Raw genomic sequence first — 459964 nt, 5'->3', positions numbered from 1 at the left:
GTATCTGGACGGCTCGCTGCCGGATTCGCAAATCTACTACCTGGTAGACGCCTCTTATCAGCAGGCCGTAAACACGCTGCCGGAAGATAAACGCCGGATACTGGCGCAGTCCTGATCTGTTTTCCGCAATGAGGCGCCAGCGCCTTATCCGGCCTACAAGCAATTATGCATATTTTGTAGGCCTGATAAGCGTAGCGCCATCGGCATGATTACAACAGTGGTTTGAGGAAACGGGCCGTGTGTGAGGCTTCACACTCAGCGACTGTTTCTGGTGTGCCTGAAACCAGAATTTCCCCGCCGCCGCTGCCGCCTTCCGGACCGAGATCGACAATCCAGTCAGCGGTTTTTATCACGTCCAGATTGTGCTCAATCACTACGATGGTGTTGCCCTGATCCCGGAGCTGATGCAGCACGTCCAGCAGTTGCTGAATATCCGCAAAATGCAGACCGGTGGTCGGTTCGTCGAGAATATACAGCGTTTGACCGGTACCGCGTTTGGACAGTTCACGCGCCAGCTTCACGCGCTGCGCTTCACCGCCCGAGAGCGTGGTGGCGGACTGACCCAGTCGAATGTACGTCAGACCCACGTCCATCAGCGTTTGCAGCTTACGCGCCAGCGCCGGAACGGCATCGAAGAACTCACGCGCTTCTTCAATCGTCATATCCAGCACTTCGTGGATAGTCTTGCCCTTGTACTTAATCTCCAGTGTTTCGCGGTTATAGCGCTTGCCCTTACACTGATCGCACGGCACGTAGATATCCGGCAGGAAGTGCATTTCGACTTTGATCACGCCGTCGCCCTGACAGGCTTCACAGCGTCCGCCGCGGACGTTAAAGCTGAAACGACCCGGAGTATAACCGCGCGCACGCGACTCCGGCACGCCGGCAAACAGTTCGCGCACTGGCGTAAACACGCCGGTGTAGGTTGCCGGGTTAGAGCGCGGCGTACGGCCAATCGGGCTTTGGTCAATGTCGATCACTTTGTCGAAATGTTCCAGGCCCTGAACATCACGATATGGCGCGGGTTCAGCCAGCGTGGCGCCGTTCAGCGCCGTCTGCGCAATCGGGAACAGCGTGTCGTTAATTAGCGTCGATTTACCCGAACCGGAAACACCGGTAATGCAGGTAAATAAACCAACCGGCAGCGTCAGGGTGACATCTTTCAGGTTGTTACCGCGCGCGCCGGTCAGCTTCAACACTTTTTCCGGGTCTGCCGCCACGCGCTGTTTCGGCACTTCAATCTTGCGCTTACCGCTCATGTACTGGCCGGTCAGCGACTCAGGCACGGCCATGATATCTTTTAGCGTACCTTCGGCAACCACCTGGCCGCCGTGAACGCCCGCGCCGGGGCCGATGTCGATAACGTGGTCAGCGGCGCGAATCGCGTCTTCATCGTGCTCAACCACAATGACGGTATTGCCCAGATTACGCAGGTGGATAAGCGTACCCAACAGACGCTCGTTATCGCGCTGATGCAGACCGATAGACGGTTCATCCAACACGTACATTACGCCGACCAAACCTGCGCCGATCTGGCTTGCCAGACGAATACGCTGGGCTTCGCCGCCGGAGAGCGTTTCTGCTGAACGCGACAGCGTCAGATAGTTGAGGCCGACGTTGACCAGGAACTTCAGACGATCGCCAATCTCTTTGAGAATTTTCTCTGCAATCTTCGCTCGCTGACCCGCAAGCTTCAGGTTGTTGAAGAAATCCATGGCGTGACCGATGCTCATGTCGGAAATCGCGGGCAGCGGCGTATTTTCGACAAATACGTGGCGGGCTTCCCGGCGTAAACGCGTCCCCTCACAGCTGGCGCACGGTCGGTTGCTAATGAACTTGGCTAATTCTTCACGTACCGCGCTGGATTCCGTCTCTTTATAACGGCGCTCCATATTGTGCAATACGCCTTCGAACGGATGGCGGCGTACGGACGTATCGCCGCGATCGTTCATGTATTTAAATTCGATATTCTCTTTACCGGAACCGTACAGCACCACTTTATGCACGGCAGGGTTCAGGCTGGCCCATGGGGCTTCAACGTCGAATTTATAGTGTTCCGCCAGTGACTTAAGCATCTGGAAGTAATAGAAGTTACGGCGATCCCAGCCGCGGATAGCACCACCGGCCAGCGACAGTTCCGGATTTTGGATCACCCGGTCAGGATCGAAATACTGCTGCACGCCGAGACCGTCACAGGTCGGGCATGCACCCGCTGGGTTATTGAACGAGAACAGACGTGGTTCCAGCTCCCGCATGCTGTAGCCGCAGATCGGGCAGGCGAAGTTGGCGGAGAACAGCAACTCTTCCGCTTTCGGATCGTCCATATCGGCGACCACCGCCGTACCACCGGACAGTTCCAGCGCGGTTTCAAAGGATTCTGCCAGTCGCTGGGTGAGATCGTCGCGGACTTTAAAGCGGTCAATCACCACTTCAATAGTGTGTTTCTTTTGCAGTTCAAGCTTGGGCGGATCGGAAAGGTCGCACACTTCACCGTCGATACGGGCGCGGATATAGCCCTGGCCTGCCAGGTTTTCCAGCGTTTTAGTATGCTCGCCTTTACGCTCTTTAATCACCGGCGCCAGCAGCATCAGACGTTTGCCTTCCGGCTGCGACAGAACGTTGTCCACCATCTGGCTAACGGTCTGGGCCGCCAGGGGAACGTCGTGATCCGGGCAGCGCGGTTCGCCAACGCGGGCAAACAGCAGACGCAGATAGTCGTGAATTTCGGTAATCGTACCTACCGTGGATCGCGGGTTGTGGGATGTCGATTTTTGTTCAATTGAGATGGCGGGAGACAGCCCCTCAATGTGGTCGACATCCGGCTTTTCCATCAGCGACAGAAACTGACGCGCGTACGCGGAAAGCGATTCAACGTAACGACGCTGCCCTTCGGCATACAAGGTGTCGAAAGCGAGCGAAGATTTGCCTGAGCCCGAAAGCCCGGTGACGACAATCAGCTTGTCGCGCGGGATGACGAGGTTGATGTTTTTGAGATTATGGGTGCGGGCGCCCCGAACTTCGATCTTATCCATTCATCTTTCCCGGATTAAACGCTTTTTTGCCTGGCTGCATGGTGCTACCGGCGATCACAAACGGTTAATTATGACACAACCTGACCTGAATGGATATACAGTATTGGAATGCAAAACGCAGATGCCTGTGCAACAATGTCTGTCTGGGGTTGTTTACTGGAATCGATCTCGCAACGTAGTAAAAGCGCTATTGGAAATGCTACAATCCCGCGCTTACACTTATTCAGTAACGTTTTTCAGGAGACACAATCATGGCCAGCAGAGGCGTAAACAAGGTGATTCTCGTCGGTAATCTGGGCCAGGACCCGGAAGTACGCTATATGCCGAATGGTGGCGCAGTTGCCAACATTACGCTGGCTACTTCCGAATCCTGGCGTGATAAAGCGACCGGCGAAATGAAAGAGCAGACTGAATGGCACCGTGTGGTGCTGTTCGGCAAACTGGCAGAAGTTGCCAGCGAATATCTGCGTAAAGGTTCCCAGGTCTATATCGAAGGTCAGCTGCGTACCCGCAAATGGACCGATCAATCCGGCGTAGAAAAGTACACCACCGAAGTTGTAGTTAACGTTGGCGGCACCATGCAAATGCTGGGCGGTCGTCAGGGTGGTGGGGCTCCGGCAGGTGGCGGCCAGCAGCAGGGTGGTTGGGGTCAGCCTCAGCAGCCGCAAGGTGGCAATCAGTTCAGCGGCGGCGCGCAGTCTCGCCCGCAGCAGCAGTCGGCTCCGGCAGCGCCGTCTAATGAGCCGCCGATGGATTTCGACGACGATATTCCGTTCTAATCCTTCTGCTTTTCGCTGAAAATTATGGCTACCTCAGAACTGGGGTAGCCATATGCAATTCTGTTATCAGTTCAACACCATCGGCCAGTCTGGCGGTGTATGGCTCATCACTTCAACCATTACGGTTTCAATGTTCTTCCAGATTGCGGACATATCCACCAGGGTTATGCCGAGTAATCCGGTCGCAAACCAGCAGGCAAAAACCAGCCCTAAACCGCTGCTAATGACGGCCAGGCCAATATAATCTGATTTACGAAAACGGATATTGAGCGTACTGGCTAAAAACATCAGCACTGCACTGAGTAATTGCCACCGCAGAAGAACCACGCCAGTTGTTATCGTTGCCATGAAAAACGTCCTCAGAAAGTCTGGATGCCCAGGACAGCGCGGGGGTGTTCACCGAGGGTGTAGTACTCTGGCTATCGACGGGCAATAACATGAATGAAACATCGTTTCTGTTACATGATTTTTGTGAACTATATCACATATGCTCGTTTGTTCACCAGTGTTGGGCGTATTTTTTGCAGGATGATAACCATGTTAAATATGTGGTTATATTTAAGGAAGCAATGATACTAAATAATCAATCTTAAAGATGCATTTTTGTTACCTGTTTTATTTATCCTAAATTCATCGTTAAAAAATCTAATGAATTTCTTAAATAAAGCCAGGATAGTGCTTATAAAAAATTACTCCTTGAGGATAATAACGTTATGAAATAAGCATAACTTTAAGTTTGCCTTACGGAAAAATAATATCATCATCAACTATTATCAGACTTTTACATAGAGAAGTCTGTTGCTAATACTGATAGATTCATGCAACTTAATCAGTCGGTGTTTATAGCATCTTGCCTTAATGGGTTCTGGCATATACGAAACAGGGAAACAGGGCTGACATGAATCACAGTGCGCGACGCAAGATACTGAAGTTCCTCGGAACATTCATGGTGGTATTGCTCCCCGTGGTGCTGGCGTTATGGTTTGCTCAAATCCGGGCAATGTCCGAAACCCGTAATCAACTTCGCTCTTTTGCGCAACTGGTGTTAAATAAAACTGAATTGGTGATCCAACAAGCCGATTTAGCGCGAGATATGGCCCTGTTGTATCAAGGTAAGATGTGTACCCCGGCACATCAGAAAAATATGCTAGATATTATTCGTGGTCGTTTATATATCAGCGAGCTAATTTATGCGCAGGGCGATCATTTTTTGTGCTCTACGTCGATGGCGCCGCCAGTCGCCTATATTATGCCGACCGCCGACTATAAACGTACGCCGGACATCTCCATCTATTACTATCGCGATACCCCCTTTTTCGCTGGCTACAGAATGACGTATATGCAACGTGGAAACTACGTTGTCGTCATCAACCCATTATCTTACAGCGAAGTTATGTCAGATGACCCGGACCTGTCCTGGGGCGTGTATGACACGGTAACGGGTACTTTTTTCTCTGCCAGCGAAGGGGCGCCTATTGCGCAGTTATTGCCGTTGGTGCACGGTGAAGCCTCAACCTTCCAGTTGGACGATCGCTTCTACACCAAAGTGCATTCAGAAAAACGCCCGATTGCGATTATTGTGTCGACCTCGGATAAACGCATACATTCGATTTTCTATCATGAGGCTGCGTTAACGATTCCTTTCGGGATTATCTGCAGCATCCTGATGCTGTTAATGTGGTGGCGCACGCGTCAGGAATACTTATCTCCCCGCCGCTTGTTAAAACGCGCAATCAAAAAACGTCAACTGTGTCTGCACTACCAGCCGATCATTGATATCGAAAACGGTCAGTGCGTAGGGGCTGAGGCTCTGCTGCGCTGGCCGGGCTGTGATGGTGAAGTAATGAGCCCAACCGAGTTTATTCCGCTGGCTGAAAAAGAGGGAATGATTGAGCGGATCACGGATTACGTGATTGAAGAGGTATTCAACGATTTAGGATATTTTCTGTCGGCGCATCCTCAGCTTTATATCTCGATAAACCTCTCTGCTTCTGACTTTCATTCATCCCGACTTATTGCCCTGATTACCGACAAAAACCGTGAGTACTCTGTGGCGGCACAGCAAATTAAAGTCGAGGTGACGGAACGCGGATTTATTGATGTAGATAAAATGACCGCGGTAATCCAGGCGTTTCGTCAGGCGGGTTATGAAGTGGCGTTTGATGATTTTGGGACGGGATATTCCAATCTACACAATTTATCCGCGTTGAATATCGATATCCTGAAGATCGACAAATCATTTATTAGTACGTTGTCCACCAACAGCACCAGTCACCTGATTGCCGAACATATCATCGAAATGGCGCAAAGCTTACACCTGAAGATGATTGCGGAAGGGGTAGAGACGGTTGAGCAAATCGAGTGGCTGCGCGAACGTGGCGTACAGTATTGTCAGGGCTGGTATTTTGCGAAGGCGCTGCCGCCACAGGAGTTCATGCACTGGATACAACGGTCGCCCGCCATACTGACGCAGAGCGGGCAATAATCTTACAGGCGGTGGCGGTAATCGCTGGGGGTACGATCAAACTCGCGGCGAAACACGCGTGAGAAGGTTTGTTGTGATACATAACCAAGATCCATCGCGATATCGAAAATAGGTCGCTCGGTCGTCCGCAGTTCAACAGCAGCCAGCAGGAGTCGACGCTGGCGGATATAGTCACCCAACGTCTGGCGCATCACCGTGCGGAACATTCTCTGTAAATACCACTTCGAGTAACCTGATTTTTTCGCCACCGCCTCAATGTTCAGCGGCTGATCGATATGGTCGTCAATCCATTCAATAAGGGTCTGAATAATCTGCTGATGGGACATAGGGCTGCCTCTTTTTCAGTATTCGATTCGTCGTTTTGTCTGTGGGCGAGTATAATTCCTCAAGTTAACTTGAGGTAAAGCGATTTATGGAAAAGAAATTACCCCGAATAAAAGCGCTGCTCACGCCAGGTGAAGTCGCAAAGCGTAGCGGCGTAGCGGTATCAACCCTGCATTTCTATGAAAGCAAAGGGTTAATCAGCAGTATGCGCAACAGCGGCAATCAGCGCCGATACAGACGTGATGTGTTGCGTTATGTGGCGATTATCAAGATTGCTCAACGCATCGGGATCCCGTTGGCAACGATCGGTGACGCGCTCGGCGTATTACCTGAAGGACATTCGCTCAGTGCTAAAGAGTGGAAGCAGCTCTCTTCGCAATGGCGTGAAGAGCTGGATCGACGCATTCATACTTTAGTGGCGCTACGCGATGAACTGGATGGGTGTATTGGTTGCGGTTGTTTGTCGCGCAGCGATTGCCCGTTGCGTAACCCAGGCGATCAGCTTGGCGAGAAGGGGACCGGGGCGCGTCTGCTGGAAGATGATTGATGTGAAATATCTGATGGATTGACGGATATAAAACTAAAGCGCCACAGAGGGCGCTTTAGTTTGGTTCCGGTCTTTGTCTTTCACTCTATCCCGCTGGTTCACGGGAGGGTTTCCCCCGACATCAACACCCCTCAGTCGAGCACATTAGGTGAGGTTCCGGTCTGTGTTGATAATGTAATTGTAAGCCACCTCTCTCCATTTACCAGTGAAATGGTGATTTTTTAGCCAAAAAATTTTCCGCATCTTCACCGGTTTTCTTGCGCAAGTTTGCGTGAAAAAGGCACACCAATGTTGTAATAACTCCGCAAATTTTGTTGCCAGACTGCGCATTGACGATAACGTTTGCGCATCGACTGATTATTTATTGCGCGTTATAAGAAGAAATGAGTAAAAAGCGGCAAAGTTCAGTTGAAAACCAGCGTATGATCGCTGGATAATCGTTTGCTTTTTTTTACCACCCGTTTTTTATGCGCGGAGCTAAACGTTTGCTTTTTTGCGACACCCCTATTGACGCAAACCTGGCACATGGAGAAAACGTTTAGCAGGCAGTGGATTGTCCAGCACGCATAATGACGAAAAAATAAACTCTCAGGGGATGTTTTCTATGTCTACGCCTTCAGCGCGTACCGGCGGTTCACTCGACGCCTGGTTTAAAATTTCGCTCCGCGGCAGTACCGTTCGTCAGGAAGTCGTTGCCGGATTAACGACGTTCCTGGCCATGGTCTACTCCGTTATCGTGGTTCCGGGGATGCTGGGTAAAGCCGGATTCCCGCCTGCCGCTGTATTTGTGGCAACCTGTCTGGTCGCGGGCGTCGGTTCTATTGTGATGGGCCTGTGGGCAAACCTGCCGCTGGCGATTGGCTGCGCCATTTCTTTGACGGCGTTTACCGCATTCAGCCTGGTACTGGGACAACATATCAGCGTGCCTGTTGCGCTGGGTGCGGTGTTCCTGATGGGTGTCCTGTTTACCATCATTTCCGCGACCGGTATTCGTAGCTGGATCCTGCGCAATCTACCGCAGGGTGTTGCGCACGGTACGGGGATTGGTATCGGCCTGTTCCTGCTGCTGATTGCGGCAAACGGCGTGGGTCTGGTTATTAAAAACCCGCTGGACGGCCTGCCGGTTGCGCTGGGCGATTTCGATACCTTCCCGGTGATTATGTCGCTGGTAGGTCTGGCGGTGATTATTGGCCTCGAAAAACTGAAAGTACCGGGCGGCATCCTGCTGACTATTATCGGTATTTCCGTAGTGGGTCTGATTTTCGACCCGGCCGTACATTTCTCCGGTATTTTTGCCATGCCGTCTCTGAGCGACGAAAACGGTAACTCGCTGATCGGTAGCCTGGATATTATGGGCGCACTAAACCCGATCGTACTGCCGAGCGTGCTGGCGCTGGTCATGACCGCTGTCTTCGATGCGACCGGAACCATCCGTGCGGTAGCCGGACAGGCGAATCTGCTGGATAAAGACGGACAGATTATTGACGGCGGCAAAGCGCTGACCACCGACTCCCTGAGCAGCGTGTTCTCTGGCCTGGTGGGCGCTGCACCGGCGGCGGTTTATATTGAATCCGCAGCGGGTACGGCGGCAGGCGGCAAAACCGGCCTGACGGCGATCACCGTTGGCGTACTATTCCTGCTGATCCTGTTCCTGTCTCCGCTCTCTTATCTTGTACCAGTATATGCAACGGCACCTGCGCTGATGTATGTGGGCCTGCTGATGTTGAGCAACGTAGCGAAAATCGACTTTGCTGACTTTGTCGACGCTATGGCGGGGCTGGTAACGGCCGTATTTATCGTGCTGACCTGTAACATCGTGACCGGCATTATGATTGGCTTTGCTACCCTGGTGATTGGCCGTATCGTCTCTGGCGAATGGCGCAAACTGAACATCGGCACAGTGGTCATCGCCATCGCGTTGGTGGCCTTCTACGCTGGTGGTTGGGCTATCTAATCCTCATTTGATGAAGATTCTGAAAACGGGTGGCTTTGGCCGCCCGTTTTTATTTTCACAACACTCTCGTTGTCTTTTGCGTTACTCTCAAGTAGATAGAATTGAGGCACGACGCCTCTCATCACTGATCATAAGAAACATCGCAAACAGGGAACGCATGGAAATCTTTTTCACCATACTCATCATGACCCTTGTGGTCTCGCTGTCGGGGGTTTTTACTCGCGTATTGCCATTCCAACTCCCTTTACCCCTTATGCAGATCGCCATCGGCGCCTTGCTGGCGTGGCCGACGTTTGGTTTGCATGTGGAATTCGATCCTGAGCTTTTTCTGGTTCTGTTCATCCCGCCGCTGCTTTTCGCCGATGGCTGGAAGACGCCAACCCGTGAGTTTCTGGAGCACGGGCGAGAGATCTTCGGCCTTGCGCTGGCGCTGGTTCTGGTCACGGTGGTCGGGATTGGCTTTATGATTTACTGGCTGGTGCCGGGGATCCCTCTTATCCCGGCCTTTGCGCTGGCCGCTGTCCTGTCGCCAACCGATGCCGTTGCCCTTTCCGGCATTGTGGGCGAGGGACGCATACCGAAGAAAATCATGGGTATCCTGCAGGGCGAAGCGTTGATGAACGACGCCTCCGGTCTGGTATCACTGAAATTTGCCGTCGCCGTGGCGATGGGCACGATGGTGTTTACGGTTGGTGGCGCAACGCTTGAATTCTTCAAGGTAGCAATTGGCGGTATCCTGGCCGGTTTTGTCGTCAGTTGGCTGTACGGGCGCTCCCTGCGTTTTCTCAGCCGCTGGGGTGGTGATGAACCGGCAACGCAAATCGTTCTGCTGTTCCTGCTGCCGTTTGCGTCTTACCTGATTGCGGAACACATCGGTGTTTCCGGCATCCTCGCGGCGGTCGCAGCCGGGATGACCATCACCCGTTCCGGGGTAATGCGCCGGGCGCCGCTGGCGATGCGTTTACGTGCTAACAGCACCTGGGCGATGCTGGAGTTTGTGTTTAACGGCATGGTTTTCTTGCTGTTAGGACTGCAGTTGCCGGGGATTCTGGAGTCTTCTTTGGCGGCGGCAGAAGCCGATCCGAATGTTGAAATCTGGATGCTGTTTACCGATATCGTGCTGATTTACGTGGCGCTGATGCTGGTACGTTTTGGCTGGCTGTGGACGATGAAGAAGTTTAGCCTGCGCTTTCTGAAGAAAAAGCCGATGGAGTTTGGTTCCTGGACGACGCGTGAAATTATGATCGCCTCCTTTGCGGGCGTGCGTGGGGCCATTACTCTTGCCGGTGTGCTCTCTATTCCGTTGCTGTTACCGGATGGTAGCGGCTTCCCGGCGCGATATGAGCTGATCTTCCTTGCCGCGGGCGTGATTCTGTTCTCGCTGTTTGTTGGCGTGGTGATGCTGCCGCTTCTGCTGCAACACCTGGAAGTGGCAGACCACTCGCAGCAGCAGAAAGAGGAACGAATTGCCCGCGCTGCCACGGCCGAAGTGGCGATTGTCGCCATCCAGAAAATGGAGGAGCGTCTGGCCGCAGATACCGAAGAGAACATCGACAATCAGTTGCTCACCGAGGTGAGTTCACGCGTCATCGGTAACCTGCGTCGACGCGCCGACGGACGCAACGACGTGGAAAGCTCAATGCAGGAAGAAAACCTCGAGCGGCGTTTCCGTCTGGCGGCCCTGCGTTCCGAGCGCGCGGAACTTTATCACCTGCGCGCCACGCGGGAAATCAGCAATGAAACGCTGCAAAAACTGCTGCACGATCTGGATTTGCTGGAAGCGCTGTTGATCGAGAACGAATAAACGGTTGTGCCTGATGGCGCTACGCTTATCAGGCCTACGGAATCCAATTGTAGGTCTGATAAGCGTTAAGCCGCATCCGGCATGTTACGACTCTTGCGTTAGCCAGAACCTTTCACAGCATTTGAGCCACGCCTGGGCGCTGTGCGACAGATACACACCTTCGCGCCAAATCATGCCCAACTGCCAGCGTAAATCACTCTCCAAAGGGATCCAGCGCAGCGTCTGCTTATCCAAGCGCTGGCAAATCGGCTCCGGTAAAATGGCGATCCCGACTCCGGCTTGCACCATCGCCGCCAGAAAATCCCACTGCCCACTGCGTACCGCGATGCGGGGTTTGACATTGTGCTGGTTAAACAGCTCAAGCAACTGACGGCTCAACGCGAAATCTTCGTTATAGATAAGCAGGGGATGCTCCGCTAACGCCTCGGGGGAAATGGATTCACACGTTGTCCACTGACCGGAACGGGGGACCAGCACGCAGAGCGGATGGCTAAAAAGCGGTAAGGTCGCCAGGCCGCTCTCTTCTTCAACCGGCAGCGCCGTCATCGCGACATCCAGCTCGCCATTCATCACCGCCTGCTGGACGGTTAAGCCTCCAAATTCAGATACCTTCAGCTCCACGCCGGGATAGCGCTGGCGAAACAGGCTGATAGGCCCGGCCATCAACATACCGACCATGGGCGGGATGCCGAGGCGCAGCACTCCCTTGTTGAGGTGATTAATGTCGCTGAGTTCTGCTTCGAGCTGGCGAAACTCGGCGAGGATCGCCAGGCCGCGTTCGAAAACAACCTGTCCGGTGTCGGTTAACAGCAGTCGCCGACCGTCGCGGATTAACAGCGTGCAGTTAAGCTCGTCTTCAAGGTTCTTCAACATCTTGCTGATGGTGGGCTGGGTGACAAAAAGCTTCTCCGCTGCGCGGGTAAAGCTCTGCTGACGAACCACCTCAACAAAATAGCGCAGCGTTCTGATATCCATGATTATTCCTTAAGACTATGCCTGCAATGAGTTTAATTCATTTCAGTCCTGGACGGGGGCTCTCTATACTGGCGCTCTCTACTTTTTAAGGACATACCCTCATGGCTGTGGCGATAAGCCGCGTGACGCCTGCCGTTATTCATCGACTCCAGATCCCCGTTCAGGTTCTGTTGTACGCAGGTCTATTTGTATTTGCTCAATATCTTGTCTCCTGGCTGCATCTGCCGCTTCCTGCCAACCTGGTTGGGATGGTGCTGATGTTGGCGCTGATTGTCTGCCGGGTTATCCCGCTGAACTGGATTCGCGCAGGCGCTCGCTGGTTACTGGCTGAAATGTTGCTGTTTTTTGTTCCGGCGGTGGTGGCTGTCGTCAACTATACGCAGCTGTTGTTGGTCGATGGTTGGCGCATATTTGCCGTCATTGCGCTAAGTACGTTGATGGTGCTTGGCGCAACGGCGTGGGTCGTGGATAAAGTGTATCGCTATGAAATGAGCAGGCTAAACCGTGAGTAATTTCCAGCTAAGCGTGCTGTGTCTGGTGATTACGCTGGGCATCTATTTTGCCAACAAGCGCCTGTATCGCCGTTTTCGTAAATTACCGCTGATGCCGTTAGTGTTCACTCCGGCGCTGCTGGTCCTGATGCTGGTCTTTGGGCATATCTCCTGGCAAAACTATATTGGTGAATCGCACTGGCTGCTGTGGCTGTTAGGCCCTGCGACCATTGCTTTTGCCGTTCCGGTCTATGACAACCTTGCCGTGATTAAGCGGCACTGGATGTCACTGACGGCGGGCGTGCTGACGGCAACGCTGGTGGCCGTTACCAGTTCCGTGTGGCTGGCGCGTCTGTTTATGTTGCCTGATGAAATCCAGCGTAGCCTGGCGGTGCGCTCCGTCACCACGCCATTTGCGCTGGCGGCAGCAGAGCCGTTGGGCGGGCAACCAGACCTGGTGGCATTGTTCGTGGTAGTGACCGGTGTATTCGGTATGGCGGTTGGCGATGTACTGTTTTTACGGCTTTCTATTCGGGAGGGGATGGCGAAAGGCGCAGGATTTGGCGCAGCCTCGCATGGTGCGGGCACGGCGCGCTCTTATGAGCTCGGCCAGCAGGAGGGCGTGGTCGCCAGCCTGGTGATGATGCTTTCCGGCGTGGTGATGGTGCTGGTTGCGCCGCTGGTCGCGATGGTGATGTTCTGAAAAAATGCCCCGGTCGTTCAGACCGGGGATGAGTAGGTGTGGTTAGTGCGCGCGACCTTGTTCTACGCCGTACCCGGTCTGGGAACGGATGAACTGGGCACGGAACTGCTCGCGTTCGCGATTACCTTCTTCTGAGTTATCGGTAGCAGAGAAGAACCAGATCCCGAGGAACGCTACGCTGATGGAGAACAGCGCCGGATATTCATACGGGAAAATGGCTTTTTCGTGACCAAGGATCTGGACCCAAATCGTCGGGCCAAGCACCATCAGCACCACCGCCGTCAGCAGACCTAACCAGCCGCCCAACATCGCGCCACGCGTGGTCAGTCTTGACCAGTACATGGAGAGCAGAATGATCGGGAAGTTGCAGCTGGCTGCGATAGCAAACGCCAGACCTACCATGAAGGCGATATTCTGGTTCTCAAACAGCACGCCGAGCAGGATGGCAATCACGCCCAACACCAGTACGGTGATTTTCGACACCTTCAGCTCTTCACGTTCGGTTGCGCCTTTACGGAACACGTTGGCATACAGGTCGTGAGAAACGGCCGATGCGCCCGCCAGCGTCAGGCCTGCAACCACCGCCAGGATGGTGGCAAACGCCACGGCTGAGATGAAGCCCAGGAACAGGTTGCCGCCCACTGCATTCGCCAGGTGAACCGCCGCCATGTTGTTACCGCCGATCAGCGCGCCAGCAGCGTCTTTATACGCCGGGTTAGCGCCCACCAGCATGATCGCGCCAAAGCCGATGATAAAGGTCAGGATGTAGAAATAACCCATAAAACCGGTGGCATAGAACACGCTCTTACGCGCTTCGCGGGCATCGCTGACCGTAAAGAAGCGCATCAGGATGTGCGGCAAGCCTGCCGTACCAAACATCAGGCCGAGACCTAACGACAGGGCGGAGATCGGATCTTTTACCAGTCCGCCCGGGCTCATAATGGCTGAACCTTTCGGGTGTACCGCCATTGCTTCGGTGAACAGGTTGTTGAAGCTAAAGCCGACGTGCTTCATCACCATAAAGGCCATAAAGCTGGCGCCGAACAGCAGCAGAACGGCTTTGATGATCTGTACCCAGGTGGTCGCCAGCATGCCGCCAAACAGGACGTACATCATCATCAGCACGCCAACCAGTACGACGGCGATGTGATAGTTCAGACCAAACAGCAGCTCAATCAGCTTACCTGCGCCGACCATCTGGGCGATCAGATACAGCGCTACCACCACCAGAGAACCACAGGCCGACAGAATACGGATTGGTCCTTGCTTCAGACGATAAGAAGCAACATCTGCAAAGGTGTAACGACCCAGGTTACGCAGACGCTCAGCAATCAGGAACAGGATAATTGGCCAGCCGACCAGGAAGCCGAGTGAATAGATCAGCCCGTCATAACCGGAGGTAAACACCAGCGCGGAAATCCCGAGAAACGATGCCGCCGACATATAGTCGCCCGCAATCGCCAGCCCGTTCTGGAAACCAGTGATGTTACCGCCGGCGGTGTAGTAGTCATTACGCGAACGTACGCGCTTAGACGCCCAGTAAGTAATACCGAGCGTAAAGATGACGAAAATCAGGAACATGACAATCGCCTGCCAGTTGGTTGGCTGGCGTTGGACTGCACCGCTAATAGCATCCGCCGCGTTTGCGGCGAAGGGCAGCGTGGCGGCAAGCGCCGTCAGGACTCTCTTCATGATGCTTTAACCTCGTGCAGAACCGCATTGTTCAGGCGGTCGAATTCACCGTTTGCCCGCCAGATATAGATCCCGGTCAGGATGAAGGAGATGAGGATCACACCGACCCCAATCGGAATACCCCGGGTGACGCTGGTTCCCGCGTGTAGCGGCGTACCCAGCCAGCCAGGCGCAAAGGCAATCAGTAAAATAAAGCTGATGTAAACTGCCAGCATGATGATGGACAGAATAGTGGCAAACCGTTGCCTTTTTTCAACTAACTCCCTGAAACGCGCACTGTCTTCTATCCGCTGATAAATAGAGTCATTCATCACAGAGTTCTCCAGAGGCCCCCTTCGTCTTTCACGTTGCAAGTGTGTTGGCCGCACTCGCCCACCTCAGTCACATAGTGAACTATGCTCCTGGGGATGCGCTCGCTTGCCGCCTTCCTGCAACGCGAAATCCTTTGGGGTGGGTTATTATATTTTCCCTCCCGGTCAGGGGAGGGGTAGGGGTAGGATTTGTAGGCCCGATAAGCCGCGCACCATCGGGCATTTCACGGTTATGGTTATGATGGCATCGCGATGGCCTGCTTCTCTTCGAGCAGTTTCTCTACCACGCCAGGATCGGCGAGGGTCGAGGTATCGCCCAGATTGCTGGTATCGCCCGCCGCGATTTTACGCAGAATACGGCGCATGATTTTGCCGGAGCGGGTTTTCGGCAGTGAGTCGGTCCAGTGCAGCACGTCTGGCGTTGCCAGCGGACCAATTTCTTTACGTACCCAGTTGCGCACTTCGGCGTACAGCTCAGGTGATGGCTCTTCGCCGTGATTCAGCGTGACGTAGGCGTAGATCGCCTGGCCTTTAATATTATGCGGAATACCCACCACCGCGGCCTCGGCAATCTTCGGATGCGACACCAGCGCCGATTCGATTTCTGCCGTTCCCAGACGGTGGCCAGAGACGTTCAGCACATCGTCCACACGACCGGTGATCCAGTAATAGCCATCTTCGTCACGACGCGCGCCGTCGCCGCTGAAGTACATATTCTTGAAGGTAGAAAAGTAGGTCTGCTCAAAGCGTTCGTGATCGCCGAACAGCGTTCTCGCCTGGCCCGGCCACGAGTCGGTAATCACCAGGTTGCCTTCGGTCGCGCCTTCCAGCGGATTACCCTCGTTATCGACAATCGCAGGCTGTACGCCAAAGAACGGACGGGTTGCGGAACCCGCTTTCAGCTCGGTGGCGCCCGGCAGCGGGGTGATCATGAATCCACCGGTTTCGGTCTGCCACCAGGTATCGACGACCGGGCATTTTTCGTTGCCGATCTTCTTCCAGTACCACTCCCATGCTTCCGGGTTAATTGGCTCGCCAACGGAACCCAGGATACGCAGCGAGGAGCGGTCAGTGCCTTCAATCGCTTTATCACCTTCTGCCATCAGGGCGCGGATGGCGGTCGGTGCGGTATACAGAATATTGACCTGGTGCTTGTCCACAACCTGCGACATACGCGCGGGGGTTGGCCAGTTTGGCACGCCTTCGAACATCAGCGTGGTTGCGCCGCAGGCCAGCGGACCATACAGCAGGTAGCTGTGCCCGGTTACCCAACCCACGTCAGCAGTACACCAATAGATATCGCCCTGATGGTAGTCAAACACGTACTTAAAGGTGGTTGCGGCATAGACCAGATATCCGCCGGTGGTATGCAGCACGCCTTTTGGCTTGCCGGTTGAACCGGAGGTATAGAGGATAAACAGCGGATCTTCCGCGTTCATTTCTTCTGGCTGATGTTCCGGGCTGGCTTTCTCGATAAGATCGGACCACCACAGGTCACGGCCTTCCTGCCATTCCGTTTTTCCACCGGTACGTTTGAGGACGACCACATGTTCCACTGTTTTCACGTTCGGGTTTTTCAGCGCATCATCGACGTTCTTTTTCAGCGGGATAGCGCGGCCGGCGCGCACGCCTTCGTCGGCGGTGATCACCAGACGTGAATTGGAGTCGATGATACGTCCGGCGACCGCCTCTGGTGAAAAACCACCGAAGATGACCGAATGCACCGCGCCAATGCGGGCGCAAGCCAGCATAGCAACCGCCGCTTCCGGCACCATCGGCATATAAATGGCCACTACGTCGCCTTTTTTAATGCCTAAATCCAGTAGCGTATTGGCGAAACGGCAAACATCGCGATGCAGTTCGCGATAAGTAATGTTTTTGCTTTGGGTGGCGTCATCGCCTTCCCAGATGATGGCGGTGCGATCGCCATTTGCCTGTAAATGACGGTCAAGGCAGTTTGCGGCCAGGTTCAGGGTGCCGTCTTCGTACCATTTAATCGACACGTTGCCTGGTGCGAAGGAGGTGTTCTTCACCTGGCTGTACGGCTTGATCCAATCAAGTATCTTTCCCTGCTCGCCCCAAAATGTGTCGGGTTCGTTAACGGATTGCTGGTATTTCTCTTCGTACTGCTCCGGGTTTATCAGGCAACGATCCGCAATGTTTGCGGGAATAGCGTGTTTATGTATTTGGCTCATGGCTTTTGTTCTCCTTGTAGGATGTTAATAATATGTCTCATAAACGTTAAATGTAGGGGCTTTGAGAGTTTTGTTTAGTATTTGCGCGGCAGATCACGCAATAAACGAATTGTGCAAATTAGCGGCAAACTTAATTTTGAAGGGAACTAGCAAAAATTGATTAAATCTCGCGATAACATGTAGTTATCTAAAGGATTATTGAAAAGGTGATCTGTCTCTGAATTAGACAAAAGAGTGAGGGGCAGAGGGTAATGCCAGTTAGTTAAGCATTATGCAGAACATGTGATCCCGGCTCAGGGTTCCGTTCACCTCAGCAATATCAATTCTATGAGGCTCAGACACCTGTGAACGTGCAAGAGAGGCTCACCGCCGCCTCCCTTGCATCCCTGGCTCCCGGCGGGAAAATCGTCGCTGCGCGATTCATTCGTCTTATGCCGTCTGCCTGTCGGGTCGGGGCCGAGCCTGCGTCCCTGCAGGCCGTCCCCTCTGCCCGCATCCCTGCGGGCAAACCCGGTCAGCCGTCAACGCCTCATCGATTTTCAGCCGGACCGGGGTCATCGCTGCAACGCACTGACTTCCAGTTAAATCTTTTTTGCTGTTCAGATAAAAAACGCAGGTGGTCAGGTGTGGGCTGGTCCGGCTGAAAATTGCCGACGTGTTTCCGTAAGGCCGGGAGAACCCGCAGGGATGCGGGTTCAGGGCGCGTTTTGCAGGGAGGCTACCTCGCGCCCGGCCCGGTAGCCTGGAGGAATAAACGGAGGGGACCACGAAGTGGCAATTTTCCCGCCGGGAGCCGGGATTGTTAAGGGTACGGCGATAGTACCCTTAACACGTTCACAGGTCGTATTGTCTCAGAGAAGTGATATCACTAAGGTGAACGTAGCAATACGCCGGAGGCAACAGATTCATTACCTCCGTATGTGCCACTTTCCATTATCGCTACTGCCACTCATCCTCGTTAACTGACAAGTATTAGAGGTTAGAGGGGGTATATAACTCTAAAGTGGTATTTTACATACACTTACAATTGATTAAAAACAACATTTTCAGTGTGGTTTCTTGGGTGATGCTGCCAACTTACTGATTTAGTGTATGATGGTGTTTTTGAGGTGCTCCAGTGGCTTCTGTTTCTATCAGCTGTCCCTCCTGTTCAGCTACTGACGGGGTGGTGCGTAACGGCAAAAGCACTGCCGGACATCAGCGCTATCTCTGCTCTCACTGCCGTAAAACATGGCAACTGCAGTTCACTTACACCGCTTCTCAACCCGGTACGCACCAGAAAATCATTGATATGGCCATGAATGGCGTTGGATGCCGGGCAACCGCCCGCATTATGGGCGTTGGCCTCAACACGATTTTACGTCACTTAAAAAACTCAGGCCGCAGTCGGTAACCTCGCGCATACAGCCGGGCAGTGACGTCATCGTCTGCGCGGAAATGGACGAACAGTGGGGCTACGTCGGTGCTAAATCACGTCAGCGCTGGCTGTTTTACGCGTATGACAGGATACGGAGGACGGTTGTGGCGCACGTCTTCGGTGAACGCACTCTGGCCACACTGGAGCGTCTTCTGAGCCTGCTGTCGGCCTTTGAGGTCGTGGTATGGATGACGGATGGCTGGCCGCTGTATGAATCCCGCCTGAAGGGAAAGCTGCACGTAATCAGCAAGCGTTACACTCAGCGCATTGAGCGACATAACCTGAATCTGAGACAACATCTGGCAAGGCTGGGACGGAAGTCACTGTCGTTCTCAAAATCGGTGGAGCTGCATGACAAGGTCATCGGGCATTATCTGAACATAAAACACTATCAGTAAGTTGGAGTCATTACCGGTTTCTTGTTACAAATAGGGTGGAGCAATGTCATGACAGTATTCGTGTGGTTGCTGTTATGGAAAACAATAAAAGAACCGCCATTGCAGATAATGGCGTCATCTGGATGAGACCCCTATGGCAAGGATAAAATCACGCGTACGCCGTTTCTTCAGCCTGTTATTACCTTTATTATTTATTTCTGCTGTTCACGCTGAACAAACTCCTGTACCCGCAAAAACCGTCACCGTTGAAGCGAAGAATGAAACCTTCGCTCCTCAGCATCCCGATCAATATCTCTCCTGGAAAGCCACGTCTGAGCAATCAGCCCGTGAAGATGCGCTGGCAGAAGATCCGCGTCTGGTGATCCTGTGGGCGGGATATCCATTCTCGCGCGATTACAACAAACCGCGTGGACACGCCTATGCCGTGACCGATGTACGTGAAACCTTACGTACCGGCGCCCCAAAAACGGCTGAAGACGGCCCGCTGCCGATGGCCTGCTGGAGCTGTAAAAGCCCGGACGTAGCGCGTCTGATCCAGAAAGATGGTGAAGATGGCTACTTCCACGGTAAATGGGCGCGCGGCGGTCCGGAAATTGTTAACAATCTCGGCTGTGCAGATTGCCATAACACTGCGTCACCAGACTTCGCCAAAGGCAAGCCAGAGCTGACGCTGTCGCGTCCTTATGCAGAACGCGCGATGGAAGCAATCGGCAAACCGTTTGAGAAAGCCGGTCGCTTTGATCAGCAATCCATGGTCTGCGGTCAGTGCCACGTGGAATACTACTTCGACGGTAAAAACAAAGCCGTTAAGTTCCCGTGGGACGAGGGCATGAAAGTCGAGAACATGGAGAAATACTACGACACCATCGCCTTCTCTGACTGGACCAACTCCCTGTCGAAAACGCCGATGCTGAAAGCGCAGCACCCGGAATATGAAACCTGGAGCGCGGGCATTCACGGCAAGAACAACGTGACCTGTATCGACTGTCACATGCCGAAAGTGCAAAACGCGGAAGGCAAGATCTACACCGACCATAAAATTGGTAACCCGTTCGATAACTTTGCTCAGACCTGTGCGAACTGCCACACCCAGGATAAAGCGTCCCTGCAAAAAGTGGTCGCCGAGCGTAAACAGGCTATTCATGACCTGAAAATCAAGGTCGAAGATCAGCTGGTTCATGCGCACTTCGAAGCGAAAGCCGCATGGGATGCGGGTGCGACTGAAGCGGAAATGAAGCCGATTCTGGAAGATATCCGTCACGCACAATGGCGCTGGGACCTGTCTATCGCCTCACACGGTATTCACATGCACGCTCCGGAAGAGGGTCTGCGGATGCTGGGTAGCGCCATGGATAAAGCCGCCGATGCGCGTACCAAACTGGTCCGTCTGCTGGCGACTAAAGGCATCACCCATGAAATCCCGTTACCGGATATCTCTACCAAAGAGAAAGCCCAGGCGGCGATTGGTCTGAACATGCAGCAAATCAATGCTGAGAAGCAGGACTTCATCAAAACGGTGATTCCGCAGTGGGAAGATCAGGCGCGTAAAAACGGTCGGTTAAGCCAATAACCCCATTTCGCCCCGTCAGGGGCGGATAACTCAACGGAGTGAATATGAGCGTATTACGTTCGTTATTAACTGCTGGGGTGCTGGCGTCAGGCTTGTTCTGGAGCCTGAGTGGAATCACTGCCACGCCAACGCCGCAGGAGTCGGATCAACGCTGGACGGTTACCCAACAGCGTAATCCGGATGCCGCCTGTCTGGATTGTCACAAGCCAGATACCGAAGGTATGCATGGTAAGCATGCAGAAGTCATCAACCCGAATAACAAACTGCCGGTCACCTGCACCAACTGTCACGGCCAGCCGTCACCGAACCACCGTGAAGGGGTGAAGGATGTGATGCGCTTTAATGAGCCGATGTACAACGTTGAACAGCAGAACAGCGTCTGTATGTCCTGCCACCTGCCTGAGCAGCTACAAAAAGCGTTCTGGCCACACGATGTCCACGTAACCAAAGTGGCGTGTGCCAGCTGTCACTCACTGCATCCGAAGCAAGACACGATGCAGACGCTAAGTGATAAAGGACGGATCAAGATTTGCGTCGATTGCCACAGCGATCAGCGTAACAATCCGAACTTTAACCCGGCGTCGGTTCCGTTGCTTAAGGAGCATCCATGAGTTGCTCTCGTCGCCAGTTTATCACCCGCGTCGGCGCGCTGGTGGCAGTGAGCGGGACGGCGGGACGCGTTGTGGCGAAGACGCTGAACATCAACGGCGTACGTTACGGTATGGTACATGATGAGTCACTATGCATCGGCTGTACGGCTTGCATGGATGCTTGTCGGGAAGTAAACAACGTGCCGGAAGGGGTATCGCGTCTGACGATTATTCGCAGCGAGCCGCAGGGGACGTTTCCTGATGTGAAGTATCGCTTCTTCCGTCATTCGTGCCAGCATTGCGACCATGCCCCCTGCGTTGACGTCTGCCCGACGGGGGCATCGTATCGCGATGCCGCCAGCGGTATTGTGGATGTGAACCCGGACCTTTGCGTTGGCTGCCAGTACTGTATCGCCGCGTGTCCTTATCGCGTGCGCTTTATCCATCCGGTTAGCAAAACGGCGGATAAATGCGATTTCTGTCGGAAAACCAATCTGAAAGCGGGCAAGCAGCCCGCCTGCGTTGAGTCGTGTCCGACGAAGGCGCTGACGTTTGGTAATCTGGACGATCCCAACAGCGATATCTCCCGCTTGTTGCTGCAGAAAACCACCTACCGTTACAAGCTGGCGTTGGGCACAAAACCGAAGGTCTACCGCGTTCCCTTTAAATTTGGGGAGGTGAGCCAATGACATCCGCTTCTGCATTTCATTTTGAATCACTGGTGTGGGACTGGCCCATTGCCATCTATCTGTTCCTGATTGGCATCTCCGCCGGACTGGTCACGCTGGCGATTCTGCTGCGTCGTTTCCATCCGGAGGCGGGCGGTTCTGACAGCACGCTGCTACGCACTACGCTGGTGTTAGGGCCGGGGGCGATTATCTTCGGTCTGCTGATTCTGGTGTTCCACCTGACGCGTCCATGGACCTTCTGGAAACTGATGTTCCACTACAGCTTCACTTCGGTGATGTCGATGGGAGTCATGTTGTTCCAGTTGTACATGGTGGTGCTGGTGCTGTGGCTGGCAAAAATCTTTGAAAAAGAAGTGATTGCTCTGCAACAGCGCTGGCTGCCGCGATTAGGGATCGTACAGAAAATGCTGACGTTGATTGCGCCGTTTCATCGCGCGCTGGAGACGTTAATGCTGGTGCTGGCGGTCCTGCTCGGGGCGTACACCGGTTTTCTGCTGTCGGCGCTGAAATCCTACCCGTTCCTGAATAACCCGATCCTGCCGGTGCTGTTCCTGTTCTCCGGGATCTCCTCCGGCGCGGCGGTGGCGCTGATCGCCATGGCGTTACGTCATCGTAGCAATCCGCACAGTACCGAAGCGCACTTTGTGCATCGCATGGAAGTCCCGGTGGTATGGCTGGAGATCTTCCTGCTGGCGGCGTTTTTCGTCGGTCTGGCGCTGGGCGATGACGGCAAAATGCGCGCGCTGGCGGCGGCACTGGGCGGCGGATTCTGGACCTGGTGGTTCTGGCTGGGCGTGGCTGGGCTTGGGCTGATACTGCCGATGCTGCTAAAACCTTGGGCCAACCGCAGTTCGACGTTTCATGGCGTGCTGGCAGTGTGCGGCGCCAGCCTGACCGGCGTACTGCTGCTGCGCTTTTTTATTCTCTATGCGGGTCAGCTAACCGTTGCGTAAGGTGATATCTGGACGTTCTCCTTCCTGAAGCCGGTTTTCTGGCACTGTTGTTAAGCCTCGGGGTCAACGTGTTGACCCCGCTTGCCGTGTTGGTGGGTGTCCGCCAGCGCTGGCAAGGCGTAATGCGCCTGGCAAGCGTGGGCATGTGGACGCAATTTTCGCTGCTGCTGCTGGCCTTTGCCATTCTGATATTCTGCTTTCTGACCAGCGACTTTTCGGTGGTCTACGTTGCTCAGCATAGCTACAGCCTGCTGCCGTGGGGATTAAAACTGGCGGCGGTGTGGGGCGGGCATGAAGGATCGCTGCTGCTGTGGGTGCTGTTTCTTTCCGGCTGGAGCGCGCTGTTCGCCTTGCGCTATCGGCGTGATTCCGACCTGCTGTTTCCGTTAATGCTCAGCGTCCTCGCTTTGATAACGGCCCTGCTGCTGCTGTTTGTGGTGGTATGGTCCGATCCGTTCGTGCGTATCTTCCCGCCAGCCATTGAAGGGCGCGATCTTAATCCGATGCTGCAACATCTCGGGTTAATCCTCCATCCGCCGCTGCTGTACCTGGGTTACGGTGGCTTGATGGTGGCGGCAGGCGTGGCGCTGGCCTCGCTGCTGCGCGGTGACTTTAATGCGCAGAGCGCCGGGGTGTGCTGGCGCTGGGCGCTGCCTGGCTGGTGTGCGCTGACGCTGGGGATTATCCTTGGCTCCTGGTGGGCCTACTGTGAGTTGGGCTGGGGCGGCTGGTGGTTCTGGGACCCGGTAGAAAATGCCTCCTTATTACCCTGGCTTTCCGCCAGTGCGCTGCTGCATAGTCTGTTCATCACGCGCCAACGTGGGATATTCCGCCACTGGTCGCTGCTGCTGGCGATCGTCACGCTGATTTTATCGCTGCTGGGGACGCTGATTGTGCGTTCCGGCATTCTCGTTTCCGTGCACGCTTTTGCGCTGGATAACGTCCGCGCCACGCCGCTGTTCGCGCTGTTTACCGTATTGAGCCTGGCATCGCTCGGGCTATACGCCTGGCGGGGACAGCAAGTCCGCCAGAATGCGCGTTTTGGCGGCTGGTCGCGCGAGATGCTGATTCTGGTCGCGCTATTACTTTTTTGCGCGGTGCTGCTGATTGTGCTGATTGGCACCCTTTACCCGATGATTTACGGGTTGTTCGGCTGGGGGCGGCTCTCCGTGGGCGCACCGTACTTTAACCGTGCTACGCTGCCCTTTGGCCTGCTGATGCTGCTGGTTATCGTGCTGGCGACGATCAGAAGCCGCAAAGTGCCTGTGCGTTGCCAGCTTCCGGCACTGCTGGCGCATGCCGGGGTGCTGGTGTTTGCGGCTGGGATCGTCTTTTCCAGCGGTAGTCGTCAGGAGATAAGCCTGAATCTCAGCCCCGGGCAGCAGGTGGAACTGGCGGGCTATATTTAATGAGATGGTCACTCCCTCCTTCCCGGTACTATGCTGAGGACAGGCTTTGATTCGGAGAACTATCATGGAAAACATTGCGCTCATTGGTATCGATCTGGGTAAAAACTCTTTCCATATTCATTGCCAGGATCGTCGCGGGAAGGCTGTTTACCGTAAAAAATTTACCCGGCCAAAGTTGATCGAATTTTTGGCGACATGCCCCGCTACAACCATCGCAATGGAAGCCTGTGGCGGTTCTCACTTTATGGCACGCAAGTTGGAAGAGTTGGGGCATTCCCCAAAGCTGATATCACCACAATTTGTCCGCCCGTTCGTTAAAAGCAATAAAAACGACTTTGTCGACGCCGAAGCTATTTGTGAAGCTGCATCGCGTCCGTCTATGCGTTTTGTGCAGCCCAGAACGGAATCTCAGCAGGCAATGCGGGCTCTGCATCGTGTCCGTGAATCCCTGGTTCAGGATAAGGTAAAAACAACCAATCAAATGCATGCTTTTCTGCTGGAATTTGGCATTAGCGTTCCCCGAGGAGCTGCCGTTATTAGCCGACTGAGTACCATTCTTGAGGATAATAGTTTGCCTCTTTACCTCAGCCAGTTATTGCTGAAATTACAACAGCATTATCACTATCTTGTTGAGCAGATTAAAGATTTGGAATCCCAGTTGAAACGAAAGTTGGACGAAGATGAGGTTGGACAGCGCTTGCTGAGCATTCCCTGCGTCGGAACACTGACAGCGAGTACTATTTCAACTGAGATTGGCGACGGGAAGCAGTACGCCAGCAGCCGTGACTTTGCGGCGGCAACAGGGCTTGTACCTCGGCAGTACAGCACGGGAGGTAGGACGACATTGCTGGGAATTAGTAAGCGAGGTAATAAAAAGATCCGAACTTTGTTGGTTCAATGTGCCAGGGTATTCATACAAAAACTGGAACACCAGTCTGGCAAATTGGCCGATTGGGTCAGGGATTTACTGTGCCGGAAAAGCAACTTTGTCGTCACTTGTGCTCTGGCAAACAAGCTGGCCAGAATAGCCTGGGCCCTAACGGCACGACAGCAAACTTATGTAGCATAACGGCAGAAATACACCGGTTTAAAGAATTACTGATCTGGTTTTGCGAATACTGATATTGATGATACTAACGGCCCACCGGCCTGTTGAGGAACCTGTAAAACGGAAAGGCTCATTGAAGCCGTATATTTTCTGGAGGTTCATCAGGCGCGGAACTCATCAAGGCGCGGGAATAAAATCCCATTCAGACGCCGGATAGATTCAAGCAAGCCAACTTGTCGTCAAAATCGGTGTTGCAAAAACGGGAGTGACCATAGATTCGTTTTGAGCGTCTCGACCTGGAAGCGAAAGGTAACTACACCAGTGAAAAAGCGCAGATCACGCTGTGGCAGAATGAGAAACGCATTGGCAGCCTGCAGCCTGAAAGACGCTTCTATGCCGCGCGCCGTCAACAGATGATGGAGCCGGGGATCCGCTGGAATCTGATGCATGACTGGTATGCGGTAATCGGCGAAAAAACCGGACCGGACCGTTATGCCATGCGCTTGTACGTGCAGACCGGCGTGCGCTGGATTTGGGGCGGGGGACTGTTAATGGTCTGTGGTGCGCTGCTGAGCGGATGGCGAGGGAGAAAGCGCGATGCATAAACTAATCAACGCGTTGCCGGATGGCGGCGAACGGGGTGTGAAAACGGTAGGTCGGATAAGCGCAGCGCCATCCGGCAGAACATGTTTACTCTTAGCTATCATTTTGTTTTTCATCGCCTTCGCGACACATGCCCAGGTTGTGGACACATGGACTTTTGCCAACCAGCAACAACAGGAAAAAGCGTTGTCTATTGCCAGCCAACTGCGCTGTCCACAGTGTCAAAACCAAAACTTGCTGGAATCCAATGCGCCGGTAGCGGTCAGTATGCGCCACCAGGTTTATAGCATGGTGGCGGAAGGGAAAAGTGAAGCCGAGATAACGACGTGGATGACCGATCGCTACGGTGATTTTGTGCGCTACAACCCGCCGTTGAATGAGCAAACGCTGCTGCTGTGGGCGTTGCCGTGCCTGTTGTTATTGCTGGTGGGCGTGGTGGTCTGGCGGGTGAGAAGGCGTCAGCGCGTAGAGGAGGATGTGCAATGAGCCAGTCCACCCATTCCCCTGCGCCGTTACGCCCACTCCCCGTGAAGTGGCTGACCGCTGCGACGGTGCTGATGGTTGTGGCCTGCATCGGAGGTTATCTGTTGACGCCCAAATGGCAGGCGGTGCGTCAGGAACTGACGCGGCTGGCGGACCCATTACATGCGTTCGCCGATGAAAATATTCAGGAAAAACAGCTGCTTTTGCTGCAATCGCAAATTCGTGCTAATCCGCAGGACGGTGTGAAATGGGCGCAACTCGGTGAGTACTATCTTTGGCAAAACGCGTATCATAATGCGCTGCTTGCCTACGAGCAGGCGCTGCGTGTAGGGGGTGAAAATGCTGAGATCTATTCAGCGCTGGCAACGGTATTGTATTACCAGGCCGGGCAGCATATGACACCGCCCACTCGCGAGATGATTGATAAGGCTCTGGCGCTGGACCCGACAGAGGTCACTGCGCTGATGCTGTTAGCCTCAGATGCGTTTATGCAGGCAGATTACGCCCAGGCCATTTCAGTGTGGCAAAAAGTTATGGATTTAAACTCGCCGAGGGTGAACCGGGCACAGCTCATTGACTCTATTAATATGGCGAAGTTGTTGCAGAATCGGCAAAAATAAATTTGTTTCTTTTGTGATTTGTATCATTTGGCCTGTTTAAAAAACAGGCGAACGAACAAATGAGCAAAAAAAACTCACGCCATGACTTCTTCATTTTTGAACATATTAAAATTCTTTTATAACAAAAAGTTATTCATCAATACCCCGATAAAATTGCATTTTTATGCATAAGTTCAGCCGAAGGCTCTGTTCCTGGAGGGTTGCGCGAGACAGTACGCAAATGATAATGATAATAAGCGTTAAAAAACTCCATAAACGAACGCAACACAATTCATACCCTTTCAGTATGTACTATTACCACACACCGCATGTGGAATAGCGCTCCATCGAGGAAGTCCGTTGTTATGAAAAATTTGAAAGTCAGCCTGGCATGGCAGATTCTGATCGCTATGGTGCTGGGCATTCTGCTGGGGAGTTACCTGCATTACCATAGTGACAGCCGTGAATGGCTGGTTGTAAACCTGCTGTCACCGGCGGGCGATATCTTTATCCATCTGATCAAAATGATCGTGGTGCCCATTGTTATCTCTACGCTGGTTGTCGGTATCGCCGGGGTCGGTGATGCAAAACAGCTGGGCCGTATTGGCGCCAAAACTATTATCTATTTCGAAGTAATCACCACCGTGGCGATTATCCTGGGTATCACGCTGGCGAATGTGTTCCAGCCAGGTACCGGGGTGGATATGTCGCAACTGGCGACCGTGGATATTTCGAAATATCAAAGCACGACCGCAGAAGTACAGAGCCACGCGCATGGCCTGATGGGGACAATTTTGTCACTGGTGCCAACCAACATCGTCGCATCGATGGCAAAAGGCGATATGCTGCCGATTATCTTCTTCTCGGTGCTGTTCGGTTTAGGTCTGTCTTCCCTGCCGGCAACTCACCGCGAGCCGTTGGTTACCGTATTCCGCTCTATTTCCGAAACCATGTTTAAAGTCACTCACATGGTTATGCGCTACGCGCCAGTCGGTGTTTTCGCGCTGATTGCCGTTACCGTCGCGAACTTCGGTTTTGCCTCCTTGTGGCCGCTGGCGAAGCTGGTGCTGTTGGTGCATTTCGCCATTCTGTTCTTCGCGCTGGTGGTGCTGGGGATCGTGGCGCGCATCTGCGGTTTGAGCATCTGGATCCTGATCCGCATTCTGAAAGACGAGCTGATTCTGGCTTACTCTACAGCCAGCTCCGAGAGCGTGCTGCCGCGCATTATTGAGAAGATGGAAGCCTATGGCGCGCCAGCTTCAATCACCAGCTTTGTGGTGCCGACCGGCTACTCATTCAACCTTGATGGTTCAACTCTGTACCAGAGTATCGCCGCTATCTTTATCGCGCAGCTGTACGGTATCGACCTGTCGCTGTGGCAGGAAATCGTGCTGGTGCTGACGCTGATGGTGACCTCGAAAGGGATTGCGGGTGTGCCGGGCGTATCATTCGTGGTGCTGCTGGCTACGCTGGGCAGCGTGGGGATCCCACTGGAAGGCCTGGCGTTTATCGCCGGTGTTGACCGTATCCTCGACATGGCGCGTACCGCGCTGAACGTGGTGGGTAATGCGCTGGCGGTACTGGTTATCGCCAAGTGGGAACACAAATTTGACCGCAAGAAAGCGCTGGCCTATGAGCGCGACGTGCTGGGTAGATTTGATAAGACCGCTAATCAGTAATTCATGACAGCTTGCCGGATAAGCGTAGCGCCATCCGGCAATGCAAATCATTACCCGTTTGTTAACTTATCAAACTCTTCGCAGCCGGTATCGAATCCTTCCATACAGCTCAGATTCAGCCAGTGCAGCGCCTTCTGTTTATTCTTCACGATAAAACCCTGTTCACCGTTTAAGAACATCATCCCTGCCCAGTATTCGGAATAACCGGTGCGGGAAATGGCTGAGCTTCGTTTGAAATACCACGTCGCTTTCTCATCATCAGCGGGTATGCCCACGCCGTTGGCGTAAATCAGGCCGAGCAGCATTTGTGCGTCGACGGCGGAGTCATTTTCCAGGTCTTCGGAGGCGTTTTGCAGCAAGGTAATGGCTTTAGGGTAATCGGTACGTCCAGCCTGGGTGTTGACCAGAATCCGCGCCAGGGTAAGTTCTCCCGCTTTACTGCCTGCTTTGGCTGCTTTTTCCGCCAGCGTTTTAGCCTGGGGGTAATCCAGACTGACCGGATTCGTAATTTTGATTTGCGCCAGTAGCGCACAGGCGTCGGCATCGCCGTTGTCGGCGGCTTTTTGCGCCCAATACTCGGCTTTGCTCAAATCGCCCGAACTGAACCAGGTATCGGCAAGAAAGTACTGTGCGCGACGATCCCCTGCCTCAGCGGCCTGTAAGTACTGGCTTCCTGGCTCAGTATCACTGGCATGGGCAAAGAATGTCATAAAGAACATCAATGCAATGAGTTGTTTCATTTTGAGTTTTATTTAGGGTACGGAATGAACAGTATAAAGAGATCGTATGGATAAAAAAACAGCCTCCGGGCGGAGGCTGTTGCAGAACAGTTACGTAAACGGACTAACCCATCGCGCTTTCGCGCAGGCTGGCTTTCAGCTTGGTGTACTCATCAATGACATACTGCTCGGCAGCGCGCTGATCGGCAATGCGTTCAACGTTAACGGCACAGTACTTGTACTCCGGCGTTTTGGTAATCGGGCTTAAGTTCTCGGTTACCAGCTCATTACATGCGCCAATCCACCACTGGTAGGTCATGTAAATCGCGCCTTTGTTTGGACGATCGCTGACTGCTGCACGGGTAATGACCCGGCCTTTACGCGAGTTAACCCACACCAGCTCTTCATCCTGGATGCCCAGGCGTGCTGCGTCGGCGGTGTTGATCTGGGCATAGCCCGGTTCATCCGCCAGCGCGGCCAGCGCCGCACAGTTACCGGTCATCGAACGGCAAGAGTAGTGGCCGACTTCACGCACCGTAGACAGCACCATCGGGTACTCCTCAGTGAGTTTGTCGATTGGCGCTACCCAGTCGCAGGTAAAGAACTGCGCCAGGCCGTTCGGGGTATCGAACTTCTCTTTGAAGAGATAAGACGTACCCTGGTCGGTTTCTGAGGTGTCGCGGCAAGGCCACTGGATATAGCCCAGTTCGCCCATTTTCTCGTAAGTGGCACCGTAGAAATCCGGGCACAGATGACGCAACTCATCCCAGATTTCCTGGGTGTTGTTGTAGTGCATCGGGTAGCCCATACGGGTGGCGATTTCACTGATAATCTGCCAGTCCGTTTTCAGATCCCACTTCGGCTCAACGGCTTTAAAGAAGCGCTGGAAGCCACGGTCAGCCGCGGAGAAGACGCCTTCATGCTCGCCCCATGACGTAGACGGTAAAATAACGTCTGCGGCAGCGGCAGTTTTGGTCATGAAGATATCCTGCACGATGACCAGTTCCAGATCCTCAAAGCCTTTGCGCACTGCGGAGAGTTCAGCATCGGTCTGTAATGGATCTTCACCCATAATGTACGCCGCGCGGACTTCGCCATGCGCCGCACGGTGCGGCAGTTCACTGATGCGATAGCCGGTATGTGCAGGCAGACTTTCCACGCCCCAGGCTTTAGCGAACTTCTCGCGGTTAGCCGGATCTTTCACATACTGATAGCCCGGATAAGTATCCGGTAGCGCGCCCATGTCGCATGCGCCCTGAACGTTGTTCTGGCCACGAACCGGGTTAACGCCCACGCTTGGCTTACCGAGGTTGCCGGTCAGCATTGCGAGGCTGGTCAGTGAACGCACGGTTTCCACACCCTGATAGAACTGGGTAACACCCATGCCCCACAGGATGGCCGCGCTTTTTGCCGTGGCGTACATACGAGCAGCCTGACGAATATCCTGTGCGCTAACGCCAGTGATATCTTCGACGGACTCCGGCGTGTAGCCTTCGACAATCTTGCTGTACTCTTCGAATCCTTCGGTACGGGAGGCGACGAACGCCTGGTCGTACAGTTTTTCTTCGATGATGACATGACCCATAGCGTTGAGCAGCGCGATGTTCGAGCCGTTTTTCAACGCGATGTGCATATCGGCAATACGCGCGGTTTCAATTTTGCGCGGATCGCAGACGATAATTTTCGCCCCGTTACGTTTAGCGTTAATCACGTGATTCGCCACGATCGGGTGGGAATCCGCTGGGTTGTACCCGAAGATGAACACTAAATCTGTGTTATCAATTTCATTGATAGCATTACTCATTGCGCCGTTACCGACCGATTGGTGCAGACCTGCAACCGAAGGGCCGTGTCAGACGCGAGCGCAGCAGTCAACGTTATTGGTACCAATAACGGCGCGCGCGAATTTTTGCATTACATAGTTGGTTTCGTTACCCGTACCGCGAGATGAACCGGTCGTCTGAATAGCGTCCGGGCCATACTTCGCTTTGATGGCGCTCAGACGAGTGGCGACGTAATCAAGCGCTTCATCCCAGGAAACGGATTCCAGTTTGCCGCCACGCTGGCGACGGATCATTGGGGTTTTCAGACGAGGGGTCAGGATCTGGGTATCATTGATAAAATCCCAGCCATAGTAGCCCTTCAGACACAAGGTACCCTGGTTGGTTTTCCCCTGCGCCGCTTCAGCCCGGACGATTTTGCCGTTATCGACCACCAGGTTGATTTTGCAACCTGATGCGCAATATGGGCAAACCGTGACGACTTTTTTCATCGGTCTCGCTCCAGTTAATCAAATCACGCATACGCGCTTGTCGCTTGAGTTATGCATCTTTTATGCCATGTTTTTATCAGGGGCATTAGTCGATATTACGGGCGAATTTTGCGCAAAACCCTGACGAAAAACAGGCTGTCGTCATATTTGACGTGACGAATCTCCAATACGTGACGGCCCGGCAGTGTGACCGAGGTTATGTTTCCCGCACATCCTTGTGCCTTATCGCTGTCACTCTGTGCAGAATCAATCACACTCATTTAAGTTGGCCAGAAATGGGGAAAAACAATGAAGCCAGCCATACTGGTTGTGGATGATGACATCGCTGTCTGCACGCTTTTACAGGATGTGCTGAGCGAACACGTCTTTGCAGTGACCGCATGTCACACCGGGCAGGAGGCGCTGCGCTGCATTGAGACTCAGCCGGAAATCGCTCTGGTATTGCTGGACATGATGTTGCCTGATATTAACGGTCTGATGGTGCTGCAGCAGGTGCAAAAGATCAGACCCGGACTACCGGTGGTGATGCTGACCGGGCTTGGCAGCGAGTCGGATGTGGTTGTCGGGTTGGAAATGGGCGCTGACGACTACATCGGTAAACCGTTCAATGCGCGGGTACTGGTGGCGCGGGTAAAGGCGGTACTCAGACGCGTCGGCGTGTTAACGGCAGAAAGCGGCAGCCCGCAAACCACGGGGCTTTCTTTTAACGGTTGGCATCTCGATACCGCCGGTTGCCAGTTACATAATCCTCAGCAACTGAAGGTGGAGTTGACGCAGGGGGAATACAGCCTGCTGCTGGCGCTGGCCCAAAACGCCCGCCGGGTACTTAGCCGAGAACAGTTGCTGGAACTGACGCGCAGCGACAGCGTTGAGGTGTTTGACCGCACCATTGACGTGCTAATCATGCGGTTACGGCGAAAAATAGAGAACAACCCGCATCAGCCGATGCTGATCAAAACCCTGCGCGGGCTGGGCTATGTGTTTGCCGCCGACGTTCAGCATCATGATAAGGCGGCGTAAACGTCTTATCCGGCTTACAAGGATGCTATATCGGCTTTTAACTCTGCCAACGTTTTCGCGCCGTCTATCGCGTTGGCGCACAGCAAACTGGCCCGTGCGCAGGCGTGTGCCAGCCTGACGCTGTCCGTCAGCGACCAGCGTTCATGACAGCCATACAAAAATCCGGCGCAAAACGCATCTCCCGCCCCGACGCTGCCAACGATCTCCTCCGGCGCCAGGTACTGTGACGGGATCCAGACGCCCGGCAGATCCGGCGCTTCAGCCCAGGCGCCTTCCGGACAGTGGATAACCACCCGCAGGCGAACGCCCGCATTCAGCAGTTCGCGCGCAGCGGTGGCGATGTGCGCAATATGCAACTCCCCGTTGGGCAGGCGGATCTCCAGCCCGCTGAATTCCCCGGCTTCCAGCTCGTTAATTACCAGATAGTCGAGATGGCGCAGGGCTGGCATCACCAGCGGCTGATAGCGCGGATCGCCCTTGCGTGAAACCAGATCCAGTGATGTTTCAAAGCCGTTGTCGCGCATTTGCGCCAGCAGCCGTGCGCTACGTGTGCCGTACTCCTCATCCGGCATGTCCAGACTGTCGAGCAGCAGCAGATAGCCAAGATGGAAGATTTTCATCGAGGTATCCAGTTGCTCAAAAGCGGGCAGATCCAGCAGCCGGTTGGCACCGGGCGAGTGGAAAAAGGTGCGCTGACCGCTGGGATCGGTCATCACCTGTGACATCGACGTGGGGGCGAAAGTCGTGCGCTGCACATGCTGGCGATTAACATGATACTGCTCCAGCATCGCCATGATGTAGTCGCCGTCGCTATCCTGACCGATTAACCCCACTGCCTGCAGCGGCAGTCCGGTGTGCATTTTCGCCAGCGTCAGCAGTACGTTCAGCGGCGCACCGCCCGTCGCGCGTTCGCTACGGATGATTTCCGCCAGCCAGCCGCGTTCCGGCCACTGCACAATTTGATGCACATGATCGACCAGCATGTTGCCTGCGGCGATAACGCCTCTGCGTTCCATCAGACCCGTCCCGCGCTGCCAAAAATACGCATCTGTTCTGAAACGGTATCGGTAATGGCCTCTTCAATGGCGAGCAGCAGTTCGGCGAATTCGTCGTACAGGGGCTGACGATTCGCTATTCTTGTCTCTACCGCTGACAGCGCCGCCTGCGACATGCCGGTATAGAAGTTGATTTTGTGAATGCCGAGTTCAATTGCGCGCTTGAAATCGTCGTTGCTGATGCCGGAACCGCCGTGCAGTACCAGTGGGATCGCCGCCTGCTGGCGAAGGGCCTCCAGACGCGGAAAGTCGAGCACCGGTTCGCCTTTATATTTGCCGTGTGCATTACCAATGGCGACCGCCAGCGCGTCAATCCCGGTTCTGTCGACGAAATCACGCGCCATCATCGGGTCGGTAAATAGCGACTCGTCGGCATGACCATACAACGCGCCGCCCTCATCGCCTCCCACCGCGCCCAGTTCGGCTTCCACCGATACGCCGACGGCGTGACACATCTTCACCACTTCGCGGGTTTGACGAATATTTTCTTCATACTCCAGCGTGGAGCCATCAAACATCACTGAACTGAAACCTAAGCGCAGTGCCCGAACTACCGACTCAAAGTGCAGGCCGTGGTCAAGGTTCAGCACTACCGGAATGTCATGCCGCGCGGCTTCGAACTTGACCGCTTCGACCAGAGAATCCAACGAGATATATTTAAAATGCACCTCGGCGATGTTGATGATAAACGGCGAACGTTCCTGCTTTGCCGCGGCAAACAGCGCGCGCAGGAAGTGTGAGTCCAGAACGTTAAACGCCCCTAAGGCATAGCGGTGCTCGCGGGCATGGGCAAGGCCATCGGCGAGAGATATCAACGGCATAATGCGCTCCTTGGTTAGCGGAACAGGCGATACTCATTACACAGCACCAGCTGCGCCGGTTCGTCTTCTTCAATGTCGTTATAGCGGGCGATCGGTTGCAGAAAGTGGTTATCGTGGTCGTCGTCATTAACAGAAGAAACCTCGCCGACCAGCACGTCGCCAAAACCTTCTTCCGCCCAGAAGCTGTGATACAGGCCCGGTGGCAGGCAGATGCTTTCACCCGGCGTCAGGCGCAGTTGACTGCCTGCCGCATGGGTTTGCCGACAGCCGTCAATCACCACGCTCACGTCGCTGTCCTCCGTTTGTTCTCGGAGCCCCGCATTCCACAGTTCCACAATTAAATTACCGCCGCCGCGATTGATAATGTCTTCGCGTTTGCGCCAGTGAAAATGCATCGGCGTGACCTGCGCATCGCGAACATGCATGATTTTCTCGGCGTAGCATTTCTCGTAAGGCATTCCTTTGGGCGAGCCATTACGCAGGGTAAACAGCGTTAACCCTTGCGCGGCGAAATTGTTGCCGCCAAACGCGGTGACATCCCAACCGAGCTTAAGGTCGAAAACTTCTCTCCAGGCGGCGGGATCAAGCTTGCGCCATTGGGTCGGCGGGAAACTGGCGAAAGGGGGGAGATGCACGTCGTGCAGAGAGAAAAACTGGCGCGTGTGGCCCAGTATCTCGTTGATAGCGGAACGTTTCATCGGCAGAATCCTCCTTAATATCATGCCGGATGGCGCTGCGCTTATCCGGCCTACAAAATCATACCGATCTTGTAGGTCGGATAAGGCATTTTTGCCGCCATCCGGCGTTGTTGTGGCGGGTTATTTCACCGTCCAACCCTTATAGCTGCCGACGTTGTTTTTATCGATCATCGTCACCGGGATCAGTACGGGCTCTTTCGGGGCGGGTTTCCCCTGCAATATGTCATAGCCGATTTCGACCGCTTTGGCAGCCATCACCTGCGGATCTTGTGCAGGCGTCGCCACAAATAGTGAGTTTTCCCGCTTCAACGCTTCTTCAGCGTCTGGCGATCCGTCTACGCCGACAATAAAGAATTCGCTACGTTGTGCCTGTTTTGCTGCCAGATCGGCACCGATCGCCGTAGGATCGTTAATGGCGAATACGCCGTCGATCTTCGGATTTGCCGCCAGCAGCGCGGTCATGATCTCCAGTCCGCCTTCGCGACTGCCTTTAGCATTTTGGTTATACGACAGCACCTTGATATCCGGGTGGCGTTTAAACTCTGTCTGGCAGCCTTCCACGCGGTTCTGGACGGCGGAAACCGGCGGCCCGTTGATAATGACGACGTTGCCTTTCCCTTTCAGACGGTCGGTAATGTATTTACAGGCCATTTCACCCGCCTGGGTGTTATCGGAGGTAATGGTCGCATCTGCGCCTTCCGCCGCTACGTCAACGGCAACCACTACAATCCCTGCGTCTTTCGCGCGTTTTACCGCTGGGCCGATGCCTTTGGAGTCGGCGGCGTTAAGAATAATCATGTCGACCTTGGCGGCAATAAAGTTGTCGACTTGCGACACCTGTTGTCCCAGATCGTAGCCGCTGGAAACCAGCGTCACTTTAACGCTATCACCCGCCAGTTTACGTGCTTCCAGCTCCGCGCCTTTGGTGATCTGCACGAAGAACGGGTTGGCCAGATCGCCCACCGTAACGCCGATCGATTTCAGTTCTTTTGCCTGCACAAACGGAGCTGCAGCAAGCAGTGCGCCAGCACAGAGCGCGGTGACTAAGGGCTTCAATCTCATGCTGTATTCCTCGAAGTAAGATGTTGTTGTTATGCACTTTGATGGTGTCGGGTACGGTATTTGTCGATCAGTACCGCTATGATGATCACCGCCCCTTTGATCACCAGTTGCCAGAAATAGGAGACGCCCATCAGCGTCATGCCGTTATTGAGCGTGGCGATAATCAACGCCCCTACCAGCGTGCCGGTGATGGTACCGATCCCCCCAACAAAGCTGGTACCGCCGAGGATCACCGCCGCGATGGCGTCCAGCTCGTAACCCATGCCTAAGTTGCCGTTGGCGCTGTATAGCCGCGAGGCGCTCATCACCCCGCCAAGGCCTGAGAGCACACCGCTCATGCCGTAGACGAACAGCAGCACCAGCCACACTTTGATACCGGTTAAACGAGCGGCCTGCATATTGCCGCCGACCGCATAAATATGAACGCCGAGTGTGGTGCGCCTAAGAATGAACCAGCACATCACCACCACCGCCAGCGCAATGACCACTAGCCACGGAACCGGACCAAGATAGTTGTTACCGATCCACTCAAAGCTGATATTGGAATTGATCACCGTCGTGCCGTCGGCCAGCAGATAGGCCGCGCCGCGCAGCGCCGTATACGTTCCAAGCGTGACGATAAACGGTGGCAGTCCGGCAAAAGCAACCAGCGCGCCGTTAAACAACCCCAGCACCAGACCGAGCATCAGCGCCGCCGGAATCGACAGCATGGCAAATTCAGGGATCAGCGAAACGACCATAGCCGCGACGGCGGTGGTGCCGAGAATCGAACCAACCGAGAGGTCGATCCCGCCGGTCAAAATAATGAAGGTCATGCCTGCCGCCAGCACGATGTTGATCGACGCCTGGCGGGTAATATTCAGCAGGTTGCTTTCGGTAAAAAAGTTTGGCGCGATAAAGCCAAATACCGCCACTATCAGGATGAGAATCGGCAAGATGCCGACCGTTTGCATCAGATCGCTCATCAGCAATTTTTTCGCGGAGGCGGATTTCGCCACCTGCTGGGGAGTGGTTGGATTATTCATGGGACACCGCCTGGTGATGGGAGTCGTTCACGCCGGTTGCCAGCGTCATAATATTTTCCTGGGTAATACTTTGCCCGTTCAGCTCACCGGCAATGCTGCCTTCCCGCATGACGTACACGCGATCGCTCATACCGACAACTTCCGGCAATTCGCTGGAGATCATCAGGATCGCCACGCCTTTGCGCGCCATGTCGTTCATGATCCGGTAGATCTCGCTTTTGGCGCCAACGTCTACGCCGCGCGTGGGTTCATCGAGGATCAAAATGCGTGGGCCGATCGCGACCCAGCGTGAAATCAGCAGCTTTTGCTGATTACCACCGGACAGCCCGCCCGCGCGTACCTGGGCGTGCGGAACGCGGATGTTGAGCAACTGGATGGCGTCATCGGAAATAGCCTGCGCCTTTTTGCGATCGAGCATGCCCCAGTTGGCGTCACGTTCCAGCGTCGCCATGGTGATGTTCTCTGCTGCCGCCAGCTCTAAAAACAATCCCTGCTCTTTGCGGTTTTCCGTCAGAAAGCCAATGCCGTGGTCAATCGCCTCGCGAGGGGAGTGGATCACCACCGGTTCACCGTCTACTTCAATCATGCCGCCGATGGCTTTACGCACGCCAAAAATCAACTGAGCCAGTTCAGAACGCCCGGCGCCGACTAACCCGGCAAGTCCGACGATCTCCCCAGAGCGCACCAGCAAACTGCACGGCTGGACTTTATGGCCGTCGGTCAGGTGGTGGACGTTGAGGCGCGCTTTACCTAAGGGAATATCGCGCTCTTTGTTGAACAAATCGCTTAACGGTCGGCCCACCATCATGCGCACCAGCTCAGAGGCGTTGAGTTTGTCGCGGGTCAGGCTGCCTACATATTGCCCGTCGCGCAGGACGCTGACGCGGTCCGAGAGTTCATACACCTCCGCCATGCGGTGGCTAATGTAGATAATCGCCATCCCCTCATCGCGCAGGCGCATGATCAGTTCAAACAAGCGGTGGGTTTCACGTGAGGAGAGGGCGGCAGTGGGTTCATCCATCACCAGAATGCGGCTGTTACGGTGCAGGGCGCGGGCGATTTCCACCTGCTGCTGTTCGGCGATGGTCAGCGTCATCACGCGATCGCTGGCCTTAAACTGGGCGCCGAGCCGGTCGATGACTTTTTGCGACTGCATCACCATCTCTTTACGTTGGACCAGACCGCCGCGCGACAGCTCGCTGCCAAGAAAGATATTTTCCGCCACTGTCAGGTTCGGCGCGAGCTGCATCTCCTGGTAAATCAGCGTGATGCCTGCGCTGAGCGCGTCTTTTGGCCCGCGAATGTGAAACGGCTGACCGTCGATCAGGATCTCACCGCTGGTGGCGGTATACGCGCCCGCGAGGATCTTCATCAGGGTGCTTTTCCCCGCGCCGTTCTCACCCATCAGGGCATGAATCTCACCCGGCCAGACCGTTAAATCGACCCCTTTCAGCGCGTAAAATTTACCAAACGCTTTGGCAATGTTGCGCATCTCCAGAACCGGTGTCCTGCTCATAGCGGATCTCCTGTGGGGTGGCCGATATCAGCAGTCCATCACAGGAATGTAAATGCAAAATGTCAGAAGCCGTTCATATTTGTCATATTGCGATTTTTCTTCACGGAGCGTGATATGCCGCAACCAGGACGTCACTTTTTCGCCAGTGCGCGCGGACGATTGCTGTTCTTCAATCTGCTGGTGGTGACGGTCACGCTGATGGTAAGCGGTGTGGCGGTGCTGGGGTTTCAGCATGCCAGTCAGATCCAGGAACAGGTGCAGCAGCAAACCGTTGACGACATGACCGGCAGCATGAACCTGGCCCGGGATACGGCGAACGTGGCGACGGCGGCGGTGCGGCTGTCGCAGGTGGTCGGCGCGCTGGAATACAAAGGTGAAGCGGAGCGGCTGCAGGAGACGCAACGGGCGCTGAAGCATTCGCTGGAACAGCTGGCTACCGCGCCGTTGGCGCAGCAGGAGCCGGCGCTGGTCGAGCGTATTATCCAGCGCAGCCAGGAGCTACAAAGCAGCGTGGAAGGTATGCTGCAGCGCGGGCAACGGCGACATCTGGAACGTAACGCCCTGCTCAGTTCGCTGTACCAGAATCAAAGTTATTTACGTCATCTGCAAAAGCTGACCGGCGCGCAGGATGACGTGCTGCTGGGGCAGATAGACCGCTTAATTGTTGCCGCCATTGAAACACCCACGCCGCGTTCGGTGGTGAAACAACTGGACGGCGTGATGCCCGCGCTGCCTGTGCAAAATAGCAGTCCGCTGATTACCAACATCCTCACCGACTTCAACCAGGAGTTGCATAAGCTGGAGCCGCTCTCTTCTGCGCTTGAGCAGAGCGATTTGGCGATCAACTGGTATATGTTTCATATCAAAGCGCTGGTGGCGATCCTCAACAGCGATATCAACCGGTATGCTTCGCAGGTGGCGCTGATCTCCGAACAGCGGGTAGCGCAAAGCCATCAGGAACTGCAATCTGGCGCGTTGTTTATTTTGGTATTTGCGCTGTTGGCGGTGGTGATCACCGGTTTTGCCGGCTGGTATATCTACCGTAACCTCGGTTCTAACCTGACGGCCATTTCGCGGGCGATGACCCGGCTGGCGCACGGTGAATCGGACGTTAGCGTCCCGGCCTTGCAGCGGCGCGATGAGCTGGGCGAGCTGGCCCGCGCCTTTAGCGTCTTCGCCCGTAATACGGCATCGCTGGAGCACACCACCCGACTGCTAAAAGAAAAAACCAGCCAGATGGAAATCGACCGCACCGAGCGCCAGGGGCTGGAGGAAGCGCTGTTGCACAGTCAGAAACTGAAGGCGGTAGGGCAACTGACGGGCGGATTAGCGCATGATTTCAATAACCTGCTGGCAGTCATTATTGGCAGCCTGGATCTGGTGAACCCAGACTCTCCTGACGCGCCACGGGTCAATCGGGCGCTAAAAGCCGCCGAGCGCGGGGCGCTCCTTACCCAGCGGCTGCTGGCCTTTTCGCGCAAACAGTCGTTGCATCCCCATGCGGTGGAGCTGAAAACGCTGCTGGAAAATTTGGGCGAACTGATGCGCCACTCTCTTCCGGCTACGTTGACGCTGGAGATTGAAGCCCAGTCTCCCGCCTGGCCCGCGTGGATTGATGTCAGCCAACTGGAAAACGCCATTATCAATCTGGTGATGAATGCCCGTGACGCCATGGACGGGCAGGCGGGCACGATTAAAATCCGTACCTGGAATCAGCGGGTCACGCGCAGCGATGGGCGTAAGCAGGATATGGTGATGCTGGAAGTTGCCGACCAGGGAAGCGGGATGTCGCAGGAGGTGAAAGCTCAGGTCTTCGAGCCGTTTTTCACCACCAAACAGACCGGCAGCGGCAGTGGGCTGGGGCTGTCTATGGTCTACGGTTTTGTGCGCCAGTCCGGTGGCCGCGTGGAGATTGAAAGCGCCCCTGGGCAGGGAACGACGGTCAGATTGCAGCTTCCTCGCGCGGTTGTGCCGGTGCAGACACCGGTGGAGACAATCGCACAGCACACCCCGACTCGCGGTGAAAAACTGGTGCTGGTTCTCGAAGATGAAGCCGATGTGCGCCAGACGTTATGTGAGCAATTACACCTGCTGGGCTACCTGACGTTAGAGGCCGCCAACGGCGAACAGGCTATGCATATGCTGGCGGCTTCTTCCGAGATTGATATTCTTATCAGCGACTTAATGCTGCCCGGCGGTTTAAGCGGTGTGGATGTGGTTAATCATGCGCTGGCACATTATCCACAACTGAACATCCTGCTGATTAGCGGCCAGGATTTACGTCCGGCGCATAATCCGGCGCTGCCAGATGTGGCGTTATTGCGTAAGCCCTTCACCCGGGGAGAACTGGCGCAGGCGCTGCGGCATTCGCGTAATTGAGATTCCTCCGCTACCCGCGCAAATACGCTTTGATTACCGTGGGGCGAGTTTCTTGATGAGGCTGGTTTTATGCAACGCTCCGCGACATTCTTACTTTTCACTCTGCTGATGATGACCACCGTATCGGCGCAGGCCGATATTATCGATGACGCCATCGGCAATATTCAGCAGGCAATTAACGACGCATACAAACCGGACAGCGGGCGGGATTATGACGACTCTCGTGATGAAAGCTGGCAGCGACAGATGAGTGACGATCGTCGCAGGCAGTATGATAATCGCCGCCGCCAGTTTGAAGACCGCCGCCGCCAACTGGATGACCGCCAGCGCCAGCTCGATCAGGAACGGCGTCAGTTAGAAGACGAAGAGCGCAGAATGGAAGAAGATTACGATCGTTAGCGCAATCTTTCGCTGGCAAGGTTATAGGGAGCAGAGACCTGTTAACAAGTGTTTTAGTGCGATGTAAACCTACCTCAGCACAATCTCCATTCCGTCATACCCGGCTTCAAGCCCTGTCGGTAGCGGATTCTCCATCATCCACAAATCAAACTGATGACTGATATGCGTCAGGATCACCCGTGGGCAGCGGATAACCTCGTTCAAGGCGATAACGGTATTTACATCGCTGTGATTGCGCGGCGGCTCGGCGCGCGGGGCGTGGCTGCAGTCGATGATAATCACCTGAGGCTGGTTATTGTGGAGAAACTTCAGCGTCTTGTCGGGAAGTCCGGCGGTATCGGAGAGCCACGCCACGCGGCTGTGCGCGGTCTCCAGCAGATAGCCAAACGTCAGCTTTGAATGGTTGAGCGGGAGTGGCGTCACCTGCAACCCTTGCAGATTAAACACCACGAATGGCGCGACGGTATGGCTAAAATCGAGGATGCCAGGGTGCTTAAACAGATCGTCGCATCCCTGTTCATCCGGCGGACCGTACACCGGGATAGTCGCCCCCACGCCCCAGCGCAGCGGAAACAGCCCCTGCACGTGATCCATATGGTAGTGGGTGAGCAGAAACTGCTGGAAGCTGCCTGCTGGCCAGTCGTCCATCAGATGCGGGATCCCCGCGTCCAGCAGCGTCACCGAATTGTTAAATTTGACCACCCCGCTACAAGGGCGTCGACGGTATTGTGCCTGTAAGCGTGCTCGTTGGCAGGCCGCACAGTCACAGCCAAATGCCGGCACCAGTTGCGCGCCGCCGGTTCCCGTCAGCGTAATGGTCAGACTCATGGCTCCCCCTACAACGGTTTGGTGAAGCGAAAATGGCTCATGGTATAGCCTTCGCGCTGGTAAAAGCGGTGCGCGTCAAGGCGTTGGGTGCTGGTAGAAAGCTCGGTTATTTCTGCGCCCGCTTCGCGCGCGGTGGCTTCGGCCCAGGCCAGTAACTGACTACCCACTTTTAGTCCTCGCGCCTGTGGCATCACCACCAGTTCCTGGATCTCGCCAATCCAGTTGGCGTGGTGCAGATGAAACTGCAGGTGCAGACCGATCAAGCCGACGACCTGTCCGTCGAGCAGCGCCAGCTGGTAGTGCATATTGGGATCTTGCAGATTTGCGGCGTAGCCGGCGCTAAAGGCCTGCAGGTCGAATTGGCCCTGTTTCAACTCACAGATAAGCGCGTAAACCGCATCGGTATCGTATAGCGTGGCGCGGCGTAATTCACAGACAGACATGTTTCTTCTCCTTGCATCCCATCAGTGTGAGCAGTGTATCGACAGACTGTAGCAAACTTCCATCATTGTTCAGGACGTGGCAGTCATACGGCGTGTAGCGTGCCGCGCGTTCAAGGCGGGCAGCGATTTCCGTTTCGCTCTCCCGCCCACGTGCCTGCAGGCGCTGGCGTAGAATGGCCGGGGAAACCTGTAAGCAAATGGGAAGTAAAGAAGCGCCGTAACGGGCCTGCGCCTGTGGCAGATGCGCGCGCGAGCCGTTGACCACCACATCAAAACCGGCGTGCAGCCAGAGATCAATCTCTACGCCGACGCCATAATAGAAGCCGTTGGCGTGCCAGCTCAGCGCCAGCAGGTTCTGCCCGGCGCGGGTAAAAAACTCTGGTTCGCTGAGGGCAATATGGTTTTCATTCCCGGCGTTGGCGGCGCGGGTGATGTAACGGTGCGCCACCAGCAGTTGCGCAGGTTCCTGCTGGCGAAGTTCTGCCAGTAGACTGTCCTTACCGGAGCCAGACGGCCCCATCAGCCAGATCAGTTTCCCCATAGTCAGAATACCCTTTTGCCCTGACGCCAGACGTGGTCGATATGGATGTGATCGCCTTTGCGATGCGCCAGCACCAGATCCGCGCGTTTACCTTCGGCTACAACGCCACGATCGTCGAGATTTAATGCCCGCGCCGGATTGCGGGTCACCAGACGAATGGCCTGCGGCAGCGTAAAGCGGTTGGCATCATCGTCCGCCACGCGGAATGCCGCATCGAGCAGGCTGGCGGGGTAGTAGTCGGAGGAGAGAATATCCAGCAGCCCCAGCTCAGCCAGCTTATGCGCCGCCACGTTGCCGGAGTGAGAACCGCCGCGCACGATGTTGGGCGCGCCCATCAGCACGTTCATGCCATGCTGGCGCGAGGCCTCTGCGGCGGCAAAGGTAGTAGGAAATTCGGCGATCACGCTGCCAAGTTGATGCGATTCCAGCACATGATCGCAGGTGGCATCGTCATGGCTCGCCAGCGCTATCTGGCGCTCACGACACATCTGAGCAATCGCCGTGCGGTTGGGTTGCGACCAACGTGCAGCCAGAGCTAACTGTTCTTCTTCGTAGCGGGCCATTTGCTCGTCGGTAAGTGAATACTTGCCCTGATAGTACTCGCGGTACTTCTCGCGATTGGCAAACTGACGCTGGCCGGGGGAGTGGTCCATCAGCGATACCAGCGTCACCGGCTCACGACCGACCAGTTTTTCAAACAGCGGTAGGGTGGTGTGATGCGGCAGCTCGCAGCGCAAATGCAGGCGGTGCTCGGCGCGATTGACCCCGCGCTTTTGCGTCTCTTCCACCGCGTTGATCATCTTCTCGAGATTTTCCAGACGGTCGCCACCGTCGCGCACATCGCCAATCGCCACCGCGTCCAGCACGGTGGTAATGCCGCTGGCGACCATCAGCGCGTCGTGGCTGCTCATCGCCGAGTGGGCGGGCCAGTCTACCTTCGGGCGCGGGGTGAAAAACTTGTCGAGATTGTCGGTATGCAGCTCGATAAGCCCTGGCAGCAGCCAGCCGCCTTCTCCGTCCATCGCTTGGGCCAGTTGGCTCTGACTTTCGGCAAAGGCGCGGATCGTTCCGCCCTCAATTTCCAGCGATCCTTGCACCACTTCATCTTCCAGCACCAGCTTTACATTATTGATAATCATGCTGTTGTTCCCATCAGGTGCAGGCGATCCGCGACGCGGTCGCGCACGGTTTGATCGTGAAAAATGCCGACAATTGCCGCGCCGCGGGCTTTCGCTTCTTCAATCAATGCGACGACGGCGGCGCTGTTTTTGGCGTCCAGCGAGGCGGTGGGCTCATCGAGGAGTAGAATCGGGTAATCGACGATAAACCCTCGGGCGATATTGACGCGCTGCTGTTCGCCCCCGGAAAACGTCGACGGCGCCAGGTGCCACAGCCGCTCCGGCACGTTCAGGCGGGTAAGCAGGTTAGCCGCTTTGGCTACGCACTCCTCGCGCGACACGCCGAGATCCAGCAGCGGCTGCATCACCACATCCAGCGCAGAAATCCTTGGGATCACGCGCAGGAACTGGCTGACCCAGCCGATGGTTGAACGGCGAACTTCCAGCACTTTACGCGCCGGAGCCTGCACCAGATCGACCCATTCGCCGCTGTGGCGGATGTGGATGTGTCCTTCATCCGGCAGGTAGTTGGCGTACAGCGAACGCAGCAATGTGGATTTGCCGCTGCCAGAGTGACCGTGCAGCACCACGCATTCGCCGTTGTTAACTTCCAGAGTGGCGTCTTGCAGCACCGGCAGACGCACGCCGTTTTGCTGATGCAGTACAAAGGTTTTACTGACGTTTTCAACGCGAATCGCGTTCATTTTTAGCCCCTTTAAGCTTTTTTGCGTTCGATTGCCTGATGGCGCTTCGCTTATCAGGCCTACAACCGATGCCGATCCGTAGGCCGGGTCGCGAAGCACCACCCGGCAAGACAAAATCAGTTTTGCAAAACAGATGACACCAGCAACTGGGTATACGGATGATGCGGGTCGTCGAGTACGCGGTCGGTTAACCCACTTTCCACCACCTGACCCTGCTTCATCACCAGCAAACGGTCGGCCAGCAGGCGCGCTACGCCCAGATCGTGGGTGACAATAACCACTGCCAGATCCAGTTCCACCACCAGGCCGCGCAGCAGGTCCAGCAGTTTGGCCTGTACGGAAACGTCCAGACCGCCGGTGGGCTCGTCCATAAACACCAGTTTGGGATGGGTGACGAGGTTGCGGGCGATCTGCAGTCGCTGCTGCATGCCGCCGGAAAAGGTGGTTGGCAGGTCGTCGATACGCGAGGCCGGGATCTCCACTTCCTCCAGCCAACGCTGCGCGGTGGCACGAATGTCGCCGTAGTGGCGCGCCCCAGTGGCCATCAGGCGTTCGCCGATATTGCCGCCAGCGGAGACCTGACGGCGCAGGCCATCCAGCGGATGCTGATGCACCACGCCCCATTCGGTGCGCAGCAGACGGCGACGGTCGGCCTCGTTCATGCCGTACAGCGAACGGTTCTGATACAAAATCTCACCGCTCTGCGGCGTTAGCCGTGAAGAGATCGATTTCAGCAGCGTGGTTTTGCCTGAACCGGACTCGCCGACGATACCCAGCACTTCGCCAGGCCACAGGTCAAAAGAGACATCGCTGAAGCCCTTGCCCGGCGCGTAGAGATGGGTCAGGTTGTTGACTGAAAGCAGCGGTTGCGTCATTTGCTGAGGGCCTCACTCTGTTGGCGGCAGTAGTCGGTGTCGGAGCAGACAAACATGCGTTTGCCGGTGTCATCGAGCACCACTTCATCGAGATAGCTGTGGGTTGAGCCACAGATGGCGCAAGGCTCATCCCAGCTCTGCACGGTAAACGGGTGATCGTCGAAATCGAGGCTTTCCACGCGGGTGTAAGGTGGAACGGCATAGATGCGTTTTTCGCGGCCTGCGCCAAACAGTTGCAGGGCCGGCATCATGTCCATCTTCGGATTGTCGAATTTTGGAATTGGCGACGGGTCCATGACGTAGCGGTCGTTGACCTTCACCGGATAGGCGTAAGTGGTGGCGATATGGCCGAAGCGGGCGATATCTTCATACAGTTTCACCTGCATGATGCCGTACTCTTCCAGCGCGTGCATGGTGCGGGTTTCCGTTTCGCGCGGCTCGATAAAGCGCAACGGCTCGGGGATCGGGACCTGGAAGATAATGATCTGGTCTTCCACCAGCGGCGTTTCCGGGATGCGGTGGCGGGTCTGGATCAGCGTCGCGTCTTCCGTGCGCTCGGTGGTGTTCACCCCGGTCACGCGTTTAAAGAAGTTGCGAATCGACACGGCGTTAGTGGTGTCATCCGCGCCCTGGTCAATTACCTTCAGCACGTCCGGCTCGCCAATCACGCTGGCGGTGAGCTGAATACCGCCGGTTCCCCAGCCGTAGGGCATCGGCATTTCACGTCCGCCAAACGGTACCTGGTAACCGGGGATCGCCACTGCTTTCAGAATTGCGCGGCGGATCATGCGTTTGGTCTGCTCATCAAGATACGCAAAGTTGTAGCCGGAGAGGTTAGTGGTCACGGGTGGCCTCCTGTTGCAGGCGTTTGAGCAGTTCCAGCTCGGCCTGGAAATCGACGTAATGGGGAAGTTTGAGGTGCGAAACAAAACCCGCCGCCTCAACGTTATCCGCATGCGCCAGCACGAACTCTTCGTCCTGCGCCGGTCCCGTGACCGATTCATCGTATTCGGCTGCCTGTAGGGCGCGGTCCACCAGCGCCATCGCCATCGCTTTACGTTCGCTCATGCCGAACACCAGCCCGTAGCCGCGGGTAAAATGAGGGGATTCGTTTTCTGGCGCGACAAAACCGTTGACCATTTCACATTCGGTCATCAGCAATTCACCGACGTTCACCGCAAATCCCAGCTCTTCCGGTACGGTTTCCAGTGCCACATAGCCGCTGCGGATTTCGGCGGCAAACGGGTGATTACGCCCGTAGCCGCGTTGGGTGGAGTAGGCCAGCGCCAGCAGATATCCCTCATCGCCGCGCATCAGCTGTTGCAGACGTGAGGCTCGTGAACAGGGGTAAACCGGTGGCGTACGGGTAATATCATCCGGCTGAGCGCCATTATCCTCTTCACGCTTTGCCAGTCCCTGGTTGGCCAGCAGGGAAAAGACGTGCGGAGAGGCGTCCTGCGCGTCGTCTGCGCTGCGCAGGGGTGGCGTTTCGCCATTGGCCAGCAGGGTAAAATCCAGCAGGCGATGGGTGTAGTCATAAGTGGGACCTAACAACTGCCCGCCGGGAATATCCTTGTAGACCGCAGAGATTCGGCGCTCAAGGCGCATTTCTGCACTGTTAACCGGTTCGCTGACCGCCACCTTTGCCAGCGTAGTGCGGTAGGCGCGGAGCAAAAAGATGGCTTCGACGTTATCGCCGCTCGCCTGCTTCAGCGCCAGCGCTGCCAGTTCGCGGTCGGCGATACCGCCTTCGGTCATTACCCGGTCGACGGCCAGGTTCATCTGTTGTTCGATTTGCGCCACGCTCAGTTCAGTAATGGTCTCTTCGCCCCGGCGTCGGTTTTCCTGCAGGGCGTGGGCGTTGGCTATCGCCTTTTCGCCCCCTTTGACGGCGACGTACATCAGCACACCTCCACATGGGTAGTTCGCGGAATAGCCAGCAGGCGTTCGCCGCAGGTGAGGATCAGGTCGACCCCCAGCGGGAACGGATGCGGGCGTTCGGTGAGTTCGTGAATCAGGCATTCCGGTAGCTGTGGCGCGATCATGCGCTCTTCAGCGATACCGGCGCCGGTCAGACGCAGCATGCGTCCACCGCTTAAGCCAGAGACCTGCACAATCAGCGTGGCGCTGGTTTCTGGCGCGACGGCGGAACCTGCGGAGAGGGCGTTAAGCTGTTCGCTGCTGATGCGTTCGTCGGCGACGGCAAAGGCCGCCAACTGCGGCTGATCCACCAGCGATGCGTTGGTGTGAAAACGCAGATTCTGCCGGGCGATATCGTTATCCATCGACGGCGCCAGCCATACCGGCGTGTCGCCATCGACCAGGGTCAGTAGCACGCTGGTGGTTGCCAGGCCCAGTGGCTGCCAGCCGTGTTTCAGTTGATGGAGGGCGACGATCACGCCCGGCTCACTCATGGCCTTCAGCAGGCGACGAAAGCTCTGCTGAGCATCCTGAACGGGTAAATTAAAAGCGGTTTGTAAGGTCATGCGTTATCTCCGCGTACCAGCGTGAAGAAGTCGACCCGGCTGGCGTTGACTTCGGCACGGCGTGCGCTAATCAGCGCATCGCGTTCCGCTTCCAGCGGGGCAATTAAGGTTTCCATTAGGCTCTGGAAATGCGTTTGTTCCTGCAGCAGCGCGTCAATGACCGCGCACTGCTCGGCGTGTTGTTTGTTGCGGCCCAGCAGGTAGCTGTAGCCCAGCGTGCCGCTCTTCAGGCGTACCACTGCGCGGGTAAGCGTGGTATCACCGGCAAAGAAGCGGTTGCCGGTGCCGCCCATGCGAGCCTGGAGCTGCATCAGTCCGCTTTCCGGTGCGCGGATAAGTTCATAGTCTGGCGTCAGTTTGAGCGCGTGGATGCGGGCGTTCAGGGCATCGGCATTGCTGTAAGCCAGCGCGCGCATCCAGCGCTGGCGGGTCGCGGTATCGAAATGCATTCAGTGCTCCATAGTGAATTCGATCATGTCGGCGCGGGTCAGGCTGACGGAGTATTCCGCCGCGTGTTCTTCGCCTTCACGGTGGTTCAGGGTGCGCACGCACAGCAGCGGCGCCATATTGGGGATTTCCAGCACTTTGCTCTCTTTAGCCTGTGCGCGGCGGGCGCTGATGCGCGTTTGTGTGCGCAGGAGCGTCAGACCGGACTGTTCGCGCAGGTAGTCGTGCAGTGAGCCGTTGTTAAAGCCCTGCAGCAGCGGCCATAGCGTGAGGTCGGAAAAATAGTGGTCGATCTGGCACAGTGCGATACCGTTTACCCGGCGCAGGGTGCGCAGATGAATCACGTTATCGCCCTCGTTAATGCTGAGCGCATCGGCAATGTGACTGGAGGCCGGGCGCAGCACCGCCAGCAGTTTTTCGCTGGTGGGGTGGCTGCCCTGGTCCAGCAGGTTCTGGCTAAAGCGCGCCTGGGCATTAAGCGGGTAATCGAATGGGCGCATCAGTACCAGTACGCCAACGCCCTGGCGACGCTGGACCCAACCACGCTCAACCAACTGGTCAATAGCGCGGCGCAGGGTGTGGCGGTTTACCTCGTAGCGCGCGGCAAGCTGATGCTCGGCGGGCAGATAGTCACCGCAGCGATAATGATGACGAAGCTCCTGCTCAAGTCTCGCGGCAATTTCCTGATAACGCGTTGGATAACTGGTCGGATGTGTAGACAAGTGCATAGCAATCAATGCCTCGCTAATCAGATAAAGTGCTTACGCAAACGCTGGGAAAGGAAATCCAGCAGGCTGACGGTGACGATGATTAACACCATCAGGGCGCAGGTTTGCTGGAACTGAAAGCCGCGAATCGCCTCCCATAAGGTCACGCCAATACCGCCCGCACCCACCATTCCGACCACCGTGGCCGAGCGGACGTTGGATTCAAAGCGATATAGCGAGTAGGAGATAAGCAGCGGCATGACCTGTGGCAGAACGCCGTACAGAATCTCTTCAATTTTGTTGGCCCCAGTGGCGCGAATGCCTTCTACTGGACCTGGCTCAATGGCTTCTACCGCTTCCGAAAGCAGCTTGGAGAGCACCCCGGTGGTGTGGATAAACAGTGCCATTACCCCGGCGAACGGACCTAAACCCACGGCGACCACGAACAGCATGGCGAAGACCATTTCATTGATGGCGCGGCAGGCGTCCATCAGGCGACGCATCGGCTGGTAAATCCACCACGGTACGAGGTTATCGGCGCACATCAGGCCAAAGGGAATCGACAGCACAACGGCGAGGGCGGTACCCCAGACGGCAATTTGCAGGGTGACGGCCATTTCACCGAGATAGTCCTGCCACTGACTGAAGTCTGGCGGAAAGAAGTCGGCGGCGAAGGTCGCCATATTGCCGGAATCCTGGATCAGCGTGAGCGGAGCCATTTCGGCACCTTTCCACGAGACCACCAGCACGGAGAGAAGAATGGCCCAGCTCAGCAGTGAGAACCAGCTACGTTTGGGCGGGGCGACGGTGATGGTTTGCATGTTTAGCTCCGTGCGTAGGTTATCGCCGGATGGCAGCGTTTACGCCTTATCCGGCCTACAGAACATCGTCTGCCCGGTAAGCGAAACGCCACCGGGCATCAGGTTTACTGCACCGCTTTAGTCACGCTGGTCATGGCGCCCAGGGCGGCGGTCAAACGGTCAAGGTCGTCGAGCTGCGCTTTCAGCGCCGAGGTTTTGCTGGTTTTCTCTTCCTCGTTCAATCCTTTGTTGCCTTTCACGCCCTGCATCTCTTTAAACAGCGCCAGTTGGCGAATCGGTACCAGTTGCAGGTCGCTGGAGGCACGGAACGGTGCCCATCCCAGGCGTTCCAGGACGGTTTTCTGTTCCGGCGTTTTGCCGTAATTCATAAAGAAGTCGTACACCTTGTCCTTGGTGGTTTCGGAGAGGTTTTTGCGCCAGACGATCGGATCGCCCGGGATCAGCGGTGACTTCCAGATAACCTTCAGCTCTTTCAGTTTTTCCGGCGCGGAGGTTTTCAGCTTGTCGAGGTTTTCGGTGTTGTTGGTGGCGACATCGACCTGTTTGTTGGCGACGGCCAGCGCGTTGGTTTCGTGTCCGGCGTTAACGGTGCGTTTGAAGTCGCTGGCGGAGATGTTGTTTTTGGCGAAGACGTAGTAACCGGGGACGAGGAAGCCTGACGTTGAGTTGGGATCGCCGTTGCCGAATGTCAGATCCTTACGTTTGGCGATCAGATCGTTCAGGTTGTTGATCGGACTGTCTTTGTTAACGATCAACACGCTCCAGTATCCCGGGGAGCCGTCGGCAGCGACGGTTTGGGCAAACACTTGTCCGTTAGCGCGATCCACTGCTTCCATTGCTGAGAGGTTGCCGTACCAGGCGATATCAACTTTGTTAAAACGCATTCCCTGAATGATCCCGGCGTAGTCCGGGGCGAAGAAGGCGTTCACTTTCACGCCCAACGATTTTTCCATGTCCTTCAGGAACGGTTCCCACTGTGGCTTCAGGTTTTGCTGTGATTCGGTCGAAATAATGCCAAAGTTCAGCGCTTTTTCTTGCTCTTCGGCCTGCGCCGGGCTGAACAAGGTGCTGATGCTGAACATGCTGGTAAAGGCCAGCGCGGCAACGGTCTTATAGCTCATGTTGTTTCCTTAATTAGTCTTTGTTCCAGGCTATTTCACTTGCCAGCCTGGCTGCGCCAATAACGCCTGGTTTTTTAGAACTATGCAGCCTGCGCGTTCTGTTCGACGCGGTTCATGCTGCGGTAGAGATGGTCAAAACGATCGTTATCAAAATGCTGGCTGCTGCCATCAAAGAAGACGTTGCCCTGACGAAGCGCGACAATGCGTTCGCAGTAGCGCAGGGCGTAATCCACCTGATGCAGCGTGACGACCACGGTGATGCCGTCGGTCTGGTTAATGTCGCGTAGGGTGTCCATCACGATGCGTGCGGATTCCGGGTCCAGCGAGGCTATCGGCTCGTCGGCAAGGATCACTTTGGCTTGCTGCATCAGCGCGCGGGCAATCGCCACGCGCTGCTGTTGCCCGCCCGAAAGCGTGGAAACGCGCTGGTATGCAAAGTGCGCCATGCCAACGCGGGTCAGCGCCTGTAATGCACGCTGTTTCTGTTCCTGGCTAAACCAGCTAAAACAGGTGCGCCAAAACGGCGTGCTGCCGAGTGCGCCAATAAGGACGTTTTCCAGTACCGTCAGGCGGTTAACCAGATTGAACTGCTGGAAGATGTAGCCGGTGTGGGCGCGGCTTTTGCGGATATCGCGCGCCAGGCGGCCTTCATGTTGAACGGTGCGACCCAGCAGTTCGACGTGGCTACCCGGGGATTTATCACCGACGATCAAACCGCTTAAATGACGTAAAAGGGTGGATTTGCCGGAGCCAGACGGCCCAAGCAGAGCCACCATCTCACCGGAACAGATGTTCAGATCAACCGCATTGAGCGCCTGATGTTGATTGAAGGACTTGGAGAGTTTTTCGACGCGAATAATCGTTTGCATGATGCGGCCTCCCTTAAAAAGTGGCCCCATCGTGGCGGATCAATGTGACGTTTTCGTTAAGGGATGGTTACTTGGTGATGAAGAGTTGAGCGATTTTTGATGACAGTACGGGAGGGCTGGCCTCCCGTTGGATTACTCTGTAGGTTGCTGCTGTTTGACGACGTTGATCATCCACGGCACGCCATACCGATCGCTCACTTTACCGAAACCATGAGCCCAGAAGGTTTCCTGCCAGTCCATTTCGATTTTTCCGTTTGCTGCCAGGTTATCAAACCAGCGTTTGCCTTCGTCGACGTTTTGCGTGTCGAGTACCAGCGTAAAGCCAGAGTAGTGGGCATTTCCGTCGGGGGCGCTATCGCTCATCATGATGTCGCTGCCCGCAACGCGCAGGTTGGCGTGGGCAATGGCGGTATCGGGGAATTTCATGCCTGAAGGGCAACCCTCTTCGCTGTTCTGCGCCGGTTTGGGCATTTCACCGAAGTTGATTTTGTAGAGTAGCTCAGCGCCTAATGTTTTTTGGTAGTAGGCGATAGCATCAGCGCAGTTGCCTGCGAAGGAGATATAGGGACTTAACGGCATAATCTTTACCTCAGGTAAAAGAAACCAGTTAAGTGTAGTTATCGTCTGCAAAAATAAGCCAGGCGGGAAGTATGAGCTTCCCGCCTGGCAGATGAGCTGGCATCGGCCTGATTGACGTAGCGCCATCAGGCAATTTGCATCAGTTCTTTTTCACAAACTCAGATTTCAGCTTCATTGGGCCAAAGCCATCGATTTTGCAATCGATGTTGTGGTCGCCTTCAACCAGACGGATGTTCTTCACTTTGGTCCCGATCTTCAACATGGAAGAGCTACCTTTTACCTTCAGGTCTTTCACTACGGTAACGCTGTCGCCGTCAGCCAGCAGGTTGCCGTTGGCATCTTTAACGATCAGTTCGTCGCTGTCCTGAGCCGGTTCAGCATCGTTCCATTCGTGAGCGCATTCCGGGCAGATGAACATGCCGTTATCTTCGTAAGTGTATTCGGAGTTGCATTGTGGGCAGTGTGGTAATGACATGTGGATTTCCTCAAAAGTCAGCAGGGGCAAATGCGCCCAAAAATGGCAGATTGCCGAAAAAGGCCGCAATTATACATAAAATCCCTGCTTTTGTCGGGACTACTGCGCGATTATGCAAAATGATCTGCTGTAAAGACCCTTTGCTTTTACCTCAATGAAAGTATGGCGGAATATTTTTTAAGGGAAATTGCTACGCTTAGGTATTTAAGATAAGGTGAGGCGAAATATCTGATATTCATAGGTAACGTTGCTTACGGATGCCTAAGCCATTGTGATTGAATATCATTGACCCCCTTAATTTTAGTAGGGGGATTACGCGGGTATTTTTTAAAACTGAACTACGCTGTTTATCTTTCTTACTTATTACATAAGTGAGAGGCATCCGGCCAGCGGTCATACGCCAAATTTATTTTAATAATATCAGTTGGTTGTTTTGATTTTAATTATTTCTACACGTAATTATAAAAGCCAAAAAATCTATAAATAAAACGATTGGGCTAAATAAAAGTAATGCCATTTGCGTTAAGGAAGAATTTTCCATGCACACACAGACAATATATGAATTAAGTCAGGAAGCGGAACGCTTGCTGATGCTCTCGCTTGAACATCTCAGGCAATTGCAAAAATTGCCTATGACGTCGTTGGATGATGTCGCGCTAAAACAAGGAGAGCATAGCAGACAGGTGGTTCAGCCCCTGCATTTCAGCGTGCGTGGCATGGATGTCCAGCAGGCAACGCTCAATAATGAACTGCGTAAGATTACGCGTCTGGAAATGGTGCTGGCGATTGTCGGTACCATGAAAGCGGGAAAATCGACGACGATTAACGCGATTGTAGGGACCGAAGTTTTACCTAATCGTAATCGTCCCATGACGGCGCTACCAACGCTAATTCGCCATACACCGGGGCAGAAAGAGCCGGTGTTGCATTTTTCACATGTCACGCCTATCGATGCCTTAATGAAGGTTTTACAGCAGCGCGTACGCGAGTGCGATCGCCAGCGTCTTACGCAGACCCTGGAAATTGATAAGGATATGAATGTCCTGCTGCAGCATATTGAAAACGGCGTGGCATTTGAGCGGTATTATCTTGGCGCACAGCCTATTTTCCATTGCCTTAAAAGTCTGAATGACCTGGTGCGTTTGTCAAAAGCGCTGGAGGTGGATTTCCCTTTTGCCGCCTATGCCGCGATTGAGCATATTCCGGTAATCGAGGTCGAATTTGTCCATTTGGCCGGTCAGGCGAGCTATCCGGGGCAATTAACCCTGCTGGATACGCCGGGGCCGAATGAGGCCGGGCAACCGCACTTACAGAAGATGCTGAATGAACAGTTGGCGCGGGCTTCTGCGGTACTGGTGGTGATGGATTACACCCAACTGAAATCGATTTCCGATGAAGAAGTGCGCCACGCGATCATGGCGGTCGGCAAGTCAGTGCCGCTGTATGCGCTGGTGAACAAATTCGATCAGAAAGACCGCAACAGTGACGATGAAGAGCAGGTGCGGGCGTTAATTTCCGGCACGCTGATGCAAGGCGGGATTGCCCCGGAGCGAATCTATCCGGTTTCTTCGATGTGGGGGTATCTGGCGAACAGGGCGCGTCATGAGCTGATGACTCGCGGGCGGCTGCCGGATCACCAGGTGCAACGTTGGGTACAGGATTTTGCCGAAGCGGCGCTTGGCCGACGCTGGTGCACCAACGATCTTGAGGATACGGAGCACATCCGCCATGCAGCCGATCTGTTGTGGGAGGATTCACTGTTTGAGCAGCCGATCCAGAAAGTGATTCATGCCGCTTACGCCAATGCTTCGCTGTATGCGCTACGCTCAGCGTCGCATAAGTTATTGAACTATGCGCAAAGCGCGCACGAATATCTGGAGTTTCGCGCCCATGGGTTAACGGTTGCCTATGAAAAACTGCGGCTGAACATCACGCATATTGAAGAGGATATGCAGCAGTTAGAAGTGAGTCAGGGGCGGGTGAGTGATGAAGTCAGTCATGAGGTCGAGCTGGCGCTGGAGGCTGCCGCGGCCTATCTCAATGAGCAACAGACTGAGATTCTGTGCGGCATCAACACGTTCTTTATCAAAGAAAATGTCCTGATGATGTCACAACATGGCCAGGGGGCTGGCGTTTCCTCGGCAGAAATGGCCGGAGAAATGCTGGTGTTGCACGATGAAGGGCAGGCGAAAATCGTGCTGGATAAAATGCGCTCGTCCTGTGAAGTTGTCTTGCTGGCAGCGCAGGAAAGCATCAGCCGGGATTTAGCTCTGCGCTTTGAACAGCTTGAGTCGACGCTGTCCCGGGCGCTAAATGACGCCATGCGCCCCATTGAGCAGCGGGTGAAAGAGGAGCTGAACCACGCTGGTTTTCGTGCGCGGATCCGTTTTCCGGCGTTTCATGCGGCGATGTTTAATTTCAACACCCGCCAGTTGTTCAACGAGGCCATTGAGCAGGATATTCCGGCGGAAAATGCGCCGTCAACTGGCGGTGTGGTGCGTGATACCTTCTCTCGCTGGTTGAATCAGCCCAACTGGGGATGGAATGAGTACGTCGAAACAAAAACGCGTTATCTCATTGATATGGGCGCACTGCATAAGAACCTTGTGCACTATGTCACCCAGTTTTGCCAACAAATTCGTAAAGCTTTAGCTGCGCAGGTCGATATTTCCGTTACGGCAGGCATGGCCACGTTTTTTGCTGATTTTTCACTGTGTTTGACGCAATTACAGGCGAGCCTGCGTGAGAGTCTGACCCTGCGCCAGCAAAATGAATCTGCGGTGAATGCCTTGAACGAACAACTGCAGCATCGCATTACGACTGCGGCATGGCTTTATGAAGATTCCCGCTTGCTGCGCGACGATATCAATACCCTTTTTGCAACCGAGCACACATGACTAACGTGTTACTGGAAGGCCCCGGGCGGACGCTGGAGTGTGTCTACCCGAAGTTTATGGTCGATCTGGTTCAGGGAGATGAAACCAAACGTTCCGGTGGTTTTCTGCAACAGCAGCAGCGGCTGCGTGCGCGCCTGACGCAGGAGGTGCTATCCCAGACGCAACTGCGAGCATGGGTGTTGGCAGGCGTGTCCAGCGAGCATCTGGTGATGCGTCTAAAACTGGTGGAAAAACTGGCGGGCATGATCGATCCGGGCCATCTGGCGCTGGTACGGATCGCCGAAGGGTTGATGTTTTTACAACAAACCGAACACCCGCGTGGACTCTCCACGCCTGGTCTTCTGCAGCAGATAAATTCACTCGCTGACTGGTTTACCCAGCGCGGCGCTTATAAAGAGAAGGCGGTGACGCAACGCGGCCTGACGGTGCAAGCGGGCGAACATAGCGAGCAAATTTTTACCCGCTGGCGGGCTGGCGCGTATGACGGCTGGTCGTTACCTGGACGCTGTTTTGTGGCGTTAGAGGAGCTGCGCTGGGGAGCCTTTGGTGACGCCTGCCGGTTAGCAAATGCCGATGTGGTGTCAATGCTAAAAGACAACCTGCGAACGATGGCTGCTCAGGCGCTGGCGGACAGCGTGAATGCGGCCCCCGCCACGCGTCATTACTATCATCATTGGCTCAGCACGCCGGTTGTTGGCGGCTCGGCTGAGCACAACGATATGTTGAGCTGGCTCGGGGACTGGTGCGATGCGCAGCGTCATCCGGTGAGCTGGTCGGTGACGCAGCGTTGGCAAAATGTGGCGTTGGGCATGCCGAGATTGTGTTCGGCGAAGCGGCTGGTTGATGCGATGGTTGAGGAGATTTTTGCACCGTTCCCGCTCATCAATTGAGCAGGAACGGTGAGTGGGATAAAGGCAGGTTTAGTGGTGCAGGGAGTCTGCCGGGGTAGCCGCCGTCTCATTGACTACCGGGTTTTTATTAAAGCGTTTGGCATACAGCGCGGTGATAATCGGCACCAGAATCGCGGTGACTATCACGCTGGCGGCAACCAGCGCCGTAGCGGATGCGGCAACCGGTTCAAATGCCGGGTTAATCTGGGCGATAATCACCGGGTTTGCCACTGCAGCGCCTGCCGCAGAAGAGGCTGCTACGCCTGCCGTACCGTTCCCGCCACCAATAACGCGGTCAGCAATAATCAGCGGAATACCGGTGATGACGATAACCGCGACGCCCAGCAGGATGCCCAGCAGACCCGTATCAACGATGACGCTCAGGTTAATCGTGTTGCCCAGCGCGAAGCCAAAGAACGGGATCAGCACCGGCGTGGCTTTGCTGAAGAAGGAACGCAGATCGTGATCCAGGTTACCCAACGCAAAACCAATCAGGAACGGTAATACCGCGCCGACAAAATGGTGTGGTTCGAAGGAAGCCAGACCCGCGGAGCCGAGGATCACCATGGTCATTAACGGACCGGATTCCAGAGACATCAACACAAATGCGCCAGACTCTTCTTTGGTTCCGTACTGGTTCATCAGGCTGGCGTACAAACCGCCGTTGGTCATGTCCATCGCTGAAACAATTGCCAGTACCGAAAGACCGGCAAAGAACCCGGTTTGAATACCTGTATCAGGAATAAATGAAGCAGCAATCATTGCCACTACCCATGCCACGGCTATTTTAGTTAATACCAGTGTGCCGGATTTGCGTAATACCGTGCCGGTTGCTCGTAAATCAATAGATGCACCGATACAAAAAAACCACACTGCCAGAATCGGCACCGTTCCGCTGATCATTCCTTTGGTAAACGAACCGAAATACGCGCCGGTATCCGGAGCTAACGTATTTAACACTGCGCCTAATAACAGAGGAATCAACATCATTCCGCCAGGGATGCGTTCAATCGTGGCTTTAATTTTCATAAGCGTCCTCATCTCTTGTCGCAGGTAATACACGCGCAAGGAAATAAAAATTAATAAATTCAAATGGTTACTGGTATTTCTTAACAAAGAAAACAGCTATCTCTTTGTTTTATAAAATCTAACGCGGCATACGTTGAGCGTGTTGCTGCTCCCAGGGATATTGCGTCTGGAATTAGTTTGCATTCATAGGAACATTGATTCAATCAAAATAAAACGATGTTTTAGTTATCTTCATCACATATTCCGAGCAAAAGTTCCTGAGTGCTCTGATTATTAAAAAAGCTGTGATCTTTTTGTGAAGAGATTAGGTGGGTTTTTGCCTAGCAGAATAATAGTGACTGTTGTGATTGTTGGTGCAACAAAGCGATTTATTCTTGTATTTAATTGCCAGAAAATCGCAAGCATTACATGTAAAAAAGTTGACTAAGAATGACCTGATTTACGCATGTTGACGAAATGGAAATCTATATGTGAAGTTGATCACAAATTTAAACACTGTTAGGGTAAAGAGGTCATTAACCGCCCAATCAGGCGTCAACAGGTTCGGTTGTACTGCTCGTTTCTCGTCAGTGTAAGTAAACCTGCTACGCTTGTTACAGGGAATGCGTCTGTGCATTCCCCGCTCGGTGATGACCTTGACGCAGGGGCGTTGAGGGACTCGATCTGTAGCGTGACAGGGCTAAGTCTATGAGGACGAGTATGCTAAAAAGGAAAAAAATAAAACCAATTACGCTGCGCGACGTTACCATCATTGATGACGGTAAACTGCGAAAAGCCATTACCGCGGCGTCGTTAGGTAATGCGATGGAGTGGTTTGATTTTGGTGTTTATGGGTTTGTTGCTTACGCATTAGGTAAAGTGTTCTTCCCGGGGGCTGACCCCAGCGTACAGATGGTTGCTGCACTTGCCACCTTCTCTGTTCCCTTTCTGATTCGACCGCTTGGCGGATTGTTCTTCGGTATGCTTGGCGATAAATACGGTCGTCAGAAGATCCTCGCTATCACCATTGTGATTATGTCGATAAGTACCTTCTGTATCGGTCTCATTCCCTCGTATGCCTCGATTGGTATCTGGGCGCCGATTCTGCTGTTGCTGTGTAAAATGGCGCAGGGGTTCTCAGTCGGCGGAGAGTATACCGGGGCGTCGATTTTTGTCGCAGAGTACTCGCCAGACCGTAAGCGCGGATTTATGGGCAGCTGGCTGGACTTCGGCTCGATTGCCGGGTTTGTGCTGGGTGCGGGCGTGGTAGTCCTGATCTCAACTATCGTCGGCGAAGAAAACTTCCTTGAGTGGGGCTGGCGTATTCCGTTCTTCCTGGCGCTACCGTTAGGGCTTATTGGCCTGTACCTGCGTCATGCACTGGAAGAGACGCCGGCGTTCCAGCAGCACGTGGATAAACTGGAGCAGGGCGATCGTCAGGGACTGCAGGACGGTCCGAAGGTGTCGTTCAAAGAGATTGCGACCAGGCACTGGCGCAGCCTGCTGGCATGTATTGGTCTGGTGATTGCCACCAACGTCACCTACTACATGCTGCTCACCTATATGCCGAGCTACCTGTCGCATAACCTGCATTACTCTGAAGACCACGGCGTGCTGATTATTATCGCCATCATGATTGGTATGCTGTTTGTGCAGCCGGTGATGGGTCTGCTCAGCGACCGCTTCGGACGCCGTCCGTTTGTGATAATGGGCAGTATTGCGCTGTTTGTGCTGGCTATTCCGGCATTTATTCTGATTAACAGTAACGTCATCGGCCTGATTTTCGCCGGGTTGCTGATGCTGGCGGTGATCCTCAACTGCTTTACCGGGGTGATGGCGTCAACGTTACCAGCGATGTTCCCGACGCATATTCGCTACAGTGCCCTGGCCGCAGCGTTTAATATCTCGGTATTGGTCGCCGGTCTGACACCGACGTTGGCCGCATGGCTGGTGGAAAGCTCGCAGAATCTGATGATGCCTGCTTATTATCTGATGGTGATTGCGGTGATAGGTTTAATTACCGGCGTGACCATGAAAGAGACGGCTAATCAGCCGCTGAAGGGGGCTACGCCTGCCGCTTCGGATATTCATGAAGCGAAAGAGCTCCTCGGCGAGCACTACGATAATATTGAGCATAAAATCGAAGATATCGATCAGGAAATTGCTGAGCTGCAGCTTAAGCGTACGCGCCTGGTGCAGCAGCATCCGCGGATTGATGAGTAATCATGTGATTTATCATATCCACTTAAGGTTGGCTTAATCTGTGTCAGGCAAACTCTCCTCCAGAGTATCGGAGGAGAGTGTCATGAAAAACCGCATTTATGAAAGTTTGACCACCGTGTGCAGCGTGCTGATCGTCAGCAGCTTTTTGTACGTTTGGGTGAGTTCTTACTGACCTTTCTCTAATTCCACCCAAGCGCGAGTGCCGGTGGTTCCCTGACGATTTTGCAAATAGAAATGCCCGTGATGTAATTGGGTGATACGACTGACAATGCTCAGCCCCAGCCCAATCCCGCCAAAACGGCTGTCCATACGCACAAACGCTTTACTCAGCTCCCCGCATTTACTCTCATCAATGCCAGGGCCTTCATCTTCGACGGCGATAACGGCATCATGCTCTGTATTCAGGCTAATCGTAATATGGGTGCCTTCCGGGCTGTAACGATGCGCGTTCTCCACCAGATTTCGCAGCAGCATTCGTAATAGCGTCGCATCGCCACGTACGACAACGTCCGCCGTGCTTTGCGGTAGGAGCAGCGTCTGCTGACGCTGGTCCAGCATGGTGCTGAGTTCATCGTAGGAGGGCAAAATCACGTCCTCCAGCAGTTTGACGTGCTGGTAGCTCCCGGCCGAGAACGACTGTCCAACGCGGGCGAGTTGCAGCAGTTGCGACACGCTGTCCATCATTTGGTCAAGGCGGGCGATTAACGGTGAAACGTCGACCTTATGGGTTTTGGATAGTAATTCCAGATGCAGGCGAACGCCTGACAGTGGAGTGCGCAGTTCGTGGGCGACATCGGCGGTAAATAAGCGCTCGTTTTCAATGGTGCTCGTCAGCCGCGTCACCAGCTCGTTGAGCGCTGAGACGACCGCCTGGATCTCAACGGTTGAACTGTGAACTTCAATCGGAGCAAGGTTATCGGCTGCCCGCGTTTCTAACTCTTTTTGCAGATCCGCCAGCGGGCGAGTAATACGCCGCACTGCCTGGTAGCAAATCAGCAGCGTCAGGCTGACCATAAAGATACCGGGGACGATCAGGCTGGCGATGGCCTCGCGGATTTCATGCAGGATGTGGCGATCGTTGTTACGATTTTCGCGTAACGCCTGCTCAAATAGCTGTATTTGTTCGGTGCTTTCGTGCCACAACCAGAAGGTGCTAATCAACTGGAAGACCAGCAGAATAAGACCGATGGTCAGCATCAGGCGATGACGCAGCGGGAGCGGTTTTTTTAGATATTGCAGTAGCTTCACTTAGCTTTCCTCAGTGGCAACCAGCATATAGCCAAATCCCCTGACTGTGCGGATACGTGATTTACCCACTTTGTCCCGCAGGTTGTGAATGTGCACTTCCAGCGTATTGGTCGACGGTTCGTTATCCCAGCTGTAGATGTCGTTATACAGGATCTCCCGGTGTACCGGGCTGCCCGCTTTAAGCATCAGGCGCGACAGGAGTGCGTATTCTTTCGGCGTTAAGATAACTTCTTGTCCATCCATCCACACCTGGCGACGACCGATATTCAGCGTCAGGTTACTGACAATGAGTTCACTTTCACCCTGATTGTTATGACGACGCAGCAGCGCCCGGATGCGGGCATGCAGTTCTTCCAGTGCGAACGGTTTGACCAGATAGTCATCGGCACCAACGTCCAGCCCGCTGACCCGGTCTTTCACCGTATCGCGGGCGGTGAGGATAAGCACCGGCACGGTGTATTTTTTCTGTCTGATGCGGTTCAGGAAGTGCAGGCCGTCTTCATCCGGTAAGCCCAGGTCCAGAACCACCAGACTGTAATGGCCGGTCTCCAGACACTGCTCCGCGGCACGGGCCGTTGATACGCCGTCGCAGGCATAGCCTTCTGTTTGCGCGGCGAGTATCAGTCCCTGTAATAACAACGTATCGTCTTCAACAATCAGAATTTTCATTCGTTTAGCCTCCCCGGCAGGGTTGCAGAATATCATCTGCCGCCTGATATTTCTGTGTTTGCACGCCTGTTAATCCCAGCAGGGTTGAGAAGAGATTATCCTGTGAGAAGTCCTCTGAGCCTGCCCGTTTTTGCAAACATGTCTGAGAGACTTGATAGCGTTGCTGATAATCTTCTGAGAGCCACAGCAGCATCGGCACATGTTTTTGCGTATCTGGCGCAATCGAATATGGCAGGCCGTGTAAATAGATGCCATTTTCCCCTAAGGATTCACCGTGATCGGAAAGGTAGACCAGGCTGGTGGTGAAATTATCCTGATGCTCTTTCAGTATATTGATTGCTTTATCAACAATATAGTCGACGTAAAGAATGGTGTTGTCATAGGTATTGACCAACTGTTGCTGTGAACACGTCTGGATTTCGTTGGTGTCACAGGTTGGCGTAAATTTCTTGAACTGCGCAGGATAGCGGTTGTAATAGGTCGGACCGTGGCTGCCGATGGTGTGCAGCACAATCACGCCGTCGCCTTGCAGGTTATTAATGTACTCTTCCAGCCCGTGGAACAGCACGTCATCGTAGCATTCCCCGTCAATACACTGCCCTGGCAGGTTCAGCTTAGTCATATTCTGGTGCGGTACCCGGTCGCATGCCCCTTTGCAGCCGCCGTCGTTATCGTTCCACAGAACGTTAATTCCCGCCCGCTGAATAATGTCGAGCACGCCTTCCTGATGCTGCGCCAGTTCTTCATCGTAGTGCGCGCGTGGCATACCCGAGAACATGCAGGGGACAGATACTGCCGTTGCCGTTCCGCAGGATGTGGTACGGGGGAAATAGACCACATCATCTTTTTCCAGCAACGGGTTGGTCTGGCGCGAATAGCCTGACAGCGAGAAGTTATCGCCGCGTGAGGTCTCGCCGAGCACCACAATCGTCAGGTTCTTACGCTTTTCTTTCACCATCAACGGATTGCGATGGGCGTCTTCGCCAATGCGTACCAGCGGCAGGTGGGCCAGCCTCTGGTGTGAATACCAGGAAGAGGTCGCCACAATGCTGTTGGATGGGCTGAGGGATTTCACCAGTTCTTTATTGTTGCGAAACAGTGAGGCGTAATCTTTGTAGAAGAACGCGGCGACCAGCATGATCAGCAGCGCGGAGATCAGAATATTCGCGCCACGGAACAGTACGCTGCGCATGGCCGGGGCGATCGGTTTGATTCTTACCCAGCAGGCAATGAGCGCGGCGAGAATGCCGCTTACTCCGAGCGTGATGAGCATTTGCGGCGTCAGCAAAGCAAAGGTTTCGGCGGGTGTGGTGTCCATCATATTGGCGATCATCGAGCGGTCAATGATGATGCCGTAGGTCATGATGAAATATTGGGCCGATGCGCCAACCAGAATGAAAACGCAGGCCACCAGGCGATTAAGCCACAGGAATGAGGCCAGCGTCAGCACAATGTTCATGACGCTGAAAGCGACGACCGGCATCGACAAAAACACCAGCACGTTACGCACGGAATCCAGCGGCAGGGCTTGCAGCACTTGTTTATAGAACGCAATGTTCAGGAAAGTCGCAAGATAAAATGAGATCAGGAGAAGCCAGCTGATTAGCCCAAGAGTGGGTCTTTTAAACAGGTGCTTTAACATTAAGGGGGTTCCATCGACTAAGTGGTACAAATCCTCTCAAAGTAAAATTAAGCTAACCTTAAGTTCTTAATGTTGATTTCAGGAATCGCGGGGGACGGCGTTGGCCCGATGAACTTACGCCATCGGGCAACGACGACTGTTTGCGTTAGTTATTGTTTACCGGAGCATCCAATGGATATGGGTTTTTATGGATCCGATTGTAGTTCAGTGCATACAGCGCGGTGATGATCATCAGTGTGACGAATGACCACATCACCTCTTTGGCACCGGAACCGACAACGGCCCAAATGCAGTAAACAAAAGCGATAAAGGTCACCAGTAAGTACATCGGACGCGCTTTACCAAAGTGACCATGGCCGAGCAGCAGCAGCGCGGCGCAGGTGTACAGATACGGCACCAGCGTGAAGATAACGGAGACTGAAGAGACCAGACCAAACTCTTTCGCAGCGTTTGGCGACATGCTGCTGAACTGGAAGATGGTCATCAGAACGCCGACGATAATTAACCCGGCTACCGGCGTACCGGCTTTGTTAACGCGGGCAAAAATCGGTGGGAACAGGCCGTCATCGGCTGCCGCTTTGGCGGTTTGCCCGGCAAGCAGCGTCCAGCCGCCCAAGGAACCAAGGCACCCGGCCGCAGCACAGAAGGAGACAATCGCCCCAGCGGTGTCACCCAGCGCCATGCGTGCGGCATCACCGAACGGGGAGGCTGAAACACGCAGCGCCGCGTTAGGGATCATACCCATAATCGCCGTGGTGGAGAGCACATAGCAAACGGCGGCAATCAGCACGCCGCCCATGGTGGCGATAGGCACGTTACGTTTGGGATTTTTAACCACACCTGCCGCGACGGAGGCGCTTTCCACGCCGATAAATGACCACAAAGTTACGTTCAGAGTGCTTTGAATCGCACCGAAGGTGTTCATGCCGCTGACGTTCCATGCCGCCATATAGGTTTCACCCCGGAACCAGAACCAGCCGAAGACGGCAATACCGACAATTGGCACCAGCGCCAGTACCGTTGCGACGGCCTGTACACGGGTGATCATTTTTGGTCCGACAATGTTCAGCAATACGAAGATCCACAGTACCACGACGCAGGTCAACGTCAGGACCAGCGGATCTTTTAAGATGGGGAAGAAGTAGCTCAGGTAACCGACGCCAATAACCACCATGGCGATGTTACCAATCCAGCAAGCCAGCCAGTACAGGACGTTGGTCTGGTAGCCCAAAAAAGGACCGAAACAGCGGCGGGCATAAGCGTAAGAACCACCGGGACTGGAGTCTAAGGACGACATTTTCGCGTACACCATCGACAGCGCCAAAGCACCGATAATAGTGACCAACCATCCGTAGATTGCAATCCCGCCAGTTGACGCAAGGTTTGCGGGTAGCAGGAATACACCGGAACCCATAATATTCCCCGACACCATAAGGGTGACGGGGATTAAGCCCACTTTGTGAGCATCAGCATCCGTCGACATATTTAGTAACTCCTGATAAGGATAAATGACGTCTTATCATACCTCTTCAGAAGACTATTTTATGATGGCGGACTGGGGGTATCGCTAATGCTGATATTATTATGGCTTATCGCTAACTGATTAAAAATCAGGCAGCGGATGGCTCCCTATGTTGACTGACATAATGCAGAGGCGTCATCCCATAGAACTCTTTGAATACGGAAATAAAGTACGAGGTACTGTTATATCCGCACAGTTGAGAGACCTGGGAAATGTTTTTGCCGTCCATCAATAATTTATTGACGGCATAACGCATGCGACACGTGGTAATTATTTGGCTGTAACTTGTATTTTCACTTTTGAGCTTTTTCTTTAACAAACTGGGGCTCAGGCATAAGCAACTGGCAACCATGCTTAAATTCCAGTCTTTATGTATATCGCTCTCAATAATGTGATAAACGCTGTCGCTGATACGACTGCGTAGTATATGCATGAGCAGAGAAATAAACTTTTTGCTGCCGAGAAAGCGTGATAACACCGTGAACAGTAGCGATCGCGTGCGCACACTTTCACCTTCGTCCATTGTGTCCATTACGCTATATTGGGCAGCCACCCGGAAGACATCCGGCGTCAGACAGACGGCGGTCATCACTGGGTTGGCACTGCGTTGCCAGAGTGGGATCTGTGAAAGGTCTTTATTTAAAAAACGTAGATAGTCTTTAATGATATCACGGCTGATATGTACGACCAGTGCGTTATTAAGTGATGAGAAATCGATAATATTATTATCGCATGCTACCAGCGCCATATGATTAGCTTTTAAGCTGATGGCTTCTTTACCGTTAATCCTTAACCAAACATCCTTCTCCGTTAATACAACAACACAAGCTGCTCTGCTGCAAACCCTCATACCCAAACTCCAGGAATATGAACATAAAACACCGTAGCTCACCATCAGATGAACCATATCGGCTAAATTGAAATTGTATGATGAATCCAGGACCGCATTAAAATAACGTGTCTGAAATTAATTACAATGTTTGGTGGGAATTTTCTTATGTACACTTTTTTTTACGCAAGTGGAAACGTGATATTTGCGTATAAAAAAAGCGCGGGGTGGTCCCGCGCAAAAAGGTATGACAATGTTATTGTTTTGCAGCAATACTCAGGAATTACTCAAGCATGACATGTCTACCTTAAAAATCGGACTATCTATAAAATGACATTATGCTTTCACGCACATGACGTGATATACACCGTCAATAATTTCCGTTCCTTCGGTTTCATGTTCAAATCCAGGGAAGTGGTGGTCCCAGGACTGCAACGAACGTAGATAACTAATCTGCGGGCTATTGGCGTCGCCAAAGTTTTCCCCGGACAGCAGCATTGGAATTCCCGGTGGGTAAGGAATTACGGAATTCGCAGCTATACGACCCGGCAGATTTTCAATGGCCACCATCTCAACGTTATCGCTGACTATCGCGTTATAGGCTTCACGCGGGGTGATTTCAGCAACAGGCAGGCCGGAGTAGGCCGCGTTGAGTCGGCTGCCAGGGTTGTTCTCTTTCAGCCAGGCAAACATGGTGTCGCCCAGATCGTGAATGCCCATGTTGGCGTAAGTGTCAGGATGTTCCTCAACCAGTTCTGGCATCACCTGCGCCAGCGGTGTATTGGCATCGTAATGGTGTTTGAATGAGCACAGGGTATTGATCAGCGTGCCCCATTTCCCACGGGTAATCCCCATTGAGAACAGGAACATAATCTGGAAATCGGTGGTACGGGTCGGCACGATACCGTGGCGGCCAAGCCAGGCGGTGACCAGCGCTGCCGGTACGCCGCTCTCTTCCAGTTCGCCATCATCGCCCATCCCCGGAGCCAGAATACTGACTTTGATTGGGTCCAGCATGCTCCAGTTATCCGGCAGGTCTTTAAACCCGTGCCAGGATTCACCCGGACGCATCACCCAGCAGTTCTGGTCAGTGGTCAGGAGTTGGGTTGGCGCATCGGCAAAGTCATAAGTTTTGCCGGTTTGCGGGTCAGTCACCACTTCTTTGTTCCACGGTTTGAAGAACCAGTCGCCTTCGGCGGAAAATTCTTTGTACAAACGCGCCATGGCCTGACGGAAATCGACCGCTTCGTCGATCACTTCCTGGGTGAGCGACAGACCGCTGTTGCCGTCCATCATGGAGACCGCCACGTCGTTTGATGCGCAGATGGCATACAGCGGGGAGGTGGTGGCGTGCATCATGTACGCCTGGTTAAAGCGGGAGAAGTTCACGGCCCCACGACCTTCACGGACGTGAATGTAAGACGCCTGAGAGAGCGCGTTCAGCAGTTTGTGGGTCGAGTGGGTCGCAAAAACGGTAGGACCGTTATGATCGCCCGGCGCGCCACGCATAGCGTAGTGATCGGCATAAATTGGGTTAAAGCGGGCATAGCCGTACCAGGCCTCATCGAAGTGGATGCGATCGCTGGTTTGCGCGAGCAGGTCCTGGGCCTCTTTGGCGTTGTAGCAAACACCGTCATAAGTACAGTTGGTCACAACGCTGTAAGACGGTTTTTGCCCGGCCTTGCCCTTAGTCAGCGGGCTTTCGCTGATTTTTTTCTGCAATGTTTCAGGTTGCATTTCTTGCGGGTAGATAGGGCCGATAATGCCGTACCGGTTGCGACTTGGCACCATGTACACCGGTTTTGCGCCGGTGAGGATCAACCCCTGCTCGATAGATTTGTGGCAGTTACGATCCAGCACCACGACGTCGTTGTCGGTCATACAAGCCTGCATGATGGTGCGGTTAGAGCCGGAAGTCCCGACCACTACGGACCAGGAGCGGTCAGCGCCAAACACGCGGGCGGCATATTTTTCGCTCTCGCCAAATGCGCCGGTATGATCCAGCAGTGAGCCGAGCGATGCGCGTTCAATACCCATGTCGCTACGGAATAAGTTTTCACCGTAGTAATCATGGTAAAAACGACCCGCCGGCGTTTTGGTAAATCCGACACCGCCCTGGTGACCAGGCGCTGCCCAGGAGTATTCATGGATGTCGCCGTACTTCATCAGCGCGCTGAACAGTGGCGGCAGAAGCTGCTGGCGGTAACGGGTCATCGCCGCAACGGCACGTCCGGCAATAAAGTCTGCGGTATCTTCCATAATCCAGGCGAATTCATCGACAAGCTCCAGCAGGTCGCGATCCAGCGATGCGGTGGCTTTTTCGCGATCGCCCAGCAGGAAAACGGGAACGTTTTGCTGGCGCTCGTGGAGCTTGCCGATCAATTGCCTGACGTTCAGGTGCTCGTCTTGTTGTTCCATTTGATAGCTAAACATCAGGCAATCAATGGCTTCATTAGCGGCGAGGATTGCGTAACCATCGTCGAATGAGGTGGACTTAATGACGGTAACATTTTGGCGGCTTAATGCGTCAGCCAGACGTTCGACAGCGCTACCGACCCAGGTGTCCTGATGCAGAAACTCACTTTCAACAATTAATACTTTCATCATCTTTTACCCGGTTGTGGAAAGGTTGCAATTTATGGATTGCAGACACACCGTATGAATGTGACGCAGGCAAGTATTATCCTGACAAAATGGGCTGTAAAGCGGGTGATAAATAGTCTGATTTGTGTTTAATTTGTTTTTAAACAAATAGTTATGTTTGCTTGCTGGCGATTTTTCACCGCTGTTTATCGACAGGGGGAATATTTTTTTGGCTGATACTGATATCGGCGAACGATAGGGATCGTAGGCTGGGGAAACGCCGGTGGTTTCTGGCTGCTCAGCCAGCCATTGTTTGCCGGCGCTGCTGGCTCAGTTTGCGGTACTGCTGCGGCGACATGCCGACAAACTTGCTGAAAGTGTCATAAAAACGGCTGCTGGATCGGAATCCCGCGGTCAACGCGACGTCAAGAATGGTTTTATCGGTATCGCTAAGCAATGCGCGGACGTGATTGATCCGCATTGCGGTGATGTACTGCTTCATGGTGAGTTGCATCACGCGCTGGAAAATCCCCATCGCGTAGTTGGCGTTGAGCTTCACGTGTTCCGCGACGTCGTTGATAGTGAGCACCTGATCGTAGTTATCGGCAATAAAACTCAGCATCTGGCTTACGTAAAACTGGGCGTGCCGCGAAACGCTGTTTTTGTGCGTCCGCGAAGTTTTATTGACCAGGATTGGCTGCCAGCCGGAAAGGCTAAACCGCTTGAGCATCAGACCAATTTCATCAATGGCGAGCTGGCGAATTTGCTCGTTCGGGTTGCTCAGCTCCTGTTGCCAGCGCTGAACTTCAAAGGTGCTCAGCTGCTGCGACGCCAGCGATTTGATGACCATGCCATGGGTAACGTGGTTGATCAGTTCGCGATCCAGCGGCCAGGAAAGGAAAAGGTGCATCGGTAAATTGAAGATAGCCATGCTTTGGCAACGGCCCGGACACGTGAGCTGATGCGGCGTACAGGCCCAGAAAAGCGTAATGTGTCCCTGTTTTATCTGCACCACTTCGTTGTTGATGAGGTACTCAACGTCGCCATCAAACGGCACATTAATCTCCACCTGCCCATGCCAGTGACTGGCAGGCATAGCATGCGGTGAGCGCAGCTCAATATCCATCCGTTGATATTCTGAGTACAGCGACAATGGGCTGCGGGTTTGCTCTTCATCGCTGCTACACATGTGCGGATCGGGGGGAAGAGGCGATGTCGGTAATGTACTCATGGTTGCTCCATTTCCTGAATTATCAGAATCATGTCATTTGCTGCGCATTAAGGCTGAGAATCAGGGTGATGCTGCCAACTTACTGATTTAGTGTATGATGGTGTTTTTGAGGTGCTCCAGTGGCTTCTGTTTCTATCAGCTGTCCCTCCTGTTCAGCTACTGACGGGGTGGTGCGTAACGGCAAAAGCACTGCCGGACATCAGCGCTATCTCTGCTCTCACTGCCGTAAAACATGGCAACTGCAGTTCACTTACACCGCTTCTCAACCCGGTACGCACCAGAAAATCATTGATATGGCCATGAATGGCGTTGGATGCCGGGCAACCGCCCGCATTATGGGCGTTGGCCTCAACACGATTTTACGTCACTTAAAAAACTCAGGCCGCAGTCGGTAACCTCGCGCATACAGCCGGGCAGTGACGTCATCGTCTGCGCGGAAATGGACGAACAGTGGGGCTACGTCGGTGCTAAATCACGTCAGCGCTGGCTGTTTTACGCGTATGACAGGATACGGAGGACGGTTGTGGCGCACGTCTTCGGTGAACGCACTCTGGCCACACTGGAGCGTCTTCTGAGCCTGCTGTCGGCCTTTGAGGTCGTGGTATGGATGACGGATGGCTGGCCGCTGTATGAATCCCGCCTGAAGGGAAAGCTGCACGTAATCAGCAAGCGTTACACTCAGCGCATTGAGCGACATAACCTGAATCTGAGACAACATCTGGCAAGGCTGGGACGGAAGTCACTGTCGTTCTCAAAATCGGTGGAGCTGCATGACAAGGTCATCGGGCATTATCTGAACATAAAACACTATCAGTAAGTTGGAGTCATTACCGAGAATCAGGACACAAATCGGACCGATATCATTGAGCATAGTGAGATTTTGGGGCCGCATACTCTGCTTTTTGTGCAATTTTGTCCCATAAACTCAGATCCAGTATGGGACAAAGAGGCGATCTGAGTTTATGGGAATGCTCGCCAGGGAAGTCGGAAGTTTTCATCTATGCGCTGTGCCACCATGACTGTGTTCACTAATGTTCTGGAGAGTCATGATGTCTGCACCCAAAATTACCTTTATCGGCGCCGGTTCCACGATTTTCGTCAAAAATATCCTCGGGGACGTCTTTCATCGCGATGCGCTGAAATCTGCGCATATCGCCTTGATGGACGTCAATCCTACTCGGCTGGAAGAGTCACACATTGTGGTGCGTAAGTTGATGGACTCAGCGGGCGCGTCCGGGCGTATCACCTGCTATACCGATCAAAAAGCGGCATTGCAGGATGCTGATTTTGTGGTGGTCGCTTTCCAGATTGGTGGCTATGAACCTTGTACCGTTACCGATTTTGCGGTGTGTAAACGTCATGGTCTGGAGCAGACGATTGCCGATACGCTGGGGCCAGGCGGCATTATGCGCGCGCTGCGCACTATCCCGCATTTATGGCAGATTTGTGAGGATATGACCGAAGTCTGCCCGCAGGCCACCATGCTTAACTACGTTAACCCGATGGCGATGAACACCTGGGCAATGTATGCGCGCTATCCGCATATTAAGCAGGTTGGATTGTGTCACTCGGTGCAAGGGACAGCGGAGGAGCTGGCCCGCGATTTGAACATCGACCCGGCCTCTTTGCGCTATCGCTGCGCCGGGATCAACCATATGGCGTTTTATCTGGAACTTGAGCGTAAAACGGCTGACGGTGCTTATGTGAATCTCTATCCGGAGCTGCTGGCGGCCTATGAATCTGGTCAGGCGCCGAAACCGAATCTTCACGGTAATACCCGTTGTCAGAACATTGTGCGCTATGAAATGTTCAAAAAGCTGGGCTATTTCGTCACTGAGTCGTCGGAGCATTTCGCGGAATATACGCCGTGGTTTATCAAACCAGGGCGTGAGGATCTGATTGAGCGCTATAAGGTTCCACTGGATGAGTATCCAAAACGCTGTGTGGAACAGCTGGCGAACTGGAACAAAGAGCTGGAAGAGTACAAAACGGCGGCGCGGATCGAGATTAAACCGTCACGTGAATATGCCAGCACTATCATGAACGCTATCTGGACCGGTGAACCGAGCGTGGTGTATGGCAACGTTCGCAATGACCATCTGATCGATAACCTGCCGCAAGGCTGTTGCGTGGAGGTGGCTTGCCTGGTCGATGCGAATGGTATCCAGCCAACGAAGGTGGGTACTCTCCCGTCACATTTGGCGGCCATGATGCAAACCAATATCAATGTTCAGACCCTGCTAACGGAAGCCATTCTGACGGAAAATCGCGATCGCGTTTATCACGCGGCGATGATGGATCCGCATACCGCTGCGGTATTGGGGATTGAGGAGATTTATGCGCTGGTGGACGACCTGATCGCGTCTCATGGCGACTGGTTGCCGGCCTGGTTACACCGTTAACACACCATTACGCCGGGCAGAGCATCCGGCGTTTAACCTCTGACGTTTCCTCTAACAGAAGGCGGGCGCTGGTAACGGCGACCCGATACCCTATGAGCATCTCTCTGAAAACAAAACTCAGTTACGGATTTGGAGCGTTTGGTAAGGATTTCGCCATCGGTATTGTGTACATGTACCTGATGTATTACTACACCGACGTGGTGGGATTATCGGTGGGGCTGGTCGGAACGTTGTTCCTGGCGGCAAGGGTCTGGGATGCGGTAAACGATCCCATCATGGGCTGGATTGTGAACGCCACCCGGTCGCGGTGGGGAAAATTTAAACCCTGGATCTTACTCGGTACGCTGGCGAACTCATTGGTGCTGTTTTTGCTTTTTAGCGCACATTTGTTTGAGGGCACTGCGCAAGTCGTATTTGTGTGCGTGACGTATATATTATGGGGAATGACCTACACCATTATGGATATTCCATTCTGGTCGCTGGTGCCAACTATTACGCTGGATAAACGCGAGCGTGAACAACTGGTGCCGTTCCCTCGTTTCTTCGCAAGCCTGGCTGGGTTTGTCACCGCGGGGGTAACGCTGCCCTTTGTGAGCTATGTTGGCGGGGCCGATCGCGGCTTTGGTTTCCAGATGTTTACGCTGGTGCTGATTGCATTCTTTATCGTTTCTACCGCTGTTACGCTGCGTAATGTGCATGAGGTTTATTCGTCAGATAGCGAGGCAACGGCGGACAGCAGTCGTCTTGGGCTGAAAGCGATCGTTGGGCTCATCTATAAAAACGACCAGTTATCCTGCCTGCTAGGCATGGCGCTGGCTTACAACATTGCCGCCAATATCATTGCTGGCTTTGCCATTTACTATTTTACTTATGTGATTGGCGATGCAAGCCTCTTCCCGTACTACATGTCTTACGCAGGAGCGGCAAACCTGCTGACGCTGATTTTCTTTCCTCGATTGGTAAAAGCGTTGTCACGACGGATCCTGTGGGCTGGGGCATCCGTGCTGCCGGTGCTCAGCTGTATCGTGCTACTGGTGATGGCGTTAGCCGGTTTCCATAACGTCTTACTCATTGTTATTGCTGGTATTTTACTGAATATTGGTTCGGCACTTTTCTGGGTGTTGCAGGTCATTATGGTGGCGGATACCGTTGATTACGGCGAATACAAACTGAATGTACGTTGTGAAAGTATCGCTTATTCAGTGCAGACGATGGTGGTAAAAGGAGGGTCTGCGTTTGCCGCTTTCTTTATCGCAGTGATACTTGGGATGATTAATTACGCGCCGAATGTCGCGCAGTCTGCAGAAACCATTGTTGGTATGCAATTCATTATGATCGCGCTACCTGCACTCTTTTTTGTGGTGACCTTAGTCCTTTACTTCCGCTTTTACCGACTGAACGGCGACACGCTGCGCAGGGTCCAGATTCATTTGTTGGATAAGTACCGTAAGGTGCCGCAGCAGCATGAACAACCGGATATCCCGGCTATTGCGATAGTCACCCCAGGTGATGTGAAGGCGTAGCTATGGAATGGCATTCGTGGATTGGGTATTTGGCGGCTAGCCTGACGACGCTCTCATTCTTACCGCAAGCGATTAAGGTCATTACCACCCGCAACACGCAGGGTATCTCCGGTTTAATGTATGTGATGTTTGTGTGTGGGCTGGTGTTGTGGCTGATTTATGGATTATTGATTGAAGATACTGCTGTCAGCATGGCGAACTTTCTGACACTCCTGTTCGCCTTGCCGATTCTGGTTATCAAGTCTCGCAATGGGTAGGGCAGATTGCCGGATAAGCGTCAGCGCTATCCGGCAGTTTTTAACTGTCTGTTATGCCAGCCCGCCAACACGAGCACCGTGGTTAGCGCACCGAGCAGGGCGCAGAACATATCCGACTGGGTATCCCACGGGTCGCCCTGCGTCCCGAGAAAATCATCCGCTCCCTGACCCATCGCCAGCGCCGCCCACCATTCGATCAGCTCATACATCGCGCTAATCGCCAGCGCCACGCAGCAGACCAAAAATGCCAGCATTTTGCGGCCACGAACTATATTACCGCGCACTAAAATCTCTCTTGCCGTCAGGGCGGGCACTAGACCCTGGAAGAAGTGACCCAGCTTGTCATAGGGGTTACGACTGAGATCCAGCCACTCCTGAACCTGAAAACCGACAGGGACTTTAGCGTAGGTATACATACCGCCGACCATCAGAATGATGGCGTGCAAGAAAATGAGCGTGTAGAGCAATGGCGTCAGCGGGTAGCGCTTCACGGTCGCCAGCAACAGTGGGACGACAATAATGACCGGCGTAACTTCCATCAGCCAGGTGAGTTTCTCCGTGGCAGAGATACCGGTGTAGATAAGTATTAGCGCCAGGAGCAGCGCGCCAGAGTGCAAGATTGTGGAGTTCAGTGTGCGGAGCATGGCGAATTCACAAGTAATGGAAAAGGTTACTATTCCCTGTGAGCGGCAAAAATTCAACGCCAGTAAATGGGGGATAAAGTTGGCCCGGGGGGATCACTGGACTGACGCCAAAAATCTGTTGTCAGTCCAGTGCCGGGCCGAATGGGTTACTTCGCGCAGTTAGCGCATTGTTTGCTGACGATTTGCTGGAAGAAATCGTTGCCTTTGTCATCGACCAGAATGAAAGCCGGGAAATCTTCGACTTCGATTTTCCAGATAGCTTCCATACCCAGCTCCGGGTATTCCACGCATTCCAGATGTTTAATACTCTGCTGCGCAAGTACCGCTGCCGGGCCACCAATGCTGCCTAAATAGAAGCCGCCGTGTTTATGGCAGGCGTCTGTCACCTGCTGGCTACGGTTACCTTTTGCCAGCATGATCATGCTGCCGCCGTGAGACTGTAGCAGGTCAACATAGGAGTCCATACGACCCGCAGTGGTTGGCCCTAAAGAGCCGGACGGATAACCCGCAGGTGTTTTGGCCGGGCCCGCGTAGTAGATAGGGTGATCTTTCACGTACTGCGGCAGACCTTCGCCGGACTCAATACGTTCTTTTAGCTTCGCGTGGGCAATATCGCGACCGACAATGATGGTGCCGCTCAGCGACAGACGGGTAGAAACCGGATACTGAGAGAGCTGAGCGAGGATCTCTTTCATTGGGCGGTTAAGGTCAACTTTAACCACTTCACCTTCGCCTGCCTGGCGCAGCGACTCCGGAATGTACTGGGCTGGGTTATGTTCCAGTTTTTCGATCCAGATCCCTTCGCGGTTAATCTTGGCCTTGATGTTACGGTCTGCGGAGCAAGACACACCCATACCAACCGGGCAGGATGCGCCGTGGCGAGGCAGGCGGATCAGGCGGATATCGTGCGCGAAGTATTTTCCGCCAAACTGGGCGCCGAGGCCGAGTTTCTGCGCTTCTTCCAGTAGTTCCTGTTCCAGTTGCAGATCGCGGAACGCCTGGCCGTGCGCATTACCTTCAGTCGGCAGTGCGTCATAGTAGTGTGTGCTGGCCAGCTTCACCGTTTTCAGGGTGCTTTCCGCTGACGTGCCGCCAATGACGAATGCAATGTGGTACGGCGGGCATGCTGCGGTACCCAGCGTGCGCATTTTCTCTACCAAGAAGTTTTTCAGTTTGCCGGGCGTCAGCAGCGCTTTGGTTTCCTGATACAGATAGGTTTTGTTCGCTGAACCGCCGCCTTTGGCCACGCACAGGAATTTGTATTCGTCACCGTCCACGCTGTACAGGTCGATTTGTGCGGGCAGGTTGGTGCCGGTATTCACTTCTTTGTACATATCCAGCGCCGCGTTTTGCGAGTAGCGCAAGTTATCTTCAATATAGGTATTAAATACGCCCTTGGAGAGTGCCGCTTCGTCGCCGCCACCGGTCCAGACGCGCTGACCTTTTTTACCCATGATAATTGCCGTACCGGTGTCCTGGCAGGTTGGCAATACGCCTTTAGCAGCGATTTCGGAGTTTCTCAGGAACTGCAGCGCTACGTATTTATCGTTTTCGCTGGCTTCGGGATCATGGAGAATTGAGGCGACTTGCTGTTGGTGTTCAGGGCGGAGCATGAAGGAGGCATCGTGGAAGGCTTGTTGGGCCAGTAGCGTAAGTGCTTCAGGGGCTACTTTCAGGATTGTTTCGCCTTCAAACTCGCCGACGCTGACGTGATCGGAGGTCAGCAGGTAGTACTCAGTTTTGTCTTCCCCCAGTGGGAAAGCCGCCTGATAAGTGAATTCAACTTTTGACATTTGCTTCCAGCCTTTTCATTTTTCTCAGGAATTTTAAAATTCTCTGTGTCTTGACGGTGGCGTGCCGTACCAAAGCGGACAGCACGCGCACTGTAATTACAGGAAACCGTACATTGCGGCGAAGATCCAGCCAAAGACACAGGATACGCTCACGCCGATCAACCCAGGTAGAATGAAGCTGTGGTTGATAACGAAACGGCCAATGTGGGTGGTGCCGGAACGGTCAAACTGAATAGCCGCCAGATCGCTCGGGTAAGTCGGCAGAATGTAGTAACCGTAACATGCCGGAGCGGAAGCAACGATGTACGCTGGATCAACCCCAATTGCCAGTGCGACCGGAACAATCGCCGCCAGCGCCGCAGCCTGGGAGTTTACAAATTTGGAAACCAACAGCAGAACAATTGCATAGGCCCACGGATACTCTTTCACCATATTGCCCAGCACACCTTCGATTTCCGTCATGTGCGCGCCGAACATTGTTTCGGCCATCCAGGCAATACCGTACACCGCCACAATCGCGATCATACCGGAACGGAAGACTTCGTTTTTAGATATTGAAGCGGGATTGGTCTTCGTCAGGATAATAATCAGCGCACCGGTCAGCAGCATGAACATCTGGATAACCAGTACCATTGACAGCGGTTTGCCGCTGAAGGTAGGGCGTAGCTCAGAGAACGCGCCGAGCACGGCAACAACGGCGATAGCGGCAAGGAAGATCCACATGGCCAGCCAGTTGCTTTTCGGCAGCTTTTTGTCTAACAGTGTGGCGGTATCGCCATAAACGTAGTTGTGGTTTTCAGGGACGGAAATAAACTTCTGGAACTCTTCATCTTTATCCAGATCTTTACCGCGGAACCAACTGAAGATACCGATCGCCAGGATACCCAACAGGGTAGAAGGGATAGTGATGCTAAGCAGGTCGAGGAATTCAAGATGCTTGCCTTCAAACGTTACGTTACCCAGCATTGCGACCAGTGATACAACGGCCACGGACACCGGGCTGGCGATAATCCCCATCTGCGCACCGATAGAACTCGCCGCCATCGGACGTTCCGGGCGAATATTGTTCTTAATGGCAACGTCATAAATGATTGGCAGGATGGTGTAGACCACGTGGCCTGTACCGCAGAGAATCGTCAGGGTGCAGGTAACGAACGGGGCGACGATGGAAACGTATTTTGGGTTACGGCGCAGCAGCTTTTCAGCGATTTGCAGCATAACATCAAGGCCGCCGGAAGCTTGCAAGGTTGCCGATGCGGCCACCACGGCAATAATAACCAGCATTACATCTACAGGTGGTTTACCCGGCTGGAGATGGAAAACGAAAACCAGAATGACCAGGCCGATACCGCCTAATAAACCCAGCGCGATACCGCCCTTTCTGGCACCATAAAACAAACATATTAATATTATAAGAAGTTGTATACTAAATAACATTTTATTTACCCTCGCGAAAAAACCAGTCAATTTTTTGAAAAATGGATCTGTGCCACATTCTTTTTTGCCGGAATAGGCATCAAAAAATGGTCAGTATTCGATATGTCCGTATTTGCGATTAATGTTCAAATGTCTTGCTAGAATGTTTTTTTAACGTTATGGCGATATTTAGCTTTTTTCTGTGGCTTTGATCAGAGGAGAGAATCCTCAGGCGATGGGAAGCAGAGCTGGACATGGAGAGCTGCGGTTGACGCTGTAATTTATCTGTTTTGCGTTTTCCGCTATTTCGTGAACCACCGACAGAATGGGTGAGTAGGTTATTTGTGTGATCACGCTCACGCCATTTCATAATGTGATGAGGTTGGCGTGCGGATACTTTTATTTGCTCACAAAAATGTACGGTGTCCATGGTACGTAGCATGGTCTCCATTGCTACCAGTCTAGATTTTGTATGTCTGGTTAATTTCAGACTAATCCTTTATGGGTAAAAATACACACTCTGCGAGCTAGATAATACTTAATTAACTTTTGTTAGCGATTTTGAAATTAAAAACAGTGTGACGTTAATCAATATTAAAATAATACATTTAACATGCTGGATACAAATATATTTGATCTAACGCAAATTTATAATTCTGCAGCATGATTCAGAAAAGAAGGGATTTTTCATTATTTTAATAATTGTTACTTTCAAATAACAAATAATCCCAAATTGTTTTTATTGGCAATATTGTTTTAGTAATGAGTAATGTTCAGCCTGAACGCGGTAACGATAAACCGGTCTACCGGTTACGCCATAATGGATGCTGGTAAATAGGATGTGACAATTGACGAGCCAGATAAGATATTTACGGCAAGAAACGCGCGAGATATTGACCTCGTTGGCCAGTTCATCGGTGGAGAATTCCTGATCCTGATGCTCATCAATCCACTGGCACAGCGTGCGTAACGTTTGTGGCGTTAATCCTTTAGGTAAGCGCCGCGCTTCCTGTTCATTGGAGGAGCTGCCGTGAATCAACTGGTCAAGCTCAGACTGTTCATAGTACTGATGCTTTTCCATCTCGGTTTTCTTTTGTAGCCAGCCGGTCAGCGCCTCTTCAAAACGGGACGCCTGGAACGGTTTGATCAGGTAGTCAACGACACCATAGTGGAGAGAGTCTTTGATGGTGGTCGCGTCAGCGGCGGAAGAGATGACAATGACATCACACTTGCAACCTTCGCTGTGCAATACAGGCAACAGATCCAGACCGTTTTCTTTTTGCATATAAATATCAAGCAAAATCAAATCGATATGATTACCGCTATGAAAGATTATCTCTTTTGCTTTCTCCAGCGTGGAGGCTGTGCCGCAGCAATGAAAACCGGAGAGTTGCGCGACATAACGGCGGTTTAATTCCGCTACCATTGCATCGTCATCGACAATTAAGACATTGATCATCTGCTGGCCCTCTCACCATTCCACGGTAACTGTACAAAAAATTGGGTGAAGATCCCAGGTTCAGACTCGACGGAAATATTGCCGCCAACGTTTTCAACCTGTTGTTTAACAAGCGCTAAACCAACGCCCCGTTCGGTTCCTTTTGACGAAACGCCCTTCTCAAAGATGTGCTCAATGTGTTCGGGGGGGATCCCCGGACCATCGTCATTCACTTCGCAATGCAACCAGCCGTGTCGATAATGCAAGGATACGCTGATCTCGCCACCAGGTTCTTGACCTAGCGCCTCCAGGGCGTTTTCAATCAAATTCCCCAGAACGGTAATCAGCACAGCCACCTGATCTTCGTTGCTGTTTTCCGGCAACTGGCTTTCATTGCTGATCACCAGGCTATGGCCTAAATCAGATGTGCGATTAATCTTACTGAGTAAAAATCCTGCGATCACCGGGGATTTTATTTTTCCTAACAGTGAGCCAATCTCTTCTTGATAACTGTTCGCGGTCTTCAGGATGTAATTTTCAAGCTGCTTATAACTTTTCAGATGCAATAATCCCAGAATCACGTGCAATTTATTCATGAATTCGTGGGATCGTTCACGAAGTGCGTCGGCATAGTTGACCATGCCGTCCAGTCGTTGCATTAATTTTCGGACTTCAGTCTTATCTCTGAATGTTGAAATGGCCCCGATGATTTTACCGTTGCTGAGTACCGGAACCGTGTTAATTAAGAGTAGCCGATCCTTCACCATGATCTCTTCATCGCGACGCGGCGTTCCGTCATGCAGTACCTGTGAAAAATCGACCACTTTTGACCATGCGTGGCTGAGCGTGGAGAGCTGGGCATCGTCTTGCGATTTGTGGTAATCCAGCAGCTCTTGTGCCGCCTGGTTTATCAGCGTCACTTCACCGCACTCGTCAACGGCAATGACGCCTTCCTTTATAGAGTGCAGCATCGCCTGGCGTTGTTCGAACAGATTGGAGATTTCATACGGCTCCAGACCAAACAGAATACGCTTGAGGACTTTGACAAATACCCATGTGCCGAGCAGCCCAACCAGCACGCCAAATAAGATGGACCAAAAGATGCTGCCACGGCTGTTATTGATCTGCTCAGTCACCCTGCTTAGCTCAAGACCGATCGACACGACGCCTATCTGCCGGTGATGCTCGTCATAAATAGGGGTAAATACGCGTAGGGCTTGCGCCAGAAATCCGCGATTAATGGCGACATTCTCTTTCCCTTGCAGGGCCAGCAAAATGTCATCGCCTTTAAACGGCTGACCGATTCGCTGCGCTTCGGGATGGGAGTAACGAATGCTTTGCATATCGGTGACGACGATGAACAAAAAATCGTTGCTCTTATTCACCGCCTGGGCAATCGCCTGAATACCGCTTTCCTCGGGCTTTTTCATTAGCCCCTGGCGGATCTCCGGGGAGTTTGCCAGCGTTCGTGCGACCGCAAGCGCTTTACCCGCTAATGCATCGCGCGTCATGTTGCTGATTTGCGAGAAATAAATCAGATGAACGACAAGCAGTACGGAGAAGAGTACCGCACTGACCATGAGGATCACGGTAGTGCCGAGCTTCATTGGGCGTTTGCGTATAGCAGTACGTTGCAGAGAGTGTCTCATCACGGTCCTGGAATCACGGTTTGTATGGGTATTATCGCCTGATGGGATGCGTAATTCAAAGGTGGTAGGGATGATGGGGCATGGCCTGCCTGGGCTTTTCTTCTATATATAACGTAGAGCGAGTCTCTTTTTATATAGAGATTTCCTTATCTGCTTTCACTTCTTTCAGGGAGGCTGACCACTATTTTGCTTACGATTGTGGATAACTCTGTGTGTAAATGGGTATAAGGCGGGGTTTTGCTGTGGAATGCAGCGGTTAGTCATTTTTCTGCAATTTAAGGGTTGCGGGCCGCGGGAAACTCCCTATAATGCGCCTCCATCGACACGGCGGATGTGAATCACTTCACACAAACAGCCGGTTCGGTTGAAGAGAAAAACCTGAAAATGAGGTTGACTCTGAAAGAGGAAAGCGTAATATACGCCACCTCGCGACAGAGCGCTAAAGCGCGTCGCAACTGCTCTTTAACAATTTATCAGACAATCTGTGTGGGCACTCGAAGATACGGATTCTTAACGTCGCAAGACGAAAAATGAATACCAAGTCTCTGAGTGAACACGTAATTCATTACGAAGTTTAATTCACGAGCATCAAACTTAAATTGAAGAGTTTGATCATGGCTCAGATTGAACGCTGGCGGCAGGCCTAACACATGCAAGTCGAACGGTAGCACAGAGGAGCTTGCTCCTTGGGTGACGAGTGGCGGACGGGTGAGTAATGTCTGGGAAACTGCCCGATGGAGGGGGATAACTACTGGAAACGGTAGCTAATACCGCATAACGTCGCAAGACCAAAGAGGGGGACCTTCGGGCCTCTTGCCATCGGATGTGCCCAGATGGGATTAGCTAGTAGGTGGGGTAACGGCTCACCTAGGCGACGATCCCTAGCTGGTCTGAGAGGATGACCAGCCACACTGGAACTGAGACACGGTCCAGACTCCTACGGGAGGCAGCAGTGGGGAATATTGCACAATGGGCGCAAGCCTGATGCAGCCATGCCGCGTGTATGAAGAAGGCCTTCGGGTTGTAAAGTACTTTCAGCGAGGAGGAAGGTGTTGTGGTTAATAACCGCAGCAATTGACGTTACTCGCAGAAGAAGCACCGGCTAACTCCGTGCCAGCAGCCGCGGTAATACGGAGGGTGCAAGCGTTAATCGGAATTACTGGGCGTAAAGCGCACGCAGGCGGTCTGTCAAGTCGGATGTGAAATCCCCGGGCTCAACCTGGGAACTGCATCCGAAACTGGCAGGCTAGAGTCTTGTAGAGGGGGGTAGAATTCCAGGTGTAGCGGTGAAATGCGTAGAGATCTGGAGGAATACCGGTGGCGAAGGCGGCCCCCTGGACAAAGACTGACGCTCAGGTGCGAAAGCGTGGGGAGCAAACAGGATTAGATACCCTGGTAGTCCACGCCGTAAACGATGTCGACTTGGAGGTTGTGCCCTTGAGGCGTGGCTTCCGGAGCTAACGCGTTAAGTCGACCGCCTGGGGAGTACGGCCGCAAGGTTAAAACTCAAATGAATTGACGGGGGCCCGCACAAGCGGTGGAGCATGTGGTTTAATTCGATGCAACGCGAAGAACCTTACCTACTCTTGACATCCAGAGAACTTAGCAGAGATGCTTTGGTGCCTTCGGGAACTCTGAGACAGGTGCTGCATGGCTGTCGTCAGCTCGTGTTGTGAAATGTTGGGTTAAGTCCCGCAACGAGCGCAACCCTTATCCTTTGTTGCCAGCGATTCGGTCGGGAACTCAAAGGAGACTGCCAGTGATAAACTGGAGGAAGGTGGGGATGACGTCAAGTCATCATGGCCCTTACGAGTAGGGCTACACACGTGCTACAATGGCATATACAAAGAGAAGCGACCTCGCGAGAGCAAGCGGACCTCATAAAGTATGTCGTAGTCCGGATTGGAGTCTGCAACTCGACTCCATGAAGTCGGAATCGCTAGTAATCGTGGATCAGAATGCCACGGTGAATACGTTCCCGGGCCTTGTACACACCGCCCGTCACACCATGGGAGTGGGTTGCAAAAGAAGTAGGTAGCTTAACCTTCGGGAGGGCGCTTACCACTTTGTGATTCATGACTGGGGTGAAGTCGTAACAAGGTAACCGTAGGGGAACCTGCGGTTGGATCACCTCCTTACCTTAAAGAACCGACCTTTGTAGTGCTCACACAGATTGTCTGATGAATGATGAACTTCTGAATGTACTTTCGAGTGCATTAAGAAGTTTTGCTCTTTAAAAATCTGGATCAAGCTGAAAATTGAAACGACACACTGTTTCATTTCTCCGTAAACAAGAAATGAAAAGCGGTGTGTCCGAGTCTCTCAAATTTTCGCAATACTGAAGTGTTTTACGAAACATCTTCGGGTTGTGAGGTTAAGCGACTAAGCGTACACGGTGGATGCCCTGGCAGTCAGAGGCGATGAAGGACGTGCTAATCTGCGATAAGCGTCGGTAAGGTGATATGAACCGTTATAACCGGCGATTTCCGAATGGGGAAACCCAGTGTGATTCGTCACACTATCATTACGTGAATACATAGCGTAATGAAGCGAACCGGGGGAACTGAAACATCTAAGTACCCCGAGGAAAAGAAATCAACCGAGATTCCCCCAGTAGCGGCGAGCGAACGGGGAGCAGCCCAGAGTCTGAATCAGCATGTGTGGTAGTGGAACGGTCTGGAAAGTCCGACGGTACAGGGTGATAGTCCCGTACACAAAAGTGCATGTGTTGTGAACTCGAAGAGTAGGGCGGGACACGTGGTATCCTGTCTGAATATGGGGGGACCATCCTCCAAGGCTAAATACTCCTGACTGACCGATAGTGAACCAGTACCGTGAGGGAAAGGCGAAAAGAACCCCGGCGAGGGGAGTGAAAAAGAACCTGAAACCGTGTACGTACAAGCAGTGGGAGCCTCTTTATGGGGTGACTGCGTACCTTTTGTATAATGGGTCAGCGACTTATATTCTGTAGCAAGGTTAACCGAATAGGGGAGCCGAAGGGAAACCGAGTCTTAACTGGGCGTTAAGTTGCAGGGTATAGACCCGAAACCCGGTGATCTAGCCATGGGCAGGTTGAAGGTTGGGTAACACTAACTGGAGGACCGAACCGACTAATGTTGAAAAATTAGCGGATGACTTGTGGCTGGGGGTGAAAGGCCAATCAAACCGGGAGATAGCTGGTTCTCCCCGAAAGCTATTTAGGTAGCGCCTCGTGAATTCATCTTCGGGGGTAGAGCACTGTTTCGGCTAGGGGGTCATCCCGACTTACCAACCCGATGCAAACTGCGAATACCGAAGAATGTTATCACGGGAGACACACGGCGGGTGCTAACGTCCGTCGTGAAGAGGGAAACAACCCAGACCGCCAGCTAAGGTCCCAAAGTCATGGTTAAGTGGGAAACGATGTGGGAAGGCACAGACAGCCAGGATGTTGGCTTAGAAGCAGCCATCATTTAAAGAAAGCGTAATAGCTCACTGGTCGAGTCGGCCTGCGCGGAAGATGTAACGGGGCTAAACCATGCACCGAAGCTGCGGCAGCGACACTATGTGTTGTTGGGTAGGGGAGCGTTCTGTAAGCCGTTGAAGGTGGCCTGTGAGGGTTGCTGGAGGTATCAGAAGTGCGAATGCTGACATAAGTAACGATAATGCGGGTGAAAAACCCGCACGCCGGAAGACCAAGGGTTCCTGTCCAACGTTAATCGGGGCAGGGTGAGTCGACCCCTAAGGCGAGGCCGAAAGGCGTAGTCGATGGGAAACAGGTTAATATTCCTGTACTTGGTGTTACTGCGAAGGGGGGACGGAGAAGGCTATGTTAGCCGGGCGACGGTTGTCCCGGTTTAAGCATGTAGGCGGAGATTCCAGGTAAATCCGGAGTCTTGTTAACGCTGAGGTGTGATGACGAGGCACTACGGTGCTGAAGTAACAAATGCCCTGCTTCCAGGAAAAGCCTCTAAGCATCAGGTAACACGAAATCGTACCCCAAACCGACACAGGTGGTCAGGTAGAGAATACCAAGGCGCTTGAGAGAACTCGGGTGAAGGAACTAGGCAAAATGGTGCCGTAACTTCGGGAGAAGGCACGCTGATATGTAGGTGAAGTGATTTACTCATGGAGCTGAAATCAGTCGAAGATACCAGCTGGCTGCAACTGTTTATTAAAAACACAGCACTGTGCAAACACGAAAGTGGACGTATACGGTGTGACGCCTGCCCGGTGCCGGAAGGTTAATTGATGGGGTTATCCGTAAGGAGAAGCTCTTGATCGAAGCCCCGGTAAACGGCGGCCGTAACTATAACGGTCCTAAGGTAGCGAAATTCCTTGTCGGGTAAGTTCCGACCTGCACGAATGGCGTAATGATGGCCAGGCTGTCTCCACCCGAGACTCAGTGAAATTGAACTCGCTGTGAAGATGCAGTGTACCCGCGGCAAGACGGAAAGACCCCGTGAACCTTTACTATAGCTTGACACTGAACACTGGTCCTTGATGTGTAGGATAGGTGGGAGGCTTTGAAGTGTGGACGCCAGTCTGCATGGAGCCAACCTTGAAATACCACCCTTTAATGGCTGGTGTTCTAACGTAGACCCGTGATCCGGGTTGCGGACAGTGTCTGGTGGGTAGTTTGACTGGGGCGGTCTCCTCCTAAAGAGTAACGGAGGAGCACGAAGGTTAGCTAATCCTGGTCGGACATCAGGAGGTTAGTGCAAAGGCATAAGCTAGCTTGACTGCGAGAGTGACGGCTCGAGCAGGTGCGAAAGCAGGTCTTAGTGATCCGGTGGTTCTGAATGGAAGGGCCATCGCTCAACGGATAAAAGGTACTCCGGGGATAACAGGCTGATACCGCCCAAGAGTTCATATCGACGGCGGTGTTTGGCACCTCGATGTCGGCTCATCACATCCTGGGGCTGAAGTAGGTCCCAAGGGTATGGCTGTTCGCCATTTAAAGTGGTACGCGAGCTGGGTTTAGAACGTCGTGAGACAGTTCGGTCCCTATCTGCCGTGGGCGCTGGAGAATTGAGGGGGGCTGCTCCTAGTACGAGAGGACCGGAGTGGACGCATCACTGGTGTTCGGGTTGTCATGCCAATGGCATTGCCCGGTAGCTAAATGCGGAAGAGATAAGTGCTGAAAGCATCTAAGCACGAAACTTGCCCCGAGATGAGTTCTCCCTGACCCTTTAAGGGTCCTGAAGGAACGTTGAAGACGACGACGTTGATAGGTCGGGTGTGTAAGCGTAGCGATACGTTGAGCTAACCGATACTAATGAACCGTGAGGCTTAACCTTACAACGCCGAAGGTGTTTTGGCGAAGAGACACGAAATTCAGCTTGATTACAGATGACATCGACATGCGAAAAGCGTGTTGATAAACAGAATTTGCCTGGCGGCTGTAGCGCGGTGGTCCCACCTGACCCCATGCCGAACTCAGAAGTGAAACGCCGTAGCGCCGATGGTAGTGTGGGGTCTCCCCATGCGAGAGTAGGGAACTGCCAGGCATCAAATAAAAACAAAAGGCCCGGTCGAAAGACCGGGCCTTTTGTTTTATCTGTGGTCTGTCGGTGAGTGCTCTCCTGAGGAGGACAAATCCGCCGGGAGCGGATTTGAACGTTGCGCAGCAACGGCCCGGAGGGTGGCGGGCAGGACGCCCGCCATAAACTGCCAGGCATCAAATAAGTGAAGAAGCCCATCCTGCCGGATGGGCTTTTTTGCGTCTGCAGGGAATGAGAACTGCCGGATGCAGCGTACCGTTTTATCCAGCCCATCATGTTGTAACCGGTGTGCAGGCCTGAGAAGCGCAGGGCACCAGGCTCTCCCGGCAGCACATTGCCTGTTATCCGTGCGCGGGGTTGAGTAACAGGTACTGTTGCTCAGGATCGCGGACCTCTGTACATCCCATCACGTTAAACCCCATCTTCTTATAGAACCCAGATCTCAGCTTGCTAACAGGCACGACTAATCTTACGTATGGATTTTGTGGGGGTAGAGCAGTAAAGATATTGAGAGATGATCGGTTGGAAAGTATCAGAAACTATAAAAGCAAAAACCCGCCTCTAGGGCGGGTTCTTTAAATAGTGGTGCCGGACTCGGAATCGAAAATTTCTTTTATAATATTGATATTAATATAATTTATTTGGTTTGATTAAAAATGTACCCTCAATTATACCCGCAGTCCCTTTTGATATCGAAAGGGAATCACACTCGGGATCAGGCTGAGAGCACAGAAGGAAAGTACCTGGCTATTATATCGTTAATTCTGTCAATCAGTTCCAGCCTTTTGAAAGTGATGTGTGCAGATCCCTTCTTAAAGTATTTAATGATGAACATCTCGTCTTCATAGCGCTCTTTACCCTGAACGGACTGGATGTGACCATCCAGACGAATAGTGATGTTTTCCCGGTTGTCGGGGATCGGTTTGCCGCTGAACAGGTGTAGCATTCTTTCCAGATCGGCAAGTCGATCGGCCTGTTGCCCGCTGTTCAGATGAAGCCCCCACCGGTCCCACCTCACCAGATTGTTGACGATAATTTTACTGCCAAATTTACAGGGTGAGTTGGTTTTGTAATCCCAGCTCAGTCCCCTGAAGACGTTGATCACCCCTCGCTCAAACACCTCATCCTTATTCTGGTGCAGTTGTTCGAATGTACTCAGGATATTCGCTTCACTGATTTCCGGAAAATTATCATATTCCAGTGATCGGTACCATGTGTCCCGGGCCTGCGCATCCATCAGACTCAGCATCCCGGAACGTTGCATCAGGTCACGCCAGATTTCTCGATCGAGATTGCGGGTGATGGCTTTCATTGCTGCTTCCGGTTTTTCCATCAGCCGGCAGCCACAGCGAAAATTCTGTTTCATCGCCCAGTCCAGGGCGGTTTTGCCGCCAATGCCTGCTGTCAGCACTGAGATTTCTGCCAGTTGCCGGATAAGCGTTTCGGTTTGTTGCAGTGCTGCATTCCGTACCGTCACAACGTGTTGGATACTGGTGGAGCAGATAACGTCCGTATGCCCGGTGACCACTTCCGGACGGGAGATTGTGATGTCTGACATTATCGGTTTTCCTTTTGGTTTATAAACGAAAACGCCAGCTGTATTCAGGCTGGCGTCAGGGGAATGAAGTATGGTGAGTGATATTCACCGGTTCTGGTGCAGAAGCTGCAGATGACGAAGAGCACGGACATCCTTCCGGGCCTGTTCGATGCAGGGCAACAGTGCTGCTGAATCCGTTCTATCCTCATCGTTGTCAAAGATAATTCCCGATTCGCAGTCGATATTGTCCTGTAGCCACGCAATCAGAATATCCAGTGCGGTTTCCGTGGTTAATGATTTCATGTTGTTCCTGGTTACCAATCGAAAGTGGGCTGGTCCGGCAGACATTCAGCGCTGGCATCCAGATGAATGAGACTGACGCCATAACGTTGGATGAGTGTGACAACCAGACGACGGAACGTTTTTGACAACCCCAGGCGTTTAAGCCGCAGAACCGGATATGACCACGCATCGGTACGTAACAGATATCCGCTACCTGTGAAATGAATCCATTCTGATTCACCGAAGTCACTGGTCTGGTGTGACAGCGAGTACAGCCAGGCGTTATCCTTTTCCGTGATATGTGCGGTACTGCAGCGTATGCCGGCAAGGGTTGCAAACGGTGGTAGTGTGCAGGTTGACTGTTGGTCGGATTCCTCCACCACGCGGAGTGAATAACCGTTTTCAGCGACCTTGTTAATCAGTTCAGTGAGATTAACACCATCGACATCAACGACAATTCGCCCCATGTTCAGTGCCTGCACATTAATGCTGTCGGCTTCCAACGTCAGGGCCAGTTTCATTGTTTCGCCTCCGGATGCTTCCCCTGGGTAATGTTATTTACCGTTCTGTAGTTATCGCGGGTCATCAGGCCGGTTGCCCTGCGAGCCCGGAGAATATCAATACTGTTTATTAACTGAGAGCGGGTACAGGCGCTGAATCCCGGCTGGTCGGTACGTACCAGTGCGTATTTTTCAACGAGAAAGTTCACCGCATCACACAGTGAAATGCCAGCTTCAATATGCTGCTCAATCACACGTTCATCGGCGAACGGTGTGTCATTCAGCGTAAGGCCGTAATGCTGGTCCAGCAACCGGGACAGCAGTGTCTGCCAGATGGTGACGGGAGACGGGCAGCGCGATGCCTCCCGTACGTGTGTGTCGGGTAATGTTTTCATACTGAAGATTTTCCTGATATGCAGAGATGAAAAATGGAAAAGTGGCGTGGTGAAAACACCAGGCCGGAGCAGAAGATTATTCTGATGATTTACTTTTTCGTTTCGGGCGTCGGATAAACAGCCAGATAAACGTAACCACAGGAGCCGAAGGTGTCGGCTTCGCAGGTTAAATCGTTGTGGTACAGGGTAACGCAGTGGGCATGGTGGGGGCTGAGTTCACCGGTGGTCAGCATCGATTCCATCTGGCGGATAAAGTGCGGGAATGTTTCATCCAGCTTCCGGCATTCGATGTCACTGAACTTGCCGGTGATGCTGGCCCGGTCAGCCAGATAATGCAGTCGGTTGCCTTCCTGCACCAGACGGGCTCCCAGGCGCAGTGTAATCTCCCGCTGCAGGCCCCTGGTAGGGTTGCTCATTACAGTTCTCCACTATTGTCAGTTCAGGGTGATGCACATCAGGCAGGTATAGGGCCCATTGCGGTCCTGGCGGCGTTCGGCGTATACCGCGAGGACTCCGGCGATATCCGGAACGTCCCTGCCGGTGTAATGACAGACGCTACCGTGCCACTGGTATTTGCCGGTGCAGTAGCGAAAGATTCGGGACTCAGGATGCTGGCGGTATATCGTCATTGCCCTGCGTTTACTGATAATTTTCATGTAATACCTCAAAGCAGACCGTGTTCTGCGAACGAATAGATTTGCCTGCCACCGACAATCAGATGGTCAGGGACACGGATATCCACCAGCTGAAGCACCTGAACCAGTCGCTGCGTGAGGGTTTTGTCGGCCTGGCTAGGTGTCGTCTCGCCGGAAGGATGGTTATGCGCGAGTATCACCGCCGCCGCGTTGAAGTGCAGAGCACGTTTGACCACCTCCCGGGGATGCACCTCGGTGCGGTTAATCGTGCCGGTGAAGAGCGTTTCATGGGCAATCAACTGATTCTGGTTGTCCAGATACAACACCCGGAACTCTTCCCGCTCAAGCGCGGCCATATGCAGTCGCAGCCATTCACGTACGGCGTGGGTAGAGGTGAAGGCTACGCCGGGCTCATGCAGGTGGCGGTCCAGAGCCCTGAGCGCCCGCTGAATGAGACGCCGGTCCTGTGGCGTCATCTCGCCGGGTAAAAAGGAAAGCTGTTTCATCTGTTGCTCCTTCGGTCAGTCGATAATACGCAGAATGGCGTGAGCCTCTGGATGTTGCATGGCATACTCCCGCAGGCGGTAATAGTGTGCGGTCATCGCGTCACATTCTGTACGGCAGGCATGGTGGCTATACGCAATCAGGCAGACAGCAATACCTGCTGCTTCTGCACTCATTTGGGCATCGTTACCGTTCAGGCAGTTAAACAGACGCCATGTCTCATCGTTGTCAGGCTCGGGGGACATAAATGCGCCGCCATTGCTGAGGGTGTAGAACGACCAGATACCACCGCTGTAGCCCTCACAGAAGCGGTCCATCCAGGCGAAGATATGCGGCTCCAGGAGTAGCCACTGCGGGATAGCGCCAAAGTACTGTGGCCAGAAATCGATACGCTGTTCATCGGGGACCGGCGTGACGGTCAGTTCAAATTCGGGTTGGTTAGCGGGTGCGAGGTCGTGCTGCGTCTGTGTTGTCATGGGTATGTCTCCGTCAATAAAAACGCCAGCGGCGATGGCTGGCGTATGGGGATATAAAGTGTGTTCTGGGAGGTGAATGCGGGTAAATGCTTCGCGATCAGCGGGTGGCCGTGTCTGTACGGATGCCTGAGGTGCGGATATAGCGGTTAAGACCTTCACCGGCATCCGGCTCAAAGTTCCATGCCCGCCAGACCATCCGGCCTTCAGTATCACGAACCACCAGACGGAAGTGACTGCCCTGGTCGTCTTCGAGTGTGATATTGCTGTACGTGGTAGTGACCGCTTGCGCTTGTCTCCGGGTGAAAGGCCCCGGTGGCAGCAACACGGATTGGGTCATTTTCGGGCTCCTGATAAAAGAAAACCCCGGCAGCCTGCTAGCTGTCGGGGTGGATTTGCTGGGGAAGATACTACTATCAGTCGTTGCTGCAGTCTCCGAGAGTGGACAGAACTTTCTCAGCGTTCTTCCGGTCCGCAGTGAAGGTCCCTGCTTTGTGGTCATTGACGTAGACGTCGAACTGCCCGGACTCAGAGATATTGCTGATGAAGTCAAACCAGGCGTTATCGCCGTTACGCCAGCCCAGGCTGGACGGAATAATGTACTGCTGGTGATCCATCACTACGGTGATAGTAGTGTCGTCATCGTGCGAACTGACCATCTTGTCATCGGCAAGGGTAAGAAAGACTGAATGCTGATAGAAACCATTCTGGTCCGGGTTCCCTGTGCAGTTGATGGTAAACGTCTTTCCGCTGGCTTCGGTCACGCTGTATTCCGTATTGCCCTGACCGTAACCCTGCTGCCAGAACCCCGGGATAGCAGAGGCATTAAAGCTCGCGAGCAGTACACCCGCCAGCATAAACCGACTTAGTGAAAGTATTGTCATTCTTGTCTCCTTTGTCGTTGTTTTATTCCTGGTTCTCAGGGTTTGAGGGTATCAGCAGTCGCCCCATCAGTTTGCCGTCATGGGCGTACTCAAAGTATTTTTCTTTGGTATACGGGTCCGTCACCTCCTGGTATTCCAGTTTGATGTTATCGGCAATACACAGCGCATTCATCAGTGGCTGGACGGTTTTTTCCTGCATATCCACGAGGTAGTAGTAACTGCCACCCTCGCAGCCATCGGGCGACTGGTGGGTACGTAAAACCTGCAAGGTGGGACCGGATAAGTAGTCAACCTGTGACCATTCTTCGCTGACATCATCCTGGTGGCTGACCACATCACTGAAACGCGGTGGGGTTAGATCCTTAAATTTGCTGATGGCCTTCAGGTCATCACTTCTGTTATCGCATGCGCTGAGAAACAGCGTGGTGGCAACCAGCACCAGCAGAGGCAGTGTTTTACGTTTCATTATTTTTTTCCTGAAATCAGACGAACCACTTTGGCAAAGACATAAATGCCGACGAAAATACCCACCGGCACGCCGACGAACGGTGTCAGTGCGACACTGGCCGCACCGGCTGCCCCTCCGCCCGTCAGCAGTGCGGCAACGGTGGCAAGGGTCAGGGCCGTGAGGCTGTCGGACACCCCGGTTTTGTTCAGAATGATGACGATGACAACAATGGCGATAATGGCAATAAATGGCAATAAATGGCATAGGCTCTCCCTGCGGATGAGTTGAGATAGACCTGCACTATTCCGGTGGGCTGTCGGCCGGAACAAACGCAAGCAGCGACTGCTGGATAAAGCGAAAATGGGGTAAGGCCTGAATAAACACCGGGTCTTCAACCAGACTGCACAGACTGTCGTTGCGGCGAAAAGACTCCTGCAGGGGTTGAACCAGATGGATTTCATTCAGGGTGAATACGGCGATATGTCCGTCGTGCTCTGCCACCAGATACCAGGCCTGCTGGTGGATAAGTAACCGGCAGGGAGCCAGCCGCTCACAGCGCTGCCCCTCGGCAATCAGCGTCACCCGCCTGCGCCCGGTAATGGCCTGAATCAGTCGCCAGAAAGACAATGCGCCTGATGGCGAAGGAGCCGGACTGGCGGGTGCGATTACGCAGGGAGACTCATCGCACATCAGCAGTGCGTTTACCAGACGACGGTCAAAGCCAGGGAAAAGACCGGCCATCCCGCTGCGGTGGGCAAAGATAAGCACGTCGGGCACCATCTGCGTCTCACTGCCCGCAGTACGTAAGCGGCAATATCCGGACTGATACTCCAGGTCCAGATACATCAGCCGCTCACGAAAATCACGCCGCAGCGTGCGCACCGACACACCAAACTCAGCGGCCAGCTTACGCACACTCAGTGTTTCCCCTGCCACCAGACGGCTGATTATCAGTGACAGCCTGACAGCCAGCCGGTCATGGCGGCGTTCTGCCTGTGTCATGAGAGGTTCTCCAGGAAAGTTAACTGACTGAAAATGATGTGATTACTTTAAACAGGGGGGCGGACAGGGTATGGACAACGCAGAAACTATTTTTTATTTCTGCAAAAGCCAGATGTAACGGGGGTTACAGGCTATTACCGGGAGATTGAGGCACACGAGCACGTAGCAATTCGGACAGGTGGTGTCCGATAATAACAATGTGGCAACATAAAACGTCTACTGCAGTTGTGTGAGCAGTGTTTCAGCCATCACCCACAGCGCACGGTTAAGCTTCACGTCCCCGTCAATGCCACGCACGGCACGGGTATGCGTCCGTCCGCCTTTAGCATTACGCCCGCTGAGTCCGCCCTTAATCAGGTTTTCCTGCACACGCTGGTACGTGGTCCACAGGTCATTGCTCTCATCCTGCCAGCGGCGCGGGGAGAGTATCTGCGATTCAGTAACCGGCTGGTGGTCTTCACCAAAGCGGTATGTGAGAGCGGCTTTTGCCAGTGCCTGCTGTGCCGGAGGCGGCAACAGCAACGACTGCATGGCATCCCGTTTCTCCTCCACCCGGTCAAAAATCCCCAGTACCTCATACGCGCCTTCAATCACCTGACTCACCACGTCCCCCTTGTGCGGCACCCGTACTTCGCCAAACGACTCGCCACAGACAAGGCCGTTCTGACAAACCGCACGAAATAGTCCCGGCAGCATCTGGTACGAACTGCTGCCATCGTGAGAGTTGAGCAGGATTATTTCTGGTACCTGTTTTCCATTAATCTGCCCCTCACGTCGCAGACGCAGCATGTGCTTTGTGTGTTCGCGACGACCTGGGTCACGTACACGGGTCTGACAGGCAAAGAACGGCTGGAAGCCTTCCCGCTGCAGGCTGTCCAGCAGGGATATGGTGGGTATATAGGTATAACGCTCACTACGGGATGCGTGTTTGTCCTCACTGAATACACTGGGCACCACGCGAAACAGCTCTTCGCGGGTTAACGGGCGGTCGCGACGGATAAGATTTGCTGCGCCAAAGCGCGAAGCCAGACGGGTCATAAGCAGACTCCTCATAACGGGAAAACAAATAAAAGGGATCCCCGTCGCATCTGCGACAGGGGCAGGGAAGTAACAGGGATGGGTTAAATACTCAGAAGAAGAAATCCCAGACGGCGCGGGCCACTGACACCACCGTGGTGCGCACGGCCTGAATGACAGCCCGTACCGGGGCGGGTATCAGGGGAAAGGCACTGATGCTATCGAGTACGGCCCCGATGGTTTCACCAAAATCGCTACGAGCCTGTTCCCGGACTACCGTCGTGCGAAAGGAAGACTGGAGTTGCGACACCACCGGGCTGGTGGCCTCACGTGGCAGGCACTTAATCATTCGCTCGGCCATCACCCGCAGTCCCCACTGAAGACGGACCGACACGGCACACACCGGATGTACGGGCTGGAACAGCTCATGCAGCAGACAGATTTTACGGCTGATATTCTGCTTCTGCGCCGTGGACAACGGTCCCCCACCGCTGGTGGGTTCGGCCTTATCCGACTGGCTGATAACAAACAGCACCTTATGCCGGTATACCTCTCCAATCACCTGATGATAAAAATGTTCATCCACCGCCAGCGCCCGGTCATCGGCCTTAATCAGCCACAGAACCAGGTCGAGCCGGGGGAGTTGTTCGCGGTACATCGCAGCATACTCGGTATCGCGAGCACCACTTTCGCCCACGCCGGGCAGGTCCACCAGCGTCATATAGCGGTCGCCGACTTGCAGGCGAAAGCGCAGTGGCTCACGGGTACATGCAGCCACATCGCTGACCGGTGATATATCTCCGGCAAACAGGGCATTGCACAGACTGCTCTTCCCAACACCGGTTTTACCCATAATGCCGATCACTGGCTCGTAGCGGGTTAACTGATTTATCTGCTGCAATATACGTTCAGACACCCACTGTGGCAGACCAGCGAGCGATTGCTGAAACGGCTTCAATCCTTCAGAATTGTTCATTACTACTCCTCTGAAAAATAATACAAAAACGGCAGAATCGTGAGATTCCACCGTTAATCTGGTATGTTCAAAGGGATGATATATATCTGAACATTATTAACTTGATCTACTTTTTGTCTTTTTTAGGTAATGACTCCAACTTACTGATAGTGTTTTATGTTCAGATAATGCCCGATGACCTTGTCATGCAGCTCCACCGATTTTGAGAACGACAGTGACTTCCGTCCCAGCCTTGCCAGATGTTGTCTCAGATTCAGGTTATGTCGCTCAATGCGCTGAGTGTAACGCTTGCTGATTACGTGCAGCTTTCCCTTCAGGCGGGATTCATACAGCGGCCAGCCATCCGTCATCCATACCACGACCTCAAAGGCCGACAGCAGGCTCAGAAGACGCTCCAGTGTGGCCAGAGTGCGTTCACCGAAGACGTGCGCCACAACCGTCCTCCGTATCCTGTCATACGCGTAAAACAGCCAGCGCTGACGTGATTTAGCACCGACGTAGCCCCACTGTTCGTCCATTTCCGCGCAGACGATGACGTCACTGCCCGGCTGTATGCGCGAGGTTACCGACTGCGGCCTGAGTTTTTTAAGTGACGTAAAATCGTGTTGAGGCCAACGCCCATAATGCGGGCGGTTGCCCGGCATCCAACGCCATTCATGGCCATATCAATGATTTTCTGGTGCGTACCGGGTTGAGAAGCGGTGTAAGTGAACTGCAGTTGCCATGTTTTACGGCAGTGAGAGCAGAGATAGCGCTGATGTCCGGCAGTGCTTTTGCCGTTACGCACCACCCCGTCAGTAGCTGAACAGGAGGGACAGCTGATAGAAACAGAAGCCACTGGAGCACCTCAAAAACACCATCATACACTAAATCAGTAAGTTGGCAGCATCACCCAAAAATCGATGCTCGGTACCGAAATAAAATAAAGAATGGCATCAGGAGCTACCCATGCCAGTTGCGTTACGCCTGGGTTCGGGAAGTGGGAGAAATAAACGAGAAGTCCCATTACCACATGGTACTTTTCGTGAACAAAGACACATTCAATGGACTTGGGAGCTATGGAGAAGGGGGAACGGGATTAGCCAGCCTGATACGTGAAGCCTGGCTGAGCGCTTTGCAACTAGGCCCTTACCCCGAATACCGAACGTTGGTCCACATCCCAGATAATCCCCTGTATTATCTGGATGCCAACGCCACAGACTATCGTGCGGTTTACGATAAGCTCACTTTCCGTCTGAGCTACTTTGCGAAGGAGCGCACCAAGTCATACAGCCGAGATGAACGCTCGTTTGGCTGCAGTCAGTCCTGAGGCAAAACAAACTAAGTCTATAAAGATTTTTTCAGCCTGGCTCTAATCGACTGAATCTCAGCATACTCCGCTTTTGAAGCCTTGACACGTCAGTTGTTCTTTCACCTCTGAGTGGCTACTCGCGACTGCCTGCAGGAGACTGATTATGTTATTGACCGCAAAATCCATTAACTGACTTTTCGACTTAATCTCCTTAAGTTATGTGAGAAATTTGCCGATATGAAAACATGATCCTCCAGTCGCTACTGACATGCCCTGTCAGTAGCAACTGGTAATCTCAAGGAAAAATTACAAGGAGAACGCGCATGAGCGGGCATGAGGTAATGGTACAAAGAATAACCGCTATTATTGCAGAACTTTACCAGTACAGTTTTGTATCACGTAAGAAGATGATGGACGAATTCAACATCAGTGAGCGTACTTTGTATCGTGATCTTAATCGTCTGGGCGACAGAATCGTCCCCGATGGTGATGGTATTTACAGGCTGGCTCCCGCTTACGCTAAACCTCAGGCTCTAAAAGAACAACAAAATCTCGGCCATGTTTATTATGGCGATCAGCGCCTGGTATTTACTGCGCGGACGGGAGCGCGATGTCGCATTACGCTCGTTTGCCATCGGTTCCGTCTTCGGTACTCTGGCGATTATTGGCACGCTGCAACTCGGAGACAGTTCTGCGTATGAAGTCGCGCAAGTACAACCGGTAAAACTGGCGGCGATGGAAGGGGAGTGGCAAACGGAACCTGCACCTGCACCGTTCCATGTGGTTGCCTGGCCGGAACAGGATCAAGAGCGTAACGCCTTTGCCATCAAAATTCCCGCGCTGCTAGGGATCCTCGCCACTCACTCATTAGATAAACCCGTGCCGGGTCTGAAGAATTTGATGGCTGAAACCTACCCACGCTTGCAACGCGGACGTATGGTCTGGCTGTTAATGCAGGAAATATCGCAAGGCAATCGTGAGCCGCATGTGTTGCAGGCATTCCGGGAACTGGAAGGTGACCTGGGCTACGGCATGTTGCTCTCCCGCTATGCGCCGGATATGAATCATGTCACAGCCGCACAGTACCAGGCGGCGATGCGTGGTGCAATACCTCAGGTTGCGCCGGTATTCTGGAGTTTCCGCATCATGGTGGGCTGTGGTTCCCTGCTGCTACTGGTGATGCTGATTGCGCTTGTCCAGACGCTGCGTGGCAAAATCGACCAGCATCGCTGGGTGCTGAAAATGGCGCTCTGGAGTTTGCCGTTGCCGTGGATTGCGATTGAAGCCGGGTGGTTTATGACCGAGTTTGGTCGTCAGCCGTGGGCGATACAGGACATCTTACCGACATACTCCGCGCACTCCGCCTTAACCACAGGACAACTGGCTTTCTCACTGATCATGATCGTAGGGCTTTACACCCTGTTCTTAATCGCCGAAGTCTACCTGATGCAGAAATATGCCCGTCTGGGGCCGAGCGCGATGCAGAGTGAACAACCGACGCAGCAACAGGGGTAAAGGAGAAAATCATGTTTGATTATGAAACATTGCGCTTCATCTGGTGGCTGCTGATTGGCGTGATCCTGGTGGTCTTTATGATCTCCGACGGATTTGACATGGGGATCGGCTGTTTGCTGCCGCTGGTGGCGCGTAATGATGATGAACGCCGGATAGTGATTAATAGCGTTGGTGCGCACTGGGAAGGCAATCAGGTCTGGTTGATCCTCGCAGGTGGGGCATTATTTGCCGCCTGGCCCAGAGTGTATGCAGCGGCGTTTTCCGGCTTTTATGTGGCGATGATCCTGGTGCTGTGCTCGCTGTTCTTCCGCCCGCTGGCCTTTGATTATCGCGGAAAAATCGCCGATGCACGCTGGCGTAAAATGTGGGATGCCGGTCTGGTCATCGGCAGTCTGGTGCCGCCGGTAGTCTTCGGTATCGCCTTCGGCAACTTGTTGCTCGGCGTGCCGTTTGCCTTCACACCGCAATTACGCGTGGAGTATCTCGGCAGCTTCTGGCAACTGCTGACGCCATTCCCTTTATTGTGCGGATTGCTCAGCCTTGGGATGGTGATTTTGCAAGGTGGCGTCTGGTTACAACTGAAAACTGTTGGTGTGATTCATCTGCGTTCACAGCTGGCGACTAAACGCGCTGCACTGTTGGTGATGCTGTGCTTTTTGCTGGCGGGTTACTGGCTGTGGGTCGGTATTGATGGCTTTGTACTGCTCGCCCAGGATGCTAACGGTCCTTCCAATCCGTTAATGAAACTGGTGGCAGTGCTACCTGGTGCCTGGATGAATAATTTTGTCGAGTCGCCCGTTTTGTGGATCTTCCCGCTACTGGGGTTCTTCTGCCCATTGCTGACGGTGATGGCGATTTATCGTGGTCGCCCGGGTTGGGGATTTTTGATGGCATCATTGATGCAATTTGGCGTGATTTTCACGGCAGGCATCACGCTGTTCCCCTTTGTCATGCCGTCAAGCGTGAGTCCAATCTCCAGCCTGACGTTGTGGGACAGCACTTCCAGTCAGCTGACGCTGAGTATTATGTTGGTAATCGTGCTGATATTTTTGCCCATTGTGTTGCTCTACACTCTCTGGAGCTACTACAAAATGTGGGGGCGCATGACGACAGAAACTCTCCGCCGTAACGAAAACGAGCTGTACTAAGGAGCAGGAACAATGTGGTATTTACTTTGGTTCGTCGGCATTTTGTTGATGTGTTCGCTCTCCACCCTTGTGTTGGTATGGCTGGACCCGCGATTGAAAAGTTAACGAACGTAAGTCTGATGCGGCGCATTAGCGTCGTATCAGGCAATCAATAATGTCGGATATGAAAAGCGGAAACATATCGATGAAAGCGATCTTGATCCCATTTTTATCTCTTCTGATTCCGTTAACCCCGCAATCTGCATTCGCTCAGAGTGAGCCGGAGCTGAAGCTGGAAAGTGTGGTGATTGTCAGTCGTCATGGTGTGCGTGCCCCAACCAAGGCCACGCAACTGATGCAGGATGTCACCCCAGACGCATGGCCAACCTGGCCGGTAAAACTGGGTTGGCTGACACCGCGCGGTGGTGAGCTAATCGCTTATCTCGGACATTACCAACGCCAGCGTCTGGTAGCCGACGGATTGCTGACGAAAAAGGGCTGCCCGCAGCCTGGTCAGGTCGCGATTATTGCTGATGTCGACGAGCGTACCCGTAAAACAGGCGAAGCCTTCGCCGCCGGGCTGGCACCTGACTGTGCAATAACCGTACATACCCAGGCAGATACGTCCAGTCCCGATCCGTTATTTAATCCTCTAAAAACTGGCGTTTGCCAACTGGATAACGCGAACGTGACTGACGCGATCCTCAGCAGGGCAGGAGGGTCAATTGCTGACTTTACCGGGCATCGGCAAACGGCGTTTCGCGAACTGGAACGGGTGCTTAATTTTCCGCAATCAAACTTGTGCCTTAACCGTGAGAAACAGGACGAAAGCTGTTCATTAACGCAGGCATTACCATCGGAACTCAAGGTGAGCGCCGACAATGTCTCATTAACCGGTGCGGTAAGCCTCGCATCAATGCTGACGGAGATATTTCTCCTGCAACAGGCACAGGGAATGCCGGAGCCGGGGTGGGGAAGGATCACTGATTCACACCAGTGGAACACGTTGCTAAGTTTGCATAACGCGCAATTTTATTTACTACAACGCACGCCGGAGGTTGCCGCAGCCGCGCCACCCCGTTGTTGGATTTGATCATGACAGCGTTGACGCCCCATCCACCGCAAAAACAGGCGTATGGTGTGATATTACCCACTTCAGTGCTGTTTATCGCCGGACACGATACTAATCTGGCAAATCTCGGCGGCGCACTGGAGCTCAACTGGACGCTTCCAGGTCAGCCGGATAACACGCCGCCAGGTGGTGAACTGGTGTTTGAACGCTGGCGTCGGCTAAGCGATAACAGCCAGTGGATTCAGGTTTCGCTGGTCTTCCAGACTTTACAGCAGATGCGTGATAAAACGCCGCTGTCATTAAATACGCCGCCCGGAGAGGTGAAACTGACCCTGGCAGGATGTGAAGAGCGAAATGCGCAGGGCATGTGTTCGTTGGCCGGTTTTACGCAAATCGTGAATGAAGCACGCATACCGGCGTGCAGTTTGTAATGCATAAAAAAGAGCATTCAGCTACCTGAATGCTCTGAGGCTGATGACAAACGAAGAACTGTCTAATGCGTAGACCGGAAAAGGCGTTCACGCCGCATCCGGTCACTTTACCTTCAGTTTTACTCTTTCTCGGAGTAACTATAACCGTAATAGTTATAGCCGTAACTGTAAGCGGTGCTGGCGCGTTTAATCACACCATTGAGGATAGCGCCTTTAATATTGACGCCTGCCTGTTCCAGACGCTGCATTGACAAGCTCACCTCTTTGGCGGTGTTCAGGCCAAAACGCGCAACCAGCAGGCTGGTGCCGACAGAGCGCCCCACGACCGCAGCATCGCTCACCGCCAGCATCGGCGGCGTATCGACAATCACCAGATCGTAATGGTCGTTCGCCCATTCCAGTAATTGACGCATCCGATCGCGCATCAGCAGTTCAGACGGGTTAGGTGGCATCTGACCGCGAGTAATCACATCAAAGCCTCCTTTGCCAAAATGCTGGATCACTTTGTTGAGCTCATCTTTACCTGCCAGATATTCCGACAAGCCATGTGCATTACTCACGGTAAACAGGTTATGCGAATAACCATGGCGTAAGTCGGCATCAATAAATAACACTTTTTGATCGGACTGGGCGATCACCGCTGCCAGAGTTGAACTGACAAATGTTTTACCACTGTCTGGCGTCGCACCGGTGATCATCAGAATGTTATTCTCAGTCTCCATCATAGCGAAATGCAGACTGGTTCGTAGCGCACGTACGGCTTCCACAGCAGAATCCGCCGGGTTATCCACCGCCAGGAAGGGGATATTTTTAGGGAAGGTGCGAATAAGCGGGGAAATTCTTCTCGGCTGACTCAGTCATTTCATTTCTTCATGTTTGAGCCGATTTTTTCTCCCGTAAATGCCTTGAATCAGCCTATTTAGACCGTTTCTTCGCCATTTAAGGCGTTATCCCCAGTTTTTAGTGAGATCTCTCCCACTGACGTATCATTTGGTCCGCCCGAAACAGGTTGGCCAGCGTGAATAACATCGCCAGTTGGTTATCGTTTTTCAGCAGCCCCTTGTATCTGGCTTTCACGAAGCCGAACTGCCGCTTGATGATGCGAAACGGGTGCTCCACCCTGGCACGGATGCTGGCTTTCATGTATTCGATGTTGATGGCCGTTTTGTTATTGCGCGGATGCTGCTTCAAGGTTTTTACCCTGCCGGGACGCTCGGCGATCAGCCAGTCCACATCCACCTCGGCCAGCTCCTCGCGCTGTGGCGCTCCTTGGTAGCCGGCATCGGCTGAGACAAATTGCTCCTCTCCATGAAGCAGATTACCCAGCTGATTGAGGTCATGCTCGTTGGCCGCGGTGGTGACTAGGCTGTGGGTCAGGCCACTCTTGGCATCGAAACCAATGTGGGCCTTCATGCCAAAGTGCCACTGATTGCCTTTCTTGGTCTGATGCATCTCCGGATCGCGTTGCTGCTCTTTGTTCTTGGTAGAGTTGGGTGCCTCAATGATGGTGGCATCCACCAAAGTGCCTTGGGTCATCATGACGCCTGCTTCGGCCAGCCAGCGATTGATGGTCTTGAACAATTGACGGGCCAGTTGATGCAGCTCGAGCAGGTGGCGGAAATTCATGATGGTGGTGCGATCCGGCAGGGCGCTATCCAGGGATAATCGGGCAAACAGGCGCATGGAGGCGATTTCGTACAGGGCATCTTCCATGGCACCGTCGCTCAGGTTGTACCAATGCTGCATGCGGTGAATACGCAGCATGGTCTCCAGCGGATAGGGCCGTCGGCCATTGCCCGCCTTGGGATAAAACGGCTCGATGACAGCGGTCATATTCTGCCATGGCAGAATCTGCTCCATGCGGGAGAGGAAAATCTCTTTTCGGGTCTGACGGCGCTTAGTGCTGAATTCACTATCGGCGAAGGTGAGTTGATGGCTCATGATGTCCATCTGGGATGCGCTCCGGATGAATATGATGATCTCATATCAGGAACTTGTTCGCACCTTCCTTAACAAAATTTTGGGACTGACCGAAACAAAAAGGCCAGCCCCGGAGGGCTGGCTATTCAGTACAGGGCAATGACAGGTTTCTTGATGCCGCAGGCGTGAGCGTAGCGGGTCAGTGTGTCGATGCTGGCTTTGGTGATGTTGTTTTCCAGGCGAGAAATAACCGGAGGTGTAACCCCCATGCGTTCAGCAACCTGCGCTTTTGTCAGGTTGTCATGCTTGCGCCATTCAGCAAGCAGCTCCCTGAGCTTTTCCTTACGTTCTTCTTCCTGCCATGCAGCGCGATATTCATCGTCCTGCATCCACTCGTTATGCAGTTCTTTATGGCTTACCAGTTTCATTAAGTACCTCCGCTAACCGCTTTTTGGCGAGATCGATTTCTTTCGCTGGCGTTTTCTGTGACTTCTTGATGAAAACCCGGAGCATGATGATGGTATTGCCTTTGTGGTATACCCAGATTCCCCTGGCTATGTCCGTCCCCATCGTGCGGATCTCAAAAAGTCCATCGCCCAGGGGCTTCGTGTCCGGCTCCCGCAGTAATCGGGCGTCATACTCCAGTTTGCCGATGAGACGGTCAAACTTCACCCTGATTTTTACGGGTAATGCTGTGGCTTCTTCCCTGGCTTCCGGGTGATAAACAACGCTAAACATGTGACCTCCCATTTCTATTAATATTAACCTATAGGCTAATTTCAGACAAGGTAGAATTAACCTATAAGCTAATTTTGTTGGCAGTTATCGTGGCTACCCGGTCACTACCCTGTTAGCGTGAGTTTTCGTTCCACTGAGGAACGGGGATTTATGCGCGTTAGCGCATGTAAGGCGGCAGGATGAAATGACAGGTAGCACCGAGGGTTAGCCGCCGATACCAGTGAGGGATCGAAAGGGATCGCCTATCCATCCCTTCACCCTGCAAAGCCATATTCCGCTAAAAGCGGCTCAGAGGCTTTTGTGCGCGGTCGGAGTGGTCACAACAAGGCGAAGCCGCAGTTGGGGCGTATCTCCGCGTTAGCGGGTCGTAAGAGCCGCTTACGAGCGTGTAAGCTAATTCTTCAGCGATATTTGCTGACGTATCCGGCGTGGCCGGATTTGTCCAATCCCTCGATGGCTAACAGGCGAGCTGTTAGCCATCGAGGGATTCCGTTCTGAATGCCCCGCGCTTTAGCGTGGGGAGCTACTTTTGAGGCGCTCGCGCCGATGCTGTTCGGTTATCCACTTTTTAAAGGGGATAACAGTAATGTCTTTTATTTTTTGGTTTATCTTTTAATACGTAAGTAATTAAAAGATAAACCAAAAGAGTATTTGCGCCATCTCGTTTGCACTTCATTATCACTTACCCACAAGCTATACAGCAGTTGTGGTGGGTCTACGCCGGAACCGCCGAAAAATCCGTCATTCCTGTAGGCGGGATGGGTTGGATTTCGAAAATTATGGCACTGTTGCAAAGTTAGCGATGAGGCAGCCTTTTGTCTTATTCAAAGGCCTTACATTTCAAAAACTCTGCTTACCAGGCGCATTTCGCCCAGGGGATCACCATAATAAAATGCTGAGGCCTGGCCTTTGCGTAGTGCACGCATCACCTCAATACCTTTGATGGTGGCGTAAGCCGTCTTCATGGATTTAAATCCCAGCGTGGCGCCGATTATCCGTTTCAGTTTGCCATGATCGCATTCAATCACGTTGTTCCGGTACTTAATCTGTCGGTGTTCAACGTCAGACGGGCACCGGCCTTCGCGTTTGAGCAGAGCAAGCGCGCGACCATAGGCGGGCGCTTTATCCGTGTTGATGAATCGCGGGATCTGCCACTTCTTCACGTTGTTGAGGATTTTACCCAGAAACCGGTATGCAGCTTTGCTGTTACGACGGGAGGAGAGATAAAAATCGACAGTGCGGCCCCGGCTGTCGACGGCCCGGTACAGATACGCCCAGCGGCCATTGACCTTCACGTAGGTTTCATCCATGTGCCACGGGCAAAGATCGGAAGGGTTACGCCAGTACCAGCGCAGCCGTTTTTCCATTTCAGGCGCATAACGCTGAACCCAGCGGTAAATCGTGGAGTGATCGACATTCACTCCGCGTTCAGCCAGCATCTCCTGCAGCTCACGGTAACTGATGCCGTATTTGCAGTACCAGCGTACGGCCCACAGAATGATGTCACGCTGAAAATGCCGGCCTTTGAATGGGTTCATGTGCAGCTCCATCAGCAAAAGGGGATGATAAGTTTATCACCACCGACTATTTGCAACAGTGCCGTTAAAGTTTACCGGACTGTTGCCGATAATCTTATTAACGTTGTGACAGCCCTCTACGCAACGGTAGACCCCATAGACATTGTCAGATTTCAGACCAGCCCTCACCGTCTGGTCTTTTTTGGCAGGACGCTTCGGGGTATTAAATGGTCGTGTCTGACACACTCCATTCAGGCACACTGATACCGATAACAGATCTCGTTAATCAAAATATGATTCCTCATAAATAAGTCTGGAGGCACCAGTTATTTGTCAGGGACACCGGGGTCCGAAATAACCAGCTTCATTCACGGGTAATAAAATGAAAATCAAAGACTTTAGTGTGGGTATCAGGCTGGCTGGCAGCTTCAGCCTAATTCTGGTTCTTGTCATGATCATGACAGTGACCGGAGTGGGGTACCTGAACTCTATGCTCACTTCCACCGATCGCGTGATGAATAATTATCTTCTGCAGGAGCGTATGGCGAATGAATGGCAGACCGCTATTGAATCAAACGGTGCGCTTGGACTGGTTCTGCTGACGTCGGGGGACCCGGATATCAGGACATATGCACAGCAGCGGATAAAGAAAAACTCTGCTCGCGTGGATATACTGCAGGATAAATTTAACAGGGAGCTTACTTCAGAGCAGGGTATTAGGTAATGACTCCAACTTATTGATAGTGTTTTATGTTCAGATAATGCCCGATGACTTTGTCATGCAGCTCCACCGATTTTGAGAACGACAGCGACTTCCGTCCCAGCCGTGCCAGGTGCTGCCTCAGATTCAGGTTATGCCGCTCAATTCGCTGCGTATATCGCTTGCTGATTACGTGCAGCTTTCCCTTCAGGCGGGATTCATACAGCGGCCAGCCATCCGTCATCCATACCACGACCTCAAAGGCCGACAGCAGGCTCAGAAGACGCTCTAGTGTGGCCAGAGTGCGTTCACCGAAGACGTGCGCCACAACCGTCCTCCGTATCCTGCCATACGCGTAAAACAGCCAGCGCTGGCGTGATTTAGCGCCGACGTAGCCCCAGTGTTCATCCATTTCAGCGCAGACAATGACGTCACTGCCCGGTTGTATGCGTGAGTTTACCGACTGCGGCCTGAGTTTTTTAAGTGTCGTAAAATCGTGTTGAGGCCAACGCCCATAATGCGTGCACTGGCGCGACATCCGACGCCATTCATGGCCATATCAATAATTTTCTGGTGTGTACCGGGCTGAGAGGCGGTGTAAGTGAACTGTAGCTGCCATGTTTTACGGCAGTGAGAGCAGAGATAGCGCTGATGTCCGGCGGTGCTTTTGCCGTTACGCACCACCCCGTCAGTAGCTGAACAGGAGGGACAGTTGATAGAAACAGAAGCCACTGGAGCACCTCAAAAACACCATCATACACTAAATCAGTAAGTTGGCAGCATCACCTAAAATGCTGCTATTAATTTTTTTTCTTGTATTATTAAATGTCTTTAATAGATCGGCATTGCCAAAAAAAAGACCTGTCATCCAATATATATAATTTTTGGGGGTGAGTAAATCACTTACATTGCTAACATCATAATGCTCTGTGTTTGAGTCATAAATTGGTATGAAAAGCCTAGGTAGCAAATTGCTTGAAGCTAATTGGAATATTGGTATGGTTGCATTATAAACATTGAATTTCTTTATTTCTTCAATGATCCTTTTATTCAGTTCTGTTGTAGGGGTCCATCTATTTACATTAAAGATCTTTGGATCATAAAATAATTTACTTGATCGTATTGGATTTCTGCGCACATGTTCACCTTAGTTGCGATTATTTTTTATAACAAATAAGAACGCTACCGCCCTCAGTTATAACACTGATGTGGTTTACTCCATATGTTTTAACCTTATGTTACAGCACGTTAGTTGTATCTGGAAGTTTTACGCATATACAAATTTCGATGATTTAAGGGAAAACCCTTAATTATCAATGATATGTGTTTTTGAGTGGTTATGTCTTTGGAACCTAGCTAGAAGCATACTCGTTTTGTTGTAGTTCGGATTGTTTACAGATTGGTGAGTCCTATATCTTTAGACTTTCCACTAATGGCGTGTAGAAGTCATGTGGAGCAACATATGGGTAACATAATGTAATGTAATGTAATGTGTTTGGGTGTGGGTATTGATAACATACTGTTTATAAATGATATTATCAAAAGCTATTCAACTTCCGTGCTGACATTTCACATTGATTTTTAAACTTGTTGTGATTGTATGAGTTGACAGGTTAAGTCTAAAAAAGAACTTTTAATGTAACTACATGAATAAAATCATTTATTTATTTTTTAAGCTGATTTATAAGTGGACGTAACCTGTCTAATTGACCGTTGAGAATTCGCATTCAGTTTTTAAACCTCGAATACTCAGATGGATAGACACGACAAACTTGGATACCGACTTGGATTGATACTGACGCGCCTCAACAATGGTGAGTCACTGACCGTCAGGGGCCTTGCTGACGACTTTAACGTCTGCGAAAAAACAATACGGCGTGATCTGACCGAGCGCCTTGCTTACCTGAACTTGCTCCGACAGGGTAAACAATATCGCCTGCCTAAAGGGATACTTGGACAGCGCAGCAATACGGATTTGCGTCGTTTTACCCGCATCCTCGGTATCGAAGGGCTGTTCCCACGCTGGGAAGATCGGCTACTGAACGTACTGCTGGGTGATACAGAAAACAATCCCTTTCTGATTAAGCAACGCCCTTATGAGAATTGCGGTGCTTTCATGTCCACTCTTAACGCGATTTCCGGGGCTATTCAGGCACATCAGAAGATTGCGTTTACCTATAAAGACAAGATGTTTGCGGCAACCGAGCCCTATCGTATCGTGAATGACAAAGGGCTCTGGTATCTCGCCGCCCGGCACGAAGGAACTCTGAAGAGTTTTGCAGTTTCCACGATGAACCATGTGCAGGTCAGCAATATGCGATTTAAACCCGATCCGGTTATGAGTCAGCAGGTGGAACATGCAGAAAGTATCTGGTACGGCGATGAACTCACTGAAGTGCTGATCTCTGTCTCAGCCCGTGCAGCGTATTACTTCTCCCGGCGCAACCTTTATCCTGGTCAGGAAATCATCCATACAACACCAACCGGTGATTTGCTCATTATTTCCCGTATAGCGCACTCCCGGCAGATTATTCCTCTTATCAAATACTGGTTGCCTGAGGTGGAAGTTATTAAGCCAGCTTCCATCCGCAATCAGATTATTGACGATATGCGTAGTGCGCTCAACCGATATGGTGAAATGAATGGAGAAACTTCAGATGAATAATGAAACGACTTTATACGACGATAATGATGCGGAAAACGCTTTTGAGGTGCTCGCAGTGGATTTACTGAGCGGGTTGCTGGGGGCACATGATAATGCGCAAAATGCCGAGCTGAAAGACTGGCTGGACAGTCCTTTCCCCGTTCAGCCAGAGGTTTTACTCAAACATGCCGAATTTATCTGTGAGCGATTTCTGGCAGGGGACGACAGCCACCTACTGATGCACGGCATTGATGAACAACTGGCGGCGATGACATTTTCCCGTAAGGAACGCTTTAGCCCGATGAATAAAGGGATGGTTGGATATTCTGCTCCTCGTGACCTGGATAAAGTGAATGCGTTGCTGAAGGTCATTATCACCTGGTATGAGTGCGAAATCGCCCGGCTGAAGGTGAAGTATGGAGAAATCACGCCACCGGGCAAAAAATAAACCGCACCAACGAATCATTGAGAAGGGAGAGCACAACGCTCTCCCTTCTGTTATTGATTGGCTGTCACAGTTTGACGATGCCACTTTTTAGCGCCAGCCGGACACACTTGTTAGCTTCCTGCATAATGACATCGTGCGGATACATATTCATTGCACGATACCCGTCTGATTTCGCCATTTTTCCTTCCATGCCTGCATTATCCAGAATGGCTTTCCACGCATCGCGTATTTTCTTCGAGTCCTTTTCGCCCACGCCGCCGGAAAGCGTGCCAAACAGCTCCTTGTTGTTGTCGCCAATATTTTTGTATTCCTTTGCATCAGGGTCCAGCAGCATGGCCATTTGTGTTGACTGACGGGTGGCTTCATAGCAACGGCCCGCTGTTTCCAGTGAGATTTGAGCGGCGGATGCTGAAGCCGAAGCTGCCAGAATGCATGTAGTGAGAATGATGTTTTTCATTAATTTAACCTGTGAAGAATGAACTGGTCTGAATTCAGTAAGTGATAGCGCCAGCACTGGTGTGCTATTCATCACCTTTGCGGTTGGCGGCGTTGCTGTAATAAGTGACGCATTTATCCGCGAAAGCTGCCTGCTGGTATGCCCGGGGCAGTTCATTTTCCAGCGCAGTGAAGTTTTCATTAATGGATTCCTGGTCAACGCCGTGGCGGGCCAGTTCGTTGTGCAGCCAGCTTTTGGTGAAAGCTATGTCACGTCCACTGGACTCCATCAGGGTTTCATTCCCCTTTAGCGCCAGATAGCAACTCACCCGGTTTTCAACCTGAACCAGCCCGGCATGAGCGCTGACAAGCGGGATGAGCGAGATAAACAGCGCAATAAAAATCTTGTTCATGATGTTTTTTCCTTAAATAACAGGCCATGCGGGATACCGCAGAATGAGCATATCGGGTGGGTGGGACAGGTTATGACCACAGGGGAAAGAATTTTCAGCGATGGATGAAGGCACGTCGAAGTGGTGCAGAGAGTCGCCAGCAACCCGGTGATATGGGCTCCATGATGCAGCCCATGCGGGCAAGGTCACGGCGGGCCGTGCGGGGTGAAATCCCGAACAGTTGAGTGAGCACACGGACTGACAGCGTTTTCCCCTGACAGAGCAAAATGACGCAATGGCAGAGGCGTTCGGCAAGTTTTTCAGCGCGGGCCATCAGTCCTCCCATACGCGCCAGGTATTGCCGCGTTGTAGCCTTTTCAACTGGCGATGCAGAACCACGGAGTTATCCGGTCTTCCGGTCAGGCACTCCGCTGTGAAGCGGTGGCAGTTCTCCTTCAGCAGGTGATACTGACGTCTGGAGCCCAGCGCCCGTAATGCCCGACCGGCTGCGGCAATATTTCCCACGGGCAAGCGTCCCTGACAATCGGTATAGACCGACATGGCTGGGTTCAGGCCATTCAGTCTGGCCATAAACCCTTTGCGGTCGCTGCAAAGCACTTCACCATCACCGGACAGATGCACAATCCGGTTGTTGCCGGTGTAGATACCGCTGTGGGTAACATAGCCACCTGCCAGTTCGCACCAGACGATGCCGCCTCTTGCCGGTTCATCCACCGTGTCACGAATAACATTGTCGGTGAAGCTCTCCGCCAGACTGAACAGAGGCCGGTATATCACCAGCCGGGAAATGAGCGTGAACAGCATAAAGCCTCCTTATCAGTCCGGGGAAACGGTGACGGTGAATACATCCATCGCGCAGTACGCCACAAAATTGCCCTGCCAGAGCGTCCAGAACTCGCTCAGCTCATGGTTTAGCGGCAACTCCCCGATTAGGCAGTGCCAGGCATAGCGTTGAGACCAGCTGATATCGAATTCCTTTGCCAGCTCGGCCCAGACCCGACCCTGCCAGCTAAAGTCGGTGAGGTAATCCAGCTGCCATATTTCAGGCTGCTCGCTGCGGATGAGGCGGATTTCTACCGGATGCCAGCCACCGTTTTCAGCGCTGTACTCCGGGTCACGAAAGTTCAGCACGGCACCCTGACAAGTGTCAGACAGTGGCGCGAGGTGTGTGGTTATCAGTGCGATAAACTCGCCACTCAGGGGAAGGTCAAGCGTGGGCTGATGCAGTGTGGGTGAACAAGGGGTCACAGATAATCTCCTTTATAGCAATATAAATTGGGTTGCCTTCGGCAGTGCAAAGGTCATGAGGGGGTTGGGTAAGGGCAAGGGGGATAAAAGGGGGTCAGGCAGAAGGGGAGAAGGTCAGCAGTTTTTCCAGCCGCTTTTCCCAGTCCGGGTAACAGCGATGGCTGAATGCCCCGCCTGAACCCTCTTCGGTGAGACAGATATCAGCGCAGCGAAGAATGGCGGCGAGGAAACCTGCATTGTTACGGCTGGTGCTGGTATACAGTGGTCGCAGAGCAGTGGAGGTGAAATCACCGGTTTCATGAGCTTTCAGAACGCCAGATATAGCACTCAGGGCAATCCATTCCCGGGAAAACAGACCGCCACTGTCGTTGGCAATAATGCGCAATCCCCGTTCCCCGTCCAGATTTTCAGTCATCTCCCAGTGCAGCAGGCCAGTGGAATGCGGATTAATCTTCTCGGCCTCGCCGGTAAGAACGCAGAGGTCATTCTGAGTTTCAGCATTAGAGGCTGGTGCGGATTTGGTCTTTTTCATCGGTTAATATCCTGAAGGTTGGGCCACAGCGATAAGTTCAGCGGCACCTGTAAAGGTCGCTGTCGACGGGAACAGCAGATAAAAGCCCTGCCCTAAATCACTGAGAATGGTCAGGGCAAGAAACAGCGAAGCATCCAGACGAATGACGTATTCGGCATTGCAGGCCAAATGGTGCAGATAGGTGGTCAGTTGTTCAGGAAGGTGCTCCTCCTCATCGGGGAGCAGATACAAAAGCTGGGTTTGGGTTTCTTCCCACAGCGTCGTTGCAGCAGTGAGACTGCTATCAGTGCATTTGGTGAGTTCGTTAACCAGCTGCAGTTGCTGAATAGGTGACACAGGCAGGCAGAACGCATCTGCCGGAGACTGTATAATGTGCATAGCGGTGTCCTGATTAATTAATGGGCACCAGAATAATATATGGGCGACAGGTGAATTTATTACAGGAGTGACAATGTTTAAAAAAATCACGGCAAACGACCTGATTAACAAAATGGAGCAGGATCCTGATATCATTAGCCTTAAAAAAATTAAACCTCAGGGTTTTTTGAATGTAATATATGCATTGAAAATACCGGGTATTTTTGCAGCTGCAGAAAAGGGACATTCAGTGCTTGATGTTCTAACAAAGGATGGCGCTCTGAATATCGTGGCCTTTATGTTGAATTCACTCAGTCATCGAAATGAGGGGAAAGTAGGGTATTTTTATCGAAACTTCCCTTGTAATTATATCAGCATTTATAATTCCAGTTTCGAACCAATGATTGCATCGAATGAGAAGTATATCTTCGATCTTGAAGTGATAGTTAAGACACTCATTTCAGAACTTAATGGACAAGAGTTTCTGATTAAACTAAATGAAACAGTGTTAGCTCAAGGTAACGTATTTTCATTTTTCCCGGAAAAGGAAAATAATGCATCGGAGCATATTTTTGATTTAAATTACATTAAAATGATAAATGAGCGGTTTCTGGAAGGGTTGAGTGTTTTTGATGAAAAGCTGGATACTGGAAAAACGGGTCACATTACCGACGTACTTTCACACCTTCTGGGGCTTACGACTGGATGCCAGCAGAACAGAGGGGAAACTGAAATGTGTAAATTCACTAAGCAAAAGAGTAAGGTGCACTTTTTTGAGCGAAAAGTTGCTTTCGACACGATGTTCACATTCGTTCTACTGAGAAAAGTGCTTGAAGTTATTAAGCGTGCAAACATGCTTCAGTCTGGGGTCACTAAGATAACTATGCCTGGCAGTCCGTTACAGGTACTCATTAATGAGAATTTTACACAAGATTCGTTCTTTATCATTAAAGAGCAGCGTAGGTTATTAATGAAGGTCGTTTGGTACTGTTCATTGTTGCGCCTTCAGGATAAGAAGGAAAGCATTCTGGATGAGAATGATCGCTATTTGTCACCAGATGTCATTAATCATATTTATCGCAATGTATCCTGGCTGGACTCGAACTCAACCCGAACCGCGCAGTATTTCTGGTCATTAACAAAGGATGCGATGGACGGAAAAGCACGCAGCCATATTCGCAGGATTTCGTTTAAACGGTGTTACCAGCAGCCTGTTCCATTGATTGATCTCAGCACCAGAGCGGGGATCAAAAAATTCATGGGCGAGCATTTTGACCCTGATAACGTTCTCTGGAGAACATCTAAACCTAAAAAGGCCGAGTAGGTTGCTGCCAGTTCAGAGGATTTCAGGGGGCAATTTTCACATAGTTGTGACTGGTGTGAGCCTCAGGTATTCCGTATAGGATGGTGCCGTGTGTGGCTATGTGCCGCCCGGCGCTGTTAACTCTTATCTACTTGGGGGACGTCACGGGAAATGTCATTGGCCGAGTGCATTTGGGTAAACTGGTCTGCTTAGTGGTGGTGTTTTGAACTAAAAAGTGCAGATTTAATAACGAGGACTGCAAACCTGTCATATCTTCATGTATTTATTGATATTTTTTCAGCATGATATTTTCTCCCTTCCTCTATAGTCACCGTTTAGACTAAATCTTCTGTCAGGCGTACATTTATCCTCATACCGAGGCTCACCGGAAATCAGAAACTGAATCTGGTGAGTGAATGAAACTGACAGAAGGAGAACAATGTGAATTTGTCCCACTACATTGATGTATTGCTGAAAATCTATGACCCTGGCTGAACTCTGTCATATATACCTTCAGCATACCAGAGGGTATAAGAAATCCAGCCATACCGATAAGTCTAAGATCTCGAATTATATTGTACCACAATTAGGTGACATAGAGATTTTAGATATTACGCGGCTAAAGATTCAAAGCTATATTAACGGACTGACACATCTTAAGTGTTCAACCCGTAACAGACATCTTAATTTAATCAAGGCGATATATTCATTTGCTGTGGAGTTTGGCTATATGGATATATCTCCTGTGGCCGGAATGCGGACTTATAAAGAGCCTGCATCCTTTCGAAAAACACTTGAACCAGAAGAATTTTCTTCATTAATTCGAGTCCTTAAAGAGGAAATAGTTGCAGAGCCACGCGACACGCTGAGCCTTATTATGATTCTGGCTTTCACCGGAATGCGTCTGGGGGAAGCACGTGCTGGATTGCTTGAAGATGTGAATTTTAAAAGTAATACGCTTTTCTTGAGAGACAGTAAATCTGGAGACTCCAGGCTGGTGCCACTTTGCCGTGAAGCTAAGGAAATTTTACGTATGCAGCAGAGTAAATATGGAGCGACAGGTTTAATTTTTCGCTCGATGAAGGGGGGAATGGTCAGTGAGCCTCGCAGATTAATGGCAAAGCTCTGTGAGAAGGCTGGGATTCGCAAATGCCTCTTGCATGAATTGCGCTACACCGCAGGCAGTGCAATGTTAGCGGCAACTAATAACATTTATGCCGTAAAGGTATTCCTCGGTCATCGGAATATAAAGACAACGGAGAGATATATATCATTCTTTCGCGGCCAGCAACATGAAGATGTTGAAAAGGCGATGACCCTGATGCTGAAATACTGAATGTCGCAGCAGTACATTAGAAATTAACAAAACTGGATACTTTATTCCCTTTTAGAGGGAAGGGTAATCCACAACCTAAAATCAAACCTGATAAGGATTATATTATGTCAAACGTGAACAGCAAAGCAGCAGAATACATGTTACCGGAAGGTTTTACCGAAGAGAATGGTATCGTTTATTTTTGTCATGAAGATGACGATAAGAAAAAAATTGTGTCCAGCCAATTGCTCAAACCTGTGGCGAAAGCCTGTAACCGCACCCGCAACGGTAACTGGCAAATTATTCTGAAATGCACGAATCATAGCGGTGCTGAAGCTGACATAACTATCAGCCTGAAAAAGGCTAAAAAAAATGCTGATTCTGTCATCAGTCAGCTTGCCGGGAAGGGCGTCTTTGTCCAGGACAGCAAACTATTTCTGATGTTCCTGGAAAAGTCCTGTGAGCTGAATTTGCCACTCTACCGCGTGGCTATAAGACCGGGTTTTCAGCCTGAGGAGCTGGTGTTCCAGTTTGGTCCATATCCCATTTTTGTTGCTGAACGAGAGGGGATACAGGATGTGATCCCGAATGAGGATATGGCTATTAATGATGCCATTGCTGTCTCGGGTTCGCTTAAGCAATGGCAGGAACAGATCGCTCAGAAGGTATGCGGTATGGCACCCAAATTGTCGATTCTGGTGGGGCTGAGTTCATCACTTCTCCCTCTGTTGGGCGAAAGTGGCGCAATTTTCCATCTGTGTGGTGACAGTTCGACGGGAAAAACTGCTGCGATCCAGGCTGGAGCCAGTGTGAATGGCCTTGCAGCTGAACCCGGAAGCGGTAGTCCGACCCAAATTCAGCGCTGGAACAGCACGTCAAACGGACTGGAATTACTGATGGTGATGAATAACGGAACCACGTTGTGCCTGGATGAGTTGGGTTCCTTCACCGGCAAGTTTTTTGCTGAGACGCTGTATGACGTTGTTTCTGGAGTAACGAAGTCGAGAATGGACGGCGAGACTCTGGGGATGGCCCGACAATCAACGTGGGTGCAGAATGTGCTTTCAACCGGCGAGTTAACCATTGTAGACAGAATTCGGCAGGAAAAGTCTCCTGTGATGGACGGCATGTTGCATCGCGCCTTGTCTATTCCTGTCACGGCAGAGGATTCCCGTGGCGTGAATGAAGAAATTGATGCAGCCCGACAGCGCATTGGTGAGATAAAAACCAGCCTGCTGACCTTCCATGGTAGTGCTGGTTATGAATTCATTCGTTGCCTGACGGGCTTTGCCGATGAAGAGGGTAAGTATTTTGACTGGAAAGCGACCTCTGATTTTCTGAAAGCAGACCTGGATGTCATGCTTGATGAGATGAAACGACGTTTACATGCAGGCCTGATCACCCTTAATTCTGTTGAGTGCAGGGCTCTCCAGCGTTTTGCAATCCTCTATCTTGCAGGCGCGCTGGCGTCAGAGTGGCAAATCCTGCCATGGGAAAAAGAAGAGATCGCCGATGTGGTTTACGTAGCTTTTAACCGTTGGTTGCATAACTATCGTTCTGATGCGGGCCGTAAGCAGAACGTCCTGATTACCGTTCAGAACTTCATTGCAGTGAGCCGGTCAAAATTTATTGATGCGAAAATGCCCTGTTTTGCGTCCCGTAAAACCGATACTACTGGGTATATTCTAAATGACGGGAGCTATTTGATACTGCCGGACACCCTTGAGAAACTTGGCATGAACTGGGGCTTGTCTGCGAAAAAACTGGCCCGCTTAATTGACGAAGAAGGTTATCTGACCCGCCCGGAAGGCGATCGTCTGACGACACGCCGGACCATACAAAAAGTGAACGTGACGGGGTACTGCTTATCCGCCGAATTTGCCACAGCCAGTTTCTGAATTCTTAATCATTGGATTCCACAGGCCGCCCGCACAGGCGGCCTTTCCCATTTTTATTGATTAATCACATGGCCCGGAAAATGCCAGTGCATTACCAATATGTTGCTCAATCAACTGGCCGGTTGCTTTCAGCCGCTGCGGATGCAGATGAGCATAGCGCTGTGATGACTGAATGCTGCGGTGTCCGAGCTGGGCCTGGACGTCATATAGGGTACCTCCCCGTGAAACGATTAATGCGGCGACCGAGTGCCGACAGGTGTGAATACAGACCTCCTCATCGTAGATGCCTGCCCGTCGGATAATGCGCCTGAAAGCTTTGGTGACATTGCAGACCGGTTTACCCGGAATTTTACCGCCAAACATCCATACATTGCCGCCGAAGCGGGGCAGCTCATCAATCAGCTTTACCGCCCAGTTGTTGAGATGAACCAGTCGCCCTGAGCCGTTCTTGGTTTCCGGTAGCCACAGCGTTCCCTGTTGCTTATTGTAATGTACCCATTTTGCCAGCCTCAGCTCGTCACGCCGCAATCCGGTCAGCAGTAGTAAACGAATATAAATCCCGACTACACGGCTGTTGTCCTCACTGGCAGCCTCGAATATGCGCCGGATTTCCGTTTCCGAGAAATAACGCTGGCGGGCGTTATTTTCACGCAGAAGTGGGATGTTTGCCGCCGGGTTCACCGTCACCATCTCATGATGCAGTGACCATCTGAGGAGGGCCTTTAGCAGAGCAATCACCCGGTTATTGGTGGCGGGCTGACAGGTTTCGCAGAGCGATGACTGAAGATGGGTAACGTGACGGGGCGTAATTTCATTAAGCAGCAGATTTCCCATCACTGGGGCTATATGGTCGCGAAAGCGCTGCTCATCCTTGTTCCAGCTCTTTTTATGCAGCTTTGCCCACGGGAAATAATACTGGCTGAAGGCTTCCTGAAGGGTAGGAATGGCCCGGCATTTGTCCCGCTCATAACGCGGGTCAGTGCCGGTAGCTATCTGGCGTTTCATCTCAGTGGCAATCTTTCGGGCGACAGTGACATCAATCTCCGGCCAGTGACCGATGCTGATAGCACGTTTGCGGCCCTGCCAGAGATAGCGCAGGAGAAACTTCTTCTTACCTTCTCCCTTACCAACCAGACATTTGAGCCCGCTGATTTCGGTATCGCTGTATTCCGCTTCACGGGAGGGGGCATCAGGTTCATTAGGGGGCAGGCCATCAATGAGGCGGTGAGTAAACTTAAAACGGCGTGGTGTGGACATGCAGAAGTCTCCTTATGCAGGGGTGATTAATACGTTAGTGAGGTCAGAAAGTGAGGCAGGGAGGGAAGAGTCCCGTGCCTCAGTGTGTTATGCGAGCCGTGGCAGAAAAGGCAGCATGGCTATGAACTGGCAGTGCAGGTCATGGATTGTGGGGAAAAGGAGAATCGACATTCTCCGGTCTGTTTCTGGTCTCCCCCGCAACTTGCCCGGTGGAATTTCTGGAAACGGGAGGTGAAAAAACGTTGCGCCATAACGGTTTGACGGGTAATTCCCCGTTTCCCCGTGAAAAAGATGCAGGGGTAGCATTTAATGAAAGAGACTGATAGTAAATTAGCGAAGAGATATTCATGACTAGTAATAAACAATCCATATGAATAATATATAAGTGAATGTATATATGAAATCGGCTATTGCTTTCACTGATAATTATGAGTGATTTTAATTTGTTTTTATTAATTGATGTGAATGTGATTGATAAAAATATTAATCACGCTAAGTTTCCACGTTTACATGCATAAATAATATAAATCATTTCTTGGCAGCCATTGAATTTATTGAAGATTTCCTATGAAATGATTTCTCTGTTAGAGCTATCTTTTGGTGTTTTCTTTATGGTATCTATTCAACGGGATTTTATTAAGGATTATAAAATCACGAGGTGAGAATAGTTTATCTACGAACTGTGAAAATTAAACGGGAAAACGGGAAATTTAAAGAAAAGTGTTAGTATACAAGGAATGTGTGAATCTCTGTGGCGGGAGAACAACGGGGAAATTGCGGGAAAGGGACGGGGAAAGATTCTGTAGTGATGCGGATCAGATGTTTTCTGGTTTGCTCTTGCTCATACCGTGAACAGCGTTAGTGTGGTGAGCATCGTTTGCCAAAAGGATAGCAAGCCATGAATCAAGCCTGCAATCAGGTCGAGCTGTCACCAGATTTTAATCTGATGAACAGCCCCGTTCTGGTAAACGTTCCTGACCTGTATTTAGGTATGCTATTCAGAATTTTTTCCGTAATGCTCTGTTAGCAACTTAATCATCGCGTTTTTATGATTTTTAATATTTTTTTCAGTCCAACCCTCATCAAAGTTAGTCTTGGAGCGGAAAATAGCTCTCAATTTTAACGAGTCAAATCGAGGTTTGGCTTCAAAGTCTGCTTTTTTCTTTGCGACTGATTGATTGCTATAAGATGAATTATCTCCAGGGCTCAATAGCACTAGGTTACCAAAAGAGTTTAAAGGTGTTTCAGTGAGTCTATTACCATATTCTTCTTGCTGTGGGTGAACATGTTCTACGGAGTTTTTAGAAGTAATACGATATTGTTCAAATTTGATTAGATCTTTTTCTGGCAGAACGGTATTATTTAATGATTTCCATAGTATATATTCTAGTTTTTGGAACCAATAGTGTTCAAATCCGATACCATGCGATTCGTTGAAATATGTTACCAGCTCATCCCAGGGTTTAGTCTTAGGTTTTAACCATTTAGCCTGTTTAAAACTTGCCTCTTTTTGGCTGTCTAATGCAAGAGACATTCGATTATCAATGCGTTCAAGTATCCGACATGCGCGTTTATCTTCTGTGCCGCCAACTTCTCTACGAATCAGTGATGCAATAAATGGTGTTAACCAATATTGCGCACTGCGTTCACCAGTAAAATTACGAACACTTTGCAGCATTACCAGGTCACTTAATGGTTTAGGAGACCGGTTTAAGTAGTATTTCCCTTTGGAGATGCTACGAGAAACATTAGCTAATGCAAGATGCGCATCTAGGTTATCATCCTTTTCGACCCATTTAACAACCCATGTATCAAACTGGTAGCGTACTTGCCAAAGCATTTCTATGAAATCTTTTACTGTGCATTCATCGGAATTAATAAGTGGCTCAAAGATTTCAAGTAACCTATCACTATGCAGTCTTGGAATGATATCTTTTTGTTCATTCAATGCAAGAAATACACGATAAGCATGAATAAGTAACAAAGGGAAACCAATGATTGAACGACAATATACTGTCTCGATATCCAACTCATCTGATTCCAATTGTTCTGGTACTGTGTCCTCTGGAGTAAATTGACTCTCAATTTGTTCAGCAAGTTGAGCAATGGATAATCCTGAGTCATTTTTTTTCGTTGGTTCTTCAGTAATAGTAAATTTATTTAAACTAAATGTAGAAAGCTCTTGCGGTTGAATATTTTTCCAGTCAGCTTTTTTAAATGTTTTTCTAACATTTCTTTCAAAGTAGTTTTCCATATGTTCACAGGAAACCCAAATTGCTTCATATTGCGATTTATGTGTTTTAATTCGCTTTAGTAATTTTGCCTTTAAAATGTCTGTTTGCTCTAACTGAATGCCGGTTGTATTCATCGTGGCAAACAAGCGATTTAAATCCATTTGTACGGGAACAACATTATTTACCCATTGTACTTGGCTAAAAATATATTTTCCCAATAACTCAAAATTTTGCGCCGATTGCTGTTTAAGCTTAGCGATTTCTTTGGTTAAAACAGTTAGCGCTATATCTAGTTGCTTAAGGTAGTGGTTTTGTGCAATCGATTCATCAGACGGTTTTTCAAAGGATTTTAGTCCAGCAAGACTTCCCAATAAATTCTGGACTTGCTCTCGAATTGCAAACTGCAACCTGGGTTTATTCTCATATACAATCACATCAGTCAAAAGAGTCTTGCTACCAGCAGTCTTAAAAGCAATAGCAATTAGCATCAAAGTTGTTGTGCGTTGCTGACCATCAATCAGTTCATATATTTTATGAGTGTTTTGTTCCAGCAAGGATGAAAGAACAGTGCCAATGAAGTAATTTTTGTCGCCAGCAAAGCAAGCATCTTTAATATCATTAAATAGCAGTAATACGTCATCATCACTCCAAACATAAGGGCGTTGATAGCTTGGGATTGAAAACTGATAGCCTTTATTAAGCACAGTTTCTAGTGTTAGAATCTCCGTTTTAACACCTTGTTCCTTATCCATTTCTGACCTCCAGGCCTTTTATATATTTATCAAAATTAGGACCGAATTGTGTTTTAAAATTACTTTGACTGATTGATAGGTCAAAATGCTCTATCACGCGTATAACAAAGCGTTTTTTGACAGTGTTGTCATCCTCGCCGAGTCCATTGCTATTCACCTTTAAGTCAAAACCATCCAGCTTCGAAAAAAGTTGTTCGACCGTAAAACTTGTTGCAATCCAGTCAAGTACTGGTGTTTCTTGTATAAAAGCAGGTATTGACCTTTCTTTTACGGCGGTTTGGTTCTCAATGCGACGCGAATAAATAACCCTAAATAGCTTTTTTGCAGCCACTTCTAAATTTATTTGACCAAACTGACTTATATAAAGCAATAGTGCAGTATCCAGTAGTTGTTTGAGATAACTACAGCCTTCTAGTTTGCAAATGAAATGATTATAAAAATCACTGAATCCTTTTAGTGTTGAGCTCATTTCACCGTGCAGTAGATAAGTTTGACGAAGTTTTTCAAAATACTGAAGGTAGTGAATAGTATTTACACCACTATTGAGAGGTTGCCTTAAATCATATCCCACTTGTGCTTGAGATAAACTTTCTGTGCCGCTAGCTGAATAAGTACGAGTGATGCGACCAAAGGCAGTATCTTCTCCCTTACCCGTGTTTTCTGCCAACTCATTGACAATGCAGTTTCTAATTAGCGCCTTCTGGTTATGCAGCGGATATTCTCTAAAATGCAAATACTGCCAGTAGCGCCCTCTAACCAGTAAATCAACAATATTAGACAAATCACCGAGTGCTTCCCAACGCCTGGCAAAGCGATCAATGGATAGCTTATCTTTTTCGCCAATTGCTCGCAGATGGTGTGCTTTGATGATTTGATCGCCATTCAGACGTACACCTCCAGTATTTTGAGTTTCAAAAAATTGGTAGGCTTGATCTTCAGAACGAGTGATGACTAGTGAGAACTGCAATAGATTAAAATCAATCAATTCTAGCCACTCGCCAGAATGCTGTTTTAACCAGGCAAGATTATGCACTATCTGCCGTTGACTAATTGGTGAGTTATAATGCATCGAAAAATCAGTAAATTGCCCATTAAGATGAGCCATTAATGCTAAAGTGGTCAAGCGTTGCTGACCGTCGATGATATTAAGGCTCTCACCATCAGCATGCAAAATGACACTACCTAAATAATAGGGCATAGTGCTTGAATGGGCTTGGTGTTCCGCTATATCCTTTAACAACCTCGCGATTTGCCTATCTTGCCATATATAAGGGCGTTGATACTCTGGTATAGAAAAATTGCTGCTGATTGTGTCACATGTACCGGTTTTAATTTGTTTACCTGTAAGCAGGTCAGCTACAGAGCATATTGCTACACTAACAGTCACATGAATTCCTTCTGAATGTAGATCTAAGACATCGCCCCGATGTCTTAGCTGAAGCTTTATGCAGGTAAAGCACCAGAGATAGCCCACAAGTTCTCAATCTGCCATGGGCAGATTCGATTTTTTGATTCATATTTGTTGGTATCATGATACTAAGTATGTGAAATCTCAAGCATCATAGGGCCACACAAAAGAAAGCAATGATGCTTCACTCTCCCTGACCGGACAAAGACCGGATGCTGCCTTGCTGTGATCAATTCACCAGCAGGTATACCGGCAGGAAATAGTGTTTATTGGCAGCGTGAAGACCAGCAGAGGTTGGTACAGTGACCGGAAGAGTAAGTTGTCGCTAAAGGGAGATACTCAGATGGGGCTCAAGAGGTAAAGCAGCGACATTAGTGGTCAGAATGACCAGAAATCTACCAGAATCCCAGAAAGCAAAAACCCAGCCATAGGCTGGGTTCTTTAAATAGTGGTGCCCGGACTCGGAATCGAACCAAGGACACGGGGATTTTCAATCCCTGAGTCAAAGTTAATAGTTTGTAAACAGGCGTATTTGCATACTGTAAAGAGTGTGCAAAATGAAAATACTTCCCGTTATCTCTCCCAAAGGTGGAGAAGGCAAATCCACGTTTGCTGCTTACCTTGCCGGTTTTCTTGCCGATGCCGGCCTGAACACCCTTCTTGTGGATGCAGACTATTCCCAGCCCACAGCCAGCAGTATCTTCGCGCTGGAGCATGAATCCCCTTTCGGTCTCTATGAATTGCTGATGCAGATGGTCAGTGACCATACGCAATGCATTTCGCAGACCGCCATAAAAAATCTCGATGTCATCTACTCTAACGACCCGGACGAACTGTTGCCGACCGCGATGCTCCACGCTGCAGACGGCCGTCTGCGCCTGCGTAACATACTTCAGCATCCTTTCTTTAACCGTTATGACGTCATTATTGTGGATTCGAAAGGCGCAACAGGCGTCATGACCGAGCTTTCCCTCCTTTCCTCTACCGGTAATGTGATGGGCGTTGTTAAACCCATCCTTCCGGATGTCCGTGAATTTATCCGCGGCTCCCTTCATATGCTTACCCGCCTGAAAACCTATGAAAATTACGGTATCCGCCTTCCTGATATTTCCATTCTCGTCAACTGTATCGAAAACACTCTGCTTGACCGTGAAGCAATGGACGGTCTTGCCGCCATCATTAACGAAAAACATTACGACGCCTCTGCGCTGGGCAACCGTGACGTTTATCGTTTACTCGATACCCGTATCGAGGCGCTGGATATTTTCAAACTGGGGCACGTCAAGCAGCAGCCCGTGCATCGTCTGGAATACAAAACACGCCGCAAAGGTCCGGCCGCAGCCGTCACCATGCACGACCTCGCGTCTGAACTGTTCCCCGAGTGGCAGAGCCATTTCAGTGACGTTCTGACCCGGGAGGTGCGTCATGTCTGAGATGATGATGCCCTGCTCTTATGAGGCTGAGCAGGCCGTACTGGGCGGACTGATGCTTGATAACGACCGGTGGGATGAGGTGATACTGCAAATCTCCCCGGAAGATTTGTTTTCCCGGCCGCACCGTATGGTCTTTCGCGTGATGGCCGAGCTGGCCGGAGAAGGGCTACCGCTCGATCTCATCACTATTACGGAACGGCTGGAGAACAGAGGCGACCTTGAACAGTGTGGCGGCTTTGCTTATCTGGCTGAAATGAGTAAAAACACGCCGTCTGCAGCCAATATCCTGGCATACGCCGGGGTGGTGGCGGAGAAAAGCCGCCTGCGGCAGCTGATGACTGTGGGTAACAGTCTTCTTTCCGATGTGCAAGCCCCGAAAGCCAGCTCGGCGGGCATTCTTGAGTCGGCCGAAGGTAAGTTGTTTAACATTGCCGAACAGGGAGCCATGCAGCTCAACAGTGAGACCGGTGTTAACGAGGCGCTGGATAAACTGCTGACGCAGCTGGAAAGCATGTCCGCCAGTGACGGCCTCACCGGGACACCGACAGGGTTCAGTGAACTGGACGCGATGACCTGTGGTCTCCAGCCCGGCGATCTGGCCCTGCTGGCCGCCCGTCCTTCCATGGGGAAAACGTCGCTGGCCATGGCCGCCTGCACAGCGGCCGTGAGCGCAAAACCTGACGATCACGTCTTTGTGTTCAGTCTTGAAATGCCCTCAGAGCAGCTGATGATGCGCCTGCTGGCGATGGAAGGCCGGGTGGAACTGTCCCGGCTTCGCAGCGGCAACATGGATGATGAAGACTGGGCTCGCGTGTCCGAGGCAACCGGTCGCATTATTGAGTGGAAAAACCGTCTGATCATTGATGATACCAGTTACCAGACCCCGGCCACACTGCGCGCCCGCGCCCGTCGCTATGTCCGCAAATACGGCAGACCCTCTCTCATCATGCTGGACTATCTGCAGCTTGTCCGCTCCCCCGAGCAGGAAAACCGCACGCAGGAAATAGCGGAAATTTCCCGCTCGCTTAAGGCGCTCGGTAAAGAGCTGGGCTGTCCGGTACTGGCGCTTTCCCAGCTCAACCGCCTGGTGGAGCAGCGGGCCGATAAACGCCCCAATAATGGTGACCTGCGTGACTCCGGTGCGCTGGAGCAGGATGCGGACCTCATCATGTTTATTTACCGGGATGAGGTTTATAACCCCGGCACCCCTGATGCCGGGGTGGCTGAGATCATTGTCGGCAAGCAGCGGCAGGGGCCAACCGGCACGGTAAAAGTCAAATTTGACGGGCGTTACACCCTCTTTTCGGAGTTTCAGGAAGGCAGCTATGACTTCGGTTACCGCAGCGGGAGGAAACAGGCATGAGCCGTAAAAGTTCTAATGTGGGGGCTGCCATGCTGCAGCCCGGACGCCAGTCGCAGGCGGCCGGCAATATCAGCGTCATGCCGGCGGCTGAAATGCCCATGGTCCTGACGCTCGACCAGTTAAGCCCGAATCCTGATAATCCGCGAACATCACGCAATCCGCGTTATGACGATATCAAGGCTTCCATCCGTTCGCGCGGGCTGGACACCGTGCCCAAAGTCACCCGTGACCCGGATGGTGAGCCCGATATGTACATCTTCAGCGACGGGGGTAATACACGTTATCAGATCCTGTCAGAACTGTGGCAGGAAACCGGAGAAGACCGGTTTTTCCGCGTCCATGTGTTGTTCAAGCCGTGGCCGGGACGGCTGCAGTGTGTTATTGGCCATCTGGCAGAGAATGAAGTGCGCGGGGAGCTGAGTTTTATTGAAAAAGCGCAGGGGATCCACAAAGCCCGCTCTATATATGAAGAGCAGATGGGAAAGACGGTTTCGTTGCGTCAGTTGTCAGAGCTACTGACCCGTGAAGGTTTGCCAGTCCATTACTCAACAGTCAGCCGTATGGAAGATGCGCTGAAATATCTTTATCCGTGGATCCCAGACCTGCTTGAGTCCGGGCTTGGCAGGCCACAAATAACGTCACTGCTGGCGCTCCGGCATGATGCGGAACGCGTGTGGGATGAGTTTTGCCTGATTTCAGACACAGGCGATAAATCCTTCAGCGACGTTTTTGGCCAGTGTTGTGGCCGTTTCAACTCCCCGGAACTGTGGTCTCTGGAGATGTTTCGCGATGAATTTATTGGTGATTTACTGCAGGCGTTACCCCATCCGGAACTGGACTATGACCGCTGGATGATGGAACTCGATCCTAAAGAACGCAACCGCAGACATCACTTTGGCGAGCCGGAGACGGTTGCCTTTCCCGCCGCAAACAAGTCTGTTAATGCTGATCACGCCCTGCATACCACAGGCTCAGATGAGAGTGAAGGCGTCCCGCTACCTGTCTCCAGTTCACGTCCTGAGGTCTCAGGAGGGGCTGTAACGCCCGTTCCGGGTAATGCGTCTTCTCCTTCTGAAACACCGATTAATGAGCCCCCTCGGCATGAGGTTCAGCCAGATATGTACGGTGCCGCGCCGGTTATTTCAGGTGAGAGTGGGGATGTTAGCGGGCTGGTTACCCTCTCCGATGGGTACGGAGAAGAGAATGGTGGAGAAGAGGACAATGGGGAGGATGGCCTGCTTTCTCTTTTAACACCAGAACCTGAAGTTGTCCTGCAGGATGACGCGCCGGTGAGTAATGACAGCATCTGGCATGTGCCGGCCCATCAGGACGATATCGAACACCTGCAGAATACCGCTTTTCGTCTGGCATGGGAGCTGGGTGAGGTCCTTGGCTGCGAAGATGAAATTCTTCCTCAACGCGACAAGGACATGTCTGCCGGTTACGTCGGGGCAGGTGAGGTGTGTTCTGAAGCCGCCGCATTTCTGCTGGGCCTGACCGGCGAAGCGCCTGTGCTGCATCCGGCGGCAGGGGTGTGTGGTCTGCCGGAGCTTTTCACCGGCGGCCCGGGTGAGGGGGAAGCACCTGCCCTGACAGATGAAGATGCTCTGAAACTGCTCCGCCTGATGCGCGTTATGCGCCGTCTCCGGGAGCTGCAACGCGGTCTGAAGTACGGGGAGGATAACAGTGATGAATAACTCACAGCGACAGTTGCGACTGCTGAATCTTGTCAGGAAACTGCTGAAGCTGGGCCGCAGCAACAGTAATGCCCATGAGGCAGGACTGGCCCTGCAGCGTGCCCAGAAGCTGATGGCCAGATACGGTATCAGCGAGCTTGATGCCGGCCTTACATCCGTGCGCGAAGCGTCTTCCCGCACGGCCCCTTCGGATGCTGAAAAAGTTCCGGAATGGATGGTGACCCTTGTCCGGGGCGTCTGTCATGCCTTTGGCTGCCAGGCTTATTACTCATGGCGTCAGACCTCTGCCGGGTATCGCCGTTCGGTAACCTTTTACGGATTCAGTGAAAAACCTGAGATAGCAGCCTATGCCTTTGATGTGCTGACGCGCCAGCTGAAAGATGCCACAAATTCTTATCTCAAAACCCAGAGTAAGCGGCTGAAACTGGCCACACGCCGGGCGAGAGCGGAGCAGTTCCGTGACGGCTGGGTATGTGGGGTGCGTGAGGTGATATCGGCAACTGACATCAGCAGCGAGGAGCAGCAGGTGATGAGTCACTGGCTGGAAAGCCGCAGTATGAAAACAGTCACAACCCGTGAACTGAAAGCCTGCCGCGGGGCGGATACAGCACGTTATCAGGGGTATGAAGCCGGACAAAATGCCCGTCTTCATCAGGGTGTCAGCGGCCGGGGTCCGGCAGCCATTGGTTACCGTCAGGATTAAGGGGGAATGATGAACAGTTTATCTCAGGCTGCAAACGGATTATTGATGCAGCTGGTTATGGATCTCAGAAGTGGCTATCTCCGCCGCTGCGAATCGCTGGGACTGAACCGCGAGGAAATGCAGATGCTGCAGGGGCTCTCGCTCGAAGAGCTTCACTACCTTTCCGGCAGTGAGGTGTCGATCATCAGTGTGGGCATCAATCACGGCAATCTGGTGCGCATGCTACAGCAGGCCCGGACGGAACAGAAACGACTCCAGCGTATCGATCGGGCGCTGGCGCTGGGCGGCTCCATTGAACTGATGGCCAATTACTTCGGGCTCTCCAGTACGGACGTGGCGGCCCGCCGTCGCATTGCCGGTATCGATGTCCGGCCGGGGCGCGGTAACGCACTGGGTGATGAGGAAAACGCCGCCCTGTGGCGTCAGTGGCAAAAGTCCGGCGTTGAAGACGCGGAAAGTGCTGACGGGCTGGACGTAATGATGCTGGCTGCAGAACAGATGAACGTCTCGCTGACGTCGGTCTGGCATGCCGTCCGCGGCTGGCACAAGACCCGGCAGCCTTCTCCGGCCCGAACGCCGGTAAGGAAGACGGCATGAAATACAGAATGGTTGCGCCGGGCCTGCGGGCTCCCCATGGTACGCCGCCGCAATGCTGTCAAAAGGCGTTACGTCAGGTTCGCCGTTTCCGGCAGGGGGCGCGTAATTACACCCGGCTCGATGAGAAAGGCTGCGGTTACTACAAAATCGATCTCGGCCCGTTCTGGCGTCTGCTGAGTCGCAACGAAGGCCGGACATGGCTTCTTCTCAGCCACGAACGCTATAACAGCGCCATACGGAAATAGCAGCATGACAGCCTGTTTACCCTGCACCCGTACGCGGGTGCAGTACTAAGCATACTGACAGTTCAGAACGGCCGTGATGGCGGCCGAAAAGGAAAAATAATGAGTCTGCCTGCAGAAAGCCTGATTGCTTATACGCTGGATAAAATGAATGCCCGCCTTGCGGCCAGTCCCCGGCGGGATGATGGCAGGATACGTAACGGCCTGCTGTTTACTGGAAATGTGCATGATTCCATTCCCCGCCGGCTGTTGCTCGACACGCGGTTGTCACCACTGGACAAGATGGGCTGGATGATGATCCGGCTGTATGCACAAAATAATGAGGGGGCGGTTTTCCCCAGCTATGACGAACTGCAGCTGCAGCTTGCCTCACCCGGAAAGGGGAAAGCCTCAAGGGAAACGGTAAGCCGCGTCCTGCTTATGCTGCGAATAACCGGCTGGCTCAGCCTCTGTAAACGCGTGCGGGATGATAAAGGGCGGGTGCGGGGGAATATCTATGCTCAGCACGATGAGCCCCTGACGTTCAGCGATGCGGAAATGCTCGACCCCCGCTTCCTTGATACGGTGGCGGATGCCTGCCTGAGTAAAAACCGGACTATCAGCCAGACCGCCCGCGAAGTGCTCGACGATATAAAAAACGACCCCACCATGCGCCATTATCGCAGCCATCTTGCGCTGATCGAATCGCGTCTGGACCGCCCACAGACGCCCAGCCAGATGGCGAAACATCATCACCGAATACCCTGTCCCGCACCGGGTTCGGAAACCGAACTCAGTCATAAACGGCCAGGAATCGCCGCTAAAAAACAGGGTTCGGATACCGAACTCAGTCCAGAAAGGCATAACAACTCACTAAGTTCGGAATCCGTACTGCCAGTAAAAACAGTCAGTTATGGCCGGGTTCGGAAACCGAACCATTACGTACGTAGTATCACACACAGTGTGAATAAAAATACGTACGTACCGGGTAAACCTGTGCTTCCCGACAGTCTGCATGAACTTGTTCCGGCAGAAGATATTGCCATGCTGACCGCACAGCTGCAGGCGTTGCCTGAGGAGCAGGCACAACTTGTGCTGCTCAGCCTGCAAAAGGTGATGGCACGCCAGCAGCTCAGCAACCCGGTAGGCTGGTTGCTGGCCGTGATGAAGAAAGCGCGTGAGGGCAGGTTATACGCGCCCCGTCAGGGTGGCGATATATCTGACAGTGTCGGGCAAAAAACAGTTCAGCGTCCCGAACAGCAACAATGGAAACCCGAACCACGCGCCTCTGCCCGCCCGGTATCGGAGGAAAATATCAGGGATCTGGTGAAGAAAATTCGGGAAAAAATCATAAATTCATGAGATTGCAGATTTTTACAGGCAGCGGCGCATGAAGTCTTGCACTTTTGTCAGCAAAAATGCTGGCTAAAAAGTGAGCGCTGTTGCCAGTGGCAACACTGACTAAAAAGTAAGCACTGTTGCCAGTGGCAACAGTGCTTAAAAGCCAGGCAATATTTCTTCGCCATAAAAGAGATGAAGGTCCTGCAAATTTGTAATGGTGACGATCTGATTTTAAGTTGTTCATATACCCCTCTCGCCCGGACTATCTCAAGCGTGTCAAAACTCATTACCCACTAAAGAGAGGCGTTAGACATGTCTGATGGTAAAACAAAGGGCGGAACGACCGCTTCACGAGCGGGGGCCCTACAGTCCTCTGTTAATATCCTGCTCCATACACATTATGCAATCCGGCTTTGGGAGGGCAGGAAACGTGATGCTCCGGACGATACAGGGGTGAAAAAAAAGAGGCCTGAAATAATCAGCATGCCGCAAGCCATTGCGCGAGCTGGTAATGCTTCCCGAGACTCAGCGGCAGATAATCCCTATGCCGATATGGCTCTGGTACGGCTCGAAGAAGCCCTGCAACGAGCAACACTTAAAATTAATGAAAACTTCAGTTCACTGGATGCCATATTGTCAGCCGTACCCAAAGGGGTAACGCTCTCGGAAGTTGAATCAGCCGATCCGTTAAATGTCAGCGTTTTCAGCCGTTCACCGTTAGGATACCGGTGCGTATGGCTTCTGGTTGGATATGATCAGTTAGCAATGAAAGCTTTCCAGGCTTTTCATTACGGGCTGATTTCGCGTTCGCAACGTGACACTATCCTGGACAATGGTGGCCATGCTGTTCGTCAGGTCTATGGCGTGATTCAGCCTTACCGAACACTTGCAGTGACTCGCCGTGATATTGCAGAAAAAACCACGCAAGGGCTTGTTGCCATTGAGCGAAATGGCGAACCTGATCCGGATGTGTTAAGCGGTAAAAAACGCTCTTCGTTCTCACCTCCGCTTAAAAACAACATAGCAGAGGAGGAATAATATGATTCGTCCTGTGTTCCTCCTCACCTCCTTCTTTTTACTGAGCGGATGCGCAACAACGGACTGGGCTGCGATTAATAAACAGGTCAGTGACACAGCCGCAAACCTGACAAAAACGTTGGGCGGCAACAGCAGCGGAGAAAGTGGCGGGATGCCGCTGATGAGCCCGGCAGGGCAACAGGCCATGCAGTCCGTCGATAAAACGTTCTCCGTGCCGGTCGATGTGGATACGGCAGCGGCCCGCTTAAAGCGGCACTATAAATTCATTTCCACGCAGGAGCTTGAGTCCATGCGCCAGGCAGCAAATGACGGGGACTGGAAAGCGGCGGCTGAAGATGATGCGCATCCCGTCTGGGACGCCATGCCGGGCAGCTACTACAAAATGGGCTCCGACTGGAACGGACGTGATCACCTGGATATCGAAATCGAAAAAAACGGGTCCGGCAGCAGGCTCTATGTTGTCTATCGCTCATCATCATCACAGCGCCTGGCCCGGTCCGGCGTCACGAAACTGATGAATGATGTCCGCGCTGTTGCGGCGGGTGAAAAAAGCTGATGCGGGAGGCAACACATGCAACTCTTTCTGTGTGAAAAACCCTCCCAGGCAAAGGATATTGCCCGCGTGCTGGGCATCAGCAAGCGTGAGCAGGGATTTATCAGCGGCGGTAACATCGTTGTGACCTGGGCGGTCGGCCATTTACTCGAAACTGCCAGCCCTGAAGCCTATGGCGAGCAGTATGGCAGGCCGTGGCGTGCCGATGTTCTGCCTGTGCTGCCTGAGGCCTGGAAAATGGTCGTCAAGGAGCAGACAAAATCGCAGTTCACTGTTATCAGTAAGCTGCTCAAAAAGGCCTCTGAGGTGGTCATCGCCACCGATGCCGACCGCGAGGGCGAGGTGATCGCGCGTGAGCTGCTGGAATACTGCCGCTACAGTGGCGCGGTACGCCGGCTCTGGTTGTCAGCCCTGGATGAGGCCAGTGTGAAGGAAGCACTGGGCAATATTCTTCCCGGAGAAAAAACAGCCCTGCTGTACGATGCCGGCAAGGGCCGGAGCCAGGCTGACTGGCTCATCGGTATGAACCTGACCCGCCTTTATACTCTCAAGGCCCGTGACTCAGGGGTGTCAGAAGTGCTGTCCGTCGGGCGGGTACAGACGCCGACGCTTGCCATGGTGGTTAACCGGGATAATGAAATTACGTCCTTCGTGCCAAAGCCCTGGTGGCAGGTACATGCGCTTATTGAAAAAGAGGGCGTCCGGTTCCGGGCTGGCTGGGTGCCCGTTGAGCAGTACTGTGATGAGGAAAAGCGTTGCATCAATCCTCAGGCTGCCCGGGCGGTGGGACAGCTGTGTCAGCAGCAGGGCAGGGCTGCGGTACTGGAGGTGACACAGAAGCGGGAGAAAACGGCGGCACCCCTCTGTTTTGACCTGGGCACCCTTCAGCAGGTCTGTTCCCGAAAATTCGGCATGGGCGCAAATGATGTGCTCGCCATTGCTCAGTCACTTTACGAAACCCACAAAGCGACCACCTACCCCCGTACAGACTGCGGTTTTCTGCCAACTTCCATGCAGCAGGAAATATCCGACGTGCTGGCGGCAGTGGCGAAATCCGATCCGGCTGTGGCCCCGGTACTGAATCAGCTGGACAGGCAGTTTGTCTCGCGTGTCTGGAATGACAAAAAAATCACCGCGCACCATGCCATCATTCCCACCCGACAGGCATTTGATTTGTCACGCCTCAGCGCCGATGAGCTGAAGGTCTACCAGCTGATTCGCCAGCATTATTTCGCCCAGTTCCTTCCGCTGCAGGAATCTGACGTGACGGAGGCCTCTTTCAATATCGGTGGACAGCTGTTCCGTACACGCGGGAAAGTCGGTGTGGTGACGGGCTGGAAGTCATTGTTCCTGGCTGAAAAAGATGACGATGAAGAGGACGTCGACGGTGACAGTATGGCGCTGCCGGCGCTGGCAAAAGGGGATATTTGCGCTGTCACCGGTTCTGAGGTTAAGGATATGAAAACCAGTCCGCCCAAACCGTTCACGGAGGGGACGCTGATTGCTGCCATGAAGAACGCGGCCAGTTTCGTCAGTGACCCGAAGCTGAAGAAAGTGCTGCGTGATAACGCCGGTCTGGGCACAGAGGCGACGCGTGCGGCCGTGCTTGAAACCCTCTTCAAACGACACTATCTGGAGAAAAAAGGGAAGCACATCCACTCAACGCAGATGGCCCGGGAGCTGATTGCGGCCCTGCCGGAAACGCTGACGAGCCCGGGCATGACCGCATTATGGGAGCAGGCACTGGATGATATTTCGCAGGGGAAAATGTCGCTTGCGGTCTTTATGCAAAAGCAGCTGCAGTGGACCCGTCACCTTGTCGAAAAAGGCCGCCAGGACAGTGTGAAAATTACTGCTCCCGTCACGCCTCCCTGCCCGTTATGCAAAGGACCCCCGCGTAAACGTAAAGGTAAAAATGGTGATTTTGGGGGGTGCATACGCTATCCGGACTGTGAGGGAATTATCAGTACAGGTAAGAAGAAAGCAGCGAAGCGTAAAAAAACATCGGTTAAGGCTAAAACAGAATAATCCGCGCAGTATTGAACTATTTCACTGTACAACCCCGGGCCGGGTTCTGCTATTGTTGCCAGGCTTTGATGCATAGGTGCCCCGCTGGCCACGGTGCTGTAAGGTAAACTTTAACGGGATTTACCCCCAGCAGGCCTGGCAGGAAGTTATTGCACACTAACTGACCTGTAAGACGCATGCACTCCGTGAAAACCGCGTCGGGATTATTCCCCGGAGACAGATGAGACGACCGCAGGTTAAGGCACTGACCCCAGGGCACCGGAAACGGTGCCCTTTTATTTTTACGGATCACGTTTTCCATTTTGACCGTTGACATTCAGGGAGGACGGTTTAATTATAAAAGTGCTAAACCGTCGTTCATACGACCACCAATGATTCAGTAGCCTGTGAGAATCGCCTTCGGGTGGCTACAGCGAAAGCTCCTGTAACCTGAAAGGGAGCAAACTTTGGTACATCTGCGCACCTTTGAAAGCAGATATCGCCTGTACAAGCGCATTACGACGCGGCGATGAAGGTTCCTTCAACATACCAGACTCTCAGGATTCAACCGATCCTGACCCCCGACGGGAAACCACTCCCGTCAGGGCAGATGGTTTCTCCGTCGTACCTATTTTTACCTCCATGGAGAAAACATCATGTCTGCAAACAATACTTCTGCATCTGCAAAATCTGAGTACTTCAACCTGACTATTAAAGGCATCGGGTATCTCAGCAACATCCGCCAGGTTAACCATCAGAATGGCTCGTTCCTCAGCTGCGTAATCAATGCACTGAGCGGTCCGACTGACAATCCGGCCTACGTCCGTTTTGACATTTCTGTCGCAGGTAAAGAGGCTACCAGCCTTATCGCCCGCTGCCAGAAAGCCGTCGATGAAGACAAAAAAGTCCTGCTGGGCTTTAACCTGAGTAATCCGTCCACGGACATATTTACGCTGAACAAGGGCGAGCATGCCGGCGAACAGCGTGTCAGTCTGAAAGCCCGCCTGATAAAGGTGGACTGGATCAAAATAGGCCAGGACATGGTCTACAAGACTGAAAAATCTGACTCCGTGCCGCCGCAGAATGGCTCTGCCGCACAACAAAACTACGCAGAAAACTCATTCTGATGCGCACCTGACACACCCCGTTCGCGGGGTGTTTCTTTATCCTTTACAGGAGAAATGATTATGTCCTCACGCGGCGTTAACAAGGTGATTCTTGTCGGTAATCTCGGCCAGGATCCTGAAGTGCGTTATATTCCCAATGGCAGTGCAGTTGCCACCCTTTCTCTGGCCACGTCTGAGAGCTGGCGTGATAAGCAGTCCGGTGAACAGAAAGAAGTGACCGAATGGCACCGGGTGGTTATTTTCGGCAAGCTGGCAGAAATTGCGGGTGAATATCTGCGCAAAGGCTCCCAGGTTTACATCGAGGGCCAGCTGCGCACACGCAAATGGACCGATCAGTCTGGCCAGGAGAAATACATCACAGAGGTGGTGGTAAACATTGGTGGCACCATGCAGATGCTTGGCGGTCGCCAGTCCGGCAGCGGTCAGAATACGTCTTCCCGGAATGACTGGGGCCAGCCTCAGCAACCTTCCGGACCGACTCACAGTGGCCAGGCTTCCGGCAGCAGTGCCGGTGCGCCACCGATGGACTTCGATGACGATATACCGTTCATTGGATTCGGGTATGGAGTACCAAAATCGGCAATCCATGCACTCTGAACAGCCTTTATGGCAGTTGCTCTGAACTTACACATAATCCGGTCAGCATTTAAGGATAACTGACATGCCTGTTATACTGAGGATCAACGGTTTCCGGTTCTTTTTTTATTCTAATGAAGGTAACCCGCTCGAACCTGCACACATTCACGTAATGAAAGCAGGTAGTGAAGCCAAATTCTGGTTAACGCCATCAGTGGCTCTGGCCAGTAACGATGGGTTTAATTCACGGGTATTAAAAGAACTGACGGGGATCGTTGAAGATAACCAAGCATTGTTTCTGGAGGCCTGGAATGACTATTTCAGCTAAACGGGTCAGCTTCGATGAGGCCACGATGTGGGTTGAACTCAACGACGCCCGTACCATCGGTGTGCCGCTGGCATGGTTTCCACGCCTGTTGCATGCTTCAACTGAACAGCTTAACAGCTATGAACTGAGTCCCCGTGGTATCCACTGGGACGCGCTGGACGAAGACATTTCTATTGCGGGGTTGCTTGAAGGCCGCGGCGATGTGACCCATCGTCCCCATAAAGTAGCCTGACAGCGCGCTATTAGTGAAAAACGCTGGCTTTTGCCGGCGTTTTTTTTCATCAACGGAAAATCAGTTGTTAATTGAGTGAAACCGGACTGATTCCGCACAGTGAGGGCTGTTTTATCACTGTACAGGAAAATTCCGGATGAAACGTAACACCTCTCACAACATATTTTCACCAGGCAGGCTTGCCACTGTTCTTCCCCTGCTGCTCCTTGCGGGCTGTGTTTCCCAGCCGCAAAAGTTGCAGCAACGTGAGCCTGCGGACCCGACACCCGGCACCACCGTCACCCGCAACGTTCAGCCGGTCTCTCCGGACGAGTATGCGCGGACGCCGGAAGTGGTGCGCTACGATCGTTATCTGCTGGTCAGTACCGATCCGCAGGCGGCCCAGCGTGACCCTCTCTCGCAAATTATTGATATTCGCATCCCGTCATCCCTGCATCCTACTGTGGCGGATGCGCTGCGTTACGCCCTGCGCCAGTCCGGTTATTCCCTGTGCGCGACCGGCTCCGCCAACGGCGTGCTTTACCGCCAGGCATTGCCGGCCGTCCAGTACCAGCTGGGCCCGATGCGCCTGCGTACTGCCCTGCAGGTCCTGGCCGGTCCGGCCTGGCAGCTTGAGGTGGATGATGTACAGCGTGTGGTCTGCCACAGCCTGCGCGACGGCTACCAGCTGCCGGTCTCCCAGCTTCCGCCGCCGGTCAGCACCTGGTCCACGCCTGCGCCGTCCGCCGTGTCACAACCGGCCATCAGCGCCCCTCAGTCAGTACCCGTTAAACCTGTCAGCGGAGGGTTTCTGAGAAAATGAGCGAACAGCAACCATTCCATACTGACCCCGCTCCGGCCCGTAAAAGATTCAGCTGGCGTCCCCGCCGCCGCCTCATCTGGGGCGCTGCCAGCGGTGTGGCGCTGGCCGGCATTCTGGCGCTGGGCTACACCGCCTTCAGTCTGGGCATATCGAACCTTGATGAACGCCTTGCACGCCTTGAATCTCAGGGCAGTACAGCGGCCACTGTTGAGACAGTCGCGGCCCTGCAGTCAGATGTGACCACGCTCAAAACCGGCCTGCAGGATACCCGGAAAAAACTTGGCGAGATGCAGCAGGAGCTGAGCGCAGCAGCGAAACAGGCCGGCAGCGACGACGCCGTGCGTCAGTCATTGCGAACCCTTCAGGACGCCCAGCAGGGGCTGGAAACCCGCCTGAGTGCGCTGACTGAGCAGCTGACAGCGCTGAAATCACAGCCGGCACCCGCACCCGCCGCACCTGTCGCCTCACCGGTAAAAAAAAACGAGCCTGCTGCAAAAAAGCCCCGTCCCGCTGACACACGTCGTTCTGCTCCATCCCTTCGCGTGGCCCGCACTGCGCCTTTTGTGCTGACGGGAGTGGAGAAGCGGGGGGCAGAGTCCTGGGCTGCCATCGCGCCCCGGGGCTACAGCAACCTGTCGCAGGTGGCCCTGGTCGGAGAGGGTGAAACCGTGTCCGGCTGGACGCTGGTCAGTGCCGGTTATGGTGAGGCGACGTTTCGGGTTAACGGCCGCCAGACCGTGCTCAGAGCAGAATAACGGAGCGAATGATGAAACTGAAACATACCTTTTTAGCCGCCATGCTGCTGAGTCCCCTGACCCTGGCCGCGACCACATCAGGACAGATGGATGTCAGCCGACAGGAATCAACACAACGGGCGGACTCCGCACAGCAAAACCTGCAGCAGCAGGCCGGTCAGTGGGGACTCAGTGCCGACGATTATCAGCGTTATCAGCAGCTGATGAAGGGACCCCGGGGTACCCAGTCGCCGGGTCTCGATCCGCTTTCCACCCTCGGTATCGAGGCGCAGACGCCGGCAGAGCGCCGTAAGTTTGCTGAAAAGTGGGTGAAGGAAGAGTTTGCCCGCACCCAGAAAGAGCTTGATTTCCAGCGTGAGGTGAACGCGGCCTGGCAGCGCCTGTATCCGGGCACACTGCCGGTCAATATGGGGAACGCCTCCGGCGTGGCGCACGACAGTGGCGGCCGGCTGGCGCTGTTCGTCAGGTCAAAAGACTGCGCAACCTGCGACGCGAAACTGTCTGCCGTGCTGGCTGACAACCGGCCGGTGGACATCTATCTGGTCGACAGCCAGGGCAGTGATGATGCGCTTCGCAGCTGGGCGCGGGACCATCACATTCCCGTGGAAAAGGTCCGCAAGCGCCAGATCACGCTTAACCACGACGGCGGCCGGTGGATGCGCTTTGGTAACGGCCTGATGCCGGTTTTACTGCAGCAGGCGGGAGACGGTAAATGGGCAATCGCAGCATTCTGACCGGCGCACTGGCGCTGGGCTTACTGATGGCGGCCGTCCCTGACGGCCATGCTGACCAGACGGTGCCGGAGGGTTACGTCCGCGTGGCCATGGCGCACGGCGTGCCCCCCGAAGCGCTTTACTCGGTATCACTGAGCGAGTCTTCGCGCAAACTTCCCCGCGGAATACGGCCATGGCCCTGGACCATCAATGTGGCAGGCAAAGGGTATCGCTATGAGACGCGCCTGCAGGCCTGGCAGGCGCTGCAGGTCTTTATGAAGAGTCACCCGCTTAAGCGCATCGATGTCGGTATTGCCCAGGTCAATCTGGGCTGGAACGGTCATCATTTTGCCTCGACGTGGGATGCGTTTGACCCTTACACCAACCTGAACGCCGCCGCCACCATTCTGCGTGAGTGCTGGGCGCGTAAGCCAGGCAGCTGGCTGGATGCGGCCGGCTGCTACCACCATCCCGCAGGTGGTCAGCCTGCTGCACGTTACCGCGCCATTGTGAGAGGGCATCTGGCAAAAATCAGCCCTGCACCCCGCATTTCTGCGCCGGCAGCTGAAGCGCCCCGCTCGGTTGCTGCGCTCACCCCCGATCCAGGCTTCGTCTGGACTGAACCCGGGAGATAACCCTGATGAAAACGCTGTCCTTACTGCTGTTTACCCTCCTTCCCCTGACCGGCCATGCTGAACTGAATGTGATTGCTGATCTGGGCGGTGAAGATGCTGCGCCGTATTTTGAGGCCGTTAATAAACAGCCCGGCATGCCCGGCGTCAGTGACGTACAGCCTTCACGCCAGCCGGACCACGGTGTTCCGCTGGCTGACGGGATGGCGGGTATGTTACCCGTTAACACACCTGAACTGAGCCCGGGGAATACAGCAGACCGGCCGCTGCAGTTGCCCGGCATCGGGGCGTTGTTTCTGATCGGGGATGATGCTCTGTCCCGTGAATGGCTGAAAGCCAATGCCGGCGCGCTGGCTGAACAGCATGCGGCCGGGATGATAGTCAACGTCACAGACATGGATACCGTGCGCGAGCTGCGCGAACTGGCACCCGGTGTCAGCCTGGCCCCGGCTTCCGGCAGCGAGCTGGCCCGTCGCCTGCAGATTGAGCATTATCCGGTACTCATCACCGATACCGGCCTGACGCAGCAGTTTAAGCCGTAATGAGCACGCCAGATATCAACGGTCTGCTGATGGCACACCCTTATGGGGCGGTCATACTGATAGTCCTTTTCCTGGTGGTGATGGCCTTTCTGAACCTGCGCTGGCGTGAGAAAGCCAGCACCCGCCGTCACCGGCGATACCGGGCAACGGCGGGGCGGGTACTGAATAAACTGACCCTCCTGCCGGGAGACGGGCAGCGTCTGACCTATCTGCGCAAAATCAGCCCCTATGTCTTTGAAGAGCTGTTGCTGTCTGCCTTTGAACGTCAGGGGCTAACCGTGGTGCGCAATGCCTCCTACAGCGGTGACGGCGGCCTTGATGGCCAGGTCATCATCGACGGCGAGCACTGGCTTATCCAGGCCAAACGGTACAGTCGTGCTGTTTCCCCCGCACATGTTGAGGACTTCGACCGACTTCTCCTGCACTCCGGCCGCCGGGGGCTCTTTATCCACACGGGCCGTACCGGAAAAATGAGCCGCACCCTTCATATGGCGTCACCGCGCCTGCGCATCATCAGCGGGCAACGCCTGCTGGCCATTCTCGCCGGGCAGGACGTCCGGCAGTATCTCTGAGGAATCTTTTATGCACATCATCCTGAACAGCCTGCGCTACGCTTTGTGGCTTGTGTTCTGTTTATTCCGTCATGCCGTTTTCGTGCCTGCCGCTTTCGGCGGTGTCTGCCTGCTCGCCTGGCTTGTTTTCGGCCATCCGGTCAGTGACCTGAACGACCAGTTGCAGAAGGAGGCAACGGCATGGCGCACCGCGCCGCCCGGACATTACATGTGGGAGGAATGCCCGGTGCCTGATAATGCGGCTCCGCCTGAGGCAAAGCCGGCAGCCTGTACCGTCACTGCCGTCTCCACAGAAACCGCGGCGAACAATTACCTGCTGTCATTGCGGGCCGTATGGATCATTTTTTTCATCCTGTCGAATGTTCTGTATGTGCTCTGGCGCTTACTGGCGGATGCCCTGCGTTACCACTCCCTTTCCTGCAGGGAAGCCGGTGCCGGGAGGGGAACGTATATCCGTATGGCCGACGGTAAAATTATAAAGGAGGCAGACGATGAGTAACCGTTACGTCATTGAGGCCCTGCTGCGTCCGGCCGTTGAGCTGAATACCGCCGTGGTATCGGGCATGGCGGCGTATGTCTGTGTGCAGGCACCCTGGGCTGTCGCTCTGGCTCCGACTGTCAGCTATGTCACCGCAGCCGGGTTTGCGGCGCTGGCCGTCACCCGCACGCATCAGGGGATGAAGATTATTCGCTACCGCCGGAATCTCCGCCGCCTGACGCGCTATGTCATGAGTACTAAACAGATCCCCGTCAGTCATCGTCGCCTGTTTCTAGGCCGGGGGTTCCGCTGGACGCAAAAACACACCCAGCGGCTGCAGGATACGCTGCGCCCTGAAGTGGCCCGTTACCTGCAGCCAAACCGCTTTTACCTGGGGGCGCGTCAGCTCGAAATGATGACAGAGCACCGTCTGCCCTGGCTGGGTAAGCTGCTGAGTGCCGATACGCCGCTGAACCCGGTGCGGCCGTTACCACCGGTGGGCGGCAATCCGGCGCTGCACGGCATCGAGCCCGACGAAAAAGACGTCACCCTGGCTCTGGGGGAGCGCGTTGGCCATACGGTGGTGTACGGCACCACGCGCGTCGGGAAGACCCGGCTGGCAGAGCTGCTAGTCACCCAGGATATCCGGCGGGGTGAAGTCACCATCGTGTTTGATCCGAAAGGCGACGCAGACCTGATGAAACGCGTCTGGGCAGAGGCCCACCGGGCCGGACGCGGGGACGAGCTGTATATTTTTCATCTTGGCTGGCCTGAAATTTCAGCCCGTTATAATGCCGTCGGGCGTTTTGGTCGCGTGTCAGAGGTGGCGTCCCGCGTGGCCGGTCAGCTGTCGGGTGAGGGGAACAGCGCGGCATTCCGCGAATTTGCCTGGCGGTTCGTCAACATCATCGCCCGTGCGCTGGTCGCCCTGGGTGAGCGCCCTGACTACACGCTGATCATGCGCTACGTGAACAATATCGCCGATCTCTATATCCGCTATGCGGAAAAAATCATCCAGGCGCAGCTGCCGGCTCTGCAGACGCAGATTGAGAATAATCAGCAGGTGCTGGGAGAGGACGACGTGCCCCGTAACATGCAGGGTCAGCCGGATGCCTTACGTATCTGGGCCATTGAGGTTGCCCTGAGTTCAGAAGAGGGTAAAAAACTCTATGATCCCATCCTTGACGGGCTGCGGTCAGCGGTACGTTATGACCGTACTTACTTTGACAAAATCGTGGCGTCGCTGCTGCCGCTGCTGGAAAAACTGACCACCGGCAAGACCGCCGAGCTGCTGTCGCCGGATTATCAGGACATTGACGACACGCGGCCGATTTTTGACTGGGAACAGATCATCCGTAAAAAAGCCGTGGTGTATGTGGGGCTCGATGCGCTCAGTGACAGTGAAGTGGCGAGCGCGGTCGGTAACTCCATGTTCGCCGATCTGGTGAGTGTGGCCGGGCACATTTATAAACACGGTATCAATGCTGGCCTGCCGGGCGGGAAAGAAGGGAAGTCCCTGATTAACCTGCACTGCGATGAGTTTAACGAGCTGATGGGGGATGAGTTTATTCCTCTCATCAACAAAGGGGGCGGTGCCGGCATGCAGGTGACAGCCTATACCCAGACGTCTTCTGATATTGAGGCACGCATCGGGAATGCGGCCAAGACGGCCCAGGTACAGGGTAACTTTAACAACCTGATTATGCTGCGCGTCAGGGAGAACCGCACCGCCGAGCTGCTGACCACGCAGCTGCCGCAGGTGGAGATTTACACCAAAACGCTGGTCTCCGGGCACCAGGACACGGCGGATGTCAATGCAGACCAGGACTTCACCTCAAGCACCCAGGACCGCGTCGGGACGGTAAAAGTCCCGCTGCTGGAGCCGGCCGATATCGTGACGCTGCCAAAAGGGCAGGCGTTTGCCCTGCTGGAAGGCGGGCAACTGTGGAAAATCCGCATGCCGCTGCCTGCCGGGGATGCTGATGATGTGCTGATGCCGGAAAGTATTGAGAAAATAGCGGAGGAGATGCGGCGCAGCTATCACAGCGGCGAATCCTGGTGGCGGGACGGTCCGGCCCTGAACGTGCCGGTCACAGGAGGGGCGAATGGCTGAGGTAAAACGTCCCCCACAGCAGCAGACGCTGCCGGAACGCAAGCACGGCATTCTGTATAATCTGCTCTGGGGCTGGCCATGGGCCCTGGTGGGCGTGGTGCTGTCCTCGCTGCTGCTGAGCCTGCTGATTGAATATATCGGCATCGCCTTCTTCTGGCCGGAAGCCGGGGCGGCGCACAGTGAAGCGGTCATGAACACCGAGCTGGGGTGGCTGTCCACAGAGTTCACCCGCAGCCTGCTGCTGTCTGAACCATCGGTGACGGTTGTGCGCTGGGTGAGCACCGCCTATCAGTGGGCCTTTGTGGACAGTGGCTTCCTGGACTGGGTCCGGCAGCAGTATGCACACCAGATGCACAGTGACAATGCCGTCACCCGGGAAATCAACAGCTGGAGCGGCTGGCTTGCCGGCTACCTGCGTGAATACCTGCTGGCCACGGTATGGATCAGCATTATCACCCTGGTACGCGTCACCATCCTGGTGCTGTCCGTGCCGTTGTTTGTGCTGGTCGTGGTGGTGGCGCTGGTTGAGGGGCTGGGGCGGCGTGATCTGCGGCGGTACGGCGCGGGGTATGAAAGTTCGTTTGTCTATCATCATGCCAAGAAGCTGGTCAAACCGGCCGCTGTGGTGCCCGCCATGCTGTACCTTTCCTGGCCCACGGCAGTCTACCCCAATCTGCTGTTGTTGCCGGCGGCTGTTCTGCTGGGGATCGCCGTAACGGTGACCACTGCGTCGTTCAAGAAGTATCTTTAAATCAGGGCTGGACGGAGGCGTGCAAAACTTGTTTTGCGCGCCTGCCGTCAGCAGACAAGCCATGAAACGACCGTTACTGGCGCGTCAGTGTCAGTTATTAAATACCGTCAGTTCTGTCACTTTGAAGCTGTCTGGCTTGTTGGTTATGCTGTCGTAGGGGGCCTGTAGCTTCCATTGCTGACCCGGCTCCAGATTTTCAGCCATCGCTGCCGTATTTCCTATTACTGCCCCATTCTGAAGCAAGTTGAATTTGACAATTACAGTCTTCACAGGCCCACCTGACACGTTTGTTCCCGTGCCTTCAATTTGCTGCAAACCATTTGCTGCTGTGGCGAAATGCAGGTCTGAAAGTTGGACTTTGCCAGTACCGTCGGCCGCAAGAACAGGGCCGGTAATCAGTGCAGTGATTAACGTGGCCTTCAGAACAGTCTTCATCATTTTCATTTTCCCTCTGTTTACCGTTGAGTTTTCTTAATATCACAATGAACCTTTATTTACAGCTAAACCTGCCACCGGCACAGACCTGCAATTAATTTTGAAATTCCTGTTTAGGGTTTATCGCTGACCCGACGCTCCCTCTTCCGCATCCTGTCCGCACCCCTTAATCCTTCTGGAGGTGCGTATGAACTCACATCGTCCGGCCATGCGGCGCAACCGTCGTGTCCCGGGCATCACTGGCCTGGTATTGCTGACCTTTCTGGCATCAGCTGCTGCACAGGCATCCGAGAAAGACGAGCTTGCGTCTGTTCAGCGTCAGCTGGACCAGGTTCAGGCGTCGCTTGAACGGGCCCGCGTGGCGGTTGCACAGGCCGACCCGGCTGACCGTGGCCGCTTTTTCTTTGATTACCGTCAGGCCACATCCGATCTCAACACCATCCGCAGCGGCATTGACCGCTATCTGGAGCCCTCCCGCGCGCAACCGCGTGACCCGTCTTTTGTGGCCGGTAATTACCGGCGGGAGCGGCCCTGATGCCCATGACATCCGAACAAACGAACGCGTTTAAAGCCGGCTCCGGCAGTCTTGATGTGAACATCCTTCATCTGCTCTGCATCGGGGCACTGCTGGCGTTTCTTTTTTTATGGGCCGCGTGGGCGCTGTCGGATGTCTGGACCGGCTGGAGTAACACCAAAGTGCGTGACGCGGCCCTGGGGCGTTTTGCCGTCCGCACCGTGCTGCTGTTGCTTGTGTGTATCTGGATGTTTGCCAGTTAACTCATTCAAAACGTTAAGTCAGGAGATGAATCCCATGCACCATTCTGAGTCTGTTGTTGCCCGCCTGCGCCGTTTCGGCAGTCGTACGCTGACCCGCGCCGGTACGCTTGCCCTGCTGGGCTGGCTCACCTGCAAACCGGCCTTTGCGGATTTGCCAAGCGTTGAAGCGCCTGAGTCCGGAGGCGGAAGCGGGCTGTCGGGACAAATCAAGGGCTACCTGCAGGACGGCATTGTTATCGGGGGGCTGGTCGTGGCGGCCGTTGCCTTTATCAACGTTGCCATTGCCGCCCTGCACACCTTCACCGAAGTCCGCAATGAGAAAGCCACCTGGACCAAATTCGGGGCCATTGTGGTGGTGGGTGTGGTGCTGCTGGTTGCCGTTATCTGGCTGCTCGGCAAGTCTGCCGACATTCTGTTGTAGGAGCCTGCGACGATGCAGACCATTCGTTTTTTACCTGACCGTCTCAACAGTGAGCCCGTGGTGTTTCGCGGGTTTACCACCCATGAGATGGGGCTGGCAGCCCTTGCCGGCGCGGGTGCGGGTCTGCTCCTGTCACTGCCGTTTATCCCGCTTGCCGGCTGGGTTGTTGTTCCCACCGGCCTGCTGGTCATGCCGCTGCTGCTCGTCTGGTTCGGCGGCCGCTGGATGGCCAGGCTCAAGCGCGGTAAGCCTGAGAACTGGCTCTGGCAGCGACTGGAGACGAAAAAACGCCGGCTGGGGATGGGCAATCCGAAACTGATAGTGGATGCCCGGGGCTGGTCAGTGAAACGTAACAGGAGAGCCTCATGAGCCGTTTTCGCCATGCGGTAAAAGACCGCGACCAGCATATTCAGACGCTGCGCATCGCCTGCGCCGTGCTCGCCTTTTTCCTTTTATTCACCTGTGCCGGCTGGATGCTGGCGCCCAGCAAGCTGACCGTGCATAACCCGCCGGATTTACGTACCGGCAGCACGCGGCCCTGGTGGGAAGTGCCACCCCCGACGGTCTACTCCTTTGCGTTCTACATTTTTCAGCAGCTCAATGCCTGGCCGAAAAACGGCGAGGTGGATTATTCCGGCAAAATCAATGCGCTGTCGCCGTATCTGACGCCGTCCTGTCAGGATTTCCTGAAAGCGGATGCAAAGAAACGCGGTGACGCCGGGGAGCTCACCGACCGCGTGCGCGTGGTGTATGAAGTGCCCGGTCGCGGTTACCAGTCACAGAGCGTGACCGTACAGGATCGCGATCACTGGATTGCCCGCCTGGACGTGGTGGCCGACGAATATTTCCATGCCGAGCCGGTCAAACGCGCCCTGGTACGTTACCCGCTTAAAGTGGTGCGCTGGGAAGGTGATGCGGAGCGCAACCCGTTCGGTCTGGCGCTGGACTGTTATGCCGGTGTGCCCCAGCGTCTGGAGGCGGCACCGCCTGCACCTAAACCGGAGAAGTCAGGAGTGTTTCAGTGATGAGTAAAAACCCCCACTACCGCGCCGGGCTGATGGCGCTGTCCTTCGCCCTGCTGCCCCTGGCAATGCTGGTATCACGTCCTGCCGGCGCAGATGAGCTGATGAAATGGGAGCGTATTCCGCTGCAGATCCCCCTGAAGGTGGGGCAGGAGCGGGTGGTCTTTGTGGACAAAAACGTCCGCGTCGGTTTTCCGCCGGCGCTTAACGGTAAACTCCGGGTGCAGAGCACCGGGGGAGCCGTCTACCTGAAAGCCGACAGCGCCTTTCCGCAGACGCGGGTGCAGCTGCAGGATGTGGAAAGCGGCGAGGTTCTGCTGTTTGATATCGCCGCCGGTGAAAAAGGGCCGACTGAGCCGGTGCGGCTGGTCTACAGCGGTGATGTCAGCACGCTGAGTCACGCCGGCGATGCGGCCGGTCAGCCAGGTGGTGCAGACCGGGCTGCTTCCGGATCAGGCTCATCTGCTCCCACCGGCAGCGATGATGGTACTCAGGCAAAGCGTAAAAAAATCCGCTACAGCGCCCCCATCCCGGTGCTGCTGACCCGCTATGCCGCTCAGAGCCTTTATGCTCCGGCACGTACGGTCGAGGCGGTCCCGGGTATTCATCCGGTCAATCCTCATCTGCCCCGACGTGTCAGCACGCTGTATCCCTCTGAACCATTAACGGTCACGCCGCTGGCTGGCTGGGGTGTGGCAAACCGCAGCGTGGTGGCACTCAGGCTCACGAACACCGGCAGCCGTAAGGTCGTTCTGGATCCACGCTCGCTGCAGGGACAGTTTGTGTCCGCCACCTTCCAGCACCGCTGGGTCGGTCCTGCCGGCACGCCGGAAGACACCACCACGGTGTATGTGGTGACCGCCGGTCGTCCGGAGAGCGCATTTATTGCTGAGCCGTCTGCGCTGCGTAAAGCGGCCCGCACGGTAAAACAGGAGGCCCGCCATGCAGATTAAATCTAATGCCCTGGTGAAAATTATCGTGCCGGCCGTGGTGATTGCCGGGCTGGCCGTGGGGCTCAAAAGCTGCAAAAACGAACCGGCAGAACAATCTCAGGCAAAACAAAGCGGCGGCCCCCTGCATAATCTCTCGCCGGATGAACTGAAGGCGCTGGGTGTGGAAGGCGACACGCCGGAGGACACCCTGCGCACGCTTATCGGCCGGCTGAACGATGTGCGTGACCGCCAGAAAACGCTGGATAAGCAGAACGCGGATTTGGTGAAAGAAAACGAGCGGTTGCGCCGACGCAATCAGGACGTTTCAGGACAGGTGAATGAGGCCGTTAATGGTCTGCGCGAGCAGTACGACAAGCGGCAGGCGCAGCTTCAGAACGAACAACTGAGCCTGACGGCGAAAATCCAGGAGCTGACCGACAAACTCAAAAAGCCTGACACCGAGAAAAAAACGGCGGACAGCGATATCCCGCTGGGGCTGGGCCTGGACGGCATGGGCAGCAGTACCGGGGGGGCGGCTTCTCAGGGCAGCGACGGCATGATGTGGGTCGCGCCGACGGACCAGAAAGAGACGGACCCGCGGGACGCGGCCAGCGGCAAGGCATCTCCTCAGTTCCCGACTTCTTTTCTGGGTGAAAATGAGCTGACCCGACAGAAAGCGGCCTATGAGGAGAAAGTGAAGGGACGTACGAATGAAAAAGGGGCGGAAGAGAGCGCAGAGCCGGTTTACACGCTGCCGGAAAATTCCACGCTGGTCGGCAGCCGCGCCATGACGGCACTGCTTGGCCGTGTGCCCATCAACGGCACCGTGACCGATCCTTATCCGTTTAAGGTGCTTATCGGTAAGGATAACCTGACGGCGAACGGCATCGAGTTACCGGACGTCGAAGGGGCGATTGTTTCCGGGACGGCCAGCGGAGACTGGACACTGTCCTGTGTGCGCGGGCAGGTTAACAGCGTCACCTTTGTCTTTTCCGACGGTACGGTACGCACCCTCCCCAGACCCGACGCCAGTAACAACGCCAGCGGGCAAAATAATAACGCTCAGGCTAAACAGGATACCGGCACCAGTGGCGGTATCGGCTGGATTTCGGATGAAAACGGGATCCCGTGCATTGGCGGCGAACGTAAGTCCAATGCCTCCACCTATCTGCCCACCATTTTTGGCCTGTCGGCTGCCGGTGCGGCGGGTGAAGCGATGAGCCAGGGGCAGTACACCACACAGAATAACGTGAATGGCATTTCCGCCACCATGACCGGCGACGCCGGACAGGCGGCGCTGGGGAAAGCCATTTCCGGCGGCATGTCTGAAACCACCGACTGGATCAAACAGCGTTACGGGATGACGTTTGATGCCATTTATGTGCCGCCTGGTGCCCGTCTCGCCGTGCATATCACCCGTCAGCTGGCCATTGATTATGAAGATAAGGGCCGTAAGGTGCGCTACGACTTCACTCTGCCGGGTGGCATCAGTGACAACGGCGGACTGGACTGAGTACACGGCCATGGCGGGACAGATAACGTTTTTCCCTCTTTCATCCGTGTGCTGGACGTTCAGCGACGGGGCAGGCTGGCATATTGACGTGATCCCTGCGTCTTCTGCGGTTCTGTTGCTGCGACCCGTAGCGCTGTTGCCTGCCGGCGCACCTTTACTGCGCTGGCGCGATGGCCAGCTTTTACTGGATATCGGCAGGTTCTCCCTGCCGCTCAGTGCCCGGGAGTGTGCCGTTTCGTGGCGCAGCCCGAAAATCCCGCGCCGGCTTTACTGCCCGCGTATGACATTACGGGAGCTGGGGCACCTGCTGAATGTCAGTGCGTTCGTTTTTATCTGCGGCGGTTACGATCCGGCCGCCTCACAAAGGAGATACCGGTAATGTACAGAACGGTTTTCATTCTGGCCCTGAGCTGTGTGATGCTCAGCGGCTGCTCAACCTCCAAAGAGGAAATGCTGCCGGCGGGCGATAACACCATGCTGGAACTGTGGAACGGGGCGGACGGTGGCGGCAGTACTTCCCGCCAGTCTGCGGCGGTCCGCGACACGCTGCGACGCCCGCTGACTGGCAGCGAAACGCAGGCGGACGCGCAGGCCGACCGCAGCTACAGCCGTACTCAGGAAAGCGAAATCACCCAGCAGTTTCCCCGGCTGCCCAACCCCGACATGGTGATGTACCTGTATCCCCATCTGGCAGACGGTAACACGCCGGTGCCGGGTTACAGCACTGTGTTCCCGTTCTACAGCCAGACGCAGTATGCCATGCCTGGCGAGCGCACGGAGGCCCTGTAATGCTTTCACTGTTTACGCGTAATAAATCCACCGACCGGCAGACGCCGGTTGATGACGGCCAGTCCGTTCAGGCAGATGAAACCCTGACCGCGGCCGTGAAGGGCCGGCAACCTCTGAAGCGCCCCGGGAAAATGACGCGCCAGGATGAGGAGAAGGTTTATCACGCCAATCCGTCCATCATTGACTTTTTGCCCTGGGCAGAATTTCTCGATGAAGAGCAGTGTCTCCTGCTCGATGACGGCGTGTCGGTGGGGGCCGTTTATGATGTGACACCGGTGGCGACCGAAGGGCGAACCGAAGAGCGCCTGGAACAGATCCGGGACTCGGTTGAGGATGCACTTCAGGACAGCTTTGATGAACATGACGTGAATCCCTGGGTCGTGCAGTTCTTCTGCCAGGACGAGGACGACACTGACGCGTACCTGGACAGGCTGCGCGGGTATGTCAAACCACATGCACAGCGCACGGCGTTTACCGACGCCTGGCTGGGTGAAATGGAGCGCCATATCCGCAGTATCTCCCGGCCTGAGGGACTTTTTACTGACTCGCTGATTACCGGCCAGCCGTGGCGCGGGCAGCAGCGCCGCACCCGGATGGTTGTTTATCGCTGGCTTGGTAAAAGCCGGGATCCGATGCCGCCGGTGGCGATGCTCAATCAGGTGTGCGACCGGGTCGTTAATGCCCTGGGCGGGGCGGGGATCCGCTGCACCCGGCAGAACGGCCTGCAGGTGCATGGCTGGCTGCTGCGGCTGTTCAATCCGTCACCGGACTGGGTGGAGAAAACCACGCTCTATCGGCAGGCTGCTTACGCAGACCCGCGCGAGACACCTGAAGGCACCGTGCCGGTCAGCAATGATTTTGCCGAAACCCTGTGGTTCACGCCGCCGGTTTCAGACCCGGAAAACGGCGTGTGGTGGATTGACAACAAGCCGCACTGCGCGGTGGCGGTGGAAAAACTGCGTACACCGCCGGAGCCGGGCACCCTGACCGGCGAGAAAAGCCGGGGTGAAAAGAAAATTAATGCCCTGATGGATATGTTTCCGGAAGGGACCATGGTGTGCATGACCGTGGTGGTACAGCCCCAGGACCGGCTTGAAGAGCAGTTTAACCGGCTGTCGAAAAATGCGGTCGGTGAGAATACCGAGTCGGGCCGCGTCCGCCAGGATGTGAAGACGGTCAAAGAGTATCTGGGCAACCGGCACAAGCTGTACCGGGCGGGGATCACCTTCCTGCTGCGCGGCGACGACATGACCAGCCTGAAGCGCAAGCGGCTGGAGCTGTCCACCGTATTGCTCGGGGCCGGTCTGCAGCCGGTACGGCCGGAGTTTGAAGAAGGTCCGCTGAACAGCTGGCTGCGGGCGCTGCCGATGTGCTTTAACCCGGACAGCGACAGAAAACACTGGTATACCCGTCTGACATGGGTTCAGCACCTGGCAGGACTTTTGCCGGTAACCGGGCGGGAAACCGGCACGGGGCACCCCGGCTTCAGCTTTTTCAACCGCGGCGGGGATACCCTGACATTCGATCCGCTCAACAAGCTCGACCGCACCCAGAACGCGCATCTGCTGTTGTTCGGCCCGACCGGGGCGGGCAAGTCGGCCACGCTGTGTGCCGCGCTCTCCCAGCTGATGGCCGTCCATCGTCCGCGGCTGTTTATTGCGGAGGCCGGGAATTCGTTCGGCCTGCTGGCCGACTTCTTTGACAGCCTCGGGCTGACGGTGAATAAAATCAGCGTCAAACCCGGGAGCGGCGTCAGTCTGCCGCCGTTTGCTGATGCTCACAAACTGGTGGAAGAAGGCCTGGCCGCCCAGGCCGTTGATGAGAGCGACCTGCCGGATATCGACACGGACGACGATGGCGAGGATGACAAGCGTGACGTTCTCGGTGAAATGGAAATCTCCGCGCGCATGATGATCACCGGCGGTGACCCGAAAGAAGAGGCTGACCTTAAGCGTGCCGACAGGGCGATGATACGTGAGGCGCTGCTGATGGCGGCACATGCCACGTATAAGGAAGGGCGGCAGATGCTGCCGTCTGACCTGCAGAAGGCGCTGTACGACATTGCCTCTGACAACGATGAGGGCGTCATCAATGTCCGCAATGCCCAGCGCAAGGCGAAAGCGGCGGAAATGGCGGAATCCCTGGGCATGTTCACTCAGGCCGGGAGCTTTGAAGCGGAGCTGTTCAACCGTGAAGGGGAGCTGTGGCCGGAAGCGGACGTGACGCTGGTCGACCTGGGGCATCTGGCGCGTGAGGGCTACGAGGCGCAGATGGCCCTGACCATGGTCTCGATGACCAACATGATTAACAACATCGCGGAGCGTGACCAGTTCCTGGGCCGGGATATTGTCTTCACGGTGGATGAGGCGCATATCGTGACGGTTAATCCGCTGCTGTCGCCGTACATGACCAAGGTGGTCAAGATGTGGCGTAAGCTCGGGGCCTGGTTGTGGCTGGCCACCCAGAATCTTAAGGATTACCCAGACATTGCCGAAAAGATGCTTAACATGGCGGAATGGTGGATTTGTCTGACCATGCCTCCGGAAGAGGTCAAAGATATCAGCCGTTTTCGCGCGCTCACGCCGGAGCAGGAATCGGTGCTGCTTTCCGCCAGTAAACTGTCGGGGTGTTATACGGAAGGCGTGGTGCTGGCGAAACGGATCGAAGCGCTGTTTCGTGCCGTGCCGCCCAGTCTCTTCCTGGCACTGGGCATGACGGAAAAAGAAGAGAAAGCCGAACGCCGGGCGCTGATGAATGAATTTCACTGCAGCGAACTGGAGGCGGCAAAACGCGTCGCGCAGAATCTGGACCGTCTGCGCGGTCTGACGGAAAAACAACAGGAGCCTGCCACGGTATGATGACACTGAAGTACCCTGAACCCACTATTCATGAGCACAGTGGCTCAGCCCTGTTCACCCTGTCGCCTCAGGGGGAGCCCGGTGTGCTCCCGGCGACCCATCAGCACCTGGTGAGGCTGCGGGCAATGCTCAGGCAGCGCCTGACCGGTCCGGTCAGAATGACCTGTCACCCGCACCGGGTGGGACTCAGCAGCAGCGTGGCCATCTATCTTGAGGGAAAGCTGAAGCAGGCGGTGAACATCCTTATCACCGTGACGGGACAGACGAGCTGGCCGCAGGAAGAGGAGTATGCGCATCCGCGCTGGTATATCACGGTGCCGGATTCGGCCGACCTGGCGTATCTGATGCTGTGGATTAACGGGCTGGACGTTTAAAACGAAAACTTGTCTTCACCAGGAGCATGATAACAAAAAGAACAGAATGCTTTTTTGATGCCGGCCGCTGGGGCCGGTTTTTTTATGACTGGCGAGTTTTAGTAAAACGGTAACGCGCGAGGTGTGGGATGAAAATAAAGTTTCCTCCTTGAAAATAGAGTTTCACCCTAAGCCAACGTGCGCTATGTTGATGATATCAACTAGGACGTTGGCTTTGTTATGGCTGGCACATTAAGACTCGAGATACGTCGAAAATTGGATAAATGTATTGCTAAGCAGTCAGGATTCCCTATAGCTCGCCTTCGGAGTAGGAGAAACCATGAAGGATGCCGTCTGGTCCGCGAGTGAAAAGTGCTGCATTGTACGTAAGGTTAAGAATCGCTGTCATAGTGTATCTATTCAGTATGTGTGCATATACAATAACGCAATTGCACAGACATATGCGGGGCGTTTTCATGCGATTCACTGACCTCAAAAGTGAGACCTTAAATCTAAGAGTTTCCAGAAAGTTCAAACAGGCCTTAAAGAAGGCAGCGGAGCATGAGCAGCGGAGCATGGTGAATATGCTTGAGGTACTCCTTTGTGACTATTGCGACCACAAAGGCATTGTGTTGCAAAGCCCAGAAGCCAGCCAAGAACTTGGTCAGGGTCGAGCAGTAACTGGCCGTAAAAAAAACGTAGGGGTTTCTATATGACTTTTCGCTATATTGGCTCCAAATCTAGACTCGTCGACAAGATAGCATCCCACATTGGGCCGCCTAGAAAGGGCGCGTTTTTTGTGGATGCTTTTTGTGGAACTGGAGCTGTAGCTGAGGCTGCTGCGGAGCATGGTTGGAATGTGCGGATTAATGATAGCTTGCACTCAGCTGTTATCTCTGCTGGGGCACGTCTTATCAGCCATGATCAGGTGACCTTCAAAAAACTTGGTGGGTACTCTGGTGCTGTTAGCAAGCTAAACGCAGTTAAGCCATTGCATGATTTTATGTGGCGCACTTATAGCCCCGCTTCGATCGATACGTGTGGAATTGAGCGTAGGTACTTCACCGAAGAAAATGCAGCTAAGATAGACGCTATGCGCTGCTTGATTGTTGAGTGGAAAGGTGCCGGATATATTGACGAAATTGAGGAGAGGCTATTGATTGCCGATCTCTTTAGTGCACTGAACCGCGTTGCCAACATTGCGGGCACTTTTGGCTGCTTCCTCTCCAAATGGACAAGCCAATCTCAAAACAAGATTGCCATGCGTTGCCGTGATCTCAAAGAAACTGGAGTGTGTGTTGAGGCTAGCGTGGGTGATGTGTTCGACGTTCCGAATGTTGCACACGACCTCGTGTATTTGGACCCCCCGTACACCAAGCGTCAATACGCGAGCTATTACCACATCCTTGAAACGGTGGCTCTTGGCGATGAGCCTGTGGTGGAGGGGGTTGCGGGACTTCGTCCATGGAAGGCCTTGGCTTCTGACTTTTGCTACAAGAGCCGTGCTCTCAAAACACTCTCGCGTCTGGTTCATGGCTTGAAGGCTCAAAGGGTACTGCTCTCGTACAGTAGTGAAGGGCACATCTGCATGCAGGACATGAAGGCTGAGCTTTCTAAGATCGGCTCGTCCACAATGTACCCTTTGGGCGCCATTGGTCGATACCGGCCAAACAAGGCAGCCAGTAGCTCGGCGTCCGATGTGAATGAGTTTTTGGTGGTCGTGAAACGGTCCATGGCACAGCTTCCCCAAGCCCAGTCAAAAACAGTTAAAGCTATCAAACCCGTTCTCGTGAGGAGCTATGCATGAGTTCTCCTCGGCCTGTTGAATCAGAGTACCTGGCCCCAGCAGAAGCGGCACTCACTCAGGCTGTGGGAGGGGAAACCAGCTTTGAGCTTCGGCTTCAAGTTTTGGAGGCAGCATCAGCGCGTTTTGGCGGGTTTGACCTAACGGCGTTTCATGAGGCTTTTGGAGTCAAGAGCAAGCGCGCAGCATCAGATCTTTTGGAGCTTGCGGTACCTGTAGCAAGTGCCATCGAGCGTTCACCTATTCACCCTGCTTTGGCACTGAGTGTCTTGGCGCGTGAGGTCTTGCATGAGCAGGATCGAAAAAGCACGGGCGCCTACCATACGGATTTTCGCCTGGCTACACGACTGGCGCAGCTCGCAGCCCCCAAGCTCACACACAAGAGCAAGGTGATTGATCCTGCCTGCGGTGCAGGAATTTTGCTAGCAGCGCTGACTCACGCAGTGTGTGGTATGGATAGAGCCAAGACGGCGCATTGGTTGGCTCACGGTGTGTATGCAGCGGATCTTTCTGGCAACTCTTTGCGTGCGGCACTGCTTGCGCTTGCTTCGTTCACTGATGATGTATCGACTCTTAAGGCTATGCGTGCCCGTTGGTACTGTGGCGATAGCTTGATGGCTGATCGCAAGGTTTGGACTGCCATGGTCCCTGAGGGGTTTGATGCGGTGATCGGCAATCCACCATGGGAAAAGGTCAAGCTCTCACGGCACGAATTCTTGAAGTCCTCAGGCACCAAGCGCCACTACGGGGCCCAAATTCATGGGCTTGATGAGGATCTGTTTGCCCAGCAGCGCAATGAGGTAGCGAACTACTCTCGTCGCCTGTTGGCTCGCTATCCCGATTTGGGTAATGGAGAGCCAGACCTATACATTGCTTTCACGGACCTCTTTTTTGAACTCTGCAAAAAGCAGGGTGTGGTGGTTGCACTAATTCCGGGTGGGCTCATTCGCTCGCAAGGTACCCGCGCCATGCGGCAGAAAATCTTTGATGCGAGCCAAAGCGTGTCCATGTCGATCATCGATAACCGTGCACGGTTCTTTACGATCGACACACGCTTTAAGTTCCTGGCCGTGGCTCTCACTAAGGCTGGCTCTGAAAAGAGCAAGCGTGAGCCCATCACTCTCATGCATGAGCGGGGCACCCCTACGGGATTGGAGATTACGGGAACTGCCACTATTGGGCGTGCAGCACTTGCGGGTGTTCGGGGCGATTTGAGCCTGCCCGAGGTTCGTAACGTGTCTGAGTGGAAGCTCTTCTCAAAGATCGGAGAAGCAGGTGTTTCGTGGGAAGAGCCTGGTTATGGCTGGACCCCGAAGTTTTGCCGTGAAGTTGATATGACCAAGGAGCGTCCTAAGTTCCTGGGGCGTGCCACGCCTGGCGCTTTGCCACTGGTGGAAGGTCGAATGGTGCAGGCGCATCGCTTTGGTGTAAAAGGCCACGTGTCAGGCACTGGTCGCCGTGCGTTGTGGGAGGCTTATGCCATCGGAGACTCACGCCTTGCCCCCCAGTTTTGGATTCGTCTCTCCGACATGCCCAGTGCTAACCAGCACCGTGCGGACGTGCTGCGTGTGGGCTTTTGCGACATTGCGGGTCAGACCAATGAGCGTTCGCTCATGGCCTCGTTAATTCCTGCTGGGGTGGTCTGTGGCAATAAGGTGCCCACGATCCTTTTCCCTGAAGACCCATCAGAAGAACGGCTGCTGGTGTGGGTGTCCATCGCTAACAGTTTTGCCTTTGACTGGATGCTTCGGCGTGTGCTCACTACGACGGTGAATTACTTCCTGCTGCAAAGCGTGCCCATGCCAAAACTCGCCAAAGATGGTTTGCCATGGAAGAGGCTGGTGAGTGCTGCACGCGAATTGCGCACACTTGACAGTGCGGGGGCTACTCGTGAAACCTACGAGCGCATGGCGCAGCTTCGTGGGGAGATTGATGCGGAAGTGGCCGTGGCCTATGGGCTCGATTTGAAGGACATGGAGTTAGTGCTCCAAGACTTCCCGCTTTTGGATCGGGGCCAAGTGGGCTTGCCAGGTGAGGCCAAGTCCACAATTACCCGAGATAATGTTTTGGCTGCAATGGCAAAACGCACAGGAAGTCTGTCTACAGTTTGGTCGCACCGTGCGATGCAGGCACGCGCGCTGGGGGCGATTGCTTATGTACCCTCTGAGTTCGCTCTGGGGGGCGAAGAAATAGAAGAAGGATCCAAAATTCATGGCTAATGGAGCGGGACAGGTTGCTCGAATTCTGTACAAGGAGATTGTTGAGGGAGATCGACGGAAAGCTGATGCGGAGTCTAATGACTCTGATTCTGGAGGGGGGGCAAGAGACTTTCGATTTCCCTACGAGGCGGTGTTGCCAGCTGTTGAGTTGATATTTCCCAATAAAATTCTCCGGGGTGGAAAGGCAGTACATCAAGGTACCTTCTTTTGGAACGAGCCGGACTCAACACAGGTTGTATCAAGAGCAGCTGAGTTTATGTCACCCACAAAGTCTCGGCCGAGAGAGGGATGGATTTCTCAGGTGCCGAAATTTTCATGTTTTGATTCGGACCGAATGCCATCAGGGGGAATTGGGAATCGCGTTTTGTTGCTTCTGATTCAGCTTCATGACCAGTCGGTTTGGCCGCACTTCGCGGAAGAAGCAACTCTTCGTGTTAAAGGCGTTTGGGATCCTTCAGTTGCTCAAGAGCTATTGAGTTGTTTGGATGCACAGCGGGCTGCTAATCGAGCCGTAATTGGCTATATCGACTTCACGAACATGCGTAGGTTCTGTAATGGTAAGTGAAAACTGCAAACAGGTGTTAAAGCTACTCGCACGTTCGCGCAACGTGCTGGTGTCTGGTGCACCTGGCACGGGCAAGTCCAAGCTCTTGGCCGAAGTTGCTTTGGCCTTTGAAACAGCCTTTGGTCTTGCTCCTGCAGGTGGCCCACCGCAGCTCAATCCCATGGGCGGCATCCCTATTCCCCCTGCTGCTGGGGTTGTTAAAGACATTCCTGCACCCACCAAGATGGACCGCAAAGTCTTTCGGACGGTCTTCCACCAAAACTCCAAGTACCGCGATTTCTTATCGGGCATCACGCCTGCGGTCAACAAGACAGCAGGAGACCCAGACTTCACCATCGTGAAGGGGACTCTGTACCGTGCCAGTGAGCATGCGAAGGGTGCCAATGGGGCTGCACTGTTGATCATTGATGAGATCAACCGAGGTCCTGCGGTGCAGGTGTTCGGTGGTGCCATTGTGGCCATTGAGTCCGATAAACGCTTGGCCTCTGATGGGGCCAAACTTGCTGAAACGCAGTTCTTTGAAATGCTCGATCCCGTCTCTGGTGATGTGATCGAATACGCACTGCCCCATGACCTCTATATCCTGGCTGCGATGAATCAGGCCGATGCGTCTGTGGAGCCCTTGGATGTCGCGTTCTTGCGTCGTTGGGAACCTATGCGCCTAGAGCCCGATGAGGCGGCTTTGCGGACGTTTTACGGTTTGGGTGCCAAGGGTGTCAATGCATTGCCTGATGTACCTGCCAGCGTGAACGATGCCTTGGAGGCTTCGGTGAGTGCCTGGATTGCTGTAAACGCGCAAATTGCTCTGGGCCGTGGTCCCGAGTTTCAGATCGGGCATGGTGTACTGATGTCGGATGTGAAGCCGCAAACATTGGGCCTTAATGAAGCTTTGGGCACGCTGTGTGTAGGGTGGGCGAAGGTGCGGGCACACGTGGAAGAGGTATTCTTCGGGGACACACGAGGAATTGCAGCGGCTCTTAATGCGCTGGATGGGCCAGCCTTTAATCCGTTCAAGCTCACCGAGACAACTTTTGCGGATGATTTACGCTTTCGTTTTGAAGGGCCCACGAATTTTGCTGAGAACAATATCTACGCAGCTCTCAGGGCATTTGCCAATCCGAGGGGGTAGCACGTGGTGAACCCCCGAACACGGCTGTCCCTTATTGAGTACGGTACACCCGTTGACCTGAGCCGTGCGATTGCTGAAGCGATTGGGGTGGATCGCACGAAGGCCAACAGCCTTTTATTGGAGGCTGGGAGCCGGATTGCGTCGAGCTTAAGGCTTAGCTACAACCCTATCAGTGTGGATGCCAAGGGCACACGTGCCATCGATTTTGCGGGCCTCATTCGCCTGGCACCTTCACTGGAACTGGAAGTTGCTCCCAAGTTTTTGGGACTCGACGACACAGATGCAGCGTGGCGCGAAGATTTCTTTTTCCTCTCCACGCTTTCACGTCATGGGCGGCTCTTGGCTTCCGAACGCTTATCGGCATCAGGTGGTACCCCAAGGGATTTGTCTACGCTAGTAGCTCGTTCCATCACGAGCATGTACGAGGCCCGTAAACGTCGGCCACTGCGCAGTTATCGTAGTGTGCGTGAAGCAGACTTCTTCATCGATGGGGATCCTGATCCGGTGGATCTCATCTTTCCTTCACCTGATGGCTTTGAGCAAGAGCTCATTCGCTTTGATCGCAAGAACGGTTGGAACGGGGATATCGTGGCAGCGGCCAGGGAGTTACTCCCTGAAGTAAGTGACCCTTCAGCCGCAAGTTCGCTGGTGCGTTTGATTGAGGACCTTTCGCCTCAGAACGTTGCTGCTAACCGTCGAAACCCCATTCCTGCACGGCACCGAGCGTGGAAGCCACTGCATGAGCTGTCTATCGATGTGCTCGGAGGCCTGGGGCTTAACTACAAGCAGGGACAGGCCCATGCACCTGGTTACTTAGTGAATACCTGGCGCGTGTGGGAAGATCTGTTAACGGTGGCCGCACGATTGGGCTTTGGTCGCAGTGCCGTAGTGCCCCAACAGGGCTATCCCTTAGGCACTAAGATCAGGATGATTACCGGTGCTGTGAGCAAGCTTTCAGTGTACCCAGACTGTGTAATTGAGCTCGATGGAACAAGGCCCAGGATGCTGCTGGATGCCAAGTACAAGGGCCACGTGGAGAAGGGACAGCTTCGCATCAGTGAAGCTGACATCTACGAAGCCCTGGCCTTCTCCAAGGCTACTGGATGCAACCTAGTGGCACTAGCCTATCCTGCACAACCAAGCGATGCCCCGCAGCCCGTAGGGACGTGCACTGTCTTTGAAAAGGCTGTGGTGGATGCCGTGCAAATCGTGGGCATTCAGATCGAGAGCCGCCTGATTTCTAGGGCGGGAGCTCTCAGATTATTTGCCGCAAACATGGCTGCTGGGGTTACAGCAGCCTTTGTGTGATTGATTCAAGGGCTTCTTCCTAACAGATTTAGCGATGGTTGATTTTACATTTAGGGGCGGTCTGAAAACGTTTAACATTGTCGGCAGCCAGGAGCTTGACTGCGCCATAACAGCAGGTTAAGTAGTTCCAAGCGTTGGCGTACCAGTATGCCTTTAAGGCTTTCTAATCGCTAAGTATGAAACTTTATTTCTACGGATCCGACCGGCAGGTGCGCCCGGCCTCTGGTTTAGGATGATAACCCCTCCTTTTTCGAACAAAAAAACACCGATCCAGGCGGCTTTTGCCGTTAGTTAGTATTAAACTTTATTTTCATCCCGCACGAGGCGCGGACATTTCATAAATGATTTGATGGGTATTACTTCACCGGGATTACGATCCTCTATCAGGTTAAACATATTATCCCTGCCATGAACTCTGCATCAGCCATCTGGTGTATGCTGCGTAAGTCAAAAAGGATGAATCGCCACGGGTTTAACAGTCACCTGGAAGGCGTCAGTCCGGAGGCCTTCGAAAAGGCCTCACCGTGAGGACAGATACTGTCTGCGGAAGCGGGGGCATTCCAAAGTGCCTGCTGCTGATCATCAAAACTTCAGCCACTGCCCGGTTTAGTCCGCCCCCGGATCCTCCTCAGACCGAGCCGTCAGTCCGACTGCGCTATGGGCCCTAACCCAAAACTGAAGTTCGCGCACCTACGCAAAATCTGTAATTACTCGACTGTTTAGCTGAGCCAAATTTTACGTATGAGCGTAGTTTTCAGCCCCGTTTTTCTCAGATTAAGCGACCAAAACAGTTTTCACACGGCTTGGGCACGCAGCGGTCAGTCAGAACAGGTAAAGCAGTGGGAAAGGAAAATTCTAAACTTGCAGATTAATTTTTGAGTTCTGAAAATGAGTTTATTGCGGCTTTTATGAACGGCCGCGGGCACGCTGACAGACGATTCAGTCTGACGGAGTCCCGATTCATGAAACTGACCCCTCTTGTTTTCCTGCCGGCTCTGCTGCCGGCATTCGCACTGGCCGGCACGGTCTTCTTCACCGACAGTCAACATCTGCCGACAAATCTGCCGCCGGACGTGCCGGTGGTCCTTCTTGATGGTCCTGACCGGCTGCAGGCCGACATGTTCGGGGAATTGCCTGCAGACCCGCAGCAGGCCGAAGCACAGGTCAGGCAGATTATGACGTCTCCTGCCTGGCAACAAAAACAGCTGCAACTAAACGATTCTTATCGGCAGGTGGTCCGGGCCTGGGAGCTGGGCATCAAAAAAGTGCCGGCTGTGGTATTTGATGACCGCGATGTGGTGTACGGCACCACGGATGTGGCCGTGGCCACTTCCCTGCGTAACCGGGGAGGTGGTCAGTGAATACAAAACCTTCCCGCATCAGAACCACGGTGTGCTCGCTGGCGGTTGCCACGGTACTGGGTACGGCAACCGCGCCGGCAGCTATTGCAGCACTTAACACCGCGCAGATTATTGCCAGCGCCGTGTCGCAAAACTGTATCAGCTGGCGTGTGAGTGGCATCTGTTACTGGCTGTTCTGCACCCCCTTTGGCTGCAAGGTGCGCACATCGGTCAAAGTCACCCACTTCATTCCTCAGACAGTCGTTTCGACCTATGTCGCTCCGGGCGGCAACCCGTGGCAGGAAATGGCGTTTGTCAGCCAGACCGCCGGCGGGTTAGAGAGTGCTGTGACCAGCGGGCTTTCCGGTGTTTCTGCCGGAGGAGCCAATCCGGCCGACATGAAAAATCCCGGCCAGCGCAAGTCTGCCGTCCGTTTCAAATATGCCGATGCGATTGGCCACCCGGCCACCTCCCTGATTGGCGGCAGTATTCCGGGCTATTCCTGTGATACCGCAGCCACCCCGTTAATGCCTTACTTCCTGAGTACGCTGGATTCGGCGGCCTGGCGCACGGGCGTGCCGGAGTCCCTCTATCCGGAGGCGCTTGTGCCCGGCCAGCGGGAAATCGGCAGTCAGGCCGCAGCAAATATGTGGGGCAACGTCTATCCCCGTTCGGGGTTTGTCAGCCAGACCGATGATGATAAAGCCTCTGCCGTGGTGGCACAGCGTGTCGCAGACATTATCACCCGCGCCGGGCAGCCGCATGTGTATCAGGTGCTCAAAGGCAACCGTCATGACGGGTACTGGCCACCGGGCGAGGTTAAGGAAAACACCGGCACACGCAATCACAAATGGCAGCGGCTGGCCCCCCACATGACACAGTCATGTGCCGTCTTCCCGGACGGGAGCCACACCGCCGCGAGCGACAACAACGAAGCCTTTGCGTTCTGGCAGCCCTACAGCTGCTGCAAACGACGCGGGCAGACATTTCTGGGCAGCACTGATATCTGATGAGGAAAACCGTGAAAAAAACACCTTCATTTTCAGCCGCTCGCGTAAGCCTGCTGCTGACCGGCTCCCTGCTGAACGTCCTCCCGGCCGCGCACGCAGCCGATGATGACAATACCATCCTGGGCATGTCCCTGCCGCAGGTGAACAACAGCGCCATCGGTTACGGCAAGTCCGTGGATGGGGCGGTGTCAGACAAACTGTTCTACACCCTCGGCGGCGGCTCGGTCATTTCCCAGCCGGCCACGCGCGGCAATATGCAGAAGCTGGGGCTGAATACCGGCTGGAGCAGTGACCTGATGTGCGGCAATTTTGACCTGAAAACCACCGTCGGCAACCAGCTCAACGGCGTCACATCAGGCTTTAAAAACCTGATGGGCGACGTGATTCAGGGGGCCACCGGCGCGGTGGCCAGTCTGCCGGCGATGGTCATTCAGCGGGCCAACCCCGGTCTGTATGACATGCTCACAAACGGCGTGCTTCAGGCCAATGTGTCATTCGACAAGGCGCAGCTCAACTGCCAGAACATGGCGAAAAAGATGATGGACTTCAGCGACAGCAGTAACTGGACGCAGCAGGCCATGATGGATGAATACAAGTCTGTTGTGAACAGCGGAGACACTGACGCGGTTCGTGCAGATGAGGCGGGGCGGAAAGTCACCGGCACGTCGGGCAATAACTGGATTGGCGGTCAGAAACGTGGGGGGGCGGGGCAGCCCGCCATCCGTGTCACCCATGACCTTGTTGCTGCCGGCTACAACATGATGAACGGTCTGCCTGTCACCGCTAATTCGACTGTCGGCGAAAGCAGCTGTAACGGTGGCGCATGCTCTAAATTCGGCAGCGCGGAAGAGGCGGCGGCCATGACCGTGAAGGTGCTGGGCGATCGTTCGATGCGCACCTGTGCCAACGCGAGCGAATGTACCAGCGGTGATGCGGATGACCAGCCCGGTACGACCGTTGCCGGCACCGGCTTTGCCCCACTGCTGGAAGAGGCAACCAAAGCCAACGCTGAGCAGCTGGTCAGGCTCGTCAACGGTACGGAAAAGCCCACGGCCGCGAATCTGGCGAAGCTGAAAACAGGCGGACTGCCGGTGACGGCCGGCGTGATTAAAGCCCTGCAGCGTGATCCGGATAACGCGGCCCTGACCGCCCGCCTTGCAGGCGAGCTGGCCATGTCTGACACGGTGGAAACGGCGCTGCTGATGCGTCGCATGATGGTTACCGGTATGTCGGAGCCGAATGCTGCCGCTCAGCCAAAGGCCATTGATACCGCCGGCCAGCGTATTGAGGCGCTGGATCGGGAAATCGCGGCGCTGAAAAACGAGATGGAGATGAAGCGTGAACTGTCACGTAATTCGGTGCTGACCATTATCGACAGGGAGAACCAGCGCGTCGAAACCAACCCGCAGACCCAGTCTGATGACAATACCGACAGTCGCTTCAACCAGATGGCAGCGCCGCAGTCGGCTGAATGAGGGAATAAGGATGCGTAAAAAAACGACTGTCAGGAAAGTCCTGACCCGTGCCGGCATTTTCCTCGCCTGCATGGCGCTGTTCATGGTGGTCTCACTGATGGTGGCTGACACCGCCATGAAACATCCGACTGAAGCTGCTGCATTCCGGAGCTGGATGCAGTCGACGCGCTACGGCTGGCTGATATGGCGACTGGCGCTGTATGCGCTGGTTGCGTGGGGCCTCTTGAAAATCCGGCATGCGCCGGGTTTGCAAGAGTCGTACAGGCGACCACTGCTGCGCATCAGTGTGGTCAGTGTACTTTTTATCGCGTTATGTGAGTACGCGATGTTTACCGGTCCGGGAGCCTGAAGATGACGACAAACAGCTATCTTGAGTATTTTCTCACGCTGCTCGGCTGGGTGATCAATAACGGCCTGTGGAATGTCCTGCTGAGTACCGGGCTTTTTGTCCTGCCGCTGGCGTTTAAGGTGGTGGGGGTTTGGCTCAGGGTCCGCGAAGAGGGGGAGGATGAAGGCAACAAGGGGATGCTGTCGTTGCCCCGTATCGAGAACGCGCTGTATGCCGGTTTCCTGGTGATGATTGCCTGCTGCGTACCGCTGATTAATGTCAGCCTCAGTACGATGCAGTACGACACAACCCGGGCAAAGAGCTGTGGTGTGTGGACGCCAAAAGCGCCGGATGAAAGCGGCTATGCCGGCGTGGTCACCAGTCTCAACGGCCAGACGGCTGCAGCACCGGTATGGTGGGTGCTGATTCATAAACTCTCAAAAGGGGTAACCCAGGCAGCCGTGGCGACCATTCCCTGCCGCCCTGACATGCGCCAGATCCGCTTTGAAGTGCAGCATACGCGTATCGACAACAAAGCGCTGGCGCAGGAACTGCAGGACTTCACCAACGACTGCTATTCGGTTGCGTTGTATCTGTGGAAGCAACAGGATCAGGGCCAGACAAAGGACAAAACCACGCTGCGTGATATCGAATGGATTGGCAGCAGTACATTCCTGAGCCGGTATTATCCTTCGTTGCAGTCCAAACTGCCCCGGGCTGCGTTCCCGTGGACCGACAGCCGGGACAGCGGCCGGCCCAATACAGGAAGAGGAGGCTATCCCACCTGCAGCGAGTGGTGGAGCAGTACGGACACCGGACTGAAAGCACGGGTGAAGGACCAGGCCGACCCCGATATGTGGCTGCGTATCTCGGCCGCAATGAAAATGTCAGGCTTTAACGACAGTGACTATCAGGAAGCCGTCATCCGTCGTCTGGTCAGCCCGGAAAGCCTGACGGTCTCACAGAATGGTCACGTGTATGCCGGCTATGGCGGCAACGCCGATTTTACCCTGGATAATGCCGCGGCGCGCGTGGCCTCCATTGGCGGTACGGCCCTCGGCAGTCTGGCCGCGTTCCCGGCGTTCGATGCGATGCGGCAGGCGCTGCCAATGGTGCAGGCCATCCTGCTGATGGCAATATATGTCATGCTGCCGCTGATCCTGGCATTTGCGGCCTACGAATTCAAAACCGTTATTACGCTGACCTTTGTGATATTTGCTCTTAACTTCCTGACATTCTGGTGGGAACTGGCGCGCTGGCTCGACAGCTGGTTGTTAACCGCGTTGTACAGTTCAGACACTCACAGCCGCTTTAATATGGCAGGGCTGCAGAACAGTACCGATGACCTTATTATGAATCTGGTTATGGGAGCGATGTTTATTGTACTGCCTGCCGTTTGGTTAGGAGCATTATCTTGGGCGGGAGTAAGAATAGGCGATGTAATCTCTGGGGCACTTAAAACTGGGGTTGCTAAACCTCAAGAAACCGGGGGAGCAGCTGTAGATTCAGTTAAAAAAAGTGTTCGTTTATAATGGCATATTAAGCGAGGCGTGAATGCCTCGCTTAATCTAGTTTCTCAGACGTAATGTCATCAGAACCCGTATAATAACCATATCCATCTTTACCATATCTGTAACCGGGGCCTGTGCTTGAATCATCATCGTCAGGAGCTGACGAGCTGACATTTTTTGCAATGAAGGTGATACATAAAAGAAAGATCAGGCATGCGGAGATCACAAAACCCACTGTCAAAAGCCCTGCTAGAGTGCCGGCAAAAACCAGAATCAAGGGTATATGGCCAATCCATGTAGGTATTCTATTTTTCTTTGCCAATGTTACGCAAATTTTATCAAGATTCAGGAGATTAACTGTAAGCGTCGTCTGAGTACCGTCTGGTCCCGAATCCAGGATCCTGTAACTTAAGCACCCACTTATTTTGCAGGTGGACACCTCATGCGCGCTAAAGAAAGACTTCCCCGGAAACACTATTCCCCTGAATTCAAAATGGAACTGGTCAGGCTGGCTCTTGAAGAAGAAGGCAGTATTGCCGCACTGGCCCGGAAACATGACGTCAATGATAACCTGCTCTTTAAATGGATAAGGCTCTGGCAGCGTGAAGGGCGGGTCTGTCGGCCCCGAAAAAACTCATCGTCGCTTCCTGCCCTGATACCCGTGCAGCTTCAGGCGGGCTCTTCTCTCCCAACCTTCGAACTACCATCCTGCTCTCCTCCCGCTACCTGCCACATAAAATGTCGGGGAGGAGAAATAACACTGACTCATCCCTCTGCTGAACTCATGAGCACTGTCCTGCGCGAACTGATGCGGGGGCCGGTATGATAAATCTTCCCGCAGGCACAAAAATCTGGCTGGTTGCCGGTATCACCGATATGCGCAACGGCTTCAATGGCCTCGCCGCAAAGGTGCAGACCGCGCTGAAAGATGACCCGATGTCCGGCCACGTCTTCATCTTCCGGGGACGCAGCGGCAGTCAGGTAAAACTGCTCTGGTCCACCGGCGATGGTCTGTGCCTGCTGACAAAGCGACTGGAACGTGGTCGCTTCGCCTGGCCCTCAGCCCGCGATGGCAAAGTGTTCCTGACGCCGGCGCAACTGGCGATGCTGATGGAAGGTATCGACTGGCGACAGCCAAAGCGGTTACTGACATCCCTGACCATGTTGTAGCGCTCTTTATCCTGGTTGTCGCAGAATAAGCCTGGTAAAATACAGGCTTATGAACGATACCTCTTCTGACGACATCCTTCTGCTGAAACAGCGCCTGGCCGAACAGGAAGCGTTGATCCACGCCCTGCAGGAAAAGCTGAGCAACCGGGAACGCGAAATAGACCATCTGCAGGCGCAACTGGATAAGCTGCGCCGGATGAACTTCGGCAGTCGTTCCGAAAAGGTATCCCGCCGTATCGCGCAAATGGAAGCTGACCTGAACCTGCTGCAGCAGGAAAGCGATACGCTGACCGGCCGGGTGGATGACCCGGCAGTGCAGCGCCCGCTGCGTCAGACCCGCACCCGCAAACCGTTCCCTGAGTCACTCCCACGGGATGAGAAGCGGCTGCTGCCGACTGAGCCGTGTTGCCCGGAGTGCGGTGGTTCGCTGAGTTACCTGGGTGAGGATGCCGCCGAACAGCTGGAGCTGATGCGCAGCGCCTTCCGGGTTATCCGGACAGTCCGTGAAAAGCATGCCTGCCGTCGGTGCGATCGCATCGTTCAGGCCCCGGCTCCTTCGCGCCCCATCGAACGGGGGATCGCCGGACCGGGGCTGCTGGCCCGAGTGCTGACCTCAAAGTATGCAGAGCACACACCGCTGTATCGCCAGTCGGAGATCTATGCCCGCCAGGGTGTAGTGTTGAGTCGTTCTGTACTGTCGGGCTGGGTGGATGCGTGTTGTCGTCTGCTGGCACCGCTGGATGAAGCCCTTCAGCACTATGTCCTGACCGACGGCAAACTCCATGCTGACGATACGCCTGTCCCGGTGCTGTTGCCGGGCAATAAGAAGACGAAGACCGGGCGCTTATGGACGTACGTTCGAGACGACCGCAACGCCGGATCAGCGCTGGCCCCCGCAGTGTGGTTCGCTTACAGCCCGGACAGAAAAGGTATCCACCCTCAGACCCATCTTGCAGGCTTCAGTGGCGTACTGCAGGCTGATGCCTACGCCGGGTTCAACGAGCTCTACCGCGACGGCCATATAAAGGAAGCCGCGTGCTGGGCCCATGCCCGCCGAAAAATCCACGATGTTCACGTCCGTACCCCGTCAGCCCTGACGGAGGAGGCGCTGAAACGGATCGGCGAGCTGTATGCCATCGAGTCGGAGCTCAGAGGTAAAAGAGCAGAGGAACGGCAGGCAGTCCGGCACCAAAAAGTGCTGCCGCTGCTGGCGTCACTGGAGGGGTGGCTGCGGGAGAAACAGAAAACCCTCTCAAGGCACTCAGAACTGGCGAAGGCGTTCGGGTATGCGCTGAACCAGTGGCCGGCGCTGATCCGCTATGCAGAAGATGGCTGGGTGGAGGTGGATAATAACATTGCCGAAAACGCCCTACGACGGGTCAGTCTGGGGAGAAAAAACTGGCTGTTCTTCGGCTCGGATCATGGTGGTGAGCGCGGTGCGTCACTGTACAGTCTTATCGGGACGTGCAAATTAAACGGCGTGGATCCGGAACGCTATCTGCATTATGTACTTGATGTCATCGCCGACTGGCCTGTGAACCGGGTGGGTGCTCTGCTCCCGTGGCGGGTTACTCTGCCTGCCTGACCAGCTTCACTTCGTCAATACGGTTCTCACTGCACGCTTACGATTAACTTTCATTTGCTTATAAAGGATTGCAAGTCTTGCTCCACGATTCCAAGCTCGATTTTTTTGAGATTGAGGCATTACATTCCTCCATACTAGGTAAGCCTTAAAGACCACTATAGCCATAGCCGATTTTTTGTGCAATTAACAAGGGCTATTAGTATCCTGTAATAGCCCCCGTTTAAACCGGACACTTCACCAGTAAGACATAGGCATAGAGCTATGTTTAAGGAGTGTCCTGTGCAAAGAATCGAAGTGATCACTGGCGAGCAAAAGCGCCGCCGTTATACTCCCGAAGAGAAAGCCCGTTTTGTAGCGCTCGCCATGCAGCCCTGACCTGCTCCCCGTTGATTAATACACCGTGATGTTAGTAATGTCTTCATATGACCCTGACCCCGAATATGCTCCAGTCATAATCAGGAATAACCGGCTTCATGTTGGCTGCATATTCAGGCAACCGGCAGACTTTTCAGCAAATTCAGATGGCGTCATCCAGCCCAGCGCAGAATGGGGACGTCTCTGGTTATAGTGTATGCGCCAGGCCTCGATTTTGCACCGTGCATCCTCCAGGGACATGAACCAGTTTTCGTTCAGGCATTCCTGCCGTAACCTGCCGTTGAAGGACTCCACCGTCGCATTGTCCGTCGGTGTTCCCGGGCGTGAGAAGTCGATTCTGATGCCTCTTTCGTACACCCATCTGTCCAGCATTTTACCTGCAAATTCAGAACCATTATCGGTTTTCAGCAACTGAGGTAAAGGACGTCTGAGCGCTATGCTGTTCAGCATTTCTGCCACTTCTGTTGAACGCAAATTCTGCCCCACGCAGATCCCCAGGCATTCGCGGGTGTACAGGTCGATAACCGTCAGCAGGCGCAGTCGTCGCCCGTCAAACAACGCATCAGAGACAAAATCCATGCCCCAGACGTGATTCGGATACAGACCCTGAGGCTGCGGTTGTCGGCGCTGGGCCGATTTATTGCGGCGTGGCCGTTTGAGACGCAGTGACAGCCCCTGTTCGCTGTAAAGCCGGTAGATCCGTTTGTGATTATCGCGCCAGCCTTCCCGCCTGAGCATCACGTGTACCCGGCGGTACCCGTAATGAACCCGGGTTTCGGTTATCTCACGGATGCGTAGCCGCAGTGCGCTGTCGTCGGCGGCCACAGAACGATATCGAAACGAGCTGCGGCTGACCCGCAGCGCAAAACAGACCTGTCTCTCACTGGCCCCGTAGCGGGCTTGCAAATCCCTGACCCATTCGCGCAGGTGTGCCAGCGTCAGCTCTTTTTTGCCAGCACGTCCTGCAGCATCGCCTTGTCGAGGCTCAGATCGGCAACCAGCCTCTTCAGCCGCAGATTTTCCTCTTCCAGTTGCCGCATATGCTTCAGCTCCGAAGGAGAAATACCACCGTATTTTTTACGCCACGTATAGAAAGTGGCATCCGAAATGCCCAGCTTGCGACAGACGTCCGGCACTGACGTACCCAGTTCAGCCTGCTTCAGGGCAAAAACAATCTGCTCTTCGGTGAATCGTGACTTTTTCATCGGCACCACCTCCGTTCAGGGGAGTGTTTATCATGCCGGAATTCTGTTTCTGAATGGAACAGGATTTTGGGTCAGGGTCAGTGGGGATAGGCCCAACGAAAACTCTGGTTAAACTGGCCCAATATGCAAGTAAACGCTGGCCAGCTACGCGAGGAGTAGTTGACCTGAGCAATATAGGGCGACAGCGAAAGTTAATGGCCTTGGTGCCAGTCGAAGAGGTCTGGGGTATTGGCCGTCGGCTCGGTAAAAAATTGCAGTTGATGGGGATTAACAATGCACTCCAGCTGTCTGAGCTGTCTCCTTCATTTATTCGTAAGCAATTTTCAGTGGTTGTTGAACGAACAGTAAGAGAACTCAACGGCATGCCCTGCCTGGGCCTTGAAGAGTTTACAGCTCCAAAGGAGCAAATCATATGCTCCCGCTCCTTTGGAGAAAAACCTACAGATGAATTCAGCATCCATCAGGCCGTCTGCGCTCATGCCGAACGTGCAGCGGAAAAGTTACGCGCAGAGCGCCAGTTTTGTAAACGAGTAGCGGTGTTCATCAGTACCAGTCCCTTTGCAGAGAATGAGTCGTTCTTTAAAATCAGGCTGTAACGGAGCTTGCTGTTCCGGCCCGTGATTCCCGGGATATCATCAAGGCGGCTGTAAGAGCTCTTGAAACAATATTCATCCCGGGGCATCGTTATCAACGCGCAGGTGTAATTCTCACCGATTTTCGCAGCGCGGCAGTATTACAACTTACCCTGTTCGATGACCTTCAGCCTCATCGTAATAGCGATGAATTAATGACACTCATAGACAGCATTAACAGCTCTGGTAAGGGTTCAGTCTGGTTTGCAGGGCAGGGCATTAAAAGTGATGCCACAGGCTGAAAGATGCGAATAGAAAGACTTTCGCCCGCTTTTACAAACAGATTGGATGATATTGTCAGAGTAAGGTAATCTTTTTTATATTTGCTCAAAACCGCACCATTGACATTACAAACTCTATACGGCAGGGTTTACAGTCTGTTACATGGTGAATAAGTCAAGCGTACTTTTCATTGACCGCTTTTTTAGTAAATATGTTTGGAGGATATGGATCGTGAGGAGTCTTACCGCCATTTTAATAATTCCTGCTCTTGTCACAGCCTGTAGCATGCAGGAAATAGCAGATACAAATAATAAAATCAGTCATGGTGCTTCAGGTATAATGAACTCTTTGAGGGGAAACTCTAACCCATCAACTGATGTTACGACACCAATGCATTTACCTCAGTCATTAAAAAAAGAATCCAAGTCTAAAAATTATACTGTAGCTGTTGATGTAGATACTGCTGCTGCCAGAATAAAAAGACATTACAAGTTTATGTCAAGTCAGGAGCTGGATAGTTTACGGAATAGCTCTAATGACGGGGCATGGAAAGCGGCCGCTGAAGATGATGCACATCCAGTTTGGGAGGCAATACCTGGTAGCTATTATAAAATGGGCTCTGACTGGAATGATAACGATCATTTAGATGTAGAAATTGAAAAAAACGGGAGTGGAAGTAAACTCTATATAACATATTCATCGGCATCTGCAGAAAGGCTATCGGGATCTGGCGTACAGAAGTTGATGAAGGAAATTCATTCCGTGGCTATAGGTGAGTGATATTTTATCGGGAAAAGGTAGTTATCATTATGTGTTAATGATAACTACCTGACTTTACCCGTGCCACTGTGCAGTGCGCCGGCCAGATAGTATTTTTCGTTCTGCCCCGGCGTCACTACCCGTTTCTGCTGTCCGCGCAACTGCCAGTCCGCACCGATTTTAGGATTAAGGTGGATATCCACTTCATCTTCATAAAATACCGGATGCTCTGCGCTGCATTCATCCAGCGCTTTGTGGATTACCGCCATCTTTTCATCTTTATGTGGGTCACGGATACGCAGAGTTGGCGCGGCCCTGCGCCATACAAGCCCCGCAGATGGCAACCAGCGGCGAACGGTTCCTGCATGTAACTGGCAACCGGTTATCTCATTGATTTTTAATGCCAGTAATTCGGTGCTCCAGCGTGAACGTTGATAACCAAAATCGCCGGGAGAATGCTTTATCAGCTCACGTAACAGGGTGCAGATATGTTCAAAAGGCCAGCGTCGGGAGCGCCCTGCGGGTAAGGATTTCAGGCCTTCAATACCTGAGTGCGTAAACCAGTTAATCCAGCGACCAACGGATGAACGGGCACAACAGAGAGTTCTGGCAACATCGCTGACCCGTTCACCCCGATGAAGCATCAGCATGGCCGTGAGTCTGCGGGCATGATTTTTATCGCGCGTTTTATGAATAGCTTTCTGCATCAGGCGTCGTTCGCCACGGGGTATTGGTGCTATGATCGGCATCGCTCAGTCCGGTTGGTGGTTTTGGTTGGTTTGGCGATTGATCAGATCGCACAATCCGGGCTGAGTTCCCTTTCAGTGATCTACTATTCCGCGCATCTATTTAGTCATTAAGAATATATTTAGATCAATAGAGGTTAATAATAAATAAAAGAATAAAAAGTTAGATAATCCGAAAATCAGAATCATAAGGCGTTGTTTTAAAATATCCATATCAACCACTTTCATCGGAGAAAACTACATATTACTCACCCAAAAAACGATGTCTACATCCATTTGACGTCGTATTTCCCTGTTGGTACTATCAAACTGTTGTACTGTCGCACTGGCGACCACCAATGCTCTTGTAGCCTGTGATGAGCGCCTTTGGGTGGCTACAGTCGCACTTAAGCTGCGACCACCAATGTTCCGGCAGTCTGTGAGGAGCGCCTTCGGGTGACTGCACAATAAAACTCTCTAAGCCTGAAAGGGAGTACATGAAAAATGTGGCAAATCTGCTCACCTTTGAAAGCAGATATCGTCTATGAAGGCGCACTATGACGCGGCGATGAAGGTTTACTGTGTAGCAAATCTGCCAGTTTCAATTCACTTCCGTTCTGTGAACGGCATCAGTTCAACGTCTTCTCATTTGCAGTGATACGCCCTGAGTTTCGTACGACTTTTGCATCGACGGATAAGGCCATTTGGTACATTTGGCCGCTTACGGAGTTGCATTAGGAGCACGAAGCTGCGCGGCGTCACTTGTGAAGTGGCGAAGACACTACCAAGTGACGCGCGCAGCGCATAACGTCTCAACCCACGTAAGACGTGGTTTTCAACGTTTTACTACCATCTGACCAACATGTAGCCCGTGTCAGTGCGGTTTTAAAATCACTTTCACATCAACGTAAGCACGACGGGAGGCCGTCTGAACGTTCAACTATCAGTAAGGAGGAAATCGACTCGGTATCGATGGCGACACTACGAGCAGTAGTGTTGGAGGCAGCTTGACGTAAGTCAGCTCTGCATAAGCAGCAAACAGATCAGAGATCTGGGGTGCCTCGCAAGAACTCAACAATTCGCCGCCCCGATGCACAGATACCAGTCGAGACGCAGGAAGCGCAACAGCAACCGTGTCGTCGGGGAATGAATTGCTGGTCTACAGATCCGTCTGCTTCTTTACAAGCAGAGGGACGTGTATGCCTTTGGAGAGAGTGAAATGTCCAGATTCAGTAAACAGCTGTGCAAACAACTCGTCACGCTTGCCCGTCAGGGGCGGGGAAGTTATAAAACGGTGGCTGACCGTTCAAGAATCGCAGAACGTTTTTCTGAACGACTGTCTGAACTGAATATTCAGATCAGGGACGTAAAACATATCAAAACTTCCCATATTGAAAAGTATATTGAGAGCAGGAAGGCAGATAGTTTATCTCTCAGGACGTTACAGAATGAGATGTCTGCTATCCGTTCTGTTTTATTATCAGCAGGAAGAAATAAACTGGCCGATCCCAGTCACATTAACCTGAGTAATCAGGCGCTCGGGATTTCTGGTGCTAACCGGGATGGAACTAAACTTCCCATTACAGACGAAAAACTTAATGCTGTGGTCAGTTTTGCCCAAAGAAAAGACGAGGGCGTTGCTCTTGCTGTGCAACTTTCCCGATATCTTGGATTGAGAACAGAAGAAACCGTTCAGTCTGCAAAGTCTTTAAAGACATGGAGGCAGGCACTGATTAATAATCATGAGCGTGTCCGTGTTGTTTTCGGGACTAAAGGCGGACGTCCAAGGGAAACGACAGTTTTTAATCGCGAAAAAGTTTTATCAATTCTTGACAAGGCAATTAGTTATGTCAGTGAACATAACGGAAAACTGATTGATAAACCCTCTCTGCATACCGCTATTGATCGCTACCGTAATATTGTAAGAGAGGCCGGAATGAATGGTAAAAATGCGCCGCACAGTTTACGTTACGCTTACTCCCGCGATGCTGTAAATCACCATATTAAAAATGGAATGAGTCGCGATGAATCCGAGGCATTAGTTTCAATGGACCTGGGCCATGGAGATGGTCGGGGGCGTTATATTAAACAAGTTTATTTTCGTAAGGAAAAAGAATAGATTGTATCGCTACTGAATTTTCAGGATGTACAGCCACAGCTCATGCAGGGCTGTGGCTTCTTTAAATTATCAATCAGTAAATTTACATGTTCGAATAGCTTTAATGCTTGATGCGCCAGCAAGTCTTACTGTTTCATTTATTGACTTTCCGTTTCTGAAAGGATTGATTGTCTCTTTTTTACTTGTTGGATTTATTTTTAATCTGATAATTGTTTTGACATGCAAAAAATATCGTTTCTTTATTCCGGGTGTGTGAGTCATTCGCATTTTTCTTGACAAGATATCCGCAAGTACTGCTGCCAGTGGGGAGTCTGGAGTTGCTGTACATGATGATGGGTGAGTTTTACCCGACATGTACGGGTAACTCGCAGTTCCCCACCCATGATAGTTTATAAAGTTATTAATGAATCAAAAATAAAAACCTTCAGCATGTAATATTGATATTAATATCTTTGACCGCGTCAATATCCATACCTGTAAAATCAGGGGGCAGTATTACCCCGAACTATTTATTTCGGCAGGATTTCTGCTGTGATATGTACTTTATTTCCCATGCGGGCTTCGGTAATATTATAATACCTGTCACCCTGCTTGTCAGCCTGCTGGCGAATTTTTTCTTCCGTCTGCTCCAGTGTATCGCCTGTTGCCGTCACGGTTTGAGCACAGACTGAAAAAGGCAGGATTATAGAGAGGAATAACGTCATGATATTTTTCATTGATAATCCCTTGATTAATAATTAAATGGATGACTTAAGCCAGGCTGCGATATTCTGGGTAATGCTGTCAACCTGTTGATGACTATTTTAATCTGTAGTCATTCAATCCTTGTAACATCAGGATGATCCTGGTGTCAGTGAAAATACGAAATCAACACGTTGGTATCATTACCCACCTGTGAACTGACGTCGGCATTTTGAATCTCACTTCGGCGTGCCCCCTCCGAATGGCGCAAAACATTTCGTGGTATGGCATGATAGCACCCGAAGAGAGTCAATTCAGGGTGGTAAATGTGAAACCAGTAACGCTATACGATGTCGCAGAGTATGCCGGTGTCTCTTATCAGACCGTTTCCCGCGTGATGAACCAGGCCAGCCACGTCTCTGCGAAAACGCGGGAAAAGGTGGAAGCGGCGATGGCGCAGCTGAACTACATTCCCAACCGCGTGGCACAACAACTGGCGGGCAAACAGTCGTTGCTGATTGGCGTTGCTACCTCCAGTCTGGCCCTGCACGCGCCGTCGCAAATTGTCGCGGCGATTAAATCTCGCGCCGATCAACTGGGTGCCAGCGTGGTGGTGTCGATGGTAGAACGAAGCGGCGTCGAAGCCTGTAAAGCGGCGGTGCACAATCTTCTCGCGCAACGCGTCAGTGGGCTGATCATTAACTATCCGCTGGATGACCAGGATGCCATTGCTGTGGAAGCTGCCTGCGCTAATGTTCCGGCGTTATTTCTTGATGTCTCTGACCAGACTCCCATCAACAGTATTATTTTCTCCCATGAAGACGGTACGCGACTGGGCGTGGAGCATCTGGTCGCATTGGGTCACCAGCAAATCGCGCTGTTAGCGGGCCCATTAAGTTCTGTCTCGGCGCGTCTGCGTCTGGCGGGCTGGCATAAATATCTCACTCGCAATCAAATTCAGCCGATAGCGGAACGGGAAGGCGACTGGAGTGCCATGTCCGGTTTTCAACAAACCATGCAAATGCTAAATGAGGGCATCGTTCCCACTGCGATGCTGGTTGCCAACGATCAGATGGCGCTGGGCGCAATGCGCGCCATTACCGAGTCCGGGTTGCGCGTTGGTGCGGATATCTCGGTAGTGGGATACGACGATACCGAAGACAGCTCGTGTTATATCCCGCCGTTAACCACCATCAAACAGGATTTTCGCCTGCTGGGGCAAACCAGCGTGGACCGCTTGCTGCAACTCTCTCAGGGCCAGGCGGTGAAGGGCAATCAGCTTTTGCCCGTCTCTCTGGTGAAAAGAAAAACCACCCTGGCGCCCAAGACGCAAACCGCCTCTCCCCGCGCGTTGGCCGATTCATTAATGCAGCTGGCACGACAAGTTTCCCGACTGGAAAGCGGGCAGTGAGCGCAACGCAATTAATGTGAGTCAGCTCACTCATTAGGCACCCCAGGCTTTACACTTTATGCGTCCGACTCGTATGTTGTGTGAAATTGTTAGCGGATAACAATTTCACACAGGATACAGCTATGACTATGATTACGGATTCACTGGCCGTCGTATTACAACGTCGTGACTGGGAAAACCCTGGCGTTACCCAACTTAATCGCCTTGCAGCACATCCCCCTTTCGCCAGCTGGCGTAATAGCGAAGAGGCCCGCACCAATCTCCCTTCCCAACAGTTGCGCAGCCTGAATGGTGAGTGGCAATTTGTCTGGTTTCCGGCACCAGAAGCGGTTCCGGAAAGCTGGCTGGAGTGCGATCTTCCTGTCGCCGATACTGTCGTCGTCCCCTCAAACTGGCAGATGCACGGTTACGACGCGCCCATCTACACCAACGTGACCTATCCCATTACGGTCAATCCGCCATTTGTTCCCACGGAGAATCCGACTGGTTGTTACTCGCTCACATTTAATGTTGATGAAAGCTGGCTACAGGAAGGCCAGACGCGAATTATTTTTGATGGCGTTAACTCGGCGTTTCATCTGTGGTGCAACGGGCGCTGGGTCGGTTACGGCCAGGACAGCCGTTTGCCGTCTGAATTTGACCTGAGCACATTTTTACGCGCCGGAGAAAACCGCCTCGCGGTGATGGTGCTGCGCTGGAGTGACGGCAGTTATCTGGAAGATCAGGATATGTGGCGGATGAGCGGCATTTTCCGTGACGTCTCGTTGCTGCATAAACCGAGCACGCAAATCAGCGATTTCCATGTAGCCACTCACTTTAATGATGATTTCAGCCGCGCTGTACTGGAGGCAGACGTTCAGATGTACGGCGAGCTGCGCGATGAGCTGCGGGTGACGGTTTCTTTGTGGCAGGGTGAAACGCAGGTCGCCAGCGGCACCGCGCCTTTCGGCGGTGAAATTATCGATGAGCGTGGTGGTTATGCCGATCACGTCACCCTACGTCTGAACGTCGAAAACCCGAAACTGTGGAGCGCCGAAATCCCGAATCTCTATCGTGCGGTGGTTGAACTGCACACCGCCGACGGCACGCTGATTGAAGCAGAAGCCTGCGATGTCGGTTTCCGCGAGGTGCGGATTGAAAATGGTCTGCTGCTGCTGAACGGCAAGCCGTTGCTGATTCGCGGCGTTAACCGTCACGAGCATCATCCTCTGCATGGTCAGGTCATGGATGAGCAGACGATGGTGCAGGATATCCTGCTGATGAAGCAGAACAACTTTAACGCCGTGCGCTGTTCGCATTATCCGAACCATCCGCTGTGGTACACGCTGTGCGACCACTACGGCCTGTATGTGGTGGATGAAGCCAACATTGAAACCCACGGCATGGTGCCAATGAATCGTCTGACCGATGATCCGCGCTGGCTACCCGCGATGAGCGAACGCGTAACGCGAATGGTGCAGCGCGATCGTAATCACCCGAGTGTGATCATCTGGTCGCTGGGGAATGAATCAGGCCACGGCGCTAATCACGACGCACTCTATCGCTGGATCAAATCTGTCGATCCTTCCCGCCCGGTACAGTATGAAGGCGGCGGAGCCGACACCTTCGCAACCGATATTATTTGCCCGATGTACGCGCGCGTGGATGAAGACCAGCCCTTCCCGGCTGTGCCGAAATGGTCCATCAAAAAATGGCTTTCGTTGCCTGGAGAGACGCGCCCGCTGATCCTTTGCGAATACGCCCACGCGATGGGTAACAGTCTTGGCGGCTTCGCTAAATACTGGCAGGCGTTTCGTCAGTACCCCCGTTTACAGGGCGGCTTCGTCTGGGACTGGGTGGATCAGTCGCTGATTAAATATGATGAAAATGGCAATCCGTGGTCGGCTTACGGCGGTGATTTTGGCGATACGCCGAATGATCGCCAGTTCTGCATGAACGGTCTGGTCTTTGCCGACCGCACGCCGCATCCGGCGCTGACGGAAGCAAAACACCAGCAGCAGTTTTTCCAGTTCAGTTTATCCGGGCGAACCATCGAAGTGACCAGCGAATACCTGTTCCGTCATAGCGATAACGAGCTCCTGCACTGGATGGTAGCGCTGGATGGCAAGCCGCTGGCAAGCGGTGAAGTGCCTCTGGATGTCGCTCCACAAGGTAAACAGTTGATTGAACTGCCTGGACTACCGCAGCCGAAGAGCGCCGGACAACTCTGGCTAACGGTTCACGTAGTGCAACCGAACGCGACCACATGGTCAGCAGCCGGACACATCAGCGCCTGGCAGCAGTGGCGTCTGGCGGAAAACCTCAGCGTGACACTCCCCTCCGCGCCCCACGCCATCCCGCAACTGACCACCAGCGAAACGGATTTTTGCATCGAGCTGGATAATAAGCGTTGGCAATTTAACCGCCAGTCAGGCTTTCTTTCACAGATGTGGATTGGCGATAAAAAACAACTGCTGACGCCGCTGCGCGATCAGTTCACCCGCGCACCGCTGGATAACGACATTGGCGTAAGTGAAGCGACCCGCATTGACCCTAACGCCTGGGTCGAACGCTGGAAGGCGGCGGGCCATTACCAGGCCGAAGCAGCGTTGTTGCAGTGCACGGCAGATACGCTTGCCGACGCGGTGCTGATTACCACGGTCCACGCGTGGCAGCATCAGGGGAAAACCTTATTTATCAGCCGGAAAACCTACCGGATTGATGGAAGTGGTCAAATGGTGATTACCGTTGATGTTGAAGTGGCGAGCAATACGCCACATCCGGCGCGGATTGGCCTGACCTGCCAGCTGGCGCAGGTAGCAGAGCGGGTAAACTGGCTCGGATTAGGGCCGCAAGAAAACTATCCCGACCGCCTTACTGCGGCCTGTTTTGACCGCTGGGATCTGCCATTGTCAGACATGTATACCCCGTACGTCTTCCCGAGCGAAAACGGTCTGCGCTGCGGGACGCGCGAATTGAGTTATGGCCCACACCAGTGGCGCGGCGACTTCCAGTTCAACATCAGCCGCTACAGTCAACAGCAACTGATGGAAACCAGCCATCGCCATCTGCTGCACGCGGAAGAAGGCACATGGCTGAATATCGACGGTTTCCATATGGGGATTGGTGGCGACGACTCCTGGAGCCCGTCAGTGTCGGCGGAATTCCAGCTTAGCGCCGGTAGCTACCATTACCAGTTGCTCTGGTGTCAAAAATAATAATAACCGGGCAGGCCATGTCTGCCCGTATTTCGCGTAAGGAAATCCATTATGTACTATTTAAAAAACACAAACTTTTGGATGTTCGGTTTATTCTTTTTCTTTTACTTTTTTATCATGGGAGCCTACTTCCCGTTTTTCCCGATTTGGCTACATGACATCAACCATATCAGCAAAAGTGATACGGGTATTATTTTTGCCGCTATTTCTCTGTTCTCGCTATTATTCCAACCGCTGTTTGGTCTGCTTTCTGACAAACTCGGGCTGCGCAAATACCTGCTGTGGATTATTACCGGTATGTTAGTGATGTTTGCGCCGTTCTTTATTTTTATCTTCGGGCCACTGTTACAATACAACATTTTAGTAGGATCGATTGTTGGTGGTATTTATCTAGGCTTTTGTTTTAACGCCGGTGCGCCAGCAGTAGAGGCATTTATCGAGAAAGTCAGCCGTCGCAGTAATTTCGAATTTGGTCGCGCGCGGATGTTTGGCTGTGTTGGCTGGGCGCTGTGTGCCTCGATTGTCGGCATCATGTTCACCATCAATAATCAGTTTGTTTTCTGGCTGGGTTCTGGCTGTGCATTCATCCTCGCCGTTTTGCTCTTTTTCGCCAAAACAGATGCGCCCTCTTCTGCCACGGTTGCCAATGCGGTAGGTGCCAACCATTCGGCATTTAGCCTTAAGCTGGCGCTGGAACTGTTCAGACAGCCAAAACTGTGGTTTTTGTCACTGTATGTTATTGGCGTTTCCTGCACCTACGATGTTTTTGACCAACAGTTTGCTAATTTCTTTACTTCGTTCTTTGCTACCGGTGAACAGGGTACGCGGGTATTTGGCTACGTAACGACAATGGGCGAATTACTTAACGCCTCGATTATGTTTTTTGCGCCACTGATCATTAATCGCATCGGTGGGAAAAACGCCCTGCTGCTGGCTGGCACTATTATGTCAGTACGTATTATTGGCTCATCGTTCGCTACCTCAGCACTGGAAGTGGTTATTCTGAAAACGCTGCATATGTTTGAAGTACCGTTCCTGCTGGTGGGCAGCTTTAAATATATTACCAGCCAGTTTGAAGTGCGTTTTTCAGCGACGATTTATCTGGTCTGTTTCTGCTTCTTTAAGCAACTGGCGATGATTTTTATGTCTATTCTGGCGGGCAATATGTATGAAAGCATCGGTTTCCAGGGCGCTTACCTGGTGCTGGGTCTGGTGGCGCTGGGCTTCACCTTAATTTCCGTGTTCACGCTTAGCGGCCCCGGCCCACTTTCCCTGCTGCGTCGCTAGGTGAATGAAGTCGCTTAAGAAATTAATGTCGGATACGGCGCGAGCGCCTTATCCGACCAACTTATCAGGACGGAATGTTAAAAATGAACATGTCGATGACAGAAAAAATAAAAGCAGGCAAGCTATTTACCGATATGTGCGAAGGCTTACCTGAAAAAAGACTTCGTGGGAAAACATTAATGTATGAGTTCAATCACTCGCATCCATCAGAAGTTGAAAAAAGGGTAATGACTCCAACTTATTGATAGTGTTTTATGTTCAGATAATGCCCGATGACTTTGTCATGCAGCTCCACCGATTTTGAGAGCGACAGCGACTTCCGTCCCAGCCGTGCCAGGTGCTGCCTCAGATTCAGGTTATGCCGCTCAATTCGCTGCGTATATCGCTTGCTGATTACGTGCAGCTTTCCCTTCAGGCGGGATTCATACAGCGGCCAGCCATCCGTCATCCATATCACCACGTCAAAGGGTGACAGCAGGCTCATAAGACGCCCCAGCGTCGCCATAGTGCGTTCACCGAATACGTGCGCAAACCGTCTTCCGGAGCCTGTCATACGCGTAAAACAGCCAGCGCTGGCGCGATTTAGCCCCGACATAGCCCCACTGTTCGTCCATTTCCGCGCAGACGATGACGTCACTGCCCGGCTGTATGCGCGAGGTTACCGACTGCGGCCTGAGTTTTTTAAGTGACGTAAAATCGTGTTGAGGCCAACGCCCATAATGCGGGCGGTTGCCCGGCATCCAACACCATTCATGGCCATATCAATGATTTTCTGGTGCGTACCGGGTTGAGAAGCGGTGTAAGTGAACTGCAGTTGCCATGTTTTACGGCAGTGAGAGCAGAGATAGCGCTGATGTCCGGCAGTGCTTTTGCCGTTACGCACCACCCCGTCAGTAGCTGAACAGGAGGGACAGCTGATAGAAACAGAAGCCACTGGAGCACCTCAAAAACACCATCATACACTAAATCAGTAAGTTGGCAGCATCACCGTGCATCGGGTAATGACTCCAACTTACTGATAGTGTTTTATGTTCAGATAATGCCCGATGACCTTGTCATGCAGCTCCACCGATTTTGAGAACGACAGTGACTTCCGTCCCAGCCTTGCCAGATGTTGTCTCAGATTCAGGTTATGTCGCTCAATGCGCTGAGTGTAACGCTTGCTGATAACGTGCAGCTTTCCCTTCAGGCGGGATTCATACAGCGGCCAGCCATCCGTCAGCCATCCGTCATCCATACCACGACCTCAAAGGCCGACAGCAGGCTCAGAAGACGCTCCAGTGTGGCCAGAGTGCGTTCACCGAAGACGTGCGCCACAACCGTCCTCCGTATCCTGTCATACGCGTAAAACAGCCAGCGCTGACGTGATTTAGCACCGACGTAGCCCCACTGTTCGTCCATTTCAGCGCAGACAATCACATCACTGCCCGGTTGTATGCGCGAGGTTACCGACTGCGGCCTGAGTTTTTTAAGTGACGTAAAACCGTGTTGAGGCCAACGCCCATAATGCGTGCACTGGCGCGACATCCGACGCCATTCATGGCCATATCAATGATTTTCTGGTGCGTACCGGGCTGAGAGGCGGTGTAAGTGAACTGTAGTTGCCATGTTTTACGGCAATGAGAGCAGAGATAGCGCTGATGTCCGGCAGTGCTTTTGCCGTTACGCACCACGCCTTCAGTAACGGAGCAGGAAGGACATCTGATGGAAATGGAAGCCACGCAAGCACCTTAAAATCACCATCATACACTAAATCAGTAAGTTGGCAGCATTACCTGGTTTTACGAATATCTCTGTTGGTACATGCGCCGGAGTAGTTCTCAGTATCGGGGCATACGTTTTCTGAAATTTATTAAGTTCTTTTAAGGCTTCCTCAGCGTTTTTACGAATATGTAATTCAATTTCTCTGCGTGTGATGTCAGTAACAAGGATACGCACTTTATCATGTGATGCAAAATTCTCCAGTTTTTCAAGAATGTATAAGCCAAACTGAAAATGCTTTCGTTCATAGGCAGATGTATCGATATAAACAAGGCGGGTAATGAGTTCCATGATCATCTTCCTGAGATGGTTGGGGGGATGGTTCAGTATAAGTCTCATCCAATACTTGTTGTATGATTCAGTACACAAGGTTATCTGCGGCTTGACAGATCTGCGTTTTGTTTTGAAAATGAACAGGCTTATACGTTGCTTTTGCAACCACCAATGATTCAGTAGCCTGTGAGAATCGCCTTCGGGTGGCTACAACAAAAGCTCCTGTAACCTGAAAAGGGGCAAAAAATTGGTAAATCTGCACACCTTTGAGAGCAGATATCGTCAATTTAAGCGCACTATGACGCGACGATAAAGGTTCCTTCTGTACTAACCAGACAGTCAGAATGTTGTTTTTTCTGACTCCCCGACGGGAAACACTTCCCGCTCGGGCAGGTGTTTCCTTTTTTTATGGAGAAACACAATGTCTGTCATCTCTTCTGCGATTTTCCCTGAACATATCCTTACTCAGCTTCAGCAGTCTGCTGACGCAGCTGTCCGGAAATTGAAATCTTTCATTTATCTGCATCGCAACAGCAACTGGTATGTCAACGGCTCGGGCAATTATGCCGTCCGTGCTCATATCTCTTCTGTCAAAGACCAGGGCGTTAACGTCTTTCTTACCGTTCGTACAGGCTGCCACCGCGCCGAGTATGTTTTTCACCGCCTGCCGGTTTCCTTTCCTGAGGGAATAACAGGTCGTCGAAACGCATACCGCCATGCCTGCCGCCAGGCACAGCATCTGGCACACCTGCGCTACCGTTTTCTTTCCGGAGGGCATTCTCATGACTGAAGCACTGCACGACGTCACTTTTCGTATTCTGTCGATGTCTGAGACGCGACGGGATGTATGTCCCGCTCAGTATGGCCCCGTAAGTGGCGTTTTCATCAGGGGCGAAATCCTCAGAGATAACGTCTCCTGTGGCGAACAGGTTTTTGTCGCACCGCTCGGTGATTGTGATCCGGCTGACCCCGAACTTTGCGTCTGGTGTCAGTATTACGGATATTCTTCCCGGGTTAAGGCCGGCGACATACTGGATGGTGTGGCCGTTTCTGGCATAAATTTCGCTGATCCACTGTCGTTAGCTGTGCTGCAACGCCTCCGCTTTAATCCTGAATATGTGTATCAGGAGCAATCTGATTCATATGCACTGCACTGATCGGCTGATGAAGGCCGTGACCGTGAAATGTTGTGGACCCTGACGGGGATATCCCGTTATTTACCTGAGGATATACCCATGCACACAGACGTTTATACGCTTAAAACTCCACTGGACACGCTCAGCTGGCTTTGCCTGCTTGAGAGTGAACTCCTGAGCATCAGGGCATTTCAGCGTCTCGATCTTCATACGGACCGGGATGAAACGAATGAACTGACGTTTCTGGAAGATTCCATCATTGGGACCGGCACAGCTTATGGCTGGTTTGTCTTTTTACTCGGGGAAGGCGATATTCCGCCTTTGCCTGATACGTCTAAAAATCTGCTCTTCACGCTGGACGAGCTGGGAAAAGAAATTAACCGGCCCTTCTGGGAGAAGGCCGTGGATGAAGGTATCCAGGATGCCCGGTGTGATCGGGCTATAGCGGCTCTCGAACGGATGTAATCAGCAGACAGAACACACCCTGACGGGGATTTACTCCCGTCCGGGGGATAAATCCCCCCTTTTTTATTCGCGGAGGATTTATCGATGAAAAACCAGTTTTCTTCGCCGGCTTCCATGTCGGTTGTCTACACCATCGAGCATGTCAGCACGGTTCCGTTGCGACACTGGCATGCTTTCGTTCTGGCCGTCACAGAAACTTTCTGGCAACTGCCGGTGCGTCTGCGTCCGGGGAATACGTATCTGCCGTCGCTTAATCGCGCGGCTGACCTGTTTCCGGTTGCTGATGTCATGGCGTTTCGTGGCGACACAGGCGGCAGTGTCTGGCCGGTCAACATGACTATAGAGCGGGAGCGCAACCGCAATACGCTGAGTATCCAGGAGCTGGATTTTCAGCATCAGCCCTGCGATTTCTTTGCACGTATTGTGATGGTCCTGCTGCATAACCTGTGTCCGGACAGCTTCCGGATACATTCTTCAGACGAGGGTCGCAGCTGGGCGTTACCGTTACGCTGGATTGAACAACATCTCGGTCTGCCTGAGCAGCCGACGCTGACCGCGCCTCAGTCGGTACTGAAAACACCGGTAGGCGAGGGCGCGTTTGATTCCCTGCTGCTGCAGCTGCTCTCCGGTGGTGAGCGGGTGCTGAGCAATGAGGACTGGAATGCCTTCGTGCTGGCGGAATTCCATCTGTACGAACTGAAGCGGGTCGCGGAAAAATCTGACTCGTTTTAAACAGTACTGACTTTAACCCCGTCGGGAGAGATGACTCCGGACGGAGCGGCTCTCCCGTTTTTACAGGAGAGCCCCATGCTTTTTTTCGACAATAAAGACCTGACTAACGTCCTGCTAACCGCCCGTATGCAGGGAGGCCAGCTTCACCTGGCAAAGGATGAGGGTGTTTATCTTATGCCGGCCACCGGTGCCTGGCAGGGCAACGATCCGGTGCCGCGTATTGCGTATGCCGCAGGGTGTCACCCTCAGAAAAATGAGGACTGGTACGACACGGCACGCCTGCTTGCCGGCGGCGATGATTTCATTGAATCACTGTCGATAAGCGACGCGGTAGCCACCTCTGTACTGTCCGGCAGGACGGACCTGAGGCTCCTGATTACCGACACACAGATACAGGTGCTCACCGCTGCGACTGACCGGGTGAAAGTGGCGCAGTATCGCCAGAAGGCCGATCAGCTTTTGGCGAGTGCAGTCTGTCACTTCAGTGCCTGTGTCGGGCCTGATGAACTCTGCCGCTGGCGTGAAAACGCCGTGCGTCTGCTGACGCAGGCGGCCTTCATCAGCTGTAAGCGGGCGAAGCCTGAAGATCATCAAACTTTTCTGAACGCCTGTGGCAGGCTGCAGGCCAGGTTATCGCAGGTGACCCCGCAGGGGGCGCTGCGAATAACCGGACGTTAATTCACCCCGGCAGGGACTTTTCCTGCCGGAAAGATTCCTGCCTCTTTCTGAACCGAAGGAGGCCCGTATGGGACTGGATATTTTTCTCTACAGCCAGCACCGGCAGATCGTCGCAGTACCGGCACCGTATCATCCGGTGTGTGAACTGAGCCGCGATTTTTCACTGATTACCTGGCTGGATAAGCACGTCGGTGAGGTGGAAAACGCGACCTGTCTGGAACTGTCACGCGAGCATATTCAGCAACTGAAAGAGAGGCTGGACTGTGCGATTGCGACATTTACAGAGGGGAATGAGGATAATCCGCTTCTTCAGCGCCGGCTGCAGTACGTTTTCACCCTGCGTGACAGGCTGGAAAGCCTGCTCAGTGATTTTGACTTTGAACATGAATACCTGTGGTTTTATGCCGCATGGTAACTGACCTCTGAATTTCCCGTCGACGGGCGTATCTCTGCGCTCGCCGGCGCAGGGGTATGCCTCTGATTAAAGGTATATCTCATGAAAAAAACGACTTCACGCAAGGCGGCTCGCCGTCCGGCAAAACCGACTGACCTTTATCGCCAGATCACCGACCGCATTGTTGTCGCGCTGGAAAACGGCGTAGCGCCCTGGCGTAAGCCGTGGCGCGCGGCTGCCGGCAGCGGTCTGGCCGGTCTGCCCCTGAATGCCACAACCGGACGTCACTACAGCGGCGTGAATGTCCTGCTTCTCTGGATGTCAGCGGAAGAGCAGGGTTTTCGCAATAACCGCTGGATGACTTACCGGCAGGCGCAGCAGGCTGGCGGGCAGGTGCGTAAGGGTGAGAAAGCCACCCTGGCGGTGGTTTATAAGGACTGGACGAAGCAGGCAGAGGATCGCGAAGGCAACCGCCTTTATGACAGTGACGGTAAACCGCTGATGGAAACCGTGCCGATGCTCAAACCCCTGCAGCTGTTCAACGCTGAGCAGTGTGAGGGGTTGCCGGCAGAGGTTGCGGCTTCACCTGAGCAACCACCGACGGTGGATGAGGACGGCATACTCTGTCCGGACGTGATGAACAGGGTGATCCGGATGTTTAACGCCACTGGGGTTAAAAACCGGATGCTGCCTCAGAACCGGGCATATTACCGCCCGCTGACGGATGAAATTGTGATGCCGATGGCTGAGCAGTTTTTTACGGAAGCGGACTGCTGGTCCACGCTGTTGCATGAGCTTGTACACAGTACCGGTCATGCGAAGCGACTTAACCGGGAGGGGATAACCTCCTCATCCCGGCAGTTCGGGGACCCGGTGTATGCCTTTGAGGAGCTCATCGCCGAAATGGGCAGCGCGTTTTTGTGTGCTCAGCTCGGCGTGTTCGGTGAGGTTCAGCACGACAGCTATGTGGACCACTGGCTGAAGGTGCTGAAATCTGACAAAAAGGCCCTGTTCCGCGCCTGCCGGCATGCCCGGGAAGCGTCGGAATATCTGCTGGCACTGCCTGAAAGTCAGGCTGTGGCGGCGTAATTAACTTATCCGGTGACGGTTATTCCGTAACTGTCGCCGTCCCGTGAGGACACCGCTCCTCACGGGGCTGTGTCCTCTTTTTTTTATGAAAGAGGAGTATTCACTATGTCCGAATGGTGTCATAACCGCCTGGAAATCACCGGTAAATCAGTCTGCATCGATGTCATGCTGCAGTGGATAAACGGCACTGACGTACCGCGTCACCGCCACGCAGTGCAGCAGAGCATACAGCTGTTTCTGGCTGGCGCGGCGGGGATACTCAAGCCGGTGCGGACCACGTCGTATCCGCCCTGTCAGGGGCTGGTCCGTGCAGGCACCGGGCTTTCCACTGCGGCCAATCAGGCGTTTGAAAGCTGGCTGGCGCTCCTGCTGAAGGATGCCATCCTCGATGCGGAAACCATCAGAGCCGTGGACCGGCTTTATCACCAGTCAGGTCTGGGCGCGCTGAAATGGGAGAATATTCCCGACCCGGCACGTGAGGTTATGGCGGAGCTGATTGCCAGACAGTATACCGACTGGTTTGGTCTGGTCAGCGCCGGCGATGAGTCTCATGCTGCAACTGCCTGGGAGCGGCTCAGCCAGTATCCTGAACGCTCCCAGCCCTGCGATATGCTGGCCGTCATACCTACGCGGCTGGCAGCAGAGCTGAACGGCTCCGGGGGGCTGATGTCCGGTGTGTCGACCACAACCAGCCTCTACTGCCGGCAGTACGGCATGGAGTGGCCGGCCGGGCACAACGTCAACTGGCAGCGCCATACGCCTAACAGTCTTACGCTGCAGATGGATATGCCCTGGCTCCCGCCGTCAGGTGAGGTTGTCGGGGAAATCTCAGCGGTGTTTGACTGCGAGGTGCGTCACAGCTACAGCGAGCCCGTGAGCGGGCTCAGCGGTTACGACTGCTATGACGGCGGTGAGCATGTTGACGGACACAAAGGCGCGTCCGGCGCGCCTCAACCCGGACAGGTGCTTTATCTCGTCAGCGATGAGCCCGCTTCACCGGCTCAGGAACCTGCATCATATCGTGAGGTCCGGGGGTAAAAGCCTGTTCCTCCGTTGACTCAGCCACGGCTCTGCCGTGGCATTTTTTTCTCAGCCGACGGCCAGTTGACCAGGATATGTATTCCTTTTTATTGTGGCTTCAAACGGAATAATTAACCATTTGAATTTAATGATAATTCTTTTTGGCGAGCTAAGGAGTTCAAATCAATACCTGCCACTTACCAAAAACAAGAAGTTTTCAACTACCATCCATTGCTAAATGTTTCAAGTCGTTCTATAAGGAATGCTCATAATTAAGCTAATTCTTAATAATGATTTCAACATGTTAATAGTAGCATATTAATATTAACGTTTCTTATGGTTTCGAATGAGGTTCTATGAACAGGTTATTGGTTATAAAGGAAGAAAATCATACAGTTAACCCTGATATGGGGCTTGTGATTCCTGTTGCTTATCTTGATGAAAATGGAAATTATGAAAAAATTGATCCTAGCGATTTTCCTAATGGAGGAATATTTATTTCCAAAGGATTTTTGAATATAAGCCAGCAGTTTGGATATGATGAATTATTTATTCTTAATGAATATTACGAAAGCAATGATGATGACTGGAAAATTAATACAAGACATCAAAAGCATTTTGGACTTGGAAGTAAAGTAGAAAGGCTCGATAAAAGCTACTTTATTCCAATTATAAAATCTGCTCTCCCCGATATAAAAACAGGTTTCCTTGGTCATGATATTGACGCCCCTAGCGCTCAATTCTTTATTGAGAATGAGGGCTATGTATATGGACCGTTTAAAGCCTCCAAACAAGATAACAATTGGCAATTATCTCCTTTATCTACACCGTCACCCTTACAGCTTAAACAAGACCATATAGCAAGGTTTGATTTAAAGGAAATTATAGCTAATGATTTTTCTTATGAGTTAATTATTAAAGGTGAAGTTAGAAAATATATTAAAAATTTGAAAGACCTCTCCAGTTTATTGTTTGAGCAAAAAGATTACATTTCAGATACAAGGCTTGTTTCTTACTTCACCAAAAATGGATTTGGAAATGGATTTTCGAAAAATAAATCTCCTTTAGGAAAAAGTGAAGCGCAAAAGTTGTCGCAAGGGATTGATGAGTATGTTAAGAAGAATAAAGTATTAGAGAATAGCGAGCGTCTTAAAAGACTTAAGGAGCTACTTGGAGAATTTTTAGATTCAAGTCCATTCGGCCAAGAGATTGTTCAAGAGTTTTTAGCAGAAAGTAGGGATGGCAGGCTTTATTTAGATGATTATTTCAGCAAAAATAAAGACCTGCTGGTTAAGCAAAAGTCTAAAGAACTAGAGGAAGTTACTCGAGTACAGAAGAGTAAATTAAATAAAGAGATAAGTGATTTAGAAAGGCTAATAACAAATAAAAAAGCAGAATTAGATTCTGAATTAAAAAATGTTGAATATGAAAAGGTCAGGGCTAGAGAAGAACTTGAGAGAATAAAAAAACAGTCTGCTGAAGATGCTCATGACCTTCTCCTTCAAAAACAGCAGGCTTTGACGGAAAAAAATGCTGAGTTAGAAGAAAACATTAAAAATGCAAGCATTAAGCTTGAACAATTCTACTCAATGGAGTCTAGGGTAAATGATTATAATTCTCTGAATGAAGAAATAAATTATCTGAAAAGGCTTAAAGAGGATATTGAAAAAGACAAAGAATCAGCTGAGAAAGCACTTAAACTTAAAAAAGCAACTTTGAACTCTCCACAGCTTCTGGAAAAAACTGTAGAGATACAAACAATACAAAACCTCAAAACTCTCTTGAATGGTGGCAGGGCAAGAGAAAGCACGCCGAAAATATATAAAACAAAGATAAATCCATCAACTATCGAACTGAATAAAGAAAACAGAAAAGAATACATTAATTACTTAGTTGATTCATTTAGCAACGATAATGGAAGGAATTTTTCATTTGATGAAATGGCGAATTTAATTATATGCTTGAATCAATCATTCATGACAATTTTATCAGGCCCTCCGGGAACAGGAAAAACCTCCACGGCTATTAGATTAGCTCAAAATATGGGCTTGACTAATGGTGAGAATACATACAATACTAGTAACTTTATTAATATTCCAGTCGGAAGAGCTTGGGTATCAAGCCGAGACATCTTAGGATTTTATAATTCCTTAAAAGACGTTTACCAGCCAGCCCGTACAGGTCTTTATGAGTTTTTGAAGAGTGATCATAATCCAGATTATTTGAAAATAATTCTACTTGATGAGGCCAACCTGTCTAGCGTCGAACACTATTGGTCAGACTTTCTAGGTATGTGTGATCCCGAAGGAAGAAATAGAAAAATTGATTCTGGCATTCCATCTGAAGACGAAAGATATATTACCGTGGCTGATGGTGTGCGTTTTATAGCAACTATTAACAATGATGCGTCAACTGAACGTTTATCGCCAAGGTTAATCGACCGGGTACCCGTAATAGGTTTAAATCACAACGCAGAATTTAAATCGAACGTTATAAGATCTTTAGCATTTGAAGGCGCTGTGAAAAACGAATGGTTGGAAAGTTGTTTTGATGTGAGCTTATATGAGTCTTCTTTTACGACGGAAGAGGAGAACTTACTTGATGAAATAATAGAAATATTAAAAGCTCCTCTTACCAGAACTACTTCTGTTAGAGTCAGTCAAAGAAAATATAATGCAATGAAGAGGTATTGCTATATTGCTAATGAAATCGAAGGGTTACAAGTTCAGCCTCTAGATTTTGCAATAAATCAGCACGTTTTGCCATTGATTGAGGGGTACGGTGCAGGTTTCAAAGAAAGATTGCACAATCTTGAGCAAAAGCTTGTGGAGTTTGATCTTCATATTTCTAAAGCAACACTTAGAAATATAATAAATAATGGTGATATTTATAGCGAATCTTACTCTTATTTTTAGGATTGTTGATTATGAAAATTAAGGTTTCAATTTTAGGGGGGAAGCGTCAGGGAGATGCTTTTGAACTGAAGTTAATCGATGAAAAAATCAACTCATCATTATTCATTCTTGAAGATGAAGCTATAGAAATAGCCTTTACGAGTGAAAACTATTACGAAAAGATTTCTTTGTTATTATACGAAAATGAAGTGGAACCTACTTTAATCGAACGTGTAGGCGAGCTTTGGACTTACAGATGGCTTCCCAAAAGGCTAGGGCGTTTTTCATATGAATGTTTTTTCCATAATTACTATGGAATAGCCGAATTAGTACTTGAAGCTCAATACGGTGAAAGGACTGAACTTTTTAGTTTTCAATCGATAGAAGTTCTGGCAAAAAAGTTAAATGCAGAGCGAGTTGATAAGATGCTGAACTATATAGCAAAAATCGATAGTAATGCTCTTTGTGCTTTTTTCAGAGTAACTCGGCGGAAAGCAGGTTTCAAAAATGGGGATACTCCTGCTGAAATTTTACTAGAACAAATTGAAAGCATTGTCGAAATAACGACAACCCTGATAAGAAAAATAATACAAAGACCTATTTCTAAATTAACAAGTCGGGAGAAATATGTTTATCCGAGTGACAACACAAATATTGATGATTTGACGCTGTCATGGCTATGTAGCAACACTGATGAGCTATTTGAAACAGATTCATATGAAAGTGCAATTTTGGAGTTTAACGATGAGCTTTATGGGGCGAGAAAGCTTATTGAGCACCAGGCAGTAGAAGATTCTGACGTTTATGAAAATCAAGTTTTGCATGGTTTTGTTATGACTTTAATTCAAACCACTTCTTCTCTTCTTTCAGGCTTCAAAAACCCTGATAAGTATCCAAATAGAATAAATGGAAGCCCTTTAGGGTATGTTAGTTTTTTCTCTCAAATACAAAAATTTCAGAAGAGTATTAATGGGCGAAAAATTTTAAAATGCAAATCAATATTATCAGATTTACATTCTCTTAAAAGGATAATGGCAGAGGTGATGCCTGCAAAAAAACATATAATCGGAGTGCCCACGTTTACAATGAAAGCCAAAAAGGATCCTTTATACCTTTCTGTTTTCAAAAAGATCGTTGACTGGTACCGATTTGGGAAACCTGATTGGAGTGTTCAAGAAGAGTTATTATCCATACAAAGCATTCCAAAATTGTTTGAATACTATTCTCTTTTCTATATAAGAGAGATATTAGGACAGCATATAGGCTCTAAATCCGCGCCCGAACCAGTTAATGAATCAATATCATTTGTTTTTAATCTTAGAAAAGGGGCTACTCTAAAATTACTATATGAGCCAAAATATTGGATGGCCACCCATCCCATGGCAGACCTAAGAGGTTTGGTTAACAGTGAAGGATGGACAACTTACAATGGTATGGTGACTCATCGTTCTTCCTCAGGGAGATTTTCTAATCGATCTCCCGACTTTGTAATACATATTAGCAATGGGAATGGTATTGACAAGTATCTCATTCTTGATGCGAAGTATACTTCTACTGATAAAGCCTTTTTACATTATTTACCTGAGTTAACGCTTAAATATCTTCATGGACTTCATTCTATTTCAGATGCAAATAGTTCCATCATTGGTTTGATTATTTTAAATCCTGATGAGAAACTACTCATTAGAGATTTCCATAATTCATCATTTGATATTTATTCGGATAGGCCAGCTATGCCATTTTTATTATGCGCTACCATTTCTCCTGGGGAAGAGTATATAAGTAATAATTGTTTCCAACATTCTCTTTTAAAGATGGTAACTCTTATGGAGCAACGTGTTAACACAGAAGGTCAAGGTCGCTACTTAATGAACGTTTTAAGTGCTTAGGGGGATTGTAAAGTTTTACATTAAATATCTCCTGAAGAATTCTATAGATAAAAATAGTGCGTGAATAGCGGAGAGAGTGAATGAAAGACCAATTAAGATAATTGATAGCGATTATTGTTAACGTCAGCGCAAGTTTGTGGATGTTGCTAACTTGTCATGTATACGTAGTATAAAAAAATAAGATCATCATTTTTACGCTCCCGCTCGGGGGCGTTTTTTATCTTTGAAAAAAGGGATCTGGTTTTTTCTCGAAGTGCACGCTTCCCGCTGTCAGGCTGTTTTTTTACATCTGCTGCTGCGGGAGAACACAGTGACCTGGAAAACAACAGCCGAACAAAACGCCATCATCGAGTGGAAGGGCAATCATCTCGTGGTGAATGCCTTTGCCGGTACAGGTAAAACCTCCACTTTAGTGAGTTACGCTGAAGCCAACCCGGAAAGTAAAATGCTTTACCTCGCCTATAATCGCGCTGTGCGGGATGAGGCTGAACGCAAATTCCCCTATAACGTAGAGTGTAAAACGTCGCATCAGCTTGCATGGGCCCGTTTCGGCAAACATTTCCGTGACCGGCTGACAGCCAGTCTGCGCATTACGGATGTGGCCAGAAAGCTCAATACCCGCCACTGGGCGCTGGCGCGGCTGGCGCTCAGCGGGCTGAACATGTTCCTCTGCAGTGCTGACCCCGAGCCGGGGCTGATACATCTGCCGTCTGAGGATGATCGCCACGGTCTCGATGCCGGTAAAATTCTGGGGGCAATACAAATCCTCTGGTATGAAATGAGCCGTACTGATTCAGTCTTTCCCGTCACGCACGACACCTACCTTAAACTGTTCCAGCTCTCTCATCCTGACCTGTCAAAACGCTGGGACACCATCCTCTTCGACGAGGCACAGGACGCCAATCCGGTGACCAGTGCATTTGTACTGAATCAGCCCTGCCGGGTCATTCTGGTCGGCGACCGTTACCAGCAGATATACCGGTTTCGGGGGGCAGATAATGCACTGAGAGCCCCGCAGCTGGTGCAGGCAGACCGGTTGTGGCTGACAGCGAGTTTTCGGTTTGGCCCTGAGGTCGCGCGGATGGCCAACATCCTGCTTGAACGTGCCGGAGAGGAAAAGCGCGTGACAGGTAACGGGGGGCAGGATGCTGTCGTCAGCAGCCTTCCGGCAGGGGCTGAGCATATTGCTGTACTGAGCCGGACGGTATCCGGCGTGATCGGCAGTGCCCTGACGGCGAGCCTTATGGAGAAAAATGTCTTCTGGGTCGGGGGGATTGAAGGCTACAAAACAGAGGAGCTGGAAAACCTGTACTGGTTCTCCGCCGATATGCCTGAAAAGATGCAGTCCCCGCGCCTCAGCCGGGACTACCGGGATTTTGATGAATACTGCTCAATAGCAAAAGCCACACAGGACGTGGAGATGAACCAGGCCATTCGTCTTCTCGATGACTTTTTCCCACTACCGCAAAAGCTGGCCATCATGCGCCGTCAGGTGGTAACCCATGAGAAAGACGCTCAGGTCACGGTTTCAACCGCACACCGCAGCAAAGGGCTGGAATGGCCGGTGGTAATGCTGAGTGAGGATTTTACTGACATTACCGACCCGCTTCTTTCGCAGGATGAGCGGCAGGATGAGACTAACCTGCTGTACGTGGCTGTCACCCGGGCCAGAAGAACGCTTGTGCTTAACGAACTGATGCGCTGGCTGAGTGATGAAGGCGGGAAAAACCGCGAGACGACGCACGAAACCGTACCGTCCGGAAATGGAGAGAGCGCCGACAGGCACGAAGAAACGGGAAAAACTTCTGAGAGTGAGTAACTGGTTTTTTATGGTGAAGCGCGGGGAGTGTCACAACACTGGGCAGCCCTATACCAGGAGAAAATCATGCGCGACAGAATCAGGACCCTTAGGTTTCTGTTTTCAAAAGGTGAACCGGAACCAGCACATCATGTATCCGCTGTCACACCTGCCGGCTACCACACTCCGCGTACGGTCGATACGCTGTGCTGTAGTCCGTTGAGAAAAACCTGCCTGCAACAAATATGGGAAAACAGCTCACTTCCGGCGGATGTTTATCACCGGTTTTATATAACGCCACTGCATGGCTTACTGGCCAGGGTACAGAATGTGCCGGCAACACAGCAGGGAAGGTGGTCGCAGTCAGACGGCTTCGGGGACCTTACGCTGCAGTTCACAACCTGTGCGGTCAGACTGGCCAAAGGATACATGTTTCCACCCGGAGCTGCGCCAGAAGAGCAGGCAGAGCAAAACGTGATGTGGAATGCAGTCATTTTCTGGTCTGCACTGTTCTGGCATTTGCCGCTCCTGGCGTCTCTGGAGGGTGAGCTGCTTGATGGTAAAAGCTGGCTTCCGGGAATAACCGTTCCGGACTCACCTTATCGATTTCGCTTCCGGGAAGCTGACAACTCCTCAGCTTTTGCAGCGCTGGCAGCAGGACAACTTGTGCCAGCAGAGGCGACAGGATGGCTGGCAGAAAATCCCGAAGCTCTGGGCAATCTTACCGGGGCCTTATGGAACCAGCATCCGGCGATGCCACTTATTAGAAGCTTAATGAAGCAAGCTGCTGAAAAGGTGGAATCGCCTTCGCTGGAGGTATCCGGGGCAAATGAGAAAGTTAACACCCTCATAGAGCCGGCCCTTTCAGTTACGCAAACGCCGTCTGATCAAGAGATTGAATCAGAACCGTCAGTAGAAGCAAAACTTAAAACTGCATCGCCAGAAGTTCCAGATTTGCAGGGTATTCAACTCGCATCTTCTATTGCACCGGTGCCGATGGCTGATGACAGCAATCTCGTCAGCAATGAAAAGGCAGGCGAGATTACGGAATGTGATCCAAACGAAACAGAGAAGGCTGATACAGAGATGCTGCTAAGTCTGTTCAGTGCAATTGCAGAGCCTGATATGACCGGGACTGAAGCATGTGATGAAGAGCCTTCAATCAGTACGAGAGCAGAAAGTGTGCCAGAATTTTCCCCCCTTAATGAACTAAGTCCCGAAGCTGATAAGCCTGAGATAAATCAGACAGTAGCAGAAGACTCTTTCCCTGAACGCGCTGTAGAGGATAACATCCCTTTACACAGCATTAACATTGACGCACAAAAAACAGTGATAAAAAAACAGACTGGCACTGAATTTGTCAGGTGGCTTTCTGAAGGACTTAAGAGCAAGCGAATTGATATTAATCAGCCTGATTCGAGGGCGCATGCAGTTGCAGGGTTCATCTTTCTCAGGGTTCCGGACATATTTTATCTTTACATCAGAGAAAGCGGAGCAGAGCTAAGCAGGGATTCCATACAAATTGAATTTGAGAAGCTGCATATTCACAGGGTGCGCAGGGGAGAGCGTTTTATTAAAGCAAAACTGTACCACTCGCCTGGCAAAGAAGGCACGTTTAAACCTGTAAGTGGATATCTTGTCAAGACTACACACCTTTTCAGAGGGGCGTCTTCCCCTGAAGACAGCGGACTTCTGTCTTTCCTGTGAAGGAGGGGCAGTCCATGAGGGCCCTTAAGGGCAGCTTGATTTAGAAAAAGGAAATGCTGTATGTCTGACAAAAACCATTATACGACATGGGAAGAATTGCTTGAGGAGTACTTCTTCGCCCGAAACCTGCGAGCTGCAACAGAATGGAGCTACGCAAAGGTTGTAAAGGGATTCCTGAAATTTACGGGGGCAGACATAACCCCATCAATGGTTACACATCATGAAGTACTCAGATGGCGGCGACATGTACTCAGAGAAAAGCAACAATCGGCGCAGACCTGGAACAATAAAATTGCACATCTCAGGGCCCTCTATAACTATGCTATGGAAAGTGGTTTATTGCCTGCGGGCAAAAACCCTTTTAACAATTGCACTGTACAGCGGGACAGAAAGAAAAAGCGGACTTTAAACCGCTCTCAGCTAACCCGCCTTTATCTGATAATGCAGCAGGCTGAAATTGAATCCAACCGGAAAATTTTCGCACGTGGCGGTCGGAGTGCGCTTTACCCGGCCTGGTTCTGGATAACCGTCCTGGATACGCTCAGATATACGGGAATGAGGCAAAATCAACTGCTGCATATTCAGCTCAGGGACGTCAATCTGACAGAAGGTTATATAGATCTGCGCCTTGAGGGGAGTAAAACGCACAGGGAATGGCGCGTTCCCGTTGTTAAGCAGCTGCGTTTGCGGCTACAGCTTCTTCTTACACGGGCAACGGAGGCTGGAGCCGGGCCAAAAGATAACCTCTTCGATGTCAGTTTTTACATTGCCGGGAAAAAGGCAAAATTTGATAGGAATGATGTGACAGTGATGCATCAAAAGATCCGCTCCTTTTTTCGCCGTCTGTCAAAGGAATGTGGTTTTGCCGTTTCGCCGCACCGTTTCAGACATACCCTGGCTACAGAACTGATGAAAGCACCGGAAAGGAATCTTCAGTTGGTTAAAGATTTACTGGGTCATCGTAGCGTAAGCACAACAATGGAATATGTGGAACTCAATATGGACATTGTGGGAAAAACACTGGAAGAAGAATTGTCGCTGCACACAGATCTCTGTGTAGAAAGGGAATTACAACTATTGACACAAAACTGATTGACTGGGATTATTGCCAGTGATCGAGAACAGGGAGCCTGCGGACACAGGCTCCCTGACTTGAGGGACTGATTCAGAAACGTTAACCAGTGCAGATACGCCTACACCGGAGGACATTCCGTAATGACCGGCCCCTGTATTAACCGCCCGTTAAGGTTCTCATCTCTTAACCAGCGTGCTTTGATGCAAAATTAGTGGTGCCCGGACTCGGAATCGAACCAAGGACACGGGGATTTTCAATCCCCTGCTCTACCGACTGAGCTATCCGGGCAACGGGGCGCATTAAACCGTATTCACGTCTGCCAGTCAATCAAATTTCGGGAAAAGATGTTCAACCGCTTAATATTACGGCAATCTGTGCGATTATGCCTGAAGTTTGCACAAAACTTCCAGGCAATTTACCTATCTGACCTTCTATATGAGCAAAGGCTGACGAAAACGTTACGCGGCCTGTATTACTCCCGCACGCTACCGCAAGTTGTGCACAAACCTTTCCGACGTTTCCAGTAACTAACGGTGCAATTGCTGCGGCAGGACCCGCTGGTGTGTCGGGCAATGAGTTGGGCGGGCGTTTAACAGAGTATTTCGCACCACCGTGGCGATGGTGCGTTTTTGTTTACTCATTTCGGCCTGGCGGGCATGCTTGCTTAGGTCAGCGCACCGCCCATACGGCACTGAGCAAAGCGCAGGATATCTTCAGCCAGACGGTGTGCCGTTTCGACATCAGCATGGCTACGATTCACCAGCATGCGGCTCAGACAGCCCTCCAGCACCAGTTCCATCTGTTTGGCAACCATTGCAGGGTCGTCAACTTCCAGCGTCGTCAGCAGCTCATGGGTGAAGTCATGTGCCGCCTTTTTTTGCTGATCGGCTAACTGATGGATCGGATGCCCGGGATCGGGGTAAAACGTACAGGCGGCGATAAACAGGCAGCCTGGATAGCGATTATTGCTCACGCATTCGGACAGCGCGGTGTAGCGTGCCAGTAATTTCTGTTCAGCGCTCAGGGTGTCATCCAGCAAAAGTTGACGCCGCCAGATATCCACCCGCTGGCTGAGGTAACGTAACGCATCGTACAGAATGGCCTCTTTGTCGGGCCAAAAGCGTTGTAGTTCATCAAGAGGATAATCGATACGATCGGCCACCATTTCCAGTGTGGTATTGGCTATCCCTTGAACCTCAAGTAATTTCAGGGCTTCTCCCAGGACATCTTCACGTTGCACGGTATTCTCCTCCGTATTTCCTGTTGCAAGTGTCGCTCACGGTTGGCGATCGCGCAAATGTGCGCTGAAGGTCGCGGCATCCATAAAGCCGGTTACCCGAGCCTCCGGATGCTCTTTCCCCTCGGCGTCAAAGAACAAAATAGTCGGCAAACCTAAAACCTGTAGATGTTTCAGCAGAGCGACATCCTGGGCATTATTTGCAGTCACATCCGCCTGCAAAAGCACCGTGTCGCCTAGCGCTTGCTGAACCTGCTGATTGCTAAACGTATACTTCTCAAACTCCTTGCAGGCCACGCACCAGTCAGCATACAGATCCAACATCACGGGCTTGCCTTTAGCTTGTGCCAGCGCTTGATTTAGCGCATCCACCGAAGCCACAGGCGTGAAGTTAAGGTGTGTCTGGGTTTGAGCATGCGGCACGCCGAACGTCCAGTCCTGCAATGGCCGAACGCTTACCAGCGCTGCAGCTAACAGGATAATCTGCACGATGCGCATCCAGGCGTGCTTTGCCTGCAGGCTGGTGATAAATGCCCAGCTAAAGAATGCGACGCCCAACAGCGACCACAGGCGAACGCCCCAGTCGTCGCCAATGATGCGTTCGAGTAAGAAGACGGGGAGCACCAGAATGACAAAGCCAAAAGCGGTTTTGACATGTTCCATCCATGGGCCGCTTTTAGGCAACAGACGATTACCGAATACGGTAATTAGCATCAGAGGTAATCCCATCCCTAGCGCGTACAGATACAGCGTGCCGCCTCCCAGCCACATGTTCCCGCTCTGAGCGATATACAGCAAAATCGCGCTTAGCGGGGCCGTTGTACAAGGAGAACAGATGAGGCCGGCAATCGCCCCCATCGCAAAGACGCTACCGGGGGAACCGCCTTGCTGACGGTTACTCATCAATGTAAGGCGTGTTTGCAGCGATGAAGGGAGTTGCAGCGTGAACAAGCCAAACATCGAAAGGGCCAGCAGCGTAAAGACCACGGCAAGGCCAATCAGGACGTAAGGATGCTGTAGCGCAGCCTGGAACTGCAATCCAGCGGCGGCAACAACCAGACCCAGCGCGGTATAAGTGAGCGCCATTCCCTGGACGTAGATAAACGTCAGCAGCAGCGCGCGTCCGGTTGATAAGCGTTGTTTGCCGCCCAGCACGATACCGGAAATCAGCGGATACATCGGCAATACGCAAGGTGTAAACGCGATGCCAATTCCGATTAGCAATGCCCACAGCGCAGAGAAGGGAAGCTGGGTTGCGGGTTGTGGTCTCTCTTGCAAAGTATCGGTGGCAGGAACTGGCGCAGCTGTCGCCCTGGTATTGGCAGACACTTCACTTAATGGCACCGTTTTAGTTTCAGGCGGATAGCAAAAACCGGCGTCGGCACAACCCTGGTATGTGACCGTTAATGTTGCGCCAGATTTAGCCTGATTGACCGTGACCGGGATAGTCAATTGTTTACGGTAAATCTCACTTTTGCCATAAAACTCATCTTCATGCCAGACGCCTGGCGGTAGTTTTACCTCGGCGATATCGGCCTGAGATGGCGTAATGCTTATCTGTTTGCGATACAGATAGTAGCCATCTTTAACCTGCCATGAGAGGTTCAGATCGTGTTGGTTTTGCTGAAAATCAAAAACAAACGCCCGATCGGCAGGAACAAACTGCGAGCGGCCAGGCGCGTCAAATAATCCGGCAAAGGTAGATGTGCTGCACAGCAGCAGGATCAGCGTAAGGATGCGTTGAGCCATGAGCGGTAATCAAAGTCTCCGTGAGTGACGGGTAAAACCAGAAGTTCAGGCGTTTGGTATGGATGATGTGACTTCAGGCAATCGAGAAGGGCTTGCTGGTGTGTGACGGTGGTTTTTAAAATCATCTGGACTTCATATTCCTGCTCCAGTTTACCTTCCCAATAATAGAGGGAAGTCGCGCCAGGCAGCAGCGTCACGCAGGCAGCCAGCTTTTCCGCCAGCACTTTGGCGGCCAGATCCTGGGCGGTTGCTTCATCCGGGGCGGTACAGAGCACCACAACGGTATCGGGGATGGAAATATCCTGACTCTTTACATCAAGCATAAACACCTCGAAAGAACAGAGTAACCAGCTAAAGAGTGGTCACTATACAACGGACGAGGGAAGGATGTTAGTTAAAGCGGGATGAGGAGGAGGAGGAACTGCAGGGCGCGAAGGCACCCTGCAGTAAAGTTTTACAGCATGAAGCTGCCCAGCAAGAAGCCGAAGCAGACAGCCAAAAGCACGCCCAGAGTACCCGGGATGAAGAACGGATGGTTAAAGACGAATTTACCGATGCGGGTTGTACCGGTGTCATCCATCTGCACCGCCGCAACCAGCGTTGGGTAGGTTGGCAGAATGAACAGGCCAGAAACAGCTGCGAAAGACGCAACAGCAGTCAGTGGGGAAACGTTCAGAGCCAGAGCCATCGGCATCAGTGCTTTAGCAGTTGCAGCCTGAGAGTACAGCAGCGCAGAAGCAAAGAAGAAAATGACAGCCAGCAACCACGGATGACCCTGAATTACGCTACCTGCAGTATCTTTGATCCAGTCAATGTTGTGAGATACGAAGGTATCACCCAGCCATGCAACACCCAGGATACAAATACAGGCGCTCATACCCGCTTTAAAGGTGCTGGAGTTCAGGATGGAGTCAGTTTCAACGCGGCAGACGATCGTAGTCAGCGTCGCGACGCTCAGCATGATGATCAGGATTGCGTTGGTGGTGTTCATCAGCGGTTTAGCGACCAGGCCGAGGCTTGGGCTGTTGATGATGGCGTATACAACTACGCAAATCACGCCCAGCAGGAACAACCAAACGGAGGTTTTCGCGCCAGCTTTGATTTCAACTTGTCTTTCACCACGTAGTTCAACCAAACCTTCTTCCAGACGCTTACGATAAATCGGGTCGTCAGACAGTTTGGAGTTGAACAGCATCGTTACCAGGAAGGACATCACCAGAACGGCCAGCAGAGTGGACGGAATGACCACGGACAGCAGGTGAATGTAGCTGATGCCATGACCTTCCATTACGGAAGACATGTAAACCACGGCTGCGGAGATTGGCGACGCCGTAATCGCAATCTGTGCAGAAACCACTGCGGTAGAGAGCGGACGGCAAGGTTTGATACCTTGTTCCTTCGCGACTTCAGCTATAACCGGCAGAGTTGCCAGAGAGATGTTGCCGGTACCGGCAAAGATAGTCAGGAAATAGGTCACGATTGGTGCAAGGATCGTGATGTATTTCGGGTTTTTACGCAGCAGTTTTTCAGTTTGATGAACCAGATAGTCCAGACCACCGGCAATCTGCATGGCAGAGATGGCAGCGATAACCGCCATGATAATGGAAATAACATCGAACGGAATATTACCTGGTTTTACGCCAATAGCGGCAAGAACCAGAACACCCAGCCCACCTGCAAATCCAATACCGATACCCCCAAGTCTGGCACCTAAAAAGATTGCCAGCAAAACGATGATAAGTTCTAAAACTATCATATTAGCCTTCCTTGTTGTTTAACAAGTTGATATTAAATTGTTGTTTTTAAGTAACTTCGAGTAAGAAAAAAGGCACGTCATCATGACGTGCCTTCTCCGGTACTACCCTACACGATTACTGTTCGCTTTCATCAGTATAACGTTTTGCTTTATAAGCAGGGTGCATCAGGTTCTGTGCAGAGAAGATATCGTCCAGTTCAGACTCGGTCAACAGACCGCGTTCCAGGACAACTTCACGTACGCTCTTACCGGTTTCGGCACAAATTTTACCGACGATGTCGCCGTTGTGGTGACCGATGAACGGGTTGAGGTAAGTAACGATGCCGATGGAGTTGAATACAAACGCTTCACAGACTTCTTTGTTAGCAGTGATACCACTAACGCATTTTTCCAGCAGGTTGTAGCAAGCATTGCTCAGAATGTGAATGGATTCAAACATTGCCTGGCCAATGACCGGCTCCATTACGTTCAGCTGCAGCTGACCTGCTTCAGATGCCATAGTAACGGTGATGTCGTTACCGATGACTTTAAAGCAAACCTGGTTTACGACTTCTGGAACAACTGGGTTCACTTTTGCTGGCATGATAGAAGAACCAGCCTGCAGTTCCGGCAGGTTGATCTCGTTCAGACCAGCACGTGGGCCAGAGGAGAGCAAACGCAGGTCGTTACAGATTTTGGACATCTTAACAGCCAGACGTTTCAGTGCGCCGTGAACCATAACGTATGCGCCGCAGTCAGAAGTTGCTTCAATCAGGTCTTCTGCCGGAACACAGGCGAAGCCAGTGACTTCAGCCAGTTTCTGTACTGCCAGCGGGGAGTATTCTTTCGGCGTGTTCAGACCCGTACCGATTGCAGTTGCACCGAGGTTAACTTCCAGCAGCAGCTCAGCGGTACGACTAATGTTTTTCACTTCTTCTTTCAACAGTACGCTGAAAGCATGGAATTCCTGACCGAGGGTCATCGGTACAGCATCCTGCAGCTGGGTACGGCCCATTTTCAGGATGTCCTGGAATTCAACAGCTTTTTGTTCGAAGCCTTCACGCAGCTGGTTCAGGGCATCGATCAGTTTGATGATGGATGCGTATACCGCGATACGGAAGCCAGTTGGGTAAGCGTCGTTGGTAGACTGACATTTGTTAACGTGGTCGTTCGGGTTCAGGTACTGATATTCACCTTTCTGGTGACCCATCAGTTCCAGACCGATATTGGCCAGCACTTCGTTGGTGTTCATGTTGACGGAGGTACCCGCACCACCCTGGTAAACATCTACCGGGAATTGATCCATGCATTTTCCGTTATTCAGGACTTCATCACACGCCGCGATGATGGCATTTGCCACACTCTTGGGAATGGTTTGCAGCTCTTTGTTGGCCATTGCCGCTGCCTTTTTAACCATTACCATACCGCGAACAAATTCAGGAATGTCGCTGATTTTGTTGTTGCTAATGTAGAAGTTTTCAATCGCTCTCAGAGTGTGAACACCGTAGTAGGCGTCCGCTGGAACTTCCCTGGTACCCAACAAGTCTTCTTCGATACGAATGTTGTTTAACATGTGAACCTTCTTTTTCAAGCTGCCAATGATTTGACTAAACACACAGGATATATGTGATTTCGATTGTTTCTCGACCGACGATTATCCCCTGCATCGGTCTGATACTCGAGATCATATGCTGGTTCAGGATTTCTACCGTAATCTGGATCACTTAAAGCGTGGAATTTACCCCTTATTTATTATTCTGTGAAATGGATCACCCCTTTAGGATTAATACTAAAAATAAGTGTACAAGCGACTTGAAATTTTGCTAACCACCTCAACATCTAATTGATGCGAGTCACATAATTCATCGGGCAGGCGTTGAAAAAAACGACTGTTATTGACAGGAGAACCCTTTGCGCTGGATACCATTACTTGCCATTTTTCTCTATTTTTACATAGAGATATCTATTTTTATTCAGGTTGCCCATGTCCTGGGTGTCCTGATGACGATGATTTTGGTTATTTTTACGTCGGTTATCGGTATGTCTCTGGTTCGTAACCAGGGATTTAAAAACTTTTTACTGATGCAACAAAAAATGGCGGCTGGTGAAAGTCCGGCTGCAGAAATGATCAAGAGCGTGTCGCTGATCATTGCTGGTCTGCTGTTGGTACTGCCCGGCTTTTTCACCGATTTCCTCGGTCTTCTTCTTTTATTACCCCCGGTGCAAAAACATCTGACGATGAAACTGCTGCCGCATTTGCGTTTTTCGCGTATGCCGGGCGGTGGTTTTAGCGCCGGAACCGGTGGCGGTGAGACCTTTGATGGCGAATTTCAGCGCAAAGACGACGATCGCAACCGTATTGATCATAAAGACGATCCTCGGGATTAAGCATCAGTATGCGGGCCGGATAAGCGTGAGCACCATCCGGCAAAATGCTTATCTGCCGGATGACGGTGTCAACGTCGCTTTATCCGGCCTGCGGGGTAAAAACAGCCACAGCCCGGCCAGCATAATCAGCGCATACAGGCTCTTCCAGCCAACCATTGCCAACAGCAGCAGACACAGTAGACCGCCAATGACCGCCAGCATGCGATACTGCCCTTTCAGTAATCGACATCCCGCCAGCATGCACAGCAAATAAATCATAATAAAGATGCCGTTAGCATAGACGATTAACGCATCGAGATTGATTTTCAGCATATAGATGCACAACGTACTGATCACGCAGCAGCCCAATACGGCGTTTAGCGCATTGCGCGGAAGGTGACGGGGAGACAGACGCGCCAGATGGCTCTCCGGCTTATATTGCGCTTGCGACCAGACCAGCCGGGCGAAGCTTTGAATATAAATGTTGAGACTGGCAAAACAGGCCAGATAACCAATGATGCAGGCGACCCACAGTGCCTGTACGCCAAATAACTGCACGACGATCTCTGGCAGTGAGGCCGCCGCCGCCATTTGCTCACCGTAGGCGCCAAAATGAAGCACGACGACGGTGCATGCCCAATAAACAGAGCCCGCAAGCAGCAGGCCGATCATCAGCGCGCGCGGGAAATCCCGCTCCGGGTTTTTGAATTCAGATGCCAGATGAGCAAACGCTTCAAGGCCAACAAAACACCAGAACATCACCGACAGCGCGGCGAACAGTCCGGGGAGCTCAATCTCGGTTATCGCAGGGAAGGGGATTTCGCCAGGTTTCACATCGCCTGCCCACCAGATGGCGACAATGAGGGCAACAATCAATCCGGCAATGACCGTTTGCAGATTAGCGCTAGAGCTGGCACCGTGGGAGCCGATATACCAAACCAATGCCAGCGTACCGAGCTCTGCCAACAGAAGCTGTTCGTCATGCCAGCCAAACATCGCCTGACCAAATCCGGCGGCAATATGTAATGCCGCAGGCAAGCCGACGGGAATCACCGACAAAAATAGCCATCCGGTGACGCGCTCCAGGCGTGAGCCAAAGGCCATACCAACAAAATGCGCCACGCCACCCGCGCTGGGAAAATGACGACCCAGTACGGCAAAGACAATCGCCACGGGAAAGACTAAAACAATCAGCACCGGCCAGGCCCACAGGCTGTTGTTGCCCGCCACCAGCGCGGCTAGCGTAGGGACGGCGAAAACGCCTGTACCTAGTAATGATGTCGACAACAGGCCAATGCCCTGAGCCAGTCCCAGCTCTTGTTTCAGTCCGCTCATAAGTTGTTATCCGGTTATGCCCATTGACCGGGCTACAGCGCAGATTTTTGATGGTATCACAATCGTATTTGCTTATGACGACGTGACTGAAATCGTTATAAAATGTGATGCGCGTCGGCGTTTTGCCGGAATTTTCTGCTGATATAAATTTTTTTTCGCTTGCCCCCTTGAAGGTACAAAGCCCCATCCCCATTTCTCTGGTCACTAGCCGGGAAACCGTTCACGGGCCGGCGTCACCCATAACTGATAAAGACTTTCTCAAAGGAGAGCTATCAATGAGTATTCGTCCGTTACATGATCGTGTGATCGTCAAACGTAAAGAAGTTGAATCTAAATCTGCTGGCGGCATCGTACTGACCGGTTCTGCAGCAGGTAAGTCAACTCGTGGCGAAATCATCGCTGTCGGTAAGGGCCGCATCCTGGACAACGGTACCGTACAGCCGCTGGACGTTAAAGTCGGCGATATCGTTATTTTCAACGATGGCTACGGTGTTAAATCTGAGAAGATCGACAATGAAGAAGTGTTGATCATGTCTGAAAGTGACATCCTGGCAATTGTTGAAGCCTAATCCGCGAACGACACTGAACATACGAATTTAAGGGAAAGAGAAAATGGCAGCTAAAGACGTAAAATTCGGTAACGACGCTCGTGTGAAAATGCTGCGCGGCGTAAACGTACTGGCAGATGCAGTGAAAGTTACCCTCGGTCCAAAAGGCCGTAACGTAGTTCTGGATAAATCTTTCGGTGCACCGACCATCACTAAAGATGGTGTTTCCGTAGCCCGTGAAATCGAACTGGAAGACAAGTTCGAAAACATGGGGGCGCAGATGGTGAAAGAAGTTGCCTCTAAAGCGAACGACGCTGCAGGCGACGGTACCACCACCGCAACCGTACTGGCGCAGTCCATCATCACTGAAGGTCTGAAAGCCGTTGCTGCAGGCATGAACCCGATGGATCTGAAACGTGGTATCGACAAAGCTGTCGCTGCTGCCGTTGAAGAACTGAAAGCACTGTCCGTACCGTGCTCTGACTCTAAAGCTATTGCTCAGGTTGGTACTATCTCCGCTAACTCCGACGAAACCGTAGGTAAACTGATCGCTGAAGCGATGGACAAAGTCGGTAAAGAAGGCGTGATCACCGTTGAAGACGGTACCGGTCTGCAGGACGAACTGGACGTGGTTGAAGGTATGCAGTTCGACCGTGGTTACCTGTCTCCTTACTTCATCAACAAGCCGGAAACTGGCGCAGTAGAACTGGAAAGCCCGTTCATCCTGCTGGCTGACAAGAAAATCTCCAACATCCGCGAAATGCTGCCGGTGCTGGAAGCAGTAGCAAAAGCCGGTAAACCACTGCTGATCATCGCTGAAGATGTTGAAGGCGAAGCGCTGGCAACTCTGGTTGTTAACACCATGCGCGGTATCGTGAAAGTCGCGGCGGTTAAAGCGCCTGGCTTCGGCGACCGTCGTAAAGCGATGCTGCAGGATATCGCTACCCTGACCGGTGGTACCGTTATCTCTGAAGAGATCGGTATGGAGCTGGAAAAAGCAACTCTGGAAGATCTGGGTCAGGCGAAACGCGTTGTTATCAACAAAGATACCACCACCATCATTGATGGCGTGGGTGACGAAGCTGCAATCCAGGGTCGCGTGACTCAGATTCGTCAGCAGATCGAAGAAGCAACTTCCGACTACGACCGTGAAAAACTGCAGGAGCGCGTAGCGAAACTGGCAGGCGGCGTTGCGGTTATCAAAGTTGGTGCTGCGACTGAAGTTGAAATGAAAGAGAAGAAAGCCCGCGTTGAAGATGCCCTGCACGCGACCCGTGCTGCGGTAGAAGAAGGCGTGGTGGCTGGTGGTGGTGTTGCGCTGATTCGCGTAGCGTCTAAGATTGCCGGTCTGAAAGGTCAGAACGAAGACCAGAACGTAGGTATCAAAGTTGCGCTGCGCGCAATGGAATCTCCGCTGCGTCAAATCGTACTGAACTGCGGCGAAGAGCCGTCTGTAGTGGCTAACACCGTGAAAGCGGGTGACGGTAACTACGGTTACAACGCTGCAACTGAAGAATACGGTAACATGATCGACATGGGTATCCTGGATCCAACCAAAGTAACGCGTTCAGCTCTGCAGTACGCTGCTTCTGTTGCGGGTCTGATGATCACCACCGAGTGCATGGTTACTGACCTGCCGAAAGGCGATGCGCCTGACTTAGGTGCTGCTGGTGGTATGGGCGGCATGGGTGGAATGGGCGGCATGATGTAATTTAATCTTCATACTTCAAGCCGCAGGTTCATTGGCTGCGTTCGTTCACCCCAGTCACTTACTCATGTAAGCATCTGGGGATTCATGAACTTGCCGCCTGCCTGCAACTTGAATTATTTGATTAAATACGTATCTCGCGAAAAATGAGAAACCCTCGGGCAGAAATGTCCGGGGGTTTTTCTTTTGGTCATCTTTTTAGTATATGATTCAGCTACGGACATAACGTCCAGCTCATTGATTATGGGGAATGACATGCACGTGAAATATTTAGCAGGGATCGTTGGTGCCGCGCTACTGATGGCGGGTTGTAGCTCCAGCAACGAACTGAGTTCAGCCGGGCAAAGCGTACGCTTCGTCGAAGAGAAGCCTGGCGCAGAGTGTCAACTGATTGGCACTGCAACCGGTACGCAAAGCAACTGGCTTTCTGGCCAGCACGGCGAAGAGGGTGGCTCTATGCGTGGCGCAGCAAACGATCTGCGTAACCAGGCCGCGGCAATGGGTGGTAACGTGATTTATGGCGTCAGCAGCCCATCACAGGGAATGCTGTCCAGCTTTGTTCCTACTGCCAGTGAAATGACCGGACAGGTTTATAAGTGCCCAAATTGATAAATGCTGTTGATGCCTGATGGCGACGCTAAATGTCTTATCAGGCCTACGATACAAATTCGTCGGCCTGATAAGCGCAGAAACATCAGGCATTTTGAGCGTTATGCGCAGACTGAGCGCGTAAATGATGCAGCGCGCGCAGGCACTGATCCTGATTGAGCTTTTGCGCCTTATCACCCGTCAACGTTCTGACAAACACCTGGCACGGTACACCAGCAAGCTTTTTCAGCCGTGGGCTGAAATCGAGAAGACGGCGAGTAATGGCTTCGGCCTCTTTGCTGCCGGAAGGGGCGCGAGTTTTTACTACCGAACCACAGAACTGGGCTTTTCCTTGATCATCTGTATAGCGGTAAATAATCGCCAGATAATGATTAAACAGGCTTTGTTTCCATTCGGGGTGCGTATAAGAGTCGTATTCCAGATTGTCGTTTGCCCGGCAATCAACATCGTACAGCGGCAGGAAATCCAGCAGCGATGTAATTCGTAGCGCTAATTCCCGCATGCCAGCATTATTTATTGCATGAATAACAGCATGGATCAGCACCCGAATCTGTAGTTCATTAACCAGTAATTCACACGTTTGTCCATCATGCAGTGTCAGAGAAAATGTTAAGTTTTCGCCTTTGTCATCCACTAACATCAGCGAATTTATGCGACGATTAATGTCGGCATTTTTTAGCTCATCTTCCTGAATCAAAGGAATATTTCCGTGCATCTTTTGGCTGACTTTATCGCATTCCTTCTCATATTGCGCATGCTCTTCTTCGCTAAGCTGATGTTTGACGGATAGCCTGCTTTCCAGGGCGATAAGCAGATCTCTTAGCCCAAGCGGAGAAAGAAAAAATAACGACGTTTTATTCCTTGGTTCTTTTATCTTTAATGCTAAAGCAATAAATTCATTATTTTGACGAATAACACCGGTATTAATGCCCTTAATACTTATAACCATAAAAGGTTCTCCCTAACCATATATTTATTAATATTATGAGTTTGGTTCTAATGATACTAATTATGAATTAATGATTTATAGCGCTAATTAAAATAGCACAGATTAAAAGCGTGGCTCCACTTGTGAGGATTTAAATAATAAGTAATCGTGGTGAGTGTCCGGAATCGGACACTCAATAATGGTTATTGTTGGCGTAGTTGCAGATCCAACGGCGTTTTACTTGGCTCTCCGCCAATTTCACGCGCCAGTTTGGGGACCATATAGCCGGAAACCAACGTCAGCAGTTCACGCATAATGTGACGTGCCTCATCGTCGCTGACCATAAAGTGGGCGGCACCTTGCACTTTGTCCAGTACGTGCAGGTAATAGGGCATCACCCCCGCATCAAACAGGGCGTTGCTCAGGTTCGCCAGCGTTTGTGCGTTATCGTTCACGCCACGCAGCAAAACGCTTTGGTTGAGTAGCGTGACGCCAGCGGTACGCAGTCGGACCATCGCCTGGTGAAACGCCTCATCGACCTCATTGGCGTGGTTAATGTGGTTGACCAGCAGAACCTGCAGGGAGGAGCGCGCAAAGCGCTGGACCAGTCCTTCAGTAATGCGCGCGGGGATCACAATCGGCAAACGGCTGTGAATGCGCAGACGCTTAATGTGCGGGATGGCTTCCAGTTGCGTGAGTAACCAGTCCAGTTCATGGTCCTTGGCCATTAGCGGATCACCACCGGAGAAGATAATCTCATCCAGCTCAGGATGCGCGCTAATGTAGTCCAGGGCGACCTGCCAGTTGCGCTTATTGCCCTGGTTTTCGGCATACGGGAAGTGTCGGCGGAAGCAATAGCGACAATTTACCGCGCAACCGCCTTTAACCAACAACAGCGCCCGATTGCGATATTTATGCAGCAAACCGGGGACCACGCTGTGCTGTTCTTCCAGCGGATCGGTCGAGTAGCCAGGTGCAGCAACAAACTCTTCCTGGGAAGTAAGTACCTGACGCAAAAGCGGATCGTCCGGATTGCCTTTTTCCATACGAGCAATAAAGGCGCGCGGTACGCGCAGGGCGAAAAGTCGTCTCGCGTCGCGTCCGGCCAACAGTTTTTCATCTGCGTCTATATTCAAAAGATGCAGAAGTTCATCAGGATCGGTCACAACATCGGCAAGTTGCGATAACCAATCTTCTCTGGATGGGGTATTTAGGGTTACAATATGCGCCATTTTGTGGCTTAGCTACCAGTTAACAATTTTCAGAGGGCCTTATGGCAACGTACTATAGCAACGATTTTCGTGCTGGTCTTAAAATCATGTTGGACGGCGAACCTTATGCGGTTGAAGCCAGCGAATTCGTTAAACCAGGTAAAGGCCAGGCATTTGCGCGCGTTAAGCTGCGTCGCCTGCTGACCGGTACTCGCGTAGAGAAAACCTTCAAGTCTACCGACTCCGCTGAAGGCGCAGACGTAGCCGACATGAACCTGACCTTCCTGTATAGCGACGGTGAGTTCTGGCACTTTATGAATAACACCACTTTCGAACAGCTGGCTGCAGACGAGAAAGCGGTAGGCGATAACGCTAAATGGCTGCTGGACCAGGCTGAATGCATTGTGACCCTGTGGAACGGTCAGCCGATCTCCGTGACTCCGCCAAACTTCGTTGAGCTGGAAGTCGTTGAAACTGACCCAGGTCTGAAAGGCGATACCGCTGGTACTGGCGGCAAACCGGCTACTCTGTCTACTGGCGCAGTCGTTAAAGTTCCGCTGTTCGTACAGATCGGTGAAGTGATCAAAGTGGATACTCGCTCCGGCGAATACGTTTCTCGCGTAAAATAAGATATCTATTTGATCTTATGGCGCAGGTTGCTGCGCCATACTTTTTCCAGGGCAGGAATGATGAAACGTCTTCTCAGTCTTGTAATGCTCATCCTTTTCACCAGCACTCTCCTGGCGGGTTGTAATACCGCGCGCGGCTTCGGTGAAGACATCAAACATCTTGGCAATTCAATCTCTCACGCCGCCAGCTAACACTCTCTCATAGTCTTAAAAACGGTTGTTTATCCATCACACTTCCGGATCTTGTCTATTATTAATGAGCTATACACAAACAATATTGGCTAGAAAAGGAAGACGTTATGGTTAAAAAGACAATTGCAGCGATCTTTTCTGTGTTGGTTCTTTCTTCAGTATTGACTGCGTGCAATACCACGAAAGGTGTTGGGCAGGATATCTCTGAGGGCGGTAGCGCAATCTCTGGTGCAGCGACAAAAGCTCAACAATAATCATGAACGGTACGACGTCACGTCGTACCGTTAATTCCCCTTCCCGGGGAGTGAGAGAAACGGCGAGAAGCGGTTCCCCATGTGCAGTTTCATGCGGATATTCCGTTTATAGGTGTAGACCGTCTTGCCATGAATGCTGAGTGCGGCGGCTATCGCATTGTTACTCACTCCATCCATCCACATCGACAATACTTTCTCCTCCTGCGGCGTAAGCAGCGGAGTCGCGTTTTCGGCTATTTCTAATGTGGGGCGAAGCTGTAGCGCCTCCTGAATCGTGTGTGAGAGCGCGTTCAACGTGGTGTGCTTGGTTAAGACCGAATGGGCGACGGATTGAGAGGAAGCCATTGAGGTGTGCTGTCTTTCAACTGATTGCAGTAAAATCAGCGGGATGACGCCGCAGCTCATGAAAAAGGGTTTAATTGGCGGACTGGTATGCGTCTCGCTAATAAAACTGTATAAATCCGCGATCACCAGATGCGGCTTCCACTGCAAAATATGCTCTTTTGCTAACAGGAGATTATTGATCCCTGACACAAGAAATGAGGAGCTGAACCTGCCAGAATGATTAAGCAAGGCCTCAATCCCTGTGCGGGTAAAGTGGCACCGGTCAATCACTAAAATTTTAAGCATAACCTTTTCGCATTCAGAAGAGAGGCAATCGACTTTCCGGATTCAGAAAGCCCTTCATCATAGAGAACTCCGATGAGTGCCAAATGCGGGAACTACGCCGCTAATTATGCTTAATTCTTGCTTTTAGCGGGCAGCGAATAAAAAGGTTGAAATTCATTTTCTCTCGGGCAAAAATGCCATTTCACACATCAGCTTTGCAGGACGACCTGCAAACGCTTCTTTCACCGGGGACGGCCCCATTGTTCTGGAGCCTGATATGTCCTGGATCGTTTTATTAATTGCAGGTCTGCTCGAAGTTGTCTGGGCGATTGGCCTGAAATATACCCACGGTTTTACGCGTTTGACGCCAAGCATTATCACTATTGTGGCAATGATCGTCAGTATCGCCATGCTCTCCTGGGCAATGCGTACGTTGCCTGTAGGAACCGCCTATGCCGTATGGACCGGTATCGGCGCAGTCGGGGCGGCCATTACAGGGATTCTGCTGCTGGGTGAATCTGCCAGCCCGGCGCGGTTACTGAGCCTCGGGCTGATTGTTGCAGGTATTATTGGCCTCAAGCTGAGCACCCACTAAGCGCCAGGCTGTTTTACCCAAATCAGCTTATTCACCTCAAACCCTTCCCGGGTCGCGATGGCCAGCATTTGCTGTTTCATTTCATCTGAAATAGTAGGGGTCCGTGAAAGGATCCACAGGTAGTCGCGATCCGGCCCGCAAACCAGCGCGTGACGATATTCCCTGTCGAGGGCAATCACGTTATACCCGCCATAAAAGGGGCCAAAAAACGAGACCTTGAGCGCAGCGCGGTTTGGGTCGCCAGTGAAGTAGGCTTTCCCCTCCGTTTTCTGCCACATTCCTCTGTCCGGGTTATAGCCCTTGTTAATAACATTGATACCGCCGTCGTCGCGCAGGCTGTAGGTAGCAGTCACTTTTTCTAGTCCGCGCTCGAATCGATGGTCGAAACGCGCAATTTCATACCAGGTGCCCAGATAGCGTGTGGCATCAAAGTTATTTACTACGGTAACACCTTTCGGTGGTGTTGGGGTGCTGCAAGCGACAACCAGAAATGCAGCCGTAACTGCAGCAACGACGGGCAGAATGCGCATGGGATTTTCCTTGCTGGATTTTTGTTAAGTGTAGATGACAGCAGGAAAAAAAGAGAAAGAAAGGAAGCCCAATATCCAGGGCCTCCTTGTCCGTTACTGCAGTTTTTCAAGAATGCGCCAGGCGGCCTCGACGCGAACAGGGTTTGGGTAGCTCTTGTTTGCCAGCATCACGATGCCAAGGTTTTTTTCTGGAACGAAAGCAACATAGCTGCCGAATCCGCCAGTGGAGCCCGTTTTATGCACCCATGAGGCTTTCATGGCAGGCGCGGGCGGGTTTACCTCAACGGCAGGAAGCGCTGCCAGTGCCACTTTGCTGTCGCTACCGCTAATTATCGAGTCGGCCTTCACCGGCCAGTTCAGCATCTCCCAACCCAGGCCCTGGTACATATCGCCAACACGCCAGTAACGTGACTGCGCAAGCTCGATGCCCTGCTGGAGCGTTTTCTCCTGAACCTGGCTGGCGTCCATGTTGGCCTGAACCCAACGGGTCATATCGATAACGCTCGATTTCACCCCGTAGGCTTCAGCATCAAGTTGGCCAGGGGATACATGCACAGGTTTTCCTTCGCGATAACCCCAGGCATAATCTTTTTGTTCGCTCTGCGGAACCGTAATCCAGGTATGCGCCAGTTTTAAGGGGTGCAGGACGCGTTTGGTCATCGCCTCTTCGTAGCTCATGCCCGAGGGTTTCACCGCCAGGGCGCCAAACAGACCAATGCTGGAGTTAGCATAAAGACGTTTAGCGCCTGGGGCCCATTGCGGCTGCCAGTTTTGATAAAAGCGTAGTAACGCGGCTTTATCCGTAACGTCGTCCGGAACCTGAAGCGGCAGGCCGCCTGCCGTGTAGGTGGCTAAGTGCAGCAGGCTGATACCTTGCCACTGCTTACCAGTCAGTTCAGGCCAGTACTGCGTGACCGGATCGCTGAGCTTAATTTCGCCGCGGGCGATAGCATCGCCGCCCAGCACGCCGTTGAACGTTTTACTGACCGATCCGAGTTCAAACAGCGTTTGTTGAGTGACTGGACGGTTATTGGCGATATCGGCTTTACCCCAGGTAAAGTAATAAGGTTTCCCCTGATAGATAATCGCAACGGCCATACCCGGAATAGCCTGCTCCTGCATCAGCGGTGTGATGGTGCGGTTAACGATATCGGCAATTTGTTGTTCTGTTTTTGCGGCGGCAAACGTGGCGAAAGAAGCTGTCAGCAGCAGCGCGCAGCATATCGATTTTTTCATCATGAACTCAGTTCCGTAATTAAAAGCGAAAGGGTGTCCGGGCCCGTCAGACGTAATCAGTGTGTTTGATTTACACCGTGTTGACAAACGGTTAAATTTAGCAGCAGATATAAGTTTTTCTAACAGGCCAGATAATGACGCGTAGCTATATCCCCCTTAACTCGCTGCGGGCTTTTGAAGCAGCGGCCAGACATCTCAGCTTTACCCGCGCTGCGATTGAGCTCAACGTGACGCATTCTGCAATAAGCCAGCATGTGAAAGCGCTGGAGCAACAGCTGAATTGTCAGCTTTTTGTGCGTGGTTCTCGAGGGTTAATGTTGACGACTGAAGGGGAAAGTCTGTTACCTGTACTTAATGACTCTTTCGATCGTATGGCGGGGATGCTGGATCGTTTTGCCACTAAACAGACTCAGGAAAAACTAAAAATTGGCGTGGTGGGGACCTTTGCGGTCGGTTGTCTTTTCCCTCTGTTGAGCGACTTTAAGCGCCACTGTCCGCATATTGATTTGCATATTTCCACCCACAATAACCGTGTGGATCCCGCCGCCGAAGGGCTGGATTATACTATTCGCTACGGAGGAGGAGCCTGGCACGATACCGATGCGCAATATTTGTGTAGCGCGCTGATGTCTCCGCTGTGTTCACCGACATTGGCCTCGCAGATTAAAGCACCTGTGGACATCCTGAAATTTCCGTTATTACGATCGTATCGGCGTGATGAATGGACGCTTTGGATGCAGGCCGCCGGAGAAGCGCCTCCGTCACCGACGCACAACGTGGTGGTGTTTGACTCGTCCGTCTCAATGCTGGAAGCCGCGCAGGCGGGGATTGGTGTGGCAATTGCACCGGTAAGAATGTTCACGCATTTGCTCAGTAGTGAACGTATCGTGCAGCCTTTTCTAACGCAGATTGATCTGGGGAGTTACTGGATAACGCGTTTACAATCTCGTCCGGAGACGCCTGCGATGCGTGAGTTTTCCCGCTGGTTGACCGGGATGCTGCACTAATAAAAAGGCCCGCCATTGGCGGGCCTGATAATTAACGCATGCGATTAGATGGTCAGGATCCCAATAGCCGTTACAACGGTCAGGATAGCTGCCAGTCCGTAGAATACCCATTTGCCCGCAGGCACGTGGATTTTCAGGTCATGCATCGCGTGGTGCATACGGTGTAAACCACACCACAGCGGCAGAACGATCATCAGGAACAGAAACGCACGTCCGATGAAGCTCTGAGCGAATGCCAGTACGCGTTCATAGCTGAAAGCATCAGGAACAAAGCCCAGCGGCAGCATAATGCCGACCAGCAGGATCATCACCGGCGCAATGATTGCGCTCCACATACCGCCTGCACCAAACAGGCCCCAGAATACGGGTTCGTCAGAGCGTTTTGGATTTGGATTAATCATTCCGGACTCCTTACCAGAACAGGGCAACAAACAGTATTACTACTGTCGCAACCACAGTAACTGCCCAGAGACCTTTGATGATCGGCTCTGGCCCCATTTTTTCGTCTTTTACGATGATGTTGGCAGCTTTTGGCGCCAGCTCAAACCAGGTTTTGGTATGCAGCAGCGCTGCTGCCAGGGCGATAATATTCAGGATCACCACCACCGGGTTTTGCAAAAAGGCGACAAAGCCCATCCAGGACTCTGCACCATGCTTGAGTGCAAACAGGCCGATAATCAGTTCAATGCTGAACCAGACTGCCGGAACCGCCGTGCCTTCGCGCAGCATGTAAAAACGATAAAATGGCAGCTTTTTCCACCAGGTGGACGTCATTGGTCGCACATAGGGTTTGCGTTTAGTCGTCATCGTGCACTCCTTAGCGTGGTTTCAGGGTAGCGATAAGAAAGTCTTTTGAACTTTCAACTTTACCCTGCTGAATGGCCGCAGCCGGATCGACGTGTTTCGGGCAGACTTCGGAGCAGTAGCCCACAAAAGTACAGGACCAGACGCCGTTCGGGCTGTTCAACTGAGCCATACGCTCCTTCTTACCGTGGTCGCGGCTATCTTCGTTGTAACGATGCGCCAGCGTAATCGCAGCCGGTCCAATGAACTCTGGGTTCAGGCCGAACTGCGGGCACGCGGCGTAGCACAGACCACAGTTGATGCAACCGGAGAACTGATGATACTTCGCCATCTGCGCCGGAGTCTGGGTGTTTGGACCCTGATCCGGTGTACGCGGGTTACCGATGATGTACGGTTTGATCGCTTCCAGGCTTTCGATAAAGTGCGTCATGTCAACGACCAGATCGCGCTCAATCGGGAAGTTGCCCAGCGCTTCAACCTTCATGCCGTTGGTGTAATCACGCAGGAAGGTTTTGCACGCCAGTTTAGGTACATTGTTGACCATCATGCCGCAGGAGCCGCAGATCGCCATACGGCAGGACCAGCGGTAGCTTAGGTCCGGTGCCAGGTTATCCTTGATGTAGCCCAGCGCATCCAGCAGTGACGTGGTTTCATCATAAGGAACTTCGTAGAAAGCACTGTGCGGCGCGGTATCGGTTTCCGGGTTATAGCGCACCACCTCAACTTTCAGGTTTTTCATCTCAGCCATTCGCCTTCTCCTTCTTATCGGCTGCTTCCGCTTCGCCACCGTAAACACGTTTAGCCGGTGGCAGAGTGGTGATTTTCACGTCGCTGTATTCCAGGCGAGTCGTGCCGTCAGCATCGCGGAAGGCGAGGGTGTGTTTGAGGAAGTTCACATCGTCACGCTCGGTGCAGCCTTCATCCAGACGCTGATGCGCGCCGCGGGATTCTTTACGCGCCAGAGCAGAGTGCGCCATACATTCAGCAACGTTCAGACCGTGACCCAGTTCGATGGTGTACAGCAGGTCGGTGTTGAAGACGCTGGAGGTATCAGTGATACGGACGCGCTTGAAGCGTTCCTGCAGCTCTGCCAGTTTATCAACGGTTTTCTGCATGAGTTCCGGTGTACGGTAGATACCGCAACCTTCTTCCATGGACAGGCCCATTTCGTCACGGATCTTAGACCAGTTTTCGTTACCTTCCTGGTTAACCAGATCTTTCAGACGTTTTTCAACGCCAGCAACCTGCGCATCGAGCGCGGCACTGTTTGCAGCGCCAGCCGTTGCAGCACGTTCTGCAGCCTGTTCACCGGCCATACGACCGAAGACCACGAGTTCCGCCAGGGAGTTAGAACCCAGACGGTTAGCGCCATGCAGACCAACAGAGGAACATTCGCCCACAGCGAACAGACCTTTAATGCGGGTTTCACAGTGCTGATCGGTTTCGATACCGCCCATGGTGTAGTGCGCGGTAGGACGTACCGGGATCGGCTCTTTAACCGGATCGACACCCACGTAGGCTTTCGCCAGTTCGCAGATGAACGGTAAACGTTCGAGCAGTTTTTTCTCGCCGAGGTGACGCAGGTCGAGGTGAACCACATCGCCACGCGGGGTGGAAATGGTGTTGCCTTTACGCCATTCGTGCCAGAAAGCCTGAGAAACTTTGTCGCGCGGACCGAGTTCCATGTATTTGTTTTTCGGCTCGCCCAGCGGGGTTTCCGGACCCATGCCGTAGTCTTGCAGATAACGGTAGCCGTTTTTGTTGACCAGGATACCGCCTTCGCCACGGCAGCCTTCAGTCATCAGGATACCAGAGCCTGGCAGACCCGTCGGGTGATACTGAACGAATTCCATATCACGCAGCGGAACGCCGTGGCTCAGCGCCATGCCCATACCGTCGCCAGTTACGATGCCGCCGTTGGTGTTGTAACGGTAAACACGACCTGCGCCGCCCGTTGCCATCACAACAGCATTAGCACGGATCTGCATCAGCGTGCCTTCCATCATGTTCATGGCAACCAGGCCGCGAGCATGGCCATCATCAACCAGGATATCCAGAACGAAGTGTTCGTCAAAGCGCTGAATCTGCGGGAACTGCAAAGATGTTTGGAACAGCGTATGCAACATGTGGAAGCCGGTTTTATCCGCGGCAAACCAGGTACGCTCGATTTTCATACCGCCGAAGCGACGTACGTTGACGCTACCGTCTTCACGGCGGCTCCATGGGCAGCCCCATTGTTCCAGTTGCGTCATTTCAGTTGGGCAGTGGTGGACAAAGTAATCCACGACATCCTGCTCACACAGCCAGTCTCCGCCTGCTACCGTATCGTGAAAATGGTAGTCAAAGCTGTCATGATCCTGCGCGACAGCAGCAGAGCCGCCTTCGGCAGCAACGGTATGGCTGCGCATTGGGTACACTTTTGAGATCAGTGCGATTTTAGCGTTGGGATTTGCTTGTGCGGCAGCAATTGCAGCACGTAATCCCGCGCCACCGGCGCCTATAATGGCAAGATCGGCTTGAAAGGTTTGCACGACATTCCTCCAGATTGTTGTTATTTCATTCCTGCCGGAAATCAGATGCTTCATCGGCTTCAAACAGGTTATGAACGCGTTTCCACTGCTCCTTTATAGGTACAATAGTATAGTCTCAGGGATGTGCGGGAAATTTGACGTGTTCGATTTTTTTAGCGTGTCAAAGGGGGGAATTATCATTGAATTTGATTAATTTAATTACTAAACCACCCCATGTCGCTTTTTTTATCCAATTGCCAGTGTGGATTATTGGCGCGCGAAATTTGTCTCGTTAACGCGATACGAGTAGACTTCGTGCCCTTGTCTTAAATCGGAGAAACAACCATGAGCGAAACGGCAACCTGGCAGCCGAGCGCGTCCATCCCCAATCTGTTAAAACGTGCAGCAATTATAGCGGAGATTCGCCGCTTTTTTGCCGATCGTGGCGTGCTTGAGGTTGAGACCCCTTGTATGAGTCAGGCAACGGTAACGGATATCCATCTGTTCCCGTTCGAAACGCGTTTCGTCGGCCCTGGACACGCCCAGGGAATGAATCTCTATTTAATGACCAGCCCGGAATACCATATGAAGCGCCTGCTGGTGGCAGGATGCGGCCCGGTGTATCAACTGTGCCGCAGCTTCCGTAATGAAGAGATGGGGCGTCATCATAACCCTGAATTCACCATGCTCGAGTGGTATCGTCCGCACTACGATATGTATCGCCTGATGAATGAAGTGGATGATTTGCTCCAGCAGGTGCTGGACTGCTCACCTGCGGAAAGTCTCTCTTACCAGCAAGCCTTCCAGCGCCATCTGGAGATAGACCCGCTGTCTGCAGATAAAACCCAACTGCGGGAAGTGGCGGCGAAATTGGATCTCAGTAATATCGCCGATACCGAAGAAGACCGGGACACCTTACTGCAGTTGCTGTTTACGATGGGCGTTGAGCCGCATATTGGCAAAGACAAACCGACGTTTGTGTATCATTTCCCGGCCAGCCAGGCATCACTGGCGCAAATCAGTACCGAAGATCACCGCGTGGCTGAACGTTTCGAGGTTTACTACAAAGGTATTGAGCTGGCGAATGGTTTCCATGAATTGACCGACGCGCGCGAACAGCAGCAGCGGTTTGAACAGGATAACCGCAAACGTGCCGCGCGTGGCTTGCCGCAGCAGCCTATCGACACTAACCTGCTTGAAGCGTTAAAAGTGGGTATGCCGGATTGCTCTGGCGTGGCGCTGGGCGTTGACCGTCTTGTGATGCTGGCATTGGGCGCAGAGAGCCTGGCCGAGGTTATCGCATTTACCGTCGATCGCGCGTAACGTACTCTCCTTCAATACAAAGTGGCGGTGAAATGGCCACTTTGTAGCATATTTTTTCATTTACCCTCTAATAGCCACAATTTACTCCTGGATATTTGATATCGTTCAGGTATCAATTCTGTGTTGATTTTTCTATCGCTGAACTCTGAAAAGAGGGCAGTGCCAACCGGTGAGTGGCGTTTGTTAAACGCTTGCCAGAGTAAGGGATGGTTTAATGACCCAAACAATAAAAAAGATGAGCCTTATAGGTCTCATCCTCATGATATTTACGTCTGTTTTCGGTTTTGCGAATAGCCCCTCCGCATTCTATCTAATGGGGTATAGCGCGATTCCTTGGTATATATTTTCTGCATTATTATTCTTTATCCCATTTGCTTTAATGATGGCGGAAATGGGGGCTGCCTATCGGAAAGAAGAGGGCGGAATCTATTCGTGGATGAATAATAGCGTTGGGCCACGCTATGCGTTTATCGGCACGTTTATGTGGTTTTCTTCCTATGTGATATGGATGGTAAGCACCGCAGCGAAAGTCTGGGTACCTTTTTCAACCTTCTTATTTGGCGCGGACATGACGCAGCACTGGCGTTTTGCGGGGCTTGAGCCTACGCAGGTCGTCGGGTTGCTCGCCGTCGGTTGGATGATTCTGGTAACCTGCGTGGCCTCCCGGGGTATTAATAAGATTGCTCGTATTACGGCTGTAGGCGGAATTGCCGTAATGTGTCTTAATTTAGTTCTGTTGTTAGTGAGTGTCGCTATTTTGTTATTAACTGGTGGTCACTTTGCGCAGGATATTAATTTCATCTCCTCACCTAATCCGGGATATCAGTCCGGTCTGGCCATGTTGTCATTTGTTGTGTTTGCCATTTTTGCATACGGCGGAATAGAAGCCGTGGGTGGATTAGTTGATAAAACAGAAAAGCCAGAAAAGAACTTTGCGAAAGGCATTGTCTTTGCCGCGATTGTCATTTCTGTCGGTTATTCACTGGCCATATTTTTATGGGGCGTTAGCACCAACTGGCAGCAAGTATTAAGCAATAGCTCGGTCAACCTCGGCAATATAACGTATATCCTGATGAAAAGCCTCGGGATGACGTTAGGTAACGCGCTGCATCTTTCTCCTGAAACCGCGATGGTGACGGGGGTGTGGTTCGCGCGTATCACCGGGCTTTCTATGTTTCTCGCTTATACCGGCGCTTTTTTCACGCTCAGCTATTCGCCACTGAAAGCGATTATTCAGGGAACGCCGAAGGCGCTGTGGCCAGCGCCAATGACCAAACTAAATGCCGTGGGGATGCCGACGACGGCAATGTGGTTGCAGTGCCTGCTGGTGAGCCTGTTTATCCTGCTGGTTTCGTTTGGCGGCGATACGGCTTCAGCGTTCTATAACAAACTGACGCTGATGGCGAACGTCTCGATGACGCTGCCGTATCTGTTCCTCGCGCTGGCGTTTCCGTTCTTTAAAGCCCGTACGGGCCTGGAAAGACCGTTTGTTGTCTTTAAAACCCGAGCGGCGACGTTACTGGCCACATCGGTGGTTGTGCTAGTGGTGACGTTTGCCAATGTGTTCACCATCATCCAGCCGGTGATTGAAGCTGGGGACTGGAACAGCGCATTGTGGATGACCGGAGGCCCGATCTTCTTCTCGCTGTTGGCAATGGCGATTTATCAGAACTACAGCCGCCGCACGGCCAACGAGCCTGAGTGGGCGGTGGAGTAAACTTCCTGCTGAATCCGGCCTACAAAAATGATTCTTCGTAGGCCGGATTCGGCGAAGCTGCCATCCGGCATCATTTTTGTTTACAAACTCCCCGCCGGGCGACTGCTTCTGCCCGCAGAACTTAAGGTTCTTCCCGTTTGCTTACCGCCGAGGCTCTCCAGACGCATCTGGAACGGTGGGAACGGCATATCGATACCGTGCTCGCGGAAGCCTGCCAGAATCAACTGGTGGATTTCGTGGCGCAGCGGCATACGATGCCCCATCTCAGCGGCATAAATACGCAGTTCGAAGATTTGAATCCCTTGCTGCAGGTCAACCAGGAAGACTTCTGGCGCCGGGTTATCGATAACCAGCGAGCAGCGTTGTGCGGCAGTAAGCAGGATCTGCGTAACCTCCTCGCTGTTAGCCTCCGACGGTGCCGGGATGGTTAATACCACACGGGTGACCGAATCCGATAACGACCAGTTGATAAACTGCTCGGTGATAAAGGCTTTGTTGGGGACGATGATCTCTTTGCGGTCCCAGTCGCTGATGGTCGTGGCGCGGGTATTAATTTTCGTCACGCTACCGGTAAGATCGCGAATCGTCACCGTGTCGCCAATGCGGATTGGTTTTTCAAAGAGGATAATCAGGCCGGAAATAAAGTTGGCGAAGATCTCCTGCAAACCAAAGCCCAGACCGACACCGAGAGCAGCTACCAGCCATTGCAGTTTGGACCACTCAATACCGATCATTGAGAAGCCCACCAGACCGCCAATCAGCATCAGCAGGTACTTGGTGATGGTGGTGATGGCGTAACCGGTGCCGGGGGTTAAATCGAGATGTTGCAGCAGCGCCAGCTCCAGCAGCGCGGGCAGGTTGCGCACTAACTGGGTAGTGATGATAAACACCAGGATTGCGATAAGCACTGCACCCAGCGTTATCGGCTCTAAACTTTCCACACCCTGCACCGTGGAGGTGACATCCCACAACGAGATATTTTCCAGGAAGCCGAAAGCGGAATGAATTTCTGACCACAGCACAATGACCGAGAGCAGGGCGATAAGCATCAGGATAGAGCGCACCAGGCGCAGTGATTGCGCGCTGATAGCATCCAGATCCACTTCGCTTTCATCAACATCAATCGTGCCTTCAAGGCTGGTGGAATGCGCTGGTTCTTCTTCACCCCGTGCGCGCTGCGCCAGCATTTCGGCACGTCGATGCTTGGCGCGGTCAAACGCCAGCCGGCGGCGCTGGATCAGCATCCAGCGGCGGATAACGTGATACACCACCAGTAACAAGAACCAGATAGCTACGGACGTTTCCAGACGCGCCAATAAAGCTTGCGACGTGGCGAGATAGCCCACTGCCGCAGCGAGAATGGCAATCAGCGGTGCGCCCATCAGCATATTCCACAGCATGCTGTTGACCATGTTATCGCTGTTGCCCTCTTTATCGAGGTACAGCGGTATCCCGGCGCGTTTCAGGCTCAGGGTCACGACCGCCAGCGCACCGCAAATCAGAATAAAGCACAGACGCCCCAGTGAGGCGGAGAATTCCCGGTCATTGAGATTATCAAACATAATCACCGCCATGATCAGCGGCACAATCAGCCCGATACTCATCAGGTAATAGTGCATGGCTTTCGCGACGCGGTTACGCGGCCAGCCAAAGTGGGCAATGAACAGACCGTTTGGGCGCGCAAAGGTGGCGCAAATCATTACTGCCCACAGCATGGGCACCGTGGCGGTAACGCCATCCCCGATAGCGACAGCCAATGGATAAGGCCAGGCTTCCTGCAATCCGTAACCGAGCGTTGCCCACAGCACCGGCAACGGAGAAGCGACGAGTATCGACCAGAACACCGTGCGTATTGTCAGCCAGAAGTGGTCCTGGGTGACTTTCCCGACCCGGGCAGATGAACGCTCCAGAAAACGGGTGAAGTGTTTGCGCGAAGAGAGGCTAAAGCCAACCAGCACCAATGCCGCGAAAAGCGGCAGCAGAGTTTCTTTGCTGGTCAGCATCATGATGCTGGCTTTGCCCAACTGATTAAACGTATCTAATGAGATCAGACGCCGCAGATCCTGGACGATGTCGACAGGCCAGGAGAGGGAGATGGGGCTAACGTCCGAGGTCCAGAACAGATAGCGGTGCGTTGCTTCGTTGACCTCTTTTAGCGCATCTTCCAGTTGGCTGTTAGAGACTTTGAGCTTGGTCAGCTCAAGGATCAGCGTATCGCCGCCCTGTAACAAAGAGTTCAGCAGCTCACGCTGGGTGCGTAACTGGGCGTTGAGAATGCTGCTCTGTTCAGCGGTCAGCGGTTGTCCATCGGCCTGATGAATCTGACGCAACTGCGGCTGTTTGTTGAGGAGATCCTCATAGCGCATACGGTGCACGCGAAGCTGCGCCATTTCGGTATCCAACTGCTGAGGCTTGGGCATTTCCGGTAAACGGGATACCTGCGCGCGCAGTGCTTCTCCCAGCATATTTGAGACCCCAAGCCACTGAGACTGCTCTCGCAGCGTATTCAATGCCTGGCGCACCTGTAGCGTTTGGCTGGCGGCTTGACGCTGTTGCGAGGCGACCAGGTCCATACGTTGCGCCTGCTGGTTTAATGCCTGAGACAGTTCGCGGTTAACCTTGAACTGGTCGACAATACCTTCCGGCAGTCCCGCGCTGTTTTCCGCCAACAGTTCGGTGCTTTCCAGCGCTCGCTCTGCTTCACGCTGACGTTGACTGTTGAGCTGGTTGCGCAAAGCCTGCAGGTAAGTATCGAGCTGCTGGCTCTGTTTTTCCGCCAGCTCTGAGCGCATACGCGCCAGCTCCTGGCGGTTATTAGCGGAAAGCTGCGCCAGCTCCAGTTCATCGACCAGGGCTTTGAGTTTGGCGGATTCAGCCTGCATCGCCTGATTCTGCGCGGGATTAGAGTTGGCGGTACCAATACGTCGCTCAAGCTCATTTAGCTGGCGGCGGGCATCGGTTTGCTGTTGAGGAAGCTGGCTTAACGAGTCGGCGATTTCCCGGGCGCGATCCTGCTCCTGCTGGGCCTGACGACTCTTTTCCAACAGTTGGCTGCTGACCTGGAGGATCTCCTGGTTTAACGCATCGGTGGTGAGTCCGGTTGGCACATTGCGCGGTTCGTCGCGCAGGTTGCTAAGCTGCGCGCGTAATGTTGCGGACAGCTTGGGGAAGTTATCAATAACCTGCTGATATTGCTGGGCACGCTCGAGAGAACCTTTACGCTCCTCGAGGGAATTCAGCGCGGACTGGAGCGCCTCGACGGTTTCTGGCTGAGCAGGTTTCGCCGCTTTTGCCTGCTCCAGTTCCTGGGTGAGTTGTTTGGCATCGGGGGCCGTCGCAGCGTACGCCCCCAGGCTGAGGCACCAGGCCATCAGAAAAGTGATAATCAGGCGCACAGCAGCGATTCCTATGTTTAACTTTCGTCTTTTTTGTCGTCAACCAGCGGGCTGGCGTCGTGTTCTGCTTCGATCTCTTCTTTCGCAAGCGGGGCAGGTTCTGCCTCTGGCGTCACGAATGTCTCGGTCGAGATGGCCATTGGCTGGCCGATTTTGGTCACTGAAAGGTCCTGCAACTGCTCAACCAGGTTAACTTTGCCAGGCGCGAACAGGTTGATAACGGTGGAACCGAGCTTAAAGCGGCCCATTTCCTGACCTTTCAACAGCGCCACCGACCCTTCGCTTTCGCCTTCCGGCCAGGTCCAGCGTTTGATGACGCCTTCACGCGGTGGGGTAATGGTGCCAGCCCATGCGGTTTCAATACTGCCGACGATGGTCGCGCCGACCAGAATCTGCACCATCGGGCCAAATTCGGTATCAAACAGACAGATTACGCGTTCGTTGCGTGCAAACAGGTTTGGAACGTTTTGCGCAGTCAGGATATTTACAGAGAAGAGATCGCCTGGCACGTACATCATTTCACGCAGGATACCGTTACACGGCATATGTACACGGTGGTAATCGCGTGGAGATAAGTAAGTGGTCACAAACGTACCGTTGCGGAATTTGTCCGCCATCTGGTAGTTGCCGGCCAGCAGTGCTTCAAGGGTATAGCTGTGCCCTTTGGCCTGCAGCAGTTTGTCTTCTTCGATGCTTCCTAACTGGTTAATCACGCCGTCAGCAGGCATGACCAGTACGTTTGGATCGGTGTTAATCGGGCGAACGTCGTCGCGCAGTGGGCGAACAAAGAAGTCGTTAAAGGTGCGATAGCTGGCGGTGTCCGGCTTTTGCGCCTCTTTCATATCGACCTTGTAATATTTCACGAACAGATCGATAACCAGTTTAGTCAGCCATCCTGCTCGTTTGCTCGCACCCCAACCCGCCAGGCGAGTGAGCCATAGTTTCGGCAGAATGTATTGTAGCGAAAGCTTAAATGAGTTTAACAAGGTAGCCTCCAGGCCATAATTTGTTCCCGATCCGGCATACGGGCCGGATCCTGAAAAAAGGGGGACGATTCTAGCGATGCTTAGCTTAGTTGTCAGTTGTCTGTATCAGAAAAGTTTTTACGTGTTTTTACCTGCGCCATGCTTTCCAGGATGCGGTGATAATTTTCAAACCGAGTTTCGGCTATTGCCCCTTTTTCTACGGCCTCACGGATAGCGCAGCCTGGATCGGTATCATGCTTGCAGTCGCGGTATTTGCAGTGGCCCAGGTAGTCATGGAATTCGACAAAACCATGTGTGATTTGTTCCGGCTCCAGATGCCACAATCCGAACTCACGTACGCCAGGGGAGTCGATAACGTCGCCACCGTGCGGGAAATGATACAGGCGAGAGGCAGTGGTGGTGTGCTGTCCAAGGCCGGAGTTGTCGGAGACATCGTTGGTCAGGATCTCTTCCTGCAGACCGAGAAGATTATTGAGCAGGCTAGATTTACCAACGCCCGACTGACCGGCAAAAATGCTGATGCGATCGGTTAATGCTTCTTCAAGCGGTTTCAGGCCGTCTTTCGTGCGGCTTGATACCATCAACACGCGATAGCCAATGTGGCGATAAATATCCATCTGTTCGTTAACAAAGGCCATGCCTTCGTCATCCAGCAGATCGATCTTATTCAATACGATAATCGGTTCAACGTGTAGCGTTTCACAGGCTACCAGATACCGGTCGATAATATTGAGTGACAGCTCGGGTAAGATGGCTGAGACAATAACGATCTGGTTGATGTTGGCGGCAATGGGTTTCACCCCGTCGTAAAAGTCGGGACGTGTCAGTACCGAGGTACGCTCGTGTACCGCTTCAACGATGCCTTTGACATTCACGCCTTCTGCTGCTGCTTTTCCCGGGCGCCAGACAACGCGATCGCCGGTCACCAGCGAGCGAATTGTACGGCGGATGTTGCAGCGGTGAATCTCACCGTCAGCAGATTCCACGTCGGCATGCATGCCAAAACGGCTGATAACGATGCCTTCAGCGGTTTCGCCAAACAGGTTGTCGTCGTAGTCTGGCTTCTCCGTGGACGTTTTCAGACGACGCTGGTGATTGGCGTTCACACGGCGCTGTTGGCCTTTGGAGAGTTTATTCTTACTCAATCGGACTGACTCCTGGTCGCCCATAATGGGCAAAACATTTATGATACACGCAATTTTAGATGAATATAGTCACACTGAATGTGACGCTGAAGGGTGGAAAATAGCATGAGTGCCAATGAAAACAACTTGATTTGGATCGATCTGGAGATGACAGGTCTGGATCCCGAGCACGATCGCATAATTGAGATAGCCACGCTGGTGACGGATGCCAACCTGAATATTCTGGCTGAAGGACCGACAATTGCGGTGCACCAGTCCGACGAACAGCTGGCATTAATGGATGACTGGAACGTACGTACGCATACCGGTAGTGGGCTAGTGGATCGCGTGAAGGCGAGCACCATGGGGGATCGTGAAGCTGAACTGGCTACGCTGGCTTTTTTGAAAGAGTGGGTTCCAGAAGGGAAATCACCTATCTGCGGCAACAGCATCGGTCAGGATCGTCGTTTCCTGTTTAAATACATGCCGGAGCTGGAGGCGTATTTCCATTATCGCTATCTTGACGTCAGTACGTTGAAAGAGCTGGCGCGTCGTTGGAAGCCGGAAATTCTTGCTGGCTTCACCAAGCAGGGAACGCATCAGGCGATGGACGATATTCGTGAATCTGTTGCTGAGCTTGCTTACTATCGCGAACATTTTATTAAGCTTTGATTTTGTGGATGGTCGGGCGGCGCTGTGGCTTACCCGACCTACGAATATCGTTCCTGCGTGCTTGCACTGAGGTAGGATTGTCGCTAAATTAGACGACTTGCCGATAAATTCAGCATTTAAACAGAAAAACGAAAAAATCGCTTTTAGGGGGGTTGCAGCTAAACGGATTTCTCGTATAATGCGCCTCCCGTAACGACAGAGAATTACACGTTACGGCAGCAGCAAAAGCAGTACAAATTTGCGGGAATAGCTCAGTTGGTAGAGCACGACCTTGCCAAGGTCGGGGTCGCGAGTTCGAGTCTCGTTTCCCGCTCCAAAATTTGAAAGTGCTTGTAAAGCACAGACCACCAATCGCAGAATTTCGAATTGCGACAAGGCGGCAACTGAATGAGTCCTTAGGAGCTACTAAAGTAAGTGACTTAGGCGAATGAAGGCAGCCAACGCAGTAGCGGTTCGAAAGACGAAGATTAAGCGGGAATAGCTCAGTTGGTAGAGCACGACCTTGCCAAGGTCGGGGTCGCGAGTTCGAGTCTCGTTTCCCGCTCCAAAATTTGAAAGTGCTTATGTCTACAAAGCACAGACACACCCAAGCGGGAATAGCTCAGTTGGTAGAGCACGACCTTGCCAAGGTCGGGGTCGCGAGTTCGAGTCTCGTTTCCCGCTCCAAATTCTTACCCCAATAAAAATATCCACAGCGAATAAATACGTTGGGGACGTTTTGTTTCGTCATTGACATACTCTTGTAAACAGACTTATCCACAGGTTCGGGTATTATTCCTGGAATGCAAAAAACTTAGTCGGGTGAATAGTATCATTTTAACTCTTTGAAAATATAGAATTAATTATCATTTCAAATTGTTAATGCGATCACTTGACGATTTTTTCCCTCTTGAATATCAATGTGTTTTTATTTTTATACACAAGCTGTGGATGACTTAAGCGTCACGCGGCAGACCCTTTTCAATGACCCTGACCAAACGTTGTTTCTTCGGTAACTGCACTTCAACTACGCAGGCATTTCGCTTCTCGATTTGCTGAGCAACCGCCCACTCTATGTGTTCGTCGAGAAGTGGGTGCTCACCTCTGCGACTTTCCAGCGCGTGAATAACGGCTTCATCCCATGGGGCATTACCCAGCGCAACAGCGATATTTCGCAGCCAGCGCAGGTGACCAATACGACGAATAGCAGACCCCTCCGTGACTTTTAAAAACCACGCTTCGCTCCAGCTAAACAGCTCTATTAACTCTGGAGCATGAAGTTGTTTGCGTGGGTTGAAGTCATCCTCTGTCGTCAACTGCGAGTATCGGTTCCACGGGCAAATGAGCTGGCAATCATCGCAGCCGTAAATTCGATTCCCCAACAGGGGACGAAATTCTTCCGGGATCGCGCCTTCCAGTTCGATAGTGAGATAAGAGATACAGCGGCGCGCATCTACCGTGTAGGGTTCAACGATGGCCCCGGTGGGACAGATGGTCATACAGGCGACGCATTTCCCGCATCCTTCTTCTACTGGGTTGTCGACCGGCAGGGGCAAATCGATCAGTAATTCCCCGAGAAAGAAAAATGAACCGGCTGCGCGATTGAGGATAAGTGAGTGCTTACCTGTCCAGCCAAGCCCGGCTTTTTCCGCTAATGGACGCTCAAGAATGGGCGCAGAATCGACAAAAGGTCTAAAATTCAGCGAAACGCAGTGCTGTTGAATCCTCTCTCCCAGTTTTTTTAAGCGGTTACGCAGCAGTTTATGGTAGTCACGCCCAAGCGCGTAACGGCTGACGTAACCCTGAGAGGGGTTTTTTAACGTGCTGGCAAAGGCCGCATTGGCAGGAAGATAGTTCATACGTACGCTGATGACACGTAACGTACCGGGTAATAATTCGTGAGGTCGGGCGCGCATCATGCCGTGACGGGCCATCCAGTCCATCTCGCCGTGATAGTGTTTATCCAGCCAGGCCTGCAGTTTGGGCTCCGCTTCGCTGAGGTCGGTATCGGCAATACCGACCTGCTGAAAGCCAAGCTCCAGCCCCCACTGTTTAATATTTTGCGCTAACTGATTGAGATCGAGGGGCTCTGACATGACGGACCATACAATGAAGAAAAACCCCGCAAGTATACCACACTCCATTTGGCACGCCGATGACATCAGGCGGATGGAGCGAGAGGCGGCAGACAGTTTAGGACTGACGTTGTACGAGCTGATGCAACGGGCGGGAGAGGCGGCGTTTCAGGTCACCCGCGAGACATATCCAAACGCTCAGCACTGGCTGGTGCTATGTGGTCATGGCAACAACGGTGGTGATGGTTACGTGGTGGCAAGGCTTGCCAAAGCTCAGGGGCTTGATATTACGTTGCTGGCGCAGGAGAGTGATAAAGCGCTCCCTGAGGAAGCACAGCAGGCACGCGACGCCTGGCTTAACGCCGGTGGCGTCATTCATGCTGCGGATATCAATTGGCCAGATCGCGTGGACGTCATTATTGATGCGCTGTCAGGCACGGGCTTAAAACACGCGCCGCGTGAGCCTCTCTCGGCATTGATCGAACGTGCCAATCACCATCCTGCCCCTGTCGTGGCGATAGACATTCCATCCGGCCTGCTGGCGCAGACGGGCGCGGCGCCGGGCGCGGTTATCAATGCGGAGCACACCGTGACCTTTATTGCGTTGAAGCCAGGTCTGCTAACCGGTAAAGCGCGCGATGTCACCGGACGCCTGCATGTTAACGCACTCGGTCTGGACGACTGGCTGGCGGGGCAGAACGCGCCGCTGCAACGGTTTGATGCTCAACAGCTTGTACACTGGTTAACGCCGCGTCGACCCACCTCGCACAAAGGCTCCCACGGTCGGCTGGTGATCATCGGTGGTGACCACGGTACGGCTGGCGCAATACGCATGGCCGGTGAAGCGGCGCTGCGTGCAGGAGCCGGGTTGGTCAAAGTGCTAACCCGAAGTGAAAATATTGCGCCTATTCTGACTGCCAGACCGGAACTGATGGTCGATGCGCTGACGCCGCAGACTCTGGAAGAGAGCCTGGCGTGGGCGGATGTTGTGGTGATAGGACCAGGGCTTGGTCAGCAGGAATGGGGTAAAAAAGCGCTGCAAAAGGTAGAGAATTTTCGCAAACCGATGCTCTGGGATGCGGATGCGCTGAACCTGCTGGCAATCAACCCCGATAAACGTCACAATCGCGTGATCACGCCGCATCCTGGTGAAGCCGCGCGACTTCTGGGCTGTTCCATTGCAGAAATTGAAGACGATCGATTACTTTGCGCACAACGTCTGGTAAAACGGTACGGAGGCGTCGTCGTGCTGAAAGGCGCGGGTACGGTTGTTGCTGCCGAACAGGCCGAATTGGGTATTATTGATACCGGCAATGCTGGAATGGCCAGCGGCGGAATGGGTGATGTGCTTTCCGGTATTATTGGCGCATTGCTCGGACAGAAGCTTACCCCGTATGATGCGGCATGTGCGGGATGTGTCGCGCACGGTGCGGCGGCGGATGTGCTGGCGGCGCGTTATGGTACGCGCGGCATGCTGGCGACAGATCTCTTTACCACGCTACAGCGTATTGTTAACCCTGATGTGATTGACGTTTATCATGATGAATCGAGTAATTCCACTACCTGATGAGCAGGCGACTTTAGACCTGGGACTGCGGGTAGCCAAAGCCTGTGATGGCGCGACGGTAATTTATTTGTACGGCGACCTGGGGGCGGGTAAAACCACTTTCAGCCGGGGATTCCTGCAGGCGTTAGGTCACAAAGGAAATGTAAAAAGCCCCACCTATACGCTGGTTGAACCCTATTCGCTCGATAATTTGATGGTATATCACTTCGATCTGTACCGACTTGCGGACCCAGAGGAGCTGGAATTTATGGGGATCCGCGATTATTTTGCCAATGACGCCATCTGCCTGGTGGAATGGCCGCAACAAGGTAAAGGTGTACTGCCAGACCCGGACGTCGAAATACACATTGAATATCAGGCGCAAGGTCGAGAGGCGCGCATAAGCGCAGTCTCCTCATCGGGTGATTTATTGCTGGCGCGTTTAGCCGATTAACCTTAAGGGTGGCGGGATGATTTATCGCATCAGAAACTGGCTGATGGCAACACTGGTCCTGCTGTGCGCGCAGGCAGGGGCCGCCAGCCTCTCCGATCTTCAGGTGTCCAATGGCGATCAACAAGCGCGGATTACGCTGAGCTTTATTGGCGATCCTGAATACGCAGTTTCGCAGGACGGGAAACGAACCGTCGCGTTGGATATTAAACAAACCGGTGTGATTCAGGGGTTACCGCTGCTGTTTAGCGGCAATAATCTGGTGAAATCTATCCGTTCCGGCACGCCAAAAGATGCGCAGTCTCTGCGCCTGGTTGTGGATTTAACCGAGAACGGCAAAGCCGAAGCCGTAAAACGCCAGAACGGCGGCAATTATACCGTCGTGTTTACCATCAAAGCTGATGCGCCACCGCCGCCTCCACCACCTCCAGTGGTTGCGAAGCGTGTTGAAGCGCCGGTTATCGCCCCGCGCCCTGCCGAGCCTGCGCGTAATCCGTTTAAAGCGGAAAACGATCGCACCACGATGGTAACCAACAGTAATACCTCCACACGACCTGCGGCGCGCGCCAGTACCAGTAACGGCGAAAAAGTAGTTATCGCCATTGATGCCGGACACGGCGGGCAGGATCCTGGCGCTATTGGTCCCGGTGGCACACGTGAGAAAAACGTCACGATTGCCGTGGCGCGCAAACTGCGCAGTTTGCTCAATGATGACCCGATGTTTAAAGGCGTACTCACCCGTGATGGCGATTACTTTATCTCGGTGATGGGGCGTTCAGACGTTGCGCGTAAACAAAACGCCAACTTCCTGGTCTCTATTCATGCGGATGCCGCACCAAACCGGGATGCCACTGGTGCTTCCGTCTGGGTACTGTCAAACCGTCGGGCAAACAGTGAGATGGCCGGCTGGCTGGAACAGCACGAAAAGCAATCGGAACTGTTGGGTGGGGCGGGCGATGTGCTGGCAAACAGCCAGTCCGATCCTTATCTCAGCCAGGCCGTGTTGGATCTGCAGTTCGGTCATTCGCAACGCGTTGGGTATGATGTAGCGACCAGCATGATCGGCCAGTTAGAACGTATTGGCTCGATGCATAAGCGTCGTCCGGAACACGCCAGCCTTGGGGTATTACGTTCGCCTGATATCCCGTCAGTGCTGGTTGAAACCGGCTTTATCAGTAACAACAGCGAAGAGCGTCTGTTGGCGAGTGATGACTACCAGCAGCAGCTGGCCGAGGCAATTTACAAAGGATTGCGTAACTATTTCCAGGCGCACCCGATGCAAACCGGGCCTCAGGGCACACCGGCGCAAACCGCGAGTGCGGTATCGCCTGGCAACACGTTAACAAATTAAGGATTAGCCATGCCGATTCAGGTTCTACCGCCACAGCTGGCGAACCAGATTGCCGCAGGCGAGGTGGTAGAACGGCCTGCGTCAGTGGTGAAGGAGCTGGTGGAAAACAGTATCGATGCCGGTGCGACGCGCATTGATATTGATATTGAGCGCGGCGGCGCGAAGCTTATCCGTATTCGTGACAACGGCTGCGGGATTAAAAAAGACGAGCTGGCGCTGGCGCTGGCGCGTCATGCCACCAGTAAAATTTCCTCGCTTGACGATCTCGAAGCCATCGTGAGCCTCGGGTTTCGCGGCGAAGCGCTGGCCAGTATCAGCTCCGTTTCTCGTTTAACCCTGACGTCGCGTACGCAAGAACAACCTGAAGCCTGGCAAGCCTATGCCGAAGGGCGCGACATGGATGTGACGGTTAAACCCGCTGCGCATCCGGTGGGAACCACGCTGGAGGTGTTAGATCTGTTCTACAACACTCCGGCGCGGCGCAAGTTTATGCGCACCGAGAAAACTGAATTTAATCATATCGACGAAATAATCCGCCGCATTGCGCTGGCACGTTTTGATGTGACGATTAATTTGTCGCACAACGGCAAAGTGGTGCGTCAGTACCGGGCAGTGGCTGCGGATGGGCAGCAAGAGCGCCGACTGGGCGCGATTTGCGGCACGCCGTTTCTGGAACATGCGCTGGCGATTGAATGGCAGCATGGCGATTTAACGCTGCGCGGCTGGGTGGCCGATCCTAACCACACAACGGCGGCGCTGGCGGAAATCCAGTACTGCTATGTGAATGGCCGGATGATGCGCGACCGGTTGATCAACCATGCTATTCGTCAGGCCTGTGAAGATAAGCTGGGAGCCGATCAGCAGCCCGCTTTTGTGTTGTATCTGGAAATCGACCCGCATCAGGTGGATGTTAACGTACATCCCGCCAAACATGAGGTCCGTTTTCATCAGTCCCGCCTGGTGCATGATTTTATTTACCAGGGCGTGTTGAGCGTCCTGCAACAGCAGCTTGAAACGCCGCTGCCGTTGGCTGATGATGACGAGCCCGCGCCAAGGCACATCCCAGAAAACCGCGTCGCGGCCGGGCGTAACCATTTTGCCGAACCGGCCCCGGCGCGTGAACCTGCGACACCGCGTTACTCAGCATCTGCTGGCGCTGGCAGTAGTGGTGGCCGTCAGACGGGGGCCAGTTGGCCTCATGCCCAGCCTGGATATCAAAAGCAGCAGGGTGAGATTTATCAGCAACTGCTACAGACGCCGGTTCCGCCGCGTAAAACGCCGGTTTCTGAAACGCCATCAGCTCCTTTGTCCGGCAGCAGTCAGGGCTTTGGGCGGGTGCTAACCATTGTCGGTACGGACTGCGCATTACTCGAATGCGATGGTCATATTCGGTTGCTGGCATTGCCGGTGGCGGAACGTTGGCTACGTCAGGCGCAGTTAACGCCGGACCAGGGCGTCGTTTGCGCTCAGCCGTTACTGATCCCTTTACGTCTAAAAGTAAACGCTGATGAAAAAGCGGCGCTGCAAAAAGGGCAGAGCCAACTGGCTGAGTTGGGTATTGAATTTCAACTGGATGCACAGCATGTGACCATCCGGGCGGTGCCTTTACCCTTACGCCAACAAAATTTACAAATCTTGATTCCTGAACTGATAGGCTACCTGGCGCAGCAGTCCGAATTCGAACCGGGCAATATTGCACAGTGGATTGCACGTAATCTGATTAGCGAGCATCCGCAGTGGAGCATGGCTCAGGCGATTACGCTGTTAGCGGATGTTGAGCGGCTTTGTCCACAACTCGTGAAGGCGCCGCCGGGTGGTTTGTTACAACCTGTTGATTTACATTCGGTAATGAATGCCCTGAAACATGAGTGATACCCGTAAGGCGAGCCTGCCAAAGGCGATTTTTTTGATGGGGCCGACGGCCTCCGGTAAAACGGCACTGGCAATTGAATTGCGTAAAGTTTTGCCTGTAGAGTTGATAAGCGTTGATTCCGCCCTTATTTACAAGGGGATGGATATCGGTACAGCCAAGCCTGATGCAGATGAATTACAGGCCGCGCCGCACCGGTTGCTGGATATCCGCGATCCGTCCCAGGCGTACTCTGCTGCGGATTTTCGCCGCGATGCGTTAGCCGAGATGGCCGATATCACCGCCGCGGGGCGTATTCCGCTGCTGGTGGGCGGCACAATGTTATATTTCAAAGCCTTGCTTGAAGGGCTGTCGCCGTTACCGTCGGCAGATCCGGAAGTCAGGGCCAGAATTGAGCAGCAGGCGGCAGAGCATGGGTGGGACGCGTTACACCGACAGCTTCAGGAAATAGATCCGGTGGCTGCGGCGCGTATTCATCCAAATGATCCGCAAAGACTTTCCCGGGCACTGGAAGTTTTTTTCATTTCGGGTAAAACTTTAACGGAGCTGACGCAAACGTCAGGAGATGCTTTGCCGTATCAGGTGCATCAGTTTGCTATCGCCCCGGCGAGCCGTGAACTGCTCCATCAGCGAATTGAGCAGCGTTTTCATCAGATGTTGGCTTCAGGTTTTGAAGCAGAAGTCCGGGCGCTATTTGCCCGTGGAGATTTGCATACGGATTTGCCTTCCATTCGTTGTGTAGGGTATCGCCAGATGTGGTCATACATTGAAGGCGAAATTTCATACGATGAAATGGTTTATAGAGGTGTTTGCGCCACGAGGCAGTTGGCGAAACGACAGGTAACCTGGTTGCGTGGTTGGGAAGGGGTGCACTGGCTTGACAGTGAAAAGCCTGACCAGGCGCGAAACGAAGTATTACAGGTTGTTGGTGCTATCGCGAACTGAATGTGTACAATTGAAACGTATCGTGCGCAATTTTTCAGAATCGAAAGGTTCAAAGTACAAATAAGCATATAAGGAAAAGAGAGAATGGCTAAGGGGCAATCTTTACAAGATCCGTTCCTGAACGCACTGCGTCGGGAACGTGTTCCAGTTTCTATTTATTTGGTGAATGGTATTAAGCTGCAAGGTCAAATCGAGTCTTTTGATCAGTTCGTGATCCTGTTGAAAAACACGGTCAGCCAGATGGTTTATAAGCACGCGATTTCTACTGTTGTCCCGTCTCGCCCGGTTTCTCATCACAGCAATAATGCCACCGGCGGCACTGGCAGCAACTACCATCACGGTAGCAACGCGCAAGGTTCATCTGCGCAACAGGACAGCGAAGAAACCGAATAAGGTTGTTAGCTGTTTTACACACGGGGAGCCAGCGATCCTGCGTTCCCCGTTGATATATATTAAGGGGTTGACGCTTGTTTGACCGTTATGATGCCGGTGAGCAGGCGGTACTGGTACACATCTATTTTTCGCAAGACAAAGATATGGAAGACCTCCAGGAGTTTGAATCTCTGGTTTCTTCCGCCGGTGTCGAAGCAATGCAGGTGATTACCGGGAGCCGTAAAGCACCGCACCCGAAGTATTTTGTTGGTGAAGGTAAGGCAATCGAAATTGCGGAAGCCGTAAAAGCGACTGGCGCTGCGGTGGTGATTTTTGATCATGCTCTAAGCCCCGCCCAGGAACGTAACCTGGAACAGTTGTGCCAGTGTCTTGTTATCGACAGGACAGGTCTTATTTTAGATATTTTTGCCCAGCGTGCGCGCACCCATGAGGGTAAGTTGCAGGTTGAGCTGGCGCAGTTGCGCCATATGGCTACTCGTCTGGTCCGTGGCTGGACCCACCTTGAAAGGCAAAAGGGCGGGATTGGTTTGCGCGGTCCGGGTGAAACCCAGCTCGAAACCGACCGTCGTTTGCTGCGTAATCGCATTTTGCAAATACAGTCGCGCCTGGAAAAAGTTGAAAAGCAACGTGAGCAGGGGCGACAGTCGCGCAAGAAAGCGGATGTCCCAACCGTATCACTGGTGGGATATACCAACGCCGGAAAATCCACCCTGTTCAACCAGATCACCGAAGCCCGGGTTTACGCAGCGGATCAGCTGTTTGCGACCCTGGACCCAACGCTGCGCCGTATAGACGTAGCGGACGTCGGTGAAACCGTGCTGGCGGATACCGTAGGGTTTATCCGTCATTTGCCGCACGACCTGGTGGCGGCGTTTAAAGCCACCCTGCAGGAAACGCGTCAGGCGACATTGCTGCTGCATATTATTGATGCTGCAGATTTTCGTGTGCAGGAAAACATCGAGGCCGTCGACACGGTGCTCGAAGAGATCGATGCGCATGAGATCCCGACTCTGCTGGTGATGAATAAAATCGATATGCTGGATGATTTTGAACCACGTATCGACAGAGATGAAGAGAATAAACCCATTCGCGTTTGGGTTTCAGCGCAAACGGGAATAGGTATACCACAGCTTTTTCAGGCTTTGACTGAGCGACTTTCCGGTGAGGTGGCGCAGCACACGTTGCGTTTGCCGCCGCAGGAAGGGCGTCTGAGAAGCCGGTTTTACCAACTTCAGGCAATAGAAAGAGAGTGGATGGAGGAGGACGGCAGCGTGGGTCTGCAGGTTCGTATGCCGATCGTAGACTGGCGTCGCCTCTGTAAACAAGAACCGGCACTGGAAGACTATATTGTCTGACCTGACGGATATGGCCTGAAGATTTTTTCGCCTCTATACCTTGTGGGTTTTGTGCAGCATGAAGGTGGCAAGTCCTGAAATCTTCAGGAGCATAGTCAACTATGTGACTGAGATTAAGGGGCGTAGCCAACGCATCGGCAGCGCAAAATACGCAGGTATAGCATCGCATAACAAATATGGAGCACAAAAATGGCGTGGAATCAGCCCGGTAATAACGGACAAGACCGCGACCCGTGGGGAAGCAGCAAACCTGGCGGCAACCCTGAGGGAAATGGAAACAAAGGTGGTCGCGATCAGGGACCTCCCGATCTGGATGATATCTTCCGCAAACTGAGTAAAAAGCTCGGTGGTCTGGGTGGTGGTAAAGGTGCTGGTTCTGGCGGCGGTAGCTCATCGCAAGGCCCGCGTCCGCAATTGGGTGGTCGAGTCTTTACTATCGCAGCGGCAGCTATCGTCATTATCTGGGCGGCCAGCGGTTTCTACACCATTAAAGAAGCGGAACGCGGCGTGGTGACACGCTTCGGTAAATTCAGCCATTTGGTTGAACCGGGTCTGAACTGGAAACCGACCTTTGTCGACGAAGTGACCCCGGTCAACGTGGAAGCCGTGCGTGAACTTGCCGCATCCGGCGTGATGCTGACCTCTGACGAAAACGTCGTACGCGTTGAAATGAACGTGCAGTACCGCGTGACCGATCCGCAGCGTTACCTGTTTAGCGTAACCAGCGCGGATGACAGTCTGCGTCAGGCAACCGACAGCGCCCTGCGTGGGGTTATCGGTAAATACACCATGGACCGTATCCTGACCGAAGGGCGTACCGTTATTCGTAGCGATACCCAGCGTGAACTGGAAGAAACGATCCGTCCGTACAACATGGGTATCACCCTGCTGGACGTCAACTTCCAGGCAGCACGTCCGCCGGAAGAAGTAAAAGCCGCGTTTGACGATGCCATTGCAGCACGTGAAAACGAGCAGCAGTACATCCGTGAAGCAGAAGCGTACACCAACGAAGTTCAGCCACGTGCTAACGGTCAGGCGCAGCGTATTCTGGAAGAAGCGCGTGCTTACAAAACGCGAACCATCCTGGAAGCACAGGGTGAAGTGGCTCGTTTCGCAAAAATTCTGCCGGAATATAAAGCCGCACCGCAAATTACTCGCGAGCGTCTGTATATCGAAACCATGGAAAAAGTGCTGAGCAATACCCGCAAAGTCCTGGTTAACGATAAGGGCAGCAATCTGATGGTTCTGCCGCTGGATCAAATGCTGAAAGGCGGTAGTGCGCCAGCAGCAAAGAGTGACAGCAGTTCAAACCTGCTGCGTCTGCCGCCAGCAACGACGTCCGGCACTGGAGCAAGCAATACCTCGTCCACCAGTCAGGGCGATATTATGGACCAACGCCGCGCGAACGCGCAGCGTAACGACTACCAGCGTCAGGGGGAATAACGATGCGTAAGTCAGTTATTGCGATTATCATCATCGTTCTGGTAGTTCTGTTCATGTCTGTCTTTGTGGTTAAAGAAGGCGAGCGCGGGATTACTCTGCGCTTTGGTAAAGTTCTGCGTGACGATGAAAACAAGCCGCTGGTTGTTGCACCAGGCCTGCACTTCAAGATTCCGTTTATTGAATCTGTGAAGATGCTGGATGCGCGTATTCAGACCATGGACAACCAGGCCGATCGCTTTGTTACCAAAGAGAAGAAAGACCTGATCGTTGACTCCTACATTAAGTGGCGCATCAGTGACTTTAGCCGTTACTACCTGGCAACGGGCGGTGGCGATGTTTCTCAGGCAGAAGTCCTGCTGAAACGTAAGTTCTCTGACCGTCTGCGTTCTGAAATTGGTCGTCTGGACGTGAAAGACATCGTTACCGATTCCCGCGGTCGTCTGACGCTGGAAGTTCGTGATGCGCTGAACTCCGGTTCTGCTGGCACGGAAGATGAAGTCGCGACACCGGCGGCAGATAGCGCGATTGCCGAAGCGGCTGAGCGTGTTCAGGCTGAAACAAACGGTAAAGTACCGGTCATCAACCCGAATAGTATGGCGGCATTGGGCATCGAAGTGGTTGACGTGCGTATCAAGCAAATCAACCTGCCTGCTGAAGTGTCTGAGGCTATCTACAACCGTATGCGCGCTGAGCGTGAAGCGGTAGCGCGTCGCCATCGTTCACAAGGTCAGGAAGAAGCGGAAAAACTGCGTGCCACGGCGGATTATGAAGTGACTAAAACGCTGGCAGAATCTGAGCGTCAGGGCCGCATCATGCGCGGTGAAGGCGATGCAGAAGCCGCTAAACTGTTTGCCGATGCGTTCAGCCAGGATCCTGACTTCTACGCCTTCATCCGTAGCCTGCGTGCTTACGAGAAGAGCTTCGAAGGCAACCAGGACGTGATGGTCATGAGCCCGGACAGCGATTTCTTCCGCTACATGAAGACACCGAGCACTACGACACGCTAATAAAGTTCCAGCGGTTTTAAACCAGCAAAACCACCGGCATCCCCAGGGATGCGGTGGTTTTCTTTTTATAAAAGGACGATGGATGAATTCAACAATTTTGCTGGCGCTCGCGCTGGTTTTGGTGCTGGAAGGCCTGGGCCCTATGCTTTATCCCCGCGCGTGGAAGAAAATGATTTCCGCAATGGCGCAACTTCCCGAAAATACTTTGCGTCGTTTTGGTGGAGGTCTTGTGGTTGCGGGCGTTGTGGTCTACTACATGTTGAGGAAAACGATTGGCTGATCAATAAGTAGCCTATTTTGCGGATTTTCGCATGCAAAAAGTGCTGTATATCTGAAAAAGCGGTGGTAGAATCCATTTTTAAGCAAACGGTGATTTTGAAAAATGGGTAACAACGTCGTCGTACTGGGCACCCAATGGGGTGACGAAGGTAAAGGGAAGATCGTCGATCTTCTGACTGAACGGGCTAAATATGTTGTGCGCTACCAGGGTGGTCACAACGCAGGCCATACTCTCGTAATCAACGGTGAAAAAACCGTCCTCCATCTTATTCCATCAGGTATTCTTCGCGAGAATGTCATCAGCATCATCGGTAACGGTGTTGTACTGTCTCCGTCCGCGCTGATGAAAGAAATGAAAGGACTGGAAGATCGTGGCATCCCGGTTCGCGAGCGCCTGCTGTTGTCTGAAGCTTGTCCGCTGATCCTTGATTATCACGTTGCGTTGGATAATGCTCGTGAGAAAGCGCGTGGCGAGAAAGCGATCGGTACTACCGGTCGTGGCATCGGTCCGGCTTATGAAGACAAAGTAGCTCGTCGCGGTCTGCGCGTTGGCGATCTGTTTGATAAAGCAACCTTCGCTGAAAAACTGAAAGAAGTGATGGAATATCACAACTTCCAGCTGGTGAATTTCTATAAAGTTGAAGCAGTTGACTACCAGAAAGTGCTGGATGATGTGATGGCGATTGCCGACATCCTGACCTCTATGGTTGTTGATGTTTCCGATCTGCTGGACCAGGCGCGTAAGCGTGGCGATTTCGTCATGTTCGAAGGCGCACAGGGTACCCTGCTGGATATCGACCACGGTACCTATCCGTACGTAACGTCTTCCAACACCACCGCAGGTGGCGTGGCGACCGGCTCCGGCCTGGGTCCACGTTATGTGGATTACGTTCTGGGTATCATCAAAGCTTACTCTACACGTGTAGGCGCGGGTCCGTTCCCGACTGAGCTGTTTGATGACGTTGGCGAGTTCCTGTGCAAACAAGGTAACGAGTATGGCGCGACCACCGGTCGTCGTCGTCGCACCGGTTGGCTGGACTCCGTTGCGGTACGCCGTGCAGTACAGATTAACTCCCTGTCTGGCTTCTGCCTGACCAAACTGGACGTACTGGACGGTTTGAAAGAGGTGAAAATCTGTGTCGCTTATCGTATGCCGGATGGCCGTGAAGTAACGACTACCCCGCTGGCTGCGGACGACTGGAAAGGTATCGAGCCGATCTACGAAACCATGCCAGGCTGGTCTGAATCCACCTTCGGTGTGAAGGAACGTAGCGGTCTGCCGCAGGCAGCACTGAACTACATCAAGCGTATTGAAGAACTGACCGGTGTGCCGATTGATATTATCTCAACTGGCCCAGACCGTACTGAAACCATGATCCTGCGCGACCCGTTCGACGCATAATTCTGGTTATAGCGTGGCGTCGAATGGCGCTGCGCTTGCACTATCTTAGGCCGGATGAGGCGCTTTGCATCATAATCCGGCTTAAAATCACGTAAGTTCCTCGCTTTTTTCCTTCCTGAACTGAAATAAATTAGCGACCTGGCTGGTGGCTGGTTTATCATCAATGTAATTAATACCACCAGGTTTATCCGTTTTATCCCTTTTCCTGAGGTTGATGTGCAGTTAACAAGTTTCACCGATTACGGATTACGTGCGCTAATCTACATGGCGTCACTTCCCGAAGGACGTATGACCAGTATTTCTGAGGTGACAGAAGTCTACGGCGTGTCCCGTAATCATATGGTCAAAATAATCAATCAACTTAGCCGTGCGGGCTTCGTTACTGCTATTCGAGGAAAAAATGGCGGTATCCGCCTGGGTAAACCAGCTAAGGATATTGGTATTGGTGATGTGGTTCGCGAGCTGGAACCACTATCGTTGGTCAATTGTAGCAGCGAGTTTTGCCACATTACCCCAGCCTGTCGACTCAAACAGGCGCTTTCTAAGGCAGTGCAAAGTTTTCTCACGGAACTGGACAACTACACACTTGCTGATTTGGTTGAAGAGAATCAACCGCTTTATAAATTATTGCTGGTGGAGTGACGAAAATCTTCATCAGAGCTGACAATGGAGGAACCTCGATGTCACAAGATCCTTTCCAGGAACGCGAAGCAGAAAAATACGCGAATCCTATCCCGAGCCGGGAATTTATCCTCGAACATTTAACTAAACGTGAAAAACCGGCCAACCGCGATGAGCTGGCCGCTGAACTCAACATTGAAGGTGAAGAGCAGCAAGAAGCGTTGCGTCGCCGCCTGCGCGCCATGGAGCGTGACGGGCAACTGGTCTTCACTCGTCGTCAGTGCTATGCGCTGCCGGAGCGTCTTGACCTGCTGAAAGGTACCGTTATTGGCCACCGTGATGGCTACGGCTTTCTGCGCGTTGAAGGCCGCAAAGATGACCTGTACCTGTCCAGCGAGCAGATGAAAACCTGCATTCATGGCGATCAGGTGTTGGCACAGCCGCTGGGCGCGGACCGTAAAGGTCGTCGCGAAGCGCGTATTGTGCGCGTACTGGTGCCGAAAACCAGCCAGATTGTCGGTCGCTACTTCACCGATGCTGGCGTTGGGTTTGTCGTCCCTGACGACAGCCGCCTGAGCTTTGATATCCTGATCCCGCCGGAAGAGGTGATGGGTGCTCGTATGGGTTTTGTGGTCGTGGTTGAGCTGACCCAGCGTCCGACGCGTCGCACTAAAGCGGTGGGTAAAATTGTTGAAGTCCTGGGCGACAACATGGGAACCAGCATGGCCGTTGATATGGCACTGCGTACTCATGAAATCCCGTATATCTGGCCTCAGGCGGTCGAAAAACAGGTCGCCGGACTGAAAGAAGAAGTGCCGGAAGAAGCGAAAGCCGGACGTGTCGATCTGCGCTCCCTGCCGCTGGTCACTATCGATGGCGAAGATGCGCGTGACTTCGACGATGCGGTTTACTGCGAGAAGAAACGCGGCGGCGGCTGGCGTTTATGGGTGGCGATTGCTGACGTAAGCTATTACGTTCGCCCGCCGACTCCGCTGGACCAGGAAGCGCGCAGCCGTGGCACATCCGTCTACTTCCCATCGCAGGTTGTTCCGATGCTACCGGAAGTGCTGTCTAACGGATTGTGTTCGCTCAACCCGCAGGTGGACAGGCTGTGTATGGTCTGTGAAATGACCATTTCGTCGAAAGGCCGCTTAACAGGCTTTAAATTCTACGAAGCGGTTATGAGCTCCCATGCGCGTCTGACCTACACCAAGGTCTGGCACATGCTGCAGGGCGATCAGGAACTGCGTGAGCAGTACGCGCCGTTGGTTAAACACATTGAAGAGCTGCATAACCTCTACAAAGTGCTGGATAAAGCGCGTGAAGAGCGTGGCGGTATCTCGTTTGAAAGTGAAGAAGCGAAGTTTATCTTCAATGCTGAACGCCGTATTGAGCGTATTGAGCAGACGCAGCGTAATGACGCGCACAAACTGATTGAAGAGTGCATGATCATGGCGAACATCTCAGCGGCGCGATTCGTTGAGAAAGCCAAAGAGCCGGCACTGTTCCGTATTCACGATAAGCCGACGACCGAAGCGATTAATTCGTTCCGTTCGGTGTTGGCGGAGCTGGGGCTGGAGCTGCCCGGCGGTAATAAACCCGAGCCGCGTGATTACGCTGAACTGCTGGAGTCGATTGCTGACCGTCCTGACGCAGAAATGCTGCAAACTATGCTGCTGCGTTCAATGAAGCAGGCGATTTACGATCCGGAAAACCGCGGTCACTTTGGCCTTGCGTTGCAATCTTATGCACACTTCACCTCGCCGATCCGTCGTTACCCGGATCTCTCCTTGCACCGGGCGATTAAGTATCTGCTGGCGCAGGAGCAGGGCCATAAAGGCAACACCACGGAAACGGGTGGCTACCATTATTCGATGGAAGAGATGCTGCAGCTGGGTCAACACTGTTCGATGGCCGAGCGCCGTGCTGACGAAGCCACACGCGACGTCTCTGACTGGCTGAAGTGCGACTTCATGCTGGATCAGGTAGGTAATGTCTTCAAAGGCGTGATCGCCAGCGTGACCGGGTTTGGTTTCTTCGTCCGTCTTGATGAGCTGTTTATCGACGGTCTGGTGCATGTCTCCTCCCTGGATAACGACTACTATCGTTTTGACCAGGTTGGGCAGCGTCTGACGGGAGAATCCAGCGGTCAAATGTATCGCTTGGGCGATCGCGTGGAAGTTCGCGTGGAAGCGGTCAACATGGACGAGCGTAAAATCGACTTCAGTTTGATCTCCAGCGAACGTGCACCGCGCAATGAAGGTAAAACCGCGCGTGAAAAAGCGAAAAAAGGCGATGCGGGTAAAAATACCGGTAAGCGTCGTCAGATGGGCAAAAAAGTAAATTTCGAGCCGGATAGCGCTTTCCGCGGCGAGAAGAAAGGCAGAGCCAAACCTCAGGCCGATAAAAAAACGGCTGAGAAGAAAGGCGATAAAAAAGCGAAAAAGCCATCGGCAAAAACGCTTAAAATCGCTGCCGCCACCAAAGCTAAACGCGCGACGAAAAAGAAAGTCGCGCAATAACAGCCATAAACAGTAAGTCGGGCAACCTCGCGTTGCCCGCGTTACGCATAAACTATTAACGAGTACATTCATGAGTGAAATGATTTACGGCATCCATGCGGTGCAGGCTCTGCTGGAACGTGCGCCTGAGCGCTTCCAGGACGTCTTTATTCTCAAAGGTCGTGAAGATAAACGCCTGCTGCCGCTGATCCACGCACTGGAAGCACAGGGTGTTGTCATTCAGCTGGCTAACCGCCAGTTCCTGGATGAGAAAAGCGAGGGTGCGGTACATCAGGGAATTATTGCTCGCGTGAAGCCGGGTCGTCAGTATCAGGAAAACGATCTGCCGGATCTGATTGCTACGCTCGATCAGCCGTTCTTTTTGATCCTCGATGGTGTTACCGATCCGCATAACCTGGGGGCATGCCTGCGTAGCGCCGATGCTGCTGGCGTCCATGCTGTTATCGTACCGAAGGATCGTTCTGCGCAGTTGAATGCAACGGCGAAAAAAGTGGCCTGCGGCGCGGCAGAAAGCGTACCGCTGATCCGTGTGACCAATCTGGCGCGCACTATGCGTATGCTGCAGGAAGAGAATATCTGGATCGTCGGAACCGCAGGTGAAGCTGACCATACTCTCTACCAGAGCAAAATGACCGGACGTCTGGCGCTGGTGATGGGCGCAGAGGGTGAAGGTATGCGTCGTTTGACCCGCGAACACTGTGACGAACTGATCAGCATCCCGATGGCTGGGAGCGTTTCGTCGCTGAATGTTTCAGTTGCGACGGGCATCTGCCTGTTTGAGGCTGTACGCCAGCGCGGCTAAACTTATTTTTCGGAAAAAGCCATCCAGATTTGGATGGCTTTTTTTTATCTTAAACAAGTATGATAAATAGTGGAAAATGATATTCATTTTATTTATTTTTAACTAACTAATATATGGGAAATATATGGCATGGACTCCGCAGTTGCTTGCTAAAGCACTACAAACTCTTCCTGAATTAAATATAAATACTGAATATAACGAACAATCATTAATGGTCAAAATGAATGATTTTGGTGATTTGTCGCTCAGTGTTCTATTCACTTCCCGCCAAATTATTATAGAAACCGTTATTTGTTCTGTTAGTAGTATTCATGATCAGGATGAATTTAATATTTTCTTATTACGTAATCAAAAAATCCTTCCTTTGTCTTCTGTGGGAATTTCTCGCGTTCAGTATGAAGAATATTACGTCGCATTTGGCGCCCTCTCGCTTAATTCATCGTTGGATGATGTGGTTCTGGAGATGACTACGCTTGCGGATAACGCGCTGGATCTCGCTGAAATAACTGAAGAATACACTTACGAATAACAAGGAACGCTATTTATGGGAATTTTGAAAAGCCTGTTTACTCTCGGCAAGTCTGTGCTTTCGCAAGCGGAAGAGTCAATCGAAGAAGCGCAGGGGGTGCGGATGCTGGAACAACATATTCGCGATGCGAAAGGTGAACTGGATAAAGCCGGAAAATCACGGGTTGACTTGCTGGCGCGCGTGAAGTTGAGCAACGATAAATTAAACGATCTGCGCGAGCGCAAGGCCAGTCTGGAAAACCGGGCACTTGAGGCGCTGAGTAAAAATGCTAATCCGTCTCTGATTAACGAAGTTGCGGAAGAGATTGCTCGTCTGGAGAATGTCATAACCGCCGAGGAGCAAGTGCTTACTAACCTTGAAATCTCTCGTGATGGCGTTGAAAAAGCGGTTAATGCCACCGCGCAGCGGATTGCGCAGTTTGAACAGCAGCTCGAGATGGTAAAGGCAACGGAAGCGATGCAGCGTGCCCAACAGGCCGTAACCACATCGACTGTCGGCGCGTCTTCCAGTGTCTCTACGGCGGCGGAGTCGCTCAAGCGTTTGCAAACACGCCAGACAGAGCGTCAGGCCCGCCTGGATGCGGCCGCACAGCTTGAGAAAGTTGCAGATGGGCGTGACCTTGACGAAAAACTGGCAGAGGCAGGCATTGGCGCAACTAATAAAAGCTCTGCTCAGGATGTTCTGGCGCGACTGCAACGGCAGCAAGGCAAGTAATGCTGTTCACTTGGATGCCAACGGAATCTCTCAAGACTGACCTGGCCTGCTTTGATTGGGCTATTTGTAGGGCAGTACCTGTTTTGTTACCTGGTGCTGAGATTACTGGGCGAAGAGATGCTGGTTGGTCGCCTGAGCGATTTTATCTATTACTGCTCGGTCGTGGGTTCTACGCTGGGGTTTGGCGACCTTAGTCCGCAAACAGCAGAAGGGCGAGTTTTTACAGCTCTATGGCAGATCCCAGTCAGCGTTGGATTATTCGGCGCATTAATGGGTAAGGTTATTGGCATGGTACAAGGACTGTTAGCAAAAGGAATGATGGGGATGGGGGATTATCGTCATTTGCGCAATCATATACTGGTGGTTGGCTGGCGCGGCCACCAGACGGAAAAAATGATATCGCTGCTGTTGTATGACACCCGGCGTGCTTTCGAGCGGGTGCTCCTGTGTGAATCGGATGATATTCAACATCCTTTGCAGGGGAATCACTGGGTTGATTTCATTCGTATTCGTAATTTTAATGACGCACATGAGCATGCTCGTATGGGGTTATGCACGTGCCAGAGCGCTATCATCTTTGCCCGTACGGATGAACTTACGTTTACCATCGCACTTTCGCTGGCTGATTCGATCCCTGATCAGTGCCATGTTGTTGCTTATATGGAAGATGAGCGTTACGCAGGATTGCTTGAGGTGCATTGTCCGCGCATTGAAATTGTACGCAATCTCTCTGCTGAACAAATTTCTCGATCCATTCAGGATCCTGGTTCTTCCCAGTCGGTTGCATCCATTATGAATCCTATGCTGGGCGACACGGGTTTTGCCGTACCGATTCCGGAAGAGGTGACTTCAATTCGTTATGGCAATTTAATGCGTTATATGAAGCTCCGCCATGATGCAACCGTGTTGGGCATTAGCACCTGTAAAAATGGTCGTGGTATGGAATTGAACCCGGTCATCTCGACGGAGGTAAAAGGAGGAATGTGGCTACATCTGATTGGTAATAGCCGCATTCTGGCGAAGGAGATTGCCTGGCTGGAGATCGAGGATAAATGATGACAAGTTTTTTCCAACGTTTATTTGGTAAGGCCGCTGCTGTTGCGCCAGTTCGTGGGCCGTTGGGGTTACATCTGAATGCAGGATTCACGATCGATACATTGGCGTTTCGCCTGTTAGAAGAAGCTTTATTGATTGAATTGCCGGGTGAAGAGTACACCGTTGCAGCCGTCAGCCACATTGATTTAGGTGGTGGAAGTCAGATTTTCCGCTACTACACGTCTGGAGAGGAGTTTTTGCAAATCAATACCTCCGGTGGAGCAGATATCGATGATATCGACGATATCAAACTCTTTGTTTATGAAGAAAGTTACGGGATTTCGCAAAAAAAACACTGGCAGTCTGCCATTAGCCCGTCAGTGATAGGTACGCCAACACTTAGCTGGCAGGAAGAACGTTGGCAGCGCTTTTTTAACGATGAAGAACCGGGGAATATTGAACCGGTTTATATGCTGGAAAAGGTGGAAAACCAGCAGCACGCCACATGGGAAGTGCACAATTTTACCATGGGCTACCAGCGACAGGTGGAAGATAATACCTGGGAATACCTGCTGTTAAACGGTGAAGAGTCATTTAATGAGCAGGGAGAACCTGAGTGGGTATTCTCCCGGGCGTTGGGCATCGATATTTCTTTAACATCAATCAATATTATTGGTTAATTTCAGGGACGGTTACAATGCATATACTGGATTCATTATTGGCTTTTTTCGCCTATTTTTTTATTGGTGTAGCCATGGTGATAATTTTCCTTTTTATTTATTCGAAAATAACGCCGCACAATGAATGGCAACTTATCAAAAATAATAATACGGCAGCGTCGCTGGCATTTAGTGGAACCTTGCTCGGTTACGTTATTCCGCTATCCAGTGCGGCAATTAATGCTGTTAGCATTCCAGATTATTTTGCCTGGGGTGGTATTGCACTGGTAGTTCAACTCGTTATTTACGGCGGTGTGCGCTTATATATGCCGACGCTGAGTGAAAAAATCATTAATCACAATAGCGCCGCGGGATTATTTATGGGAACCGCTGCGCTGGCGGGAGGCATTTTTAACGCCGCCTGCATGACATGGTAATGGACGATCATGGCAAGAAAACGTAAATCAGGAAGCAAAAACAAGGTGGTGGGGCATTCTGCTATTACGCGGATTAACCGCCCGATTAATCCCTTTGAAAAAAAACGTAGCCGTTACAGCGGCAAATATCTGACGCTGGCTATTATGGGCGGCGCGGCATTTTTTATTCTTAAAGGATGTGCAGACGACGCCGATACCGATAATGATGGCGACGGTAAATTTTACTCAACGGTGAGTGAATGCATTGATGATGGCAATAGCGCCACCGTTTGTACCGATGGCTGGAACAACGCTAAAGCTGAATTCTATGCCAGCTTGCCAAAGCAAATGAGTAAGGAGAGTTGTCAGGCACAGTTTGGTGACTGTTATCTCGATAGCACGGATCAGAGCTGGGTACCTGTGGTCACCGGGTTTTTACTCACCAGGATGATTCGCAAAGATCGCGATGAACAGTATGTCTACAGCAGCGGCGGTTCTTCATATGCTTCGCGCCCGGTCTGGCGTACGACTTCGGGAGAGTATGGCTGGCGTTCCGGCAGCGGAAAAAATGATACCGCTACCACCCATACTTATACGACGAAGAAAGTATCGACGGTTTCTCGTGGCGGCTATGGAAGATCATCCAGCGCACGTGGGCACTGGGGAGGTTAACGATGCTGCGACATGATGTCCCTATACGCCGGGATCTGAACCGGATCGCTTACGATCACGGTTTTGATTTTCATATCATCGACAATGAGATTTATTGGGATGAGAGCCGGGCATACCGCTTTACGCTTCGGCAAGTGGAAGAGCAGATCGAAAAGCCCACTGCGGAACTGCACCAGATGTGTCTGGACGTTGTCGAACGAGCAGTTAACGACGAACAGATTATGCAGCAACTGGCGATCCCGCCGCTGTACTGGGACGTTATTGCCGAAAGCTGGCGCAATCGTGATCCCTCTCTGTACGGCCGCATGGATTTTGTCTGGTGCGGAAATAACTCCCCGGTCAAGCTGCTGGAATACAATGCTGATACGCCAACGTCGCTCTATGAGTCGGCGTATTTTCAGTGGCTATGGCTGGAAGATGCGCGTCGTAACGGCGTTATCCCACGCGATGCCGACCAGTATAATGCCATTCAGGAACGGCTTATATCCCGTTTTGCTGAACTTTATAGCCAGGAACCCTTCTACTTCTGCTGCTGTGAAGATACCGATGAAGATCGCACTACCGTGCTGTATTTACAGGATTGCGCGCAGCAGGCAGGGCAAGAGTCGCGGTTTATGTATATTGAAGAACTGGGGCTTGGCGTCGGCGGTGTGCTCACGGACCTGGATGATAATGTCATTCGTCGCGCTTTTAAGCTCTATCCCCTGGAATGGATGATTCGAGATGAAAATGGTCCCTTGCTTTGCCATCGTCGCGAGCAGTGGGTTGAGCCTTTGTGGAAAAGTGTGCTCAGTAATAAAGGGTTGATGCCATTGCTGTGGCGTTTTTTCCCCAATCATCCCAACCTACTGCCAGCTTGGTTCGACGGAGAAGTACCGCAAATTGCGCATGGTGAAAGCTATGTGCGTAAACCCATATTCTCCCGTGAAGGGGGAAACGTCACCATTTTTGATGGTCAGCAACATGTCGTTGAACACGCTGAGGGCGACTATGCCGAAGAGCCGATGATCTATCAGGCATTTCAGGCGCTACCGCGTTTTGGTGATAGCTATACGCTGATTGGCAGTTGGATCGTGGATGATGAAGCGTGTGGCATGGGGATCCGCGAAGATAATACGTTGATCACGAAAGATACTTCTCGCTTTGTTCCTCACTATATTGCGGGCTAACCGTGCTTTTGTGATCTCTCTCCGTCGCGAATAATGTGGTTCTGACCATACTTAAGGTGACGGCCATTGACGGAGGGAGACACAATGCACTGGCAAACGCATACCGTTTTTAACCAACCTGTACCGCTCAATAACAGCAACTTATATCTGTCCGATGGCGCGCTGTGTGAAGCGGTTATCCGTGAAGGCGCTGGCTGGGATAGCGATCTTCTCGCCAGTATTGGTCAGCAGCTAGGGACTGCCGAGTCGCTCGAGCTTGGCCGTCTGGCCAATGCTTTTCCACCCGAGTTGTTGCGCTACGACTCGCAGGGTCAGCGGCTGGATGATGTGCGTTTTCATCCAGCCTGGCATTTACTGATGCAGGGATTGTGCGCCAATCGCGTACATAATCTGGCCTGGGAAGAAGACGCGAGGCAGGGAACATTTGTTGCCCGGGCGGCCCGTTTCATGCTGCATGCGCAGGTGGAAGCGGGCACGTTGTGTCCGGTTACCATGACTTTTGCCGCCACGCCGTTGTTACTTCAGATGTTACCTGCCCCCTTTCACGACTGGTTTACGCCGCTGCTAAGCGACCGTTATGACTCGCATTTACTGCCCGGAGGGCAAAAGCGTGGGTTATTGATCGGCATGGGAATGACCGAGAAGCAGGGGGGGTCAGATGTGCTAAGCAATACCACTCAGGCAGAACGTCTTGCAGACGGCTCGTATCGGCTGGTGGGACATAAGTGGTTTTTCTCCGTGCCGCAAAGCGATGCCCATTTGGTACTGGCCCAGGCAAAGGGAGGCTTATCCTGCTTTTTTGTACCGCGATTTTTACCCGACGGGCAGCGTAATGCTATCCGTCTGGAGCGGCTGAAAGATAAGTTAGGCAATCGCTCCAACGCCAGCTGCGAGGTTGAATTCCACGATGCGATTGGCTGGCTATTGGGTGAAGAAGGGGAAGGGATACGTCATATCCTGAAAATGGGTGGGATGACGCGTTTTGACTGTGCGCTCGGCAGTCATGGCATGATGCGACGTGCTTTTTCTGTCGCGATTTACCATGCGCACCAGCGACAGGTTTTTGGCAAACCATTGATCGAACAACCGATGATGCGCCAGGTATTAGGTCGGATGGCGCTCCACCTGGAAGGTCAGACGGCGTTACTGTTCCGACTGGCACGGGCCTGGGACCGTCGCGCTGATGCCCAAGAATCTCTGTGGGCCAGGTTGTTCACACCAGCAGCGAAATTCTCTGTTTGCAAGGCCGGTATGCCGTTTGTTGCAGAGGCGATGGAAGTGCTCGGCGGGATTGGCTACTGCGAGGAGAGTGAGTTGCCGCGCCTGTATCGTGAGATGCCGGTAAACAGTATCTGGGAGGGCTCTGGCAACATTATGTGCCTCGATGTATTGCGGGTGCTGACAAAACAACCCGGCATATACGATATGCTCAGCGAAGCCTTTGCTGAGGTAAAAGGGCAAGACCGACATTACGATCGAAGGGTACGTCAACTACAGCAGCGTTTACGTAAACCCAGCGAGGAGTTGGGACGGGAGATTACACAGCAGCTTTTCCTGCTCGGTTGCGGGGCGCAGATGTTGCGCTATGCCTCTCCGCCAGTGGCGCAGGCCTGGTGTCAAATGATGCTCGATACGCGTGGTGGACTACGATTGTCCGAACAGGTGCTGAACGACTTGCTCCTGCGGGCAACGGGGGGATTACGGTAGTAATATGCCTGATGGCGACGCTGGCGCGCCTTATCATGCCTACATTGAATGTAGGCCGGAAAAGTTTACGCCATCCGGCAATCTGTTAAGCATAGAGTATGGCCTGTACGCGCCAGTTGTCGGGCTGCTGGTCTTCGTACATCTGAATGATCCGATACCATGAGGCACCCTGTTCATCCGCTTTTAACGCGATTACTCGTTCTACATCCTGCGGATTCCCTGCAATGTTACTGACAGATATCAGGCCAATTTCGTTCAGGCCTGTAACGCAGTCAGCACTGGCGAACTCGGCAGACTGCGCCGTAGTACCTACCAGTCCGGCAGAAAGCAGCAGTGAGGATAAGGCAAGTGATTGTTTCATCGTCAGCTCCATTATTCGTACCCCTACACACGGCAGGGCATTCCATCGCGATCATAAACCTCAAGCTTCCTGCTGTTGGTTTATTGTGCACAGGTAAACGCATAGCGGCGCAAAGCAATGTAAAGCTGACTAAATTCCTACCCAATGTTATTTACGATACAAAATAGCCTGTGAATACCATTGGCCTGTCACGATGGTTTCATCCACTAATAAAACCACGTAGTAATCAGCTTTAGCCGCGACGGCTTTGTCACGGATCTCTGCCAGCGCATCATCCGGAGAGCCTCTTACCAGCGAGCTGACCGTTCCTATTCGCTGTAACCCATTACTCTGGTCACGGCGGATCTCCTGCGGGTGGTCGGCAACGGGCGGTGCGGGTTGCGGCGTTCCCTGTAGCACGCTACAGGCGCTTAAAAGCATCACCAGCAATAAAGAGGCAAACCGACGCATAACTCTATCTCGTTTCCTGATAGCCATAGTGTAGTGCCTTATCAATTTCCCTTTAGGGGAATGTTCCCGAAGTGTTATCTCTCACGCGATTTTCGAATGAAAATGTTGCGAAAGCGTAACCCAGTTCTCAACATTATGAATCATTGCCGAACACATTCGCTTGCGTTAAGTATTGCTGCATGGCATACCAGAAAAAAAGAGGCGACAAATGATCGAAATTGAAACACGACAGTTGGCTGGTATCCCTGTCTTGCACGCCGTTCCGGCTGGCAAACGCGAGTGTTCACTCCCTTGCATTATTTTCTATCACGGGTTTAAATCTTCAAGCCTGGTCTATAGCTATTTTGCCGTTGCTCTGGCTCAGGCCGGATTCCGGGTTGTCATGCCAGATGCGCCCGACCATGGTGCCCGCTTCAACGGTGATGCTCAGGAGCGAATGTTCCGCTTCTGGCATATATTGCAGCAAAACATGCAGGAGTTTACGACGTTACGTGCGGCGCTGGTGGCGGAAAATTGGCTATCAGATGAAAGACTTGCTGTTGCGGGGGCGTCGATGGGAGGCATGACGGCGTTGGGCATTATGGCCCGTCATTCCGAGGTTAAATGTGTAGCCAGCCTGATGGGCTCGGGCTATTTTACCCGTCTTGCACAGACGCTTTTTCCCCCTTTACGAGTCCAGACGCCAGAGCAGCAGGCGGAGTTCGATGCCGTTATCGCACCGCTCGCCGAGTGGGACGTTACGCATCAACTACAACGCCTGGCCGACAGACCGTTGCTGTTGTGGCATGGACAGGAGGACGATGTGGTGCCCGCGGTTGAAACCTTCCGCTTACAGCAGGCGCTGATTCAGGCAGGGCTGGATAACAATTTAACCTGCCTGTGGGAAGCGGGCGTACGCCACCGCATCACGCCAGAGGCGCTGGCAGCGACGGTAACGTTTTTTCGCCAGCACCTTTAAACGCGCACGATGCTTACGCCCTGAGCTTCAAGTTGTTGCAGAATCTCAGGGTTAGCATTTTTGCCGGTAATGAGCATATCGATTTGATCGGCGCGACTGAACAGCATCCCCGCGCGTTCACCGACCTTACTGCTATCGACCAGCACCACCAGTTTACCCACTACGTTAAGCATCTTCTGCTCAGCCATCGCGGTTAGCATATCGGTTTTATACAGTCCGTCCGCGGTCAACCCTTTACCGCTGGTAAACATCCAGTGTCCGGCATACAGGCTATTTTCGCTGCCTTGCGGACTAAGCGTGATGGACTGGCTTTTGTTGTATTGCCCTCCCATGATGATCACGCTGTCATGCTCCTGGTCGATCAGATAGTTCGCCAGCGGCAGATAATTGGTGATGATCTGCACCGGCTTGCCGCACATTTCACGACCAAGCAGGAAGGCGGTTGATCCGCAGTTGATCACCACGCTTTCACCCGCATTTACAAGCTGGGATGCGGCCTTGGCAATGCGAACTTTTTCATCGTGGTTTTGCGCCTGATGCAGATTCATAGGTGTCCAGCGCGGACGTTGCTGGGTGATGGCTTCTGCGCCATTGCGGACTTTCTTGAGTTTGCCGCTTTCGTCGAGTTTATTGATGTCCCGGCGTGCTGTGGCTGGTGAAATCCCCAGACGCTCAATCACGTTCTCAACGGTAACAAAGCCCAACTGCGCCAGCATATCCAGCAATATTTGATGTCTTTGTGCTTCAGTCATGAGCTATTCCGATACAAATTGATTTGAAAAGATGATATTTGAAATAGCCTGAAAATACTAAAGTAAATGGGAAAAAATGCCGGAATGGCCCGGCATTTTGTAGGGATCACAAGAAGGATTTAAACGGCAGATCCGGTTCAATCGTGAAGCAGTCATCAAAGCCGCGCGGATAGTGATATTCAAAGTTATCTTTGTCCAGCGGCCAGGTGAACTTACCGCCCACCTGCCAGATAAACGGCTTAAAGCCATACTTCAGTCGATCTTTTTTCATCTCCCACAGTACGCGGATCTCCTGAGGGTCGGCCTGGAAGTTTGACCAGATGTCATGATGGAAAGGGATCACCACTTTCGTATTCAACGCTTCCGCCATGCGCAGCATGTCGGAGCTGGTCATTTTGTCCGTAATCCCGCGCGGATTCTCACCATAGGAGCCGAGCGCAACGTCGATCTGGTGCTCGTTGCCATGCTTTGCGTAGTAGTTAGAGTAGTGCGAGTCTCCGCTGTGGTACAGCGTACCGCCCGGTGTTTTGAACAGGTAGTTTACCGCACGTGCATCCATACCATCCGGCAGCACACCTGCCGCTTTTTGATCGGCAGGTAGCGTGATTAATGCCGTACGATCAAACGCGTCAAGCGCATGAATTTCAATATCTTTCACTTTCACCACATCGCCTGGTTTTACCACGATGCAGCGCTCTTTTGGCACACCCCAACCGATCCACAGATCCACACAGGTTTGCGGCCCGATAAATGGCACGTCATCAGCGCAGTTTTGCATGACGGCGGCCGCGACATTCACGTCGATGTGATCGTTATGATCGTGTGTCGCCAGCACCGCATCGATCTGTCGAATTGCAAACGGATCAAGAACAAACGGCGTGGTGCGCAGGTTTGGCTGCAGTTTCTTCACCCCAGCCATGCGCTGCATCTGGTGGCCGGTTTTCATTAGCGGGTTACCGTGACTCTGTTTACCCGTTCCGCACCAGAAATCGACGCAGATGTTCGTCCCGCCTTCCGACTTCAGCCAGATGCCGGTACAGCCAAGCCACCACATAGCGAATGTGCCCGGGGCGACCTGCTCCTGTTCGATCTCTTCATTCAGCCAACTTCCCCACTCCGGGAATGTACTCAGGATCCATGATTCACGCGTGATGCTTTTTACTTTACTCATCGCATTTACCTTCATATTTATTCAGATTAAGTCAATTTATGATTTGTTTTGATTGATATTGACATCATTTTTTCAAGAAGGCAATGCGTTGATTTTCGCTGTTCAACGGGGAAATGTGATCAAATCACAGCGTGACAGGATGGTCTACTTGAATGTTGGTTTTGTATTTTATTGTTTTAATAGAATTTATTTTGGAAGCGATGAATTAGAAGTAAAGCCACTCTGCAAGTGTGTGAATTATTTGCGTACTGCATCACATTTAATCAAATTCAATCTTGTTGTGATTACTTTTGAAAATTAGAGTGAGGGCACAACATCCTGGGCATCTGTAATGAATGTTCAGCAACTTCGTCTACTGGAGATCGTTATGGAGATCCTCTACAACATCTTTACCGTCTTTTTTAATCAGGTTATGACCAACGCGCCCTTGCTGTTGGGTATTGTGACCTGTCTTGGTTACATCCTGCTGCGTAAAAGCGTCAGCGTTATTATCAAAGGCACGATCAAAACGATTATCGGTTTTATGTTGCTGCAAGCGGGATCGGGCATTCTGACCAGCACGTTTAAACCGGTGGTGGCGAAGATGTCCGAAGTTTACGGTATCAATGGTGCGATTTCCGATACCTATGCCTCCATGATGGCAACCATCGAACGTATGGGCGATGCCTATAGTTGGGTGGGTTATGCGGTGCTGTTGGCGCTGGCGCTGAATATTTGTTACGTACTGCTACGGCGTATTACCGGCATTCGCACCATCATGCTGACCGGCCACATTATGTTCCAGCAGGCGGGCTTGATTGCCGTCTCTCTCTTCATCTTCGGTTACCCGATGTGGACCACCATCATCTGCACCGCTGTGCTGGTGTCCCTCTACTGGGGCATTACCTCCAATATGATGTACAAGCCGACGCAGGAAGTGACCGACGGCTGCGGTTTCTCCATCGGTCACCAGCAGCAGTTCGCTTCATGGATTGCCTACAAAGTCGCGCCTTATCTGGGTAAGAAAGAGGAGAGTGTTGAAGATCTGAAGCTGCCGGGCTGGCTGAATATCTTCCATGACAACATCGTTTCTACCGCGATTGTTATGACCCTCTTCTTCGGCGCGATCCTGCTCTCTTTCGGTATTGATGTGGTTCAGGCGATGGCGGGTAAAACCCACTGGACGGTCTATATCCTGCAGACCGGTTTTTCGTTTGCCGTCGCTATTTTCATCATCACTCAGGGCGTTCGTATGTTCGTTGCTGAGCTTTCAGAAGCGTTCAACGGTATCTCTCAACGTCTGATCCCGGGTGCAGTGCTGGCTATCGACTGCGCGGCGATTTATAGCTTTGCGCCCAACGCGGTGGTCTGGGGCTTTATGTGGGGCACCATCGGCCAACTGATTGCGGTGGGCATCCTGGTGGGTTGCGGCTCTTCTATTCTGATTATCCCTGGCTTTATTCCGATGTTCTTCTCGAACGCGACTATCGGCGTGTTTGCTAACCACTTTGGCGGCTGGCGTGCAGCGCTCAAGATTTGCCTGGTGATGGGGATGATCGAAATCTTCGGCTGCGTCTGGGCGGTGAAGCTCACCGGGATGAGCGCCTGGATGGGCATGGCGGACTGGTCAATTCTGGCGCCGCCGATGATGCAGGGCTTTGCCTCCATCGGCATCGTGTTTATGGCCGTCATTATTCTGATTGCACTGGCTTATATGTTTTTCGCAGGACGCACCTTGCGCGCTGAGGAAGACGCAGAAAAACAACTGGCAGAACACTCTGCTTAATAAGGAGTTCCGATTATGACCGTACGTATTTTGGCTGTATGTGGCAATGGGCAGGGGAGTTCCATGATCATGAAGATGAAGGTGGATCAGTTTTTAACCCAGTCAAATATTGACCATACGGTAAACAGTTGCGCAGTAGGCGAATACAAAAGTGAACTGAGCGGCGCGGATATCATCATCGCTTCTACCCATATCGCCGGTGAGATTACCGTATCGGGCAATAAATATGTTGTTGGCGTACGCAACATGCTGTCTCCCGCCGATTTTGGACCAAAACTGCTGGAAGTGATCAACGCGCATTTCCCACAGGACGTAAAGTAAGGAGACGGCCTATGAAATTACGTGATTCGCTGGCAGACAATGACGCCATCCTTTTACAGGCCGAGGCCAGTTCCTGGCAGGAAGCGGTAAAGCTGAGCGTGGATCTGCTGGTTAAGGCTGATGTGGTTGAACCACGCTACTACCAGGCCATCCTCGACGGAGTCGAACAGTTCGGCCCGTATTTCGTGATTGCGCCGGGCCTGGCAATGCCGCACGGCCGTCCGGAGGAAGGGGTCAAGAAAACCGGTTTTGCGCTGGTGACGCTGAAAACACCGCTGGTGTTTAACCACGAAGATAACGACCCGGTCGACATCCTGATCACCATGGCGGCAGTAGACGCCAACACACATCAGGAAGTCGGCATCATGCAGATCGTGAATCTCTTTGACGAAGAAGCCAATTTCGACCGTTTACGTGCCTGCCGTACCGCGCAGGAAGTGCTGGATTTAATTGATAACGCCACTGCGGCGGCTGTTTAAAAGGATACCAAAATGTCATTACCTATGTTGCAGGTTGCGCTGGATAACCAATCAATGTCTTCCGCCTATGAAACGACGCGTCTGATTGCCGAAGAGGTCGATATCATTGAAGTGGGCACGATTCTTTGCATGGCAGAGGGGGTGCGCGCCGTACGCGATCTGAAGGCGCTTTATCCGCATAAAATTGTGCTGGCGGATGCCAAAATCGCCGACGCGGGTAAAATCCTCTCGCGCATGTGTTTCGAAGCCAATGCTGACTGGGTTACCGTCATCTGCTGCGCGGATATCAACACCACCAGGGGGGCGCTGGAGGTGGCGAAAGAATTTAACGGCGACGTGCAGATTGAACTGACTGGTTACTGGACCTGGGAGCAGGCGCAGGAGTGGCGTGACGCGGGCATTGGGCAAGTGGTATATCACCGCAGCCGTGACGCGCAGGCGGCGGGTGTGGCGTGGGGAGAGGCAGATATCAGCGCCATCAAACGCTTGTCTGATATGGGCTTTAAGGTCACCGTCACCGGCGGCCTGGCGCTGGAGGATCTGCCGCTGTTCCAGGGGATCCCTATCCACGTCTTTATTGCCGGACGCAGCATTCGCGATGCCGCCTCTCCGGTAGACGCTGCGCGTCAGTTCAAACGTTCCATCGCCCAACTGTGGGGATAAGGAGCGACTATGCTGTCGAAACAGGTCCCGCTCGGTATCTATGAAAAAGCGCTCCCCGGCGGAGAGTGCTGGCTGGAACGCTTGCGGCTGGCGAAGGAACTGGGCTTTGATTTTGTTGAAATATCTGTTGATGAGACCGACGATCGCCTGGCGCGTCTTGACTGGCGCCGCGAGCAGCGACTGGCGCTGGTGGCCGCTATCGCCGAGACAGGGATACGCGTACCGTCCATGTGCCTGAGCGCTCATCGTCGTTTCCCGCTTGGCAGTGAAGATGATGCGGTGCGCGAACAGGGGCTGGAGATCATGCGTAAAGCCATTCAGTTTGCGCAGGATATCGGTATTCGCGTTATTCAACTGGCGGGTTACGACGTCTATTACCAGCAGGCCAATAACGAAACGCGTCGTCGGTTTCGCGATGGGCTGAAAGAGAGCGTGGAGATGGCGAGCCGCGCGCAGGTGACGCTGGCGATGGAAATCATGGATTATCCGCTGATGAATTCGATCAGCAAGGCACTGGGTTATGCCCACTATCTCAACAATCCGTGGTTCCAGCTGTATCCCGATATTGGCAATTTGTCGGCGTGGGATAACGACGTGCAGATGGAGCTGCAGGCTGGGATGGGTCATATCGTTGCCGTACACGTGAAGGATACCAAACCCGGTGTATTCAAAAATGTGCCGTTTGGTGAAGGGGTTGTTGAGTTCGAACGTTGTTTTGCGACGCTCAAACAGAGTGGGTACTGCGGACCATACCTGATTGAGATGTGGAGTGAAACGTCGGACGACCCGGCACGTGAAGTCGCGAAGGCGCGCGACTGGGTGAAGGCGCGAATGGCCAGCGCAGGTCTGGTGGAGGCGGTGTAATGCAAAAACTTAAACAGCAGGTTTTTGAGGCCAATATGGATTTGCCGCGCTACGGGCTGGTGACGTTCACCTGGGGGAACGTCAGCGCCATTGACCGCGAGCGCGGTCTGGTGGTGATTAAGCCTAGCGGCGTCGACTACCAAACGATGCAGGTAGATGACATGGTGGTTGTGGATCTGGCCGGCAACGTAGTGGAAGGGCGCTATCGTCCTTCTTCTGATACCGCCACCCATCTGGAGCTGTATCGCCGCTATTCTTCTCTCGGCGGCGTGGTGCACACCCACTCAACGCACGCGACGGCATGGGCGCAGGCGGGTCTGGCAATTCCCTCGTTCGGCACGACGCATGCGGATTACTTCTTTGGCGATATTCCCTGCACCAGGGCGTTAACTGAAGCTGAAGTTCAGGGCGAGTATGAGCTAAATACCGGCAAGGTGATTGTCGAAACGCTGGGGGAGGTGGAACCTTTGCATACGCCTGGCGTAGTGGTGTACCAGCATGGCCCGTTTGCCTGGGGCAAGGATGCTCACGACGCGGTACATAACGCCGTGGTGATGGAGGAAGTGGCAAAAATGGCATGGATTGCGCGTGGTATCAATCCGGCTCTTAGCCCCATCGACAGTTATCTGATGAATAAGCATTTCATGCGTAAGCACGGTCCAAACGCCTATTACGGACAGAAGTAACGACTAAGTCCTGGAGCCCAATCATTCAGGGGATGTTATTGATCTGGCTGTGGGACTTTGTTGCAAAAAAAGCCCCCTGTGAAGGGGGCAAATTAAACTGCGGCAATGTTCTCGTTGGTTATTTCTGGTGCTAGCGGTAAATATCTGCACTGGCGTGCATATTTCCGTTACTACCGGGTTCCCTGGTGAGGATCACGTGGTAGTAGGTTGCGCCTTGCGCATCGGTCTCTTCATTCAGGGCCTGAGTGGCTTCACTTTCAGTGGCGAAGTTATGATTTATGTAAATGACGCCTAAGCTCTGCACATCATCCATATTCCTGGCCTGATGATTGTCAATTTTGATGGCTGCCGTTGCATTTGCACTAAGCAAAAGCATAGCCAGAAGGGTCAAAACACGGGCTCGCATATGTACCTCCTCGACTGCGGTCTCTGGTTGCCTCTCTCCTGTGAGTGATTAGCTTCTGATGTAATTTTAACCGTTACCGGCGCAGTCGATAGCGACCATTTCTGATGCAGTTGTTCAAAAAATTACCGCATAGCCATCTTTTCTTTTATTAACAGGCCGCTGGTGTGTACCGCTGCGGTGAAAAATACCTGTCTTTCGCGCATAAGCACTTACCAAATAGTCAATTTAATCGGGTGAGTACGCCGTTTATAGTGAGCCGGATAATTAATATAACTTTATGATAATAAGGCAAAAACTTATGGATACTTCATTCATGGATTTCAGCTACTTTGTGATTATGTTTATGGTCGCGCTGGTGGCAGGCTTTATTAACGTGGTGTCGGGCGGCGGTGGTTTTCTCTCGATTGGCGCACTGTTAATTTCTGGTTTACCCCCGGCGAATGCGCTGGCAACCAATAAAATTCAGGCACTGGGCAGCTCGCTGACCTCCGGGATTTATTTTTTACGCCGGGGGCATATCAACGTGCAGGAGCACAAGTATGTGTTTTTATCTGCCTTTATCGGTTCTGCGATGGGAACGACGCTTATCCAGTTCATTGAACCGGAGCTGCTGAAGAAACTGCTCCCGATCCTGATTATCGCGGTCGCTATCTACTTTATTTTTGCGCCAAATCTCAGCGAACCGAAAAGAAAGCAGCAGGTATCCCTGTTTCTCTTCTCGTTGATTGGCGGGGGATGCATTGGTTTTTATGACGGCTTTCTCGGTGCCGGGGCTGGCTCCTTTTATACCCTCAGCTATATCCTACTGTGGGGATACAGCATCGATAAGGCGCAAATTCACTCGAATTTTATTAACCTGGCATCCAACATCGCCTCGATATTGTTCTTCATTTTTGGCGGTAAAATGATCTGGTCACTGGGGCTGGTGATGTTTGCCGGGCAGTCCCTCGGCGCACGTCTTGGCGCGACGGTCGTACTAACGCGCGGCAAGAAAGTTATCCGACCCATGATTGTCATTGTCTCCATTTGCATCAGCGTCAAAATGCTGCTGGATATGTATTAATGGCGACATGATAAATAATCGTACAATTACCTTGAGTTTAGTGGCAGGCGCCAGTATTATGACGCGTCAATTTTTCAGCCGACCTTTAACACGTTCCTTGCCTCCCCGGGCCTCGGCTGACCCAGACAGGAGGCTGAATAATCCGTAAGGAGCAATTCGATGCGTCATTACGAAATCGTTTTTATGGTCCATCCTGACCAGAGCGAACAGGTTCCGGGTATGATCGAACGCTACACTGCTGCCATCACTGGTGCAGAAGGCACGATCCACCGTCTGGAAGACTGGGGCCGCCGTCAGCTGGCTTACCCGATCAACAAACTGCACAAAGCTCACTACGTTCTGCTGAACGTTGAAGCGCCGCAGGAAGTGATCGATGAGCTGGAAACTACCTTCCGCTTCAACGATGCCGTTATCCGCAGCATGGTTATGCGTACTAAACACGCTGTTACCGAAGCATCTCCGATGGTTAAAGCGAAAGACGAGCGTCGTGAACGTCGCGATGATTTCGCTAACGAAACCGCAGATGATGCTGAAGCTGGGGATTCTGAAGAGTAATTTCTGATGACCAACCGTCTGGCGTTGTCCGGCACCGTGTGCAGGGCTCCCCTTCGAAAGGTCAGTCCATCAGGAATTCCTCATTGCCAGTTCGTGCTTGAGCATCGTTCTGTGCAGGAGGAAGCCGGGTTTCACCGGCAGGCGTGGTGCCAAATGCCCGTTATTATTAGCGGACACGAAAACCAGGCCATTACTCACAGTATAACGGTCGGTAGCGCAGTGACCGTTCAGGGGTTCATCTCTTGCCACAAGGCAAAGAACGGCCTGAGCAAAATGGTTCTGCATGCCGAGCAGATTGAATTGATAGATTCTGGAGACTAGCCATATGGCACGTTATTTCCGTCGTCGCAAGTTCTGCCGTTTCACCGCGGAAGGCGTTCAAGAGATCGACTATAAAGATATCGCTACGCTGAAAAACTACATCACCGAAAGCGGTAAGATTGTCCCAAGCCGTATCACCGGTACCCGTGCAAAATACCAGCGTCAGCTGGCTCGCGCTATCAAACGCGCTCGCTACCTGTCCCTGCTGCCGTACACTGATCGTCATCAGTAATCGGTCACGGTCCATTAATACGACTTTGAGAGGATAAGGTAATGCAAGTTATTCTGCTTGATAAAGTAGCAAACCTGGGTAGCCTGGGTGATCAGGTTAACGTTAAAGCGGGCTATGCTCGTAACTTCCTGGTACCACAGGGTAAAGCTGTTCCTGCTACCAAGAAAAACGTTGAATTTTTCGAAGCGCGTCGCGCTGAGCTGGAAGCTAAACTGGCTGACGTTCTGTCTGCTGCTGAAGCTCGTGCTGAGAAAATCAACGCACTGGAAACCGTAACCATCGCGTCTAAAGCTGGCGACGAAGGTAAACTGTTCGGTTCCATCGGTACTCGCGACATCGCTGACGCTGTAACTGCAGCTGGCGTTGAAGTAGCTAAGAGCGAAGTTCGTCTGCCGAACGGCGTTCTGCGTACCACTGGTGAGCACGAAGTGAGCTTCCAGGTTCACAGCGAAGTGTTTGCTAAGCTGACTGTAAACGTAGTTGCAGAATAAGTTTTTATTCTGATTACCGCGTAAAAGCGCCGGCCTTGTGTCGGCGTTTTGCTTTTCTGTTCCCTCCGCTTTTCGCTCTGGCTATTCTTTATCCTTTTCGGGATAATCATAAAAATAAAACATTATTTCAAAGTGGTGATGGAATGGAACCAACGCACCAACCTCTGTTTGCGCGTAAAAATGTTGTCTACCTGAGCGCAGCGTTCTGCTGTCTGCTGTGGGGGAGCGCCTATCCGGCGATCAAAAGCGGATATGAGATCTTCCAGATTGCCACGGATGACATTCCTTCAAAAATTGTCTTTGCCGGCTATCGCTTCCTGTTTGCTGGATTATTGCTGCTATTGCTTGCGGTGGCGCAGCGTAAACCGATTGGCCGGTTAAGCCCGCGTCAGTACGGTCAGCTCACGCTGTTGGGACTTACGCAAACCTCGCTGCAATACATCTTCTTCTATATTGGCCTGGCGTTCACGACGGGGGTGAAAGGGTCGATCATGAACGCGACCGGCACCTTCTTCAGCGTGCTGCTGGCCCATTTTATCTATCAGAACGACAAGCTGAGCTACAACAAAGTGCTGGGCTGTATCCTGGGCTTTACTGGCGTAATGGTGGTGAACTTTAGCAGCGGACTGGATTTTAACTTCAGCCTGTTAGGGGACGGTTCAGTGGTGATGGCGGCCTTTATTCTTTCTGCCGCCACGTTATACGGTAAACGCATTTCTCAGACGGTAGACCCGACGGTAATGACAGGATATCAGTTGGGTGTCGGCGGTCTGGCGCTGGTTATCGGCGGCTACGCTTTTGGTGGCACGCTGACCGTACACGGCGCGTCTTCAGTGGCGATTCTGGGCTACCTGACGTTACTCTCTTCGGTCGCTTTTGCGTTATGGAGTATTCTGCTCAAGCATAACCGCGTGGGGATGATTGCGCCGTTTAACTTCCTGATCCCGGTTTCGGGGGCGGTTCTGTCGGCGATATTCCTCGGCGAAAACATTCTCGAATGGAAATATGCGTTGGCGCTGGTGCTAGTCTGTTCCGGGATCTGGTGGGTGAACAAGGTGAAGCGCTGACGCTTCACCTTGATGTCTGATGCGCTGTGTTTATCAGGTCTACAGGTGTGCCGGTTAACGGGCGCGAATAAAACTGCCGTTAGGTTGTCGAGTAAACAGTACCTGCTGACCATTACCGGTATCAATGGTTAATCCCGTTACCACGCCGTTGGCATTCTGCCTGATTTGTACCATCTGGCCGTCTTTCAGGTTGCTCAGCGGTTTTCCGGCACCTTCAACCTGCGCCATTGCGTATACATCGGTTGGCGGGAGGTTATGGTCACGGAATACCTGCGCCAGCGTTTTGCCCGAGTCCACGCGATAGGAGCGCCACTGCTGCTCAATTCCACTATCCTGTTGGAAAGGTTGCGTCTGCGGCTGAGATTGCTGAGCCTGCGGCTGCGCGTCTGGTTCTCCTTCCTGGATTGGCTCAGGCGCAAGCGGAGCGACCTGGCCCGGATCGTTTTGCGGGGCGACCAACTGTGCCTGCAGTTGAGCTTCGGTCGGTGGCTGCGACTGTGACTGTAAATCCAGCTGGGCAGTACGCGTAACCACAGGGGCATCGCTGGTGTCACTGGAGGGCAGCAGGAAGCCTATCACCAGCACGATAGCAGCAATTATAATGCCGCGTCGGTGCATAGGCGGTAGCGGATCCATAATGCGAAAATTGTCCGGTGCATGCCAGATTTTCGCCAGGGTTGGTTTTAATTCAAAGCGCCCGGGCATGGCTTTCCTCCTGCTCCGCGTCTCGTTCCTCGATCATAGAGTATAGATGGCTAATGCTATGATGTTCGTCATATTACCCGCTTTCGTGACGTCAACGCGGGGTATTCCTATTGTTTATGTTTCCTCGCGATTTGTCATCTGTTCCCGAGACAAAGTTTTACCGGATGCGGCATGGCTGATATGCTGCCCGCTACTTTACATCCGATGAAAGGAAATATGATGGCTAACCCGACTTTTGACACTATCGAAGCGCAAGCAAGCTACGGCATTGGTTTGCAGGTAGGACAACAGCTGAGTGAATCCGGACTGGAAGGACTGTTGCCTGAAGCGCTGGTAGCGGGTATCGCTGACGCGCTGGAAGGTAAGCACCCGGCAGTGCCGGTTGATGTTGTGCATCGCGCACTGCGTGAAATCCACGAACGCGCTGATGCAGTACGTCGCGAGCGTTTCCAGGCTATGGCGGCTGATGGCGTCAAATATCTGGAAGAAAACCGTGAGAAAGACGGTGTGAACAGCACTGAATCCGGTTTGCAGTTCCGTGTTCTGACTCAGGGGGAAGGTGCTATTCCAGCGCGTACTGACCGCGTTCGCGTGCACTACACCGGTAAACTGATCGACGGTACCGTGTTTGACAGCTCTGTCGCACGCGGCGAACCGGCTGAATTCCCGGTTAACGGCGTGATCCCTGGCTGGATTGAAGCGCTGACCCTGATGCCGGTAGGTTCCAAATGGGAACTGACTATTCCTCAGGAACTGGCTTACGGCGAGCGTGGCGCTGGCGCGTCCATTCCTCCGTTCAGCACGCTGGTGTTCGACGTTGAGCTGCTTGAGATCCTGTAAGCAGTGACTTCTGTTCCCTCCGAGGCCGGGGGGAACAAAAAAATAGCGTGAAAAGCTATAGTTACGTGGTTGTCGATATTTTATTTTGCAAATGCCTCGTTAGCGTGTATTTTTGTGAGCTGATTCGCGCTATCAGAGTGATATGACACTCACTTTAAACATTAAATTAACATTATATCTAAATCTTAGTATTCATCCCGCCAATTCTTACCTAATATCGATGAGTCCTGATAATCAGGAACGTCGTATCATAGACACACTAAAGGCCGTAGAGCCTGAACAACACAGACAGGTACAGGAAGAAAAAACATGGTAGATCAGGTAAAAGTCGACGCCGCTGAAGAGGCTTCGTCTGAACAGTCGCTACGGCGCAATCTCACAAACCGTCATATTCAACTTATTGCCATTGGTGGTGCTATTGGTACCGGCCTGTTTATGGGCTCTGGTAAAACCATCAGCCTCGCCGGACCGTCGATCATCTTTGTGTATATGATCATCGGTTTTATGCTGTTTTTCGTGATGCGTGCAATGGGTGAATTACTGCTCTCGAATCTGGAGTACAAATCTTTTAGTGATTTCGCCTCTGATCTGCTCGGGCCATGGGCCGGGTATTTTACCGGCTGTACTTACTGGTTCTGCTGGGTTGTTACCGGGATGGCAGACGTTGTCGCCATTACGGCGTATGCGCAATTCTGGTTCCCCGAACTTTCAGACTGGGTCGCCTCGCTGGCGGTGATCGTGCTGCTGCTGAGCCTCAACCTTGCCACTGTAAAAATGTTCGGTGAGATGGAGTTCTGGTTTGCGATGATCAAAATCGTCGCCATCATCGGCCTGATTGTCGTTGGTCTGGTGATGGTGCTGACGCACTTCCAGTCGCCAACCGGCGTTCAGGCATCGTTCACGCATCTGTGGAATGACGGTGGCTGGTTCCCGAAAGGTCTGAGCGGCTTCTTTGCTGGCTTCCAGATAGCCGTGTTCGCGTTTGTGGGTATTGAGCTGGTGGGAACGACCGCTGCAGAAACCAAGGACCCAGAGAAATCTCTGCCGCGTGCCATTAACTCGATTCCGATCCGTATCATCATGTTCTACGTTTTTGCGCTGATCGTGATTATGTCCGTAACACCGTGGAGCTCGGTAGTGCCAACCAAGAGCCCATTCGTTGAACTGTTTGTGCTGGTCGGTCTGCCTGCCGCGGCGAGCCTGATCAACTTTGTGGTGCTGACTTCAGCTGCCTCTTCCGCAAACAGTGGCGTGTTCTCTACCAGCCGTATGCTGTTCGGCCTGGCACAGGAAGGCGTAGCGCCTAAAGCATTTGCCAAACTGTCTAAACGCGCAGTTCCGGCGAAAGGTTTAACCTTCTCCTGTATCTGTCTGCTGGGCGGCGTGGTGATGCTTTACGTGAACCCGAGCGTGATTGGCGCGTTCACCATGATCACTACCGTGTCGGCGATTCTGTTCATGTTCGTCTGGACCATCATTCTTTGCTCGTACCTGGTGTACCGCAAGCAGCGTCCGCACCTGCATGAAAAATCAATCTACAAGATGCCGCTAGGCAAGCTGATGTGCTGGGTATGTATGGCGTTCTTCGTCTTCGTACTGGTACTGCTGACGCTGGAAGATGATACCCGCCAGGCGCTGATCGTGACGCCGCTGTGGTTCATCGCGCTGGGTCTGGGTTGGTTGTTTATCGGTAAGAAACGTATGGCAGGTATGCGTTAATTTTAGTGCCCGGTAGCGCGGTGCTTACCGGGCCTGAATTCCGTAGGCCGGATACGCGTTAGCGCTATCCGGCGATATCTTTACTCCCCGGCGAGAGCTCGCGGGAACAATACATTATTTTCCAGACTGATGTGTTCCATCAAGTCGTCGATCATCTCGTTAATGCCGTTATACATGGCTTTCCAGGTGGTGCAGGCTTCTGGCGGCGGCGTCACGTTATGGGTGATGTGTTTGATCACTTCGACCAGTTCACCGGCATCGTCATGTTCGCTTTCCATCACGCTGATTGGTCCCATCGCCTGGCTACCCATGCCCTGTTTGATCATCGGGAACAGGATCTGCTCTTCTTTCATCATATGGCTGGACAGCTCTTCATGCAGCATGGTCAGGTTTTTCGCCAGACCGCGTGGTACGTTCGGTTTATCTGCGTGAACGCGTTCAACTTTCGTGGCCTGCAGGATCAGTTCCGGCAGCTGTTCGCGGTGTCTGTCGTGATAACGCACGATGATATGATCGATGATTTCAGCCAGTGCCACGGTACGCCAGTCTTTCTCCAGCGGCTGTTCAGCCAACTGCGCGAGCTGTGCCTCAATAACGTCTAAATCCAGCTCTTTACGCGCAGCAGCGCGCGCCAGCGTTTGCTTACCGCCGCAGCAGTAATCCATATCGTATTTACGAAATAGGGCCGAAGCGCGAGGAATAGAGAGCGCCAGTTCACCTAAAGGTTGATCGCGATAAGACATTGCCGTTACCTCATTCTCAATAATATAAGATGTATTTTAAATACAACTTATGGCGAAGGATATAACCCTTTCGGGGTGCAATGCCGTTCAGTTAAGCATTATGGAGAACATGTGATTTTGGCTCAGAGTTCCGTTCACCTCAGTGGTATCACTTTTCTGAAGCTCAGATACCCGTGAACGTGCAAAGGAGGCTCACCGCCGCCTCCCTTGCAACCCAGGCTCCCGGCGGGAAAATCGTCGCTGCGCGATTCATTCGTCTTATGCCGTCTGCCTGTCGGGTCGGGGCCGGGCCTGCGTCCCTGCAGGCTGTCCCCTCTGCCCGCATCCCTGCGGGCAGACCCGGTCAGCCGTCAACGCCTCATCGATTTTCAGCCGGAACGGGGTCATCGCTGCAACGCACTGACTTCCAGTTAAATCTGTTTTGCTGTTCAGATAAAAAACGCAGGGGGTCAGGTGTGGGCTGGTCCGGCTGAAAATTGCCGACGTGTTTCCGTAAGGCCGGGAGAACCTGCAGGGATGCGGGTTCAGGGCGCGTTTTGCTGGGACGCTACCTCGCGCCCGGCCCGGTAGCCTGGAGGAATAAACGGAGGGGACCGCGGAGCGGCAATTTTCCCGCCGGGAGCCGGGATTGTTAAGGGTACGGCGATAGTACCCTTAACACGTTCACAGGAATCGTGTTTCAGAGAAACGATGAACATGAGGTGAACGGAACCCTTTCTCTGAGATAGCATGTTCATCACCTCCGCCAATACAGGCTGATGATTTCTGATACAGAGGCGTTAACTGAACGGTATTGCTTTCGTGGTGGGGTTTTTTGTGAGGAATGTCTCGAAAATTTCTTGTTTCGTTAAGGTGCTGAATCTTATTAGAAAGGAGAGGGGCGGCGAAAAAAGCCGCGCGACAGGATTAAATAAGCGCACGCCGCTGCCGATAGTTAGACCTCAGACAATACCTGCATAATAAAAGGCTACAGATGTTTAAACGAATCAAAGTGATAACCCTACTTATCACCGTGTTACTCGCCCTTGGCGCGATGCAGCTCATCTCTGCGGGCGTCTTTATTGGCGCGCTCAATAACGATAAGCAAAACTTTAACGTCTCTCAGCTTTCCAGCCAGAACGTGGCCGAGTTTACCGATGCGTGGATTAGCCTGAACCAGGCTCGCGTCACGCTCAACCGGGGCATGTTGCGTTTACAGGGAACGATGGCTAGCGAGATTAACGGCGGTCAGTTGAAGGAACTGGTGAACACGGCAAATCGCCTGTTGGCCGAATCGAAAGAGCATTACGATAAATACTACGCCCTGCCGGAAACGCCGGGGCTTGATGAACATCTGGCCGATCGACTGGAAGAGCAGTACGGCATCTATTCTGCGACGCTGGCTAAAATGAACGCGCTGCTGGCTGAAGGTAAGCTGGAAGAGATGTTCAAGCAGAATGCCGAGCAAAAGCAAACGGCCATGCAGGAAGTCTATCGGGAATGGCGTAGCGCGCAAACGGCGCTGGCCACTGCCGGGGTGCAGGACAATGAGAGTGATTACCAGAAGATAATCTGGCTGCTGTCTGCCGTGATGCTGATTGTCGTCACCGTGATTATCGCCAGCTGGCTGGCGATGCAGCGAGTGCTGCTCAAGCCTCTCCACGAAGTGATGGGGCATATTCGCCACATTGCTGCGGGTGATTTGACGCACAGCATCAACGCAGATGGCAGCAATGAGATGGCGCTGCTGGCAGTCAACGTTCGCGACATGCAGCAGGCGCTGGCGAACACAGTCAGCGTGGTGCGTGACGGGGCTGACACCATCTATACCGGCGCAGGTGAAATTGCCGCCGGCAGTAACGATCTCTCTTCACGTACCGAGCAGCAGGCCGCCTCTCTGGAAGAGACTGCTGCCAGCATGGAACAACTCACCGCTACCGTGAAGCAGAACGCGGATAACGCGCGTCAGGCGACCAGTCTGGCAAAAAATGCCTCACAGACGGCGCAGAAAGGCGGAACCGTGGTTGATGGCGTAGTGCGTACGATGGATGAAATTGCCACCAGTTCCAGCAAAATCGCGCAAATTACCAATGTTATCGACGGCATTGCCTTCCAGACCAATATTCTGGCGCTGAACGCGGCAGTAGAAGCGGCGCGTGCGGGCGAGCAGGGGCGCGGGTTTGCCGTGGTCGCTGGCGAGGTCCGTACACTGGCACAGCGTAGCGCTCAGGCGGCGAAAGAGATTAAGGCACTGATTGATGACTCGGGGAATCGGGTGAATGCCGGTACGGCGCTGGTGCATGAAGCGGGTGAAACGATGGCGGAAATTGTGAGCGCCGTGACCCGTGTGACCGACATCATGGGCGAGATAGCCTCGGCTTCTGATGAACAGAGCCGGGGTATCGATCAGGTAGGTCAGGCGGTTGCCGAGATGGATCGCGTGACGCAGCAAAACGCCTCGCTGGTGGAGGAGTCCGCTTCCGCCGCCGCCGCGCTCGAAGAGCAGGCAGCACGACTGAATCAGACCGTAGCGGTGTTTAAAGTTTAACGTCTACTCCGGCCTACAAAATAATATCTTGTAGGTCGGATTAGCGCAGCGCCGTCCGGGCCATTATGATTGTGGAACCACGACGACGCTTGGTTTCTGTGGTTTGGCTCTGACGGCTATCACCACCCCAACAATCAGCAGCGCAATGCCGCTTACCGTCAGCAGCGGCGGGAATTCCTGGCGCAGGATAAAGGTGTACACCAGGCCAGCCAGCGTTTCGAAGACAATCAGCGGGCCGAGGATCACCGTCGGCAATTTTTGGCTGGCGACGTTCCAGCACAGTGCGCCAACCCACGAACACAATACCGCAATCGCTATCATCAGGCCGATAAACACGCCCGGACGCGGGCCGAAGGGCAGGGCAAAGTCCGGCGTTTGCCCGTTCAGCCACAGGCAGGCTGCAATATAACCGAGCAGAGAAACAGGCAACGTTACCAGTGCCTGGGCCGTCGCCCACATCATCGGGTGCTTATCTGGATTCTCGCGCAGCCAGCGGGCATTACGCAGCGCATACCACGCCCAACACACTACCGAGATCAGCGCCAGCGCGATTCCAGAACCATAACGCCAGCCGCTAAAGTCGGGTAAGCCTTGATTCAGCTCCGAGATATTCACGCACAGCAGACCGATACCAATCAGCACCAGCGCAGGCGACAGACGCCACCATGATAATTTGCCGTCGCGCTGGCTGTAGAGCAGGTTAGCGAAGACCGGGATCACAACCGGCAATGTACCAATAATCATCGTTGAAACCGGCGCGCCAGTGCGCTGGATGGCGCTTGCCAGGCAAACGTAATAAATCAGATTACCCATCATCGTTAGCGCCAGCGCAGTGACCCAGTCTTTGCGCGTCAACTGACGCAAGCGCACACGTCCCAGCCAGGCAATCGGCAACGCTATCAGCCCCAGCGCTAGATAGCGCCCCATCGACTGCAATACCGCCGGGTATTCCGGTACGATCAGCGGCCCAACAAAAATTAATCCCCACATCAGCCCAGCCAGCAGGGCATACAACACGCCGCTAATCATTTTTGACATCCACATCGCTTAACAATAAGTCGAGTGTAGGCAGGAAAAATGCAGCCGTATTGTATGAGATTGCTGTTCAACGCCGGACGACTTGTTTCTGATAACGTACCGGCGTAATACCGTAGCGATGGGTAAACGCGCGGGTGAGATGCGACTGGTCGGTGAGGCCGGTTGCGGCAGCGACCTCCGCGGCGGGCATTCCGTGAGTGAGAAAACCTTTGGCTCGCCACAGGCGGATAGCCATCAGCATCTGGTGCGGCGTGACGTGGAAATGAGATTTAAACTGGCGCTGAAAATGCCAGGGACTCAGCGCTGCAACCCGCGCCAGTTCGTCGAGCGTGACCGGGTGCATATAATTATCGTGCAAATACTCGCGTACCCGTTCAAAGCGATGCGCTCCCTCCGGTAATACCGGCGCATGGCGGGCCAGCGGCTGGAACGTGTCGATCAGATCGAGTAATAGCCCTTTTTGCGCCAGCGGATCCTCAGTGTTCCACAGGCCATGGATCAGCGAGCAGATCTGGCGCGAGCGTAGCGGATCGTGACGCGTTACGTCATGAAACCACCAGTGGCGGATCCCGGTGACTTCTTCCAGAAGATCGGGCTCAAGATAGATCATCCGATAGCGCCAGCCGTCGGCGGTTTCCGCTTCGCCGGTATGTAGCTCATCGGGATTCATGGTGACGACGGAATGGGCGGGGGCCACGTACTGCGTGCCGCGATAGCGAAAACGTTCGGCTCCGGCTTCTATCGCGCCAATACCAAACGCTTCATGGGTGTGGGGTTCAAAGGCGTAACGCGAGATGTGCGCATGATACAGCTCAACGCCCGGCACCTGTGCCAGATGGCGAAAGCGGGCGCTGTCTTTCTCATCAATAAACTGCTCAGGTACACCTTGCACGTCTTCTCTCCCCACGCATCATCATGTCATTATCAGAGAGGATGCGCGGGGATGCCACCACAATTAACTAATTTTTAACACTTACACGATGCTTTTGACGCTGTCTGCCAGCGACGTGGTTGGGCGACCAATCAGTTTGCTCAGCGTATGGCTGTCGTCGAAGAGGCCACCTTTAGAGGCACCAACGTCTGAGTCAGCCAGCATGTCCGCCAGTCCGGCAGGCAGACCTACACTTTTCAGCGCGGCGGCAAAATCAGCTTCGCTCAGATTTTGATACACCACTTTTTTACCGCTCTGTTTTGCCAGTTCGGCCGCCAGCTGGCTCAGGGTCCAGCCTGCGTCGCCCGCCAGTTCATAGATTTTACCGGCATGACCGTCTTCACTGATGACGCGCGCAGCGGCAGCGGCATAGTCGGCACGGGTCGCCGAGGCGATTTTGCCTTCTCCCGCCGCCCCAATAAACACGCCGTGTTCCAGCGCGGCTGGTGCGCTGGCGAGATAGTTTTCGGTGTACCAACCGTTACGCAGCAGCGCGTACGCGATACCGGATTCAGCCAGCATCTTCTCGGTTGCGACATGCTCATCAGCCAGCCCCAGCGGGGAGCGATCGGCGTGCAGCAGGCTGGTGTAGGCGATAAATTTCACGTGGGCCGCTTTCGCCGCGTTAATCACGTTGCGATGCTGCGGGGCACGTTGTCCCACTTCGCTGGAGGAGATTAGCAGTAACTTGTCTATCCCCTGTAAGGCTGTGGTAAAGGCAGCTTCATCACTGTAATCCGCCTGACGAACGGTAATGCCCTGCTGGCTAAGCGCCGTCGCTTTAGCAGGATTACGCACAATAGCCACAATCTGGCTGGCAGGAACGGTTTTCAGTAGCGTTTCAATAACGTGTTGGCCCAGTTGGCCAGTGGCACCAGTAATCGCGATCATAGGATAACTCCTTTGGTATTGGTCTTGTGTTTAATCACATTAACACCTAAACTTACTTTTAGTAAGTACGCACAAAAAGGTTAGTATGAAAATGACAGCTTTGACGCTCTCCCAGCAATTACGTGATGGCAACTTGTTTGCCGAGCAGTGTCCCTCCCGCGAGGTGTTAAAACACGTCACCAGCCGCTGGGGTGTATTGATTCTGGTGGCGCTGCGCGACGGTACGCACCGCTTCAGCGATTTGCGCCGTAAGATGGGCGGCGTCAGTGAAAAAATGCTGGCGCAATCCCTGCAGGCGTTAGAACAGGACGGGTTTATCAATCGGGTGTCATATCCGGTGGTACCGCCGCATGTGGAGTATAGCCTGACACCGTTGGGTGAGCAGGTGAGCGAAAAAGTCGCAGCGCTGGCGGACTGGATAGAGGTGAATTTGCCGCAGGTTTTGGCAAATCATACCGTTAAGAACGAAGACGTCCCGGCATCAACGTAAACGACCCGGTCGGGCTTGCCGGATGGCGCAGTGCCACCCGGCGTGGTCTTACTTACTCAAATCCAACTGATAAATGGCGAAGCCGATGTCATCGGTAGCGACTTTCTTCAGTGGATACTGGCCTTTCTCTTTGATAAACGCAGCGGCTTTATCAGACGGTGATGTTTCAAAGCGAATATCCAGTTGTGTCTCGCTGTGAATCGGCGCCAAACGCCAGTTGTTATCTGCCGCCGGATGAATTTCGCCTGCGCTCTTTGTCTGGGAACCTATCCATGCTGCCAGCACCGAGCGGTTTTCATCTGGTGATGCAAACGCGATGTGGCTGTCGCCGGTCCCGGCAAACTTACCGCCGTAGGCGCGGTAGTTGTTGGTCGCGACGAGGAAGGTTGCGTTCGGATCGATCGGTTTGCCGTTAAAGGTCAGATTTTTAATACGCTCCGCTTGCGGGTTAATCGTCTGGCATTCACCGTCATAGCGAGCGGGTTGTGAAACATCAATCTGATAATTCACGCCGTCAATCACGTCGAAGTTATAGGTACGGAAGCCATCCCAGTTAATTAACGACTGTGGTTTGCTGCTGTGGATATCAATCTGATTAAACTGCCCGGCAGAACATTCCAGCCACTCTTTCACCTCTTTACCGCTGGCTTTCACCACGACCAGGGTATTGGGATAGAGATACAAATCAGCGGCGTTACGGAAGGTAAGCTGACCTTTTTCGACTTCGACAAAGCTGGCCGGATCGTTCTTGCGTCCACCGACTTTAAACGGCGCAGCGGCGGAAAGTACCGGTAGTTTTGCCAGGTCCGGATCGCCCTGGATAAAATGTTCCACATAGGCTTTCTGCGCATTATTCACCACCTGCACGGTCGGGTCGTCCTGAACCAGCGCCAGATAGCTGTACATGTTGTCGGCAGATTTACCGATTGGTTTGCTGACAAATTCACGCGTGGCATCGTGATCGGCTTTTAGGATCTCAACGATTTTTTGGTCTTCGCCAGCCAGTGATTTTTTGGCCGCGGCGTCATAAATCGGGCGCGCCTGCGCTTTCCCCTGCGTAACCTGCCATTTACCGCTGTCGTTATTCAGCACTAAATCCACCACGCCCAGGTGATCGCCCCACATGCCCGGCATCACCGCAGGAACGCCATTGAGCGTACCTGTTGTGATATCTGCGCCTTTGATGTTGGCAAAGTCTTTCCCCGGGAAAACGGCGTGAGCGTGACCAAACATAATGGCATCCACGCCCGGAACTTCACTGAGGTAGTAAACGGAGTTTTCCGCCATCGCCTGGTATGGGTCGGCAGAAAGCCCGGAGTGAGCAACCACCACCACGACATCGGCACCTTTGGCTCGCATTTCCGGCACGTATTTACGTGCGGTTTCCGTAATGTCATTCACCGTCACTTTGCCGCTGAGGTTGGCTTTATCCCAGGTCATGATCTGCGGCGGCACAAAACCGATATAGCCAATTTTCAGCGTCTGCTTGTTTCCTTCCTGATCGACAACCTCAGTCTCTTTGATTAGATAAGGAGTAAACAGCGGCTTTTTGGTCTTAACGTCGATGATATTGGCGTTAACGTAAGGGAACTTCGCCCCGGCTAGCGCGTTGTGCAGATACTCAAGACCGTAGTTGAATTCATGGTTGCCAAGGTTACCCACGGCGTAATCCAGCGTATTCAGTGCCTTATATACCGGATGCGTTTCGCCCGCTTTCAGCCCCTTGGCCGCCATATAATCCCCGAGCGGGCTGCCCTGAATCAGATCACCGTTATCAACCAGCACGCTGTTTTTGACTTCACCACGTGCTGCGTTGATCAGGCTTGCCGTACGAACCAGGCCAAATTTTTCAGTCGGCGTATCTTTGTAATAATCGAAATCCATCATATTGCTATGTAAATCAGTGGTTTCCATTATACGCAGATCGACGGTCGCGGCATTGACGCTGGCTGCAATCAGCGTGGCCAGAAACGTTGCACTAAACTTAATCATCAGGGGCATCCTTTTAAGATCTAAGCCACAAAAGAAAATGTATATAAATCTTCTTGCTTACAGAACTGTGAATCATGACATGAATATAGCGTTTAAAACCGCAGACGCTATCACAGTTGGCGGATCCTTTGGCGATCGGGTATAAGTAAAACAACGAGTTAACACCACGACAGAAACGAGGTGGAGAATGTTAGAACATGTATGCCAGCTTGCACGGAATGCGGGCGATGCCATTATGCAGGTCTACGATGGAATCAAACCGATGGAGATTACCAGCAAGCAGGACGATTCTCCGGTCACGGCGGCGGATATCGCCGCGCATACGGTGATCCTCGAAGGATTACTGGCGCTGACGCCGGATATTCCGGTCCTGTCTGAAGAAGCGCCTCCTGGCTGGGATGTTCGCCAGCACTGGCAGCGCTACTGGCTGGTAGACCCGCTGGACGGTACCAAAGAGTTCATTAAGCGTAACGGTGAATTCACCGTCAATATTGCGCTTATCGAGCAAGGAAAGCCGGTACTGGGCGTGGTTTACGCGCCGGTGATGAAAGTGATGTACAGCGCGGCAGAAGGTAAAGCGTGGAAAGAAGAGTGCGGCGTGCGCAAACAAATCCATGTTCGTGACGCGCGTCCGCCGTTGGTGGTGATTAGCCGCTCGCATGCTGACAATGAGTTAAAAGAGTATCTGCAACAGTTGGGTGAGCACCAGACCACGTCGATTGGCTCATCGCTGAAGTTCTGCCTGGTGGCGGAAGGGCAGGCACAACTGTACCCACGTTTTGGGCCAACTAACGTATGGGACACCGCCGCTGGCCACGCCGTTGCCGCCGCAGCCGGGGCGCACGTTCACGACTGGCAGGGGAAATCTCTGGATTACACCCCACGTGAATCATTCCTCAACCCCGGCTTCCGCGTTGCTATTTACTGAGTAATTTGTGCAGCAGGGCAATAACCTGCTGCACCTCTTCCTGCGTCAACGCACCATCTTTTGCCCACTGAACGCGTCCGTCCTTGTCAAGTACGGCGATAGCGGAGCTCTCTTCATCCAGTTGCCAGGCTTTACGCGCAATGCCATTGCTGTCGACAATAAATTGTGACCACGGGTAGAGCTTCTTATTGCTCTCCAGACTGCTGCGCACAAACATACCGGAGCCAGGAATGGCGTCATCGGTGTTGACGATCGTGGTGGTCTGGTATTTGTCGTGCGGCAGGTTGGCCGCCTTGATTGCCTCGATCAGCGTAGCATTTTTCTCTTTGGCGGAGGTGCGTCCGGCAATGTGTTGCACAATTCGCACTTTCCCTGGCAGCTGCGCGCTATTCCAGCTTTTGTAGCTAAACTTATCGTTATCGAGAATCAGTTCGCCACGATCGGCGATCCCCACCGGCGGTACGCGTTGGTTAGTCTCAAACGAATGCGCACCGGCAATCATCGGCAGCAGCAGGCACGACAGCGCCAGCAGTTTTTGTAAGGTCATAGGTTTTCCTTCTTTCTTTATTTTGCAGGTGATCCGACCACTTGGGTCTGGAATTTAATCATATGTGCGATTGATGCTTTTTCCCGCAAGCGCGATGCCAGTTTGCGGACGGGCGCACAAATCCTGCGAAAAATGAAGGCTTATACTGAAGACAGCGAAGCGTTGAAAAGATAATTCTGAATATTTGTAACCTGAAGGTAAATAAACTTATACACGCTGGAAACATGAGCGAGATAGTCTATAGTCATAGGGCATTAAAATTTGCGCCTGAGGATTGTCGGACCGATTGTGGTACCGCAAAGGCGTAATGCTCAGCAGGAGACAACAATGAAAATTTTCCAACGATACAACCCGCTGCAGGTGGCGAAGTACGTGAAGATCCTGTTTCGTGGACGGTTATATATCAAGGATGTAGGCGCTTTTGAATTTGATAAGGGTAAGATTCTTATCCCAAAAGTGAAGGACAAACTGCATTTTTCCGTGATGTCCGAAGTTAACCGTCAGGTCTTGCGTCTGCAAACTGAGATGGCTTGATCAAAGTGCTATGCGGTAGTTAAAAAAACGGCTCCTGGATGGGAGCCGTTGATGTTTCTGCAGGACGTTAAGACGCCTTTGCCTCTTCTTTTGCATCCGGCAGTTTCGGTACCAGTACGGTAGGTTTACTGTCCAGACGCGTCACCAGCAGCTGATCGATCTTGTAGTTATCGATATCCACCACTTCAAATTTGTAGCCTGAATACTTCACCGAGTCGGTGCGTTTCGGGATTTTACGCAGCATGAACATCATAAAGCCGCCGATGGTTTCATAGTTGCCGGACTGCGGGAACTCATCGATATCCAGGACGCGCATAACGTCATCAATCGGCGTACCGCCATCGACTAACCATGAGTTTTCATCGCGCGCCACGATCTGCTCTTCCAGACCCTGACCGACTAAATCGCCCATCAGCGTAGTCATAACGTCGTTGAGCGTGATAATCCCCACCACCAGCGCGTATTCGTTCATGATGACGGCAAAGTCTTCGCCTGCGGTTTTGAAGCTTTCCAGCGCTTCAGAGAGCGTCAGCGTATCCGGCACAATCAGCGTATTGCGGATCTGTACGCCACTGTTCAGCGCCATGCTTTGGTTCGCCAGTACGCGGTTGAGGAGATCCTTTGAATCGACATAGCCAATGATGTGGTCGATATCTTCGTTACACACCAGGAATTTGGAGTGTGGGTGTTCCGCCACCTTGTTCTTCAGGCTTTGCTCATCTTCGTGGAGATCGAACCAGATAATATTCTCGCGCGAGGTCATGGAAGACGGTACGGTACGGGATTCCAGTTCGAACACATTTTCAATCAGCTCATGTTCCTGCTTACGCAGAACCCCTGCCAACGCACCCGCTTCGACCACGGCGTAAATATCGTCCGAGGTGATGTCGTCTTTACGCACCATCGGGATCTTAAACAGACGGAAGATGTTATTTGCCAGACCGTTAAAGAACCACACCAGCGGGCGGAAGACGAGCAGGCAGAAGCGCATCGGGTTGATGATACGCAAAGCCACAGCTTCTGGCGCAATCATACCGATGCGTTTCGGAGTTAAATCCGCGAACAGGATGAACAGGCCAGTAACCAGCGAGAACGACAGAATAAAGCTTAACTGTTCGGACAGCTCTGGAGTGAAGTACTTCGAGAAAAGGCTGTAAAACGCCGGGGAGAATGCCGCATCACCGACAATACCACCGAGAATAGCGACCGCGTTAAGGCCTATTTGCACAACGGTAAAAAACATGCCGGGGTTTTCCTGCATCTTCAAAACACGTTGTGCGTTTACGTTGCCTTCATCGGCAAGCAGTTTAAGTTTTATTTTGCGTGATGCAGCAAGCGAGATCTCGGATATCGAGAAAAACGCACTCACGGCGATCAGGCAGAGAATGACTAAAATACTGTTTAACATATCTTATCCGACCGTTAAGGCCAGATCCTCGGAAGGGATAAATTGATAAATCCGTGTGAAATACACATTGAAAACCGGTCCGAAGGGAGTGGACCGGCAATTTCAGGAGCTAGTATAGCGTAAGGTACTGTAAAGCCGCCAGAGGGTGGCGATTATCCTTGTGGCGGCAGACAAACGCCAATCCCGCCAATGCCACAGTACCCATAAGGATTTTTATGCAGATACTGCTGGTGGTCGTCCTCGGCATAGTAGAACGGGGTTGCGGTAGTGATTTCCGTTGTAATAGTGCGCTCGTCGCCAGCGGCGGTCATTGCTGCCTGAAAACGCTCAAGGCTTGCCTGTGCCGCGACGGTTTGCTCCGGTGTTAACGGGTAAATGGCGGAGCGATACTGCGTCCCCTGGTCGTTCCCCTGACGCATGCCCTGCGCCGGGTCGTGATTTTCCCAGAACACCTGCAGCAGTTGCTCGTAGCTGATAACATGCGGATCATAGACGACGCGTACCGCTTCGGCGTGTCCGGTATCGCCGGAACACACTTCCCGATAGGTTGGGTTAGGGGTGTAGCCGCCGGTATATCCGGCCGCTGTGCTGTATACCCCGGGTAATGACCAGAATAAACGTTCAACGCCCCAGAAACATCCCATGGCGAAAAAGGCTATCTCCATACCGTCGGGCACGTTGGTCATCGAATGTTGGTTAACCGCATGCAGCGTTGCCACTGGCATCGGGGTGTTGCGTCCAGGTAGGGCATCTGCTTGAGTAACAAGATGCTTTCTATCAAATAAACTCATGGCCGTTCTCCCGAAATCAGTCATTTGGGTTAAGGTTGTAACGAGACGCGTCTTTGCCCACAATAAACGGCGTGAATACGTCTAGAGTTAAACATAAGAAATATTTGGGTTGTCGTCTGTTTTTCAACTCTTATTGTTGATTTTTTGTTAAGCCGAGGAACGGCATAGTATTTTTTTCCAGGGGTGGGAAAAAAGGATATTCAGGAGAAAATGTGCCACATATCCGTCAGTTATGTTGGGTGGGATTACTGTGCTTAAGTGGCTCCGCCGCCGCAGCGAATGTTCGCTTACAGGTCGAAGGATTATCAGGACCGCTGGAGAAAAACGTCCGTGCGCAGCTATCCACGATTCAAAGTGATGAAGTCACTCCAGACCGACGCTTTCGTGCGCGCGTTGATGATGCCATCCGCGAAGGGCTAAAAGCGCTGGGCTACTTTGAGCCCACCATTGATTTTGAGCTGCGTCCGCCGCCGGCGAAAGGACGCCAGGTGCTGATTGCCAAAGTGACCCCTGGTGAGCCGGTGCTGATTGGCGGCACCGAAGTGATTCTGCGCGGTGGCGCACGTACGGATAAAGATTACCTGGATCTGCTGAAAACGCGACCGGCAATCGGCACCGTGCTGAATCAGGGGGACTATGATAACTTCAAAAAATCACTCACCAGCGTGGCGCTGCGCAAAGGCTATTTCGACAGTGAATTTAATAAAAGCCAGCTTGGGATAGCGCTCGAACGCCGCCAGGCATTCTGGGATATCGATTACAACAGCGGTGAACGCTATCGCTTTGGGCATGTCACTTTTGAAGGCTCGCAAATTCGCGATGAGTACCTGCAAAATCTGGTGCCCTTTAAAGAGGGTGAAGAGTACGAGTCGAAAGATCTGGGCGAACTGAACCGTCGTCTGTCGGCGACCGGATGGTTTAATTCCGTGGTCGTCGCACCGGAATTTGATAAAGCCCGTGAAACCAAAGTGCTGCCGCTGAAAGGCGTGGTGTCGCCGCGAACTGAAAATACCATCGAAACCGGGGTCGGTTACTCAACTGACGTCGGTCCACGGGTGAAGACCTCGTGGAAAAAGCCGTGGATGAACTCCTATGGCCACAGCCTGACCACCAGCGCCAGCATCTCTGCGCCAGAGCAGGTTCTTGATTTCAGTTATAAAATGCCGCTATTAAAGAACCCGCTGGAGCAGTATTACCTGGTGCAGGGGGGCTTTAAGCGTACCGATTTAAACGATACCGAGCAGGACTCCACTACGCTTGCGGTTTCCCGCTACTGGGATCTCTCCAGCGGCTGGCAGCGCGCGATCAACCTGCGCTGGAGCCTCGACCACTTTACCCAGGGTAACGTCACTAACACCACCATGCTGCTCTATCCGGGCGTGATGATCAGTCGGACGCGCTCGCGCGGCGGTCTGATGCCAGTCTGGGGCGACTCCCAACGTTATTCCATCGATTACTCCAACACGGCCTGGGGTTCAGACGTTGATTTCTCCGTCTTCCAGGCGCAAAACGTCTGGATCCGCACGCTGTACGATCGTCATCGCTTTGTAATGCGCGGCAACCTCGGCTGGATCGAAACCGGGGACTTCGACAAAGTACCGCCGGATCTGCGTTTCTTCGCCGGGGGCGATCGCAGCATTCGCGGCTACAAATACAAATCTATTTCGCCTGAAGGCAGCGACGGCAAGCTGAAAGGGGCCTCGAAGCTGGCGACCGGCTCGTTGGAATATCAGTACAACGTGACCGGAAAATGGTGGGGCGCGATGTTTGTCGATAGCGGCGAAGCGGTCAGCGATATCCGCAGAAGCGATTTCAAAACCGGTGCCGGGGTCGGCGTACGCTGGCAATCGCCAGTGGGACCCATCAAGCTCGACTTTGCTGTCCCTGTGGGCGACAAAGATGAACATGGTTTACAGTTTTACATCGGTCTGGGGCCTGAATTATGAGTTTATGGAAGAAGATAAGCCTCGGCGTGCTGATTTTTATCCTGCTGTTGTTAGGCACGGTGGCGTTCCTCGTCGGCACCACTTCGGGCCTGCATCTGATCTTCAAAGCGGCGAATCGTTGGGTTCCGGGGCTGGAGATTGGTCAGGTCACCGGCGGCTGGCGGGATTTATCGCTCAAAAATATTCGTTATGACCAACCTGGCGTGGCGGTGAATGCTGGCGAAGTGCATCTGGCCGTGGGGCTTAACTGCCTGTGGGACAGCAGCCTGTGCGTCAACGATCTGTCGCTGAAAAATATCAACGTGGCGATCGACAGCAAAAAGATGCCGCCATCAGCGCCGGTTGAAGAGGAAGAGAGCGGTCCGCTTAACCTTTCCACACCTTACCCAATCACGCTTTCGCGCGTGGCGCTGAACAACATCAATATCAAAATCGATGACACCACGGTTTCGGTGCTGGAATTTACCTCCGGCCTGAACTGGCAGGAAAAAACGCTGACCCTGAAGCCAACGTCATTACAGGGGCTGCTGATTGCCCTGCCTAAAGTGGCGGAAGTGGCGCAGGAAGAGGTTGTCGAACCAAAGATTCAAAATCCGCAACCGGATGAAAAACCGCTCGGCGAAACGCTAAAAGATCTGTTCTCAAAGCCGGTGCTGCCGGAAATGACCGATGTCCATCTGCCGCTCAATCTCAACATTGAAGCGTTTCGCGGCGAGCAGCTGCGCGTGACCGGGGATACGGATTTAACGGTACATAACATGCTGCTGAAAGTGAGCAGCATTGACGGCAACATGAAACTCGATGCACTGGATATCGACTCGAATCAGGGGACGGTAAAAGCCAGCGGCACGGCGCAACTGACCGACACGTGGCCGGTCGATATTACGTTAAACAGCACGCTCAACGTCGACCCGTTAAAAGGCGAAAAGGTGAAGCTGAAGGTCGGCGGCGCGCTGCGTGAACAGCTGGAAGTCGGCGTAAATCTGTCTGGTCCGGTGGATATGGACCTGCGGGCGCAGGCGCGTCTGGCGGAAGCCGGATTGCCGCTCAACCTTGAGGTGGTGAGTAAGCAGGTTTACTGGCCGTTTACCGGCGACAAGCAGTTCCAGGCTGATGACGTCAAGCTCAAACTGACCGGTAAGATGACCGACTATACGCTGTCGATGCGTACCGCTGTGAAAGGGCAGGATATTCCTCCGGCTACCATCACGCTGGACGCCAAAGGCAACGAACAGCAGATCAATCTCGACAAACTCAGCGTTGCGGCGCTGGAAGGGAAAACTGAGCTGAAAGCGCTGGTGGACTGGCAGCAGGCGATCAGCTGGCGCGGGGAGCTAACGCTGGATGGCATCAACACGGCGAAAGCGATCCCGGAGTGGCCATCAAAACTGAATGGCCTGGTGAAAACTCGCGGCAGTCTGTACGGCGGAAGCTGGCAGATGGAGGTGCCCGAGCTGAAGCTGACCGGCAACGTGAAGCAGAACAAGGTTAATGTGCACGGTTCGCTGAAGGGTAACAGCTACCTGCAGTGGACGATCCCGGGCCTGCATCTGGAACTGGGACGCAACAGCGCCGATGTGAAAGGGGAACTGGGGGTCAAAGACCTCAATCTCGACGCGACGATTGATGCCCCGAGTCTGGATAACGCGCTGCCGGGACTGGGCGGTACGGCGAAAGGGCTGGTAAAAGTTCGCGGTACGGTTGAAGCGCCACAACTGCTGGCGGATATCACCGCCCGGGGTCTGCGCTGGCAGGAGCTGTCCGTCGCTCAGGTGCGCGTCGAAGGCGACGTGAAATCGGCAGAGCAAATCGCTGGTAATCTCAACGTTCGCGTAGAGCGGATTGTACAGCCTGACGTGAATATTGGCCTGGTGACGCTCAATGCCAAAGGTAGCGAAAAGCAGCATGAGCTGCAGTTGCGCATTCAGGGGGAACCGGTCTCCGGGCAGCTCTCCCTGGCAGGTAGCTTTGATCGCAAAGAGCAGCGCTGGAAAGGTGCGTTAAGCGATACCCGCTTCCAGACGCCGGTCGGTCCGTGGTCCCTTAACCGCCCTGTCGCGCTGGATTATCGCAATCAGGAACAGAAAATCAGCATTGGGCCGCACTGCTGGAACAACCCGAATGCGGAACTGTGCGTACCGCAAACCATTGATGCCGGTGCACAAGGACGCGCGGTGGTGAACCTTAACCGCTTTGACCTGGCGATGCTAAAACCGTTTATGCCGGATACAACCCAGGCCAGCGGCGTTTTCACTGGCAAAGCTGATGTGAGCTGGGACACCACCAAAGAGGGGCTGCCGCAGGGGCAGGTTACGCTGAGCGGACGTAATGTGAAGGTCACGCAAAGCGTGAACGATGCGCCGCTCCCTGTGGCGTTTGAAACGCTGAATCTGACCGCCGACCTGCACAATAACCGTGCCGAGCTGGGCTGGCTGATTCGCCTGACCAACAACGGGCAGTTTGACGGCCAGGTGCAGGTGACGGATCCGCAAGGACGCCGCAGTCTCGGCGGCAACGTCAACATCCGCAACTTCAATCTGGCGATGGTGAACCCCATTTTCTCGCGCGGTGAAAAAGCGGCTGGGGTGATCAACGCCAACCTACGTCTGGGCGGTGATGTGCAAAGCCCGCAGCTGCTCGGACAGCTGCAGCTGAGCGGTCTGGATGTCGACGGCAACTTTATGCCGTTTGACATGCAGCCAAGCCAGTTAGCCGTTAACTTCACCGGAACACGCTCAACGCTGGCGGGCGTGGTGCGTACGCAGCAGGGCGAAATTAACCTGAGCGGCGATGCCGACTGGAGTCAGATAGACAACTGGCGGGCGCGCGTTGCGGCTAAAGGCAGCAGGGTTCGTATTACCGTGCCGCCGATGGTCCGCCTGGACGTATCGCCGGACGTGGTCTTTGAAGCCACGCCGAGCCTGTTTACCCTCGATGGCAACGTGGATGTGCCGTGGGCGCGTATCGTGGTACACGACCTGCCGGAGAGCGCGGTAGGGGTTTCCAGCGATATGGTCATGCTTAACAACAATCTGCAACCGGAGAAACCGCAGACAGCAGGTATTCCGATCAACAGCAACCTGAACATCCACGTCGGTAACAACGTGCGTATTGACGCCTTTGGTCTAAAAGCGCGTCTGACGGGCGATCTGAAAGTGGTGCAGGATAAGCAGGGGCTGGGGCTGAACGGACAAATTAATATTCCGAGCGGGCGTTTCCATGCCTATGGTCAGGATCTGATTGTGCGTAAGGGCGAACTGTTGTTCTCCGGTCCGCCTGATCAGCCGTTACTCAACATCGAAGCAATTCGTAACCCGGAAGCCACCGAAGACGACGTGATCGCCGGGGTTCGCGTCACGGGCACTGCCGATGAACCGAAGGCGGAAATCTTCTCCGACCCGGCGATGTCGCAGCAAATGGCGCTTTCCTACCTGCTACGCGGACAAGGACTGGATAGTGAACAGAGCGACAGCGCGGCAATGACTTCAATGCTTATTGGTCTGGGGGTTGCACAAAGTGGTCAGGTTGTGGGTAAAATCAGGGAGACATTTGGCGTAAGCAATCTGGCACTGGACACACAAGGGGTGGGTGATTCATCTCAGGTGGTTGTCAGCGGATACGTACTGCCAGGTCTGCAGGTGAAATATGGTGTGGGTATATTTGACTCCTTAGCGACACTCACGCTACGTTATCGTCTGATGCCTAAGCTATATCTGGAAGCTGTGTCTGGCGTAGATCAGGCACTTGATTTGCTCTATCAGTTCGAGTTTTAGCAATGCGAATATTTGTCTACGGCAGTTTACGAACCAAACAAGGCAACAGCCACTGGATGACCAATGCCCTGTTGCTGGGAAATTTCAGTATCGACAACTACCAGTTGTATAGCCTGGGCCACTATCCAGGCGCCGTTCCAGGAGAGGGAACAGTACACGGGGAAGTTTATCGTATTGATAACGCCACGCTGGCAGAGCTTGACGCTCTGCGTACCCGTGGCGGTGAATACGCACGCCAGTTAATTCAAACGCCGTACGGAAGTGCATGGATGTACGTGTACCAACGTCCGGTTGATGGCTTAACGCTGATTGAAAGCGGTAACTGGTTAGACCGAGACCAGTACTGATATGAACACGCCACCCTCGGGTGGCGTTGTTTTATTCTGGATTTAAAACTCCACGCGCGCGCCGAGGTTATAGCGGCGTCCTTCCACCTGTGCGGATTCGTTCCACGCGGTTGTCAGTTTCGGATCTTCATCCAACACGTTGTAGACCCCAGCCATCAGTTGCGTGTGCTTATTGAGCTGATAACGTACGCCTACGTCCACCATTGTGTAGTCATCGTATTTATAGTTATTGCCGCTGTTGCGGTTACTGCTGCGATAATTCACCGTACTCCATACGTCCAGGCTTTGCGTTGCCGCCCAGTTCAGCGACAGATTCGCCATATGGCGCGGATAATCGTTGAGCGCGTAGCCTTTGTTAACGCCGCTTTTTTGTTCGCTGTGGTTCCAGGTGTAGTTAGCGTTGGCTTTTACATCGGCGGTAATCTGCCAGTCGGCATTCAGTTCTATACCGTATACATCCGCCTCGCTGACGTTGAAGTATTTACTGACGGAATCCGCGTTGTAGCCGTTGACGGAGCACTGGTTCGTCGACGTGGTTTCACAAATAGTTTGTTCAGCAATTTTGTCTTTGAACTGCGTATAGAAGACGGTGCTGTCGAGCGATAGCGCATCTCCCGTCCAGTAGAGGCCCAGTTCAGAGTTAACGCTTTGTTCAGGTTTCAGGTCGTCGTTACCAACGGTGAGGAAGGGATAAGGTACGGTTGAGCCGTAAGGAGTTACGAAGTTGCTGGACGTCGCGCGCAGCTCCGGTTTTTTATAGCCTGCGGAAACGCCGCCTTTCAGCGCCCAGTCATTGCTAAAGGCCCAGTTACCGTACATTTTCGGCGTAATATGTGTGCCAAAATTGTCATCCTGGTCCATCCTCGCTGACGTGGTCAGGATGAAATCGCCAATGCTCCAGCCGTCTTCAGCAAACAATGCCCAACCGTTACGGCTGATTTTGGTCACCGGGTCAGATCCGGGCAGCGTTTTGTTGGCCACATCAAAGCGGTCATTCAGCTCTTCGCGCGTGAAATTCGCCCCAACGGTCAGTTTATGGGTGTCGAGCGTGAAAGTGGTTTGCGAATTGGCGACGTAGTTCTCCATCTGCACATACTGCGGGGACTGTCCGTCATAAACGTACTTCGAACGGCCTTTTTCATAGTTTATGTAGTTGGTTGTCGCGATGGTGTCGTCTGCATACCAGCCGGTATGCGTCAGGGTGGCGGCGTTACGATCGAACAGCCATGACCACGGCGCACCGCGTTTCTGGGTACGGTTTTTTTCCTGCTCACCGGTGACCACGTTGAGATCGAACAGGTTATTCTCGCTGGCGGCCAGGCCCAATGTCATATCAACGGATTTACGATTGTGTTTGCCAAAATAGTTATTGCGATCGTCATCGCGACGGTCAAGCCAGTCGGCCGCCACGCTAAGGCCGAGAACATCGGGCACAATCGGCCCCATGGTAAACAAATTCATCTGGCTGGTATTACCTAAATACTGGTGTTCCTGCAGCCAGGTATTGGCAGCAATTGCCGTGGTCCACTCTTTTGCGCCGTACGGTTTTTTGGTAATGACGTTAACCACACCGCCGATGGCGTCTGAACCGTACAGCGAGGACATCGGCCCACGGATAACTTCGATACGCTCAATGGCCTCCATTGGCGGTAAGAAGTTGGCTTCAGTACCAATATCATGTCCGTAAGGACGAGATTCACCGGTATTTTGTTTGACGCTGTTGACCATAAAAGCGGTATAGGACGGGTCCATGCCGCGGATCATAATGCTACCGGCGTTCATGCCACTGCTGTTGGTGACCGAGACACCGGGAAGGTTTTTAATGGCTTCACCGATGCTACGGTCCGGCTGAATATCCAGCGTGTTACGATCGATAACTGAAATAGTGGCCGGCGCTTCGCGTTTTTGCTGCGAGAATCCGGATGCGGTGATCACCATTTCATCTTCGCTAGTGCGTGAGGTCTCGGTGAGTTCTTCTGCCTGGGTGGGGAAAATAACACCGCCTGAGAATGCAACGATCCCTGTCAGCGTAATAAGTTGACGCGTTTTCATAATATAGACACCTGAAAAGTAAAAAATAAAAACATCACCTTGCAGCTCAAAAAAGCTGCAAGGTGCAGATAGTTTTTTAATTATTAATATTTAGAGAGATCGATTTTCAGCACGTAGTCGGGCTTCACACCTGTCATTTTTTCCGACTGTTTGACGCTGACGTACAGGGTGTTAGCATCTGCCGAGAGCGCCAGGCTGTTAGGTAATGCATTGGTTTCAATGCTTTGTTTTACCTGGTAGGTCTTGCTGTTCACAATGCTGATGCGTTTAGCATTACGGTGGGTGATATAAACTTCCTGGCGTTTTTCGTTATATATCACTGCCAGCGAGTTAATAACCTTAATTGGTGCAATAACCTTACCGGTATTAAGATCAAAAACCAGTACGTCCGCTAAATCCGGATCGGTCAGGAATGCGCGGTTATTTTTTGCATCCAGGGCAATATTCAGGAAAAAATGTTTTTTATCTGGCTCAATGGTAAAGCGATTAATAATTTGATGGTTGGTGGTATCCAGCGTAATAAGTTCGTTTCGGCCATTCACAACATACAGGCGGTTCTTATTTGCATCCACGGCCATGCCGGTCGGGTACTGGCCCATGTTCTCGAGGGTGGCGATTTTCTCGCGCTTTTGTGTGTCCACCACCCAGACTATGCCCTTTTCAGCCACGCCGGAAACGTACAGACGGTGGTGCTGTTTATCGAGCACCATTTCACGCGTATGAACAATATCTTTCGGGTTTTTGGCTTCGCTCAGTTGCAGTATCGCCAGCTCTTTACCGCTGCGGGTATCGACTAGCGTTACTGAACCTTCCAGCGTGTTGCCGACATACAGCACCTGGTTTTCTTCATCCAGCGCGGTGGCAAAGGCACGACGACTGGTGTCGATGACTTCAGTCGTCGTGAGTTTCTCCAGATCGAGTTTGTAGATAAGCCCGCTGGTTTTATCTTTATCAAACGACGGCGACGAGGCGACAAAAAGCGCATTCTGCTGGCTATCAACCGCCAGCTCATACACGCCGTTACCGACATCGCGAGTCAGAAAATCTTTCTCAGGTAGCGTCTGCGCCACGCTGGACAGGCTGGTAAATAACAGCGCTGTGGCGAGTGCCACGCAGGAATAGCGTTTCAGGGACTTCACATTGTGGAGGTACATTGACTTTTATTCACATTTATTTACATTCTGAGAATGATAATGAGATCTAATATCATTCGCAATTAAGATAAATGAAATGTGACTACCCATTCTGGTAGGTCAAAAAGAAAACAGCGAAGGGGAGAGGTGGTAGAAGTAGAAATTTAAAAACCCTTACTAACCAGAGACTGGCGTTCAGGGTTTTAAGCTAACGCGAACTTACTTCTTCGCGCGCTCGAAAGAAGCAACGATTTCAGCTTTAGCGGCTTCAGCGTTGTCCCAACCGTCAACTTTCACCCATTTGCCCGCTTCGAGATCTTTGTAGTGTTCGAAGAAGTGGGTGATCTGCGCTTTCAGCAGTTCCGGCAGGTCGGTCACATCTTTGATGTGATCGTATTCTTTGCTCAGCTTAGTGTGCGGAACCGCAACCAGTTTCGCATCTTCACCGGATTCGTCAGTCATTTTCAGTACGCCAACCGGACGGCAGCGGATCACTGAACCTGGCTCCAGCGGGTACGGAGTCGGGACAAGAACGTCTACCGGGTCACCGTCCAGAGACAGGGTGTGGTTGATGTAACCGTAGTTGCACGGATAGAACATCGCGGTGGACATGAAGCGGTCAACGAACAGGGCGCCGCTCTCTTTGTCAACTTCGTATTTGATCGGATCTGCGTTGGCAGGGATCTCGATAACAACGTAGATATCTTCCGGCAGATCTTTACCGGCAGGGACGTTGAGTAAGCTCATGTCTGTTTCCTTTAAATAAGCTATGGCAAACAAGTGGCGGGTATTATAGCCAACTCGCGCTGAATGTCTCCGCTTGTTTTCGCTTTCTCTGCGCTCATTTTCTTCTTTTTACCCCTCTCTCGTGACAGAAAAATCCATATCTTCAGCCGCATTTTTCATAGCGGGATGAAAGCGATTACAAAGTTGTGATTAACGTTTTATTTACTTTTTTGAAGTGTGATGTAACGCAATTCGTTACATGCTCAATTGTCTATAGTTTTTTCGCGACGGTTTATTAACCAACAATAATCACCCTACGAGGACGCACTTATGTGGAAGCGCTTACTTTTAGTCACAGCAGTTTCGGCAGCCATGTCGTCTATGGCAATGGCAGCCCCTTTAACCGTAGGATTTTCGCAAGTTGGCTCTGAATCCGGCTGGCGCGCCGCAGAAACCAACGTTGCGAAAAGCGAGGCTGAAAAGCGTGGTATTACGCTGAAAATCGCTGACGGCCAGCAAAAGCAGGAAAACCAGATTAAAGCAGTTCGCTCATTTGTTGCGCAGGGCGTTGACGCCATCTTTATTGCGCCGGTCGTGGCAACGGGTTGGGAACCGGTTTTAAAAGAAGCTAAAGATGCCGACATTCCGGTCTTTTTGCTCGATCGTTCCATCGATGTAAAAGACAAATCTCTCTATATGACCACAGTCACCGCCGACAACGTGCTGGAAGGTAAATTGATCGGCGACTGGTTGATTAAACAGGTGAACGGCAAGCCGTGTAACGTCGTTGAGCTGCAAGGGACCGTCGGGGCCAGCGTGGCCATCGATCGTAAAAAAGGGTTTGCTGAAGCCATCGCCAACGCGCCAAACATTAAGATTATCCGCTCACAGTCCGGCGACTTCACCCGCAGTAAAGGGAAAGAAGTGATGGAGAGCTTTATCAAAGCGGAAAACAATGGCAAGAACATCTGCATGGTTTACGCCCACAACGATGACATGGTGATCGGGGCAATCCAGGCGATTAAAGAAGCAGGCCTGAAACCCGGCAAAGATATTCTGACCGGTTCCATCGACGGTGTACCGGATATCTACAAAGCAATGATTGACGGTGAAGCCAACGCCAGCGTCGAGCTGACGCCGAATATGGCAGGTCCGGCATTCGACGCGCTGGAGAAATTCAAAAAAGACGGCACGATGCCTGAAAAGCTGACCATTACCAAGTCGATCCTCTATCTGCCGGATACGGCGAAAGAAGAGTTAGAGAAGAAGAAAAACATGGGCTACTAGTTTTGCTGCCGGTCTTCCGTAGGCCTGATGGCGTTGCGCTTATCAGGCCTACGAAAAGGCCGTGATTTCGTACCGGAGGAATGCCATGACCATCGACCCCCATCAGGAAATCCTCCGCACCGAAGGATTAAGCAAATTCTTTCCCGGCGTCAAAGCGCTGGATAACGTGGATTTCAGCTTGCGTCGCGGTGAGATTATGGCGCTGCTGGGAGAAAACGGAGCCGGTAAATCGACGCTGATCAAAGCGCTGACCGGCGTTTACCATGCAGATCGCGGCACGATCTGGCTCGAAGGCCAGCCTATCTCCCCCAAAAATACCGCCCATGCCCAGCAGTTGGGGATCGGTACCGTGTATCAGGAAGTGAATCTGCTGCCCAATATGTCGGTAGCGGATAACTTGTTTATTGGCCGTGAACCGCGGCGTTTTGGCCTGCTGCTGCGCAAGCAGATGGAAAAACGCGCGACGGAGTTGATGGCGTCATACGGTTTTTCCCTCGACGTGCGCGAGCCGCTGAACCGCTTTTCCGTGGCGATGCAGCAGATCGTCGCTATCTGTCGGGCGATCGATCTCTCCGCGAAAGTGCTGATCCTAGATGAGCCCACCGCCAGTCTTGATACCCAGGAGGTAGAAATGCTGTTCGGCCTAATGCGGCATCTGCGCGATCGGGGCGTCAGTCTGATCTTCGTTACCCATTTCCTCGATCAGGTCTATCAGGTCAGCGATCGCATTACCGTCCTGCGTAACGGCGGCTTCGTTGGCTGCCGTGAAACCCGAGAGCTGCCACAGATCGAACTGGTCAAAATGATGCTGGGTCGCGAACTGGATACCCATGCGCTACAGCGTGCGGGCCGTACGCTGCTGAGTGATAAACCAGTGGCGGCCTTTAGCGACTTTGGCAAGAAAGGCACCATCGCGCCGTTTGATCTACAGGTGCGTCCTGGTGAGATCGTCGGTCTCGCTGGACTGCTGGGATCCGGGCGAACGGAAACGGCGGAGGTGATCTTCGGTATTAAACCCGCCGACAGCGGCAGTGCGCTGATCAAAGGCAAAGCGCAGACCTTGCGATCGCCGCATCAGGCTTCGTGTCTGGGGATCGGCTTCTGTCCGGAAGATCGCAAAACGGATGGTATTATCGCCGCTGCCTCGGTGCGGGAAAACATCATTCTGGCATTACAGGCGCAGCGTGGCTGGCTGCGGCCTATTCCGCGGAAAGAACAAAATGAGATTGCCGAGCGTTTTATCCGCCAGCTCGGAATTCGCACCCCCAACGCTGAACAGCCGATCGAATTCCTCTCCGGCGGCAATCAGCAAAAAGTATTGCTCTCGCGCTGGTTACTGACCAAACCGCAGTTCCTGATCCTCGATGAACCTACGCGTGGGATCGACGTCGGCGCGCATGCCGAGATCATCCGCCTGATCGAAACGCTGTGCGCGGATGGTCTGGCGCTGCTGGTGATTTCATCCGAACTGGAAGAGTTAGTGGGCTATGCCGATCGGGTCATTATTATGCGCGATCGCAAACAGGTGGCCGAGATCCCGCTGGCTGAACTGTCCGTGCCGGCGATCATGAACGCCATTGCGGCCTAAGGAGACTATGGTGATGCCTCAATCTCTCCCTCAATCCACTCCGCCGCAACGGCGATTCCGCTGGCCAAAGGGCATGCCACAACTGGTGGCGCTACTGCTGGTGCTGCTGGTGGATAGCCTGGTCGCGCCGCACTTTTATCAGGTGATTTTGCAAGATGGTCGGCTGTTCGGTAGCCCGATTGATATTCTCAACCGTGCCGCCCCCGTGGCGCTGTTAGCGATTGGCATGACGCTGGTGATTGCCACCGGCGGCATCGACCTTTCCGTAGGCGCCGTCATGGCCATTGCCGGTGCCACCACCGCGGCGATGACGGTGGCCGGGCACAGTTTGCCGGTGGTGCTGCTTGCCGCCTTAGGCTCCGGCATTCTGGCAGGGTTATGGAACGGGATTCTGGTGGCAATCCTCAAAATCCAACCGTTCGTTGCCACGCTAATCCTGATGGTGACCGGGCGCGGAGTGGCGCAGCTTATCACCTCCGGGCAAATCGTCACCTTCAATTCGCCCGAACTGTCGTGGTTTGGCAGCGGCTCGCTCTTACTGTTCCCCACGCCAGTGATCATTGCCCTGCTAACGCTGGTGGTGTTCTGGCTACTGACGCGTAAAACGGCGCTGGGGATGTTTATTGAAGCGGTAGGCATCAACATTCGTGCGGCAAAAAACGCCGGGGTGAACACGCGCATTATCGTGATGCTCACCTATGTGCTGAGCGGTCTGTGTGCGGCTATCGCCGGCATTATCGTCACGGCGGATATCCGCGGGGCAGATGCCAATAACGCCGGATTGTGGCTGGAACTGGATGCCATCCTGGCGGTAGTTATCGGCGGCGGCTCGCTGATGGGCGGGCGCTTTAATCTGCTGCTGTCGGTGGTCGGGGCATTGATTATTCAGGGCATGAACACAGGGATTTTACTGTCGGGCTTCCCGCCAGAACTAAATCAAGTGGTCAAAGCCGTGGTGGTGTTGTGTGTGCTGGTCGTGCAATCACAACGCTTTATCAGCCTGATAAAAGGAGTGCGTGGTCATGATAAAACGTAATTTACCGCTGATGATCACCCTCGGCGTATTTGTACTGGGTTACCTCTACTGCCTGACACAGTTTCCGGCCTTTGCTTCAACCAGAGTTATCTGCAATATCCTGACCGATAACGCTTTTCTGGGCATCATCGCCGTGGGCATGACTTTCGTGATTCTCTCTGGCGGGATCGACCTGTCCGTTGGCTCGGTGATCGCGTTTACCGGCGTATTTCTGGCGAAGGCCATTGGCTACTGGGGTATATCTCCGCTGTTGGCGTTTCCCCTGATTCTGCTGATGGGCTGCGCGTTTGGCGCGTTTATGGGGTTACTGATTGATGCACTGAAGATCCCGGCATTCATTATTACCCTGGCGGGAATGTTCTTCCTGCGCGGCGTCAGCTATCTGGTGTCTGAAGAGTCGATCCCAATTAACCATCCGGTTTATGACATGCTCTCAAGCCTGGCATGGAAAATTCCCGGCGGCGGTCGCCTGAGTGCAATGGGATTGCTGATGCTGGCGGTAGTCGTCATTGGCATATTCCTGGCGCACCGTACGCGCTTTGGTAATCAGGTTTACGCGATTGGCGGCAACGCCACCTCTGCCAACCTGATGGGGATCTCAACCCGCAGCACGACCATCCGTATCTATATGCTGTCGACCGGGCTTGCGACGCTTGCTGGCATTGTCTTTTCAATTTACACCCAGGCGGGTTATGCGCTGGCGGGCGTCGGCGTTGAGCTGGATGCGATTGCCTCAGTCGTGATTGGCGGAACCCTGTTGAGCGGCGGGGTCGGTACGGTGTTAGGAACGTTGTTTGGTGTCGCCATTCAGGGGTTGATCCAGACCTACATTAATTTTGATGGCACATTAAGTTCCTGGTGGACGAAGATCGCGATTGGCATTTTATTGTTTATTTTTATTGCCTTACAGCGCGGTCTGACGGTACTTTGGGAAAATCGTCAAAGCTCGCCAGTAACCAGAGTGGGGACGGCGGCAACACCAAAGTAACATCCTGATTTTTCACTAAACATTTAAATACCTAAACTTTTTCCGGTTGTAGTCGATAGGTTCTGTACAGGTCTGTTTTAACCCTACAACCGGAAATATAACGATGCCAAAATCCCTTTCAATTCGATCAAGTTTGTTGGTGTTATTGTCTCTGCTGACGTTCCTTCTGTTGCTGACCGGCGGTATGGGGCTGTATGCCTCTACCCGTATCATTACTTCTTTGATTTACCACGGTATTATGAGCGCCTCGATGTTGGCTGCCCTCGCATTGCTGGCGGTGATTTGGTTCATGCTGCGAAATAAGTTTCTCAAGCCGCTGGATAATATGGTTGAGCAACTGGAACGCCTGGCGACGGGGGATTTGTCGCCGGTTACCGCGCTGTCGGCCAGCGCCGAATTCAACCGTCTGAACGCGGCAATGGATGAAATGCGCCATGCGCTGGGCGACTCGGTACAGCGTGTCCGTGATGCCAGTTTACAAATTGATATTGGTAGCCGTGAGCTGACGGCCGGGAACCAGCATCTGGCGCAACGTACTGAATCGACAGCCACTTCGCTGGAGCAGACCGCCGCCAGTATGGAAGAACTCACGGCGACCGTGAAACAGAATGCGCAAAACGCGGAACAGGCACACCAGTTGGCAAAATCGGTGTCGGATACCGCCGATCGCGGCAGTGAGATGGTGTGCTATGTGATTGAGAAAATGCGCGATATTTCCGGCAGTTCCAGCCGAATCGCCGACATCCTCAGCGTAATCGACGGTATTGCTTTCCAGACCAATATCCTGGCGCTCAATGCTTCTGTTGAAGCGGCGCGTGCCGGTGAGCAAGGGCGGGGCTTTGCGGTCGTTGCAGGTGAAGTGCGTAATCTGGCCAGCCGCAGCGCCGAGGCGGCAAAAGAGATCCGCACGTTAATCAGCGATTCACACACCCACGTGGGAGAAGGCAGCGAGCTGGCGCAGCAGGCGGGCGAAACCATGGATGAGATTGCCAATGAAGTGATGCGCATGACCAAACTGATGCGTGAAATTGCCAGCGCGTCGCAGGAACAGAGTCGCGGCATTGAGCAGGTGAATATCGCGGTGATTCAGATGGATGAAACGGCGCAGCAAAATGCGGCGCTGGTACAGCAATCTTCAGCGGCTACCCGCTCGCTGGAAGAGCAGTCACATGCGCTGCTCGAAGCAATGGCGGCGTTTAAAGTACAAACGGCGTAGGGGATAAATTTGCCGGATGATGGCGTTAACACGTCTCATCCGGCAAAGCGTATTACGCGTCCGGGAATTCGCGGATAAAGCGTTCTACATCTTCAACCATATGGTCGTTACCTACGAAGAAGGAGCGACGCTGGTGCAGGCTTTCCGGGGTGATATCCAGAATGCGATCTTTACCATCGCTCGCTTTGCCGCCCGCCTGCTCGGCCAGGAAGGCCATCGGATTGCATTCGTACAGCAGACGCAGCTTCCCTTGCGGGTGGCTGGCTGTGCTTGGGTACAAGTAGATCCCGCCTTTGAGCAGATTACGATGGAAATCCGCAACCAGAGAGCCAATGTAGCGCGAGGTGTACGGGCGCTGAGTTGACTTATCTTCTTCCTGGCAGAATTTAATGTACTTCTTCACGCCGTTCGGGAATTTAATATAGTTGCCTTCGTTAATGGAGTACGTGCTGCCTTTCGCCGGGAAGCGCATACGTTCCTGGCTGAGGCAGAATACGCCCAGAGAAGGATCGTAGGTGAAGGCGTGTACGCCACAGCCGGTGGTATACACCAGCATGGTGGAAGAACCATAAACAACGTAGCCCGCAGCAACCTGCTTGTTGCCTGGTTGCAGGAAATCCTCTTCCGTGACCGGCGTGCCGACTGGGGTTACGCGGCGATAAATAGAGAAAATCGTACCGACAGAGACGTTAACATCGATGTTGGATGAGCCATCCAGAGGATCCATCAGCACAACATATTTTGCGTGTTCACAGCCTTCAAAGACGACGATTTCATCTTCTTCTTCCGAGGCAATGCCCGCCACAATGTCGCGCGCCTTCAGTGCAGCTTTCAGTTTTTCGTTCGCGAACAGATCGAGTTTTTGCTGAACCTCTCCCTGCACGTTCTCAGCACCGCTGGCACCCAGGATATCGACCAGACCGGCCTTGTTGATATCGCGGTGGATGATCTTGGCGCCCAGCTTTATTGCCGACAACAAAGCAGTGAGTTCACCGGTAGCATGAGAAAACTCGTGCTGCTTTTCGACAATAAATTCACCTAACGTTTTCATAACACTTTCCCTGCAATTTATGTGGAGTAAAGCGACCGCAACAATATTAACAAATATTTCCATTGCCGCGCTTAGGTGAATCGCGCCAGCAAACTACGGAATATCCTGAAATGCGTTTCTCACTTGCCGGACATGTGCGTAAAATGTCCCCCAGATTAAAAAAGGATAGTGACGTATGCGCATTCATATTTTGGGAATTTGTGGCACTTTTATGGGCGGTCTGGCGATGCTGGCGCGCTCACTCGGTCATGAAGTAACCGGTTCGGACGCCAATGTGTATCCGCCGATGAGTACCTTACTTGAGAAGCAAGGCATTGATCTGATTCAGGGTTACGATGCCAGCCAGCTCGATCCGCAGCCGGACCTGGTGATCATTGGCAATGCCATGACCCGGGGTAATCCGTGTGTGGAAGCGGTGCTGGAAAAGAACATTCCGTATATGTCCGGCCCGCAGTGGCTGCATGACTTTGTGCTGCGCGATCGTTGGGTACTGGCGGTTGCGGGGACGCACGGCAAAACCACCACCGCCGGAATGGCGACCTGGATCCTCGAAGCCTGCGGCTATAAGCCTGGCTTTGTGATCGGCGGCGTACCGGGGAACTTTGAGGTTTCCGCGCGTCTGGGTGAGAGCGACTTCTTCGTTATTGAAGCGGATGAGTACGATTGCGCCTTCTTCGATAAGCGTTCTAAATTCGTACATTACTGCCCGCGTACGCTGATCCTCAACAACCTTGAGTTCGATCACGCTGATATCTTTGACGATCTGAAAGCGATCCAGAAACAGTTCCACCACCTGGTGCGTATCGTGCCGGGCCAGGGACGCATTATCTACCCGGAAAACGACATCAATCTGAAACAGACGATGGCGATGGGCTGCTGGAGCGAACAAGAGCTGGTTGGCGAACAAGGTCACTGGCAGGCGAAAAAGCTGACCACTGATGCATCCGAGTGGGAAGTGTGGCTGGACGGTGAAAATGTTGGCGTGGTGAAGTGGGGCCTGGTAGGCGAACACAACATGCACAACGGTCTGATGGCGATTGCTGCCGCGCGCCATGTTGGCGTCGTGCCTGCGGATGCAGCCAATGCGCTGGGCTCGTTCATCAACGCCCGTCGTCGTCTTGAGCTGCGCGGCGAAGCCAATGGCGTGACGGTGTATGACGATTTCGCCCATCACCCAACGGCCATTCTGGCAACGCTTGCGGCGCTGCGCGGTAAAGTGGGTGGCACGGCGCGCATCATCGCGGTGCTGGAACCACGCTCGAACACCATGAAAATGGGCCTGTGCAAAGATGACCTGGCGCCGTCGTTAGGACGTGCGGACGAAGTGTTCCTGCTGCAACCCCCGCATATTCCGTGGCAGGTAGCAGAAGTCGCTGAAGCCTGCGTTCAGCCTGCGCACTGGAGCGGCGATGTGGATGCGCTGGCAGATATGGTGGTGAAAACTGCACAGCCTGGCGATCACATCCTGGTGATGAGTAACGGCGGGTTTGGTGGCATCCATCAAAAACTGCTGGATGGCCTGGCGAAGAAAGCCCAGGCAGAAGAAGAGTAAAAAAATGCCCGGTGGCGCTACGCTTACCGGGCTTACGATCCGTTGTGGGCCGGATAAGGTGTTTACACCGTTATCCGGCACTTTCTCAGGAGCACGATCTCCGTTGCCATCCGGCCTTCTGGTTACGCCATACTTCTCAACGGAATGGGAAGCCTCCATATGGAAATTTATAACTCAGATCGCAGAAATTAATTTCTAAATCATAAAATCTATTTCCGCTTTTCCCTTGCTAATATCCCCTCGAGAGCCAATGTGGCGTAAGTGCCACATAATAAAAGGTGCGCTCCATGCGAAAAAATTTAACCAATAATGAACTGCGAGTTTATAAATTCTGTCAGGAGAACCCTGCTGATGTTTATAAAATGAAAATTCATGAACTGGCAGATCGCGTTTATACTACCGCGCCATCTATTTCTAAGTTGGTAAAGAAATTAGGCTTTAATAATTTCCAGGAGTTTAAGGTCAACATTCGGGACGTATTCTCCAGAACGCAAAACTCGCAGCACCATAACGCGTTTGTTAGCGAATATATACAAGAAATGCAGGGTGATGCTGCCAACTTACTGATTTAGTGTATGATGGTGTTTTTGAGGTGCTCCAGTGGCTTCTGTTTCTATCAGCTGTCCCTCCTGTTCAGCTACTGACGGGGTGGTGCGTAACGGCAAAAGCACTGCCGGACATCAGCGCTATCTCTGCTCTCACTGCCGTAAAACATGGCAACTGCAGTTCACTTACACCGCTTCTCAACCCGGTACGCACCAGAAAATCATTGATATGGCCATGAATGGCGTTGGATGCCGGGCAACCGCCCGCATTATGGGCGTTGGCCTCAACACGATTTTACGTCACTTAAAAAACTCAGGCCGCAGTCGGTAACCTCGCGCATACAGCCGGGCAGTGACGTCATCGTCTGCGCGGAAATGGACGAACAGTGGGGCTACGTCGGTGCTAAATCACGTCAGCGCTGGCTGTTTTACGCGTATGACAGGATACGGAGGACGGTTGTGGCGCACGTCTTCGGTGAACGCACTCTGGCCACACTGGAGCGTCTTCTGAGCCTGCTGTCGGCCTTTGAGGTCGTGGTATGGATGACGGATGGCTGGCCGCTGTATGAATCCCGCCTGAAGGGAAAGCTGCACGTAATCAGCAAGCGTTACACTCAGCGCATTGAGCGACATAACCTGAATCTGAGACAACATCTGGCAAGGCTGGGACGGAAGTCACTGTCGTTCTCAAAATCGGTGGAGCTGCATGACAAGGTCATCGGGCATTATCTGAACATAAAACACTATCAGTAAGTTGGAGTCATTACCGGCGTGCTGGATAAGCTCAATTACGGGATTAACGCCAGCTACGGATTAATGACGCTGCTGGTGATTATCACCTTCTCAAAGGAGTTAGTTGAAAAGCTTAATCTCAGCCAAAGTTCCGCTATTTTACCGGTGGCGATCTTCTTCTTAATGTCGCCTGGTCATATTACGACAGGATCGGGAGAAATCGTCGTCGATGCTTACGCGCTGATCGACTTTAGCTCTGAATCGATGTTCTTAGGGATTATCGTCACTGTGGTCACCATCAAGGTGGTTCAGTTTCTGGAAAACAGGGCTTTTACCATCAAGATGCCTGCGAGTGTCCCGCCAGAGATTGCCAGGTCGTTTAAATCGCTGGTACCTATCTTCTTAGTGCTACTGTTCTGGATTATCGTCAAGGTGCTGTTTGAGAACACGCCTTTTGGTACGCCGGGGAAATTTATCAGCGTCATGCTGCAACAGCCGTTGCTGTATCTGGGGAATTCCCTCTTATCGCAACTGATTGCTGAGATGATGATCAGTTTCTTCTGGTTCTTTGGGATCCATGGCGACTCTATCATGACATCCGTAATGGGGCCTATCTGGCAAACGCTCAGTGCGCAGAACCTGGCGCAAACTCAGGCCGGGCTGGTAGCGACCAACATCATTACTCAGCAGTTCAGGGATGTCTATTTGATTGCCGGCGGTACGGGTTTTACCGGGGCACTGTTGATTAGCATCTTTATGGTTGCCAAAAGTACGCGATTAAAGCAGCTCTCACGGCTGGCGGCACCGGCGGCAATTTTTAACATTAATGAGCCGGTTATTTTTGGTTTGCCAATCGTGCTTAATCCGCTGATGCTTATCCCGTTTATCATTACCCCAATGGTGCTGTGTACGGTTACTTATGTGGTTATCGCATTCGGCTGGGTTCCCCCCACCTCTGGTATCTCCATTCCATGGACAACGCCGATCTTTATTTCTGGTTTCCTCACCACCGGGATTTCAGGCATTGTTTTACAGGCCGTGAATCTGGTTATCGCCACAGCGATTTATACACCGTTCGTGAAGATTTTAGATAAGCAGTATCTGCATGAAGAGAGCCAGTCAGAGAACGCTATGGGCGAAATGCAGCCCCAGCAGTAAGGGCACAGAATCCACGCCGGATGAAGTATTTACATCATCCGGCACTTTCTGCAGACGAAGAGATTAGATTTCGTTTTCCGCCAGTTCACGCAGATACTGGAAAATCTGACGTGCTGATTTCGGCGGCTTGTTGCCTTCTTGCTCTTTCTTCGCATTGCGAACCAGAGAACGAAGCTGCTGGCGATCGGCGTTTGGCCACAGATTCAGCACTTCCGCTACCGCATCATCACCTTCGGCGATCAGGCGATCGCGCAGTTGCTCAAGCTTGTGAAACAGTACAACCTGTTGGTTGTGACGGTTTTTCAGCTTGTCCAGCGCCTGACGGATAGGATCAACATCGCGCTGGCGCAACATTTTGCCAATCAGCTGCAGCTGGCGGCGGCGACCTTCCATCTTAATACGCTGGGCCAACTCAATCGCGGCACGTAAATCCGCGTCGAGCGGGATTTTATCCAGCGCGTTTTTCCCCAGTTTCACCAGTTCCACACCCAGGTGTTTTAACTCCTCGGCGTCACGTTTTATTTCACTTTTACTAACCCAGATAATTTCATCGTCTTCGTCTTCGATGTCATCACCGGGAACGTCGTCGAGCCAGTCTTCGGGCTGCTTAGTCATGTCAGGCTCCTTAAAAAAAGAGGCTAATGTTACCAGTTAAGATGCGCACTGAAAAACGGTTCTCTGTTAGACTTCAGAGAAACTCTCTCTACATTATGGCATTTGCGATGAAAGTAATCTCACAAGTTGAAGCGCAGCGTAAGATTCTGGAAGAAGCGGTCTCGACGGCACTGGAATTAGCGTCAGGTAAGTCGGATGGCGCGGAAGTCGCTGTGAGCAAGACCACGGGTATTAGCGTCAGCACCCGTTATGGTGAAGTGGAGAACGTAGAATTCAATAGCGATGGCGCGCTGGGGATTACGGTTTATCACCAAAACCGTAAGGGCAGCGCATCGTCCACTGATTTAAGCCCACAGGCGATTGCACGTACCGTGCAGGCCGCGCTGGATATTGCACGTTACACCTCACCGGACCCGTGCGCGGGCGTGGCAGATAAAGAACTGCTGGCCTTTGATGCGCCCGATTTGGATCTGTTCCACCCGGCGGAAGTTTCCCCTGACGAAGCTATCGAACTGGCAGCCCGCGCGGAACAGGCGGCGCTACAGGCCGATAAGCGTATCACCAATACCGAAGGCGGCAGTTTTAACAGCCACTACGGCATCAAAGTGTTTGGTAACAGTCACGGGATGCTGCAGGGCTACTGCTCCACGCGTCATTCTCTTTCCAGCTGCGTCATCGCGGAAGAAAATGGCGATATGGAGCGTGATTACGCCTACACCATTGGCCGGGCGATGGGCGATCTGCAAACGCCGGAATGGGTGGGGGCAGATTGTGCTCGCCGCACCTTATCTCGCCTCTCTCCGCGTAAACTTTCCACCATGAAAGCGCCGGTGATTTTTGCCAACGAAGTGGCGACTGGGCTGTTCGGACATCTGGTCGGCGCGATTGCCGGTGGTTCGGTATACCGTAAATCCACCTTCCTGCTCGACTCGCTGGGCAAACAAATTCTGCCGGAATGGCTGACTATTGAAGAACATCCGCACCTGCTGAAAGGGCTGGCGTCGTCGCCGTTCGACAGCGAAGGCGTACGGACCGAACGCCGTGACATTGTTAAAGACGGCGTGCTGACCCAATGGCTGCTGACCAACTATTCCGCACGTAAGCTGGGACTGAAGAGCACCGGTCATGCGGGTGGGATCCACAACTGGCGAATTCCAGGACAGGGTCTAAGCTTCGAGCAGTTGCTCAAAGAGATGGGCACAGGTCTTGTGGTTACCGAGCTGATGGGGCAGGGCGTAAGCGGCATTACCGGCGATTACTCGCGCGGCGCGGCGGGTTTTTGGGTCGAAAATGGCGAAATTCAGTATCCGGTGAGTGAAATTACCATCGCCGGGAACTTAAAAGAGATGTGGCGCAATATTGTGACCGTAGGCAACGATATTGAAACGCGCAGTAATATTCAGTGTGGTTCGGTATTGTTACCGGAGATGAAAATCGCCGGGCAATGATACTCGTTAAGGCGTTAATTTTTTTAATAATAAAAAAGGAAGTGAGCAATGCGTAAACACCTGTTAGCGATCGTCGCGGCTTCAACGCTGGTTCTTGGTTCTTCTGCGTTTGCAGCCGATCTCGAAGATGACATGGGGATCCTCAACGACAACCTGAAGATCGTCGAAAAAACGGACAATGCGACTGAACTGAAAGACGCGTTGACCAAAATGCGTGCAGCCGCGCTGGATGCTCAAAAGGGAACGCCACCGAAGCTGGAGAGCAAATCCCCGGACAGTGCGGAGATGAAAGATTTCCGCCACGGCTTTGACACGCTGATCGGTCAGATTGACGGCGCGCTTAAACTGGCGAACGAAGGTAAAGTCAAAGAGGCGAAAGCCGTTGCGGAAGACCTGAAAAAAACGCGCAACGAAAACCACAAGAAGTTCCGCTAATCTACTCTTTCCGGCCTGCATAACCGTAGGCCGGATAAGACGCTGCGCCCCTGCATCCCATAAGTAAACGCTATCCCCATCACATTTTTTCATTTTTATCGTCCATTCATTGTTCGCATTTCCTTCCATTTTGCTGCTCACTCTTGCGATCTCAATCACATTCTTCCAGTGATTAATCGTGGTCCCGGCCCTTTTTGCGGCACAGATCACTATCGCTGCGCCCCTTTCCACTTCGAAGTGGAAAACAACTCGCTACAAACTTTTAACCCCCACCGCTAAGTTAACCTCAGAGCCACTAGTGGGGTAAGACGAGTGAATAACGGAGCTGTAATGAATGACATGGGGGAATCGGTGGAACTGGCCGACCGCATGCTGGCGCAGGTGTATGCCTTGCTGCGTGAACGCCACATTATTCCCAACGCTGTACAGGAACAGATGCTGACGTCGCATGTTCGCGCCATGGCGCACCGCTCGGTAACGGGTGAACCCTTACCAGAAGTCGATGCCAGCTTGTTTGATGAAATTTCTGCCGAATCAATGGCGCTTGCCCGTGACGTGGTCGCTGAGTTTGGCAATCTTCCTGAGGAAGAGGCCTGGCTGCTGTCGGTGCACTTCGAAGTCGCGAAAGACAACCTTTAAGGAGCAAAAGATGGAACAGATTACCGTAGTGATTGGCGATCGTCTGGGTAAAGGCCAGAAAGTGGCGGCAGGCGTTGAGAAAGCGGGCGGCCGTGCGGTTGTGGTGCCGGGCGTTGCGGCAGATATGAAGCTGGGTGACGTGATGAAAGCGGAAAACGCCACCTTTGGCATCTCGTTTTGCGGCAGTGGCGGCGCGGGTGCGATTACCGCGCAGACCAAATACGGCTACAAGGCGAAATACGGCATGCGCTCGGTTGATGAAGGGGTCACTGCCATCAACGAAGGTTGCAACGTGCTGGGGTTCGGTTTTATGGACAAAGAAGAACTCGGTGAGCGTCTGGTACAGGCGTGGCAAAAGAAACACGGCGCTTAAGCATGAAAGAACAATTCACCACCACGGTGAGAGTCACTGGCAAGGGCGAGGCCAAAGCGCGCGCCTTTGCCGATGCCCTGAACCACGTTCAGGCAGCGGTGATGAAAGCGTCGCCGCATATCTTACTGCGTATTGAGCCACAGGATGTGCAGGTTGTTCAAGCGCGTGAATCGGTGCGCAAAGAGGCATTTTTATTCCTCTTTTTGCGCCGGGAAAGACGCACCTTCAGCGTGGAGCTGGACGTGACCGTCAACGTGACTGCCATCAATCTCGACAAGGTGGATTTCGTTACGCAACGCTGATTCTTTATTAAAAGGCATAATTATGTTCCTGATAATATTAATAAAATCGCTCATCATCGGCGGCCTGGTTGGCGTCGGTGTCGGCGCTGGGGCTGCACGCATGTTTCATGCGCCTACCACTCAAGGGATGGGCGCGTTTCGTACTCTGGGAGAACTGAATTCCTGCGAAGGGGATCCGGCTTCTCACTTCTCGTTCGGCCTGGGCTTCTTCTTTAACGCCTGGGCTTCCTCTGTTGCGGCGGGGGCGTTCACTCAAGACGTCGACCATCGCATCATCCCCAACTGGGGCGCTGCTGCGCTGATGGTTAAAAACCGCAACGTCGGTGAAACGCTGCACGATCCCAAGCGCATGGCGATTGCCTGCGGCGTTATCGGGATGATCGTCGTGACCTTCCTGAACCTCACGGCGTCATCCGTACCGGAAGCGTTGCAGGTGACTGCCGTCAAGGTGCTGGTGCCTGCGGCTAACCTGCTGGTCAACACCGTGATGCCGGTGATCTTCTGGCTGGCGGCGATCGATGCCGGTAAAAAATCAGGCTTCTGGGCCACCGTCTTTGGCGGCGCGGCGCAGCTGATTATGGGCAACGCCGTTCCGGGTCTGGTCCTTGGCATTCTGATCGGTAAAGGCGTGGAAGAGAGCGGCTGGAACCACGTCACTAAAGTGATGATGGTGGCTATCGTCGCGCTGTTTGTCCTGAGCTGAAGTGGTCAACAAAAACTGGCCACCGAGTTAGAGTTTTTCCAGTATCGATTTTCCGATTCGTTTGGGGGTAACCCACCGTTATATTCGTGCGGTCTTAGTGCGCTGTAATATCCAACGATATAATCCGTTATGGCGTGAGCTGCCTCGCTGAAGCTTACGTAACCCACCACCGGTATCCATTCGTTCTTCAGACTTCTGAAGAAGCGTTCCATTGGGCTGTTATCCCAGCAATTTCCGCGCCGGCTCATACTCTGCCTGATCTGGTATCGCCACAATAACTGCCGGAACTGCCTGCTCGTATAATGACTGCCCTGATCGCTGTGGAACATCACCCCGCCGGGCTTACCACGGGTTTCCCATGCCATTTCCAGCGCTTTCATGGTGAGCCTGCTGTCCGGCGAGAACGACATGGCCCAGCCCACTGGTTTTCTTGCGAACAGGTCGAGAACAACGGCGAGGTACGCCCAGCGCTTACCCGTCCAGATATAGGTCACATCACCGCACCACACCTGATTTGGCTCGGTCACGGCGAACTGCCGTTCAAGGTAGTTAGGGATAGCAACATGTTCATGACCACCACGTTTATACCGGTGAGTCGGCTGCTGACAGCTGACCAGCCCCAGCTCTTTCATGAGCCTGCCAGCAAGCCAGCGTCCCATCTGGTAGCCTCTCCGGGTTGCCATTGTGGCGATGCTTCTTGCTCCGGCCGAACCGTGGCTGATGCCATGTAGCTCAAGTACCTGACTGCGTAATACAGCCCGTCTGCCGTCTGGTTTTTCAGGACGGTTTTTCCAGTATCTGTAGCTGCTGCGATGAACCCCGAACACATGGCAGAGTGTGACCACAGGATAATGCGCTCTGAGTTTCCCGATTATCGAGAACTGTTCAGGGAGTCTGACATCAAGAGCGCGGTTGTAGATTCAATCTGTCAATGCAACACCCCTTTCAATTATCTCTTTCGGTGTTTTGAACTTCAGTGTCTTTCTCGGTCTGTTGTTTAGCTGAGCAGCAACCAGATCTAGTTCATGTTGAGTATATTGGGCAAGACATGTCTTTTTAGGAAAGTACTGCCGAATTAGCCCATTTGTGTTCTCATTTGTTCCCCGCTGCCAAGGACTCTGAGGATCGCAGAAGTAAACTTTAACGCCGGTGCTGACAGTAAATTCTAGATGTCTGGCCAGTTCCATTCCTCTGTCCCATGTCAGTGATTTTCTGAGTTCTGACGGTAAACTCAGGAATTTGTCGGTAAGAGCCTGATTTACTGAGACAGAATCTTTGCCCCTGAGTCTAAGGATGATCGTATAACGTGATTTTCGGTCTACAAGTGTGGCTATATGAGAGTTTTTTGTACCTGAGACTAAATCGCCCTCCCAATGCCCCAGAGAGCGTCTGTTATCGATATTTCGGGAACGTTCGTGAATTGGTGTTCCGTTCACTATGTTAATCGTACCTCTTTCGCCTTTGCGGGTATGACGCCTGCCATGGCGAAGGCTATGCGACCGTCGCAGATGCTGTATATTCAGGTGGTGTAGCGCTTCACGGCTACGAAAGTACAGCGTTTTATAAATTGTCTCAGGTGATATTCGCAGCGTTTTTTGACGTGGTTTTGTTCGCCTTAACCATCCTGATATTTGCTCTGGAGACCATTTCATCTCCAGCTTTTCCAGAACAAGCTTTCGCAATGGTAAATTTTGATCCAGTAAGCACGGTTTTGGCCTTTTCGCCATTCTGTTGGCTCGGTTATTAGCATCAACAGCTTTGTAATAGCGTCTGCCCCGATTACGCTGAACTTCACGTGAGATCGTCGAAGGACTGCGATTCAGCGCAGTAGCTATCGCACGAATGCTCATTTTGGCTGACAAACCAGCTCGTATCTCCTCGCGCTCAGACAGTGTCAGGTGAGCTACAGCCCGCTTACGCTCATGGGGTTTTATGCCGCCAGTATCCCTTAACATAGTGAAGATCGTTCCGGGTTTTGAACCCAGGATATTCGCTATTTCACTGAAGCCTGTTCCGTTCTTCCATAGTTCAAAAACAGAGGCTTTTTCCTCTGCTGTAAATGTTCGTCTCATTCAAAAAACCTCCGCAACCCCATGTTTTCACATAACTGTTGCGTTGACCAATTGAATCTACAGTAGCCTTTTTTAATATTTCATTCTCCATTTCAATGCGTTGTAGCTTTTTCCTCAGCTCACGTATTTCGATTTGTTCTGGTGTTATCGGAGAGGCTTTTGGTGTTTTGCCCTGACGCTCATCACGCAGTTGTTTGACCCATCTTGTCATTGTGGAAAGGCCAACATCCATAGCTTTGGCGGCATCTGCCACCGTGTAGTTCTGGTCAACAACCAGTTGAGCGGATTCGCGTTTAAACTCTGCGCTGAAATTTCTTTTTTTCATTGGAGCACCTGTGTTGTTCTGAGGTGAGCATATCACCTCTGTTCAGGTGGCCAAATTCAGTGTGCCACTTCAAGCGGCTTCTTCCGCGGCTTCGACATGAAGATGATCGAATCCTTCCATCTGACCGTGCCTAACTGGCTCGAACTTATCCACAACTCGCTCAGCGGCAAATAACGGAGGCCATCATGGAACAGAATAAAGGTTTTTGGTTCGCTGACTGGTCGTTCCCGATCTTCGTTGGCCTGCTCTCCTCTGGCGTATTTGCCGGAACTCACATGTACTACCTGTACGGTATTGGCGCATTTAACGAAGTCGCTTTTGTGGCGATGCTGAAGGCGGGAATGGACACCGGCTCCTACGGGGCGGTGGCGGCATTTGGTGCAAGCTTCCTGTTTGCCCGCATCATTGAAGGTTCGCTGGTGGGGATTCTGGATATTGGCGGGGCGATTCAGACCGGGGTCGGGTTAGGTGTTCCGGCGCTGCTGCTGGGCGCAGGTATTATCTTCCCGGTTGCCAACTTCGCAGCGTCGCTGGTCACCGGTCTGGTGATTGGTCTGGCGATTGGCTACATCATTATTCTGGCGCGTAAGTTCACCATCAATCAGAGCGACTCGACCTACGGTGCGGATGTCATGATGGGGGCCGGTAACGCCTCCGGTCGCTTCCTCGGACCATTGATTATCCTCAGCGCGATGACGGCTTCTATCCCTATCGGCATCGGTTCACTGGCGGGCGCGCTGCTGTTTTACCTGTGGCAGAAACCGATCACCGGCGGGGCGATCCTTGGGGCGATGATCCTCGGGTCCATCTTCCCGATTGCCATTAGCTAACTGTTGATTTGTAGGCCGGATGAGGCGGTTGCGCCGCCATCCGGCAAAGGAGAGTGCGATGTTTGATTTACTCCTGCGCCGTGCGCGCCTCGTTGACGATACGGTGAGCGATATTGCGCTCAAAGACGGCAAAATTGCGGCGTTGGGCGACGTTGATGGCCCGGCGCTGAAAACCATCGAACTGGGCGGCGAGTACTACGTCAGCGCAGGTTGGATTGATTCCCACGTTCACTGCTATCCGAAATCCCCGATTTATCACGACCAACCGGACAGCGTCGGTATAGCTACCGGCGTTACCACGGTGGTGGATGCGGGCAGTACCGGGGCGGATGATATCGATGATTTTTATACCCTGACCCGGGAAGCGGCCACCGAAGTGTATGCGCTGCTGAATATCTCCCGCGTTGGCCTTATCGCCCAGAACGAGCTGGCTAATATGGCCAACATTGACGCCGATGCGGTGCGACAGGCGGTGAAGCGCCATCCTGATTTTATCGTCGGCCTGAAGGCGCGCATGAGCAGCAGCGTGGTCGGTGAAAACGGCATTACGCCGCTGGAGCGCGCCAAAACGATGCAAGCGCAGAACGGTGACCTGCCGCTGATGGTGCACATCGGCAACAATCCGCCGGATCTGGATGAGATCGCCGAACGCCTGACCGCGGGCGACATCATTACCCACTGCTACAACGGTAAGCCGAATCGTATTCTGACGCCGCAAGGCGAGCTGCGAGCGTCAGTGACGCGGGCGATTTCACGCGGTGTGCGTCTGGACGTTGGGCATGGCACCGCCAGCCTGAGCTTTGCGGTGGCAAAACGCGCTATCGGTCTGGGCATTTTGCCGCACACCATCAGCTCCGATATTTATTGTCGCAACCGTATCAGCGGCCCGGTGTATTCCCTGGCGAATGTGATGTCGAAATTTCTCGCCATTGGGATGTCGCTACCGCAGGTCATTGAGTGCGTTACTGCCAATGCCGCCGATGGTCTGCGCCTGAAACAGAAAGGGCGACTGCAGGTTGGTCTGGATGCCGATTTAACCCTCTTTACGCTTAAGCGCCAGCCAACCGTGCTGGTAGATGCAGAAAACGACAGCCTGCAGGCTGAACAACTGCTGGTGCCGCTTGCCGCAATACGTGCGGGCAAGGGCTATATGACCGAACAAGGGAGCGCGGAACATGCCTTCGATTTTTGAGAAATACAATTTAAAACAGGTGATTAACACCTCAGGCCGCATGACGGCGCTCGGCGTTTCTACGCCACGACCAGAAGTGGTTCAGGCCGCAATGGCGGGGATGAATCAATATTTTGAGATGAAAGACCTGGTCAATAAGACCGGTGACTACATTGCGAAATTGCTGGAGGTGGAAGGGGCAACCGTCGTCTCCTGCGCTTCGGCCGGAATCGCCCTGTCAGTGGCTGGAGTGCTGGTTAAGGACAGCGACTGGCTGCTGGAGAACCTGCACGTCGCGCCGATCGAGAACAACGAAATCGTGCTGCCCAGAGGCCACAACGTCAACTTTGGCGCTCCGGTTGGCACCATGGTGGCGCTCGGCGGCGGCAAGCTCGTGGAAGCGGGTTATGCCAACGAATGTTCCGCCACTCAGCTGGCGGCGGCCATTACGCCACGCACGGCGGCCATTCTGTATATCAAATCTCACCACTGCGTCCAGAAAAGTATGCTCAGCGTGGAACAGGCTGCGGTGGTGGCGCGTACGCATAATCTGCCGCTAATCGTGGATGCGGCAGCGGAAGAGGATTTGCAGTGCTACTACCGGGTTGGTGCGGATCTGGTGATTTATAGCGGTGCGAAAGCGATTGAAGGGCCAACCAGCGGCCTGGTGATTGGCAAAACCCAATACGTTGAGTGGGTGAAGCGCCAGACCGCGGGGATTGGCCGGGCGATGAAGGTGGGTAAAGAGGGGATTCTTGGCCTGACCTGCGCCATCGAACTGTATCTGAACGCGCAGAAAGAGAGCGGCGCGGAGATGGTCGAGAAAATGACGCCGTTCATTAATGCGTTAAACCAGCTTCACGGCGTAAGCGCCCGCGTGGTGTGGGACAGCGCAGGGCGCGACATCGCGCGCACGGAAATTAAGTTTGACGAAGCGGTAACCGGGATCGCCACAGGTGAACTGGTCGACGCACTCAAACAGGGAGAGTACGCGATTTACTTCCGTGGTTACAAAGCTAACGAAGGCATTATCGAAGCCGATGTGCGCAGCGTGGATCGCGCGCAACTGGAGATTGTGGCCCGTCGAATTGGTGAAGTGATTTCGCAGGAGAAAAAAGCATGAAACTGACCCCTAACTTTTATCGCGACCGCGTCTGCCTGAACGTGCTGGCGGGCTCCAAAGAAAATGCCCGGGATATTTACGCGGCGGCGGAAGGACACGTGCTGGTCGGTGTGTTGTCAAAAAATTACCCGGATGTCGCAAGCGCGGTCGCGGATATGCGTGAATACGCAGCGCTTATCGACAATGCCCTCTCCGTGGGGCTGGGGGCGGGCGATCCTAACCAGTCGGCGATGGTCAGTGAAATCTCCCGTCAGGTGCAGCCACAGCATGTTAATCAGGTCTTTACCGGCGTGGCGACCAGTCGCGCGCTGCTGGGTCAGCAGGAGACGGTGGTCAACGGTCTGGTCTCGCCAACCGGCACTCCGGGCAGGGTGAAAATCTCCACCGGTCCGCTGAGCAGCCAGACGCCGGACGGCATTGTGCCGGTAGAAACCGCGATTGCGTTGCTCAAAGACATGGGGGGGAGCTCGATTAAATACTTCCCAATGGGTGGCCTGAAGTGCCGTGAGGAATACATTGCAGTTGCCCAGGCCTGCGCCCGCCATGACTTCTGGCTGGAGCCAACTGGCGGTATCGATCTGGATAATTTCACTGAAATTTTGCAGATCGCCCTGGATGCCGGAGTGAGCAAAATCATTCCTCACATCTATAGTTCGATTATTGATAAGGTGAGTGGTAACACCCGACCGGACGACGTGCGCCAGCTGATGGCGATGACCCGGGCCTGCGTAGGCTAACTGACTGATGAGGAAACTGACGTGCGATTCCCCAACCAACGTTTAGCGCAGCTGTTTGGCATGCTGCAAAACGAAGCGCTTCCACAGGACGAGCTGGCGCAGCGGTTGTCGGTTTCCACACGCACCGTACGAGCGGATATCACCGCGCTAAACGCGCTGCTCAGCCAGTACGGCGCGCAGTTTGTCCTCAGCCGAGGTAACGGTTATCAACTCAAAGTTGACGACCCGGTACGTTATCATGCCCTGCAAACGCAGCGACCAGACGCGTTGCTGCGCATCCCTCGCACCAGCCAGGAGCGGGTGCACTGGCTGGTGGTTCGTTTTCTGACGTCGGCCTTTTCGCTGAAGCTGGAGGATTTGGCTGATGAATGGTTTATCAGCCGCGCGACGCTGCAAAACGATATGGCTGAGGTGCGCGAGCATCTGCAACGTTATCATCTGACGCTGGAAACGCGCCCCCGTCACGGTATGAAGCTGTTTGGCAGCGAGATGGCGATCCGCGCCTGTTTGACCGATCTGCTATGGACGCTGGCGCAGCAGGATCCACAGCACCCGCTAGTGACGCAAGAGGCACTAAATGCCGGGATCCCTGAACAGCTACAACCTGTTTTGCAGGATATTTTTGCCCGTTTTCACATTCGCCTGACCGATGAGGGGGAGCTGTTTTTGCGGTTGTACTGCGCGGTGGCGGTACGGCGGATTAGCGAAGGGTATCCCCTCCCGGAGTTTGCCGCAGAAGAAGCCGAGCAATCAGTGTGCCTGGCCACGCGGGAAATCGCAGCGGTATTGCACCGACTGGCGGATAAACCGCTTACCGTTTCCGAAGAGAACTGGCTGCAGGTGCATATCGCCGCCCGCCAGGTACAAGAGATCGCCCCCAGCGCCATCAATGCGGATGATGACGAAGCGCTGGTCAATTACATCCTGCGGTTTATCAACAGCCAGTACAACTACAACCTGTTGAATGACAAACAGTTACATGCTGATCTGCTGACGCATATTAAGACGATGATCACCCGGGTGCGTTACCAGATAATGATCCCCAATCCGCTACTGGAAAATATTAAACAGCACTACCCGATGGCGTGGGACATGACGCTGGCCGCCGTCTCGGGATGGGGAAAATATACGCCGTACACCATCAGTGAAAATGAGATTGGCTTCCTTGTGCTGCATATTGGCGTCGGGCTGGAGCGTAGTTACAACATCGGTTACCAGAGGCAGCCGAAAGTTCTGCTGGTATGCGATGCTGGAAATGCGATGGCGCGGATGATTGAAGCGGTGCTGGCGCGTAAGTATCCGCAGATAGAAATCGTCGATACTGTGACGCTACGCGACTACGAACAGCGGGAAAGTATCAGCGAAGATTTCGTAATCTCTACCGCGCGGGTTGGTGAAAAAGATAAGCCTGTGGTGATGATTGCACCGTTCCCTACCGATTATCAACTGGAGCAAATTGGCAAACTGGTGCTGGTCGACAGAACCCGTCCGTGGATGTTGAACAAATTCTTCGATGCCGCCCATTTTCGTGTGATCGACGAGCCAATGGATCAACAAACGTTGTTCAACGTTTTATGTCGCCAGTTGCAGGATGAAGGCTTTGTCGATGCGGAGTTTCTTGATTCGGTGGTTGAACGTGAGGCCATCGTCAGCACCATGCTGGGTGACAGCATTGCCCTGCCGCACGCCCTCGGTCTGCTGGCAAAGAAAACGGTGGTCTACACCATCCTTGCCCCGCAGGGTATCGCCTGGGGGGATGAAACGGCGCATGTGATCTTCCTGCTCGCCATCAGCAAAAGCGAATACGAAGAAGCGATGGCGATCTACGATATTTTCGTCACCTTCCTGCGCGAGCGCGCGATGACGCGACTCTGCGCATGCCGGAATTTCAGCGAGTTCAAAACAGTTGCAATGGAGTGTGTGAGCCGTTTTTGAGGGGTGGAAAACAGAACCTCTACTGCTGGAAATTAACGCAAGTGATGTACAACCTGGTTGCTGCTGCCGCGCCAGATTAGCGCCGGGTCTTTAAGATCCTGCACGTATTTGCCATCGACCAGCACGTTGATGAGATCGACAACCTGCATTTGCGCGGCATCGAGTTCATCGAGCTTGTAGCCGGTCCACACCCAGATGTCTTTTCCCGGACACTCAGCGCGAATGCGCTGCACCAGTTGCAGAATATCCGGCACGTTTTGTGGATGCAGCGGATCGCCGCCGGAGAGTGAGATCCCCTGACGGTGAATACGCGTGTCGTTCAGATCGGCAATGATCTTGTCTTCCATCTCTTTGCTAAACGGCTGGCCGGAATTGAGCCGCCAGGTGCTTTTGTTATAGCAACCGGGGCATTCATGCACGCATCCTGAAACAAACAGGGTACAGCGAGTGCCGGGACCGTTAACGATGTCGACAGGGTAATACTGATGGTAATTCATTAGCGCTTCTCATCCGTTTATCAATTCGCGCCATAGCTGCGTTCGTGCGCCCGAGTCACTTACTTATGTAAGCTCCCCGGGACTTACTCATTTGCTGCCTTGCTATGACGTGAATTGCGTTGCGGAAATAATGGCCCGAAAAGCGTCGCATCGCCGGGCAATAAAATCGTCTAAATTAACCGATCTGCCCGTTCCCTAAATGCTTAACGCGGCGCTTCACTTCTTCCTGCTTACCGGCGTTAAACGGACGTGCGTCCGGGCTGCCTAAATAACCGCAGACGCGGCGGGTGACCGATACGCGGGCGGCGTCGTGGTTACCACATTTCGGGCAGGTAAAACCTTTGCTGGTGCACTCAAATTCACCGGTAAAGCCGCACTCGTAGCATTCATCGATTGGCGTGTTGGTCCCGTAATACGGCACGTGCTGATAGCTGTAATCCCAGACGTCTTCCAGCGCTTTCAGGTTGTGCTGAATATTCGGGTATTCGCCGTAGCAAATGAAGCCCCCGCTTGCCAGCGGCGGGTACGGCGCTTCGAAATCGATCTTGTCGTACGGGTTAACCTTCTTTTCCACGTCGAGGTGGAAGCTGTTGGTGTAGTAGCCTTTGTCGGTCACGCCTGGGACCACGCCAAATTCGGCGGTATCCAGACGGCAGAAACGGTCGCACAGGTTTTCACTTGGCGTGCTGTACAGGCTAAAGCCGTAGCCAGTCTCGTCTTTCCACTGATCGACCGCTTGGCGCAGGCGTTCCACAATGGCGATACCTTTGGCGCGCAGCTGCTCGCTGTCATACACATGCTTGTCGCCAAACAGCGCATTGATGGTTTCGTGAATACCGATGTAGCCCAGAGAGATGGATGCGCGACCATTTTTAAAGATTTCTGACACGTCATCGTCCGCTTTCAGACGCACGCCGCAGGCCCCTTCCATATACAGAATGGGCGCCACGCGGGCCTTCACGCCTTCCAGGCGCGCAATGCGGGTCATCAGCGCTTTACGCGCCAGCACCAGACGATCGTCGAGCAGTTTCCAGAAGGTGGCTTCATCGCCATGCGCTTCCAGCGCGATACGCGGCAGGTTAAGGCTGATAACGCCGAGGTTGTTACGCCCGTCGTGAATCTGTTCGCCGTTCTCGTTTTCCCACACGCCGAGGAAGCTGCGACAGCCCATTGGCGTTTTGAACGAGCCGGTCACTTTGACCACCTGATCGTAGTTCAGGATGTCCGGATACATACGCTTGCTCGCGCACTCCAGTGCCAGCTGTTTGATGTCGTAGTTCGGATCGCCAAACTTGTGGTTCAGACCGTCACGAATCGCGAACACCAGTTTCGGGAACACTGCGGTTTTACGATTTTTACCCAGGCCGGCAATACGGTTACGCAGAATGGACTGCTGGATCAAACGCGATTCCCAGCTGGTTCCCAGGCCAAAACCAAAGGTCACGAACGGCGTCTGACCGTTGGCGGTATGCAGGGTGTTCACTTCATACTCGAGAGACTGGAATGCGTCGTAGCACTCTTTCTCGGTACGGGAATGGGCATAACCGTCGGCGTCCGGGATCTGCCAGTCTTCAGCGGTTTTACGATGTTTATTAAAGCTCTCGGTAACGAACGGCGCGAGAACTTCATCAATACGGTTAATGGTGGTGCCGCCATAAATATGGCTGGCAACCTGCGCGATAATTTGCGCGGTGACGGCGGTCGCGGTAGAGATGGATTTTGGCGGTTCAATCTCCGCGTTACCCATCTTAAAGCCCTGCGTCAGCATGCCTTTCAGGTCGATCAGCATGCAGTTAAACATTGGGAAGAACGGAGAGTAGTCGAGATCGTGATAGTGAATATCACCACGCTCGTGCGCCTGGACGACATCACGCGGCAGCAGGTGCTGACGCGCATAGTGTTTGGCAACGATACCGGCCAGCAGGTCGCGCTGGGTTGGGATCACTTTGCTGTCTTTGTTGGCATTTTCATTCAGCAGAGCAGAGTTGGTTTGCTCAACCAGACCACGAATTTCCTGGTTCAGACGGCCACGTTTTTCACGCTGGATATCACGGTCGTGGCGATATTCGATGTACGCACGGGCGAGTTGTTTGTACGGGCCAGACATTAACTGGTTTTCTACCGCTGTCTGGATCTCGTTGATATCGACCTTGCTGCGCTCATTCATCTGGCTACTAACGACTTCTGCGACGGTGGCACAGTAATCTGCGTCATCGACTCCCGCTGCTTTAGCTGCACGCAGAATGGCTTCTTTGATGCGCTCTGATTTAAACGGCACTTTACAGCCATCTCGTTTCATCACATGCGGTGTCATGATCACTCCATATTTATAAGAACAGGTTATCCACAGAGGTTGGGGAGGCCATCAGGGCTTTATTCATCTCTATTGCCAATGACTTCCCGCAATCCTGACCCACTTTATCCACAATTCCACCGTGAAGCGGTGCACTGTAGTTGTAGCAATTGTAGTCGATTAATACAACATATTGGGTCGGCGTGCATTTTAAGTTCTATATGTAGTGATTTGCATCAAGGATGTTTACGATTTATTTGATGTAGCGCAAAGTAAAAATCGGAGCGTACAGATGACGGGCACTACAGCCGATTGTAAATTGTGGGCAGAAAATTCTGATTAATTATTCAACAAAAACAGAAAGGTAAGCTGAGCGTAGGCATCAAAGCCCGGCAGCGTTATGCGTACCGGGCCTGAACATAATTGCAAGCTATTTTTGCAACCACCAGACGGCTTCAAAAGGACGCAGCGTCATGTCAGCGGGTTGGCTGGCGACCTCGGCATAGTTGTGCATCAGCACCTGCCAGTTGCCGTCGGTCTGGGTCGGCTGCCAGCTCTGGAAGGTATCGCTCAGATTAGCAATGACCAGCAACCGCTGTCCTTGCCATTCACGTTGATAGCACCACAGGTGCGGGCTGTCCGGTAGCAGATCTTGATAGTCGCCCCAGGTGATAACCGGCTCTGCTTTACGCAATGCGATCAGCTTCTGATAGGTATAGAACACCGAGTCGGTATCGCGCAGCGCTGCCGCCACGTTGATATCCGCTGCGTTATCGCACAGATTGATCCACGGCTCACCCTGGGTGAAGCCCGCGTGTTTGCTGGCATCCCACTGCATCGGCGTGCGGCTGTTATCGCGCGATTTACTGGCGAGGATCGCCAGCAGTTCTTGCGCATCGCGCCCCTGGCCGTTCAGGGCAGCAAACATGTTATGGCTTTCCACATCGCGGTAATCGGTAATCTGGCGGAAGTGCGGATTGGTCATGCCGATCTCTTCACCCTGGTAGATGTAGGGCGTGCCCTGCATACCGTGCAGCACCATCGCCAGCATTTTTGCGGCCGGAACGCGGTATTTACCTTCATCGCCAAAACGCGACACGATGCGTGGCTGGTCGTGGTTACACCAGAACAGCGCGTTCCAGGCCTGATTGTGCATGCCTTGCTGCCAGTGGCGGAATAGGGTTTTGAGCGCCACATAGTCGGGTTTGGCTAACGTCCACTTCTCACCGTTGGGGTAATCCACTTTCAGGTGGTGGAAGTTGAAGGTCATTGACAGTTCGCTGCCATCGAGTGCGGCGTACTGCTGGCAGTTTTCCAACGTGGTGGAGGACATTTCTCCGACCGTCATCAGGCCGCGGGGCGTGAAGACGTCGCGATTCATTTCACGTAAAAACGCATGCGCGCGCGGGCCGTCGGTATAAAAACGCCGCCCATCGCCGTCGGGATCGCTCGGGAAGTCCTGATCTTTAGAGATAAGATTCACCACGTCGAGACGCAGCCCGTCCACGCCGCGATCGGCCCAGAACTCGCACACTTTTTTTAGCTCGGCGCGGACCGCCGGATTCTCCCAGTTCAGGTCTGCCTGCTCCGGAGCAAAGAGGTGCAGATAGTACTGCTCGCTTTCGGCGTGCCAGCCCCAGGCGCTGCCGCCAAATTTGGAGCGCCAGTTATTCGGGAGACTGTCTGGCGTGCCGTCGCGCCAGAGGTAAAACTGACGATACGGGCTGTCTTTATCCAGCGCCTCGCGAAACCAGGGGTGCTGGGTTGAAGTGTGGTTAAACACCATATCGAGAATAATACGGATGCCGCGCGCTTTCGCCTGCGCCACCAGTTCGTCAAAGTCTGCAAGCGTTCCGTAGGCCGGATCGACAGACATGTAATCCGCGACGTCGTAGCCGTTATCAACCTGCGGCGAAATATAGAACGGCGTTAGCCAGATGGCATCAACCCCCAACGTTTGCAGATATCCGAGATGCTGCGTCACGCCGCGTAAATCGCCGGTGCCGCTGCCGGTGGTGTCCTGAAAACTCTTGGGGTAAACCTGATAGATGACGCCGTTTTGCCACCAGTGGGGAATATTCATGGTTGTTTCCTGGAAATACGATGGGGCGCAACTGCGCCCCGAAGAAAAGTTAGACAATTTGTAGTGTGCCCATACGGTGTTTACGCTGATAAACGAATGAGGTCAGTACCATGGGGATAACAATCGCAATGACCATTGCCATGCCAAATACCTGCCAGTAAGTCGGCTGGATGGAGAGGATGCCTGGCAAACCGCCGACGCCAATTCCGTTCGCCAACACACCGTTCAGGCCGCACAGCAGTCCGGCGAGACCGGAACCGATCATCGCGCACAGCATCGGGAAGCGGTATTTCAGGTTGATCCCGTACATGGCCGGTTCAGTGACCCCGAGATAGGCGGAGATCGCGGCAGGAACGGAGATTTCACGTTCATTGTGTTTGCGACTGGAGATGATGATCCCGACTACCGCAGAGGCCTGAGCGATATTCGACAGTGCGATCAGCGGCCATACCGGCGTACCGCCCATGCTCTGAATCATCTGCATGTCGATAGCCAGCGTGGTCTGATGCACGCCGGTTATCACCAGCGGGGCATACAGGAAGCCGAACAGCGCCGCGCCAATTGGGGCAAAGCTGCCGGTCAGCAGGTGACGGACCGCAAACGCGACACCGTCGCCGATCATGCGGCCAAACGGACCAATAAAGGCGTGCGCGAGGAATACCGCGAGGATCAACGAGCACACCGGGACGATCACCAGATACAGATAATCCGGGACGATGCGTTTCATGCGTGTTTCAATAAACCCGAGCGCCAGACCGGCCAGCAGTGCCGGAATAACCTGCGCCTGATAGCCCACTTTCTCAATGCTGAACAGGCCGAAGTTCCACACTTCCGGTACCTGTTGACCGAGTAGATAGGCGTTCATTAGCTGCGGTGAAACCAGGGTCACGCCCAGCACAATACCGAGGATCGGCGTTCCGCCCATTTTCTTCACTGCTGACCAGCAGATCCCGACCGGCAGATAGAAGAAGATCGCTTCGCCAATTAGCCACAGGAAGTCGTAAAGGGTTTTCAGCGAAGGGTACATCTGCGCCAGCGTCTGCCCGTTGCTCATGGGCAGATCGCCAATCACATTACGGAACCCCAAGATCAAGCCGCCGCTAATCAGCGCTGGCAGCAGCGGGAAGAAGATCTCCGCAAAATGAGAAATCAGCTGTTCGTGCCATTTCATATTCTGCCGCGCGGCTTTTTTCGCCTGCTCTTTGTCGGCGCTGGCCTGACCGGTTGTCGCCAGCAGCGCTTTGTAGTAATCGCCCACTTCGGTACCAATCACCACCTGAAACTGCCCGGCGTTGGTGAAGCAGCCTTTGACCATCGGCAACTGTTCGATCTCTTTTGGCCTGGCATTCGCAGGCTGATTCAGCACAAAACGCAGGCGAGTAATGCAGTGACTAACCGTGGCGATATTGTCGCGCCCGCCTACCAGCTCAATCAGCCGGTCGATGTCTGCTTGTTTAATTTTGCTCATTATTAAGCCCTATTGTTGACCTGCCGCCAGAGTATATCGTCGATGATTTTTTAAAAATGGGAACGTTCCCGAAACGCAGCGAAGATCACAAATTAACGCTCAGAAAGCGATCAGGATAGGGTGGAAGGAATAACGATTTGTCGTAGTTCGCTACGGCCGTTGATCTGCTCGATCAGCTGCGAGGCCGCTTGTCGTCCGGCTTCGGCATATCCTGGATCGACGGTGATAATTTCCGGATGGAGGAATTTCATTAGCGGCGTACTGCCCACGCTCGCCAGCAGTAGATTCTCAATTCGCTGCTCTTGCAGATATTTGCTGACACCAAGGGCGAGGGTGTCCGTCGCGCAGACTAAGGCAGTGGTTTCCGGGGTGATGACGTTGGCGGCCTGCTCATAACCCTGCTTCATGGCAAGACCCGGTAGCGCGGCTACAGGATGCAGTTTGTGTTTCTTACAGAACGCCAGGTAGGCTTCATGGCGGCGCTTACCGGTGGTCACGTCGCTATGGGGAACGCCAAGAAAGCTGATATGGCGATGCTCGCGATCGTATAAACGCTGCATCAGGGTGCGAATGGCGCCTTCATCGTCATAGCAGACGGAGGCAAAGCCTTTGGCATCTCTTGCCAGCAGCACCAGCGAATCCTGCCAGGAGGCGAGCATGGATTCACTTATGCCGGTAAAACCAAACAGCACCACGCCGTCAATATTGCGGCGTCTGAGCATGCCGAGATGCTCTTCAACCAGCTCGGGCGAGAACTGGCTTTCCATCATGATCGGGTCGTAACCCTGCTCATAAAAGGCGGGCAGCATGGTTTGCACGGCGAGATTTTCCGAAAGCGAGTCCAGACGCGTGACGATGATCGCCACCACCTTGTCACTTTGTCCACGCATGGCGCGTGCGGAGCGGGAAGGGGAAAAACCGTGCTGATTCATCACCGCTTCAACGCGTTCGCGGGTGTGTTCGCTCACGCCGCTTTCATTGTTAAGCACACGGGAAACGGTTGATTTTCCCACACCGCTTAAGCGGGCGATGTCTTTAATTGTCAGCCGGTTTTGCATCCTGTTTTCCCGTGTTGCGTGTGAAGTTATGCCAAATAGAGAATAACTTTACTCAAGCGCAGCGCAATGGGCAAAGTCTGGTATACGTTTGGTTTAGTTTCCATGGTTTATCATACTGCCATAATTGCCACAAACCTTATGGTTTTCTGCGTATAATCCGCAGCGCAAATCATTCACTTACCGGAGGCTATATGGATCCCGATCCCACCCCTCTCCCGAGATGGAGAAACCCCCCTTTCCGGTAAGCCTGTCTTTCACTGTCTTACCGGAGCAGTAAGACAGTGACGTTCTGACGTCCCTGTTGTGATTTTAATATTGCCATCAGGTAAGGCTTTGCCACGCCTGAAGGATTTACTGCGCCTGTTGAGACTGGCGCAGAGGGACTGCCTATGTTCAAAAATATTACTCGCCAGCTATTTGCCCGGCTAAACCGCCATTTACCACATCGTCTGGTGCATCGCGATCCGTTGCCTAATGCCCAGACCGTTGCCAGCACGCCGATCCCACCATCGCTGAGCGAACATTGTCTGAAAATGGCGCTGATGGACGAAGCCGCGCTGTGGAAAACGTTTGGCGCGCACCCGGAAGGATTAAACGCCGCAGAAGTGGAAAATGCTCGCGAATTACATGGTGAGAACCAACTGCCGGCGCAGAAGCCGTCGCCGTGGTGGGTGCATCTGTGGGTCTGCTACCGTAACCCGTTTAATATTTTGTTGACCATCCTCGGTGCGATTTCCTATGCCACCGAAGATCTGTTTGCCGCTGGCGTCATTGCTCTGATGGTCGTCATCTCCACGTTACTGAATTTTGTGCAGGAGGCGCGTTCCACCAAAGCGGCAGATGCGCTGAAAGCGATGGTCAGTAACACCGCTACGGTGCTGCGCGTTATCAACGAGAAAGGAGAGAACGGCTGGGTTGAACTGCCGATCGACCAGTTAGTTCCCGGCGATATCATTAAGCTGGCGGCAGGGGATATGATCCCGGCTGATCTGCGTGTGGTGCAGGCTCGTGACCTGTTCGTGGCCCAGGCTTCGCTGACCGGTGAATCGCTGCCGGTGGAGAAAGTCGCAACCAGCCGCGACCCGCAGCAAAGCAACCCGCTCGAATGCGATACCCTGTGCTTTATGGGCACCAACGTGGTGAGCGGCACGGCGCAGGCCATCGTGATTGCGACCGGAGCCAATACCTGGTTCGGGCAACTGGCGGGTCGTGTCAGCGAGCAGGAAAGCGAGCAGAATGCTTTCCAGAAAGGGATCAGCCGCGTCAGCATGCTGCTGATCCGTTTTATGCTGGTGATGGCGCCGATTGTGCTCATCATCAACGGCTATACCAAAGGCGACTGGTGGGAAGCGGCGCTGTTTGCCCTGTCTGTCGCGGTGGGGCTGACCCCGGAAATGCTGCCGATGATCGTCACCTCGACGCTGGCGCGCGGGGCGGTGAAGCTGTCAAAACAAAAGGTCATCGTCAAACACCTCGACGCTATTCAGAACTTTGGCGCGATGGATATCCTGTGTACCGATAAAACTGGCACCCTGACACAAGACAAAATTGTACTTGAAAATCATACAGATATATCTGGTAAGCCCAGCGAGCACGTCCTGCATTCTGCGTGGCTGAACAGCCATTACCAGACCGGGTTGAAGAATCTGCTGGATACGGCAGTGCTGGAAGGTGTGGACGAAGAATCAGCTCGCCAGCTTTCTACCCGCTGGCGGAAAATCGATGAGATCCCGTTTGACTTCGAACGCCGCCGCATGTCGGTGGTGGTCGCTGAAGAAACCGATGTGCATCAGCTGGTGTGCAAAGGCGCGCTGCAGGAGATCCTCAGCGTTTGCACCCAGGTGCGCTACAGCGGTGAGGTTGTCCCGTTAGATGACAACATGCTGCGTCGGGTGAAGCGCGTCACGGATACGCTGAACCGGCAGGGGCTGCGCGTGGTGGCGGTGGCGACGAAGTACCTGCCAGCGCGTGAGGGCGATTACCAGCGTATTGATGAATCAGATCTGATCCTCGAAGGCTATATTGCGTTCCTCGATCCGCCGAAAGAGACCACCGCGCCAGCGCTCAAAGCGCTGAAAGCCAGCGGCATTACTGTGAAAATCCTGACTGGCGATAGCGAGCTGGTGGCGGCGAAAGTGTGTCACGAAGTGGGGCTGGATGCGGGCGATGTGGTTATCGGTAGCAACATTGAAGGGTTAAGCGACGATGAGCTGGCAACGCTGGCCCAGCGCACCACGCTGTTTGCTCGTCTGACACCGATGCACAAAGAGCGCATTGTCACGCTGCTCAAGCGCGAAGGTCATGTGGTTGGCTTTATGGGGGATGGCATTAACGATGCCCCGGCGCTGCGCGCGGCGGACATTGGTATCTCCGTTGACGGCGCGGTTGATATTGCGCGTGAAGCGGCTGATATCATCCTGCTGGAAAAGAGTCTGATGGTGCTGGAAGAAGGGGTGATCGAAGGACGCCGTACTTTTTCTAACATGCTGAAGTATATCAAAATGACGGCCAGTTCTAACTTCGGTAATGTGTTTAGCGTGCTGGTGGCGAGCGCCTTCTTACCGTTCCTGCCGATGTTGCCGCTGCACTTACTGATTCAGAACCTGCTGTACGATGTATCCCAGGTGGCGATTCCGTTTGATAACGTCGACGAAGAGCAGATCAAAAAGCCGCAGCGCTGGAATCCCAGCGAGTTGGGGCGCTTTATGATCTTCTTTGGACCGATCAGCTCGATCTTCGACATTCTGACATTTTGCCTGATGTGGTTCGTCTTCCATGCGAATACGCCAGAACATCAGACGTTGTTCCAGTCTGGCTGGTTCGTGGTAGGCCTGCTGTCGCAAACGCTGATTGTGCATATGATCCGTACCCGCCGCGTGCCGTTCATCCAAAGCCGCGCCGCATGGCCGCTGATGCTGATGACGCTGGTGGTCATGGTGGTAGGCATTGCATTACCGTTCTCGCCGCTGGCCAACTATCTGCAATTGCAGGCGCTGCCGCTGAGCTACTTCCCGTGGCTGATTGCGATTCTGGCGGGCTACATGACATTAACCCAGCTCGTGAAAGGTTTTTATAGCCGCCGCTACGGCTGGCAGTAAGCACAAGATATCGGCTGCGTTGGCCCCTTAAAAAGCCAACGCAGCTGTAACCTGGCGCAGGAGGAGTATCGGAATCGCCCGATGATTCGCGCCGCAGAAAATTCATGCGTATTATTATTTCTGTTAAAAGATAATTAATTCGATAAATGTGAATGATAAGTGAATAAATTCACCTAGAATATTGTTTTTTAATATTCATATATTAAAAATTATAATTTATAAGATATGCCTTAGCACTCCCCCTCCATTCATTCCGTAAAATATCGAGAATTAAAAAATTTACATAAAAATCTATGATTGCAACATGTTGTATTTTATGTTTTTTTTAATGATCCCTTTATTCTTATTTTTATCAATTCCAATAAAAACAATGCGTTGAGATATATATTCATGGCGATGATTCGTTGTTATGAAATATGTCTTTGGATATACTCGCTTCTATATAAATTTATTTATATGGTGCCGCTGTTGCACAGGTTCGGAGAATCTGCGGCGGCATGTTTCGTCGCTATGTCGTTTTATCTATATCATTTCGCTCACATCAGAGAGAGTAACATTATGCAAAGGAAAGCTATTTCATTTTGTATTGCCCTGGCATTAAGCGGTAATACATTTGCCGCCGATCTTAACAACAACGAAGACAAAAAAAAGCAGTGTCCCGAAAATATCAGCAGCCTTTCTCAGGCTGAGCTGGCTAAACTGTCGCCGGAGTGCCAGAAAGCCACGGAAAGCTTTTTAGAGCAGAACTGGGCGTGGGTGACGGACGGTATCGCCGCGCTGGCGGCCACGGTGGGTATCGCGGCGAGCGGCGGAGGTGGCGGCGGCAGCCATTCGTCCTCCGGGTTGCCTGTTGATCCGGTGGACCCTGTCGACCCTGTCGATCCGGTGGACCCCGTTACACCTGATACCTCCACCTTCGTTTATGACAATGGCGTTACCCTTGATCGGGGCGCGAAAACCCTGACCTTTGCCTCTCTGGTGGTGAATGGCGTCACTTATACCAATACCACCTTCGCCATTACCAAGCAGGGCGACGGCTACCTGCTGACCGCACCGGACGGCAAAACCCTGACCGTGACCAGCCTGAACGTGATGGGCAATGCGCTGGTGATGCAGGGAACGTACGGCAGTAACAACCTGTTCTGGTCGTACAACCGCGCAGGAGAGCTTACCCTGGCGAGCGCAGATACCACGGTTATCGACGGCGACGGGCAGCAGAAAACGGTTGATGGCGGCTCCACCGCAGGCGGCCCGGGCGATACCGGGACGATTATCAACGGTGATGATAACGATGTTAATGTGAATGGCGATACCGGCGCTACTGGCGGCGGCACCGGCACCGACGTGGACGGCAACGGCAACACCATCAACAACGGCGGCAACAACACCGCAGACGGTGAAGGCTCCAATGGTACCGATGTTAACGGCGACGGCAACACCATCAACAACACCGGTGATAACAGCGGCACCAACGGTGGTACCGGCACCGACGTGGACGGCAACGACAACACCATCAACAACGGCGGCAAAAATACCGCAGACGGTGAAGGCTCCACCGGTACAGACGTGACCGGCGACGGCAACGACATCAACAACACCGGCGATAACGGCGCCACCAACGGCGGCACCGGTACAGACGTGGACGGCAACGGCAACACAGTTGATAACGGCGGCAACAATACCGCCGATGGCGCCGGCTCTACCGGTACTGACGTGACCGGCGACGGCAACACCATCGACAATAAAGGTAACAACACTGCCGATGGCGCAGGCTCTACCGGTACGGACGTAGACGGTAACGGCAACACCATTAACAACGGTGGCGACAACAGCGGCACCAATGGTGGTACGGGCACTGACGTGACCGGCGACAACAACGACATCAACAACAACGGCAAAAACACTGCCGACGGTGAAGGCTCCACCGGCACCAAAGCTGACGGCGACGGTAACTCCATCAATAACGGCGGCGAGAGCAGCGCCACCAACGGCGGTACCGGCACCGATGTGAACGGCGACGGCAACACCATCGACAACAAGGGTAACAACACTGCCGATGGCGCAGGCTCTACCGGTACGGATGTAGACGGTAACGGCAACACCATTAACAACGGTGGCGACAACAGCGGCACCAATGGTGGTACGGGCACTGACGTGACCGGCGACAACAACGACATCAACAACAACGGCAAAAACACTGCCGACGGTGAAGGCTCCACTGGCACCAAAGCTGACGGCGACGGCAACGACATTAACAACACCGGTGACAACAGCGCCACTGGCGGCGGTACCGGCACTAAAGCTGACGGCGACGGCAACACCATCGACAATAAAGGTAACAACACTGCCGATGGCGCAGGCTCTACCGGTACGGATGTAGACGGTAACGGCAACAAAATCATTAACGAAGGCGACACCAGCGCAGCCAATGGCGGCACCGGCACTAGCGTGGACGGCAACGAGAACGCCATCGACAACAAGGGCAAAACCACGGCGGATGGTGCGGGCTCCACCGGTACAGACGTGACCGGCGACGGCAACGACATTAACAACACCGGTGACAACAGCGCCACTGGCGGTGGTACCGGCACTAAAGCTGACGGTAACGGCAACACCATCGACAACAAGGGTAATAACACTGCCGATGGCGCAGGCTCTACCGGTACGGATGTAGACGGGAACGGCAACAAAATCATTAACGAAGGCGACACCAGCGCTGCTGCAGGCGGCACTGGCACCAGTGTGGATGGCAACGACAACATCATCGACAACAAAGGCAAAACCACCGCTGATGGCGCAGGCTCCATCGGTACGGATGTCACTGGCGACAAAAACGAAATCACTAACGAAGGAGATACCAGCGCCACTGCCGGCGGCACCGGCACCAGCGTGGACGGCAACAATAATACCGTTGATAACAAAGGAAAAACGACTGCGGACGGCACAGACTCTGCCGGTACAGATGTTGCTGGTAATAACAACATTATCAATAACGACGGCGAGAGTTCTGTGACTGGTGGCGCTACGGGGACAAAAGTCAGCGGCGACAGCAACACTATAAATCAGAATGGTAAAATGGTGGTGGGCGAGTTATCCACCGGTCTGAACGTGATAGGTAATGCAAACATCGTTAACCTGGCGTCTGACGATATGACAATTACCGGCAAGCAAGCGACGGGGGCCATAGTTGCTGGTGATGATAATGAGGTCACGCTGTCGGGCGTAATGAATGTTAATACCTCTGCAACAGGTCTGAATGTTTCTGGCACATCGGCGGATGTTAAATTATCCGGTACGGTGAATGTTACCGCGAATACGGAAGACTCACTCAGCAAACCATTGCGTTTTGCTGATGGCCTGGGCTATCGCGGCGTTGTTGTCTCGTCGCAAAATGACTCTGCACAAAACGCCACCAACGTTCTGGTTGATGGCTCTATCAACGTGAAGGATAACCGCACCGACCCGATGGCGTATCCGAATTCACCGACCGATCCGGTGCCGTTTGGCCGTGATATGACGGGTCTGGATGTATCAGGAGCCTTTAATAATGTGACGGTGACCGGATCGATTTCCCTTGATGCTACTCCTTATCACACTGAATTGATTAATAACGGCACAATTAAAGGCGCGACTAACACTTATCAGGACCATGTGAAAGGGCTGAACGTTACCGGAAACAACAATGCGGTGGTGGTTCAGGACGGTATCAATCTTAACAGTGCCATAGAAACATCCGACTGGGCCATTGCGCCGGATATGGTCGGTATTGCGGTTAATGGTGCCGGAAACCAGGTCACAGTTCAGGGGGCATCAAGCTTAACCGGTAGAAGTGCAAGTGATGGTTACATGGAGTTTGCCAGCATAACCGGCGGCGGTTTGTTGATATTAGATGATACTTCGACGCTGAACATCGCTACTAAAAATAACGGTAGTAACGCGAATATTTTTGGTACTCAGTCAATTTTGGTTGAGGGTGCCAACAGTAAATTTATAAACAAAGGCGACGTCAAGGTGACCGCCACAGGAGGGTCTTTCAACTCGCTGGCTTTTGCTAAAAAAGGAAGCATGATTGAGAACAGTGGTTCCATAACGATGGATGCAACACCGATAACCGTAAGTAATGGTTATATTGTTGACACTTTAGCTGGTTTTAATAGTGGTACTAAAATCATTAATACCGGTGATATTAATGTCATCCACAATAAGATCGCCAATCAGACATGGTACACTTTCACAAACGACTATACCCCTATAGCTAATAAGATTTCCGTTTTAGGGATTTCGGTAATACAGCCAGGTGTGACAGGTTCTAATAGTGGAACAATAACCACGACGGGAGGGAATACCTGGGCAATGGGGGCAAATATGGGTGCCACCATTACTAACGAAACCGGCGGTGTGATTGTTCACAATGCAAACTCTGCGACGCAAAACTTAACGCTTCAGTGCAACGCTAACCTGAATTGTATTTCTGCTATTGGCGGCGGTATGGTTATCAAAAGCGGAACCGCGACGAATAACGGCGCCATTACCGTCAATGACTCCGGCGTGGGGATGTATGCCAACGGCGGCACCATTATCAATAAAGGCACCATCAACCTTGAGAATACAACCGAGACAACACCTGCAGCGAATACGCAATTAATTGGCATGGCTGTGTTCAATGGCGGTGTTGCGTACAACGATGGCACCATCAATATTAATGCCGACAACGGCCAGGCGTTCTACAACGATGGCGCAGCAGGCAGCACCATCCATAACAGCGGCACCATTAATCTGAACGGCGGTGCAATGTCGTCAGATGATACACAGATGGGGTCTGCGCCAACTGACAGCAATTCTGCCCCCGCTTCTGTTCAGCGTGTGAGTGGTTATGTGTTGGGTACCAGCGCCAGCGGCTCTGTCGGTACGCTTAATGCGGGTAGTAATGCCCTGGCACTGGATTCTGTCAGCGTGGATACCGGTTTCACCGCAGGTACGGCTGCCACGACTCAGACCTTCGACAACGTCTTTACCGGGGCTGATGTGGAAGGCTTGGAAAACATTACCTCTGAAAGCGTGGTGTGGAGCGCGCAGGGTCAGAAAGACGCGAACGGCAACGTGGACGTCACCATGACCAAAAACGCCTACACCGATGTGGTGACCGACAGCAGCGTCAGCGGTGTTGCCGGCGCGCTGGATGCCGCGTACACCAACAACGAGCTGTTCAGCAGTCTGAACCTGAAAACCTCTGCCGACGTGACGAAGGCGATGAAGCAAATCAGCGGCAACAAGGCTGTGAACGTCTCCCGCGACGCCCGCAGACTCAGCAACCGCTTCGATATGCTGGCGGATGCCGCGCCGGAACTGGGTAATGGTCTGTCGTTTAACCTGGTGGCGAAAGGTGACCAGCGTGCCGAACTGGGTAAAGACACTCAGTACGACATGATGGCCCTGCGTCAGAAACTGGGCTTTGGCGATAATCAGTCGCTGACCATGGAGTACGGTATTGCCCGTCTGGACGGTAAAGGCAATGTCTCTTCCGGCAGCGACGGTATCACCGGCGGTTACAGTCAGTTCCTGGGTCTGGAGCACGCCATGCCGCTCGGTGAGGAAGGTCTCTCCTGGAACAACGCCCTGCGTTACGACGTACATCAGCTCGACAGCAAACGCGGCATTAACTACGGTGATGTCAACAAACAGGCGCTGGCGGACAGCCGTCAGCAGTACCTGGAGCTGCGTACCGAGGGTCGTAAAACCTTCGCCGTCAGCGAAGGGCTGGATGTTGTGCCATATGCTGGTCTGAAACTGCGTCACACCATGGAAGACGGTTATCAGGAGCGCGGTGCTGGCGACTTTAACCTGAACATGAACAGCAGCACGGAAACGGCGGTTGATTCAGTGGTGGGTATGAAGCTGAGCTATGCCGGTAAGGATGGCTGGGCAGCAACGGCGACGCTGGAAGGCGGCCCGAACCTGAGCTACGTCAGTACTGGCAAAAAAGCGTCCCTGCAGGGGGCGGCAGGTCAGAGCTTCAACGTTGACGACGGTCAGAAAGGTGGCAGCATCAACAGCATGGCACAGGTGGGTGTGAAGTATAACGCCGGTAACACCAGCGCCGGGGTGGACGCTTTCCACTGGAAAGAGGACAACATCAGCGACAAGGGCTTTATGCTGAATATTAAACACAATTTCTGATAACAGCCTGAGTGAGTAAAAACAGAACCGCCGGAGTGATTTCCGGCGGTTTTTTTTACGCTTAGCGACGAACGGCGATCGCTTCAATCTCGATTTTCACGTCTTTCGGCAGACGGGCAACTTCCACGCAAGAACGCGCCGGGAAAGTGGCGTTGTGCTCGGTGAAGAACGCTTCGTAGGTCGCGTTTACGGTTGCGAAATCGTTCAGGTCTTTAACGAAGACGGTAGTTTTTACGATGTCGCCCACTTTCAGGCCTGCTGCTTCAACGATAGCTTGTACGTTTTCCAGCGACTGACGCGCCTGAGCGGACACGTCTTCCGATACGGCACCGGTTTTCGGATCGACCGGGATCTGACCGGAAGTGATTACCATGCTACCCAGGTCAACGCCCTGAACGTATGGGCCGATTGCTGCTGGTGCATTTTCCGTCGCGATAGTCTTGCTCATGATTTCTCCTGAATTACAGCGGTAATAGAATGTTCCCGGCCATTATAGGGAGCCGGGAAATCATTACCAACACCAATTAATTGGCCAGCACCACATAATGCGAAAACTCTTTTTCACAGTATTTGCATTTGAGTGCGATGTCATCAGCGCGCTTTTTCACTGAAAAACTGGACGATACTGGTTCAGCATGGCTGATGCAGTTGCTGTTCGGGCAAACCAGCACGTTATCGATACGTTCAGGCAGGCTCGGACGTGATTTACCCACCACGTCATAATCGTCAATGCGGTTTACCGTTGCCTGCGGAGCGTATAGGGAGAGCTGGTTTACCTGCTCGTCGGTCAGGAACGTATTTTCGATTTTAATCAGGTCTTTACGGCCCATTTCGCCAGACGGCAGGTTCAGGCCGATGGTGATACGCTGGTCGGTTTCAGTCAGTTTGAACAACGTCAGCAGCTTAAAACCAACCTGTGCGGGAATATGGTCAATTACGGTGCCACGTTTGATGGCTTCAACCTGCAGTTTGTTATCGTGTGTCATCTCTTTTTCTCCCTTACAGTGCCAGTTCGCTATTCAGTACCAGTGCCAGTAACGCCTGGCGGGCGAAGATGCCGTTGCCAGCCTGCTGGAAATACCAGGCGTGCGGCGTCTTGTCGACGTCGGTGGTGATTTCATCAATGCGCGGCAGCGGATGCAGCACCTTCATGTTCGCTCTGGCACCGTTCAGATCGCTGGCACGCAGAACAAACTGTGCTTTCACGTTGGCGTATTCGGACGGGTCCAGACGCTCTTTTTGTACGCGGGTCATGTAGAGGATATCGACCTCCGCCATTACCTCTTCGATAGTGCCATGCAGGCTCCAGGCGATACCTTTTTCATTCAGCATATCCAGAATGTATTGCGGCATGGCCAGCGCGTCCGGGGCGATGAAGTAGAAGCGGTTACCTTCGAACTTTGCCAGCGCCTGGGTCAGGGAGTGGACGGTGCGGCCATATTTCAGGTCACCCACCATGGCGATTTGCAGATTGTCCAGGCGACCCTGCGTTTCCTGAATGGTAAACAGATCCAGCAGCGTTTGGGTGGGATGCTGGTTGGAACCGTCGCCGGCGTTCAGTACCGGCACGTTACCGGAGAACTCTGTTGCCAGACGCGCGGCACCTTCCTGCGGATGACGCATCACGATGGCGTCGACATAGGTGCTAATGACGGAAATGGTATCGGCCAGAGTTTCGCCTTTTTTGCCAAGCGACGTGTTGCTGCTGTCAGAGAAACCCACCACGCTGGCGCCCAGACGGTGCATGGAGGTTTCAAAAGATAAACGGGTGCGGGTTGACGCTTCAAAGAAGCAACTGGCGATGACCTTATGTTTTAACAGCTCTGGCTGCGGGTTAGCTTTTAATTTCGCCGCCGTCGCGAGGACCAGATTAAGGTCATCGCGGCTGAGGTCGTTTATGGAAATGATGTGTTTTTGATAGAGCGGGTTAGCCATGTTTATCTCCTGACGCCTGGGCAAAAAAAAAGCCCCTCAATTGAGGGGCTCGGAATGGGTGATCAACGGAAAGAAAAACGGCAGGCCAGCGTCCTTTTTCAGACGCGGTAAGACAAAATGTCGTACACACTGAACCATACATCCTCCCGGCAAATTGTCCGCGATTATACTCAGCTCCGTTATGGGATCAAGCGAAAAATGCACTATTTATTCATCGCAAACGGTTCTTATGAATTTTAATTCATTTTGAATAGATAATTAATCTGCTTGTGGACCAGGCCCGTTCGCTGTACCACCCGCGGCGCGACCCAGACAATACTGCTACCGGCAATGACGCCGAGAATTTCTGGCAACGCGTGATAATCGAGGATTCTGGCTACGGCGCGACCATAGCCAGCCGCCGTGTGGATGAGGATAAACTCGCTATTGTGTTCCACGCTGACCACCATTTCAGCAATCGATCGGGCAGCATCAGGCGCGGGTCGTGATTGCGGATTTACAGAATAAATTTTTTGCCCTTTTGTATTTCTTATTTTTATAGCACCGAGCAGTTTCAGCAGACGAGATACCGTTGACTGGCTAATCCCGGTGAAACCATGGTGTTGTAGATCGCGGCGAAGCGCTTCCTGAGACAGGTAGCTTTTTTCGCTAATCAGGCGCTGACAAATCGCCAACTGTTTCTGCTCTTTGGTCGAGTAATCATCGAATTCCTTCATAAAAACACCCTAAATTTATCATTTGTATCAATGCGATGGCGAAATTCACCACATTTGCAGTATCAATAACGGCTCAAACGGGCGGTTGTGCAGAAAAACGAGAGCGCGCTCAAAAAAGCCGTCGGGATCCGACGGCCAACAGGACTACAGCATCGCGCCGATACTCAGAACAACCATGTTCAGCACCGTCAGAATTAGCAGCAGTGGTGCGACCCATTTCAGGTAGCGCACATAAGGAACACGAGCGATGGCCAACCCACCCATCACAACCGCTGAGGTGGGGGTAATCAGATTCACAATGCCGGAAGCGGATTGATACGCGGTGACGACCAGATCCCTTTGCACATGGGCGAAGTCAGCCAGCGGGGCCATAATGGGCATCGTGAGCACCGCCAGGCCAGACGAGGAAGGGACCAGGAAGGAGAGCAAGACTTCCAGCCAGTAAGTCACATTGATGAAAATGGTGGTGGACAGACCGGAGACTAAATTTTCGGCGCTGTGCAAAATGGTGTGGGTGATCATGCCGTTGTCCATCACCACGACGATACCGCGCGCAATGCCGATAATCAGCGCCACGCCGAGCAGATCCCGAGCCCCGTCAATGAAGGTACTGGTGAATGCTTCTTCACTCATGCGGGCAATTACGCCGACGATAATCGCAGATGCCAGAAAAACCCCAGATATTTCCGCCATCCACCAGCCGAGCACCGCGACGCCATAAATCATCACTGCAAAGGCGGCGGCGAATATCAGCAGGATCCACTTACGCGTAGCCGTGAATTCAAGATTGGTATTGGCGCGACTACCGAGAAAATGGGCACGGTTTTCCTCCATTTTATCGGCCACGATGGAAAGCTCAGGATGGCTGCGAACTTTCCGTGCATAGCGCATGACCCATACCACACAGATAACATAGCCGACGACCAGCAGCAGAATGCGCATCAGCATTCCTTGGGTGAAGGGGATCCCGGCGGCGTTAGCGGCGATAACCGTTGCGAAAGGGTTGATTGTTGAACCGAGGGTGCCGATGCCTGTGCCAAGCAAAACGGTTGCAGCAGCAACCAGTGGATCAAAGCGCGCAGCCATCATGACCGGAACCAATAAGGTGTAGAAAGGGAGTGATTCTTCCGCCATGCCGTAAATCGTACCTCCGGCGGCGAAAAGTCCCATCAGGATGGGGATCATCCACTCTTCTTTGCCGTTCAGCCTGACCGTCACGCGTTCGATTCCTGCGTCGATGGCGCCCGTTTTGTTTACCACGCCGAGAAACCCGCCAATAATCAGGACAAACAACGCCACATCAATCGCGCCTGCGGTGTAGGTTTCGTGGTTATAAAGCCCGTCAATCGGAGCCAGCAGTACAGCCGTTAAACCTTGTGGATGCGCCTCTGTTGGGGCATAGGTACCGGCAACCGGCACTTCTTTGCCCAGGGTGGCATTCATCGCCATCTGGTATTTCCCGGCAGGGACAATCCAGGTCATAACGGCGACGAGCGCAATAAGAATAAACAGGATGGTATACGCGCTGGGAAATTTGAATTTGCCCATGATGTTCTCCGGATAGCTTGGGCATATGCCGCCAGGCGACACATGCCCGCTGGGGTTAGTCGCCGAGTGTCGCTACCATGACCGCTTTAATGGTATGCATCCGGTTTTCTGCTTCGTCGAAGACGATGGAATGCGCTGACTCAAATACCTCCTCCGTGACTTCAAGCCCTTTCAGGCCGTAAGCCGCTTCGATTTCACGGCCCACTGTGGTGTGCTCGTTATGGAAGGCGGGCAGGCAGTGCATGAATTTCACATTGGGATTGCCGGTCGCATCGATGACCTGCTGGTTAATTTGATAAGGCGTCATCAGGCTGACGCGTTCTGCCCACGCCTCTTTGGGTTCCCCCATCGAAACCCAGACATCGGTGTAGAGAAAGTCCACGTCGTAAACACCTTCCTCAACATCCTCTGTGAGCGTAATGCGCGCGCCCGTCACGCTGGCGATTTCACGGCATTCGGCAACCAGCGCCTCGTCCGGCCAGAAGGATTTCGGTGCGACCAGACGAATATCCATCCCCATTTTCGCCGCGCCGACCATCAGCGAATTGCCCATGTTATTGCGGGCGTCACCGAGGTAAGCGAAGCTCAGTTCGGGTAAGGTTTTACCCGGGGCGTGTTCCAGCATGGTCATCAGATCCGCGAGGATCTGCGTAGGGTGGAATTCATTCGTCAGCCCGTTCCAGACCGGCACACCAGCGAACTGACCCAGTTCTTCCACGATCTCCTGGCCGTAGCCGCGGTATTCAATACCGTCATACATGCGGCCTAACACGCGGGCGGTATCTTTCATCGATTCTTTATGACCAATCTGCGAGCCGCTTGGGCCAAGGTAGGTCACCTGTGCGCCCTGATCGAAAGCGCCGACTTCAAAGGCGCAGCGGGTGCGAGTTGACGTTTTTTCGAAGATTAGCGCGATATTTTTACCAACCAGCGTTTGCCTTTCGCGCCCGGCTTTTTTCGCCGTTTTTAACTCGATAGCCAAATCGATCAGGTACTGGATTTCCGTTGGGGTGTAGTCCAGCAATTTGAGAAAATTGCGATTTTTCAGGTTAACAGTCATGAAAATATCCTTATGTAGGCTGGATAAGGCTTCGCTTTACCCAGCAAAAAAAGCCTTAAGCGTTAACATCAGTGGCTTCGCGCCGAATTAGCGTGCCTTTGTCACCGGCGAGAATGGCCGAACCGTCAGCCAACGAGCCGATGCCAGCAATCCCGTGACAGTGAGAGACAAATTCCGCGCAGGCGGTGACTTTGGGGCCCATTGAACCGGCGTCGAATTGCATTTCGCTGAGCCGTTCCGGCGTAACCTGGGCCAGCGGGCGCTGGGTAGGTTTGCCCCAGTCGAGATACACCGCATCGGCATCGGTCAGGATCAGCAGCGCATCGGCGTGGATTTGTTTGGCGAGCAGGGCGGCGGAGAGATCTTTGTCGATCACCGCTTCAATACCGTGGTAGCCATCGGCTTTTTCCACCACCGGTACGCCGCCACCGCCGTTGCAGATAACCAGATGATCGCGGGCGATCAGTGTGCGAATGGCGTCACTTTCCACGATTCGTTTGGGTTGTGGAGAGGGCACAACACGGCGGAATGCTTTACCATCGGCTTTGAAAACCCAGCCTTTTTCCGCCTGTAACGCGTGGGCCTGGGGTTCGTCATAAATCGGCCCGATATATTTGGTGGGATTGCTGAAGGCCGGATCGTGGGCATCGACTTCAACCTGAGTCAGCAGGACACTAATTTCACGCTGTGGGAGCTGGTTTTTCAGGGCCTGTTGCAGCATATAGCCAATCATTCCCTGACTTTCTGCGCCGAGAATATCGAGCGGATAGGGGGTGACGTTGGCATAAGCACTGTTTTGTAACGCCAAAAGTCCAACCTGCGGGCCATTGCCGTGTACCAGAATTACGCGCCACTGCTGCGTGAGTTGAGCGAGAGTTCTTGCCGCCAGCTCAATATTCTTGCGTTGGATGTCGGCTTCCAGCGGTTCGCCGCGTTTGAGTAGCGCATTGCCGCCCAGCGCCACAACCAGGGTAGGTTTGTTTTCCATAACGTCTCCTTAAATACCGTCGCGTTCCAGCGGACAACTCATGCAGCGCGCACCGCCGCGCCCACGTCCCAGTTCGTCGCCAGGAATGGGTAAAACAGTGATGCCAGCTTTGTCGTATTTCTCGTTGGTCCAGATGTTGCGTTCATAGCCCACCACAACCCCGGGGCGCAGCGTCAGAACATTGTTCGCGTCATTCCACTGTTCGCGTTCAGCTTCGAAAGCGTCGCCACCGGTGGTGATCAGATTGATCTGGTCGAGGCCAAGTGCTTTTTCGAGGGCATGTACCAGCGTACTTTCCTGGGTGCGTTTCAGGCCGCCGCGCCCGTCTGGTGTCAAGGTCCAGCACTGGACATCCGGGCGCACCACTTCCGGGTAGACGGAGAAGGTATCGATATCGATGTGGGTCATGACGGTATCGAGGTGCATACAGGAGCGATGTTTCGGCAGTTCGACTGCGATGACGCGTTCTGCCTGGCGATGCTTAAATAGCGACTGGGCAAGGAACTCAATGCCCTGCGGCGTGGTACGTTCCGACATACCGATGAGAACTGCGCCGCGACCAATGACCAGTACATCTCCACCTTCTAATGTGGCGTGGTCGTAATTAATATTTTCATCGCCGAAATATTTAATAAAATCACCATCGGCAAATTGTGGATGCCAACGGTAAATCGCCCGCAAGTTATTAGTTTCTCGTTGACGTGCAGTTTTTGCCATCGGATTAATGGATACGCCGTTATATATCCAGCATGAGGTGTCGCGGGTAAATAAGTGGTTTGGTAATGGCTTCATAATAAAGTCATTAATATCGTGAGTATCGACCACCATATTTTTGATTGAGGCAGGAATTTCTCCGTATGTCAGCCCACCGCTTAAATGTCGGGCGAGCTCCCGGTGCTGCATATCTGCAAGCCAGGCGCGAATATCCGTGGCGAAAGCGGGGCCAAGGCGATAATCAGAAATTTGTGTATCCAGTAGCCAGCTTTTGGCATCAGTGATATCCAGAGTTTGTGTCAATAAATCAGTGAGTAACAGAACCTCAATTCCCTGTTGACGTAACGTGTTGGCGAAAATGTCATGCTCTTCTCCTGCACGTTCTACCGAAAGAACATCATCAAAAAGCAGTTCCTGGCAATTTGACGGCGTCAGCCTTTTTAGGCTGAGGTTAGGGCGATGTAGCATTACGCTACGTAATTGACCGATTTCAGACCCGACATAATGCTTTTCCATCATTATTCCTTTAATACGATTTTAAAAAATAAAGAGGAGGTGCCTGCAAATAATGTTTATTGCAGTCATGGTTTTTCAGCTGATTTCAGAATCTATATTTAGATCTTATCTGATAGAGAAACGTGATTCATTTCACAGTCAGGTCGATGTTTGGCATTTGTTGTTTAATTTATGAGATGGCTCTGAGAATTTAAAAAATAAAAACATGAATAATTGAATTACTACTCAGGAATATGTCTTGTTATTTAACTGTGTTAATTTTATGTACATATTTAAATATTCAATAAATTAAATAGCGCGTTGATTTTTATATGTTTTTTTATATTTAATGAATTTTTATGCGAATCTATTATTTTATTATTTGTACTGTAAGGTTTATTTCAAAATAAATATGGCGATGAAGAAAGATAACGAAGGAGACGTAAAATGTGATCGATGGCTGGTTTTTCTAACAAAGCTTTCTATAACAGTGAGTTAGTGACTGAGTTGAAAAGTATGAGACGAAAGTTATGCAGAGTTTATGCATAACCTGTTGCTGGCTATTAGCAATTATTTAACATCATCAGCGATAAACATGCGTTGACGCAAAATATCGGCAAATAGCAGTGGTATGGCAGACCGTTTTTTCGTATAACAACTAAAATGAAACGATGTTTTAATTAAGGGGTTTGAAATGATTGTCGGCAATATTCACAACCTGGATGCCTGGCTGCCGGAAGAGCTGCGTCAGGCGATTGAGCACATTAAAGCGCACGTGACGGATGCGACGGAAAAGGGTAAACACGACATCAACGGCGAACGTCTGTTCTATCTGATTGCTGAAGATATGACGGAGCCGTTTGCGCAGCGCCGCGCCGAATATCACGCTCGCTATCTGGATATTCAGATCCTGCTCAAAGGTCAGGAAGGCATGACTTTCAGCACGCAGCCTGCGGGCGCACCGGAAACTGACTGGTTGGCGGATAAAGATATCGCCTTCCTGCCGGAAGGCGAACAGGAGAAAACGGTGGTGCTGAACGAAGGTGACTTCGTCGTCTTTTATCCGGGCGAAGTGCATAAACCGCTTTGCGCGGTCGGCGCTCCGGCACTGGTACGCAAAGCCGTGGTGAAAATGCGGGTAGCATAAACCAGTTTGCCGGGTGCGACTTATCCGGCCTACGGAAGTACGATGGTAGGCCGGATAGGGTGCGTCAGCATCGCCATCCGGCAATTCAATCACGCAATGCTATGATTTGGAAAGCGTCGCGACCATCACCGCTTTGATGGTGTGCATCCGGTTTTCTGCCTGATCAAATACGATACTGGCGGGTGACTCAAACACCTCGTCGGTCACTTCCATGCCGCCGTGCAGACCATATTCCTGCGCCATTTGTTTGCCAAGCGTGGTTTGATCGTCATGGAACGCAGGCAGGCAGTGCAGGAATTTCACCTGCGGATTGCCGGTCAACGCCATCATCGCGCTATTAACCTGGTACTTACGCAACTGCGCAATACGTTCGGCCCATTTCTCTTTCGCTTCGCCCATCGATACCCAGACGTCGGTATAGATGAAGTCCGCGCCTTTCACGCCCGTGGCGACATCTTCGGTTAGCGTTATATTGCCGCCGTTTTTCTGTGCCAGCGCTTTACACTCCGCAACGAGGCTTTCCTCCGGCCAGCAGGCCTGGGGCGCGACCAGGCGCAGATCCAGTCCGGTTAACGCAGCGGCTTCCAGCATGGAATTGCCCATATTGTTGCGGGCATCGCCGGTGTAGACCAGCACCATCTCATTAAACGCTTTACCCGGCAGGTGTTCCTGCATCGTGAGTAAATCCGCCAGCAGTTGGGTAGGGTGAAATTCGTTGGTTAATCCGTTCCAAACCGGAACTCCGGCATATTCCGCCAGCGTCTCGACAATTTCCTGACCGTGGCCCCGATACTGAATACCGTCGTACATACGACCGAGTACGCGGGCGGTGTCTTTGATCGACTCTTTATGACCAATCTGGCTGCCGCTCGGCCCGAGATACGTCACGCGCGCGCCCTGATCGTATGCGGCAACTTCGAAAGAGCAACGGGTGCGGGTTGAGTCTTTTTCGAAGATGAGCGCGATGTTTTTACCGGTGAGTTTAGCGACCTCGGTACCGTTTTTCTTATCCGTCTTGAGCTGCGCGGCGAGCTGGAGCAGTGACGTGAGTTCAGCAGAGGTGAAATCAAGCAGTTTCAAAAAATGTTTCTGATAAAACGCAGACATAGTTCCCTCACATGGCTTAGGCCATTTATTGAATTAAAATTCAATTTATATGGATGTTTATTCATTTGCAACCTTGTTTAACAAATCTTTCCTGGAAAGGTGGAGGCAATGACAACGGTATGTGACAATAAGAGTATCGGCAGGACATTATGAGGAATGAGCCATGGCAAACCCGGAACTACTGGAAGAACAGCGTGAAGAAACGCGCTTGATTATTGAAGAGTTACTCGAAGATGGCAGCGATCCAGACGCGCTGTACACCATCGAGCATCACCTTTCCGCGGACGACTTTGAAACCCTGGAAAAAGCGGCAGTAGAAGCCTTCAAGCTGGGTTATGAAGTGACCGAGCCGGAAGAGCTGGAAGTGGAAGAGGGCGACACGGTTATTTGCTGTGACATCCTGAGCGAATGTGCTCTGAATGCCGAGTTGATCGACGCTCAGGTTGAGCAACTGATGAACCTGGCTGAAAAATTTGATGTGGAATACGACGGTTGGGGCACCTATTTTGAAGACCCGAACGGCGAAGAAGGTGAAGACGGCGACGATGAAGACCTCGTCGACGAAGATGATGACGGCGTGCGTCACTAAGTCATCTGCTGACCTACGGTAGCGTCTGCTGCCGTAGGCCAAGGATAACGTATGGATTACCTGCAAATACTTTCCCCGATCCACAACTTCCTGCACTGTAAAACGCCCCAGGCCTGGCTTGATAAAGCGCGAGCCCCGGCGAATCTCCCTCTGTTACTGACGGATCATCTCGTCTGCGAGCTGAAAGCGGCGCAAACGGCCATGCTGCTGGTGCGTAAGTATGTTGCAGATAAACAGGGATCGCAGGCGCTACTGGACTGGCTGAAACCCTATGAAGCGTATGCTTTCAGAGAAGGGGATGAACCGGATTTTATCGCGCTGAATAAACAGATAAGCAAAAGCGTAATGCCGCAAACTGACGACCCGTGGGGGCGCAAGCTGATCGACAGCATGGTTTTGCTGATCAAAGAAGAGCTGCACCACTTCTGGCAGGTGCGTGAGGCGATGATGAGCCGCAACATTCCCTATGTCAAAATTACCGCCAGCCGTTATGCCAAAGGCATGCTCAAAGAGGTGCGAACCCACGAGCCATTAACGCTAATCGACAAACTGATTTGCGGGGCTTACATTGAGGCGCGTTCTTGTGAACGGTTCGCCGCGCTGGCGCCGTATTTGGATGACGATTTACAGGCATTTTATCTTTCTCTGCTGCGATCCGAGGCGCGGCACTATCAGGACTATCTGGCGCTGGCACAGCAGGTTTCTGCCGACGATATCAGTCGTCGGGTGCGGTTCTTTGGCGAAGTAGAAGCCGCATTGATTACTTCTCCCGACGATGAATTCCGCTTCCACAGCGGCGTGCCAGCCTGACTCCCTTCTCTGACGCGCGGCGCTGATCGTCGCGCGGTTTAACCTTTCCTGTTTCCATTAGCAAAATCTGGTGGCTGGAAATCGCTCGCTGCTGCCGTAATAATCAAAACACACGAAGGGGAAATATATCCCCGCAACAGAGACTGTTTTGCATAAGGATGGTTAATGAACTGGGCACACGTATTGTTGGCGGGTTATATCGGGGCGGTGATTGCTATCGTCGTTGGCATGTTTCGCAAAAAAGGCTGGCTGGGAAAGATCTCCGGCGCGGTGGTTTTTGTGGTAGCGATTGTCGCGTGGAATCTGTTTGATGTGCACTACCTGATCCCGCGCGAAAGCCCTGATTATGGGTTGACGGACGCGCAGAAATTTGAAAATGCGATGCTGGCAATGCCTGTTTATCAGGTACTTAAAGAGCAGGAACCCGCGTTATGGCAGAATATCCTCAACCAGGCAACGCAACTGAAAGAAGCTGGGAAAAGCGAACAACAGATTATCGACGCTATTCAGCCGCAAATCCTGCAGGTACAGATGGCGCGTTTGCAGCAGGCACCCGATGCCAATGTGATTGAGTATATGAAAATTAACCTAGAGCAGATTGCTGCGGTGGCAAAAGTGGGCGATGACGAGTGTTTTCGCTTTCTGTTCCCGGCGGTGAAAGGCGGGATTAACCCGGTGCGTATTATTCCGCGGGAGCTGATGAATCGTCGTATGGCCAGCGACATGAGTATGATGCACGCGGCTTATGGCCCGAACAAACATACGGTTACGGCGCAAGAGAAACAGCTGGCGCTTCAGGATCTGCAATCCATCAGCCCGGGATTGGTACAGCGCTTTGGACCGGATATCCAGATTATGGCTGATCCGAGTAAAGGTGTGGGCAAAGAGAAAGTCGCCTGTGAAATGGTGCAGGATTTATGGTCACAGGTGCTGACGCTGCCAACCGCTCGCGCGGCTGGCGTCATTCGGCTGATGCTCTCCGCCGAAATGCAGTAACGCAACCATTGCCCCTCCGGCTGAAGTCAGAGGGGCTTTAACATCCGCACTTCGCAATCCACGTGCCCGGTACAGCCCAGCGCTTCGTTGATATGCTCAAACCCTAAATGTTCATACAGGCGGATTGCCTCGGTCAGAAACGCCGTGGTCTCCAGATAGCACTGTTTGAAACCCTGTTCACGGGCATGTTCGAGGGCCATCAGCGCCAGCTTTTTCGCCAGCCCCTGACCGCGAGCGCTCGACAGGAAGTACATTTTTTGCAGTTCGCAAATGTCCGGTTCGCTACATCCTAACGGCGCAACGCCGCCGCCGCCCACGACTTCACCGTTTTGCTCAACCACCCAGTAGGCCGCGCCCGGCTGGCTGTAAACCTGGAATAGTTCATCCAGATTAGGGTCGGCAACGGTATAGCCTTTATCGGCAGTAAGCCCGTATTCAGCGGAAACTTTGCGGATCACGCGGGCAATTGCGGCGTTATCATCGGCAGAAATTCGACGCAGCGTCGCCGCGACGGAGGTAATGGCACTCATAGCGAACTCATGACATAAAAGTGAGACATATGCAGTTAATACCACTGCGGTAAGGGGAAGCGCAAGCGAGGATAATTCAACAAAAAGCCTCTGAGCATATGCGTCAGAGGCTTTTATCGTCTGCGGTGTTGGATGCGATACGCTTATCCGACAAACAGCTTTACAGCGCGGCGATGACCGCCTGCTGCTCAATCAGCTTCGCTTTCGCTTCCGCATAACCGTCCAACTTCTCACGCTCTTTGGCGATAACTGCTTCCGGTGCGCGAGCAACGAAACCTTCGTTGGAAAGTTTGCCTTCGATACGGGCAATCTCACCTTCGATTTTCGCCACTTCTTTCGCCAGACGCGCCAGCTCATCTTCTTTATTGATGAGGCCAGCCATCGGGATCAGCAGCTCGGCACCGTCGATGATTTTGGTCACGGAGACTGGACCTTTGTCATCGGCTGGCAGCACGGTGATGCTTTCCAGACGCGCCAGGTTCAGCAGGAAGCTGCGGTTATCGTTCACACGGCGCATCGCATCAGCGCTGCAACCGCGCAGCAGCAGTTCGAGCGGTTTGCCTGGGGCGATGTTCATTTCCGCACGGATGTTACGTACGGCAACGATCGCCTGCTTCAGCCATTCGGTATCAGCCAGTGCGGCTTCATCAACCTGTGCGGCGTTATATTCCGGGAACGGCTGCAGCATGATGGTGTCGGCGGTAATACCGGAAATCACCTTCACGCGCTGCCAGATGGTCTCGGTGATGAACGGGATGATCGGATGCGCCAGGCGCAGCAGACCTTCCAGAACGGTGACCAGCGTATTGCGGGTACCGCGCAGTTCAGACTCGGAACCGCCGTTCATTACCGGCTTGGTCAGCTCCAGATACCAGTCGCAGAACTGGTTCCAGGTGAATTCGTACAGAATGCCCGCGGCGATGTCGAAGCGGAAGTTGTCCAGCGCTTCGCGGTACGCTTTGATGGTCTGGTTGAATTCAGCAAGGATCCAGCGATCCGCCAGCGACAGGGTCATTTCGCCGCCGTTGAAGCCGCAATCCTGGTCTTCGGTGTTCATCAGCACGAAGCGGCTGGCGTTCCACAGCTTGTTACAGAAGTTACGATAACCTTCCAGACGCTTCATATCCCAGTTGATGTCGCGACCGGTAGAGGCCAGCGCCGCCAGGGTGAAGCGCAGTGCGTCGGTGCCGTGCGGCTCGATGCCGTCCGGGAACTGCTTCTCGGTACGCTTGGCAATCTTCTCGGCGAGCTGCGGCTGCATCATGTTGCCGGTACGTTTCTCCAGCAGTTCTGCCAGGGAGATACCGTCGACCATATCCAGCGGGTCAATGACGTTGCCCTTGGATTTGGACATCTTCTGGCCTTCGTCGTCGCGGATCAGACCGGTCATGTAGACGGTCTTAAACGGCACCTGCGGCTTGCCGTTTTCATCTTTGATGAAGTGCATGGTCATCATGATCATGCGGGCAATCCAGAAGAAGATGATGTCGAAACCGGAAACCATCACGCTGGTTGGGTGGAACTGACGCAGCGCGTCAGTGTTTTCCGGCCAGCCCAGGGTAGAGAAGGTCCACAGTGCGGAGGAGAACCAGGTATCGAGAACGTCTTCGTCCTGGCGAAGCTGAATGTCGGCACCGAGGTTGTTTTCCTGACGCACTTCGTCTTCGGTACGGCCAACGTAGACGTTGCCGTCGTTGTCATACCATGCCGGGATACGGTGACCCCACCACAGCTGACGGGAAATACACCAGTCCTGAATATCGCGCATCCAGGAGAAGTACATGTTTTCGTACTGCTTCGGTACGAACTGAATGTCGCCGTTTTCAACCGCTTCAACCGCCGGTTTCGCCAGCACGTCGGCACGGACGTACCACTGGTCGGTCAGCATCGGTTCAATAACCACGCCGCCACGGTCGCCGTAAGGTACGGTCAGGTCGTGCGGTTTAATTTCTTCCAGCAGGCCCAGCGCATCAACGGCGGCAACCACCGCTTTACGCGCGGCAAAGCGCTCCAGCTTCTGGAACTCAGCCGGGATTTCATTGGAATAAACGTCGGACTCTTCGCCTTTGGTGTCGTACACTTCCGCGGTTTCACGGATGTCGCCGTCAAAGGTCAGAATATTGATCATCGGCAGGCCGTGACGTTTCCCGACTTCGTAGTCGTTAAAGTCGTGCGCCGGGGTGATCTTCACGCAGCCGGTGCCTTTTTCCATATCAGCGTGTTCATCGCCGACGATGGGAATGCGGCGGTTAACCAGCGGCAGAACAACAAATTTGCCAATCAGATCTTTATAACGCGGATCTTCCGGGTTGACGGCCACGCCGGTATCGCCCAGTACGGTTTCCGGACGGGTGGTGGCGACGACCAGGTAATCTTTACCATCAGCGGTTTTCGCACCGTCGGCCAGCGGATAGCGGATGTGCCACATTGAGCCTTTCGACTCGCGGTTTTCCACTTCCAGGTCGGAAATTGCGGTGCGCAGTTTCGGGTCCCAGTTCACCAGGCGCTTGCCACGATAAATCAGGTCTTCTTTGTACAGGCGAACGAAGACTTCTTTCACGGCATTGGAAAGACCTTCGTCCATAGTGAAGCGCTCGCGCTCCCAGTCAACGGAGTTGCCGAGACGGCGCATCTGGCGGGTGATGGTGCCGCCGGATTCCGCTTTCCACTGCCAGATTTTGTCGATAAACGCTTCGCGACCGTAGTCGTGGCGGGTTTTACCTTCTTCAGCGGCAATCTTACGCTCAACCACCATCTGGGTTGCGATACCCGCGTGATCGGTACCGGCCTGCCACAGGGTGTTTTTACCCTGCATGCGCTGGTAGCGGATCATGGTATCCATGATGGTTTGCTGGAAAGCATGACCCATATGCAAACTGCCGGTGACGTTCGGCGGCGGGATCATGATGCAGAAGGACTCTTTGCTTTCATCGCCGTTAGGTTTGAAATAGCCCTGCTTTTCCCAGTGCTCGTAAAGCGGCTGTTCGATATCTTGTGGGTTGTATGTCTTTTCCATTATTTCCAGGTTGCCGTATTCAGGTTAAAACCAGCCACGCGGTAAGCTTTGTAGCGATCGCGTGCCGATTGTTTCAAAGAATCTTCGTAAGGAACGAAGTCTATCACTTCTGTGAAAGCGGTGGCAAAATCTGCAAAGCCAACGCGCAAACTGATAAGCAGGTCGCGCGGGCTGCTGTTGCGTTTCTCCGGCCAGGCAATCTCTACCGGTGCGCCGCCTCTGGGGCCTTCACCTGCCAGATTATGCGGAACAAAGCTTTCTGCCGGTCTTGCCCACAGGGCTTCATCCAGTCGAAGAGCCTGCTTTTCGTTTTCGCAGGCGATCAGCACGCGCTTGCCAGCACGCCAACGTTCTGCGGCAATTTCACACACCAACTGCTCGACGGCGCTTAAGCCATCGTGTTGCGTGTCATTGTCCAGAAGATAGAAAGTTGCGTTTCTCATATATGGGGCTTCTTCTGGTGAATTTAAATGCGTTGCCATGATGCACAACCGTAGGCCGGATGGCGTTGCGCTTATCCGGCCTACGGGTCTTATTGCTTGTGCTTACCGCCTTACTCTTCGCCGTTAAAACCGGCACGATTGAGCAGGAACTGCGACAGCAGCGCCACCGGACGACCGGTTGCGCCTTTGGCTTTCCCTGAACGCCATGCGGTACCGGCGATATCGAGGTGCGCCCAGTTGTACTTACGGGTAAAGCGTGACAGGAAGCAGCCCGCGGTAATGGCGCCGCCAGGACGTCCGCCGATGTTCGCCATATCCGCAAAGTTGGACTCTAGCTGCTCCTGGTATTCATCACCCAGCGGTAAACGCCACGCGCGGTCGCCAGCCTGTTCGGACGCACCGATCAGCTCATGCGCCAGCGGGTTGTGGTTCGACATCAGGCCAGTGATGTGATGGCCCAGCGCAATCACGCACGCGCCGGTCAGGGTTGCGACGTCAATCACCGCTTCTGGCTCAAAGCGCTCGACGTAGGTTAATACGTCGCACAGGACCAGACGGCCTTCGGCATCGGTATTGAGAACTTCAACGGTCTGACCAGACATGGTGGTCAGCACGTCGCCTGGACGATACGCACGGCCACCCGGCATGTTTTCGCAGCCTGCCAGCACGCCGACGACATTGATTGGCAGCTGAAGCTCGGCCACCATGCGCATCACGCCATATACCGCTGCCGCGCCGCACATGTCGTATTTCATCTCATCCATGCCTTCGGCAGGTTTGATGGAGATACCGCCGGAGTCAAAGGTTAACCCTTTACCGACCAGCACGATCGGACGCGCGTCTTCGGATGGATTGCCTTTGTACTCGATGACCGACATCAGCGACTCATTCTGCGAGCCGTGACCGACGGCCAGATAAGAGTGCATGCCCAGCTCTTTCATCTGCTGCTCGCCGATCACGCGGGTTACAACATTTTTGCTGTAGCTGTCTGCCAGCTGGCGCGCCTGAGAGGCAAGGTAGGCGGCGTTACAGATGTTCGGCGGCATGTTGCCGAGATCTTTTGCTGCTTTAATGCCGGCGGCGATCGCCAGACCGTGCTGGATCGCACGTTCACCGCTGGTCAGTTCCCGGCGGGTCGGTACGTTGAAGACCATTTTACGCAGCGGACGACGCGGCTCGCTTTTGTTGGTCTTCAGTTGATCAAAGCTGTACAGCGTTTCCTGTGCCGTCTCAACGGCCTGACGCACTTTCCAGTAGTTATTGCGCCCTTTGACGTGCAGCTCAGTCAGGAAGCAGACGGCTTCCATTGAGCCAGTATCATTCAGCGTATTGATGGTTTTCTGAATGACCTGCTTGTACTGGCGCTCATCAAGCTCGCGCTCTTTGCCACAACCAATGAGGAGAATTCGCTCAGACAGAACGTTAGGAACATGGTGCAGCAACAGGGTTTGACCTGGTTTGCCTTCCAGTTCGCCACGACGCAGCAGTGCGCTGATGTACCCGTCGCTGATCTTGTCGAGCTGCTCTGCAATCGGAGAGAGACGGCGTGGTTCAAAGACACCCACGACGATGCACGCACTCCGCTGTTTCTCCGGGCTACCGCTTTTTACACTGAACTCCATGCACTACGCTCCTGAATCTTAAAGACAACGGCGGTGGCTACGGATAGAATTGCAAGCTTTCGTAACTCATACCCGCTGTTGCGGTGACTTCGTGTTAATCTTAACGTTATTACGGCATTGGCACGTCAGAACAATTTCTGAGAGGTGGATCCGTTGAGTATAATGATCTTAGCGACGATTTCGACGACTCAAGAGAATAAATGACGTTTAAGCCATGAAACAAGCTAAATTCCGGCAAAAGACGGGTTTTTACGGGCGTATTTAAAGTGATAATCATAAGATATCTGGTTCGGGAAACGCTCAAAAGCCAACTTGCGATCCTATTCATCCTGCTTTTGATCTTCTTTTGTCAAAAGTTAGTCAGGATCCTTGGTGCGGCGGTTGACGGTGATATCCCGGCGAATCTGGTGCTCTCGCTGCTGGGGCTGGGCGTGCCAGAAATGGCGCAACTTATCTTGCCATTAAGCCTGTTCCTCGGGCTGCTGATGACGCTGGGCAAACTGTATACCGAAAGTGAAATTACGGTCATGCACGCCTGCGGGCTGAGCAAGGCTGTCTTAGTAAAAGCGGCGATGGTGCTGGCGCTGTTTACCAGTATTATTGCGGCGGTCAACGTGATGTGGGCCGGACCGTGGTCCTCCAGACATCAGGACGAAGTCCTGGCGGAGGCGAAAGCGAACCCCGGTATGGCGGCGCTTGCTCAGGGGCAATTCCAGCAGGCGACTAACGGCGGCTCGGTGCTGTTCATCGAAAGCGTTGACGGCAGTAACTTCAACGATGTGTTCCTCGCGCAAATCCGCCCGAAAGGTAACGCCCGGCCTTCGGTGGTGGTAGCGGACTCCGGTCATCTTACCCAATTGCGCGATGGCTCTCAGGTCGTGACGCTGAACCAGGGGACGCGTTTTGAAGGGACCGCGCTGCTGCGCGATTTCCGCATTACCGACTTCCAGAATTATCAGGCGATTATCGGTCATCAGGCCGTGGCGCTGGATCCAAACGATACCGACCAGATGACCATGCGTACGCTATGGACGACCGACACCGATCGCGCCCGTGCGGAGCTGACCTGGCGTATCACGTTAGTATTCACCGTATTTATGATGGCGCTGATGGTTGTACCGCTGAGCGTGGTTAACCCGCGTCAGGGTCGCGTACTGTCCATGCTGCCAGCAATGCTGCTTTATTTGCTGTTCTTCCTGGTTCAGACATCGCTGAAGTCGAATGGTGGCAAAGGCAAGCTGGATCCGGTGTTCTGGATGTGGACGGTTAACCTGGCGTATCTGGCGCTGGCGATTGTGCTTAACCTCTGGGATACGGTGCCGATGCGCCGCTTACGTGCCCGTTTTATGCGTAAAGGAGCGGTATAATGCAGCCTTTTGGTGTACTTGACCGCTATATCGGTAAAACCATTTTCACCACCATCATGATGACGTTGTTCATGCTGGTGTCGCTCTCCGGGATCATCAAGTTTGTCGACCAGCTGAAAAAAGCCGGGCAGGGGAGCTACGATGCGATGGGCGCCGGGCTGTATACCCTGCTCAGCGCGCCGAAAGATATCCAGATCTTCTTCCCGATGGCGGCGCTGCTGGGTGCTTTGCTGGGGCTGGGCATGCTGGCGCAGCGCAGTGAACTGGTGGTCATGCAGGCTTCTGGCTTTACCCGTATGCAGGTGGCGTTGTCGGTGATGAAAACCGCGATTCCGCTGGTGCTGCTGACGATGGCCATCGGCGAATGGGTGGCGCCGCAGGGCGAACAAATGGCGCGTAACTACCGTGCGCAGCAGATGTACGGCGGCTCGCTGCTCTCTACCCAGCAAGGTTTGTGGGCGAAAGATGGCGACAGCTTTGTCTACATCGAGCGGGTGAAAGGTGACGCCGAGTTAGGCGGAATTAGCATCTACTCCTTTAACGACAAGCGCCGTTTGCAGTCCGTCCGCTATGCCGCAAGTGCGACGTTTGACCCGGAGCAGAAGGTCTGGCGTTTGTCGCAGGTGGATGAATCCAACCTGACCGATCCGAAGCAAATCACCGGCTCGCAGACGGTGAGCGGCACCTGGAAAACCAACCTTACACCCGACAAGCTCGGCGTCGTGGCGTTGGATCCTGATGCGCTCTCGATTAGTGGTCTGCATAACTACGTGAAGTACCTGAAGTCGAGCGGCCAGGACGCCGGCCGCTACCAGCTCAATATGTGGAGCAAAGTCTTCCAGCCGCTGTCTGTGGCGGTAATGATGCTGATGGCGCTGTCGTTTATCTTTGGTCCGCTGCGTAGCGTCCCGATGGGCGTGCGCGTGGTGACAGGGATTAGCTTCGGCTTTGTGTTCTATGTGCTGGACCAAATCTTTGGCCCGCTGACGCTGGTGTACGGCATTCCGCCGATTATCGGCGCGTTGCTGCCAAGCGCCAGCTTCTTCCTGATAAGCCTGTGGCTGATGCTGCGTAAGTCCTGATATTCGCCCCTCCCGCTGTGCGGGAGGGGCGCCTTCCTGCTAGCGTTTTCTCCCGCCCATCAAACTCCCCAACATGCCGCGGATTATCTGATTGGTGACCTGTCGCGCCGCGCTTTTCGCCACGCTTTGTACCACGCCATCGCGCTTGCCGCCGCGCGGTCCGGTGCTGCCAAACAGAATATCCTTCAATCCACCGAGAATACCGCCGTCCACATCGATCGCTTTACCGTTGGCGGGAGGCGTATTTTGCTGCTCGGTGCTGGCCTGCACTCCATGCTGTAAACGCTCATAGGCGGACTCGCGGTCGACCTGTTCTTCATATTTACCGTACAGCGAGGAGTGATTAATCAGCCCGTTGCGCTCGTCATCCGTCACCGGTCCCATCCGCGAGCACGGCGCAATCACCATTGCTCGTTCAACCACCGACGGGCTGCCTTTAGCGTCCAGAAACGACACCAGCGCCTCGCCGGTTCCCAGTTCCTGAATGGCTTTTTCGGTATCAAATGCCGGGTTGGTGCGCATGGTTTGCGCGGCGGTTTTCACCGCTTTCTGATCCTTCGGTGTAAACGCGCGCAGGGCGTGCTGCACGCGGTTCCCCAACTGACCGAGCACGTTGTCTGGAATATCTGACGGGTTTTGCGAGACGAACCACACGCCGACCCCTTTCGAGCGGATCAGGCGGATCACCTGTTCGATTTTATCCAGCAGCACCTGCGGGGCGTCGTTGAACAGCAGGTGAGCTTCATCGAAGAAGAACACCAGTTTTGGCTTCTCCAGATCGCCTGCTTCCGGCAACTGTTCGTACAGTTCGGAGAGCATCCACAGCAGGCTGGCGGCGTACAGTTTGGGCATCTGGTAGAGCTTCTCTGCGCTGAGGATGTTGATCATCCCTTTGCCGCTGGCGTCAGTTCGCATCCAGTCTTTGATGTCCAGCATCGGTTCGCCAAAGAAGTGCGCCGCCCCCTGTTGCTCCAGCGACAGCAGTCCACGCTGAATTGCCCCGACTGAGGCGCTGCTGATATTGCCATATTGATTCTGGAAGGATTTGGCGTTATCGCCGATGTACTGGGTAATGGCTCGCAGGTCTTTGAAATCGAGCAGCAGCAGACCCTGGTCATCAGCAATGCGGAAGATAATATCCAGCACGCCGGACTGTACGTCGTTGAGGTTCAGCAAACGGGCCAGCAGCAGCGGGCCGAGGTCAGATACCGTGGCCCGCACGGGGTGACCTTTTTCGCCGAAGATATCCCACACCGTGACCGGATTAGCATGCGGTTGCCAGTCGGTAATGCCGATATTTTTCAGGCGGGCGAGCAGCTTTTCAGAGGCCTGCCCTTCCTCGGCCACGCCGGTTAAGTCGCCTTTCACATCGGCCATAAATACCGGTACGCCAATTTCAGACAGCGATTCGGCCAGCTTCTGTAGCGTGACGGTTTTACCGGTCCCGGTCGCGCCGGTAATCAGTCCGTGACGGTTGGCCATGCCTGGCAGTAAAAACAGTTCGGTGTCCGGCGTGCGGGCAATTAGCAGGGGTGCGCTCATTGAGATTTCCTCCATTTATCTTGCCTGGAGTATAGGCAATGTCCATCAAAGAGAGTATGTGATGGCCAGAGAAAATGACTTAAAGCGTATTGCCGTGATAAATCTGGTACCCCAAATCCACGGTGTTGTGGTTATGGTCGTTGTTCTTGATTTTGCTCAGCAACATCTGCGCTGCCATGCGGCCAATGTCAAAACGCGGGGTGATCACGCTGGCGAGGCTTGGGATCATCTGCCTGCCCATTTCCAGCCCGTGAAAACCGGCAATCGAGATCTGTTCCGGAACGGCCAGATCGCGCTCGCGGCACAGCAGCAGCGCGCCCATCGCAATATCGTCGTTGGTGCAAAAAACGCCGTCTAAATCCGGATGCGCGGCGAGCGCGTCCCGCATCATCTGGGTGCCGAGATGGATGGACGAAATAGAACGCGGATTGACGCGCAGCGGCACCAGATCCCGGCGCGTCATGGCATCGCAATAGCCGCGATAGCGCTGTTCATCGCGGACGTCGTCTTTCGAACCGAGATAGAGGATTTTGCTCCGCTGGCGTTTATCCAGCATGGTGCTGACCATATCAAACGCCGCCTGACGGTTATCGAAGCCTACTTCCATGTCCAGACGATCGCCCTGAATATCCATCAGCTCCACCACCGGAATGTTGGCTGAACGCAGAAACTTCATCGTGCGCAGGGTGTGATATTTCTCGGACAGGATAATGCCGTCGATATTATACGACAGCAGGTTGATCACCGACTCTTCCTCGGATTCCCGGTCGTAATTGTAGTTGGCGATCAGCGTCTGATAGTTATGGTCCGAGGTGACCGACTCAATGCCGGCCAGAATGTCAGCGAACAGCTGGTTTTGAAACGAGGGGATCAGCACACCAAGCGTATAGCTTTGCGCATTCAGCAGCATCGCGGGCGCGCGGTTGGGGATGTAATTAATCTCCTCCATAATCTGCGCGATGCGTTCGCCGGTTTCCTTTGCGACCTTTTTTGGCGAGCGAATGTAGCGGCTCACCGTCATTTTGGTCACGCCCGCCAGCGTGGCGATGTCTTGCAAAGAAATTCTGTGGTTCCTCATTTTCTCTCCAGTGCCGGGGAGCGCGGATCTGTGCTCCCCGGTGATGACCGTCTTAATGCAGAATGGCGTTCAGCGCCAGAACCCCCAGCAGCCCCATAATGGAAATCAGCGTCTCCATTACCGTCCAGGTACGCAACGTTTCCCCGACGCTGAGATTAAAATAGCCTTTAAACAGCCAAAATCCCGGATCGTTAACGTGGGAGGCAATCACGCTGCCCGCGCCGGTAGCCAGTACCATCAGCGCCGGGTCGGCGTGAGTGACGTTAATAATCGGCAGTACCACGCCTGCGGTGGTGATCGCCGCCACGGTGGCTGAACCGAGCGCAATACGCAGCAAGGCGGCGACCGTCCAGCACATCAGCAACGGAGAAAGCGATGTGCCGGTCATCAGGTGCGAGATATATTGCCCCACGCCGCTGTCGACCAGAACCTGCTTAAACGCGCCGCCCCCGGCGATGATAAACACAATCATCGCAATCGCACCGATAGAGTCGCCAATGATATCCATAATTTGCTCGATCGTACGTCCGTTACGTCGACCAAGGGTAAAAATGGCGAGCACGATAGCGATAAACAACGCGACGGCAGGGTTACCGATAAACTCAAAGAACACCCGTACGCTGTTGGTTTTCGGCAGCGTGATTTCGCACACTGCGGCGACCGCCATCAGTATGACCGGGATTACCGCGGCAAAGATACTGTTCCAGAATGACGGCATCTCTTCTTCGGTGAACAGATGCGGGTTGAATAACCCTTCCGGCGGCGCTTTCTCAAAGCGGGTCAGCAGCTTAGAAAACAGCGGCCCGGCAACAATCACCGTCGGGATAGTAATAATAAAGCCGTACAGCAGGGTGGTGCCGAGATTAGCCTCGAAAATGGTGGCAATCGCGGTCGGCCCCGGATGCGGCGGCAGAAAACAGTGGGTCACGGACAGCGCAGCTACCATCGGGACGCCAACATACAGCAGCGGCAGGCCGGAAGAGGCCACCACCGTAAACACCAGCGGCAGCAGCAGAACAAAGCCGACTTCGAAAAACATCGCCAGACCCACCACCAGACCGGTGATCACCAGCGCCCACTGCACGCGTTTCTTACCAAACGTGCCAATCAGCGTGGTGGCGATGCGCTGAGCCGCGCCGGTATCGGAAATCAGCTTACCGAGCATTGCACCGAAGCCTAGGATCATCGCCAGACCGCCTAGCGTCCCGCCGATCCCATTTTGTATTGAGTGCAAAACGGCCTGGGCATCCATCCCTTCGGCAAAACCGACGACCGCCGCCACCAGGACCAGAGCAATAAAGCCGTTAACTTTAAAACCAATCATCAGGACCAGGAGCAGCGCGACGCCTGCCGCAATTATTATTAATGGCATAATCGTTTCTCTTATATCCCCGTCATACTGCAAGTTGCAGGTGTGTTGGCTACGCTCACTCACCCGAATCACTTACTCAAGTAAGCTCATCGGGTTCATTCACTTGCCGCCGTCCTGCAACTCGAATTATTTAGGAGTGGCCAAAAATGCAGCGCCTGGGCGCTGCGTGATGTTGCGTTGTGTTGTATCAGACGGCGACCAGCATGCCGCCATCGACAAACAACAGGTGCCCGTTAACAAAATCGGATGCTTTGGAAGAGAGGAATACCGCCGCGCCAATCAGCTCCTGCGGATCGCCCCAGCGCGCGGCTGGCGTACGTTTGCACAGCCAGGCGGTGAAGGCTTCATCCTCGACCAGCGCTTTGGTCATCTCGGTTTTGAAGTAGCCCGGTGCGATACCGTTGACCTGGATATTGTGGCGCGCCAGCTCAACGCACATACCGCGGGTGAGCATTTTCACCGCGCCTTTCGAGGCGGCATACGGCGTGATGGTGTCGCGGCCCAGTTCGCTCTGCATGGAGCAGATGTTGATGACCTTCCCGGCCTGACGTTCCACCATGCGACGCGTTACTGCCTGCGAGACCAGGAACACCGCCGTCTGGTTAACGGCAATCACATCGTTCCAGTCCTGCTCCGGGAACTCGGTAAACGGATGGCGGCGCTGAATACCGGCGTTATTCACCAGCACATCGATTGGGCCAATGTCTTTTTCGATATGGTCTATGGCGGCATCAATGTCCTGTTTCTGCGTAACATTGAACGGCGCGGCAACGGCGCGGATCCCTTCCTGTTGCAGTTTGGCGACGGCGGCCTCCGCGCGCTCCGGCGTAATATCATTGACGATAATCTGCGCGCCATATTTACCCAGCCCGGTCGCCAGTAAATAACCAATACCCTGGGCCGAACCGGTGATCAGAATATTTTTGCCATCCAGTGAAAAAAGATCGTTCATTATGTTCTTCCTTATTTTGTTTCAGCAAAAACGAGCTGGACTTTCGCTGCCTGGGTTTTATCCCCGGCAAAGATCAGCGCCTGTTCAAGCTCTGTAAACGGATATTCGGCGCTCAGTAACGGCAGTGGATCGATAACGTTATTCGCCAGCCACGACACCGCAGTGTTGAACTCGGTGGTAAAGCGGAACGAGCCTTTGAGCGCGATCTCTTTGCCGATCAGCATCATCATCGGGAAGTCCGGTACCGCACCGCCCATGCCGACCTGCACCATCACGCCTTTCGCGCGGGTGACCTCCAGGCAGGTGGTGATTGAGGACGGATGACCGGAGACTTCGAAGCTGACGTCGAAGTAGCCTTTCTCTTTTTTCCACTCATCCAGCGAGTCCTGCTGCGGGTTAATCAGCGTGTCAGCACCCATCTGCTTGGCAAGCGACAGCGAGCGCGGGCTGATATCAGCACAGACAATTTCTGCTGCGCCGAGCGTTTTCACCGCGCTGACGATCAGGCAGCCGATAGGCCCCACGCCGGAGATAAACACGCGTTTGCCCTGCAGGTCTCCTGCTTCATGCGCGGCGTGGATCGCGACTGCCAGTGGTTCGGCAAAGGCCATGACTTTTTCATCGGCGTGCTGGGGGTAGGGGATGCACTGCGCGGTATCGACGGTTTTAAATCGGGTAAAGCCGCCGTCAACGTGGGGAAAATACATGGCGCTGCCAAAAAAGCGCATTTCTGTGCACTGGTTTTCTTCGTGCTGCAGACAGTATTTACAGTGGCCACAGGGCTTCGACGGATTAATAGCCACCGACTGACCTTCATGTAATTCTTTTGAGTCGCTGTGCACCACTTTACCAATAACTTCATGGCCTAAAATCATCGGTGCTTTAACGGTAAAATTACCGACTTTTCCTTCCTGATAATAATGTAAGTCGGAACCACAAATTCCGCCGCGGGTAATTTGTACCAGCGTTCCTTTATTATTCCATTCAATATTTTGGTCGGTAATGGCAACAGTTTTCTTACCCGCGACAACGCAGGATTGGGTTTTGACTTGCATAAATGCCTCACTGGTCAGGTAGTAACCTCGGCAGCATTTAAACGGTTTTGATTGTTATTATTTGTGATAAAGATCACGCTGGAAAATTGTTACACTACAATGTTACGCATAACGTGATGCGCCTTGTAAATCTGCTCAGTCGCGCCGAAAAAAGGTGAATTCTGCAATGTGGAAGGCGTAGTATCGCGCCATGGAATATGAATCTGGAGTTTTTTCAATGGCCGGGGAAAGTTATATTTTGATGGGCGTTTCGGGTAGCGGTAAATCTTTAATTGGCAGCAAAATTGCTGCGGTATTATCGGCTAAATTCATTGATGGTGACGATCTCCATCCTGCCAAAAATATTGATAAAATGTCTGAAGGTATTCCATTAACCGATGAAGACCGACTACCGTGGTTAGCGCGATTAAATGACGCTTCATACAGTTTATATAAAAAGAATGAGACCGGGTTTATTGTCTGCTCGTCATTAAAAAAACAGTATCGCGATATATTGCGGCAGGGCAGTCCGAATGTGCATTTTTTGTGGCTGGACGGCGATTACGAGACCATTCTGGCGCGCATGCAGCGTCGGGCAGGGCATTTTATGCCGGTGGGATTACTCAAAAGCCAGTTCGATGCGCTGGAGTGCCCGCAGGAGGACGAACGTGATATTGCCCGCATCGACGTGAACCATGACATCGAGCATGTGACGGAACAGTGCCGCCAGGCGGTGCTCGCGTTTCGTAACAGGCAATAAGCTCAGCCCCTTGCGGGACTGAGCCTTGCATCAGAAGTCGGCTTTCAGCACCACGCGGTAGCGGGCTTTGCCGTCACGCACGTGCTGGATAGCGTCGTTAATTCGCGACATCGGGTACAGTTCGGTGGTGGGCGACACCTTGCTGCGCCCGGCAAACTTCATCAGCTTGCGCAGTTCGAACGGCGTACCGGTTGCCGAACCGGAGATGCTGCGATCGCCAGCAATTAAGGTGAACGCTGGCACCGGCAGCGGCTTCAGCACCGCGCCGACAGTATGGAAGTTACCGCCGTAAGCCAGCGCTTCAAAATAAGGCTGCCAGTCGAGATCGACGTTAACCGTGTTAATAATGAGATCGAACTGGCCCGCCAGCGCTTTTAGCGCATCCGGATCGCGGCTGTTAACCACCTTATCCGCCCCCATCGCCAGCACTTCCTGCTCTTTCGCCGGATTGGAGCTGAACGCGGTCACTTCGCACCCCATCGCGTGTAACAGCTTAATGGCGATATGCCCCAGGCCGCCGATGCCGATCACCCCAACGCGGCTGGTGGCGGTGATATGGTGCATCAGCAGCGGTTTGAACACCGTGATACCGCCGCACAACAAGGGACCCGCCGCCGCCAGATCGATGCTCTCCGGCAGCGGGATCACCCACTGCCAGTCGGCCCGCAGCTTCTCGGCAAAGCCACCGCGATTGAGAATAGTGGGAACGGAACCTTCGAGGCAGTTAATCTGATTGCCGCTGATACAGGCGTCGCAATGCCCGCAGCTGCGCGCCGTCCAGCCAATGCCGACTCGCTGACCAACCTTCAGACCTTTATCTTGCGCCGCGCTGCCGAGCGCCGCCACGCGACCAATCACCTCATGCCCGGCAACCAGTGGATACTGAGAGAACCCCCATTCGTTGTCGATCATCGACAAATCGGAATGGCAGATACCGCAGTAATCGACCTGGACTTCGACATCTTCCGGCTTAAGCTCGCCCGCATCATATTCATAGAGTTCGAGTTCGCTGCCCGCCGCTTTTGCGGCGTAGCTTTTTATCATCGACATCGTGTTTCCCTCAGTGTGGTGTTGAACTGGAAGTGTAGAGCATAGGGAAACGGGACGCTTCGCAGAAGGGGGATTAATAAGGGGGCAAACTGTGACGATGGTTGCAGGTGAGAAAGGGAGTGCTGAAATTTTCAACACTTAGCGAGTCAGGCACACGCTGGTGCTTGCATGGTGGCGCATGACAGGTATAATCCACAACGTTTTCCGCATCCCTTCCGTGCCGGAGTGGCGAAATCGGTAGACGCAGTTGATTCAAAATCAACCGTAGAAATACGTGCCGGTTCGAGTCCGGCCTTCGGCACCATTAGTACTTCCAAGAACATCCGAGAAAGTCCATCAAACCCTTTAAAATCAATGCTTGCAGCGATTTTTCCGTCCCGAGTTGTCCGAGGTAGTCCGTTGAAATCCGGATGTCATTGGGGGCATAATTGGGGGCATCTTAACTTCGATTAGAAATGTGCCCCCAAATGAAGCTCAACGCCAGACAGGTCGAGACCGCAAAGCCAAAAGACAAAACCTACAAAATGGCCGATGGTGGCGGTTTGTATCTCGAAGTTTCGGCCAAGGGTTCTAAGTACTGGCGTATGAAATACAGACGCCCCTCTGACAAAAAAGAGGATCGCCTCGCTTTTGGTGTTTGGCCTACTGTGACACTTGCTCAGGCAAGAGCAAAACGCGATGAAGCCAAAAAGTTGCTAGTGCAGGGTATTGATCCAAAAGCCGAACAGAAAGAGGCTCAGGCCGAGAACTCGGGGGCATATACTTTCGAAACTATCGCTCGTGAATGGCATGCCAGTAACAAGCGCTGGAGCGAAGACCATCGATCGCGCGTTCTTCGCTATCTTGAGCTTTATATCTTCCCTCATATCGGCTCGTCCGACATTCGCCAGCTCAAAACTAGCCACCTGTTAGCCCCTATTAAAAAAGTTGATGCCAGTGGTAAGCATGACGTCGCTCAGCGTCTTCAGCAGCGTGTCACGGCTATTATGCGTTATGCAGTTCAGAACGATTACATCGACTCAAATCCAGCCAGTGATATGGCCGGTGCGCTATCGACAACTAAAGCGCGACATTACCCCGCTTTGCCCTCAAGCCGGTTCCCTGAATTTCTTGCTCGTCTTGCTGCTTATCGTGGTCGTGTAATGACACGGATCGCGGTCGAGCTTTCCTTACTAACTTTTGTGCGTTCCAGTGAGTTACGTTTCGCGCGTTGGGATGAGTTCGACTTCGATAAATCTCTCTGGCGAGTACCTGCAAAACGAGAAGAAATTAAAGGCGTGCGTTATTCGTACCGTGGAATGAAGATGAAAGAGGAGCATATTGTTCCACTTAGTCGACAAGCGGTGATTTTGTTAGAGCAGTTAAAGCAGATTAGTGGTGATAAGGAGCTCCTGTTCCCGGGGGATCATGATGCAACCAAGGTTATGAGTGAAAATACGGTAAATAGCGCATTGCGTACGATGGGATATGACACTAAAACTGAGGTCTGCGGGCATGGGTTTAGGACGATGGCGCGTGGGGCGTTGGGTGAGTCGGGGCTGTGGAGCGATGATGCGATTGAACGTCAGTTGAGCCATACAGAGCGTAATAATGTACGTGCGGCTTATATTCATACTTCTGAGCATTTGGATGAACGTAGGTTAATGGTGCAGTGGTGGGCTGATTATCTTGATATAAATAAGAACAAAACTATAACACCTTACGATTATGCTCTTGTTGGAAAATGAAAATTGTCGAAATTTTTAATTGTTAAATCGAGATAGCTTTGACAGTCACTCGTATTAATTTAATTTAGCAACTGTCAAAGATAATCCACTGTTTTTGGGGGCGCTTTAGGCCTTAATGTATTTTTTGGAAAGGGAATACTCTTTGTAGAAATCTCTAGTCGAATGTGATATTGAGGAAAGTGTTATTAAAGCTTTCACAAGACCTTCGCTAGAACCTTTATCTTCTAGTATCATCAGCAACTGAGATATGCTCATGAAAAATAGATTATGAAATGGTTCGGTATCAAGTTGGTTGGAATCCTTAAGGCATTGAATATGTGTTGATAATTCATTTATGTGTTCTTTCCAATTATTAAGTTTTTTATCAATGCTCGAATTGGCTCCTTTAAATGTTGCACCCAATGAGTTAGTTAAAATTGAACGAATTGTCATTCTGTCTTGAAAACTTCCATAATCATAAAGAGTTAAGGCAATTTTAATTACTCTTTGTGATTTATATATTATAGGGGAAGATCCTTCGATGTTAATTTTACCATCACATCGTAAAACGCGCTCAGCCTTGAAACATTGGCTTGTGGCATGAATCAATCCACCACCTAAATCAGACAGAATTGAGTAATCGACTCCTGACATTGATAGTCTTGTCATTCCTTTCTTTTTTATCTCAATAAAAATTATGGTGTTGTCAGTTTCAATTGTTATATCACTTTCCCCATATACCAATCCATCTTTACTAACAAAATTTCCGCTATGAAATAAAATCCCATAAGATAATAGTTTATCCTTAACAAATCTCTCGATTACATGTCCTAGTGTTGCATCGTTATGTTTATTTCTTTTGCCATCAGGAGCAATGATAGAGTTTAATGTATTATTAAGAAATGCTAAAGAAGATAAAGGTCGTGGTAATAGAAGATAGGAACTTTTCAATGGGGTCAATATATTAAAGTTATTATCAATGTTGGTGCTTTTGGGAGGGAATTCTAAAGAGTGGTTAGGGGATTTATTGAGAAGGATATTGTTAATTATAGCTGTGTTTTTTTTGGGGTCTAAATTCAATATTTTCTTTATGTTGTTATGATCAATATGAGTGATCTGATGATCTAAAGTTTTACTAAGTAATATCAACCCGCTTTTGTATATTTTCCCTATGGAAAAACCATGGCTTTTTAAAGATTTAAATTCAGATGAGTTTACTACATAGTTTAAGATTTCAGTCACGTGGCCACTGTGCATTTGGGCTATGCAATACAGGTTGTCGAACACAACTTCGTCAGATAAAAATTTGGTTAAACCATAATGGTCAACGTACCATGATTCATATGGGCTATAATCCTGAACTTCAAAGACAGCAACTATATCGGTTAATAAATTAATTAATTTGGGAAAGTTGTTCTCGCGGTTACTATCGCCAAAACTATTTGAATATTTTGTGCCTAACGCAATCAAATATGCCCATGGTATAGCAGGTAAAGGCCTATCATGACCCATAGAAAGTGAGCGATGGATATGGAATCTTTTTTGGCTGGAGTCATAGCTATTGGAAATGCTCTCAAAACATGCATGCAAGATATTACATCCACCAATTGAAGTGGCAAGTCTTCCAATCTCTATGGATAATTGGTGATGGTAATTACTGTCGAAATAAAAACTGTCTTCTATTTCGATTATTGGAAATCCGTTTTTTATTAGTCTTACACAGGAACGGCTAAAGTCAAAATATTTTGCATATGTAATTTCGAAATGTTCATCTTCACTCATAAGGCTGTTGGTGTCTTTAATTTCCCCTAAAACGCTTATTATTTCATCCCATTTAATAGTTGAGGCTTTTCCTTGCTCTTTATTTTTTGTATTGTCTCTTGATCCATCAATTAACGTGCATACATAGGACATGTATGGATTTAATGGCCTTCCATTAACTATGTGCTCATAAACTATTTTCTTTTGTAGGTATATTAGTTTCTCTCTGATTAGGTAGATATTATCTCCTGAAATGCTTTTTATTTTGACATAGCCATCCTTACTGTCTATTTGAGGGAGGGTTATATTTGTAACTAACTTATCACATAAATTTAAAAACAACTCATAGTTCATTTTTTTCTCCATGAAATAATTAATTGTGAATGTGGTTGTAATCTTGGAGGGGGGGATTTTAATTATATTAATGGGTTTTTATTTAGTTATGCAAGTTTAGGCATTAAGAAAATACTATCTTCTATAGTACCACTAATTGAAGGTTTGTTATGAGGCCTTGAACTCAGTTCAGCATTGAGTTATCAATTTTAGTTCTTAATTCTCAGAGATGCTCTCAGGTGTATTTGACAGGGTGCTGTCCTATGGTGACTGAGTTACGTGTCCGGCTTGATGAGGTGCATACGCTCCTGCCTGCGCGCGCAATGCTCTCCCCGCCACGCCTGCCCGCTTCTTGGGGCGCTTTTAATGCAGGTGCATGAAGTGGCTCAGGCCGCGCCGCGACTGGCGCTGGTCGGGAGTACAGGAGCGGGAAAACGCATGCAAAACCATGCACCCTTTGGATGCATGGCTTAATTCGGGAAAAATGGCGGGAATTACGAGGATTTTTTGACAGGTTACGGCGCGGCCAGTTCGGCGCGTCGACGGGTGTAAATCATGCTCTGTGCAGGGGTGAATTTTTCACGATTATCATCCCGCGAAGGCGCGTCAGGCCTGTATCCGATGGCCGTTAAAATATCGCTATCCTGTGCCGAATAATTAATTTCATTTCCTGCGGCCAGCCAGACGGAAAGAGCTTCTCGCAGGTATGCTACTGAACGGTCAAGCGCACGGTTTTTTATCATCGTGGGCTGGTTCTTAATTCCCATCAGCTCGGGTGCCAGTGCGGCGGCCAGCTCCGCGCCGTTCTGCTGCATAAAATCGTACAGCCGGTTACGGATGCTGATGCGCTGCACCTCCTCATGCGAGGAAATGTAGCGACCGGCGGCCTGATTAATCTCCCATTTTTTTACGTCAATAATATCTCGCAGCGTCTGTAATCTGCGGGAACCTGATGCGTTGTCATCCAGCAATAATTCCTGATATTCCTGTTCTGCGGCGGTCAGTTCGGCTTTACAGTTCAGCCACGCCGTTTTGTTCGTCTGACAGGCATCGAACGCCTGCTGTAATGTCAGGGTGGTCACGGGTTGTCTCTCCTGATTAATGGTGGAACGGTGAGCTGTAGCAGCTTTTTACCCGGCGGGGTGTAACGGGTACTGTCGGCACCGGTGCGGGTTTCTCATCGACGACCGGGGAACGGATCACCTCAAAGATGGACTCATGCGTTTTGAATGTCGCCGAGCAGTGCACATTCTGGCACTGGAGGTAACTCTCTTTGACGCTGTCAGACATATAGCGGCTGGTGCGAACGTGGGCCGCTGTGCGACAGAAAGGGCAGCGCATCATGACAGTAACCCTCGTGCTTTCAGATCGGCTTCACGTTCCTGCATTTTTTCCTGCCAGACTTTTCGCTGACCGGGCGTGGCCGCAACGTCATGCTCCATATGTGGCAGCGTGGAGGCCGCCAGCCCTGTTTTAAAAAGCACTGGTTCATCAGTCAGACGGATATTGCAGTCATTCACCGCCTGCTCAAGCCATGATTTCACCTTATGCATAACGGCATGCTCTGGTTCGACATAGCCCTGATGCCCGATGGTGTTGGCAAGCGGATTTTCTTTAACCAATATGCTGAGTTTCATTGCTCTAACGAGTGCGCCGCAGGTTTCACGTAGGGCGGCATCGAGTTCATGCTCTGCATACTGGCTGAGTACGCCGTGATGCGCCTGACGGTATGTTCTGGCCGTGCGGTCACAGTCTCCCCGAAGGCTGTCCAGCTCGAAAGACAGCACCTCAGCCATGTTGTCACATTCCAGTGCCAGCTCCCGCCGTGCCACGCGCGCAATATGGCGTTGTTTCAGCTCGTCAGTAATGACAGCACCACCGGCACGAAAGGCGGTGCGCCATGCACCGGAATCATTGCCGTTTTCCTGCTCCAGTTCAGTTTTTTGCGTTTTCACCTGGCTGATGGCCGTCGTGGTTTCGTCCATGCGTCGGGCATTGGTCAGATGTGCTTCTCTGGCCGTCTCAAGACTTTCTATTGCGGGTTTAAGGTAGTCGGGAATAACAGCGGTCTGAGTCATGTCGGGTCTCCTCTTCGTTTCAATCTGAGGAGATTCTGCCGTGCCCCGCACAACAACACGACTCATTGCAGTTGTGGCAGCTCTGGCACAAACAGCACCCAAAAACCCGGCTTGCCAGAGAAAGGTCGCAGGAAACCATTACCCATCGTTTGTTTTTTACTGTTTACTGTTCACCACTGTTCACCTTAAGAAAAAAGATAAGTAATACAGTAAATTAAGAGGTGAACAGTTGGGGGTCTGACTGTTCACCGTCTGTTCACCACTGTTCACCCTTCATTTTTTCGGCTAATCAGTCCTTTAGACCTTTTGGCAATTAAAAAATAAAAATATATGAATAATAGTAATCAGCGGTTTGCCATTTTGTTATCAATAATTGTCAACGATTGCCAAGGATTACCATTGCCGTCATAAGCGTAAAGTCAATGTTAGTTTTCATGAAAATCTCACATGACCTGAGGAAAAATATAACCATAATAAGGAGCTACCTGAAGCCGGACAGACACGACCGGCACTGTATGGACTTTGTGAGGTAGCCCGATGCACACCGCTTTTTCTTCCCCGTCTTCTGCCCCTGCCGCCCCGCTGATGCCGGTCTCTGATGCTTTTCAGGAGCGCTTTATCCGTCTGCCTGAAGTGATCCACCTGTGCGGACTTTCACGCTCCACCATTTACGACCTCATCAGCCGGGAGGCTTTTCCGAAGCAAATCTCGCTCGGGGGTAAAAACGTGGCGTGGGCGCAGTCTGAAATCAGCGCATGGATGGCAGATCGCATTGCTAAACGCAACCGGGGCTATGACGCATGATGATGGCCGCTCAGCAAAAAGCCCCTTTTTCTGGCTTGCATCCGTTGTATGTTTCCTGGTACAGTTTTCTTGCTGTCGCAAAATCGGCAGCCGGGCGTGGAAACCCGAGCAACTCGAAGGCGACACCAGACGCGCCATGCGTCTTTTTTTGTGTCGCAACTAACGCCACAGAGCGCCAGATAATGGCGTGGTGTGCGGATCGTCGTGCAGACGTCACTTTGTGTCTCCTGTCCGCAATCGCATATCATGCTGTCATGTCAATGGTAGCTCAGGCGGGGCAGCCCTCGGGCTGGCCGGTATTCTTCGAGGCCGGTATTTCCACCCCCGTCTGGGCTATCGCCACTGAGCGTGGAAACTCCGGCGATAGCAATAATTTGCTACTCGAAGGAGGTTGCCTTATGGCTACGACCCTCACTCCGTCTCACCCGCAGTTTGTCTTTGTGTTTGCCGCCGTCCGTCGCGCAGACCGTAAGCCCCGTATCTGTATGCTCCGCACCATCGCCGGTGATGAACATACTGCACGCCTTTCCCTCGTTCGCGATTACGTCCTCTCGTTTGCTGGCCGTCTGCCGGTTGCGGAGGTGCGCGTATGAAACACACCACCATCACCATTCAGGAACTCGAATGCCTGGAGCATCTGCGCAACGTCGGCCACTTCGTTAACGCCCTGATGCAGGAGCAGGACTGCGCCACCGTTCGCCGCGACCCGGCGCAGCAGTCGCAGCTCACCTCCGTGATTTACCTCATGACCGCCCAGCTCGATGGCGTGGTCGAGCAGTGCAATCAGCGCTGGCTGACCGGGGAGGGCAACGTATGAAAAAGCCATTACCGCCCGTACTCCGTGCCGCCCTGTATCGCCGCGCTGTGGCCTGTGCCTGGCTGATTGTGTGCGAACGTCAGCGCCGCTATCCCCATCTCACCCTAGAGGCGCTGGAAAGCGCCATTGCCGCCGAGCTGGAGGGCTTCTACCTGCGCCAGCACGGCGAGGAGAAAGGCCGTCAGATTGCCTGCGCACTGCTGGAAGATTTGATGGAAGCCGGGCCGCTTAAGACCGCCCCGTCACTGTCCTTTCTGGGGCTCGCCATGATGGATGAACTCTGCGCCCGCCATATCACATCGCCTGTACTGCACTGAGGGAGAAAATAACAATGAAAATGAACGTAACGGAAACCGTAAAACAGGCGTGCGGCCACTGGCCGCGCATTCTCCCGGCGCTGGGTGTGAAAGTGATTAAAAACCGTCATCAGGCCTGCCCGGTGTGTGGGGGTTCTGACCGCTTCCGCTTCGATGACAAAGAGGGGCGCGGCACGTGGTTCTGTAACCAGTGCGGTGCGGGTGATGGCCTGAAACTGGTTGAGAAGGTGTTCGGCGTATCGGCCGCAGAGGCTGCCGGAAAGGTGAATGCCCTGACCGGCAACCTGCCGCCGGTTGTCCCGGAGGTGATTGCCGCCGCAGAGGCGGAAAACGATGCTGAGCGCAAAGCGGCGGCCTCGATGGCCGTAAAACTCATGGAGAAGACCCGCACGGCTGCCGGCAATGCCTACCTGACCCGCAAGGGCTTCCCCGATAGTGAATGTGTGATGCTGACGGCCACACATAAAACCGGCGGTGTGACGTACAGTGCCGGGGATTTGGTTGTTCCGCTGCATGACCATTCCGGCGCGCTGGTTAATCTTCAGCTTATCAATGCTGAGGGTCTCAAACGCACCCTGAAAGGCGGCGCGGTGAAAGGGGCATGCCATATCATCGAAGGGCAGAAACAGGCAGGAAAACGCCTGTGGATAGCAGAGGGCTATGCAACAGCACTCACCGTGCATCACCTGACTGGCGAAACCGTCATGGTGGCGCTGTCGTCCGTGAACCTTCTTTCTCTGGCGAGCCTTACCCGACAAAAGCACCCGGGCTGTCAGATTGTCCTCGCCGCCGACCGCGACCTCAGCGGGAACGGCCAGACCAAAGCCGCAGCGGCTGCACTGGCTTGTGAGGGCGTTGTTGCCCTGCCGCCGGTATTTGGTGACTGGAATGATGCGTTTATGCAGCAGGGTGAGGACGCCACACGCAAAGCTGTCTATGGTGCCGTCCAGCCAGCCACACAAAGCCCGTTCGACACCATGAGCGAGGCGGAATTTACCGCCATGAGTGCCAGCGAAAAGGCGATGCGGGTGCATGAGCATTACGGCGAATCGCTGGCCGTGGACGCTAACGGCCAGCTCCTTTCCCGCTACGAAAACGGCATCTGGAAAGTGATACCGCCCTCCGATTTTGCACGCGACGTGGCAGGGCTGTTCCAGCGCCTGCGCGCCCCGTTCTCGTCAGGCAGAATCGCCTCGGTGGTGGACACCCTGAAACTGATAATTCCCCAGCAGGCCGCCCCGGCGCGCCGTCTGATTGGTTTTCGTAACGGGGTGCTGGATACCCAAAGCGGGATATTCAGCCCACACAGCAAATCGCACTGGCTGCGCACCCTGTGCGACGTGGATTTTACCCCGCCAGTGGAGGGCGAAACGCTGGAAACCCATGCGCCGAATTTCTGGCGCTGGCTCGACCGCGCTGCCGGTGGCCGTGCAGATAAACGCGACGTCATTCTCGCCGCGCTGTTTATGGTGCTGGCGAACCGCTACGACTGGCAGCTATTCCTCGAAGTGACCGGACCGGGCGGCAGTGGGAAAAGTATCCTCGCCGAAATCGCGACCCTGCTCGCCGGTAAGGATAATGCAACGTCCGCCGACATTGAAACGCTGGAAGATCCGCGCAAACGTGCCTCCCTGATTGGCTTCTCGCTGATTCGTCTGCCTGACCAGGAGAAATGGAGCGGTGACGGCGCAGGGCTTAAGGCCATTACCGGCGGCGATGCGGTATCTGTTGATCCGAAATACCAGAACCCATACTCAACACATATTCCGGCGGTGATTCTGGCCGTGAATAACAACCCGATGCGCTTCACCGACCGCAGCGGCGGTGTGTCACGGCGCAGGGTAATTCTTCATTTCCCGGAGCAAATCGCACCCGATGAGCGCGACCCGCAACTCTGCGATAAAATCGCGTTCGAGCTGGCCGTCATTGTGCGCCAGCTTATGCAGCAGTTCAGCGACCCGATGAGCGCCCGCGCACTGCTCCAGTCCCAGCAGAACTCCGGCGAGGCGCTCAGCATCAAGCGCGACGCTGACCCGACATTTGATTTTTGCGGCTATCTGGAAGCGCTGCCGCAGACAAACGGTATGTTTATGGGGAATGCCAATATCATCCCGCGCCAGCCACGAAACTACCTCTATCACGCCTATCTGGTCTATATGGAGGCCAACGGTTACAGGCACGTGCTGAGCCTGAAAGCATTCGGGCTGGGGCTGCCGATGATGCTGAAAGAATACGGCCTGAATTACGAGAAGCGACACACCAAACAGGGGACGCAGACTAACCTGACGCTCAGGGAGGACAGCAACGGCGACTGGCTGCCAAAGTGCGACTAACCCGCAGCAACATAACCCACCTCAGACCGGCAACAGCCGGTCTTTTTCTTTCTGACCATTGCCTCAAGGTGAACAATCCACTGTTCACCCTTCACCGTATATTCACCCTGTATCATTATGATATTTATGATAAAAATACAGAGGTGAACAGTGTGAACAGTAAAACCAAAAAAAACTTTTTACCCCTCCCTCGTCGCATGACACGGTGCATCCTGAGCGCGCACAAATTACAAAGGTGAAGAGTCGACTGTTCACTCTTCACCAACTCATCATCACTTAACTTAATGATTTTTATTGGTAAATTGTCGAGGTGAACAGTGCGAACAGTTAAAAGCAAAAAAAGATTTTTATGGCTCTTTGTCCAGGTTAGGTTCCGAGTGACGCACCATCGGAACATCAATAGGCGTCAACGGACGTCTTTTTTTGTGCCTGAAATCCAGTATCCGCAAGGCTTTCCTCGCTTTTTCACTCAACCTAAGTCAACCTGATTCAATCTACATCAACTTACTGATGCGGGTACAACTGCGGGTATATCGCGGTTCGATAATGTTTGTACCCACACAGAACCCTTGAAAGGATACTCATCATGGCTCTGAGTGATGTGAAGGTTCGTTCGGCTAAGCCTGAAGCAAAAGCCTATAAACTGACTGACGGCGACGGCATGGTTTTGCTGGTTCACCCGAACGGCTCAAAATACTGGCGGCTTCGTTATCGCTTTGGCGATAAAGAGAAGATGCTGGCGCTGGGGAAATACCCCGAGGTTTCGCTGGCGGATGCCAGGGCTCGTCGGGATGAGGCCCGTAAGTTGTTAGCTTATGGTGTCGATCCCAGTGAGAACAAGAAAGCTGTTAAGGTAGAACAAGAGCAGGAAGCGATAACGTTTGAAGTGGTAGCCAGAGAGTGGCACGCCAGCAATCAGAAGTGGTCTGCATCGCATAGCGCTCGTGTATTGAAAAGCCTCGAAGATAATCTCTTTGCTGCTATCGGTAAGCGGAACATTGCTGATCTGAAGACTCGGGATCTGCTTGTCCCCATCAAAGCGGTGGAGTCGTCTGGGCGTCTCGAAGTCGCTGCTCGTTTGCAGCAGCGTACTACCGCGATTATGCGCTTTGCTGTACAGAGTGGGTTAATCGACTACAACCCCGCTCAAGAGATTGCTGGTGCGGTTGCTACGGCGAAAAGACAACATCGTGCTGCTCTGGAACTCAATCGTATACCTGAATTGCTTCACCGTATCGATCACTATTCTGGAAGACCGTTAACCCGACTGGCTGTCGAACTTACCTTGTTAGTCTTTATCCGCTCAAGCGAACTGCGTTTTGCCCGCTGGTCAGAAGTCGATTTTGAAACGGCCATGTGGACGATTCCAGGTGAGCGCGAACTGCTGGAAGGAGTTAAACATTCTCAGCGTGGTTCAAAGATGAAGACGCCGCATCTTGTTCCCTTGTCGCGACAAGCTCTGGCTATTCTTGAAAAGATCAAAAGCATGAGCGGAAATCGTGAGCTGATTTTCGTAGGCGATCACGATCCACGTAAGCCGATGAGTGAGAACACGGTAAACAAGGCGCTGAGAGTGATGGGCTATGACACGAAAACGGAAGTTTGTGGACATGGCTTCAGGACGATGGCTTGTAGCTCATTGATTGAATCGGGTTTGTGGTCGAGAGATGCGGTGGAAAGGCAGATGAGCCATCAGGAGCGTAGCTCTGTTCGGGCTGCTTACATCCATAAGGCGGAACATCTGGGAGAACGCAGGTTGATGCTGCAGTGGTGGGCTGATTTTCTGGATGCGAATAGGGAGAAGGGAGTTAGTCCATTTGATTACCCAAAAGACAAAAAACGATAGCTATGATTTGTTATAAGTTCCTGCAGACCAAAATATCGCTAATTGGCATATGATCTCACTGGAACACATGTCGTGTATTTATGCCCGAGATGTGTCCTGAACTGAAACGTGTTGATCATACATGTCTTCCTGTCCATACGTTCAATGTTTTCCCAACTGCTGTAATTTCATTTCAGCTTGATTTTTTTTTGTTTTTTTCGCATTTTGGGATACGATTTGCATCGTTAAGCACAACGATAAGGACCATTATGATCCGTTGCCATCTTGCTCGGCTCATGGGCGAACATAAGATGCGAATAGCCGATGTTGTCAGGGAAACTGGCCTGAGTCGCAACACTATCACTTTGCTTTACAAAGAGACGGCTCAGAAGGTTGACCTGGATACATTAGAAAGGCTTTGCGTGCTTTTTGACTGTGAAATACACGATTTACTGCAAAAGGTTCCTGCTTCGCAGAATCGTACAGAGAAAAATAAATGACACTGATTAACCTAAAAGATCTCGAAGCCCATCTTTGGCATGCTGCCCATATTATCACCGGGCCTATCGATGCATCAGATTACAAAACGTACATTTTCCCTATCCTGTTTTTCAAGCGCGTTTGTGATGTATATGACGAAGAATTTGCCGATGCGATGGAGAGCGTTGAGGATGCAGAGCTTGCCAAGGGGAAGATGTTTCACCGTATTGAGGTACCTGAAAATTGCCACTGGCGTGATGTTTTTGCTGAGACTAAAGACATTGGCCAGGCATTGAAAGACTCCTTCCGTGGTATAGAACTGGCAAACCCTAAACTACATGGCATTTTTGGGGATGCCAGCTGGACCAATAAAGAACGCCTTTCTGATGAGTTGCTGGCTACGTTACTTAATCACTTCAATAAGGTGAACCTTGGCGTTTCTAGTGTCCGTGACGATGATATGGGGCGCGCATACGAGTATCTGATCAAACGCTTTGCAGACAAAGCTAACAAGAAAGCCGGTGAGTTCTATACCCCACGCACTATCGTTCGCTTGATGGTTAACATTCTTGATCCAAAAGCTGGTGAGAGTGTCTACGATCCTGCCTGTGGTACTGGTGGTATGCTGCTTGAGACTATTCATCATGTTAAAGAAAACGGTGGCGATCCGCGCTTGCTAAAAATAAAGGGTCAGGAAAAAAACCTGACGACGGAAGCTATTGCGCGTATGAACTTGTTCCTGCATGGGCAGGAAGATTTCGATATTGTTCGGGGTGATACATTACGGGAACCTAAGTTTTTACAAAACGATCGTTTAGAAACATTCGACTGCGTTGTTGCTAACCCACCATTTAGCTTAAAGGAATGGGGATACGATCTGTGGTCGAACGATCCCTATGGCCGTAAGCAATATGGTCTGGCGCCCAAAACAAATGGTGATTTTGCCTGGGTGCAGCATATGTTTGCTTCACTTAACGACAATGGACGTATGGCTGTCGTATTACCTCATGGTGTGCTATTTCGTGGCGGAGCTGAGGGAGTTATTCGAACTAAATTGCTGCAAGAAAATCGCATTGTGGCGATTATTAGTGTCGCTTCCAATCTATTCTACGGCACTGGTATTCCTGCGTGTATTTTAGTGCTGCGCAAATCACGTCCGACAACGCATAAAGATCATGTATTGATCATCAATGCTGAAGAAATCTATACCAAGGGGCGTGCGCAGAATACGCTGTCCAACAAACAGGCTGATGACATATACCAAATCTACCATGACCAGGTGCAACAGGGGCCAGACGCAAAAGAAATAGAAGGCGTTGCACGCTGGGTACCTCTGAAGGAGATTGAAGAAAATGACTTCAATCTAAATATTGCTCGTTATGTGCAAAAGCCACTCGAAGAAGAAACCATCACTGTGGAAGAGGCGCTCAAAGATTTTCAACGGAAGTTGGTTGAGCTGGAAAAAGCAGAAGAGGAGCTGGAAGCCCTGCTTATCAAAGAAGGGTTCGAGGTATGAGTACTATGAGTAACAAAAAGCTGGAAGAGCTGCTCTGGGGAGCCGCTGAATTTCTTCGTGGCCAAATTGACGCATCAGACTATAAGCAGTATGTCTTTCCCTTGCTGTTCTATAAACGCTTGTCAGATGTCTATCTGGAAGAATATAACGAAGCGCTGGAACTCCATGAAGGTGATGCTGAATACGCCGCTATGCCGATGTTTCACCGTTTCAACATTCCTGCTGAAGCTAGTTGGGAAAAGGTCCGAAATACCAGTAAAAACATTGGTGAAGAGATCCAGAATGCGCTTCGACTAATTGAAGCCAATAACCCGCGTTTACATGGTGTTTTCGGTGATGCGCAGTGGACCAATAAAGAGCGCCTGCCCGATCATCTGCTGGCTGATCTGATTGAACATTTTAGTAAAATTCCGCTGGGTATTAAATCGGTCGCCCAGGATGATCTTGGTGAAGCCTACGAATACCTGATTAAAAAGTTCGCTGATGATTCCGGTCATACGGCAGCAGAGTTCTACACCAACCGAACAGTCGTGCATTTAATGACGCGCATTATGGGATTAAAACCGGGTGAAACCGCCTATGATCCGACGTGCGGTACTGGCGGGATGTTGCTAAATGCAGTGATGGATCTTCGTGCAAGAGGAGAAGAGTGGCGCTCTGTGCACCTTTATGGCCAGGAAGTGAACCTGCTGACTTCCGCAATCGCCCGTATGAATATGTTCTTGCACGATATTGAAGAATTTGATGTGCTGCGCGGTGATACTCTGGCTGAACCTAAGTTTATTGAAAATGATCGGCTCAAGCAGTTTGATGTAATTTTTGCCAACCCTCCATATTCTATAAAAAAATGGAACCGTGACAAATTTGCCGCTGATCCTTATGGACGTAATCTCTATGGCGTACCGCCGCAGGGTTGCGCTGATTATGCGTTTTACATCCATATTATCAAAAGCCTGAAGCCAGATACCGGTCGTGCTGCCATGCTCTGGCCGCACGGTGTTCTATTCCGCGATTCTGAGCAAGCCATTCGTAAACAGGTGATTGAATCCGACATCATCGAAGCTGTGATTGGTTTGGGACCAAATCTGTTTTATAACTCTCCGATGGAATCTTGCGTGGTGGTCCTTAACTGTAATAAACCGCACGAGCGGAAAAATAAAGTGTTGTTTATTAACGGAGTAAAATATGTTACCCGCGAACGCGCTCATAGTCGCCTATCCGATGAGGATTTGGAGGTATTATGCGAGGCTTATTTTAATCCGGAGAAAAAAAACGATATAACCGCTTTGGTGGATATCGACGTTATTAAAGAAAATCTCTACAACCTGTCGATCCCACTGTATGTGCAAGCGCAAAGCAACGGAGAAGTACATAATATTGAACATGTAATTGAGGCATGGAAAGTTAGCCGTACTCAATTGAAAATACAAACTAATAAATTATTTAAGAGCCTTGCGGATCTCGGGTATAACGTTGAAAGCAAGGTGGAGCAGTAAATGACTGAGCAAAAATTACCTGAAGGCTGGCAGATGGTGAAGTTTGGTGATATCGCGAAACATATCTCTAAACGTGTTGAGCCAAGTGAAACCGATCTTGAAATTTATGTCGGCCTGGAGCACTTAGATCCTGATAGCCTGAAGATAAAACGTCATGGCGTACCGAGCGACGTTGAAGGACAAAAACTGTTGGTGAAGAAAGGCCAGATCATTTTTGGCAAGCGCCGAGCCTATCAGCGTAAGGTAGCAGTTGCGGAGTGGGATTGTATTTGTTCGGCTCATGCAATGGTTTTAGAGGCTAACCCCAGTATTATTGTACCTGAATTTTTACCATTTTTTATGCAGTCTGATGTTTTTATGAACCGGGCAGTGGCAATTTCTGAGGGGTCTTTATCTCCCACGATCAAGTGGAAGTCTTTATCTATTCAGGAATTTCCAATCCCCAAGTTTGAAAATCAAAAGTCGCTTCTTCAAACGTTAAAGCAAATTGAGAATGTGATCAGTGAAACAGAACAGCTTCACATATCATCTAAAGCGCTTTACGAAAAACTGAGTAATTATATTTTTGGCTATTCGAAGTCAAACGAGAAATATCGACGGGGCATGGCCAGAGATCTGTTTACAGTCGATAATGGATATGCATTTAAAAGTAATGAGTTTGGAAAAGGTCATATTCCAGTAATCCGAATTTCAGATATTAGCACTGATGGTTTTGTTCATTTAGAGAACTCAGTAACGGTGACTGAAAATTTAAAATACCAGAAATTTATTGTTGATAAAAACGATATTCTAATTGCAATGTCTGGAGCTACTACCGGTAAATCTGGGGTTTACATCGGAGATGCCCAGGCATATTTAAACCAACGTGTTGGTAGAGTTAGGCCCCAAAGTGAGTCTTTAAGGCCAACGGTCTATCACCTTATTAATAATAAGAATTTTCAAAAAAATATGTTGATTGATGCTATAGGTGGAGCTCAACCTAATATCAGTCCATCATCAATTGAACGACGTGAAGTATATATTATAGAAAATAAAGAAAAGTTATTGGCTATATCAAAACAACTTAATTTACTTTTAAGGCTGGAGAGTGAGCTAACTAACAAATTAGAGAACTTAAACGCAATCAAAACTAGCTTGTTGATATGATGGGGAAATATAATGTTTAACGAACAAACCGTCACAGAAAATGGAATTATCGACCGCTTAAAAGGTTTAAGCGGGGTCAAGTGGACATACTGCCACGGAGAAAATCTGCCTAAACAAGCGCAGGATATCTTCGTTGATGAGTGGCTAAAAGACGCGCTTTGTTCGTTAAACCCTGATATCGGCAGACAGCCTGACTATGCCGATGAGGTCATCTACAAACTGCGGGGAGTGGTTTTAGAAGCCCGCCATACTGGTTTGGTAAAGGCCAATGAGAACTTCCAGGAATGGTTGATGGCCGACAAAACCTTGCCTTTTGGCGAGAATGGCGACCATATCACCATCAATCTAATTGATTTTGAGCACATAGAGAACAACCACTTTGTGGTGGCACAGCAGGTCCACTATATCGCGGCCACTGAAGTCTATTTTGATATTGTCCTGTATGTGAACGGCATACCGTTGGTAGTGGGCGAAGTTAAAACCGCAACGCGGCCTAAATAGCTGCGCCTAATACCGCTACACTTTTGCCTGACCATGTTTTCCTCCGGGGAATGGGCTGGCGGTTTCCATAAAATGGCGGACCTTTTTCAGTAACTGCCACATTGAGCGGCACTGATGATTACGGGTTATCGTGTCATGAAGTGCCTGCCATAGCTGTTCCACATGATTCACCCACGGCGAGTAAACCGGCTGGTAAATTACCCTGAACTTGGGATTTGCTTTCAACCAGCGCTGTGTTTCGCGGCTTTTATGGATAATGTAGTTATCAACGATCAGCGTGATTGTTTTCGCCCGCCGGTAAGTGGCTTTCAGGTGCTTCAGCAGAGCGATAAACAGCGCTGAACTTTTGCTGTTGCCGCCCACGTAGCTGACTTTACCCGTGCCACTGTGCAGTGCGCCGGCCAGATAGTATTTTTCGTTCTGCCCCGGCGTCACTACCCGTTTCTGCTGTCCGCGCAACTGCCAGTCCGCACCGATTTTAGGATTAAGGTGGATATCCACTTCATCTTCATAAAATACCGGATGCTCTGCGCTGCATTCATCCAGCGCTTTGTGGATTACCGCCATCTTTTCATCTTTATGTGGGTCACGGATACGCAGAGTTGGCGCGGCCCTGCGCCATACAAGCCCCGCAGATGGCAACCAGCGGCGAACGGTTCCTGCATGTAACTGGCAACCGGTTATCTCATTGATTTTTAATGCCAGTAATTCGGTGCTCCAGCGTGAACGTTGATAACCAAAATCGCCGGGAGAATGCTTTATCAGCTCACGTAACAGGGTGCAGATATGTTCAAAAGGCCAGCGTCGGGAGCGCCCTGCGGGTAAGGATTTCAGGCCTTCAATACCTGAGTGCGTAAACCAGTTAATCCAGCGACCAACGGATGAACGGGCACAACAGAGAGTTCTGGCAACATCGCTGACCCGTTCACCCCGATGAAGCATCAGCATGGCCGTGAGTCTGCGGGCATGATTTTTATCACGCGTTTTATGAATAGCTTTCTGCATCAGGCGTCGTTCGCCACGGGGTATTGGTACTATGATCGGCATCGCTCAGTCCGGTTGGTGATTTTGGTTGGTTTGGCGATTGATCAGATCGCACAATCCGGGCTGAGTTCCCTTTCAGTGATCTACTATTCCGCGCAGCTATTTAGCGTGACCTGGCAAGACGGCGCCGCCGACTTTATGGGTGGCAAAAAGTACTACTGGAAAAACGTTGAATCTTTCTTTGTCCCCAACTTGCTGTGCTTTGCCAGCGAAGGAAAAACCTTTGCCTATGGCGCAATTAATGCCCGAGTTAAAGACTGGGGGCCCTGGCATAATACTGAGCTTCGTGATGAGATTCTGCCGGGATTAGCATCGGTACTCAACAGCTGCGAGAGTTTGTTAAATCCACAGACCTTATTGCAGCTACTGGAATCTTTCGCATTATTTTCAACCGTCAAAACGGGCAAAAATACGCCGCCTAAACGCGTTAAAATCCTGCCGCGTTACCCGCAATTTGAAGCAGCAAAACAAATCGTTGAGCGTGTTCGTAGAGGCTATCCAAAAAAAGGTCTTATTTGGCATTTCCAGGGGTCGGGTAAATCCTTGTTGATGCTTTACGCCGCCAAAATGCTGCGTGCCGATAATGCGTTAAAAAACCCGACGGTACTTATCGTTGTGGACCGGCGAGATCTGGACAGCCAAATTAATGAAACTTTTGGTGGGGCCGACGTTAAGAATCTGATTAAAGTGCAAAGCTGCAAAAAGTTGGGCGAATACATTGAGCAAGACAGCCGTGGCATTTTGATCACCACCATCTTTAAATTTAAAGATATCGAAATTGATGATAGCAATCCCAATGGCCTGAACAACCGTGACAACATCATTGTGTTGGTTGACGAAGCCCACCGTACCCAGGAAGGTGGGTTAGGCGAGAAAATGCGCTGGGCATTGCCCAACGCCCACTTCTATGGCCTGACTGGCACACCGATTTCTGGCATTGATCGTAATACATTCAAGTTGTTCGGTGCCGAAGAAGATCCAGGTCGCTATATGAGCCGCTATAGCTATAAGCAGTCGATCCGGGATGGCGCGACTAACCCGGTGAAGTTCGAACCTCGGCTGGCTGAACTCCGAGTGGATCGTGATGCTATAAACGAAGAGTTCGAGCAACTGGCTACCGAAAACAACCTGGATGAAGAAGAAAAGGCAGCATTGTCCAGACGTGCCGGCAAGCTGGCTATTATGCTGAAATCTCCCAGACGTATGGCTGCGGTGAGTAATGATATTGTTGAGCATTTTACCAGCCATGTTATGCCGAAAAAGATGAAAGGCATGGTTGTGGTATACGATCGCGAAGCCTGCGTACAGATGTATTACCTGCTTAGGGAAAAGCTTGGTTTTGATGCGGTTGAAGTGGTTATGAACGTTGACCAGGCTCCGGTTAAAGCTGAAGAGGGGGGTAAAAAAGATAAGCTCAACAAGGACTGGCTCAAATGGCATGACGAATTGGAGCTGCCTGTTAAACAAGCCGATTTCGAACGCTGGCAGCACATTGATGCTGAAGAGCAGGTACAGAAGGATCTGATTGAGTGCTTTAAAGATCCTGTGCATCCGTTACAGCTTATCATCGTTACCGCCAAGCTGCTTACGGGCTTTGATGCACCAATTTGCTACTGTATGTACCTCGATAAGCCTCTACGCGATCATACTCTTCTTCAGGCCATGTGCCGAACCAACCGGTTGTACGAAACCGATGATGTACGCAAGGACATGGGATTAATTATCGACTACCTCGGTGTTTTCGAAAATCTGCGTACCGCTCTGGCCTATAATCCTGAAGAAATTGAAGGGGTTGTGGAAGGAATTGAAGCATTTAAAGAGTTATTGCCGTTACAACTGAATAAATGTCTGGCCTTCTTCCCTGGTGTGGATCGTTCCATAGAAGGTTTTGAAGGTATTATGGCTGCGCAGGAATGCCTGCCGACCAACGAGAAACGCGATGAATTCGCTGCCAGCTTTGGTGTGTTATCCAAGTTATGGTCAGCTATCAACCCAGATCTTTTTTTGACCCCTTATCGTCAGGACTATAAATGGCTGGCGCAAATTTATGAATCAGTGCGTCCGGTTGGGCAGACAGGTGCGCTTGTTTGGGCTGCGCTTGGTCCTGAAACCATCAAAATGATTCATGAGCATACTGATATCAATCGTATTCGCGATGACATCGACGAGTTGATCATGGATGAGCACGCCATTTTTACCCTGACCGCTAAAGAACAGGAACAACGCGCCAAACGCTTAGAGATTGATCTTATGGGGCGTTTGCGCGGTAGCCATGATCCTAAATTTGTGGCTTTGGGCGAGCGTTTAGAAAAACTGCGTCAGGACTATGAAGCTGGTGTTATCAAGGCTATCGACTGGTTGAAAGGCCTGTTGGATGCTGCGAAAGATACCGTACAAGCCGAGCGCGAAACGGGCGAGCGCCCAGTAACTGAAGCTGATAATAAACAGGCTTTGACCAAGCTTTTCCTCGAAACACGCCCAGAAACTACCCCTAAGTTAATCGGTGATGTTGTAGAGCAAATTGATAAAATCGTGAAAGCTACCCGCTTTGATGGCTGGCAAAATTCCAACAGTGGCCCGCGTGAAATCCAAAAGGCGCTTTTGTTGACTCTGGCTCAGTTTGGACTAGGGAAAGATAAAGAGTTATTCCGGAAAGCGTATGGGTATATAGAAGAGCATTACTGAAATTTTCTTAATAAATTTATTTTTTAATTTATATGGAAGAGCTATTGGTTGCTCTTCCACTCTTTTTCCTGTTTATAGAAAGAATAAAGATACTGTATCTCTATAATGATGTTGGTTTATGTTTTTTTATGGTTAATTTAATAGAATTTTTATTTTTGTTTTATATTACAACTTTCCTTTTATTAAAAAAGTCGAACTTTTTGAGGGGTAAAATGATTCTATTATTAATATAAAAGAATCATTTTACTCAATCATAAACCTGAGGATGGAGTTTTTGTTACCATCAGATTCAATATTGTGGTAACAAAGAAGATATTTTATCTGGTTGCATCCATTCTAATCCGGAAGAACTTAAGTAACCGACAAATGTTGGGTTCTTTTTATAGTGTGAACTATTATTAGTCCATCTAAGTGCCCCATAACCGGCCATCAAACGATGTCCTATCCACCTTTCATCAATTAATTTGAAACCGCTTGGCTTATTCAACAGAAGCAGACTCCCCATAAATGCAATCCAATCTGAAGATTTTATTAATCTATTACCATATGCATGGAAAGATCTTCCGCTATTGTAGACGAAAAATGACATTTGCCAGTGCTCTGATAATTCTCGTAAAGGATTTGCATCAATAACTCCTCTGTCAACTTTACCAAAATCAATTAATGGAAAATGATAAGAGCTACCGAAACTATTGACTAATGAATGAAATGCCAATTCTTCATTTCCATTCATATCTTCAATTATGTCATATAGTGTTTTTTCATTAAATTGTTTGAATGGTAGCGTTAAGCCTGAACGATCGTCTATAAAAGACTGCGGTGTATATCTATACTTACTTAATTGCAGCGAAATATCTTGTGGTAGCTCATTTTTTTTGATGCTTAAACCAATAAGATGTTTTACCAAACTAAATGGATGTTTTTGTATATGGGTATAAAACTGCTGGAATTTATCCATATTACTTCACCTTGATACCTTTGAGAAGTTGATACATTTCCATCGAGAACTGATCAGTCATACCTGAAACAAAATCAACAATTAAATGCATTCTTAACGATAGTTCTTTTTCGCGAGAAATACTCTCAAATTTTTCAACAAACAAATCATCGCTATAATCATTGTGATTATACGGTATACCAACTATTGCGGTAGAGTATGATTTTAAATGTTTTCCTGGCAGTCGATTAAATAATCTTCTTTCAATGTGCAAATGATTATTGCGAATTTTTTTATTATTCTTTAAAATTAAAGATAAAAATTTATCTTTTGGTAGTTTTATTAAAGATGTATACTCGTCAAGTATTCCTTTTATTATAGCAAAGCCGGACAATTCCATACACTCTGCTTCTGCTGATGTAAAAAGGTAGTTTGACGTATAGTCTTTTAAAATATCTAAAAGATCATATTCAAAACTTCCTTTTGATATTATCTCTTCTTTTCGTTCTTGCTTTATAAGTTGGTGGTAATCTTGGTGATGCTGCCAACTTACTGATTTAGTGTATGATGGTGTTTTTGAGGTGCTCCAGTGGCTTCTGTTTCTATCAGCTGTCCCTCCTGTTCAGCTACTGACGGGGTGGTGCGTAACGGCAAAAGCACTGCCGGACATCAGCGCTATCTCTGCTCTCACTGCCGTAAAACATGGCAACTGCAGTTCACTTACACCGCTTCTCAACCCGGTACGCACCAGAAAATCATTGATATGGCCATGAATGGCGTTGGATGCCGGGCAACCGCCCGCATTATGGGCGTTGGCCTCAACACGATTTTACGTCACTTAAAAAACTCAGGCCGCAGTCGGTAACCTCGCGCATACAGCCGGGCAGTGACGTCATCGTCTGCGCGGAAATGGACGAACAGTGGGGCTACGTCGGTGCTAAATCACGTCAGCGCTGGCTGTTTTACGCGTATGACAGGATACGGAGGACGGTTGTGGCGCACGTCTTCGGTGAACGCACTCTGGCCACACTGGAGCGTCTTCTGAGCCTGCTGTCGGCCTTTGAGGTCGTGGTATGGATGACGGATGGCTGGCCGCTGTATGAATCCCGCCTGAAGGGAAAGCTGCACGTAATCAGCAAGCGTTACACTCAGCGCATTGAGCGACATAACCTGAATCTGAGACAACATCTGGCAAGGCTGGGACGGAAGTCACTGTCGTTCTCAAAATCGGTGGAGCTGCATGACAAGGTCATCGGGCATTATCTGAACATAAAACACTATCAGTAAGTTGGAGTCATTACCCGGGTGTCATACCAGCAGGTACACTGTTCGCTGAGTCCCCCCTCAAGAAGTCTTGCCAGTCTTTTTTCGCCGGCAGTAATTTTCTCGCTACAACTGCTTATTGTGGGAATAATGATTGCCATGTTACGCCTACCAATTCATGAAAATTATATAAATATGTTAAATTAATATTCCGAGAGATATTAATAAAAACATGAATTCATCATGGGTAATGACATTAACAGACAATATTACAAACAGAAAGCGTGATGCGAGATATTTGTTTCAGAGATATTTGCTCCCTTTCACAAATAAAAGGGAGCGGCTGTTTACTTCTTCAACCCCGCAAACGCTGCTCGGATCTCGTCTTCCGGCAGGTTAATGCCGATAAACACCAGCAGGCTGTGCGGTTGTTCGTCGCCCCACGGGCGATCCCAGTCGGCGCTGTACAGACGCTGAACGCCCTGGAACAGCAGGCGGTTTGGCTCGCCTTCAATCCACAGCATGCCTTTGTAGCGCAGCAGCTTCTCGGCGGATTCCAGCAGCAGATTTTCCATTACCCGCGACACGTCACTGATGTTTACCGGGTAATCCAGCTCGACGACGATCGAGGAGATATCGTTTTGCTTGTCGGCGATAAAGTGGAAGCGTGGTTTGGCGCTGACCACGTTCTCCTCGAGCATGAAACCGTTGGTATCGAACAGCAGGGAGAGGTCGATATCACCATGCGTGACGGTATACACCGGGGCGCGGGCGTTGATGCGCGCCAGGCGCTCACGCAGTTTCTCGCTTTCACCCGCCACGTCGGTTTTGGTCAGCAGGATGCGGTCAGCGTAGCCCACCTGCGACTGGGCTATGGTGAACTGGTTCATCTGCTCGTCGGCATGTACCGCGTCAACCAGCGCAATAACACCGTCCAACAGGTAGCGTTCGCAAATCACTTCATGGGAGAAAAAGGTCTGAATAATCGGGCCGGGGTCGGCCATGCCGGTGCACTCGATCACCAAACGGTCGAAATGGATGGCGCCTTTGTCGAGGTTGTCGAGCAGATCTAACAGTGCGTCTTCCAGCTCACTGGAGCGGGTACAGCAAATGCAGCCGTTGGTCAGGGTTTTGATCTGCGTGGCGCGGTCGCCAATCAGCTGATCGTCCACCGAGACTTCGCCGAATTCGTTTTCGATAACGGCAATCTTATAGCCGTGCTGCTCGTTGAGAATATGGCGCAGCAGGGTGGTTTTACCCGCGCCAAGAAAACCGGTGAGTAGGGTAACTGCAATCGGGGTCATTCATTTCTCCTTCTAACAGCAACTGCTTCCGCCGCTACCGTAGCGGGCTTCCTGGCGCTCGCGGAAGAATTCTTCATAGGTCATGTACGGCTTATCGGGATGGTTGGTCTTCATGTGCTCGACGTAGTTGTCGTAGTCCGGAATGCCAATCAGCATCTTTGCCGCCTGACCGAGGTATTTTTTTGCCTGACCTAAAGTACCAAACATAAACAATCCTGATAAGCGAAAAGCCCCGCCGAAGCGGGGCTGAATACGGTTAGTGATGTGAAGAGGTTTTCACGCCGCCTTCCGGCACCGGTACATACGGCGTCTCTTTATCAGAGCGACCGTTGATGGCGCGGGCTTTCTGCCAGGTACGGAACCCGTAGAAAATGATGCTGTACACCACCACCAGGAACAGAATACTCAGGCCTGCGTTGGTGTAGTTGTTGACGACGATGTGGTTCATGTTGGCAATCTGCTGAGCGGTCAGTTCGCCGCCGTTAGCAATCTTCTCTTTGTACTGATTCGCCATGAAGAAGAAGCCTTCCATCTGCGGGTTGGTGCTGAACAGTTTCAGACCCAGCGCCCAGGTGGTGCAGATAAGCAGCCATACAGCCGGAACAACGGTAACCCAGATGTATTTGGTGCGCTGCATTTTAACCAGTACCACGGTGCCCAGAACCAGTGCCACGGCAGCCAGCATCTGGTTAGAGATACCGAACAGCGGCCACAGGCTCTTAACGCCGCCCAGCGGGTCAACAACACCTTGATACAGCAGGTAACCCCACAGGCCTACGCAGCCCGCAGTACCGATGATACCCGCAACCAGAGAGTCGGTTTTTTTCAGGAACGGAACGAAGTTCCCCAGTAAATCCTGCAGCATAAAGCGGCCAGAACGGGTACCGGCATCCAGTGCGGTCAGGATGAACAGCGCTTCAAACAGAATACCGAAGTGGTACCAGAAGCCCATATCAGCCATCGGCAGCACTTTGTGGAACACGTGAGCAATACCAACGGCCAGCGTCGGCGCGCCACCTGCGCGGTTCAGAACGGACGGTTCACCGATGTCTTTCGCGGTCTGCAGGATCTGCTCAGGCGAAATGACGAAGCCCCAGGAGCTGACGGTCGCCGCCGCATGTGCGGTTACGTCTTTCAACTGCGCCATAATCAACGGGGCGTTCTCGCCGCTCATTTCATGCAGGTTCGGCATGGTGATGCCAAGGCCCGCAGGCGGGGTGTTCATTGCGAAGTACAGACCCGGTTCGATAATGGACGCGGCAACCAGCGCCATAATCGCCACGAAGGATTCCATCAGCATGGCGCCGTAACCGATAAAGCGCGCGTCGGTTTCACAGGCCAGCAGCTTCGGTGTGGTACCAGAAGCGATCAGCGCGTGGAAGCCAGAGACCGCACCACACGCGATGGTGATGAACAGGAACGGGAACAGAGCGCCTTTCCACAGCGGACCAGTACCATCAACGTACTGAGTCATTGCCGGCATTTTCAGTTCCGGGTTGAGGATAACAATCCCCACCGCCAGACCGACGATAACGCCGATTTTCAGGAAGGTAGCCAGATAGTCGCGCGGCGCGAGGATCAGCCATACCGGCAGCAGCGCAGAGATAAACGCATAGCCGATCAGGGTAAAGGTAATGGTGGTGTCTTTAAAGGTTAGTGCCGGGCCCCAGTACGGGTCGTGAGCAATCACGCCGCCGAAGTAGATGGACGCAACCAGCAGCACAATACCAATCACCGACACTTCGCCCACACGACCCGGTCGCAGGAATCGCATGTAGATCCCCATGAATAGCGCGATAGGTACGGTTGAGCAGACGGTGAACACACCCCACGGGCTTTCAGCCAGCGCTTTCACCACGATCAGCGCCAGTACCGCAAGGATGATGATCATGATTAAGAAGCAGCCGAACAGCGCAATGGTTCCCGGGATCGGGCCCATCTCTTCTTTGATCATCTCACCCAGCGATGCGCCGTTACGGCGTGAAGAGATAAACAGCACCATGAAGTCCTGCACCGCACCGGCCAGCACGACACCCGCCAGCAGCCACAGCGTACCGGGCAGATAGCCCATCTGCGCGGCCAGTACCGGCCCAACCAGCGGACCTGCACCTGCGATAGCGGCAAAGTGGTGGCCAAACAATACGTTACGGTTGGTTGGAACGTAGTTCAGACCGTCATTGTTGATGACCGCCGGCGTGGCACGCGTCGGGTCAAGTTTCATCACCTTTTGGGCGATGTACAGACTGTAGTAACGATAGGCCACCAGATAAACAGAAACTGAGGCGACCACGATCCACAGGGCACTGATGTGCTCACCCCGACGTAATGCCACTACCGAGAGGCAGAATGCACCGATGATTCCGAGAATCACCCAGGGTATGTGCTTGAATATCTTTTTCGTATCCATAGTAAAACCTGGTATCTAATTAATAATTGGCCGAAGCCGCGTGGGTTTGATCTTGTGTTTGAGGAGGTAAATTGACTGCTATGTTGGGGGGATCTTGCCAGAGAAATACGCGCGTAAAGTAAGGTAAATAAGTGAGCGGTTGTATGTCAGCTTAAGCGGTCCCAAGTGTCAGTGAGCGGTAAGCAATGGGGGAGAGTGGGGGAATTTATGTGATTGAGATCACGGCATTATAGCGTTCGCCCATCTACATGCCGTGTTTTCCAACTGACGAAGCATCTCACTGAGATACTTAGATCACGATATAACAGTAAGGCGTTTGTTCGATGTCTTTAAGCAACACATGTTTCTTACGTGATTTAGTCAGGTAATATTTTTCATCCAGATAATAGTCAATCAGTTCATCGAGGCGCTCTTTGTCTATGCGGGGTGTTACCCCTAGCGTCCAGAAGCTACGCAGCTCTAATTCCGAACGTTTGATTTTTGCGCTTTTAACCAAATCCGCAATCATATTTCTGACGCAGCTTGTCGGATCCTGGTTCTGCTTGAGCTCAAGCGCAATGTAGCTGTCCTGCGTCCATCCTTTTTTCCGCAATAAGAAATCTGCACGCACAGACAAACGCTGTGGATTTTTCCGCAGATCGCAAGCGAGGGTCTGTTCACGCCACCATTCATGACCCGTCGAAGCCAACAGATTGGCAAATTCTATTTGCATCCACACTTCCCAACCGGAGATGTTGTACTGATCGATGATATTGAGCTTTTGACGAACATCTTCACGTTCAAAAAAGTGGTGTGCGAGAGTGGATAGGTGATCAAAATCGCGATTCAACATAGAAGCATCCTTTTCTTAAAAAACGGGAATCCTACACCTAAGGCGCAACAGAACGACAAATTTTTTGCGTAATTTGACATAGGGAGCGGGATTTAATGTGAAAACGATAATTCTGTGGCAATTGCTGACACCATAAAGTTTTCTCTTTCCAGGCCGAAAACCAGAGTATCTGTCTAGCGGAAAGAGAAAACATGTTAAAACGAATGAAGATTGTTACCAGCTTACTGCTGGTATTGGCGCTATTTGGCCTTTTACAGCTCGCCTCCGGCGGCTTGTTTTTTAACTCACTTAAGAATGACAAAGAGAACTTTACCGTTCTGCAAACCATTCGCCAGCAGCAGTCTGCGCTGAACGCCACCTGGGTTGAGCTGCTGCAAACGCGTAATACCCTGAACCGGGCGGGTATTCGCTACATGATGGATCAGAGCAATATCGGCAGCGGTGCGACCGTTGCTGAGCTGATGCAGGTAGCCAGCACGGCGCTGAAACTGACGGAAAAAAACTGGGCGATTTACGAGTCGCTCCCGCGCGATCCGCGTCAAAGTGAAGCCGCGTTCCAGGAGATCAACCGCACCTATGACATCTATCACGGCGCGCTGGCGGAGCTGATCCAGTTACTGGGTGACGGGAAGATCAATGCGTTCTTTGATCAACCCACGCAGAGCTATCAGGATGGTTTTGAGAAGACATACATCAACTACATGCAGCAGAACGATCACCTGTATGACATTGCGGTAGCAGATAACAACAGCTCTTACAGCCAGGCGATGTGGGTACTGGTCTGCGTGCTGATTACCGTACTGGCGGCAATTATTGCGGTCTGGTTCGGCATTAAACTGACTCTTATCTCCCCAATGAACCGTCTGATCGACAGCATTCGTCATATCGCCAGCGGCGACCTGGTGAAGCGTATTGAGGTGGAAGGTTCCAACGAGATTGGTCAACTGGCGGAAAGCCTGCGTCATATGCAGGGTGAGCTGATGAACACCGTGGGTGATGTGCGTAACGGTGCCAACGCGATTTACAGCGGGGCCAGCGAGATTGCGATGGGCAACAACGATCTCTCCTCGCGTACCGAGCAGCAGGCTGCATCTCTGGAAGAAACCGCAGCCAGCATGGAACAGCTGACGGCGACCGTGAAGCAGAACGCCGAAAACGCGCGTCAGGCTAGCCATCTGGCCCTGAGCGCTTCTGAAACCGCGCAGAAAGGCGGCAAAGTGGTGGATAACGTGGTGCAAACCATGCGTGACATCGCTTCCAGTTCGCAGAAAATCGCCGACATTATCAGCGTCATCGACGGCATTGCCTTCCAGACCAACATTCTGGCGCTCAACGCCGCGGTAGAAGCTGCGCGTGCGGGCGAGCAGGGCCGTGGTTTTGCGGTGGTTGCGGGTGAAGTTCGTAACCTGGCCCAGCGTAGTGCGCAGGCCGCGCGCGAGATCAAGAGCCTGATTGAAGACTCGGTCAGTCGTGTGGATGTGGGTTCAACGCTGGTAGAAAGCGCTGGTGAAACCATGGATGAGATCGTCAATGCGGTAACCCGCGTGACCGATATCATGGGTGAAATTGCCTCTGCTTCTGATGAACAGAGCCGCGGTATCGACCAGGTTGGTTTGGCCGTTGCTGAGATGGATCGTGTGACGCAGCAGAACGCCTCGTTGGTGGAAGAATCCGCCGCCGCCGCTGCGGCGCTGGAAGAGCAGGCCAGCCGTCTGACCCAGGCCGTTGCCGTGTTCCGTATTCAGCATGACCAACAGCGCGCGCGTGACGTTGCTGCTGCTAAAACAGTTTCAACGGTCCAGCCGCGTAAAGCTGCGGCAACGGATGCCGGGGATAACTGGGAAACGTTCTAAGTTGGTAATGCCCGATAAGGCGTAGCCGCCCGCGGGCAATTAACGCAGCATCAGGCGCATGGCGCAGCGTAGTTCGTACGTCTGCCCGTGCGCCGCTTCGTCTTCTCTTTTCTGGCGCAGCAGTGCAGGAAGCGTCTCGTCAGCCAGCATTTCAAACCCCAATCGTGCGTACAATGGCGCATTCCACGGCACATCGCGAAAGGTGGTCAGCGTGAGCGATGTATAACCTTTCTCGCGCGCCTGTTCGGCAACATAGCCAATCAATCTGCGACCAATACCTTTTCCCTGCCACTCCAGATGCAGTGAAAGTTCAGCAATAAACAGCGATGACCCCAGCGTTTCGGCAACTAAAAAACCGACCGGATGCTCGTCGACCTGCGCCAGCCAGCTCATGCCAGCGGCGACAAATGCCCGATGCTGGTCAGCCGATATAGTCTGGTCGTCAGCAATCCACGCCAGTTCGGGGATGAGTAAAAAACGTTGCCCCGCAGATCGTTCGATGGCGGGAAGAGCGGCAGTTTCTGCCAGAGTGGTGGAGCGTAAGGTGATGTTCATTTGTCGAGCATAACATGCCCGATAAGCGCGGTGTTATCGGGCATCATGAGGATTAATCTTTACGCGGATCGCTGATGGGTTGGCGCACCAGGAAGATGTAGGCGAGGGCTCCCACCATGGTGACGCAGCCACAAATGATCAGCGCCAGACGGAAAGAGTTGGTGGTATCAACAATAAATCCGGTGACGATTGGTGCAAACGACGCGCAGATAAAGCTGGCAAAGTTCTGGATACTGCCCACGGAGGCGGTCATGCGTGAGGCGACGGCTACGTGGATCAGGCCCCAGCACGAGGTGCCGGCGAAGTGGATACAGAACAGCGCCATACCGATCAGTAAGACGGCGGCCATCGACGTTGTGGCCTGCGGCACGATGAAAGTGAAGGCCGCAGAACAGAACATCCCGGCGATAATACAAATCTTACGGCTCTTAATCGGTGCCATACCGCCTTTCACCAGCCAGTCGGTAACAAAACCGTTAATTAACATGCCGGCTGCGCCAAACAGGAATGGGATCGCCGCCATTAATCCGGTGCTTTTTAAATCCAGGTTGTAGGAGGTTTGCAGGTAGCCTGGCAGCCATGCCAGATATAACCATGCGGTGTAGTTGATGCCGCTAAAGCCCAGCATCATGCCCCACATAGTGCGGTTGCGGAACAGGCTGCGCCATTCGGCAAAGCTCAGCGGATCGCGGCGGGCATTGACGCTACCGGCGTTCAGATACGCTTGTTCAGTAGCGCTCAGCGCAATCTGCTCGCGGTTGCGATACAACATGTACCAGCCGATGGCGAGGAAAATACCCAGCACGCCGATGGTAATAAACATCCAACGCCAGCCCATCACCAGCATCATGGCAGCCAGAATCGGCGGGCTAATGGCAACACCGATGGTGGAAGCGGCGTTGAATAACCCCATTGGTCGACCGCGCTCTTTGATGTTAAACCAGTCGTTGATGACCTTTACGCCGCACGGGTTCATGGGCGCTTCGCCGATCCCCATCCCGATACGCACGAGAACAAACTGAGTGAAGCTGTGAACCATGCCAGACATCGCCTGAAACAGCGACCAGAAGAACATCCCCAGCCCCAGCATAATGCGCGGACCTTTGCGATCCAGCAGCGGGCCGCAGGGCAGCTGTGCAATACCGTAAGCGAGAGAAAACACTGACAGCAGTACGCCGATTTGCGTGGCGCTCAGCCCCAGTTCTTCACGAATCGTTAAGTTGGCGACCGACAGTGAACTGCGGTCGAGATAATTAATCACCGCAGCAAAAAATAATAAAATCATTGCTGTGGTCTGAATACGTTTTATTCGGCTACTGCGTTGCACCATGCCCTCAGGCGGAACGTTAATATCCGCAGATGACGACGTGCCAAACGAAGAACTCGGGTCGAGGGTAATATTATTTTTTTCCACGCCGGACTCCTGAACCTCAATAATTTATTTTCACACAGCCGGGCTGTGCAGTATTGAAAAATACCAGTGATGAATCAATTTGCTCATCACCGCTCACAAAAGTTTTTAATGCAGTCGACTTAGCGTGAGCATAGGCAAGCGGTATTTTTCCGGCGTTTTTATTTTTATAAAATCGTGCTCCCGGTAATGGTTTGCTGTTTTTTATCGGTACTTAATGAGCGGCGCTATGGCTTTGGTTGATGGAGCGAATCATCGATTGTTTGGCTGAATTCAAATGGTTACAGAGCGCCAGGGTGGCATCCAGGTCGCTGCGGCAAATCAGTGCGCTGAGGATGGTCATATGCTCATCAATGGCAATGATATTGCGCTGCTTGAGGTCGCTTTCATCCCACTGATAATGAAAGTGGAAAATCACGGAGATGATTTCAAGTGATTGATTAAAAAATATATTATCTGCTGCGGAGAGCAGTAGAGCATGAAACTCACGGTCTAACTGCGAGAACATACGAAAGCTGCTGCCGATGCTGTCGCGCAGGACCCGGTGACGCTCCAGCAGTGTTTTAGCCTGCAGCCAGCGCGGGTCATCGTCGGGCAGATTGAGAAAATGCTGCAGGGAATGGGTTTCCAGCATCTCTCTGAGTTCAAACAGCTGTTCCGCATAGGCCTGATCGAACTGCTTCATGCTCCAATGGCCGCGTTTTTCGTTTTTGATCAGATTGTAACGTTCGAATTTTAAAAGATATTCTCTCACCACCACCGGGCTGACCCCTGCAGCTCTGGCAAGCTGTAGTTCGGAGAAACTCTCCCCTGCGCGTAGCTGACGCTGGTTGATCATGGTGAAAAAAGCCTGCTCAAAAATCCGGTTTTGCTCAGTCATGGAGGCGGTGGTACAGGCAAAACCGTCGTCATGGTCGGGTTTACGTACGATGACATAGTGGCTGCCGACCTGGGTCAGCACGCCGCACTCGCCTAAGTGGCTCAGCATATGGCGCACGGTGGTGCGGCTGATGTTGTACATCTCCGCCAGCGCGCTTTGCGACGGGAGGGGGGAAGGGATATGACCACGCGCCATATCATCGATTATCTGGTTAATCACATTGTGGCGTAAGTTCTGTGAACGGCTCATGGCTTCTCCTTTTTGCGTATTAAAACCCGATTTAAAACATTTTTATGCGCTGGGATTCACAGATTGTGTTTCTGCTTTCTCCGGCTTTTTTATTTTCGTTGATATCTGAGGCAACAAAAAAACAGGAGAGCAGAATCATGTCTACGATGAATACGTTGATTTGCCAGGAACCTAAAAAATTAGTCTGGAAAGAGCGTGAAATACCTATTCCGGGTGAGGGTGAAGCATTAATAAAAATTAAATCAGTCGGGATTTGCGGTACCGATATTCATGCCTGGGGTGGCAATCAGCCATTTTTCAGCTATCCACGTGTGCTGGGTCATGAAATATGTGGGGAAATTGTTGGGCTGGGCAAAAATATACAGAATCTGAAAAATGGTCAGCAGGTGGCGGTTATTCCTTACGTGGCCTGCCAGCAGTGTCCGGCCTGTCTGAGCGGGCGCACTAACTGCTGCGAGAAGATTTCGGTGATTGGCGTGCATCAGGATGGCGGCTTCAGCGAATACCTGTCCGTACCGGTCACCAACCTGTTGGATGCGCAGGGAATTGATCCGCAGGCGGCGGCGCTGATTGAGCCTTATGCCATTAGCGCGCATGCGGTACGCCGGGCGGCGGTGGCTCCGGGTGAGCAGGTGCTGGTGGTTGGTGCCGGTCCGATTGGTCTGGGCGCGGCGGCGATTGCCAAAGCCGATGGCGCACAGGTGGTGGTCGCCGATACCAGTCCGGCTCGCCGGGAGCATGTGGTTTCCCGGTTGGGGCTCCCGGTTATCGATCCGTCTGCTGAAGATTTTGATGCGCAACTGCGTGACCAGTTTGGCGGTTCGCTGGCGCAAAAGGTCATTGATGCCACGGGCAATCAGCATGCGATGAACAACACGGTGAATTTGATTCGCCATGGCGGCAGCATTGTTTTCGTTGGGCTATTCAAAGGCGATTTGCAGTTCTCCGATCCGGAGTTCCACAAGAAAGAGACCACCATGATGGGCAGTCGCAACGCCACACCGGAAGATTTCGCCAAAGTGGGCCGCCTGATGTCGGAAGGCAAACTGACCGCCGACATGATGCTCACGCACCGTTACGCGTTTGCCACACTGGCAGAAATCTACGAACGGGATGTGATTAACAACCGTGAGCTGATTAAAGGCGTGATCACGTTCTGAGAGGGGAAATGCGATGAAGACATTGAATCGACGTGATTTTCCGGGGGCAAGCTACCCAACGCGCGTGATCCAGTTTGGTGAAGGGAATTTCCTGCGAGCGTTTATCGACTGGCAACTGGATATCCTCAACGAGCAAACCTTTCTGAACGCTGGCGTGACCATCGTTCGCCCGATCAATAGCGATTTTCCACCGTCGCTGAATACCCAGGATGGGTTGTACACCACGCTTATTCGCGGGCTAAACGCGCAGGGCGAAGCGGTGAGCGAGGCGCGGCTGATCCGTTCGGTGAATAACGAAATCAATCCGTATCAGGACTTCGCGGCGTTTCTGGCGCTGGCCCACAATGCGGATATTCGCTTTGTGTTTTCGAATACCACCGAAGCCGGAATTAGCTATCACGCGGCAGACCGGGTCGATGATGCGCCACCGGTAAGCTTTCCGGCTAAACTGACGCGTCTGCTGCTGGAGCGTTTTAATCATTTTGAGGGTGCAGTGGATAAGGGCTGGGTCATTATCCCGTGCGAGCTTATCGACTATAACGGTGAGGCGCTCAAAACGCTGGTACTGCAGTATGCGCAGGAGTGGCAGCTTCCCCCGGCGTTTGCCGACTGGGTGGCGACGGCAAACACCTTCTGTTCCACGCTGGTCGACCGCATTGTCACCGGCTACCCGCGAGAAGAAGAAGCCGCGCTGGAAGCTACGCTTGGCTATCACGATGCGTTTCTCGATACCGCGGAGCATTTTTACCTGTTTGTGATTCAGGGGCCGCAGTGGCTGGCCGAGGAACTGAAGCTGGTGCAGTGCCCGCTGAACATTCGGGTAGTGAGCGATATCAAACCGTACAAAGAGCGTAAGGTCGCCATTCTCAATGGCGCGCATACGGCGTTGGTGCCGGTGGCCTGGTTGTGTGGGCTGGAGACCGTCGGTGAAGCGATGCAGGATGCCGATGTCCGTCACTTTATCGAGCGGGCGATTAGCGAGGAAATTATACCGGTATTGGATCTCCCGGCGGATGAACTGCGTGAATTTGCCGACGCGGTGAGCGGGCGTTTTCAAAACCCCTACATTCGTCACCAGTTGCTTTCCATTGCGCTTAACGGGATGACCAAATTCCGTACCCGAATTTTGCCGCAACTGCTGGCGGGCCAGCAAAATGGGCGCTGGCCCGTGCGGTTAACGTTCGCCCTCGCGGCGCTGCTGGCGTTTTATCGCGCAGAGCGGGAGGGAGAACGCTATCCGATACAGGATGATGAGCAGTGGGTTAGCCTGTATGCCAGTCTGTGGCCGCGAGTTGGCAAAGATTTAACGCTGCGTGAACTGGTGGGTACTGTGCTCGGCGATGCGGCGCACTGGGGTGAAGATTTGACGTTGCTGCCCGGGCTTGCCGGGCAGGTGACGGCAAACCTGGAAATGATTCTGGTGCAGGGTATGCGCCAGGCAGTGAAAAGTCTGGAATAAGGTTGCCATGCAGCGCCCGGTGTGGTGTTGGGCGCTGTTTTTTTTCAGACAATAAATGCGGCTAGCTGTAAGGCTGATAGGCGAAGCGCCATCAGCCATTTCATGTTACGAGCCCTGAGCGACCACTTTGATTTCAACCATCCCGATCCCCAGCTTACGCGGCGAGTGGCCGAGAATATTGCCCTCGTTGGTGGCGACCGGATCGGGTGGGACAATCACCAGCGTATCGGCATCTGCCGGGTTATCAAAATGCAAGGTAGTGGTAGTGACATCATGGCCTAACACCAGCGTCTGTTCCTCGTGGCCAACGCGCACGGGAATAGGACGATTGGCATTGTCGCCGAAGGCTTTCGCGGTGATGACCAGATCGAATTTCTTCGGCAGCGGGGCCTTGTACTCGATGGTCACCTCTTTGCTGAGCTGCGCATTGGACCAGCGCCCCCAGGATTCGGGGCGTGATATGCCGCTAAACTGTTTAACCTCTTCGGGCGCGCCCGCCACGTTGAAGACGAAGCTGTCGGCTTTGTAGCGAATGTCGTTATCGACAATTTTCAGCGTATCAACGTTACCTTTGTAGCGCTCCATGTCGATCACCGTGTCTTTAAACACGGTTTTACTTTTCCATTTGGCTTTGTCGACGTGCTGCACGATTTGCTGTCCGCCTAACTGGCCTTGCGATACGCACCAGTCGGTGGAGAGCGCCAACTCCGGGGCCCATAGCTGCGCCATTTTGTAGCAGCGATCAACCCAGACAAAGTTATCTCGCGGCGCGAAATCTGCCAGTTGGAAGCGCAGCGGGGCCGAGTATTCGCTTTCCGGCAGCGGCTCGACGCGTTTGTCCGATACGCGCAGCAACAACGGCAGGCGGAAATGGCTGCCGGAGAAAGAGATCATGTTTTTGTCCTGGTCGACGGTGAACTCTTTCATCTCTTTCGGGAAATTCCACAGGCGGATGATATCGGGCTTCCACGCCAGCATTTTTTCTTTGATGTTCAGGAACACTTCAGACACGGATTCGCTCGACAAACTGCTGCGGCCAAGACCGATAAAGTTATCGCCACCGAGAATATCCAGTACCGTTGCCCCGTTATCCATCGTGTTACGCTTCACCGCCAGCGTGTCCTGCTGTGGCTGGTCGCCGCGCAGCACGAAGAACAGGTTGTTGCGATCCTGCTTGTTCAGATACTTCCATGCGGTGTTGTTCATCGCCAGATGATCGGAAGAAACCACGATAACGGTATCTTTGAACCACGGTGAGGCTTTAATCTTATTGATAAATTCGGCAATGTTTTCCTGGCTGCAGCTGACCGCGCTGAAGGATTGGTTGGCCTTCCCGTCGATGTCATAACGTTTACGGTTGCAGCTACGTGAGATAAATCCATCTGGATGATGGGTATCCACAGTCAGCGTAAACAGTGAAAAGCGCTGGCCCGAACGCGAAAGCTCTTCGAATTTTTTCCATGCTTCATCCAGCACGGTATCGTCGTAGAAGCCCCAGTCGTTGCGATAGGCCGGGTCCGCAACCACGCTTTTTAACTCTTCCGCACCGTACAGATGATCAAAACCGTGAGATTTCAGGAACACGTCTTTGCCGGCAAAGCGCAGGTTGGCTCCCTGCACAAAGTAGTTTTGATAGCCGGAGTTTTTCAGGATATCACCCAGACAGATATTGTTGGGGAAGAAGCTGGAGACCGACGCCGAGGCGTTGCCTTCAAACGGCGCAAACAGCGGAATACCGCACTGGGAGGCGACCATGCCAGCGATGGTGTAATCGGTACCCGGCAGTTGCATGGTATTGCTGAAATCCAGACCTTCGTTTTTCAACGCACCGAGTTCCGGGGTCAGATCCGGGAACGCGTCGTTGTTAAAATAGGTGCGCTCGAGGCTTTCGCCATAGATATAAACCAGATTCAGCTTCGGGTTGGGAATCGTTTTTGACGGCTCTTTATAATAGGTTGGGAAATCCGGATCGCCATCGCGCGACTGCGACTTTACCAGTTCGGTTATCTGGTGAAACGCCGGGCTGGCATCTACGGAGGCCAGCGCCAGCAGCAGGGCCAGCAGACTGTAACCCACATGATGCGGATGATGGCGACGGCGGCGCAGAATCCAGCCGAGAGCGACAAAAACGGTCGTCAGGACCAGCGCAATCCCGACACCAGGTAAGATATATTTTCCAATTCCCGCGCCGGTCAGGCTGTTGGTCAGCGTGTACAGAACCGCGTCATTGATACCGTCGCCGGTGAAATAGTCACTGGCATACAGCGTGATATTCAAGACAATAAAAATCCCCAGCACCGTTAACGTGGCAGCAAACCACCAGGTATTGCGACCCGCTTTCCAGGCGTAAATCAGCACTGAAGCGAGAAACAGAGTGATGGAGATGAGTTCTGACAACGATCGATCCTCAATAAACCGGGCAAACGCCAGGCAGGCTAATGATTTTGGGAAAGCACAATGTAATAGCGATGTTGCATTGCTGCAATTGTAGTGACATTAAATTACGTTGTTATTCAGAATTGGTTTAGATATGCGTGTTTTTTGCGGGGGATTTACTGATTATTTGACGTGTGAATTTTATGGGGAGCAGGTTGATGCCGCGCAGGATATACGCGGCATGTCGTGCGTCAGGAAATGAAGTTCATACCCTGTTTTAACACCAGATCGCAGGCCTTGGTTTTTACCTGCTTCGCCAGCGAGCTGTTGCCAATTGTGTTCAGGTCCAGTTGTTGACCATCTTTGGCGTTGAGCAGCCCCTGAATGCCGTCCATATAGTTGGTGTCTTGTTTCTGCTCCGGAGCACTGAGGCCCAGTTTATCCAGCACCTGGTTTTTGACGTTCTGCGTGTCGGTGACCGAGGCCAGTTTCTGTTTCGCGCAATATTCCAGGATCCCGGCGGCGTTATTCATGCTGCTGGAGGTCAGCGACTGATTGCTGCCATTCAGTAGACTGGTCAGGGAAGAGAGCGACGAGCCGCCCTGCGAGCCGGAGCTTTGTTTGCTCAGTTCGCTGGCCGCGCTGGAGAGCGAATCCTGCCAGGAGGCGGCGAAAGCGCTGGTCGAGATGAGCGTGCTGGCGGCAAGCGCACAGCACAGCAGACGTTTGGTTGTTTTCATCATTATATGCAACTCGTGTTATGCCTTTTCAGCGCAGTATAGCGCCGGCAGTCTTAGGAGTGGTCCTAATACGTTAATACTCTTTACCGGTTACCCGACTACGGTAGCTTTCCCAGTTAAAAATCACCCACAGGCTGTTGCCAAGGCGCATACGGTCCATTACCCGCTCGCCCAGCAGTTTGTTCATTTCATCCATATTGCTGTTGGTCAACATACCGGTCGGGCGTTTTGAAGACGAGCGGCGATCGACGATCTGGTTGATGATCACTTTTTCATAGCGGGATTCGGTCTGCACGCCGATTTCGTCGATCACCAGCAAATCGACATTGCTGAGATCGTTGAGTAGCTGTTCTTCGCTGGTTTCACGGTTGCTGAAGGTATCTTTCATGGCTGACATAATGTCCGCAACGGTGATAATCAGCACCGACTTGCCGCGCAGCAGCAGTTCGTTGCAGATAGCGGCGGCCAGATGGTTTTTGCCGGTGCCGGGCTTGCCAGAGAAAATAAAGCTGGCGATGTTGCCGTCAAACTCTTCAACGTACTGGCGAGCTTTGCTCAGGGCGTTCATCTGACCTTCGCATTCCACCCGATAGTTATCGAACGAACAGTTCTGATGCAGTGGACGAATACCGGAACGGTTGAATGTGCGCTGCATTTTCATGGCTCGGTTTTCACGGGCCAGCGCTGCGGCGCGAATTTCACCTTGCTCTTTTTGCCATGCCAGCAGCTCCTCGCCCGTTTTAAAGGCTGGCTCGACATTAGCCGGCATCATTTTTTGCAGACGTTTCATCAGGTCGCCAACGTTTTTCATCGTTATCCTCTAAAACCCGGTGGAATATGGTTGTCAGGCTCGCTGACACTGTTCACATCGCGCTTCAGCATTCCGCCATTGCTGGCCCGGCCAATCTGGATGCTGCGTGCCAGTTTTTGCTGCCACTGAATATGGTGAAAGACTTTGCCTTCGGCCTGCCAGTAGGCGACAAATGAGGCCAGTTCCTCGGCGGTGACCGGTTCTCTTAACGCCACGCCCCACAGGGCGGCCTGGCGCTGAAAGTCGGCATCGGGCTGCCAGTCAGCGTACATCGCAAATTTCCCCATTGGCACGACAACAGGAGCGGTTTGCGGCTCTTCATAAAATTGTGCATCCAGCGTCACATCGCTTCCCGGGCGTGACAGCTTCTCTTCAAGCGCCAACAACTCGGCCAGTCGTGCAGGCGTCACCGCGTAAAATGCTGGCGCGTTATTGGCGAATACGGCTACGGCACCGCCCGCAGACCTGGCCAGCACCGTATGGTGATCGTGTAGTAAGGCGTCAATGCTAGTGACGTCCGGCGTCAAAATTTTGCTGGGCATAATGTTTCTCAATACTGAACAACAACCGAGAAGGGGACTGCTTTTATAGTAACACAGAGAAGAAGGAGAGCAGCAGATGAGGGGGCGATTCCCCTCTCTGCGAGGAGCTAACAAAGCGTGCCGCTAAACACGCGGGCGTTTGCGATACAGCCATAATCCCGGTACGGATAGCCCGATAGAGAGCGCTCCGACAATCGATGAGGCTTTCAGGAAATTGGTCAACAGCGTGATCATCAGCGCTTCGCTGTAGCCAAAATGGCCGATTTTTACCGCCGAGATCATGGCGGTATAGGCAGAGATCCCAGGGAACATGGGGATCACTGCCGCAACGGTGAAGACTTTCGGATGCGCCAGATACCAGCGTGACCACTGGATCCCAATGCAGCCCACCAGTAGCGACGCCATAAAGGTTGACCATTCGATATTAAATCCTGCGCTCATCATCACCATTCGTGAACCGTGGCCGAGTGCGCCGAGTAACGCGCACCAGGGGAGCGCCCGATGTGGTACGTTAAATACCATGGCAAAACCAAGCGCAGGTATTGCCGACAGGATCATGTCCTGCATTAGCGCCAAAATGAAATCGATCACGCCCATCCGCGCAGCCCCCATAAGGTCATCGACATGACTACGCCAATGCAGGTCGCCAGCGTCAGCAGACTGGCAATAGCCCAGCGAGCGAGCCCAGTATTAATGTGTCCCTTAAACATATCCGCGACGGAGTTGATCAACGGAAAACCCGGAACCAACAGCAGCACGCTGGCGGCCATGGCGATGGTTGGAGTGTGGTTAAACGTCGGCAACGTCAGCAGCAGACCAGAAATCGAGGTTGCCACAAACGCAGTAATGCAGAAGTTGATTTGCGGGTGCAAATGCCGGGACGCCAGAATCTGGCGAATATACATCGCCACCATACTGGCGAAAAAGGTGATCACCGCGCCATCCCATCCGCCATTATTGAGTTTACAAAAGCAGGCGCAGGACAAGCCGACCATAAAGGCGACCAACCATCTTGGATAGCGCAGCGGTTTAATCTGGCTAAAGCGTTTCTCAACGCCTTTAACATCCAGCAGTTTGTGTTCCGCCAGAATAACGATGTGCTGCACCTCCGTCACGACGTGCATGTTAATTCCGCGATCCTGATTTTTTCGCGTTGAAGTCAGGCACTGCCCGTCTTTAATGGTGGTCAGGACGATGGCGTTAGAGGAGATAGCGCTTTCTACGCTATCCATGCCAAGCGCTAGCCCGAGGCGGGTGGATAGCTCGTCAACCAGCGCACTTTCTGCCCCATGCTGAAGTAAAAAAAGACCGCATTGAATACATAACCGTGTAACCGTTCGCTGTGACGACTGCTCTGTTTGCATGACTCGCTCTGACTGAAAAGGATCTCTTTGCGTGGCGGATGTCTTCTTTTTATCATGAAGCATGATCCTGTTGGCTCTGGCTAAGATCAATCTTTGCGTCGAAAAAAGATGCAGATCGTACGTCTGATGCGTTTGCACACCTCACTTGCTTATCAATAAAGACAGCGCTTATGAAAATGTAATGTTATTTATCAGGATGGAAAATACGTAAGCAACGCTAACGATCTATTGTAGTTCTTTTAATTGTACAAAGAGTGTATTCATGAGTAATTATTGGCATGATGGTTCAATAGTTTGATGCTACTGGGATTGTAGCGGTATAACTTTGTTTATAAATAAAAGCCAAGGATAAACAATTCACCTCGTCTATTGTTTAGGGTTTCCTGTTAATTAATACTTTTAATTTATCAGGGGATTTTTAATAAGTGCGAATACGGACTGGTGAGTGTGGAGGAGATATGTTGCCAGGACGCTGCAAAAACGCAATTATTATTAGTAAATTACCGATCGTACAAACCGGACTTAAAGGTGTAATGCAGGGGCAGTTCGCTGATTATGAACTTGCCTACTGCCGCTCCGTCGAAGAATTGACGTTGCTGCAGCTGCGTTGTGCCGATTTGGTGATTGCTGATTTATCCGGAGACTGTAATCATCCACGTTCAGTCTGCGAACAGTATTATTCTTTATTATCTCAATACCGCGATATTCACTGGGTATTTCTCGTTTCTCGTGTTTTTTATCCGCTGGCCATTGAATTGCTGATGTGCCCTGTCAGTTCGCTGTTATCTGATGCCGAGACGATTGAAAGTTTGGTGAATGTTATTCACGCAGGAAATAGCCGTGCCGAGAGAATTAGCAAGTCGCTGCTTTCTCCGCCCGTGATGCCAGAATTAGCAGACCATAGCGCCCGCTCAATTGTACTTACCCTCTCGGAGAGGAAAGTGCTGAGACTCCTGGGAAAAGGTTGGGGAATTAATCAGATTGCGACATTGCTGAAGAAAAGCAATAAAACAATCAGCGCCCAAAAGAACAGTGCTATGCGCCGCTTGTCGATACATAGCAATGCAGAAATGTACGCCTGGATAAACAGTTCTCAAGGATCGCGAGAATTGAATTTACCTTCAGTTTATGGAGAAACCACGGAATGGAAAGCCGAAGCATCAAAAGAAACGTTGCGCTGGTAGAGAAGTGCGCGATGAGTAGCGTCGGTATTAAGAGCCTGTTTAATACCATGCCGGATAATCAATACGAACTTCATATCTTTTCGAGCCAGCCTGCATTTAGTCAGGTGATGTTAAAAACGTCGTTTTCGGCGGTTATTTTCTCTCTCTCTGCAATCAGAACCGATCGCAGGGCTGGGTTAGCTTATCTGACGGAACTGGCTGTAAATTTTCCGCGTATTCGCCGGGTGGTGATTGCTGATGATGACGCTGAAGCACGATTAATCGGCTCTTTGTCGCCGTTGCCGTTAGATGGCGTTGTGAGCAAATCTTCTTCATTAACGGTACTGCAGGACGCGTTATTTACGGTATTGAACGGCCCCAACCGGGGAACCGAAGGTTCTAAAAACCATTGGTATATCAATCAAAGCCGTATGCTCAGTCCAACAGAACGAGAAATACTGCGCTTTATGTCGAATGGCTATTCAATGCCGCAGATCGCTGCTCAGTTAGAGAGGAATATTAAAACCATTCGGGCACATAAATTTAATGTGATGTCCAAGCTGGGCGTGAGCTCAGATGCCGGACTGCTGGATGCTGCAGATATCCTGCTGTACCTGCGTGCAGGTGAACCTGCACCTTTTCTACAGGCGGCTTCTTAGCGGGTAATGTTAGATCGTTTCGTGCCGGGTTTCGTTATCGGCGCGGAACGTGAATCATCCCTGACACACATCCACCCAGGTGGCGGAAGTCAGCTCAGCCATCCTTTCTGGCGTGATACGAACGGCGCTGTGGATGGCGCCTGCGGCGGGAAGCACTTCAGCGTAATGCTTCAACGAAACATCGCAGTATACCGAAATCGGCGTTTCCAGTCCGAAAGGGCAAACACCGCCAACGGGATGGCCCGTCGCGTTCACTACTTCATCGCTACTCAACATACGGGCTTTGGCACCGAAAGTGCTCTTTAGCTTTTTGTTATCCAGTCGGGCATCACCTTTGGCGACGACCAGAATAATGTCGTTCTTGACCTTCAGCGAAAGCGTTTTCGCGATCTGGCCTGGTTCGACGTTATGGGCTTTCGCTGCCAGATCGACGGTAGCTGTGCTCTGATCTAATTCGATAATCTCAATATCTGGTGCATATTGCGCTAAAAATTGGCGTACTGATTGCAAACTCATTCTTCTCTCCAAATCGCCTACAGGCAGCTCCATCCAGCAGAAAACCGCATGGCGTAATTTGTCATAGGGGCAAGCTCGCTGTAAATATTTTAATGTAACAACATGGCAACATTGGCAGTTTTTCGATCGTCTTCACAATCAAAGAAACCGGTTACAGTAACCGGTTGCAGAATGCTCAAATGGCGATTAATACTGAAGTTGTCACTTCCTCTGTATTACATAATAAGAGCCATCTATGAAACTGAACTCAAAATGCAGTAGCGCTGGCGTTCCTCCCGGCACGGTTGCGAAAAGCAGTAATGGGCTTTACGTGGTGGTGTTGATACCAGCACGGTTGCAGGGTTTTGCACAACGGGAGAACGGCTATGTCTACTAATCATGCTGTATTTAATGTGATTTTCCGCTTCGTTGAAAATTACGTCAGCCCTGTTGCCGGGCGCATCTCTTCACAACGTCATGTGATGGCTATCCGTGATGGGTTTATTTCGGCGATGCCCTTTATGATCGTAGGCTCGTTTCTGCTAGTTTTCGCCTATCCACCTTTCTCTCCGGATACCACCTGGGGGTTTGCACGTGCGTGGCTGGATATGGCGAAACAGTTTGAAGGCCAAATCCTCACACCGTTTGATATGACGATGGGGATCATGTCAGTCTACATATGTGCGGCTATCGCTTATAACCTGGGCAAGCACTATGTGAAGTCACATCAGCTAGATCCCTTCATGTGCGCGATGCTATCGATCATGGCTTTTTTGCTGATTGCTGCACCGAAAACCAAAGGCACTATGCCGGTTGATAGCCTTGGCGGTACGGGGATTTTCACTGCGATCCTGGTGGCTATTTACTGCGTTGAAATGATGCGCTTCCTGAAGGCGCACAACATCGGCATTCGTTTACCCGATCAGGTGCCGCCGATGATCAAAAACTCCTTCGATCTGCTGATCCCTGTGCTGGTGGTGGTGCTGACGCTGTACCCGCTGAGTCTGGTGATTCAGTCGCAGTTTGACATGCTGATCCCGCAGGCCATCATGGCCATCTTTAAACCACTGGTGTCTGCAGCGGATTCTCTGCCAGCGATACTGCTGGCGGTGCTGATCGGCCATCTGCTGTGGTTTGCGGGTATACATGGCGCGGCAATTGTGTCGGGAATGCTGCAAATGTTCTGGCTCACCAATCTCGGGATGAACCAGTCGGCGCTGGCGCAGGGCGCGCCTTTACCGCATATCTTTATGGAAGCGTTCTGGACGTTCTTTATTGTGGTTGGAGGTTCCGGCGCGACGATGGGGCTGGTGATTTGCTATCTGCGTAGCCGCTCGGCCCATCTGCGATCGATCGGGCGTTTGAGCGTTGTCCCGAGCATTTTTAATATTAACGAACCGGTGATTTTCGGTACGCCGATTGTCATGAACCCGGTGTTCTTCATTCCCTTCCTGCTGGCCCCGATGGTGAACGCGGTGCTGGCCTGGGCGGCGATGAAGCTGGATTTAATTGGGCGGGTGATTTCAGTGGTTCCCTGGACGGCCCCGGCACCGGTTGGCGCGGCATGGGCGTTAGGCTGGGATTATCGTGCGGCCATTCTGGTTGTCCTGCTGGCACTGGTGTCTGCCGTCATCTACTTCCCATTCTTTAAGGTTTACGAAAAGCAGCTATTAGCGCAGGAAAAAGAAGAAGCACAGCGTATAGAAGAAGAAAATCAGCAGGTTGCATAACTGACGGGCGAGGGGCTACGGCTCCTCGCTTACTTCAGCGTGCAGTCACCGCATTGCTGGACATCGGGCAGGCGATAGCGCTGGCAGCAGGTTCTGCGCACTAACAGTCCCTCGCGCGGAACAACGGTACGCCACAGGGGGTTATCCTGACCGCAGGAGAGTTGCTTCTCAAAAAAACAGGTTTGGCGCAGTGTGGTCAGCAGTTCTTCACCTAATAACGGCTTCATTTCCGTTAAATACCAGTGAATTAAATATCCGGTGTTGCTCCAGATAAGCTTCGCATTGATCTCGCCTGTCGCTTCCAGCGCCTGCACAACCGGCGTCAGCGCCGAGAGAATCAGCGTTTCCATGCGTTGCTGAGGAGACTGGGCCGTGACCTGGTGATCCTGATGCACGTCGATCCAGAAGCAGGCAGCACGGCCTGTTTCGTGGAATTCTACGTGCATGTGTTCAGGAGAGACGTCGATGGCCTCTTTTTGCGTCAGCAGGGCCACCATGAGCGGAGGCATCATCAGGCCGATATACCACTGCGCCCAGAGAGATATCAGCGGCTTATTTTCGCGTGGCAGCGTGGGCTGATTGCGATAAATATGGTCTGAATAGACAGCCAGCAATGAACTTAGCGTCGTTGATTGCGTCCATTCATGTAGCGTCATCGCACCTGGCACGGGCGTTTCGTCAAGACGAATGAAGTCCAGCAGGTGCTCACGGGTGTTGGCTATCGTTGCGCGTACGGCAGCAGCCAGCGAGGGCATCTTTGCAGGCAGAGGGCTACGCCAGATGACATCTTCAACGATCGGTGCGGAACGATAAGCCATGTCGATATAAGGATGTTAATCTTAATGATAATGATTGCTAATCCTATAATTGACATTGAGCGATGGCAAGATCTTTGTCGCCATCCCGGGAGACACCGCACAGATAGCTCAGGCAGAAGGGCAGTTTACCCGCAGGTCATCGCTAACCAGCGTACTGTTGCGCCCAAGGCTCTTGGCCTCATAAAGGGCTTTATCCGCTCGGGCAACAGCGGCATCAATATCCTGCTCGACCAGAGGCGCAATACCAATACTCACGGTTACGTTGGTTGCCACGCTCTCGTTAAACACGTGAGGAATTTTAAGGTCGTACACCTTCTGGCGAATACGTTCGGCGGCAGCCTGGGCCTGCTGGGGATCGACCGCGGTCAGCAAAACCATAAACTCTTCCCCACCAAAGCGCGCCACCACGTCCCGGGAGCGCACGGAGTCACGAATCGCGGCAGAGACGCGGATCAGCGCCTGATCTCCCATCATATGACCGTAGTGATCGTTATAGGCTTTGAAGTGGTCGATATCCAGCAGCAAGACGTAGTGCTTCGCGTTGCTCAAGGCCAACAGCGTATCGAGTCGGTGTTGTAGCCCCCGACGATTGTACAAACCGGTTAGCGGGTCGAGCATGCTGAGTCCGTTCAGGGTTTCCCGTTCTTCCAGCAGTTTATACATCAGCTGCTGGGCGAAGCCATCGTAGCGCTTTTGTATCACATGCTGGATGGCGATCCCGGCCATGGGCAGCGCCATAAAATAGATAATTCGCAAACCATGCTCGCTGCCATTCAGCCATAAACAGACGGCGACGGAAGGCAATGAGTGAAGCGTAAACGCGATGATATTATTGGCAAAAGCGATAGAACCAATAAACAGCACGCTGAGAAGCGCGATTAATAGAAAATAATAATCATTATGACCCAGAGCGTTATATTTCAGGAAAATATGTAATGCCCATAGCAAACCAAAAACGATTGAAATAAAAGGAAGATTAATTCTTTTATCCACATATTTCCTATGCCATGCCAGCAACAATGTACTCATCACGAGAATCAGCAATGCCGGTACTGACAACGCTTTGACGGCAAACAGGGGAAAAAAAAGCGTAAACAGCGCGGAGACTGCGTTGAGTAGCAGAAACAATCGTAAAGAGAGTTGGTATTTTTTGGTGCGCAGAGCTCGCCAGGATTGTATTGTCATAGGTAAATATTGTTAGTTATCTGCAATGTACGAAGGTGTGTTGGTAAATAAAACAAATAACGAACGGGGTATCATTCGCAGAGGTTTTTATTGTTTTTAGTTGAAAAGCTAACCGGCGAGCAATTTATCACCTTAAATTATTCATGTCATCAATCGTTAAGTAAAACTCATATAATTGATAGTGCCTCCCAGCTGACAAATGAGAAAATTTATCATATGATATTGGTTATCATTATCAATGTCATAGGTGGTACCATGTTGCAACGTACGCTGGGCAGTGGATGGGGGGTTCTGCTGCCGGGAATACTGATTGCCGGGATGGCATTTAGCGACCTGTCGGTCTACGTATGGAAGGCGATGATTGTATTAGGATTACTGTTGACTTCACTCATGCTGTACCACAAGCGTTTGCGGCATTTTGTCCTGTTGCCTTCATGTGCGGCGCTGATCGGCGGCATTGTTCTGGTGATGATGAACGGGAATCAGGGATGAACAAAACAGGGAAGAAAATCGAGAGGGAAATAAGATAATTGGTGCGAGGGGGGGGACTCGAACCCCCACATCCTAAGGACACTAACACCTGAAGCTAGCGCGTCTACCAATTCCGCCACCTTCGCACAGTCATCTTATTTTTTGATATCGCCTCGTTGGTGCGAGGGGGGGGACTCGAACCCCCACATCCTAAGGACACTAACACCTGAAGCTAGCGCGTCTACCAATTCCGCCACCTTCGCCCAGTGCGAGCAATATCAACGTGGATTATGGTGCGAGGGGGGGGACTTGAACCCCCACGTCCGAAAGGACACTAACACCTGAAGCTAGCGCGTCTACCAATTCCGCCACCTTCGCATACCATCGACACTCAAAAAAGTATCGTTACCACGGAGGCGCATTCTAGTGGTTTTCAACTTTTCGTCAATAGTTAATTGCCCAGGACGCGCTTAATTGATGTAAAAATGGGCGCTAAACGCAGGCCGTGTAAACGAAGTGCCACCCCGCATTTAGCAAACCCTGCCGGATGGCGGTGCAGGCACCTTATCCGGCATGGGATGGCCGTTCTACTTCTTCGCCTGACGCGTCATGATGGTGCGATAGACCTTGAAGCGACCGGTCTGCGCGATAACTTCGTGGAAGCCAAACACTTCATCCAGTACCTTCGGATAAGGCAGGAAGGCGTTCGCCACGATACGCAGTTCACCGCCGCTGTTGAGGTGGCGCACTGCACCGCGAATCAGCGTTTGCGCGGCATCGAGGCTGGTCTGCATCCCGTCGTGGAACGGTGGGTTGGAGATGATCATATCAAAGCGACCCGTCACGTCAGAAAAGACGTTACTGGCGATTACGTCTCCTTCAATACCGTTGGCAGCAAGCGTTGCGCGGCTGGCTTCAACGGCGGCGGCACTAACATCGCACAGGGTTAAGCGCACTTTTGGCGAGTGGCTGGCTAAGGCGACGGAGAGTACACCTGCACCGCAGCCGACATCCAGAACTTTGCCTTTGGTGTGCGGCGTCAGCGTGGAGAGCAGCAGTTGGCTGCCAACATCCAGGCCGTCACGGCTGAATACGCCCGGCAGCGTTTTGATGGTCAGATTTTCGGTCTGGTATTCATCCCAGTATTTTTCTGCATCAAAGACCGGCTGTTTTTCCAGACGACCATGGTACAGGCCACAGCGACGCGCGCTGTCGACTTTGTTCAGCGGGGCGTATTCGGCCAGCATCTGCTCTGCGCTACGTACGCCGCTGCGGTTCTCACCAACAACAAAAATATCGGTGCCCACCGGTAACAGTGACAGAATGTTCATCAACTGGAACTGGGCTTCCGGCTTATTCTTCGGCCAGTAGTAGATCAGCGTATCGCTATCGGCAACGTCATCGGCCTGGGCGACGAGGCTAAAGCGAACGTTGTCGCCCATCTGGCGGTTAAGCACCTGCCAGTGGTGAAGCTGCTGAGTGTGCGCACGGCTGGCGGCGCATTCAAAATGGGCAGGCAGGTCATCCTGCAAATCACCGGCAAACAGAATACGGCTTTGTTCGAAATCATCACTGTGGCGCAGCAAGACTTCACTTGCCGGGGTAAAAGCAGACATGGAGTGCTCCTTAAATTGTACAGCGGGGGATTATAGTTGTTTGATGGCACGGATTCGACAAATTTGCTATATTTGCGCCCCTGATAGACAGGAGTGTTTCGCTATGACATCCCGACGAGACTGGCAGTTACAGCAACTGGGCATTACGCAGTGGTCATTGCGTCGTCCCGGCGCACTGCAGGGCGAGATCGCGATTTCAATTCCTGCGCACGTCCGTTTGGTGATGGTTGCTGCACAATTACCCGCACTAACCGAACCGTTGATGAGCGATATTTTACGCGCATTAACCGTCAGCCCGGATCAGGTTTTACAACTGACGCCTGACCGCGTCGCCATGCTGCCGCAGGGCAGTCGCTGTAATAGCTGGCGGCTGGGAACCGAAGAGCCGCTGCTGCTGGAGGGCGCTCAGGTCGAGAGTCCTGCGTTTAATGAATTACGGGAAAACCCCGCGGCCCGCGCCGCGTTATGGCAACAAATCTGCGCATATGAACACGATTTCTTCCCTCGAACCGACTGATTTACCTGCAGCATTTCAGATTGAAAAACGCGCCCACGCTTTTCCGTGGAGTGAAAAAACATTTGCCAGCAACCAGGGCGATCGCTACCTCAATTTTCAGTTGAGGGTTGACGACGTAATGGCCGCCTTTGCGATTACACAGGTCGTGCTGGATGAAGCTACGCTGTTCAATATTGCCGTCGATCCTGACTTTCAGCGCCGGGGCCTGGGGCGTGAGCTACTGGAATACCTGATCGATGAGCTGGAAAAGCGTGGCATTTTGACACTGTGGCTTGAAGTGCGCGCCTCAAATGCTGCCGCTATCGCGCTGTACGAAAGCCTGGGCTTTAACGAGGCGACGATCCGGCGCAATTACTATCCGACGGCCGATGGTCATGAAGACGCCATTATAATGGCATTGCCAATCAGCATGTAAGACAAGGTGTAATGATGAAGAAGTGGGACTGGATTTTCTTTGATGCCGACGAAACGCTGTTTACATTTGACTCGTTTACCGGCTTACAGCGGATGTTTCTCGACTATAGCATTACCTTTACCGCTGAAGATTTTCAGGACTACCAGGCCGTAAATAAACCGCTGTGGGTGGATTATCAAAACGGTGCGATTACCTCATTACAACTCCAGCACGCTCGTTTTCAGAGCTGGGCTGAACGCCTGAAGGTTGAGCCAGGCCAGCTTAATGACGCCTTTATCAATGCGATGGCGGAGATCTGCTCGCCGTTGCCAGGGGCGTTTTCTCTGCTCAATGCGATTCGTGATAAAACAAAAATCGGTATTATTACTAACGGCTTTACGGCGTTGCAGCAAATCCGCCTTGAGCGGACGGGGCTGCGCGACTATTTCGACCTGCTGGTGATTTCTGAGCAGGTTGGCGTGGCAAAACCCGATCCCCGTATTTTTGACCATGCGCTGGAGCAGGCGGGCAATCCTGAGCGTTCTCGCGTACTGATGGTGGGCGACACCGCAGAGTCCGATATTCTTGGCGGCATTAACGCCGGGCTATCCACCTGCTGGCTAAATACGCACCACCGCGAGCAGCCAGCGGGCATTCAGCCGTCCTGGACCGTAGCGTCATTAAGCGAACTGGAGCGGCTCCTGTGTAAACACTGATTGCCTCCCCCCCGTTGATGGGTAAAATAGCCGCAATTTTTCGTATTCAACTTGCACGGCCTGTTGCCGTGCTTACCTAAGAAGATTTGACTATGACGTTGTCTCCTTATTTGCAAGAGGTGGCCAAACGCCGCACTTTTGCCATTATTTCTCACCCGGATGCCGGTAAAACGACAATTACTGAAAAGGTACTGTTATTCGGACAGGCGATCCAGACCGCCGGTACGGTAAAAGGCCGTGGCTCCAGCCAGCATGCGAAATCTGACTGGATGGAAATGGAAAAGCAGCGTGGTATCTCCATTACCACTTCTGTGATGCAGTTTCCATATCATGACTGCCTGGTAAACCTGCTGGACACCCCAGGGCACGAAGACTTCTCTGAAGATACATACCGTACTCTGACGGCGGTGGACTGCTGCCTGATGGTCATCGACGCCGCAAAAGGTGTTGAAGACCGGACCCGTAAGCTGATGGAAGTTACCCGTCTGCGTGATACCCCGATCCTGACCTTTATGAACAAACTCGACCGTGACATCCGCGATCCGATGGAGCTGCTGGATGAAGTCGAGAATGAACTGAAAATCGGCTGTGCGCCGATCACCTGGCCGATTGGCTGCGGTAAGTTGTTCAAAGGCGTCTATCACCTATATAAAGACGAAACTTACCTGTACCAGACGGGTAAAGGCCACACCATTCAGGAAGTGCGCATTGTTAAAGGTCTGAACAACCCGGAACTCGATGCCGCCGTGGGGGAAGACCTGGCGCAGCAGCTGCGCGACGAGCTGGAGCTGGTGCAGGGCGCGTCTAACGAGTTCGACCATGAGCTGTTCCTCGCGGGCGAAATCACCCCGGTATTCTTCGGTACCGCGCTCGGTAACTTCGGCGTTGATCATATGCTGGATGGCTTAGTGGAGTGGGCGCCTGCGCCGATGCCGCGTAAAACCGACACCCGCGTCGTTGAAGCCTCAGAAGAGAAGTTCACCGGCTTCGTGTTTAAAATTCAGGCCAACATGGACCCGAAACACCGTGACCGCGTGGCGTTTATGCGCGTGGTGTCCGGCAAGTACGAGAAAGGCATGAAAATGCGCCAGGTGCGCATTGGTAAAGACGTGGTTATCTCCGATGCGCTGACTTTTATGGCTGGTGACCGTTCTCACGTGGAAGAAGCGTATCCGGGCGATATTCTGGGTCTGCACAACCACGGCACTATCCAGATTGGCGATACCTTTACCCAAGGCGAAATGATGAAGTTCACTGGTATTCCGAACTTCGCGCCGGAGCTGTTCCGTCGCATTCGTCTGAAGGATCCGTTGAAGCAGAAACAGCTGCTGAAAGGGCTGGTTCAGCTGTCCGAAGAGGGCGCAGTGCAGGTTTTCCGTCCGATCGCTAATAACGATCTGATCGTGGGCGCTGTTGGTGTGCTGCAGTTCGACGTGGTGGTTTCACGCCTGAAGAGCGAATACAACGTTGAAGCGATTTATGAGTCGGTCAACGTAGCGACAGCACGCTGGGTAGAGTGTTCTGACGTGAAGAAATTCGAAGAATTCAAGCGTAAAAACGAAATTCAGCTGGCGCTGGATGGCGGCGATAACCTCACTTATATCGCGCCGACCATGGTTAACCTGAATCTCACCCAGGAACGTTACCCTGACGTTCAGTTCCGCAAAACGCGCGAACACTAATCGACCTTCAGGGCACGGTATCCGCCGTGCCCTACAACTTTTCCTGTCTTTTAAATCCCTTGCGGAATGTTCTTAAAACCTCTCGTTTTTCTTTTGTTTGCACGTTTTTTAGTCAATCTGGACTGCGATCACGAAATCCTGAACTATATTTAACAATGTGATGACATAAATGTCGGCGTTAAATGCTTTTTAGGCTGCCTGTTGCAGCTTCTATTGCTGATATTTATTCCACTTACAAGATTAGTTGCTGGCTCAAGCCGTTTACGGCAGAGCGCAGCTTTTAGCAAACATACAGGAATACATCGATGACAATGACAGGACTTAAGATTTCTAAAACGCTGCTGGCCGTGATGCTGACCTCCGCTGTTGCAACGGGTTCTGCTTATGCAGAAAACTCCACGACGGATAAAACGCAATCCGGCGTCGAAAGTGCGGGGCAGAAAGTCGATAGCTCCATGAACAAAGTCGGTAATTTCATGGATGACAGCACCATCACTGCGAAAGTAAAAGCCGCGCTGGTGGATCACGATAGCATTAAGAGCACCGACATTTCCGTTAAAACCGACCAGAAGGTGGTGACGCTAAGCGGGTTTGTTGAAAGCCAGGCACAGGCCGAAGAGGCAGTTAAAGTCGCCAAAGGCGTTGAGGGTGTGACCTCCGTTAGCGACAAACTGCACGTACGTGATAGCAAAGACACTTCTGTAAAAGGCTATGCGGGCGATACGGCAATCACCAGTGAGGTAAAAGCTAAGCTGCTAGCCGATGATATTGTCCCTTCCCGCAAAGTGAAAGTTGAAACCACCGATGGCGTGGTACAGCTTTCAGGAACCGTTGAATCACAGGCTCAAAGCGATCGCGCTGAGAGCATCGCCAAAGCGATTGATGGCGTGAAAAGCGTCAAAAACGATCTTAAAACTCACTAATTAGACTTAATTCGTCCTCCCGACGTTTGTCGGGAGGCGTGTTGTGCACCACACTGAAAATATCGCCGATGGGCAGCCTGAGTGCTCATATCAAGCGGTGACATTAACTATGGTAAAGGAGAAGCGCATGTTTCGATGGGGCATCATATTTCTGGTTATCGCGTTAATTGCCGCTGCACTAGGTTTTGGTGGACTGGCGGGTACCGCTGCTGGCGCAGCGAAAATTGTTTTTGTGGTGGGGATCATTCTGTTTCTGGTCAGCCTGTTTACAGGTCGTAAACGGCCCTAGCGACATCCCCTTTATTCTTCAAGTTAAAGGTGCGTTGGCTACGCGTGCTCGCCCGCATCACTTACCAGAGTAAGCAGATCGGGATTCACGCCCTTGCCGCCTTCTTGTGACTCGAATTATTTTGGGGATTAACCGTAAAGATAACTTGCTACTAAGCCAGTCCACCGGACTGGCTTTTACGGTTTTAGCATCAGGCAATTTGCGTTACTTTGTTGTTCTATTACAAAAACAACAGGAAGGCAGAGGTGGGGCAGAGAATACCCGTCACGCTCGGTAATATTGCGCCGTTATCGTTACGTCCGTTTCAACCAGGCAGTATGGCGCTGGTGTGTGAGGGCGGCGGACAAAGAGGCATCTTCACCGCTGGCGTACTGGATGAATTCATGCGCGCGCAGTTCAATCCTTTTGATCTCTTCTACGGGACCTCCGCTGGCGCGCAAAACCTTTCAGCCTATCTTTGTAACCAGCCGGGTTACGGCCGTAAAGTCATCATGCGTTACACTACCCGACGTGAATTTTTTGACCCGGTGCGCTTTGTGCGCGGGGGAAATTTAATCGATCTCGATTGGCTAGTGGATTCGACTGCGTCTCAGATGCCGCTGGCGATGGATAACGCCGAGCGCCTGTTTGCCGCAGGGAAATCGTTTTATATGTGTGCCTGTCGGGGCGATGACTACACGCCTGGCTATTTTTCGCCGAACCGGCAAAACTGGCTCGATCTTATTCGTGCCTCCAGCGCTATTCCCGGGTTCTACCGCGCAGGGGTTGCGCTGGATGGTGTGAATTATCTCGATGGGGGAGTCAGCGACGCCATTCCCGTGCAGGAAGCGGCGAAGCAGGGGGCAAAAACGCTGGTGGTTATCCGCACCGTGCCTTCGCAAATGTATTACACCCCGCAGTGGTTCAAGCGTATGGAACGCTGGCTGGGCGAAAGCAGCCTGCAACCGCTGCTGAATCTGGTCCAGCACCATGAAGCCAGCTATCGCGCGATTCAGAGTTTTATTGAGAAACCGCCGGGCAAGCTGCGTATCTTTGAGATCTACCCGCCCAAACCGCTCCATAGCATGGCATTAGGAAGCCGTATTCCGGCGCTGCGGGAAGATTACAAGACCGGACGCCTGTGTGGTCGTTACTTCTTGGCAACCGTCGGCAAGCTGCTGGCGAAAAATGCGCCGTTGCCTCGTCAGACGCCGAAGATTGTGGTGCCGGGACCGGTCGTGGTTCCACCTGCGCCGGTGGCTAACGACGCTCACGCCCCCGTGGTGACCAATGCGCCTCAGGCTAACGACACGACGTTTAATAATGAGGATTTGGCGTGAGTTATCGTTTTATTGATACGCATTGTCACTTTGATTTTCCGCCGTTTACGGGCGATGAATCTGCCAGTATTCAGGGCGCGGCTGACGTCGGCGTGCAAAGCATTATCGTTCCGGCCACCCAGGCGGCAAATTTTTCCCGTGTACTGGCGTTAGCGGAAAATTACCCTCCATTGTTTGCCGCCCTGGGGCTGCATCCCATTGTTATTGAGCAACATAGCGATGACTGCCTGGAGCAGTTGCAGCAGGCGCTGGATAAGCGTCCGCAAAAGCTGGTGGCGGTAGGTGAGATTGGGCTGGATCTTTATCGGGACGATCCGCAATTCGATAAGCAAGAGCGGCTGCTGGAAGCGCAGCTTAAGCTGGCGAAGCGTTATGAGCTGCCGGTGATCCTGCATTCGCGGCGCACTCATGACAAGCTGGCGATGCACCTGAAACGCCATGCTTTACCGCGAACCGGCGTGGTGCATGGATTTTCCGGGAGCGTGCAGCAGGCCGAACGTTTTGTGCAACTGGGCTACAAAATTGGCGTGGGCGGCACCATTACCTATCCGCGCGCCAGTAAAACCCGCGAGGTAATGGCGCAACTGCCGCTGGACTCACTGCTGCTGGAAACTGACGCGCCGGATATGCCGCTCAACGGCTTTCAGGGACAGCCGAATCGCCCGGAGCAGGTGGTCAGAGTCTTTGATGTCCTCTGCGAGCTGCGCCCGGAACCTGCGGATGTTATCGCTGATGCGCTGTATCGCAATACGACGGCGTTATTTGATTTTTAATTGCCGGACGACGGATGCGTCGCATCCGGCAATCACAGGTACAGCGCCGGGAAGATCAAATTATCCACCCCGCGCTCGCGCAATCCTTGCGCCAGTTGCTCCACATCCTCAGGCGTGGCGCTCGGCCAGTCCTTAGCTTCGCCGTACACCCCGTGCGCATGAAAGGCATTTAGCCGCACTGGTACATCACCTGAACGTTTGATAAACGCCGCCAGTGCATCGATATGCTGTAGATAATCCACGTGGCCAGGAATAACCAGCAGGCGCAGTTCCGCAAGTTTTCCCTGCCCGGACAAAAAGGTAATGCTTTGTTTAATCAGCGTGTTATCGCGGCCAGTCAACTGTCGATGACACGCGCTATCCCAGGCTTTTAAATCGAGCATTACGCCGTCGCATACCGGCAGCAGTTTTTGCCAGCCGGTTTCGCTCAGCATGCCGTTGCTGTCTACCATGCAGGTCAGGTGTTGCAGCTGCGGATCGGTTTTGATCGCGTTAAACAGCGCCACGATAAACGGCAACTGGGTGGTCGCTTCGCCGCCGCTGACCGTAATTCCTTCAATAAACAGCACCGCCTTGCGAATATGCTGCAGCACTTCATCAGCGCTCAGGGTTTGCGCCATCGGCGTGGCCTGCTGTGGGCACATGTGCAGGCAGGTATCGCACTGCTGACATACGTCGGATTGCCATCTCACTTTCCCCGCACTCAGGCTCAGCGCTTCATGCGGGCAATGCAGGATACATTCCCCGCAGTCGTTGCAGCGTCCCATCGTCCACGGATTGTGGCAATTTTTACAGCGCAGGTTACATCCTTGCAGAAACAGAGCCAGGCGACTGCCCGGCCCGTCGACGCAGGAGAAAGGAATGATCTTACTTACTGAAGCGCATCTGCTGTTCATGGCTAATCACGCGAGGTTGTCGTTCCAGAATGCGGGTATTGCGCGCGGCTTCTTCGCCCAGCCAGGTGGTGTTGGTGCGTGAACCTTCGGCGCGATATTTTTCCAGATCCGACAGGCGTACCATATAGCCGGTGACGCGGACCAGATCGTTACCACTCACGTTGGCGGTAAACTCACGCATCCCAGCTTTAAACGCCCCGAGGCACAATTGCACCAACGCCTGAGGATTGCGCTTGATGGTTTCATCCAGCGTGAGAATGTCGCTGATCCCAGCGTGATAATACGCATGATGCGGCGCGACGGTTTGCAGGTGAGTGATCGGATCCGGCTCATCGCCATAGGGCAGACGCGCGCCCGGCGTGGTGCCGATGTCAGAACTGATCCCTGACTGTGCGTGCAGCATTGCGCGCTGCTTCCAGCCAAATTTCACCGGGGTACTTTCTACAAACTCCGCCAGTTGGGCGCTGATGCGATACCCTAGCTGATTGGCGACCTCATCTTTTCCGTAGCGAGCATTCTGCCCCGCCTTATCGCACAGCAGATTCACCGCCTCCGCCAGGCCATACATGCCGAACATAGGGACAAAACGTTCGGGATCAATCAACCCTTCCTGCACCAGGAAGCTATTCTCAAAGAAATGTGATTTTTCATAGAGGAATTCACATCGTGAATCAATGATGGCGATTTGCTGCTGGCAATAGTGCGGTAGGGTGCGCGTAAAGAAGTCATCGACAGAGGTGCTGCGCTCTGCGATGGCTTTCAGATTGAGCCTGACCAGCGTGCTTCCACCCCCGGCGAGCGGCAACGAGTTGTAACAGCTGACGACGCCATACTGACCTTTTGTGAAAATTTTATCATTTTCGGGGCCGTTGGAAATGTGCGGCTTACTGCACTCGCAGATATTTTGCGCCACGTTGAGCAGCAGGTCGTCAGGTGTAATTTGCGGATCATAAATGAACGTCAGATTAGGCGAAACCTGCTTTAACTCTGCGTCTGCGCGTAAAATTGCACGGGTGACAGGCGTATCTGCGGGGCCGATATTGGCATGCATAAATGCGTCTGGCAGGGTTCTGTCGAGATAACGCCAGAAACGTTTTATTCGAATATCGATCTCATCTTGTGTTAGAATTCTAACATACGGTTGCAACAGAACGTCGAGCTGGCCGAGATAGACCGGCATCGAGGTGACTGACGGAACGTGGTGATACAGGATGGTGAGTAAGGATAACGCGTCATCAAGATCCCTGGCTCCTTCCAGTTCCAGCCATGAGGAACCGTTGGCCAGAAAACGCGCGTAGTCGGGTAAAACATAGCGCGGTTTGAACGGGGCATGACCTTCATACATATCGCAGATCACCCCGTCATCCAGCGCCTGGCGAGCCTCAGCAGGTAGTTGCGGGTAAGGCAGCGCGTTTTCAGCCTCCAGCGCCAGGAAGTGGCGTTTCTGCTCAGGGCTGAGCACCGGACTGGTCACGATTTGTTGGCAACGCTGTTGCAGCGCGAGTTCGCTTGAAGTGGGCATCGTTGATTCCTTTTTATCCCGAAGGTGTAACGCCATTGTAGAAAGCAACGCCGCCACAACCTTTGATCCGGATGCGCCTGATGCCACCGCATCCCTTCTTGAAAGGTAATTTATTTGAAGTAGATCTCATTAGAGTAATGCAAATCTGTATGTGGTTTTCATTAACTGTGATGTATATCGAAGTGTAATAGCGAGTGGATGTTAGAATACTAACAAACTCGCAAGGTGAAATTTTATACGGCGATGCCGTTGGAGAATGTTATGACCGATTTAACAGCAAGCAGCCTGCGTGCACTGAAACTGATGGACCTGACCACCCTGAATGACGACGACACCAATGAAAAAGTGATCGCGCTGTGTCATCAGGCGAAGACCCCGGTAGGCAACACTGCCGCTATTTGCATCTATCCGCGTTTCATCCCTATCGCGCGTAAGACGCTGAAAGAGCAAGGCACTCCGGACATCCGTATTGCAACCGTGACCAACTTCCCGCACGGCAACGACGACATCGAGATTGCGCTGGCTGAAACCCGCGCGGCGATTGCCTACGGCGCGGATGAAGTTGACGTGGTGTTCCCTTACCGTGCCCTGATCGCCGGTAACGAGCAGGTTGGTTTTGATCTGGTTAAAGCATGTAAAGATGCGTGTGCGGCGGCAAACGTGCTGCTGAAAGTGATCATCGAAACCGGTGAGCTGAAAGAAGAGAGTCTTATCCGTAAAGCGTCTGAAATCTCCATCAAAGCGGGTGCTGATTTCATCAAAACCTCTACCGGTAAAGTGCCGGTAAATGCGACGCCGGAAAGCGCACGCATCATGATGGAAGTGATCCGCGACATGGGCGTTTCTAAAACTGTAGGTTTCAAACCGGCAGGCGGCGTGCGTACCGCAGAAGATGCACAGCAGTTCCTGGCGATTGCTGACGAACTGTTTGGCGCTGACTGGGCCGATTCCCGTCACTATCGTTTTGGGGCATCCAGCCTGCTGGCGAGCCTGCTGAAAGCGCTGGGTCACGGCGATGGTAAGAGCGCAAGCAGCTACTAATTACTCGTCATACTGCAAGCCGCAGGTGCGTTAGCTGCACTCCCTCACCCCAGTCACTTACTGTAGTAAGCGCCTGGGGATGAGCTTCCTTGCCGCTTCCTGCGACTCGAATTGTTTAGAGTAATCATTCATTGCAGTGGGTTTTCCGCTGCATTTAACCTGATTTATCGGGGGTTACCATGTTTCTCGCACAAGAAATTATTCGTAAAAAACGTGATGGTCATGCGCTGAGCGATGAAGAGATTCGTTTCTTTATCAATGGGATTCGCGACAACACCATCTCTGAAGGGCAAATCGCCGCCCTGGCGATGACCATTTTCTTCCACGATATGACAATGCCTGAGCGTGTTTCGCTGACCATGGCAATGCGTGATTCAGGAACCGTGCTGGACTGGAAAAGCCTGCAGCTGAACGGCCCGATTGTGGATAAACACTCTACCGGCGGCGTGGGTGACGTAACATCACTGATGTTAGGCCCGATGGTCGCTGCATGTGGCGGCTATATTCCGATGATCTCCGGACGTGGTCTGGGGCATACCGGCGGTACGCTCGATAAACTGGAAGCCATCCCAGGGTTTGACATCTTCCCGGACGACGCGCGTTTCCGTGAAATTATTAAAGACGTGGGTGTGGCGATTATTGGGCAAACCAGCTCGCTCGCACCGGCGGACAAACGTTTTTATGCCACCCGCGATATTACCGCGACGGTGGATTCCATCCCGCTGATTACCGGCTCTATCCTGGCGAAAAAGCTGGCGGAAGGACTGGATGCGCTGGTGATGGACGTGAAAGTAGGCAGCGGTGCCTTTATGCCGACCTATGAGCTTTCTGAAGCGCTTGCCGAAGCGATTGTCGGCGTGGCGAACGGGGCGGGTGTACGTACCACCGCGCTGTTAACCGATATGAACCAGGTACTGGCATCCAGCGCAGGTAACGCGGTAGAAGTCCGCGAAGCGGTGCAGTTCCTGACAGGTGAATACCGCAATCCACGTCTGTTAGACGTCACGATGGCGCTGTGCGTGGAAATGCTGATCTCCGGCAATCTGGCGAAAGACGATGCCGAAGCCCGTGCGAAATTGCAGGCGGTGCTGGATAACGGCAAAGCGGCAGAGATTTTTGGTCGCATGGTTGCAGCGCAGAAAGGCCCGACCGATTTCGTCGAAAATTATGCGAAGTACTTGCCGACGGCAATGCTCAGCAAAGCGGTATATGCTGATACCGAAGGTTTTGTCAGCGCTATGGATACCCGTGCGCTGGGAATGGCGGTTGTTTCCATGGGCGGCGGTCGTCGTCAGGCTTCGGACACCATTGATTACAGCGTTGGCTTTAGCGACATGGCGCGTCTGGGCGACAGCGTAGACGGACAGCGTCCGCTGGCGGTGATCCACGCCAAAGACGAAGCCAGCTGGCAGGAAGCGGCGAAAGCGGTCAAAGCGGCAATTAGCCTTGACGATAAAGCGCCAGAAATTACACCGACAGTCTATCGTCGTATTACCGAATAACTGTATACTGATCTGATCGCTTTTTTGCGGCGCAGATGTTGGAGAACAAGATGAAACGTGCATTTATTATGGTGCTGGACTCCTTTGGTATTGGTGCGACTGAAGATGCGGATCGCTTTGGCGACGTAGGCTCAGACACTATGGGACACATTGCAGAAGCCTGTGCGAAAGGCGAAGCTGACAAGGGTCGCAAAGGTCCACTGAATCTGCCTAACCTGACCCGTCTGGGCCTGGTGAAAGCTCACGAAGGTTCTACCGGTAAAATTGCTGCTGGTATGGACGGTAACGCGGAAGTGATTGGTGCCTACGCCTGGGCGCATGAACTCTCTTCCGGGAAAGACACGCCGTCTGGCCACTGGGAAATCGCGGGTGTTCCGGTTCTGTTTGACTGGGGTTATTTCTCCGATCATGACAACAGCTTCCCGCAGGAACTGCTGGATAAACTGGTCAAACGTGCCAACCTGCCGGGCTACCTCGGCAACTGCCACTCTTCCGGTACCGTGATCCTGGATCAACTGGGTGAAGAGCATATGAAAACCGGCAAGCCGATTTTCTATACTTCTGCAGACTCCGTGTTCCAGATTGCCTGTCACGAAGAGACTTTTGGCCTGGATAAACTCTACGAACTGTGTGAAATCGCTCGTGAAGAACTGACCGAAGGTGGTTACAACATCGGTCGTGTTATCGCGCGTCCGTTTATCGGTGATAAAGCGGGTAATTTCCAGCGTACCGGTAACCGTCACGATCTGGCCGTTGAGCCGCCAGCACCGACTGTGCTGCAGAAACTGGTCGACGAGAAAGACGGTCACGTGGTTTCCGTCGGTAAAATCGCGGATATTTACGCTAACTGCGGCATCACCAAAAAAGTGAAAGCTACCGGCCTGGACGCGCTGTTCGACGCCACCATCAAAGAGATGAAAGAAGCGGGTGATAAGACCATCGTCTTCACTAACTTCGTTGATTTCGACTCTTCCTGGGGACATCGTCGCGATATCGCTGGTTACGCTGCAGGTCTGGAACTGTTCGACCGCCGTTTACCTGAACTGATGGAACTGGTGGGTGAAGATGACATTCTGATCCTGACTGCTGACCACGGCTGTGACCCGAGCTGGACCGGCACTGACCACACCCGTGAGCACATTCCGGTGCTGGTTTACGGCCCGAAAGTGAAACCAGGTTCTTTAGGCCACCGTGAAACTTTCGCGGATATCGGCCAGACGCTGGCGAGCTACTTTGGTACATCGCCGATGGACTACGGTAAAAACATGCTGTGATACCCGTTGTCTTTCGCGCTGTAGATGCGTTGACTTCATTCGCTCACCCCGGTCACATAGGTAATCTATGCTCCCGGGGGTACCGAATTCGTCGCCTTCCAACAACGCGAAATCCTTAGGGTATTTGAATTCGTTTTGTCGGTTGGGTAAGGTATTGCTACCCCCTCGACAAAAACAATAAATCAAAAGGGAACTGAAGATGGCAACTCCACATATTAATGCAGAAATGGGTGATTTCGCTGACGTCGTATTGATGCCGGGCGACCCGCTGCGCGCAAAGCATATTGCTGAAACTTTCCTCGAAGATGTTCGTGAAGTGAACAACGTTCGCGGCATGTTAGGTTTCACCGGTACTTACAAAGGCCGTAAGATCTCCGTTATGGGTCACGGGATGGGTATCCCGTCCTGCTCTATCTACACCAAAGAGCTGATCACCGATTTTGGCGTGAAGAAAATCATTCGCGTAGGCTCCTGCGGCGCTGTGCGTATGGACGTTAAACTGCGTGACGTGGTTATCGGTATGGGCGCCTGCACCGACTCCAAAGTAAACCGTATCCGTTTTAAAGATCATGACTTCGCAGCTATCGCTGACTTCGACATGGTGCGTAATGCAGTTGATGCGGCAAAAGCACTGGGCGTAGACGCGCGCGTGGGCAACCTGTTCTCCGCTGACCTGTTCTACTCTCCGGACGGCGAAATGTTCGACGTAATGGAAAAATACGGCGTGCTGGGCGTGGAAATGGAAGCGGCGGGTATCTACGGCGTTGCGGCTGAGTTTGGTGCGAAAGCGCTGACCATCTGCACCGTGTCCGACCATATCCGTACTCACGAGCAGACCACTGCCGCTGAACGTCAGACGACCTTCAACGACATGATCAAAATCGCACTGGAATCCGTTCTGCTGGGCGATAAAGAGTAAGTGTTGTGATGCCCGGTAGCGCTGCGCTTACCGGGCATACAATCGATGTATGCCGGACCGCCATCCGGCATTTTCAGGCCAGCGTTTAGCTCACTGCACTGGCAATCCACGCTGACAGCTCGCGTAACTCTTTCTCCTGCTGTGGGAAATCAACCAGCAGCGCTTCGCACTCCTGTTGCAGCATATCCGCACGGTACAAACACCCCTGCAGACGACCCGCCAGCGCTTCTAACGGCGCGGGATTGAGGCTGTCGGTAAAGACCTGCGTACGGGTGATATGACCTTTTTCCACGTCGAAATGCAGCTCAACGCCGCCCCAGGTGAAACGCTCGTCCAGAAGGTGCGAGAACGCAGGCGCCTGACCAAAATTCCACTCCCAACTGCTCTGACGGGCAAAGGTTTCGGCAAAGTTCGGCAGATCCGGGGTTTTGTCCGGCGAGATAATTTCCGCTTCGACACGTTCGCCGTAGTGGGCAAAAAAGGCTTCCGTGATAGCCTGACAGACCTGTTGATGGGTGATGCCCGGCAACAGCTCCGTTAGATTCGCTACGCGTGAGCGAACCGAGGTGATGCCTTTGGCGGCGAGTTTCTTTTTATCTGGATTGAGATAGTTTGCCAGGCGGCTGAGATCGGCGTTCAACAAAAGCGTGCCGTGGTGGAATCCGCGGTCTTTCGTTTCCCGATAAGCAGAGCCGGAAACTTTGCGATCGCCGTCTGGCGTTTTCACGACCAGATCGTTACGCCCGGAGGCGTCGGCGTCTACGCCCAGCGCGTTCAGGGCATGGAGGACAATAGCAGTAGAGATGGTTTTGTCGTACTCCGGTTTACCGGCCATAAAGGTAAAGCAGGTATTGCCTAAGTCATGGAACACCGCGCCGCCGCCGCTGCTGCGACGGGCGAGCCGCACGTTGTCTTCTTCCATACGGCGGGTATTACACTCTTTCCACGGGTTTTGCGCCCGGCCAATCACCACCGTATCGGCGTTACGCCACAAGAACAGGACGCGCTGCGTGGCGGGCATCTGGCGAAAAATGCACTCTTCGACCGCGAGGTTAAACCACGGATCGTAAGAGTCTGAGATAAGCAGGCGTAGTGTCGTCATGGTCGATTTCCTTTCTGTTATTACTCTTTCTTCTCGTTATCTTCTTCCTGTACCGGTTTGTTGGCGGTCAGCAGGAAAGGGGATTGCTGCCAGCGGGTGCGCTTGCCTTGCAATAAGGTACGGGTGAGCACCACGCCAATTGCCAGTGACAGAAGCAGCATTAGGCGTAAGATGTTGGTGGTGTTATCCACCTGCTTGGCTTCGGTGGCGAGCGTGTGGGTATCCAGCGTCAGGCGTAGATAGCCCAGCGGACCATTTCTTCCCTGAATGGGCTCGACAATCTGCTGGTTAAAATAGCCCCCGGCTTTTTTGCCGTCCAACGCCAGTCGGTCTCGAACGTTGACGCTCTCACCGGTGCGTGTAATCAGGTCTCCCTGTTCATCGTAGACCCCCGCATCCAGAATACGGCTACTTTCCGTGAGCTGCGAGAGTACCGCTTTAATGCGCTTTTCATCCGGCGTTTCGGTACGCATCAGCGGGGCGACGTTCAAGGAGACCTGGCGAGCCAGCGTGCGCGCCAGCTCTTCGAGCTGCGGATTACGCTGCTGTTGGTGGCTTTGACTAAACCAGGACGCGCCCTGCATCAGAGCAACGAGCAGCGCAAGGCAGGACAATACAATCACTGCACGATGAAGTCGGAATTTCAGTTTTGTGCGAGCCATATTCCACCTGCTGAAAATTTGAGACTTAATGTTGCCAGAAGCGCTGGTTACAGGGTAGCCTCATGCGTTATTTTCCCCTGATGATTCCGACCCGAACGATTTTACAGGAGCTTTAATGCCTAACATTACCTGGTGCGATCTACCTGAAGATGTTTCTCTGTGGCCAGGTCTGCCTCTCTCTTTAAGCGGTGATGAAGTCATGCCGCTGGATTACCACGCAGGCCGCAGTGGCTGGCTGCTGTACGGTCGTGGGCTGGATAAACAACGGTTAACGCAATACCAGAGCAAACTGGGTGCGGCGATGGTGATCGTGGCGGCGTGGTGCGTTGAGGATTATCAGGTGATTCGTCTGGCGGGCTCGTTAACGCCGCGTGCGACAAAACTGGCGCATGATGCCAAACTGGATGTTGCGCCACTGGGTAAAATTCCGCATTTGCGCACGCCGGGTTTGCTGGTGATGGACATGGATTCAACGGCTATCCAGATCGAGTGTATCGATGAAATTGCCAAACTGGCGGGAACCGGCGAAATGGTTGCGGAAGTCACCGAACGCGCGATGCGCGGCGAGCTGGACTTTACCGCCAGCTTGCGCAGCCGCGTGGCGACGTTGAAGGGCGCTGATGCCAATATTTTGCACCAGGTGCGCGAAACGCTACCACTGATGCCTGGCCTGACTCAGCTGGTGTTAAAACTGGAAACGCTCGGCTGGAAAGTGGCAATTGCCTCCGGCGGTTTTACCTTCTTTGCCGATTATCTGCGTAACAAACTACGTCTGACGGCGGCTGTGGCAAACGAGCTGGAGATCATGGACGGTAAATTCACCGGCAACGTGATCGGCGATATCGTCGATGCGCAGTACAAAGCCAACACCCTGACCCGCCTGGCGCAGGAGTATGAGATCCCGATGGCGCAGACGGTGGCGATCGGCGATGGCGCCAACGATCTGCCGATGATCAAAACGGCTGGACTGGGTATAGCGTATCATGCCAAACCCAAAGTGAATGAAAAGACGGAGATTACGATCCGTCACGCTGACCTGATGGGCGTGTTCTGCATTCTCTCTGGTAGCATGAACCAGAAATGATTTAATTGCCTGATGGCAAAGTGACCGTAGGCCGGATAAGCGCCCACGCTGTCCGGTAAACGCGCTAACGAAAGAGGTAAAACGTGGCCAAAGCTCCAAAACGCGCCTTTGTTTGTAACGAATGCGGGGCCGATTACCCGCGCTGGCAAGGGCAATGCAGCGCCTGTCAGGCCTGGAACACCATTACCGAAGTACGCCTTGCCGCGTCACCAACGGTGGCGCGTAACGAGCGGCTCAGCGGCTATGCCGGGAATGCGGGCGTCGCAAAAGTGCAGAAGCTGTCTGATATCAGCCTTGAAGAGTTGCCGCGTTTTTCCACCGGATTTAAAGAGTTTGACCGCGTGCTGGGCGGCGGTGTGGTGCCCGGCAGCGCCATCCTGATTGGCGGTAACCCCGGCGCTGGGAAATCAACGCTGCTGCTGCAAACGCTGTGCAAGCTCGCTGAGCAGATGAAAACCCTGTACGTCACCGGCGAAGAGTCCTTGCAACAGGTGGCGATGCGCGCACATCGACTCGGTCTGCCGACGGCGAATCTGAACATGCTGTCGGAAACCAGTATCGAACAAATTTGCCTGATTGCCGAAGAAGAACAGCCGAGGCTGATGGTTATCGACTCCATTCAGGTGATGCACATGGCGGACATTCAGTCTTCGCCGGGCAGCGTGGCACAGGTGCGCGAAACCGCGGCTTACCTGACCCGCTTTGCCAAAACGCGCGGCGTGGCGATTGTCATGGTCGGCCACGTCACCAAAGACGGCTCCCTGGCCGGTCCAAAGGTGCTGGAGCACTGTATTGACTGCTCGGTGCTGCTCGACGGCGACGCCGATTCTCGTTTCCGTACTCTGCGTAGCCATAAAAACCGCTTTGGCGCGGTGAATGAGCTGGGCGTCTTTGCCATGACCGAACAGGGGCTGCGTGAAGTTAGCAACCCTTCCGCTATCTTCTTAAGCCGTGGCGATGAAGTCACCTCCGGCAGTTCGGTGATGGTGGTCTGGGAAGGCACGCGCCCGTTGCTGGTGGAGATTCAGGCGCTGGTCGACCATTCGATGATGGCGAATCCGCGTCGTGTGGCGGTCGGTCTGGAGCAGAACCGTCTGGCGATTCTGCTGGCCGTGCTGCATCGTCACGGCGGCTTGCAGATGGCGGATCAGGACGTGTTCGTCAACGTGGTTGGCGGCGTGAAGGTTACCGAAACCAGCGCCGATCTGGCACTGCTACTGGCAATGGTTTCCAGCCTGCGCGACCGACCGCTGCCGCAGGACTTAGTGGTCTTTGGCGAAGTGGGACTGGCGGGCGAAATCCGTCCGGTACCCAGCGGCCAGGAGCGTATTTCCGAAGCGGCGAAGCACGGCTTTCGTCGGGCGATTGTTCCTGCCGCCAACGTGCCGAAAAAAGTGCCGGAAGGGATGCAGGTCTTTGGCGTTAAGAAGCTTACGGATGCTTTAAGCGTGTTTGACGACCTATAATAAAATACCCGCCGTCTTTCCGGCGGTATTGGGTATTACGTTTATTTTTACAGCAGGAGGCTCTTGTGTCATTTGATTATCTGAAAACTGCCATTAAGCAAAAGGGCTGTACCCTGCAACAGGTGGCAGATGCCAGTGGCATGACCAAGGGATATTTAAGTCAACTGCTGAATGCCAAAATTAAAAGTCCCAGCGCGCAAAAGCTGGAGGCGTTGCACCGGTTTCTCGGGCTGGAGTTTCCGCGCCAGCAGAAGAATATCGGTGTGGTATTCGGTAAGTTTTATCCGCTGCATACCGGCCATATCTATCTTATCCAGCGCGCGTGTAGTCAGGTCGATGAACTGCATATCATCATGGGGTATGACGACACGCGCGATCGCAGCCTGTTTGAAGACAGCGCTATGTCGCAACAGCCCACGGTGCCCGATCGTCTACGCTGGCTGCTGCAAACCTTTAAGTATCAGAAAAATATCCGTATTCACGCCTTCAACGAAGAGGGTATGGAGCCGTATCCACACGGTTGGGATGTGTGGAGCAACGGGATCAAAACGTTTATGCAGGAGAAAGGGATCCAGCCTAACTGGATTTACACCTCTGAAGAGTCAGATGCCCCGCAGTATCTGGAACATCTGGGGATCGAAACCGTGCTGGTGGATCCCAAACGAACGTTTATGAACATCAGCGGCGGGCAAATCCGTGAGAACCCGTTTCGCTACTGGGAGTATATTCCTACAGAAGTGAAGCCGTTTTTCGTGCGCACCGTGGCGATCCTCGGCGGAGAGTCGAGCGGAAAATCGACGCTGGTGAACAAGCTCGCCAATATCTTTAACACTACCAGTGCGTGGGAATATGGGCGTGATTACGTCTTCTCCCATTTGGGCGGTGATGAGATGGCGTTGCAGTATTCCGACTACGATAAAATCGCCCTGGGACAAGCCCAATACATTGATTTTGCTGTCAAGTATGCCAATAAAGTGGCGTTTATCGACACCGATTTCGTTACCACTCAGGCTTTCTGCAAAAAGTATGAAGGGCGTGAACACCCGTTTGTGCAGGCCCTGATTGACGAGTATCGCTTTGACCTGGTGATCCTGCTGGAGAATAACACTCCATGGGTGGCAGATGGCTTACGCAGTCTCGGCAGTTCGGTTGACAGAAAAGCGTTTCAGTCGCTGCTGGTCGAGATGCTGCAGGAAAACAATATCAATTTTGTGCACGTTCAGGAGCCCGACTATGACGGTCGATTTCTGCGCTGCGTGGAGTTGGTGAAAGAGTTGATGGGCGAGCAGAGATAGCGTAAATGCCGGATGGCGTTGCGCTTATCCGGCCTACAAGTCGCACTAACCTCGTAGGCCGGATGAGGCGTAACGCCGCCATCCGGCGCTTAACGGTAATTACTTCGAAATACGCTTGTACTTAATACGCTTCGGCTCCAGCGCATCTGCGCCCAGCGTGCGTTTCTTGTACTCTTCGTATTCGGTAAAGTTACCTTCGAAGAACTCAACCTTACCTTCATCCTGGTAATCCAGAATGTGGGTCGCGATACGGTCGAGGAACCAACGGTCGTGCGAGATGACCATCGCACAGCCCGGGAACTCCAGCAGGGCGTTTTCCAGCGCGCGCAGGGTTTCGATATCCAGGTCGTTGGTTGGTTCATCAAGCAGCAGCATGTTGCCGCCAACCTGCAGCAGCTTCGCCAGGTGCAGACGACCGCGCTCACCGCCGGAGAGTTCGCCTACGCGTTTACCCTGATCAACACCTTTAAAGTTGAAGCGGCCTACGTAGGCGCGGCTTGGCATCTCGGTGTTGCCGATCTTCATGATATCCAGCCCGCCGGAAACTTCTTCCCACACGGTTTTGCTGTTGTCCATGGCGTCACGGAACTGGTCAACGGAGGCCAGCTTGACGGTTTCACCCAGTGTGATGGTGCCGCTGTCTGGCTGTTCCTGACCGGACATCATACGGAACAGGGTAGATTTACCCGCGCCGTTCGGACCGATGATGCCGACGATGGCGCCTTTCGGTACGGAGAAGCTCAGGTCGTCAATCAGAACGCGATCGCCGTAGGATTTACGCAGATTGGTGACTTCAACGACTTTATCACCCAGACGTGCTCCAGGTGGGATAAACAGTTCGTTGGTTTCGTTACGCTTCTGGTATTCGGTGTTGTTCAGCTCTTCAAAACGTGCCAGACGGGCTTTACCCTTAGACTGACGGCCTTTAGCGCCCTGACGCACCCACTCCAGCTCTTTCTCAATGGATTTACGGCGAGCCGCTTCCTGAGACGCTTCCTGCGCCAGACGCTGATCTTTCTGCTCCAGCCAGGAGGAGTAGTTGCCTTCCCATGGAATACCTTCGCCGCGGTCAAGCTCCAGAATCCAGCCCGCAACGTTGTCGAGGAAGTAACGGTCGTGGGTAATCGCCACCACGGTACCTTCGAAGTCGTGCAGGAAGCGTTCCAGCCACGCAACGGATTCGGCGTCCAGGTGGTTAGTCGGCTCGTCGAGCAGCAGCATGTCTGGTTTTTCCAGCAGCAGGCGGCACAGCGCGACGCGGCGGCGTTCACCACCGGAGAGGTTCTCAATTTTAGCGTCCCAGTCCGGCAGACGCAGGGCGTCAGCGGCACGCTCAAGCTGCACGTTAAGGTTATGACCGTCGTGTGCCTGAATGATCTCTTCAAACTTGCCCTGTTGCGCAGCGAGTTTATCGAAGTCGGCGTCCGGCTCGGCGTACTTTGCGTACACTTCATCCAGACCTTTCAGCGCGTTAACCACTTCGGCAACCGCTTCTTCCACGGATTCACGAACAGTATGTTCCGGGTTCAGTTTTGGTTCCTGCGGCAGGTAACCGATTTTAATGCCAGGCTGTGGGCGAGCTTCACCTTCGATATCGGTATCAATGCCGGCCATGATGCGCAGCAGGGTTGATTTACCCGCGCCGTTCAGACCAAGTACACCGATTTTGGCGCCAGGGAAGAAGCTCAGTGAGATGTTTTTAAGAATATGACGTTTCGGCGGAACGACTTTGCCGACACGATGCATGGTATAAACAAATTGGGCCACGTTGGACTCGCCTCTTTATTTATCCCGTCATACTTCAAGCCGCAGATGCGTTGGCTGTGAGTTACTCGGCTCATCCATGAGCCTCGCCCTTGCGGGCCGCTGCTCCGCAGCGTTCAAATCTGTTCCTGACAGATTTGTCGTTCCCCCCAGTCACGCACTATGTACGCTCAGGGGATTTACTCCCTCGCCGCCTTGCTGCAACTTGAATTATTTAGGGCTAATTATTGGTAAATAGTTATCAAAGGCGAAGTGTAGCCTTTTTCATTGCCCAATCCCAGCCAGCAGATCTCACTCGCAACAAAAGTAAAAAAGTGTCCGTGACGTGGCGCATTCTGCAATGTCTGGTTAGCATGAACTAATTAAGCGGCATGATGCTGCACAGACGTAACATGAGAAGAGGAAGAGCTTGTGGACAAAGCCAATCAATTTACCTGGCGCCTGCTGGCGGCCAGCGTATGTCTGCTGACGGTCAGTCAAGTGGCGCGAGCCGATTCCCTGGATGAGCAGCGCAGTCGCTATGCGCAAATTAAACAGGCCTGGGATAACCGACAGATGGATGTCGTAGAGCAGATGATGCCCGGCCTGAAGAATTATCCTCTGTATCCTTATCTGGAATATCGTCAGATTACTGACGATCTGATGAATCAGCCCACCATTACCGTTACCAATTTTGTGCGCGCCAACCCGACGCTGCCCCCCGCGCGTACTCTGCAATCACGTTTCGTGAATGAACTGGCGCGACGGGAGGACTGGCGTGGACTACTGGCGTTCAGCCCAGAAAAACCGGGTACCACGGAAGCGCAATGCAACTATTACTTTGCGAAATGGAGCACCGGGCAAACCGAAGAGGCCTGGCAGGGCGCGAAAGAACTGTGGTTGAGCGGGAAAAGCCAGCCGAACGCCTGTGACAAATTATTCGGCGTATGGCGCGCCTCAGGAACTCAGGATCCGCTGGCGTATCTGGAGCGTATTCGTCTGGCGATGAAAGCCGGGAATACCGGTCTGGTCACGGCGTTGGCTGGACAAATGCCCGCGCAATACCAAACTATCGCTTCGGCGATCATCGCGCTGGCCAACGATCCGAATTCGGTGATGACCTTTGCACGCACCACTGGCGCGACGGATTTCACCCGACAGATGGCGGCGGTGGCTTTTTCCAGCGTGGCGCGTCAGGATGCGGAAAACGCCCGCCTGATGATCCCGTCTCTGGCGCAGGCGCAACAGCTGAATGACGAGCAAACCCAGGAGCTGCGCGACATCGTCGCCTGGCGTCTGATGGGCAATGACGTTACCGATGAGCAGGCCAAATGGCGCGATGACGCCATTATGCGCTCGAATTCCACCTCGCTTGTGGAGCGACGTGTACGCATGGCGCTGGGAACCGGCGATCGTCGTGGTCTGAATACCTGGCTGGCGCGTCTGCCAATGGAAGCAAAAGAGAAAGATGAGTGGCGTTACTGGCAGGCGGATCTGCTGCTTGAGCGCGGGCGCGAGGCGGAAGCCAAAGAGATCCTGCACCAGCTCATGCAGCAGCGCGGTTTCTATCCGATGGTGGCGGCACAGCGTCTGGGTGAAGAGTACGAGCTGAAAGTGGATAAAGCCCCGGCAAACGTTGACTCTGCGCTGACTCAGGGACCGGAAATGGCACGTGTGCGCGAGCTAATGTACTGGAACCTGGACAATACCGCGCGCAGTGAATGGGCGAATCTGGTCACCAGTCGCACGAAGTCTGAGCAGGCTCAGCTGGCGCGTTATGCGTTCAACAATCACTGGTGGGATCTGAGCGTACAAGCGACGATCGCCGGTAAGCTGTGGGATCATCTGGAAGAGCGTTTCCCACTGGCCTACAAGGATCTGTTTACACGCTACACCAGCGGCAAGGATATTCCGCCAAGCTATGCGATGGCGATAGCGCGTCAGGAAAGCGCCTGGAACCCGAAAGTAAAATCGCCAGTTGGTGCCAGCGGGCTGATGCAGATTATGCCGGGCACGGCGACGCATACGGTGAAAATGTTCTCGATTCCAGGTTACAGCAGCCCGAGCCAACTACTGGATCCTGATACCAACATCAACATTGGTACCAGCTATTTACAGTATGTCTATCAGCAATTCGGTAATAACCGCATTTTCGCGTCGGCGGCCTATAACGCCGGACCGGGGCGCGTTCGCACCTGGCTTAGCAATAGCGCGGGTCGTATTGATGCTGTCGCGTTTGTCGAAAGCATTCCATTCTCTGAGACGCGTGGCTACGTGAAGAACGTGCTGGCTTACGATGCGTACTATCGCTATTTCCTCGGTGATAAGCCGGAGTTGATGAGCGACGCAGAATGGCAACGTCGTTACTGATCGTGTCGGTTGTGTTATGCTATCGTACTCGTTAAAGAGTACAAAAGGGGGAGGCAAGCACGCTTCCCCCGCAACGATGGCGATAACTTATGACTCAGCAATCACCCTATTCGGCAGAGATGGCAGAACAGCGTCACCAGGAGTGGTTACGTTTTGTCGATCTACTTAAACACGCCTATGAACAAGACTTACACCTGCCCCTGCTCAATTTGATGTTAACGCCGGATGAGCGCGAAGCGCTGGGCACGCGCGTGCGTATCATTGAAGAGCTGCTGCGCGGCGAGATGAGTCAGCGCGAGCTTAAAAACGAGCTCGGGGCGGGGATCGCCACCATTACACGGGGGTCGAACAGCCTCAAATCTGCACCGGTGGATCTGCGTCATTGGCTGGAGCAGGTGCTGCTAAAAAATGCCTGATGGCGCTTCGCTTTCAGGCCTAAGTATGTGGCGCGGTTGTGGCCGGATAAGGCGAAGCCGCCATCCGGCACAACGCTATAAATACACTGCGTTATGAAATGGGCTGAGCGCCAGAATCACCGCCTGGTGGTATACGCTTGAGCGCGTCAGCTTGCCCGCGGTAAAGACGCCGATTGCGCCCTCTTTACGGCCAATCTCATCAATACCCGTGTAGTCCGACATCACCGGACCGAGCGCTTCGCCCTGACGGACTCTGTCGAGAATGACAGCAGGCAATGGCAGCGTGGCTGAACGGGCTTCGCCGCGCTGGACGCCATTATCAATCACCACCCAACTGAAGGTCGCATCGTCGTCAATTCCCGCTTCAATAGCGACCCAGAAATCAGCCTGCGGGTGCAGACGGCGCGCATTATCAACGCGATTTCGTGCGCCAGTGCGCGTTTCCTGGTTTCCGAAAGGTTGTTCCGGCACGCCACTCTCGACGGCGACGGGTTCAATATGGCAGGATCCTTCCCCGAAAATCTCTTCAAATGCCCGCAGAATTGCCTGAATTTTGGCAGGATTGGTGGTCGCAGAGATAACCTTGTGCATAATTAAGCTCAGTTTGAAAATTCATCGCATCGCAGTATAACGGAAAAAAAGCATGTTACAGGTATACCTTGTTCGCCATGGCGAAACGCAGTGGAACGCCGAGCGACGTATTCAAGGCCAGTCAGACAGCCCACTGACCGCTAAAGGTGAACAGCAAGCCATGCAGGTGGGCGAACGCGCCCGCACGTTTGGTATTACGCATGTCATCAGTAGCGATTTAGGTCGTACACGACGCACCGCAGAAATCATCGCCCAGGCCTGTGGCTGTGATATCACCTATGACTCACGTTTGCGCGAGCTGAATATGGGCGTGCTGGAGCAACGCCATATCGATACGCTGACGTCGGAAGAAGAGGGCTGGCGTCGCCAGTTGGTGAACGGTACGGTGGAGGGGCGTATTCCGGAAGGGGAATCGATGCAGGAACTGAGCGATCGCGTCCACGCGGCGCTGGCATCCTGTCTGGAGTTGCCGCCGGGGAGTCGTCCGCTGCTGGTCAGTCACGGTATTGCACTGGGTTGCCTGGTGAGTACGATTCTGGGATTACCGGCATGGGCTGAACGTCGCCTGCGTCTGCGCAACTGTTCTATTTCTCGCGTCGATTACCAGGAAAGTTTGTGGCTGGCGCCGGGATGGGTAGTTGAAACGGCAGGGGACATCTCACATCTGGACGCCCCTGCGTTAGACGAACTGCAGCGCTAGCGGCGAATCGGAATCAGGAATTCGCAGCGCAGGTTGATCGGGCGATCTCCCGCTTTGGCATCTTCTGCCGGGTAGTATCGCTCGATATCCTGCCCTTTACGGCGCGTCAGGTTCAGCATTGGCATGCATGTGCCATAAACCGTCAGGATAAACTCCTGTACGCCGGTCCCCAGCCCTTCATAGGTAAACATCACATACTCGCCGCCCTGTAGCAGGATAGGCTGTGCCGACGGCACATAACCATTGGCCTGTTCCGGCGTCAGTGCTGTGGTGTAAAACACTTCCTGCTCATCATCTTTTTCAATGCTCGGACGCGTTTCGTTCAGCCCGTACAGCACCGGTGGGATCGCAGGAGCCTGGCTAAGGAAGTCGCGCCAGAACTGAATTCGCATTTCATGACGGAAATCTGAAATCTGCTCCAGCGAGCAGGAATAGCTTTGCGTGGTGCCAAGCAGTTGCGTATCTTCCAGCGTGACAAACTCGTGCGCAGGCATGGCAAATTCACCCAGTCGCATAGGCGGGCGAATACCAAACGCGCTCCATTCCGGCGAACGGCGATACAGCGCAGGCGTCTGGGAAAACTGTTTCTTGAACGCGCGGGTAAAGGTTTGTTGAGAGTCAAAGCGATATTGCAGCGCAATATCCAGAATTGGGCGTGCAGTCAGGCGCAGCGCCACTGCGGATTTCGATAAACGACGGGCGCGGATATAGGCGCCAATAGCATGGCCCGTCACGTCCTTAAACATTCTCTGCAGGTGCCACTTGGAATAGCCTGCTTTTGCCGCCACATTGTCAAGCGACAAAGGCTGATCCAGATGACCTTCCAGCCAGATTAATAGGTCGCGAATAATGCCAGCCTGATCCATAAAATATCCTCATCCTTTCAACAACGAGTACCTGACGTCAGGTATGAGGATAATAGCATTTTTTGCTGTTTTAGCATTCAGTGTTTTTTTTGCTCATAAATGCTTTTTTCGATCATTCGAAAGCGTGATTATTGTAATCCTGTGATCTGTATACGTTTTATCTTAGAATGTCGAATAATTACACAGAGTAACTTTTAAAAATGGTAACAATATGAAATATAAGAGCTTAATCATTTCCTCAATTCTGCTGATGTTAGCGCAGGTCGCCCATGCGGAGCAGATTGGATCTGTCGATACGGTGTTCAAAATGTTTGGGCCGGATCATAAAATTGTGGTCGAAGCGTTTGACGATCCAGATGTTACCAACGTGACCTGCTACGTGAGCCGGGCGAAGACCGGCGGCATCAAAGGTGGGCTGGGGCTGGCGGAAGATACCTCCGATGCCGCCATTTCCTGTCAGCAGGTGGGGCCGGTAGAACTGAGCGACAGAATCAAGAACGGCAAAGCGCAGGGCGAAGTGGTATTTAAAAAACGTACCTCGCTGGTGTTTAAATCCTTACAGGTCGTGCGTTTTTACGACGCGAAACGTAATGCCCTGGCCTATCTTGCCTATTCAGATAAAGTGGTCGATGGATCGCCCAAAAATGCCATCAGCGCGGTGCCCATCATGCCGTGGCGGGAATAACAAGGAAGCAAAATGCAACAACCGTTGATCTGGTTGGTTGAGGATGAGCAGGGCATCGCCGATACGCTCATCTACATGCTGCAGCAGGAAGGTTTTAGCGTGGAAGCGTTTGAGCGCGGGTTACCTGCGCTGGAGAAATCTCGCCAGCGTTGTCCTGATGCAATTATTCTGGATGTCGGACTACCAGATATCAGCGGTTTTGAACTGTGTCGACGCCTGCTGGAGCGGCATCCAGCGTTGCCGATCCTGTTTCTGACCGCGCGTAGCGATGAGGTGGATCGCCTGCTGGGGCTGGAAATTGGCGCGGATGACTATGTTGCCAAGCCTTTCTCACCGCGCGAGGTGTGCGCCCGCGTGCGTACGCTGCTGCGGCGGGTGCAGAAATTCTCTGCTCCTTCATCGACGACGCGTTGCGGCGATTTTGAACTTAATGAGCTGGCCGCGCAGATTACCTGGTTCGGCAAGCCGTTAAACCTGACGCGCTATGAATTTCTGTTGCTGAAAACGCTGCTGTTGTCGCCGGGGCGCATTTACTCACGCCAGCAGTTGATGGATTTAGTCTGGGCCGATGCACAGGACACCTTTGACAGAACGGTCGATACCCACATTAAAACGCTGCGCGCCAAGCTGCGGGCTATCAACCCTGAGCTTTCCCCCATCAATACGCATCGCGGTATGGGATATAGCCTGAGGAGCGTCTGATGCGCATTGGCATGCGTTTGTTGCTCGGCTATTTTCTGATTGTTGCCGTCGCCGCCTGGTTCGTTTTGTCGATCTTTGTACAGGAAATTAAACCAGGCGTCCGCCGGGCAACCGAAGGCACTTTGATTGATACCGCCACGCTGCTAGCTGCGCTGGCGCGCGATGACTTGCTCTCTGACTCTCCCGCCAACGGCAAGCTGGCGCAGGCATTTTCGCAACTGCATAACCGCCCATTCAGCGCCAATATCAGCGGCATTAACAAAGTCCGTAATGAATACCATGTCTACATGACGGACGCGCAGGGTAAAGTGTTGTTTGATTCCGCAAACCAGGCTGTCGGTCAGGACTATTCTCGCTGGAACGACGTGTGGTTAACCCTGCGTGGGCAATATGGCGCCCGCAGTACGCCGCAAAACCCGAACGATCCGGAAAGTTCAGTGATGTACGTGGCCGCGCCGATCGTAGACGGCGGACGTATTATCGGAGTGCTTAGCGTCGGTAAACCGAATGCGGCGATGGCGCCGGTGATTAAACGCAGTGAACGGCGGATGCTGTGGGCCAGCGCCGTATTGCTGGGCATTGCCTTAGTGATTGGCATCGGGATGGTATGGTGGATAAACCGCTCCATCGCCCGGCTGGCGCGCTATGCCGACTCCGTTACCGAGAATCGCCCCGTCCCACTGCCTGATTTAGGTAGCAGCGAGCTACGTAAACTGGCGCAGGCGCTGGAAAGTATGCGACTGAAGCTGGAGGGCAAAAACTACATTGAGCAGTATGTTTATGCGTTAACGCATGAACTGAAAAGTCCGCTGGCGGCCATTCGCGGCGCGGCTGAGATTTTGCGCGAAGGTCCGCCGCCGAACGTGGTTGCGCGCTTTACCGATAATATCCTGACGCAAAATGCGCGCATGCAGGCGCTGGTCGAAACCCTGTTACGCCAGGCGCGGCTGGAGAATCGACAGGACATTACGTTGACGCCAGTGGCGGTAGATGCGCTGTTTGCTCAGCTCAAAGAGGCGCGTAGCGTGCAACTGGCGGCAAAAAACATCACGCTTACCATTATGCCTTCATCGCTTAGCGTCGCCGCCGATCCTGCGTTACTGGAGCAGGCAGTGGGGAATTTGCTCGACAACGCTATCGACTTTACGCCACAGGACGGGACGATTACGCTGAGCGCGCATCAGCAGGATGAACTGGTCACGTTGCAGATAATCGACAGCGGCAGCGGGATCCCCGACTTCGCGTTGCCGCGTATTTTTGAGCGTTTCTATTCGCTGCCCCGTGAAAATGGGCATAAGAGCAGCGGTTTAGGGCTGGCGTTTGTCAGTGAGGTTGCGCGACTGCACGAGGGGACGGTGACATTGTGCAACCGACCACAAGGCGGCGCACAGGCCTCGTTTACGCTTCACGCTCACTTCACATAACTTCAAATTCTCCGCACATAGCTGTTCTACCTTGCTGATATTGCAAAGGAGAACGCTATGTTTAAATCACCCCTGTTTTGGAAAATAGTCACCTTAGGTGGCGCAATACTGCTGCTGTTAATTCCGCTGACGATGGTCAGGCAGATCATCGTGGAGCGATCGGATTACCGCGATGAAGTCGAAGATGCTATCCGACAGAGCACCAGCGGGCCGCAAAAGATGGTAGGACCGCTGATAGCCATTCCGGTAACGGAAATTTACACCTCACTGGAGGATGGCAAAGAAATCCAGCGTAAGCGTAGCTATATCCATTTCTGGCTGCCGGAGTCGTTGGTAGTTGAGGGGAATCAGAACGTTGAAGCGCGTAAAATCGGTATTTATGAGGGCCTGGTCTGGCACAATGATGTTTCGGTGAAGGCTGAGTTTAACGCCGAACGGTTGAGTGATTTAAATCATCCAAATATCAGCATCGGCAAACCGTTTATTGTGGTTGGTGTGGGGGACGCGCGCGGGATTGGCGTGGTAAAAGCGCCGCAGGTCAATGGAACGTCGCTGGCCGTTGAGCCTGGGACGGGGCTGGATGGACGTGCGCAGGGGATCCACATTCCGCTACCCGATGCGAGCTGGGCTGAGCAAAATCTGAGCATGGCGTTGTCGCTTAATTTGAGCGGAACCGGCGATTTCTCCGTCGTTCCGGTTGGGCGTAACAGTGAAATGACCTTAACCAGCAACTGGCCGCATCCCAACTTTCTTGGGGACTTTCTCCCGGCTAAGCGCGAAATTAGCGAATCAGGATTCAAGGCTCAGTGGCAAAGCAGCTGGTTTGCGAACAACCTCGGCGAGCGCTTTAACGACGAAAAGATTGGTTGGCTGGGCATGCCAGCGTTTAGCGTCGCCGTCGCCACGCCTGCAGATCAGTATCAGTTAACGGACAGGGCAACAAAGTATGCCATCCTGCTGATTGTGCTGACCTTTATGTCTTTCTTCGTCCTTGAAAGTATGACCAATCTGCGCTTGCACCCGATGCAGTATCTGCTGGTGGGGCTATCGCTGGTAATGTTTTATCTGCTGCTGCTGGCACTGTCGGAACACATCGGTTTTACGGCGGCGTGGATAACGGCAAGTCTGGTGGGGGCGTTGATGAACGGTGTGTATCTGCAGGCGATATTGCAGGGCTGGCGGAACAGTATTTTGTTCACCGTGGCGCTGCTGGGGCTGGATGGTGTGATGTGGGTGCTGCTACGTTCACAGGATAGCTCTTTACTGCTGGGAACCGGCGTGCTGTTGTTCGCGCTTTGTGGGGTCATGTTCCTGACGCGTCATCTTGACTGGCACTCGCTGGCACAGCCAAAAGCAAAGCCAAAATCTACAGAACTTCCAGAGCTTCAGCCTGCGCAGAGCGACGAATTTCGCTTGTGGAAATAGGGCTGTAGGGGAAATGAAAAACGGCGCATAAAGCGCCGTTTTTATACCAGTGAGGATTGAATTAATCCTGCAGGTCGCCGCAGAAACGGTAGCCTTCACCGTGAATGGTGGCGATGATTTCTGGCGTATCCGGCGTTGATTCGAAATGCTTACGAATGCGGCGGATCGTCACGTCAACGGTACGGTCATGCGGCTTCAGTTCGCGACCGGTCATTTTTTTCAACAGTTCTGCGCGAGACTGGATTTTGCCCGGATTCTCACAGAAGTGAAGCATGGCGCGGAATTCGCTGCGTGGCAGTTTATACTGCTCACCGTCAGGACCAATCAGAGAGCGGCTGTTGATGTCCAGCTCCCAGCCATTGAACTTGTAGCTTTCGACGCTACGGCGTTCTTCGCTGACAGTACCCAGGTTCATGGTACGGGACAGCAGGTTACGAGCACGGATAGTCAGTTCGCGCGGGTTAAACGGCTTGGTGATGTAATCGTCTGCGCCGATTTCGAGGCCGAGAATTTTATCGACTTCGTTATCACGGCCCGTCAGGAACATCAGCGCAACGTTAGCTTGTTCGCGAAGTTCGCGCGCTAACAGCAGGCCATTTTTCCCAGGCAGATTGATATCCATAATCACAAGGTTGATATCATATTCAGAGAGAATCTGATGCATTTCCGCGCCATCTGTCGCTTCGAATACATCATAGCCTTCTGCTTCGAAAATGCTTTTCAACGTGTTGCGTGTTACTAACTCGTCTTCAACGATAAGAATGTGCGGGGTCTGCATGTTTGCTACCTAAATTGCCAACTAAATCGAAACAGGAAGTACAAAAGTCCCTGACCTGCCTGATGCATGCCGTAAATTAACATGATCGGCGTAACATGACTAAAGTACGTAATTGCGTTCTTGATGCACTTTCCATCAACGTCAACAACATCATTAGCTTGGTCGTGGGTAGTTTCCCTCTGGACCCGACAGTGTCAAAAACGGCTGTCATCCTAACCATTTTAACAGCAACATAACAGGCTAAGACATGCCGGACACCCAATAAAACTACGCTTCGTTGACATATATCAAGTTCAATTGTAGCACGTTAACAGTTTGATGAAATCAACGTATCCAAATGTTTGCTTTCATCACAAAATTGCAATATTACAACTAGTTGCACGAGCAAATTAATAAATGTAATGAATCCAACCAGTGCGATCCATTTTAAATTAAATTATCATGGATAAACAGAGGGATATGCAACTTTTGTTAACATAAAAAGCAATAGTACACCCGGGAAATAGTTTAGCATTTTTTAATGGATGCGAAATGCTTTTTCAGTGATTTCTGTTAAAAATATGTAAATTCGCACTGCGTAATATGTTGAAGCACGTCACATTATTCCTTGCAGACTGGCCAAAAAGAGTATCGAAATGCGTTTAACAATTATTCTGGTTGCCCCCGCCAGAGCGGAAAATATTGGTGCGGCTGCCCGCGCTATGAAGACCATGGGGTTCACCCAATTACGCATCGTTGACAGCGAAGCCCACCTGGAACCCGCCACGCGATGGGTCGCGCATGGTTCTGGCGATATTATTGATAATATTAGCGTTTTTTCAACGTTGGCGGAGGCGCTGCATGACGTAGATTTTACCGTCGCGACCACTGCGCGTAGTCGGGCGAAGTTCCATTACTACGCTATGCCGGTCGAACTGGTTCCTCTGCTGCAGGAAAAATCAACGTGGATGGATCATGCCGCGCTGGTTTTTGGTCGTGAAGATTCAGGGCTGACCAACGAAGAATTGGCCCTGGCGGATGTACTCACCGGTGTACCTATGGTGGCTGACTATCCTTCACTCAATTTGGGGCAGGCGGTGATGGTGTATTGCTATCAATTAGCAGGTTTAATACAACAACCCGTCAAAAACATTGAGGTGACGGATGAGCTTCAGCTACAGGCATTGCGCGCGCGCGTTTTGCGTTTATTAGCCACGCTGAACGTTTCTGACGACATCAAGTTGACGGACTGGCTGCAACAGCGAATGGGTCTGTTAGGGCAGCGAGATACGGCAATGTTGCACCGTTTTTTACATGATATAGAAAAAAGCATCACGAAATAAAGTATCGAACTGTTTTTACTGTGTGGTGTTTTATTCTGGATTCAAGTAGGGCTGACATACTGTATTGGTCGAAACTAAAAGGGCAAGCAGTCGCTCGTGAACAAGTTTCGGAATGTGACCAATTTAAAAATTTATTGACTTAGGTCAGCAGATACTTTAACCCTAAAAGAATACAGGACAGATAATAAATAATTACAGAGCACACAACATTATGAAACGCATCAGCATCACCATTACCACAACCATCACCATTACCACAGGTAACGGTGCGGGCTGACGCGTACAGGAAACACAAGAAAAAGCCCGCACCTAAACAGTGCGGGCTTTTTTTTCGACCAAAGGCAATGAGGTAAACCATGCGAGTGTTGAAGTTCGGCGGTACATCAGTGGCAAATGCAGAGCGCTTTCTGCGGGTTGCCGATATTCTGGAAAGCAATGCCAGACAGGGGCAGGTCGCGACCGTTCTCTCTGCCCCCGCAAAAATTACCAACCATCTGGTGGCGATGATTGAGAAGACCATCGGTGGTCAGGATGCTTTAGCCAATATCAGCGACGCCGAACGCATTTTCTCTGAGCTGTTGGTGGGTCTTGCCGCCGCGCAACCGGGTTTCCCGCAGGCTCCGCTCAAAGCCTTTGTTGAACAAGAGTTTGCACAGATTAAGCACGTCCTGCACGGTATCAGCCTGCTGGGTCAGTGCCCGGACAGCATCAATGCCGCGCTTATTTGCCGTGGTGAAAAAATGTCGATCGCCATCATGGCTGGCCTGCTGGAAGCGCGCGGGCACAACGTGACGGTCATCGACCCGGTAGAGAAATTGCTGGCGGTAGGCCATTACCTCGAATCTACCGTTGATATCGCCGAATCTACGCGCCGCATTGCCGCCAGCCGTATTCCTGCGGACCATATGGTTCTGATGGCAGGATTTACCGCCGGGAATGAGAAAGGAGAGTTAGTGGTGCTGGGGCGTAATGGCTCTGACTACTCTGCCGCCGTACTGGCCGCCTGTTTGCGCGCCGATTGTTGTGAGATCTGGACCGATGTCGATGGCGTATATACCTGCGATCCGCGCCAGGTACCCGACGCCCGACTGCTGAAGTCGATGTCTTATCAGGAAGCGATGGAGCTTTCTTACTTCGGCGCTAAAGTGCTGCACCCGCGCACCATTACCCCTATTGCCCAGTTCCAGATCCCGTGCCTGATTAAAAATACCGGCAATCCACAAGCGCCCGGCACGCTTATCGGTGCCAGCAGTGATGATGACGATTTGCCGGTAAAAGGGATTTCTAACCTCAATAACATGGCGATGTTTAGCGTCTCCGGCCCTGGGATGAAAGGCATGGTGGGGATGGCGGCGCGTGTTTTTGCCGTGATGTCGCGCGCAGGCATCTCGGTGGTGCTGATCACCCAATCCTCTTCTGAATACAGCATCAGCTTCTGCGTCCCGCAGGGCGACTGCGCGCGTGCGCAACGCGCCATGCAGGATGAATTCTATCTCGAACTGAAAGAAGGCTTGCTGGAGCCGCTGGCGGTGACTGAGCGTCTGGCGATCATCTCGGTCGTTGGCGATGGTATGCGCACGTTGCGTGGCATCTCGGCGAAATTTTTTGCCGCGCTGGCTCGCGCGAACATTAATATTGTGGCAATCGCCCAGGGCTCGTCTGAGCGTTCCATTTCGGTAGTGGTGAATAACGACGACGCGACCACTGGCGTGCGTGTGACCCATCAGATGCTGTTCAACACCGATCAGGTGATTGAAGTATTTGTCATTGGCGTTGGCGGCGTGGGCGGTGCGCTGCTGGAGCAGCTTAAACGTCAGCAAACCTGGCTTAAAAAGAAGCATATCGATCTGCGCGTGTGCGGTGTGGCGAACTCGAAGGCCCTGCTGACCAACGTCCATGGTCTGAATCTGGAAAACTGGCAGTCGGAGTTGGAAAGCGCGAAAGAGCCTTTCAACCTGGGGCGCTTAATTCGTCTGGTGAAAGAATATCATCTGCTCAATCCGGTGATTGTCGACTGTACGTCAAGTCAGGCGGTTGCGGATCAGTATGCGGATTTCCTGCGCGAAGGCTTCCATGTGGTTACGCCGAACAAAAAGGCCAACACGTCGTCGATGGATTACTACCATCAGCTGCGTTTTGCTGCGGCGAAGTCTCGTCGTAAATTCCTGTACGACACCAACGTAGGCGCGGGCTTGCCGGTAATTGAGAACCTGCAAAATCTGCTCAGCGCGGGCGATGAACTGCAACGTTTCTCCGGTATTCTTTCTGGTTCGCTGTCGTTTATTTTCGGCAAGCTGGATGAAGGCATGAGCTTCTCCGAGGCCACCACCATGGCGCGTGAGCTGGGCTATACCGAACCCGATCCGCGTGACGATCTATCCGGTACGGACGTGGCGCGTAAGCTGTTGATCCTGGCCCGTGAAACCGGTCGTGAGCTGGAGCTTTCTGACATTGTTATTGAGCCGGTCCTGCCAAAAGAGTTTGATGATTCCGGTGATGTTTCCGCGTTTATGGCTAAATTGTCGCAGCTGGATGACGCCTTTGCCGCGCGTGTGGCGAAAGCCCGTGATGAGGGGAAAGTATTACGCTATGTTGGCAATATTGAAGAGGATGGCGTCTGTCGCGTAAAAATAGAAGCAGTAGACGGCAACGATCCGCTGTTCAAAGTGAAAAACGGTGAAAACGCGTTGGCGTTTTACAGCCACTATTATCAGCCGCTACCGTTGGTTCTGCGCGGATACGGCGCGGGTAACGACGTGACGGCGGCGGGCGTATTTGCCGACCTGCTACGCACCCTTTCATGGAAGTTAGGAGTCTGACATGGTGAGAGTTTATGCCCCGGCTTCCAGCGCCAATATGAGCGTCGGGTTTGATGTGCTCGGAGCAGCGGTAACTCCGGTGGACGGTTCGCTGTTAGGCGATGTGGTATCCGTTGAGGCGGCTGACCATTTCAGCCTTAACAACCTTGGTCGCTTTGCCAATAAGCTGCCGCCTGAGCCGCGAGAAAATATTGTCTACCAGTGCTGGGAGCGATTCTGTCAGGAGCTGGGTAAAAGCGTTCCGGTGGCGATGACGCTGGAAAAAAATATGCCGATTGGCTCCGGGTTAGGCTCCAGCGCGTGTTCCGTTGTGGCGGCGCTGGTCGCCATGAACGAGCATTGCGGTAAACCGCTCAACGATACGCGCCTGTTGGCGATAATGGGTGAGCTGGAAGGGCGTATCTCCGGCAGTATTCATTACGATAACGTCGCCCCGTGCTTTTTGGGCGGCATGCAGTTAATGATCGAAGAAAACGGCATTATCAGCCAGCAGGTGCCAGGCTTTGATGAGTGGCTGTGGGTCCTCGCGTATCCGGGGATTAAAGTGTCGACGGCAGAAGCGCGGGCGATTTTACCTGCGCAGTATCGCCGTCAGGACTGTATCGCCCACGGGCGGCATCTGGCTGGGTTTATCCATGCCTGCTATTCCCGTCAGCCAGGGCTTGCCGCGAAGCTGATGAAAGATGTCATTGCTGAGCCATACCGTACCCGCCTGCTGCCAGGCTTTAGCCAGGCGCGTCAGGCGGTAGCGGAAATCGGGGCGCTGGCCAGCGGCATCTCCGGTTCGGGGCCGACGCTGTTCGCTTTGTGCGACAAGCCGGATACGGCGCAGCGTGTAGCAGACTGGCTGGGTAAAAATTATCTGCAAAATCAGGAAGGCTTTGTTCATATTTGCCGGTTGGACACGGCGGGCGCACGGGTACTGGGATAATCAATGAAACTGTATAATCTGAAAGATCATAACGAACAGGTCAGCTTTGCACAGGCCGTCACACAAGGGCTTGGCAAGAATCAGGGATTGTTTTTTCCGCACGATTTGCCGGAATTCAATCTGTCAGAAGTCGATGAGATGTTGAACCAGGATTTCGTTAGCCGCAGCGCGAAGATCCTTTCCGCATTTATCGGTGATGAAATCCCACAGGAGATTCTGGAACAGCGCGTGCGTGCGGCGTTTGCCTTCCCGGCACCGGTTGCTCAGGTTGCCGCGGATATCGGCTGTCTGGAGCTGTTCCACGGCCCAACGCTTGCATTTAAAGACTTTGGCGGGCGCTTTATGGCGCAGATGCTGACGCATATCAGCGGTGACAAACCGGTTACCATTCTGACGGCGACCTCTGGAGACACTGGTGCGGCAGTCGCACATGCCTTTTATGGCCTGAAAAATGTGCGCGTGGTGATCCTTTATCCGAACGGCAAAATTAGTCCATTACAGGAAAAACTGTTCTGTACACTGGGTGGCAATATTGAAACCGTGGCGATTGATGGCGATTTTGATGCCTGTCAGGCGCTGGTGAAACAGGCGTTTGATGACGAAGAGCTGAAGGTAGCTTTGGGGCTGAATTCGGCTAACTCAATCAACATCAGCCGTCTGCTGGCGCAAATCTGTTACTACTTTGAGGCCGTGGCTCAACTGCCGCAAGAGGCGCGTAATCAGCTGGTTATTTCCGTTCCCAGCGGCAACTTTGGCGATCTGACTGCCGGGCTGCTGGCAAAATCACTGGGCTTGCCGGTGAAGCGTTTTATCGCGGCGACCAACGTCAACGATACGGTTCCACGCTTTCTTGCACAAGGTGAGTGGGCGCCGAAAGCGACACAGGCGACGTTGTCGAATGCGATGGATGTCAGCCAGCCAAATAACTGGCCGCGGGTGGAAGAACTGTTCCGCCGTAAAATCTGGCGTCTGAATGAGCTGGGTTATGCCGCTGTTGACGATGCCACTACTCAGGACACGATGCGTGAGCTGCATGAGATGGGGTACACCTCAGAACCGCATGCGGCGGTGGCTTACCGTGCGCTGCGTGACCAACTGAACCCTGGCGAGTACGGCCTGTTCCTCGGTACTGCGCATCCGGCCAAGTTTAAAGAAAGCGTTGAAGAGATTCTTGACCTGACGCTGGCGCTGCCAAAAGCGCTGGCGGAACGCGCGGACCTGCCGCTGCTTTCTCATCACCTGCCTGCTGATTTTGCTGAACTGCGCAAGCTGATGATGGCCCGCGGTTAACGGTTGTGCCCGCTGGCGCTTTGCTTAGCGGGCCTACAAAACCTGTCGGCCGGATCGGGCGTTCGCCGCCATCCGGCCTTTTTACTACTGCCCCTGGCGCTTAAACACCAGTTCGCCATTTCCTGACGCTTCTTCATCAAAGAAATAGCCTTCGCTGTTAAAGGCGGTCAGCTGTTCTGGCTGCGTTAGGCGGTTCTCAATAATGTAGCGACTCATCAGGCCGCGCGCTTTTTTGGCATAGAAGCTGATGACTTTGAACTTGCCGTTCTTCTCGTCGAGGAAGACCGGTTTGATAAGCTCCGCGTTGAGCTTTTTCGGCTTCACGGATTTAAAATACTCATCTGAGGCGAGGTTAATCACTACGCTGTCGCCTTGCGCTTCCAGCGCTTCGTTAAGTTTATCGGTGATGGTATCTCCCCAGAACTGGTAGAGATCTTTACCTTTCGCATTGGCCAGACGAATACCCATCTCCAGACGGTAAGGCTGCATCAAATCCAGCGGACGCAAAACGCCGTACAGCCCGGATAACATCCGTAAGTGTTGCTGAGCGAAGTCGAAATCCGCTTCGCTGAAGGTTTCAGCCTGCAGTCCGGTATACACGTCGCCTTTAAACGCCAGAATGGCCTGGCGCGCGTTTTCCGGCGTGAAATCAGGCTGCCAGTCATGGAAACGCGTGGCGTTCAGATCCGCCAGCTTGTCGCTAATTCCCATCAGCTTGCCAATTTGCGGAGCAGAGAGTTGGCGCGCCACGTGAATAAGCTGCTGAGAGTGATCCAGCAGTTCGGGCAATGTATGACGTGTCGTTGCCAGCGGACTTTGGTAGTCGAGCGTTTTTGCAGGTGAAATCAGAATCAGCATATCCAGTCCTTGCAGGAAATTTACTGCGACTTTAGCAAAAAAAACGACAGAATTGATCGATGGTTGCGATTGCCGCGCTATCCGCGCGGCGTCTCATCCCAGCTTTCGGGCGCAAGTTGTTGTCTGATATCAGGATAACGGCGCGGATCGAATTCTGGGCGCACCCCGAGTTTGCGTTGGCGTAGATAGTCGCAGGCGATCGTCTGCACAACCGGTGAAAGCAGCAGAATCGCCGTCAGGTTAGTGATGGCCATACACGCCATAATGATGTCCGCCAACTGCCAGATCAGCGGAACGCTGACTAACGTTCCGCCGATAACGGTGCTAACGGTGGCGATCCGTAATAGCCAGATGACGCGGATATTGTCCAGCTTCAGGAAAACGAGGTTGTTTTCCGCATAGATATAGTTGGCCACGATAGAGCTAAAGGCAAACAGAATCACAATTAACGCCACGAATCCGGCACCCCATTCTCCCGTCACTGAAACCATCGCTTTCTGGAGTAACTGGATGCCTTCCATCGGTACATAGCTGGCGTCATTACCAGCCAACAGAACAATCATCGCGCTGGCCGTACAGAGAATCAGCGTATCAACTAATACTCCGATCATTTGCACAATGCCTTGTGCCGCAGGATGCGGAGGCCAGGATGCTGCTGACGCGGCCGCGTTCGGAGTTGATCCCATTCCGGCCTCATTAGAAAACATACCGCGTTGAAAGCCGCTGGCAATGGCCTGGCTTAGTGTATACCCGGCGGCACCGGCTGCGGCTTCCTGCCAGCCAAAGGCACTTTTTATAATGGTCATGATAATGCCGGGGAGCTGTCCGAAATGCCACAGACAGATGACGATGCTGCAACCGACCCACAACAGCGCCATCATCGGAACGAACCATTGCATCAGGCGGGCAACGCCTTTAATGCCGCCAATGATTGCCAATAATGACACTATTGCCAGTGCGATACCGGTAAAGAGGGGAGGGATATCAAAAGCAAAGGTCAGCGCATGAGAGACCGAATTAGCCTGAACGCTGTTAAAAATCAGACCATAAGCAATGAGTAAAAAGATGGCAAAAAGAACGCCCATCCAGCGCATGCCCAGCCCACGCTCCATATACCACGCAGGACCGCCGCGAAACTGTCCCTTGCTGTCGCGCTCTTTATACAGTTGGGCAAGAGAGCTCTCGGCAAATGACGTCGCCATACCAATGATCGCCGAGACCCACATCCAGAACACGGCTCCCGCGCCGCCAGCGGCAATCGCCAACGCCACGCCCGCCAGATTTCCGCTACCGATACGTGCGGCAAGACTGGTGCATAAAGCCTGAAAGGAAGTTAAACCGCCCGGCTGCGGGCTGATGCTGTTTTTAAGACTTTTGCCAAACTGGCGAATATAGCGAAACTGAATAAACCCTGTACGCCAGGTGAACCAACATCCTGCGCCAAGCAGGAGGTAGATCATCACCGATCCCCAGAGTATTTCATTAATAAATGAGAAAAAATCAGGCATTAACATCCCTCTTGTTGATGCCGGTAAGCGCGAATATTCCCGTGTAAGCGCTACCAATAATCGACCAGTATATACCTTATAAGGTGATTGATTGCGGGAGTTTATCATAACAATCGTTATATCCCTTAATTGCGCATCATAGGCTTGGCGATGCGTAATCAGGGCTGAGCGGCTGGTCGGACAATCCAGGCGGTTGCGCTGAGAGTGCGTCGTGCTATCATCAGGGAAGATCGGTTACATCCCCCTAACAAGCTGTTTAAAGAGAATCGCTATCATGACGGACAAATTGACCTCCCTTCGTCAGTTCACCACAGTAGTGGCCGACACCGGAGACATCGCGGCAATGAAGCTGTATCAGCCTCAGGATGCCACAACTAACCCTTCTCTCATTCTTAACGCAGCGCAGATCCCGGAATACCGCAAGCTGATTGATGACGCTGTAGCCTGGGCTAAGCAGCAGAGCAACGACCGTGCGCAGCAGGTCGTCGACGCGACCGACAAGCTGGCAGTAAATATCGGTCTGGAGATCCTGAAACTGGTCCCAGGTCGTATCTCCACTGAAGTTGACGCTCGTCTGTCCTACGACACCGACGCGTCCATCGCTAAAGCAAAACGCCTGATCAAAATGTACAACGATGCTGGCATCAGCAACGATCGCATCCTGATTAAACTGGCTTCAACCTGGCAGGGCATCCGTGCCGCTGAGCAGCTGGAAAAAGAAGGCATCAACTGTAACCTGACTCTGCTGTTCTCCTTCGCGCAGGCACGTGCATGTGCAGAAGCTGGCGTATATCTGATTTCTCCGTTCGTTGGCCGTATTCTTGACTGGTACAAAGCCAATACCGACAAGAAAGAGTATGCACCGGCAGAAGATCCGGGTGTGGTTTCCGTAACGGAAATCTACGAGTACTACAAACAGCACGGTTACGAAACCGTAGTTATGGGTGCGAGCTTCCGTAACATCGGCGAAATCATTGAGCTGGCAGGCTGCGATCGTCTGACGATTGCTCCGGCACTGCTGAAAGAACTGGCGGAAAGCGAAGGTGCTATCGAACGTAAACTGTCTTTCTCCGGCGAAGTGAAAGCGCGCCCTGCACGCATCACCGAAGCTGAGTTCCTGTGGCAGCATAACCAGGATCCGATGGCTGTAGACAAACTGGCGGACGGTATCCGTAAGTTTGCTGTAGACCAGGGTAAACTGGAAAAAATGATCGGCGATCTGCTGTAATCATTAGTGCGTGGCCCTGATATGGGTCACGCTACCTCTTCTGAAACCTGTCTGTCCTTCCCTTCGCAGTGTATCATTCTGTTTAACGAGACTGTTTAAACGGAATAATCATGAATACTTTACGCATTGGCTTGGTTTCCATTTCTGACCGTGCTTCCAGCGGCGTTTACCAGGATAAAGGTATCCCGGCCCTTGAAGAGTGGCTGGCGTCAGCCCTTACCACCCCTTTTGAGCTGCAAACGCGATTGATCCCGGATGAACAGGCGATCATCGAACAGACCTTATGCGAGCTGGTAGACGAAATGAGTTGTCATCTGGTGCTGACTACCGGCGGAACGGGTCCGGCCCGTCGTGACGTAACGCCTGATGCGACGCTTGCCGTAGCCGACCGTCAGATGCCGGGCTTTGGTGAACAGATGCGCCAGATAAGCCTGCACTTTGTGCCAACGGCGATTCTTTCCCGTCAGGTTGGCGTGATTCGCAAGCAGGCGTTGATCCTGAATCTGCCTGGGCAGCCAAAATCGATCAAAGAGACGCTGGAAGGCGTGAAAGAAGCCGACGGTAAGGTTATCGTGCCGGGTATTTTTGCAAGTGTACCGTATTGTATACAGCTATTAGATGGGCCGTATGTGGAAACCGCACCGACTGTTGTAGCATCTTTTCGTCCTAAAAGCGCAATACGCGAAACAAATACCTGAAAGTAGCCCGATCGTGGCATAAGTACCAATGACAGTGGAGTATTGAATTGTTTACGATATAGTAATTTTTGCTTTACATATATCAACGAACAGATTCAATTACTTCACTGACTCATGGTTTGCTATGTCACAACACACTCGACCGCTGAATCGCCAGGATTATAAAACCCTTACGCTTGCTGCCCTTGGTGGTGCGCTTGAGTTTTATGATTTCATTATCTTTGTCTTCTTTGCCGCTGTTGTTGGCGAGCTCTTCTTCCCCGCAGACATCCCTGAATGGCTACGTCAGGTGCAAACCTTCGGCATTTTTGCCGCCGGCTATCTGGCGCGTCCGCTGGGGGGCATCATCATGGCGCACTTTGGCGATCTGGTCGGACGCAAGAAAATGTTCACCCTGAGCATTTTACTGATGGCGATACCGACGCTGGCGATTGGTCTGTTGCCTACTTACGCCTCAATGGGGATCCTCGCGCCGCTGCTGTTACTGCTGATGCGTATTTTGCAAGGCGCTGCCATCGGCGGAGAAGTTCCGGGCGCGTGGGTGTTTGTGGCGGAGCATGTACCGGAGCGTCGCATCGGCATTGCCTGCGGAACGCTGACTGCCGGCCTGACGGTGGGAATTCTGCTGGGGTCGGTGGTTGCGACGCTGGTGAACACCAGCCTGACGCTGCAGGCGGTGCATGATTACGGCTGGCGTATTCCTTTCCTGCTGGGGGGCGTGTTTGGGCTGGTGGCGATGTACCTGCGTCGCTGGCTGCAGGAGACACCCATATTTCTCGAAATGCAGCAGCGTAAAGCGTTGGCGCAAGAGCTACCGGTGAAGTCAGTGGTGAGCAAACATAAAAAAGCGGTAGTTATTTCAATGCTGCTGACCTGGCTGCTATCGGCTGGGATTGTGGTGGTGATCCTGATGTCACCAGTCTGGTTGCAGAAGCAGTATGGCTTTGCGCCGGCGCTAACGTTACAAGCCAACAGTGTCGCTACCATTATGCTGTGCGTCGGTTGCCTGCTGGCTGGGTTTATTGTCGATCGGGTCGGCGCCAGCAAAACCTTTATTGTCGGCAGCCTGATGCTGGCCTGTTCAAGCTGGTTTTTCTATCACATGACCGGCAGCCATCCCCAGCATTTGTTCCTGTTATACGGGCTGGTGGGGTTATGCGTTGGCGTGGTGGGGGCTGTGCCTTATGTGATGGTGCGCGCGTTTCCGGCGGAAGTCCGCTTTACCGGAATATCCTTTTCTTACAACGTGTCGTACGCCATTTTTGGTGGTCTGACGCCAATCGCCGTCACGATGTTAATGAGTGTGTCGCCAATGGCTCCGGCCTGGTATGTGCTGGCGTTATCGCTGGTAGGGCTAGGTTTGGGGATTTGGCTGCGACAGGATCTTTATTATCGCGATTCAAGCGTACAGGCAGAGTTACAGCGCTTGTAAGGAATATCCCCCCGTCAGGGGGGATAGCATCAGATTAGTGCGCTTCACCAATCGGCAGGATGGTACGGCCAAACTGTTCGTTCAGCACTTCACCCATCGCCAGGTAAATGGCGCTTGCGCCACACACTAAGCCTACCCAGCCAGCAACGTGAATGATCGCTTCGTTACCCGCAATGTTGCCCACGGCCAGCAGGGCGAACAGCACTGTCAGGCTCAGGAACACGAACTGCAGCATGCGCGCCGCTTTCAGCGTACCGAAGAACATGAACAGAGTGAACACGCCCCACAGACCGAGGTAAGCGCCCAGGAACTGACTATTGGTTGCATCCGCCAGGCCCATTTTCGGCATCAGCAGGATCGCAACCAGCGTCAGCCAGAACGAACCGTAGGAGGTAAAGGCGGTTAAACCGAAGGTGTTGCCTTTTTTATATTCCAGCAGTCCGGCAAAAATTTGCGCGATACCGCCGTAGAAAATGCCCATCGCCAGAATAATAACGTCCAGAGCGAAGAAACCCGCGTTGTGCAGGTTAAGCAGAATGGTGGTCATGCCAAAGCCCATCAGGCCCAGCGGTGCCGGATTAGCCAACTTAGTGTTGCCCATAATTCCTCAAAATCATCATTGATTGAATGGTGAAATAGTTTCCCCGAATAACGATCGCTGTCTTCGGGGCGCGGCATGATAATCAGGGGAGAGGGCACTGTCTATGATCTAACGAAGGGTAAATGAATTATTTTCCCTGTGATGGGCATCACGCTAGCCAGTTACGGCGGTGCTGCTCAGCAGAAGGCCCATAAGCAGGCTGGCGGAAAGGGTTAACACGGATTTCATGGAGTTTCTCTTTGACGGCTGCAAAAGTGTGTGACTTCAGACCATATTACCGTCGTCATAAAAACGATTCATGCTCGTAATCTTTTCTTTTTATTGCAATTTTCATGTGAATGGCTTTCCTAGTTTAATTGGTTGTATGAATTAATTCTGGTTGGCGACTATTCATTTTTCTCTCTTTTTGCCTTTTTTCTGCGAATTTAATGCCACAAGGCTAAAAAAATTTTTCATGCCCCCCTTGATGACGTGGGTTACGACCCCATCTTGTAGACAACCGCAGTGGTGAGTCTGAAAAAAAACGATTCAGGGTAGTTGAAACCGCACGTTTCGCCCTTATTACAGATTCACAACCACATGATGACCGAATTTTTAGTGGAGACGTTTAGATGGGTAAAATTATTGGTATCGACCTGGGTACTACCAACTCTTGTGTAGCGATTATGGATGGCACTACTGCACGTGTGCTGGAGAACGCCGAGGGCGATCGCACCACGCCTTCTATCATTGCTTATACCCAGGATGGTGAAACTCTGGTTGGTCAGCCGGCTAAACGTCAGGCAGTGACAAACCCGCAAAACACCCTGTTTGCGATTAAACGCCTGATTGGCCGCCGCTTCCAGGACGAAGAAGTGCAGCGTGATGAAGCCATCATGCCGTACAAAATCATCGGTGCTGACAACGGTGATGCATGGATTGACGTAAAAGGTCAGAAAATGGCACCGCCGCAGATTTCTGCTGAAGTGCTGAAAAAAATGAAGAAAACGGCTGAAGATTACTTGGGTGAACCGGTAACTGAAGCAGTTATCACCGTACCTGCATATTTTAACGATGCTCAGCGTCAGGCAACCAAAGACGCCGGCCGTATCGCAGGTCTGGAAGTAAAACGTATCATCAACGAACCAACCGCAGCTGCACTGGCTTACGGTCTGGATAAAGAAGTCGGCAACCGTACTATCGCGGTTTATGACCTGGGTGGTGGTACTTTCGATATCTCTATTATCGAAATCGACGAAGTTGACGGTGAAAAAACCTTCGAAGTTCTGGCAACCAACGGTGATACCCACCTGGGTGGTGAAGACTTCGATAGCCGTATGATCAACTACCTGGTTGACGAATTTAAGAAAGATCAGGGTATCGACCTGCGTAACGACCCGCTGGCGATGCAGCGTCTGAAAGAAGCCGCTGAGAAAGCGAAGATCGAACTGTCTTCCGCTCAGCAGACCGACGTGAACCTGCCGTATATCACTGCAGACGCGACTGGTCCGAAACATATGAACATCAAGGTGACCCGTGCGAAACTGGAAAGCCTGGTTGAAGACCTGGTTAACCGTTCTATCGAGCCGCTGAAAGTTGCTCTGCAGGATGCTGGTCTGTCTGTTTCCGACGTTCAGGACGTTATCCTGGTCGGTGGTCAGACTCGTATGCCGATGGTACAGAAGAAAGTTGCTGAGTTCTTCGGTAAAGAGCCGCGTAAAGACGTTAACCCGGACGAAGCTGTAGCAATCGGTGCTGCCGTTCAGGGTGGTGTATTGACCGGTGATGTGAAAGACGTGCTGCTGCTGGACGTTACCCCGCTGTCTCTGGGTATCGAAACCATGGGTGGCGTGATGACTGCACTGATCGCGAAAAACACCACTATCCCGACCAAGCACAGCCAGGTGTTCTCTACTGCTGAAGACAACCAGTCTGCGGTAACCATCCACGTGCTGCAGGGTGAACGTAAACGTGCCGCTGATAACAAAGATCTGGGTCAATTTAACCTGGATGGCATCAGCCCGGCTCCGCGCGGTATGCCGCAGATCGAAGTTACTTTTGACATCGATGCCGACGGTATCCTGCACGTTTCCGCGAAAGACAAAAATAGCGGTAAAGAGCAGAAGATCACCATCAAGGCTTCTTCTGGTCTGAACGAAGAAGAAATTCAGAAAATGGTTCGTGAAGCAGAAGCGAACGCAGAATCTGACCGTAAGTTTGAAGAGCTGGTTCAGACCCGTAACCAGGGTGACCATCTGCTGCACAGCACTCGCAAGCAGGTTGAAGAAGCAGGCGACAAACTGCCGGCTGATGACAAAACTGCCATCGAGTCTGCACTGACTGCGCTGGAAACTTCTCTGAAAGGCGAAGACAAAGCCGATATCGAAGCGAAAATGCAGGCGCTGGCACAGGTTTCCCAGAAACTGATGGAAATCGCTCAGCAGCAGCACGCACAGCAGCAGGCTGGCGCAGCAGGTGCTGATGCTTCTGCAAACAACGCGAAAGATGACGACGTTGTCGACGCTGAGTTTGAAGAAGTGAAAGACAAAAAATAATCGCCCTTTGAACGGGTAATTACTGGCACGGGCGAAGAGGTTTCCTCTCCGCCCGTGCACGCATGTTAGGGGCAGATAAAAAGAGATGGCTAAGCAAGACTATTACGAGATTTTAGGCGTTTCCAAATCAGCGGAAGAGCGTGAAATCAAAAAGGCCTACAAGCGCCTGGCCATGAAATATCACCCGGACCGCAACCAGGGTGATAAAGAGGCCGAAGCCAAGTTTAAAGAGATCAAAGAAGCGTACGAGATCCTCACCGATGCGCAAAAACGTGCGGCTTATGATCAGTACGGCCATGCAGCGTTTGAGCAAGGCGGTATGGGCGGCGGCGGCGGTTTTGGCGGCGGGGCCGACTTCAGCGATATCTTTGGTGACGTGTTTGGCGATATCTTTGGCGGCGGTCGTGGTCGTCAGCGCGCCTCACGTGGTGCTGATTTACGTTACAACATGGATCTCACTCTGGAAGAAGCCGTGCGTGGCGTCACCAAAGAGATCCGTATTCCGACGCTGGAAGAGTGTGATGTTTGCCACGGCAGCGGTGCGAAGGCGGGCACGCAACCCCAGACCTGTCCAACCTGTCACGGTTCTGGTCAGGTGCAGATGCGTCAGGGCTTTTTTGCCGTACAGCAGACCTGTCCACACTGTCAGGGCCGCGGTACGTTGATTAAAGACCCGTGCAACAAATGCCATGGTCATGGCCGCGTTGAGAAGAGCAAAACGCTGTCCGTTAAGATCCCGGCAGGGGTTGATACTGGCGACCGTATTCGTTTAGCGGGTGAAGGTGAAGCCGGTGAACATGGCGCGCCAGCAGGCGATTTGTACGTTCAGGTGCAGGTAAAACAGCACCCAATTTTCGAACGTGAAGGCAATAACCTGTACTGCGAAGTGCCGATTAACTTTGCGATGGCAGCGCTGGGCGGCGAGATTGAAGTGCCGACGCTGGATGGTCGCGTGAAGTTAAAAATCCCGGGCGAAACGCAGACCGGCAAACTGTTCCGCATGCGTGGTAAAGGCGTTAAGTCAGTACGCGGCGGCGCACAGGGCGATCTGCTGTGCCGTGTGGTGGTTGAAACCCCGGTAGGCCTCAACGACAAGCAGAAGCAGTTGCTGAAAGATCTGCAGGACAGCTTTGGCGGCCCGACCGGCGAGCAAAACAGTCCGCGCTCTAAAAGCTTCTTCGACGGTGTGAAGAAATTTTTTGACGATTTGACGCGCTAATTTACAGCTGTCTTATTAATTAAAAGGCCTTGGATTGAAGAATCCTGGGCTTTTTATTTTTGTATCGAATACAAAAATAATGAGTTAGATATAAAGAATAAATCTTCGGTGATGCTGCCAACTTACTGATTTAGTGTATGATGGTGTTTTTGAGGTGCTCCAGTGGCTTCTGTTTCTATCAGCTGTCCCTCCTGTTCAGCTACTGACGGGGTGGTGCGTAACGGCAAAAGCACTGCCGGACATCAGCGCTATCTCTGCTCTCACTGCCGTAAAACATGGCAACTGCAGTTCACTTACACCGCTTCTCAACCCGGTACGCACCAGAAAATCATTGATATGGCCATGAATGGCGTTGGATGCCGGGCAACCGCCCGCATTATGGGCGTTGGCCTCAACACGATTTTACGTCACTTAAAAAACTCAGGCCGCAGTCGGTAACCTCGCGCATACAGCCGGGCAGTGACGTCATCGTCTGCGCGGAAATGGACGAACAGTGGGGCTACGTCGGTGCTAAATCACGTCAGCGCTGGCTGTTTTACGCGTATGACAGGATACGGAGGACGGTTGTGGCGCACGTCTTCGGTGAACGCACTCTGGCCACACTGGAGCGTCTTCTGAGCCTGCTGTCGGCCTTTGAGGTCGTGGTATGGATGACGGATGGCTGGCCGCTGTATGAATCCCGCCTGAAGGGAAAGCTGCACGTAATCAGCAAGCGTTACACTCAGCGCATTGAGCGACATAACCTGAATCTGAGACAACATCTGGCAAGGCTGGGACGGAAGTCACTGTCGTTCTCAAAATCGGTGGAGCTGCATGACAAGGTCATCGGGCATTATCTGAACATAAAACACTATCAGTAAGTTGGAGTCATTACCGTTAAAAGTGATGGACTATTCTCGTTCGCCACGTCCATCAGGAAGTGCACCGGGTCAATCGGCTACGATGGATGACTGGCTGCATATCAACCAGAGCTATATTAATACAACCAATAATGTGCTGGTTTCATCAGGGCGTCACCAAAGTGCCATCTTCGGTGTTGATGTCGACTCGGGCCAACTGCGTTTTATTATGGCCGATCATGAAGACTGGGCCTCCGACTTTGAGGAATACTTGCTGACACCTGTCGATGAGTCAGGTAATCCGCTGTTTGATTTTTCTACTCAAGATGGAATTGATTTAGCGAACAGTAATTTCTGGACATGGGGGCAGCATAATATCGTAGAGATTCCAAATGCTGAGATCGGTATTCTGGAGTTTTTAGTTTTTGACAATGGAAATTATCGTTCTCGAGACGATGCCAGGAGCTTGTTGCCAAAGGATAACTTTAGCCGGGTAGTTCAGTTTAGAATAGATCTAAACACGATGACGGTAACACGCTCGTATGAATATGGGAAAGATGAGGTTGGTAGCAGGGGCTACAGCAGCTTCGTAAGTGCCAAGCATTTATTGAGCAATGGTAATCTGGTCATCCATTTTGGTGCAAGCACCATGGATGAAAATGGTCGTCCTCTATCTGCCCAACCGGGATACAGTGATATTGTGGATCCGCAAGATGGAAGTCAGGCGCTGGGGATGTTGGTATTACAAGAGATCAATAAGCAGACGAAACAGCTTCTTTTTGAGGCGACGGTAACGTCAGGTTATTATAAAAATGCTGAAGTAAATGGTGATGATTATCGTTATGATATTTCTGCTTTCAGAGTTTATAAACTGCCATTATTTTGATAAGTAAAAATGAATGCGGCCATGATTGTGGCCGCATTATGTATTAAATGATCTTACTAAAAAATCATTTGCTAATATCGTCAACACGCATTGTGTGATCAGGAACAATGTTCTTCACATGCTCCATGTAATCGATTATTGCCTGAGCGGTTTGTAATCCCTTAATGTATTTAACATTTTTACTATTGGTGAAACTAAATCCACCACCGCCTTTCCCGATAAAAGAATCCAGAGCAATAGTATAAAATTGACTGTCTTCTACCGGTTTTCCTTTAATACTAAACGAAACAATACGCTGCCCCAACGGTTTTGTGCTGTCGTATTTAAACTGTACTGTTTTTGACGCGTGTAGCGTCCCATTTTTCAAATCTGCGGCATGAGACATAATTGACCTGAGATCTTTACCGCTGATCTCCACACTCATTACATCATTGGTGAATGGATACATGCTCAATACATCACCATATGTAATGTTGCCTTTGGGTAATTCGGAACGAATACCGCCAGCATTATAGAATGAGGCATCGGCGTAAGGTACCTTATACATCAAAGCATCAGTAATTAAATTACCTGTAGTAGCAGATTCACCATAAGAACGGGTCAAAATTTCAGGTGAGTAGGCGACGATTCTGTCGGTAATTTTCTTAACTTTATTGTTCCACTCATCGATTTTTGCCTGTGTTTGCGGATCAGGCTTATAGGTATCTGCGTACATCGTGATTAGCTTACCATTGTAGCTATCCACTTTTTTGGTTTCAGGGTTCCAGTCGAGGACTAACTTGCCTAACTCAATCGTGTAGGCATTAGTTGAAACCACCAACGTATCGCCGACTTTAATGGGTTCTGGAGTACCTTTATGGGCATGGCCGGTGATCAGTACGTTCAACCCGTAGCCTTCAAGCGTTTTAGCCATTTCAACGTCAGCTTTCAGCGCACGGGCAACGTCTTCATCACCACCGCTGGATTGACGACCCGGTACACCTTCATGCGCGAGCAGTACTGTCAGGTCAACTTTCCCTTTCAATTCTTCCAGTTGTTTCTTCACATACGGTACGGGATCCTGGCAGTCAACACCTTCACGGACGCCTGCGGCAATTGCTTCATAAAATGCCGAAACGCCGTGCATCCCAATAACACCAATTTTCAAACCATTTTTTTCGACGATGGTATAAGGTGTTTTAATTAATGGTTTATCACTATTGCTGTAAAACACGTTGTTGAGCAGTACCGGAAATTTAAGTTTACTCAGTTGTGTGACTAGATTTTCATGTCCATGGTCAAACTCATGATTTCCTACCGAAACGGCATCATAGGGCATGGTATTCAAAATATCGATAATGGCTTCACCTTTGGTTAAGGTGCTGATATAAGGGCCAGTAAAATAGTCACCTGCATCAAAGAAAAAAACATCTTTATCTTTTTCTTTGGCATCCTTAACTATTTTAGAGATAGGAGCAAATCCTCCTACCTCACGTGTCTTCGACACAGAAGGAATAATCCCTGGTGTAACGTGAGCATGCAAATCATTTGTGTAGTAAATGGTAATGTCTCTGGCATCTGCAGTAAAGGTTATAGCAGATGATAAACC

Annotated in this window: 430 protein-coding genes, 8 tRNA genes, 3 rRNA genes, 19 pseudogenes and 1 other annotated feature (2 of these 461 only partly in view); of the genes and pseudogenes, 265 read left to right on the top strand and 195 right to left on the bottom strand. The window is 52.5% G+C overall.

Annotation, left to right across the window (positions count from 1 at the left end; translation table 11 throughout):
• Positions 1–115, top strand: partial view of an MmcQ/YjbR family DNA-binding protein gene (locus HV302_RS23175; protein ID WP_016155357.1) — the end only. The gene continues 242 nt to the left of window position 1, outside the view; the window shows 115 of its 357 coding nt (coding positions 243–357); the start codon falls outside the window, past its left edge; the stop codon is at positions 113–115.
• A gap of 94 nt (positions 116–209) precedes the next feature.
• Here HV302_RS23175 and uvrA read toward each other — a convergent pair whose 3' ends face one another.
• Positions 210–3032, bottom strand: coding sequence for an excinuclease ABC subunit UvrA (gene uvrA, locus HV302_RS23170; protein WP_016155358.1), 2823 nt, complete (start codon positions 3030–3032; stop codon positions 210–212).
• A 251-nt stretch (positions 3033–3283) separates the two neighbouring features.
• Between uvrA and ssb1 the strand changes: the two genes are divergently transcribed.
• Positions 3284–3811, top strand: coding sequence for a single-stranded DNA-binding protein SSB1 (ssb1, locus tag HV302_RS23165; RefSeq protein WP_016155359.1), 528 nt, complete (start codon positions 3284–3286; stop codon positions 3809–3811).
• 66 nt (positions 3812–3877) lie between these two features.
• On the opposite strand, the gene HV302_RS23160 is transcribed toward ssb1, so the two are convergent.
• Positions 3878–4159 (bottom strand): YjcB family protein, encoded by a 282-nt coding sequence (locus tag HV302_RS23160; RefSeq protein ID WP_016155360.1) that lies wholly within the window; start codon positions 4157–4159, stop codon positions 3878–3880.
• A gap of 550 nt (positions 4160–4709) precedes the next feature.
• Between HV302_RS23160 and HV302_RS23155 the strand changes: the two genes are divergently transcribed.
• The gene (locus HV302_RS23155; protein WP_016155448.1) at positions 4710–6296 is read left to right on the top strand and encodes an EAL domain-containing protein; all 1587 of its coding nucleotides are present in this window, start codon (positions 4710–4712) and stop codon (positions 6294–6296) included.
• A gap of 2 nt (positions 6297–6298) precedes the next feature.
• Here the strand turns inward: HV302_RS23155 and soxS are convergent, their stop codons facing one another.
• Positions 6299–6622 (bottom strand): superoxide response transcriptional regulator SoxS, encoded by a 324-nt coding sequence (gene soxS, locus HV302_RS23150; protein WP_016155362.1) that lies wholly within the window; start codon positions 6620–6622, stop codon positions 6299–6301.
• A gap of 86 nt (positions 6623–6708) precedes the next feature.
• Here soxS and soxR point away from each other — a divergent pair, with 86 nt between their 5' ends.
• From soxR to HV302_RS23135, 3 genes are all read left to right on the top strand, one after another.
• Complete coding sequence (soxR, locus tag HV302_RS23145; RefSeq protein ID WP_016155363.1) at positions 6709–7167, top strand: redox-sensitive transcriptional activator SoxR; 459 nt, start codon at positions 6709–6711, stop codon at positions 7165–7167.
• Between the two features lie 604 nt (positions 7168–7771).
• Positions 7772–9121 carry a guanine/hypoxanthine transporter GhxP gene (gene ghxP / locus HV302_RS23140; RefSeq protein WP_016155449.1) on the top strand — a complete coding sequence of 450 codons (1350 nt, stop codon included), beginning with the start codon at positions 7772–7774 and terminating at the stop codon, positions 9119–9121.
• 157 nt (positions 9122–9278) lie between these two features.
• Complete coding sequence (locus tag HV302_RS23135; protein ID WP_016155450.1) at positions 9279–10925, top strand: Na+/H+ antiporter; 1647 nt, start codon at positions 9279–9281, stop codon at positions 10923–10925.
• Positions 10926–11009: 84 nt separating this feature from the next.
• Here HV302_RS23135 and HV302_RS23130 read toward each other — a convergent pair whose 3' ends face one another.
• Positions 11010–11900: a LysR family transcriptional regulator gene (locus HV302_RS23130; RefSeq protein ID WP_181626614.1), complete on the bottom strand. Its 891-nt coding sequence runs from the start codon at positions 11898–11900 to the stop codon at positions 11010–11012.
• Between the two features lie 101 nt (positions 11901–12001).
• Here HV302_RS23130 and HV302_RS23125 point away from each other — a divergent pair, with 101 nt between their 5' ends.
• On the top strand, positions 12002–12412 hold the full coding sequence (locus HV302_RS23125; RefSeq protein ID WP_016155367.1) for a CidA/LrgA family protein: 411 nt from the start codon (positions 12002–12004) through the stop codon (positions 12410–12412).
• Positions 12405–13094: an LrgB family protein gene (locus HV302_RS23120; protein ID WP_049268855.1), complete on the top strand. Its 690-nt coding sequence runs from the start codon at positions 12405–12407 to the stop codon at positions 13092–13094. The genes HV302_RS23125 and HV302_RS23120 overlap by 8 nt, the downstream gene beginning before the upstream one ends.
• Before the next feature lie 42 nt (positions 13095–13136).
• On the opposite strand, the gene actP is transcribed toward HV302_RS23120, so the two are convergent.
• From actP to acs, 3 genes are all read right to left on the bottom strand, one after another.
• Complete coding sequence (gene actP / locus HV302_RS23115) at positions 13137–14786, bottom strand: cation/acetate symporter ActP (RefSeq protein ID WP_016155369.1); 1650 nt, start codon at positions 14784–14786, stop codon at positions 13137–13139.
• The gene (locus HV302_RS23110) at positions 14783–15097 is read right to left on the bottom strand and encodes a DUF485 domain-containing protein (RefSeq protein WP_016155370.1); all 315 of its coding nucleotides are present in this window, start codon (positions 15095–15097) and stop codon (positions 14783–14785) included. Before HV302_RS23110 ends, actP begins: the two co-directional genes overlap by 4 nt.
• A gap of 236 nt (positions 15098–15333) precedes the next feature.
• Entirely contained in the window at positions 15334–17292 is a 1959-nt protein-coding gene (gene acs / locus HV302_RS23105; RefSeq protein ID WP_016155371.1) for an acetate--CoA ligase, read from the bottom strand.
• A gap of 344 nt (positions 17293–17636) precedes the next feature.
• Here acs and HV302_RS28075 point away from each other — a divergent pair, with 344 nt between their 5' ends.
• From HV302_RS28075 to gltP, 11 genes and pseudogenes are all read left to right on the top strand, one after another.
• Positions 17637–17936 (top strand): hypothetical protein, encoded by a 300-nt coding sequence (locus HV302_RS28075; RefSeq protein ID WP_202048416.1) that lies wholly within the window; start codon positions 17637–17639, stop codon positions 17934–17936.
• A 473-nt stretch (positions 17937–18409) separates the two neighbouring features.
• Positions 18410–19107, top strand: a protein-coding gene (locus HV302_RS23100) for an IS1 family transposase (protein ID WP_223429336.1) whose coding sequence is annotated in 2 segments (ribosomal slippage) — positions 18410–18659 and positions 18659–19107 — 699 coding nt in all. Because the reading frame shifts where the segments join, the coding sequence is not laid out codon by codon here.
• 133 nt (positions 19108–19240) lie between these two features.
• A complete protein-coding gene (gene nrfA / locus HV302_RS23095) occupies positions 19241–20677 on the top strand; it encodes an ammonia-forming nitrite reductase cytochrome c552 subunit (protein WP_181626613.1) in 1437 nt (478 codons plus the stop codon).
• Between the two features lie 44 nt (positions 20678–20721).
• Complete coding sequence (gene nrfB, locus HV302_RS23090) at positions 20722–21288, top strand: cytochrome c nitrite reductase pentaheme subunit (protein WP_005132587.1); 567 nt, start codon at positions 20722–20724, stop codon at positions 21286–21288.
• Positions 21285–21956, top strand: a complete 672-nt coding sequence (gene nrfC, locus HV302_RS23085; protein ID WP_016155373.1) for a cytochrome c nitrite reductase Fe-S protein — start codon at positions 21285–21287, stop codon at positions 21954–21956. Before nrfB ends, nrfC begins: the two co-directional genes overlap by 4 nt.
• A complete protein-coding gene (gene nrfD / locus HV302_RS23080) occupies positions 21953–22909 on the top strand; it encodes a cytochrome c nitrite reductase subunit NrfD (RefSeq protein ID WP_016155452.1) in 957 nt (318 codons plus the stop codon). Before nrfC ends, nrfD begins: the two co-directional genes overlap by 4 nt.
• Before the next feature lie 8 nt (positions 22910–22917).
• Positions 22918–24312, top strand: a pseudogene (locus HV302_RS23075) (heme lyase CcmF/NrfE family subunit); the annotation flags it as partial.
• 70 nt (positions 24313–24382) lie between these two features.
• Complete coding sequence (locus HV302_RS23070) at positions 24383–25387, top strand: IS110-like element IS4321 family transposase (RefSeq protein ID WP_000427623.1); 1005 nt, start codon at positions 24383–24385, stop codon at positions 25385–25387.
• A gap of 257 nt (positions 25388–25644) precedes the next feature.
• Positions 25645–26455 (top strand): annotated as a pseudogene (nrfF, locus tag HV302_RS28410) (heme lyase NrfEFG subunit NrfF); the annotation flags it as partial.
• A complete protein-coding gene (nrfG, locus tag HV302_RS23055; RefSeq protein WP_181626612.1) occupies positions 26452–27072 on the top strand; it encodes a heme lyase NrfEFG subunit NrfG in 621 nt (206 codons plus the stop codon). The pseudogene nrfF and the gene nrfG, both read left to right, overlap by 4 nt.
• A gap of 344 nt (positions 27073–27416) precedes the next feature.
• Entirely contained in the window at positions 27417–28730 is a 1314-nt protein-coding gene (gltP, locus tag HV302_RS23050) for a glutamate/aspartate:proton symporter GltP (protein WP_016155378.1), read from the top strand.
• 50 nt (positions 28731–28780) lie between these two features.
• On the opposite strand, the gene yjcO is transcribed toward gltP, so the two are convergent.
• From yjcO to HV302_RS23035, 3 genes are all read right to left on the bottom strand, one after another.
• Complete coding sequence (gene yjcO / locus HV302_RS23045; protein ID WP_016155379.1) at positions 28781–29470, bottom strand: Sel1 family TPR-like repeat protein YjcO; 690 nt, start codon at positions 29468–29470, stop codon at positions 28781–28783.
• Positions 29471–29573: 103 nt separating this feature from the next.
• Positions 29574–31721, bottom strand: a complete 2148-nt coding sequence (gene fdhF, locus HV302_RS23040) for a formate dehydrogenase subunit alpha (RefSeq protein WP_081000494.1) — start codon at positions 31719–31721, stop codon at positions 29574–29576.
• 95 nt (positions 31722–31816) lie between these two features.
• Positions 31817–31981: a hypothetical protein gene (locus tag HV302_RS23035; RefSeq protein WP_008786941.1), complete on the bottom strand. Its 165-nt coding sequence runs from the start codon at positions 31979–31981 to the stop codon at positions 31817–31819.
• Between the two features lie 28 nt (positions 31982–32009).
• On the opposite strand from HV302_RS23035, the gene HV302_RS23030 reads away from it, so the two are divergent.
• The gene (locus HV302_RS23030; protein ID WP_016155458.1) at positions 32010–32741 is read left to right on the top strand and encodes a response regulator; all 732 of its coding nucleotides are present in this window, start codon (positions 32010–32012) and stop codon (positions 32739–32741) included.
• Between the two features lie 14 nt (positions 32742–32755).
• Here HV302_RS23030 and HV302_RS23025 read toward each other — a convergent pair whose 3' ends face one another.
• From HV302_RS23025 to HV302_RS23000, 6 genes are all read right to left on the bottom strand, one after another.
• On the bottom strand, positions 32756–33760 hold the full coding sequence (locus HV302_RS23025; protein ID WP_181627487.1) for a carbohydrate kinase family protein: 1005 nt from the start codon (positions 33758–33760) through the stop codon (positions 32756–32758).
• Complete coding sequence (locus HV302_RS23020) at positions 33757–34617, bottom strand: ketose 1,6-bisphosphate aldolase (RefSeq protein WP_046274569.1); 861 nt, start codon at positions 34615–34617, stop codon at positions 33757–33759. Before HV302_RS23020 ends, HV302_RS23025 begins: the two co-directional genes overlap by 4 nt.
• Before the next feature lie 14 nt (positions 34618–34631).
• Positions 34632–35315: a D-lyxose/D-mannose isomerase gene (locus HV302_RS23015; protein WP_016155461.1), complete on the bottom strand. Its 684-nt coding sequence runs from the start codon at positions 35313–35315 to the stop codon at positions 34632–34634.
• Positions 35316–35435: 120 nt separating this feature from the next.
• Positions 35436–36377, bottom strand: coding sequence for an ABC transporter substrate-binding protein (locus HV302_RS23010; RefSeq protein ID WP_181626611.1), 942 nt, complete (start codon positions 36375–36377; stop codon positions 35436–35438).
• A 29-nt stretch (positions 36378–36406) separates the two neighbouring features.
• Positions 36407–37402 carry an ABC transporter permease subunit gene (locus HV302_RS23005; RefSeq protein WP_016155386.1) on the bottom strand — a complete coding sequence of 332 codons (996 nt, stop codon included), beginning with the start codon at positions 37400–37402 and terminating at the stop codon, positions 36407–36409.
• A complete protein-coding gene (locus HV302_RS23000) occupies positions 37395–38918 on the bottom strand; it encodes a sugar ABC transporter ATP-binding protein (protein ID WP_016155468.1) in 1524 nt (507 codons plus the stop codon). Before HV302_RS23000 ends, HV302_RS23005 begins: the two co-directional genes overlap by 8 nt.
• Positions 38919–39032: 114 nt before the next feature.
• Here HV302_RS23000 and HV302_RS22995 point away from each other — a divergent pair, with 114 nt between their 5' ends.
• Both HV302_RS22995 and yjdP read left to right on the top strand, forming a co-directional pair.
• Complete coding sequence (locus HV302_RS22995; RefSeq protein ID WP_181626610.1) at positions 39033–41297, top strand: hybrid sensor histidine kinase/response regulator; 2265 nt, start codon at positions 39033–39035, stop codon at positions 41295–41297.
• Between the two features lie 69 nt (positions 41298–41366).
• A complete protein-coding gene (yjdP, locus tag HV302_RS22990) occupies positions 41367–41696 on the top strand; it encodes a DDRRRQL repeat protein YjdP (RefSeq protein ID WP_016155470.1) in 330 nt (109 codons plus the stop codon).
• 69 nt (positions 41697–41765) lie between these two features.
• Here the strand turns inward: yjdP and phnP are convergent, their stop codons facing one another.
• The 16 genes from phnP to HV302_RS22910 form a co-directional block, all read right to left on the bottom strand.
• Positions 41766–42524, bottom strand: a complete 759-nt coding sequence (gene phnP, locus HV302_RS22985; RefSeq protein WP_103767213.1) for a phosphonate metabolism protein PhnP — start codon at positions 42522–42524, stop codon at positions 41766–41768.
• An 8-nt stretch (positions 42525–42532) separates the two neighbouring features.
• A complete protein-coding gene (gene phnO / locus HV302_RS22980) occupies positions 42533–42967 on the bottom strand; it encodes an aminoalkylphosphonate N-acetyltransferase (RefSeq protein WP_046274567.1) in 435 nt (144 codons plus the stop codon).
• On the bottom strand, positions 42954–43508 hold the full coding sequence (gene phnN / locus HV302_RS22975) for a ribose 1,5-bisphosphokinase (protein WP_181626609.1): 555 nt from the start codon (positions 43506–43508) through the stop codon (positions 42954–42956). Before phnN ends, phnO begins: the two co-directional genes overlap by 14 nt.
• A gap of 2 nt (positions 43509–43510) precedes the next feature.
• A complete protein-coding gene (gene phnM, locus HV302_RS22970; protein WP_016155473.1) occupies positions 43511–44647 on the bottom strand; it encodes an alpha-D-ribose 1-methylphosphonate 5-triphosphate diphosphatase in 1137 nt (378 codons plus the stop codon).
• Complete coding sequence (gene phnL / locus HV302_RS22965; protein WP_181626608.1) at positions 44644–45330, bottom strand: phosphonate C-P lyase system protein PhnL; 687 nt, start codon at positions 45328–45330, stop codon at positions 44644–44646. The genes phnM and phnL overlap by 4 nt, the downstream gene beginning before the upstream one ends.
• Before the next feature lie 116 nt (positions 45331–45446).
• Complete coding sequence (phnK, locus tag HV302_RS22960; protein WP_003844769.1) at positions 45447–46205, bottom strand: phosphonate C-P lyase system protein PhnK; 759 nt, start codon at positions 46203–46205, stop codon at positions 45447–45449.
• A complete protein-coding gene (phnJ, locus tag HV302_RS22955; protein ID WP_049259807.1) occupies positions 46202–46993 on the bottom strand; it encodes an alpha-D-ribose 1-methylphosphonate 5-phosphate C-P-lyase PhnJ in 792 nt (263 codons plus the stop codon). Before phnJ ends, phnK begins: the two co-directional genes overlap by 4 nt.
• 46 nt (positions 46994–47039) lie before the next feature.
• Positions 47040–48107: a carbon-phosphorus lyase complex subunit PhnI gene (locus tag HV302_RS22950; RefSeq protein ID WP_181626607.1), complete on the bottom strand. Its 1068-nt coding sequence runs from the start codon at positions 48105–48107 to the stop codon at positions 47040–47042.
• Positions 48107–48691 carry a phosphonate C-P lyase system protein PhnH gene (gene phnH / locus HV302_RS22945; RefSeq protein ID WP_049040672.1) on the bottom strand — a complete coding sequence of 195 codons (585 nt, stop codon included), beginning with the start codon at positions 48689–48691 and terminating at the stop codon, positions 48107–48109. Before phnH ends, HV302_RS22950 begins: the two co-directional genes overlap by 1 nt.
• Entirely contained in the window at positions 48688–49140 is a 453-nt protein-coding gene (gene phnG, locus HV302_RS22940) for a phosphonate C-P lyase system protein PhnG (RefSeq protein WP_019077841.1), read from the bottom strand. Before phnG ends, phnH begins: the two co-directional genes overlap by 4 nt.
• Positions 49141–49866: a phosphonate metabolism transcriptional regulator PhnF gene (gene phnF, locus HV302_RS22935; RefSeq protein WP_016155477.1), complete on the bottom strand. Its 726-nt coding sequence runs from the start codon at positions 49864–49866 to the stop codon at positions 49141–49143.
• Positions 49867–49886: 20 nt separating this feature from the next.
• Positions 49887–50666: a phosphonate ABC transporter, permease protein PhnE gene (gene phnE, locus HV302_RS22930; RefSeq protein ID WP_181626606.1), complete on the bottom strand. Its 780-nt coding sequence runs from the start codon at positions 50664–50666 to the stop codon at positions 49887–49889.
• A 104-nt stretch (positions 50667–50770) separates the two neighbouring features.
• On the bottom strand, positions 50771–51787 hold the full coding sequence (gene phnD / locus HV302_RS22925; RefSeq protein ID WP_016155399.1) for a phosphonate ABC transporter substrate-binding protein: 1017 nt from the start codon (positions 51785–51787) through the stop codon (positions 50771–50773).
• Positions 51788–51867: 80 nt separating this feature from the next.
• Entirely contained in the window at positions 51868–52656 is a 789-nt protein-coding gene (gene phnC / locus HV302_RS22920; RefSeq protein WP_016155400.1) for a phosphonate ABC transporter ATP-binding protein, read from the bottom strand.
• A gap of 132 nt (positions 52657–52788) precedes the next feature.
• Entirely contained in the window at positions 52789–53235 is a 447-nt protein-coding gene (gene yjdN / locus HV302_RS22915) for a VOC family metalloprotein YjdN (protein WP_016155401.1), read from the bottom strand.
• A 139-nt stretch (positions 53236–53374) separates the two neighbouring features.
• Positions 53375–53710 carry a zinc ribbon domain-containing protein YjdM gene (locus tag HV302_RS22910; RefSeq protein WP_003031835.1) on the bottom strand — a complete coding sequence of 112 codons (336 nt, stop codon included), beginning with the start codon at positions 53708–53710 and terminating at the stop codon, positions 53375–53377.
• 539 nt (positions 53711–54249) lie between these two features.
• Between HV302_RS22910 and crfC the strand changes: the two genes are divergently transcribed.
• Both crfC and HV302_RS22900 read left to right on the top strand, forming a co-directional pair.
• Positions 54250–56607 (top strand): clamp-binding protein CrfC, encoded by a 2358-nt coding sequence (crfC, locus tag HV302_RS22905; protein ID WP_181626605.1) that lies wholly within the window; start codon positions 54250–54252, stop codon positions 56605–56607.
• Positions 56604–57497: a diguanylate cyclase regulator RdcB family protein gene (locus HV302_RS22900; RefSeq protein ID WP_016155481.1), complete on the top strand. Its 894-nt coding sequence runs from the start codon at positions 56604–56606 to the stop codon at positions 57495–57497. Before crfC ends, HV302_RS22900 begins: the two co-directional genes overlap by 4 nt.
• 30 nt (positions 57498–57527) lie before the next feature.
• On the opposite strand, the gene kdgT is transcribed toward HV302_RS22900, so the two are convergent.
• Complete coding sequence (kdgT, locus tag HV302_RS22895) at positions 57528–58526, bottom strand: 2-keto-3-deoxygluconate transporter (protein WP_016155482.1); 999 nt, start codon at positions 58524–58526, stop codon at positions 57528–57530.
• A gap of 699 nt (positions 58527–59225) precedes the next feature.
• Here kdgT and proP point away from each other — a divergent pair.
• Positions 59226–60728 carry a glycine betaine/L-proline transporter ProP gene (proP, locus tag HV302_RS22890; RefSeq protein WP_016155405.1) on the top strand — a complete coding sequence of 501 codons (1503 nt, stop codon included), beginning with the start codon at positions 59226–59228 and terminating at the stop codon, positions 60726–60728.
• 82 nt (positions 60729–60810) lie between these two features.
• A complete protein-coding gene (gene pmrR / locus HV302_RS22885; RefSeq protein ID WP_016155406.1) occupies positions 60811–60900 on the top strand; it encodes an LpxT activity modulator PmrR in 90 nt (29 codons plus the stop codon).
• On the opposite strand, the gene pmrB is transcribed toward pmrR, so the two are convergent.
• From pmrB to melR, 7 genes are all read right to left on the bottom strand, one after another.
• Entirely contained in the window at positions 60894–61925 is a 1032-nt protein-coding gene (pmrB, locus tag HV302_RS22880; protein ID WP_233596285.1) for a two-component system sensor histidine kinase PmrB, read from the bottom strand. The genes pmrR and pmrB overlap by 7 nt on opposite strands.
• Before the next feature lie 51 nt (positions 61926–61976).
• Positions 61977–62645: a two-component system response regulator PmrA gene (pmrA, locus tag HV302_RS22875; RefSeq protein ID WP_016155408.1), complete on the bottom strand. Its 669-nt coding sequence runs from the start codon at positions 62643–62645 to the stop codon at positions 61977–61979.
• A 4-nt stretch (positions 62646–62649) separates the two neighbouring features.
• Positions 62650–64287: a phosphoethanolamine transferase EptA gene (gene eptA / locus HV302_RS22870; RefSeq protein ID WP_181626604.1), complete on the bottom strand. Its 1638-nt coding sequence runs from the start codon at positions 64285–64287 to the stop codon at positions 62650–62652.
• Between the two features lie 145 nt (positions 64288–64432).
• The gene (adiC, locus tag HV302_RS22865; protein ID WP_016155410.1) at positions 64433–65770 is read right to left on the bottom strand and encodes an arginine/agmatine antiporter; all 1338 of its coding nucleotides are present in this window, start codon (positions 65768–65770) and stop codon (positions 64433–64435) included.
• 127 nt (positions 65771–65897) lie between these two features.
• Positions 65898–66659: an AraC family transcriptional regulator gene (locus HV302_RS22860; RefSeq protein WP_181627486.1), complete on the bottom strand. Its 762-nt coding sequence runs from the start codon at positions 66657–66659 to the stop codon at positions 65898–65900.
• Positions 66660–66974: 315 nt separating this feature from the next.
• Positions 66975–69242 (bottom strand): arginine decarboxylase, encoded by a 2268-nt coding sequence (gene adiA, locus HV302_RS22855; RefSeq protein ID WP_016155412.1) that lies wholly within the window; start codon positions 69240–69242, stop codon positions 66975–66977.
• A 277-nt stretch (positions 69243–69519) separates the two neighbouring features.
• Positions 69520–70452, bottom strand: coding sequence for a transcriptional regulator MelR (melR, locus tag HV302_RS22850; RefSeq protein ID WP_181626603.1), 933 nt, complete (start codon positions 70450–70452; stop codon positions 69520–69522).
• Positions 70453–70571: 119 nt separating this feature from the next.
• Between melR and HV302_RS22845 the strand changes: the two genes are divergently transcribed.
• The 4 genes from HV302_RS22845 to HV302_RS22830 all read left to right on the top strand — a co-directional run bounded on the left by HV302_RS22845 (position 70572) and on the right by HV302_RS22830 (position 74634).
• Positions 70572–71269 (top strand): IS1 family transposase gene (locus HV302_RS22845; protein ID WP_223429336.1). Its coding sequence is split into 2 segments (ribosomal slippage): positions 70572–70821 and positions 70821–71269, totalling 699 coding nucleotides; the frame shifts between segments, so codons are not numbered across the junction.
• Between the two features lie 229 nt (positions 71270–71498).
• Positions 71499–72854, top strand: a complete 1356-nt coding sequence (gene melA, locus HV302_RS22840; protein WP_049259806.1) for an alpha-galactosidase — start codon at positions 71499–71501, stop codon at positions 72852–72854.
• Positions 72855–72946: 92 nt separating this feature from the next.
• Entirely contained in the window at positions 72947–74377 is a 1431-nt protein-coding gene (gene melB, locus HV302_RS22835) for a melibiose:sodium transporter MelB (RefSeq protein ID WP_181626602.1), read from the top strand.
• A 2-nt stretch (positions 74378–74379) separates the two neighbouring features.
• Complete coding sequence (locus HV302_RS22830) at positions 74380–74634, top strand: SemiSWEET transporter (protein WP_016155416.1); 255 nt, start codon at positions 74380–74382, stop codon at positions 74632–74634.
• A gap of 26 nt (positions 74635–74660) precedes the next feature.
• Here HV302_RS22830 and HV302_RS22825 read toward each other — a convergent pair whose 3' ends face one another.
• The 6 genes from HV302_RS22825 to HV302_RS22800 all read right to left on the bottom strand — a co-directional run bounded on the left by HV302_RS22825 (position 74661) and on the right by HV302_RS22800 (position 81574).
• Complete coding sequence (locus HV302_RS22825; RefSeq protein ID WP_181626601.1) at positions 74661–75278, bottom strand: DUF2238 domain-containing protein; 618 nt, start codon at positions 75276–75278, stop codon at positions 74661–74663.
• A 146-nt stretch (positions 75279–75424) separates the two neighbouring features.
• The gene (fumA, locus tag HV302_RS22820; RefSeq protein WP_181626600.1) at positions 75425–77071 is read right to left on the bottom strand and encodes a class I fumarate hydratase FumA; all 1647 of its coding nucleotides are present in this window, start codon (positions 77069–77071) and stop codon (positions 75425–75427) included.
• A gap of 96 nt (positions 77072–77167) precedes the next feature.
• Entirely contained in the window at positions 77168–78508 is a 1341-nt protein-coding gene (gene dcuB, locus HV302_RS22815) for an anaerobic C4-dicarboxylate transporter DcuB (RefSeq protein WP_003031873.1), read from the bottom strand.
• A 118-nt stretch (positions 78509–78626) separates the two neighbouring features.
• On the bottom strand, positions 78627–78929 hold the full coding sequence (locus HV302_RS22810) for a hypothetical protein (protein WP_131341598.1): 303 nt from the start codon (positions 78927–78929) through the stop codon (positions 78627–78629).
• Between the two features lie 297 nt (positions 78930–79226).
• Positions 79227–79946 carry a two-component system response regulator DcuR gene (gene dcuR / locus HV302_RS22805; protein WP_016155419.1) on the bottom strand — a complete coding sequence of 240 codons (720 nt, stop codon included), beginning with the start codon at positions 79944–79946 and terminating at the stop codon, positions 79227–79229.
• Positions 79943–81574, bottom strand: a complete 1632-nt coding sequence (locus HV302_RS22800) for a sensor histidine kinase (RefSeq protein WP_181626599.1) — start codon at positions 81572–81574, stop codon at positions 79943–79945. Before HV302_RS22800 ends, dcuR begins: the two co-directional genes overlap by 4 nt.
• Before the next feature lie 596 nt (positions 81575–82170).
• Here HV302_RS22800 and HV302_RS22795 point away from each other — a divergent pair.
• The 3 genes from HV302_RS22795 (at position 82171) to rrf (ending at position 87063) form a co-directional block, all read left to right on the top strand.
• Positions 82171–83712 (top strand): 16S ribosomal RNA (locus HV302_RS22795).
• Between the two features lie 234 nt (positions 83713–83946).
• Positions 83947–86853, top strand: a 23S ribosomal RNA gene (locus HV302_RS22790).
• Positions 86854–86947: 94 nt separating this feature from the next.
• Positions 86948–87063 (top strand): 5S ribosomal RNA (gene rrf / locus HV302_RS22785).
• Together the 16S, 23S and 5S rRNA genes form the textbook arrangement of a ribosomal RNA operon.
• Positions 87064–87772: 709 nt before the next feature.
• Here rrf and HV302_RS22780 read toward each other — a convergent pair.
• The 16 genes from HV302_RS22780 to HV302_RS22705 all read right to left on the bottom strand — a co-directional run bounded on the left by HV302_RS22780 (position 87773) and on the right by HV302_RS22705 (position 96548).
• Entirely contained in the window at positions 87773–88615 is an 843-nt protein-coding gene (locus tag HV302_RS22780) for a DUF4942 domain-containing protein (RefSeq protein ID WP_101743277.1), read from the bottom strand.
• 84 nt (positions 88616–88699) lie between these two features.
• Entirely contained in the window at positions 88700–88897 is a 198-nt protein-coding gene (locus tag HV302_RS22775) for a DUF957 domain-containing protein (RefSeq protein WP_000839269.1), read from the bottom strand.
• Between the two features lie 11 nt (positions 88898–88908).
• Positions 88909–89397 carry a DUF5983 family protein gene (locus HV302_RS22770; RefSeq protein ID WP_001547769.1) on the bottom strand — a complete coding sequence of 163 codons (489 nt, stop codon included), beginning with the start codon at positions 89395–89397 and terminating at the stop codon, positions 88909–88911.
• A complete protein-coding gene (locus HV302_RS22765) occupies positions 89394–89771 on the bottom strand; it encodes a TA system toxin CbtA family protein (RefSeq protein WP_000854726.1) in 378 nt (125 codons plus the stop codon). Before HV302_RS22765 ends, HV302_RS22770 begins: the two co-directional genes overlap by 4 nt.
• An 89-nt stretch (positions 89772–89860) precedes the next feature.
• Positions 89861–90187 carry a type IV toxin-antitoxin system antitoxin YafW gene (gene yafW, locus HV302_RS22760; protein ID WP_001548930.1) on the bottom strand — a complete coding sequence of 109 codons (327 nt, stop codon included), beginning with the start codon at positions 90185–90187 and terminating at the stop codon, positions 89861–89863.
• Positions 90188–90205: 18 nt separating this feature from the next.
• A complete protein-coding gene (locus HV302_RS22755) occupies positions 90206–90427 on the bottom strand; it encodes a DUF987 domain-containing protein (protein WP_016239820.1) in 222 nt (73 codons plus the stop codon).
• Positions 90428–90435: 8 nt separating this feature from the next.
• Positions 90436–90912 carry a JAB domain-containing protein gene (locus tag HV302_RS22750; protein WP_000811693.1) on the bottom strand — a complete coding sequence of 159 codons (477 nt, stop codon included), beginning with the start codon at positions 90910–90912 and terminating at the stop codon, positions 90436–90438.
• A gap of 15 nt (positions 90913–90927) precedes the next feature.
• Positions 90928–91386, bottom strand: a complete 459-nt coding sequence (locus HV302_RS22745) for an antirestriction protein (protein WP_000211838.1) — start codon at positions 91384–91386, stop codon at positions 90928–90930.
• A 97-nt stretch (positions 91387–91483) separates the two neighbouring features.
• Entirely contained in the window at positions 91484–91723 is a 240-nt protein-coding gene (locus HV302_RS22740; protein WP_000194654.1) for a DUF905 domain-containing protein, read from the bottom strand.
• A gap of 76 nt (positions 91724–91799) precedes the next feature.
• The gene (gene ykfB / locus HV302_RS22735) at positions 91800–92267 is read right to left on the bottom strand and encodes a protein YkfB (protein ID WP_023305531.1); all 468 of its coding nucleotides are present in this window, start codon (positions 92265–92267) and stop codon (positions 91800–91802) included.
• Between the two features lie 22 nt (positions 92268–92289).
• Complete coding sequence (locus tag HV302_RS22730) at positions 92290–92733, bottom strand: YfjS/YafY family lipoprotein (RefSeq protein WP_053263801.1); 444 nt, start codon at positions 92731–92733, stop codon at positions 92290–92292.
• Entirely contained in the window at positions 92733–92969 is a 237-nt protein-coding gene (gene ypjK, locus HV302_RS22725; protein WP_001115854.1) for a protein YpjK, read from the bottom strand. Before ypjK ends, HV302_RS22730 begins: the two co-directional genes overlap by 1 nt.
• 46 nt (positions 92970–93015) lie before the next feature.
• Positions 93016–93717 (bottom strand): DeoR family transcriptional regulator, encoded by a 702-nt coding sequence (locus HV302_RS22720; RefSeq protein WP_008324530.1) that lies wholly within the window; start codon positions 93715–93717, stop codon positions 93016–93018.
• A 216-nt stretch (positions 93718–93933) separates the two neighbouring features.
• The gene (locus HV302_RS22715) at positions 93934–94755 is read right to left on the bottom strand and encodes a DUF932 domain-containing protein (protein WP_101743275.1); all 822 of its coding nucleotides are present in this window, start codon (positions 94753–94755) and stop codon (positions 93934–93936) included.
• Between the two features lie 91 nt (positions 94756–94846).
• The gene (locus HV302_RS22710; RefSeq protein WP_008324534.1) at positions 94847–95710 is read right to left on the bottom strand and encodes a GTPase family protein; all 864 of its coding nucleotides are present in this window, start codon (positions 95708–95710) and stop codon (positions 94847–94849) included.
• 140 nt (positions 95711–95850) lie between these two features.
• A protein-coding gene (locus HV302_RS22705; RefSeq protein ID WP_223429336.1) for an IS1 family transposase occupies positions 95851–96548 on the bottom strand; the annotation gives its coding sequence in 2 pieces (ribosomal slippage) (positions 95851–96299 and positions 96299–96548; 699 coding nt in all).
• A 57-nt stretch (positions 96549–96605) separates the two neighbouring features.
• On the opposite strand from HV302_RS22705, the pseudogene HV302_RS22700 reads away from it, so the two are divergent.
• The 6 genes and pseudogenes from HV302_RS22700 to appA form a co-directional block, all read left to right on the top strand.
• Positions 96606–97019 (top strand): annotated as a pseudogene (locus tag HV302_RS22700) (inovirus Gp2 family protein); the annotation flags it as partial.
• Positions 97020–97324: 305 nt separating this feature from the next.
• A pseudogene (locus tag HV302_RS28685) lies at positions 97325–97411 on the top strand (hypothetical protein); the annotation flags it as partial.
• A gap of 145 nt (positions 97412–97556) precedes the next feature.
• Positions 97557–98516: pseudogene (locus HV302_RS22695) on the top strand (cytochrome ubiquinol oxidase subunit I); the annotation flags it as partial.
• Between the two features lie 11 nt (positions 98517–98527).
• Positions 98528–99664 carry a cytochrome d ubiquinol oxidase subunit II gene (gene appB / locus HV302_RS22690; protein ID WP_000460803.1) on the top strand — a complete coding sequence of 379 codons (1137 nt, stop codon included), beginning with the start codon at positions 98528–98530 and terminating at the stop codon, positions 99662–99664.
• A gap of 12 nt (positions 99665–99676) precedes the next feature.
• Entirely contained in the window at positions 99677–99769 is a 93-nt protein-coding gene (cbdX, locus tag HV302_RS22685; protein ID WP_000270305.1) for a cytochrome bd-II oxidase subunit CbdX, read from the top strand.
• A 79-nt stretch (positions 99770–99848) separates the two neighbouring features.
• Positions 99849–101146: pseudogene (gene appA, locus HV302_RS22680) on the top strand (bifunctional acid phosphatase/4-phytase).
• A 119-nt stretch (positions 101147–101265) separates the two neighbouring features.
• On the opposite strand, the pseudogene HV302_RS22675 reads toward appA, so the two are convergent.
• From HV302_RS22675 to HV302_RS22655, 5 genes and pseudogenes are all read right to left on the bottom strand, one after another.
• Positions 101266–101958, bottom strand: a pseudogene (locus HV302_RS22675) (polysaccharide biosynthesis tyrosine autokinase); the annotation flags it as partial.
• 148 nt (positions 101959–102106) lie between these two features.
• Positions 102107–103087: an IS5 family transposase gene (locus HV302_RS22670; protein ID WP_181626598.1), complete on the bottom strand. Its 981-nt coding sequence runs from the start codon at positions 103085–103087 to the stop codon at positions 102107–102109.
• A gap of 125 nt (positions 103088–103212) precedes the next feature.
• Positions 103213–103494 carry a helix-turn-helix domain-containing protein gene (locus tag HV302_RS22665; protein ID WP_000780222.1) on the bottom strand — a complete coding sequence of 94 codons (282 nt, stop codon included), beginning with the start codon at positions 103492–103494 and terminating at the stop codon, positions 103213–103215.
• The gene (locus HV302_RS22660; protein ID WP_000493286.1) at positions 103475–103804 is read right to left on the bottom strand and encodes a type II toxin-antitoxin system RelE/ParE family toxin; all 330 of its coding nucleotides are present in this window, start codon (positions 103802–103804) and stop codon (positions 103475–103477) included. The genes HV302_RS22665 and HV302_RS22660 overlap by 20 nt, the downstream gene beginning before the upstream one ends.
• Positions 103805–104637: 833 nt before the next feature.
• Positions 104638–105342, bottom strand: coding sequence for an IS6-like element IS26 family transposase (locus tag HV302_RS22655; RefSeq protein ID WP_001067855.1), 705 nt, complete (start codon positions 105340–105342; stop codon positions 104638–104640).
• 361 nt (positions 105343–105703) lie between these two features.
• Between HV302_RS22655 and HV302_RS22650 the strand changes: the two genes are divergently transcribed.
• Positions 105704–106045 carry an MCP four helix bundle domain-containing protein gene (locus tag HV302_RS22650; protein WP_181626597.1) on the top strand — a complete coding sequence of 114 codons (342 nt, stop codon included), beginning with the start codon at positions 105704–105706 and terminating at the stop codon, positions 106043–106045.
• A gap of 10 nt (positions 106046–106055) precedes the next feature.
• On the opposite strand, the gene HV302_RS22645 is transcribed toward HV302_RS22650, so the two are convergent.
• Positions 106056–106753, bottom strand: a protein-coding gene (locus tag HV302_RS22645) for an IS1 family transposase (protein ID WP_326928730.1) whose coding sequence is annotated in 2 segments (ribosomal slippage) — positions 106056–106504 and positions 106504–106753 — 699 coding nt in all. Because the reading frame shifts where the segments join, the coding sequence is not laid out codon by codon here.
• 28 nt (positions 106754–106781) lie between these two features.
• Positions 106782–107159, bottom strand: coding sequence for a hypothetical protein (locus tag HV302_RS22640; RefSeq protein ID WP_181626596.1), 378 nt, complete (start codon positions 107157–107159; stop codon positions 106782–106784).
• A gap of 615 nt (positions 107160–107774) precedes the next feature.
• On the opposite strand from HV302_RS22640, the gene HV302_RS22635 reads away from it, so the two are divergent.
• Positions 107775–108686, top strand: coding sequence for a helix-turn-helix transcriptional regulator (locus HV302_RS22635; RefSeq protein ID WP_181626595.1), 912 nt, complete (start codon positions 107775–107777; stop codon positions 108684–108686).
• Entirely contained in the window at positions 108679–109113 is a 435-nt protein-coding gene (locus tag HV302_RS22630; protein WP_181626594.1) for a hypothetical protein, read from the top strand. The genes HV302_RS22635 and HV302_RS22630 overlap by 8 nt, the downstream gene beginning before the upstream one ends.
• Before the next feature lie 64 nt (positions 109114–109177).
• Here HV302_RS22630 and HV302_RS22625 read toward each other — a convergent pair whose 3' ends face one another.
• From HV302_RS22625 to HV302_RS22595, 7 genes are all read right to left on the bottom strand, one after another.
• Positions 109178–109570 carry a hypothetical protein gene (locus tag HV302_RS22625; protein ID WP_110024664.1) on the bottom strand — a complete coding sequence of 131 codons (393 nt, stop codon included), beginning with the start codon at positions 109568–109570 and terminating at the stop codon, positions 109178–109180.
• Positions 109571–109634: 64 nt separating this feature from the next.
• Positions 109635–109961, bottom strand: coding sequence for a hypothetical protein (locus tag HV302_RS22620; RefSeq protein WP_181626593.1), 327 nt, complete (start codon positions 109959–109961; stop codon positions 109635–109637).
• A gap of 94 nt (positions 109962–110055) precedes the next feature.
• Positions 110056–110274: a DeoR family transcriptional regulator gene (locus HV302_RS28680; protein ID WP_326928729.1), complete on the bottom strand. Its 219-nt coding sequence runs from the start codon at positions 110272–110274 to the stop codon at positions 110056–110058.
• The gene (locus HV302_RS22610; protein WP_249358925.1) at positions 110274–110765 is read right to left on the bottom strand and encodes a lecithin retinol acyltransferase family protein; all 492 of its coding nucleotides are present in this window, start codon (positions 110763–110765) and stop codon (positions 110274–110276) included. Before HV302_RS22610 ends, HV302_RS28680 begins: the two co-directional genes overlap by 1 nt.
• A 12-nt stretch (positions 110766–110777) precedes the next feature.
• A complete protein-coding gene (locus tag HV302_RS22605) occupies positions 110778–111209 on the bottom strand; it encodes a DUF2787 family protein (protein ID WP_316961600.1) in 432 nt (143 codons plus the stop codon).
• 94 nt (positions 111210–111303) lie between these two features.
• Entirely contained in the window at positions 111304–111741 is a 438-nt protein-coding gene (locus HV302_RS22600) for a hypothetical protein (RefSeq protein ID WP_115259647.1), read from the bottom strand.
• 3 nt (positions 111742–111744) lie between these two features.
• On the bottom strand, positions 111745–112119 hold the full coding sequence (locus tag HV302_RS22595; RefSeq protein ID WP_181626591.1) for a hypothetical protein: 375 nt from the start codon (positions 112117–112119) through the stop codon (positions 111745–111747).
• A gap of 73 nt (positions 112120–112192) precedes the next feature.
• Between HV302_RS22595 and HV302_RS22590 the strand changes: the two genes are divergently transcribed.
• The 3 genes from HV302_RS22590 (at position 112193) to HV302_RS22580 (ending at position 116614) form a co-directional block, all read left to right on the top strand.
• Positions 112193–113422, top strand: coding sequence for a hypothetical protein (locus HV302_RS22590; RefSeq protein ID WP_181626590.1), 1230 nt, complete (start codon positions 112193–112195; stop codon positions 113420–113422).
• Positions 113423–113882: 460 nt separating this feature from the next.
• Positions 113883–114737 carry a tyrosine-type recombinase/integrase gene (locus HV302_RS22585; RefSeq protein WP_181626589.1) on the top strand — a complete coding sequence of 285 codons (855 nt, stop codon included), beginning with the start codon at positions 113883–113885 and terminating at the stop codon, positions 114735–114737.
• 104 nt (positions 114738–114841) lie between these two features.
• Positions 114842–116614, top strand: coding sequence for a DUF927 domain-containing protein (locus HV302_RS22580; protein WP_124304441.1), 1773 nt, complete (start codon positions 114842–114844; stop codon positions 116612–116614).
• 60 nt (positions 116615–116674) lie between these two features.
• On the opposite strand, the gene HV302_RS22575 is transcribed toward HV302_RS22580, so the two are convergent.
• The 3 genes from HV302_RS22575 to HV302_RS22565 all read right to left on the bottom strand — a co-directional run bounded on the left by HV302_RS22575 (position 116675) and on the right by HV302_RS22565 (position 122244).
• On the bottom strand, positions 116675–117871 hold the full coding sequence (locus HV302_RS22575) for a tyrosine-type recombinase/integrase (RefSeq protein WP_124304440.1): 1197 nt from the start codon (positions 117869–117871) through the stop codon (positions 116675–116677).
• Positions 117872–118865: 994 nt separating this feature from the next.
• The gene (locus tag HV302_RS22570) at positions 118866–120857 is read right to left on the bottom strand and encodes a DUF262 domain-containing protein (RefSeq protein ID WP_124304439.1); all 1992 of its coding nucleotides are present in this window, start codon (positions 120855–120857) and stop codon (positions 118866–118868) included.
• Entirely contained in the window at positions 120850–122244 is a 1395-nt protein-coding gene (locus HV302_RS22565; protein WP_124304438.1) for a DUF262 domain-containing protein, read from the bottom strand. Before HV302_RS22565 ends, HV302_RS22570 begins: the two co-directional genes overlap by 8 nt.
• Positions 122245–122822: 578 nt before the next feature.
• On the opposite strand from HV302_RS22565, the gene HV302_RS22560 reads away from it, so the two are divergent.
• From HV302_RS22560 to HV302_RS22530, 7 genes are all read left to right on the top strand, one after another.
• Positions 122823–123698, top strand: a complete 876-nt coding sequence (locus HV302_RS22560) for a ParA family protein (protein ID WP_016807981.1) — start codon at positions 122823–122825, stop codon at positions 123696–123698.
• On the top strand, positions 123691–125061 hold the full coding sequence (gene dnaB-PI / locus HV302_RS22555; RefSeq protein WP_004115579.1) for an SPI-7-type island replicative DNA helicase: 1371 nt from the start codon (positions 123691–123693) through the stop codon (positions 125059–125061). Before HV302_RS22560 ends, dnaB-PI begins: the two co-directional genes overlap by 8 nt.
• A complete protein-coding gene (locus tag HV302_RS22550; protein ID WP_016807980.1) occupies positions 125058–126758 on the top strand; it encodes a ParB family protein in 1701 nt (566 codons plus the stop codon). The genes dnaB-PI and HV302_RS22550 overlap by 4 nt, the downstream gene beginning before the upstream one ends.
• Positions 126751–127461, top strand: a complete 711-nt coding sequence (locus tag HV302_RS22545) for a DUF2786 domain-containing protein (protein WP_016807979.1) — start codon at positions 126751–126753, stop codon at positions 127459–127461. Before HV302_RS22550 ends, HV302_RS22545 begins: the two co-directional genes overlap by 8 nt.
• 6 nt (positions 127462–127467) lie before the next feature.
• Positions 127468–128058 (top strand): DUF2857 domain-containing protein, encoded by a 591-nt coding sequence (locus tag HV302_RS22540; RefSeq protein ID WP_006777722.1) that lies wholly within the window; start codon positions 127468–127470, stop codon positions 128056–128058.
• Entirely contained in the window at positions 128055–128303 is a 249-nt protein-coding gene (locus tag HV302_RS22535; RefSeq protein ID WP_004115572.1) for a ParE family toxin-like protein, read from the top strand. Before HV302_RS22540 ends, HV302_RS22535 begins: the two co-directional genes overlap by 4 nt.
• A gap of 99 nt (positions 128304–128402) precedes the next feature.
• Positions 128403–129641: an STY4528 family pathogenicity island replication protein gene (locus tag HV302_RS22530; RefSeq protein ID WP_016807978.1), complete on the top strand. Its 1239-nt coding sequence runs from the start codon at positions 128403–128405 to the stop codon at positions 129639–129641.
• On the opposite strand, the gene HV302_RS22525 is transcribed toward HV302_RS22530, so the two are convergent.
• On the bottom strand, positions 129628–129864 hold the full coding sequence (locus tag HV302_RS22525; protein WP_134892789.1) for a hypothetical protein: 237 nt from the start codon (positions 129862–129864) through the stop codon (positions 129628–129630). The genes HV302_RS22530 and HV302_RS22525 overlap by 14 nt on opposite strands.
• Before the next feature lie 68 nt (positions 129865–129932).
• Here HV302_RS22525 and HV302_RS22520 point away from each other — a divergent pair, with 68 nt between their 5' ends.
• From HV302_RS22520 to HV302_RS22445, 16 genes are all read left to right on the top strand, one after another.
• Complete coding sequence (locus HV302_RS22520; RefSeq protein ID WP_016807977.1) at positions 129933–130658, top strand: PFL_4669 family integrating conjugative element protein; 726 nt, start codon at positions 129933–129935, stop codon at positions 130656–130658.
• Position 130659: 1 nt separating this feature from the next.
• On the top strand, positions 130660–131214 hold the full coding sequence (locus tag HV302_RS22515) for a hypothetical protein (protein ID WP_016807976.1): 555 nt from the start codon (positions 130660–130662) through the stop codon (positions 131212–131214).
• A 15-nt stretch (positions 131215–131229) separates the two neighbouring features.
• Entirely contained in the window at positions 131230–133239 is a 2010-nt protein-coding gene (locus HV302_RS22510) for a DNA topoisomerase III (RefSeq protein WP_016807975.1), read from the top strand.
• A gap of 635 nt (positions 133240–133874) precedes the next feature.
• On the top strand, positions 133875–134345 hold the full coding sequence (locus tag HV302_RS22505) for an STY4534 family ICE replication protein (RefSeq protein ID WP_016807974.1): 471 nt from the start codon (positions 133875–133877) through the stop codon (positions 134343–134345).
• A gap of 60 nt (positions 134346–134405) precedes the next feature.
• Entirely contained in the window at positions 134406–134942 is a 537-nt protein-coding gene (locus HV302_RS22500) for a single-stranded DNA-binding protein (protein WP_016807973.1), read from the top strand.
• A 64-nt stretch (positions 134943–135006) separates the two neighbouring features.
• Positions 135007–135249, top strand: coding sequence for a DUF4160 domain-containing protein (locus tag HV302_RS22495; RefSeq protein WP_016807972.1), 243 nt, complete (start codon positions 135007–135009; stop codon positions 135247–135249).
• Complete coding sequence (locus tag HV302_RS22490; RefSeq protein ID WP_004115558.1) at positions 135233–135481, top strand: DUF2442 domain-containing protein; 249 nt, start codon at positions 135233–135235, stop codon at positions 135479–135481. The genes HV302_RS22495 and HV302_RS22490 overlap by 17 nt, the downstream gene beginning before the upstream one ends.
• Before the next feature lie 136 nt (positions 135482–135617).
• Entirely contained in the window at positions 135618–136283 is a 666-nt protein-coding gene (pilL2, locus tag HV302_RS22485) for a PFGI-1 class ICE element type IV pilus protein PilL2 (RefSeq protein WP_016807971.1), read from the top strand.
• A complete protein-coding gene (locus tag HV302_RS22480; protein WP_016807970.1) occupies positions 136280–137038 on the top strand; it encodes a hypothetical protein in 759 nt (252 codons plus the stop codon). The genes pilL2 and HV302_RS22480 overlap by 4 nt, the downstream gene beginning before the upstream one ends.
• Positions 137039–137049: 11 nt before the next feature.
• Positions 137050–137772 carry a TIGR03759 family integrating conjugative element protein gene (locus HV302_RS22475; RefSeq protein ID WP_016807969.1) on the top strand — a complete coding sequence of 241 codons (723 nt, stop codon included), beginning with the start codon at positions 137050–137052 and terminating at the stop codon, positions 137770–137772.
• Positions 137751–138386: a transglycosylase SLT domain-containing protein gene (locus HV302_RS22470; protein WP_088221852.1), complete on the top strand. Its 636-nt coding sequence runs from the start codon at positions 137751–137753 to the stop codon at positions 138384–138386. Before HV302_RS22475 ends, HV302_RS22470 begins: the two co-directional genes overlap by 22 nt.
• 5 nt (positions 138387–138391) lie before the next feature.
• Positions 138392–138925 (top strand): integrating conjugative element protein, encoded by a 534-nt coding sequence (locus HV302_RS22465; protein ID WP_016807967.1) that lies wholly within the window; start codon positions 138392–138394, stop codon positions 138923–138925.
• Positions 138925–139497, top strand: coding sequence for a restriction endonuclease (locus HV302_RS22460; protein WP_017145109.1), 573 nt, complete (start codon positions 138925–138927; stop codon positions 139495–139497). Before HV302_RS22465 ends, HV302_RS22460 begins: the two co-directional genes overlap by 1 nt.
• A 10-nt stretch (positions 139498–139507) precedes the next feature.
• On the top strand, positions 139508–139996 hold the full coding sequence (locus HV302_RS22455) for a hypothetical protein (RefSeq protein WP_016808264.1): 489 nt from the start codon (positions 139508–139510) through the stop codon (positions 139994–139996).
• On the top strand, positions 139989–142088 hold the full coding sequence (gene traD / locus HV302_RS22450; protein WP_016808263.1) for a type IV conjugative transfer system coupling protein TraD: 2100 nt from the start codon (positions 139989–139991) through the stop codon (positions 142086–142088). Before HV302_RS22455 ends, traD begins: the two co-directional genes overlap by 8 nt.
• Positions 142081–142839 carry a TIGR03747 family integrating conjugative element membrane protein gene (locus HV302_RS22445; RefSeq protein ID WP_006785966.1) on the top strand — a complete coding sequence of 253 codons (759 nt, stop codon included), beginning with the start codon at positions 142081–142083 and terminating at the stop codon, positions 142837–142839. The genes traD and HV302_RS22445 overlap by 8 nt, the downstream gene beginning before the upstream one ends.
• A 90-nt stretch (positions 142840–142929) precedes the next feature.
• Here the strand turns inward: HV302_RS22445 and HV302_RS22440 are convergent, their stop codons facing one another.
• Positions 142930–143277, bottom strand: a complete 348-nt coding sequence (locus HV302_RS22440) for an FxLYD domain-containing protein (protein WP_016808262.1) — start codon at positions 143275–143277, stop codon at positions 142930–142932.
• Positions 143278–143461: 184 nt separating this feature from the next.
• On the opposite strand from HV302_RS22440, the gene HV302_RS22435 reads away from it, so the two are divergent.
• The 24 genes from HV302_RS22435 to tnpC all read left to right on the top strand — a co-directional run bounded on the left by HV302_RS22435 (position 143462) and on the right by tnpC (position 167383).
• Complete coding sequence (locus HV302_RS22435) at positions 143462–143809, top strand: integrative conjugative element protein, RAQPRD family (protein ID WP_016808261.1); 348 nt, start codon at positions 143462–143464, stop codon at positions 143807–143809.
• Positions 143809–144051, top strand: coding sequence for a TIGR03758 family integrating conjugative element protein (locus HV302_RS22430; protein ID WP_003029734.1), 243 nt, complete (start codon positions 143809–143811; stop codon positions 144049–144051). Before HV302_RS22435 ends, HV302_RS22430 begins: the two co-directional genes overlap by 1 nt.
• Before the next feature lie 34 nt (positions 144052–144085).
• Positions 144086–144472, top strand: coding sequence for a TIGR03745 family integrating conjugative element membrane protein (locus HV302_RS22425; RefSeq protein WP_016808260.1), 387 nt, complete (start codon positions 144086–144088; stop codon positions 144470–144472).
• Positions 144473–144484: 12 nt separating this feature from the next.
• Complete coding sequence (locus HV302_RS22420; RefSeq protein WP_004115534.1) at positions 144485–144841, top strand: TIGR03750 family conjugal transfer protein; 357 nt, start codon at positions 144485–144487, stop codon at positions 144839–144841.
• Positions 144838–145497 carry a PFL_4703 family integrating conjugative element protein gene (locus HV302_RS22415; RefSeq protein WP_016808259.1) on the top strand — a complete coding sequence of 220 codons (660 nt, stop codon included), beginning with the start codon at positions 144838–144840 and terminating at the stop codon, positions 145495–145497. Before HV302_RS22420 ends, HV302_RS22415 begins: the two co-directional genes overlap by 4 nt.
• On the top strand, positions 145497–146447 hold the full coding sequence (locus tag HV302_RS22410; protein WP_016808258.1) for a TIGR03749 family integrating conjugative element protein: 951 nt from the start codon (positions 145497–145499) through the stop codon (positions 146445–146447). Before HV302_RS22415 ends, HV302_RS22410 begins: the two co-directional genes overlap by 1 nt.
• Positions 146437–147939 (top strand): TIGR03752 family integrating conjugative element protein, encoded by a 1503-nt coding sequence (locus HV302_RS22405; protein WP_016808257.1) that lies wholly within the window; start codon positions 146437–146439, stop codon positions 147937–147939. The genes HV302_RS22410 and HV302_RS22405 overlap by 11 nt, the downstream gene beginning before the upstream one ends.
• A complete protein-coding gene (locus tag HV302_RS22400; RefSeq protein ID WP_223479954.1) occupies positions 147917–148318 on the top strand; it encodes a hypothetical protein in 402 nt (133 codons plus the stop codon). The genes HV302_RS22405 and HV302_RS22400 overlap by 23 nt, the downstream gene beginning before the upstream one ends.
• Positions 148318–148728 (top strand): TIGR03751 family conjugal transfer lipoprotein, encoded by a 411-nt coding sequence (locus tag HV302_RS22395; RefSeq protein ID WP_016808256.1) that lies wholly within the window; start codon positions 148318–148320, stop codon positions 148726–148728. Before HV302_RS22400 ends, HV302_RS22395 begins: the two co-directional genes overlap by 1 nt.
• Positions 148728–151586 carry a conjugative transfer ATPase gene (locus HV302_RS22390; protein ID WP_016808255.1) on the top strand — a complete coding sequence of 953 codons (2859 nt, stop codon included), beginning with the start codon at positions 148728–148730 and terminating at the stop codon, positions 151584–151586. Before HV302_RS22395 ends, HV302_RS22390 begins: the two co-directional genes overlap by 1 nt.
• Positions 151583–151960, top strand: coding sequence for a hypothetical protein (locus HV302_RS22385; RefSeq protein WP_016808254.1), 378 nt, complete (start codon positions 151583–151585; stop codon positions 151958–151960). Before HV302_RS22390 ends, HV302_RS22385 begins: the two co-directional genes overlap by 4 nt.
• Before the next feature lie 691 nt (positions 151961–152651).
• The gene (locus HV302_RS22380) at positions 152652–153746 is read left to right on the top strand and encodes a DNA adenine methylase (protein WP_016808252.1); all 1095 of its coding nucleotides are present in this window, start codon (positions 152652–152654) and stop codon (positions 153744–153746) included.
• Entirely contained in the window at positions 153743–155962 is a 2220-nt protein-coding gene (locus HV302_RS22375; RefSeq protein ID WP_016808251.1) for an Eco57I restriction-modification methylase domain-containing protein, read from the top strand. Before HV302_RS22380 ends, HV302_RS22375 begins: the two co-directional genes overlap by 4 nt.
• A complete protein-coding gene (locus HV302_RS22370; protein WP_016808250.1) occupies positions 155955–156527 on the top strand; it encodes a hypothetical protein in 573 nt (190 codons plus the stop codon). The genes HV302_RS22375 and HV302_RS22370 overlap by 8 nt, the downstream gene beginning before the upstream one ends.
• Complete coding sequence (locus tag HV302_RS22365; protein WP_016808249.1) at positions 156517–157656, top strand: AAA family ATPase; 1140 nt, start codon at positions 156517–156519, stop codon at positions 157654–157656. The genes HV302_RS22370 and HV302_RS22365 overlap by 11 nt, the downstream gene beginning before the upstream one ends.
• Before the next feature lie 3 nt (positions 157657–157659).
• The gene (locus tag HV302_RS22360) at positions 157660–158964 is read left to right on the top strand and encodes a 5-methylcytosine restriction system specificity protein McrC (protein WP_016808248.1); all 1305 of its coding nucleotides are present in this window, start codon (positions 157660–157662) and stop codon (positions 158962–158964) included.
• A gap of 962 nt (positions 158965–159926) precedes the next feature.
• Complete coding sequence (locus HV302_RS22355; RefSeq protein WP_016808247.1) at positions 159927–160325, top strand: TIGR03757 family integrating conjugative element protein; 399 nt, start codon at positions 159927–159929, stop codon at positions 160323–160325.
• Positions 160322–161314 carry a TIGR03756 family integrating conjugative element protein gene (locus tag HV302_RS22350; RefSeq protein ID WP_016808246.1) on the top strand — a complete coding sequence of 331 codons (993 nt, stop codon included), beginning with the start codon at positions 160322–160324 and terminating at the stop codon, positions 161312–161314. Before HV302_RS22355 ends, HV302_RS22350 begins: the two co-directional genes overlap by 4 nt.
• Complete coding sequence (locus HV302_RS22345) at positions 161314–162789, top strand: integrating conjugative element protein (RefSeq protein ID WP_016808245.1); 1476 nt, start codon at positions 161314–161316, stop codon at positions 162787–162789. Before HV302_RS22350 ends, HV302_RS22345 begins: the two co-directional genes overlap by 1 nt.
• A gap of 10 nt (positions 162790–162799) precedes the next feature.
• Entirely contained in the window at positions 162800–163138 is a 339-nt protein-coding gene (locus HV302_RS22340; RefSeq protein ID WP_016808244.1) for a hypothetical protein, read from the top strand.
• Between the two features lie 2 nt (positions 163139–163140).
• Complete coding sequence (locus HV302_RS22335) at positions 163141–164649, top strand: conjugal transfer protein TraG N-terminal domain-containing protein (RefSeq protein WP_016808243.1); 1509 nt, start codon at positions 163141–163143, stop codon at positions 164647–164649.
• A 421-nt stretch (positions 164650–165070) separates the two neighbouring features.
• Positions 165071–165454 (top strand): IS66-like element accessory protein TnpA, encoded by a 384-nt coding sequence (gene tnpA, locus HV302_RS22330; protein ID WP_001201739.1) that lies wholly within the window; start codon positions 165071–165073, stop codon positions 165452–165454.
• Complete coding sequence (gene tnpB / locus HV302_RS22325) at positions 165451–165798, top strand: IS66 family insertion sequence element accessory protein TnpB (protein ID WP_000609174.1); 348 nt, start codon at positions 165451–165453, stop codon at positions 165796–165798. Before tnpA ends, tnpB begins: the two co-directional genes overlap by 4 nt.
• 49 nt (positions 165799–165847) lie before the next feature.
• Complete coding sequence (gene tnpC / locus HV302_RS22320) at positions 165848–167383, top strand: IS66 family transposase (protein ID WP_016239903.1); 1536 nt, start codon at positions 165848–165850, stop codon at positions 167381–167383.
• Positions 167384–167854: 471 nt separating this feature from the next.
• Here tnpC and HV302_RS22315 read toward each other — a convergent pair.
• A protein-coding gene (locus HV302_RS22315) for an IS3 family transposase (protein WP_100214960.1) occupies positions 167855–168963 on the bottom strand; the annotation gives its coding sequence in 2 pieces (ribosomal slippage) (positions 167855–168702 and positions 168702–168963; 1110 coding nt in all).
• Between the two features lie 53 nt (positions 168964–169016).
• Here HV302_RS22315 and HV302_RS28405 point away from each other — a divergent pair.
• The 3 genes from HV302_RS28405 to HV302_RS22305 all read left to right on the top strand — a co-directional run bounded on the left by HV302_RS28405 (position 169017) and on the right by HV302_RS22305 (position 170597).
• The gene (locus tag HV302_RS28405) at positions 169017–169559 is read left to right on the top strand and encodes a DinB/UmuC family translesion DNA polymerase (RefSeq protein ID WP_050547113.1); all 543 of its coding nucleotides are present in this window, start codon (positions 169017–169019) and stop codon (positions 169557–169559) included.
• 35 nt (positions 169560–169594) lie between these two features.
• On the top strand, positions 169595–169837 hold the full coding sequence (locus HV302_RS28400; protein ID WP_323807205.1) for a DUF4113 domain-containing protein: 243 nt from the start codon (positions 169595–169597) through the stop codon (positions 169835–169837).
• Between the two features lie 211 nt (positions 169838–170048).
• The gene (locus HV302_RS22305; RefSeq protein WP_221891797.1) at positions 170049–170597 is read left to right on the top strand and encodes a hypothetical protein; all 549 of its coding nucleotides are present in this window, start codon (positions 170049–170051) and stop codon (positions 170595–170597) included.
• A gap of 50 nt (positions 170598–170647) precedes the next feature.
• Here HV302_RS22305 and HV302_RS22300 read toward each other — a convergent pair.
• A pseudogene (locus HV302_RS22300) lies at positions 170648–171325 on the bottom strand (IS630-like element ISEc33 family transposase); the annotation flags it as partial.
• Between the two features lie 1195 nt (positions 171326–172520).
• On the opposite strand from HV302_RS22300, the gene HV302_RS22295 reads away from it, so the two are divergent.
• Positions 172521–173420, top strand: a complete 900-nt coding sequence (locus HV302_RS22295) for an integrase domain-containing protein (protein WP_026056053.1) — start codon at positions 172521–172523, stop codon at positions 173418–173420.
• Between the two features lie 69 nt (positions 173421–173489).
• Here the strand turns inward: HV302_RS22295 and HV302_RS22290 are convergent, their stop codons facing one another.
• On the bottom strand, positions 173490–173774 hold the full coding sequence (locus HV302_RS22290) for a hypothetical protein (RefSeq protein WP_129008949.1): 285 nt from the start codon (positions 173772–173774) through the stop codon (positions 173490–173492).
• Between the two features lie 155 nt (positions 173775–173929).
• Positions 173930–174136, bottom strand: a complete 207-nt coding sequence (locus HV302_RS22285) for a DUF1471 domain-containing protein (RefSeq protein ID WP_016809494.1) — start codon at positions 174134–174136, stop codon at positions 173930–173932.
• Between the two features lie 293 nt (positions 174137–174429).
• Between HV302_RS22285 and lacI the strand changes: the two genes are divergently transcribed.
• The 4 genes and pseudogenes from lacI to HV302_RS22265 form a co-directional block, all read left to right on the top strand.
• Positions 174430–175512 carry a DNA-binding transcriptional repressor LacI gene (gene lacI / locus HV302_RS22280; protein ID WP_024193489.1) on the top strand — a complete coding sequence of 361 codons (1083 nt, stop codon included), beginning with the start codon at positions 174430–174432 and terminating at the stop codon, positions 175510–175512.
• Between the two features lie 122 nt (positions 175513–175634).
• Positions 175635–178709 (top strand): beta-galactosidase, encoded by a 3075-nt coding sequence (gene lacZ / locus HV302_RS22275; RefSeq protein ID WP_181250253.1) that lies wholly within the window; start codon positions 175635–175637, stop codon positions 178707–178709.
• Positions 178710–178760: 51 nt separating this feature from the next.
• Positions 178761–179996 (top strand): lactose permease, encoded by a 1236-nt coding sequence (lacY, locus tag HV302_RS22270; protein ID WP_064146656.1) that lies wholly within the window; start codon positions 178761–178763, stop codon positions 179994–179996.
• Between the two features lie 83 nt (positions 179997–180079).
• Positions 180080–180220: pseudogene (locus tag HV302_RS22265) on the top strand (maltose acetyltransferase domain-containing protein); the annotation flags it as partial.
• A gap of 14 nt (positions 180221–180234) precedes the next feature.
• Here HV302_RS22265 and HV302_RS22260 read toward each other — a convergent pair.
• The 3 genes and pseudogenes from HV302_RS22260 to HV302_RS22250 form a co-directional block, all read right to left on the bottom strand.
• Positions 180235–180930, bottom strand: a pseudogene (locus HV302_RS22260) (IS1-like element IS1A family transposase).
• Between the two features lie 78 nt (positions 180931–181008).
• Positions 181009–181717: pseudogene (locus tag HV302_RS22255) on the bottom strand (IS1 family transposase).
• A gap of 28 nt (positions 181718–181745) precedes the next feature.
• The gene (locus HV302_RS22250) at positions 181746–182048 is read right to left on the bottom strand and encodes a PIN domain-containing protein (RefSeq protein ID WP_016807936.1); all 303 of its coding nucleotides are present in this window, start codon (positions 182046–182048) and stop codon (positions 181746–181748) included.
• Between the two features lie 403 nt (positions 182049–182451).
• Between HV302_RS22250 and HV302_RS22245 the strand changes: the two genes are divergently transcribed.
• The 13 genes from HV302_RS22245 to HV302_RS22185 all read left to right on the top strand — a co-directional run bounded on the left by HV302_RS22245 (position 182452) and on the right by HV302_RS22185 (position 196924).
• Complete coding sequence (locus HV302_RS22245) at positions 182452–182820, top strand: hypothetical protein (protein ID WP_045282254.1); 369 nt, start codon at positions 182452–182454, stop codon at positions 182818–182820.
• A complete protein-coding gene (locus HV302_RS22240; protein WP_016807934.1) occupies positions 182813–183187 on the top strand; it encodes a hypothetical protein in 375 nt (124 codons plus the stop codon). The genes HV302_RS22245 and HV302_RS22240 overlap by 8 nt, the downstream gene beginning before the upstream one ends.
• A 78-nt stretch (positions 183188–183265) precedes the next feature.
• On the top strand, positions 183266–183631 hold the full coding sequence (locus HV302_RS22235) for a hypothetical protein (protein ID WP_016807933.1): 366 nt from the start codon (positions 183266–183268) through the stop codon (positions 183629–183631).
• Positions 183632–183715: 84 nt separating this feature from the next.
• A complete protein-coding gene (locus HV302_RS22230) occupies positions 183716–184363 on the top strand; it encodes a hypothetical protein (protein ID WP_016807932.1) in 648 nt (215 codons plus the stop codon).
• A gap of 75 nt (positions 184364–184438) precedes the next feature.
• Complete coding sequence (locus HV302_RS22225) at positions 184439–185041, top strand: DUF3085 domain-containing protein (protein WP_016807931.1); 603 nt, start codon at positions 184439–184441, stop codon at positions 185039–185041.
• 67 nt (positions 185042–185108) lie between these two features.
• Positions 185109–185456, top strand: a complete 348-nt coding sequence (locus HV302_RS22220; protein ID WP_016807930.1) for a hypothetical protein — start codon at positions 185109–185111, stop codon at positions 185454–185456.
• Between the two features lie 81 nt (positions 185457–185537).
• The gene (locus tag HV302_RS22215) at positions 185538–186524 is read left to right on the top strand and encodes an ArdC family protein (RefSeq protein WP_016807929.1); all 987 of its coding nucleotides are present in this window, start codon (positions 185538–185540) and stop codon (positions 186522–186524) included.
• A 105-nt stretch (positions 186525–186629) separates the two neighbouring features.
• A complete protein-coding gene (locus HV302_RS22210; protein WP_016807928.1) occupies positions 186630–187562 on the top strand; it encodes a DUF1281 domain-containing protein in 933 nt (310 codons plus the stop codon).
• Positions 187563–187900: 338 nt separating this feature from the next.
• Positions 187901–190459 carry an AAA family ATPase gene (locus HV302_RS22205; RefSeq protein WP_016807927.1) on the top strand — a complete coding sequence of 853 codons (2559 nt, stop codon included), beginning with the start codon at positions 187901–187903 and terminating at the stop codon, positions 190457–190459.
• An 11-nt stretch (positions 190460–190470) separates the two neighbouring features.
• On the top strand, positions 190471–192327 hold the full coding sequence (locus HV302_RS22200) for a DUF2357 domain-containing protein (RefSeq protein ID WP_029591439.1): 1857 nt from the start codon (positions 190471–190473) through the stop codon (positions 192325–192327).
• 310 nt (positions 192328–192637) lie between these two features.
• Complete coding sequence (locus HV302_RS22195; protein ID WP_029591438.1) at positions 192638–194146, top strand: UvrD-helicase domain-containing protein; 1509 nt, start codon at positions 192638–192640, stop codon at positions 194144–194146.
• Between the two features lie 66 nt (positions 194147–194212).
• Positions 194213–195832: a TraI domain-containing protein gene (locus HV302_RS22190; protein WP_016807924.1), complete on the top strand. Its 1620-nt coding sequence runs from the start codon at positions 194213–194215 to the stop codon at positions 195830–195832.
• A gap of 60 nt (positions 195833–195892) precedes the next feature.
• Positions 195893–196924, top strand: a complete 1032-nt coding sequence (locus HV302_RS22185; RefSeq protein WP_016807923.1) for a tyrosine-type recombinase/integrase — start codon at positions 195893–195895, stop codon at positions 196922–196924.
• A gap of 195 nt (positions 196925–197119) precedes the next feature.
• On the opposite strand, the gene HV302_RS22180 is transcribed toward HV302_RS22185, so the two are convergent.
• Positions 197120–197195 (bottom strand) — tRNA-Phe (locus tag HV302_RS22180).
• Between the two features lie 288 nt (positions 197196–197483).
• On the opposite strand from HV302_RS22180, the pseudogene HV302_RS28675 reads away from it, so the two are divergent.
• A pseudogene (locus HV302_RS28675) lies at positions 197484–197570 on the top strand (LysE family translocator); the annotation flags it as partial.
• Position 197571: 1 nt separating this feature from the next.
• Here the strand turns inward: HV302_RS28675 and HV302_RS22175 are convergent.
• The 5 genes from HV302_RS22175 to aspA form a co-directional block, all read right to left on the bottom strand.
• A complete protein-coding gene (locus HV302_RS22175; RefSeq protein ID WP_016151385.1) occupies positions 197572–198147 on the bottom strand; it encodes a transcriptional regulator in 576 nt (191 codons plus the stop codon).
• 36 nt (positions 198148–198183) lie between these two features.
• Positions 198184–199893: a protein-disulfide reductase DsbD gene (locus tag HV302_RS22170; protein WP_181626588.1), complete on the bottom strand. Its 1710-nt coding sequence runs from the start codon at positions 199891–199893 to the stop codon at positions 198184–198186.
• Positions 199869–200216: a divalent cation tolerance protein CutA gene (gene cutA / locus HV302_RS22165; RefSeq protein WP_003025447.1), complete on the bottom strand. Its 348-nt coding sequence runs from the start codon at positions 200214–200216 to the stop codon at positions 199869–199871. The genes HV302_RS22170 and cutA overlap by 25 nt, the downstream gene beginning before the upstream one ends.
• Before the next feature lie 131 nt (positions 200217–200347).
• A complete protein-coding gene (gene dcuA, locus HV302_RS22160; protein ID WP_016151387.1) occupies positions 200348–201649 on the bottom strand; it encodes an anaerobic C4-dicarboxylate transporter DcuA in 1302 nt (433 codons plus the stop codon).
• Between the two features lie 115 nt (positions 201650–201764).
• Complete coding sequence (gene aspA, locus HV302_RS22155; protein WP_016151388.1) at positions 201765–203201, bottom strand: aspartate ammonia-lyase; 1437 nt, start codon at positions 203199–203201, stop codon at positions 201765–201767.
• Positions 203202–203539: 338 nt separating this feature from the next.
• Here aspA and HV302_RS22150 point away from each other — a divergent pair, with 338 nt between their 5' ends.
• A complete protein-coding gene (locus HV302_RS22150; protein WP_181626587.1) occupies positions 203540–204016 on the top strand; it encodes an FxsA family protein in 477 nt (158 codons plus the stop codon).
• A 48-nt stretch (positions 204017–204064) separates the two neighbouring features.
• Here the strand turns inward: HV302_RS22150 and yjeH are convergent, their stop codons facing one another.
• Positions 204065–205330, bottom strand: a complete 1266-nt coding sequence (gene yjeH / locus HV302_RS22145) for an L-methionine/branched-chain amino acid transporter (RefSeq protein WP_181626586.1) — start codon at positions 205328–205330, stop codon at positions 204065–204067.
• Between the two features lie 275 nt (positions 205331–205605).
• On the opposite strand from yjeH, the gene HV302_RS22140 reads away from it, so the two are divergent.
• The 3 genes from HV302_RS22140 to HV302_RS22130 all read left to right on the top strand — a co-directional run bounded on the left by HV302_RS22140 (position 205606) and on the right by HV302_RS22130 (position 208195).
• Positions 205606–205899 (top strand): co-chaperone GroES, encoded by a 294-nt coding sequence (locus tag HV302_RS22140; protein WP_000027827.1) that lies wholly within the window; start codon positions 205606–205608, stop codon positions 205897–205899.
• Positions 205900–205942: 43 nt separating this feature from the next.
• Positions 205943–207589 carry a chaperonin GroEL gene (gene groL, locus HV302_RS22135; protein WP_003025464.1) on the top strand — a complete coding sequence of 549 codons (1647 nt, stop codon included), beginning with the start codon at positions 205943–205945 and terminating at the stop codon, positions 207587–207589.
• Positions 207590–207841: 252 nt separating this feature from the next.
• The gene (locus HV302_RS22130) at positions 207842–208195 is read left to right on the top strand and encodes a DUF4156 domain-containing protein (protein WP_016151391.1); all 354 of its coding nucleotides are present in this window, start codon (positions 207842–207844) and stop codon (positions 208193–208195) included.
• An 85-nt stretch (positions 208196–208280) separates the two neighbouring features.
• Here the strand turns inward: HV302_RS22130 and yjeJ are convergent, their stop codons facing one another.
• Positions 208281–209144, bottom strand: coding sequence for a YjeJ family protein (gene yjeJ, locus HV302_RS22125; protein WP_181626585.1), 864 nt, complete (start codon positions 209142–209144; stop codon positions 208281–208283).
• Between the two features lie 182 nt (positions 209145–209326).
• Positions 209327–210355, bottom strand: a complete 1029-nt coding sequence (gene epmB / locus HV302_RS22120; protein ID WP_047358982.1) for an EF-P beta-lysylation protein EpmB — start codon at positions 210353–210355, stop codon at positions 209327–209329.
• 41 nt (positions 210356–210396) lie between these two features.
• Here epmB and efp point away from each other — a divergent pair, with 41 nt between their 5' ends.
• The 3 genes from efp (at position 210397) to ecnB (ending at position 211409) form a co-directional block, all read left to right on the top strand.
• A complete protein-coding gene (gene efp, locus HV302_RS22115; protein WP_003025478.1) occupies positions 210397–210963 on the top strand; it encodes an elongation factor P in 567 nt (188 codons plus the stop codon).
• Positions 210964–211020: 57 nt separating this feature from the next.
• Complete coding sequence (gene ecnA, locus HV302_RS22110) at positions 211021–211155, top strand: lipoprotein antitoxin entericidin A (protein WP_016151394.1); 135 nt, start codon at positions 211021–211023, stop codon at positions 211153–211155.
• Positions 211156–211262: 107 nt separating this feature from the next.
• Positions 211263–211409 (top strand): lipoprotein toxin entericidin B, encoded by a 147-nt coding sequence (gene ecnB / locus HV302_RS22105; protein ID WP_016151395.1) that lies wholly within the window; start codon positions 211263–211265, stop codon positions 211407–211409.
• A 30-nt stretch (positions 211410–211439) separates the two neighbouring features.
• Here ecnB and HV302_RS22100 read toward each other — a convergent pair whose 3' ends face one another.
• The gene (locus HV302_RS22100) at positions 211440–212039 is read right to left on the bottom strand and encodes a helix-turn-helix transcriptional regulator (protein ID WP_181626584.1); all 600 of its coding nucleotides are present in this window, start codon (positions 212037–212039) and stop codon (positions 211440–211442) included.
• 256 nt (positions 212040–212295) lie between these two features.
• Between HV302_RS22100 and sugE the strand changes: the two genes are divergently transcribed.
• Positions 212296–212613, top strand: a complete 318-nt coding sequence (gene sugE, locus HV302_RS22095; protein ID WP_016151397.1) for a quaternary ammonium compound efflux SMR transporter SugE — start codon at positions 212296–212298, stop codon at positions 212611–212613.
• Here sugE and HV302_RS22090 read toward each other — a convergent pair.
• A complete protein-coding gene (locus tag HV302_RS22090) occupies positions 212610–213143 on the bottom strand; it encodes a lipocalin family protein (RefSeq protein WP_016151398.1) in 534 nt (177 codons plus the stop codon). The genes sugE and HV302_RS22090 overlap by 4 nt on opposite strands.
• 93 nt (positions 213144–213236) lie before the next feature.
• Entirely contained in the window at positions 213237–214382 is a 1146-nt protein-coding gene (gene blaCMY, locus HV302_RS22085) for a CMY-2 family class C beta-lactamase (RefSeq protein WP_181626583.1), read from the bottom strand.
• A gap of 131 nt (positions 214383–214513) precedes the next feature.
• Between blaCMY and ampR the strand changes: the two genes are divergently transcribed.
• Positions 214514–215386: a LysR family transcriptional regulator AmpR gene (ampR, locus tag HV302_RS22080; RefSeq protein ID WP_016155499.1), complete on the top strand. Its 873-nt coding sequence runs from the start codon at positions 214514–214516 to the stop codon at positions 215384–215386.
• Between the two features lie 44 nt (positions 215387–215430).
• Here ampR and frdD read toward each other — a convergent pair whose 3' ends face one another.
• The 4 genes from frdD to frdA are packed head-to-tail and all read right to left on the bottom strand — an operon-like array spanning position 215431 to position 218721.
• The gene (gene frdD, locus HV302_RS22075; RefSeq protein WP_003025535.1) at positions 215431–215787 is read right to left on the bottom strand and encodes a fumarate reductase subunit FrdD; all 357 of its coding nucleotides are present in this window, start codon (positions 215785–215787) and stop codon (positions 215431–215433) included.
• Positions 215788–215797: 10 nt separating this feature from the next.
• Positions 215798–216193 (bottom strand): fumarate reductase subunit FrdC, encoded by a 396-nt coding sequence (frdC, locus tag HV302_RS22070; protein WP_016151401.1) that lies wholly within the window; start codon positions 216191–216193, stop codon positions 215798–215800.
• A gap of 10 nt (positions 216194–216203) precedes the next feature.
• Complete coding sequence (frdB, locus tag HV302_RS22065) at positions 216204–216938, bottom strand: fumarate reductase iron-sulfur protein (RefSeq protein ID WP_006686291.1); 735 nt, start codon at positions 216936–216938, stop codon at positions 216204–216206.
• Positions 216931–218721: a fumarate reductase (quinol) flavoprotein subunit gene (frdA, locus tag HV302_RS22060; protein WP_016151402.1), complete on the bottom strand. Its 1791-nt coding sequence runs from the start codon at positions 218719–218721 to the stop codon at positions 216931–216933. Before frdA ends, frdB begins: the two co-directional genes overlap by 8 nt.
• Before the next feature lie 324 nt (positions 218722–219045).
• Here frdA and epmA point away from each other — a divergent pair, with 324 nt between their 5' ends.
• A complete protein-coding gene (gene epmA / locus HV302_RS22055; protein WP_046275845.1) occupies positions 219046–220023 on the top strand; it encodes an elongation factor P--(R)-beta-lysine ligase in 978 nt (325 codons plus the stop codon).
• A 214-nt stretch (positions 220024–220237) separates the two neighbouring features.
• Positions 220238–221740 carry a glutamate/gamma-aminobutyrate family transporter YjeM gene (yjeM, locus tag HV302_RS22050; protein ID WP_181626582.1) on the top strand — a complete coding sequence of 501 codons (1503 nt, stop codon included), beginning with the start codon at positions 220238–220240 and terminating at the stop codon, positions 221738–221740.
• An 80-nt stretch (positions 221741–221820) separates the two neighbouring features.
• Here yjeM and mscM read toward each other — a convergent pair whose 3' ends face one another.
• From mscM to rsgA, 3 genes are all read right to left on the bottom strand, one after another.
• Complete coding sequence (gene mscM / locus HV302_RS22045; RefSeq protein ID WP_047414963.1) at positions 221821–225135, bottom strand: miniconductance mechanosensitive channel MscM; 3315 nt, start codon at positions 225133–225135, stop codon at positions 221821–221823.
• Between the two features lie 17 nt (positions 225136–225152).
• Positions 225153–226121: an archaetidylserine decarboxylase gene (asd, locus tag HV302_RS22040; protein ID WP_047358902.1), complete on the bottom strand. Its 969-nt coding sequence runs from the start codon at positions 226119–226121 to the stop codon at positions 225153–225155.
• Positions 226122–226213: 92 nt separating this feature from the next.
• Positions 226214–227266, bottom strand: coding sequence for a small ribosomal subunit biogenesis GTPase RsgA (gene rsgA, locus HV302_RS22035; RefSeq protein WP_019078196.1), 1053 nt, complete (start codon positions 227264–227266; stop codon positions 226214–226216).
• 105 nt (positions 227267–227371) lie between these two features.
• Here rsgA and orn point away from each other — a divergent pair, with 105 nt between their 5' ends.
• The 4 genes from orn to HV302_RS22015 all read left to right on the top strand — a co-directional run bounded on the left by orn (position 227372) and on the right by HV302_RS22015 (position 228583).
• The gene (gene orn, locus HV302_RS22030; protein WP_141895813.1) at positions 227372–227917 is read left to right on the top strand and encodes an oligoribonuclease; all 546 of its coding nucleotides are present in this window, start codon (positions 227372–227374) and stop codon (positions 227915–227917) included.
• 240 nt (positions 227918–228157) lie between these two features.
• A tRNA-Gly gene (locus HV302_RS22025) sits at positions 228158–228233 on the top strand.
• A 155-nt stretch (positions 228234–228388) separates the two neighbouring features.
• Positions 228389–228464: transfer RNA gene (locus HV302_RS22020), tRNA-Gly, on the top strand.
• Between the two features lie 43 nt (positions 228465–228507).
• Positions 228508–228583: transfer RNA gene (locus HV302_RS22015), tRNA-Gly, on the top strand.
• A 269-nt stretch (positions 228584–228852) separates the two neighbouring features.
• Here HV302_RS22015 and queG read toward each other — a convergent pair.
• Positions 228853–229992, bottom strand: a complete 1140-nt coding sequence (queG, locus tag HV302_RS22010; RefSeq protein WP_181626581.1) for a tRNA epoxyqueuosine(34) reductase QueG — start codon at positions 229990–229992, stop codon at positions 228853–228855.
• Between queG and nnr the strand changes: the two genes are divergently transcribed.
• The 22 genes from nnr to HV302_RS21900 all read left to right on the top strand — a co-directional run bounded on the left by nnr (position 229991) and on the right by HV302_RS21900 (position 252859).
• On the top strand, positions 229991–231538 hold the full coding sequence (gene nnr, locus HV302_RS22005) for a bifunctional ADP-dependent NAD(P)H-hydrate dehydratase/NAD(P)H-hydrate epimerase (RefSeq protein WP_181626580.1): 1548 nt from the start codon (positions 229991–229993) through the stop codon (positions 231536–231538). The genes queG and nnr overlap by 2 nt on opposite strands.
• Entirely contained in the window at positions 231510–231971 is a 462-nt protein-coding gene (gene tsaE, locus HV302_RS22000) for a tRNA (adenosine(37)-N6)-threonylcarbamoyltransferase complex ATPase subunit type 1 TsaE (RefSeq protein ID WP_016151410.1), read from the top strand. The genes nnr and tsaE overlap by 29 nt, the downstream gene beginning before the upstream one ends.
• Positions 231972–231987: 16 nt before the next feature.
• Positions 231988–233319, top strand: a complete 1332-nt coding sequence (amiB, locus tag HV302_RS21995; protein ID WP_019078199.1) for an N-acetylmuramoyl-L-alanine amidase AmiB — start codon at positions 231988–231990, stop codon at positions 233317–233319.
• Positions 233320–233328: 9 nt separating this feature from the next.
• Positions 233329–235191, top strand: coding sequence for a DNA mismatch repair endonuclease MutL (gene mutL, locus HV302_RS21990; RefSeq protein ID WP_019078200.1), 1863 nt, complete (start codon positions 233329–233331; stop codon positions 235189–235191).
• The gene (gene miaA, locus HV302_RS21985; RefSeq protein ID WP_016151413.1) at positions 235184–236134 is read left to right on the top strand and encodes a tRNA (adenosine(37)-N6)-dimethylallyltransferase MiaA; all 951 of its coding nucleotides are present in this window, start codon (positions 235184–235186) and stop codon (positions 236132–236134) included. Before mutL ends, miaA begins: the two co-directional genes overlap by 8 nt.
• An 84-nt stretch (positions 236135–236218) precedes the next feature.
• Positions 236219–236527, top strand: a complete 309-nt coding sequence (hfq, locus tag HV302_RS21980) for an RNA chaperone Hfq (RefSeq protein WP_003025584.1) — start codon at positions 236219–236221, stop codon at positions 236525–236527.
• A gap of 74 nt (positions 236528–236601) precedes the next feature.
• Positions 236602–237882, top strand: a complete 1281-nt coding sequence (hflX, locus tag HV302_RS21975; RefSeq protein ID WP_181626579.1) for a ribosome rescue GTPase HflX — start codon at positions 236602–236604, stop codon at positions 237880–237882.
• Positions 237883–238071: 189 nt separating this feature from the next.
• Entirely contained in the window at positions 238072–239325 is a 1254-nt protein-coding gene (gene hflK, locus HV302_RS21970) for an FtsH protease activity modulator HflK (protein WP_016151416.1), read from the top strand.
• 2 nt (positions 239326–239327) lie between these two features.
• A complete protein-coding gene (gene hflC / locus HV302_RS21965) occupies positions 239328–240332 on the top strand; it encodes a protease modulator HflC (protein ID WP_016155510.1) in 1005 nt (334 codons plus the stop codon).
• Positions 240333–240414: 82 nt separating this feature from the next.
• Positions 240415–240612: a DUF2065 domain-containing protein gene (locus HV302_RS21960; RefSeq protein WP_019078201.1), complete on the top strand. Its 198-nt coding sequence runs from the start codon at positions 240415–240417 to the stop codon at positions 240610–240612.
• Between the two features lie 102 nt (positions 240613–240714).
• Positions 240715–242013, top strand: coding sequence for an adenylosuccinate synthase (gene purA, locus HV302_RS21955; RefSeq protein WP_003025606.1), 1299 nt, complete (start codon positions 240715–240717; stop codon positions 242011–242013).
• A gap of 216 nt (positions 242014–242229) precedes the next feature.
• Complete coding sequence (nsrR, locus tag HV302_RS21950; RefSeq protein ID WP_003025609.1) at positions 242230–242655, top strand: nitric oxide-sensing transcriptional repressor NsrR; 426 nt, start codon at positions 242230–242232, stop codon at positions 242653–242655.
• 38 nt (positions 242656–242693) lie between these two features.
• Complete coding sequence (gene rnr / locus HV302_RS21945) at positions 242694–245156, top strand: ribonuclease R (protein ID WP_016151418.1); 2463 nt, start codon at positions 242694–242696, stop codon at positions 245154–245156.
• Positions 245157–245226: 70 nt separating this feature from the next.
• Entirely contained in the window at positions 245227–245958 is a 732-nt protein-coding gene (rlmB, locus tag HV302_RS21940; protein ID WP_003830482.1) for a 23S rRNA (guanosine(2251)-2'-O)-methyltransferase RlmB, read from the top strand.
• Positions 245959–246082: 124 nt separating this feature from the next.
• Positions 246083–246487: a DUF2170 family protein gene (locus tag HV302_RS21935; RefSeq protein WP_181626578.1), complete on the top strand. Its 405-nt coding sequence runs from the start codon at positions 246083–246085 to the stop codon at positions 246485–246487.
• Positions 246488–246502: 15 nt separating this feature from the next.
• Positions 246503–247201, top strand: coding sequence for a PspA/IM30 family protein (locus HV302_RS21930; RefSeq protein ID WP_181626577.1), 699 nt, complete (start codon positions 246503–246505; stop codon positions 247199–247201).
• A 36-nt stretch (positions 247202–247237) separates the two neighbouring features.
• Positions 247238–248257, top strand: a complete 1020-nt coding sequence (locus tag HV302_RS21925; protein ID WP_419095932.1) for a potassium channel family protein — start codon at positions 247238–247240, stop codon at positions 248255–248257.
• On the top strand, positions 248257–248916 hold the full coding sequence (locus HV302_RS21920; protein ID WP_149381786.1) for a YjfK family protein: 660 nt from the start codon (positions 248257–248259) through the stop codon (positions 248914–248916). Before HV302_RS21925 ends, HV302_RS21920 begins: the two co-directional genes overlap by 1 nt.
• Positions 248917–248933: 17 nt before the next feature.
• A complete protein-coding gene (locus HV302_RS21915) occupies positions 248934–249332 on the top strand; it encodes a DUF350 domain-containing protein (protein WP_149381748.1) in 399 nt (132 codons plus the stop codon).
• A 9-nt stretch (positions 249333–249341) separates the two neighbouring features.
• Positions 249342–249983 (top strand): DUF1190 domain-containing protein, encoded by a 642-nt coding sequence (locus HV302_RS21910; protein WP_169330427.1) that lies wholly within the window; start codon positions 249342–249344, stop codon positions 249981–249983.
• A 2-nt stretch (positions 249984–249985) separates the two neighbouring features.
• Complete coding sequence (locus tag HV302_RS21905) at positions 249986–251152, top strand: glutathionylspermidine synthase family protein (RefSeq protein WP_181626576.1); 1167 nt, start codon at positions 249986–249988, stop codon at positions 251150–251152.
• Between the two features lie 84 nt (positions 251153–251236).
• Positions 251237–252859 (top strand): isovaleryl-CoA dehydrogenase, encoded by a 1623-nt coding sequence (locus tag HV302_RS21900; RefSeq protein WP_181626575.1) that lies wholly within the window; start codon positions 251237–251239, stop codon positions 252857–252859.
• Positions 252860–252944: 85 nt separating this feature from the next.
• On the opposite strand, the gene yjfN is transcribed toward HV302_RS21900, so the two are convergent.
• Both yjfN and bsmA read right to left on the bottom strand, forming a co-directional pair.
• Positions 252945–253220, bottom strand: coding sequence for a DUF1471 family protease activator YjfN (yjfN, locus tag HV302_RS21895; protein ID WP_016155512.1), 276 nt, complete (start codon positions 253218–253220; stop codon positions 252945–252947).
• A 147-nt stretch (positions 253221–253367) separates the two neighbouring features.
• Positions 253368–253697, bottom strand: a complete 330-nt coding sequence (bsmA, locus tag HV302_RS21890) for a biofilm peroxide resistance protein BsmA (protein ID WP_080859602.1) — start codon at positions 253695–253697, stop codon at positions 253368–253370.
• Between the two features lie 181 nt (positions 253698–253878).
• Between bsmA and yjfP the strand changes: the two genes are divergently transcribed.
• On the top strand, positions 253879–254628 hold the full coding sequence (gene yjfP, locus HV302_RS21885; RefSeq protein WP_181626574.1) for an esterase: 750 nt from the start codon (positions 253879–253881) through the stop codon (positions 254626–254628).
• On the opposite strand, the gene ulaR is transcribed toward yjfP, so the two are convergent.
• Both ulaR and ulaG read right to left on the bottom strand, forming a co-directional pair.
• Positions 254625–255380, bottom strand: a complete 756-nt coding sequence (ulaR, locus tag HV302_RS21880) for an HTH-type transcriptional regulator UlaR (RefSeq protein WP_016151423.1) — start codon at positions 255378–255380, stop codon at positions 254625–254627. The genes yjfP and ulaR overlap by 4 nt on opposite strands.
• Positions 255381–255486: 106 nt before the next feature.
• On the bottom strand, positions 255487–256551 hold the full coding sequence (ulaG, locus tag HV302_RS21875) for an L-ascorbate 6-phosphate lactonase (protein WP_016151424.1): 1065 nt from the start codon (positions 256549–256551) through the stop codon (positions 255487–255489).
• 367 nt (positions 256552–256918) lie between these two features.
• On the opposite strand from ulaG, the gene ulaA reads away from it, so the two are divergent.
• Genes ulaA through HV302_RS21845 form a run of 6 tightly spaced genes read left to right on the top strand, consistent with a single transcriptional unit; the run spans position 256919 to position 261329 of the window.
• A complete protein-coding gene (gene ulaA, locus HV302_RS21870; RefSeq protein ID WP_047358895.1) occupies positions 256919–258316 on the top strand; it encodes a PTS ascorbate transporter subunit IIC in 1398 nt (465 codons plus the stop codon).
• A gap of 15 nt (positions 258317–258331) precedes the next feature.
• Positions 258332–258637 carry a PTS ascorbate transporter subunit IIB gene (gene ulaB / locus HV302_RS21865; RefSeq protein WP_016151426.1) on the top strand — a complete coding sequence of 102 codons (306 nt, stop codon included), beginning with the start codon at positions 258332–258334 and terminating at the stop codon, positions 258635–258637.
• 11 nt (positions 258638–258648) lie between these two features.
• Positions 258649–259116, top strand: coding sequence for a PTS ascorbate transporter subunit IIA (gene ulaC / locus HV302_RS21860; protein ID WP_181626573.1), 468 nt, complete (start codon positions 258649–258651; stop codon positions 259114–259116).
• Between the two features lie 12 nt (positions 259117–259128).
• A complete protein-coding gene (locus HV302_RS21855) occupies positions 259129–259779 on the top strand; it encodes a 3-keto-L-gulonate-6-phosphate decarboxylase UlaD (RefSeq protein ID WP_181626572.1) in 651 nt (216 codons plus the stop codon).
• A 9-nt stretch (positions 259780–259788) separates the two neighbouring features.
• Complete coding sequence (locus HV302_RS21850) at positions 259789–260643, top strand: L-ribulose-5-phosphate 3-epimerase (protein WP_104651665.1); 855 nt, start codon at positions 259789–259791, stop codon at positions 260641–260643.
• A complete protein-coding gene (locus HV302_RS21845; RefSeq protein WP_046275836.1) occupies positions 260643–261329 on the top strand; it encodes an L-ribulose-5-phosphate 4-epimerase in 687 nt (228 codons plus the stop codon). Before HV302_RS21850 ends, HV302_RS21845 begins: the two co-directional genes overlap by 1 nt.
• Positions 261330–261459: 130 nt before the next feature.
• Here HV302_RS21845 and yjfY read toward each other — a convergent pair whose 3' ends face one another.
• On the bottom strand, positions 261460–261735 hold the full coding sequence (gene yjfY / locus HV302_RS21840) for a DUF1471 family protein YjfY (RefSeq protein ID WP_016155520.1): 276 nt from the start codon (positions 261733–261735) through the stop codon (positions 261460–261462).
• A gap of 298 nt (positions 261736–262033) precedes the next feature.
• On the opposite strand from yjfY, the gene HV302_RS21835 reads away from it, so the two are divergent.
• The 6 genes from HV302_RS21835 to HV302_RS21810 all read left to right on the top strand — a co-directional run bounded on the left by HV302_RS21835 (position 262034) and on the right by HV302_RS21810 (position 265464).
• Positions 262034–262798, top strand: coding sequence for a TSUP family transporter (locus HV302_RS21835; RefSeq protein ID WP_016151432.1), 765 nt, complete (start codon positions 262034–262036; stop codon positions 262796–262798).
• Between the two features lie 159 nt (positions 262799–262957).
• Positions 262958–263353, top strand: coding sequence for a 30S ribosomal protein S6 (gene rpsF / locus HV302_RS21830; RefSeq protein WP_016151433.1), 396 nt, complete (start codon positions 262958–262960; stop codon positions 263351–263353).
• Positions 263354–263359: 6 nt separating this feature from the next.
• Positions 263360–263674, top strand: a complete 315-nt coding sequence (priB, locus tag HV302_RS21825; RefSeq protein ID WP_003025674.1) for a primosomal replication protein N — start codon at positions 263360–263362, stop codon at positions 263672–263674.
• 4 nt (positions 263675–263678) lie between these two features.
• Positions 263679–263906, top strand: coding sequence for a 30S ribosomal protein S18 (gene rpsR / locus HV302_RS21820; RefSeq protein WP_000135199.1), 228 nt, complete (start codon positions 263679–263681; stop codon positions 263904–263906).
• A gap of 41 nt (positions 263907–263947) precedes the next feature.
• Positions 263948–264397, top strand: coding sequence for a 50S ribosomal protein L9 (rplI, locus tag HV302_RS21815; RefSeq protein WP_003025676.1), 450 nt, complete (start codon positions 263948–263950; stop codon positions 264395–264397).
• A 143-nt stretch (positions 264398–264540) separates the two neighbouring features.
• Positions 264541–265464 (top strand): DMT family transporter, encoded by a 924-nt coding sequence (locus HV302_RS21810; protein ID WP_016151434.1) that lies wholly within the window; start codon positions 264541–264543, stop codon positions 265462–265464.
• Positions 265465–265518: 54 nt separating this feature from the next.
• Here HV302_RS21810 and HV302_RS21805 read toward each other — a convergent pair whose 3' ends face one another.
• The gene (locus HV302_RS21805; protein ID WP_016151435.1) at positions 265519–266169 is read right to left on the bottom strand and encodes a LysM-like peptidoglycan-binding domain-containing protein; all 651 of its coding nucleotides are present in this window, start codon (positions 266167–266169) and stop codon (positions 265519–265521) included.
• 219 nt (positions 266170–266388) lie between these two features.
• On the opposite strand from HV302_RS21805, the gene fklB reads away from it, so the two are divergent.
• Together fklB and cycA are read left to right on the top strand one after the other, a co-directional pair.
• The gene (gene fklB, locus HV302_RS21800; protein WP_029139741.1) at positions 266389–267009 is read left to right on the top strand and encodes an FKBP-type peptidyl-prolyl cis-trans isomerase; all 621 of its coding nucleotides are present in this window, start codon (positions 266389–266391) and stop codon (positions 267007–267009) included.
• Between the two features lie 309 nt (positions 267010–267318).
• A complete protein-coding gene (gene cycA, locus HV302_RS21795) occupies positions 267319–268728 on the top strand; it encodes a D-serine/D-alanine/glycine transporter (RefSeq protein WP_181626571.1) in 1410 nt (469 codons plus the stop codon).
• Between the two features lie 80 nt (positions 268729–268808).
• Here the strand turns inward: cycA and ytfE are convergent, their stop codons facing one another.
• The gene (ytfE, locus tag HV302_RS21790; protein WP_003025690.1) at positions 268809–269471 is read right to left on the bottom strand and encodes an iron-sulfur cluster repair protein YtfE; all 663 of its coding nucleotides are present in this window, start codon (positions 269469–269471) and stop codon (positions 268809–268811) included.
• A gap of 173 nt (positions 269472–269644) precedes the next feature.
• On the opposite strand from ytfE, the gene HV302_RS28070 reads away from it, so the two are divergent.
• Positions 269645–269944: a hypothetical protein gene (locus tag HV302_RS28070; protein WP_220131629.1), complete on the top strand. Its 300-nt coding sequence runs from the start codon at positions 269645–269647 to the stop codon at positions 269942–269944.
• Between the two features lie 500 nt (positions 269945–270444).
• Positions 270445–271998, top strand: a complete 1554-nt coding sequence (locus HV302_RS21785) for a methyl-accepting chemotaxis protein (protein WP_046275835.1) — start codon at positions 270445–270447, stop codon at positions 271996–271998.
• A gap of 63 nt (positions 271999–272061) precedes the next feature.
• Here HV302_RS21785 and HV302_RS21780 read toward each other — a convergent pair whose 3' ends face one another.
• The 3 genes from HV302_RS21780 to HV302_RS21770 form a co-directional block, all read right to left on the bottom strand.
• A complete protein-coding gene (locus HV302_RS21780; RefSeq protein WP_016151440.1) occupies positions 272062–273027 on the bottom strand; it encodes a DMT family transporter in 966 nt (321 codons plus the stop codon).
• Positions 273028–273103: 76 nt separating this feature from the next.
• On the bottom strand, positions 273104–273928 hold the full coding sequence (locus HV302_RS21775) for an AraC family transcriptional regulator (protein WP_016155523.1): 825 nt from the start codon (positions 273926–273928) through the stop codon (positions 273104–273106).
• Positions 273929–274009: 81 nt separating this feature from the next.
• Positions 274010–274858 (bottom strand): SDR family oxidoreductase, encoded by an 849-nt coding sequence (locus tag HV302_RS21770; RefSeq protein ID WP_016151442.1) that lies wholly within the window; start codon positions 274856–274858, stop codon positions 274010–274012.
• Between the two features lie 85 nt (positions 274859–274943).
• On the opposite strand from HV302_RS21770, the gene HV302_RS21765 reads away from it, so the two are divergent.
• Positions 274944–275348, top strand: coding sequence for a winged helix-turn-helix transcriptional regulator (locus tag HV302_RS21765; protein ID WP_047358571.1), 405 nt, complete (start codon positions 274944–274946; stop codon positions 275346–275348).
• Positions 275349–275396: 48 nt separating this feature from the next.
• Here HV302_RS21765 and cpdB read toward each other — a convergent pair whose 3' ends face one another.
• On the bottom strand, positions 275397–277340 hold the full coding sequence (gene cpdB, locus HV302_RS21760; RefSeq protein ID WP_016155525.1) for a 2',3'-cyclic-nucleotide 2'-phosphodiesterase: 1944 nt from the start codon (positions 277338–277340) through the stop codon (positions 275397–275399).
• Positions 277341–277527: 187 nt separating this feature from the next.
• On the opposite strand from cpdB, the gene cysQ reads away from it, so the two are divergent.
• Positions 277528–278268 carry a 3'(2'),5'-bisphosphate nucleotidase CysQ gene (cysQ, locus tag HV302_RS21755; RefSeq protein WP_016151445.1) on the top strand — a complete coding sequence of 247 codons (741 nt, stop codon included), beginning with the start codon at positions 277528–277530 and terminating at the stop codon, positions 278266–278268.
• Here the strand turns inward: cysQ and HV302_RS21750 are convergent.
• Positions 278258–278815, bottom strand: coding sequence for a YtfJ family protein (locus HV302_RS21750; RefSeq protein WP_047358569.1), 558 nt, complete (start codon positions 278813–278815; stop codon positions 278258–278260). The genes cysQ and HV302_RS21750 overlap by 11 nt on opposite strands.
• A gap of 327 nt (positions 278816–279142) precedes the next feature.
• Here HV302_RS21750 and HV302_RS21745 point away from each other — a divergent pair, with 327 nt between their 5' ends.
• A complete protein-coding gene (locus HV302_RS21745; protein WP_003025710.1) occupies positions 279143–279349 on the top strand; it encodes a DUF1107 domain-containing protein in 207 nt (68 codons plus the stop codon).
• A gap of 67 nt (positions 279350–279416) precedes the next feature.
• Here HV302_RS21745 and HV302_RS21740 read toward each other — a convergent pair whose 3' ends face one another.
• Positions 279417–280757 (bottom strand): hemolysin family protein, encoded by a 1341-nt coding sequence (locus HV302_RS21740; RefSeq protein ID WP_003830418.1) that lies wholly within the window; start codon positions 280755–280757, stop codon positions 279417–279419.
• Between the two features lie 152 nt (positions 280758–280909).
• Positions 280910–281548: a peptide-methionine (S)-S-oxide reductase MsrA gene (msrA, locus tag HV302_RS21735; RefSeq protein WP_046275831.1), complete on the bottom strand. Its 639-nt coding sequence runs from the start codon at positions 281546–281548 to the stop codon at positions 280910–280912.
• Between the two features lie 212 nt (positions 281549–281760).
• Between msrA and tamA the strand changes: the two genes are divergently transcribed.
• The 3 genes from tamA to HV302_RS21720 are packed head-to-tail and all read left to right on the top strand — an operon-like array spanning position 281761 to position 287614.
• Positions 281761–283494 carry an autotransporter assembly complex protein TamA gene (gene tamA, locus HV302_RS21730; RefSeq protein ID WP_016155528.1) on the top strand — a complete coding sequence of 578 codons (1734 nt, stop codon included), beginning with the start codon at positions 281761–281763 and terminating at the stop codon, positions 283492–283494.
• Positions 283491–287267, top strand: coding sequence for an autotransporter assembly complex protein TamB (gene tamB / locus HV302_RS21725; RefSeq protein WP_181626570.1), 3777 nt, complete (start codon positions 283491–283493; stop codon positions 287265–287267). The genes tamA and tamB overlap by 4 nt, the downstream gene beginning before the upstream one ends.
• Before the next feature lie 2 nt (positions 287268–287269).
• On the top strand, positions 287270–287614 hold the full coding sequence (locus tag HV302_RS21720; protein ID WP_016151451.1) for a gamma-glutamylcyclotransferase family protein: 345 nt from the start codon (positions 287270–287272) through the stop codon (positions 287612–287614).
• Positions 287615–287656: 42 nt separating this feature from the next.
• On the opposite strand, the gene HV302_RS21715 is transcribed toward HV302_RS21720, so the two are convergent.
• From HV302_RS21715 to ppa, 3 genes are all read right to left on the bottom strand, one after another.
• On the bottom strand, positions 287657–289666 hold the full coding sequence (locus tag HV302_RS21715; protein WP_016155530.1) for a TonB-dependent receptor domain-containing protein: 2010 nt from the start codon (positions 289664–289666) through the stop codon (positions 287657–287659).
• A gap of 83 nt (positions 289667–289749) precedes the next feature.
• A complete protein-coding gene (yncE, locus tag HV302_RS21710) occupies positions 289750–290820 on the bottom strand; it encodes a 7-bladed beta-propeller protein YncE (RefSeq protein ID WP_181626569.1) in 1071 nt (356 codons plus the stop codon).
• A gap of 198 nt (positions 290821–291018) precedes the next feature.
• Positions 291019–291546, bottom strand: coding sequence for an inorganic diphosphatase (ppa, locus tag HV302_RS21705; protein ID WP_003025726.1), 528 nt, complete (start codon positions 291544–291546; stop codon positions 291019–291021).
• A gap of 309 nt (positions 291547–291855) precedes the next feature.
• On the opposite strand from ppa, the gene ytfQ reads away from it, so the two are divergent.
• The 5 genes from ytfQ (at position 291856) to HV302_RS21680 (ending at position 297640) form a co-directional block, all read left to right on the top strand.
• Complete coding sequence (ytfQ, locus tag HV302_RS21700; protein ID WP_016151454.1) at positions 291856–292812, top strand: galactofuranose ABC transporter substrate-binding protein YtfQ; 957 nt, start codon at positions 291856–291858, stop codon at positions 292810–292812.
• Between the two features lie 85 nt (positions 292813–292897).
• Positions 292898–294400: a galactofuranose ABC transporter, ATP-binding protein YtfR gene (gene ytfR, locus HV302_RS21695; RefSeq protein ID WP_181626568.1), complete on the top strand. Its 1503-nt coding sequence runs from the start codon at positions 292898–292900 to the stop codon at positions 294398–294400.
• A gap of 13 nt (positions 294401–294413) precedes the next feature.
• Positions 294414–295436, top strand: coding sequence for a galactofuranose ABC transporter, ATP-binding protein YtfT (gene ytfT, locus HV302_RS21690; protein ID WP_181626567.1), 1023 nt, complete (start codon positions 294414–294416; stop codon positions 295434–295436).
• Positions 295423–296424: a galactofuranose ABC transporter, permease protein YjfF gene (gene yjfF, locus HV302_RS21685; RefSeq protein WP_016151457.1), complete on the top strand. Its 1002-nt coding sequence runs from the start codon at positions 295423–295425 to the stop codon at positions 296422–296424. The genes ytfT and yjfF overlap by 14 nt, the downstream gene beginning before the upstream one ends.
• 103 nt (positions 296425–296527) lie before the next feature.
• Positions 296528–297640: a methyl-accepting chemotaxis protein gene (locus tag HV302_RS21680; RefSeq protein WP_016155535.1), complete on the top strand. Its 1113-nt coding sequence runs from the start codon at positions 296528–296530 to the stop codon at positions 297638–297640.
• Positions 297641–297692: 52 nt separating this feature from the next.
• On the opposite strand, the gene fbp is transcribed toward HV302_RS21680, so the two are convergent.
• Positions 297693–298691 (bottom strand): class 1 fructose-bisphosphatase, encoded by a 999-nt coding sequence (gene fbp, locus HV302_RS21675; RefSeq protein ID WP_016151459.1) that lies wholly within the window; start codon positions 298689–298691, stop codon positions 297693–297695.
• 175 nt (positions 298692–298866) lie between these two features.
• On the opposite strand from fbp, the gene mpl reads away from it, so the two are divergent.
• The 4 genes from mpl to HV302_RS21655 all read left to right on the top strand — a co-directional run bounded on the left by mpl (position 298867) and on the right by HV302_RS21655 (position 302678).
• Complete coding sequence (mpl, locus tag HV302_RS21670) at positions 298867–300243, top strand: UDP-N-acetylmuramate:L-alanyl-gamma-D-glutamyl-meso-diaminopimelate ligase (RefSeq protein WP_016151460.1); 1377 nt, start codon at positions 298867–298869, stop codon at positions 300241–300243.
• Between the two features lie 287 nt (positions 300244–300530).
• Entirely contained in the window at positions 300531–300815 is a 285-nt protein-coding gene (locus tag HV302_RS21665; RefSeq protein WP_326928728.1) for a MurR/RpiR family transcriptional regulator, read from the top strand.
• A 28-nt stretch (positions 300816–300843) separates the two neighbouring features.
• A protein-coding gene (locus HV302_RS21660) for an IS1 family transposase (protein ID WP_223429336.1) occupies positions 300844–301541 on the top strand; the annotation gives its coding sequence in 2 pieces (ribosomal slippage) (positions 300844–301093 and positions 301093–301541; 699 coding nt in all).
• Between the two features lie 18 nt (positions 301542–301559).
• Complete coding sequence (locus tag HV302_RS21655) at positions 301560–302678, top strand: PTS sugar transporter subunit IIC (RefSeq protein WP_326928727.1); 1119 nt, start codon at positions 301560–301562, stop codon at positions 302676–302678.
• Positions 302679–302741: 63 nt separating this feature from the next.
• On the opposite strand, the gene yjgA is transcribed toward HV302_RS21655, so the two are convergent.
• On the bottom strand, positions 302742–303293 hold the full coding sequence (gene yjgA / locus HV302_RS21650; protein ID WP_016151465.1) for a ribosome biogenesis factor YjgA: 552 nt from the start codon (positions 303291–303293) through the stop codon (positions 302742–302744).
• A 95-nt stretch (positions 303294–303388) separates the two neighbouring features.
• On the opposite strand from yjgA, the gene pmbA reads away from it, so the two are divergent.
• The 6 genes and pseudogenes from pmbA to HV302_RS21620 all read left to right on the top strand — a co-directional run.
• Positions 303389–304741, top strand: coding sequence for a metalloprotease PmbA (pmbA, locus tag HV302_RS21645; protein WP_047358563.1), 1353 nt, complete (start codon positions 303389–303391; stop codon positions 304739–304741).
• Between the two features lie 48 nt (positions 304742–304789).
• Complete coding sequence (gene cybC, locus HV302_RS21640) at positions 304790–305176, top strand: cytochrome b562 (RefSeq protein WP_016155540.1); 387 nt, start codon at positions 304790–304792, stop codon at positions 305174–305176.
• Between the two features lie 330 nt (positions 305177–305506).
• Positions 305507–305815, top strand: a complete 309-nt coding sequence (locus HV302_RS21635) for a PRD domain-containing protein (protein ID WP_016151467.1) — start codon at positions 305507–305509, stop codon at positions 305813–305815.
• 10 nt (positions 305816–305825) lie between these two features.
• Entirely contained in the window at positions 305826–306188 is a 363-nt protein-coding gene (locus HV302_RS21630; RefSeq protein WP_003830384.1) for an SFCGS family glycine-rich protein, read from the top strand.
• Positions 306189–306190: 2 nt separating this feature from the next.
• Positions 306191–306490, top strand: a complete 300-nt coding sequence (locus tag HV302_RS21625) for a DUF4312 family protein (protein ID WP_016151468.1) — start codon at positions 306191–306193, stop codon at positions 306488–306490.
• Between the two features lie 22 nt (positions 306491–306512).
• Positions 306513–307190: pseudogene (locus HV302_RS21620) on the top strand (DUF4311 domain-containing protein); the annotation flags it as partial.
• Between the two features lie 8 nt (positions 307191–307198).
• Here the strand turns inward: HV302_RS21620 and HV302_RS21615 are convergent.
• From HV302_RS21615 to HV302_RS21605, 3 genes and pseudogenes are all read right to left on the bottom strand, one after another.
• Positions 307199–308104: pseudogene (locus HV302_RS21615) on the bottom strand (IS3-like element IS911 family transposase); the annotation flags it as partial.
• A 9-nt stretch (positions 308105–308113) separates the two neighbouring features.
• Positions 308114–309265: an IS30-like element IS30 family transposase gene (locus tag HV302_RS21610; protein ID WP_001254932.1), complete on the bottom strand. Its 1152-nt coding sequence runs from the start codon at positions 309263–309265 to the stop codon at positions 308114–308116.
• 67 nt (positions 309266–309332) lie between these two features.
• Positions 309333–309590 (bottom strand): annotated as a pseudogene (locus tag HV302_RS21605) (IS3 family transposase); the annotation flags it as partial.
• A 72-nt stretch (positions 309591–309662) separates the two neighbouring features.
• On the opposite strand from HV302_RS21605, the pseudogene HV302_RS28395 reads away from it, so the two are divergent.
• The 6 genes and pseudogenes from HV302_RS28395 to HV302_RS21580 form a co-directional block, all read left to right on the top strand.
• Positions 309663–309764, top strand: a pseudogene (locus HV302_RS28395) (DUF4311 domain-containing protein); the annotation flags it as partial.
• A gap of 11 nt (positions 309765–309775) precedes the next feature.
• On the top strand, positions 309776–310420 hold the full coding sequence (locus HV302_RS21600) for a DUF4310 family protein (RefSeq protein ID WP_003830379.1): 645 nt from the start codon (positions 309776–309778) through the stop codon (positions 310418–310420).
• A gap of 58 nt (positions 310421–310478) precedes the next feature.
• Entirely contained in the window at positions 310479–311612 is a 1134-nt protein-coding gene (locus HV302_RS21595) for an amidohydrolase/deacetylase family metallohydrolase (protein ID WP_131405541.1), read from the top strand.
• Positions 311596–312714 (top strand): DgaE family pyridoxal phosphate-dependent ammonia lyase, encoded by a 1119-nt coding sequence (locus tag HV302_RS21590; protein ID WP_049283024.1) that lies wholly within the window; start codon positions 311596–311598, stop codon positions 312712–312714. Before HV302_RS21595 ends, HV302_RS21590 begins: the two co-directional genes overlap by 17 nt.
• Positions 312711–313451 (top strand): 2-dehydro-3-deoxy-phosphogluconate aldolase, encoded by a 741-nt coding sequence (gene dagF / locus HV302_RS21585; protein WP_016151471.1) that lies wholly within the window; start codon positions 312711–312713, stop codon positions 313449–313451. The genes HV302_RS21590 and dagF overlap by 4 nt, the downstream gene beginning before the upstream one ends.
• Before the next feature lie 21 nt (positions 313452–313472).
• The gene (locus HV302_RS21580) at positions 313473–315386 is read left to right on the top strand and encodes a BglG family transcription antiterminator (RefSeq protein WP_181546851.1); all 1914 of its coding nucleotides are present in this window, start codon (positions 313473–313475) and stop codon (positions 315384–315386) included.
• Positions 315387–315418: 32 nt separating this feature from the next.
• On the opposite strand, the gene nrdG is transcribed toward HV302_RS21580, so the two are convergent.
• The 5 genes from nrdG to treR all read right to left on the bottom strand — a co-directional run bounded on the left by nrdG (position 315419) and on the right by treR (position 322785).
• Positions 315419–315883, bottom strand: a complete 465-nt coding sequence (nrdG, locus tag HV302_RS21575) for an anaerobic ribonucleoside-triphosphate reductase-activating protein (RefSeq protein ID WP_016151476.1) — start codon at positions 315881–315883, stop codon at positions 315419–315421.
• 175 nt (positions 315884–316058) lie between these two features.
• The gene (nrdD, locus tag HV302_RS21570; RefSeq protein ID WP_181626566.1) at positions 316059–318197 is read right to left on the bottom strand and encodes an anaerobic ribonucleoside-triphosphate reductase; all 2139 of its coding nucleotides are present in this window, start codon (positions 318195–318197) and stop codon (positions 316059–316061) included.
• Positions 318198–318606: 409 nt separating this feature from the next.
• A complete protein-coding gene (gene treC / locus HV302_RS21565; RefSeq protein ID WP_181626565.1) occupies positions 318607–320259 on the bottom strand; it encodes an alpha,alpha-phosphotrehalase in 1653 nt (550 codons plus the stop codon).
• Between the two features lie 49 nt (positions 320260–320308).
• Positions 320309–321727 (bottom strand): PTS trehalose transporter subunit IIBC, encoded by a 1419-nt coding sequence (treB, locus tag HV302_RS21560; protein WP_049283018.1) that lies wholly within the window; start codon positions 321725–321727, stop codon positions 320309–320311.
• Between the two features lie 110 nt (positions 321728–321837).
• The gene (gene treR, locus HV302_RS21555) at positions 321838–322785 is read right to left on the bottom strand and encodes a trehalose operon repressor TreR (RefSeq protein ID WP_181626564.1); all 948 of its coding nucleotides are present in this window, start codon (positions 322783–322785) and stop codon (positions 321838–321840) included.
• Positions 322786–322976: 191 nt separating this feature from the next.
• On the opposite strand from treR, the gene mgtL reads away from it, so the two are divergent.
• The 3 genes from mgtL to HV302_RS21545 all read left to right on the top strand — a co-directional run bounded on the left by mgtL (position 322977) and on the right by HV302_RS21545 (position 332060).
• Positions 322977–323030, top strand: coding sequence for a mgtA regulatory leader peptide MgtL (gene mgtL / locus HV302_RS28670; RefSeq protein WP_350186061.1), 54 nt, complete (start codon positions 322977–322979; stop codon positions 323028–323030).
• Positions 323031–323174: 144 nt separating this feature from the next.
• Positions 323175–325883: a magnesium-translocating P-type ATPase gene (gene mgtA / locus HV302_RS21550; RefSeq protein WP_181626563.1), complete on the top strand. Its 2709-nt coding sequence runs from the start codon at positions 323175–323177 to the stop codon at positions 325881–325883.
• Between the two features lie 558 nt (positions 325884–326441).
• Positions 326442–332060, top strand: a complete 5619-nt coding sequence (locus tag HV302_RS21545; protein ID WP_181626562.1) for a BigA/YdbA N-terminal beta-barrel domain-containing protein — start codon at positions 326442–326444, stop codon at positions 332058–332060.
• A gap of 61 nt (positions 332061–332121) precedes the next feature.
• Here the strand turns inward: HV302_RS21545 and ridA are convergent, their stop codons facing one another.
• The 4 genes from ridA to pyrL form a co-directional block, all read right to left on the bottom strand.
• Positions 332122–332508 carry a 2-iminobutanoate/2-iminopropanoate deaminase gene (ridA, locus tag HV302_RS21540; protein ID WP_016151491.1) on the bottom strand — a complete coding sequence of 129 codons (387 nt, stop codon included), beginning with the start codon at positions 332506–332508 and terminating at the stop codon, positions 332122–332124.
• A 76-nt stretch (positions 332509–332584) separates the two neighbouring features.
• A complete protein-coding gene (gene pyrI, locus HV302_RS21535) occupies positions 332585–333046 on the bottom strand; it encodes an aspartate carbamoyltransferase regulatory subunit (protein WP_016151492.1) in 462 nt (153 codons plus the stop codon).
• A gap of 13 nt (positions 333047–333059) precedes the next feature.
• Positions 333060–333995, bottom strand: a complete 936-nt coding sequence (gene pyrB, locus HV302_RS21530; protein ID WP_016151493.1) for an aspartate carbamoyltransferase — start codon at positions 333993–333995, stop codon at positions 333060–333062.
• 36 nt (positions 333996–334031) lie between these two features.
• A complete protein-coding gene (gene pyrL / locus HV302_RS21520) occupies positions 334032–334133 on the bottom strand; it encodes a pyr operon leader peptide (protein ID WP_003025819.1) in 102 nt (33 codons plus the stop codon).
• Between pyrL and HV302_RS21515 the strand changes: the two genes are divergently transcribed.
• A complete protein-coding gene (locus HV302_RS21515; protein ID WP_085951096.1) occupies positions 334113–334235 on the top strand; it encodes a hypothetical protein in 123 nt (40 codons plus the stop codon). The genes pyrL and HV302_RS21515 overlap by 21 nt on opposite strands.
• Here HV302_RS21515 and HV302_RS21510 read toward each other — a convergent pair.
• The 5 genes from HV302_RS21510 to arcA (HV302_RS21490) form a co-directional block, all read right to left on the bottom strand.
• Entirely contained in the window at positions 334232–334711 is a 480-nt protein-coding gene (locus tag HV302_RS21510; RefSeq protein WP_003839609.1) for an arginine repressor, read from the bottom strand. The two genes, HV302_RS21515 and HV302_RS21510, sit on opposite strands and share 4 nt — an antisense overlap.
• 144 nt (positions 334712–334855) lie before the next feature.
• Entirely contained in the window at positions 334856–336259 is a 1404-nt protein-coding gene (locus tag HV302_RS21505; protein ID WP_181626561.1) for a YfcC family protein, read from the bottom strand.
• Positions 336260–336314: 55 nt separating this feature from the next.
• On the bottom strand, positions 336315–337319 hold the full coding sequence (gene argF / locus HV302_RS21500) for an ornithine carbamoyltransferase (RefSeq protein WP_046275811.1): 1005 nt from the start codon (positions 337317–337319) through the stop codon (positions 336315–336317).
• Positions 337320–337374: 55 nt separating this feature from the next.
• The gene (gene arcC / locus HV302_RS21495) at positions 337375–338307 is read right to left on the bottom strand and encodes a carbamate kinase (RefSeq protein WP_019078251.1); all 933 of its coding nucleotides are present in this window, start codon (positions 338305–338307) and stop codon (positions 337375–337377) included.
• 9 nt (positions 338308–338316) lie between these two features.
• On the bottom strand, positions 338317–339537 hold the full coding sequence (gene arcA, locus HV302_RS21490; protein WP_049268895.1) for an arginine deiminase: 1221 nt from the start codon (positions 339535–339537) through the stop codon (positions 338317–338319).
• A gap of 673 nt (positions 339538–340210) precedes the next feature.
• Between arcA (HV302_RS21490) and HV302_RS21485 the strand changes: the two genes are divergently transcribed.
• Positions 340211–340663 carry a YhcH/YjgK/YiaL family protein gene (locus HV302_RS21485; RefSeq protein ID WP_181626560.1) on the top strand — a complete coding sequence of 151 codons (453 nt, stop codon included), beginning with the start codon at positions 340211–340213 and terminating at the stop codon, positions 340661–340663.
• 99 nt (positions 340664–340762) lie between these two features.
• On the opposite strand, the gene argF (HV302_RS21480) is transcribed toward HV302_RS21485, so the two are convergent.
• Together argF (HV302_RS21480) and argL are read right to left on the bottom strand one after the other, a co-directional pair.
• On the bottom strand, positions 340763–341770 hold the full coding sequence (gene argF, locus HV302_RS21480; RefSeq protein WP_016155574.1) for an ornithine carbamoyltransferase: 1008 nt from the start codon (positions 341768–341770) through the stop codon (positions 340763–340765).
• The gene (gene argL / locus HV302_RS28665) at positions 341740–341835 is read right to left on the bottom strand and encodes a putative translational regulatory protein ArgL (RefSeq protein WP_370916541.1); all 96 of its coding nucleotides are present in this window, start codon (positions 341833–341835) and stop codon (positions 341740–341742) included. Before argL ends, argF (HV302_RS21480) begins: the two co-directional genes overlap by 31 nt.
• A 98-nt stretch (positions 341836–341933) precedes the next feature.
• Here argL and rraB point away from each other — a divergent pair, with 98 nt between their 5' ends.
• The 3 genes from rraB (at position 341934) to HV302_RS21465 (ending at position 344165) form a co-directional block, all read left to right on the top strand.
• Positions 341934–342359 carry a ribonuclease E inhibitor RraB gene (gene rraB / locus HV302_RS21475; protein WP_016151501.1) on the top strand — a complete coding sequence of 142 codons (426 nt, stop codon included), beginning with the start codon at positions 341934–341936 and terminating at the stop codon, positions 342357–342359.
• 51 nt (positions 342360–342410) lie between these two features.
• On the top strand, positions 342411–343169 hold the full coding sequence (miaE, locus tag HV302_RS21470) for a tRNA isopentenyl-2-thiomethyl-A-37 hydroxylase MiaE (protein ID WP_137380100.1): 759 nt from the start codon (positions 342411–342413) through the stop codon (positions 343167–343169).
• A 165-nt stretch (positions 343170–343334) separates the two neighbouring features.
• Positions 343335–344165: a topoisomerase II gene (locus HV302_RS21465; protein WP_109017739.1), complete on the top strand. Its 831-nt coding sequence runs from the start codon at positions 343335–343337 to the stop codon at positions 344163–344165.
• Positions 344166–344191: 26 nt separating this feature from the next.
• Here the strand turns inward: HV302_RS21465 and HV302_RS21460 are convergent, their stop codons facing one another.
• The 4 genes from HV302_RS21460 to pepA form a co-directional block, all read right to left on the bottom strand.
• Positions 344192–344695 carry a GNAT family N-acetyltransferase gene (locus tag HV302_RS21460; protein WP_046275807.1) on the bottom strand — a complete coding sequence of 168 codons (504 nt, stop codon included), beginning with the start codon at positions 344693–344695 and terminating at the stop codon, positions 344192–344194.
• Positions 344696–344855: 160 nt separating this feature from the next.
• A complete protein-coding gene (locus HV302_RS21455) occupies positions 344856–347711 on the bottom strand; it encodes a valine--tRNA ligase (protein WP_075849118.1) in 2856 nt (951 codons plus the stop codon).
• Positions 347711–348154, bottom strand: a complete 444-nt coding sequence (gene holC / locus HV302_RS21450) for a DNA polymerase III subunit chi (RefSeq protein WP_016151505.1) — start codon at positions 348152–348154, stop codon at positions 347711–347713. The genes HV302_RS21455 and holC overlap by 1 nt, the downstream gene beginning before the upstream one ends.
• 110 nt (positions 348155–348264) lie before the next feature.
• The gene (gene pepA / locus HV302_RS21445; protein WP_003025870.1) at positions 348265–349776 is read right to left on the bottom strand and encodes a leucyl aminopeptidase; all 1512 of its coding nucleotides are present in this window, start codon (positions 349774–349776) and stop codon (positions 348265–348267) included.
• A 153-nt stretch (positions 349777–349929) separates the two neighbouring features.
• Between pepA and HV302_RS28060 the strand changes: the two genes are divergently transcribed.
• From HV302_RS28060 to lptG, 3 genes are all read left to right on the top strand, one after another.
• Positions 349930–349980 carry a hypothetical protein gene (locus HV302_RS28060; RefSeq protein ID WP_212723231.1) on the top strand — a complete coding sequence of 17 codons (51 nt, stop codon included), beginning with the start codon at positions 349930–349932 and terminating at the stop codon, positions 349978–349980.
• 62 nt (positions 349981–350042) lie between these two features.
• Positions 350043–351143 carry an LPS export ABC transporter permease LptF gene (gene lptF, locus HV302_RS21440; protein ID WP_016151506.1) on the top strand — a complete coding sequence of 367 codons (1101 nt, stop codon included), beginning with the start codon at positions 350043–350045 and terminating at the stop codon, positions 351141–351143.
• Positions 351143–352225 (top strand): LPS export ABC transporter permease LptG, encoded by a 1083-nt coding sequence (lptG, locus tag HV302_RS21435; protein ID WP_008786067.1) that lies wholly within the window; start codon positions 351143–351145, stop codon positions 352223–352225. The genes lptF and lptG overlap by 1 nt, the downstream gene beginning before the upstream one ends.
• Before the next feature lie 39 nt (positions 352226–352264).
• On the opposite strand, the gene HV302_RS21430 is transcribed toward lptG, so the two are convergent.
• From HV302_RS21430 to idnD, 5 genes are all read right to left on the bottom strand, one after another.
• On the bottom strand, positions 352265–353767 hold the full coding sequence (locus tag HV302_RS21430) for a helicase HerA-like C-terminal domain-containing protein (protein ID WP_181626559.1): 1503 nt from the start codon (positions 353765–353767) through the stop codon (positions 352265–352267).
• 79 nt (positions 353768–353846) lie between these two features.
• The gene (idnR, locus tag HV302_RS21425; protein ID WP_181626558.1) at positions 353847–354845 is read right to left on the bottom strand and encodes a DNA-binding transcriptional regulator IdnR; all 999 of its coding nucleotides are present in this window, start codon (positions 354843–354845) and stop codon (positions 353847–353849) included.
• A gap of 52 nt (positions 354846–354897) precedes the next feature.
• Entirely contained in the window at positions 354898–356217 is a 1320-nt protein-coding gene (gene idnT, locus HV302_RS21420; protein WP_016155581.1) for a gnt-II system L-idonate transporter, read from the bottom strand.
• Positions 356218–356404: 187 nt separating this feature from the next.
• A complete protein-coding gene (gene idnO, locus HV302_RS21415; RefSeq protein WP_016151510.1) occupies positions 356405–357169 on the bottom strand; it encodes a gluconate 5-dehydrogenase in 765 nt (254 codons plus the stop codon).
• 11 nt (positions 357170–357180) lie between these two features.
• Positions 357181–358224, bottom strand: a complete 1044-nt coding sequence (gene idnD / locus HV302_RS21410; RefSeq protein ID WP_181626557.1) for an L-idonate 5-dehydrogenase — start codon at positions 358222–358224, stop codon at positions 357181–357183.
• A 217-nt stretch (positions 358225–358441) separates the two neighbouring features.
• Between idnD and idnK the strand changes: the two genes are divergently transcribed.
• Positions 358442–358963, top strand: a complete 522-nt coding sequence (gene idnK / locus HV302_RS21405) for a gluconokinase (RefSeq protein ID WP_046275803.1) — start codon at positions 358442–358444, stop codon at positions 358961–358963.
• A 30-nt stretch (positions 358964–358993) separates the two neighbouring features.
• On the opposite strand, the gene ahr is transcribed toward idnK, so the two are convergent.
• The gene (ahr, locus tag HV302_RS21400) at positions 358994–360013 is read right to left on the bottom strand and encodes an NADPH-dependent aldehyde reductase Ahr (RefSeq protein WP_103283431.1); all 1020 of its coding nucleotides are present in this window, start codon (positions 360011–360013) and stop codon (positions 358994–358996) included.
• A 219-nt stretch (positions 360014–360232) separates the two neighbouring features.
• On the opposite strand from ahr, the gene HV302_RS21395 reads away from it, so the two are divergent.
• Together HV302_RS21395 and HV302_RS21390 are read left to right on the top strand one after the other, a co-directional pair.
• Positions 360233–360317 (top strand) — tRNA-Leu (locus HV302_RS21395).
• Between the two features lie 163 nt (positions 360318–360480).
• The gene (locus HV302_RS21390; RefSeq protein WP_181626556.1) at positions 360481–361740 is read left to right on the top strand and encodes a tyrosine-type recombinase/integrase; all 1260 of its coding nucleotides are present in this window, start codon (positions 360481–360483) and stop codon (positions 361738–361740) included.
• Positions 361741–361845: 105 nt separating this feature from the next.
• Here the strand turns inward: HV302_RS21390 and HV302_RS21385 are convergent, their stop codons facing one another.
• From HV302_RS21385 to HV302_RS21370, 4 genes are all read right to left on the bottom strand, one after another.
• On the bottom strand, positions 361846–363834 hold the full coding sequence (locus tag HV302_RS21385; protein WP_181626555.1) for a hypothetical protein: 1989 nt from the start codon (positions 363832–363834) through the stop codon (positions 361846–361848).
• A gap of 494 nt (positions 363835–364328) precedes the next feature.
• Positions 364329–364895: a phage polarity suppression protein gene (locus HV302_RS21380; protein ID WP_016154080.1), complete on the bottom strand. Its 567-nt coding sequence runs from the start codon at positions 364893–364895 to the stop codon at positions 364329–364331.
• 16 nt (positions 364896–364911) lie between these two features.
• Positions 364912–365157, bottom strand: coding sequence for an ogr/Delta-like zinc finger family protein (locus tag HV302_RS21375; protein WP_016154081.1), 246 nt, complete (start codon positions 365155–365157; stop codon positions 364912–364914).
• Positions 365154–365891 carry a glycoprotein 3 gene (locus HV302_RS21370; protein ID WP_126855287.1) on the bottom strand — a complete coding sequence of 246 codons (738 nt, stop codon included), beginning with the start codon at positions 365889–365891 and terminating at the stop codon, positions 365154–365156. Before HV302_RS21370 ends, HV302_RS21375 begins: the two co-directional genes overlap by 4 nt.
• Positions 365892–366428: 537 nt before the next feature.
• On the opposite strand from HV302_RS21370, the gene HV302_RS21365 reads away from it, so the two are divergent.
• From HV302_RS21365 to HV302_RS21315, 11 genes and pseudogenes are all read left to right on the top strand, one after another.
• On the top strand, positions 366429–366695 hold the full coding sequence (locus HV302_RS21365) for a helix-turn-helix transcriptional regulator (protein ID WP_137441523.1): 267 nt from the start codon (positions 366429–366431) through the stop codon (positions 366693–366695).
• Positions 366692–367288 carry a host cell division inhibitor Icd-like protein gene (locus HV302_RS21360; RefSeq protein WP_137441524.1) on the top strand — a complete coding sequence of 199 codons (597 nt, stop codon included), beginning with the start codon at positions 366692–366694 and terminating at the stop codon, positions 367286–367288. Before HV302_RS21365 ends, HV302_RS21360 begins: the two co-directional genes overlap by 4 nt.
• Positions 367285–367512: a hypothetical protein gene (locus HV302_RS21355; protein WP_137441525.1), complete on the top strand. Its 228-nt coding sequence runs from the start codon at positions 367285–367287 to the stop codon at positions 367510–367512. Before HV302_RS21360 ends, HV302_RS21355 begins: the two co-directional genes overlap by 4 nt.
• A complete protein-coding gene (locus HV302_RS21350; RefSeq protein ID WP_137441526.1) occupies positions 367509–367829 on the top strand; it encodes a DUF5375 domain-containing protein in 321 nt (106 codons plus the stop codon). The genes HV302_RS21355 and HV302_RS21350 overlap by 4 nt, the downstream gene beginning before the upstream one ends.
• A 14-nt stretch (positions 367830–367843) precedes the next feature.
• On the top strand, positions 367844–370162 hold the full coding sequence (locus tag HV302_RS21345) for a primase-helicase zinc-binding domain-containing protein (protein WP_181626554.1): 2319 nt from the start codon (positions 367844–367846) through the stop codon (positions 370160–370162).
• Positions 370163–370748: 586 nt separating this feature from the next.
• The gene (locus HV302_RS21340; RefSeq protein WP_181626553.1) at positions 370749–372008 is read left to right on the top strand and encodes a tyrosine-type recombinase/integrase; all 1260 of its coding nucleotides are present in this window, start codon (positions 370749–370751) and stop codon (positions 372006–372008) included.
• 80 nt (positions 372009–372088) lie between these two features.
• A complete protein-coding gene (locus tag HV302_RS28660; RefSeq protein WP_442780439.1) occupies positions 372089–372487 on the top strand; it encodes a helix-turn-helix domain-containing protein in 399 nt (132 codons plus the stop codon).
• Positions 372484–373983, top strand: coding sequence for a type I restriction-modification system subunit M (locus HV302_RS21330; RefSeq protein WP_181626552.1), 1500 nt, complete (start codon positions 372484–372486; stop codon positions 373981–373983). The genes HV302_RS28660 and HV302_RS21330 overlap by 4 nt, the downstream gene beginning before the upstream one ends.
• A 5-nt stretch (positions 373984–373988) precedes the next feature.
• Positions 373989–375479, top strand: a complete 1491-nt coding sequence (locus HV302_RS21325) for a type I restriction-modification system subunit M (RefSeq protein ID WP_220131619.1) — start codon at positions 373989–373991, stop codon at positions 375477–375479.
• Positions 375480–376625 carry a restriction endonuclease subunit S gene (locus tag HV302_RS21320; protein ID WP_181626550.1) on the top strand — a complete coding sequence of 382 codons (1146 nt, stop codon included), beginning with the start codon at positions 375480–375482 and terminating at the stop codon, positions 376623–376625.
• 12 nt (positions 376626–376637) lie between these two features.
• Positions 376638–377120, top strand: a pseudogene (locus HV302_RS21315) (type I restriction endonuclease); the annotation flags it as partial.
• A gap of 21 nt (positions 377121–377141) precedes the next feature.
• On the opposite strand, the gene HV302_RS21310 reads toward HV302_RS21315, so the two are convergent.
• Positions 377142–378173 (bottom strand): IS630-like element ISEc33 family transposase, encoded by a 1032-nt coding sequence (locus HV302_RS21310; RefSeq protein ID WP_191212329.1) that lies wholly within the window; start codon positions 378171–378173, stop codon positions 377142–377144.
• Positions 378174–378275: 102 nt separating this feature from the next.
• Here HV302_RS21310 and HV302_RS21305 point away from each other — a divergent pair.
• Positions 378276–380855 (top strand): annotated as a pseudogene (locus tag HV302_RS21305) (type I restriction endonuclease subunit R); the annotation flags it as partial.
• A gap of 289 nt (positions 380856–381144) precedes the next feature.
• On the opposite strand, the gene HV302_RS21300 reads toward HV302_RS21305, so the two are convergent.
• Complete coding sequence (locus tag HV302_RS21300; protein WP_050489808.1) at positions 381145–381813, bottom strand: primase 1D-like protein; 669 nt, start codon at positions 381811–381813, stop codon at positions 381145–381147.
• A 1-nt stretch (position 381814) separates the two neighbouring features.
• Positions 381815–382192, bottom strand: a complete 378-nt coding sequence (locus HV302_RS21295; protein WP_181626549.1) for a hypothetical protein — start codon at positions 382190–382192, stop codon at positions 381815–381817.
• A 189-nt stretch (positions 382193–382381) separates the two neighbouring features.
• Here HV302_RS21295 and HV302_RS21290 point away from each other — a divergent pair.
• Positions 382382–383079, top strand: a protein-coding gene (locus HV302_RS21290) for an IS1 family transposase (protein ID WP_223429336.1) whose coding sequence is annotated in 2 segments (ribosomal slippage) — positions 382382–382631 and positions 382631–383079 — 699 coding nt in all. Because the reading frame shifts where the segments join, the coding sequence is not laid out codon by codon here.
• Positions 383080–383402: 323 nt separating this feature from the next.
• Here HV302_RS21290 and yjiA read toward each other — a convergent pair.
• The 4 genes from yjiA to HV302_RS21270 all read right to left on the bottom strand — a co-directional run bounded on the left by yjiA (position 383403) and on the right by HV302_RS21270 (position 387598).
• Positions 383403–384359 carry a GTPase gene (yjiA, locus tag HV302_RS21285; protein ID WP_016155616.1) on the bottom strand — a complete coding sequence of 319 codons (957 nt, stop codon included), beginning with the start codon at positions 384357–384359 and terminating at the stop codon, positions 383403–383405.
• 12 nt (positions 384360–384371) lie between these two features.
• On the bottom strand, positions 384372–384566 hold the full coding sequence (locus HV302_RS21280) for a YbdD/YjiX family protein (RefSeq protein WP_003830038.1): 195 nt from the start codon (positions 384564–384566) through the stop codon (positions 384372–384374).
• A 49-nt stretch (positions 384567–384615) separates the two neighbouring features.
• Positions 384616–386766 carry a pyruvate/proton symporter BtsT gene (gene btsT, locus HV302_RS21275; RefSeq protein ID WP_003830033.1) on the bottom strand — a complete coding sequence of 717 codons (2151 nt, stop codon included), beginning with the start codon at positions 386764–386766 and terminating at the stop codon, positions 384616–384618.
• A 289-nt stretch (positions 386767–387055) separates the two neighbouring features.
• Complete coding sequence (locus HV302_RS21270) at positions 387056–387598, bottom strand: hypothetical protein (RefSeq protein WP_016151578.1); 543 nt, start codon at positions 387596–387598, stop codon at positions 387056–387058.
• A 191-nt stretch (positions 387599–387789) separates the two neighbouring features.
• On the opposite strand from HV302_RS21270, the gene tsr reads away from it, so the two are divergent.
• Complete coding sequence (gene tsr / locus HV302_RS21265; protein WP_181626548.1) at positions 387790–389451, top strand: methyl-accepting chemotaxis protein; 1662 nt, start codon at positions 387790–387792, stop codon at positions 389449–389451.
• Between the two features lie 39 nt (positions 389452–389490).
• On the opposite strand, the gene HV302_RS21260 is transcribed toward tsr, so the two are convergent.
• The 3 genes from HV302_RS21260 to HV302_RS21250 all read right to left on the bottom strand — a co-directional run bounded on the left by HV302_RS21260 (position 389491) and on the right by HV302_RS21250 (position 392546).
• Positions 389491–390006 carry a GNAT family N-acetyltransferase gene (locus HV302_RS21260; protein ID WP_016155618.1) on the bottom strand — a complete coding sequence of 172 codons (516 nt, stop codon included), beginning with the start codon at positions 390004–390006 and terminating at the stop codon, positions 389491–389493.
• Positions 390007–390058: 52 nt separating this feature from the next.
• A complete protein-coding gene (locus HV302_RS21255) occupies positions 390059–391420 on the bottom strand; it encodes an MFS transporter (protein WP_016155619.1) in 1362 nt (453 codons plus the stop codon).
• Between the two features lie 211 nt (positions 391421–391631).
• Entirely contained in the window at positions 391632–392546 is a 915-nt protein-coding gene (locus HV302_RS21250) for a GntR family transcriptional regulator (protein WP_016151582.1), read from the bottom strand.
• A gap of 137 nt (positions 392547–392683) precedes the next feature.
• Here HV302_RS21250 and HV302_RS21245 point away from each other — a divergent pair, with 137 nt between their 5' ends.
• Positions 392684–393706 carry a zinc-binding alcohol dehydrogenase family protein gene (locus tag HV302_RS21245; RefSeq protein ID WP_019078308.1) on the top strand — a complete coding sequence of 341 codons (1023 nt, stop codon included), beginning with the start codon at positions 392684–392686 and terminating at the stop codon, positions 393704–393706.
• 13 nt (positions 393707–393719) lie between these two features.
• Positions 393720–395165, top strand: coding sequence for a tagaturonate reductase (locus tag HV302_RS21240; RefSeq protein ID WP_181626547.1), 1446 nt, complete (start codon positions 393720–393722; stop codon positions 395163–395165).
• 105 nt (positions 395166–395270) lie between these two features.
• Here HV302_RS21240 and opgB read toward each other — a convergent pair whose 3' ends face one another.
• From opgB to HV302_RS21210, 6 genes are all read right to left on the bottom strand, one after another.
• Positions 395271–397562, bottom strand: coding sequence for a phosphatidylglycerol--membrane-oligosaccharide glycerophosphotransferase (gene opgB / locus HV302_RS21235; RefSeq protein ID WP_103928885.1), 2292 nt, complete (start codon positions 397560–397562; stop codon positions 395271–395273).
• Between the two features lie 230 nt (positions 397563–397792).
• Complete coding sequence (locus HV302_RS21230; RefSeq protein WP_181626546.1) at positions 397793–398284, bottom strand: DUF2501 domain-containing protein; 492 nt, start codon at positions 398282–398284, stop codon at positions 397793–397795.
• A gap of 70 nt (positions 398285–398354) precedes the next feature.
• A complete protein-coding gene (gene dnaC, locus HV302_RS21225) occupies positions 398355–399092 on the bottom strand; it encodes a DNA replication protein DnaC (protein WP_016155623.1) in 738 nt (245 codons plus the stop codon).
• Positions 399093–399094: 2 nt separating this feature from the next.
• Positions 399095–399634 (bottom strand): primosomal protein DnaT, encoded by a 540-nt coding sequence (gene dnaT / locus HV302_RS21220; protein ID WP_181626545.1) that lies wholly within the window; start codon positions 399632–399634, stop codon positions 399095–399097.
• A gap of 123 nt (positions 399635–399757) precedes the next feature.
• Positions 399758–400231 (bottom strand): threonine/serine exporter, encoded by a 474-nt coding sequence (locus HV302_RS21215; RefSeq protein ID WP_016151589.1) that lies wholly within the window; start codon positions 400229–400231, stop codon positions 399758–399760.
• Positions 400222–400998, bottom strand: a complete 777-nt coding sequence (locus HV302_RS21210; protein ID WP_016155624.1) for a threonine/serine ThrE exporter family protein — start codon at positions 400996–400998, stop codon at positions 400222–400224. Before HV302_RS21210 ends, HV302_RS21215 begins: the two co-directional genes overlap by 10 nt.
• A gap of 458 nt (positions 400999–401456) precedes the next feature.
• Here HV302_RS21210 and HV302_RS21205 point away from each other — a divergent pair, with 458 nt between their 5' ends.
• Together HV302_RS21205 and bglJ are read left to right on the top strand one after the other, a co-directional pair.
• Positions 401457–402182, top strand: coding sequence for a helix-turn-helix transcriptional regulator (locus HV302_RS21205; RefSeq protein WP_047414511.1), 726 nt, complete (start codon positions 401457–401459; stop codon positions 402180–402182).
• Positions 402143–402820, top strand: a complete 678-nt coding sequence (gene bglJ, locus HV302_RS21200; protein WP_029139757.1) for a DNA-binding transcriptional activator BglJ — start codon at positions 402143–402145, stop codon at positions 402818–402820. The genes HV302_RS21205 and bglJ overlap by 40 nt, the downstream gene beginning before the upstream one ends.
• 54 nt (positions 402821–402874) lie before the next feature.
• Here bglJ and HV302_RS21195 read toward each other — a convergent pair whose 3' ends face one another.
• Positions 402875–403336, bottom strand: a complete 462-nt coding sequence (locus tag HV302_RS21195; RefSeq protein WP_016151593.1) for a YbaK/EbsC family protein — start codon at positions 403334–403336, stop codon at positions 402875–402877.
• A 235-nt stretch (positions 403337–403571) separates the two neighbouring features.
• On the opposite strand from HV302_RS21195, the gene HV302_RS21190 reads away from it, so the two are divergent.
• Entirely contained in the window at positions 403572–403712 is a 141-nt protein-coding gene (locus tag HV302_RS21190) for a hypothetical protein (protein ID WP_016151594.1), read from the top strand.
• Complete coding sequence (locus HV302_RS21185; RefSeq protein WP_016151595.1) at positions 403702–405045, top strand: PTS sugar transporter subunit IIC; 1344 nt, start codon at positions 403702–403704, stop codon at positions 405043–405045. The genes HV302_RS21190 and HV302_RS21185 overlap by 11 nt, the downstream gene beginning before the upstream one ends.
• 29 nt (positions 405046–405074) lie before the next feature.
• Here HV302_RS21185 and fhuF read toward each other — a convergent pair whose 3' ends face one another.
• Positions 405075–405863: a siderophore-iron reductase FhuF gene (gene fhuF / locus HV302_RS21180; protein ID WP_047414505.1), complete on the bottom strand. Its 789-nt coding sequence runs from the start codon at positions 405861–405863 to the stop codon at positions 405075–405077.
• 108 nt (positions 405864–405971) lie between these two features.
• Complete coding sequence (locus HV302_RS21175; RefSeq protein WP_181626544.1) at positions 405972–407048, bottom strand: GGDEF domain-containing protein; 1077 nt, start codon at positions 407046–407048, stop codon at positions 405972–405974.
• Between the two features lie 216 nt (positions 407049–407264).
• On the opposite strand from HV302_RS21175, the gene HV302_RS21170 reads away from it, so the two are divergent.
• Complete coding sequence (locus HV302_RS21170) at positions 407265–407540, top strand: DUF1435 domain-containing protein (RefSeq protein WP_019078313.1); 276 nt, start codon at positions 407265–407267, stop codon at positions 407538–407540.
• Between the two features lie 39 nt (positions 407541–407579).
• Here HV302_RS21170 and HV302_RS21165 read toward each other — a convergent pair.
• From HV302_RS21165 to rsmC, 4 genes are all read right to left on the bottom strand, one after another.
• Positions 407580–407665: transfer RNA gene (locus HV302_RS21165), tRNA-Leu, on the bottom strand.
• 31 nt (positions 407666–407696) lie between these two features.
• Positions 407697–407782: transfer RNA gene (locus HV302_RS21160), tRNA-Leu, on the bottom strand.
• A 28-nt stretch (positions 407783–407810) separates the two neighbouring features.
• Positions 407811–407897 (bottom strand) — tRNA-Leu (locus HV302_RS21155).
• A gap of 209 nt (positions 407898–408106) precedes the next feature.
• Positions 408107–409135, bottom strand: coding sequence for a 16S rRNA (guanine(1207)-N(2))-methyltransferase RsmC (rsmC, locus tag HV302_RS21150; RefSeq protein ID WP_016151599.1), 1029 nt, complete (start codon positions 409133–409135; stop codon positions 408107–408109).
• 103 nt (positions 409136–409238) lie between these two features.
• Between rsmC and holD the strand changes: the two genes are divergently transcribed.
• The 8 genes from holD to HV302_RS21110 all read left to right on the top strand — a co-directional run bounded on the left by holD (position 409239) and on the right by HV302_RS21110 (position 415748).
• Positions 409239–409652 carry a DNA polymerase III subunit psi gene (gene holD / locus HV302_RS21145; protein ID WP_003837254.1) on the top strand — a complete coding sequence of 138 codons (414 nt, stop codon included), beginning with the start codon at positions 409239–409241 and terminating at the stop codon, positions 409650–409652.
• A complete protein-coding gene (rimI, locus tag HV302_RS21140; protein WP_005123887.1) occupies positions 409621–410067 on the top strand; it encodes a ribosomal protein S18-alanine N-acetyltransferase in 447 nt (148 codons plus the stop codon). Before holD ends, rimI begins: the two co-directional genes overlap by 32 nt.
• A gap of 14 nt (positions 410068–410081) precedes the next feature.
• Complete coding sequence (gene yjjG, locus HV302_RS21135) at positions 410082–410762, top strand: pyrimidine 5'-nucleotidase (protein WP_181627484.1); 681 nt, start codon at positions 410082–410084, stop codon at positions 410760–410762.
• Positions 410763–410854: 92 nt separating this feature from the next.
• On the top strand, positions 410855–412444 hold the full coding sequence (gene prfC / locus HV302_RS21130; protein WP_016151601.1) for a peptide chain release factor 3: 1590 nt from the start codon (positions 410855–410857) through the stop codon (positions 412442–412444).
• A gap of 305 nt (positions 412445–412749) precedes the next feature.
• Positions 412750–413367 (top strand): molecular chaperone OsmY, encoded by a 618-nt coding sequence (osmY, locus tag HV302_RS21125; RefSeq protein ID WP_016151602.1) that lies wholly within the window; start codon positions 412750–412752, stop codon positions 413365–413367.
• A 127-nt stretch (positions 413368–413494) separates the two neighbouring features.
• Positions 413495–413656, top strand: a complete 162-nt coding sequence (locus tag HV302_RS21120) for a DUF1328 domain-containing protein (protein ID WP_003019081.1) — start codon at positions 413495–413497, stop codon at positions 413654–413656.
• 245 nt (positions 413657–413901) lie between these two features.
• Positions 413902–414975: a patatin-like phospholipase family protein gene (locus HV302_RS21115; RefSeq protein WP_016151604.1), complete on the top strand. Its 1074-nt coding sequence runs from the start codon at positions 413902–413904 to the stop codon at positions 414973–414975.
• Positions 414972–415748 (top strand): metal-dependent hydrolase, encoded by a 777-nt coding sequence (locus tag HV302_RS21110; protein ID WP_016155630.1) that lies wholly within the window; start codon positions 414972–414974, stop codon positions 415746–415748. The genes HV302_RS21115 and HV302_RS21110 overlap by 4 nt, the downstream gene beginning before the upstream one ends.
• Before the next feature lie 32 nt (positions 415749–415780).
• Here HV302_RS21110 and HV302_RS21105 read toward each other — a convergent pair whose 3' ends face one another.
• On the bottom strand, positions 415781–416644 hold the full coding sequence (locus HV302_RS21105; protein ID WP_181626543.1) for a YjjW family glycine radical enzyme activase: 864 nt from the start codon (positions 416642–416644) through the stop codon (positions 415781–415783).
• Entirely contained in the window at positions 416616–418166 is a 1551-nt protein-coding gene (locus HV302_RS21100; protein WP_019078317.1) for a YjjI family glycine radical enzyme, read from the bottom strand. The genes HV302_RS21105 and HV302_RS21100 overlap by 29 nt, the downstream gene beginning before the upstream one ends.
• Positions 418167–418427: 261 nt before the next feature.
• Here HV302_RS21100 and deoC point away from each other — a divergent pair, with 261 nt between their 5' ends.
• The 4 genes from deoC (at position 418428) to deoD (ending at position 422902) form a co-directional block, all read left to right on the top strand.
• A complete protein-coding gene (gene deoC, locus HV302_RS21095; protein WP_016155634.1) occupies positions 418428–419207 on the top strand; it encodes a deoxyribose-phosphate aldolase in 780 nt (259 codons plus the stop codon).
• Positions 419208–419386: 179 nt separating this feature from the next.
• A complete protein-coding gene (gene deoA / locus HV302_RS21090) occupies positions 419387–420709 on the top strand; it encodes a thymidine phosphorylase (protein ID WP_016151609.1) in 1323 nt (440 codons plus the stop codon).
• Positions 420710–420759: 50 nt separating this feature from the next.
• Positions 420760–421983, top strand: a complete 1224-nt coding sequence (gene deoB / locus HV302_RS21085; RefSeq protein WP_016151610.1) for a phosphopentomutase — start codon at positions 420760–420762, stop codon at positions 421981–421983.
• A 199-nt stretch (positions 421984–422182) separates the two neighbouring features.
• Positions 422183–422902 (top strand): purine-nucleoside phosphorylase, encoded by a 720-nt coding sequence (deoD, locus tag HV302_RS21080; protein WP_000224864.1) that lies wholly within the window; start codon positions 422183–422185, stop codon positions 422900–422902.
• Between the two features lie 85 nt (positions 422903–422987).
• Here the strand turns inward: deoD and lplA are convergent, their stop codons facing one another.
• The gene (gene lplA, locus HV302_RS21075; protein WP_016151611.1) at positions 422988–424004 is read right to left on the bottom strand and encodes a lipoate--protein ligase LplA; all 1017 of its coding nucleotides are present in this window, start codon (positions 424002–424004) and stop codon (positions 422988–422990) included.
• 20 nt (positions 424005–424024) lie between these two features.
• Positions 424025–424666 carry a YtjB family periplasmic protein gene (locus tag HV302_RS21070; protein WP_016151612.1) on the bottom strand — a complete coding sequence of 214 codons (642 nt, stop codon included), beginning with the start codon at positions 424664–424666 and terminating at the stop codon, positions 424025–424027.
• Positions 424667–424781: 115 nt separating this feature from the next.
• Here HV302_RS21070 and serB point away from each other — a divergent pair, with 115 nt between their 5' ends.
• The 3 genes from serB (at position 424782) to nadR (ending at position 428511) form a co-directional block, all read left to right on the top strand.
• Complete coding sequence (gene serB, locus HV302_RS21065) at positions 424782–425750, top strand: phosphoserine phosphatase (protein WP_046275501.1); 969 nt, start codon at positions 424782–424784, stop codon at positions 425748–425750.
• Positions 425751–425833: 83 nt separating this feature from the next.
• A complete protein-coding gene (radA, locus tag HV302_RS21060) occupies positions 425834–427216 on the top strand; it encodes a DNA repair protein RadA (protein WP_053389006.1) in 1383 nt (460 codons plus the stop codon).
• A 65-nt stretch (positions 427217–427281) separates the two neighbouring features.
• Complete coding sequence (gene nadR / locus HV302_RS21055; protein ID WP_016151614.1) at positions 427282–428511, top strand: multifunctional transcriptional regulator/nicotinamide-nucleotide adenylyltransferase/ribosylnicotinamide kinase NadR; 1230 nt, start codon at positions 427282–427284, stop codon at positions 428509–428511.
• 99 nt (positions 428512–428610) lie between these two features.
• Here nadR and ettA read toward each other — a convergent pair whose 3' ends face one another.
• Complete coding sequence (gene ettA / locus HV302_RS21050) at positions 428611–430278, bottom strand: energy-dependent translational throttle protein EttA (RefSeq protein WP_003019019.1); 1668 nt, start codon at positions 430276–430278, stop codon at positions 428611–428613.
• A 408-nt stretch (positions 430279–430686) separates the two neighbouring features.
• Here ettA and sltY point away from each other — a divergent pair, with 408 nt between their 5' ends.
• Both sltY and trpR read left to right on the top strand, forming a co-directional pair.
• Complete coding sequence (gene sltY, locus HV302_RS21045; RefSeq protein WP_181626542.1) at positions 430687–432624, top strand: murein transglycosylase; 1938 nt, start codon at positions 430687–430689, stop codon at positions 432622–432624.
• A gap of 89 nt (positions 432625–432713) precedes the next feature.
• Positions 432714–433040, top strand: coding sequence for a trp operon repressor (trpR, locus tag HV302_RS21040; RefSeq protein WP_019078321.1), 327 nt, complete (start codon positions 432714–432716; stop codon positions 433038–433040).
• A 75-nt stretch (positions 433041–433115) separates the two neighbouring features.
• Here trpR and yjjX read toward each other — a convergent pair whose 3' ends face one another.
• A complete protein-coding gene (gene yjjX, locus HV302_RS21035) occupies positions 433116–433631 on the bottom strand; it encodes an inosine/xanthosine triphosphatase (protein WP_016151618.1) in 516 nt (171 codons plus the stop codon).
• 52 nt (positions 433632–433683) lie between these two features.
• Between yjjX and gpmB the strand changes: the two genes are divergently transcribed.
• Positions 433684–434331 carry a 2,3-diphosphoglycerate-dependent phosphoglycerate mutase GpmB gene (gpmB, locus tag HV302_RS21030; protein ID WP_016151619.1) on the top strand — a complete coding sequence of 216 codons (648 nt, stop codon included), beginning with the start codon at positions 433684–433686 and terminating at the stop codon, positions 434329–434331.
• On the opposite strand, the gene robA is transcribed toward gpmB, so the two are convergent.
• Positions 434328–435197, bottom strand: coding sequence for an MDR efflux pump AcrAB transcriptional activator RobA (robA, locus tag HV302_RS21025; protein ID WP_003837295.1), 870 nt, complete (start codon positions 435195–435197; stop codon positions 434328–434330). The genes gpmB and robA overlap by 4 nt on opposite strands.
• Before the next feature lie 211 nt (positions 435198–435408).
• On the opposite strand from robA, the gene creA reads away from it, so the two are divergent.
• Genes creA through creD form a run of 4 tightly spaced genes read left to right on the top strand, consistent with a single transcriptional unit; the run spans position 435409 to position 439433 of the window.
• A complete protein-coding gene (gene creA / locus HV302_RS21020; protein ID WP_016151621.1) occupies positions 435409–435882 on the top strand; it encodes a protein CreA in 474 nt (157 codons plus the stop codon).
• Between the two features lie 12 nt (positions 435883–435894).
• Positions 435895–436584 carry a two-component system response regulator CreB gene (gene creB / locus HV302_RS21015; RefSeq protein WP_016151622.1) on the top strand — a complete coding sequence of 230 codons (690 nt, stop codon included), beginning with the start codon at positions 435895–435897 and terminating at the stop codon, positions 436582–436584.
• Positions 436584–438008: a two-component system sensor histidine kinase CreC gene (creC, locus tag HV302_RS21010; protein WP_094760799.1), complete on the top strand. Its 1425-nt coding sequence runs from the start codon at positions 436584–436586 to the stop codon at positions 438006–438008. The genes creB and creC overlap by 1 nt, the downstream gene beginning before the upstream one ends.
• A 57-nt stretch (positions 438009–438065) precedes the next feature.
• Positions 438066–439433 (top strand): cell envelope integrity protein CreD, encoded by a 1368-nt coding sequence (creD, locus tag HV302_RS21005; RefSeq protein WP_181626541.1) that lies wholly within the window; start codon positions 438066–438068, stop codon positions 439431–439433.
• A 61-nt stretch (positions 439434–439494) separates the two neighbouring features.
• On the opposite strand, the gene arcA (HV302_RS21000) is transcribed toward creD, so the two are convergent.
• A complete protein-coding gene (gene arcA, locus HV302_RS21000) occupies positions 439495–440211 on the bottom strand; it encodes a two-component system response regulator ArcA (protein WP_001194359.1) in 717 nt (238 codons plus the stop codon).
• Positions 440212–440306: 95 nt separating this feature from the next.
• On the opposite strand from arcA (HV302_RS21000), the gene yjjY reads away from it, so the two are divergent.
• The 6 genes from yjjY (at position 440307) to thrC (ending at position 446573) form a co-directional block, all read left to right on the top strand.
• Positions 440307–440447: a protein YjjY gene (gene yjjY, locus HV302_RS20995; RefSeq protein WP_042998021.1), complete on the top strand. Its 141-nt coding sequence runs from the start codon at positions 440307–440309 to the stop codon at positions 440445–440447.
• Between the two features lie 399 nt (positions 440448–440846).
• Positions 440847–441533 carry a tRNA/rRNA methyltransferase gene (locus tag HV302_RS20990; RefSeq protein WP_049268610.1) on the top strand — a complete coding sequence of 229 codons (687 nt, stop codon included), beginning with the start codon at positions 440847–440849 and terminating at the stop codon, positions 441531–441533.
• Between the two features lie 211 nt (positions 441534–441744).
• Positions 441745–441810 (top strand): thr operon leader peptide, encoded by a 66-nt coding sequence (gene thrL / locus HV302_RS20985; RefSeq protein WP_032337689.1) that lies wholly within the window; start codon positions 441745–441747, stop codon positions 441808–441810.
• Positions 441746–441866: a sequence feature (Thr leader region), on the top strand. It overlaps the preceding gene by 65 nt.
• A 23-nt stretch (positions 441867–441889) precedes the next feature.
• Complete coding sequence (gene thrA, locus HV302_RS20980; RefSeq protein ID WP_047500133.1) at positions 441890–444352, top strand: bifunctional aspartate kinase/homoserine dehydrogenase I; 2463 nt, start codon at positions 441890–441892, stop codon at positions 444350–444352.
• 1 nt (position 444353) lies between these two features.
• Positions 444354–445283, top strand: a complete 930-nt coding sequence (gene thrB, locus HV302_RS20975) for a homoserine kinase (RefSeq protein ID WP_016155645.1) — start codon at positions 444354–444356, stop codon at positions 445281–445283.
• Positions 445284–445286: 3 nt separating this feature from the next.
• On the top strand, positions 445287–446573 hold the full coding sequence (gene thrC / locus HV302_RS20970; protein ID WP_075847928.1) for a threonine synthase: 1287 nt from the start codon (positions 445287–445289) through the stop codon (positions 446571–446573).
• 84 nt (positions 446574–446657) lie between these two features.
• Here thrC and yaaA read toward each other — a convergent pair whose 3' ends face one another.
• Complete coding sequence (gene yaaA, locus HV302_RS20965; protein WP_151222966.1) at positions 446658–447431, bottom strand: peroxide stress protein YaaA; 774 nt, start codon at positions 447429–447431, stop codon at positions 446658–446660.
• 77 nt (positions 447432–447508) lie between these two features.
• A complete protein-coding gene (locus HV302_RS20960; protein ID WP_016155648.1) occupies positions 447509–448939 on the bottom strand; it encodes an alanine/glycine:cation symporter family protein in 1431 nt (476 codons plus the stop codon).
• Positions 448940–449213: 274 nt separating this feature from the next.
• On the opposite strand from HV302_RS20960, the gene tal reads away from it, so the two are divergent.
• The 3 genes from tal to HV302_RS20945 all read left to right on the top strand — a co-directional run bounded on the left by tal (position 449214) and on the right by HV302_RS20945 (position 452297).
• Positions 449214–450167 (top strand): transaldolase, encoded by a 954-nt coding sequence (gene tal, locus HV302_RS20955; RefSeq protein WP_016151631.1) that lies wholly within the window; start codon positions 449214–449216, stop codon positions 450165–450167.
• 110 nt (positions 450168–450277) lie between these two features.
• Positions 450278–450865, top strand: a complete 588-nt coding sequence (gene mog / locus HV302_RS20950) for a molybdopterin adenylyltransferase (protein WP_181626540.1) — start codon at positions 450278–450280, stop codon at positions 450863–450865.
• A gap of 124 nt (positions 450866–450989) precedes the next feature.
• Positions 450990–452297, top strand: coding sequence for an MFS transporter (locus HV302_RS20945; protein WP_181626539.1), 1308 nt, complete (start codon positions 450990–450992; stop codon positions 452295–452297).
• Positions 452298–452331: 34 nt separating this feature from the next.
• On the opposite strand, the gene satP is transcribed toward HV302_RS20945, so the two are convergent.
• Positions 452332–452898 (bottom strand): acetate uptake transporter, encoded by a 567-nt coding sequence (gene satP / locus HV302_RS20940; protein WP_047358362.1) that lies wholly within the window; start codon positions 452896–452898, stop codon positions 452332–452334.
• A 611-nt stretch (positions 452899–453509) separates the two neighbouring features.
• On the opposite strand from satP, the gene dnaK reads away from it, so the two are divergent.
• From dnaK to HV302_RS20920, 4 genes and pseudogenes are all read left to right on the top strand, one after another.
• Positions 453510–455432 (top strand): molecular chaperone DnaK, encoded by a 1923-nt coding sequence (gene dnaK / locus HV302_RS20935; RefSeq protein WP_016151634.1) that lies wholly within the window; start codon positions 453510–453512, stop codon positions 455430–455432.
• A gap of 85 nt (positions 455433–455517) precedes the next feature.
• Positions 455518–456651, top strand: coding sequence for a molecular chaperone DnaJ (gene dnaJ / locus HV302_RS20930; protein ID WP_008786151.1), 1134 nt, complete (start codon positions 455518–455520; stop codon positions 456649–456651).
• A gap of 162 nt (positions 456652–456813) precedes the next feature.
• Positions 456814–457511 (top strand): IS1 family transposase gene (locus HV302_RS20925; RefSeq protein ID WP_223429336.1). Its coding sequence is split into 2 segments (ribosomal slippage): positions 456814–457063 and positions 457063–457511, totalling 699 coding nucleotides; the frame shifts between segments, so codons are not numbered across the junction.
• 16 nt (positions 457512–457527) lie between these two features.
• A pseudogene (locus HV302_RS20920) lies at positions 457528–458376 on the top strand (aryl-sulfate sulfotransferase); the annotation flags it as partial.
• A gap of 64 nt (positions 458377–458440) precedes the next feature.
• Here the strand turns inward: HV302_RS20920 and HV302_RS20915 are convergent.
• Positions 458441–459964, bottom strand: the 3' portion of a protein-coding gene (locus tag HV302_RS20915) for a bifunctional metallophosphatase/5'-nucleotidase (RefSeq protein WP_181626538.1). Its footprint extends 48 nt past the window's final position; 1524 of the gene's 1572 nt are visible here — the last part of the coding sequence; the start codon falls outside the window, past its right edge; its stop codon occupies positions 458441–458443.

The sequence above is a fragment of the Citrobacter sp. RHBSTW-00859 genome (genome assembly GCF_013729795.1).
Classification (GTDB): Bacteria; Pseudomonadota; Gammaproteobacteria; order Enterobacterales; family Enterobacteriaceae; genus Citrobacter; species Citrobacter braakii.
The sequence above is the reverse complement of the archived record's forward strand: the minus strand, read 5'-3'. Positions and strand labels throughout refer to the sequence as shown.

Bases quoted from the DNA above. Each gene is read 5' to 3' on its own strand.
- uvrA (WP_016155358.1), bottom strand. From the start codon at position 3,032: ATGGATAAGATCGAAGTTCGGGGCGCCCGCACCCATAATCTCAAAAAC.
- ssb1 (WP_016155359.1), top strand. From the start codon at position 3,284: ATGGCCAGCAGAGGCGTAAACAAGGTGATTCTCGTCGGTAATCTGGGC.
- HV302_RS23160 (WP_016155360.1), bottom strand. From the start codon at position 4,159: ATGGCAACGATAACAACTGGCGTGGTTCTTCTGCGGTGGCAATTACTC.
- HV302_RS23155 (WP_016155448.1), top strand. From the start codon at position 4,710: ATGAATCACAGTGCGCGACGCAAGATACTGAAGTTCCTCGGAACATTC.
- soxS (WP_016155362.1), bottom strand. From the start codon at position 6,622: ATGTCCCATCAGCAGATTATTCAGACCCTTATTGAATGGATTGACGAC.
- soxR (WP_016155363.1), top strand. From the start codon at position 6,709: ATGGAAAAGAAATTACCCCGAATAAAAGCGCTGCTCACGCCAGGTGAA.
- ghxP (WP_016155449.1), top strand. From the start codon at position 7,772: ATGTCTACGCCTTCAGCGCGTACCGGCGGTTCACTCGACGCCTGGTTT.
- HV302_RS23135 (WP_016155450.1), top strand. From the start codon at position 9,279: ATGGAAATCTTTTTCACCATACTCATCATGACCCTTGTGGTCTCGCTG.
- HV302_RS23130 (WP_181626614.1), bottom strand. From the start codon at position 11,900: ATGGATATCAGAACGCTGCGCTATTTTGTTGAGGTGGTTCGTCAGCAG.
- HV302_RS23125 (WP_016155367.1), top strand. From the start codon at position 12,002: ATGGCTGTGGCGATAAGCCGCGTGACGCCTGCCGTTATTCATCGACTC.
- actP (WP_016155369.1), bottom strand. From the start codon at position 14,786: ATGAAGAGAGTCCTGACGGCGCTTGCCGCCACGCTGCCCTTCGCCGCA.
- HV302_RS23110 (WP_016155370.1), bottom strand. From the start codon at position 15,097: ATGAATGACTCTATTTATCAGCGGATAGAAGACAGTGCGCGTTTCAGG.
- acs (WP_016155371.1), bottom strand. From the start codon at position 17,292: ATGAGCCAAATACATAAACACGCTATTCCCGCAAACATTGCGGATCGT.
- nrfA (WP_181626613.1), top strand. From the start codon at position 19,241: ATGGCAAGGATAAAATCACGCGTACGCCGTTTCTTCAGCCTGTTATTA.
- nrfB (WP_005132587.1), top strand. From the start codon at position 20,722: ATGAGCGTATTACGTTCGTTATTAACTGCTGGGGTGCTGGCGTCAGGC.
- nrfC (WP_016155373.1), top strand. From the start codon at position 21,285: ATGAGTTGCTCTCGTCGCCAGTTTATCACCCGCGTCGGCGCGCTGGTG.
- nrfD (WP_016155452.1), top strand. From the start codon at position 21,953: ATGACATCCGCTTCTGCATTTCATTTTGAATCACTGGTGTGGGACTGG.
- HV302_RS23070 (WP_000427623.1), top strand. From the start codon at position 24,383: ATGGAAAACATTGCGCTCATTGGTATCGATCTGGGTAAAAACTCTTTC.
- nrfG (WP_181626612.1), top strand. From the start codon at position 26,452: ATGAGCCAGTCCACCCATTCCCCTGCGCCGTTACGCCCACTCCCCGTG.
- gltP (WP_016155378.1), top strand. From the start codon at position 27,417: ATGAAAAATTTGAAAGTCAGCCTGGCATGGCAGATTCTGATCGCTATG.
- yjcO (WP_016155379.1), bottom strand. From the start codon at position 29,470: ATGAAACAACTCATTGCATTGATGTTCTTTATGACATTCTTTGCCCAT.
- HV302_RS23035 (WP_008786941.1), bottom strand. From the start codon at position 31,981: ATGAGTGTGATTGATTCTGCACAGAGTGACAGCGATAAGGCACAAGGA.
- HV302_RS23030 (WP_016155458.1), top strand. From the start codon at position 32,010: ATGAAGCCAGCCATACTGGTTGTGGATGATGACATCGCTGTCTGCACG.
- HV302_RS23020 (WP_046274569.1), bottom strand. From the start codon at position 34,617: ATGCCGTTGATATCTCTCGCCGATGGCCTTGCCCATGCCCGCGAGCAC.
- HV302_RS23015 (WP_016155461.1), bottom strand. From the start codon at position 35,315: ATGAAACGTTCCGCTATCAACGAGATACTGGGCCACACGCGCCAGTTT.
- HV302_RS23010 (WP_181626611.1), bottom strand. From the start codon at position 36,377: ATGAGATTGAAGCCCTTAGTCACCGCGCTCTGTGCTGGCGCACTGCTT.
- HV302_RS23005 (WP_016155386.1), bottom strand. From the start codon at position 37,402: ATGAATAATCCAACCACTCCCCAGCAGGTGGCGAAATCCGCCTCCGCG.
- HV302_RS23000 (WP_016155468.1), bottom strand. From the start codon at position 38,918: ATGAGCAGGACACCGGTTCTGGAGATGCGCAACATTGCCAAAGCGTTT.
- HV302_RS22995 (WP_181626610.1), top strand. From the start codon at position 39,033: ATGCCGCAACCAGGACGTCACTTTTTCGCCAGTGCGCGCGGACGATTG.
- yjdP (WP_016155470.1), top strand. From the start codon at position 41,367: ATGCAACGCTCCGCGACATTCTTACTTTTCACTCTGCTGATGATGACC.
- phnP (WP_103767213.1), bottom strand. From the start codon at position 42,524: ATGAGTCTGACCATTACGCTGACGGGAACCGGCGGCGCGCAACTGGTG.
- phnO (WP_046274567.1), bottom strand. From the start codon at position 42,967: ATGTCTGTCTGTGAATTACGCCGCGCCACGCTATACGATACCGATGCG.
- phnN (WP_181626609.1), bottom strand. From the start codon at position 43,508: ATGGGGAAACTGATCTGGCTGATGGGGCCGTCTGGCTCCGGTAAGGAC.
- phnM (WP_016155473.1), bottom strand. From the start codon at position 44,647: ATGATTATCAATAATGTAAAGCTGGTGCTGGAAGATGAAGTGGTGCAA.
- phnL (WP_181626608.1), bottom strand. From the start codon at position 45,330: ATGAACGCGATTCGCGTTGAAAACGTCAGTAAAACCTTTGTACTGCAT.
- phnK (WP_003844769.1), bottom strand. From the start codon at position 46,205: ATGACGCAACCGCTGCTTTCAGTCAACAACCTGACCCATCTCTACGCG.
- phnJ (WP_049259807.1), bottom strand. From the start codon at position 46,993: ATGATCCGCCGCGCAATTCTGAAAGCAGTGGCGATCCCCGGTTACCAG.
- HV302_RS22950 (WP_181626607.1), bottom strand. From the start codon at position 48,107: ATGTACGTCGCCGTCAAAGGGGGCGAAAAGGCGATAGCCAACGCCCAC.
- phnH (WP_049040672.1), bottom strand. From the start codon at position 48,691: ATGACCTTACAAACCGCTTTTAATTTACCCGTTCAGGATGCTCAGCAG.
- phnG (WP_019077841.1), bottom strand. From the start codon at position 49,140: ATGCATTTCGATACCGCGACCCGCCAGCGCTGGATGCGCGCGCTGGCT.
- phnF (WP_016155477.1), bottom strand. From the start codon at position 49,866: ATGCACTTGTCTACACATCCGACCAGTTATCCAACGCGTTATCAGGAA.
- phnE (WP_181626606.1), bottom strand. From the start codon at position 50,666: ATGCAAACCATCACCGTCGCCCCGCCCAAACGTAGCTGGTTCTCACTG.
- phnD (WP_016155399.1), bottom strand. From the start codon at position 51,787: ATGAGCTATAAGACCGTTGCCGCGCTGGCCTTTACCAGCATGTTCAGC.
- phnC (WP_016155400.1), bottom strand. From the start codon at position 52,656: ATGCAAACGATTATTCGCGTCGAAAAACTCTCCAAGTCCTTCAATCAA.
- yjdN (WP_016155401.1), bottom strand. From the start codon at position 53,235: ATGCCGTTAAGTCCCTATATCTCCTTCGCAGGCAACTGCGCTGATGCT.
- HV302_RS22910 (WP_003031835.1), bottom strand. From the start codon at position 53,710: ATGTCATTACCACACTGCCCACAATGCAACTCCGAATACACTTACGAA.
- crfC (WP_181626605.1), top strand. From the start codon at position 54,250: ATGCACACACAGACAATATATGAATTAAGTCAGGAAGCGGAACGCTTG.
- HV302_RS22900 (WP_016155481.1), top strand. From the start codon at position 56,604: ATGACTAACGTGTTACTGGAAGGCCCCGGGCGGACGCTGGAGTGTGTC.
- kdgT (WP_016155482.1), bottom strand. From the start codon at position 58,526: ATGAAAATTAAAGCCACGATTGAACGCATCCCTGGCGGAATGATGTTG.
- proP (WP_016155405.1), top strand. From the start codon at position 59,226: ATGCTAAAAAGGAAAAAAATAAAACCAATTACGCTGCGCGACGTTACC.
- pmrR (WP_016155406.1), top strand. From the start codon at position 60,811: ATGAAAAACCGCATTTATGAAAGTTTGACCACCGTGTGCAGCGTGCTG.
- pmrB (WP_233596285.1), bottom strand. From the start codon at position 61,925: ATGCTGACCATCGGTCTTATTCTGCTGGTCTTCCAGTTGATTAGCACC.
- pmrA (WP_016155408.1), bottom strand. From the start codon at position 62,645: ATGAAAATTCTGATTGTTGAAGACGATACGTTGTTATTACAGGGACTG.
- eptA (WP_181626604.1), bottom strand. From the start codon at position 64,287: ATGTTAAAGCACCTGTTTAAAAGACCCACTCTTGGGCTAATCAGCTGG.
- adiC (WP_016155410.1), bottom strand. From the start codon at position 65,770: ATGTCGACGGATGCTGATGCTCACAAAGTGGGCTTAATCCCCGTCACC.
- HV302_RS22860 (WP_181627486.1), bottom strand. From the start codon at position 66,659: ATGAGGGTTTGCAGCAGAGCAGCTTGTGTTGTTGTATTAACGGAGAAG.
- adiA (WP_016155412.1), bottom strand. From the start codon at position 69,242: ATGAAAGTATTAATTGTTGAAAGTGAGTTTCTGCATCAGGACACCTGG.
- melR (WP_181626603.1), bottom strand. From the start codon at position 70,452: ATGAGTACATTACCGACATCGCCTCTTCCCCCCGATCCGCACATGTGT.
- melA (WP_049259806.1), top strand. From the start codon at position 71,499: ATGATGTCTGCACCCAAAATTACCTTTATCGGCGCCGGTTCCACGATT.
- melB (WP_181626602.1), top strand. From the start codon at position 72,947: ATGAGCATCTCTCTGAAAACAAAACTCAGTTACGGATTTGGAGCGTTT.
- HV302_RS22830 (WP_016155416.1), top strand. From the start codon at position 74,380: ATGGAATGGCATTCGTGGATTGGGTATTTGGCGGCTAGCCTGACGACG.
- HV302_RS22825 (WP_181626601.1), bottom strand. From the start codon at position 75,278: ATGCTCCGCACACTGAACTCCACAATCTTGCACTCTGGCGCGCTGCTC.
- fumA (WP_181626600.1), bottom strand. From the start codon at position 77,071: ATGTCAAAAGTTGAATTCACTTATCAGGCGGCTTTCCCACTGGGGGAA.
- dcuB (WP_003031873.1), bottom strand. From the start codon at position 78,508: ATGTTATTTAGTATACAACTTCTTATAATATTAATATGTTTGTTTTAT.
- HV302_RS22810 (WP_131341598.1), bottom strand. From the start codon at position 78,929: ATGCTACGTACCATGGACACCGTACATTTTTGTGAGCAAATAAAAGTA.
- dcuR (WP_016155419.1), bottom strand. From the start codon at position 79,946: ATGATCAATGTCTTAATTGTCGATGACGATGCAATGGTAGCGGAATTA.
- HV302_RS22800 (WP_181626599.1), bottom strand. From the start codon at position 81,574: ATGAGACACTCTCTGCAACGTACTGCTATACGCAAACGCCCAATGAAG.
- HV302_RS22780 (WP_101743277.1), bottom strand. From the start codon at position 88,615: ATGTCAGACATCACAATCTCCCGTCCGGAAGTGGTCACCGGGCATACG.
- HV302_RS22775 (WP_000839269.1), bottom strand. From the start codon at position 88,897: ATGAAATCATTAACCACGGAAACCGCACTGGATATTCTGATTGCGTGG.
- HV302_RS22770 (WP_001547769.1), bottom strand. From the start codon at position 89,397: ATGAAACTGGCCCTGACGTTGGAAGCCGACAGCATTAATGTGCAGGCA.
- HV302_RS22765 (WP_000854726.1), bottom strand. From the start codon at position 89,771: ATGAAAACATTACCCGACACACACGTACGGGAGGCATCGCGCTGCCCG.
- yafW (WP_001548930.1), bottom strand. From the start codon at position 90,187: ATGAGCAACCCTACCAGGGGCCTGCAGCGGGAGATTACACTGCGCCTG.
- HV302_RS22755 (WP_016239820.1), bottom strand. From the start codon at position 90,427: ATGAAAATTATCAGTAAACGCAGGGCAATGACGATATACCGCCAGCAT.
- HV302_RS22750 (WP_000811693.1), bottom strand. From the start codon at position 90,912: ATGAAACAGCTTTCCTTTTTACCCGGCGAGATGACGCCACAGGACCGG.
- HV302_RS22745 (WP_000211838.1), bottom strand. From the start codon at position 91,386: ATGACAACACAGACGCAGCACGACCTCGCACCCGCTAACCAACCCGAA.
- HV302_RS22740 (WP_000194654.1), bottom strand. From the start codon at position 91,723: ATGACCCAATCCGTGTTGCTGCCACCGGGGCCTTTCACCCGGAGACAA.
- ykfB (WP_023305531.1), bottom strand. From the start codon at position 92,267: ATGACAATACTTTCACTAAGTCGGTTTATGCTGGCGGGTGTACTGCTC.
- HV302_RS22730 (WP_053263801.1), bottom strand. From the start codon at position 92,733: ATGAAACGTAAAACACTGCCTCTGCTGGTGCTGGTTGCCACCACGCTG.
- HV302_RS22720 (WP_008324530.1), bottom strand. From the start codon at position 93,717: ATGACACAGGCAGAACGCCGCCATGACCGGCTGGCTGTCAGGCTGTCA.
- HV302_RS22715 (WP_101743275.1), bottom strand. From the start codon at position 94,755: ATGACCCGTCTGGCTTCGCGCTTTGGCGCAGCAAATCTTATCCGTCGC.
- HV302_RS22710 (WP_008324534.1), bottom strand. From the start codon at position 95,710: ATGAACAATTCTGAAGGATTGAAGCCGTTTCAGCAATCGCTCGCTGGT.
- appB (WP_000460803.1), top strand. From the start codon at position 98,528: ATGTTTGATTATGAAACATTGCGCTTCATCTGGTGGCTGCTGATTGGC.
- cbdX (WP_000270305.1), top strand. From the start codon at position 99,677: ATGTGGTATTTACTTTGGTTCGTCGGCATTTTGTTGATGTGTTCGCTC.
- HV302_RS22670 (WP_181626598.1), bottom strand. From the start codon at position 103,087: ATGAGCCATCAACTCACCTTCGCCGATAGTGAATTCAGCACTAAGCGC.
- HV302_RS22665 (WP_000780222.1), bottom strand. From the start codon at position 103,494: ATGAAACTGGTAAGCCATAAAGAACTGCATAACGAGTGGATGCAGGAC.
- HV302_RS22660 (WP_000493286.1), bottom strand. From the start codon at position 103,804: ATGTTTAGCGTTGTTTATCACCCGGAAGCCAGGGAAGAAGCCACAGCA.
- HV302_RS22655 (WP_001067855.1), bottom strand. From the start codon at position 105,342: ATGAACCCATTCAAAGGCCGGCATTTTCAGCGTGACATCATTCTGTGG.
- HV302_RS22650 (WP_181626597.1), top strand. From the start codon at position 105,704: ATGAAAATCAAAGACTTTAGTGTGGGTATCAGGCTGGCTGGCAGCTTC.
- HV302_RS22635 (WP_181626595.1), top strand. From the start codon at position 107,775: ATGGATAGACACGACAAACTTGGATACCGACTTGGATTGATACTGACG.
- HV302_RS22630 (WP_181626594.1), top strand. From the start codon at position 108,679: ATGAATAATGAAACGACTTTATACGACGATAATGATGCGGAAAACGCT.
- HV302_RS22625 (WP_110024664.1), bottom strand. From the start codon at position 109,570: ATGAAAAACATCATTCTCACTACATGCATTCTGGCAGCTTCGGCTTCA.
- HV302_RS22620 (WP_181626593.1), bottom strand. From the start codon at position 109,961: ATGAACAAGATTTTTATTGCGCTGTTTATCTCGCTCATCCCGCTTGTC.
- HV302_RS28680 (WP_326928729.1), bottom strand. From the start codon at position 110,274: ATGGCCCGCGCTGAAAAACTTGCCGAACGCCTCTGCCATTGCGTCATT.
- HV302_RS22610 (WP_249358925.1), bottom strand. From the start codon at position 110,765: ATGCTGTTCACGCTCATTTCCCGGCTGGTGATATACCGGCCTCTGTTC.
- HV302_RS22600 (WP_115259647.1), bottom strand. From the start codon at position 111,741: ATGAAAAAGACCAAATCCGCACCAGCCTCTAATGCTGAAACTCAGAAT.
- HV302_RS22595 (WP_181626591.1), bottom strand. From the start codon at position 112,119: ATGCACATTATACAGTCTCCGGCAGATGCGTTCTGCCTGCCTGTGTCA.
- HV302_RS22590 (WP_181626590.1), top strand. From the start codon at position 112,193: ATGTTTAAAAAAATCACGGCAAACGACCTGATTAACAAAATGGAGCAG.
- HV302_RS22585 (WP_181626589.1), top strand. From the start codon at position 113,883: ATGACCCTGGCTGAACTCTGTCATATATACCTTCAGCATACCAGAGGG.
- HV302_RS22580 (WP_124304441.1), top strand. From the start codon at position 114,842: ATGTCAAACGTGAACAGCAAAGCAGCAGAATACATGTTACCGGAAGGT.
- HV302_RS22575 (WP_124304440.1), bottom strand. From the start codon at position 117,871: ATGTCCACACCACGCCGTTTTAAGTTTACTCACCGCCTCATTGATGGC.
- HV302_RS22570 (WP_124304439.1), bottom strand. From the start codon at position 120,857: ATGGATAAGGAACAAGGTGTTAAAACGGAGATTCTAACACTAGAAACT.
- HV302_RS22560 (WP_016807981.1), top strand. From the start codon at position 122,823: ATGAAAATACTTCCCGTTATCTCTCCCAAAGGTGGAGAAGGCAAATCC.
- dnaB-PI (WP_004115579.1), top strand. From the start codon at position 123,691: ATGTCTGAGATGATGATGCCCTGCTCTTATGAGGCTGAGCAGGCCGTA.
- HV302_RS22550 (WP_016807980.1), top strand. From the start codon at position 125,058: ATGAGCCGTAAAAGTTCTAATGTGGGGGCTGCCATGCTGCAGCCCGGA.
- HV302_RS22545 (WP_016807979.1), top strand. From the start codon at position 126,751: ATGAATAACTCACAGCGACAGTTGCGACTGCTGAATCTTGTCAGGAAA.
- HV302_RS22540 (WP_006777722.1), top strand. From the start codon at position 127,468: ATGATGAACAGTTTATCTCAGGCTGCAAACGGATTATTGATGCAGCTG.
- HV302_RS22535 (WP_004115572.1), top strand. From the start codon at position 128,055: ATGAAATACAGAATGGTTGCGCCGGGCCTGCGGGCTCCCCATGGTACG.
- HV302_RS22530 (WP_016807978.1), top strand. From the start codon at position 128,403: ATGAGTCTGCCTGCAGAAAGCCTGATTGCTTATACGCTGGATAAAATG.
- HV302_RS22525 (WP_134892789.1), bottom strand. From the start codon at position 129,864: ATGAACAACTTAAAATCAGATCGTCACCATTACAAATTTGCAGGACCT.
- HV302_RS22520 (WP_016807977.1), top strand. From the start codon at position 129,933: ATGTCTGATGGTAAAACAAAGGGCGGAACGACCGCTTCACGAGCGGGG.
- HV302_RS22515 (WP_016807976.1), top strand. From the start codon at position 130,660: ATGATTCGTCCTGTGTTCCTCCTCACCTCCTTCTTTTTACTGAGCGGA.
- HV302_RS22510 (WP_016807975.1), top strand. From the start codon at position 131,230: ATGCAACTCTTTCTGTGTGAAAAACCCTCCCAGGCAAAGGATATTGCC.
- HV302_RS22505 (WP_016807974.1), top strand. From the start codon at position 133,875: ATGTCTGCAAACAATACTTCTGCATCTGCAAAATCTGAGTACTTCAAC.
- HV302_RS22500 (WP_016807973.1), top strand. From the start codon at position 134,406: ATGTCCTCACGCGGCGTTAACAAGGTGATTCTTGTCGGTAATCTCGGC.
- HV302_RS22495 (WP_016807972.1), top strand. From the start codon at position 135,007: ATGCCTGTTATACTGAGGATCAACGGTTTCCGGTTCTTTTTTTATTCT.
- HV302_RS22490 (WP_004115558.1), top strand. From the start codon at position 135,233: ATGACTATTTCAGCTAAACGGGTCAGCTTCGATGAGGCCACGATGTGG.
- pilL2 (WP_016807971.1), top strand. From the start codon at position 135,618: ATGAAACGTAACACCTCTCACAACATATTTTCACCAGGCAGGCTTGCC.
- HV302_RS22480 (WP_016807970.1), top strand. From the start codon at position 136,280: ATGAGCGAACAGCAACCATTCCATACTGACCCCGCTCCGGCCCGTAAA.
- HV302_RS22475 (WP_016807969.1), top strand. From the start codon at position 137,050: ATGAAACTGAAACATACCTTTTTAGCCGCCATGCTGCTGAGTCCCCTG.
- HV302_RS22470 (WP_088221852.1), top strand. From the start codon at position 137,751: ATGGGCAATCGCAGCATTCTGACCGGCGCACTGGCGCTGGGCTTACTG.
- HV302_RS22465 (WP_016807967.1), top strand. From the start codon at position 138,392: ATGAAAACGCTGTCCTTACTGCTGTTTACCCTCCTTCCCCTGACCGGC.
- HV302_RS22460 (WP_017145109.1), top strand. From the start codon at position 138,925: ATGAGCACGCCAGATATCAACGGTCTGCTGATGGCACACCCTTATGGG.
- HV302_RS22455 (WP_016808264.1), top strand. From the start codon at position 139,508: ATGCACATCATCCTGAACAGCCTGCGCTACGCTTTGTGGCTTGTGTTC.
- traD (WP_016808263.1), top strand. From the start codon at position 139,989: ATGAGTAACCGTTACGTCATTGAGGCCCTGCTGCGTCCGGCCGTTGAG.
- HV302_RS22445 (WP_006785966.1), top strand. From the start codon at position 142,081: ATGGCTGAGGTAAAACGTCCCCCACAGCAGCAGACGCTGCCGGAACGC.
- HV302_RS22440 (WP_016808262.1), bottom strand. From the start codon at position 143,277: ATGATGAAGACTGTTCTGAAGGCCACGTTAATCACTGCACTGATTACC.
- HV302_RS22435 (WP_016808261.1), top strand. From the start codon at position 143,462: ATGAACTCACATCGTCCGGCCATGCGGCGCAACCGTCGTGTCCCGGGC.
- HV302_RS22430 (WP_003029734.1), top strand. From the start codon at position 143,809: ATGCCCATGACATCCGAACAAACGAACGCGTTTAAAGCCGGCTCCGGC.
- HV302_RS22425 (WP_016808260.1), top strand. From the start codon at position 144,086: ATGCACCATTCTGAGTCTGTTGTTGCCCGCCTGCGCCGTTTCGGCAGT.
- HV302_RS22420 (WP_004115534.1), top strand. From the start codon at position 144,485: ATGCAGACCATTCGTTTTTTACCTGACCGTCTCAACAGTGAGCCCGTG.
- HV302_RS22415 (WP_016808259.1), top strand. From the start codon at position 144,838: ATGAGCCGTTTTCGCCATGCGGTAAAAGACCGCGACCAGCATATTCAG.
- HV302_RS22410 (WP_016808258.1), top strand. From the start codon at position 145,497: ATGAGTAAAAACCCCCACTACCGCGCCGGGCTGATGGCGCTGTCCTTC.
- HV302_RS22405 (WP_016808257.1), top strand. From the start codon at position 146,437: ATGCAGATTAAATCTAATGCCCTGGTGAAAATTATCGTGCCGGCCGTG.
- HV302_RS22395 (WP_016808256.1), top strand. From the start codon at position 148,318: ATGTACAGAACGGTTTTCATTCTGGCCCTGAGCTGTGTGATGCTCAGC.
- HV302_RS22390 (WP_016808255.1), top strand. From the start codon at position 148,728: ATGCTTTCACTGTTTACGCGTAATAAATCCACCGACCGGCAGACGCCG.
- HV302_RS22385 (WP_016808254.1), top strand. From the start codon at position 151,583: ATGATGACACTGAAGTACCCTGAACCCACTATTCATGAGCACAGTGGC.
- HV302_RS22380 (WP_016808252.1), top strand. From the start codon at position 152,652: ATGACTTTTCGCTATATTGGCTCCAAATCTAGACTCGTCGACAAGATA.
- HV302_RS22375 (WP_016808251.1), top strand. From the start codon at position 153,743: ATGAGTTCTCCTCGGCCTGTTGAATCAGAGTACCTGGCCCCAGCAGAA.
- HV302_RS22370 (WP_016808250.1), top strand. From the start codon at position 155,955: ATGGCTAATGGAGCGGGACAGGTTGCTCGAATTCTGTACAAGGAGATT.
- HV302_RS22365 (WP_016808249.1), top strand. From the start codon at position 156,517: ATGGTAAGTGAAAACTGCAAACAGGTGTTAAAGCTACTCGCACGTTCG.
- HV302_RS22355 (WP_016808247.1), top strand. From the start codon at position 159,927: ATGAAACTGACCCCTCTTGTTTTCCTGCCGGCTCTGCTGCCGGCATTC.
- HV302_RS22345 (WP_016808245.1), top strand. From the start codon at position 161,314: ATGAGGAAAACCGTGAAAAAAACACCTTCATTTTCAGCCGCTCGCGTA.
- HV302_RS22340 (WP_016808244.1), top strand. From the start codon at position 162,800: ATGCGTAAAAAAACGACTGTCAGGAAAGTCCTGACCCGTGCCGGCATT.
- HV302_RS22335 (WP_016808243.1), top strand. From the start codon at position 163,141: ATGACGACAAACAGCTATCTTGAGTATTTTCTCACGCTGCTCGGCTGG.
- tnpA (WP_001201739.1), top strand. From the start codon at position 165,071: ATGCGCGCTAAAGAAAGACTTCCCCGGAAACACTATTCCCCTGAATTC.
- tnpB (WP_000609174.1), top strand. From the start codon at position 165,451: ATGATAAATCTTCCCGCAGGCACAAAAATCTGGCTGGTTGCCGGTATC.
- tnpC (WP_016239903.1), top strand. From the start codon at position 165,848: ATGAACGATACCTCTTCTGACGACATCCTTCTGCTGAAACAGCGCCTG.
- HV302_RS28405 (WP_050547113.1), top strand. From the start codon at position 169,017: ATGGAACAGGATTTTGGGTCAGGGTCAGTGGGGATAGGCCCAACGAAA.
- HV302_RS22295 (WP_026056053.1), top strand. From the start codon at position 172,521: ATGTCCAGATTCAGTAAACAGCTGTGCAAACAACTCGTCACGCTTGCC.
- HV302_RS22290 (WP_129008949.1), bottom strand. From the start codon at position 173,774: ATGTCGGGTAAAACTCACCCATCATCATGTACAGCAACTCCAGACTCC.
- HV302_RS22285 (WP_016809494.1), bottom strand. From the start codon at position 174,136: ATGAAAAATATCATGACGTTATTCCTCTCTATAATCCTGCCTTTTTCA.
- lacZ (WP_181250253.1), top strand. From the start codon at position 175,635: ATGACTATGATTACGGATTCACTGGCCGTCGTATTACAACGTCGTGAC.
- lacY (WP_064146656.1), top strand. From the start codon at position 178,761: ATGTACTATTTAAAAAACACAAACTTTTGGATGTTCGGTTTATTCTTT.
- HV302_RS22250 (WP_016807936.1), bottom strand. From the start codon at position 182,048: ATGGAACTCATTACCCGCCTTGTTTATATCGATACATCTGCCTATGAA.
- HV302_RS22245 (WP_045282254.1), top strand. From the start codon at position 182,452: ATGTCTGTCATCTCTTCTGCGATTTTCCCTGAACATATCCTTACTCAG.
- HV302_RS22240 (WP_016807934.1), top strand. From the start codon at position 182,813: ATGACTGAAGCACTGCACGACGTCACTTTTCGTATTCTGTCGATGTCT.
- HV302_RS22235 (WP_016807933.1), top strand. From the start codon at position 183,266: ATGCACACAGACGTTTATACGCTTAAAACTCCACTGGACACGCTCAGC.
- HV302_RS22230 (WP_016807932.1), top strand. From the start codon at position 183,716: ATGAAAAACCAGTTTTCTTCGCCGGCTTCCATGTCGGTTGTCTACACC.
- HV302_RS22225 (WP_016807931.1), top strand. From the start codon at position 184,439: ATGCTTTTTTTCGACAATAAAGACCTGACTAACGTCCTGCTAACCGCC.
- HV302_RS22220 (WP_016807930.1), top strand. From the start codon at position 185,109: ATGGGACTGGATATTTTTCTCTACAGCCAGCACCGGCAGATCGTCGCA.
- HV302_RS22215 (WP_016807929.1), top strand. From the start codon at position 185,538: ATGAAAAAAACGACTTCACGCAAGGCGGCTCGCCGTCCGGCAAAACCG.
- HV302_RS22210 (WP_016807928.1), top strand. From the start codon at position 186,630: ATGTCCGAATGGTGTCATAACCGCCTGGAAATCACCGGTAAATCAGTC.
- HV302_RS22205 (WP_016807927.1), top strand. From the start codon at position 187,901: ATGAACAGGTTATTGGTTATAAAGGAAGAAAATCATACAGTTAACCCT.
- HV302_RS22200 (WP_029591439.1), top strand. From the start codon at position 190,471: ATGAAAATTAAGGTTTCAATTTTAGGGGGGAAGCGTCAGGGAGATGCT.
- HV302_RS22190 (WP_016807924.1), top strand. From the start codon at position 194,213: ATGCGCGACAGAATCAGGACCCTTAGGTTTCTGTTTTCAAAAGGTGAA.
- HV302_RS22185 (WP_016807923.1), top strand. From the start codon at position 195,893: ATGTCTGACAAAAACCATTATACGACATGGGAAGAATTGCTTGAGGAG.
- HV302_RS22170 (WP_181626588.1), bottom strand. From the start codon at position 199,893: ATGGCTCAACGCATCCTTACGCTGATCCTGCTGCTGTGCAGCACATCT.
- cutA (WP_003025447.1), bottom strand. From the start codon at position 200,216: ATGCTTGATGTAAAGAGTCAGGATATTTCCATCCCCGATACCGTTGTG.
- dcuA (WP_016151387.1), bottom strand. From the start codon at position 201,649: ATGATAGTTTTAGAACTTATCATCGTTTTGCTGGCAATCTTTTTAGGT.
- aspA (WP_016151388.1), bottom strand. From the start codon at position 203,201: ATGTTAAACAACATTCGTATCGAAGAAGACTTGTTGGGTACCAGGGAA.
- yjeH (WP_181626586.1), bottom strand. From the start codon at position 205,330: ATGAGCGGACTGAAACAAGAGCTGGGACTGGCTCAGGGCATTGGCCTG.
- HV302_RS22140 (WP_000027827.1), top strand. From the start codon at position 205,606: ATGAGTATTCGTCCGTTACATGATCGTGTGATCGTCAAACGTAAAGAA.
- groL (WP_003025464.1), top strand. From the start codon at position 205,943: ATGGCAGCTAAAGACGTAAAATTCGGTAACGACGCTCGTGTGAAAATG.
- HV302_RS22130 (WP_016151391.1), top strand. From the start codon at position 207,842: ATGCACGTGAAATATTTAGCAGGGATCGTTGGTGCCGCGCTACTGATG.
- yjeJ (WP_181626585.1), bottom strand. From the start codon at position 209,144: ATGGTTATAAGTATTAAGGGCATTAATACCGGTGTTATTCGTCAAAAT.
- epmB (WP_047358982.1), bottom strand. From the start codon at position 210,355: ATGGCGCATATTGTAACCCTAAATACCCCATCCAGAGAAGATTGGTTA.
- efp (WP_003025478.1), top strand. From the start codon at position 210,397: ATGGCAACGTACTATAGCAACGATTTTCGTGCTGGTCTTAAAATCATG.
- ecnA (WP_016151394.1), top strand. From the start codon at position 211,021: ATGATGAAACGTCTTCTCAGTCTTGTAATGCTCATCCTTTTCACCAGC.
- ecnB (WP_016151395.1), top strand. From the start codon at position 211,263: ATGGTTAAAAAGACAATTGCAGCGATCTTTTCTGTGTTGGTTCTTTCT.
- HV302_RS22100 (WP_181626584.1), bottom strand. From the start codon at position 212,039: ATGCTTAAAATTTTAGTGATTGACCGGTGCCACTTTACCCGCACAGGG.
- sugE (WP_016151397.1), top strand. From the start codon at position 212,296: ATGTCCTGGATCGTTTTATTAATTGCAGGTCTGCTCGAAGTTGTCTGG.
- HV302_RS22090 (WP_016151398.1), bottom strand. From the start codon at position 213,143: ATGCGCATTCTGCCCGTCGTTGCTGCAGTTACGGCTGCATTTCTGGTT.
- blaCMY (WP_181626583.1), bottom strand. From the start codon at position 214,382: ATGATGAAAAAATCGATATGCTGCGCGCTGCTGCTGACAGCTTCTTTC.
- ampR (WP_016155499.1), top strand. From the start codon at position 214,514: ATGACGCGTAGCTATATCCCCCTTAACTCGCTGCGGGCTTTTGAAGCA.
- frdD (WP_003025535.1), bottom strand. From the start codon at position 215,787: ATGATTAATCCAAATCCAAAACGCTCTGACGAACCCGTATTCTGGGGC.
- frdC (WP_016151401.1), bottom strand. From the start codon at position 216,193: ATGACGACTAAACGCAAACCCTATGTGCGACCAATGACGTCCACCTGG.
- frdB (WP_006686291.1), bottom strand. From the start codon at position 216,938: ATGGCTGAGATGAAAAACCTGAAAGTTGAGGTGGTGCGCTATAACCCG.
- epmA (WP_046275845.1), top strand. From the start codon at position 219,046: ATGAGCGAAACGGCAACCTGGCAGCCGAGCGCGTCCATCCCCAATCTG.
- yjeM (WP_181626582.1), top strand. From the start codon at position 220,238: ATGACCCAAACAATAAAAAAGATGAGCCTTATAGGTCTCATCCTCATG.
- orn (WP_141895813.1), top strand. From the start codon at position 227,372: ATGAGTGCCAATGAAAACAACTTGATTTGGATCGATCTGGAGATGACA.
- nnr (WP_181626580.1), top strand. From the start codon at position 229,991: ATGACGGACCATACAATGAAGAAAAACCCCGCAAGTATACCACACTCC.
- queG (WP_181626581.1), bottom strand. From the start codon at position 229,992: ATGTCAGAGCCCCTCGATCTCAATCAGTTAGCGCAAAATATTAAACAG.
- tsaE (WP_016151410.1), top strand. From the start codon at position 231,510: ATGATGAATCGAGTAATTCCACTACCTGATGAGCAGGCGACTTTAGAC.
- amiB (WP_019078199.1), top strand. From the start codon at position 231,988: ATGATTTATCGCATCAGAAACTGGCTGATGGCAACACTGGTCCTGCTG.
- mutL (WP_019078200.1), top strand. From the start codon at position 233,329: ATGCCGATTCAGGTTCTACCGCCACAGCTGGCGAACCAGATTGCCGCA.
- miaA (WP_016151413.1), top strand. From the start codon at position 235,184: ATGAGTGATACCCGTAAGGCGAGCCTGCCAAAGGCGATTTTTTTGATG.
- hfq (WP_003025584.1), top strand. From the start codon at position 236,219: ATGGCTAAGGGGCAATCTTTACAAGATCCGTTCCTGAACGCACTGCGT.
- hflK (WP_016151416.1), top strand. From the start codon at position 238,072: ATGGCGTGGAATCAGCCCGGTAATAACGGACAAGACCGCGACCCGTGG.
- hflC (WP_016155510.1), top strand. From the start codon at position 239,328: ATGCGTAAGTCAGTTATTGCGATTATCATCATCGTTCTGGTAGTTCTG.
- HV302_RS21960 (WP_019078201.1), top strand. From the start codon at position 240,415: ATGAATTCAACAATTTTGCTGGCGCTCGCGCTGGTTTTGGTGCTGGAA.
- purA (WP_003025606.1), top strand. From the start codon at position 240,715: ATGGGTAACAACGTCGTCGTACTGGGCACCCAATGGGGTGACGAAGGT.
- rnr (WP_016151418.1), top strand. From the start codon at position 242,694: ATGTCACAAGATCCTTTCCAGGAACGCGAAGCAGAAAAATACGCGAAT.
- rlmB (WP_003830482.1), top strand. From the start codon at position 245,227: ATGAGTGAAATGATTTACGGCATCCATGCGGTGCAGGCTCTGCTGGAA.
- HV302_RS21935 (WP_181626578.1), top strand. From the start codon at position 246,083: ATGGCATGGACTCCGCAGTTGCTTGCTAAAGCACTACAAACTCTTCCT.
- HV302_RS21930 (WP_181626577.1), top strand. From the start codon at position 246,503: ATGGGAATTTTGAAAAGCCTGTTTACTCTCGGCAAGTCTGTGCTTTCG.
- HV302_RS21920 (WP_149381786.1), top strand. From the start codon at position 248,257: ATGACAAGTTTTTTCCAACGTTTATTTGGTAAGGCCGCTGCTGTTGCG.
- HV302_RS21915 (WP_149381748.1), top strand. From the start codon at position 248,934: ATGCATATACTGGATTCATTATTGGCTTTTTTCGCCTATTTTTTTATT.
- HV302_RS21910 (WP_169330427.1), top strand. From the start codon at position 249,342: ATGGCAAGAAAACGTAAATCAGGAAGCAAAAACAAGGTGGTGGGGCAT.
- HV302_RS21905 (WP_181626576.1), top strand. From the start codon at position 249,986: ATGCTGCGACATGATGTCCCTATACGCCGGGATCTGAACCGGATCGCT.
- HV302_RS21900 (WP_181626575.1), top strand. From the start codon at position 251,237: ATGCACTGGCAAACGCATACCGTTTTTAACCAACCTGTACCGCTCAAT.
- yjfN (WP_016155512.1), bottom strand. From the start codon at position 253,220: ATGAAACAATCACTTGCCTTATCCTCACTGCTGCTTTCTGCCGGACTG.
- bsmA (WP_080859602.1), bottom strand. From the start codon at position 253,697: ATGGCTATCAGGAAACGAGATAGAGTTATGCGTCGGTTTGCCTCTTTA.
- yjfP (WP_181626574.1), top strand. From the start codon at position 253,879: ATGATCGAAATTGAAACACGACAGTTGGCTGGTATCCCTGTCTTGCAC.
- ulaR (WP_016151423.1), bottom strand. From the start codon at position 255,380: ATGACTGAAGCACAAAGACATCAAATATTGCTGGATATGCTGGCGCAG.
- ulaG (WP_016151424.1), bottom strand. From the start codon at position 256,551: ATGAGTAAAGTAAAAAGCATCACGCGTGAATCATGGATCCTGAGTACA.
- ulaA (WP_047358895.1), top strand. From the start codon at position 256,919: ATGGAGATCCTCTACAACATCTTTACCGTCTTTTTTAATCAGGTTATG.
- ulaB (WP_016151426.1), top strand. From the start codon at position 258,332: ATGACCGTACGTATTTTGGCTGTATGTGGCAATGGGCAGGGGAGTTCC.
- ulaC (WP_181626573.1), top strand. From the start codon at position 258,649: ATGAAATTACGTGATTCGCTGGCAGACAATGACGCCATCCTTTTACAG.
- HV302_RS21855 (WP_181626572.1), top strand. From the start codon at position 259,129: ATGTCATTACCTATGTTGCAGGTTGCGCTGGATAACCAATCAATGTCT.
- HV302_RS21850 (WP_104651665.1), top strand. From the start codon at position 259,789: ATGCTGTCGAAACAGGTCCCGCTCGGTATCTATGAAAAAGCGCTCCCC.
- HV302_RS21845 (WP_046275836.1), top strand. From the start codon at position 260,643: ATGCAAAAACTTAAACAGCAGGTTTTTGAGGCCAATATGGATTTGCCG.
- yjfY (WP_016155520.1), bottom strand. From the start codon at position 261,735: ATGCGAGCCCGTGTTTTGACCCTTCTGGCTATGCTTTTGCTTAGTGCA.
- HV302_RS21835 (WP_016151432.1), top strand. From the start codon at position 262,034: ATGGATACTTCATTCATGGATTTCAGCTACTTTGTGATTATGTTTATG.
- rpsF (WP_016151433.1), top strand. From the start codon at position 262,958: ATGCGTCATTACGAAATCGTTTTTATGGTCCATCCTGACCAGAGCGAA.
- priB (WP_003025674.1), top strand. From the start codon at position 263,360: ATGACCAACCGTCTGGCGTTGTCCGGCACCGTGTGCAGGGCTCCCCTT.
- rpsR (WP_000135199.1), top strand. From the start codon at position 263,679: ATGGCACGTTATTTCCGTCGTCGCAAGTTCTGCCGTTTCACCGCGGAA.
- rplI (WP_003025676.1), top strand. From the start codon at position 263,948: ATGCAAGTTATTCTGCTTGATAAAGTAGCAAACCTGGGTAGCCTGGGT.
- HV302_RS21810 (WP_016151434.1), top strand. From the start codon at position 264,541: ATGGAACCAACGCACCAACCTCTGTTTGCGCGTAAAAATGTTGTCTAC.
- HV302_RS21805 (WP_016151435.1), bottom strand. From the start codon at position 266,169: ATGCCCGGGCGCTTTGAATTAAAACCAACCCTGGCGAAAATCTGGCAT.
- fklB (WP_029139741.1), top strand. From the start codon at position 266,389: ATGGCTAACCCGACTTTTGACACTATCGAAGCGCAAGCAAGCTACGGC.
- cycA (WP_181626571.1), top strand. From the start codon at position 267,319: ATGGTAGATCAGGTAAAAGTCGACGCCGCTGAAGAGGCTTCGTCTGAA.
- ytfE (WP_003025690.1), bottom strand. From the start codon at position 269,471: ATGTCTTATCGCGATCAACCTTTAGGTGAACTGGCGCTCTCTATTCCT.
- HV302_RS21785 (WP_046275835.1), top strand. From the start codon at position 270,445: ATGTTTAAACGAATCAAAGTGATAACCCTACTTATCACCGTGTTACTC.
- HV302_RS21780 (WP_016151440.1), bottom strand. From the start codon at position 273,027: ATGATTAGCGGCGTGTTGTATGCCCTGCTGGCTGGGCTGATGTGGGGA.
- HV302_RS21770 (WP_016151442.1), bottom strand. From the start codon at position 274,858: ATGATCGCGATTACTGGTGCCACTGGCCAACTGGGCCAACACGTTATT.
- HV302_RS21765 (WP_047358571.1), top strand. From the start codon at position 274,944: ATGAAAATGACAGCTTTGACGCTCTCCCAGCAATTACGTGATGGCAAC.
- cpdB (WP_016155525.1), bottom strand. From the start codon at position 277,340: ATGATTAAGTTTAGTGCAACGTTTCTGGCCACGCTGATTGCAGCCAGC.
- cysQ (WP_016151445.1), top strand. From the start codon at position 277,528: ATGTTAGAACATGTATGCCAGCTTGCACGGAATGCGGGCGATGCCATT.
- HV302_RS21750 (WP_047358569.1), bottom strand. From the start codon at position 278,815: ATGACCTTACAAAAACTGCTGGCGCTGTCGTGCCTGCTGCTGCCGATG.
- HV302_RS21745 (WP_003025710.1), top strand. From the start codon at position 279,143: ATGAAAATTTTCCAACGATACAACCCGCTGCAGGTGGCGAAGTACGTG.
- HV302_RS21740 (WP_003830418.1), bottom strand. From the start codon at position 280,757: ATGTTAAACAGTATTTTAGTCATTCTCTGCCTGATCGCCGTGAGTGCG.
- msrA (WP_046275831.1), bottom strand. From the start codon at position 281,548: ATGAGTTTATTTGATAGAAAGCATCTTGTTACTCAAGCAGATGCCCTA.
- tamB (WP_181626570.1), top strand. From the start codon at position 283,491: ATGAGTTTATGGAAGAAGATAAGCCTCGGCGTGCTGATTTTTATCCTG.
- HV302_RS21720 (WP_016151451.1), top strand. From the start codon at position 287,270: ATGCGAATATTTGTCTACGGCAGTTTACGAACCAAACAAGGCAACAGC.
- HV302_RS21715 (WP_016155530.1), bottom strand. From the start codon at position 289,666: ATGAAAACGCGTCAACTTATTACGCTGACAGGGATCGTTGCATTCTCA.
- yncE (WP_181626569.1), bottom strand. From the start codon at position 290,820: ATGTACCTCCACAATGTGAAGTCCCTGAAACGCTATTCCTGCGTGGCA.
- ppa (WP_003025726.1), bottom strand. From the start codon at position 291,546: ATGAGCTTACTCAACGTCCCTGCCGGTAAAGATCTGCCGGAAGATATC.
- ytfQ (WP_016151454.1), top strand. From the start codon at position 291,856: ATGTGGAAGCGCTTACTTTTAGTCACAGCAGTTTCGGCAGCCATGTCG.
- ytfR (WP_181626568.1), top strand. From the start codon at position 292,898: ATGACCATCGACCCCCATCAGGAAATCCTCCGCACCGAAGGATTAAGC.
- ytfT (WP_181626567.1), top strand. From the start codon at position 294,414: ATGCCTCAATCTCTCCCTCAATCCACTCCGCCGCAACGGCGATTCCGC.
- yjfF (WP_016151457.1), top strand. From the start codon at position 295,423: ATGATAAAACGTAATTTACCGCTGATGATCACCCTCGGCGTATTTGTA.
- HV302_RS21680 (WP_016155535.1), top strand. From the start codon at position 296,528: ATGCCAAAATCCCTTTCAATTCGATCAAGTTTGTTGGTGTTATTGTCT.
- fbp (WP_016151459.1), bottom strand. From the start codon at position 298,691: ATGAAAACGTTAGGTGAATTTATTGTCGAAAAGCAGCACGAGTTTTCT.
- mpl (WP_016151460.1), top strand. From the start codon at position 298,867: ATGCGCATTCATATTTTGGGAATTTGTGGCACTTTTATGGGCGGTCTG.
- HV302_RS21665 (WP_326928728.1), top strand. From the start codon at position 300,531: ATGCGAAAAAATTTAACCAATAATGAACTGCGAGTTTATAAATTCTGT.
- yjgA (WP_016151465.1), bottom strand. From the start codon at position 303,293: ATGACTAAGCAGCCCGAAGACTGGCTCGACGACGTTCCCGGTGATGAC.
- pmbA (WP_047358563.1), top strand. From the start codon at position 303,389: ATGGCATTTGCGATGAAAGTAATCTCACAAGTTGAAGCGCAGCGTAAG.
- cybC (WP_016155540.1), top strand. From the start codon at position 304,790: ATGCGTAAACACCTGTTAGCGATCGTCGCGGCTTCAACGCTGGTTCTT.
- HV302_RS21635 (WP_016151467.1), top strand. From the start codon at position 305,507: ATGAATGACATGGGGGAATCGGTGGAACTGGCCGACCGCATGCTGGCG.
- HV302_RS21630 (WP_003830384.1), top strand. From the start codon at position 305,826: ATGGAACAGATTACCGTAGTGATTGGCGATCGTCTGGGTAAAGGCCAG.
- HV302_RS21625 (WP_016151468.1), top strand. From the start codon at position 306,191: ATGAAAGAACAATTCACCACCACGGTGAGAGTCACTGGCAAGGGCGAG.
- HV302_RS21610 (WP_001254932.1), bottom strand. From the start codon at position 309,265: ATGAGACGAACATTTACAGCAGAGGAAAAAGCCTCTGTTTTTGAACTA.
- HV302_RS21600 (WP_003830379.1), top strand. From the start codon at position 309,776: ATGGAACAGAATAAAGGTTTTTGGTTCGCTGACTGGTCGTTCCCGATC.
- HV302_RS21595 (WP_131405541.1), top strand. From the start codon at position 310,479: ATGTTTGATTTACTCCTGCGCCGTGCGCGCCTCGTTGACGATACGGTG.
- HV302_RS21590 (WP_049283024.1), top strand. From the start codon at position 311,596: ATGCCTTCGATTTTTGAGAAATACAATTTAAAACAGGTGATTAACACC.
- dagF (WP_016151471.1), top strand. From the start codon at position 312,711: ATGAAACTGACCCCTAACTTTTATCGCGACCGCGTCTGCCTGAACGTG.
- nrdG (WP_016151476.1), bottom strand. From the start codon at position 315,883: ATGAATTACCATCAGTATTACCCTGTCGACATCGTTAACGGTCCCGGC.
- nrdD (WP_181626566.1), bottom strand. From the start codon at position 318,197: ATGACACCGCATGTGATGAAACGAGATGGCTGTAAAGTGCCGTTTAAA.
- treC (WP_181626565.1), bottom strand. From the start codon at position 320,259: ATGAATATTCCCCACTGGTGGCAAAACGGCGTCATCTATCAGGTTTAC.
- treB (WP_049283018.1), bottom strand. From the start codon at position 321,727: ATGAGCAAAATTAAACAAGCAGACATCGACCGGCTGATTGAGCTGGTA.
- treR (WP_181626564.1), bottom strand. From the start codon at position 322,785: ATGCAAAACCGGCTGACAATTAAAGACATCGCCCGCTTAAGCGGTGTG.
- mgtA (WP_181626563.1), top strand. From the start codon at position 323,175: ATGTTCAAAAATATTACTCGCCAGCTATTTGCCCGGCTAAACCGCCAT.
- HV302_RS21545 (WP_181626562.1), top strand. From the start codon at position 326,442: ATGCAAAGGAAAGCTATTTCATTTTGTATTGCCCTGGCATTAAGCGGT.
- ridA (WP_016151491.1), bottom strand. From the start codon at position 332,508: ATGAGCAAGACTATCGCGACGGAAAATGCACCAGCAGCAATCGGCCCA.
- pyrI (WP_016151492.1), bottom strand. From the start codon at position 333,046: ATGACACACGATAACAAACTGCAGGTTGAAGCCATCAAACGTGGCACC.
- pyrB (WP_016151493.1), bottom strand. From the start codon at position 333,995: ATGGCTAACCCGCTCTATCAAAAACACATCATTTCCATAAACGACCTC.
- HV302_RS21515 (WP_085951096.1), top strand. From the start codon at position 334,113: ATGTCGTACACACTGAACCATACATCCTCCCGGCAAATTGTCCGCGAT.
- pyrL (WP_003025819.1), bottom strand. From the start codon at position 334,133: ATGGTTCAGTGTGTACGACATTTTGTCTTACCGCGTCTGAAAAAGGAC.
- HV302_RS21510 (WP_003839609.1), bottom strand. From the start codon at position 334,711: ATGAAGGAATTCGATGATTACTCGACCAAAGAGCAGAAACAGTTGGCG.
- HV302_RS21505 (WP_181626561.1), bottom strand. From the start codon at position 336,259: ATGGGCAAATTCAAATTTCCCAGCGCGTATACCATCCTGTTTATTCTT.
- argF (WP_046275811.1), bottom strand. From the start codon at position 337,319: ATGACTGTTAACCTGAAAAATCGCAATTTTCTCAAATTGCTGGACTAC.
- arcC (WP_019078251.1), bottom strand. From the start codon at position 338,307: ATGGAAAACAAACCTACCCTGGTTGTGGCGCTGGGCGGCAATGCGCTA.
- arcA (WP_049268895.1), bottom strand. From the start codon at position 339,537: ATGGAAAAGCATTATGTCGGGTCTGAAATCGGTCAATTACGTAGCGTA.
- HV302_RS21485 (WP_181626560.1), top strand. From the start codon at position 340,211: ATGATTGTCGGCAATATTCACAACCTGGATGCCTGGCTGCCGGAAGAG.
- argF (WP_016155574.1), bottom strand. From the start codon at position 341,770: ATGTCTGCGTTTTATCAGAAACATTTTTTGAAACTGCTTGATTTCACC.
- argL (WP_370916541.1), bottom strand. From the start codon at position 341,835: ATGAATAAACATCCATATAAATTGAATTTTAATTCAATAAATGGCCTA.
- rraB (WP_016151501.1), top strand. From the start codon at position 341,934: ATGGCAAACCCGGAACTACTGGAAGAACAGCGTGAAGAAACGCGCTTG.
- miaE (WP_137380100.1), top strand. From the start codon at position 342,411: ATGGATTACCTGCAAATACTTTCCCCGATCCACAACTTCCTGCACTGT.
- HV302_RS21465 (WP_109017739.1), top strand. From the start codon at position 343,335: ATGAACTGGGCACACGTATTGTTGGCGGGTTATATCGGGGCGGTGATT.
- HV302_RS21460 (WP_046275807.1), bottom strand. From the start codon at position 344,695: ATGAGTGCCATTACCTCCGTCGCGGCGACGCTGCGTCGAATTTCTGCC.
- HV302_RS21455 (WP_075849118.1), bottom strand. From the start codon at position 347,711: ATGGAAAAGACATACAACCCACAAGATATCGAACAGCCGCTTTACGAG.
- holC (WP_016151505.1), bottom strand. From the start codon at position 348,154: ATGAGAAACGCAACTTTCTATCTTCTGGACAATGACACGCAACACGAT.
- pepA (WP_003025870.1), bottom strand. From the start codon at position 349,776: ATGGAGTTCAGTGTAAAAAGCGGTAGCCCGGAGAAACAGCGGAGTGCG.
- lptG (WP_008786067.1), top strand. From the start codon at position 351,143: ATGCAGCCTTTTGGTGTACTTGACCGCTATATCGGTAAAACCATTTTC.
- HV302_RS21430 (WP_181626559.1), bottom strand. From the start codon at position 353,767: ATGAGCGCACCCCTGCTAATTGCCCGCACGCCGGACACCGAACTGTTT.
- idnR (WP_181626558.1), bottom strand. From the start codon at position 354,845: ATGAGGAACCACAGAATTTCTTTGCAAGACATCGCCACGCTGGCGGGC.
- idnT (WP_016155581.1), bottom strand. From the start codon at position 356,217: ATGCCATTAATAATAATTGCGGCAGGCGTCGCGCTGCTCCTGGTCCTG.
- idnO (WP_016151510.1), bottom strand. From the start codon at position 357,169: ATGAACGATCTTTTTTCACTGGATGGCAAAAATATTCTGATCACCGGT.
- idnD (WP_181626557.1), bottom strand. From the start codon at position 358,224: ATGCAAGTCAAAACCCAATCCTGCGTTGTCGCGGGTAAGAAAACTGTT.
- idnK (WP_046275803.1), top strand. From the start codon at position 358,442: ATGGCCGGGGAAAGTTATATTTTGATGGGCGTTTCGGGTAGCGGTAAA.
- ahr (WP_103283431.1), bottom strand. From the start codon at position 360,013: ATGTCGATGATAAAAAGCTACGCCGCAAAAGCGGCGGGCAGCGAACTC.
- HV302_RS21390 (WP_181626556.1), top strand. From the start codon at position 360,481: ATGAAGCTCAACGCCAGACAGGTCGAGACCGCAAAGCCAAAAGACAAA.
- HV302_RS21385 (WP_181626555.1), bottom strand. From the start codon at position 363,834: ATGAACTATGAGTTGTTTTTAAATTTATGTGATAAGTTAGTTACAAAT.
- HV302_RS21375 (WP_016154081.1), bottom strand. From the start codon at position 365,157: ATGATGCGCTGCCCTTTCTGTCGCACAGCGGCCCACGTTCGCACCAGC.
- HV302_RS21370 (WP_126855287.1), bottom strand. From the start codon at position 365,891: ATGACTCAGACCGCTGTTATTCCCGACTACCTTAAACCCGCAATAGAA.
- HV302_RS21365 (WP_137441523.1), top strand. From the start codon at position 366,429: ATGCACACCGCTTTTTCTTCCCCGTCTTCTGCCCCTGCCGCCCCGCTG.
- HV302_RS21360 (WP_137441524.1), top strand. From the start codon at position 366,692: ATGATGATGGCCGCTCAGCAAAAAGCCCCTTTTTCTGGCTTGCATCCG.
- HV302_RS21355 (WP_137441525.1), top strand. From the start codon at position 367,285: ATGAAACACACCACCATCACCATTCAGGAACTCGAATGCCTGGAGCAT.
- HV302_RS21350 (WP_137441526.1), top strand. From the start codon at position 367,509: ATGAAAAAGCCATTACCGCCCGTACTCCGTGCCGCCCTGTATCGCCGC.
- HV302_RS21345 (WP_181626554.1), top strand. From the start codon at position 367,844: ATGAAAATGAACGTAACGGAAACCGTAAAACAGGCGTGCGGCCACTGG.
- HV302_RS21340 (WP_181626553.1), top strand. From the start codon at position 370,749: ATGGCTCTGAGTGATGTGAAGGTTCGTTCGGCTAAGCCTGAAGCAAAA.
- HV302_RS28660 (WP_442780439.1), top strand. From the start codon at position 372,089: ATGCCCGAGATGTGTCCTGAACTGAAACGTGTTGATCATACATGTCTT.
- HV302_RS21330 (WP_181626552.1), top strand. From the start codon at position 372,484: ATGACACTGATTAACCTAAAAGATCTCGAAGCCCATCTTTGGCATGCT.
- HV302_RS21325 (WP_220131619.1), top strand. From the start codon at position 373,989: ATGAGTAACAAAAAGCTGGAAGAGCTGCTCTGGGGAGCCGCTGAATTT.
- HV302_RS21320 (WP_181626550.1), top strand. From the start codon at position 375,480: ATGACTGAGCAAAAATTACCTGAAGGCTGGCAGATGGTGAAGTTTGGT.
- HV302_RS21310 (WP_191212329.1), bottom strand. From the start codon at position 378,173: ATGCCGATCATAGTACCAATACCCCGTGGCGAACGACGCCTGATGCAG.
- HV302_RS21300 (WP_050489808.1), bottom strand. From the start codon at position 381,813: ATGGATAAATTCCAGCAGTTTTATACCCATATACAAAAACATCCATTT.
- HV302_RS21295 (WP_181626549.1), bottom strand. From the start codon at position 382,192: ATGGAATTGTCCGGCTTTGCTATAATAAAAGGAATACTTGACGAGTAT.
- yjiA (WP_016155616.1), bottom strand. From the start codon at position 384,359: ATGACCCCGATTGCAGTTACCCTACTCACCGGTTTTCTTGGCGCGGGT.
- HV302_RS21280 (WP_003830038.1), bottom strand. From the start codon at position 384,566: ATGTTTGGTACTTTAGGTCAGGCAAAAAAATACCTCGGTCAGGCGGCA.
- btsT (WP_003830033.1), bottom strand. From the start codon at position 386,766: ATGGATACGAAAAAGATATTCAAGCACATACCCTGGGTGATTCTCGGA.
- HV302_RS21270 (WP_016151578.1), bottom strand. From the start codon at position 387,598: ATGTTGAATCGCGATTTTGATCACCTATCCACTCTCGCACACCACTTT.
- tsr (WP_181626548.1), top strand. From the start codon at position 387,790: ATGTTAAAACGAATGAAGATTGTTACCAGCTTACTGCTGGTATTGGCG.
- HV302_RS21260 (WP_016155618.1), bottom strand. From the start codon at position 390,006: ATGAACATCACCTTACGCTCCACCACTCTGGCAGAAACTGCCGCTCTT.
- HV302_RS21250 (WP_016151582.1), bottom strand. From the start codon at position 392,546: ATGAGCCGTTCACAGAACTTACGCCACAATGTGATTAACCAGATAATC.
- HV302_RS21245 (WP_019078308.1), top strand. From the start codon at position 392,684: ATGTCTACGATGAATACGTTGATTTGCCAGGAACCTAAAAAATTAGTC.
- HV302_RS21240 (WP_181626547.1), top strand. From the start codon at position 393,720: ATGAAGACATTGAATCGACGTGATTTTCCGGGGGCAAGCTACCCAACG.
- HV302_RS21230 (WP_181626546.1), bottom strand. From the start codon at position 398,284: ATGATGAAAACAACCAAACGTCTGCTGTGCTGTGCGCTTGCCGCCAGC.
- dnaC (WP_016155623.1), bottom strand. From the start codon at position 399,092: ATGAAAAACGTTGGCGACCTGATGAAACGTCTGCAAAAAATGATGCCG.
- dnaT (WP_181626545.1), bottom strand. From the start codon at position 399,634: ATGCCCAGCAAAATTTTGACGCCGGACGTCACTAGCATTGACGCCTTA.
- HV302_RS21215 (WP_016151589.1), bottom strand. From the start codon at position 400,231: ATGGGCGTGATCGATTTCATTTTGGCGCTAATGCAGGACATGATCCTG.
- HV302_RS21210 (WP_016155624.1), bottom strand. From the start codon at position 400,998: ATGCAAACAGAGCAGTCGTCACAGCGAACGGTTACACGGTTATGTATT.
- HV302_RS21205 (WP_047414511.1), top strand. From the start codon at position 401,457: ATGTTGCCAGGACGCTGCAAAAACGCAATTATTATTAGTAAATTACCG.
- bglJ (WP_029139757.1), top strand. From the start codon at position 402,143: ATGGAAAGCCGAAGCATCAAAAGAAACGTTGCGCTGGTAGAGAAGTGC.
- HV302_RS21195 (WP_016151593.1), bottom strand. From the start codon at position 403,336: ATGAGTTTGCAATCAGTACGCCAATTTTTAGCGCAATATGCACCAGAT.
- HV302_RS21190 (WP_016151594.1), top strand. From the start codon at position 403,572: ATGAAACTGAACTCAAAATGCAGTAGCGCTGGCGTTCCTCCCGGCACG.
- HV302_RS21185 (WP_016151595.1), top strand. From the start codon at position 403,702: ATGTCTACTAATCATGCTGTATTTAATGTGATTTTCCGCTTCGTTGAA.
- fhuF (WP_047414505.1), bottom strand. From the start codon at position 405,863: ATGGCTTATCGTTCCGCACCGATCGTTGAAGATGTCATCTGGCGTAGC.
- HV302_RS21175 (WP_181626544.1), bottom strand. From the start codon at position 407,048: ATGACAATACAATCCTGGCGAGCTCTGCGCACCAAAAAATACCAACTC.
- HV302_RS21170 (WP_019078313.1), top strand. From the start codon at position 407,265: ATGATATTGGTTATCATTATCAATGTCATAGGTGGTACCATGTTGCAA.
- rsmC (WP_016151599.1), bottom strand. From the start codon at position 409,135: ATGTCTGCTTTTACCCCGGCAAGTGAAGTCTTGCTGCGCCACAGTGAT.
- holD (WP_003837254.1), top strand. From the start codon at position 409,239: ATGACATCCCGACGAGACTGGCAGTTACAGCAACTGGGCATTACGCAG.
- rimI (WP_005123887.1), top strand. From the start codon at position 409,621: ATGAACACGATTTCTTCCCTCGAACCGACTGATTTACCTGCAGCATTT.
- yjjG (WP_181627484.1), top strand. From the start codon at position 410,082: ATGAAGAAGTGGGACTGGATTTTCTTTGATGCCGACGAAACGCTGTTT.
- prfC (WP_016151601.1), top strand. From the start codon at position 410,855: ATGACGTTGTCTCCTTATTTGCAAGAGGTGGCCAAACGCCGCACTTTT.
- osmY (WP_016151602.1), top strand. From the start codon at position 412,750: ATGACAATGACAGGACTTAAGATTTCTAAAACGCTGCTGGCCGTGATG.
- HV302_RS21120 (WP_003019081.1), top strand. From the start codon at position 413,495: ATGTTTCGATGGGGCATCATATTTCTGGTTATCGCGTTAATTGCCGCT.
- HV302_RS21105 (WP_181626543.1), bottom strand. From the start codon at position 416,644: ATGAACAGCAGATGCGCTTCAGTAAGTAAGATCATTCCTTTCTCCTGC.
- HV302_RS21100 (WP_019078317.1), bottom strand. From the start codon at position 418,166: ATGCCCACTTCAAGCGAACTCGCGCTGCAACAGCGTTGCCAACAAATC.
- deoC (WP_016155634.1), top strand. From the start codon at position 418,428: ATGACCGATTTAACAGCAAGCAGCCTGCGTGCACTGAAACTGATGGAC.
- deoA (WP_016151609.1), top strand. From the start codon at position 419,387: ATGTTTCTCGCACAAGAAATTATTCGTAAAAAACGTGATGGTCATGCG.
- deoB (WP_016151610.1), top strand. From the start codon at position 420,760: ATGAAACGTGCATTTATTATGGTGCTGGACTCCTTTGGTATTGGTGCG.
- deoD (WP_000224864.1), top strand. From the start codon at position 422,183: ATGGCAACTCCACATATTAATGCAGAAATGGGTGATTTCGCTGACGTC.
- lplA (WP_016151611.1), bottom strand. From the start codon at position 424,004: ATGACGACACTACGCCTGCTTATCTCAGACTCTTACGATCCGTGGTTT.
- HV302_RS21070 (WP_016151612.1), bottom strand. From the start codon at position 424,666: ATGGCTCGCACAAAACTGAAATTCCGACTTCATCGTGCAGTGATTGTA.
- serB (WP_046275501.1), top strand. From the start codon at position 424,782: ATGCCTAACATTACCTGGTGCGATCTACCTGAAGATGTTTCTCTGTGG.
- trpR (WP_019078321.1), top strand. From the start codon at position 432,714: ATGACTCAGCAATCACCCTATTCGGCAGAGATGGCAGAACAGCGTCAC.
- yjjX (WP_016151618.1), bottom strand. From the start codon at position 433,631: ATGCACAAGGTTATCTCTGCGACCACCAATCCTGCCAAAATTCAGGCA.
- gpmB (WP_016151619.1), top strand. From the start codon at position 433,684: ATGTTACAGGTATACCTTGTTCGCCATGGCGAAACGCAGTGGAACGCC.
- robA (WP_003837295.1), bottom strand. From the start codon at position 435,197: ATGGATCAGGCTGGCATTATTCGCGACCTATTAATCTGGCTGGAAGGT.
- creA (WP_016151621.1), top strand. From the start codon at position 435,409: ATGAAATATAAGAGCTTAATCATTTCCTCAATTCTGCTGATGTTAGCG.
- creB (WP_016151622.1), top strand. From the start codon at position 435,895: ATGCAACAACCGTTGATCTGGTTGGTTGAGGATGAGCAGGGCATCGCC.
- creC (WP_094760799.1), top strand. From the start codon at position 436,584: ATGCGCATTGGCATGCGTTTGTTGCTCGGCTATTTTCTGATTGTTGCC.
- creD (WP_181626541.1), top strand. From the start codon at position 438,066: ATGTTTAAATCACCCCTGTTTTGGAAAATAGTCACCTTAGGTGGCGCA.
- arcA (WP_001194359.1), bottom strand. From the start codon at position 440,211: ATGCAGACCCCGCACATTCTTATCGTTGAAGACGAGTTAGTAACACGC.
- yjjY (WP_042998021.1), top strand. From the start codon at position 440,307: ATGACTAAAGTACGTAATTGCGTTCTTGATGCACTTTCCATCAACGTC.
- HV302_RS20990 (WP_049268610.1), top strand. From the start codon at position 440,847: ATGCGTTTAACAATTATTCTGGTTGCCCCCGCCAGAGCGGAAAATATT.
- thrA (WP_047500133.1), top strand. From the start codon at position 441,890: ATGCGAGTGTTGAAGTTCGGCGGTACATCAGTGGCAAATGCAGAGCGC.
- thrB (WP_016155645.1), top strand. From the start codon at position 444,354: ATGGTGAGAGTTTATGCCCCGGCTTCCAGCGCCAATATGAGCGTCGGG.
- thrC (WP_075847928.1), top strand. From the start codon at position 445,287: ATGAAACTGTATAATCTGAAAGATCATAACGAACAGGTCAGCTTTGCA.
- yaaA (WP_151222966.1), bottom strand. From the start codon at position 447,431: ATGCTGATTCTGATTTCACCTGCAAAAACGCTCGACTACCAAAGTCCG.
- HV302_RS20960 (WP_016155648.1), bottom strand. From the start codon at position 448,939: ATGCCTGATTTTTTCTCATTTATTAATGAAATACTCTGGGGATCGGTG.
- tal (WP_016151631.1), top strand. From the start codon at position 449,214: ATGACGGACAAATTGACCTCCCTTCGTCAGTTCACCACAGTAGTGGCC.
- mog (WP_181626540.1), top strand. From the start codon at position 450,278: ATGAATACTTTACGCATTGGCTTGGTTTCCATTTCTGACCGTGCTTCC.
- HV302_RS20945 (WP_181626539.1), top strand. From the start codon at position 450,990: ATGTCACAACACACTCGACCGCTGAATCGCCAGGATTATAAAACCCTT.
- satP (WP_047358362.1), bottom strand. From the start codon at position 452,898: ATGGGCAACACTAAGTTGGCTAATCCGGCACCGCTGGGCCTGATGGGC.
- dnaK (WP_016151634.1), top strand. From the start codon at position 453,510: ATGGGTAAAATTATTGGTATCGACCTGGGTACTACCAACTCTTGTGTA.
- dnaJ (WP_008786151.1), top strand. From the start codon at position 455,518: ATGGCTAAGCAAGACTATTACGAGATTTTAGGCGTTTCCAAATCAGCG.